The organism is Pseudomonas libanensis, assembly GCF_001439685.1.
GTDB lineage: Bacteria > Pseudomonadota > Gammaproteobacteria > Pseudomonadales > Pseudomonadaceae > Aquipseudomonas > Aquipseudomonas libanensis.
This window is the reverse complement of record NZ_JYLH01000002.1, coordinates 173,015-634,387: the sequence shown is the minus strand read 5'-3', so window position 1 is coordinate 634,387 and position 461,373 is coordinate 173,015. Positions and strand designations below refer to the sequence as shown.

Sequence of the window (461,373 nt, the reverse complement as noted above, 5' to 3'; positions counted from 1 at the left end):
TGTCGAAGCCTTGGGCGCCGCCATGCAGGGAGTTGGGACCGTCGTTGAGCGGCACCTGGTAGCGTTTGCCGTCGAGATCGAAGGCGCCGCCGGCCAGGCGGTTGCCGAAACGGCCGATGGTCGCGCCAAAAAATGCCGTGCCGGCCTGATAGCCCTGCACGTCATCGAAGCCCAGCACCACGTCGTCGACCTTGCCGTGTTTGTCCGGCACCTTCAGCGACTGCAATACGCCGCCGTAGGTGATCACCGTGGCTTGCATGCCATGGCTGTTGCGCAATATGTACTGTTCGACGGCGGTGCCGTCATTGGTTTTGCCGAAGGGTTTGTGTTCGCTGGTCAGGCCGGCGGCCTGGGTGCCGCCGCTGGCGACCAGCATGGACAGCGCCAGACCGGACAGCAGGTAACGAGGGTGCTTCATGGTCGAACTTCCTTTTGTTGTTTTGGATGGAATAGTTCTACTAATTTGAGATATTTTGTCGTAATGACCCCGGATTTATAGCCTTTAACGGCGTATTTGCAAAATAAAATAAGACTAATAGGCAGAGCGATCACTGATATGACTACCCAGCAAGCGATTTATCCCGACCTCAAGGACAAAACCGTGCTGATTTCCGGCGGTGCCTCGGGCATTGGCGAGTTCATGGTGCGCGCCTTCGCCGCGCAAGGCGCCAAGGTGGGGTTCGTGGACCGTGCGCAAAGCCAGGGCGAACGCTTGGCCGCGCTGTTGAATTCCCAAGGGTTTACCGTGGAGTTCGAGTGCTGCGACATCACCGACGAAATTGGCTACCGCGCTGCCATCGGGCGCTTCGAGCAGTCGCTGGGGCCGATCACGGTACTGGTGAATAATGCGGCGAATGACGTGCGCCACAGCCTGGAAGAAATCGACTCACAAATGTTCGACCAGTTGATCGCAGTCAACCTCAAGCACGCTTTCTTTGCCGCCAAGGCGGTGGTGCCGATGATGAAAGAGGCCGGTGGCGGTTCGATCATCAACCTGGGCTCGGTCGGCTGGATGATGGCCTCGGCCGGTTACCCGGTGTACGCCGCCAGCAAGGCCGCGGCCCACGGCATGACCCGCGGCCTGGCGCGGGAACTGGGGCCCAACCGCATCCGCGTCAACACCTTGGTGCCAGGTTGGGTGATGACCGAAAAACAACTGGCCATGTGGGTCGACGACGCCGCCAGGGAACTCATCGCACGCAGCCAGTGCCTGCCCGGCAGTGTGATGCCGGAACACATCGCCAACATGGCCCTGTTTTTGGCCTCGGATGCTTCGGCGATGTGTTCGGCGCAGAACTTCATCGTTGACGGCGGCTGGGTGTAAGCCGGGCATAATTGCTCAAAGCGACGCCGTCCAAATGTGGGAGGGGGCTTGCCCCCGATATCGGTGGGTCAGGTTAAAATAGGCTGACTGATACACAGCCATCGGGGGCAAGCCCCCTCCCACAGTTGATACGCGGTGTTCACTCGATGGGGTAACGCTTGAATGCCGGGTGCTGCTCCAGGCGTTCAGCATGGTGCTTGAGGTTGGGGAAGGCATCGGCCTTTACCACCGAGGCCACGGTGAACTGGCTGAACGACCAGGCGACCGCTGCGGTCAGGGAGGCCTGGGTCAGCGCTTCATTGCTCGCCAGTTGCTTGTCCAGCAACGCATAGGCCGCCAGCAATTGCCCGGTAACGCGCTCAAGCCAAGGCGCATGCCATTTTTCGGCGGGACGAAGGTTGTGTTCATAGACGATCTGCACGCTTTTTTCACAGGCCGCCAGCGCCAGGCCGAGTAGTTGCAGGTCATGGGCGCGAGCGGCCGGTTGTTGGGGCAGCAGCTTCTTGTCAGCTGGCGCCAAGGTTTCGAGGTAATCGAGGATCAGGCTCGAATCCATCAGCACTGTCCCGTCATCCAGCACCAGCGTAGGCGCCTTGACCACCGGGTTGACCTGGGAAAACTCCGCGAAGGTGCTGAACACCGATAGCGGCTCATGCACAAACTCCACCCCATACAAGTCCAGGGAAATCGCCACGCGGCGTACGTAGGGCGAGTCCAGCATTCCGACCAGTTTCATGCAGCCTCCATTGCTTTCGCGGTGTGATTGGCTGACGAGATTAAGGCTTCATGATCAGGGTGCGCAATGCTTGATGGGGCAGTCGCTACATTGAACTGCGGGCCGCCCCAGGCGGTTGCCCGGTGATGCGCTTGAAGGCACGGCTGAACGCCGCCTGGGAGGTGTAGCCGAGGCGTTGCGCGACGGTTTCGATGGGCATGCGCTCCAGCGTCAGCCACTGGCTGGCCAGGCGCATGCGCAGCTCCGTGGCGTAGCGTAACGGCGGTATGCCGAGGATGGCCTGGAAGCGATCGGCAAATACCGAGCGCGAGGTATGGCACTGCGCGGCCAGTTCCGCCACGCTCCAGTCGCGGCCCGGCTGCTGGTGCAGGGCGAGGAGGGCGCGGGCCAGGCGTGGGTCGCGTAGCGCCGCCACCAGGCCCGAGGCGTTGCCACAGGCGCATTCGACCCAGCCGCGTACGATCATCGCCGCCACCACATCGGCCAGGCGCGCCAGGATGCCGGCAAAGCCGATGCGGGCCGTGGAGACTTCCCGTTCCATCACCGCCAGGATCGGCATCAGGCCGGGGTAACGCTGGCCCCCTGCATCGATCAGCATCAGCGCCGGCATCAGGTTGCCGAGCCCCTGGATGCTGCCGAGTTCGAATTCCATGCAAGCACTGAACAGCAGAGTGCTGGGGACGGTCTCAGGTGACGCATCCACGGCGCAGACCGCGTTCCCCAGCGGTGCGCTGTCGAAATCGCCGATATCTTGCACATCGGTGCTCGCGTCGGATAACAGTGCATGCGCGCCGCCATGGGCGATGAACACCGCATTGCCCGCCGACAGCTCGAAAAGGTCGCCATCCTCGCCGCGCAAGGTCACGTGGCCGGCCGCGAGAAAGTGGAAATAGGCATGCCCGGGCTTGGCGCCAAAGCCCATGCCGAAGGTCGGCCCGGCCTGGATGCGCCGGTACTGCACACCGCGCAGGCGCATACCGCGCAACAGTTCATTGATCAGGTCGGAAGACAGGGTAAAAGCATCCGCGGCAGTCATGGTCGGGGTTTCGGTCAAAAACTCAAGGGTTTGCATCATAGATCATCCTGCCAGGCAAACCTAGACTGGCCGCCTTGCTAATGATCTGAGGATGACCTGTGATGAGCGAATATGCAGCCCAAGCCCCTGCCGGGGTGGTGACGGAGCCGGCCTGGCTGGCGGTATTTTCTTTGGCAATGGGGGTGTTCGGTTTGCTGACGGCGGAATACCTGCCGGCCAGTTTGTTGACCCCCATGGCCTTGGACCTGGGTGTCTCGGAAGCGCTGGCCGGCCAGGCGGTGACGGTGACGGCGGTGGTGGCGTTGTTTGCCGGCTTGCTGGTGCCCGGCCTGACCCGAAGCATCGACCGGCGCGTGGTGCTGCTGGGGTTCTCCACGCTGATGATCGCTTCCAACCTGCTGGTGGCGCTGTCTTCCAGCCTGACCGTGCTGTTGTTGATGCGCATCCTGTTGGGCATCGCCCTGGGCGGTTTCTGGAGCATGGCGGCGGCGGTGGCCATGCGCCTGGTGCCGGCGGCGTCCCTGCCACGGGCGCTGTCGATCATCTTCAGCGGGATTGCGGCGGGCACGGTAGTCGCCGTGCCGCTGGGCAGCTACCTGGGTGGCCTGTACGGCTGGCGCAGTGCGTTTATCGCGGCGGCTGCCGTGGGCGGTGTGACCCTGGCGTTCCAGGCGTTCACCCTGCCGCGCCTGGTGCCCAATGGCACCGCACGCCTGCGCACCGTGCTGGAGGTGCTGCTGCGTCCGGGCATCGCCATGGGCATGTTCGGCTGCGTACTGGTACATACCGCGCATTTCGCATTGTTCACCTATATTCGTCCGTTCCTGGAAAGCACCACCGGCGTCGATACCCAGGGGCTGGCCCTGATGCTGCTGGGCTTCGGCGTGGCGAATTTCGTCGGCACCTTGCTCGCCGGTTGGCTACTGGTGCGCCACCCGCGTGGGACGTTGGTGTTGATGCCGGTGCTGGTGGGCATTGCGGCACTGGCCCTGGTCTGGCTGCCGGTGTCACTGCCGGGCCAGGCGTTGCTCCTGGCGCTGTGGGGCATGGCGTTCGGCGGCGTACCGGTGGCGTGGTCCAATTGGGTCGCCCGTGCCGTGCCGGACCAGGCCGAAAGCGCCGGCGGCATGGTGGTCGCTTCGGTGCAGTCGGCGATTGCCGCAGGGGCTGCCGGTGGCGGGTTGATGTTCAGCGTCAGCGGCATTGGTGGGGTGTTTGTGGGCGCGGGCGTATTGATGTTGCTCGCGGCCTTGCTTATCGCCCTGCGCGTACAGGTGCCTCGACAAGACCGGGATGCCGGTGTGACGCACCACCCGTCTTTGGTTTAGTCTGGAACGCTTCGTTGATCGCAATTCCTGAGGAGCAGTGGCATGGCTGACTATCTACCCCCAAAGGTCTGGACCTGGGACACCGAAAGCGGCGGCACCTTCGCCAGTATCAACCGGCCCATCGCCGGTGCTACCCACGATAAAGAGCTGCCGATCGGCAAGCATCCGCTGCAGCTGTATTCCCTGGCCACGCCCAACGGGCAGAAGGTCACGATCCTGCTCGAAGAGTTGCTGGCCCTCGGGCACACCGGCGCCGAATACGACGCCTGGCTGATCAAGATCGGCGACGGCGACCAGTTCGGCAGTGGCTTTGTGGCGGTGAACCCGAACTCGAAGATTCCGGCCCTGATGGACCGCAGTGGTGCCACGCCGATTCGGGTGTTCGAGTCCGGCGCGATTCTGCAGTACCTGGCCGAGAAATTCGGCGCGTTCTTGCCCAGCGAGCCTGCGGCCCGGGCTGAATGCCTGTCATGGTTGTTCTGGCAGATGGGCAGCGCGCCCTACCTGGGGGGGGGCTTCGGGCATTTCTATGCCTATGCGCCGAGCAAGATGGAGTACCCGATCAACCGCTTTGCCATGGAGGCCAAGCGTCAGCTGGACGTGCTGGACAAGCGCCTGGCGGTGAGCGAGTACATCGCCGGCGATGAGTACACCATTGCCGATATCGCCATCTGGCCCTGGTACGGCGGGCTGGTCAAGGGCCGCTTGTATGGCGACTCGGCGGAGTTTCTCTCGGTGCATGAATACAAGCACGTGCTGCGCTGGGCCGACGCAATTGACGCCCGGCCGGCGGTGCAGCGCGGGCGGCGGGTGAACAGGGTGTCGGGCGATGATCAGTTGCCCGAGCGGCATGATGCGAGTGACCTGGACTGATTCAGATCCAGTGTGGGAGGGAGCAAGCCCCCTCCCACATTTAGTTCTCCTTCTCTTCGATTTATTTGTAGCGCTGTTCGAATATCGCCACCTGATCAGGCTTGATCAGTTCAAACGGCACCCACACCTCGGCTTCAATCGGTTCGCCCTTGATCATCTTGATCGCCGCTTGCACCGCCTGGGTCGCCTGGGCCTTGGGGTCCTGGAACACTGAAGCAGCAAGCAGCCCACGCTTGATCGCCGCCAAACCGTCGGGCAGGCCGTCGATGCCGACAATCGCAATCTCGCCCTTGGCCTTGCCCGCTTGCTGCAATGCCATGGCCGCACCGATTGCCATTTCATCGTTGTTGGCCACGATCGCATCGAACTGCGTGCCTGCCAGCAGCCAGTTGCTGGTCAGGTCCATGCCTTTGTTGCGTTGCCATTCGGCGCTTTGCTGCTCGACGATCTTGATACCGGGAAAGTCCTTGAGCACCTGTCTGGCGCCCTCGGTGCGGTCATGGGTGGCGTTCTGCGCGAGGTCACCCATGATGATCGCGACATTGCCCTGGCCACCGAGTTTTTCCGCGAGGTAGCGCATCTGCAGTTGCCCGGCCTCGATGTCGTTGGAGGCCACCGTGACTACGCCCTTGGGCAGCGTGCGTTCATCCGGGTGACGGTTGACGTACACCAGCGCAGTCTTGGCCGCCACGGCGGCGCGGGTGATGTTGGCAGTGGCGGCGGTATCGACCGGCAGCACGATCACCGCATCGACTTTCTGGTTGAGAAAGCCTTCGACCTGGTTGAGCTGGCGCACCACATCGCCTTGGGCGTCTTCGAACTGGATCTGCACGTCCTGCTGTTTCGCCGCGGCCTCCAGGCCGCTACGCACATAGGTCATGAAGTTATCGTCGACCCGGGCAATGCTCACGCCAATGCGGTACGCGGCGAAAGTCCATTGGCTGAACAGCAACAGCAGCGCGGCCACTAGCAATGAATAACGATGCATAAGGATGTTCCTTTTATTGTTATAGGGTGAATGCCTGGCGGAAGCGCTCCAGGGCCAATTCGCTGGTGCCGCTGGCCCAGCCCTCCAGGCCTACCACGCCGGTGTAGCCCATGGCGTGCAGCGCACGGGCAATGGCCGGGTAGTGGATTTCGCCGGTGCCGGGCTCCTTGCGCCCGGGCACGTCGGCCACCTGGATTTCACCAATGGCGCTGCCGGCGCGCTGGATCAATTCGATCAGGTTTCCTTCGCCGATCTGCGCGTGGTACAGGTCCAGGTTCATCTTCAGGTGTGGGCTGCCTACGGCTTCGATCAGCGCCAGGGTCTCGTCGGCGCGGGCGAAGGGCGTGCCGGGGTGATCGACGGCGGTGTTGAGGTTTTCCAGCAGGAACACACGGCCGGCGTCTTCCCCCAGATGTGCGATTTTTTCCAGGGTCTTGCAGGCGCTCAGCCACATGCGCCCCGAGGTCTGGCTGACCGGCTGCACCGGCAGGCCGCCGTCGCCCAGGCCGGTGCCGTGCAGGTTGAGGCTGGGGCAATTGAGGCGTTGGGCAATCTCCAGGGATTGGCGGGCACTGTCGAGCAGTTTGCGGCTGCCTTCGGGGTCGGTGAGGGTGCCGCTGATGTAGCCGGTCATCGAGGTGAAGTCCGCGCCGGTCGCGGCCAGGGCGTCGATGTCCTTGTCGGTCCAGCTCCAGATTTCGGCGCTGAACCCTAGGGCGTGGATACGTTTGACGCGTTCGATGAAGGGCAGGTCGAGAAACACCATCTCGGCGCTGACGGCCAATGTGAACGGCATCATCGGCGCGCCCCTTGCACGGCCACAGACTTGCCGGTTTCGTACGACTCGATGCAGGCGCGCGCAATCGCCAGGGCCGCGCGCGCGTCCTCACCGCTGGCCAGGGGCTTGGCGCCGCTGCGCAGGCAGTCAACAAAGTGGTTGAGTTCGGCAATATAGGCGTCGCGCAGCAGGTCAGTGTCCATTCGTTGGCTGTCGGCCTGGATGCCCTCGGCCAGGTAGCGCACCAGGTCGCAGTCATTGAGGCTGCCCATGCTCAGCATGCCTTGGCTGCCGAACACTTCACCGCGCACATCGTAGCCATACACCGCCTGGAAGTTGGCCTCGGCGGTGGCGATGGCGCCGTTGTCGAAGCGGATCGTGACCACGGCGGTGTCGAGCAAGCCTTGGCTTTTGTACGCTGGGGCGATCAGTGCGTCGGCCATCACATATACCTGCACCGCTTCGGCGCCGGGGTTGAGGTAGCGCAACGTGTCGAAATCGTGGATCAGGGTTTCCAGGAAGATCACCCATTGCGGCGAATTGGCAGGGTTGTTCAGCGCCGGGTCGCGGGTCAGCGAGCGCAGCAACTGCGGCGTACCGATGCGGCCGGCGGCGACATCGAGGTGGGCGGTAAGGAAGCTCTTGGCGAAACGCCGATTGAAACCGACCTGCAACGGCACGCGGGCGTCGGCGGCAGCGGCGATGGCGCGATCGGCTTCGTCCAGTGTGATCGCCATGGGTTTTTCGCAAAAGATACCCTTGCCGGCACGGGCGGCGCTGATCACCAGGTCGGCGTGGCTACGGGCAGGTGAGGCGATAAGCACTGCGTCGATATCGGGGTCGTCCAACAGCTGTTGTGGATCGGTGTAGACCCTGTCCACCCCCAGCTCTGCCGCCAGGCGTGCGGCCTGGCCTGGGGTGGGATCGGCGATGGCGGCAAGGCAAGCGCCGGGGATGTGGCGCGCCGCCGTAAGGCCGTGGAAGCTGCCCATGCGACCGGCACCGATCAAGCCCAGGCGGATATTCTGTGTACTCATGAAGTGACCCCTTTTTATTGTTGGCCGCAGGACAGTCCTGGCTGGCCTAGAGGGCAGGAGCAAGGGTTATGCCAATTCATAACTCATTGATTAGTAATGGTTTATAAAATAGCTTAAACAAAATGTGTTCATTTGGATGACATGCCTATACTGACATGTCAAAAACATGAACATGGATACCTCGATGACCCTGGCGTTCAGCGTGCAAGACCTCGACTACCTCACGGCCCTGGGGCCTGCTGCGCTGAATGACGGCCCCGTCGCTGCGTTGGAGCAGGGCTGGCGAACGTGTCTGTCCGGCCAGCTCGAACGCCCGGCCGAGGTGCGCCAGGTCATCTGGGATTCGTGGCGGCGCAGTATCGAGGCGGGGATCGATCCCGATGACAGTCACTACCGTTTCGTTGCCGCCCAAACGCTGGCGGCAACCCTGGCCAATCACCGCGTACTGATCGCCGCCGCCGCGCAAGTCATGCACGGGTTGCTGGCCTATAACCCGCGCGGTCATATCAACCTTACCGATGCCGAGGGCACCACCCTGTATTTCTGCGGGTTGGACATTACCCCCGTGGGCAGTCGCCTGCTGGAATCGGTACAGGGCACCAACTGCACCGGGCTGGCGCTGGCCGAAGATCGCCTGATGTACGTGTTGGCCGAGGAGAACTTTGCCGGCGCCCTGCGCCAGCGCCGCATGCATTGCGCCGCCGCGCCGATCAAGGATGCCCAGGGCCTGACATTGGCCATGCTCACGCTGACCGCCGAGCCCGGCTGGTTTCATTTCCATACCCTGGGCACCGTCCAGGCGGCAGCCGAAGCGGTGTCGCGGCAGATGGCGCTGCAGGTGTTGCTGGAAGAACAACAAGCGGTGCTCGAAGTGCTGAACGAAGGCTTGGTGGTGCTGGATGAGCGCGGCTGCATCAAGGCGCTCAACCGTTATGCGCGGCAGTTGTTCGGGGTGGGGCTGGAGCTGATCGGCAGTCCGTTCCGGCGCCTGGGGCGCAGTGAGTTGAGTGGCTCGCTGGGTGAGCCAGTGCGTGACCTCGATTGCACCTTTGAGCTGCACGACCGCAGCCAGCTCGCCTGCCTGGTCTCGGTATGCCCGCTGGAGCAGGGCGGGGTGATCGTGTCGGTGCGCGAAAACCGCCGCATCCGCGAAATCACCCGGCGCCTTATCGGCACCCAGGCGCGCTATACCTTCGACACCATCCAGGGCACCTCGCGGGCGATCCAGGACGCGCTGCACCTGGGGCGCATTGCCAGTCGCGGCGACGCCACCACCTTGATCCTCGGCGAAAGCGGCACCGGCAAGGAGCTGTTTGCCCAGGCCATTCATAACGCCAGTGAGCGTTGCAACGGCCCGTTTGTGGCGGTCAACTGCGGCGCCATCCCCCGGGACCTGGTGCAGAGCGAACTGTTTGGCCATGTCGAAGGCGCGTTCACCGGCTCGGCACGAGGTGGGTCTGCGGGCAAGTTTGAATTGGCCGATGGCGGCACCATCTTCCTGGATGAAATTGGCGACATGTCCTTCGATGCCCAGGTCAGCCTGTTGCGGGTGATGCAGGAGGGGGAAGTGACCCGCGTGGGCGCGAAAAATTCGCGCCCAGTGGACGTGCGCATCATCGCCGCCACCCATCGCAACTTGAGCCAGGCAGTGGCCGAGGGCGCGTTTCGTGAGGATCTTTACTATCGCCTCAATGTGTTGAACCTCACCGTGCCGCCGTTGCGTATGCGCCGCGAGGATATCCCGCTGTTGGCACGGCATTTCCTGCAGCGCTGTGCGCGTTCGTTGCGAAAGCCAGTGCAGGGTTTCTCGCCGGAGGCGTTGGCGCTGTTGTCAGCCCATGGCTGGCCGGGCAATGTGCGTGAACTGGAAAACGCCATCGAGCGGGCGACCAACCTGGCGATGGCTGAGCTGATCCAGCCGGCCGACTTGCCACTGGAAACCCAGCAACGAGCGACGCTGCGCCTTTACCAGCCCCAGCCCGCGCAGGATCTGAGCAGCCACGAACTGCACGCCATCGTTGCCGCGCTGAAAAACACGGGCGGCAATATCCGCCTGGCGGCCCGGCAACTCAACGTGTCGCGGGGCGGGCTGTACAACAAGATGGGTCGGTTTGGCTTGGATGCAGGGGATTTTCGCGGGCGGTGAATGTTACGGTCGGCAGCTACAAAGTTGCGTAGATACCCATGCCGCAATAGCGGTGTGTCAGCCTCTGAACTTTTGACGGGTTCATCGCCATCGGGGCAAGTCGAATCGTCGCACACGCCTTGTGTTCTCCCTATCTCAGGTGCCCATGTTTTCCGAGGTCACTATCTGCGGTGGTATATGCACCCGATGCCGCCCTGGATCGAAGCCTTCATCATTCAGCAACTGCATCAGCAGTTGCACCAGCGCCGCCGCCGTCTGCCGCGGCTGCGAGTCCATTACCACATCGATCAAGCCGCGGCTCAATGCCTGGCGTGACAGTTCGGTCGACTCCTGCAGAATGCAACACAACGCCGGGCGCTTGGGCAGTTGCGCCAGGGCGTTGATCACGCCATCACCACCGCCGCCCACCACGCACAGGCCGCGCAGGTCGGTGTGGCGGGCGAGCAGGTCGAGGGTGGCTTCCTCGGTGATGTCGCAGTTATCCAGGTTGATCAGCGGCTCCAACGGCTTGAGGCCCGGCGCGTGTTCGGCCAGGTAGCTATGCAAGCCTTTGACCCGTGCCTGGTGCCCGAGAAAACGATGGCCGCCGAGCAAAATGCCAACGCTGCCTTTGCGTGCGCCGCAGGTGCGTGCCAGCAGCCAGCCCATGGTGCGCCCGACCACGTGGTTGTCCTGGCCCACGTAGGGTTCGAGGCCCTGTTCATGGATATCCGAGAGCAGGGCAACCACCGGCACGCCGGCGTCACGGATCTGCGCCAGGCAGGCGTTGATCAGCGGATGGGCGAAGCTGACCACCGTCAGGGCGTCGCACTGCACCGCCAACTGCTCGATCTGCGCGACGATGGCATTCGCAGAACGGTCCTTGATGTAGTCGAACTGGCAGCTCAGGTTGGCGGTGGCGTGATGCTGCGCGGCATCGCTGATGGACTGGGCGAGGTTGGCATAGAAGGCCTGGGCGGTGCCCAGCAACAACACGCCGAATCGGTAGGTGGGCCGGCGTTCGCGAATGCGCTGGCCGATCAGTCGCGCAGCGAAGTAGCCCACGGCTTCGGCGGCCTGGAACACCTGTTCGGCCGTGCCCGGGTTGACCGGGGCGCGGGCGTTCAATACCCGGTCGACGGTGGCCACGCTGAGCCCCGCGTGGGCGGCGACGGTGGCGATGGTTGGGCGTTTATGGTTGTGCATTGGCAGGCCCCTTGAGCGTCTTGATAGAAAACTATCAAGCCCCGCTGGGCCTGGATGATAGCTTGATAGGGAATGGATTCAAGGCCTTGAGGGTGATTTGGCTGCGCTCTATGGTTGGTTGCGCAAAGCACCTGAAACCCCACGCTTGCGGAGAACAATAACAATGCCTGAACACACCGCTTACCGCGCCCGGCGCGACTACAGCCTCACTGGCCCCGAAGCGGCCCGCGCCGCCGAAAAGGGTCTGGTCTCGGCCAACTGGTACCAGTCGCCTATCTCGCGCAAACGCATGAAAGAACTGATGCAGCGCCGCGACGGCCCAGCCTTGCTCGACACGGCCATCTGGGCCTCGGCGCTGTTGGTCACAGGCTTTGGTGGTTATTGGTTCTGGGGCTCCTGGGCCTGCGTACCGTTCTTCCTGGCCTATGGCGTGCTCTACGGCACCGCGTCCAACCCGCGCTGGCACGAAACCGGCCACGGCACCGCGTTCAAGACCCGCTGGATGAACGATGGGCTGTACCAGGTGGCGAGCTTCATGTGCCTGTTCGAACCCCACGTCTGGCGCTGGAGCCATGCCCGTCATCACACCGACACCATTGTCGTCGGCCGCGACCCGGAGATCGTCGAGCCGCGCCCGCCGAGCCTGTGGATGATGGCTCTCAGCCTGTTCAACCTGCCCCTGGCCTGGAAGACCTTCAGCGGCGTGGCTCGCCATGCGCTTGGGCGGATGAGTGCGCAAGAACAAGACTTCATCCCTGAGTCCGAGTGGCCCAAGGTGTTCCGTGCCGCACGTATATGGATTGGGGTTTATGCGCTGATCATCGGCACTGCGGTGTACCTGCACAGCTGGCTACCGCTGATGCTGGTGGGCTTGCCCAGTCTCTATGGTGCCTGGCTCGGCTACCTGTTCGGCCTCAGCCAGCATGTGGGCCTGGCCGAAGATGTGCTCGACCACCGCAGCAACTGCCGCACCATCTACATGAACCGGGTGCTGCGCTTTATCTACATGAACATGAACTACCACCTCGAACATCACATGTACCCGATGGTGCCTTACCACGCACTTGAACAACTGCATGCAGAGATCCGCAGCGACTGCCCGCCGCCGTACGCCAACCTGTTCGAGGCCTACAGGGAAATCATCGCGACGATCCGCAAACAGCGCAGCGACCCGAGCTATTTCGTCCAGCGTCCGATTCGCCCGCAGGCGCAATCCGCCCCTGCCGCTCTGCACGCAGAAGCCTCTGCTGGCTGATCCTAATCCCCGAACAAGAGAACAATGCCATGAACGATCAATGGATCGACGTCTGCGCCGTGGGCGCAATAGACCCCGAAGACGTACTGCGCTTCGACCACGGCGCGCGCACCTATGCGGTGTTCCGCTCTGCCGAGGATGAATTCTTCGCCACCGCCGGCCTGTGCACCCACGAGAAAATCCACCTGGCGGACGGCCTGGTGATGGACCACGTGATTGAATGCCCCAAGCACAACGGACGCTTCGATTACCGTTCCGGCAAGGCCCTGGGCGCGCCGGTGTGTGTCAACCTCAAGACCTACCCGGTGCGGGTCGAAGCGGGGCGGGTACTGCTCGCCGTCACGGCCGAAAGATGAGCCAAGCCCTGATCATCGTTGGCGCCGGTCACGCCGGTGGCCGTGCGGCACTGACCTTGCGCGAAGAGGGCTACACCGGGCGCCTGATCCTGGTCGGTGATGAAGCGCACTTGCCCTATGAACGGCCGCCGCTGTCCAAAGGTGTGCTGCAAGGCTCGACGGACCTGGCGGGCTGCAGCCTGTGCGACAGCGCACGGCTGGCAGTGCTGGGCATCGAGCATATCGCCGGCAACCCGGTGAGCCGCCTGGACCCGCAGCAACACCGGCTGCAACTGGCCGACGGCCAATGGTTGACCTATACCGGGTTGTTGTTGGCCACCGGCGGCTGGGCGCGACGCCTGCCCGAGGCTCAGGCCCCTGTGTTTTACCTGCGTACCCACGATGAAGCCGTGGCCCTGCGTGATAGGTTACGTCCCGGCAGCCGCTTGGTCGTGGTCGGCGGTGGTTTTATTGGCCTGGAGGTGGCCGCGACCGCACGGGGGCTGGGGTGTGAGGTCACGCTGCTTGAAGCCGGGCCACGCTTGGCGAGCCGGGTGTTGCCGGCGCCGATCAGTGCGGCGCTGCTGGCGCTGCATCGTGAGCAAGGTGTGGACGTACGTTTGAACGCCGCCCTCGAATGCATCCACGCCGACGCTGTGCAACTGGTCGATGGGCAGCGGCTGCCCTGTGACCTGGTGGTGGCCGGCATTGGCATGCAACCCAATATCGAGCTGGCGGCGGCAGCAGGGCTGGAAGTCGGGCAGGGTATTCGTGTCGACGCGCAATTGCGCACCAGTGCATCGGATATCTATGCGGCGGGGGATGTCTGCGAGTTTCGCCTCGCTGGCATCTATCAGCGCCAGGAAACCTGGCGCAACGCCGAGGCCCAGGGGCGCCACGCCGCGTTGAACCTGCTGGGACGAGCACTGCCATTCGAGACGCTCCCCGGTTTCTGGTCCGACCAATACGACTGGGGTCTGCAGACTGTCGGGGTAATGACTGCACGCACGGTCAGCCGTGCGTTGCCTGGCGCTGGCCTGCTGCTGTTTTACCTCGACGACGATGCCCGGTTGCAAGGTGCCTGCGGCTGGGCGCCGGGCAACGGTGCGGCCAGGGACATCAAGTTGTGCGAACGCCTGATTGCCGCGGGCACTGTGCTCAACCCGGGCAGTCTGGCAGATGCCGATGTGCCCCTCAAACCACTGTTGCGAGGCTGATATGCGTCAACTTCTGGTATTCCAATCGATGTGGGCCATGCAAACCGAGCCTGGCAGCCTCGACACGCAGCTGGACCGCATCGCCGCCGCCGGTTTCGACGGCATCACCGACCATTACTGGGCGCCTGCCGCCGTCCCGCGCCTGCACGCTGCCGCCACGGCCAGGGGCTTGCAGATCGAAGGCCAGCTGTTCCCGCAATCGGTGGATGACCTGGCCGCTGCACTGGAGGTGATCAGCCGCTACGGTTGCCACCACCTCACCCTGCAAGCCGATGTGCGCCCGCGTACCCAGGCCGAGGCGGTCAGGCTGATCGAAGGTTGGCAACGCCTGGCCGAACAGGTGGACTTCCCGATCCTGCTGGAAACCCACCGTTATCGACTGACCAACGATCTGTTGTTCACCCTCGACCTGCTGGCGCAGATGCCCGACCTGAAACTGCTCGCGGACCTGTCCCACTACGTCGTCGGCCGCGAGTTGCCCGAGCCCGGCGCCTTGGAAGACGACGAGCAGATACGCACGATCCTGCGCCATAGCTGGGGCTTTCATGGCCGCATCGCCAGCAGCGAACAGGTGCAGGTGGGCCTGGATTTTCCCCAGCACCGGCCGTGGGTCGAGCGCTTTACCAACTGGTGGCGCTATGGGATCGACGACTGGCTGACCCGCGCCGAGACGCCCCAGAGCCTGGCCTTCACCTGCGAACTGGGCCCGCCACCCTATGCGATCACCGATGCAAAGGGGCGGGAACTCACTGATCGCTGGGCCGAGGCGCTCAAGATGAAAGCGCTGATTCGCCAGGTGTGGGCCAGTTGTCACGGCTGATCTGCTAACCTGCGTCGGTTCAAACCGACCTTAGCCTATGGATCCGCCTGATGAAAACCTGCCCTGTCCAGCCGCCTCTCGAACCGCAGTCCGTGTGCCTCCCGATCACCAGCAGCGCGATTTTCATGGTCGCCACCCTGGTCCCTGATGCGGTTGAAAACGTGCGTGGCTGGTGTGCCGACATCGCTGGCCTTGTGCGTTCGGTGGGCAAGCGCGTGCCATCGGGCAACCTGACCTGCGTCTGCGGCTTTGGTTCGGATGCGTGGGACCGGCTGTTCGGCGCCCCGCGCCCGGCAGCACTGCACCCGTTTCGTGAGTTCGGTGTAGAAGGGCGCAAGGCGGTGTCGACCCCTGGCGATATCCTGCTGCATATCCGTGCCGAGCAGATGGACCTGTGTTTCGAGCTGGCGACCCAGCTGATGGCTGCCCTGGGCGATAGCGTCAAGGTGGTGGATGAGGTCCAGGGTTTCCGCTATTTCGATATGCGCAGCATCATCGGTTTTGTCGACGGCACCGAAAACCCGGTAGGGCGCAAGGCCGAAAGATTCACCCTGGTCGGTGACGAAGATCCTCAATTCGAGGGCGGCAGCTACGTGCTGGTGCAGAAATACCTGCACAACATGAACGCCTGGAATAGCTTGACGGTAGAAGCCCAGGAGAAGGTGATCGGGCGCACCAAGCTGGCGGATATCGAACTGGACGAAGAAGCCAAGCCGAGCAACTCCCACAGCGCCTTGACCGTCATCACGGACGAGAACGGTGAGGAAGTGAAGATCCTGCGCGACAACATGCCCTTCGGCCGCCCGGGCGCCGGCGAGTTCGGCACCTACTTCATCGGCTACGCGCGCTCGCCGCAGCCGCTGGAGCAGATGCTGGAAAACATGTTCGTCGGCCGCCCGGTCGGCAACTATGACCGCTTGCTCGACTTCAGTACGGCAGTGACCGGTGGCTTGTTCTTCGTGCCCTCGGCCGACCTGCTCGAAGCGCTGGCCGACCGCGAACCGACGGCTTAACTCAACAACCCGGTGCTGACCGCCACAATCAGGAAGACTCCCAGCAGCGCACGGTAGATCACGAACGGCCAGGTGGAGAAGCGCTCCAGGAACTTCATCAGGCCCCAAATCGCGAAGAACGCCGAGATGCTCGCCACCACCAGGCCGAAGATCAAATGCGGCCAGGCGTGGGCGGGCATGTCGGCGTGCAGCAGCACCCACAGTTCTTTCAAACCGGCCAGGGCGATGGCCGGCAGACCCAGCAGGAAGGAAAAACGCGCCGCTTCTTCGCGTTTGAAATTCAGGAACAGCGCTGCGGTCAGCGTGGAGCCCGAACGCGATACCCCGGGAATCAGCGCGCCGATCTGCGCCACCCCCACGATCAGCGCATCGCGCAGGCGCATCTGGCCGACGTCGCGGGTGTGGCGGGCGCGCACTTCGGCCAGCGCCAGCAATATCGCCATCACCACACAGGCAATGCCGATCACCATCAGCCCGCGCAATGGCGAGTTGCAGGTATTCAGGGTCGAAGACAAGGCCAGCCCGGCAATGCCGATCGGGAGTGTCGCCAGCACAATCGCCACCGCCAGCTTGAACCACGGGTCGTTATAGTCGCCCCGGCGTACCGCGCTGATGCTGCCGGTGGTGACTTGGCGCACATCCCGCCAGAAGTAACTGACCACCGCCGCCAGCGCCGCCAATTGCATGGCTGCGCAAAATGCCGAGCCCGGGTCTTGCCAGCCGAGCAGGGCGGGCACCACGCGCATATGCGCTGTGGACGACACCGGTAGCAATTCGGTAATGCCCTGGATCACCCCCAGGATGAAGATCTGCAGGTAATCCAGGGAGGCAAAGCCGACATCCAGGCCGGCGGTACAGACGTTGGTCAAAGTAAAAGTCCTTGAGCAAAAGGTGGAAACCGGCGAAGTTTATTCTAAATGTTTCAGAAAATTGGTCCGGGCAAGCGCTATCTGCAATCGGTTCAGCCAACAGAAAGGATTCGACAATTCATTGGCGTGACCGGCACTTTTGTGAACAATGGCGCCCTGCGTTTTTTCACCGAGAGCCCCATGCCTGAAACCACCGTCGAATTGATCCAGACCGGCCCTGAAGACGCCGAGTTGATCCGCAATCTCTATCAGTACTACGCCTACGAGTCTTCGGACTGGGAACAGGAAGATGTCGAGGCCGATGGCCGTTTCTATATTCATGACGAGCACCTGGCCCGCTACTGGAACGACCCGCAGTGGAGCGCCAATCTGTTGCTGGTCGATGGTTATATCGCCGGTTTCCTGTTGATCGAAGGCAGCGAACTGCCGGGCATCGACGCCTTGGAACTGGCCGACCTGTTTATCCTCAAGCGCTACCGCCGCAAGGGCATCGGCCGCGCCATCGCCAGCCAGGTGCTGTGCAGCGCAGAGGCCAATTGGCTGGTGCGTTTCTATGATCAGGACGAAGTGTCCCAGGCGTTCTGGCGCACCGTGCTGGATACCCTGCCGCGCCCGGTGCAGATGATCGAGCTGGAGGATGAGCCGCAGTTGGTGAGCTACCTGATTACCCGGGTTTCGCTGCACTGACGAGCTGGTATTGCTGAGATTGAAGGCTGCGCACCGTAACCAAAATGTGGGAGGGAGCAAGCCTCCTCCCACAGTTCGAACGCCCACAACTCGGCTACGCCCCTAGCCCGGATTGAACAACACCTGCTGCATCGCCTGGGGCGGTTGCCCGAAGGCCCTGAGAAACGCCTGGCGCATGCGCTCGCGATCACCAAAGCCGGTTTCGCGGGCCACCACTTCCACGGGGTGACGGCTGGTTTCCATCATCGCCCGCGCCGCTTCCACCCGCAGGGCTTCGATGGCCTTGGCCGGGGTCTGCCCGGTTTCTTCACGAAACACCCGGCTGAACTGGCGCGGGCTGAGCCGGGCGACGTCGGCCAGGGCTTCTACCGATAAATCGTGGGTGAGGTTTTCACGGGCATAGGCCAGGGCCAGTTGCACGCGATCTGACTTGGGGTCCAGTTCCAGCAAGGCCGACAGTTGCGATTGCTCGCTGCCGCGGCGCTGGGCGATCACCAGCTTGCGTGCGATGCGCCGGGCGAGGTCGCTGCCCAGGTCGTTCTCCACCATGGCCAACGCCAGGTCAACCCCGGCGCTCATGCCGGCGCCGGTCCACACCTGGCCGTCCACCACGAACAGCTTGTCTTCTTCCAGGCGGATATCCGGGTAGCGCTTGCGAAACGCCGGCGCGTGGATCCAGTGGGTGGTAGTGCGCTTGCCTTCCAGCAAACCGGCCTCGGCCAGCACGAAAATGCCCATGCACAATGAGGCCACGCGCCGCGATTGAGCCGACGCCGCCTTGACCAGCTCCAGCAGGTTAGCCTCCGGCAGGCGAAACTCCAGGTAACCGCTGACGATCAGGGTGTCGTAGCCCTCTGGCCGGATCGCCGTGGTGTTCACCGAAAAGCCCTGGGAGGTCATCACCGCGCCGCCGCTTTCCGATACCAGGTGAAACTCGTAGGCCGGCTCACCGCGCAGCAGGTTGGCGCACTCGAACACCGAGCCCAGGCTGAGGCTCAAGGATTGGAAATTCGGGTAAACCATCAGCGCAACGCTGTGCATTGCATCTCTCCAAGGGGCGGGGTAGAGGCAATTGTCGGCGTGTGCCAGGTAAACGGCAACCGACTTTGGCCCATGTCCGGAATCCTTGCGGATATGACATTGTGAGCCGTTGCCTCGCTGCCTAACATGGCCCCAACGAACTAGACGACTGGTCTAATCGGATGAGGTCAAGCATGAACCACCCAAGCAAAAGTGCACGGCAGGCGATTCTGGAACGTGGGCAATCGATTGTCGGTGCCAAGGGATTTTCCGCAGTGGGCTTGAACGAAATCCTGCAGGCTGCCGAAGTGCCCAAGGGCTCGTTTTATCACTACTTCGATTCCAAGGATGCGTTCGGTGTGGTGTTGCTCGATACCTATTTCGACCATTACGTCCAAGGCATGCAGGCTCTGTTCGATCAGCCGGGGTTATCCCACTACGCCAAGCTGATGCGCTATTGGCAACGCTGGATCGACAACCACACCGGCTGCACCGACGCCGGCAAATGCCTGGCCGTCAAACTGGGCGCCGAGGTCTCGGACCTGTCAGAGCCGATGCGGTTGGCCCTGCTACGCGGTACTGCACGCACCATCGAATTGCTCGCCGTAGCCCTGCAACGCGGCGTGGAAGACGGCTCGCTCACCTTCGAGCAAGCCCCCGAAAGCCTCGCCCAACGCCTGTATGCGCTGTGGTTGGGAACCAGCGTCATGGCCAAGATTACCCGTACCACTGCGCCGTTCGCCGAGGCGCTGCTGCTGACCCGACAGTTGTTGGGCGGCCCTGAAAACCCTGTTACCCACTTTGATCGAGGCATTGGAAAATGAACGTATTAATGGTACTGACCTCTCACGACCAGCTTGGCGATACCGGGCGCAAGACCGGCTTCTGGCTCGAAGAATTTGCCGCACCCTATTATGCCTTCAAGGACGCCGGCGCCGAGGTGGTGCTGGCTTCCCCGGCCGGCGGCCAGCCGCCATTGGACCCGGTCAGCGACCTGCCGGACTTCCAGACCGAGCAAACCCGTCGCTTCGCCGCCGACCCTGCGGCGCAACAGGCCCTGGCCACCACCGTCAAGTTGGACACCGTCAACGCCAACGACTTCGATACGGTGTTCTACCCAGGTGGCCACGGCCCGTTGTGGGATTTGGCGGAGTCGCCGGTGTCCATCGCGCTGATCGAGTCGTTCGAACGGGCCGGCAAGCCCATCGGCTTTGTCTGCCATGCCCCGGGTGCCTTGCGTCACGTCAAGGCGGTCAACGCAGAGCCGTTGATCAAGGGCCGCCGTGTGACCGGGTTCTCCAACTCGGAAGAAGCGGCGGTGGAGTTGACCGATGTGGTGCCGTTCCTGATTGAAGATGAATTCAGGAAGTTGGGCGGCAAGTATGAGAAGGGCACCGACTGGCAGTCTTTCGTGATCGTCGATGGCTTGCTGGTGACCGGGCAGAACCCCGGTAGCTCCAGCGAAGTGGCCAAGGCCCTGCTGACCCTCATCGCTTAAGTCAACCAACCGCTATGTGCATTTGGCGACTCCCAGGAGTCGCCACTGTTTTCGTTCGCCCTGAATTTGGACTACCCATGCCTGACTGCATCTTGAACACCCCGATAAAACTGGGGCATCACCGCTTGAACAATCGCATCGTGCTGCCGCCCCTGACACGCCAGCGCAGCGCCCAACCGGGGGATATCGCCACCGACCTGATGGCCGAGTATTACCGCCAGCGCGCCAGTGCCGGCTTCATGGTCAGCGAGGGCACGCAGATCGAGCCCCGTGGCCAGGGTTACGCCTGGACGCCAGGTATCCATAGCCCGGCGCAGATCGATGGCTGGCGCAAGGTCACGACGGCGGTGCATGCCGAGGGTGGGGTGATCTTTGCCCAGTTGTGGCATGTAGGGCGAGTGTCCCATAACGCCTTGCAGCCCAATGGCACCGCGCCGGTAGCACCCTCGGCGCTGCCGGCGTTGCAAGCCAAGGCCTTTATCGAAACAGGCCCGGGTGTCGGGGAGCTGGTGCAACCCCCTGTGCCCCGGGCGCTCACGAGGCTGGAGATCGAAGAGTTGGTTGGGCACTACGCCCAGGCCGCACGCAATGCCCTGGATGCCGGGTTCGATGGCGTGGAAATCCACGCGGCCAACGGCTACCTGGTCAACCAGTTCATCTCGGCCCATTCCAACATTCGTGAAGACGAATACGGCGGCTCGCTGGACAATCGTCTGCGTTTGCTGCGCGAGATTGTTGAGGCCGTGTGCAAGGTGGTCGGGCCTGAGCGCCTGGGCGTGCGCTTTTCGCCGTTGTTCAGTGGCACCGACCAGGACCGGGTCTACATCGGCCTGGTAGAGGAAGACCCGCACCACACCTATATCGAAGCGATCAAGGTGCTGGAAGCGTCGGGCATCGCCTATGTGTCCATCGCCGAAGCCGACTGGGAAAACGCCCCCGACCTGCCCGAGACCTTTCGCCAGGCGGTGCGCAGTACCTTCAGCGGCAGGATCATCTACGCCGGCCGCTACACCGCCGAGCGCGGTGCTCGACTGGTCGAGGCCGGGCTGGCGGACCTGATCGCATTCGGGCGGCCCTTCATTGCCAACCCTGACTTGCCCCAGCGGATTTTCAATGGCTGGCCGTTGAATGCGTTGAAGGCAGAGGGTTTGTATGGCGGGACGCAGGCGGGGTATGTGGATTATCCGGTGTATGCCGAACCAGAGTGATACGCGCACTATGTGGGAGGGGGCTTGCCCCGAAGACGTCAGCCCAGCCAACATCGATGTTGGCTGACCCACCGCTATCGGGGCATAGGTATCTACACAACTTCGGCACGAGGCTAAATCTGTGGCGAGGGAGCTTGCTCCCGTGACGGCCTGACAGCCGACGCTGATCTAGCTGACGCACCGCGATCCAAATGTGGGAGCTGGCTTGCCTGCGATGACGGCCTGCCAGCCGATGCCAATCTACCTGACACCCCGCAATCAAACTGTGGGAGCGGGCTTGCTCGCGAAGGCGGCCTGGCAGGCGACACAGCTATACCGGGTACATATCCATTCCTGCGGTAACGGCCACTTAGGGTTCCGCTCTGACAGCGGGTCACTTTGGAAAAGAGCCCCAAAGTAACCAAAGGGCTCTTGCCCCACCACTCGGCACCTCGCCTAGGCTCGGTGTGCCCGTAATCCGCCAGTGATTTGGGGGGCCGCCTGAGATCAAGATCAAGAGCGGCTCGCTTCGCATCGTGGTTACCGTTGAGCGCTACAGAGTTGTGTAGATACCTATGGCTATCGGGGCAAGCCCCCTCCCACATTTGTACCGAGTACCGTCAATCTAAGCCGGTCGCCAAGGATTGAGAAAGGTCTCACTCAACCCGCAACACAATCTTGCCAATATGATCCCCACCTTCCATCCGTGTATGGGCCTGGGCGGCGTCGGTGTATTCGTAGACCTTGTCGATGATCGGCAGGCAGCGTCCAGCGCTCAATACCGGCCATACGTATTCGCGCAGTTGCTCGGCAATCGCGGCCTTTTCGTCGCGGGTGCGGGCACGCAGCAGCGAGCCGGTGATCACTGCGCGTTTGGCCATGATGGTCAGCAGGTCGACGTCATGGGCCTTGCCGCCGCCGAGGAAGCCGAGCATCACCAGGTGGCCGTCCATGCCCAGGGACTTGAGGTTGTCGTTCAGGTATGAGGCCCCCATGATGTCGAGGATCACATTCACGCCTTTGCCGTCGGTCTGTTGGGCGATGACCTCGGCAAACGCCTGTTCGCGGTAGTTGATCGGCGTGGCGCCCAACTTGGCAATCGCTGCGCATTTGTCAGCGCTGCCGGCGGTGGCAAACGCTTGGATACCGAACTCCTGGCAAAGCATCAGCGCGGTGGTGCCGATGCCGCTGGTGCCGCCGTGGATCAAGGCGCGCTGGCCTTTGTGCGCACCGCCCAGGCCAAACAGGTTGGCCCAGACCGTGAAAAAAGTTTCCGGCACGGCAGCGGCCTGGATCCAGTCCATGCCCGCAGGGATCGGCAGCGCCTGGCTGGCCGGCACCGCGCAAAACTGTGCATAGCCGCCGCCATTGGTCAGGGCGCAGACCTTGTCGCCCAGGTGGTATTCGGTCACACCCGTACCCAGTGCCACCACCTCACCGGCCACTTCCAGCCCTGGAATAGGATTCATGCCAGGTTTCATTGGGTATTTGCCGGCGCGTTGCAAAGCATCGGGGCGGTTGACCCCGGCGGCGTGCACGCGAATCAGAATCTCGCCTGGCCCGGCCACCGGCACGTCTGCGCGACGTGGCTGCAGGACGTCGGGGCCGCCAGGGGCGGTGATTTCGATCAGGGTCATTTCTTGGGGGAGCGTCATGGATGAGTTCCTGTAACGATGAACGTGTGAGTTGGGACCGCGGCGAACGGTCGGCGGTTCAGCCAGATGATGCCGGGTTCCCCTGGCAATGCAACCCGCCTGGGGCGATCGAAACCTCGATGGTTCGAGGTCAGCACATGCCTGCAAGCGCGCCAGCGCGGCATTGGAGACACTGCGGTCAGTCATTGTCGACGGACACAGGTGGTCTATGAACGAAGCAAGAAATCAGGATATCGGGCTGTTATTCCTGCGGGCCAGCGGGGCGCTGTTCCTGCTGTGGGTACATGGGCTGCCCAAATTGCTCAACTACGGCGAACAGTTGAAGCTGATCGAAGACCCGTTTCATCTTGGGGCCCAGGTCACCTTGCTGCTGGCGATTTTCGCCGAGGTGCTGTGCCCGCTGCTGATCATCGCGGGCGTGCTGGTGCGTCTGGCCTGCCTGCCGATCCTGGCGGTGCTGGTCATCGCCTTGCTGGTGGTGCACCCGGAGTGGACGCTGTTCGAGGGGCAGTTCGGCTGGCTGCTGTTGATCATCTTTACCAGCCTCCTCATTGCCGGGCCGGGCCGGCTGGTAGTGGCTCAGCGTTTTGCCTGAGCAAAAAAAGGCCGGGCGAGCCCGGCCAAACAAGGAGAGGAGGTTTCAAGCGGTTCAGCGGTTCAGGAACGCCAGCAGGTCTGCATTGAGTTGCTCGGTGTGGGTTGCGGCAAACCCGTGGGGTGCATCCTTGTAGACCTTCAATTGCGCGCCTTTGATCATCTCGGCCGCGACCTTGCCGGTGGTCTCGAACGGTACGATCTGGTCGCCGTCGCCGTGGATCACCAGGGTCGGCACGTCGATCTTGGCCATGTCGGGGCGGAAGTCGGTTTGCGAGAACGCGGTGACGCAGTCCACGGTGGATTTGAGCGAGGCTTGCAGGGCGATCTGCAGGGTTTGGGTGAGCACGCCCTCCGAGACTTCCTGGCCTTTGTTGAGGCCGAAGAACGGGGTGTTGAAATCGCTGATGAATTGCGCGCGATCTTTCAACAGGCCCGCCTTGATGCCATCGAATACGTCAGCGGGGACGCCCTGGGGGTAATCGGGTTTCTGGCCAAAGATCGGCGTCACCGCCCCCAACAGCACCAGGCCGGCGACACGAGCGCTGCCATGGCGGGCGATATAGCGCGCCACGTCACCGCCACCCATTGAAAAGCCCACCAGGGTCACGTCCTGCAGGTCCAGGTGTTCGATCAACTGGGCGATATCGTCGGCGAAGGTGTCGTAGTCATTACCGGTCCAGGGCTGGTCCGAGCGGCCAAAACCACGGCGATCGAACGCGAGGGTGCGAAAGCCGCGGCTGCTCAGGTATTCCATCTGGTATTCCCACATGTCGGCATCCAGCGGCCAGCCGTGGCTGAACAGCACGGGCTTGCCGCTGCCCCAGTCCTTGAAGTAGATCTGGGTACCGTCTTTGGCAACGAATGTGCTCATCTGAATCTCCTTGCTTGAGTGATAAGAGCAGTGAAAAATCCGCGTTACTATTGCCGTAAACCCAACCACAGGCTTGTACGGGTGTGCTTGCCTGGGCTTACCAGCTGAACTTGAGCTCCATGCCCAGGTAGTTGCTGTCGTGCCCGCCGGCATCGCGCAGGGTCTGGCCGACGGCATAGTGCACAGCTTCGACTGCGCCACTGAGGTTGGACGTAAAAGCGTAGTCGGTGCGCAGTTGACCGTAGGCGCCGGTCCAGCGTTCACCCTGGCCAGCGGTACCGGCGACGGCCAGGTTGGGCTGGGTGTAGACCGCGTCCGCGGTGGTCTGCCGCCAGAGCAGGCCGATGGCGGTTTGCACGCTGAGCTTGGCGATGGGCTTGACGGTGATCGACGGCTTGACGTGGATCAGGTTGCTGTAGCCCGTATAACCGGCCAGGGAAAAATAGTAGCCATTGGGGAACAGCGGGTTGAAGGTGCCGACGCGACCGTCACCGCTCTTGCGGTCACCGGAGGCGATATCCAGCTGCAGGCCGATGCGCGGTTTCCATGCCAATGTGTCGAAGGTGTAGCCAGTGCGGCTGCCGCCCGCCCAGGCGCGGATAGTCTTGCTGCCCACCGAGCCCCTTTGCAGCATGGCTTCGATATCCCAGTCGAACCCTTGGGCCGCGCCACCCAGGCGTGCGTCGAGCAGTTGGCGGGTCTCGTCGCCGTCGGCGTCCAGGTAGTGCGCGGCCCTGCGTTCGTAGACGCCATAATAGGCTGACAGCTCATTGCTGCCGCCCACCAGCCGCTCGACCCGCAGCATGTGAAAGCGCGCATCACGGTTGGATTTGTCATCGAAATGCCGGCCATCCTGATACTGCACCGGTTGGCTGGCAATCCCGATAAAACGCCATTGCGGCGTTTCCCAATCGGCCCACAACGCATCGAAGGACTGCCGCACATTCGGGCCGTCCCGTGATGAGATGAAGCGCTGCAAATCGAAGGCAAAATCCTGGCGGCCAGCCCGTGCCTTGAACGTGCCGGCGCTGAAGGTCTTTACGTACTCGGCAAAGGCCAGGCGCAGGTCGACACGGTTCTGGTCGGCACCGCCGATCGTGGTCTTGTCATAAGCCCGCACATCCTCCAGCTGGGTGAACAGCCGCCAGTGCTCGTCCAGGTGCAAGTCGGCATGCACCTGGAAACGCTGGATCAGGTAGCGGTCACGCTGCACATCGCGCACGCCGAACCCGCTGGCGTCGTTCATCTCGAAGCGTTCGCGCAGCGTCGCACCCAAAGACAGATAGGTGAACGGGTTGGCGGTGGGCAGCGGGATGTACTTGAGGTTGTCCAGCGGTTGCGTGCGCAGGGCCGGATCCTTGAGCACGGACCAGTCTTCCTGCCAACGGTTGGCCTTGATCGCTGGACGGGTCGGTTGCGCGTCGGCGTGGGCGCTGCCGGCAAGCAGCGGCCACAGCACGGCCAGGCCCCAGCCTGTGCGGCGAATCATTTTGCCGCGGTGAGCTGGTGGATTTCCGCGACGTAACCGCCGGGGAATTCCACCAACGCGCTGCGCCGGCCTTTGCTGTCAAAGCTCGGCACCAGCACTTTGGCCCCGGACCCGGTGGCCTTGGCCAGGGTGGCCGTCAGGTCGGCCACCTGGTAACCGGTGGTTTCATGGCCAAAGGGGTAGGGCAGTTGGCCGTTGGTGACCAGCACCGCCATACGCCCAAACGGCGACTCGATATTGACGCGCCGGTACGTACCGCTGGCCTGGCCGACGTCGACCCCAGGCGCCTGCTTGTCATCGGCAATGACTTTGCCATGGGAGAAGCCGATGAACGCCTTGATAAAGCGGTCGGCACGGTCTGCGCTGAGGTACACGCGATTTTCCGGCACCGTCTGGAAGGCAGCGTAATCCGGGGTCTTGGTGTGCCAGTAGAGCTGCATGTTCACGCCGCCCGGCCACTGCACCACGGCATCACGACCGATGGGGTCGGGAAAGTCGCTGACGATCACCGCGGCACCGTTTTCCCGTGCGGCCTTGAGCGCTACGTCCATGTCCTTGACCAGGTAGCCATTGCGTTCCTGGCCAAACGGATGGGGGATGGGCGTGGTGAAACCGAACAGCGACACCGTACCGGCCGGGGTCTGCAACAGTTGCGAGGTGGTGCTGCTCGGCACTGGCAGTACATTGACCACTACCTGGGGCGTACTCTTGCCGCCGAACGTGGCCAGGAAGCTCTGGGCAAAACGCTCCACATCCGCCGGTGCCACATACACATGGCTGGTGTCATATTGCGGCGCCACCGCAACCTTTGGCGTGGCAGCCCAGACACCGCCTGTCATGGCCCCGGCCAGCAACGTCACTGCCATGGATACCGCCCTCACTTGCCTACTCATGCCTAGTCTCCAGCGCTGTCAAGAAAGTCAAAAGCTTAGGGGCTCAGGCAGTGGCGCCGATTGTATGGGCGTGCTTGGTTGAACGGTTCAGCGTCTATGCGGGTCAACTGACTCTCTACGTCAGATCAAACAGGTGAACGAAATGGCCAAGACTTACAGCTACGCCGCCCAGAACGCCAAGGACACCCTCAAGCCCTACACCTTCGAGCGCCGTGCGCCGGGGGCTGACGATGTACAGATCGACATTCTCTATTGCGGTGTATGCCACTCCGACCTGCACACCGTGCGCAACGAGTGGCACAACACCCTTTACCCGTCGGTGCCCGGGCATGAAATTGTTGGCCGGGTGACGGCGGTGGGCGCCAATGTGAAAAAATTCAAGGTCGGCGACCTGGCTGGTGTCGGCTGCATGGTCGACAGCTGCCAGCAGTGCGCATCCTGCGCGGAGGGCGAGGAGCAGTACTGCGAGAACGGTTTTACCGGCACCTATAACGGCCCGGTGTTCGGCGGCGAAAACACCTTCGGCGGCTACTCGGACAACATCGTGGTCAAGGAGCAGTTCGTACTGCGCATCTCCCACGACGCCTCGAACCTGGCGGCCGTGGCGCCGTTGTTGTGCGCGGGCATCACCACTTACTCGCCGCTGCACCACTGGAAGGTCGGCCCCGGCCAGAAAGTCGGCGTGGTCGGCCTTGGCGGGCTTGGGCACATGGCGGTCAAGATTGCCCACGCCATGGGCGCCCACGTGACGCTGTTCACCACCTCACCGAACAAGCGCGAAGACGGCCTGCGCCTGGGCGCCGACCAGGTGGTAGTGTCCAAAAAACCGGATGAAATGGCCTCGGTCGCCAACAGCCTGGACTTCATCCTCAACACCGTCGCCGCACCCCATGACCTGGATGCCTTCCTCAACCTGCTCAAGCGCGACGGCACCATGACCCTGGTCGGCGCCCCCGACAGCCCGCACCCGTCGCCCACGGTATTCAACCTGATCTTCAAGCGCCGCAGCCTGGCCGGCTCGCTGATCGGCGGCATCCAGGAAACCCAGGAGATGCTGGACTTCTGCGCCAAGCACGGGATTGTCTCGGATGTGGAAATGATCGATATCCAGGGTATCAACGAAGCCTATGAGCGCATGCTCAAGGGTGATGTCAAGTATCGTTTTGTGATCGATATGGACAGTTTGAAGCGAGAAAGCCACGCAGCCTGAGACGCAGCAGATCTAATGTGGGAGGGGCGGTGCGACGATTCGACTTGACCTCGATGGCGGCCCCCCCAAATCCATGTTGACCGGGTAGACTAAACAGCTCGCAGTCGGCTGTCACGCCACCATAATGATCTTCGACACCAACTCCACCACGGTCTTGGCCTGCAGCTTCTTCATCAACCGCGCCCGATGCACCTCCACCGTGCGATGGGAAATCGCCAGGCGCAGGGCGATTTCCTTGGACTTGAAGCCATTGACGATGTGCATGGCGATCTCGCGCTCCCGCGGTGTGAGGTCGCCGGTGCCCTGGTGCAGGCGGTCCAGGCGTTCGAAGTGCCAGATCATCAGTTTGAACGGGTCTTTGGGGGTGAGGGTGTAGCCGTGGGACTTGGCCCAGAACACTTCGCCGTTATGGTGCTGCATGAAGCGTTCATCGGAATAAAAGCCGTTGTCGCTGTCGAGCAGCCAGTCATGGCTGCGCTTGCCGATGGCGTGGTAGTCGGCCTGGGACGGGTAGATCAACAGGGTCAACTGATTGACCAGCGCTTCACGCGTATAGCCGAACAGCTTCAGGAAGGCGTCGTTGCAGTCGAGTATCACCCGGTCGCTGGTGACGATCTGCGGCGCTGGGGACAGCTTGAACGCCAGGCGTTCGAGGTCTTGGAATTGTTGTGCTAGCGCGTTCATGGGCGTCCTGCCTCGTTGTTCAATACCCTGGCGCGCTACTTACCTATGTAAGTAGTTACACGAATTGGCGCGCGACCGGGGGTGGGTCATTGTAGGTAAAGTCCGGATCAAGAACAGAAGAAATTGATTATGCCTGCTGATTGCGTCTCCATTGTTGCCGCTGGTCACTCCCGTTTCGGTCGCCTGGAAGGCACCACGCTGGAAGACTTGATCGTCCAGGTCACCCGTGAGGCCCTGAGCGACGCCGCGATTGACGCGTCGCAAATCGACGCGCTGTTCCTCGGTCATTTCAATTCGGGGCTGGTGTCCGATGGGTTTGCTGCCTCGTTGCTGTTGCAGGCCGACCCCGGGCTGCGCTTCAAACCCGCCACCCGCTGTGAAAACGCCTGCGCGTCCGGCTCGGCGGCGATCCAGGCGGGGGTCAATGCGATTCTTTCCGGCAGCGCCGAACTGGTGCTGGTGGTGGGCGCCGAGAAGATGACCCACACCAGCACCGCGGCGGTCACCCAGGCCCTGGCCGGTGCCGGCTACCAGAATGACCCGGCCGAAGCCGGCCTGAGTTTCCCGCAATTGTTTGGCCGTGCTGCGCAGCAATACGCCGAGCGCTACCACTGCCCGCTGGGCTCGATGGCGGCCATCGCCACCAAGAATCACTCCAACGCCATGGCCAACCCGCTGGCACAGATGCATCGGGAAATGAATTTCGAGCACTGTAACAACGTGTCCCAGAGCAACCCGTTCGTGGCAGACTCCCTGCGCCTGACCGATTGCTCGCTGATCAGCGACGGCGCCGCCGCGATCATCCTCGCCTCGCCCAAGCGCGCGCGGGCATTTCGTCGCGATGTGCAGATCCGGGCGATGACCCAGGTCAACGACACCTTGCCCATCGCCCAGCGCGACATCCTGGCATTTGAGGGCCCGCAGCGGGCGATCCATTCAGCCCTGCGCGGGGCGAATGTGACCCTGGCCGACCTGAGCTTCGCCGAGGTCCATGACTGCTTCACCATCGCCGAATTGCTGATCTACGAAGCCATGGGCCTGGCGCCCAAGGGCGAGGGGCACCGCGTACTCGACAGCGGCGTGGTGCGCGCTGGCGGGCGCTTGCCGGTGAATCTTTCCGGTGGGCTCAAGGCCAAGGGGCATCCCGTCGGTGCCACGGGGGTTTCCATGCATGCCTTGGCGTTCCGGCAATTGACCGGCGAGCCGATTGGCCTGGCGGTGCCCAACCCGGAGTTCGGCCTGGTGTTCAACATGGGCGGCATGGCGGTGGCCAACTATGCCTCGGTCCTGCAGGCGCGCAGGAGCTGAGCCATGAACATTGCCAACTGGCTGCACGACACCCAGCGTCGGGCCCCGCAACGCCCGGCATTGTTCGACGCCAGCGTGCAAGTGGCCGACTACGCCACCTTCGCCGCCCACGTGCGCCAACGCGCCGCGCACCTGGTGGAGCAGCATGGACTGGTGCCGGGAGACGCGGTGGCGCTGCTGATGAAAAACAGCTGCGACTACCTGGAACTGCTCTACGCCATCTGGTGGATGGGCGGGGTGGCGGTGCCGATCAACGCCAAGCTGCACCCCAGCGAAGCGGCTTGGATTGCCGATAATGCCGAGGCGCGGTTGATCTTTACCGACGGCGGCCAGGTGTTTTCATCGTGGGATTTGCCCCCGCGCTGCAAAGAACTGGACGGCCACCTGCGGCCGCCGGATCTTGGCTGGCCGACCCTGGAGCACCCGGTGCCGCGCCAGGATCAGGACCTTGCCTGGCTGTTCTATACGTCCGGCACCACGGGGCGCTCTAAAGGAGTGATGCTGTCCCATGGCAACCTGGTCGCCATGTCGCTGTGCTACGCCACGGATGTCGATGCGGTCAGCGCCGACGATGCGGCGGTGTATGCCGCGCCGATGTCCCACGGTGCCGGGCTGTACAACTTTATTCATGTGCGCTGCGGCGCACGGCATGTGGTGCCGGCCTCCCACGCCTTCGACGCCGCCGAGCTGTTCGGGCTGGCAGAGCAGGTGGGCCATGTGTCGCTGTTTGCCGCACCAACCATGGTCAAACGCATGGTCGAGCAGGCCCGACGCCAGGATTATCACGGCGCCGGCATCAAGACCATCGTGTATGGCGGTGGGCCGATGTACCTGGCGGACCTGCGTGAAGCTGTCGACACCTTCGGCCCGCGCCTGGTGCAGATCTACGGCCAGGGCGAAAGCCCGATGACCATCAGCGTGTTGCCCCGTGCAGTGATCGCCGAACGCCAGCGTCCCGACTGGGACAGCCTCGCCGCTTCGGTGGGTCATGCGCAAGCCTGTGTGGAAATCCGCATCCTCGATACCGAGCACCAGCCACTGCCCACGGGTGAACGCGGCGAAATCGCCGTACGTGGCGCCACGGTCATGCAAGGCTACTGGCGTAACCCGCAGGCCACGCGCCAGGCCCTGGTGGACGGCTGGCTGCTGACCGGCGATATCGGCTACCTCGACGCGGCCGGCTACCTGACCCTGACGGATCGCTCCAAGGACGTGATCATCAGCGGCGGCAGCAATGTGTACCCCCGCGAAGTCGAGGAAGTGCTGGCCCAGCATCCCGACGTATTTGAAGTGTGCGTAGTGGGCGAACCGGACGCGCAGTGGGGCGAGTCGGTGGTGGCCTTCGTGGTCACCCGCAGCGGCCAGCCCCTCGACGAAAGCGAACTCACCGCCTGGTTCCTGGCGCGCATGGCCTCGTTCAAAAAACCGAAAAAATATGTGTGGCGCAGCGAGCTGCCGAAAAACAGCTACGGCAAGATTCTCAAGACCGACTTGCGGCAGTGGTTGAAAGCAGCGAGTATCGCCGCGCTTTGACATGGATCGACAATCAGACAAGGAGTCCCCTCGATGGGCAATCCCGCACAAGACACTGTCCGCAAACGCCGCCGTGCGTTTCTCGGTGCTACCTCCGGCCACTTGATCGAGTGGTACGACTACGGCGTCTACGGTTTTCTCGCCGTCTATATCGGCCAGGCGTTCTTCGTCTCCGATGACCCCACCACCAGCCTGTTGGCCAGCTTCGCCGCGTTTGCCCTGAGCTTCTTTATCCGCCCCTTGGGTGGGCTGTTCTTCGGCCCGCTGGCAGACAAGATCGGCCGGCGCAAAACCCTGATCATGGCGCTGGTGATGATGTCCGGCTCCACAGTGTTGCTGGGCCTGTTGCCGACCTACGCCAGCCTGGGCATCGCCGCACCGATCCTGCTGATCCTGGTGCGCTGCGTGCAAGGCTTCTCGGCGGGCGGCGAAATCGGCACGGTCACCAGCTTTATCTCCGAATACGCCGGCCCTGGCCGCCGCGGCTTTGCCACCTGCTGGCTGATGGTCACCGCCGTGCTCGGCCTGCTGCTCGGTGGTGCCGTGGCCAATGGCATGACCTGGGTGCTGGGCGCCGAAGTCATGCAGGATTGGGCCTGGCGCGTACCGTTCCTGATCGCCGCGCCCCTGGGCTTTATCTCGATGTACATCCGCCTCAAGCTCGAAGACAGCCCCGAGTTCCTCGCCCTGCAACGCGCCGGGCAAACCTCCCGTGCGCCGCTGCGCGAGGTCTGGCAGTGGAAACGGGCGATTGCCCTGGTGTTCTTTATCATCACCTTGCACAGCTCGATCTTTTACCTGGTGTTGACCTTCGCCTCGACCTACATGGCCAAGATCCTCAAGTTCGACAGCGGCACCACCTTGCTCTATGTGTTCGTTGCCAGTTTTTCGGCCGCCTTCGTGATGCCGTTTGGTGGGGCCTTTACCGATAAGTACGGGCGCAAGCCGTTCCTGATGGTGATCGGCACGTTGGCAACCCTGGCAATGTTCTGGCTGTTCAAGATGGCCCCCACCGCCACCCCGGCAACCTTCTTCGCGCCGTTGATGGCGGTGGCGATCCTGTTCGGCCTGTACGCCTCGTCCACCTATGCGCTGATGAGCGAACTGCTGCCCACCCGCATCCGCTCCACCGGAATTGCCGTGGCGTACAACGTGCCGGTTGCGGTGTTTGGCGGCAGCGCGCCGCTGATCTCCACCTGGCTGATCAAGGTGACCGGGGACATTACCTCGCCGTGGTATTTCTATGTAGCCACTGGCGTGGTGTCGTTGATTGCACTGGTGGTGTTGCGTAAGGAAGACTTTGTTGCCAGCGGCAGTCCGCAGGTGGCACCTGCGGGGGCAGCATTGGCTTGATGTGATGGTTTATTAGTTGCCCAATATCCTGTGGGAGGGGGCTTGCCCGCGAATACGCAGTGTCAGTCACTGAATCTGTTACTGAACCAGCTCTTCGGGCCTGTCCCGCGGTACCAGGATTTCAACGATTTCCTCGCGAGTCAGGGTTTCGATCAAGGCACTTTCCTTGATCGCCAATTGTGCCTGCAGCTCGCCGGCTTGCTCGTTGTACAAGGCTTCTGACACTTGCTCGACACCCAGTTTTTCATGCAGTGCGGCCAACTGTTGTTGAAAAGGCTCGGCTTGCGCATCGAATTGCGCGCGATATTTTCCGGTGATGTAGTCCTGCCAGAACTCTTGGGACAGCAGCGCCTGAAATTCTCCTGGGCTGTTATCCAACGCAATGACCTGTTCGTAAGCGGCGTCCAGCATGGCCGGCGTCACGTCAGCGAGATGGGTGTAGCTGACTTCCTTCGGCTGGCCCGGCAGTTGGAGCCGGTCCTTGAGCCCATGCCGATAGGCCAGTCTGATCTCGACCTCTTCGGTCAGGCGTCGCCCGTGGTGGATTTTTTCGGCCATCGAGGCTGCCGGGTCATTGACGATGGCTTCACTGCGCTGGATGTCGGCCGCTGCGATCTTGTCGACCTCCTGCAACCGGAACAAACCTTTGGACAGGTGCGCCAATTGCTCGCCTTGGGTTTTGTCCAACGCTTGCACGCGGGCCTTGTAGATCAGCGTGCGCACCTCCAGGTTGCTGAAGATATACGCGGCGCGGTCACAACACGCCGGCGCGCCGGCCAGTTCGAACAGCTCGCGGCGCAGGCGCTCCGATTCCTCGGTGTTTTCGCTGATACTGTCGAGCACGGCCCAGATACGCTGTTGCAAGTCGGCATGGGCGGTGCCGGTTGCTCGCAGATCATCGATGATGACGAAGAACGGGTCGGCGCCCTCTCTGTCGTGCAGGGCCAGCCACTGGGCTTTTCGTACTGCCAGTTGGTCTTCGGGCAACCCTTGGGCCCAACGCAGAAACCGTTCCTGCGCGATGGTGCCGGGCACGACTGCGGCGCGGGTGTTCAGTGCAGTGGCCACCAGCCGGTTAGGGTTTTGTGGCGAGGCCAAGCCGGCTTGTTCAAGTTGCTGGCTATATTCCCTGACCTGCCGCACGGTGTCGGCAGTCAATGGATTGCCCGCGACAGACGTGACGGCATTCACCCGTGCCGTCTGCGCCAACCGCTCGCTGGTTGGTGCAATGATAGCGGCGGGAATGGTTGCGATCTGGTTATCACTGAGTTCTATCTGGTCCAGGTGCGGTTGCTCAAGCAACCCCTCGGGCCAGGTGGAGATGCCTGCATTTCTCATGCTCAGGGAGCGCAGATCGGTGATCTGGCTGAAGTTCGGCGTGATCCGCAGTGAATTGCCGTGCAGCCATAATGCACGCAGGGTGACCCGCTGCGACAGGATCCGCGCAGTTTCCTCGGTGAGCTGGATCAGGTTTTGATTCAAAAACAACCGTGTCAGGCCGTGCATGTCGCCCAGGGCCGGAGGCAGTGCCCGCAACTGGTTGTTTGACAGGTCCAGCCAGCGCACATGCGTAAAGCGTGCAAGAAAGCCTTCTGGCGAGGTGCTCAGGCCCATGTTGTTCAGTTTCAGCGAACCCACGTGGCTGAAGTCTACATCCAGGTCCGGCAGGCTGGGCAGCGTCAGGCCGCTGAGGTCCAGTTCCAGGCCAATCGATTGTCCGTCGTTAGCCAGTTTTGGCGGCGTTTCCCGCCGCCAGCACGCGAGAATACGTTGCGTGGCGCTGAAACGATCGTCGCGCCCCCCGGCGTTGGCTTGCCGTTGTCCCGCCCGCACGTAGCGCTGATGTTCGCCGCCACCGGAGAACGACCAGGCGTCCAGCTGGCGCTGCAACGTGGTGAACTCCACATTGAGTCCACTCACTTTTGCGTGGGCTCCGTCCCCCAGGTTCCAGATGAATTCCCTGGCCTGTTGAGTGGTTTTGTTCGGGTACATGCGCAACACCTTTTCCAGGCTGGGGTTGCGGCTGTCAAACATGATCTGGCGGGTCTCTTCCACCAGGTCCGGCCGGGTCTGGAACAGGCGTTTCCAGTAGGCGTCGAACTTCTCCCAGTAATCGTCAGGGAAGCGGTTGACCTCAAGCCGGGTGACTTGATTGAAGCGGGCGGTCGTTTCCACATGCTCATCAGTCGGGGTGAGGAGGGCTTCGGGCACTTCGCGCAGCAGGTTGTAGCTTAGGTCGAGTTGATACATCTGCACACCAGCGCGCGGCGCCAACCCGGGCGGCCATTGATCCAGCTGGGTGTTTCTCAGGTTTACGCTGGTCAACAGGGGGTTGGCGCTGAGGTCTGGAGCCGTTCCCAGCAGGTTATTGGAGAGGTCGAGATGGGCAAGCTGGCCCAGGGGGCTCAGCGTCCTGGCGCTTTGTTGTGGCAAGCGAATGCTGTTGGCACTCAGGTCCAGCGAGACCAGTGTGGTCATTTCGCCGAGCGTACTGGGTAATTCGGTCAGTCGACAGCGGTTGATGCTCAATGCCCTCAGCCGGGGAAAGTGTTTGAGGAATGCGTCAACATTGGCTGGGGATTTGGCACCGTAGATCTTGAGCATGTCGACATGACTGAAGTCTGCGCTCAACACGGGCAGCTCCAATCGGTTCTCTAAGTTCAACCGCATCTCGCCTGCGGACACTCTGCGCCAGTGGCTCTCGATGTCATTGGCAATTTGGACGGCGGGGTCCCTGGCACCTGAAGGGATTCGCTCTTTATTTGCCGTCACCCAAGTGGCCAACTCCTCTTTCAGTTTGGCGAACTGAGCTTCCCGAAGCTTCAACCCGGCTCCGACATCCGCGCCCAGTGACAGCTTGAAGGCGCCGAGCTCTTCATCGTTCATAAGCGGGTGCAGTGTTTTGATCCGGGCGTCGATCGACGCCTGCGAAGGGCCGAAAAGCCGGGTTCTCAATCGCTGGAATCCACGGCCACCGCCCAGCAGGCGCAGGCTTGGGTCGATGCTTGGCTTGAGCACCGGATGCTCCAGCAACACCGTACGCAAGGGCGCGCGTGGCAGGGGCGATTGTTGAATCGCGGTCTTCAATTGCGCCACATCGGTAAATCCCAGGCCTTGACGCTCGGTGGCGGATAACAGGTCCCAGGTCGCGGCGTAGAAGTCCCTGGGCATGGAGGCCTCGAACAAGCCGTTGTCCATCAGCACCAAGGTTTTGCGGGTGGTCGAGTCTATGGAACCGATGGCATCGAGTACGCTGCCCTGCGCCGAGTACTGGCGCATCTCCACCCGTGTTCCGCGCCGCCATCCGGGCAAGGTTTCCAGGGTGCGCAGGGCCAGGCGCAGGCTGTCGATGTCTGCCAGGGTGTCCAAGTGCAGCCCCGCATAGGCCCGCGATACGCGTGTTTCCTGCTCGAACCAGCGTGCCTGTTGCTGATATTCGTCCGGGAGGATCCCGGTATTTTGAAAGGCTTGCAGCTCTTCGCCCGTCAGGTTTTTGAGCAATTCGGCGGCCATGGATGCCGGCAGTTTGGGGTAAGTTCCGAGCACCAGCCTGACATCACGGTCGTCGGAGCTATTCAATGCGTTGTAGTGTTCCTCGACCAGTGCGCCCTTATACGTGGTGACGATATCGGCAATGTAGCTGCGCAACTTGCCGGCCCGTATTGCCAATGTGTCTGCGGCCGTGCCGGGAATATCCGCAAGTGTCGGCTCGATACCCTGCAAGCTGTACAGCACCTGGTTGAGCAGTTCGCCGCCGGCGATCTGGTTGTCATCGACGACCACCACGCGCCTGGAGGCCGTCACCGACGCGTCGTCTTCCCACAGCGTCTTGCCATGGCTGTCAAGAATCCGCAGGGGAGTGTCGGCGGGCAGCAGTCCGCGTCGGCGCATGATCTGCAGTTGCAGCGCCGGGTCGGCCTGGGCGTAGACCGCCGGCTCGGGGCTGTTCATTTGCTCGATGAACGTGGTCAGTGCCTGGTGAGCCTTGAAGTGTTGGAGCGTGTCTTCCAGCAGCAAAGGGACGGGCTGACGGTCGACGAAGGTCTGGCGCAACACGTCTTCATCGATGCCGCTGGCGCTGCGTGCCTGTTCCAGGGTTGCAGGGTCAAGCCCGCGCTGCTCCAGGCCCAGGCGCCTGACCAGCGTCGCTTGGTCCCAGGCCAGTGGCGCCTCGACTTCATGGCTCCAGGCGCCGGCATGGTTATGCTCCAGCAAGGGTTCATACGCGCCGGGGCGGCTGGGGTGCTGAATGCGGAAACGGCCGGTGACGGGCTCCTGCCTGACGCTGTAGTGGTCGCCTTCATGGGGCAGGATTGTCTGCCCGTTGTGCTGAAAAAGCCCCAAGGCGTCCGGCGTGGCATCGAGTGCTAGTTCGACGGGAACCTTATAGGGCGTAAGATCAGGGTTCCACAGCATCTGCTTGCCTGTCGGCAGCGTAACCGGCTTTAGATTGTCGACCATGCTTACCAGCTTGACTTCGGGTAATACCTTGGCGCCGGTGCCGATAAAGGCGACATTGAGTGCCACACTGGCGAAATGTGCCCACATCGCCTTGATGTCGCCCTGTTCGTAGGCTTCAAACCCTTCGAACACTTCGCTGCCCATCTGCGCGGCACCCACGGCGAGCATGATCGGCCCCAGCCCCGGTACTACAAACGCGGCGAGGTTGAACACGCTGACTACCGCGTCCAGGTAGCTGCTCAGCCGATCCATGCGCGCCTTGCGGTCTTCATCCCCGGTGGGCACGGCAACGGCGCGGGCGTCGGCGAGAATCTTGCGCAGGTGGGCGTCACGCAGGGGTTTCCATAGGTCAGCGCTGATCGCCAGTTCATCCAAAGGCAATCTCGCCGGTCTTGGCTGCATCGGGTAATCACCTGCTGCGCCATCGCCGTTGGCAGGTTTGTACAGCCGATTGAAGTGTTGAAAAAACAGCCCTTGTTCGCGCTGCGGCACGAATCGACTGAAAAAGCGCCGGTATGACGCGCTGTGCAAGCGGGTCCTGAGGTCGGCCATGAAGTCGCTGCTGGAGGCATATTCGCGCAGCGGTTGCTGGGGGTCATTGGGGATATACACCACCAAACGTTCGATGGTGTCACTGTTGGTACGGGCGGGGCCGATCAGCAACGGGCCTACCAGCACACTGTCAAATATTTTCAATGCGGCAAAGGTCGCCGGTTTGCCGTCGAGCATGGCGCTGCCCGGGTCTGTAATGATCTGCTGGATCATACGATGGGCGGCGTCGCTGATCCCCCATTGGGGCTGATGGCGCGCCACCTCTGCACTCAACGCCAGCAATTGGCGCTGATGTTCTTGCAGTTGCGTTTCCAGTGCTGCGCGTTTGTCGGCATCCGTGGGCTGCACGATGCTCTTGATGTGTTGCTGATACAGGCTGCCCAGGTCGAGGGTGCGGCACAAATCGGCGAACTCATGGGCCGCGATGGCGACGGCGTGCTTATTGATTACCCTGAAGTCTGGAACGATTTCGCTGTTGGTCGCATTCCATGTGGTAATGATCTGGCAGTCGGGACAGGCCGACGCTTGCGCTTCGTCTGGCGTGAAATTGGCCAGTGCGGCCTCCAGCAGGGAAATCGTTCGGTACTCATAGCGCGGGCTGCTTTGCTGCTCGAAGACGAATGCACCGAATAGGTCGTCGCGGCTTTTAAAACCATACTTGCGTGCGAAATAAACGTTGTTGACGTCCAGGTCTACATTGAAGCGGCGCTTGATCGCGTCCTTAAGTGGCTGCTCGGCGAACGCCAAGACGTCCTTGATACTGCCAAGACTGCTCTCAACCTGATTCAAGGTCTCCCGATAACGGGTATGACTATCGGCCAGTGCGCTTTTGTCTTGTGCCGTGGCGGTCAGGTACCAACTGGGCAATTCCAGTTGGTGGTTGGCGAGTTCTTGTTGGCGCTGCGCAGTGGCCTGGGTAAACCAGCTGGGCACGCGGTCTTTCAGAAAGTCGTAATGCACGCCGCGCAGGTCGACGTTGAAGGTGCCTTCGGCGGCAGGGGTTGCGGGTGAGTCTGACATATCGGGTCATCCATGATGGGCTGTAAAAAGCCAGCCTATCGAATGGCTCCCTGCGCCAAGCCTTAGGTATTTGTCGCGTGTAAAAAACGCTAGCATGTTGCAGGTCTAATCTGAGCGCACCAAAGCCAAGTGAAATTTTCGATGCAAACCACAGGGTTGACCTTGATCTGCCATGCCGTTACACCGCTGCAGAAACAGGGGCGTTTTGCCGATGATGAGTCGGTGGCGCTGGACTGGCAGCATGCGGCATTGTCACTGGCCGGGCGGTTGAGGAAAAATACCCGGCTGTTGTGTGGGCCTGAGGCGCGCACGCGGCAGACCGCTGGCCTATTCGGTAGCCACGCAATAATTGAGGGCGCCTTGCGCGATGGCGACGTTGGCCGTTGGAAGGGCCAGGCCATCGCTCAGCTCGACAGCGAAGACTTGAATACTTGGCGCACCGACAGCGCCAGCGCGCCCCATGGTGGTGAGTCGGTGGATCAGATTTGCGCGCGAGTCGGACGATGGATGCAGGGCCTTGAAAGCCAACCCGGGCAGGTGGTGGCCATCACCCACCCGTTTATTATCCGCGCCGCCCTGTTGTACGTGATGCAATGTCCGGTCTCGATGTTCTATTTGATCGATGTCGAACCGCTGTCGGCCACCGAGCTGCGCTTCAATAACCTATGGCGCCTGCGTCTGCAAACTAATGAGAGTGACCCATGAAACGCATCCTGATCATCGGCATCGGCGCCGGCAACCCTGACTACATCACGATGCAGGCGGTGAAGGCGCTGAACCGTACCGACGTGTTTTTCCTGATGGACAAGGGCCAGAGCAAAGACAAGCTGATCGACCTGCGCCGTGAGATTTGCCAGACCTACATCACCGAGCCCGGTTATCGCTTCGTCGAGGCCGACTGCCCCGAGCGCGTGCGCGGCGACATCGACTACACCACCGCCGTGCGCGACCTCAACCGCGACAAGCAGCAGACCTTCGAATACATGATCAACGAGCAAATGGCTGACGGTGAAGTGGGGGCGTTCCTGGCCTGGGGTGATCCGGCGTTGTATGACAGCACCATCCGCATTTTGCAGGCGATCCTTGCCGATGGCCGCTGTGAGTTTGAGTTCGAAGTGATCCCGGGTATCACCAGCGTGCAGGCGCTGGCGGCCCAGCATAAAGTGCCGTTAAACCGTATCGGCAAGTCCATCGAGATCACTACCGGACGCCGACTGGCGGCGGGGCAGGCGAGTGATGCCGATACCCTGGTGGTGATGCTTGACGCCGAGGATTCCTACCGCAGCGTGGTGGATCAGGACCTGGATATTTACTGGGGCGCCTACCTGGGCACGCCGGACGAGATCCTGATCAGCGGTAAAGTCGCTGAAGTGGCGCAAGAGATCGAACGGGTACGCAAGGCTGCGCGCCTGGCCAATGGCTGGATCATGGACACTTATCTGTTGCGCAAACCCTGAGGACGCTTCCCCATGCTCAAACTGTTTGCCCTGGCGCTGACCCTGGTCGCAAGTGCCGCCCACGCCGACTCCACCTTGCACACCGACTTGCCGCTGGCGTACCTGGAACAGACCCAGGGCGATGCGCGCAACCAGCCGCTGGTGATTTTCCTGCACGGTTTTGGCAGTAACGAGGAAGATCTGTTTGGGATCAGGAACGCGTTGCCGTCGACCTGGACCTACCTGTCGGTACGCGCGCCGCTGCCGGTGGAGCCGCAGGGTTATCGTTGGTTTACCAAGACCGATGAGCCCGAGTACAACGGCGAGACCGACGAACTGTTCAGCAGCGCCCGGCTGATCAAGGACTTTGTGGTCAAGGCCACCGCCAAGTACCACACCCAAAATGATCGGGTGTTCCTGGTGGGGTTCAGCCAGGGCGCGATCATGTCTTATGAAGTGGCCTTGCGTGAACCTGACTTGGTACGTGGTATCGCTGCGCTCAGTGGCAGCGTGCTACCGGTGCTCAGGTCTGCGCTGAAACCTGATGAGTCCATGGGCAAACTGGCGATCTTTATCGGCCATGGCACCTTGGACCAGGCGCTGCCCTTTAGCTCGGCCACGCAGGCGAACAAGGTGCTGGCGGGGTTGGGGCTCAAGCCGGAGTTTCATGAATACCCCGGGATGAATCACACCATCAGCGCGGCGGAAATCCAGGACTTAAAAGCCTGGCTTGAGAAAAGTCTGAAGTGAAATGCGCTTGAAAATGTGGGAGCTGGCTTGCCTGCGATAGCGGTGGCGCAGTAAAAGAGTGAGTGACTGACACACCGCCATCGCAGCATAGGTATCTACACAACTTTGTAGGCTGTAGCAGCCGACGGTAACCACGATGCGAAGCGAGTCGCTCTTGATTTTGATCTGCTTTTGATCTTAGGCGCCCCGTTAAACCACGCTGGCCGGAATTCGACAGGGGTTTGGGGGGTAAACCGGCAGGGATGCCGGTTTACCCGCCCCGCGCCATGGATGGCGCGTGGCGGCGACCCCCCAAATCACTGGCGAATTACGGGCACACCGAGCCTGAGCGAGGTGCCGAGTGGTGGGGCAAGAGCCTTTTGGTTACTTTTGGGCTCTTTTCAAAAGTGACCCGCTGTAAAAGCGGAACCAATAGCAGCCATTACCGCAGGAACGGATATGTACGCGGTCTGACCCGAGATCCTGGTCGGCTTTAAGGCCGCCTTCGCAGGCAAGCCAGCTCCCACATTTGGATCGCGGTGCGTCAGCTCGATCAGCGTCGGCTGTCAGTCCGTCACGGGAGCAAGCCCCCTCGCCACAGGTCCAGCGTCGCCCCAAAGTTGTGTAGATACCTATGGCCATCGCGGGCAAGCCCGCTCCCACATGGGTATTGTGTTGGCTGGAAGAGGGGGGGTTACTTGCCACCCGTAATCTGCTTCACCAACTGCGCATGCCCCTTCACATCATCGGCCCGGGAAATCGCCTGGATCACCAGCAATTGGTTGCCGGAACCGCCCAGGAAAGTGGAGTTCAAGGTCTTGCCGCCGCCCTGGGTAGCAGTGCTGTCCACTTGGCGCAGGCCGAGGCCCTTGTAGGTGAGTTTCTTCTCGCCCTGTTTCTTGAAGTCGGGCAGGGCGGCGCTCTGGTCCTTGACGAAATCGGCCACGGCGCCATCGAGGAACTGTGGGTCGTTATCCTTGATGGCCGCGCCGTCTTTGCGCACGGTTTCGGCGACGATCACCACGCTTTTCGTGGTCGGGTTGGCGTACAAGGTGCCTTGGGTATCGGCGGTGCCATCATCGGCCTTGCCGGAGGGCAGGGCGTCGGCGCTGTAGGCCTTGGGCAGGTCGAAAGTGAACTTGCCACCCAGGGTGGAGATCGTCTGCGTGTCTGGCTTGGGGGCCGCGAATACGCTGCCGGCGCTCAGCACCAGGCTCAGCAGCAATGCGGTCTTGGTGAAAGTGGCCATGAAGCACTCCAGGGATGAACGAAATTGCGGTCTATTCTGTCAGAAAATTCGCAACTTCGTTCGTCTCCAGCCTCAGACCTTGCCAGACTCTTCCTCAAGCCTGTCCATCTCGAACAGTCGCGCCAGCTCTGCCCTGGCTTCCTGGGCGGTCTGCATGACTTTGGCCGCATCGTCGTACACCGCGTGTTGGGCGGCGAGCACTTGCTGGTCATGATTCTTGAAGCGGTTGATGCGTGCGTCAGCCTGAGCCTGGGTCAATCCCAGGCCCACCAGGGTGCGGCGGCTCATTTCCAGGCTGGAATAGAAGGTTTCGCGCACCGGTGAGGCGTCCAGGTCTACCAGCCGGTGTACGTGCTGGCGATTACGGGCACGGGCGATGATCTTCATGTGCGGGTAGAGGTTGCGTACCAGTTCGGCGGTCTTGATGTTGATCTCTGGGTCGTCCATGGCGATGACGAAAAACTCCGCCTGGTCGACCTTGGCCGCATGCAGGATTTCCGGGCGTTGGGGGTCGCCGTAGAACACCGGCATGCCGCCAAAACTGCGAGTCAGCTCGATGGTTTCCACCGAGGTGTCGAGGGCGATAAACGAAATGTTCTGGGCACGCAGAATCCGCGCCACGATCTGGCCCATCCGGCCCATGCCGGCGATGACCACGCGGGGGGCGTCGCTCTCGATAGCGCGGTATTCCTCCGGCACTTCCACCGGCTTGACCTTGGGCTTGAACAGCTTTGGGCACACCAGCAGCAACAGCGGGGTTACCGCCATGGACAGGGTGATGGTCAGCACCAGCACGTCGTAGAGGTGCGGTTCGAACAAACCCTGGTCGCGGCCGATCTTGAACACTACGAAGGCAAACTCACCGCCCGCCGCCAGCACCACACCGAGGCGCAAGGCGCTTTCGCGATTGAGGTCGCCTACCATTCGGCCCACGGCATACAACAGGGGCAGTTTCAAACCGATCAACAGCAAGGTCAGGCCGATCACCACCAGCGGCGTGCTGAACAGCAGGCTGAGGTTGGCGCCCATGCCCACGCTGATAAAAAACAGCCCCAGCAGCAGGCCCTTGAACGGTTCGATCTGGGATTCCAGTTCGTGGCGGTATTCCGAGTCCGCCAGCAGCAGGCCGGCGAGGAAGGCACCCAGGGCCATGGATACGCCGACCAACTCCATCAGCCATGCGGTGCCGATCACCACCAGCAGCGCAGTGGCGGTGGACACTTCGCGCAGGCCGGTCTTGGCGACGATGCGAAACACCGGGCGCAGCAGGTAGCGCCCGCCGATGATCACCACGGCGATACTGCCCAGCACTTGCAACACGTGTTGCAGGCCCTGGGCCTCGGTGGTCGGGTGATCGCTGCCGGCCAGCAGCGGCACCAGGGCAATCAGCGGGATGGCGGCAATGTCTTGGAACAGCAAGATCGCAAAGGCCAAACGCCCGTGGGGTTGGTTGAGTTCCTTGCGCTCCGCCAGGCTTTGCAGGCCAAAGGCGGTGGACGACAGCGCCAGGCCCAGGCCCAGCACGATGGCGCTGTTCAGTGACTGACCAAACAGCCACAACGCCACTGCGCCCATGACCATCCCGGTGAGCAGCACCTGCGCCAGGCCGACGCCGAACACCGCCTTGCGCATTACCCACAGGCGCTTGGGCGACAGCTCCAGGCCGATGATGAACAGCAGCAACACCACGCCCAGTTCCGAAAACTGCGCCACGCTTTGCGGGTTGCCGATCAGCCCCAGCACCGAGGGACCGATGATCACACCGGCGAACAGATAGCCCAGTACCGCGCCCAATTGCAGGCGCTTGGCCAGGGGCACGGTCAATACGGCGGCGAAGAGGAACACCACGGCCGCTTGTAACAGGTTGCCTTCATGGGGCATTGCGAACTCCATTGTTTACTTGGATCAACAGCTAACCGCTCCTACGGGGGACGGAAACAGGGCGGTATTAAAACTCTTTTTCACATTTTGAAACTTGTATTTTTGTCTCGACAGTCAATGGATGACGGTGGCAGTGGCACCTGGGCAGCGGGGCGCAGTCGGTGGCGCGGCGGTGCAGAACGCGTTGCTCAACGCCGACGTGGCAGGGGCGCGTGCAGCCTTCGACAGCTTGTCCGGCGAGATCCATGCCAGCACCGCCAGCGCGATGCTCGAGGACTCGCGTTACCGCCGGTTGCCACGGCTCACCCGCAAGGCTGAAGAATGCACACACAATTTCTTCCGGAACGCGGTTAGCTGACTAACCAGCGTTGTCCTAAAGTTATGCCCTTGAGTTTATATTCCTTAGATGGCATATTTGCATGGTCTGGGACATTGAATACACGGATGAATTCGGGGACTGGTGGCTTGGATGCAAAGGAGCAATCTTCGGTGGCTGCCAGTGTGGATTTGCTGGGGCTGTTAGGGCCGGGGCTGCGCTTTCCCCATAGCAGCGATATCAAGGGCGCTCGACACGGCAACCTGCGAGAGTTGCGGATACAACATGCAGGGCGACCTTATAGAGTGTTGTATGCCTTCGATCTTCGGCGCTGTGCGGTGCTGCTGATAGGTGGCGATAAAACCGCACAGCACCGTTGGTACCACGAGTACGTACCCTTGGCAGAGAAGCTGTACGACGTACATTTAGAAACATTGCGTAAAGAGGGCCGTGACCATGGCTAAGAAATTCGCGGAACTGAAAGCTCGCATGACGCCCGAGTCGCTAGCCGATGCCGAGCAGATACTTCAGCAACATTTGAAAGAAATGCCGCTGCATGAGTTGCGCAAGGCCCAGCAGTTGAGCCAGGCAAGCCTGGCGAAGGCGTTAAACATCAATCAGGCGGCGGTTTCGAAGATGGAACGGCGTGCTGACATGTACATCAGTACGTTGCGTGACTATATCCGTGCGATGGGCGGTGAGTTGGAAATCATCGCTACCTTCCCAGATGGCCAAGTCAAGATTGACAACTTTGCTTGCTGATACTGATACAACCACCGTATGCCCGGCCAAGCCGGGCTTTTTGCTATCTGCTTTATAGTGAGACAGTCAAAGTTCCAGATTCCTGACATGACTATCTATCGTCATGCACGATCACTCTTTCAGCGCATTTACCGCGGTGTTCCATCGTAATCTGGGAGACTCTCCAGCGCGCTGCCTGGGCAGGTCCAAGGCGGCACCCTTGTTCTGATGGGGCCGAACGCTGGTCAGGATTCACCTTCCTCCTCGGCTCGGTTTGTTACTATCGCCCTCCCTTGCCACCAGGAGTCACCGGCCCATGCAACACCAGTGGGATGAAATGCACCGCACCCGCAAGCCCACGTTTGTCCTGTGTGGCGAGCCCCAGGGGGATGTGCTCAATCTCTATGTTCACGGTTACTCGGCCTTCTTCAACCGCCAGCAATTGGGCAATTTCAAGGCACAACTGGCAGGTATCGAAGGCTCGACCAACCTGATGCTGTTCTGGCCGGCGGGGCATTTCCTGGAAAACCTGTTCGCACCGTTCAAGGATGTGATCACCTCGATGCTCGGCGGTGGCGGCCTGGGTGCGGCCACGGTGGGGGTGGGCAAGGCGATTGCGTATTTTCTTGACCATTACAAAAGTGTCGAGGCGCGGGTCGATGAAGTGGCCAAGACCTTGTTGCCTGAACTGGCCGGTTTCCTGCACGCCGAGTCGCTGCCGGTGCGACGCATCAACCTGATCGGCCATTCCCTGGGTGCACGTATCCTGGTCAAGAGTCTGCTGGCCAGCCCCGAGGTTGCCCGTGAATTGCCGTTGAATAACCTGTTGCTGATGGGCGGGGCGATCTGTACGTCGAGCCCTTGGGATGACGTGTCGGCACCGCTCAAGGGCCGGCTGATCAACTGTCATTCGAGCAAGGACTGGGCGTTGGCGATGAAGCCGGATACCGAACGGTGCATCGGCCGTTATGCCATTGACGTAACGCCTGCATTGAAGACCAAGGTCACCAATGTGCACCTGGCCAGCTTCGATCATGCCGCCTACTGGCCGCAGTTGAAGACGGTGGTGCAGTACACCGACCTGCTGCAGGAACGCCGTGGCCTGATCCGCGCCGACCTGCGCAGCAGTGAAGTGCGTTTTGCCGAGGAGGATGGGGACCTGTTCCCGGCACTGGTGCAGGCGCGGCCGGATGAGTTGAAGTTTCTTGCCGAGCTGATGGCGCAAAAGCGCAGTGCCTCGATTGACGCCAGCGTGCGCGAGCCGTTGAAGCTGGCCATCGAGTTGCAACGCATGGGCGGCGACAGCTTTATGAACCTGGCCCGTGGCCATGGCGTGGGCTATCGCCAGATTGCCGAAGATGTGGCGCAACGCTTGGGCATCAAGTTCGACGCAGCGCTTGAAAGCGTGGCGCTGGCGGATATCGAAGGGCAGGTCGCAGAAAAGCTCATCGAGCAGTACAAGGACAAGCTCAGCCGCGCCGATCGCCAGGCGTTCGATGCCGAGCTCAAGGCTGCTGCGCAAAAAGAGCAGGGCCTGTTCACCCGCTTCGATGTGGGCCGCTCGGCCACCACCGCCTTGAGCGGCACCGCGCTGGCAGGGCTGACCGGGTTTATCCTGCGCCGGGGTGCGGCCACGGCAATTCCGTTGGTGGGCCAGGCGCTGGCCGCGGCGATGCTGCTGGTCAGCGGCGTCCGGGCGTTTTCCGGCCCGGCATATTCGATCACCACCTTGGCGGTGTTGGTGATCGGCGTGATTCGCCAGCGCATGGAGCGCGAAGCACTGAACCAGGAGCTGGACCTGGTGGTGCAGGTGGTGGAGGCGTTCGACTTGCCGCGGGATACGGTGATGCGCACGGTCGCGTCCGACTGATAAGCTGCTGCCCAAGTCTTGTGTATTTGCCTGGAATACCGCGTGAAATTCAGCCTGCCGAAAATCGCTACCGCCCCGTTCTGCCCGCCGGAAGTGGCCGGCTCCGTCATCGTCGACCCCAAGGCATCGTTTTTCAAACGGATGCTGATGTTCGCCGGCCCCGGCCTGTTGATCTCCATCGGCTACATGGACCCTGGCAACTGGGCGACCGCCATCGAAGCCGGGTCTCGCTACGGCTACAGCCTGTTGTTTGTGGTGCTGCTGGCCAGCCTGGCGGGCATGGCGGTGCAATGCCTGTGCTCGCGCCTGGGTATCGCCACCGGCAAAGACCTGGCGCAACTGTGCCGTGAGCGTTACAGCAAGCGTTCATCACGCACCCAATGGCTGTTGGCGGAAATTTCCATTATCGCAACCGACCTTGCCGAAGTGCTCGGTTGCGCCCTGGCGTTTCACCTGCTGCTTGGTGTGTCGCTGACCACCGGCATCGTCATAACAGCCTTTGATACGCTGCTGATCCTGGCCCTGCAAAATCGCGGCTTTCGCCGCCTGGAAGCGATCATGCTGGCGCTGGTGGCGACCATCGGCGTGTGTTTCTTTATCGAGCTGGTACTGATCAAACCCTCTTGGCCCGATGTGCTCAGCGGTTTCACCCCGTCATTGTCGGCCATCAGCGACGCTGCGCCGTTGTACCTGGCCATTGGCATTCTCGGTGCGACGGTTATGCCCCATAACCTCTACCTGCACACCTCCATCGTGCAAACCCGCCTGGTCGGCAAGGACCTGGCCAGCAAACAGGATGCGGTCAAGCTGGCGCGTATCGACACCATCGGCTCCCTGGCCCTGGCCTTGCTGGTCAACGCGGCGATCCTGGTGCTGGCTGCGGCGGCGTTCTACAAGAGCGGCCATACCGATGTGGTGGAAATCCAGGACGCCTACCACCTGCTCGACCCGCTCGTAGGCGGCGCCTTTGCCAGCATCCTGTTCGGTATCGCCTTGCTGGCCTCGGGCCAGAGCTCGACCTTTACCGGGACGATTGCCGGGCAAGTGATCATGGAGGGCTACCTGAACCTGCGCATACCCTGCTGGCAACGACGCCTGATTACCCGCGGGCTGGCGCTGATCCCGGCGTTCCTCGGCGTGTGGCTGATGGGTGACGATGCCATCGGCAAGCTGCTGATCCTCAGCCAGGTGGTCCTGAGCCTGCAGTTGCCCTTTGCGCTCTACCCGCTGATTCGCATGACCGGTGATAAACAGTTGATGGGGCCGTTCGTCAACCGGCTGCCCACGCGGCTGTTGGCGTGGTTTCTGTTCGCGGTGATCAGTGGGGCGAATGCGTGGTTGATTGGGCAGTGGTTGTTTTGAGTGAGGCGGCGGGCAGGTGCTTTTTCTCGAATGCCTGCAGCAGGCTGTCAGAAAGCGGCTCGTCAAAGTCATCAGGAATGATCAGTTTCCCTTTCATCGCGCCTATTCGGCGTCCAGGCGCCTTTCGCGCAGTCACCAGCTGGGCAAATGCCAAGCCATGCTTGGTGATAGTGATGACCTGGCCAGCGTTGGCCTGCTGAACCAGTTTCAAAAAGTCGGCTTTTGCCCGGCTTAGTGAGACAGTCAATGTCGGACACGAAGTGTTCATGGTGGAACCTCGGAAGCGAACGTTGCCAAAGTCTGCCCCAACGCGCCGCGCCTAAAAATACTGGCCCGTAAAATCAGAACGCGCCTACTTTTCCTACGAGGAAATTTCCCTCACCAGTAGCGTGTCTGGAGCGTACCAGGGGTCACCGATCCCAATACGGCACCGCCCCAAAACACTCCACGAAATAATCAATCACCGTACGTACCTTCAACGACAACCTCCGGCTGCCCGGCCACAAAGCAGCAATCTGCTGAGGCTCCAGGGTCGTCGCGACTTCATAGTCGGTCAGCACGGCTTGCAAGGCGCCGGCGCGCAGGCTTTCGCCAATCAACCAGGAAGGAAACACCACCAGCCCCAGGCCCTGTTCGGCGGCGTGGGTCAGGGTGTCGGCGTGGTTGCCGGTGATCGGGCCCTTGACGCTGTAGGGTGTCCAGTCGCCCTGGCCGTGGCGGAAGAACCAGCGTTGCTGGCCGGTGATGCCTTTGTAGGCCAGGCATTGGTGGTGGGCCAGTTCGTCGGGGTGGCGCGGCGTGCCGTGTTGCGCCAGGTAGGCGGGGCTGGCGGCGATGCGAAAGCGCTGGGGCGCGAAGATGCGTGCCTGCATGCCGGAATCATTGAGCACGCCAATGCGGAACAACAGGTCGGTGCCATCTTGCAGCGGGTCGACGAAGGTGTCGGTTTGCTGGATATCCAGTTGCAGCTTTGGGTAGCGCCGGCACAAAGCGCCCAGCCAGGGAGACAGGTGGCGCTGGCCGAATACCATCGGCGCGTTGATCCGCACCAGCCCGCTGGGCTCGCTGTCCTGTTCCTGCAGGGCCTGATTCGCCATTTCCAACTGCTCCAGCACCAGGCGCGCGTGCCGACCGAGCAGGCGTCCGGCTTCGGTGGGGCTCACGGCGCGGGTATGGCGATACAGTAATTGCTGGCCGAGGGCCTGTTCCATCAGTTGGATCTGCCGCGAAATGGAGGAGGGCGCCAGGCCCTCGCGGCGGGCCACTTCGGAAAAGCTGCCATGGTCCAGCACGGCCACGAACAGGCGCAGCGCCTTGAAGCTCAGTTCATTCAAGCCCTGCATCATGCCTCCAGGCTGTGCGTATTGCGCAAAGGTGTTGTCCGTATACTCCCATTTATCGCACAGGGCGGCCACCGGATAATGCACGCCATGTTTCTTTTCTTGATACGCAGGTGATGTATGCAGGCACGCACTATCGAGGGCATGGCGCAGGCCAGGCCGAATAAAAACCTCCTACGGCTGCTGTTATTGCCGTTGGTGATCCTGGCGGGCATGGGGCTGTCCGTGGAGGCCGGGTTGCTTGGGCCGTTGGGCGCGCAGGTCGGGCATTTGTGGGCGACCTTGAGCATCTTCGGCGTCGGCACGGCGATCCTGCTTCTGCTGCTGCTGTTCAGCGGCCCGCAGCAGGGCCCGGCATTCACCCAACTGCCACGCTGGCAGTTGATCGGCGGGTTTTTGGGGCCGATGTATGTGGTGGTGCTGACACTCGCCACGCCCCACATCGGTATCGCCATGACCATGATTGCGATCCTGTCGGGCCAGGTGGGCAAGAGTGTGTTGATCGACCACTTCGGCTGGTTCGGCACGGCACGCAAGCGCGTCAATGGCGAGCGCTGGATCGCGCTGGCGTTGATTGTGGCGGCATTGGTCCTGATTGCACGAGGGTAAGACGATGAATCTGATTCTGTTATTGGTGGTGGTGATTGCTGCAGGGGCGGTGTTGAGCGTGCAGGCCGCGATCAATGGGTGCCTGGGCCAGACAGTCGGGGTGTTGCGCAGCAGCCTGCTGACCTTTGCCGTTGGCGCGCTCATCACGGCGTTGTTGATATTTTTCTTCGAGCCGGCACAGGCCGTCAGCCTGCTGGACGTGCCGAAATGGCAATTGACCGGTGCCTTGTTCGGTGTGGTGTACATGCTGGTGATGGTCGGCGCGGTGCCGGTGGTCGGCACGGCTGTCGCCACGGTGGCGGTGATTGTCGGGCAGTTGGGCATGGGCATGCTGATCGACAACTTCGGCTGGTTGGGCAACCCGGCCATCGAGTTATCGGGCAGCCGCATCGTGGCGATGCTCTGCCTGGCGCTGGCGCTGGTGTTCATGTATCGCAGCAATACCCGGGCGGCCGACTGATGGCGCTGAACCTTGGCGTCGTGTGCGCAGTCACTGCTTAAGGTGCGGTGTTCGCCGCATCGCGACGACCATGAAAAAGGAGTCTGACCATGCCAGATCAAACCTGTGCTTGCCCACACTGCAAATGCGTACTGGGCAGCGATGCGATCATGAGGGACGGTAAAGGCTATTGCTGCCAGGGCTGTGCCGAGCACCATGCCCACGGTGAGCCTTGCGCCGCCGCGACGGGCTGCGAGTGCGCCAAGTCGGCCCACACCTGAGGTGTTCGACCTGCAGGCCCGGGCAACCCGGTGCCTGCAGGGTGCGTTAAAACAGTTCGCTTGTCGGCGGTGAGTCAAACCGTATCAAATGTGGGAGGGGGCTTGCTCCCACATTCAGATCTTTACTTGGTCTCAGGTACGCCTTTTTCCCACGTCGACCAATCCTTCACAATCGCCTGGACCAACGGATTGCCCGTGCGATACAGGTTTTCCAGCGCCGGTACAAAGCCGCCCTGGTCCGCATACTTGAGCAGGTTGTCTACCTCGCTGTAACCCGGGTAAGGCCGGTCAAAGTCGGAGCCCGCGCGCACCACGGCCAGGCGCTGGATATCCACCAAGCCTTCGCGGCTGGCACGCAGCAGCGCTTCATAGGTGGAGTTGTCTTCCTGTTGGGTGGTGCAGTACTCGCCTTTATTGTCGGTGAGCAATTTGGTCCAGACTTCGGCGCGTTCGCTCAAGCGTGTGCCGGAAAACCAAGTGTTGCCCGCCAGGGTGTCGCAGCGCGTGACTTGTGGTGGCTGGTTGGCCGGAGCGGCAGGGTAGTGTTTGCGCCAGGCGGCCGATTCCTTGCTTTCCGTCAGCTCCACCTGGTGCGACAAGGCAAAGGCCTTGGCTTGCAGCTTGGGGTTGAGCTCGAACACTTCGGTCTTGTAGTCCAATGGTGGTTTTTCGTTGGGGCCCTTGGCGTTGATACCGATATAACCGGTTGGCCAATCCTTGGGCGCATCCCGGGAATCAAGCTCCCACTGGGTGCCAAACTCCACCAGGTAATGAGCCCAGGCTGCAGTGCCGATGGTGCCGTGCTTGGGGCTGATGCCGGCAATCCCGGCGATCAGGAAGTAGCTCTGGCGCAGGTCGAACTTGGGTGACAGGGCCAGGGCCAGGGTCGACGCGGCAGCATTGGTCTGGCCCATGCCGGTCACCAGCAGGCACACCTCCTGGGTGTTGCAGCGAATCACCGGATAGTCGGCAGACAAGCCCGGCACGCGCACTTCTTGCTTGAGTTCCAGGCGGTCGATCCAGGTTTGCGCCTCGGGGGCGAACATCGCGATCAACATCACCTTGGGCTTGATCGGCGCCGGGTTATCCGCCAGCACCACGTGGGGCAACAGTGCCAGGCCGACGGCCAGCGAGACACGGGTAAGTGCTTTCATCTATAGCTCCTTGATCAAAATTGGTAGCCCACGCCGGCGTAGTAACCCCAGCCGTCGGAGCGAGCGCGGAAGTTGCCTTCGCCGAAATTCAACTCGCTGCCGTCCTCCCAGTTACCGCCGTTATGAAAGTAACGCCCCACCAAGGTAAAACGCAGGTGAGTGAATGAGTACAGCAGCACGTTGGTGGCCACCAGGGAATTAGCGGTGCGCGCCGGGTTGTCCTTGTGCAGGTCGGAACCGAAATCGTAGTTGGTAAAACCGATATAAGTGAGCGAAGCACCATTGTCGAACTTGCCGATGGGCACGATGTACTTCATTTGCGCACGGTAGCCGTCCCAGGAGTATTCGTTGCTGGCGCCATAGTTTTCCCACTGATAGCGCCCATAAAAGTTGGCCGACAGGTTGACCCGCGAGTGGGTCTCGATATCGGTGCCCAGGCCGCTGTACAGGGTGTTGGCGCGGTTTTCCTTGTTGCTGCCATGGTCGTAGATCCAGTCAAAGGCCACATACCATTCCTTGAACGGGCCAATCGCCAGGCTGCGGCCCGCGAGGTAGTCGATGGAGATCCGCGGTTCATGCTCCATGAACACCGGCGAGCCATGGTCCCACACGCCTTTGTCATTGCTGTTACCGATGGTGAGGATCTTCGGTACGTCGATATAACCGTACAACTCAAAGGGCCCTTTGCGCCCGAAGTACTCGTATTCCAGGTAAACGTCGTCCTGGGGCTTGGGGCCGAAGCTGATGTCTTTGCTGCCGATCAGCGTCAGGTCCTGGTTGAACCACTCCGACAGATAAACGCCTTTTTTTGCCGGGGGATTGGCTTCTGGGCTGAGGGCTTCGCCCTGTGCTGAGTCATCGACGGGCTTTTCCTGCGCCAAAATGGGTGCACTGAGTACTCCCGTAACGGCGGCCAGTAGCAAGGAAACACCAAAGCAAGCGCGGGGCCTTGAGGTGGGGTGCATTGAAAATCCTTATTCGTACGCGGTTGGAGCCCGATTTGCCGGGTAGGGTGAACTTGGTGCGCAAGTTCGTTCCGCAAACGTTTGCACAGGCTGTACCAACTTGCCTCAATGGCTTGAACTGTTTAGAAAAAACGCGAATTAGCCGACGATTTGGTCAGAAAACCAACAGGCTCAGACCTTGGCGATGGGATTGAATAGATGCAGGGCAGTCTGCCGCCGGTATTCGCTCGGCGTCTGGTGCATTTCGATGCGAAAGTGGCGGTTGAAATTGGACAGGTTGGCGTAGCCCACTTCAAAGCAGATATCCGCCACTGACATCTGGCTTTGCAACAACAACCGACAGGCACGCTGCACGCGGAATTTGCGCATCAGGTCGATAAAGCCGTGGCCGGTATTGCGCTTGAAAAAGCGTGAGAAGCCCGGTTCGCTCATCTCCAGTTGCCGGGCAATGTCCGACAGGCGCACATCGCCCGTCAGTTCGCGCATCAGGTAATCGAAGGCTTGGTTGATGCGTTCGGCACTGCGCGCATCCAGGGTCGGTGCATAGCATGGGCTGGCCAGGGCCTTGGCCTGTGAGGGCGGGGCATGTTGGAGGATATCGAGCAGTTGCAGGAACAGAATCAGGCGTTGCAGGCCATGGGCGCTGCCGATGGCTTCCATCAGCCTGGCGGCGTTAACCGCCGCCTCACCGGTGAATTCAATGCCACGTCGGGCCTGTTCAAACAGCGGCTGTAAATCACCAAGTTCCGGCAGGGCCTTGCGCAGGGCGAGGAGGGCGGCGCCGTCGAATTGCAGCACCACATCGCGGCCACTCAGGTATTCGCCGGGGGCCAGGTCGCCGATCCAGTCGTGGGGCAGGTCAGGGCCGATCAGCGCGACGTGCCCGGCGCTGAAGGCACCGATATAGTCACCCGCCACCAGCTTGCCGCTGCCTTGGCGGATCAAGTGGATTTCAAATTCGGGGTGATGGTTCCAGCGCGCCAGCTCATAGGGATAGTCATGTTCGAACCAGCGAAAGCAATGCTGCGGTTCGGGCAGGATCACTTCGAGTTCGGCAGGGCGGTGCTCAAACAGTTGGGCGCGACTGACGGGCATGCTGATGCCTCTTGTAGGTATGCAATGGCCTTAAAAATACGCGCACTGGCAATCAGCGCGCTACTCCCGGTTTCACTTGGCACTGATACTTTTTTGCTCCTGGCCACGGGGTTAAAAAAGTATCAGGCGCGGATTCGCCAGGCGTTTGTGAGGGCCAGGCCAAGCTGCTGTAATCGGGGCTCGACAACAAAAACAACAGGTGGAAACCGCCATGCTCAAGCTACCGCAAGCATTGTTCCTGCTGACCGGCCTGGCCCTGGCCATACCCAGCCATGCCGCTGAAACCGTCACCATCGCCACGGTCAACAACAGCGACATGATCCGTATGCAACGTCTATCCAAGGTGTTCGAAACGCAGCACCCGGATATCCAGCTCAAGTGGGTGGTGCTGGAAGAAAATGTGCTGCGCCAGCGCCTCACCACCGATATCGCCACCCAGGGCGGGCAGTTCGACGTGCTCACCATCGGCACCTACGAAACCCCATTGTGGGGCGCCAAGCACTGGCTGGAGCCGCTGACCCAACTACCGGCCGACTATGACATCGAGGATATCTTCCCCTCGGTACGCCAGGGCCTGTCCGTCAACAATACCCTGTATGCCTTGCCGTTCTACGGCGAAAGCACCGTCACCTACTACCGCACCGACCTGTTCAAGCAAGCCGGCCTGAGCATGCCCTCACATCCGACCTGGACCGAACTGGGTGAATTCGCTGCCAAACTCACCGCCAAGGACAAAGACCAGTACGGCCTGTGCCTGCGTGGCAAGGCCGGTTGGGGCGAAAACATCGCATTGCTCAGCACCATGGCCAATGCGTTTGGCGCGCGCTGGTTCGACGAGCAGTGGAAGCCTGAGCTGACCAGCCCCGAATGGACCGCGGCCGCCAACTTCTACGTCAACACCCTCAAGCAATACGGTCCGCCGGGCGCTTCCAGCAACGGCTTTAACGAAACCCTGGCGCTGTTCAACAGCGGCAAGTGTGCGATCTGGGTGGACGCCAGCGTCGCCGGCTCCTTCACCACCGACACCAGCCAGAGCAAAGTCGCCGACCGCGTAGGTTTCGCCGCAGCCCCCACCGAAGTCACCGACAAGGGCTCGTCCTGGCTCTATGCCTGGTCCCTGGCGATCCCGGCCACCTCCAAGCACAAGGATGCCGCCAACGCGTTTATCAGTTGGGCGACATCCAAGGCCTACATCCAACTGGTCGCCGAGAAAGAAGGTGTCACCAACGTACCGCCGGGCACCCGCCAGTCCACCTACAGCGCGGCGTACCTGCAGGCCGCACCGTTTGCCCAGGTGACCCTGGAGATGATGAAGCACGCCGACCCCGCACATCCTTCGGCCAAACCCGTGCCGTACGTGGGCATCCAGTACGTGACCATCCCCGAGTTCCAGGCCATCGGCACCTCCGTTGGCAAGCTGTTCTCGGCGGCGCTCACCGGCGGTATGTCGGTTGAGCAGGCATTGCAGCAGGCGCAGGCCAGCACCGAACGCGAGATGAAACGCGCCGGCTACCCGAAATCACTTTGACAGGACATCCCGATGAAACGACTCGAAGGTAAAAGCGCGCTGATCACCGGATCGGCGCGGGGCATTGGCCGCACGTTTGCCCAGGCCTACATCGCCGAAGGCGCCACCGTTGCCATTGCCGACATCAACCTGCAACGGGCCCAGGCCACTGCCGCCGAACTGGGGCCCCAGGCCTACGCGGTGGCGATGGACGTCACCGATCAGGCTTGCATCGACATCGCAATCGCCACGGTGGTGGCCCATGCCGGCAAGCTGGATATCCTGATCAACAATGCGGCACTGTTCGACCTGGCGCCCATCGTCGACATCACCCGTGACAGCTTTGAGCGGCTGTTCTCGATCAACGTTGCCGGCACCCTGTTCACCTTGCAGGCCGCCGCCCGGCAGATGATCCGCCAGGGGCACGGCGGCAAGATCATCAACATGGCCAGCCAGGCGGGGCGGCGTGGCGAGCCGTTGGTGGCGGTCTATTGCGCGACCAAGGCAGCGGTGATCAGCCTGACGCAATCGGCGGGGCTGAACCTGATCAAGCAGGGCATCAACGTCAACGCCATCGCCCCGGGCGTGGTGGACGGCGAGCACTGGGACGGGGTAGACGCGCTGTTCGCCAGGCATGAAGGTTTGGCGCCTGGCGAGAAGAAAAAGCGGGTAGGGGATGAGGTGCCGTTTGGGCGGATGGGCACGGCCGAAGACCTGACCGGCATGGCGATTTTCCTGGCTTCGAAGGAGGCCGACTATGTGGTGGCCCAGACCTACAACGTCGATGGTGGCAACTGGATGAACTAAAGCCACCCCCGGGTTTCCACCTTCGCTGTTCCTGCAGGCGCGTCAGTCAGCAAAGCTTCGATCAAAGAAGTAAACCGCCCCAGGCTTCAAATTTTCCACCGTCGCCTGGGGGCGGCCGCCTTCGCCATTCTTCTTGCGCCCCGTCTCGCGCAGATACCCCGCCTCCATGAGTTTCAACAGGCGCTGGCGAATACTGGTCTTCAATACCGGCCGCGCCAGCACCAGGGAGAAGATCGTGGTCGCTTCCGGCGCGCTGAATTCAGGGCCCAGGAACATCAGCGGCAAGTTGCTGTACAGCGACTTCGACAACAGCCGCTCATGCACGGCCGCCACGATGCTGTTGTGATCGAATGGCAGCTTGATACTGCCATCGGCCACCGAACTCAGTGAAAACCAGCCCTGGTGCTCGCCCAGCGCCATTTCATCCGCCACGATTGCCAGGTAGTAAGTCGACGAAGACCAGCAGCGCGGGTCGCGAAACGCGTCGCCCACCGTGCCCACCTGTTCGCTCCAGGCCAGGTCCAGGCCGACCTTGTCACTGGCGCGCAAGCGTTCCACCGCATCCTTGAGGCTCAGGTCTTGCACGTCGCCATTCACAACCACACCCGGCAGTGCCCAATGCCCGGCGAACGGCTCGGCTTCGCGTTTATTCAGCAGCAGCTTCAATTCTGCAGCGGCGCGGCAGTAGCACAGCACGCAGAGATCGACGGTGTGCAGGTAGGCGCTAAGTGGCATGACAGGTCCTTATCAACAGTGGCCGGCATAGTCTAACGGATCGAACAGATATGTCATGAACTGACGTCCGCCTAGATAAACAAATGTTTCTTGCTATGAAAGTACATGACGTGTACTTTTGTTTCCAGGCCACCGGAGAATCGCCATGACCCTTGCCAAAACCGCTATCGCTTCATTCGACGTCGACGCCCAGAAAAGCTTCACGCCGCTGTGCCCCAATGAATTGCCGGTGGCCGGTGGCGACCGCATCGGTGCCGAGCTCAACTACATGGCCAGCCTCGCCGGCCATCGCATCGGCAGCAAGGACGCTCACACTCCCCACGCACCCTGGGTAGTAGCGCAGCACAGCGAGATGCTGCAACCCACCGGCCTGGCCCACGCCGATGTCACCTGGGTCAGCCACTGTGTGCCGGGCACCGAGGGCTTCACCTTGCTCGACGAGTTGCCCAGCCCCTATGACTACGACTACTTCATCTGGAAAGGCGTCGAACCCGACCTGCACCCCTACGGCGCCTGTTACCACGACCTGCACGACAAGCTGTCCACCGGGGTGATCGAGTACCTCAAGGCCCAGGGCGTCGCCCGCGTGATCGTCGGCGGCCTGGCCCTGGACTACTGCGTCAAGACCACCGCACTGCAACTGCTCAAGGCTGGCCTGCAAGTCGTCCTGCACCTGCCGGCCTGCCGCAGCATCAGTGAGGAGGGCGGTGTACAGGCCGTGAACGAGTTGCTCAAGGCCGGTGCTGTTATCAGCAGTACCCGCGAAGAACTGGCCGCGATGGCCGCGCGTTAAGGAGACCCACCATGGAAAGTGCCTACGACAAGCAATCCCCAGTGATCCAGGGCCTGCTCGATACTGACTACTACACCTTCACCATGATGCAGGCGGTATTGCACCAGCACCCCAATGTCGATGTGGAATACAACTTCATCGTGCGCTCCAGGGAAAAACTCGGGCACCTGATCCCGCAGATGCGCGATGAGCTGGAAAAACTCGCCGGCCTGCACATGCGCGAAGGTGAGCTGCGCTTTTTGTTCAACCCGCGTTTTCGCGAATACCTCACCCCGGACTACGAGCGCTTCCTTGGCCTGTTCCGCTTCAACCTGCGTTATATCCACGTCAGTGAGGTCGACGGTCAGCTCAACATCCGTGTAATCGGCCCGATGTTGCACTGCATCATGTTCGAACAACCGGTCCTGGCCCTGGTCAGCGAATTGCGCAACCGTGACAAATACCCCGACGTCACCCTGGAGGACGTCACCCGCAAGCTCTACCAGAAATTCGACTGGCTGGAAAAAAACCTCAGCCGCGATGAATTGGCCGACCTGCGCGTGTCTGACTTCTCTACCCGTCGGCGCCTGTCGTTCAAGGCCCAGCGCGAAGTGGTGGACATCATGCGTCGCGACTTCCCCGGCCAGTTTGTCGGCACCAGCAACGCGCACCTGGCCTACGAGTTCGACCTGCCGCTGATCGGTACCATGGCCCACCAATGGCTGATGGTGCACCAGCAGCTGGGGCGCCTGCGTGAAAGCCAGAATGCCGCGCTGGAAAACTGGGTGCGCGAGTACCGTGGCCGCCTGGGCATTGCCCTGACCGACTGCATCAGCACGGATTTTTTCCTCAAGGACTTCGACCTGTACTTCGCCAAGCTCTACGACGGCCTGCGCCAGGATTCCGGTGACCCCATCGCCTGGGCCGACAAGGTGCTGGCCAGATACAAGGAACTTGGCATCGACCCCATGACCAAAGACCTTATGTTCTCCGATGGATTGAACTTCGAAAAATGCCTGCCGATCCTGCGTCACATCCGTGGCAAGGCCAGGTTCGGCTTTGGCATGGGCACCAGCCTGGCGTGTGACGTGCAAGGTGTGGAGCCGCTGAGCATCGTGATGAAACTGGTGCGGGTCCACGGCGAGCCGGTGGTGAAGTTCTCCGATGACCCGGTCAAGAACGTTTGCGAAGACGCCTCGTTTTTGCAGTACGCGGCGCAGGTATTCAATGTCGGCAATGTGGAGGTGTGACATGCAGGACCGTATCGCACAGGAACTGAATATCAATCGGCAGCTGGTGAAGGGAGGTGAAGCCAAGGAAATCCAACGGCGCATCGACTTCATCAAGCGCACCTTGCGCAGTTCGGGCTGCAAAGCCCTGGTGCTGGGCATCAGTGGTGGCGTTGACTCACTGGTTGCCGGCCGCCTGTGCCAGCTGGCGGTCGAGCAACTGCGCTCGCAGGATTACGCCGCGCGGTTTATCGCCATGCGCCTGCCGTACAAGAGCCAGGCTGACGAGAACGATGCTACCGCGTCCCTGGACTTTATACGGCCGGACCAGATCGATACCCTAAACATCGCCGCCAGTGTCGATGGCCTGATGAGCAGCTTGCCTGCCGGCGAGGTCGATGCCGAGCGCGTGGACTTCATCAAAGGCAACGTCAAGGCGCGCGCGCGGATGATTGCGCAATATGCCGTCGCCAATCTGCAAAACGGTCTGGTGGTCGGTACCGACCAAGGTGCTGAAGCGCTGATGGGCTTCTTCACCAAATTCGGCGACGGTGCCTGCGACCTGGCACCGCTTTCCGGCCTGACCAAGACCCAGGTACGCCTGCTTGGCACCGCGCTGGGCGCCCCCGACAACCTGGTCAAAAAAGCCCCGACCGCCGATCTTGAGGAATTGGCGCCGGGCAAGCTGGACGAAGTTGCCTACGGCTGTACCTATGACGACATCGACGCGTACCTGATGGGTGAGCCCGTGAGTGAGCACGTAAGAACGATTGTAGAGAACGCCTACAGCAAGACCGCGCACAAGCGCGCGCTGCCCATCGTGCCTCTTTAGGCAAGGTTGCCTTCACAACTTTGTTACGTCGCTGGACCTGTGGGAGCGTCTGGTCAGTCAAGAGATGGCCCGGGCAATCGGTGACCTGGCCGAGGGAGCTTGCTCCCGCTGGCGGCCTGACAGCCTGTAGTTATCTAACTGATGACACCGCTATCCAAATGTGGGAGGGGGCAAGTCGAATCATCGCGCCGCCCCTCCCACAGGTCCAGCAGCCTACCGCTCAATCGACCGACTCCACCGCGCATTCCACTGCGGCCGTGACTGATTCACCTGATCCCAATCAATCGAAATCGCCGTCTGTAAATAACTCTGCATGGCCTCCACACGTTCACGGGTCTTGTCGGTGGTGGGCGTGGTCGGGTTCGATGGAATCTGATCGCCTTCTTCCAGCGCCGGGGCCTGGGCTTCGGCGGTCAGCAGGAACGCGGCGAGCTTCTGCGCCAGTTCCGGCTGGTCGTTGCGGGCGATCACGCATTCGGCGACGTTGAGCACCACTGCGCCTTCCTTGGGTTGTGCGTACTCCATGGGCACACCGAGCAGCTTTTGCGTGGCGACCTGGGTCGGGGTCAGGGGGAAGATTGCGGCTTCATCGGTTTGCACCATCTCGGAGATTTTTGCCGAGCTGGCGATATATTCCAGCACATTGGGGCCGACGGTGGTTGGCCAGGCCTTGAAGCCCGGCTCCACGTTGGTTTCATCGCCACCCTGGAGGCGGTTGAACATCAAGAATCCGTGCAGACCGAAAGTGGAGGAGGCCAGGGACTGGAACACCACTTTTTCCTTGAAACGCGGGTCGGCCAGGTCCATCCACGAGGTGGGCGCGGCCCAGCCTTTTTCCTTGAACAGCCTGGCGTTGTAGCCCAGGCCGGTGACGCCCAGGGTCACGGCCACCGCCTGCTCCTTGATCCTGGCCTTGGCCGGGATCTGCGCCAGGGTCGGGCTCGGCGCGAGCTTGTCGCACAGGCCCATGGCGATGGCGCGATACATGATGCCGTCGTCGAGGAACATCACATGCATCTGCGGGTTGGCCTGGTTGGCCTGGACCTTGGCGAGGATGTCCGACGAGGTGCCGGGCACGATCACCACCTTGACGTTATTGGCCTTTTCGAAGGCGGGCAGCACCTTGTCGGCGTACACCCGTTCCATGGTGCCGCCGTTCATGCCCAGGTACAGCGTCGGTGCGGCGTGGGCGGTGCCGGTGAGCAAGGCGAGGGACAAGCAGGGCAACGCAAGACGTAAGTGCATGGGGTTTTTCCTCTCAGGCTTGGAAACGACGGATGGAAAACGCTTCGATGGGGTGGCAACTGGCCCCTGTGCAGACGATTTCTGCCAGGGCTTCACCGACCGCGGGGCCCAGCTGGAACCCGGCGCCGGCGAAGCCAAAACCGTGGAGCAGCCCCGGTTGGGTGCTGCTGGGGCCGATCACCGGTTCGTGATCGGGCAAGTAACCTTCGGTGCCGCTCCAGGTGCGAATGGCCTGGGCGCCCTTGAGAAACGGATACAGCTCGCCGGCATTGCGCAAAATCTCCAGCACCGCCACCTGGCCCGGCCTGGCCATGCGTGGGCCGACGGCAAAGCCACGACCGCCGCCGAGGATGCAATTGCCCCTGGCGACCTGTCGCGCATAGATGCCGCCGCCCTCGACGCCGGTGCTGACTGTCATCACTACCGGCAACGGTTCGGTCACCAGCATCGCCGGGTGCGCCGAAGTGATCGGCACCGGCTCGCCGAATTGCGCGGCGACACTGCCAGCCCAGGCGCCGGCGCAGTTGAGCAGCCAGGGCGCTTGCAAGTGCAGGCCGTTGGCGCAATGCACCTGGAACTGACGGCTGTCATGTTCGATGCGGGTTACCTCGGCTTGCTCGTGCACCGAGGCACCGAGACGTTGCGCGGCGCGGGCGAAGGCCGGGGAGACCAAGCGCGGGTTGGCATGCCCGTCTTCGGGGCACAGCGAGGCGCCCACGGCCACGTCGCCCACCCAAGGGAAGTGTGCGTGCAATTGGCGCTGATCCAGCAACTGCAAGTCCAGGCCAAAACCAACGGTTTGCGTGGCGTACGCTTGCAGCGCGGCGAAGTCCGCAGGGCTGCGGGCCAGCTTCAAATGCCCGCAGCGCACATATTCGCCGTCTATACCGATCAGCCCCGGCAAGTCGGCCCACAGTTGATGGGCACGCTGGGACAACGGCAGCTGGTGCAAAGGCCGACCCTGACGGCGCACGCCGCCGTAATTGACGCCGCTGGAATGCGAGCCGCAAAAGTCCCGCTCCACCAGCGCCACCCGCTGACCTTTCTGCGCCAGCATCAAGGCCGCCGAAGCGCCGACGATGCCGCCGCCCAAGACGATGACGTCGATCACGGTTGTACCTCCACGCCAAACGGCAATGGCTTGATCGGCGCCTGGCCACGCAGGCGTCCCACCTGATCGATGCGACGCCCACTGCGCTCAGCAACAATTTCCGCCACCGCCAACCCGCACATGCGTCCCTGGCAGCGTCCCATACCGACGCGGCAATGGGCCTTGACCCGGTTGACTTCCCAGTGGCCTTCATCCACCACCGCCCGCACCGCGCCGACGCTGACCTCTTCGCAGCGGCACAGCATCAGCTCGTCCGGCGCTTGCGCGGCCCAGTGTTCAGGGAATGGGAACGCGGTTTCCAGGCCCTGGCGAAAGCCTCGAATACGCGCCAACTGTTTCTGCAGTGCCTCCCGGCGGCGCTGATCGACCGTGCTGCCGGCATCCTCCAGCAGCGCCAACGCCGCACATTCGCCCGCCATTTGCGCCGCCTCTGCGCCCATGATCCCGGCGCCGTCACCGGCCAGGTACACCGCTTCGACACTGCTGCGCCCGGCGCTGTCCCGTTGGGGCAACCAGGCACGGTTGAGGCTGCTCCAGGCAAATTCACAGCCGAGCAAATCCGCCAATTGCGTCTCGCTGCGCAAGGCATGGGCGAAGGCCACCGCGTCGCATTCCAGAGTCTGTTCGCCCCAGCGAATCCCGTGAACCCGTTGGTCGCCGTCGATCTGCCTGAGGGTTGCGCCCTGATGCACGGGGATCCCGTGGGCGCTCAGCCAGGCGCGGTAATACATGCCTTTGGCCAAGGTCAGCGGTTGCCTGAGCAGTGCCGGCAATGCGCGACACTGGGCGCTGAACGGCGCGCTGTCGAGCACCGCCACCACCTTGGCGCCAGCCTGGGCGTATTGGTAAGCGACCAGATAGAGCAATGGCCCTGAACCACAAAACGCCACGCGCTCGCCAATCGCGCAGCCTTGATATTTCAAGGCGATCTGTGCCGCGCCCAGGCTGTAGACACCGGGCAAGGTCCAGCCCGTTACCGGCAGGATGCGGTCGGTGGCGCCGGTGGCGACGATGAGCCTGGAGTACTCGATGCTCTCGGCGCGACCATTGTCGAGCAGGTCGAGACGGCCGTCCTCAGCGTTCCACACCAGGGTGTGCGGCCGATAGTCGATCAACCGTGCGAGTTCATCCATGGTGTGGTGCACAGCCAGCGCCTTGCCCGCTTCAAAACCGTAAAGCTGCTTGGCCGAGCGCTGGAAATTTTCCGGTTGGCGCCGATAGATCTGCCCACCTGCGCGCAGGTTCTCGTCGATCAGGCAGGGCCGGATGCCGTGGTCGAGCAGCGTGCGGGCGGCGCGGATGCCCGCCGGGCCTGCGCCGACAATCACCACCGGCTTCATGGCTGACGCCCCGGGTCACGGCTGATCGCCTGGCCGGCTTCGAGCAAGGTCGAGCACGCGCGCACTCGGCGCCCGTCCCCAAGCCGTACCCAGCAATCCTGGCAGGCGCCCATCAGGCAAAAACCGGCGCGGCGTTCGGCGCTGAAATCACTGCCGCGCACATGCTCGGCGCAGGTCAGCACGGCGGTCAGCAGCGTATCGCCAAGCAAGCCCGTGGCGGGCTGGCCATCCAGGGTGAACGCCAGGGCAGGGCGCTGGGTTTCGGTCAAGCGCTTGAACAAGGCCATCAGTGTTTCCCCACCAGCACGCGATCCAGGCCGTAGACCCGGTCGAGCACGATCATGGTGGCTGCGGTGAGTGCGATCACCAGTGCCGATACGGCGGCCATCATCGGGTCGATGGACTCGGTGGCGTACACGTACATGCGCACCGGCAGGGTTTGAGTAGCTGGCGAGCTGACGAAGATCGACAGGGTCACTTCATCGAAGCTGTTGATGAAGGCCAGCAACCAGCCGCCCGCCACGCCGGGCAGGATCATCGGCAGGGTGACCAGCCGAAACAGCGTGAAGCGCCCGGCGCCGAGGGACTCGGCAGCCTGCTCGGCACTGCGATCGATACCGATCGCAGCGGCCAGTACCAGGCGCAGCACATAGGGCGTAATGATCACGACGTGTGCCAGCATCAGCCAGGTGAAGCTGCCGTTGACGCCCATCAGCGCAAACAGGCGCAGCATCGCCACCCCCAGCACCAGATGCGGGATGATGATCGGCGACAGAAATAACGCACTGAAAAAATTGCGCCCGGGGAACGCATAACGACTGATCGCCAGGGCCGCCGGCACCGCAATCAGGGTCGCCAGGGACGCGGCGGTAAAGGCCAGGATCAAACTGTTATAGAACGCCTGGATAAAGTCGGCGCGCTCGAACACCGCGCGAAACCAACGCAGGGAGAAGCCCGAAGTGGGCAGGCTCAGGGTGTTCTCCGGGGTGAACGCCACCAGGCACACCACCATCAGCGGCGCCATCATGAACACTACCACCACCGTATGAAAACCGAGGGCCAAAGGACCGTTTCTAGACATGCGCTTAAACCCCCAGGGACTTTTTGTAGCGGCCTTCGACCATGCGGTTCCAGCTCAGCATGATCAGCAGATTGACCAACAGCAGCACCACGGCAATGGTCGCGCCCATGGGCCAATTGAGTTCCGACAGGTATTGGTCGTACACCACCGTGGCGACCATTTTCAGGCGGCGTCCACCCAGCAGGCCGGGGATTGCAAACGAGCTGGCGGCCAGGCCGAACACGATCAGGGTGCCGGACAACACCCCGGGCATTACCTGGGGCAGCACGATTTTGCGCATCACCGTGGCCTGGCTCGCACCAAGGGACAGCGCAGCCTGCTCAGCCGAGGGGTCGAGCTTTTGCAGCGAGGTCCACACCGGGATGATCATGAACGGCAGCATCACGTGCACCAACGCGATGATCACCGCGAAGGGCGTGTACAGCAGCTTCAGCGGACGCCCGCCGAGGGCCTGGATCACCTGGTTGACCAGGCCGTCGGCGCCGAGCAGCAAACTCCAGCCAAACGCGCGAACCACCACCGAAATCAGTAGCGGCGTGAGGATCAGGATCAGGAAGATCGAGCGCCACGGCGTACCCATGCGACTGAGGATGTAGGCTTGCGGCACGCCTATCACCACACATAGCAGGGTCACTAAGGCGCTGATCCAAAAGGTGCGCCAAAAAATCTCGTAGAAGTAGGCATCGCTGAACAATGCCAGGTAATGGGCCAGGGTCCACTCATCGGGCTTGACGCCCACCTGGTAGTCGAACACGTTGAACGACAGTACCAACGTCAGGCCCAGGGGCAGGAGCAGCAGCCCGGCAAACAGCGCCAACGCCGGCAGCGAGAGCAGGTAACCGCGACTCATGGGTGCACCTCATCCGCCGCCAGCACCCGCAGCAGATCCGCGTGCCATTGCAGGCCCACCGCCGCGCCACAGCCCAGCGGTGGGCGGCCGTCATTGCTGCGCACCACGGTGATTTCGCCGAGCGAGGTGTGAATGCGGTACAGCCATTGGCTGCCGAAAAAATAGCGGTCGAGCACCTTGCCTTGCACGCGGCCGGCGCCTGCATCCACCAATTGGATCTTTTCCGGGCGCAGGCTCAGGGTCAGTTCGCCATCGCCACTCTCGTGACGCACCTGGGGCGTGCCAAGGGCATCGTAGTCGCCGGCCAGCAGGTTGGCCTTGCCGACGAAGTCCGAAATAAAGCGCGTGCGCGGGTGTTCATAGAGCTTGTAGGGCACGTCGATCTGGGTCACGCGCCCGGCCTGCATCACCACCACACGGTCACTGATGGAAAGGGCTTCGGCCTGGTCATGGGTGACCATCAAGGTGGTGATACCGACAGCGCATTGGATGCGGCGGATTTCAAATTGCATTTCTTCACGCAGGTTGGCGTCGAGGTTGGACAGCGGCTCATCCAGCAGCAGCACCGGCGGCTCGATCACCAGCGCACGGGCCAGGGCCACGCGCTGGCGCTGGCCACCGGACAACTCCCGGGGGTAGCGCTCAGCGTGGGCAGCCAGGCGTACCAGCTCCAGTACTTGCTTGACCTTGCTGGCAATTTCCACGGCCGGCACCTTGCGCATCTTCAGGCCGAAGGCGACGTTGTCACGCACGCTCATGTGAGGGAACAGCGCGTAGCTCTGGAACACCACGCCCAAGCCACGGCTGGCAGGCTTGGCGTGGGTGATGTCGCGACCGTCGAGCAGGATCTGCCCGCCGCTCACATCGACGAAGCCGGCGATCATTTGCAGGGTAGTGGTCTTGCCGCAGCCGGAAGGGCCGAGCAGGGAAACGAACTCGCCTTTTTCCACCGCAAGGTCAGTGGCGACCACTGCGTCGACGGCGCCGTAGCGTTTGCTCAAGGCGTTGAGTTGGAGAAATGCCATGTCTGCGTTCCACCTTTTTTCAGTCGCGTCGAAACGCGCTTTTTTTGTTTTGGGCAGATGCGAATGAAGTGTTGCCGGTGCGTTGGCGCTCGATCTTGAGTCGGCTGCCGTTTGTTGTTCATTTCGCCCCTGTGGACGCAGATTAGGACGAAGACTAGGATGGGTGGAAGATGGAATTTCACTCCATGAGTAATATTTTAATATTTATTCACTTAACAGAATTTTATAGGGAGATAAGCGGTTTGGATTCCACTGAGCGGAATGATGGTAGCAAGGAAGTCGGCGCGGGCGGCGTATCTCGGTTGTTCGCATTGCTGCGTACCCTGGGCGAGGTGGCCGAAGGCGGCGAGCGTGTTACCCAGCTCGCCCAACAGGTCGGCTTGTCCCAACCTACCACCCACCGCCTGCTGCGTAGCCTGGTGGAGGAGGGCATGGTCGAGCAGGATGCGCGCAGCAAGCGTTATCGCCTGAGCCTGGAGTTCTTTGCCTTGGCGGCCAATGCCGGCAAGACCGGCAACCTGCGCGAGCTGGTGCGCCCGAGCCTGTTGCGCTTGAGCGCTTCGTTAGGTGATTCGTTGTTCCTGCTGGCGCGCAGCGGCTTCGATGCGATTTGCCTGGACCGCAGCGAAGGCCCGTACCCGATCCGCACCTTTACCGGCGATATCGGCGGGCGCGTGGCCTTGGGCGTGGGGCAGGGCAGCCTGGCGATCCTGGCGTTCCTGCCGGAGGAGGAGCGCGAGACAGTGATTCGCTACAACCTGCCACGGCTCAGGGACTTCCACCTGTACGACGAAGTGCTGCTGCGTTCGGAAGTGGAGAATGTCCGCAGCCTGGGTTATGCGGCGCGCAATACCGGGGTGCTGGAAGGCATGGCGGGGTTGGCAGTGCCGATCCTCAATCGCGAGGGGCATGCGGTGGCAGCATTGAGTGTGGCGACCATCAGTGATCGCCTGGGGCCGAGCCGCTTGCCGATGGTCGTGGAGTTGCTCAAACGCGAAGCCGCGGCAATCGGGCCGCGCGTCAACCCATTCGACCCCACGTTGCGTCGGCCCTCGCAGGCCTTTAACGGGTAGGCAATTGCGCCCGCAAAAAGATTCTTGCAAGTCGGCCAATTCAGTCTAATATAACCCGGGTAAAACAAATAATATCCGGGTAATAAGCCATGCCTACGCAAAACCTTTCCCTATGCACAGCTTTCGCGGGCCATCAACGCATCGCCGCCGGCACCTATGCCGATGTGGCTGAGGCCCTTGCCGCTCAGGCGTTGCCCGCCGGTAGCTTTCTGGTCTTCGATGACATTACCGGCACACAGATCGATTACCCGTGGCCAGCGGGTTACGCGCCGCAGCCTCCGGCCCCGGTCGAAAGCGACGACGAGCCACCTGCCATGCCCTCGGTAGGCCGTCCGAAATTGGGCGTGGTCGCTCGCGAAGTGACCTTGCTGCCACGTCATTGGGAGTGGCTCGGCCAGCAGCGCGGCGGTGCGTCGGCGGCCCTGCGCCGGTTGGTGGATGAAGCGCGCACGGCCCACGCCAGTGTTGATCAACTGCGCCAGGCCAAAGAGGCCAGCTATCGCTTCATGAACGCCATTGGCGGCAACCTGCCGGGCTTTGAAGACGCCTCGCGCGCGCTGTTTGCCCAGGACAGGGCCGGCTTCTTGCACCACATCGCGCACTGGCCGGCGGACGTGCAGACGTACCTGGGCTGGCTGTCGCGCAATGCCTTCCCAGCCTAATCACTCCGGGACTCGAACCAGCATGGAAGTTACCCAGCAACGGCCGTTGTGGCAGATCTATCTGATCTTTCTGGCACCCATGGTGCTGTCCAATTTTCTGCAAAGCTTTTCCGGCACCCTCAACGGCATCTATGTCGGGCAGATGCTCGGCACCCAGGCGCTGGCGGCGGTGTCGGGGATGTTCCCCATCGTGTTTTTCTTTATCGCCCTGGTGATCGGCCTGGGGGCGGGCGCTTCGGTATTGATCGGCCAGGCGTGGGGCGCCCAGGAGACGGGGCTGGTCAAAGTAATTACTGGCGCCACTCTCACGTTGGGCGCGCTGGTGGGCCTGAGCGCCGCGGTACTGGGCAGCCTGTTTGCGCGTCCGGCCTTGCAGGCATTGGGTACGCCGTTGGATGTGCTCGACGATGCGGTGGGTTACGCCCAGATGATGATGTTGATCATGCCGTTGCTGCTGGTCTTCATCCTCTATACCCAATTGCTGCGCGGGGTCAGCGACACGATTTCGCCGCTGCTGGCGTTGATGGTCTCGACCCTGGTGGGCTTGGTGCTGACCCCGGCGCTGATCCGCGGCTGGATCGGCCTGCCACCCATGGGCATCCAGAGTGCGGTGTACGCTGGGTTGGTGGGTAACGCCTTGGCGATGCTGTTCCTGGTCCTGCGCCTGCGGCATAAAAACCATGTGATGGCGCCGGATCGCCAGTTGCTCGCGGCCTTGCGCCTGGACCGGGTGATCCTCGGCAAGGTCCTGCGTATCGGTCTGCCGACGGGCTTGCAGATGGTGGTGTTGTCGTTGTCGGAATTGGTCATCCTGGCCCTGGTCAACGGCCACGGCTCCCAGGCCACGGCGGCTTATGGTGCGGTCACGCAGATCGTCAACTATGTGCAGTTCCCGGCGCTGTCGATCGCGATTACCGCGTCGATCCTCGGTGCCCAGGCGATTGGCGCCGGGCGCCTGGAGCGCATCGGGCCGATCCTGCGCACCGGGTTGGTGATCAACCTGTGCCTGACCGGTGCGCTGATCGTGCTCGGTTACGGTTTGTCGCACTGGCTGCTGGGGCTGTTCATCACCGACGACAGCGCACGGGTCAGGGCCGAACACCTGCTGCACATCATGCTCTGGAGCATCCTGGTGTTTGGATTCCAGGCGGTGATCGGCGGCATCATGCGCGCCAGTGGCGTGGTGCTGATGCCGGTGGCGATCTCGATTTTTTGCGTGCTCTGCGTGGAGCTGCCGATGGCTTACCTGTTCAACGCCCACTTCGGGCTGGAAGGGGTGTGGATGGCCTTCCCGGTCACCTACCTGGCGATGCTGGTGCTGCAGACTCTGTACTACCGGCTGGTGTGGCGGCATAAGCAGATCAAGCGCTTGGTTTGAGGCTCAGCCCGCGCAAAAGTAGCTCCAGGCTTTGCAAGGCTTCTTCCAGCCGCGTGCCCGGGTGGTCATCCCGGGCAATCCACAAGGCGGTATTGACCAGGCTGCCGTTGATCATCTGCGCCAGCGCTTGGCTGGGGGCCTGAGGCATTAACCCGGCCTGCATCAAAGCCTCCAGCAATTGGCGCAATGATTCGACGCAATCTTGTTGGGGGCCGGTATTGCCCAGCACCGCCGGCGCATCCTGCAACACGATGCGCTGGATTTCAGGGTCCTGGGCCATGCGCAGATAAGCTCGGCAGCGTTCGCAAAAACCGCTCCAGGGTTCTGCGGCCTGCTCCGAGATGCGTTGCAAGCGCTCGTCCATCTCCCTGTCGAGCTGGGCGACCACGGCCGCCAGCAAGCCTTTTTTGTCACCAAAATGATGGTACAACGCACCGCGTGTCAGCCCGGCTTGGGCGGTGAAGTCATCCATCGATGTATTGGCATAGCCTTGGGTGGCGAAGGCTCGGCGCGCGCTGGCTATAAGGCGGGCGCGGGTGGCTTCGATCATTTCGGCACGGGCTCGGCTCATGGAAGTCTCTTCGCTGGGTGATTGACATACGCTGCGTATGTAAAGCATGATCTGCCACATACGCACCGTATGTATTCTGCCCTGATCGCTTCAGATAGCAAGCCCGGGGCTTCAAGCAAGAGGTCAAGCAGGATGGCAAACCCCTACGCCGAATTATTCCAGGTCCCCGGTGCCCGGGCCTTTGTGCTCGCCGGCATGCTGGCGCGCATGCCGATATCAATGACCGGCATCGGCCTGATCACCATGCTGTCCCAGGTGCATGGCGGCTATGGCCTGGCCGGTTCGGTGGCGGCGGTGTTTGCCCTGGCTACGGCGTTCTGCGCGCCGCAAGTTTCACGTTGGGTGGACCGCTACGGCCAGGGCAAGGTATTGCCGATTGCCGCGTTGATCGGCGGCGGGGCGCTGTTGATGGTGCTGCTGTGTACGCGCTTGCAGGCACCGAACTGGACGCTGTTCCTGTTTGCCGCGCTGGCCGGTTGCATGCCGAACATGTCCGCCATGGTGCGGGCACGCTGGACCGAGCTGTACCGTGGCCAGCCCAGGCTGCAAACCGCGTTTGCCCTGGAGTCGGTGCTCGATGAGGTGTGCTTCATTATCGGGCCGCCTATCTCCGTGGGACTGAGCGTGGTGCTGTTTCCTGAAGCCGGGCCCTTGGTGGCGGCAGTATTGCTGGCCATAGGTGTGACCACCTTTGTATTGCAGCGGCAGACCGAGCCACCGGTCCACGCACACCACGATGCGCACGGTCGCTGGCTGATCGCTTCGCCCTCGGTGCTGATCCTGATGGTCCTGCTGCTGGCCATGGGTGTGATCGTCGGCGTGGTGGATGTGGTCAGCGTGGCGTTCGCCCAGCATCAGGGCCAGCCGGCGGCGGCGAGTATCGTGCTGTCGGTGTATGCCATCGGTTCATGCCTGGCCGGGCTGGCCTTTGGTGCCCTCAAGCTCAAGGCACCGTTGCCCCGGCAGTTCCTGTACTGCGGCGTGGCCACGGCGGTGACGACCTTGCCTTTGTTACTGGTGAGCAATATTCCGGGCCTGGCCGCGGCGATTTTTATCTCCGGCCTGTTCTTCGCGCCCACCTTGATCGTGTCCATGGCCATGGTCGAGCAGATCGTCGCGCCCAGCCGCCTCACCGAAGGCATGACCTGGCTGATCACCGGCTTGAGCATCGGTGTGGCCATCGGCGCCGCCAGCTCCGGTTGGATGATCGACCACTTCGGCGCCGCCAGCGGGTTCTGGGTGGCATTGGCGGCGGGGGCAGTGGTGTTGGGCTCGGCGGTGCTGGGTTACCGACGGTTGGGCTAGTCAGCCTATCGCCGGGCATGGCTCTGGGTAATGATGTTGTAGAAACTCGCTCAACGCTTGGCGCGTCAGATCATTCAACGTCACTTTCTTACGGGTTGCTGCCAGGGCTGCTGCCAAGTGCAGGTCATGCCCGATGCGCACGTTGAATGAACCCTTGCAGGGCTTCTCCGGCGTTTGCCCGAGGGCCTGGCAGGTCGCGAGGTAATCGTCCACCGCTTCACGGAAGGCGGCGTCCAGTTCTGCGACGGTTTTACCTTCGTAGCTCACCAATGCCTTGATGAACAGGACCTTGCCAAACAGGCAGTTGTCTTCAAGGCTGGCTTCGATGGAGCCGATATAGCCATTGTGTTTCAGCTGGTTGTTCACTGAATCAGTTCTCCTGATTTCAATTGTTCGATGATTTGGCGACGAATGTAGTGCTTCAGTTCGTTGCCGGGGTGAGGCCTGTGCAACGTGATCATTGCACTGGGGTCGCCGATGGCGAATTTGACCCGGCTTCCGGCCCCTTCAATCTGCGTGTATCCGAGCCGTCGTAACAGTGTGACGAGCTCGGGCCAGGTAAATGCCATGTGCTCATTGAGCAGTTTGGCGAGCAGCTTTTCATTTTTGGACACGGCGTTCCCTGCGTGTAACTAAATGTAGTTGCAAAAAGTGGTGTTCGTCAATGCTAGCTTGGCTTCGCGTGCCTTACCTGAGATTGGTGTAACCCTTGATGACAGCTCGCTCGACGCCATTCATCCCGCGCTAATTTTTCCCCTTCCGGTTCGTTTTATAGGGACGACGTGCCTTTGTGCTTCCCGCCTATTGCCCCGGATTCGAAGAAATGAATGCTGAAGACTCCTTGAAACTTGCTCGCCGGTTTATCGGGCTGCCTCTGGAAAAACGCCAGCTGTTCCTGCAAGCCTTGCAGAAAGAGGGCGTGGAGTTTTCCCGGTTTCCGATTCCGGCAGGGGTAGAGGCGCAGGACCGCCAGGCGCTGTCCTACGCACAGCAGCGCATGTGGTTTCTCTGGCAATTGGACCCGGCCAGCGGCGCCTATAATCTGCCCGGCGCGGTGCGCTTGATCGGCGCGCTGAACCTGCCAGCGATGGAACAAGCATTCGCCAGCCTGGTGGCGCGTCACGAAACCCTGCGCACCGTGTTCCAACGCCAGGCCGATGAGCATCTGGTGCAAGTGGCGATAGAGCCGTCGCTTGCGGTCGAGCAATTGGACGTCAGCGCCTTGCCCGCCGCCGAGCGCGAGCAGGCCGTCAACGACGCCGCTACCCGCCAATCCTTGTTGCCATTCGACTTGGAACACGGCCCGCTGCTGCGCGTGCAATTACTCAAACTCGCCGATCAGGAACACGTGCTGCTGCTGACGCTGCACCACATCGTCTCCGACGGTTGGTCAATGAACGTGCTGATCGATGAGTTCATCCGTTGCTATGACGCCCATGAGCGCAACGAAACGCCGCAGCTGTCCGAGCTGCCGATCCAGTACAGCGACTACGCCCTGTGGCAGCGACGCTGGCTGGAAGCGGGCGAGCAGGCCCGTCAACTCCAATACTGGCAGGCGCGCCTGGGCAATGAGCATCCGGTGCTGGAACTGCCGACCGATCATCCGCGCCCGGCGATGCCCAGCTATCAAGGCACGCGGTATAACTTCGCGATTGATCCGGCGCTGGCTGCGCAACTGCGCAGTTGCGCGCAAAAACACAACGTCACCTTGTTCATGTTGCTGCTCGGCGCCTTCAATGTGCTGCTGCATCGCTATACCGGCCAGGGCGATATCCGCGTCGGCGTGCCGATCGCCAACCGTAACCGCAGTGAAGTCGAAGGTTTGATTGGTTTCTTCGTCAACACCCAGGTACTGCGCACTGAATTGAACGGGCAAACCCCTGTCGACCAATTGCTCGCGACCATCAAGGAAGCGGCCCTCGGTGCCCAGGCGCATCAGGATCTGCCCTTCGAACGGCTGGTTGAAGCGCTGAATATCGAGCGCAGCTTAAGCCACACCCCGCTGTTCCAGGTGATGTACAACCACCAGCCTCAGGTGGCGGATATTTCCACGGTCAGCACCGCATCGGGCCTGGAACTGAGCCTGGTGCAGCGTCAAGGCCGTACCACGCAATTTGACCTGACACTGGATACCTATGAACAATCAGGCACCCTGCATGCCGCGCTGACCTACGCCGATGACCTGTTCGAGCCTGCCACCATCGAGCGCATGGCGCGCCACTGGTTGCGGCTGTTGCAGGGCATGGTGGCCGACTCCCGGCAGGCCATTGGCGATTTGCCGTTGCTGGACGAGGACGAATACCAGCGCATCGTGCATGACTGGAACCCCCGTCACGACAGCTTCCCCCAGACACAGTGCATCCACCAGCGCATTGCCGAGCAGGCGCGGCAAACCCCGCAGGCGCTGGCGGTGACCTTCGGCGTACGTGAGTTGACCTATGCGCAACTGGACCGGCAGGCCAATCAACTGGCGCATCTGCTGATCAAGCATGGCGTGGGGCCGGAAGTGCGCGTCGGCGTGGCGATGGCCCGTTCCGAGGCGTTGCTGGTGGCGTTGCTGGCGGTGCTCAAGGCCGGTGGTGCATATGTGCCGCTCGACCCGGACTACCCGGCCGAGCGTGTGGCCTACATGCTCGAAGACAGTCGTGCCTTGTTGCTGCTGACCGAGCAGGCCGTGGCGCAAACCCTGCCGACCGTCCCCGGTACGCAATTGATATTGCTCGATGAACTGGCAACGCTGCTGGCGCCCTGGCCTGAGATCGAGCCGGTTACGGCGGTGACTGCGGACAACCTGGCCTACGTGATCTACACCTCGGGCTCCACCGGCAAGCCAAAGGGTGTGGCGATTGCACATCGTAACGTGCTGGCGCTGATCGACTGGTCGCAGCGGGTCTACAGCCGTGAAGATGTGCAGGGCGTGCTGGCCTCGACGTCGGTGTGTTTCGATCTGTCGGTGTGGGAACTGTTTGTGACCCTGGCCGCCGGCGGCTCGCTGATCATTGCCCGTAATGCCCTGCAATTGCCGGATCTGCCGGCCCGGGATCGAGTGCGCTTGATCAATACCGTGCCATCGGCGATTGCTGCGCTTGAGCGTACGGGGCAGATTCCTCCCGGCGTGCGCATCATCAACCTGGCCGGCGAACCACTGAAACAGGCGTTGGTGGAGGCTCTCTATCAGCTGCCTGGAGTCGAGCATGTCTACGACCTTTACGGGCCCTCTGAAGACACTACTTATTCCACTTATACCCGGCGTAACGCCGGTGGTCGCCCGAATATTGGCCGACCGGTCAACCATACCGCGAGCTATCTGCTCGATGCCCGGCTACAGGCTGTGCCTCAAGGTGTCTGCGCCGAACTCTACCTGGCAGGGGCGGGGATTACCCGTGGTTACCTCGGGCGCGCCGCCCTGACCGCCGAGCGCTATGTGCCCAACCCGTTCTCCACGCAGGGCGAACGTCTGTACCGCACGGGCGATCTGGTGCGCTACCAGGACGGCGGCGTTCTGGAGTACCAAGGCCGTATCGATCATCAGGTCAAGGTGCGAGGTTTTCGTATCGAACTGGGCGAAATCGAGGCTCAGCTGTTGCGCCAGCCCGGGATACGCGAATTGGCGGTCCTGGTCCAGGACAGCCCGGGCGGTCAGCAACTGGTGGCGTACCTGGTGCCTGCCGAGGCGAGTTTGCAGGGGGATGCCAAGGCTCAGGAAGTCTTGCGCGAAACCCTCAAGACTGCCCTCAAGCAAGTGTTGCCGGCCTACATGGTGCCCAACCATTTGCTGTTCCTGGAACGCTTGCCGCTGACCCCCAATGGCAAGCTCGACCGCAAGGCCCTGCCAGCCATCGACAGCTCACCATCGACCCGGCAGCACGTCGGACCGCAAAGCGACACGGAGAAAGCCCTCGCGGCAATCTGGCAAACGGTACTCGGGGTCGAACGGGTGGGGCTGGACGATAACTTCTTCGAACTGGGCGGCGACTCCATCGTGTCCATGCAGGTGGTCAGCCGGGCACGCCAGGCCGACATCAGCCTCAGCCCCAAGGACGTGTTCCAGCACCAGACCCTGCGTAGCCTGGCGCAAGTCGCCAGCCTGCGCCTGCACACCACGATCGACCAGGGTGCAGCCCAGGGCCAGGCGGCCCTCAGCCCGGTGCAGCATTGGTTCTTCGCCCAGGACATCCCCCAGCGCCAGCACTGGAACCAGTCGTTGTTGCTGATACCGCGCGAGCCAATCGTGGCGGCGTTCCTGGACGCCGCGTTGCAGCAACTGCTCAACCACCATGACGGCTTGCGCCTGCGCTATCAGCCGGGCGCTGAGGGCTGGCAACAGCACTACAGCGCGCCTGTGGGTGAATCCGTGCTCTGGCAGCGCCAGGTAGACAGTCACGAAGCCCTGGCTGAGCTGTGTGATGAGGCCCAGCGCAGCCTCAACCTGCAAGACGGCCCGTTGTTGCGCGCGCTGTTGGTGCAGATGCCCGACCACAGCCAGCGCTTACTGTTGGTGATCCATCACCTGGTGGTGGACGGTGTTTCCTGGCGCATCTTGTTGGACGATTTGCAGCAGTTGTACGTCGGCTTGCGCGACGGCGCAGCGCCAGCACTGGCGGGCAAGACCACCTCCTATCAAGCCTGGACGGCCCGGCTGCAAGACGCCGTTCCACACTTTCTACCTCAGCTGGAAGGCTGGCAAGCGCAGCTTGGGCAGGCGTCGACCGCGGATTTGCCCTGCGATAACCCCCAGGGCGTCTTGCATCAATACCTGGAGGAAAAGGTCAGTTGCACCCTGGATGCCGAGACCACTCGCCAACTCTTGACCCTCGCGCCGGCCGCCTATCGCACCCAGGTCAACGACCTGCTGCTTACCGCACTGGCGCGTGTGGTGTGCCGCTGGAGCGGGCAGGCCAGCGCGTTGATTCAGTTGGAAGGCCATGGGCGTGAAGACCTGTTTGACGGCGTGGACCTGACCCGCACCGTCGGCTGGTTCACCAGCCTGTTTCCCGTCAACCTGACTCCGGCACACGCGCTGTCGGACGCGATCAAGGCGGTCAAGGAGCAACTGCGTGCGGTGCCGGACAAAGGCGTTGGCTACGGCGTGTTGCGCTACCTGGCCCCGCCATCCGTGGTCGCGGCCCTGGCGGCGCTGCCCCGGCCGCGCATCACGTTCAACTACCTTGGGCAGTTTGACCGCCAGTTCGATGAAGGCGCGCTGTTCGTGCCGTCCACCGAAGGCAACGGTCTGGCCCAGGACCCGCTTGCGCCGCTGGCCAACTGGCTGACGGTCGAGGGGCAGGTTTACGGCGGCGAACTGTCCCTGCAATGGAGCTTCAGCCGTGAGATGTTTTCGTGCGCGACGATCCGGCAACTGGCTGACGACTATGCTGGCGAACTCAAGGCGTTGATTGCCCATTGCTGTGGGCTTGAAGCCGGGCAGGCGACGCCGTCGGATTTCCCCTTGGCCGGCATCAGCCAGTCCCAACTGGATACGCTGGCGCAGGTAGGCGCCGAGGCCGAAGACCTGTACCCCTTGTCGCCGATGCAGCAAGGCATGCTGTTTCACAGCCTTTACGAGCAGGACGCCGGCGATTACATCAACCAGATGCGCGTCAATGTGCAGGGGCTGGACGTCGCACGTTTTCGTGCCGCCTGGCAGGCTACCGTCGACGCCCAGGACATCCTGCGCACCGGGTTCATCTGGCCTGGCGATTGGCCGCAGGCGCAGCAAATGGTGCATCGCCAGGTGCAGTTGCCGTTCAGCGTGCTCGACTGGCGCAACCATGAGGCGGTGCCGGCGACCCTTGATGCCCTGGCCCAGGCGCAATCGCAGCAACCTTTCGACCTGGCCCGGCCACCGCTGTTGCGCCTGGTCCTGGTGCAACTGACGGACACCGACTGGCACCTGATTTACACCCATCACCACATCCTGATGGATGGGTGGAGCAACTCACAGTTGCTCGGCGAAGTGTTGCAGCGCTACAGCGGCCAGAACCCGCCGGCCGCAGTGGGCCGCTATCGCGATTACATTGCCTGGCTGCAAGAGCAGGACAGTGCCGCCAGCGAAGCATTCTGGAAGGCCCAGCTATTGCCACTGGAGCAGCCGACCCGCCTGGCCCTGGCGCAGGTGCCGGTACTGTCGGGGCCGGCCTATGGCGAACACTATTGCGTGGTGGATGCCACGCAGACCCGGCGCCTGCATGAATTTGCGCGCCAGCAGAAAGTCACGCTCAATACCCTGGTACAAGCTGCCTGGCTGTTGTTGCTGCAACGCTACAGCGCACAAGCCACGGTGGCGTTTGGTGCCACGGTAGCGGGGCGCCCGGCGCATTTGCCCGGGGTCGAGCAACAGATTGGGCTGTTCATCAACACCCTGCCGGTGGTGGCGACCCCGCAGGCCGAGCAAAGCCTCGGCAGTTGGCTGCAAAGCGTACAGGCGTTGAACCTGAGCCTGCGCGAACACGAACACGCACCGCTTTACGAGATCCAGCGTTGGGCCGGTCGCGGTGGCGAGGCACTGTTCGACACTATTCTGGTGTTCGAAAACTACCCGGTCTCTGAAGTGCTGCAACGCGGCGCCCCCGACGGCCTGCACTTCGAGGCCCTGCACACCCATGAGCAAACCAGTTACCCGCTGACCCTGACGGTCAATCTGGGCGATACCCTGACCTTGCATTACAGCTATGCCCATGGGCACTTTTCAACGGCGGCGGTGCAGCGTCTCGGTACGCATTTGAGCAACCTGCTCAAGCATATGCTCGATGCGGCCGAGCTACCGTTGGCGGAACTCAGCCTGCTGGACGCCCAGGAGCACCAGTCGCTGGTGCATGCCTGGAGCACCGCCACTCTCGATTACCCCAGTGAGCAGCGGGTTCATCAACTGTTCGAGGCCCAGGTGGCGCAGCAACCCTCAGCACCGGCCTTGCTCTTCGAAGACCGCCAGTTGACCTACGCCGAACTCAACGCCCGGGCCAACCGCCTGGCCCGGCATCTGGTGCGCCTGGGCGTCGGCCCTGACGTGCTGGTGGGGATCGCCGTGGAGCGCGGCCTGGACATGATCATCGGCCTGCTGGCGGTGCTCAAGGCCGGCGGCGCCTACGTGCCCCTGGATCCGCAATACCCCCAGGACCGCCTGCTGTGCATGATCGAAGACAGCGGCACCCGGCTGATGCTGACCCAGAGTCACTTACGTGAACGCCTGGCGATTCCCGCCTATGTCGACCACCTGTGCCTGGACCAGGACCTGGCCTGGGTCGACCTCGACGCCAGCAACCTGAGCAACCGCGCCCATGCCCAGAACCTGGCTTACGTGATGTTCACCTCGGGCTCCACCGGCCGGCCCAAAGGCGTGGGCATCAACCAGTTGTCGCTGACTCGCCATGCCTATGTGTCGCTGGATTTTTTCAACCTCAAGGGCGATGACCGCATCCTGCAGTTTTCCACCTTCAACTTCGACGGCTTCGTCGAGCAGTTGTACCCGGCGCTGATCTGCGGCGCCTCGGTGGTACTGCGCGGCACCGAGATCTGGGACACCGAGACCTTCTACCGCGAACTGATCAGGCACCAGATCAGTGTGGTCGACCTCACCACCGCTTACTGGAACCTGCTGGCCAAGGATTTCGCCGCGGCCGGCCCGCGCGATTATGGGCGCCTCAAGCAGGTGCATGCCGGCGGTGAAGCCATGCCGCCCGAAGGCCTTGCCGCGTGGGCCGGGGCCGGCCTGGGGCATGTCAAGTTGCTCAATACCTATGGCCCCACCGAAGCCACCGTCACCGTCACCGCCCTCGACTGCACCGACTACGTGACCGGCGCCCGCCCCACACCCTTGACCATGCCCATCGGCAAAGTCCTGGCCGGGCGCAGCATCTACCTGCTGGATGACAGCGGTGCCCCGGCACCGATCGGCGTGGTGGGTGAACTGGTGATCGGCGGCGAGTTGTTGGCCCGTGGTTACTTCAACCGCCCGGACCTGACCGCCGAACGCTTCATGCCCGATCCGTTCAGCCAGAATGGCGGGCGCTTGTACCGCACCGGAGACCTGGCGCGTTACAACGCCTCGGGTGTGATCGAATATGTCGGGCGCATTGATCATCAAGTGAAGATCCGCGGTTTCCGTATCGAGCTGGGGGAAATCGAGGCCCGGTTGCTGGAGCAGGAGCTCGTGCGAGACGCCATCGTCCTCGCGCAGCCGGCGGCCGTTGGCTTGCAGCTGGTGGCTTACGTGGTGCCCCGCGCCACGGCGCTGGCGCAAGCGCAGGTGCGCCAGTCGATTAAGGCGGCCTTGGCGGCGGTGCTGCCGGACTACATGGTGCCGGGCTTGCTGATGTTCCTCGACGCGCTGCCCCTGAGCCCCAACGGCAAGCTGGACCGCAAAGCCCTGCCGAAACCGGATGCCAGCCAACAGCAAAACCACTACGTGGCGCCGCGCACGGCGTTGGAAATCCAGGTCGCGGGTGTTTGGCAAAACGTGCTGGAGCTGGAGCAGGTCGGGCTGGACGATCACTTTTTCGAGTTGGGTGGGCACTCGCTGCTGGCCACTCAAGTGGTTGCACGCTTGAAGGCGTTGCTGTCCTGCAGTCTGACCCTGCGCGATCTGTTCGGCGCACCGCGCCTGGCCGACTTCGTGGCCACAGTGGCTGCCCGGAGTGGGCGTGACGCATCGGCGGGGCACGTCCCGTTGCTGGCCCAGGGTGATAAATCCAGTGTGATCCTGTCCCTGGCGCAACGCCGTCTATGGGTGGTCGAGCAGCTTTCGGATGCAAGTGGCGCCTATGGCATGCCGCTGGCCGTGCGCTTGCGCGGCGGACTGTCATTGCCGCTGCTGATTGAAAGCCTGGCGCAAGTGGTTGCCCGTCACGAAACCCTGCGCACGGCCTACGTCAGCGACGAGGAGGGCGACCCGCTGGCAATCATCGCCGCGCACGCGGATGTCGACTTGCCGATGGTGGACCTGTCGTCCCTGGACCTGGCCGAACAAGAGCACCGGATCGCGGTTGCCGTTGAAGCCAATACCCGCCAGCCCATCAGCCTGTTGCAGGCGCCGTTGTTGCGTGGGCAAGTGCTCAAGCTGGGCCCCACTGAACACGTATTGCTGTATTCGATGCACCACATCATCTCAGATGGCTGGTCGATGGCCGTGCTGGTCAATGAGCTGGTGGGCATTTATGCGCGCGCCAAGGCTGGTGTGCTTGAGCCGCTGCCACCCTTGCCGATCCAGTACTCCGATTACGCCCTGTGGCAACAGCAGCTGCAAGAAACCGGCGTACTGGCCGCCCAGGCGCGCTACTGGGAGCAGGCGCTGGCCGGTCACAGCGGTGTGTTGCAACTGCCCACCGATAAAGCTCGACCCCAGGCACCCACCTACGAAGGCCGGGACCTGGCCTTCACACTGCCCACCGCCCTGCATGAGGGCTTGAAGGCACTCTCGGCCAAAGCCGGCGTCACCCTCTACAGCACCATGCTGGCAGCGTTCCAGGTCATGCTGCACCGGCTCAGCGGTTGCGACGACGTGCTGGTCGGTGCCGACGTTGCCGGGCGCCAGCAACCCGAGCTGGAAGGCCTGATCGGTTTCTTCGTGAACATCCTGCCGTTGCGTTCCAGCTTTGCGGCGCAACAACCGTTCAGCGCCTTCCTGGCCAACACCCAGGGCACTGCACTGGACGCCTTCGAACATCAGGACCTGCCGTTCGACATGATCGTCGAAGCCTCATCGCGTCCGCGCCAACGGGGTTTCAACCCACTGGTACAGGTGCTGTTCGTCATGAACAACCTGCCAGTGCAGGGCGGCCAGATCGACGGCATAGACGTGCAAGTGTTGCCGACCCGTGGCGGTTATTCCAAGTTCGATATGGCCCTGTTCATCGATGAAGACGCCGGCCACCTGCACGGGACCTGGCAGTACGCCAGCGACCTGTTTGAACAACAACGCATTGAGTCATTCGTCGCCGCCTGGACGGGAATTCTTGAGCAGATTGTGTGTGATCCGAACATTCAATTAGGGGACATCACCATGCCTACCAATACCCTGGAGCAACCCACCACGCCCGTACCGCCAGCCATCAAGGCCGACAAGCTGGGCAAGTTCCTGAAAAAGTCGCAAAGCCGCACCGACAAGCCTGCCGGCGCGCTGATGCGTGAAACGCTGCTGGTCCCGGAGCAGGACTTCCCCTTGCTGATGGAACCTACCGATCCGGGCCTGGACCTGGTGGCCTGGATCAAGGAAAACCGCGCGCTGGTGGAAGCCAAGCTGGCTCGCCATGCGGGGATTCTGTTTCGCGGCTTTGCCCTGCGCGACATTCATGACTTCGAAGCGTTTGCCGAAGCCGTGCAGCCGGGGCTGTACGGCCAATACGGCGACTTGCCGAAAAAAGAGGGCGGCAAGAACACCTACCGTTCAACGCCGTACCCTGAAAAGAAAATGATCCTGTTCCACAACGAAAGCTCCCATCAGGACCGCTGGCCGCGCAAGCAGCTGTTCTTCTGCGAGCAACCCTCGCCTGTGGGCGGCGCCACCCCGGTGGTGGATTGCCGGCAGATGTACTTCAAGCTGCCGGTGGCGATACGTGAACGCTTCGAAGACAAGGGCCTGCTGTACGTACGCACCTTTGCCGACAAGCTGGACGTTTCCTGGCAGCACTTCTTCAAGACCGATGTACGTGCCGACGTCGAGGCGCGTTGCCGGGCTGCGGGCATCGAATGGACCTGGCTGGACAACGATGAACTGCAAATCCGCACACCGTGCCCGGCGATCATCCGTCACCCGGTGACGGGGGAAAAAACCTTCTTCAACCAGGTTCAATTGCATCACATCTTCTGCCTGGACCCGGATGTGCGCGAGGACTTGCTCGCATTGTTCGGTGAGCAGCGCATGCCTCGTCACGTGTACTACGGCGATGGTTCGCCGATTGAAGACGAAGTCATGGCGCTGGTGGGCGAGTTGTACGAGGCCTGCGCGGTGCGATTCGACTGGCAAAAGGGCGACGTGATCCTGCTCGACAACATGTTGGCTGCCCACGCTCGCGACCCCTTCGAAGGGCCGCGCAAGATCGTCGTGGCGATGGGCGAAATGATTGAACGAAGCGCGCTGCAAGCCGCGCACAGCGAGACCGCAAAGGAAGAGGCCGGAGCATGAGTACTGCACAACAGGGAATGATGGACCCGGGACTGGCGTTACTGACCGAGCAGCAACAGTACCTGGACGCCCGGGAGCAAGGGGCGAGCTGGGGCGACCTGGCCCACTGCCTGAAACTGGACATTCGTGGCGAACTGGACCCGCTGCGCCTGCAACACGCCTTGGACAGCCTGGTGTCGCGCCATGAAGCCTTGGCGGCGCAATTTACCCCGGTCAGCGGCTACCACGGGCTGCGCCAGCGAGTAGCGGCGGCTGGGGCGGTGAGCTTTACCCAGTGGCCTGACGTGGCGTCGCCCCAACAGGTGAATGCCCGCCGGCAACAATGGTTGCAGCAACCGCTGCCGCTGATCGGCGCGTTGTTGCAGCGCCTGGAAGCGGACCACTGGCAACTGCTGGTGGGCGTCGCGCGTTACGCGGCAGATGCCGGGACCTTGGCCCTGATCCAGCAGGAGTTGCTGGCGGCCTATGGGCAGCAAGGGTTTGAAGAGCAGGAACCAGGGCAGTTTTCGCAGTACCTGGAGTGGCGCAGCGAGGTGATCTTCGACGAAGACGCCGATGTGGCCAAAGCGTACTGGCAGCAGCATGTGCAAGCCCCCGAACCGGTGCTCGGCGGCCCGGACTTGCCTTATCGGCGGCCCGGTGGCGGCATCGCCCCTGCGCAGCGTTTAAGCGTGCCACTGGACCAAGCCCTGTTGACTCGCCTGCAAGCGTCGGGACTGGCGCTGGACGTGGTGATGCAAACGGCCTGGTGGGTGCTGTTGGCCCGCATCAGCGGCCGCGAAACATTCCTGGCGGGCTGGCGGCATGACGCACGCCAGGATTATGAATTCTTTGAGCATAGCCTGGGCCTGTTCGAGAAAACCTTGCCCCTGGTGATTCGTATCGACCTGGCCAGCACCTTCGGTGACCTGGCTGCGAGCTTGGCGGCACAGTTGGACCAGCACCGAACCTGGCAGGAATACTGGGCGCCCGGGGCGTTCCCGCAGCAGGCCAGGCCAGCCATCGGTTTTGGCTGCCGACGAGTGTCGGCGCCGCGTGAAGTGGCCGGGCTGGTCTGGGCCGGCAGCGACCTGCCAGCCGGCCTACCGCTATTTGAGTTGGCACTGCAGCTGGACATCGGCGCAGCTGGCGAGCCGCAAGGTGTGTCGCTGGACTTCAACCCCGCGTGCTACTGCGCCCAAGCAGTCGAGAGCCTGTTGGCCCAGTACCGTCAGTTGCTCCATGGCATTGCCGACAATCCACAGGCAGTCATCGGGTGCTTGAACCTGTTGGATGCTGCCGAAAAAAACCGGCTGCTGGCACTCAACCCGCCAGCGCAAGTGCTAGAGGCGCCGTTGTTGCCCCAGCGCATTGCCGCCTGGGCACAGCAAACGCCGCACGCCATCGCCCTGGCGCATGCGGGCCAGACCCTCAGCTATGCCGAACTGGACGCCCGCGCCGCGCAGTTGAGTGGCGAGTTGCTGCGCCAGGGCGTGGGGCCTGGGTCGATCATCGGCCTGGCGTTGCCCCGTTCTGTCGAGCTGGTCGTCGCCATGCTCGCCACTTGGCGTGCCGGCGCAGCCTACCTGCCCCTGGACCCGCAATGGCCAGCGGCGCGCCAGGCGCAAATCGCCCGGCATGCCGCCGCGAGCCTGGTGCTGATGGCGCAAGCGCCGAACCAGGACGAGCCGATGGCCTCGTTCAAGGTCCTCAACCCTGGCGCGTCGACTGCTGACGCTCCATTGGCACCGGCAGTCCCCGTGCAAGCCCGGGACGTCGCCTATGTGTTGTTCACCTCCGGATCCACCGGGCAGCCCAAAGGCGTGGTGGTCGAACATGGCGCGTTGCTCAACTACACCGCAGGCAGCAGCCAGCAATTGGGCCTGTCTGGCTGCCGTCACTTTGCGTTCAGCTCCACAGTCGCGGCGGACCTGGGCAATACCGCCTTGTTCGGTGCGTTGTACAACGGTGCGACCCTGCATATCGCTGACGATGCGACCCTGCAAGACCCGCAGGTCTTCGCCAGGTTCTTGCGAGACCAGCGCATCGACTGCCTGAAAATCGTGCCCTCGCACCTGGCCGCCTTGCTGGAAGCCGAAAACGCCGTATTACCCGCGACCCTGGTGCTGGGCGGTGAAGCCATCGGTGCCAGCCTGGTCCAGCGGATTCAGCAACTGCGCCCCGATTGCCGCCTGTTCAACCACTACGGCCCCACCGAAGCGACGGTGGGGGTCATGGTGCATCCGGTGCTGCCCGGTGACGACCTGGCCCAGGGTGTGCCGCTGACACAGGTGCTGCCGGGCAACCAAGTATTTGTGCTCGGTGCTGACGCGCAATTGCTGGCGCCGGGCGAACTCGGCGAGTTGTATATCGGTGGCCACCAATTGTGCCGGGGCTACTTGAATGCCGAGGCTGACGCCGACGCGTTTATCCGCAGCCCGCTGGTGGCAGGCGAGCGTCTCTACCGCAGCGGCGACCTGGCCCGTTATCGGGTAGACGGCGGCGTGCAGCTGTATGGCCGGCGGGATCAGCAGGTCAAGGTGCGTGGTTTTCGCATTGAACTGGCGGAGATAGAGGCGCAACTGCTGCGCTTGCCCCAGGTCAGTGAAGCCGTGGTGGTTGTGGTCCAAGACGAACCGCAGGCGTTCGTGGTGCTGCGTGTGGCGGCGGATGAGGCGGTATTGACCCTGCTCAAAACCCAGCTCGTTGAACGCCTGCCGGCGGCCATGGTGCCGCGCCAGATACTGAGCCTGGAGCGCATGCCGCGCCTGCCCAACGGCAAGGTTGACCGCAAGGCGTTGCAGCACACCCAGCCGGTGGTGTCCCAGCATGTCTACGTGGCACCGCGTGACGCCCTTGAGCAACTGCTGTCCACCCGCATGGCCCAATTGGTCGGGCTGGAGCGGTTGAGCATCGACCAGGACTTTTTCAGCGCAGGCGGGCACTCTTTGCTGGTGATCAAGCTGGTCGCGGGTATTCGCAAGCTGCTGCAATGCGAGATTCACCCCGGTGTGGTGTTTGATCACCCCAGCGTGGCGGAACTGGCGCGGGCATTGCGCGAGCGTGAAAGTGTCGCGGGGCAACTGGAGAAGATCGCCCACGCACGTTTGCGCCTGGATGCAATGAGCCCTGAAGAGAAGGCGGCGCTGATGGAAAAGGCCCGGCAGGTGCAGCAGGGCTAGTTGCAATGTCCGGGGCTGGCAATCAGCCCCGGTTCTAATTCTGGGACGCTCAGGCGCTACTCAGCGCTGTTCCCCCAACCAGCTCAACACCTCTGCATAAATACCGGCAACGGCGCTGGTGATTCCGTTCATGCGCAGGAAGTCATGGGTCAGCCCCGACTGCACCTGCAGGGTGACGGCAGTGCCGCTCGCTTCCAGCAACTGCGCATAGGCCTGGCCTTCGTCATACAGCGGATCGTACTGGGCCAGGCTGATATAGGCCGGGGCCAGCGCGGTCAGCCCTTCGGCCAGTAGCGGCGAGACTCTCCAGTCGAGGCGCTGTTGGGCGTGCGGGCAATAGTGCTGGTAGAACCATTCCAGCGTGGCGGTTTCCAGCAGGTAATCCTCGGCATATTGCCGGTGGGAACTGCGTTGCCGCGAGGTGTCGGTGACCGGGTAAAACAGCAACTGGGCCCAGGGTTTGAACGTCAGTTGTTGCGGCGTCTTCACTGCGGTGATCGCCAAGACCGCCGCCAGCGTCGCCCCGACACTGTCCCCCGCGAGGGCTATTCGATGGATATCCACTTGCAGGTTGCCGGCCTGTTCGGCCAGCCAGTTGGCGGCGTCAAGGGTGTCATTGACGGCGGTGGGGAAGCCCGCTTCTGGCGCCAGACGGTAGGCGGGTGCGAACACCGCGTATTGGCCACTGGCTGCAAGCCTGCGGCAGATGGAGTCGTGGGAGTCCAGGCTGCCCACCACGTAACCGCCACCGTGGATATACACAATCGCCGGCAGTTGCGCCGTGCCTGGTGCGCGGTAGAGGCGGGCGGGCAACACATGGCTATCGCGTGCGGTGACCGTCAGCTCAGTGACCGCCACCGAACCCGGCGGGCTGGGGTCGAGAATGGCGGAGGTCTGTTCGAACTCCCGCCGAGCCTGTTCAACACTGAGTGTGTGCATGGGTTGGCTTTTGCCGGTCAGGCGACCCATTTGTGCCAGTTCCAGAAAACCTTCGAGATCAGGGTCCAGGGGCATTGCATGTTCCTTGCGAAATGGGATGAAGCGCCGCCCCTGACCGTCAGGGGCGGCAACGGTTTCAACTGGCTACGGGTTGCAGCGCCAGGTGCTGCAACAGCCCATGAAGCAGGGCCGGGTGATTGAGGATGTCGTAGTGGCCGGCCTGGATCTGCTCGTTGCTGCGGGCGCAGGGCAGGTTCGAGGCGGGCTGGCCGGGCGTCGCACTGGCCCACCAGCAATCGGCCTGGGCCCGGGTAGGCGGCAGACCTTGCAGGCGCTGGGACAATGCCTTGAGTTTCATCGCCACCTGGAAGGTGTGGGCCAGTTCCTCGGCACTGATTGCGGCGTACACCGATTGCGCGGCGGCGCCCGCCTGGACCTGCGCGATCAGGTGCTCAAGAACTGCGCTGTCGGTGCTCGCCCTGACATCAAAGGTCGGCAGGCTTTGCGCCGACAGGCCGAACAGCACCGCCAGGAAACCGCGCAAGTCTTCGCTCCAAACGTCGCCGACTACGTCTTCGCCCGTGGGAATGAAACTGTCGACCAGGCCCAGGAACGCCACCCGTTGACCCTGGCTTTCCAGCTCCTGGGCCACCAGCACCGCCAGCGTGCCACCCAGCGACCAGCCCATCAGGTGATACGGGCCACTGGCTTGTTGCTGGCGGATGTATTGGCTGTAATCAATGGCCATGGACTCAAGGGACTCATCCTCCCACTGGCGGTCCAGCAACATCCGGCATTGCAGGCCATAGACGCTGCGCTGCCCATCCAGTCGGCGGGCCAGGGGCTCATAGTCGAACACCGTGCCAAAACCGGCATGCAGGCAGAATAGCGGCGGGCTTTGAGGCGTTTCACCGTTGAGCAACAGCAGCGGGTTCAGGCTCGCATCCTCCTCGGCAAAGCCGGAAAGCTCGGCGATGGTAGGCTTGCCGATCATGTCGCGTAGCTTCAGTTCGATGCCGATATCCGGCTGGCTGCGCACCTTCGACAGCACCTTGAGAATGCGCAGCGAGTCGCCGCCCAATTCGAAGAAGTTGTCGGTGACGCCCACACTCTCCAGTTCCAGCACGTCCTGCCAGATCGCCGCCAGCTGTGTCTCCAACTGATTACGTGGTGCTACGAAGGTACGGCCCTTGAAGTCCGGGTCGGGCAGGGCCTGGCGGTCCAGTTTGCCGTTGGGGTTGAGCGGGAAGGCCGCAAGGGCGAGGATTTGTGCCGGCACCATGTAGTCAGGCAGTTCGCCCTGCAAGACTGTACGCAGGCGTTCACCCAGGCCGGTCGAGGCGTTGGCCACCACGTAACCGATCAGTTGCTTGCCGCCGCCGGTGTCGCGGGCGATGACCACGGCGTCCTGCACTTCGGGGCACTGGCGCAAGCGTGATTCGATTTCTCCCAGCTCGATCCGGAAACCGCGGATTTTCACCTGGTTGTCCAGGCGACCGAGGTAGTCGATCACGCCGTCGGGGCGTTGGCGCACCAGGTCGCCGGTGCGATACAGGCGAGTGCCGTCGGCCGCAAACGGGTCGACCACAAAACGCTCGGCGCTCAGGCCGGGGCGCTGGTGGTAGCCACGGGCAACGCCTTCGCCGCCAATGTACAACTCACCCGCCACGCCGTCAGGCACCGGGTTGAGGTGTTCATCGAGCACATACAGGGTACGTTCACCGATGCGTGTGCCGATCGGCGCGTACACCGCCGCGCAAGTTTGATCAGCACTCACTTTCCACAGCAGTGGGGTGACCACGGTTTCGGTAGGCCCGTATCCGTTGGTCAGGAACTGCGGCTTGAGCACGCGTTTGACCAGCTCGAAGTTGGCCTCGGCCACCGCATCGCCACCGAAGCAGTAGATGCGCACGGGTGGCGGGGCGCCGTTCTGGCTGTCGCCATACTCGGCCAACTGTTGCAGATACGCCGGCGGGAAGCAGGCGATGCTGATGTGGTGGGCGTGCAGGGCCTGCCAGGTTTCTTCCGGGGTCCACAGTTGATTGCCACGTACCACCAGGCGCCCGCCACTTTGCAGGGTAGACAGCCAGCGCTCCTGGGCACCATCGAAAGCGAACGACATGAACAGCAATTCACGGGTGCTGGCGTCCATCTCGTAACGCTCGGCAATCGCCTGACAGTGCATGCGGATCTGCCCATGCGCCACGGCCACGCCCTTGGGCTTACCGGTGGAGCCCGAGGTGTAGATCAGGTAGGCCAGGTTGTCGTCGTGTGCCGTGTGTATCGGGCAAGTCGCCGGCCAGTTCGCCAGTGGCAAGCGATCGAGTTCGATCAGGTTGGCACCACCGAGGCCAGCGAAACGCGAGCGCAGCGCGTGCTGGCTGAGCAGCACCCGCATGCCCGAGTCTTCGACGATCCACTGCACGCGGTCTTGCGGGTAGTCGATGTCCAGCGGCACGTAGGCGGCGCCGGTTTTCATGACGCCATAGAAGGCGACGATGACATCCACCGAGCGTTCGAGCGCGACGCCGACAAACATTTCCGCTCCGATACCCTGGGCAATGAGGTAATGCGCCAGGCGGTTGGCGCGGGCGTCCAGCTCGCCATAGCTCAATTCGATTCCGTCGCAGACCACCGCCACCGCGTCGGGACGCTCCTGCGCGTGCTGTCCGATCACCTGGGCCAAGTGGGCGCGCGGCGCCGTGCCGGGGTTCAGCAGGTTACGTTGGCGCAACAAGTGCTGCTCGGTGCCGGCCAGCATCGTGAGGCTGCCGAGGTTAGCCTGGCTGTTGTTCAGCAGCTCCAGCAGCAGGGTTTCAAAGCTGCGGCGGATTTGCGCGGTGGCGGCCTCGGTGAAACGGTTGCGCAGGTACAGGAACTCAATCTTCAGGGTGTCGCCAAGGTTGATTGCCAGGTCCATGGCAAAGTTGGTGACATCGCGGCTGCTGACCTCGCCGAAGCTCAGGTGCTCCTGCCCGGCTTGCTGCAGGCGTTCGTCCACCGGGTAGTTTTCAAACACTAGAATGCTGTCAAACAGCGGCTGGCCACCCTGGCCCGACCAACGTTGTACGTCCGCCAGGGACGCATGCTCGTGGTCGCGCACCTCCAGGTTGTAGGCCTGCAAGGCTTGCAGCCATTGGGCGACGGGCATGTGCGGCTGCGGCGTCTGGATGATGGGCAGGGTATTGATAAACAGCCCGAGCATGTCTTCCGAGCCCGGCAGACTGGCCGGGCGACCGGCGACGGTGGCGCCGAAGCACACGGTGTCCTGGCCCGTGTAGCGCTGCAACAGCAGCAGCCAGGTGGCCTGGATAAGCGTGTTTGGGGTGACGCGCAGGCGTTGGGCCTGTTCCCGCAGTCGAGCGGTTTGCACGGCGTCCCAATCCAGATACAGCGCCGCATGGCCGTCCAGCTCGGCGCTCGGTTTGGGCGAAAAGCTGTTGGCCAGGGACGAAGTGCCGTTCAAGTCCTGCAGCCGGGTTTTCCAGAATTGCTCCAGCAGCGCCTGGGGCTGCGCTTGCAGCCAGCGGATGTAGTCGCGGTAATGCCCGCGCTTGGCCGGTGCGGTCTGGCCGTTGTAGATCGCGAAGACTTCACCGAGCAAACGCGAATTGGACCAGCCGTCCATAAGAATGTGGTGGCTGGTCCAGATCAGGTAGTGGGTCTGCGGGTCGAGCTGTACCAGGGTCAGGCGCGTCAGGGGCGCACGCAGGAGTTCGAAGCCCCGGGCGCAATCCTGGCTGGCGAGGGCTTGCAGGTCTTGCGCGCTGACCTCACGCTGCTGCCAGTCGAGAGTTTCGACGGGCATGCTCGCAGCGCGATACACCACTTGCAGCGGTTCGGCCAGCTGGTTGTCGGCCCAGAATCCGGTACGCAGGATTTCATGGCGCTCGATCACGGCGTTCCAGGCCGCAGTGAATCGCGCGACGTCCAGGCCGCTGACCGAGACGGCCATCTGGTTCACATACAGTGCACTTTCCGGTGCTTCCAGGGTGTGAAACAGCATGCCCTGCTGCATCGCCGACAACGGGTAGAGGTCTTCCACCTGGGACAATGTCACCGGCAGCCGGTCCAGTTGTGCCTGGCTGATGCGCGCCAACGGGAAGTCGGAAGGCGTCACACCCATGTTCGCGCTGTCGCAGCAATGCTCGATCAGGGCCAGGAGCTCTTGCTTGAGGTCATCGGCCAGTTGGGCAATGGTCGCCTCGTCGAACATCTCGCGACTGAACTGCCAGCCCAGGGTCAATTCCTCGCCGTACACCTGGCCGTTGAGGCTCAGCCAGTTGCCCAGCGGTGCACCCAGCGCCTGCTCGCGGCCACTGCCCTCGGCAGCGGGCACCAGCCACGAGCCCTGGGCTGCATCGAAGCTGGCGTCGAACTGGCCAAGGTAATTGAACGTGATGCGTGGCGTCGGCAGGGCAGCGAGGCTGGCCCGTGCCTGCGGCGTGCCCAGGTAGCGCAGGGCGCCATAGCCCAGGCCTTTGTCGGGGATCGCGCGCAACTGTTCCTTGATCTGTTTGATCGAATCGCCAAGGTTCGCAGCCGGTACCAGCTTGACCGGGAACAGGCTGGTGAACCAACCCACCGTACGGGTCAGGTCGATGTCATCGAACAGGTCTTCGCGACCATGGCCTTCCAGCTCGATCAGGCAATGTCCGGTGCCGGTCCAGCGGCTGATGACGCGCGCCAGGGCGGTCAGCAGCAAATCGTTGATCTGCGTGCGGTAGGCCTTGGGCGCCTGCTGCAGCAGTTGGCGTGTCTGCCCGGCGTCGAGGTGGGTGTGCAGCGTTTGGCTATGGCGATTGTCCAGGCTGGCGTTCGGGCGCTCGCACGGCAGGTCGACCACAGCGTCGCGCAGTTGCGTTTGCCAGTAGCTGAGTTCGTCCTGATCGCGGTCGGCACGCTGTTGCAGGCGCTCGGCCCAGGCCTTGACCGAGCTGGTACGGGCCGGCAGCTGCAGCGGTTGCCCGCTGCTCAGCTGTTGATAGGCGTTTTGCAGATCCTCGAAAAGAATCCGCCAGGACACGCCATCCACTGCCAGGTGGTGAATCACCAGCAACAGGCGTTGAGTGCCGTCGGCCAGGTGGATCAACAGGGCGCGAATCAACGGGCCGTGTTGCAGGTCGAGGCTGCCCTGGACTTGATCGCACAGCTGCGACAACTGCTCGGCGGTGGCGTCTACCTGTTGCAGCTGCCAGTCGCCCATTGGCCGGTAATACGCGCTCCAGTCGGCGCGCTGCTGTTGAAAACTCAAGCGCAGGGCATCGTGGTGCTCGATTACGGCGTACAACGCCCGTTGCAGTGCCTCGGCCACCAGCGGTTGCGCAGGTTTGAGCAGCACCGACTGGTTCCAGTGATGACGCTCAGGGATCGCTGTTGCAAAAAACAGCTGATGAATCGGCAGCAGCGGCAGGGTGCCGGTGGCGGGGCCCTGGTCGATTACTTGGGCCGTCGCGCCGCTACGGGCGACGCTGGCCAGGCCCTGAACGGTCTGGTGCTGGAACAGCTCCTTGGGGGTAAAGGCGATGCCTTGCTGACGAGCGCGGCTGACCACCTGGATGGAGATGATCGAGTCACCGCCCAGCTCGAAGAAGTTGTCGTTCAGGCCGACGCGTTCCAGTTTGAGCACGTCTTGCCAGATGGCTGCGATCTGCTGCTCCAGCGGGCTTTGCGGCGCCACATAGGTCTTTTGCAACAGGCTCGCATCCGGTTTCGGCAGGGCCTTGCGGTCCAGCTTGCCGTTGGGGCTCAGGGGCAGTTGATCGAGGAAGATCAATTGCGCCGGCACCATGTAGTCAGGCAAGTGTTCGCCCAGGCGCTGTTTGATTTCGCTGCGCAGTTCATCGGCTTCGTGTGCTTGGGTCGGCACCGCGTAGGCGACCAATTGGCCGTCGGCGGCGATCACCACGGCTTCGCGCACGCAGTCCAGTTCCATCAGGCGGGTTTCGATTTCCCCCAGCTCGATACGCAGGCCGCGGATTTTCACCTGGTGGTCGATACGCCCACGGTATTCGATCACGCCGTCCATGCGATAGCTGGCCAGGTCACCGGTGCGGTACAGGCGTTGACCGTGCCCAAACGGGCTGGTCATGAAGCGCTCGGCGGTGAGGGCCGGGCGGCGGTGGTAACCGCGGGCCAGGCCGGCGCCGCCCAGGTACAGCTCGCCGATCACCCCGGGCGGCACCGGTTGCAGCTCGGTGTCGAGGATGTAGGTGCTGAGGTTGGCAATCGGTTGGCCGATGGGCACGCTGGCCTTGCCTTCTTCGCGGCAGGTCCAGTGGGTCACGTCGATAGCGGCTTCGGTGGGGCCGTAGAGGTTGAACAGCCCGGCGTTCGGCAGTTTGGCGAAGACCTGCTGCTGCGCGTCCACGGGCAGGGCTTCGCCGCTGCATACAATGCGTTTGAGGCTGGTGCAGCGGGCGACGTTTTCATCGAGCAAAAACACCTGCAACATCGACGGCACGAAGTGCAGGGTGCTGACCTGGTAGCGCTGGATCAGGCTCACCAGGGTGGCCGGGTCGCGGTGGTCGCCCGGGCCGGCGACCGCCAGGCGTGCGCCGGTCATCAGTGGCCAGAAGAATTCCCACACCGACACGTCGAAGCTGAACGGGGTCTTTTGCAGCACGGTGTCGTTGGCGTTCAAGCCATAGGCCTGCTGCATCCAGCACAGCCGGTTGGTCAGGGCCGAGTGCCGGTTGCCGGCGCCTTTCGGTTGGCCGGTGGAACCGGAGGTGTAGATGACATAGGCGAGGTTTTCGCCGTCAACGGTAATCTCAGGATTGACCTCGGCATAGGCGCTCATATCCAGTTGATCCAGCGCCAATACGGGCAGCGCCGCCGGAATCGGCAATTGCGAGAGCAAATGCTGCTGGGTTAACAGCAGGCCAATGCCGCTGTCCTTGATCATGTAGGCCAGACGGTCCTGGGGGTATTCCGGGTCCAGCGGCACATAGGCGCCACCGGCCTTGAGCACGGCGAGCAGGCCGATCACCATGTCCAGGCTGCGTTCGGCGGCGATGCCTACCAGCGCATCCGGGCCGACGCCGAGTTCGATCAGCTTATGCGCAAGCTGGTTGGCGCGGCGGTTGAGTTGGTCGTAGCTCAGCTGTTGCTCACCGAACACCAGGGCCGGTGCCTCGGGCGTGGCGGCCACCTGCGCCTCGATCAACTGCTGTACGCTGTGGTCGAGCGGGTACTGGATATCGGTGTTGTTCCACTCGCTGACGATCTGTTGTTGCTCGCCGCTATCCAGCATCGGCAAGTCTGCAACCCACTGTTGTGGATCTTCAAGGAGACTGCGCAACAGCTGTTGCCAATGCCGACCGAGGCGCTCGATGGTGGCGGCGTCGAACAGGTCGGTGGCGTAGGTCAGGGTCGCGCTCAGGCCTTCGGCCGACTCACTGGTGCTGAGGGTCAGGTCAAATTGCGAAGTGCTGCCTTCCCAGTCCAACCCCTCGACCTGCAGCGCCGAAGGCAGTGACTGGCCATCGGTGCTGCTGCGTTGGTCGGCACTCTGGTGGTTGAACATCACTTGGAACAACGGGTTATGGCTGAGGCTGCGCTCCGGTTGCAACGCCTCCACCAGTTGCTCGAACGGCAGGTCCTGATGCGCCTGAGCATCCAGTGCATGTTGCTTGACCTGTTGCAGCAGCTCTTCGACGCGCAATTGCGCGCTGAATTCGGCTTTCATGATCTGCGTGTTGACGAAAAAGCCGATCAGCCCCTCGGTCTCTACACGGTTGCGGTTGGCGATGGGTACGCCGACACGGATATCGTGCTGGCCGCTGTAGCGGTGCAACAGGACCTGGAACGAAGCCAGCAACAGCATGAACGGCGTGACACCGAGGCGTGGGGCTATGTGTTGTACCGCGTCGCCCAGGCCAGGCGCCAGGGTGAGTGACAGGTGGGCGCCACGGTAGCTTTGTTCCGCCGGGCGCGGGCGATCCGTCGGCAACTCCAGTACGCCGTTTTCACCGTCCAACTGGGCGGTCCAGTAGGCCAGTTGGCGCTCACGCTCGCCAGCTTGCATCCATTGGCGTTGCCATACGGCATAGTCGGCATACTGGATCGGCAACGGTGGCAGTGGGGCAGGTTGCCCAGCCTGGGCCGCGCCGTACAGGGAGATCAGCTCTTCAACCATCAACTGCACCGACCAGCCATCGGAAACGATGTGATGCTGGGTCAGTACCAGCACGTGGTCATCATCGGCCAGACGCAGCAGCCTTACCCGCAGCAGCGGGCCGCGTTGCAGGTCGAACAGCTGTCGGGTTTCGTGTTCTACAAAGGCTTTGAGCGTGGCGTCGTCCGGCGTGCCGTGCAACGTCTCGACCACGAGGGCCAGCGGGGCCTTTGCGGCGATGACTTGCCGGGGGTGTTCGTTGTCCACCACAAAGGTGGTGCGCAGTGTTTCATGACGGGCGATGAGCTGGTTGAAGGCTTGCTCCAGCGCCGCGACATCCAGCGCGCCCTTGAGCCGCAAGGCGGCCGGCAGGTGGTAGGCGGCGCTGTGAGGGTCCAATTGCCAGAGAAACCACTGGCGTTCCTGGGCGTAGGACAGGGGCAGCGCCTGATCGCGTGCGATGGGCGCCAGGGGCAGCTCATCCTGACGGGAGCGGCCGTGCAGGCCGGCGACGAAATCCCCAAGCACGCTGCGTTCGAACAGGCTGCGCAGGGCCACGTCAAGGTTCAGGGCCTGGCGCACCCTGGAGATGATCTGGGTCGCCAGCAACGAGTGGCCGCCGAGGGTGAAAAAGTCATCCGTGAGGCCCACCTGTTCAAGGCCGAGCACACTTTGCCAGATCCCGGCGACCTGGACTTCCAACGCCGTGCGCGGCGCCACGTAGTGGTTTTGCTGTTGGCTGGCATCCGGTTTCGGCAGGGCCTTGCGGTCCAGCTTGCCGTTGGGGCTCAGGGGCAGCGCGTCGAGGAACATCAGCAAGCCTGGCACCATGTAGTCCGGCAGCACCGCCGCCAAGGCCGCCTTGATCGACTGGCGCAACTCCGCTTGCGATAGCGCCGTGGCGTGAGGCACCACATAAGCCACCAGTTGCAAGCCAACGGCCGCCGGCTGCGCGAGGACGATGGCGTCTCGCACGAGCTCCTGCTCCAGCAACCGGGCCTCGATTTCCCCCAGCTCGATACGGAAACCGCGGATCTTCACTTGATGATCAATGCGCCCGACATATTCGATCACACCCGAGGCGTTGTAACGCGCCAGGTCGCCGGTGCGGTACAGGCGGCCGCCATTCTGGCTGAACGGATCGGGCATGAAGCGTTCGGCGGTCAGGTCCGGGCGGTTGAAGTAACCACGGGCCAACAACTCGCCGCCGATCACCAGTTCACCCACCACGCCGATCGGTGCCGGGGCACCGCTGTCATCCAGCAGGTAGATGCTGCGCCCGGCCAGGACCTTGCCGATGGGCATGGTCAAGGGTGTGGGGCGGGCGCCGGTCACGTAGTCGGTGCAGTCGAGGGCGGTGACGGTGACGGTGGCTTCGGTGGGGCCATAGGTATTGAGCAACTTGACATGCCCCAGGCCGGCCTCGGCCCACGCGGCAAGGCCTTCGGGCGGCATGGCTTCACCGCCGGCATGTACCTGCTTGAGGCGCCCATAATCGCGCGGGCTGGCCGCGGCGAAATCCTTGGCCAGCAGGTTCCAGTAGGCGGTGGTGAGGTCGACCACGCTGATCTGGTGCTTGATCAGTTCGCGGTAGAAGGTCTCGGTGTCCCAGATCTCGGTGCCGCGCAACACCACCGAGGCGCCGCAGATCAGCGCCGGGTACAACTGCTCGACGAAGCCGTCGAAGTTGAAGGTGGAAAACTGCAGGATGCGGTCATCGCCCTTGAGGTTGAAAAAACTCAGCGATACATAGGCATGGCGAGTCAGCGACAGCTGGTTGATGCCCACGCCTTTGGGCCGGCCGGTGGAGCCCGAGGTGAACATCACATACGCCAGGTTCTGGGCATGGGCGCGGTTGCTCAGGTTGCTGGCGTCCAGGTCGACCCAGGCCTGGTCCTGGTCCAGGCACAAATGATCGACATAGGCGGGAATCGCCAGACGTTCACGTAAGTGACTCTGGGTCAGCATCAGCCGGGTGCCGCTGTCTTCGATCATGCACAACAGGCGGTCCTGGGGGTATTGCGGGTCCAGGGGCACGTAGGCGCCGCCGGCCTTGAGCACCGCCAGCAGGCCGATGATCATGTCCAGGCCGCGCTCCACGGCGATCCCCACCAGCACGTCAGGGCCGACGCCCAGGCGCACCAGGTGCCGGGCCAGGCGGTTGGCCTGGGCGTTGAGTTCGGCGTAGGTCAACTGGCGGTCTTCGAAGAGCAAGGCCGGTGCTGAGGGTTGCTGCGCCACCTGGGCTTCGAACAGTTGATGAACCCGCTGCTCACTGGGGTAATCGAGAGTGGCGGTGCTCCAGTCATGCAGCATCAGGTGATGTTCTTCGCGGCCCAGCATGTCCAGTTCACCGAGGCGTTGCTGCGCGTCACGCACGATCGCCTGCAACAGGTTCTGCCAATGCGCGGCCAGGCGGCGGATGGTCGAGGCCTCAAACAGATCGATGGCGTAGGTAAGGGTTGCCTGCAGTGTGTCGGTGGACTCGAAGGTGTCGAGCGAGAGGTCGAACTGGGTGCTGGGCAACGTGCCTTCCAGCACTTCCAGGCTCAGGCCGGGTAGCGTGACGCGGGTTTGCGGCTGCACGCTGGCATGGTTGTACATCACTTGGAACAGTGGACTGTGGCTGAGGCTGCGTTGCGGCTGCAGCGCTTCGACCAATTGCTCAAAGGGCAGGTCCTGGTGAGCCTGGGCCTGCAAGGCATGCTGTTTGACCTGTTGCAGCAACTCGACAAACCGCACCTGGCCGTCGAGCGTTGCCCGCAGTACCTGGGTGTTGACGAAAAATCCGATCAATCCCTCGGTTTCCACGCGGTTGCGGTTGGCAATCGGCACGCCGACACGGATATCGGTTTGCCCGCTATAGCGATGCAACAGGGTCTGGAACGACGCCAGCAATAGCATGAACAACGTCACGCCTTGCTCACGTGCCATTTGCTTGAGCGCCTGGTTCAGCTCGCGGTCCAGTACCAGTTCCAGTTGCCCCCCTCGGTAGCTTTGCTCGGACGGCCGGACGTGGTCGGTAGGCAGTTCCAGCACCGTTTGCTCATCGCCCAGTTGACCGGTCCAGTAGGCCAGTTGGCGCTCGCGTTCCCCAGCGTCCATCCATTGGCGTTGCCACACGCCATAGTCAGCGTATTGGATGGGCAGTTCGGGCAGGCTGACGTCCTGTTGCCGGCTGAAACCCGCATACAGGGCGACCAACTCCTGGATCATCAGGTTAATCGACCAACCGTCGGAGACGATGTGGTGCTGAGTGATGATTAGCACGTGATCGTCAGGTGCCAGTCTCAGCACCTTGACCCGCAGCAGCGGGCCGTGCTGCAAGTCGAACAACTGTCGGCTCTCGTCTTCGATACACGCACGAATCGTCTGCGCGTCGGCGTCCGGCCACGCCTCGATGGTCATTGCCAGGTGAGCGTGGGAGGCAATCCGTTGCACGGTGCGTTCACCGTCCTGGGAAAACGAGGTGCGCAGGCTTTCATGGCGGGCAATCAGGCCGTCAAAGCTGCGTTGCAGGGCCTGGGTGTCCAGGTGGCCGCGCAGGCGCAGGGCTGCCGGGATGTGGTAGGCCGTGCTGCCAGGATCCAGTTGCCAGAGGAACCACTGGCGTTCCTGGGCATAGGACAGGGGCAGCGGCTGATCGCGCTCAACCCGCACCAATGGCGGCTCATGGCGCGCCGGTTCCCGCGCCAGGCTGGCGACGAACGTATGCAGGGTGCTGGACTCGAACAGGTTGCGCAGGGGCACATCGGTGTTCAGGGCATGGCGCACCCGGGAGACGACCTGGGTGGCCAGCAGGGAATGGCCACCCAGCTCAAAGAAGTCGTCGTTCAGGCCGACGCGTTCCAGTTTGAGCACGTCTTGCCAGATGGCTGCGATCTGCTGTTCCAGCGGGCTTTGCGGTGCCACATAGGCCTTTTGCAACAGGCTCGCATCGGGTTTGGGCAGGGCCTTGCGGTCCAGCTTGCCGTTGGGGCTCAGGGGCAGTTGATCGAGGAAGATCAATTGCGCCGGCACCATGTAGTCAGGCAAGTGTTCGCCCAGGCGCTGTTTGATTTCGCTGCGCAGTTCATCGGCTTCGCGGGTTTGGGTCGGCACCGCGTAGGCGACCAATTGGCCGTCGGCGGCGATCACCAGGGCTTCGCGCACGCAGTCCAGTTCCATCAGGCGGGTTTCGATTTCCCCCAGCTCGATACGCAGGCCGCGGATTTTCACCTGGTGGTCGATACGCCCACGGTATTCGATCACGCCGTCAATGCGATAGCTGGCCAGGTCGCCGGTGCGGTACAGGCGTTGACCGTGCCCAAACGGGCTGGTCATGAAGCGCTCGGCGGTCAGGGCCGGGCGGTGGTGGTAACCGCGGGCCAGGCCGGCGCCGCCCAGGTACAGCTCGCCGATGACCCCGGGCGGCACCGGTTGCAGCTCGGCGTCGAGGATGTAGGTGCTGAGGTTGGCAATCGGTTGGCCGATGGGCACGCTGGCCTTGCCTTCTTCGCGGCAGGTCCAGTGGGTCACGTCGATGGCGGCTTCGGTAGGGCCGTAGAGGTTGAACAGCCCGGCGTTCGGCAGTTTGGCGAAGACCTGCTGCTGCGCGTCCACGGGCAGGGCTTCGCCGCTGCATACAATGCGTTTGAGGCTGGTGCAGCGGGCGACGTTTTCATCGAGCAAAAACACCTGCAGCATCGACGGCACGAAGTGCAGGGTGCTGACCTGGTAGCGCTGGATCAGGCTCACCAGGGTGGCCGGGTCGCGGTGGTCGCCCGGGCCGGCGACCGCCAGGCGTGCGCCGGTCATCAGTGGCCAGAAGAATTCCCACACCGACACGTCGAAGCTGAACGGGGTCTTTTGCAGCACGGTGTCGTTGGCGTTCAAGCCATAGACCTGCTGCATCCAGCACAGCCGGTTGGTCAGGGCCGAGTGCCGGTTGCCGGCGCCTTTCGGTTGGCCGGTGGAGCCGGAGGTGTAGATGACATAGGCGAGGTTTTCGCCGTCAACGGCAATCTCAGGATTGACCTCGGCATAACCGCTGACGTCCAGGCGGTCCAATGCCAGCACTGGCAGCGCCGCCGGGATTGGCAATTGCGAGAGCAAATGTTGCTGGGTTAACAGCAGGCCAATGCCGCTGTCCTCGATCATGTAGGCCAGACGGTCCTGGGGGTATTCCGGGTCCAGCGGCACATAGGCGCCACCGGCCTTGAGCACGGCGAGCAGGCCGATCACCATGTCCAGGCTGCGTTCGGCCGCGATGCCTACCAGCGCATCCGGGCCGACGCCGAGTTCGATCAGCTTATGCGCAAGCTGGTTGGCGCGGCGGTTGAGTTGGTCGTAGCTCAGCTGTTGCTCACCGAACACCAGGGCCGGTGCCTCGGGCGTGGCGGCCACCTGCGCCTCGATCAACTGCTGTACGCTGTGGTCGAGCGGGTACTGGAAACCGGTGTTGTTCCACTCGCTGACAATCTGCTGATGTTCGGCGAAATCCAGCATGGCCAGTTCGGCCAAACGCTGTTGCGGCGCGTCAATCAGACTTTGCAGCAAGCGCAGCCAATGCCGGCCCAGGCACTCAATCGTGGCCGGGCTGAACAGTGCCGTGCTGTACTCGATGTCCGCCGTGATCTGTTGCGGCGCGTAGTCCACGTGCACCGACAGCTCGAATTTGGCTTCATGCTGCGCCACCGGCAGGAACGCCAAGGTCAATTCGCCCAGCGTCAGCGTGTCCGTTTGATCCTGGCTGACACGCCAGTTGAACAGGGTCTGGAACAGCGGGTTGGCCTGGGTGCTGCGTTGCAGTTGCAAGCGCTCGATGAGCAGTTCGATCGGGTAGTCGGCATGTTCCATGGCCGCCCGGGATTGCTGGCGCAGCGCCTGGAGAAAGGCTTCAGTGGTCAGGTCATCGGTGAGTTGCGCACGGTAGATCTGACTGCTGACAAAGTACCCCACCAGATCCTGGGTCTCGCTCTGGTTGCGCCCGGCATTCGGTACGCCGACCGTGAAGTCCCGCTGGCCGCTGTAGCGGCTGAGCAGCAGTTGCCAGGCGCCAAGCAGCACGATAAACGGCGTCAAGTCGTGTTGGTGGCAGAAACCCTGCAACTGTTGGCTCAGGGCTGTGGGCAGTGACAGGCGCAGATTGCCGGCGCGGTGCTGTTGTTCGGCGCTGCGAGGATAATCGGCCGGCAGGTCCAGGGTGGGAATCTCCTGACCCAGGTAGTCGGCCCAATACTCGGCGGCACGCAGTTGTGCGGGCGTGCCGGGGTATTCCTCGCGCTGCCAGCGGGCATAGTCGGCGTACTGAATGGAAGGTCGCGCCAACGGCGTGGTGTCGCCCTGGCAGGCACGCTGGTAAGCCAGGGTGAGGTCGTGCATCAGGATCGGGTTGGACCAGGCGTCCGAGACGATATGGTGCATGTTCAGCAGCAGGATGTGGTCATCGTGTTCGAGCGTGATCAACGTGGCGCGAATCAGCGGGGCCAGGCTCAAGTCAAACGGCGTGCCGGCCTCGGTTGCAATACGCTGGGCGACGGCAGCGGCCCGGGCGTCGGGCGCGAGACCCGACAGATCGTCTTCGTGCAGATGGATTCGGGCTTGCGGGTCAAATACTTGCCGGGGTTGGTCGTCCAGGGTCTGGAACGCGGTTTTCAGCACATCGTGTCGGTCGATAACCTGCTGGAGGGCCGCGTCCAGCGCTGCGGTGTTCAAGGGGCCGCGCAGGCGCAGTGCGTTGGGCAGGTTGTAGGCGCTGCTGCCGGGCGACAGCTGTTGCAGGAACCACAGGCGTTGCTGGGCGAAAGACAGGGGCGTGGGGCTGCGATGGGGTTGAGCCTTGATGGAATGCTCTGAGCCGGCGTCGTCGGCCATCAACAGGGCCAGCAAGTCGTCGTCGGGGAGTTGATTCAGTGGGTTCATGTTGGGTCTCGTCGCCATCGGCTGCGTAAATATGCGTTGTCAGAAAGACGAAGCGTGGCCGACGAGATTTAGGCATGACACGGGACTTCAATGGCCGGCGGCGAACGGCAGGGCGCTCGCCGCAGGGTCGGTTCAGGCGACGGCTTTTTCGCTGATGACGCGCCCGGCCTGCATGCGCACCAACTGGTCGGCGACGTCGAAGTAACGGTCATCGTGGGAGATCACGATGATGGTCTTGCCCAGGCGCTTGAGGTCCGGCAGCAGCTCGGTATAGAACACGCGGCGGAAGGTCGGGTCTTGGTCGGCGGCCCACTCGTCGAATACCAGCACCGGCCGTTCGTCGAGCCAGGCGTTGATCAAGGCCAGGCGCTTGCGCTGCCCGGTGGAGAGGTCGGTGGTGGTGAACGCGCCGTCACGAATGCTGACCTTGTGGGCGATCTCCATGCGCTCCAGGTACTGGTTGGCATCCTCCGGCAGGGCTTTATCGCTCTGCACCAGTTCGTCGAACAGGTAATAGTCGGCAAAAATGGTGGTGAACATCTGCCGGTAATCATCCAGGCCACGCGCGTCGACGGCCATGCCATTAAGACGGATCTCTCCACTCTGTGGGGTGTACAGCCCCAGCAGCAGTTTGATCAGGGTGGTCTTGCCGCAGCCGTTTTCACCGACGATGAACAGGATCTCCCCAGGCTCGATGCTCAGGTTGACCGGGCCCAGGGTGAAAGGCTCGCTGCCTGCCACGGGCGGGAAGGCGTATTGCACGTCGCGCAATTCCAGGTGCTTCATGGGTGGGGTGCCGCGCTCATCGGCGTCCAGCAGCAGGTGGGGCTCGGGCGATGAAAAACGCTCGGACAGGTCGGCGATGCGGCGGAAGGCGATCTGCGCACGGCTGATGATCGGCAGGTTGGCGATCAGGTTTTCCAATGGGCCTTTCATATAGAGCAGCACCAGCACAAAGCCGCTCATCATCGCCGGGTTACTGCTGGGCCAGAACGATTGCAGGGTCAGCGCCAGGCCGATGACCACAAAGAACAGCATCGAACCCAGGCTTTTGGCGATCACGAAAATGTTGATCGAGCGTACGTGCGTGTCGCAGATGTGGTCGGCGGTGGCCTGGATATTGCGGGTCAACATGGCGTGGCGGCGCTTGCGGTGAATCCTCAACTCCTTGGCACCTTCGGCGATGGCCGAGTAGTGCTTTTGCAGGCTGTCTTCCGCGTCGCGTGCCTCATAGAAACCTTTAATGCCCTTGCCTTGCGCGATGAACTGGATGGCCGAGCCGATGCCGATGGCCAGCAATGTCATGAGGAAAATCGGCAGCGACAGGCTCGCCAGATAGCCCAGGCAACCCAGGATTACCGTGATCGAAATGGCCAGCGGGGCGAAGGCGAAGGCGAAATCGCTGATGGTGTCGACGTCGTGGGTCAGCACCGGAATAAGGCGATGGCTGCGATAGCGTTCGATCTGCTCGATCGGTGCCGACAATACCTTCGCACCCAGATCCTTGCGTAGCCGGGCAATGACTTTTTGCCCGACAAAGTTGCTGCCGATGTCGGCGGCAATGCTGCTGAGCAGGGCGAGTACGCACAGGCCGGCAAAGGCCAGCACAACCGCAGTGGTGAGGCCGGACTCACTGTGCAGGCCCTGGTTAACCGTGGCCAGCAGCGCGGTGACGCTCAGGCCTCCAAGAATGCCGAAAAGAATCGACAGGATGACGGTGTAGCGATAGGGCTTGAGCAGGCTCAAGAGTTCGCGAAGGGCGCTACGCGGTTTTGCAGTCATGAAACTACCTCGGTCGCGACGTGGCTACGTGCTATGGGCGAGTGGGGGCTGCGTCGATCGAGCTGATCGCCGGCGGGCTTTTGTAGGAGACGTTTCGAGTCTGGCGCGATTTAGCTTTATTGCGCCGGGCCTGGAGGCGGTGCGCACTTATGGACGCTGATCAAGCAAGGGCTGGCGCTGTATCGAAGCAATATTCTGGCGACGTGCCTAAATTTTTCCTGCCGGACAACGTATTAGTCCTGATAGGGCCGGGTTTTATGTCCGGTGGAGGCGATAAAAAAACCGGTAAATGAGTCTGGTTTTCATTAGTGGAGCCGTCTTATTACCAGAGGCGCTCAAAGACGCCACTATTTCTGCCAATCACAGGCCTCATTGTTCAAGGATTGCTGTCGATGTCTTATCCCCTTTGGTTGTCTACGCCCAAGCGTTACACGTTGAAGAAATTGCCCCAGGCTGTGCGCCTGATGATGCTCGGAGCTGTGCTGGTCGTGCCGGCCGCCGCTACGTTGATGCCGAGCGCCGCGTTCGCCCAGGGCGAGACGGGCAAGGTTGCCTTCGCGATTCCGGCCGGGCAATTATCGCAAGCGCTGATGGCGTTCGGCTCGGCGGCCGGCGTCTCGATCTCCTACGACCCGGCGCTGGCCAGCCAGCAAACCACCCGCGGGCTGAGGGGGCAATTCAGCGTGGATGAAGGGCTGTCCCGGTTGTTGTCGGGCAGTGGCTTGCAGGCCAGTCGCGAAGCCAGCGGCAACTATGTGGTGATGCCGCCTGCCAGTGGTTCGTCGGTGATGACGCTGGGGGCGACCAATATCAGTGCCGAGGGGCTCGGGGCGACGACCGAAAACAGTGGTTCCTACACCACGGGCTCCACCAATACCGCAACCAAACTGCCGTTGTCCTTGCGTGAAACCCCGCAGTCGGTGAGTGTGGTCACCCGGCAACTGATGGATGATCAGCACCTGTCTACGCTCAACGAAGTGATGGCGTTTACGCCGGGTATCAGCATCAACCATCGCGACAGCGAACGGTTCGATTTCAACTCCCGTGGCTTTACCATCCAGAACTTCCAGTACGACGGCATTCCGTCGCAAGTGGCCAACGAGTCCCAGCAATACGTCGGCGCCATTTCGGACATGGCTATCTATGACCGCGTCGAAGTGATTCGTGGCGCTACCGGCCTGATGAGTGGCGCGGGGACGCCGTCCGCCACCATCAACCTGGTGCGCAAGCGTCCGACCAAGGACTTCCAGGGCTACGTGTCCGGGGAAGCGGGGGCTTGGGATCGCTACCGCTCCGAAGTCGATGTCTCCGGGCCGCTGACTGAAACGGGCAATGTACGTGGGCGTTTTGTCGCGGCCTACCAGAAACAGAATTCGTTTATCGACTGGTACGGCCAGGAAAAGCGCGTGATGTACGGCGCGTTGGATATCGACCTGAACGACAGCACGACGCTGCGCACCAGCCTCGACTATCAGAACAACGATGCCAATGGCAGCAGTTATGGGCATATCCCGCTGTTCTTCAGTAACGGCAAGCAAACCAATTTCTCCCGTTCATTCAACCCGGCCTCGCGCTCCAGTTACATGGACAACACCAGCTACAACTTCACCACCATGCTGGATCACAGGCTGGACAATGACTGGAGCCTGAAAACGGCTTACAGTCATCAGTATTCTTACCGTAAAGGCCAGGGCGCATCGGCCAGCGGTGGCTACCCTGATCCGGCGACAGGGGAGGGCACAGGCGTGTTCATTTATCGCCTGGACAGCTACCAGACCCAGGACACCCTCGATACCTATGCCTCCGGCCCGTTCAACCTGGGTGGGCGCGAGCATGAGCTGGTGGTCGGTGCCAGTGCCTCGCGTACGCACCTTAACTTCCCCAACTACGCCAGTCACAACGATGACGGCGATTATGGGTCGGCGAATATTTTCAGCTGGAATGGCAATGAGTACGGGCGTCGTCAGTATTTCAAGGATGGCGGCACCGTCACCACCTTGCAGCAGACCGGCCTGTATGGCGCCTTGCGTTTGAAACCGTTCGATCCGCTGACCATCATCTTGGGCACCCGGCTCAGTTGGTGGAACCAGGAAGACGAGGTCAGTGATTACCTCAAGGGCACCAAGGCCACCGACAAGACCAAAAAAACCGGGGTGGTCACACCCTATGTCGGCGTTGTCTATGAGCTGAACGACACCTATTCGGCGTACGCCAGTTACACCAGCATCTTCCTGCCGCAGACCTTCTACAAAACCGCTTCGGGCGGCTCACTGGCTCCGCTTGAGGGCGACAACTATGAGATCGGTCTCAAGGGTGAGTTCTTCAACGGCGCGCTGAATGCCAGCATCGCGGTGTTCGACATTGAGCAGAAGAACACACCTGAGCAGGCGGGCGTCGATTCTGCCGGCCGCGCGGTGTACAAGGCCATCAGTGGCACCAATACCCGTGGCGTCGAGACCGAGATCTCCGGTGAAGTGGCCAGCGGCTGGAATGTGTTTGGTGGCTATACCTACCGTGAGTCCCATGACAAGGATGGCGGTCGGGTCCAGACCAACCAGCCGATCAACCTGTTCAAGTTCGGCACGACTTATCGCTTGCCGGGTGCGTGGAGCAAGTTGACCGTCGGCGGTAACGTGACTTGGCAAAGCGAGATGTACGCGTCTTCGCAAATCAACTATACGGGCCCTTACTACAAGGCGACCCAGGATCCGTTTGCGGTGGTCGGCTTGTTGGCCAAATACAAGGTCGACGAGCACCTGACCGTCGGTGTGAACGTCAACAACCTGTTTGACCAGAAGTACTACGACGGCATGGGTACGTTCAACTCGGGCTCCTATGGCGAGCCACGCAATGCCATGGTCAACGCCAAGTGGACCTTCTGATTCGCTGAGGCGCTGGGTTCGAAGAGGCGGGGGGGAGTTGACTCCCTCCCGCTTTCGTTCTGTATTGGTGGGTAAGGCGGCCTGGATCAGAGATCGCGAACGACCCTGAATCCGAGCCAGTCCCCGCGAGTATCCGGGTAGATGGTGTTGCGGTTGCCCGAGCGCGAAAACACCGGTGCCTCACCCCAGTCGTTGCCGCGAATCTGGTATCCCTCACAGTTTGGCTCCACCCACGCACTGCCATCAGTCGGTGCGCCGATGTAGTTTGGATGTTCGCAATCAGCTACCCGCTCATACACATTGCCGTGCATGTCATACATGCCAAACGCATTCGGCGGGTAGCTGCCGACCGGCGATGAATAGCTGTAGCCGTCCGCCGGGCCGTAGGTGTTGGCGTGCTTGGCGATGCTGTAGCCCTTGCCCTCGTCGAACGGGAAGGGGAACGGGCCGGTAGTGCCGGCGCGAGCGGCGTATTCGCGTTGGGCTTCGCTGACCATGTGGTACTGCTGGCCGGTCTTCTTCGACAGCCAGCTCACGTACTGCTTGATGTCGTCCATGTCCATGCACACCGCCGGCTGGCGCGGGCCTTGAGGATAGCGCGGCTTGCTGGCGATGCATTCGCGTCCGGGGCGGTCGTCGCCATTGGCGATCTTCACGCCGGTCTGGCGCACGTAGCTGTCCCATTCAGCGGCGGTGATATGGAAGCGGCTCATGGCGAACGGCTTGGCGAAGGTTACAGGATGCATCGGGCCTTCGTCGGGCTCGCGGCCGACCTCGCCTTCCGGCGTGCCCATGGTGAAAGTGCCGGCAGGCAATACCACCATTTCCGGGCAGTCCTTGCAGTCTTTGAATACCTTGCCCGGTTGCGGCGCGGCGGCCTGGGCCAGGTTCGGCGCCAGCGCGCCGCACAGGGCGGTGAGCGCCAGGGCGGTCAGGGGGGTGAGTCGGGATGGGGTCATGCGGGCATCTCGTCCAAAGGGAAAAAGGGTCATGGCCGTTGGCTCAGCAAGGTCACGAAGCGCTGGATCTCATCCGAGCTGTTGAGCAGGCCGGGCGCGGTACGAATCACCGGGCCGACGTCACGATCAACTGCGTCCACCACCACGCGTTTTTTCATCAGGTAGGCCGCCACCTCGTCGCTGTCCTGGTCCTTGACTCGAAAGAAGGTGAAACCCGCCGACAGCTCAGGGCTGCGCGGCGTGACCAGTTCGACCTGCGGGTGGGCCAGCAACTGGTCCTTGAGTTCGGTGTTGAGGGCGTGGATACGCGCCTGCACTGGCGCCTTGCCCAACTGCAGGTGCAGCTTGAAGGCTTCGTCGGCGGCCCAGCGATGTTCGAAGGCGTGGTAACCACCTGGCGTCATGCTGGTGGCGAAGTCTTTGTCCTCGGAGAAAGTCGGCACCATCGGTGTGACGTATTTGTTTTCGGCCTCGCGGGCGCACACCAGGCCGGTGCCGCGCGGGCCGAACATCCATTTGTGGGTGCCGGCGATAAAGAAGTCGCAATGCATGTCCGGGAAATCGAGGTTCTCGACGCCGAAGCCGTGTACGCCGTCGACCACATAGAGGATGCGGTCGTTGTCGTCACGGTTGCGGTTATGTTCGTTCACCAGTTGGCCGATCTCGCCGATGGGCAGTTTCACGCCGCTGCCCGATTGCACCCAGGTCATACCCAGCACGCGGGTATTGGGGCGGATGTTGCGCTTGATATTGCCCATCACTTCGTCGACGGATACCTGGGCGGCGTTCTCGAACAGGTGGATACGACGCACCTGGGTGCCTTGCTTGAGCACACGAAAATCCAGGCTGTTCTGCGTGGCGTAATGCTCATGCACCGTGGTAAGGATTTCCTGGTCCGGCCGTACCTTGATCCCGCCATAAATCATCGCCAGGCCTTCGGACGTGCTGCCGGTGAGGGCGATCTGTGCAGGGGTTGCATTCAGGTAGCGGCCGGCCCATTCGCGCACCTGGCCTTCACGCTTCCAGGTTTCCTGCAGGTCCCAGTCCATGGCCAACCCGGGGTTGCGGTCGATTTGCATGCGGTAGCGTTCAATGGCCTCGCGCACCGGTTTGGGGTGCGAGGCCACCAGGAAGTTGGAAAGGTGCAGGTAATCCGGGTCCTGGTTGAACAGCTGTTTCAAACCCGTCCATGGGTCGTTCGTAACGGCTGCCACTGCCTGGGGTAGCAATGCGGTGCCCAGCGGCAGGCTCGCGGCAAAGACGCCGGCCTGCTTGAGAAATGTACGGCGGTCGGTCATGGACTTACTTCGTGGTGATTAGCGGTTGGCCAATGGTTTGGCGGCTTTTTGTACCTGGTCCCACACCCGCAGGAAGTTGCCTCCCCACAGCTTGGCGATATCGGCTTCGGAGTAGCCGCGCTGGATCAGCTCTGCGGTGACGTTGCGCACCTCGCCGACGTTCTCCCAGCCCTTGAGGCCGCCGCCATCGTTGAAGTCCGAGGCGATGCCCACGTGATCGATGCCGATCTTGCGCACGGTGTAGTCGATGGCGTCCCCCAGGTCCTTGAGGGTGGCCTTGGGTTCTTCCTCGAGGATGGCGTACAGCGCGCTGGCGTATTGGCCGAAGCGTTGCTCGGGCCAGGCGGCAATGATTGCGTCACCGGGCATCAAGGCCATGGCCAGGTTGGGCAGTGGTGGCAGGTCGAAGCGTGCGCGCAGGGCGTTGAGCTTGTTCTGGGTCGGTTGGCTCAAGGGGCGCAGGTACGCGGGGAAGCCCACCACCTGCACCACGCCGCCGCTGTTCTTGATCAGTTGCAGTTCCTTGTCGCTGAGGTTGCGTGGGATATCCACCGACGCCCGTGGCGCCGAGTGGGACGCCACCATCGGCGTGCGGCTCAATTGCGCGACTTGCTCCAGGGCCTTGGTCGACATCTGCGACACGTCGATGATCACTCCCAGGTCATTCAAGCGGTGCACCGCTTGTTGGCCGATGGGCGACAGGCCCTCGAGGGCGTCGGTCGAATCATTGAAAAACGGCAACGGGCGCGACGAGTCGGACCAGGCGTTATTACCGATGTAGCTGAAACCGAACATGCGCATGCCGCGTGCGGCCCACAGGTCGAGCTGGTTCAGATCATTGCCCAGGGGATAGGCGTTGAGCATGCTGATGAAAATTGCAAACTTGCCTTCGCCGTGCAGGCGCCGCATATCGTCCGGGGTGTAGGCGATGCCCACCTGGTTGGGAAAGTCGCGGACCATGCCGGAAATGATCTTGTAGCGCACCTCCTGCTCATGGCGGGCCTCTTCGACAAAACCGTCAGTGGGCTTGTGCGGGGCATTGGGGCCGCTCCAGATTTCCGGCCAGCCAAAGATCGTCAGCGCCGCGCCGGACAATCGACCCCGCGCTGCCTTGGCCAGGTCGAACTGGCCGCTGCCATCCCTGTCGGCCTCATTGCCCGCCGTGCCGAAATCCAGGGGCACGGTGATATGGCTGTCAAACGACAACAGGCGATCCTGCATTTCATTGGCTTGCTTGATCACCTCCAGCGAGTAGCCGGCGTTGCCCTTGAACCACTGGTCCCAGACCAGAAAGCCGGCCCCGGCGCCGATAGCCAGGGCCAACGGCAGGCCGATATACAGCGCCTTTTTCGAACGTGATTTTGTCATTGCCATCTCAGTCAGTTGAGGCCTTTGCTATCAAGAAAGAACGAGCGATGACGGGGGAAATTTAGGTGGAGGGGCGCGGCGGTAAATTTCAGCGGGCTGCAAACGTTCTAGCTCTGATTAAGCCGTTTCCTAAGGTAGACAATGACAATCTCTCGACGTGGGTTCATCGCAGGCCTGGCGCTGACCGGCGCGGCCGTGCCGGCGGCCTTCTACGCCCATCGCGAGCTGACGCGGGAAGAGTTGCCCATCACCCCCGGCGAAGCCACGGTCGACCTTGCCGATATTCAGGGCCAGCATCTGGCGGACACCCTGCGCGGCGTATGGAGCCTGCGTCTGGAAGGCCGCGATGCCGGGCTCAAGGGCTTGCCATTGCAAGGCTTGGAACTGCTGCTCGACATCGCCCCGCGTGGCCGCGGCCTGCGTGGTTACCTGGACACCGCCGAGAACCTGCGCGCCGACGGCGAGCCGCGCTACCGCGTATTGGGTGATCTGCTCACCGGCGATGGCGCCGTGCTTTATTGGCGGTTGATCGACCGCGATGCGCAGGCCGGCGTACCCGCCTATGAGTTCAAGATGACCCTCGATGAAGTCTGGGCCGACTTCGGCAATGCCGGCAGCGGCACCCTGAGCGGGCAGATTCTCGACCTGGCGCGCCCCCTGGCCTTGACCGAACGCGACAACCGTTTCATCGCCCACAAACAGCTGTTTCCCGAAGCCCGCCAGCGCATTGGCCTGAATCCGACCTTGCTGGCCTGGTTGGTGTCTCCCGAACACCGGCTGTTTCACCAACTTTGGCACGCCAGCCGTGATCGGTGGCACAAGCTCTCCGAAGAACAACGCGAGGCCCTGCGCGGCATCGGCTGGCAACCCGGGCCCCGGGGCCAGGAGCGCGACGCCCGAGGCAAACGCAAGGATCGCAACGGTTCGGGCATCGACTTTTTCTTCATGCACCGCCATATGCTCGGCACCGCGCGCTCCATGCAGGATTTGCCCTCATGGCCGCAATTCCCCGAACCGCAACCGGCACTGGAACGTGATCGCCTGGGTTTTGTGCGGTACTTCGACAACCACGACGGCTTTGCGCTGCCCCCTTGTTGGTCGGCGCCGGATGACGCCGACTACACCCAGTGGGTCAGCGATATCAAGGCGGCCGAGACCTACCACAGCAACTTCCAGGTCTGGGAATCCCAATACCGCGATCCGCGTTACCTGGCCAAGTTGACCCTGGGCCAACTGGGCTCGGAGATGGAACTGGGCCTGCATGACTGGCTGCACATGCGCTGGGCCTCGGTGCCACGCGACCCGTCCAACGGTGCGCCGGTGCCGTTCGCCCGTGACCCTGCGGACTTTGCGGCGCGCTGGTATGCGCCGGAAAACGACTTCCTCGGCGATCCGTTTTCATCCCATGTAAACCCGGTGTTCTGGCATTTCCATGGCTGGATCGACGACCGCATCGAAGACTGGTTCCGTGCCCACGAACGGTTCAACCCAGGCGAGGTAACGCGGATGAAGGTCAACGACGTGGCCTGGTTTGCACCGGGCCGCTGGGTGGAGGTGGGCGACCCATGGCTGGGCCCGGACACCCACGGCTGCAGCACCACACCGGGGCTGCAACAGGGGCGCTCGATGGAAATGGACCCGGAAATCATGAAGCTGGCCCTGCGCATCACCTTTGGCGCCGATGAGGAACTGCTCGAAGGGTTGTTCAAGCGCGTACCAAAACGGCCGTGGTATGCACGGCATTTGAAGCTCAAGCGCCAGACATAAGGTGTGGCCCAACAGATGTTTTCAAACCTGCTCTTCATCCCTCAGTTGCACACTCATCTCATCGCAACTGCGCGCCCAATTGCTTAGCCATTGCGGCATCGGCGGCGAGGTTTCGTTCAAACCCAGTTCGCGCACGAATTCCGCCGGGGGCAGGGTGCCCTTTGCGGAGCGAAACAAGCCACGTATCACCACCACGCCAATCACTCGGCCGTTACTGACGAAACGGTGCTCCATCAGGCTCCACTTGTGGTCCCAGCCGAGCATGCGGGTGTGCACTTCGAAGACCTCGAACAGCTTCAACTCTCGACGAAACTTGCCCCAGGTATCGCCCACGATCGGCACCGCCTTGTGACGCAGCGCCACACGGAAGGCGCCCGTGCGCAAGACAAAATCCATACGCGCCACATCCGCCAGGGTGAAGTACCGGCCATTGGTGACATGCCGGTTGAGGTCCAGGTCCAGCGGCCAGACGCGCATGCGTACCACCGTGGTGTCCAGGCCATGTACCGGCTTGCGCCAGGGACGGCGCAACAGCATGTGCAGTAATCGAAACCAGAGATTCATGAAACTACTCGACAGTGGATCAATGGCAGCACTGTAAAGGTGCGGGATCGGCTAGGGTAGGTCCGCAAATGACTTATTACATGGGAAAAGCGCAAATCGGGTTCTAATATGCACATTGTTTTGCTGCGGTTTCTTTTTACTCTCAAGGGGGCCTTGCCGACGGTACCAGTGCCTAACTGATGTTCTCGGTCCAAATGTGGGAGGGGGTTTGCTCCCGATGGCGACCTGACAGCCGACCAGTATCTAACTGATGGTCTCGGTCCAAATGTGGGAGGGGGCTTGCCCCCGATGGCGGCCTGACAGCCGACCAGGGTGTTGGATCAGACCGAGTACATATCCATTCCTGGGGTAACGGCCACTATTGGTTCCGCTTTTACAGCGGGTCACTTTGAAAAGCGCAAAGTAACCAAACGCTCTTGCCCCACCACTCGGCACCTCGCCCAGGCTCGGTGTGCCCGTAATCCGACAGGGATTTGGGGGGCCGCCGCCACGCGCCATCCATGGCGCGGGGCGGCTAAACCGGCATCCCTGCCGGTTTACCCCCCAAATCCCTGTCGAATTCCGGCCAGCGTGGTTTAACGGGGCGCCTGAGATCAAAAGCCAGATCAAGAGCGGCTCGCTGCGCATCGTGGTTAGCGTAGGGCGATGCAGGATTTTGCGATATCCATGCAAATCGCAGACGAAAAAAAACCGGCTGATCAGGCCGGTTTGGGGTGTCCCGCCAACAGAGCGGGGTTATACGTGGGTGCTCAGCAAACGTTCGGCACCACCTTCGGCCAGGCCACGTTCCTGCAGGCGGTCAGCACCGCCTTCAGCCAGGCCACGTTCCTGCAGGCGATCCGCACCGCCTTCAGCCAGGCCACGTTCCTGCAGGCGATCCGCACCGCCTTCAGCCAGGCCACGTTCCTGCAGGCGATCCGCGCCGCCTTCAGCCAAACCACGTTCCTGCAAACGATCCGCACCACCTTCGGCAACGCGGGTTTCTATCAGGCGGTCCGAGCCGCCTTCAGCGACTACCGGGTGGGCAAAAGCGTTTGCAGCGAGTACCGAGAAAGCGAGGCTGAGCAAGAGTTGGCGTTTCATGATGGTGTGCTCCGAGTGTCTTGGTTGGGTGCCGTTTGGCATGGGTTTGATGTTACGCGTTGGATTTTTTAAGAGAACTTCATTGCGCTGATGGTGACTATCGATGCCAGCGATGGTCCTTGCCGGACCATCACTGCGAGTCTCACGGCATCTGCGGCAGTTCATTGGGGCGCAGGTCGAACACCAGCACCTCGGCGTCTTCGCCATGGCTCAGGCGAAGCTGGCGCTCATCACGCACCCGCACACCGTCACCTTCCTGCAAGCGTTGCCCATTGAGTTCAACGCTGCCGCGCGCCACATGAACGTAGGCGTAGCGATCCGGCGCCAGCGCCAGGCGGGTGCTTTCGTCGCCGTTGAACAGCCCGGCATACACCCGTGCATCCTGGCGAACGTTCAGCGAGCCATTGGCGCCGTCCGGGGAGATGATCAACTGCAAGCGCCCGCGTTTCTGCGCTTGACTGAAGTGCTCCTGCTGATAGCGCGGCTTGGCGCCGGCCTCGTTGGGCACGATCCAGATTTGCAGGAAGTGCACCCCCAGGCGTTGGCTGTGGTTGAACTCACTGTGGGCCACGCCGCTGCCGGCGCTCATCAACTGCACATCGCCAGGGCGGATCACCGAGCCGGTGCCCAGGGTGTCCTTGTGTTCCAGGGCGCCTTCGAGCACATAGGAGAAAATCTCCATGTCGCGGTGCGGGTGCTGGCCGAAGCCCTTGCCGGCGGCGACGCGGTCATCGTTGATCACTAGCAGGTCGGAAAAACCCTGTTCGTTGGGGTTCCAGTAGTTGGCGAAAGAGAAGGTGTGGAACGACTTCAACCAACCGTGATTGGCGGCGCCGCGTTCGGAAGCTTTGCGAAGGGTCAGCATGGTCCAGTCCTCAAGTGAGCGCGGGCTGCGAGATGCAGGGCGCTTGGGTGAGGAGAAGATTAATGGTTATCGAATTATTCATTAACGAGCTGAAAATAGAATAACTGTCTCTCTCTGGTTGACATTTAAAGTCGTGCCATAATGGCCGCCGAATTTCTGTTCAATGGACTTTCCCCGCTTATGAAAACCGTGGCCATGGCGCTGTTCCCGGACTTCCTGCTGCTCGACATGGCCGGGCCGCTGGAAGTGTTTTCGATTGCCAACCGCTACCTGCCGACAGCCGACCACTATCAGATCCTGACCATTGGCACTGAGCCCGGTCCGCTGCGGGCCTCCAACGGGGTGATGGTACAGACCGATTTGCTCCTGGAGCAGGACCATGGCGCCTATGACCTGCTGCTGGTGCCGGGCGGCCCGGGCGCCTATAACGAATGCCATCCCGCGCTGCTGCCCTGGCTCAAAGCAGCGGCGCCACGGTCCCGGCGTTTCGGCTCGATCTGCACCGGCGCCTTCGTGCTCGGGCACGCAGGCTTGCTTGACGGGCACCGCGTGACCACCCACTGGCATTACACCGAGCGGTTGATCAAGGCGTTCCCCAACGCCATTGTCGAGACCGATCGCATCTACTTGCAGGACGGACGCCTGATCACTTCGGGCGGCGTCACCGCCGGTATCGACCTGGCCCTCTCGGTAGTTGCCCAGGACCACGGCAAGCAAGTGGCGGTGGATGTGGCCAAGGTGCTGCTGGTAGTGATGAAGCGCCAGGGCGGTCAGGCCCAGTTCAGCCCGATGACCGCCGCCGTGGCGCCCCAGGAAACCGCGATCACCCGCGTGCAGAACCATGTGCTGGCGCACCTGGAACAAGCCTTTACCATCGAGTCCATGGCCGAGCTGGCCGGTATGAGTGCACGGCATTTTGCGCGACTGTTCGCCAAGGACGTGCAGATGACGCCCATGGCGTTCCTGCAGGGCGCACGCATCGACCGTGCCCGGCACCTGTTGGAAACCACCGACCTGCCGCTCAAGACCGTGGCGTTCCACGCAGGCTTCGGCAGCGTGCGGCATATGCGCTTTCTGTTCAGTGAAAAGCTTGGCCTGAACCCTACCCAATACCGACAACAGTTCAGTTAACGACACAATGTCCGTCCAGGGCACTCGATTGTCCGTGTCGCTCCCCGTGCCAGCATTGCCCTGTCATCGCCAGCTGGCAAGATAACGCCGAGCCCATGGAAAAGGACGCGCAGGCACTCAAGCACGGGTGTTCCAGCGCTTTTAGCGGACATGCACAACTCTGCGGCGATCAGCTTCGGCCCCTACACTTTTCATCGGCAACAGCGCCTGGTCAGCAAGGCGGGCCTGCCGGTGGCGCTGGGCGGACGCGCCCTGGATATTCTCGCGGTGCTGCTCGAAGCGCCTGGGCAATTCATCAGCAAGGCGACCTTGATCCAGCGGGTCTGGCCCAACAGCGTCGTCGAGGACAATAACCTGCGCGTGCACATTGCCGCATTGCGCCGTGCGCTCGACGGGCCACGCCTGATCCTCAATCACCCCCAGCGCGGTTACTGTTTCGTCGCCCCCGTGCAAGGCTCGGCGCCGACGTTACTGCCACAGCACAACCTGGCGACGCGGCTCAGCCCGGTATGTGGCCGCGATGAGCTTGTGCGGGTGCTGGCGCGACGATTGCCCGGGCACCGGTTGTTGACGCTCACCGGGATGGCCGGCATTGGCAAAAGTACATTGGCCCTGGCTTTGGCCGAGCGGGTATTGCCCCGCTATCGCGACGGGGTGTGGTGGGTCGACCTGACCCGCATGCATGCACCCCACGAACTGCTCGGCAGTCTCGCCACGGTATTGCAACTGCAGGATTGCGAGCGCCTTGATGAGCTGTGCCGCCAATTGGCCTCGCGCCAGTTGCTGCTGGTACTCGATGGTGCCGACCTGCTGCTGGGCGCGTGTCGCAAGCTGGTGCGTGCATTGCGCGAACGGGCGCCCGGCATCAGCGTGCTGGTTGGCAGCCGCGAAGCCTTGCTGTCCCCCGGCGAGTGGGTGCTGCGCGTGCCGCGGCTGGCCGTGCCGTCCCCGTCGGCATTGAGCAGTGTCGAGCAGGCCATGGCCTGTCCCTCGGTGCAGCTGTTCATCGCTCGGGTTTGTGCCGGCCAGCAGGGGTTTGTATTACGGCATCAGGATCTGGCAGCGCTGCGCGATATTTGCCGGCGCCTGGACGGTATCCCGTTGGCTCTCGAATTGGCGGCGGCCCAGGTCGACGCATTGGGCATCAGCGGTGTGCAGAAACAATTGCGCACGGGGCTGCAGACGTTGACCCGCGGGCGCCGCACGGCGGTGGAACACCATCGATCACTGACTGCTGCCCTGGACTGGAGCTACGAACGTCTGAGCCTGCCGGAGTGCTGGCTGTTCCTGCAGTTGGGGTTGTTCAAGAGGGCGGTGACCTTGCCTGCCTTGAGCGAGCTGGTGAGCGGGACCGAGCTTGAGCACGCCGACCTGACCTATCTGCTGGCGCGCCTGGTCAATGTCTCGCTGCTGAGCGTCGAGCCTGGGCTAGGCCCGCAGCACCGCTACCGCCTGCTCAACTGCGTGCGCAGCTATGCCCTGGCGCAACTGCGTGACCCGCGTCAGGTCGAGCGTTTACAGCAGGGCTACGAGCCATGTATGGGCGCTTTTTCAGGCCGGCCGTTTGTCCTGCAACTCGTCGAGCAGGCTGCCTGCGCGGACTAAGTCGCGGGTGGTGAAGCCTTCGGTAAATCGCCCGTAGACTGAACCCAGCAGGTCCCGAGCGGCCTGCAAGCGCCCCTGCTGCTGCCACAGTTGCGCCAGGGAAGTCGCACAGCGCAGTTCCCAGGCCAAGGCACCTTGCTGGTGCGCCAGGCCCAGGGTTTCGAGCAACAGGGCTTCAGCGGCGCGGCTGTCGCCCCGTTGCACCCGCTGTTCGGCACAGACCCGCAGGATTTCAGGCGCGCACCAGCCCGCAGAGCCTGTGCGTGCGCGTTCAAAGGCTGCTTCATCGACTTCGTCGGCGCCGAATGTGATCAGGGTGTCCTCGATCAGTCCCAGTCCCTGCAAATCCTGGTCGACCAGGATACCGGCGTAATGCCCGGCCCAGGTCTGGAACAACTGCGCCGAATGCTTGTGCGACTGTTCCAGCAGTAGCCTTTGCAGGGCTTGCGCATCGTCTTCGGCGCCGTTGTAGCGGGCGATGACGACCCCGGCCAGGGCCAGGGTGTAGCAGATCGAGGTGCCATGATTGATTTGCAGGGCCAGCTCCAGCGCCTGGCTGGCGGTACGCCAGGCACTATCGGGAAACCCTTGCAACCACAGGATCCGCGCCAGCAGGGTCAAGGACGCCACGCTTTGATCGTATTGCACCCCGACACCATGGGCGAAGCGGTTCACATGGCCGCTGTGACTCATGCGCTGCAGCACTTGCTCGGCATTGTGTCGGGCGAGCGCCTGGTCCCCGGTGTAATGCTGGGCCAGTGCGCGCAGTCGTTGGGCGCTCAGTTCCAGCAAGGGTTCGGTGCGCGGGTCGAGGCGATCAAACTGCAGGCTTTGTTGCAGTGCTTGGGCATAGCGCCCGGCACACAGGTTTACAGCCATTTGCCCGGAGACCGCACGCAGTTGCCCTGCAACGTCCCGGTGTGCCAGGGCCAGGCGTTCGGCACTGACAAAGGCTGCAATGGTGCGCGGCGCAGCGCCCATCGCGTGGTAGGAGAGGCTGCCCAAGGCCAATTGCAATTGAAGGATCAATTGCGTGCAGGGCGTGTCGACCTGGCCTATCAGCGCCAGTGCCTTGTCCACATAGCCACCGTGCTCACGTAACAATGACAATTCCTGCCACAGGGGCATTGCGCTGACCGTCAGGCGGATGGCCAGCAAGTGCCCGACGTCCTCGGCAAAGCCCCAGTCGAGCGCGGCGCGCACGTCTTCGCGCAGTGGTGCATAGCGGTCGAGCCAAGGCTGTGTGGCAAGCAGTTCCCAGTCGGTCCGGGCCTGCTCCATCAGCGCCAGGCAGCGGGCCGCATGGCGCTCTCGGGTGGCTGGCAATTCGCCGGCGAGGCTGAGCTTTTCCAGGGCGTACGTACGGGTGATATCCAGCAGGCGATACACCATCTCGTCATCGCCGGCCTCCACATTCAACAAAGACTTGGCCACCAATTGCGTGATGGAGCCCAGCACTTCGGCGGGTGCGATCGTTTCCCCGGCGATCACCGCTGCGGCACTGGCCAGGCTGAAGCCTGCGCGAAAAACCGCGAGGCGGCGCAGGCAGGTTTTTTCGCACTCGCCGAGCAGGTCAAAGCTCCAGTCGAGGGTGGCCCGCAGGGTTTGCTGGCGCGGCAGGGCGCTGCGCCGCCCGCGGGTCAGCAGGCGGAAATTGTCTTCCATCTGTACCAGCAGCCCCTGCAAACCAAAACGCTCGATTTGCGCGGCCACCAGTTCAATTGCCAGGGGAATGCCGTCCAGGCGCTGGCAGATATCAATGGCCAAGGGCAGTTCAGCTTCGCTGAGGGCAAAGCTGTCCTGATGGGACATGGCCCGCTCGATCAGCAATTGCATGGCCGGGTAGCCCAGGGCCTGGGCGCGGTTGCCGGTGGCGGGCGGGCAGGCCAGCGGCTCGAGGCGTTGCACATATTCACCGTCGGCGCGCAGGGCTTCGCGGCTGGTGGTGAGGATGTGCAGGTGCGGCGCATGGCGCAACAAGGTTTCGCTGATCAGGGCGATGTCGTCGAGCAAGTGTTCGCAGTTGTCGATCACCAGCAACATCTGGCGTGCCTGCAGGCTACGGGCGAAGCTGACCAGCGGTGCATTCGCAGCGGGTGTCAGGTCGAGGAGGGCGGCGAGGTTGGGCAGGATCATCGAGGCTGCGCTGAGCGGCGCCAGGTCCAGCAGATGAATGCCGTCACGGTAGTGCCCGATCAACAACTCGGCGACGCGCAGGGCCACGGTGGTCTTGCCGATGCCACCGGCGCCGGTCAGGGTGATGAAGCGCTGCTGCGGCAGTTGCTGCACCAGGGCGTCGATCAGGGCTTGGCGGCCGATCATTCGGGTACGCCGCAACGGCAGGTTATGGCTCGGGCGCTGGGGCATGCCACCTGTGGGTAGCGTCATCGGTTCGATGCTCAGTGGCGCAACAAAACTGTAGCCGCGCTGAGCGACCGTGACGATATAGCGCTGCCCGGCCTGGCCATCGCCCAGTGCCTTGCGCAACGCGGCCATGTGCACCCGCAGGTTGCCGTCTTCCACCACGGTCTTGGGCCAGACCCGCGTGATCAGTTCCTGCTTGCTCACCACATTGCCGGCCTGCTCCAGCAGGACCAGCAGAATATCCACGGCCCGCCGCCCCAGGCGCAGCGGGCGGCCGGCCTCCAGCACCAGGCGCTGGCGCGGGTGGACACGGTAGGGGCCGAAGTGCACGGCCTGGTCGCTCAAGTCAGTCATGGCTGCCCAGGTTCCGGAGTCGAAGATGGGTCAGCATATTCCAGGTGCGTGAAGACCACTAGGCGGCGATTACCAAAGGCTTGTGGCGCGACTGGTGGTTTCGCCAGGTCATCGGGTTCACGCCTTCGCTGCGCGTGAACATGTGGCAGAAGTGCGCCTGGTCGCAAAAACCACATTCCAGGCTGATTTGCGTGAGGCTCAAGGACGAACCGGTGATCAACTCCTTGGCACGCTGGATGCGCTGCTGGCGGATCCATTCCTGGGGTGATAGCCCGGTGGTGCATTTGAATGCGCGGGAAAAGTGGCTGCGCGACAAGGCGCAGGCCTGGGCCAGGTCGGCGATGGCCAGGCTTTCGCCGAGGTTGGCGAGGATCAGTTGCTTGGCGATTCGTTCGCGCCGGGGGCACAGGCCGCCAGTGGCGGACAAACGTGGGGCGTATTGCTCGAGTCGGGCCATGACAGATATCCGTAGTCGATGGGAGCGTTCCCGGTGGATGGATGCAGTGTAGACGCCTGCATTCTTGGTGCAGGTGCACCGGCCTGACGAGTTAATCGTTGTTAATTTCGCCAGCTGCAGGCGTGGAAAAGACAGCACAGGCATGCAATCGCGGGGAGTGCGGATATGCTTCCCTGACTGTCTGGAAAACGTTTGGATACCGCCATGAACCGCAACGACCTGCGCCGCGTCGACATGAACCTGCTGGTGATTTTCGAAGCCTTGATGTTCGAAAAAAACCTGACCCGGGTCGCCGAAAAGCTCTTTATGGGCCAACCGGCGGTGAGCGCTGCATTGGGCCGTTTGCGCGACTTGTTCGACGACCCACTGCTGCTGCGCAACGGCCGCGGCATGGAGCCCACGCCCCGTGCGGTGGCGATACTCAAGGAGCTGCAACCGGCCATGGACACCATCTCGGGCGCCGTCAGCCGCGCCAAGGACTTCGACCCTTCCAGCAGCAGCGCGGTGTTTCGCATCGGCCTGTCCGATGACGCCGAGTTCGGGCTGTTTCCGGCGTTGCTCAGCCAACTGCGCGAAGAAGCACCGGGCATCATCGTGGTGGTGCGCCGGGCCAATTACCTGTTGATGTCGGCACTGCTGGCCAGCGGTGAGATCTCGGTGGGCGTCAGCTACACCACCGAACTGCCGGCCAATGCCAAGCGCAAGAAACTGCGGGACATCCCCTGCAAGGTACTGCGCGGCGATGACGGCGTGGCGCCGCTGACCCTGGATGACTACTGCGCCAGGCCCCATGCGATGGTGTCGTTTTCAGGGGACTTGAGCGGCAATATCGACCTGGACCTGGCACGCATCGGCCGTTCGCGCCGTGTGGTGCTGGCCGTACCGCAGTTCAGCGGGTTGCGCGCACTGCTGGCGGGCACGCAGATTATCGCCACCGTGCCGGATTATGCCGCGTGCGCACTGACCGAGGGCACCCGCTTGCGCGCCGAAGAGCCGCCGTTTGCGATTGACGCAGCGGAGCTGTCGATGGTGTGGAGCGGAGTGCATGACAATGATCCGGCGGAGCGCTGGTTGCGGGGGCGGATTGCGGAGCATATGTCGAGAGAGGGTGGATAGGTCTACCCATCAGCCAAAGAAACACTTGATGGGCATTGAAGTACAGCAAACTCCTAGGCGTCCAAGCGCTTTTTCTGGCAGCTTGCTGTGATATGAGCCTTCTACCATGGGTTAGCTTTTCCATAGAGGACTTGTAGCCAAACATGCATATCAATAAACCGCATTTTGTTCCACATATAGACCCTGAGCCTTCTTTGACCGCTCCAGCGCCAACGGCGGGGGGCGTGACCGAGGAACAACCGGGCGATCATGCCACCTCTTCGGAAACTCCCACCACGCGCGCAAAAAGGAGTACTGCGACACGGCCTGATTCGCCGGCGAGTATTACCGAAACCTCAAAGTTGGACCACGTAAGCGATCCGAAACATGAAATTAAGAAAGAGGCTACAGCACCGAATGGTCTGTATGGCGTGAGTTATTCACTGCCGACCTCAGGCAAAGGGTTGAGCAATATTACCTTTCCAATGAGTATTGCTGAGGGAGCCCAAAGAAAGAGTGCCAAGGATGGGGGGATTTATTACGCGATGCAGTTCGGCGTTATTAATGAAAACGGTAAATCCCTGGGTAACGGTTATATCGGGATGCAGCCGCGGCAAGATGGCAAGGCGCTGATTACGTTTTCGGGGTTTGGTTCGCATTTTTTTGCGCCCCAGGGCCGTGCCGAGGCGGATGGTGGGGCAGGTGGCAGCAATAGCACCCTGGTGGATTTCAAATTTGGCAATAAATATAACCTGACTGTTGAACGAGACCCTGAGAACCCCAAGATATTGAAGGGCTACATCCAGGATGTCACGGATCCTGATAACCCAGGGGTCAAGCAGCATGTCAAAGACATCGAGGTTGACCAGAATGCCGCGTTATCCGGTAACAACAGAGGGTTCGTCGAACACTACGGCGCGAGAATCAACCGGAGTTCACAGATTGCGCCGACCAGTGGCAGTTTTTCTGCGCCCTTTACTACGGATGCTGAAGGCAATGTCAAAGTAGGTTCAATCAAAGGCGACGGGTTATACGGCAGGTACCGGAACTCGACAACAGGGACTCATGAAACAACAAAAGTCGGCGGGGTAGGTAAGGAGCTGAAGTTTTCGTTTCAGGGAGTGGGTCACGAAAAAAAGAGCTGAGACCTCACAGTAGTTATCGCTTAGTAGCAGAAACGCCGGAAGGTCGCAAATGAGGCCTTCCGATACTTTTGCCTTTGCCGGTCGGACAGCACATACATCCAATTCTGCGCTTCCAATTCCCACCAGACTCCTCCCATCGCTCAATCCTGCGGGGGAGTCACCCAACCATGGACCCAACACCCAAGACCAGCCCGGACGAAGTCGTCACGCTGGTGGTCAAGCACCGGGTCAAGCCCGGGCGCGAAACCGAGTACGAAGCCTGGCTGCGCCGTATCGTGCGTATTGCCGGTGAGCGCCCCGGCCATCTGGGCGTCGATGTGGTACGCAGTCGGCAGAACGGTATGGCGCTGTTCACCTGTGTGCTGCGCTATCGCTCCACCGACGCCCTGGAACTGTGGCTCGACTCTCCCCAACGCCGGGCCCTGATCGACGAAGCCGCGCCGATGCTGGCGGACGGCGACCAGACCGAAATCGGCGCCGTCAATGAGTTCTGGTTCGCGCCCCAGGCCGAGGGCGCCGCCCAGCCGCCGCGCTGGAAGCAGGCAGTGGTCAGCCTGTGCGTGATTTTGCCGCAGACCCTGCTCCTGCCGTTTATCTGGGGGCCGATCCTGCGCCTGCACCCGTTGCTGTCCAACTACGTGGTCTCCACCTTCCTGGTCACCCTGACCATTGTGCTGTTGGTGGTGTACCTGCTGATGCCGGCGGCCACCCGCCTGTTCGCTCCCTGGCTTCAACCTTCTGTAAAGGAAACCCTATGAACGCCGATCTGATTCTGTTCAATGGCCAGTTCCACACCGTGGACCGGGAAAACCCACGCGCCACCGCCGTCGCCATCCGCGACGGGCGCTTCGTCGCGGTCGGCACTGACGGCGAGGCCATGGCTCTGCGCGGCAGCGGCACCCAGGTCATCGACCTCAAGGGCCGCACGGTGATCCCCGGGCTCAACGACTCGCACCTGCACCTGATCCGCGGCGGGCTGAACTACAACCTCGAACTGCGCTGGGAAGGCGTGCCGTCCCTGGCCGATGCCTTGCGCATGCTCAAGGACCAGGCCGACCGTACCCCTACGCCGCAATGGGTGCGCGTGGTCGGCGGCTGGAACGAATTCCAGTTCGCCGAAAAACGCATGCCCACCCTCGAAGAACTCAACCAGGCCGCGCCGGACACTCCGGTGTTTGTGCTGCACCTGTACGACCGCGCCTTGCTCAACCGCGCCGCGTTGCGGGTGGCCGGCTACACCAAGGACACGCCCAACCCGCCAGGCGGCGAGATCGTGCGCGACAGCCACGGCAACCCCACCGGCATGCTGGTGGCGCGACCTAACGCGATGATCCTGTATTCGACCTTGGCCAAGGGCCCGAAACTGCCCTTGGAATACCAGGTCAACTCCACCCGCCAGTTCATGCGCGAACTCAATCGCCTGGGCCTGACCAGCGCCATCGATGCCGGCGGCGGCTTCCAGAACTATCCCGATGACTATGCGGTGATCGAACAGTTGGCCAAGGATCAACAGTTGACGGTGCGCATCGCCTACAACCTGTTTACCCAGAAGCCCAAGGAAGAACTCAGCGACTTCAAGAACTGGACCGGCAGCGTCACCCTGCATCAGGGCGATGACTATCTGCGTCACAACGGCGCTGGCGAAATGCTGGTGTTTTCGGCGGCGGACTTCGAAGACTTCCTCGAACCGCGCCCGGACCTGCCGCTGACCATGGAACAGGAGCTGGAGCCGGTGGTACGCCACCTGGTGGAACAGCGCTGGCCGTTCCGCCTGCACGCCACCTACGACGAATCGATCTCGCGCATGCTCGACGTGTTCGAGAAGGTTAACCGCGACATTCCTTTCAATGGCCTGCCGTGGTTCTTCGACCACGCTGAAACCATCACCCCGAAAAACATTGAGCGCGTGCGCGCCCTCGGCGGTGGCATTGCGATCCAGGACCGCATGGCCTTCCAGGGTGAGTACTTTGTCGAGCGTTACGGTGCCAAGGCCGCCGAAGCCACGCCGCCGATCAAGCGCATGCTCGCCGAAGGCGTGCCGGTAGGGGCGGGCACCGATGCCACGCGGGTCTCCAGTTATAACCCGTGGACCTCGCTGTATTGGATGGTCAGCGGCCGTACCGTTGGCGGCCTGGAGCTGCACGCCGAAGGCCTGCCGCGCCTCACCGCATTGGAGTTGTTTACCCACGGCAGCGCCTGGTTCTCGTCCGAGCAGGGCAAGAAAGGCCAGATCAAGGTCGGCCAGCTGGCGGACGTGGCCGCGTTGTCGGCGGACTTCTTCAGTGTCGACGAGGAAGCCATCAAGTGGATCGAGTCGGTGCTGACCGTGGTCGGCGGCAAGGTGGTATACGGCGCGGGTGACTTCGAAGACTTCGCCCCACCCCGCGTGCCGGTGCTGCCGGACTGGTCGCCGGTGGTCAAGGTACCAGGGCACTGGCGTCCGTCCTCGCCCTTGCAGGCCCAGGTGCACCAGTGCAGCGGCCCGTGCGGCGTGCATGCCCACAGCCATGAAAAAGCCCGTCTTTCCAGCGTGCCAGTCAGCGACTTCCAGGGCTTCTGGGGTGCGTTTGGCTGTTCATGCTTTGCCTTTTAATCCAGAAACCCAAGGAGTTACCCCATGACTTACAAGCGCTTGAACAAAGATGACGCGGTTGTCCTGCTGGTCGATCACCAGACCGGCCTGATCTCCCTGGTGCAGGATTTCTCCCCCAACGAATTCAAGAACAACGTGCTGGCCTTGGCCGACGTGGCGAAGTTCTTCAACCTGCCGACCATCCTGACCACCAGTTTTGAAGGCGGCCCCAACGGCCCACTGGTGCCAGAGCTCAAGGCACTGTTCCCGGACGCCCCGTATATCGCCCGCCCTGGCCAGATCAACGCCTGGGACAACGAAGATTTCGTCAAGGCCGTCAAGGCGACCGGTCGCAAGCAGATCATCATTGCCGGCGTGGTCACGGATGTGTGCGTAGCCTTCCCGACCCTGTGCGCCCTCGACGAAGGCTTCGAGGTATTCGTGGTCACCGACGCCTCCGGCACCTTCAATGAAACCGTGCAACAAGCCGCCTGGGCGCGCATGACTGCCGCTGGTGCGCAGTTGGTGAACTGGTTCTCGGTGGCCTGCGAGCTGCAGGTTGACTGGCGCAACGACATGGAAGGCCTGGCCAACCTGTTGTCGCCGCGCATTCCCAACTACCGCAACCTGATGAACAGCTACTCGGCGTTCACCGCCAAGTAAGCAGATCTGCCCGATGTAGGTAATCTCCTGTGGGAGGGAGCAAGCTCCCTCCCACATTTGATTGTGTCCCACATTAGGTTTGTGGTGTGCCTCTGAACCCGCTATAAATCAGCCCATCGTCCACCGAGAAGCGACAATGAACCCCTTCGAAGACATGCGCCTGTTCTGCCAGGTCATGGAGTCCGGCAGTTTCACCGCTGCTGCCGAACAACTGGGCCTGTCCAAGCAATTCGTCAGCCGCCGCCTGATCCAGCTGGAAGAGCGCCTCGGCGTGCGCCTGCTCAATCGCTCTACCCGGCGCCTGGATGTCACGCCTTTGGGGCAGAGCTACTACGAATCCGCCCTGCGCCTGCTCGGTGAAATCGAGCAAGTGGAGCAGGGCATCGCCGGCCAGAACAGCGAGCCGCGTGGCACCATCCGCCTCAGCGCGCCGTTGTCATTCGCCATGGCTCACCTGGGCTGCCTGCTGCCGTTGTTTCTGCAACGTCATCCGCAGGTGTCGGTGGAAGTCGACCTGAGCGACCGCCCGGTGGACTTGATCGGCGAGGGCTACGACCTGGTGCTGCGCATCGGCACCCTGGAAGATTCCACCCTGATCGCCCGCCGGATCGCCAGCGTGCAGCGGGTGTACTGCGCGAGCCCCGATTACCTGGCGCTGCGGGGCACGCCGTTGAAACCCGAGGACCTGACCGCGCATGACTGCCTGCCCTACGGCCATGGTCGCCAGGTGCAGTGGCGCTTCAAAGGCAAGTTGCAGGGGTTGAATGTCAGTGGGCGTATGCGCGTGAATAACGGCGAGTTGTTGCGTGATACCGCCATTGCCGGGCTGGGGGTGACCTACCTGCCGACCTTTATCGTCGCGGATGCGTTGAAAGATGGGCGCCTGGTGACACTGCTGGACGACTTCGCCCCCGAAGCCCTGACCCTGTCGGCGGTGTATCCCCAGCACCGGCAAAGCTCACGGCCGGTGCAGGCGCTGGTGGAGTTCTTACGCGAGCGCCTGGCTAGCGGCTGTTGAACAGCTGGCGGATCAGGTTCGGGGTGCTGCCGGTCCAGCGCTTGAATGAACGCCGGAAGTTCGCCGCATCGTTGAAGTTCAGGTACGCCGCCACCTCATCATTGCTGTAGCCCTTGAGCTGATACAGGTGCAACGCCACCTGCTTGCGTACCCGGTCCACCTGCTGTTGAAAACCCGTGTTGTGCTTGTTCAACTTGCGCTTGAGGGTCGCCGGGCTCATGGCGAAGGCCTGGGCCGCCTGTTCCAGGCTGGGCGGCTGACGTACCTGGTCGCGCAGGTAGTCGTAGAGACAGTCGAGAAAACTGCCAGCAAAACCCAGCTGTTCGATCTGCTCGCGGGCCTGCCGACGCGCAACCTGACCGGCCGTGGCCGAGGCGCCAGGCCAGGGGCGGGTGAGGTACTCACGCGGGATGCTCATCATGTCCAGCGGGCGTTCGAAGCGCGTGTCTTCGCCCAGATGCACCCAGTACTGCTCGATATAACGCGGCTCGGCATGGCTGAAATTGCATGCCCATGGCAGGCGCTCGCCGCTGAGCCATTGGCTCATGGCAACCAGCGAGGTCATGCAGGCTTCCAGCAGGAAACGCCAATGCTCGCCGGCGCCGCAACTGTCCAGCCAGTACAGGTAGGCGCGATGCTCATCCAGCTCCAGTTGCAGGGTGGCCAACGGGCTGAGCAGCACCTGTTGCTGGATCAGGATTTCCAGGGCCTGGTGCAGGTTCTGCGCATGACCAAGGGCGTGGCTGGCGGCGCCGTAATAGCCCGGCAGCAGACGCTGGCCAAACAAGAAGCTGCTGTCGTCGGCGTCCAATAACTTGCGGCTGTTGCCGATCAGGCCGAAGAACTGTTGCGGGCTCAGGTGCGCGGTGCCAGCCAGGATGTCCTCGTGAAACAGGCCGGTGCCGCGCAGCAGGCGATGGCTGTCGATGTCGCGGGACAAGGCCAGGTCGATCAGCGTGGCGGGTTGGTAATGCCCTGGGATGAAGCGGCTGTCGGCTTCATACCAGCTGGTTTTCACGGTCATCTCAGGCACTTTTCGCAAGCGGTTGCTTGGCCCTGGCCAACGTCAGGTTCAGGCGCTTGAGCAAGTCCTGGGGCGGTTCTTCAAGGGCCATGACCACGGCGGTGGTCGCGGCCAGTTGCAGGCGTTCGCCTTGGTGCCGGGTCTTGTGGGCCAGGCCGAGCACTGCCTGCTGCAACTCCAGCGCCAGCTCCCTGGCCTGGCGTTCACCGGTATTGGGCAGCAGCACCACAAAGCGGTCCCCGGCCAGGCGGCACAGCAGGTCCTGGCGGCGCAGGTTGAGCAGCAGCAAATGGCTGAGGGCCTGCAGTACCGCGTCGCCCTCGGCATGCCCGTAGGCCTGGTTGATGGCGGCAAAGTTGTCCAGGTCCAGGGCCAGCAGCGACAGCGGTTGTTGCTGGTCGCGGCTGTCTTGCAGGCTGTCGGCCAACTGGCGCTTGAGGTAATCGGCGCCGGCCAGCGGCGTGAGTTTGTCGAACAGCCGATGCTCACGGAACAGCCGCTCGCGTTTTTCCATCTGCGCGCTGATCGCCAGTTGTTCGCGGTGCCAGTGGTAGATGCCGATGGTCAGCAGGACCATGCCCACCGGCATCGGCCCCGACTCCAGCCAATGGTCCCAGGTGATGCTGTCGGGCAGGCGGATAAACTCGTCGAGGCTGTCGATCCACCAGGAGAAAAAGATGCACGACAGGCCCAGCGCCAGGTAGTTGGTGACGCGCCCGGCGGGGCGGCTTTTGAGCACCAGTCCCAGCCATACCAGGGCGAGCAGGGCGGAACCGCCTTCGCCGACAATATCCAGCCACACCCACTCGCTGATGCTTTTCAATTCGCCACAGGCCAGGTGCAGGATCAGCCCGAGATTGGCGGCGATCAGCAGCAATGAGAGTTTCCAGCGGTGGGGCTTGAGCACGCCAGGCATGGCTGCGATTCCTTGGGCGAATGAGCGATGGGCGCCAGCACAGCAGATGGATGTGACCGTTGGATGACAGTGGGCGAGGGTCGAATCAGCTCATCTCAAACACACTGGAGATCAAAAAATGTGGGAGGGGGCTTGCCCCCGATAACGGTGTGTCAGCTATAAATTGGCTGACTGATCCACCTATATCGGGGGCAAGCCCCCTCCCACAGGTGACCTTCACAGGTCATATCAGCTCATTCCAAGCCAAAAATCCGTGCAAACCTGCGGTTTACGGACATGACCACTCAATGCTGTCACAGAACCGTCATCCCCCACCCCTAGCGTGCCCTCCCAGTTGCCGGGCCCTCTTGCCTGGCGCCAACGGATTCTTGGGGAGGATTGCATGTACAAGCGCACCGGGCTCGTCAGCTTCACGCTTACCGCCTTTGCCCTGGCGATGGCCAGCGAGCGGCTCACGGCGGCCGAGGCGGCCACCACCGAGCATGTCGAAGTGGTCGGCCAGGCCGCTGCCATGGACAGCGCCCTCAAGGAACAACGTTCTTCCGACAGCATCAAGAGCGTGGTACATGCCGACGGTGTAGCCCAATTACCGGATGAAAACGTCGCCGAAGCGGTGCAGCGCCTACCGGGCATCAGCGTGGAGCGCGACCAGGGCGAAGGGCGTTTTGTCAGCGTGCGCGGCCTGGGCCCGGACCTCAACAGCGTCACCATCAACGGCACCCTGGTGCCCGCGCCGGAGAGCGAACGCCGCGCCGTGGCCCTCGATGTGCTGCCCTCGGAGTTGGTGCAATCGCTGTCGGTGATCAAGACCCTGACCCCGGACATGGACGCCAACTCTCTCGGTGGCACCGTGGATGTGAAGAGCCTGTCGGCGTTCGATCACAAGGGCCTGTTCTATACCGGTAGCACCGAAGCCAGCTACGACAAGAACACCGGCCAGACCAGCCCGAAATTCTCCGGTGCCGCCAGTAACCGCTTCAGCCTCGGCGACGGCATCGACAACTTCGGCGTGGCCGCGGCGCTGAGCTGGCAGAAGCGCGACTTTGGCTCAGACAACGTCGAAACCGGTGGCGCCTGGGACTTCACCGACGGCGCCAGGCTCAACGAATTCGAACAGCGCGACTACGACATCAGCCGCGAACGCGCCGGTGGCGGCCTGAACTTCGACTACAAGCCCGACGACCTCAGCAGCTACTACCTGCGCACCCTCTACAGCCGCTACAAGGACACCGAAACCCGCAACGCCGCCAGCCTTGAATTTGCCGACCCGCAAGCGCCTGGCGAACTGGGCGATGCCGAGGGCAAGCGCAAGCTGAAAAATCGTGAGGAAACCCAGCAAATCCAGTCCTATGTGTTCGGCGGCGAACGCATGCTGGGCCTGTGGACCCTCAGCGGCCAGGCCGGCTACAGCCAATCCAGCGAAGACAGCCCGGCGCACATTGCGGGCGCCACCTTCGACGGCGGCGACTTTGCCAACAGCGGTTTCTACGACAAGGACAAACCCCGCCCGATCATCGGCAGCGGCTTCTACGACGCCAGCAACTTCAGCCTCGACAAGGTCGACTGGGAGAAACAGTACACAAAGGACACCGAGAAAAACCTGCGCCTGGACCTGGCCCGTGACTATGACCTGAGTGGCTATGCCTCCCAGTTCAAGTTCGGTGGCAAGGTCAGCCGCCGCAACAAGGACAACGACTTGGAGGCCTGGGTCTACAAGGACTTGGATCAGCAAGGCTTCAGCGATGAACAGCTCAACCTCACGCAGTTCCAGAAGGGCAGCGTCGACTACCGTCTCGGCCGATATGGCCCAGGCATCAGCGCGGGCAATATTCGCCAACTGATTGGTGGCCTCAATCGGGATGATTTCTACGACCCGACCGAATCCAGGGTCAACGACTTCACCATCCGCGAAGATATCAATGCCGGCTACCTGATGAACACCGTCGATATCGACGACTGGCGGTTCATCGCCGGGATGCGCTACGAGGGCACCGAATTCGAAGCCAAGGGCACCGGCGCCACCGACGGCCAGTTCAGCGCCACAGAGACCAAGCGGCGTTATCACCATTGGTTGCCGGGCCTGCACGCACGTTATCAGATCGATAAGAACACCCAGGTGCGCGCTGCCTGGACCAAATCCGTGGTGCGCCCAACATTCGGCCAGCTGGCGCCGGGTTTCGTGATCGATGATGACGAAGCCACCTTCGGCAACCCGGACCTCAAGCCCCTGGAATCGAGCAACCTGGACCTGGGCATCGAACACTTCATGGGCCGCGCCGGCACCGTGTCGGCGTTCGTGTTCTACAAGGACATCCAGAACTTCGTCTACAACACCGACGTGGCTGGCACGGGTGCCTGGACCAATTTTTCCGAGGCCCACACCTACGCCAATGGCGACAGCGCCAAGCTCTACGGCCTGGAGCTGGCCTACTCACAGAAGTTCGACTGGCTACCCGCGCCATGGAACGGCTTGCTGGTCGGCGCCAACAGCACCTTCAGCCGGTCCAGCGCGGATATCGAGGGTTTCGACAGCGCCAGCGGGCGCAACCGCAAGCGCAGTATCAGCCTGCCCAACCAGTCGGACACGGTTGGCAACCTGATGCTTGGCTGGGAGGACGACAAGCTCAGCCTGCGCCTGTCGGCTAACTACAAATCGGCCTACCTGTATGAACTGGCCTCGATCAACGACAAGGCCCATGACCTGCACGTCGACGCGCAGACCTTCGTCGACTTCAGTGCGCGCTACTCAGTGACCAAGAACCTGCAAGTCAGCTTCGAGGCCCAGAACCTCACTGATGAGTCGTACTTCGTCTACACCGGCCACCGCAATTACAACGGCCAGTACGAAGAGTACGGCCCGACCTACAAGGTTGGCCTGACCTTCACCCATTTCTAAACCACATTGGATCTTCATTGTTTTCGAAGGATTTGTATGTTCATGAGATTTTCCACGCTTCAGTTGTTGATCGCGCTGCTCACCAGCGCCAATGCCTTCGCCGCTGACCTGGCCATGTCCCCTTGGGCACCGAGCCTGAATGCCGAAGCCCTGGCGTTCTTGCCCAACGCCACCGAACGCCTGGCCGCCAGCCGCCGTGACGGCCTGTTGTTGCTCGACAGCCAGGGCGCCGAACTGGCGCGCTTCAAAGGCAGTTTCACCAGCCTCGACACCCGCGTCGCAGGCGCCCAGGTACTGGTCGCCAGCCTCGACAACGACCGCCAACAGGCGTTGCTGGTCAGTCTGGATACCGCCAGCAAAAACTGGGGCAAGCCCCTGTACTTGCCAACCCGTGACTACTCGGTAAATGGCCTGTGCCTTTATCGCGATTCGGCGGCCAACCTGTTCGTATTCCTGGTGGGCGAAGAGGGCAAGGGCGAGCAATGGCTGGTAGGCAACGGCTCGACCCTGCTCACCGAACCCCAGCGGGTACGCGGTTTGCCGCTGCCGCCGTCGGCGCAGTTCTGCCAGGTGGACGACGCCACCCAGCAGTTGGTGGTCAATGAAGAGAATGTCGGCTGGTGGGCCTACCCTGCGCACCCGGAAGCCGATGTGAAACGCACACCGGTGGCGCTGTTCGACAACCCCAAGCGCGAAGCCGGGGCCATGGCGCTGGTGCCGGGTGGCATGGTTGCGCTGGACCCGAAGACCGCCCAGTTGCACCTGTTCCAGCAAACCGGCGAGCGCTGGGCGGAGCAATCGAGCTTGAGCCTGGCGGGTCTGAAAGAACCGCAGGAATTGGCGATCAATGGCCGCCAGTTGCTGGTGCGCGATGACGACAGCGGCAAGCTCTACCAGGCCAGGCTCGACTGGCAGGCCAAGCCCGTTGTAGTCGCCCCAGTGTTGCCGGAGGTTGCGGCTTTGCGCCAGAGCGATCCGGTCGGCCGTCAGGGCGATGCGGCGGATGACCCGGCGATCTGGATTCACCCCCAGACGCCGGCCAGCAGCCGTGTGCTCGGCACCAACAAAAAACAGGGCCTGCTCGCCTACGACCTCGACGGCAAGCTGTTGCAGGAGCTGGCGGTGGGCCGTCTGAATAACGTCGACGTACGCTCCAACTTCAAGCTCGGTGCACAAACGGTCGACCTGGCCGTGGCGAGCAACCGTGACCGCAACAGCCTGAGCCTGTTCAGCATCGACCGTCAGAGCGGCGAGCTGCGTGAAGCCGGTGAAGTGCCCACGCCGCTCAAGGACATCTATGGCATCTGCCTGTTCCAGCCCGCCAGCGGCGAGATCTACGCGATTGCCAACGGCAAGGACGGCACCTTCCTGCAATACCGTCTCAGCGCGCCGCACGGGCGTGTGCAAGGCGAGCTGGTGCGCCAGTTCAAGGTCGACAGCCAACCCGAAGGCTGCGTGGCCGACGATCAGCGCCAGCGCCTGTTTATCGGTGAGGAAGACGTCGGTGTATGGGCGGTGGATGCACGCGCCGATCAGCCGGCGACGTTGACCAGCGTGATCAAGGTCGGCCCGCAGCTGCATGCGGATGTCGAGGGCCTGGCGCTGTACCAGAGCGATAAACGTGACTACCTGGTGATCTCCAGCCAGGGCAATGACAGCTACCTGGTGGTGGACGCCGAACCGCCGTTTGCCGTGCACGGTGCCCTGCGCGTTGGCTTGAATGCCGCCGCCGGCATCGATGGTGCCTCCGAAACCGACGGCCTCGAGGTCACGGCCGTCAACCTCGGCGGGCCATGGAGCCAGGGCATGCTGGTGGTGCAGGACGGGCGCAAGCGCATGCCCGAGCAAACCCAAAACTTCAAGTTCGTACCCTGGGCCGAGGTAGCCCGCGCCTTGAAGTTGCCTTGAGCCTGTCATCAGGCAGTCATCCATTTTCAATCGAATAGGAGCTTCACCATGCACGCGACGATGGAACATATGACGATCTGGGGGTTGATCAGCGACGCCAGCCTGTTGGTCAAGGCGGTCATGCTGACCTTGCTGTTGGCGTCCTTGCTCAGTTGGTACCTGATAATCCAGCGCGCCAGTGTGCTGCGCCGCCTGGAACGGCAGTTGAACGGTTTCGTGCAGCGTTTTCGTGCCGCACCGGATTTGCAGGCGCTGTCCCGTGAGATCCAGCAGGCGGGCGAGGGCGGCATCGCGCCGATCTTTATCGCCGGGGTCCAGGAATACCAGCACCTGCACAATCATGACCCGGCGGTGCTCGAAGGCGTGGAGCGCGCCTTGCAGGTAGCGATCACCGAGCAGGAGATCGAGCTGGAAAAGGGCCTGCAATTTCTCGCCACCGTGGGATCGGTCAGCCCTTACATCGGCCTGTTCGGCACGGTGTGGGGCATCATGAATTCCTTTATCGGCCTGTCCCAGGTGCAACAGGCCACGCTGTCCACCGTAGCGCCGGGCATCGCCGAAGCCTTGATTGCCACGGCCATCGGCCTGTTTGCGGCCATCCCCGCGGTGATCGCCTATAACCGCTTCGCGGCCCGCGGCCAGACACTGCTCACCCGCTACTACGCGTTTGGCAATGAACTGCAAGTGCGCCTGCACCGCTCCCTGCGCGGTACGTCGAGCAACCTGGCCGTGGCCGCCTGAAAGGAGCAATTTCCATGTTAGTCAGGCCGCAACGCAAGCACGGGCCCAAGGCCGAAATGAACGTGGTGCCGTATATCGATGTGATGCTGGTGCTGCTGGTGATCTTCATGGTCACCGCGCCGATGCTGACCCAGGGCGTGAAGATCGAACTGCCCAAGGTCGCCGCCGAGGCGCTGGCCACCGACACCCGCCAGCAGATCCTCACGCTGTCGGTAAAGGCCGACGGTGGCTACTACTGGAACCTCGGCGGCGAACTCGATACCCATCACCAGACCGACAGCGCCGTAAGCCTGGACGAAATGGGCGCCAAGGTCATGCAGGTGGTGGCGGCGCGCAGCGACACCCAGGTATATATCCGCGCTGACGACAACGCCGGTTATGGCCGGGTGGTCGCGGCCATGGCGGTATTGCAGAAGGGCGGTGTCAGCAACCTGGGACTGGTGACCGAGGCCCCGCAATGACGGCGATGATCATGCACAATCCCACGCCGGCGATGGCGCCCAGGGATGCTTCGGGAGTTTGGAGAAACGGCCTCGCCGCCGGCCTGGCGGTGGCGCTGCATGTGGGCGTGCTGGCCGCGCTGATAGTGGGCTGGTCGACGCCAATGCCTGTGGTGGATGCGCCGCGGGTGATGCACACGCAGTTGGTCATGCTGCCAGCTGCGCCCGCGCCTGAACCGCTGGTGGCCACCTCCGTACCCCCTGAGCCTGAGCCGGTGCCGGCAAAGCCCAGGGTCGATCCGCAGGTCCAGGTGCAAAAACTCGAGAAAGCCGCCTTGGCGCGTAAACGCGTCGAGGAAAAGAAAGCCGAGCAACAGCAGGAGCGGCTTGCCACCGAACAACGCAACCGCGAGCTGGAACAACAACGCCTCGATCAGCAACGCCTGGCCGCTGAAAAAGCCCGCGCTGCCAAACCTGCGCCAGCCTTCGACAGCCGCCAATATCAGCCCCTGAGCAAGGCAGCGCCGGACTATCCCGAGCGCGCCCTGGACAAGAATATTGAAGGCGATTGCACCTTGGAGTACAGCGTCAACATTCAGGGCCGCGTGGAGAATCCCAAGGTACTGGACGGCTGCCACCCACTGTTTATCCGGCCTTCATTGGCGGCGGCGAATACCTTTCGCTACCAGCCGAGGATCGTTGACGGCAAGGCCGTGGTCGTACCGGCAGTGCGCAACACCTTCCACTACCGCATCAAATGACCTCTCCCAGCCAACACAGGACCAATGTGGGAGGGAGCAAGTCGAATCGTCGCACCGCCCCTCCCACATTTTGAACTGCGTCAGGCGTTAGCTAAATTCGCTAGTTCGATACCTGAAATATACCGCTCCAGATTCGCCAAAAACGCATCGGCAATCTCATGCTTGCTGTTGGTCGAAATCGCCGACGTATGCGGTGACAACCGCACCCGTGGATGGCGGTACAACGGGTGCCCATCCGGCAAGGGCTCCGGCTCGGTCACGTCAAGCGATGCCAGGCCGACCTGGCCGTTATCCAGCGCCTCCAGCAATGCCTCCTGATCGAGCAACCCGCCACGCGCAATGTTGATCAGGTGCAGCCCGGGCTTGGCGCTGGCCAGCACGTCGCGGTTGATGATATGGCGCGTGGCTTCGGTCAGCGGTGCCGCCACCACCAGGTGGTCGGCGCGGGCGAACAGGTCGTGGATGTCCGTGGCCGCTTCAACACCGGCGCTGAAGGGGGCCTGGCTCTGACGCAGCGCCACCACCTTAATGCCCAGGGCCAGGGCCTTTTGCGCCAGGCTTTCACCAATCGCACCAAAGCCAAGAATGCCAAGGGTGGTGCCCTTGAGCGGGCGCAGGGCAGTGAAATGCCACTGCGCGTCCTTCACCCAGATATCCGGCAAGTGCTTGGACGCGGCAAAGATCGCGGCGAGGGCGAACTCGGCCAGGTTGTCGGCGGCGCTGCCTCGGGACGTGGTCACGGGTGGGCCGTTGAACAGCCACTGCGGGTAGAAGTCGATGCCCGACGACACCAGATGCACCCATTGCGCGCCATAGGGCCAGCCCGGTGGCGGGGTGTCGGGGGCGGTGTAGCCGCGTACGTTGATCGGGCGCAACAACAGGATATTGGCCTGGGGCGGCAGGTCGCTGGGCACGCCAACGGGTACGCCAATCACCTGGGCCTCGGGGTACAGCGGTGCCAGGCGCTCACGGATCACCTGATTGAAGTCTTCGTCCAACTGACTGGCAATAACCACCTGGCTCATGTGCGTTCCTTCTGGCGTTGGGTGAACACGGCTTTGCCGACGCCTTGCAACACCGCGTCGTTCTGCGGGGTGTGTACGCGGCTGCACAGCACGTCGCGATAATGCCGTTGCAGCGGGCTGTGGCGTGACAGGCCGGGGTTGCCGGAGGCCTCGATGGCCAGTTCTACGGCGCGAATGGCGTTATGGGTGATCAGGTACTTCAACTGCGCAGCGTTGGCGGCCGGGGTATGACCCCAGGCGGCGGCGTCGAGCAGGCTGCGGTTGGCGAACAGCAGGGTGTCGATATGGCCGACGGTCTCCTGGAAACGCGGCAAGCTGGACAGCGCCGCGCCGAGGTTGGATGGCTTGCGTTCCTCCAGCCAGTTCACCAGCCAGTCCCGCGCCGACTGGGCCACGGCGTCGTACACCGACGACAGCAGCACCGACATCCACAGCAAGCCGACACCGTCGAGCTCCGGCTGCGGTGCGCTCCAGGGGCTGGTGCTGACGGCGTGGTCCAGCGGCACCAGGACGTTGTCGAGCACCACCTCATGGCTGCAGGTGGCGCGCATGCCCAGGTGATCCCAGGTGTCGATGATGCTCACGCCGGGGCTGTCCTTGGGCACCAGCCAGGCGCCCACCAGCGGGTCGGCATCATCGCTGCGTGCCCACACGCTGAACCAGCTCAAGCCATGGCTGCCGGTGGAGTAGAGCTTACGCCCGCTGATACGCCAGCCGTCGGCGCCGCGCACCGCGGTGGTGGCCGGTAGACCGCCACGGGCCGGGGTGCCCAGGTCCGGTTCGACACGCAGGGCGTTGATCAGCGCGCCGTTGTGCACTGCATCCTCAGCAACTTTGATGCGCAGGTGTGCGGGCCAGGCCTGGCTGTCTTGCAGGCGACTGTGTTGCAGGTACTGCATCACCAGGATCAGCGCCGTGGACGGTTCGCCCTTGGCTATCGCGCTGATGGCCTTACGCGCCTGGGCCAGGCTGGCACCGCCGCCGCCGAGGCCCTTGGGCACGGTGAGGGCGAGCAGGCCGTGCTGGTGCAAGAGCTTGAAGTTGGCGTGGGGGAAGGCGCCGCTTTCGTCATAGACGTGGGCGGTGCTGGCCAGTTCGGCGCTGAGGCGTTCGAGCGTGGTGTCGAAATCGACGATGTCCACAGCCCGTAGAGAGGAGTGAGTCATCAGCAGGTACTCGGTCAAAGTGGGAGGAGTAGTGTCCAGGCCAGTGCCTTGAGCGGGGCTGGCACTACAACTGGGGCGCACGCGTGGCGTTGAAGCTTGGGTCGAAGCCCCGGGAGACGTCGATGTGCTTGGGCAGCAGGCCTTCTTTGACATAGGTGTCGGCGGTGGCTTGCAGGCCGTGGATCACGCTGTCGTCAATCGCGACCGGTGACAGGTGGGTGTCCTTGGCCACTTCGATGTGCACGGCCAACGGCAAGCCGGTGATCCTGGCCTGGGCGGCCGCATATTCATCGGGGTGGGTGTTGGCCCAGGCGTAGGCGCGGTCAACCCGTGCGACAAAGTCGTCCAGTTGCACGCGCTTGTCGGCAATCGCCTGGCCGGTGGCGGCGAAGTACAGGTGATTGCTCAACAGGTTCTTGCCGCTGACCAGCACGCGGGCGTGGCTCTGTGAGGTGACCACGGTGGTGTAGGGGTCCCATGTTGCCCAGGCATCCGCAGTGCCGTTGTCCAGCACCAGCCGCGACTCGGCGGGCAGCAGGAAGATGAAGTGCACATCCTGGGTGCTCAGGCCGACATCGTTCAGGGCCCTGATTGCCAGGTAGTGCCCGATGGAGCCGCGGCCGGTGACGATTTTCTTGCCCTTGAGATCCGCCGCAGTCTTGATCGGCGAGTCCTTGGGCACCAGCAGTGCGGTGGTGTTACGCCCTTCGGCATGGATGATGCTGATCACTTTGATCGAGGCGCCCGCGCCCAGGGCGAACACATAGGGAGCATCGCCCAGGGCGCCGACATCCACGGCACCGGCATTCAGGGCTTCGCCCAGGGGCGAGGCCGAGGGGAATTCAGACCACTTGATTTCATAGGGAACGTTTTGGCTTTCGCCGGAAGCTTCCAGCAGTGCCTTGATCGTGGACTTCTGGTTGGCCACGCGCAGCGGTTGCAGGTCGGCGGCCTGGGCGGTGGACAGGCCAAGGGCCAATGCGGCGCCCAGCAGCAGGCGTTTGAATGGGGTGGCGTACAGCATGGGGCAAACTCCAGGCATTGGATAAAAGGAAATACCTCCGCCTGGAGAAGGGGTCGGATGTGCGCATGAACAGTGCAGCGGTGGCTCAGATCACATAGAAACCATGGGTGCCGTCGCGGGCCAGCTGCGCGACCAGGCCGAACTCCCAGTCCAGGTAAGCCTGCATGGCTTCCCGCGGGTTATCGGTGCCTTCATAGGGGCGGCGGTAGCGGTCGATACGCGGCGAGGCCAGGTGGGTTTCGCCTTCTTCCAGGGGCAGTTGCGCGGCGATCCAGCCGGCAGTGCCGTCCTGTAGCAGGAACACCTGCTTGCCAGTCAGGGCCTCGACTTCGGCCACCGCCAGGCGCGCCAACTGGCTGCTGCCGCAGGTCAATACGTAGCGTTGCGCAGGCGGCACCTTGGCCAGGGCCTGGGGCAGTTGCCCGCGAAGGACCCACCAGGCCCCGGGAATATGGCGTTTGACATAATTGGCGCTGGCAGTGAAGTCCAGCACTAGGGTATCGCCATGGCCCAGCCAGTCGGCGAGAGTATGCGCGCTGATCAGTTCGGCCTGGGGTGGCGCGGGCACCGGAGCGACCCACGCGCCACGTTCGCTGAAATGCGCCGCTTGCAGGTCATCCAGTACATGCACCTGCCAACCCAACTGGGCCAGCCAGGAAGCAGACATATTGGCGCGCACGCCGTCGTCATCCACCAGCACCAGGCGCGCCCCGCGCACGCTGGCAACGTGATCGGTTTCCTGCACCAATTGCCCGCCGGGCGTGGAGCGCGCGCCTGGCAGGTGGCCGGCTTCGAATTCTTCCGGGGTGCGCACATCGAACAGGTAGGTGGTGCGCGTCGCCTCCTGCTGCCAGCGGTGCAGGTCGTTGAGGGAGGTGCGGCCAACGCGGGCCTTGTCGGCAACGCGTCGCGCAGCCTCGGCGGCGCGCTGGCGGTGTTCCTCTGACGTTGGCGCAAAGCGGCGGGCCTGGCCATGGGCGAGGGTCTGCCCGGCCAGGGTCCAGCCGATAGTGCCGTTGCGCAGGGCCGACACCGGATTGGGCACGCCGGCATTGATCAGCGACTGGGCGCCGATAATGCTGCGGGTGCGCCCGGCGCAGTTGACGATAATGCGCGTGGCTGGGTCGGGTGCCAGTTCGCGGGCGCGCAGTACCAGTTCGGCACCCGGCACGCTGATGCCGGTGGGGATGCTCATGGTCTGGTATTCGTCGAAACGGCGGGCGTCGAGCACCACCACATCGGCCTGGCTGTCGAGCAGGGCCTGGACGTCTTCGGCGGCCAGGGACGGCGTGTGGCGCTGGCTCTCGACCAGTTCGCCAAAGGCCTTGCTGGGTACGTTGACGTCGATAAACAGCTCGCCACCGGCCCGGCGCCAACCGTCCAGCCCGCCTTCAAGCAGGCTGACCTGGGTGTAGCCCAGCGCAACCAGGCGTTCGGCGGCGCGGCTGGCCAGCCCTTCACCATTGTCATACAGGGTGACCTGTGTATCGCGGCGTGGAATACGCGAGTACACCTCCAGTTCCAGCTTGGACAGCGGGATATTCGCGGCGAACAGCGGGTGGGCCTCGGCAAACGGCGCTTCCTCGCGCACGTCTATCAGCGCAACTTCTTCACGGTCCAACAGGGCCTGGCGAATCTGCGCATAGCGGCGGGTCGATACGTTGGTCATAGGGCAGGGCTCTTTTCTTTGGACAAGTCCCAGATATTGGGGAGATAGGCGTTGGAATAACCAGAGATGAACAGTTTTTCGCTGCCGTCAGGCTGATACACCGCACGGCGCACCGCACCGATATTGGCGCCGTATACATGGATGCTGATGGACACCTGGTCGGCGTGGGCATTGCTGACCTGATGAATATCGCCAATCCTGGGCGACACCGCTTCGACCTGGCCCGGCAATAGCTGGATCGGTTTGCCTTCAGTCACCAGGCTGCCATCGGGGGCCCGGGCAAAGCCCTGGGAAAACTCCGAGCCGCGCAACATACCGATCAGCCCCCAGACGCGGTGGTCATGAATCGGTGTGCGTTGCCCAGGGCCCCACACAAAGCTCACAAGGCTGAAACGCTGGCGCGAATCGGCATGCAGCAAGAATTGCTGGTAGCGCTCAGGGTCGGGCTGGGCGAATTCGTCGGGGAGCCAGTCATCATGGCTGACCAGTTGCGCCAGCAGCTTGCCGCCACGGTGCAGCAGGTCGCCTTCACGCGGGTTGGCGTCGATCAGTTCCGCCAGGGCGGCTATGAAGGCTCTGAGTCTCTCGGGGTGTCGGGCCTGGGTCATGACCATTCCATCGGCTGTGTTGATGGCGTTATATAAGCATAATGTTTGTAGTTAATATGCTATTTTTTAATGATTAGCTTATAGCCGAAGGTAATTTAGACTCGGTTTGAATAGCGTTAGACGTTATCGATCACAGCGTGGGCTATCCAGACTGGTTGGCGGCAACTATGCTTCACGCACATCTTAATGACTGATCTCTATGTGCGGCCCAAATGAAAATTGACGATATCGATGCCTTTGTCGAAGTGATTCGTTGCCAGTCCATCAGCCATGCCGCCGAGTCGTTGCAACTGACCCAGCCGGCCATTACCCGCCGTGTGCAGAACTTCGAGCAGGCCCTGGGCGTGGAGCTGTTCGACCGCAACACCAAGCCCCTCAAGCCGACGCTGATCGGCACCCGCGTCTATGAACAATGCCGGCTGATCCTGCGCGAGATGGACGCCCTGCGCGAACTGGTAGCCACCGATGCGCCGCCCACCGGCGTGTTGCGCCTGGGTGTACCGCAGACCATCGGCGACGTGGTGTTGCTGGACGCGCTCAAGCACCTGCGCACTGAATACACCGACCTGCGCGCCCAGGTCGCCACCGGCTGGGGCAGCCAATTGGTCGGCAAGATCGAACGCGGCGAGCTGGATGCGGCGGTGGCGTTGTTCCCGGCGGGCAAGATCTTCCCGGACAACATCGTCGGTGAGTCCATCGGCAAGATGGAGCTGGTGGTGGTCTGCGCCAAGGCGCAGTTGCCGAAAAAGCCGTGCAAGCTGGCGGATGTGTACCAGAATGGCTGGATTCTCAACCCGGATGGCTGCGGCTTCCGTGCCGGCTTGCAACGCACCTTGTCTGACCAGGGCTTGGCGCTGCGGGTGAACCTGGAAACCTTCGGCACCGAACTGCAATTGGGTTTGGTGGCCGACGGCCTCGGCCTGGGCCTGGTGCCGCGCCCGTTACTGGAGCGCAGTGCCCATCGCGAGCAGCTGGCGGTGATGCCGCTCAAGGACTTCAAGCCGGTGATGGACCTGTGGCTGATCTACCCGCATTTCCTTGGCAACCTGCAGGGGCCGGTGGATGCGTTTGGCCAGTGGGTGGCAGACTCCCTGCACAAGATCCGCAACGTGGCCTGATATGAAAAAAAATAATAATTAGCTTAGATTAAAATGTGCTTTTTATTATTTTTTTGCTTCCCCTAGGCTGGTCTTGAGTCCTTAAGGCCATCCAGGAAGTTTTGCCATGAGCAGCGTCACCTCGCTATCCAGTGTTTCCAATACCGTCCGCCAGCGCGTCACACCAGAGGAATGGGAGGTGCGCGTCAAACTGGCCGCCGCCTATCGCCTGGCGGCCCTGTACAAGTGGACCGACCATATCTATACGCACTTCTCAGCCCGTGTACCGGGGCCCGACGAGCATTTCCTGATTAACGCCTTCGGGTTGTTGTTCGATGAAATCAGCGCCTCCAACCTGGTCAAGGTCGACCTCGACGGCACCCTCGTCGACGACCCCACTGGCCTGGGGATCAACTACGCCGGCTACGTGATCCACAGCGCCATCCACGGCGCGCGCCATGACCTGCAAGCGGTGCTGCACACCCACACCCGCGACGGTATCGCGGTGTCGGCGCAGAAGGGCGGTTTGTTGCCGATCTCCCAGCACTCCATCGCGTTTTCCGGGCGCGTGGCCTACCACGGTTACGAGGGCGTGGCCCTGGACCTGGACGAGCGTGAGCGGCTGGTGGCAGACCTGGGTGACAAGAGCGTGATGATCCTGCGCAACCATGGCTTGTTGACGGCGGGGGTCAGCGTCGAGCACGCCTTCCAGCAACTGCAAAGCCTGGAGCGCGCGTGCAATATCCAGATCGCGGCGCAGGCGGCGGGGAATGCCGAATTGATCTTCCCACCGGCGGAGGTGGTGGCCAAGGTCGAGGAGCAGGCCAAGGTGTTCAGCAATGGACAAGGGCCTGGCGTGGCGCGGCATTGGAATGCGCTGGTGCGGCAGTTGGAGCGGACTGATACCGACTACAAGAACTGAGTTGGAACAGCTTATTGAACACAGTGAAAATCCAAATGTGGGAGAGGGCAAGCCCCCTCCCACATTGTGCCTAAGCCACTTGCTGCGCCTGTTCCCGCTCGGCAACCAACTGGCGGGTGAGGGGAATCAACTTCTTGCCATAGTCAATCGCATCATTGAGCGGGTCAAACCCACGAATCAGGAAGGTGGTAATTCCCAGGTCGTAGTAATCCAACAGCGCCTCTGCGACTTGCTCAGCAGTGCCCACCAACGATGTGGAATTGCCCTGCGCCCCGAGCAACCCGGCAATCGCGGTCCACAAACGCTTATCCAACCGCGACCCCTGCGCCGCCGCCGCCAGCAACCGCCGCGAGCCTTCATTCGGCGGCTCGCGGCGCACAAAGCCATTCTTCTCGGCCAGCGCCGTGGCCTGCTGCAGAATCTGCTCGGCACGTTGCCACGCCAGTTCCTCGGTGTCGGCGAGGATCGGCCGCAACGACAGGCTGAAGCGAATCGTACGTCCATGCTTGGCCGCTTCGGCGCGCACTTGGGTCACCACTTCGCGCACCTGCTCATAGGTTTCGCCCCACAGCGCATACACATCCGCATGCTTGCCGGCCACGGCAATCGCCGCCGCTGAAGAACCGCCAAAATACAGCGGGATATGCGGCTGTTGTGGCGACTTCACCGTGGAGTGTGCGCCTTGCACTTGATAGTAAGTGCCGGTGAAGTCGAAGGGCTGCTCGCTGGTCCACTCCTGGCGCACCACGCTCAGGTACTCGTCGGTGCGCGCATAGCGTTCGTCCTTGCCGATATGGCTGCCATCGGCACGCAGTTCGTTGTCATCGCCGCCGGTGATGATGTGCACGGCAGTACGCCCACCGTTGAACACATCCAGCGTGGCGAACTGGCGTGCAGCCAATGTGGGTTGGGCAAAACCCGGGCGGTGAGCGATTAAAAATTGCAGCCTGGTGGTGACGCTGGCCGCATGGGCGGCGATCAGCGTGCTGTCCGGGCTGTTGGAGTGGAAGGCTATCAGGGCGCGGTCGAAGCCCGCCGCTTCGTGGGCGCGGGCGACGCTTTCGACGTAATCCGGTTGCAGGGTCGGGCCGCTGCGCGGGTGGATTTCCGAGGCGTGGTGGCCGCCGATATAGCCGATGAATTCAATGCTCATGGTCAGGTCCTTGTCGAGGTCGGTAAACAAGCCTCCACCGGGCGGGGGGTCGGTCCGTAGATGTGAAAGTAGGGCCAGCGGCCGAGCCTGTAAAATGCCGTTTGGTTCTAACCTAATTATTAAAATATAAAATGTTGATATTTATTCAATATCAGAAAAATGCATTTAGTCTGCGGCTTCGCGCATCGCGATGCCGGGTTGGGCGCCCTGACTCGTCGCACCCGTGCGGTCCGCCAGGTAACGCGCTGGCGGCTGGCCCATCGCCTTGCGGAACATGGTGATGAACCCGCTGGCATTTTCGTAACCCAGGTCCAGGGCCACGCTCTGCACACTTTCGCCGTTGGCCAGGCGTTGCAGCGAGAGGATCACGTGCAATTGGCGGCGCCAGCGGCCGAAACTCAAACCGATCTGCTCCAGCAACAGGCGCGTCATGCTGCGCTCGCTCATGCCGATGCGCATGGCCCACTCGCCCAAGGTGGATTTGTCGCCGGGGTTGGCCAGCAAGCTATTGGCCAATCGCGTCAAGCGTGGGTCTTGGGGCATCGGCAAATGCAGGGCCTCGATGGGGGCTTCGGCCAGCTCATCCAGCAAGGTCGCCACCAGCCGGCCCTGGGCACCGTCTTCGTCGTAGAGCGGCGGGAAACTGACCGCCTTGCCGATCAACGCGTGCAGCAATGGCGACACCGCCAGGGTGCAACATTGGTGGGGCAGGGCGCTGGCAGCGCCGGGGTCGATCAGCAGGCAGTACACATCCGCTTCCCCGGCCCCCCGCGCTGCGTGGGTCACACCGCCGGGTATCCACAGTGCGCACTGTGGCGGCACGATCCAGATGCCGGCCTCGATCACACAATGCACCACGCCGCGCAAGGTATAGATCAGTTGCCCGTGCTGATGGTGGTGGGGGGTGTGTTCCCAGCGCTCGGAAGTACTGGATGCGCCCACGGCAACTATCGGGCGCGGGATGGCAGCGGCATCGCGTACCCGGCAGGGGTCGTAGTGGTCGAGGCGGTGATGGACCATGGTGCTGGCTACCTTGGCTGGTTTGCGAAACATTCTGGCTATTATGTGCAATGCCGTCCAGCATCTTGGCGCTTATGATGAGAACCAATCTCATCCAAGGAGCTTTGCCATGCGACTCGACAGTTCTACTTTCCCCGTGGTGAAAATCGTGTTCGACGCGCCCAATCAAGGCGGGCCCGAAGATGCCTTCCTGATCTTCGAACGCCTGCTGGCCCGCAAGCAGCCTTTCGTGTTGTTGCATGAAAAAGCCGTGGATGAAAACAATCACGCGCACTCCCATGAAGAACGCAAACAGGCCTCGATCTGGATGAAGAAGCACAAGGCGGCGCTACGCGCTTACGTCAGAGGCATGATCCAGGTCGAACCCAGCGCCGCCAAGCGCCTGGCCCTCAAGCCCTTTGCCGTGACATTCGGCAAGGCCTGGGGCTACCCGTTGCTGGTGGTGGAGTCCAAGGACCGCGCCTGGGCGCTGGCCCGGGATGTGCTGGATGAGCAGGTCTCGGATGTGGCGCATTTCTAAGCCTGGCCAACCCTCGACAGCGCCCACAATTGAACTACCTTGATTGACGAGCCTTCCCACTCGGTACTCAAGCATGCGCACGTTATGGACGCGGTATCTGGCGTTGCTGGACAACGACCTGAGCACACAGATCTTCGACAACGTAAAGAACCTGCTGGTGTGCGCACTGTTGTTCGCGGCGGGCACCAATACGCTGGTGGGGCAGCGTGAGTTGTTTATCGGGGTGTTCGCCTCCAACGTCGCCGGTTGGGGGCTGATTATCCTGTCGACGCTATTGATGTTGCTGAACGTCAGTGATGGCATTCGAAGGCTGGCCAAGTTGCGCTATCACTTGGCGCTGCAACTGTTGCTGATCCTGGTGTACGTGGTGGTTGCCGAGCGGGTGGTAGAGATTGTGTGGGGCTACCGCGCCCATTAACGTATCCTGCGCGCCTGGTTTTTTACTGATTCAAACAAAGATGACAGGACAAGATATGCAGGCGCTGCTCGAGTCGATCCTCGACGAAGTGCGCCCCCTGATCGGCCTCGGCAAAGTGGCCGACTACATCCCCGCGCTGGCCGACGTGCCGGCCCAGCAACTCGGCATCGCGGTATACGGTAATGACGGCGCAGCTTATTGCGCCGGTGACGCCGACACCCTGTTCTCGGTGCAGAGCATCTCCAAGGTGTTCAGCCTGGTGCAGGCCATCGATCACGGCGGCGAAAGCATCTGGGAACGCCTGGGCCACGAACCGTCGGGGCAGCCGTTCAACTCCATGGTGCAACTGGAATTTGAACGCGGCCGCCCGCGCAACCCGTTTATCAATGCCGGCGCCCTGGTGATCTGCGATATCAACCAATCGCGCTTCGCCGTGCCGATCCTATCGATGCGTGATTTTGTACGGCGCCTGTCGGGCAACCCGCAGATCCTGGTCAATAGCGTGGTTGCCGAGTCCGAAGCCCAGCATGGTGCACGTAACGCGGCCATGGCCTACCTGATGAAATCCTTCGGCAACTTTCACAACGATGTGGACGCGGTGCTGCACAGCTACTTCAACTACTGCGCCTTGCAGATGAGCTGCCTGGACCTGGCCCGGGCGTTCAGCTTCCTGGCCAACGAAGGCGTAAGTGCCCACAGTGGCGAGCAGATTTTGACAGCGCGCCAGACCAAGCAGGTCAACTCGATCATGGCCACCAGCGGGCTGTATGACGAGGCGGGCAATTTTGCCTACCGCGTCGGGTTGCCGGGCAAGAGCGGGGTAGGTGGCGGGATTGTTGCGGTGGTGCCGGGGCAGTTCACGGTGTGCGTGTGGTCACCGGAGTTGAACGCGGCGGGGAACTCGCTGGCGGGGATGAAGGCGTTGGAATTGTTGAGTGAGCGGATTGGGTGGTCGGTGTTCTGAACACATCACCAAAGCAGAATGTGGGAGGGGGCTTGCTCCCGATAGCGGTGTGTCAGCTAGCATATTCTTCACTGACCCACGGCTATCGGGGGCAAGCCCCCTCCCACATTTGGATCTCCAATGTTTTGGAGGTCTTCATACGGTCTTGTCTTTACGCGACTGGGTGGGTTTCATCCAGCACCTTGCCTACCAGTAGCTGCACGCCTTCGAGCATTCGGCAGATACCCAGCGCTACATTGCGGTGGGCGCCGTCGATTTCGAAAGCGAGGTGGGTGGCGATGTCGGTAATGGATGCCAGGTCTTGGGAAGCGTTGATCAGCAGGGTTTCAGTGCCCAGGCCATCGCGTACATTGAAAAGCCGATTGTGGGATAGATCTTCGTTTTCTTCGGGATGCTCAGAATTTTGTCGAGTAGTGTCATTGATCACGGGTAGACCCTCTGGTTAAAAAGCTTCCTTGACAATTCGGACGGTCAAACCCGGTCGCTGAATTGGCAGCGACGGCCAGAGGTTAGTCAGCGAAGTTCCGAGCGACAACCTGAAACAGCTGTGGGAAATATCCTAACGCCGCAAATCCTCTGTGGGAGCTGGCTTGCCTGCGATAGCGGTCTTTGAGTGCCAGATGTGCTGGCTGACACAGCGCCATCGCAGGCAAGCCAGCTCCCACATTTTGACAGTATGCCCCGAGGGTTAGCGGCGTGGCTTGTAGAGGCGCGGCACGATCATGCCCACCTCACGCTGATAACGCCGATACCGCTCACCAAACAGCGCCACCAAATCCCGTTCTTCGAAACGGACGCCAATGTAGAGATACACCGACATTCCCAGCGTAAACACCAGATGACCCACCGTCATATGCGGCGTTGCCCAGAACGCGATCAAAAACCCCAGGTACAGCGGATGACGCACGAGTTTGTAAAGCAGCGGGGTCCGGAATATCGGGGCCTGCTGCGGTGTGTTGCGCCATCGGTCAATCGCCTGCTTCAACCCGAACAGTTCGAAGTGGCTGATCAAGAAGGTTGCCAGCAAAACGATACCCCAGCCCAGCCAGAACAGGCCGGTCAGGACTGCCTTGGCCCACACCGTTTCAACCGCCCAGACGGTGTCGGGAATGGGTTGCCACAGCCAGAACATCACCCCGAGCACCAGGCTGCTGAGCAGTACATAGGTGGAGCGTTCAGCCGGTGCGGGAATGAATGTGGCCAACCAGCGCTTGAAGCCTTTGCGCGCCATTAGCGTGTGCTGCACGCCGAATAAAATGATCGATACGCCATCGATCAAGACGGCGGTGGGCCACGCAACCAATGGCCCGTCGTTGATGTTTTTAGGCACCACCACACTGCCAACGAAACCGATCAAATATAAACAGATAAACAAAAACGCCAGATAACAGCAGGTGCTGTACGCCAGCCCGATAACTCGGGCGGCGCAATGCTCTGGAGCATTTTTAACGCTCATGAAAACTTCCCCCTTTCCATAGGATTAATGGCCTGCAAGTCCAGCAGGCCCATCATGAAGTCCGATGCGTCAGCCTAGCGGATATCACCCGTGCGGTAACCTGTGAAAACTGACAGTGCTTGGAATGTGATCAACCGATATTGAGCCGATCCAGCAAGCTGTACCAAGCCACCCCAGCCCCAATATAAAACCGCTGCAACCCATGCAACGGCAACCGCTGCAACGGCGTCACCGGGTAGGCAAACTCTGCATGGCTGTCGCACAGCCGGCCGGCCAGTTGCTGGCCCAGGCTGGTACACAGCGCGATCCCTCGCCCATTGCAGCCCAGTGCCAAGGTCAGCCCCGGCGCCGGTTCGTGGACATGGGGCATGAAGTCCCGCGTGATCGCGATACGCCCGGCCCAGCGGTAGTCAAATTCCAGCGGTCCCAACTGCGGAAACAGCAGTGCCAGTGAGCGCTCCAGGTGGGCAAAGTCCTCTGGCCCGGTGGGGTCGTGGAACAAACCACGGCCACCCATCAGCAGACGCCCGTAGGCGTCTTTACGAAAATACAGCAGCAACCTCTGTGCGGTAGACACGGTTTCCTGGCCGGGCAAGATGCTCTCGGCCGCGTGACCCTTCAATGGCTTGGTGGCGACGATAAAACTGTTGGCCGCCAGCACACTCTGAGCCATGCCGGGCCACAGGTTACTGCTGTAGCCATTGGTCGCCAGCACCACTTGATCGGCCGTGACCTGCGCGCCACCCGCTGTTTGCAGCTGCCAAGCCGAACCCTGGCGCTGCAACCCTGTCACCGCGCTGTGGCCATGCACCCGCGCACCGGCCGCCAATGCCGCTGCGACCAAGCCACGGGCGTACGCCAAGGGTTGGATCGCGCCGGCACGCCCATCCAGCCAGCCGCCGGCAAACGCCGAGCTGCCCATGCGCGCCGCTACTGCACTGGCATCCAGATGTTGCACCGGCACGCCGCGCCGGGCCCATTGGTCCGCCCGCGCATGCAGCCTGGTCACGCCTCTTTCGTTGTAAGACACCTGCATCCAACCCTTGCGCACCGGGGCGCAATCGATGCCATGGCGCTCGATCAGCTTGAATACCAGCTCTGCCGAGCCCGACACCGTGGAGATCAGCGTCTCGGCGCGTTCCGGCCCGTACATCCGCACCAGTTGCTCCGGGTCATATTTGAGCGTGGGGTTGACCTGCCCGCCGTTACGCCCCGACGCGCCCCAGCCTGGCTCATGGGCTTCCAGTACACACACGCGCACGCCACGCTCAGCCAAATGCAGCGCCGTCGACAAGCCGGTATAGCCAGCGCCGACAATCGCCACATCGACCTTCACTGACTCGCTCAACGCGGGCGTGGGCACTACTGATGGTGCAGTCGCCGACCATAACGACTTCATGACAGGCTCCGCGTGTTGCCGGTGGGGTGCAGCACGCGCCGCAGGAAGTCCTGGGTGCGCGCATGCTGTGGGTTGCCCAGTACCTGCTCGGCGGGACCGCTTTCGACAATGTAGCCGCCATGCAGGAAGCACACGCGGTCGGCTACTTCACGGGCGAAGCCCATTTCGTGGGTGACCACGATCATGGTCATGCCTTCATCGGCGAGCGTGCGCATCACTGCCAGCACATCGCCGACCAGCTCCGGGTCAAGGGCCGAGGTGGGCTCGTCGAACAACATGGCTTCGGGTTTCATCGCCAGGGCGCGGGCGATGGCCACGCGCTGCTGTTGGCCGCCGGAGAGTTGTTCCGGGTAGGCGTCGGCCTTGGCGCTCAGGCCGACTTTTTCCAGCAGCACCAGGGCTTCCTCGCGCACTTGCCGCGGCGGCTCACCTTTGACGTACACCGGGCCTTCCATCACGTTTTCCAGCACGGTGCGGTGGGGGAACAGATTGAAGCGCTGGAACACCATGCCCATGCGGCTGCGCAGGGTGTGCACGGTCTTGCTGGCGCGCTGCACGGTTTCACCGAACACCTTGATATGGCCGCCGTCGTAGGCTTCCAGTGCATTGATGCAGCGCAGCAGGGTGGATTTGCCCGAGCCCGAGGGGCCGACCAGGCACACCACTTCGCCCTTGGCCACGTCGAAGTCGACGCCGTGCAGTACGCGGTGGTCGCCGTAATGTTTTTGCAGTTGGCGAATCTCGATCATGCTTTTTTCCTCCGGCCCAGGTACTGCTCCATGCGGCGCAGGCCATATACCAGCGGCAAGCTCATCAGCAGGTAGAGCAGGGCGACCAGGGTGTAGACGGTCATGTTCTGGAAGGTCGATGAGGCGATCAGTTGGCCCTGGCGGGTCATCTCTGCCACGGTGATGGTGGACACCAGGGACGAGTCCTTGAGCATCATCACCAGGGTGTTGCCGTAGGGCGGCAGTGCGATGCGAAATGCCTGGGGCAGGATTACCCGGCGCATCATCAGCATCGGGCGCATACCCAGGGCCTCGGCGGCTTCACGCTGGCCCTGTTCGACGGCAATGATGCCGGTGCGGAAGTTCTCGGCCTGGTACGCCGAGTAGGCGATGCCCATGCCGATCACCCCGGCGTAGAACGCGGTGAGGTGGATGCCCATGTCCGGCAGCACGAAGTAGATGTAGAACAGCTGCACGATGATTGGCAGGCCACGGATCACATTGATGATGGTACTGGCCGTCCACGACAGCGCACGGATCGGCGACAGCTTGAGCAACGCCAGCACCAGGCCGATGGCGCTGCTGAGCAGGAACGACAACACCGTGATCTGGATCGTCACCCAGGCGCCTTGCAGCAGGATCGGCAGGAAGTCCTGGGCGTTTTGCAGGAACTCAGCCAGGTTCATGGGCGCGCCTGGGTATCCAGCCCCCATTTCTTGAGAATGCTGTCCAGTGTGCCATCGGCCTTGATGCTGGCGATGGCGTTGTTCAGGCGTTCCAAGGTTGCGGCATCGCCCTTGCGCACCACCAGGCACACTTCGCCGACATTGGTGGGCTGGTAGTCAGGCGCCAGTTTCACGCCTTTGAACAGCTTCTGGCGGATCTGGTAAGCCACCACCGGCTGGTCGCCGACGGCGGCCTTGATGCGGCCCAGGGACAGGTCGCGGACCATCTCGCCGATGGAGTCGTAGGTGCGGATTTCCTTGAAAATGCCCAGCTTGTTCAATTGGTCGTAGAAGATCGTCCCGGCTTGCACGCCGACCACCTGGCCTTTGAGCGGGGTGAGGTCGGGATAAGCGCCATTGTCATCGGCGCCGACGATCAGGCCCTCACCGTAGGCATACACCGGTGCGCTGAAGTCGACCACCTTGGTGCGTTCTTCGGTCTTGAGCATGCCGGCGGAAATAAAGTCCAGCTTGCCGGAAGTCAGCGACGGGATCAGCGCGGCAAAGTTGGTCTGCTCGATCTGGCTGCTGAACCCACCGGCCTTGCCCACGGCTTCGGCCACGTCGACCATTACACCCTGAATGCTATTGCTCTTGATATCGAGGAAGGTAAACGGCGAACCACTGGCCGTTGCCCCGACTTTGTACGAGGACGCACTCTCTGCGTGCGCAACGCTGATACAAAGCGTGGCACATACACCGAAGGCAAGGCGGCGAAACAAGGGCGAAAGACTGTTCATCGGGTTACTCCATAAGGAAAACAGAAGTCAGTAGCGCAAGCGACTGCCGATAAAACCGCAAGCTCTATGCCATTTTGAATCGGATAAATCGTAAATGACCTACTAAAGTTTGAAAAATGAACTTATCGTATCGCTATGCGATATCTTGTGGTCATTTCGCAGCTTTTAAGGTAGAAATATCGCCACGCCTGATTGACCTGCCCGCGAGTTCGCCATGCCCGAAGACCGCAACAGTTTGCACAACCAATCCCTGGAAAAAGGCCTGTCGGTGCTCAAGGCATTCAGCGCCCAGCGCCGTAGCATGAGCCTTGCAGAGGTGGCCGAGGCCGCCGGCATGTCCAAAAGCTCGGCCCAGCGCATGGTGTTTACCCTCGAAAGCCTGGGTTACCTTCGGAAACACTCGCGCACACGGCATTACCAACTCACACCTCGGGTGCTGGAGCTGGGGTTCAGTTACCTGGATGCGCATTCGTTGATCGAGGTGGCCAACCCGTTTCTGTCGGAGCTGACGCGGTTGACCGGCGAGACGTCATGCCTCACCGAGCCTGCGGGCTACGACATGACCTATATCGCGCGTTTCGTCAGCTCAGGGTTTGTGCCGGTGCACATGCCGATCGGTTCGCGGGTGCCGATGTATTGCACGGCGTCGGGAAGGGCGTATTTGAGCGCGTTGCCGCAGGAGGAGGCGTTGGTGTTGATTGAAAACAGCCAGCGCATTGCGCACACCAGCCAGACGTTGACTGACGTCGGGCAGATTCTGGAATCGTTGCAACAGGTACGCGAACAGGGCTATGCAGTGAATGGCCAGGAGCTGTTCCTGGGCGATATGACCATCGGTGCGCCAGTGCTGGGCGCCAATGGCCGCCCGGTGGCGGCGGTGCATGTGGTGGCGCCGACCAGTCGGTGGAGCAGGGCGGATGCCGAGCGGCAGTTGGCGCCGGCGTTGTTGCAATGTTCGCGAGCGCTGAGTAACTCGGCGCGGAACTTGGAATAACAGACCCCCTAAAACCAAATGTGGGAGGGGGCTTGCCCCCGATTGCAGTGTGTTAGTCAATACAGCTGTGACTGATCTACCGCTATCGGGGGCAAGCCCCCTCCCACAGTTTTGTGTGGTCAGCTATCGCCTATCAGGCAATCGCATCCCAAGCGCGATCACCGTTCTCGTCCTTGATCCGGGTCGGCAAGCCCATCACATCCAGCGCTTTCAGGAACGGCTCAGCCGGCAGTTCCTCAACGTTGGCCATGTGCTTCACATCCCACTCGCCACGCGCAACCAGCAGCGCAGCAGCGACCGGTGGAACGCCTGCGGTGTAGGAGATGCCCTGGCTGTCGGTCTCGGCATACGCCTCTTCGTGATCAGCCACGTTGTAGATGAATATTTCACGCGGCTGGCCATCCTTGGTGCCTTTGACCAGGTCGCCGATGCAGGTCTTGCCGGTGTAGCCCGGGGCGAGCGAAGACGGGTCGGGCAGCACGGCCTTGACCACTTTCAACGGCACCACTTCCAGGCCTTCGGCGGTCTTGACTGGCTTCTCGGAGAGCAGGCCGAGGTTTTTCAGTACGGTGAACACGTTGATGTAGTGTTCGCCGAAGCTCATCCAGAAACGCACGTTGGGCACGTCGAGGTTTTTCGACAGCGAGTGCACTTCATCGTGGCCGGTGAGGTAGAGGTTCTGCGAACCAACTACCGGCAGGACGTCGGTGCGTTTGACTTCGAACATGGTGTTGCTGGTCCACTGGCTGTTCTGCCAGCTCCACACCTGCCCGGTGAATTCGCGGAAGTTGATTTCCGGATCGAAATTGGTAGCGAAGTATTTGCCATGGGAGCCGGCATTGACGTCGAGAATGTCGATCGAGTCAATGCGGTCGAAATGCTGTTGCTGCGCCAGCGCGGCGTACGCGTTGACGACACCTGGGTCGAAGCCCACGCCAAGGATGGCGGTGATGTTCTTCTGTTTGCATTCTTCCAGGTGATTCCATTCGTAGTTGCCGTACCACGGCGGGGTCTCGCAGACCTTGCCCGGCTCTTCGTGGATGGCGGTGTCGAGGTAGGCCACGCCGGTATCGATGCAGGCGCGCAGTACCGACATGTTAAGGAACGCGGAGCCGACGTTGATGACGATCTGCGACTCAGTCTCGCGGATCAGGGCCTTGGTCGCTTCCACGTCCAGGGCGTTCAGCGCAAAGGCTTGGATATCGGCGGGTACCTTGAGGCTACCCTTAACCTTGACGCTGTCGATGATGGCCTGGCATTTGGAGATGTTGCGCGACGCGATAGCAATACGACCGAGTTCGTCGTTGTGCTGCGCGCACTTGTGGGCCACCACCTTGGCGACACCTCCTGCACCAATGATAAGAACGTTCTTTTTCAATTGCTTTATTTCTCCTATATCCGCCAGCTTAGGAAAGGCTGGACAGGTAGTCGTCGTAACCAAATTCACGAACCACCTCGACTGTACCGTCGAGTTGTTTCACTACGATGGACGGCATTTTCAGGCCGTTGAACCAATTTTTCTTGACCATGGTGTAGCCTGCGGTGTCGATGAACGACAGCCGATCGCCGATGACCAGCGGACGATCGAATTGATACTCGCCGAAGATGTCCCCGGCCAGGCAGGATTTGCCGCACACCATGTAGGTGTGTTCACCCTCGCTTGGCGCCAGCTTGGCATTGAGGCGATAGATCAGCAGGTCCAGCAGGTGGGCTTCGATGGAGCTGTCGACCACGGCCAGGTGCTTGCCGTTGTAGAGAGTGTCGAGCACGGTGACTTCCAGGGAGGCGCTGTTGGTGATCGCAGCTTCCCCCGGTTCCAGGTACACCTGCACGCCGTACTTCTCGGAGAACGCCTTCAAGCGCGCGCAGAACGCGTCCAGCGCATAGCCTTCACCGGTAAAGTGGATGCCGCCGCCGAGGCTGACCCACTTGACCTTGTGCAGCAGGTCACCGAAACGTTCCTCGATGGTGCCAAGCATCTTGTCGAACAGGCTGAAGTCGCCGTTCTCACAGTTGTTGTGGAACATGAAGCCGGAGATCTGCTCGATCACGCCGTCGATCTTCACCGGGTCCCATTCGCCCAGGCGGCTGAACGGGCGCGCCGGGTCGGCCAGCAGGTAGTCGGAGCTGCTCACCTGCGGGTTCACGCGCAGGCCGCGGGTCTTGCCCTCGGAACGCTCGGCAAACCGCTGCAGCTGGCTGATGGAGTTGAAGATGATCTTGTCGCAGTTCTCCAGCATCTCTTCGATTTCATCGTCGGCCCAGGCCACGCTGTAGGCGTGCGCTTCACCTTCGAACTTCTGGCGGCCGAGCTTCAACTCATACAGCGACGACGAGGTGGTGCCGTCCATGTATTGCTGCATCAGGTCGAACACCGACCAGGTGGCAAAGCACTTGAGCGCCAGCAGAGCCTTGGCGCCGGACTGCTCGCGCACGTAGGCAATCTTCTGCATGTTGACCAGAAGCTTCTGTTTATCGATGAGGTAATACGGCGTTTTGATCATTTTTGAGAGCCTGCGGCGGTGCCTGCCAAAAAAGGACACGCATTGTGCCCGCACTTGGAACAGATCGAAAGGTTAGTGGGCGGTTTTTGCGCGCCGTGCTTGAGCATAGGGCTTGAGTATTACGGTTCGTTAGGATGACCGCGCTGCAAACATGAGCGAATCTTGTGATGATCTAGAATAAAATGAGTTTGTCTCACTATTGTCGCCTGCCGACAATGGCTGCCATAAATACCGACATTGGAGTTGTAAGTCATGGCAGTCGCTCATTCCCTGGGATTTCCGCGCATTGGACGCGATCGTGAACTGAAAAAAGCGCAGGAAGCGTTCTGGAAGGGCGAGCTCGACGAGGCCGGTCTGCGTGCCGTGGGCCGTGACTTGCGCAAGACCCATTGGGAGCTGCAAAAACAGGCCGGCATCGAACTGCTGCCCGCCGGTGATTTCGCCTGGTACGACCAGGTGCTCACCCACTCGCTGATGTTCGGCGTGATCCCCGAGCGCTTCCGCCCGGCCGATGGCCAGGCCACGTTGCACACCCTGTTCGCCATGGCCCGTGGGGTCAGTGACAGCTGCTGCGGCGGCGCCCACGCCCAGGAGATGACCAAGTGGTTCGACACCAACTATCACTACCTGGTGCCAGAGTTCAGCGCCGACCAGCAGTTCCACCTGGGGTGGGACCAACTGTTCGAAGAGGTCAAGCAAGCCCGTGACCTCGGCCACACCGTCAAGCCAGTCGTGATCGGCCCGCTGACCTACCTGTGGCTGGGCAAGGCCAAGGGTGCTGACTTCGACAAGCTCGATCTGCTCGAGCGCCTGCTGCCGCTGTACGGCCAGATCTTCCAGCGCCTGGCGGACCTGGGCGTGGAGTGGGTGCAGATCGACGAGCCGATCCTGGTGCTCGATTTGCCGCAGGAATGGAAGAACGCGTTTGAGCGTGCCTACAACCTGATCCAGCGTGATCCGCTGAAAAAGCTGGTGGCGACCTACTTCGGAGGCCTGGAGGAAAACCTCGGTCTGGCCGCCAACCTGCCAGTGGATGGCCTGCACATCGACCTGGTGCGAGCGCCGGACCAGTACCCGACCATCCTCGACCGCCTACCGGCTTATAAAGTGTTGTCCCTGGGCGTGGTCAATGGCCGCAACGTGTGGCGCTGCGACCTGGAAAAAGCCCTGGCCACCTTGCAGCATGCCCACGAGAAATTGGGTGATCGCCTGTGGGTTGCGCCGTCCTGCTCGTTGCTGCACAGCCCTGTGGACCTTGGCCGTGAAGACCAGTTGGATGCCGAGCTGAAAAGTTGGTTGGCCTTCGCTGTGCAGAAGTGTGCGGAAGTGGCGGTGCTGGCCCAGGCCGTCGATCAGCCCGAGGCGCCCAACGTAGTTGCTGCCTTGGCGCAGAGCTGCACCATTCAAGCGGCCCGCGCGGCTTCGCCACGGATCCACAAGCCTGCCGTTCAAGCCCGTATCGCCGCCATCACCGCCCAAGACAGCCAGCGCCACTCGCCATTTGCCCAACGCATCGCGAAACAACGGGCCGGCCTGGATCTGCCGCTGTTCCCGACCACCACCATCGGTTCGTTCCCGCAAACCGCGTCGATCCGCCTGGCACGCCAGTCTTACAAGGCCGGCAAGTTGAGCCAAGCCGAATACGTCGAGGCCATGCACAGTGAGATCAAGCACGCCGTCGAGGTCCAGGAACACCTCGGGCTGGACGTGCTGGTGCACGGTGAAGCCGAGCGTAACGACATGGTCGAGTACTTCGCCGAACAACTGGATGGCTACGCGTTCACCCGTTTCGGCTGGGTGCAGAGCTATGGTTCGCGCTGTGTGAAACCGGCGGTGATTGTGGGTGATCTGAGCCGCCCGAAAGCCATGACGGTTGAGTGGATCCGCTACGCCCAGGGCCTGACCGACAAAGTGATGAAGGGCATGCTGACTGGCCCGGTGACCATGCTGATGTGGTCGTTCCCAAGGGAAGACGTGAGCCGCGAAGTGCAGGCACGGCAACTGGCCCTGGCGATTCGTGACGAAGTGCTGGACCTGGAGGCGGCCGGGATCAAGATCGTGCAGATCGACGAAGCCGCATTCCGTGAAGGCTTGCCGTTGCGCCAGGCGCAGTGGCAGCACTACCTTGACTGGGCCACCGAGGTGTTCCGCCTGTGCGCCTGTGGTGTGCGTGACGAAACCCAGATCCACACCCACATGTGCTACAGCGAGTTCAATGATGTAATCGAGTCCATCGCGGCGATGGATGCCGACGTGATTACCATCGAAACCTCGCGTTCGGATATGGAGTTGCTCGACGCGTTCGAAGCCTTCGCTTACCCGAATGAAATCGGGCCGGGGGTGTATGACATCCACTCGCCACGGGTGCCGGATGCGTCGGAGATGGCCAACTTACTGCGCAAGGCCGCCAAGCGGATTCCGGCAGAGCGCCTGTGGGTCAATCCCGATTGTGGGTTGAAGACGCGGGGCTGGCCTGAGACCGAAGCGGCGCTTATTCACATGGTCACCGCCGCGCGCCAACTGCGTGCCGAATTGGCCTGACACGGATTAAAAATGTGGGAGGGGGCTTGCCCCCGATGGCGGAGTTTCAGTACCAAATCCATTGGCTGACCCACCGCTATCGGGGCATAGGTATCTACACAACTTTGGGGTGACGCTGGACCTGTGGCGAGGGAGCTTGCTCCCGTGACGGACTGACAGCCGACGCTGATCGAGCTGACGCACCGCGATCCAAATGTGGGAGCTGGCTTGCCTGCGAAGGCGGCCTTAAAGCCGACCAGGATCTCGGGTCAGACCGCGTACATATCCGTTCCTGCGGTAATGGCTGCTATTGGTTCCGCTTTTACAGCGGGTCACTTTTGAAAAGAGCCCAAAAGTAACCAAAAGGCTCTTGCCCCACCACTCGGCACCTCGCTCAGGCTCGGTGTGCCCGTAATTCGCCAGGGATTTGAGGGGTCGCCGCCACGCGCCATCCATGGCGCGGGGCGGCTAAACCGGCATCCCTGCCGGTTTACCCCCCAAACCCCTGTCGAATTCCGGCCAGCGTGGTTTAACGGGGCGCCTAAGATCAAAAGCAGATCAAGATCAAGAGCGACTCGCTTCGCATCGTAGTTACCGTCGGCTGCTACAGCCTACAAAGTTGTGTAGATACCTATGGCTATCGGGGGCAAGCCCCTCCCACATTTGGAGTAGCGATAGTCAGAGATATTTGAGCCAGACGATGTCGCGCCGACGCGCTTTGAGCGCGGCAAACCAGCGCACGGGCGGGTACAACGCCAGCGGCAGCAACAGCGCGGCCAGCCACACCGCGCCGATGCTGTCGAAGCCGAAATAATTGCCGTGGTTGAGCCCAAGCAACGCAGCACAGGCCACATACAGTATTTTCAGCACATACAGGTGCAACAGGTAGAAGAACATCGGCGCGGCACCAAACACGGCCAGTACACCGATCCAGCGTTTATGCCCGACACGTTCGAACGCCAGCAGTACCAACAAGCCAATGCCCAGCGTCAACGCCAGGAACAACAGCGAAGGCGGGTACTTGGTAATGTTGAAGAAGCTCATCAGTGTCTGCACGCCGCTGTCATACGCCTGCCAAGGCTTGTCGCCGTACCCGTTGACCGCCCGCAACAACACAAAACCCATCAGTGCGCCCAACCCTGCCACCAACAGATAACGCTGACGTGTGGCCGGCGGTGTGACATTGGCAAACCAGGGACCCAGACCGTAGCCCAGGGCAATCACGCCGATCCACGGCAACACCGGGTAGGTCACGCGCAGCCGCAGGTTTTCAGACACCTGGATCCAACTGCGTTCATGCAGGATCGACCACGCCACCTGCAACGTCGATCCCGGGGCGAAGTGCACTGCATCGAGCAGGTTATGCCCGGCAATGATCACCAGGGCCAGGCTGATCAGCAACGCACGCGGCAACCACACCAGGGCGGCGAGGGCGATCATGCTCACGCCGATTGCCCAGATCACCTGCATATAGATCACTGTGGGCGGCAACTGGAACGTCCAGGCGAAGTTGACCAAGGTGAACTCCAGCACCACCAAAAACAGCCCGCGCTTGAACAAAAACGCCGAAACGTCGCGCCGGCCCTGGTATTTCTGGCCATACAGCCAGGCCGACAAGCCGGTGAGCAGCACAAATACCGGCGCGCATAGATGGGCCAGGGTGCGGCTGACAAACAGCGCAGGCTCGGTGCTATCAATGCTCATCGGGTCGCTGACCTGGCGATACAGCAGGAAGGTTTCGCGCACATGGTCCAGTAGCATGAACAGGATCACCAGGCCGCGCAGGGCGTCGATGGACTGCAGGCGTTGGCGTAAGGTAGTAGCGTCAGTCATAAGCAGGGAATCGCAAGCGGGCAAATAATTGACGTTATCCTATAACATTTATTGAGGCGCATGATGATCAGCATGAAGACGCAATCGGCCGAGGCCGTGATCGAATTCTGGAAACAGGCGGGGCCCAAGCGTTGGTTCGCCAAGGACGATGGCTTCGACACAGTTTTTCGCGACACCTTCTACGCCACCCATATGCAGGCCGCACGACGCGAACTGGAAGATTGGCTGACCGGTGCCGACGGTGCGCTCGCGTTATTGATCCTGCTGGACCAATACCCGCGTAACGCCTTTCGCGGCACCGCGCATATGTTCGCCACCGATCCCCTGGCGCGTTTGTATGCGCACCAGATGGTGGACGCTGGCCTGGATCAACAGATCGAACCCCAGTTGCGTGCGTTCTGTTATCTGCCGTTTGAACACTCGGAAGTTGCGCAGGACCAGCAACGCTCGCTGACGCTCAACCAGCAGTTGGATGCCAATACCTACCACTGGGCCAAGGAGCATGCCGTTATCATTGAGCGGTTCGGGCGCTTTCCTCATCGTAATGCAGTGTTGGGCAGGGCTACGACAGCCGCAGAACAGGCGTTTCTGAATGAAGGAGGGTTTGCGGGGTAGGCGTATCAGGGGCACCCGGCTATCCGCGTGTCCCTTTTCATCGAGCTTATCCATACCAATGGCCCGGCATCGGTTTGAGTCTATGCGATAAGCCGTCCACCTCATTGAAGAGCATCATAGTTATTTGAGGAATTGGCCTACAAAGTTTTGGGCTGAATCCCATATCTTGCCTGCTTGTAAAGTTCTCCTGCATGTTCAAGTATTACTACTGACTTGTCATCCTCAACATGGATAGGTAGATGCATGAACAGTTATTCGAATATTCGAAAGATTTTCGCGGTGGGTGAGCCTTTTTGGGATCGCACACATAAAGCAGGAATGAGCGGAGTTGTCGCTGAGCATAAAGGTGATGGGTTAATGGAGGCCGCGGATAGGACATTCATTAATATGTGCTCCTACTCCTATCTTGGCCTGGATTCGAATCCGAAAATATTGGAAGGCAGTCTATCGGCGTTAAGGGGGGCCGGGGTGCTGAACTCTTCAACTTCCAGGGTTAGAATTAAACTGCCATTGCTGGAGGACGTGGAATCATCCCTCTCTGAGTTATTTTCCGTTAATGCGTTAACCACTTCATCGTGTGCCGCGGCCGCTTGCGCTGTACTGCCATTATTGGCCGCAGGCTTTTTTACCGAGGGTCAATCGCCCTTAATGGTATTTGATCGGTCGGCGCACTTCTGCTTGAACCTGATGAAACCCATTTGTGCAGATGAAACACAGGTGCTGACTTCTCCGCATAACGATCTGGACTTTCTGGAGGATTGCTGCAGGAAAAATCCACGCGTTGCTTATATTGCAGATGGTGTGTACAGCACGGGAGGGGTGGCCAAAATCAAGGACCTGATGGGTCTGCAAGACAAGTATGGCCTGTTTGTCTTGTATGATGAAGCCCATGGCTTGTCCATCAAGGGCAAAAAAGGGCGAGGCGTGGTCCTTGAAGCAATGGATGGGTTGAATGCTAATACAATGATCATTGCGTCACTGAATAAGGGGTTTGGTGGCTCTGGCGGCGCTATCTTCTTTGAGAGTTCGATTAACAGCTCAAGACTGTTATGCTTTGGGGGGCCTCTCTCGTGGTCTCAACGAATCAATACGGCGGGGTTGGGCGCGATATTAGCGTCAATTAAAATACATGCATGCAGTGAGATAGATATTCTGCAAGAAAGGCTGGCAAAAAATATAAACAGGTTTGATCAACTTGTACCAAGTGCCGCCATCGGCGACGGGCTTCCAATACGCTTGATCCCTATGGTCGACGAAGTTCACGCCATTTCCGCTGCGGCAGCTTTGATGCACGAAGGCTTTTACACGTCTCCTTTATTTTATCCGGTGGTTGCCAGGGATTCGCCCGGCTTGCGAATCATGTTGCGGGCCAATCTTCGGGACGCTGACCTTGTGCGGTTTTGTAGCGCGGTGAACTCAGTGCTCTAGGTTTCAGTGCAGGTCAAATGTATCTGGAGAATGTAAAGTGCAGCCAAGTACAAAAATGCTGATGTTAGCCTGCAGTACGACAATGATGGCGCAATCGGGCGTGACTCTCTATTTACCGGCCATGCCTGATATTGTTACAGCGCTGAGTATGAGTGAGACTGAAGGGTACAATTCCCTGCTGATGTATTTGGGGGGCGCTGTGGCCCCAATTATACTGGCTGCCCCAATTATTCGTATGTTTGGCCGTTCAGCCGTTCTACTCGGATTTTGCGGCCTGTTTTTTAGCGCAAGTCTTTTGTCCGCGTGGGCGTGTGACGATACAAGTTTCTACCTTTCCAGGCTGCTTCAAGGCTTTGGAGCCGGCGGCGCTGCTTTGATAGCACGGGCCTTGTTGTCTGAAAACTTTTCGGGGGCGCGCTTGGCGAGAAGTTTGTCACTATTGTCCTATTCCTTTGTTTTTGCACTGATAGTAGGGCAAGTCGTAGGTGGTTCCCTGGTTGCATTTTTTCGCTGGGAAGCGGTTGCCGTTGTCATGGCCTTTGGTTCGTTTGTCTCGGCAGCCTTAGTGTTACCTGCAAGGCAAGCATTGTCTGAACTTGATACCGACAGCCGGCGGCGGGTAAGAGGCTCAGGTTACGCCTGCCTAAGCCAGCCCTCGTTTTATATGCCCGTCTTAGTCGGTGGGTGTGGCTATGGAGTGTTTGTCGTATATCAGGGAGTGGGCGTTTATGTCTTTGATCGGCTTCTGGGGTGGGGGAGCGCCCAATACGGAATGTTGGGCGTATGGCTGGGACTGGCCTACCTCCTCGGGGCGCTGACGGCAAGGCATGCACTGAAATCGATGAGCGTTCATGCGCTCTCAGTGGTGGGCGTCAGTGTGCTGGCTGTCGCGATCGTGCTGTTTTTATTAACCACCTTGAAGTACATGGATCGACACATTGCGATCGCGGCGTATTTTGCAGTGTGGTATGCCCAGGCGCTGATGTATCCCTGCGTTGCGTCTATGGCGGTAAAAAAATACCCAGGTATAGAGTCAATGATGCTGTTTAGTTTTTTACAGCAGTTGGTCGCACTATTGTTTGGAGCGTTGGCGTCACTGGCCATTCCTTTTGGAATGCACATTGTGGCACTGCTTGCCCTTGGTCTGGGGAGCTTGGGTGCGGTGGTGATGATTCTATTGTCAATAAAAAGGATTTGATATGGATAGGCTGGCTAGAAGTTGGTTGTGTATCCCCGCCTTAAAGGATGGGCTTGAAGAGAAAATTTTCCAGTCTGCGGCGGATATCGTGCTGTTGGACTTGGAAGATTCCATACCCGAAAGCAAGAAGCAGGTCGCCCGCGAAAGGCTTTTATCATTCGAGAGTGACATCTGGCGCCAGTACGATCTCGCCATCAGAGTGAATGCGCTATCCAGGCCGGAAGGTGTCAGGGATTTGGTGTTTTTGATGGATAACAATATTGTTCCTAAGTACTTGGTCATTCCCAAGGTGGAGTCTCCCGGTGAATTACGCATCCTGGGTGAGTTGATATCGGTTACCGGCGCGCATACGAAGATCTTTGGAATTATTGAAACGTTAAAAGGCTTGCGCGGCATTGATGCAATTATTAATGACTCAGTCAACCTGTGCGGCGTGATTTTGGGCAGCGCAGATTTATCCGCTGAAATCAGCTTTCGTATCTCTAAAGCCGCATTGATGCAGATAAAGTGTGAGGTGGCGCTGGCGGCGCTGAGTGCAGGCTTGAAAGTAATTGATACGCCTTGCTTTAACTTGAGTTGTAAAACACAACTGGCGGATGAAATTGAGTCGGCCAAGGCGCTCGGGTATTCGGGGAAAATTGCAATTCATCCAGCGCAGATTGGATTGATCAATACATTGTTTTCGCCTACGCAAGAAGAATTGAGAAAGGCCAACGCTATTATTGCCAGTCTGAACGCGTCCGAGTTGCCTACTGCTATAGCCTCTGTCGACGGTGAGATGGTTGGACCGCCCTTCGAGCATTTGGCGAAAAAGCTGATTGCCACTCATCAGTTGGTGTTGAGCAAAGATAGTAAGGGGGTTATATGAGTATTGAGGGTAACTACTATAAAGCATTAAGCAAGTTGGTTGAAATTTCGCCTGGGCGTTATCGCGAGGATCATGGGCTCAGTTTTGGTGATTTTGAGATAGGCGATGTTTATGAACACAGGCCAGGACGAACAATTACTGAAACTGATAATGTATGGATGTCTTTGGTCTGTATGAATGATCACCCGCTGCACATTAATTCGGAGTATGCAGAGGATACGGAATTTGGTGCTGTCTTGGTGTCCAGTCTTGTCACATTTTCGATAGTGGGGGGGATGAGTTTAGCCAGTACCAGTAGCAAAGGTATTGCAAACCTTGGGTGGGATAAAGTGCGGCTTTTGGCGCCGGTATTTGTGGGGGAGACGATCTATGCCGAAAGCGAAGTCATTGCAAAACGCCGTTCTGAAAGCAGGCCCGGGCAAGGGATTGTTACGGTAAGGACCAAAGGGGTAAAGGCCTCAGGAGAGATATTTCTATCCTGTGAGCGTAGTTTTTTAATTGGGATCTAATCGCCATGCCAAGAGGTCGATATGCAAGTTATGACTGAGACGGCTATACATCATGTGCTCAGTATGAGTGAGGCCATTAGTGCATTGTACGCAGGTTATACCTGCCATGACGGGGCGGATCAGCATCCGCCTCGGACTTTGCTAAGAGTGGGTGAGCAAGACGCCACGTTTGGTGTAATGCCTTACTATTCCATGCGCGATAATTTATTTATCGTAAAGGTGGTTTCCCATCATGTGTTTAATAGGCGCAGAGGACGCAAGTCCATTAATGGGATTATTATCGTTCAAGATGGCGCAACGGGGGAGGTTAAAGCGCAATTTGACGCCGCCACTATTACCGCACTGCGCACGGGAGCCACTGCGGGGCTCGCGACTGATCTGCTGGCACGCAAGAACTCGAAAACACTTGCTGTGATTGGCACCGGAGACCAGGCCGCTGCCGCGCTTGATGCGATGTTATGCGTAAGGAATATCGGACGCGTAGCTGTGTATTCCCGTAGCAAGGACAATGTAGGGAACTTTATCGATCACGCGACCGAAAAGTATGGGCGCCGCGTGGTATTCCATGGCTGCGAGGATGCACGCGCCGCGCTTTGTGGTGCTGACATAGTGTGTACCGCCACAACCTGTGCTGAGCCGCTGTTTTCTGCAGATGATGTCGTGCAGGGCGCGCATGTGAACGCCATAGGCAAGCACACCCCAGTGTCTCGTGAGTTTCCACTTGAGCTTGTGCCCCGCTCGATACTGCTGGTTGAGGATAGAGAGGCGGCTATCAGAGAAGCGGGAGGTTATCACCGTCATGCGGTTTCGATTCCTGAAATGCTTCAGGCAGAACACCGTGAGTACCAAAGCCAGACCACCATTTTTTCTTCGGTGGGCACGGCTTTCCAGGATGCATGCATCTGTGTGGCTATTTTGAAAAAACTACAGCTCTTGAAGACATAGGTCATATAGGTAGCTAGTCCCTGAATATCAGCAGGTAGCCATAAGCCGCTATTCCCGCCAGGAATGCCCCCATAAAAACCCGGCATTGTCTTTCTTGGCCCGGATCTCGTAGCGTGATGATTCATCCTTGGAGATCGCCCCATGAGCCAACGCCCGCTGCGCCTCTACGTTGATTCGCTGTTTACCAGCCCTTACGCCATGTCGGTATACGTTGCCCTGCGGGAGAAAGGCCTGGCATTCGAAACCGTCACCCTTGACCTGGATGCCGGGCAGCACCAGACAGCAGATTTCACCCTGCGCTCCCTGACCCAACGGGTACCCACCCTGGAGGAGGGTGACTTCGCACTATCGGAGTCTTCGGCCATCACGGAATACCTGGAGCAGGCCTACCCCGGGCCCAGTGTTTACCCAACTGATCTGCAGCAGCGGGCAAGGGCGCGACAGGTCCAGGCCTGGCTGCGCAGCGATTTGCTGCCGATCCGCCAGGAGCGCTCGACGCTGGTGGTGTTCTGCGGGCAGAAGATGCCGCCTTTATCGCCGGTGGCTCAGGCTGCTGCGGGCAAGTTGATCACTGCTGCTCAGGCACTTCTGGCAGGCAACCCTAAGCATTTGTTTGGCGAATGGTCAATTGCCGATGTGGACCTGGCGGTGATGCTTAATCGCCTGGTCCTCAACGGCGACGCCGTACCGACCGAGCTGGTGGTGTACGCGCAGCGCCAGTGGCAACGGCCGTCAGTGCAGGAGTGGGTCAACCTGCAACGGCCTGTGCTCTAGCTGCCACTCTTGCTCGATACGTCGGTCGAGGTCCTCCCAGTGGGCCATGCCCAGCACCCGTGTGGTGTTCAAGCCCCGCAGGTAGCCGCGTAGTTGTTGGGCGCTGGCCGAGCGTTGTTCAGCATCGGCGCTTGGGTCCAGCAACACGTTTTCATAATCGACCAGGTAATCGGCGACCCGCTCGCGAAACTCCGGCAGTACGGCTTCGCGGATGCGGTCGAAGGTTTTCTGGTAGGGCTTCATGGCGGGTCCTTATAGATTTTATCGGCTGCCTGACACTATCGGTTCAAATGATAGTCACCATCAAGGATCACAAGTTCTGTTTTTTCGCCAATCGCGCAGAATCTGCACATCGAAACGCGGTTCAAGGAAATGCGCGATGAGGACGATTATCCAGTTTGCACTAATGGCCCTGATGCTGGGCACGGCGGCCATGACCACCCCGGCGATTGCCGATGAACTGCGTACAGGCCATTTGCTGCCACTTGCTGCTGGCGTAGACTCCCTGCAGCGCGCCCAGTCGGTGGGAGTGTTGTTCAGCGAAAACACTCGCGAGAACCTCAATTACCTTGAGCGCTACCACGCCATGGCGCTGAACGGCGCCAAGGACGCGCTGGATGGGCGGATACGCGAGGCGTTCGTCAACAGCTCCGATCCGGAACTGGCCATCGACTGGTTGATGAATTCGCTACAGGGCACTTTTCTCTCGGTGACGGTCTATAGCAGCCTGGATGCCCTGGTGCAGGCACATCCGGACGTGGTGGTGGTGCTCGATGCCCATAACCAATTGCTGACCCAGCGTAACGATCGGGTCGAGGCGCGCTTTGCCGCACGCTTCTATGATGCGAACCTGCGTTACATCGCCAAGGCTGAGGGCTCGGTGGGCAAGCAAGTACCGTCGGTGTGGGTGCACGACAAGGCGGCGCCTGAGATCGCCGCGCTGATCGAGCAACAACGCGATGTCCAGCAAGACGCCCTGAAGCAATTTGACGTATCGCTCAAGGCCCTGGTTCGCGCAGGTTGACCCGCGAATGGATGTAAACCCTATTGGTTATTTTCAGGAATCTGTATGCGCTCTTTTTTTGCCCCGGCCCTGGCCTTCGCTGTTTTGTCGCTGACCGGATGTATCACTGCTCCGAATGCTCCCTCACTGACCCTGCAAACCGCCAAGACCCCTGAAGGCTATGTGCAGTGCGTATTGCCCAAGCTGGAAAAACACGGCATCACCTCCACCGTGACGCAGAACTCGCGCCACGCCAAGGTGCTGTTGACCAGCAAGATTGCTGCCGATGATGTGCTGGAGGCCTACAAGTCCCAGGACGGCACCAAGGTGTTCCTGTATGAGCGCAAACCGCTGGCCTCGGCGCTCAAGCCGTCGCGGCTTGAGCAGGCGGCCCAGGACTGCAAGTAAGCCCCCTCCCACATTTGGACCATCATTCGGCTCAGGGCTTGGCTTCGTTGCTGAAACTATCGACCGTCTTGATCAACCCTTGCGCCGCCAATGCCACCAGCTCACCGCCTTTCTCCACCGTCGCCAGCGCCGGGTCCGAGCCCATGCGCCCATCGGGGAAACGTGCGCGGAAGTCCAGGGCCTCGCGGATCGGGCCGGTATTGGCAATTTGCGGCGAGTACTCGGCCGACTTGATCGACTGCGGGTACGCCCACTGTGTCACCGCAATCTCCGACGGCGTGGCGTGGCTGCCGTGACCGACCGGGAATTGGCGGTGGGCCAGGTCCGTTACGCCTTCCAGGTCCCACCAATTGACCAGCTTCAGCGCGAAGCCGGCCGGGCGTCGGGCGAAGCTGGCTTCGGCGTACAGCTCGGAGAACGCTGCTTCGATTGTGGCGATATTGCCGCCGTGGCCGTTCAAAAACAGGATCTTCTCGAAACCATGCCCGGCCAGCGAGCGCACCCAGTCGCCAATCGCGGCGATAAAGGTGGAAGGGCGCAGGGAGATGGTGCCGGGGAAGCCCAGGTGATGTTGGGCCATGCCGATATTGAAGGTCGGGCCGATGAGGATGTCGGCGTTTTTCTGTGCCTCATGGGCGATGATCTCCGGGCACATCCAGTCAGTGCCCAGCAGGCCGGTAGGGCCATGTTGTTCGTTGGAGCCGATGGGAATCACCACCGTGCGACTGCGTTCCAGAAACTGCCCGATTTCGATCCAGGTGGAGGTGTGTAGAAGCATGCGACGCTCTCTTTTATCTGTGGGGACAGGCTATCCGCCACGGATTGTACGACTACTCGCCACCTGTTGGGGTTTGCAATTGAGGTAGGTTGAGGACTTCAACCAGCGCTGGTCCGGGTACCAGGAGAACATGAACTGCCCACCCTTGAGCTTGTCCACTACCTGGCGCGCCACCTGTGGGCGCACCGCCGGGCAACCCTGGCTGCGGCCGATGCGGCCTTCGCGCTTGCTCCACAACGGGCTGACGTAGTCGGCGGCATGGATCACGATGGCACGGTCGCGCGCCAGGTCATTGAAGCCGGGTTCCAGGCCATCCATGCGCAGCGAGTAGCCGTGGGTGCCGAGGTAGCTTTCCTGGGTGCGGAACAAGCCCAGGCTGGACTGGTGGCTGCCCTCGAGGTTGGAAAACTGGGTGGCGAAGTTTTCCCCGGACTTGGCTCCATGGGCCACCAGGTCACGCAGCACCAGGGTCTGTTTGCGCAGATCGAAGATCCACAGGCGACGAGCGGTCGAGGGCTGGGAGTAGTCAATAACCGCTAGGCGATCGGAACGTTCCTCGCCGTTACTGACCGCGCACTGCACCGCGCTCAAGGCGCTTTTCAGCACGGCGGGATTGAGTTCTGGAGCCGAGCGCGCCAGGCTGCTATACAAGGAAGGAGGGGGGCCATTGGCGGCGAACGCAACATTGCTCAGTAAAGCCAGGCTCCCGGTGATCAAGCCCACGGTGGTTATTCCGAGGCGGCGCATAAAAGTCAGCATCTACAGTCGATCCCCAAGCTGTGGAGTGGAGCTCAGTCAATTGTTCAAAAAACACGCATGTTACTTGAGCATTTGCCTGCTCGTTGCACCATTGGTCGCCATGGCCGATGCACCGCCGCTGGAGCCGTTGCCGGTGACCATGCCGGCGCCGGTCGACCTGGCGCCCGTGCAACAGGCTTTGGCGCAGTTGCCCAGCGTCTGCCCCCAGTTGGCCCCGCGGATCGACGCCACCGCGTTGGTGCGCCTGCAAGCCTTTTACCAACAGCAAGGCAATGCGTCGCTGTGGTCGGCCGACGAGCCCCGCAAAGCCTTGCAAACCCAGCTGCTGATGCTCGCCGACGACGGCCTGGACCCCACCCACTATAGCTTGCCCACGGTGGATGCCACGGCTAACGTGCTGTGCAGCGATATCGCGACCAGCCAGCAGTACCTGCAGGCCCTGCAGGATTTGCATTATGGGCGCTTGCAGCAATCACGCTTCGAACCGCTCTGGCATGCCCAGCCGCCTGCCAACGACCCGAATGTCGCCGTGCTGGCATTTGCCGCCACCGGCCTGCAAGACATGGCTCAAGCCTTTGACCAGGCGCGGCCCAGCGCCGATTTGTACCGCAGCCTGCGCAATGTCTATGCCGGCGTGCGCCAGCAACCGTTACCCCATTGGGGGCCAGTCGCCGACGGCCCCTTGTTGCGCCCGGGGATGGATGACCCGCGTGTGCCGGAACTGACGCGGCGCCTGCACAGTGGTGGTTACCTGGCCAAGTTGCCCGCCGGCAATGGCAAGCAATACCAGGGCGAGTTGGTCAAGGCGGTGAAGGCGTTCCAGCTCAGCCACTCCTTGCAGGCCGACGGTGTGATCGGTGCGGGCACCGTGGCCGAGCTCAATATCAGCCCAGCGGTGCGCCGCGAACAACTGCGCATCAACCTGGAACGTTTCCGCTGGCTGGCCCAGGACCTGGAACCCGAAGGCGTCGTGGTCAATGTGGCGGCCGCGCAACTGAGCGTGTACCAGAGCGGCATCCCGGTGTGGCAAACCCGCCTGCAGGTCGGGCGCGCCGAACGCCAGACACCGTTGCTCAAGTCGCGCATCACACGGTTGACCCTCAACCCCACCTGGACCATTCCGCCGACCATCATGCGCGAGGACAAGCTCCCGGCCATCCGCCTCAACCCTGAATACCTGCGCCAGCAAAACCTGCAAGTGCTCGACGCTGAAGGCCACCCGCTGGCGCCCGAGCAGGTTGACTGGGCGCGCCCAGGCAACATCCTGCTGCGTCAGCAGGCCGGCCCGCGTAACCCGCTGGGCAAGATCGTGATGCGTTTCCCCAATCCGTATTCCGTGTACCTGCACGACACCCCCAGCCAGCCGCTGTTTACCAAGGGGCCGCGGGCGTTCAGTTCCGGCTGCGTGCGGGTCGAGCAGCCGCTGTTGCTGCGCGACCTGCTGGTAACCCCGGCTGAGCGCACCCGCACCGATGAATTGCTGGCCACTGGCGTGACCCATGAATTCAGGCTGGCCACGCCAGTACCGGTGTTGTTGGGGTATTGGACCGTGGAGGTGGATCGCCAGGGGAGCCTGGTCTACGCGCCGGATATCTATGCATTTGATCCGGTGTTGATCAAGGCCATGGGGAATGTGTTGTAGCGCTCAATGGCTGGGTACCCAGGTGGGAGCGGGCTCGCTCCCTCCCACATTTGGTTTTCTGTGCCCCGACGACCTAGTCAGGTATCAACTGCTGGCGGCACTCCAGTACAAGCCGGGCGCCGCCCAGTTCGCTGGTGCCGACGTCGAGCTTGAAACCGTGCAAGTTGATGATCGCCGCCACAATCGACAACCCCAAGCCAAAACCGCCGTGCTGATCGCTTTCATCCACCCGATAAAAGCGCTGGAACACCGAAGCGCGTTCGGCCGCCGGAATCCCGGGCCCTGAATCGAGCACTTCGATACGGGTGCTGCCCATATCGTTGACCGCCCGCAGGATCACCTTGCCATTGGGCGGAGTGAACTTGATCGAGTTGCTCAACAGGTTGGCCAAGGCTTCGAACAACAGCGCGCGGTCGCCGGTGATCCACGGCAGTGATTCGGGCGCCTGCAACACCAACTCCATTTCACCTTCTTCGGCCAGGGGCAGGTAGAAGTCGTGCAATTCGCGCAGCAGCGGCAGCGGGTCCAGTACCAGGAAGCCCGAGCGGCGCTGGTGGTCCTCCAGTTCGGAAATGCGCAGCAGCCCGCGAAAGCGCGCCATCAATGTGTCGGTTTCGGCTATCGCATCATCGAGTTTTACCGCGTGGGCGGAGTCTTCCTCGGCTTGCTGCTTGATGCGGTAAAGCTGTGCGCGCAGGCGTGTGAGCGGGGTACGCAGGTCGTGGGCGATGGCGTCGCACACGCCCTTGACCTCGTTCATCAGCTTCTCGATGCGATCTAGCATGGCGTTGACGATGGCGGCGAGCATGTCCAACTCGTCACGGCGGTTGGACAGCGGCAAGCGGTGCGTCAGGTCGCCGGCGACGATGGCTTCGGCGCTGGCCTGGATCCCGCGAATCCGCCGCAGCGGGCGACGGCGCAGCAGGTGCCAGCCGGCAGCGCCGGGAATGATGGTCAACGACAGCGCCCACAGCAAGGCGTGCCAGATGATCCGGGTCACGCCGAACAACGAGCCGTTGGCGCGCACCAGCACCAGCCAGCGCCCGTCGCCGGTGCGGGTGGCCACGGCGTCGCAACTGTCCTTGGGCAGTTTCGGGTCGTCGGATTCGACGCAGTTGGCCAGCGCGTGGATCTTGCCATCCAAAGGCAGGTCGGCCGGCACCGTACGGATCGGCCCGCTCAGGGGGCGAAATTGCTCATCGAACAGGCCATAGGCGTCCACGCCCTTCATGTCGAAGGTCATGCTGGTGGTCAAGGCTTCCACCAGTTCTTCGCCGTCGAAGCGCTGGAATAAATGCTGGCGCTGCAGCAGGGAGTGGCGCGACAAATCGCCCAGGTAACCTGATACCTCGTAGTACAGCACCCCCATGAGGATGCAGCTCCAGGCCACGAACAACGAACTGTACAGCGCCAGCAAGCGGCTGCTGGATGAGCGCCAGCCCTTAGAGGGGTTCAGCAATGACATAACCGGAACCTCGTACCGTGCGGATCAACGGCGTAAGGCCCGGAGGGTCGATTTTCTTGCGCAGGCGACCGATATGCACATCGATCAGGTTGGTGCCTGGGTCGAAGTGATAACCCCAGACTTCTTCGAAGATCATCATCCGCGAGAGAATCTGCCCGGTGTTGCGCATCAGGAATTCCAGCAGTTTGTATTCGGTAGGCAACAGGGTCAGCGGCTGCTCGGCACGACTGGCTTCGCGGCTGATCAGGTTCAGTTCCAGGTCGGCCACGCGCAGGGCGGTCTCGAATTCCTTGACCGTGCTTTTGCGCCGCAGCAGCACTTCGACGCGGGCGGCCATTTCGTCGGAGGCGAACGGCTTGGTCAGGTAGTCATCGCCCCCGGCACGCAGGCCGCGTACGCGCTCGTCGACATCGGAGAGCGCGCTGATCATCAGGATCGGCGTCGACACCCCGATGGTGCGCAAGGTGGTGACGATGGCCAGGCCATCCAGTTCGGGCAACATGCGGTCGAGGGTGATCAGGTCGTAATCACCACTGACGGCACGGACCAGGCCTTCGCGGCCGTTGTCCACCCAATCTACATCCAGTCCATGGCTACTCAGCTCGGCGACAATCTCGCGGGCCGTTACGGCGTCATCCTCGATGGTCAAAATGCGGGTCATAGGATTACCTGGTGAGCGTTCACACTAGAAGTGCGGGTATTTTGCCAAGAAGTTGCTGAATGTTTCCTAAATAAAACTTCATCTAGGTAGAAATGCCATCTATTCATGGCTGGCACGACCCAGTGTGGGAGCAAGCCCCCTCCCACAGGGAATGCATAACGCCCGCCTGCAGCAGACAGTTCTTGCAACTTGCATGGGTTGGATAAGTTCAAATTTCCTAAGCTTCTGAAATATAAGGACTTTAATTTTGTACGCGCCTGGCATGGTGCCTGCACTGTCCCTTTTGAGACTTGTAACACCATTTTTCATGCCTGGAGCAAAACAACAATGATTACATCCTCATCCACGCTGCAAGAGTCAAGCACGCTCTCCGGGGTTTCCTGGGGGGCGATCTTCGCCGGCGCCGCTGCGGCGGCTGCCTTGTCATTAATACTGGTGCTGCTGGGCTTCGGCTTGGGCTTTTCGGCGGTGTCGCCGTGGGCCGACAGTGGCATCAGTGCCAAGGGCCTGGGAATTTCCACGATTGTCTGGCTGGCCTTTACCCAGATCGTTGCGTCGGGCCTGGGCGGCTATATCGCCGGTCGGTTGCGGGTGAAGTGGGCCAATATGCATGGCGATGAGGTGTACTTCCGCGACACCGCCCATGGCTTCCTGGCCTGGGCAGTGGCGACACTGATCACCGCGATGTTGGTGGTCGGTTCCGTCAGCAGCGTCGTCAGCGGCGGCGTGCAAGTCGGTGCCAGTGTCGCGTCTGGCGCCGCCAGTGGCATGACCCAAGCGGCCGGCAGCGCAGCACAGGGTGCCGACAGCGGTGACTTCGGCTACTACGTCGACAGCCTGTTCCGCGATGACCGCCCAGCCGCAGTCAGCGATGACGCCGCCCACGCGGTGGTCGGCCGCATTTTTGCCCGCACCCTGAGCAACGACGGCCAACTGGCCGCCGAAGACCGTGCCTACCTGGCCCAGTTGATCAGCCAGCGCACCAACCTCAGCCAGGCCGATGCCGAAGCGCGTATCGACAAAGTCTACGGCGATGCCCGTAAAGCCATCGAAGACGCCAAGCTCAAGGCCAAGCAAGCCGCTGATACCGCTGCGAAAGTCGCTGCCTATACCTCGCTGTGGACCTTCGTGGCGCTGTTGATCGGTGCGTTCTTCGCCAGTTTCGCCGCTACCTTCGGCGGTCGCCGCCGGGATGCCGTGGTGTATGTCGAAACCGAAAACTACGTTCGTTAATTCAAGGCCCGTTCACTTAAGGAGAATATGATGCGCTCATTACTGCTGTGGTTCCTCGGCGTGCCGATTCCGCTGATCATCCTGATCGCGATCTTTATGCACTAAACCCGAGCCTGGCTCGGTGAAGAGTGGGAGGGACTTGGTTCCCTCCCACTTTGCGTTCTGCGCAGGATCAGCCAGCTTGTAACCAGTAATGCACTGGCAAGCGAGGTCATGATCACCAGGGGGTGGGAAGTGCCGTCCGACAGCAATCCGGTGACCCAACTGCTCAGCGCCGTGACAAACATCTGGATAAAAAAGAACAGCCCCGACGCCGTGCCGGCAATCGCCCCATACGGCTGCAACACAGACAGCTGGCAAGCAGGCATCGTCAGGCCCACCGAGACCATGATCACCACCATCGGCACCACGATGGCCAGCCACGCCTGTGGCAGCAGTGCCGTGGCTAGCGCGAGCAAGATGCTGCCCAGCACATTCAAGCCGATGGCGACGCTGATCAGGCGGTCGGCCCCGAACCGCTGCACCAGGCGCCGGAACAGGTTGGCGCCGAGCATATAGCCGCTGATTGTCGCGGCAAACACTAGGGCGTAGGCGCTCGGCGACAAATCAAAGCCCCGTTGCAGCAATGCCGAAGACTCGCTGATAAACGGAAAATACGTGCTGTACGCGCAGCCGATCGCCAAGGCATAACGCAGGAAGTAGCGGTCGCGCAGCAGTTGGCTGTAGGTGCGCAGCAAGTGGCTGGGCGGTGCGGCGGCCACTTGCGGCGGGCGGGTTTCAGGCAGGCGGCGTTGGACGATTACGCAGAGCACGCAGCCGATCACCCCGAGCAATACAAACAAGCCACGCCAACCCAAGAGCGGCAATAACAGGCTGCCGAGCACCGGCGCGGCCATGGGCGATACGGCCATCGCCATGGAGATCAACCCCAGCAGGCGCGCCTGCTCATCGCGGTCAAAATAATCGCGCACGATCACTCGGCCGATCACCGTGGTGCAGCACCCGCCGAGCGCCTGGAACAGCCGCGCAATGACCAGCACGCCGAGGCTATCGGCCAGGGCGCAGGTCACGGTCGCCAGCACATACAGCGTCAAACCGGCCAACAGCACCGGGCGTCGGCCGAAGCGGTCGGTGAGCGGGCCGCTGACCAGCAGGGAAATCGCCGAGCCGAGGGTGTACAAGGTCAGGACCAGTTGCAACTGGCTGTCCGGGGTGTGGAAGTAGTCGGCCATGGCGGGCAGGGCGGGCAAATGCAAATCCAGGGTGAGGCGCGGCAGGCCCACCAGGACCGTCAGCAACGTCAGCCAGAACCAGGGAGCGAGAAGGCGTTGAGTCATGGGCGGGTTTCTTCGCAATGAGTAGAGCCAGGACTCTAGCGACTTTGTGGTTTAATCCTCAGGACCACTTATGCCATGGATGACTGGACCACTATGAGCCGCGGAAAAGCTGCCTCCAACCTTGACCTGCCGCGCCCCGATACGCTGGATACAGGCAAGCAGCAGGGCGCCTACGAGGCGTTGCGCGAGGCGATCCTGGCTCGACAGTTGCCTGCAGGCAGTCGTTTGCCGTCGACCCGCAGCCTGGCCGAGCGCTGGCAGGTCTCACGTGGCACCCTTGAGGCCGCTTTTGACCGTTTGCACAGCGAAGGCTATGTGCAGCGTGTGGCCGGCTCCGGCACGCGGGTCTGTGCGGTGATTCCGGAGCAGTTCATCGCCGCCCCGGTGGCCAAGCAAAACTTGCGCCGACCGGTTGAGCCCGACTTACCTCACGCCGGCGTGCAGAGCCACGTGCCCTTTGTCGCCCGACGCCCGGATGCCAGCCTGTTCGACCTGAAAACCTGGGCGCGCTGTCTCTCCCGCGGGTTGCTGGCGGCAGGCCCCGGTGTGCTGGAGGCTGCACACCCCGGCGGGTTGCCGGCCTTGCGCGAACTGATCGCCGATTACCTGCGCCGCTATCGCGGCATGCAGTGCGAGGCAGATGAAGTGATCGTCACCACGGGCATTCGCCATGGCCTTGACCTGATTGCGCGCACGCTGCTCCAGCCAGGCGACACCGCCTGCGTCGAAGACCCCGGCTACACACCGGCGCGGCGTCTGTTCGGCCTCGCGGGGGCGCGGGTCCAGGCGATCGCGGTCACCACCGAAGGGCTCGATACCGACCAGCTCCCCGAGCACGCACGGCTGGCTTATGTCAGTCCCGCGCACCAGGCGCCGCTGGGCGTGACCCTGTCGGTGTCACGTCGCCTGGCACTGTTGGACTGGGCGAGCCGGGCGAATGCCTGGGTGGTGGAGGATGACTACGACAGCGAGTACAACTACAACAGCGCACCCCTGGCAGCGCTCAAGTCCCTGGATTCGAACGACCGCGTGCTCTATTGCGGCAGCTTCAACAAAAACCTGTTTCCCGGCTTGCGGGTCGGCTTCATGGTGGTGCCCAAGGTCCTGCGCCCGGCACTGCTGCGCACCTTGCAACTGACCGGGCATTCAGTGGGCGCAACCGATCAGTTGGGCTTGGTGGAACTTCTTGGCAGCGGTGCCTTCGTGCGGCACCTGCGGGCTTCGCGCCAGGCGTATCAGGCGCGGCGGGATGCCTTGCTCGCCTGCCTGCCGGAGGGCGTCACGGTCAGTGGCCAGCAGGCCGGGCTGCATTTCGTGCTGTGGTTGCCGGCCGGTGTGCAAGAGGCGGACTTCTGCGACCGCGCCGCCAACGCCGGGCTGAGCTTGCAACCGTTGGGCAAGTTTTGCGTCGATGTGACGTTGCCGCCCGCCGTGATTATCGGCTACACCGCGTTGACCCTCGCGCAGATCCGCTTCCACGGCCGGGCCCTGGCGCAATTACTGTAGGAGCGCGTCAGTCGTCGAACCCGACCTGCTCATGAATCTCATCCACCTTCAATTCCAACCGATACGCCACCGCAATAAACAGCGCCTGGCACAAGCACAAGGTGGCGCTCAGCGAGCGGAAAGCAAACGACGAACCTTCATTGACCAACAGCACCGCATTCGCGCGCTTGGCCAGCGGTGACAGGTTGCTGTCGGTGATGATCAGGGTCTTGGCCTGATGATGCTGGGCGATGCGCAGGCAGTGCTGGGTTTCCTTGCCGTAGGGCGTAAAGCTGATCGCAATCACCAGGTCGTTGGCGCGCACACTGCGCATCTGCTCGCGATAACTGCCGCCCAGGCCAGAGATCAGGTGGATGCGCTTGTTGGTGTGCTGCAGGTTGTAGACCAGGTAGTCGGCCACCGCAAAGGAGCGACGCACGCCGACCACGTAGATGTTGTCGGCATTGACCACCAGGTCCACGGCTTTTTCGAAGGCAGTATCGTCCAGCTCCAGGCCCAGGCGCTCGATGCCGGAGAGGGTCGCGTTGACGCATTCGCGCGCCAGGTCGCCGCCGCTGGCCTTCTGCGATTTGTTGGCGATCATGCTGCGGATGCGCTGCTGGTAGTTCTGCACCGGCGTGGTCTTGTGGGTATACGCCTCGCGAAACAGCGCCTGCATCTCGCTGAACCCGCTGAAGCCGAAACGCTGGGAGAACCGCACGATGGCCGAGGGGTGCACTTCGCATTCGCGGGCAATGTCGCTGATGCGGTCGACCATGATCCGGTCGCTCTGCTGGCTCATGTAGCTGGCGATGCGCTTGAGCTGGCGCGGCAGGCTCTCGTATTCGTCGGTGATCAGCTGCAACAGGCGTTCGGCATTGATCGGAGGGCTGGCGACAGTTTCTTCCAGGGTGGTCTCGGGATCGGTGCGGGACATGGGCAATCCTTCTGGCGTGTTCGTCTGATGCGCTGATGGGTGGCGCAAGTCTACAGGGTAGGCGCAAAAAAATACCTCGGCATCACGGCCCGCGTGGCCTGCTGAAACGATGCACGGGCGCTGGCGTGCCGCTATGCTGACGTATTGGAAAAAATATTCCACTAAAAATAATTATGGAATAAATATTGATTGCCGCCGCTGGACGTTCTAGTCTGCTCCCACCAAGAGCGTTTGCCGTCGCCACGGCGGCACAACGCAGGCTGATAAAAATAACAGGAGCCAGCATGGGCCAGACTCGTTTTGCCAGTGGGCGTCAATTGGATCTGATTTGCCTCGGGCGCCTGGGCGTCGACCTCTATGCGCAGCAAGTCGGTGCGCGGCTTGAGGACGTGACCAGCTTCGCCAAGTACCTTGGTGGTTCTTCCGCCAATATCGCCTTCGGCACCGCCAGGCTGGGTCTCAATTCAGCGATGCTGAGCCGCGTGGGCGACGACCATATGGGCCGTTTCCTGGTGGAATCCCTGGCCCGTGAAGGCTGCGATGTCAGCGGTATCAAGGTCGACCCGGAGCGTCTCACCGCCCTGGTGCTGCTGGGCCTCAAGGATCGTGAAACCTTCCCTCTGGTGTTCTACCGCGAAAACTGCGCGGACATGGCCCTGCGCGCCGAAGACATCAGCGAGGCCTTTATTGCCTCCAGCAAAGCGCTGTTGATCACCGGCACGCACTTCTCCACCGACGGCGTGTACAAGGCCAGTATCCAGGCCTTGGATTACGCCGCCAGGCACAACGTCAAGCGCGTGCTGGACATCGACTACCGCCCGGTGCTGTGGGGCCTGGCGGGCAAGGCCGATGGTGAAACCCGTTTCGTTGCCGACCAGAATGTCAGCCAGCATGTGCAGAAGATCCTGCCGCGTTTCGACCTGATCGTCGGCACTGAAGAAGAATTCCTTATCGCCGGTGGCAGTGAAGACCTGCTCACCGCGTTGCGCACCGTACGCGAACTGACGCCTGCGACCCTGGTAGTCAAGCTGGGTCCCCAGGGTTGTACGGTCATCCACGGCGCGATTCCTGCGCGGCTGGAGGACGGGGCGATCTACCCCGGTGTGCGCGTGGAAGTGCTCAATGTGCTGGGGGCCGGCGATGCCTTTATGTCAGGCTTTCTCAGCGGTTGGATCAATGACGCCAGCGATGAACGTTGCAGTCAGTTGGCCAATGCCTGCGGTGGCCTGGTGGTTTCGCGCCATGCCTGTGCGCCGGCCATGCCGACACCCGCCGAGCTCGAGTATCTGTTCAGCAGCCCGGTGCCCATTACCCGCCCGGACCAGGACGTGACCCTGCAACGCCTGCACCGCGTAACGGTGCCGCGCAAGGCCTGGAAGCAATTGTTCGTGTTTGCCTTCGACCACCGCTGGCAACTGGTGGACCTGGCGCAAAAGGGCGGCCAGGACCCGGCGCGCATCAGCACGATCAAGCAGTTGTTTATCCAGGCCATCGAACGCGTGGAGCGCAAGCTCAGCGAGCAGGGGATCGAGGCCGACGTGGGCCTGCTCGCCGACCAACGTTTCGGCCAGGATGCCCTCAACGCCGCCAGCGGTCGCGGCTGGTGGATCGCACGCCCGGTTGAAGTGCAGAACTCGCGGCCCCTGGCGTTCGAACACGGCCGCTCGGTGGGCAGCAACCTGATTGCCTGGCCCCAGGAACAGATCATCAAGTGCCTGGTGCAATTTCATCCCGATGACGAGCCGATGCTGCGCCTGGAGCAGGAAGCGCAACTCAAGGCGGTGTACGAGGCCTCCATCGTGAGCGGGCATGAACTGCTGCTGGAAGTCATCCCGCCCAAGGATCATCCATCGACTTACCCTGATGTGCTGTATCGCAGCCTCAAGCGCCTGTACAACCTGGGTATCTACCCGGCCTGGTGGAAGATCGAGGCGCAGTCGGCCGAGGATTGGAAGAAGCTCGACGAACTGATCCAGGAGCGCGACCCGTACTGCCGTGGCGTGGTGCTGCTGGGCCTGAACGCGTCCGCTGAATGCCTCGCCGATGGTTTCCAGCAAGCACGCTTGAGCACCACCTGCCGTGGGTTTGCCGTAGGCCGCACGATCTTCCAGGAGCCGAGCCGGGCGTGGATGGCGGGGGAGATCGATGATGAGACCTTGATTCAGCAGGTACAGGCTACCTTCGAACAACTCATCAATGCCTGGCGCAGTGCTCGGAATTAAATTAGATCAAATGTGGGAGGGGGCTTGCCCCCGCCCACATAAAGCAGATCTCAGTGATACCTGAAAATAATAAAGGTGCAGCCATGCCCGCAATCCGAATTGGCATCAACCCGATCTCCTGGAGCAACGACGACCTGCCGGCCCTCGGTGGTGAAACCCCGCTGAGCACGGCCCTGAGCGAAGGCAAGGATATCGGCTACGAAGGTTTTGAACTCAACGGCAAATTCCCCAAGGATGCCAAGGGTGTCGGCGATGTGTTGCGCCCCTATGACCTGGCCCTCGTCTCCGGCTGGTACTCCAGCCGCCTGGCCCGTCGCTCGGTGGCAGAGGAAATCGAGGCGATTGCCGGCCATGTCGAACTGCTCAGGCACAACGGCGCCTCGGTGCTGGTGTATGGCGAAGTGGCTGATTCGATCCAGGGCTCGCGCATTCGTTTGATCGAACGCCCGCGTTTCCATAGCGAGCAGGCTTGGCAGGACTATGCCGACAAACTCACCGAACTGGCGCGCTTCACCCTGTCCCAGGGGGTACGCCTGGCGTACCACCACCATATGGGCGCCTACGTCGAGTCCCCCGAAGACATCGACCAGCTGATGCAGCGCACGGGGCCGGAAGTCGGCCTGCTGTTCGATTCGGGCCACTGCTACATGGGCGGCGGCGAACCCATCGAGGTGTTGCGCAAGCATATCGACCGTGTCTGCCACGTGCATTTCAAGGATGTGCGCAAACCCGTGGTGCAATTGGCGCGCAACCAGATGTGGAGCTTTCCTGATTGCATCGTCAACGGCACGTTCACTGTGCCCGGCGATGGCGACATCGATTTTGCACCGTTGCTGGACGTACTGCTGGCTGCGAACTACGCGGGCTGGCTGGTGGTGGAAGCCGAGCAGGATCCGGCCGTGGCGCCCAGCTATATCTACGCAAAAAAGGGTTATGACACCTTGCGTGCGCTTCTCAACCAGAGGACTTGAGTGATGAGCTTGTTGGTCAAAAGCAGCAAACGCGGACAAACCATGGTCGCCCTGCAAGTCGGGCGCCTGGAATACGTAGGCTTTGCCGCCTACCGCCTGGGCCTGGGCGAAAGCCTTCCGGTCAGCGCGGGCGATCAGGAGTTGTGCCTGGTGTTGCTCAGCGGTCGGGTAAACATCGAAGGCAAAGGTTTCAGTTGGCAGAACCTCGGTGATCGCCAGTCGGTGTTCGAAGACAAGTCACCGTTCGCCGCCTACCTGCCGCCCGGCACCGACGCCCAGGTCAGCGCCTTGAGCGATGTGCAGATCGCTGTCTGCGCCGCCCCGGGTGCCCAGGGTTTCGCCCCGCGCCTGATCCGCCCCGAGCAGTGCAAGCGCAGTGTGCGTGGCAAAGGCGCCAACACCCGCTACGTGTGCGACATCCTGCCCGACAGCGAGCCGGCCCATTCGCTGCTGGTGGTGGAAGTGCGCACGCCGTCGGGGCATTCCTCAAGCTACCCGCCGCACAAGCATGACACCGACGACCTGCCGCACCAGAGCTTCCTGGAAGAGACCTATTACCACCAGATCAACCCGCCCCAGGGCTTTGTCTTCCAGCGCGTGTACACCGATGACCGCAGCATCGATCAGGCCATGGCCGTGGAAAACAGCGACCTGGTGGTGGTGCCCAAGGGTTACCACCCGGTCAGCGTGCCGTACGGCTACGAGTCGTATTACCTCAACGTGATGGCCGGCCCCAAGCGCGCCTGGCATTTCCATAACGACCCGCAGCACAGCTGGCTGCTGGACCTCTAAACGGTTTGGACGGAGAACAACAACAATGAAGTCGCCGCTACGTTTTGCCCTTAACCGCATGGTCGCGCCCAACCTGTCCTTGCCGGATTTCATCCAGTTGGCGGCGGCTCTCAACTGCGAGGCCATTGAGATCCGCAACGACCTCAAGAACCGTGAAATCGAATACGGCACACCCGCCAGCCGCGTGCGTGAGTTGTGCGCAGCGCAGGGCATCAAGGTGCTGTCGATCAACGCGCTGTACCCCTTTGATGTGTGGAACGACGAGCGCCGTGCCCAAGCGTTGGAGCTTGCCACCTACGCCCGTGAATGCGGTGCCCAGGGTCTGGTGATGTGCCCGTTCAATGAGCCCGGCGACACGCGCACCGACGCGCAGCGCGCCGCCGCTTTGCGCACCGCGTTGAGCGAACTGGCGCCCATCCTGCGCGAGTACGGGATTCTCGGTTTCGTCGAACCCCTGGGCTTTGAAGTATCCGCCCTGCGTCGCAAGCGCGTGGCGGTGGAGGCGATCAAGTCCATCGGTGGCCTGGATGTGTTCCGTGTGGTGCATGACACCTTCCACCATCACCTGGCCGGCGAGCATGAGTTCTTTCCCGAACTGACCGGCCTGGTACATATCTCCGGGGTGGAAGATCGCGAGGCGCCGCTCAACGCGATCGGCGACGGCCACCGCGTACTGGTGGGCGAGGGCGATATCCTCGGCAATGCGGCGCAGATCGACACCCTGTTGAGTACCGGCTACAGCGGCTATCTGTCGTTCGAGCCGTTTGCTGAAAGCGTGCACGGGTTGGTGGATATCCGGCAGGCGTTGGGCAGCAGCATGGCCTATTTGCAAAAGCCCCTGTCATAACGCGATCAAAATGTGGGAGCTGGCTTGCCTGCGATAGCGGAGTGTCAGGCAATACATGTGCAACTGATAGACCGCTATCGCAGGCAAGCCAGCTCCCACACGGGATCGGTGTTGAACACTTCAATTGCAGTCACACAAGGTGCAAGTGATGACCACAACAAGATTGACCATGGCCCAGGCCCTGGTGAAGTTCCTGGATAACCAATACATCGAAGTCGACGGCGTGCAGAGCAAGTTTGTTGCCGGCGTATTCACCATTTTCGGCCATGGCAATGTATTGGGCCTCGGCCAGGCCCTGGAGCAGGACAGCGGCGACTTGGTGGTGCATCAGGGCCGCAACGAGCAGGGCATGGCCCATGCCGCCATCGGCTTTGCCAAGCAGCACCTGCGGCGCAAGATCTATGCGTGCACGGCGTCGGTCGGGCCTGGCGCTGCGAATATGCTCACCGCCGCAGCCACCGCCACGGCCAACCGTATCCCGTTGCTGCTGTTGCCCGGCGATGTCTACGCCAGCCGCCAGCCGGATCCGGTGCTGCAGCAGATCGAGCAGTTCCACGACCTGAGCATCAGCACCAACGACGCGTTTCGCTCCGTGAGCAAATACTGGGACCGCATCAACCGCCCTGAGCAATTGATGACGGCGGCGATCCAGGCCATGCGCGTGCTCACAGATCCCGCGGAAACCGGCGCGGTGACCCTGGCCTTGCCCCAGGACGTGCAGGCCGAAGCCTGGGACTATCCCGACTACTTCCTGCAGAAACGTGTACATCGCATCGACCGGCGCCCGGCCACTGCGGCGATGATCGGCGATGCGCTGGCCGCGTTTCACGGCAAGCGCAAGCCGCTGATCATCTGTGGTGGCGGGGTGAAATACTCCGGCGCCAATGCCGCGCTGCAAGCCTTTGCCGAGCGCTTTTCGATTCCCTTCGCGGAAACCCAGGCGGGCAAGAGCGCAGTGGTTTCCAGCCACCCGCTGAACGTCGGCGGCATCGGCGAAACCGGCTGCCTGGCGGCCAACCTGCTGGCGCCCGAAGCCGACCTGATCATCGGTATCGGCACCCGTTATACCGACTTCACCACCTCATCCAAATCGCTGTTCAAGCACGCCGAGGTGAAGTTCCTCAACCTCAATATCAGCCCGTGCGACGCCTTGAAACTCGACGGCGTGCAAGTGCTGGCAGATGCCAAAGTTGCGCTTGAAGCACTGGCCGATGCCCTGGGCGATTACCGTTCCGGCTGGGGCGAGCAGGTCGCCGACGCCAAGGCGCAACTCGACGCCGAAGTGGACCGTGTGCATCAGGTGCAATACCAGGGCGATGAGTTTGTTCCCGAAGTCGACGACCACCTGGACCGTGCCGTGCTGCGGGAATTTATCGAGCTGACCGGTTCGTGCTTGACCCAAAGCGCTGTGCTTGGCGTGCTCAATGCACGCCTGGCCGATGACGCAATCATCGTGGCCGCCGCCGGCAGCCTGCCCGGCGATTTGCAGCGTGCCTGGCGCAGCAAGGGCGTCAACACCTACCACGTCGAATACGGCTATTCGTGCATGGGCTACGAGATCAACGCGGCCCTTGGCGTGAAGCTGGCCGAGCCGACCAAGGAGGTCTATGCGCTGGTCGGTGATGGCTCCTACATGATGCTGCACTCGGAACTGGCCACCTCGATCCAGGAGCGGCGCAAGATCAACGTGGTGCTGCTCGACAACATGGCTTTCGGCTGTATCAACAACCTGCAGATCGGCAATGGCATGGACAGCTTCGGCACCGAGTTCCGCTACCGCAACCCCGAGAGCGGCAAGCTCGACGGCGCCCTGGTGCCGGTGGACTTCGCCATGAGTGCGGCGGCCTATGGCTGCAAGACCTACAAGGTCAGCACGGTGGAGCAGCTCGAAGCGGCCCTGGCGGATGCGCACGCGCAGTCCGTCTCGACCCTGATCGATATCAAGGTGCTGCCCAAGACCATGATCCACGGCTACCTGTCGTGGTGGCGGGTGGGGGTGGCGCAGGTGTCCACCAGTGAACGCACGAATGCAGCGGCAAAAAAACTCAATGAACACCTGGCGAAGGCCCGGCAGTACTAACAACAAGAGGAGTGTTTGCATGTCTTTGAAGCTTGGAGTGATTGGTACGGGCGCCATCGGCCGTGACCATATCCGTCGTTGCAGCCAGACCCTGCTCAACAGCCAGGTAGTGGCCGTCACCGACATCAACCTTGAGCAGGCGGCCCGGGTGGTGGCGGATTTGAAGCTCGACGCCGAGGTGTACCCGGACGGCCATGCGTTGATCAACGCGCCAGAGGTCGAAGCGGTACTGGTGACGTCCTGGGGGCCGAGCCACGAAGAATTTGTGCTGGCCGCGATTGCCGCCGGCAAACCGGTGTTTTGTGAGAAACCCCTGGCGGTGACGGCCGAGGGCTGTCGCAAGATCGTCGAAGCCGAAGTCGCCCATGGCAAGCGCCTGGTGCAAGTGGGGTTCATGCGTCCATATGACGAAGGCTATCGTGCCTTGAAAGCGGTGATCGACAGCGGCCAGATCGGCGAGCCGCTGATGCTGCACTGCGCGCACCGTAACCCCTCGGTGGGCGAGAACTACAACACCGGCATGGCGATTACCGACACCCTGATTCATGAGCTGGATGTGTTGCGCTGGCTGCTCGACGACGACTACGTTTCCGTGCAGGTGGTGTTCCCGCGCAAGACCAGCAAGGCCCTGGCCCACCTGCGCGACCCGCAGATCGTGCTGCTGGAAACCGCCAAGGGCACGCGTATCGACGTGGAGGTGTTTGTGAACTGCCAATATGGCTACGACATCCAGTGCGAAGTGGTGGGGGAGACCGGCATCGCCAAGTTGCCGGAGCCGTCCCAGGTGCAACTGCGCAGTGGTGCGAAGCTGTCCAACGCGATCCTGATGGACTGGAAGGACCGCTTTATCGGCGCCTATGACGTGGAGTTGCAGGCCTTCATTGACAGCGTACGCGCTGGACAGGTGGGTGGGCCGTCGGCCTGGGATGGGTATGCGGCGGCGGTGGCGGCGGATGCGTGTATTGAAGCCCAGGGCAGCGGGCAGATTGTGCCGGTGAGCTTGCCGGTTCGCCCACACTTCTACGGCTAACTCACTGGAGAAATGCTGGTTAACAATGTGGGAGCTGGCTTGCCTGCGATAGCGGTCTATCAATGACAGATTCATTGCCTGACACACCGTTATCGCAGGCAAGCCAGCTCCCACAGTTGATTGGGTTCCCACATCAATTCAGGAGTTGAGCATGCGAATCGGACTAGTGGGCTACGGCCACGGCGGGCGCTTTTTTCATGCGCCATTGATCGCCACCCTGCCTGGCGCCACCTTTGTCGGCGTGGTGACGCGTTCACCCGAACGTCGCCAGCAATTGAGTACTGATCTTCCAGGTGTCAAAGCCTTCGACTCCATCGGCCAGATCGTCGAGGCCGGCGTCGACGCCCTGGTCATCTCCACCACCCTCAAAGGCCGCCCTGCATTAGTACTGGAAGCCATCGAACACGGTGTAACGGTGGTCAGCGACAAACCCTTTGCCGCCAACGCCGAACAGGCCCAAGCCTTGATCACCGCCGCCGAGCGCCAGGGCTCGCTGCTCAGCGTCTACCAGAACCGGCGCTGGGACTCGGATTACCTGACCTTGCGCAAACTGATCGACGCCGGCGCCCTGGGCACCATCACCCGCTTCGAGTCCCGTGTGGAGCGCTACAGCCCAGAGGCTGTGGGCAATGCCAGCGGTGGCGGGTGGCTGCGCGACCTGGGCAGCCATCTGGTGGACCAGGCGTTGCAACTGTTCGGCCCGGTGGAGCGGGTGTTCGCCCAATTGCACTACACCCCTGAACATCCCAGCGTGGATCACGGTTTTTTTGTTTGCCTGACCCACGCCAACGGCGTGGTTTCACACCTGTGGGGCAACGCGTTGCAGAACAGCCAGGCGCCGCGATTTCGCGTAAGTGGCAGCTTGGGCTGCTACACCGTCGACGGGCTGGATGGCCAGGAAGAAGCGCTGCTGGCCGGCAAGTCGCCGAAAACCGAAGGTGAACACTGGGGCGCTGAGGAGCATCGACGCTGGGGCTGGTTCGAGCAAGGGCCGGAACGTGAGCGGGTGCCGTCGGAGAAGGGCTGCTGGACCCAGTTCTATCGCCAATTGCAAGCGGCCGTGCAGGGCCAGGGGCCACTGCCGGTAAGCGCCTATGATGCGCTGGAAACCACCCGTATATTGGACGCCGCGCGCCTGAGTGCCGAGCGCCAGCAGGTGGTTTCGACAAAAATAGAATAAAATTCTAAAACAGGTTGATATGGAAATTATTTTCCAATAAAGTCTTTTCCAGGTTGCATAAAGTCCGTCCCGCACACGTTTGGGGCGACTCAACAAAAACAAGATCAAAAACAACCAGGTACCGTCAGATGAAAATCTTCAACGCTGTACTGCGAGTTTTACGCCCCGCCCAAACGCCTCGCGGCCTGCCCCGCGCCCGGCCGTTCTACTTCTCCTTCCTCAATGTGCTGTGCGTCGAAAACCAGGGCGCGCTGCTCTGCTGCATTCCAGGCGCGCCGGTGGTGCGAGTGCCGGCCGAGGCCTGATCAACGCAACGTCCAAAAAAACCAACAAGAAAGTGGAGACAGACCGTTCATGAAGACCCCGATCCGTTTTACCGCGCTGGCCCTGTCCATGCTGCTGGCCAGTGGTATTGCCGGCGCCGCCGATCTCAAGGTGGGCGTCACGATGTCCGCGTTCGATGACACCTTCCTTACCTACCTGCGCGAAGACATGGACAAGCAAGCCAAGTCCTATCCCAAGGGCGATGGCGTGCAACTGCAGTTCGAAGATGCCCGCGCCGATGTGGTCAAGCAACTGAGCCAGGTCGAGAACTTCATCAGCCAGAAAGTCGACGCCATTATCGTCAACCCGGTCGATACCGCATCGACCAAGAACATTATCAGTGCCGCGACCAAGGCGGGCATTCCGCTGGTATTCGTCAACCGCCGGCCCGACCAGAAAGACCTGCCCAAGGACGTAGTGGCGGTGACCTCAGATGACGTCGAGGCCGGTCGCCTGCAAATGCAGTACATCGCTGAAAAGCTCGGTGGCAAGGGCAAGATCGTGATCCTGCTGGGCGACCTGGCGAACAACTCCACCACCAACCGCACCAAGGGCGTGAAGGAAGTACTCGCCAAGTACCCGGACATCAAGATCGAACAGGAACAGACCGGTATCTGGCTGCGGGACAAGGGCATGACCCTGGTCAACGATTGGCTGACCCAGGGCCGCGAGTTCAATGCGGTGCTGGCCAACAACGATGAGATGGCCATTGGTGCATCCATGGCGCTCAAATCGGCCGGCAAGGAAAAGGGCAGCGTGCTGATCGCGGGTGTCGACGGTACGCCGGACGGCTTGAATGCAATCACCAAGGGCGACATGGCCGCCTCCGCGTTCCAGGACGCCAAGGGCCAGGCGGTGGGTTCGGTGGAGGCGGCGCGCAAGATGGCCAGGAACGAGCCGGTCGAGCAGAACGTGATCATTCCGTTCCAGCTGATTACTCCGGACAACGTCGCCCAGTTCAAGTAGCCCTGACATCACAACAATGAACCGGCAGGGCGGTCGTGCCCGCCCTGCTGATGGAGTACCGTCTTATGCTCGCTCATGCCGCTGTCTCGCAGCCTCCCGGTATCCAGCCGTTGCCGCTGGACGAACCCTACCTGTTGGAAATCGTCAACATCAGCAAAGGCTTTCCGGGCGTCGTGGCCCTGGCCGACGTGCAACTGCGTGTACGTCCCGGCACGGTGCTGGCGCTGATGGGCGAGAACGGCGCGGGCAAGTCGACGCTGATGAAGATCATCGCCGGCATCTACCAGCCTGACGCCGGGGAAATCCGCCTGCGCGGCAAGCCCATCGTGTTTGACACACCGCTGGCGGCACAGAAAGCCGGAATCGCGATGATCCACCAGGAACTCAACCTGATGCCGCACATGAGCATCGCCGAGAACATCTGGATCGGCCGCGAGCAGCTCAACAGCCTGCACATGGTCAACCACCGCGAAATGCATCGCTGCACCGCCGAGTTGCTGGCGCGCCTGCGCATCAACCTTGATCCGGAAGAACAGGTCGGCAACCTGAGCATCGCCGAGCGGCAGATGGTCGAGATTGCCAAGGCGGTGTCCTATGATTCCGACATCCTGATCATGGATGAGCCCACCTCGGCGATCACCGACAAGGAGGTGGCCCACCTGTTTTCGATCATTGCCGACCTCAAGTCCCAGGGCAAAGGCATCGTCTACATCACGCACAAAATGAACGAAGTGTTCGCCATCGCCGATGAAGTGGCGGTGTTCCGCGACGGCCAGTACATCGGCCTGCAACGTGCCGACAGCATGAACAGCGACAGCCTGATCTCGATGATGGTAGGGCGTGAGCTGAGCCAGCTGTTCCCGGTACGCGAGACGCCCATTGGTGACCTGCTGCTGTCGGTGCGCGACCTGAGCCTGGACGGCGTGTTCAATGACGTATCGTTCGAGCTGCACGCCGGGGAAATCCTCGGCATCGCCGGGCTGATGGGCTCCGGACGCACCAATGTGGCAGAAACTATTTTTGGCATCACCCCAAGCACCAGTGGGCAAATCACCCTGGACGGCCAGACGGTGCGTATTACCGACCCGCATATGGCAATCGAGAAAGGCTTTGCGCTGTTGACCGAGGACCGCAAGCTCAGTGGCCTGTTCCCGTGCCTGTCGGTACTGGAAAACATGGAGATGGCAGTGTTGCCGCACTATTCGGGCAACGGCTTCATCCAGCAGAAAGCCCTGCGTGCGTTGTGCGAAGACATGTGCAAGAAGCTGCGGGTGAAAACCCCGTCCCTGGAACAATGCATCGACACCTTGTCCGGCGGCAACCAGCAAAAGGCCTTGCTGGCGCGCTGGCTGATGACCAACCCACGCCTGCTGATCCTCGACGAGCCGACTCGCGGCATCGACGTAGGCGCCAAGGCCGAGATCTATCGCTTGATCGCTTTCCTCGCCAGCGAAGGCATGGCGGTGATCATGATTTCCTCCGAACTGCCCGAAGTGCTCGGCATGAGCGACCGGGTAATGGTCATGCACGAAGGCGAACTGATGGGCACCCTGGATCGCGCTGAGGCCACCCAGGAAAAAGTCATGCAGTTGGCTTCCGGTATGACCGCGGTCCACTGATCTACAGAATAAGAAGGTGATGGGTTATGAACGCAATAACAGACAACAAGCCGGCGACGGCACCGATCAAGAACCGTCGACGCATGCCTACCGAGCTGAGCATCTTCCTGGTGCTGATCGGCATCGGCCTGGTGTTTGAACTGTTCGGCTGGATCGTGCGCGACCAGAGCTTCTTGATGAACTCCCAGCGCCTGGTGCTGATGATCCTGCAAGTATCGATCATCGGCCTGCTGGCCATCGGTGTGACCCAGGTGATCATCACCACGGGGATCGACCTGTCTTCCGGCTCGGTACTGGCCTTGTCAGCAATGATCGCCGCGAGCCTGGCGCAGACCTCCGATTTTTCCCGGGCGGTGTTTCCGTCCCTGACCGATCTGCCGGTGTGGATCCCGGTGGCAATGGGCTTGGGTGTAGGGCTGCTGGCCGGGGCAATCAACGGCAGCATTATTGCGGTGACCGGTATCCCGCCGTTTATCGCGACCCTGGGCATGATGGTCTCGGCCCGTGGCCTGGCGCGTTATTACACCGAAGGCCAGCCGGTGAGCATGCTCTCGGATTCCTACACGGCTATCGGCCATGGCGCGATGCCGGTGATTATCTTCCTGGTGGTGGCGGTGATCTTCCATATCGCCCTGCGCTACACCAAGTACGGCAAATACACCTACGCCATCGGCGGCAATATGCAGGCGGCACGTACCTCGGGGATCAACGTCAAGCGCCACTTGATCATCGTCTACAGCATCGCCGGCCTGCTGGCGGGCCTGGCCGGCGTGGTGGCTTCGGCACGTGCGGCTACCGGCCAGGCGGGCATGGGCATGTCCTATGAGCTGGATGCGATCGCCGCAGCGGTGATCGGCGGCACCAGCCTGGCGGGCGGGGTAGGGCGCATCACCGGCACCGTGATCGGCGCGCTGATCCTCGGCGTGATGGCCAGTGGGTTTACCTTCGTCGGCGTGGATGCGTATATCCAGGACATTATCAAGGGCCTGATCATCGTGGTAGCGGTGGTGATCGACCAATACCGCAACAAGCGCAAGCTCAAGCGCTGAGTCAATCCAAGGGCCGAATCAGATCAAATGTGGGAGCAAGCCCCCTCCCACATTTAGTCCGGGATCAGCCACTTTCAACCGTTTGTCTTCTATATAGCTCCACAAACTTGAATTTCTTGCTATAAACGCACTCCGATGACCGTTCGCCAAGCCCGTCCTGGTGCCTTTGGGGGTTAATTGGGAAAAAATGCCTGTCTTTTCAGTTGCTGCGCCCTCAAGTCGGCCTTAGACTGCCGCCCCTCGTAAATTGAGTGCCGGGTGGCGCTTGAAATGGACGGCGCCCTTCCGAGACCTGCAGAGGCCTGCCGGAACGCTCCCTTATTCGCCTTAATGCACGTATTTTTTATAGAGAAATCAATGACAAAGGAAAAGTTGCTGGCCATGCCGGCGGATGACTACATGAATGCCGAACAGCACGCTTTTTTCGAGAAGTTGCTGCAAGACATGAAAGTGGAACACCACGAGCGCATTGAACAGAACCGCATCGCCATTGAAAGCCTGGACACCCCGGCCGACCCGGCTGACGCCGCTTCCGTCGAAGAAGAGCGCACCTGGCTGGTAAATGCCATCGATCGCGACCAGCGCATGCTGCCGCAGCTTGAGCGGGCCTTGGAGCGTATCAAGGAAGACTCCTTTGGCTGGTGCGATGACAGCGGCGAGCCTATCGGCCTCAAGCGTCTGCTGATCAGCCCTACCACCAAGTACTGCATCGAAGCGCAAGAGCGCCACGAACAGATCGACAAGCATCAGCGTCAAGCCTGACACAGGTGAGGGGGGCGCCTGCCAGTGAGCCGGCCGCCCCGCCTGCAACAGCATCGCGACAGCATCCGGGCGCGTCCGACGCGGTGGATTGTTGCTGTTAATGCAATGAAGCTATTCCGAAGATAGCTTTTTCCAACTGGAATAAAACCGTAGCATGGCCAACATTGTTAGCAAGCTAACTAATGCTGCGGAGAAGCTCCATGCAAAACAAAGTCGATGTGGCCGTAATGATCGGCAGTGGCGTACCTGAGACCCTGCGTGCCCTGGGCCAGAAAGCTTGCTGGGTGGTATTGCTCAATGGTGAGCAGCGCGGTACCGCCTTCGCCAGCCGCGATGAGGCCGAGGAGTGCAGGACTGCCTGGCAAGCGCTGTTGCGCATGGAACAGTCAGACAGCCTGCATTGAATTATTCCTTGGGCGATTCGTGCAACAGTGCGTTGAGGTCATCCACCGCAGGCGCCCATTCGGCATCTACATGCAATTGTTCCCTGAGGAAACTCGCCTGTTGTTCGCTCCAGAACGGTGCGTCGATGAGTTTGACATCATCCGGCAGGCGATGCTCGGCGGTAAAGCGCTCGATGGCTTCCTGGCTCGAGTCCAGGCCCAGTTGATCGAACAAGGTTTCGAGCGTGGGGGGGGTGGTGTCCATGTCGTACTCCATGCAGTTCAGGTGTGTATGCATGGGAGGCTTGGGGCGCGGCAGAGTTCTATCAGATTGTCAGGAGGTGAGCGCCCCTGAATCCACGGCTGCCTTGAGCGCCTTGGCAGCGTCCTTCGCGGCACTGGCAGCGGCGTCCACGGTTTTGAACCAGCGGTCCTTTTCTACCTGATGCGTAGTGACGGTGGTCAAGGGTGGTTTGGCACGCATTACGATAACTGCTTGAAACTCTCCGTCTACTTCCCTGGCATCGCCGTGGATAAAAAATTCGCCAATATCAAATTCCGTCACGTATAGCCTTCCCTTCAAGGTAACTGCACTGATGAAACCTGACCCGCAGGGGGCAAACTTCAATGGACGGGCCAGTATGGCAGTTGTTGAAGGGCGACGGCGCGGTAAAGTCATCCAGGTGACGAAACGAGTGTGTTACACAGGGCTTGCAACTTGGCTTCCAGGGTTTTGGCCAGTTCGCAGGCCTTGTTATGATCGCTGCGAAACCCCTTGATCCGGCCACTAGGCACTTCAAGGATGTGGAAAAAATTCTTCCCAGCCGGTACAACTTGATAAATGACCGAGTTCGAGTACCCATCAGCGTTATGCAGGCAGTAGTATTGGCGTTCCTCTGACCATGATGAACGCTTGTGGAAAGACGCAGCGTCGTGTGGACGTCGTTGCATGCTCAGCTCCTGTCGATCTCGTTGGCCTTTCAGTGGCGTTTCGGGTGGTTTAACCCGGGTTGCTGTTTTAGTATTGTCGTCGGCAGTTCGCGACTGGTTCCATGCCTTGGTTTTTTTTTGTTTCGGGCGTCGGAAAACTGCATTTTCGGTTGGGTTATTCTCCGAAGTTGCTCGACTTGTATTCTCGGGTCGCTAAACCTGTGATTTGCTGTGCTACCGGATGACCTTGATTGAGGTCCACCGCGGCTGTATGTACCAGCCTTGTAGGTTATCTTCAGTTTTTAACGAATGGGTGATCGTGCCGTAACGGCCGTTTTTTGTGTTGCCCGCTTCAGCGGCCAGCGCTTTTTTGATGTGGGGACGTTTCCTTGGCAGTCAGTAATCTGGATATGCACGCGTTATTCGTGCTGGGTGATTTGCGCGCAAAGTTGGTCAAGCAGTTTCAATCGCGGTTTGTCTACGTCACCGAACAAACGCCAGAAGGTATCTATATCGCCGAGATCGATACCGAAACGGCGCTGGTCGTGGATGACAAACCACGCCTGGAGCTCAAGGTGGGCGACCATTTCCGTGCGGCGGTGCTACCCAGCCGCGAAGGTGGCAAGTTCGAACTCAAGTTTCGCGATATCAAGTTGACCGTGTATGGGTTGGGCGATTACGCCTTTGTTTCGTCGGCCGAGGGCCAGGGCATTGTGTTCAAGGAAGGCCACAGCGTGATGCTGGTATTTGCCGCCCATGAACAATTGCAGGAAGGCCTGACCAAGACCCTCAAAGCCGTGACCGGCAAGGCCGCCAAATGGCGCAAGGGCGAACTGGTTACCTTCAAGGCCAGCGAATAACCGATAAATACTTCGTGTACCGATCTGTTCCGGAACCTCTACTACAGTTGCGTTGACTTAACTATTCAGAGGCTTCGCGCATTGGCGGCAAGCCGTTCGCCATGACTGTGAAGACGCGAGGTGCAACGCATGAAGGGATTGAAATCACTGTTGGCAGCGTCCTTGACGGCCTTGAGCCTGTCATTGCCGGTCTCGGCTGCCCAGGCACCGGTGCATTTTGCCGACCTGAACTGGGAAAGCGGCAGCCTGATCACTGAAATACTGCGCTTTATCGTCGAGAAGGGTTATGACCTGCCTACCGACACTTTGCCCGGTACCACCATCACCCTGGAAACCGCCCTGGCCAAGAACGATATTCAGGTGATTGGGGAAGAATGGGCTGGTCGCAGTCCGGTGTGGGTCAAGGCCGAAGCCGAAGGCAAAGTGGTAGGCCTTGGAGATACAGTCAAAGGCGCCACCGAAGGCTGGTGGGTGCCGGAGTACGTGGTCAAGGGTGACCCGTCGAAAAACCTCAAGCCGCTGGCTCCGGACCTGAAAAGCGTCAAGGACCTGGCGCGCTACAAGGATGTGTTCAAGGACCCGGAATCACCAGGCAAAGGTCGCTTTCTTAACAGCCCCATCGGCTGGACCTCCGAAGTGGTCAACAAGCAGAAGCTCAAGGCGTATGGCCTCGACGATAGCTACGTGAACTTCCGCAGCGGTTCGGGCGCGGCGTTGGATGCGGAGATTGCGTCTTCGATCCGCCGGGGCAAGCCAGTGCTGTTCTACTATTGGTCGCCGACCCCGTTGATGGGGCGCTATAAATTGATCCAGTTGGAAGAACCACCGTTTGATGCCGATGCGTGGAAGACCCTGACCGATGCGAACAACCCTGACCCCAAGCCCACGCGCTCGTTGGCATCCAAATTGAGCATTGGCGTATCGACGCCGTTCCAGCAGGAACATCCGCAGATTGCCCAGTTCTTCGAGAAGGTCGAGTTTCCCATCGAGCCGCTTAACAAAGCGCTGGCGAAGATGAGCGAGAACCACACGGCACCGCGGGACGTGGCCCAGGTGTTCCTCAAGGAGCATCCTGAGGTGTGGAAGGCGTGGTTGACCGATGATGTTGCACAAAAAGTTGAGTCGGCCCTCAAGTAATAGACAGTGTCTCTACTTGATGGAGATCAACATGTGGGAGGGGGCTTGCTCCCGATAGCGGAGGGTCAGTCACAGATGAATTGACTGACACTCCCTCATCGGGGCATAGGTATCTACACAACTTCGGCACGAGGCTAAATCTGTGGCGAGGGAGCTTGCTCCCGTGACGGCCTGACAGCCGACGCTGATCTAGCTGACGCACCGCGATCCAAATGTGGGAGCTGGCTTGCCTGCGATGACGGCCTGCCAGCCGATGCCAATCTACCTGACACCCCGCAATCAAACTGTGGGAGCGGGCTTGCTCGCGAAGGCGGCCTGACAGGCGACACAGCTATACCGGGTACATATCCATTCCTGCGGTAACGGCCACTTAGGGTTCCGCTCTGACAGCGGGTCACTTTGGAAAAGAGCCCCAAAGTAACCAAAGGGCTCTTGCCCCACCACTCGGCACCTCGCCTAGGCTCGGTGTGCCCGTAATCCGCCAGTGATTTGGGGGGCCGCCGCCACGCGCCATCCATGGCGCGGGGCGGCTAAACCGGCATCCCTGCCGGTTTACCCCCCAAATCCCTGTCGAATTCCGGCCAGCGTGGTTTAACGGGGCGCCTGAGATCAAGATCAAGAGCGGCTCGCTTCGCATCGTGGTTACCGTTGAGCGCTACAGAGTTGTGTAGATACCTATGCTCATCGGGGGCAAGCCCCCTCCCACAATTTTTTTGCATTCCAGATTTAGAAGCGGGTTTGTATTGCGACCTCAAACGTTCTCGGCGAACCCAGGTAATACGCCGGCGACACATGGGCAAACTCGGCATACACCTCATTGGTCAAGTTGCGCACGCGTCCGGTCACCGAGGTGTGGGCGTCCAGCCGGTAGCGCAGGAAGGTGCCAAACAGCGTGTAGGCCGGCACCGTCTGGGTATTGGCATTATCCGCATACACCTGGGCGACATACCGCGCATCCACACCCCCTTGCCAATCCTCGGAGAAATCATAGGTCAGCCACAGGTTGCCCACGCGCCTGGGCACGTTGGTCGGCGTATTGCCCTTGCGTGACACCACGGCGCCACTGGCCATTTTCTCATTGAACTCATCGTACTCGGCGTCTACCCAGGCGAAGTTGCCTTCAGCCAGCAACCTTGGCGTGATACGCAGTGAGCTGGCCAATTCGATGCCCTTGGACGACTGCGCGCCCACCGGGATGCTGTTGGTTGGATCCAGCGGATCAGTGACGGCAAAGTCCTTGCGTTCGATCTTGTAGGCCGCAACCGTTGCCGAACCGCGACCGTTCAGGTAATCAAACTTGCTGCCGATCTCCCATTGCTTGCCGGTGGACACGTCGAACACCTGGGTGGTGGTATTGGGCTGTTCCACGGCGGTGCTGTATTGCACGTAGACATTGGCCGACGGGATGAACTGATAAGTCAGGCCCACACGCCCCGTCAGCGGTTCCCAGTTGCGCTTGAAGTGCCGTGGGTTAGTGGCGGTGACCGTGCGGTGGTTGGTCACGTCCATGTCGATGGCGTCATATCGCAGGCCGGTCAGCAGCGAGAGCTTATCCGTCAGCCCCAGGCGGTTTTCCACGAACAATGCCTTGGTGGTCACCTGGTTGGTCTTGTCCTTGACGAAACCCGGGCGGGTGCCGGGGATGGCATAGAAGTGTCCCGGGTCATAGTTGTTCGGGTCCACGGTACTTTTTCCCGGCACGTTCAAGGGGCTGTTGGTGGTGCTGTTGACCTTGTACTCAAAACCGCCGGACCAGGTGGTGGAGAGGCCGAAAATCCTGTTGTCATGGCGCAGTTCGAACTGGTTGCCGTTCTGTTGGCCCTGATGCCGTACCTGATAGGCGGTCGAGCGGTTCACCGCGCTGTTATCGGCGTTGTACTGGTAGGTCTCCAGGTTGCGGTAGTCGCGCTGGCTGTCGAGGTGATAAAGGGTGTTTTTCAGTGTGGTGCTGTCGTTTATCCGGTAGTCGATGATCGACCGTGCCCAGATCGTGCGCTGTTCGTAACGACCGTCGGCGACGTTGTAGTTGTTGAAGCGGTTGTGCTTGTCGATCTTAAGTTCGCCGGCCTTGGGGTTGAGCACCGGTGTGCCCCAATAGGGGCTGTCTTCCTGCTCGTCCTGATATTCCAGGGCCAGGGTGTGGGACAGGTCGGGGGTCAAGTCGCTGAGCAGCGAAAACGCTACGCTCCAGGCATCTCGTTGATCGCGGTCGATATAACTGTGGTTGGTGTTGCGGCTCACGTCCAGGCGTGCGTAGTGCTGCACCTCGGCGCCAGGCTCGGTCAGCGCATGATTGAGGCCGAACGCCATGCCCATGGTGTCGTAGCTGCCATAGGTCAACTGGCCTTCGACAGCTTGTTCCTCACGACTCGCCAGCTTGGTCACGTAGTTCAGCGAGCCGCCCACGGAGCCTGCGCCGTTGATCAAGGAGGAAGGACCGCCCACCAGCTCGACGCGGTCATAGATCCACGCATCCACTGGCCGCGCCAGGCCCGTGGCAACATTGATACCGTTGAACATCTGGGTAATCTGGCTGCTGGTAAACCCTCGGTACGATACAAACCCACCGAACCCGGGCGGCGCGCTGGCATTGACGCCGGGCAGGGTATTGGCCGCATCGCGGAAGGTCTTGGCGCCATGGCGCTCGATATCGTTGCGGTTGGCGATGGCGACCGAGGCCGGGGTTTCCCGTACGCTCAGTCCCAGCCGCGAGGCCATACCGCTGGGTTGGTCCAGGGCCAGCCCGGGCTCAACGCTTTGCTCGCCTTCAATGGTGGTCGGTGCCAGCTCAAGGGCAGGGGCGCAGACAGGCAGGCAGCCGAACAGGCCTGCCAGCAGGGGTAGATGTTTCATGGTTGAATCCTGAAAACTTGGCTTGAAAACAAACGCACGGCCGCCCGTCTTCCTCACGGAAACGGTCGGCAATGCAGATCAGAAAGCGCAGGGATCAGGCGAGGGCAGGTGGCGCGCGCGGGTTAGCCGTGGGCCAGGTGAAGCGGGCAGGAATGTCAGCGGCGAGCACGACCGCCGCAGGCGGCGCGTGGGGTTGTGGCAAAACCGCCACGTTCAGGTGGCTGTTGAGCGCGGGGCCCATGCCGCCGGTCGAACACAACGGGCAACCGAACGCCTTCGACAGCGTTGGCAGGTTCTCATCCGTAGAGTTGTTTTGCAGGGGCGCCTGGGTACGCGGGTCCACGGTGCAGAACTGGCCGCTGATGCCGTTGAGCTGCATGCCCACCATTTGCCCGTGGCCAATGCTGCAGGCGAACACATTGAACAGGACGCAGCAGTAAAGCATCCAGGCAATGAGCGAGCGGTCGGCACGGGCGAGTTTCATGGGGCGGCACTTTACCATCAGCCGCCGACGAAATGCCTGCAAAAAATCTCAGGGCGACTATCCTGATTCCCACATTTTTCGGGAGCGTGCGCCATGAGTTTTGTCATTGCGCGATGGATTGTCGGGGTTTTTACCTTTATCAGCATGGTGCATCTTTACTGGGCCGCTGGCGGCAAATTCGGTAGCCTGGCGGCGATTCCGCAACTGCCCGGCGAATTTGCCAGTGGGCCGCGACCGGCGTTCAAGCCCTCGTCGCTGGGCACCTTTCTGGTCGCTATGGGGTTGGTGGCAATTGCCTTGCTCGTTTGCCTGCGCGCCGGGTTGTATTTCACGCCGGTGTCCCATGGGGCGTTGCAGTGGGGCATCAGTGCGATTGCGGTGCTGATGTTTGCCAGGGCGATTGGCGATTCGGAGCTGGTGGGGTTTTTCAAGAAAGTCGGCGGCTCCCGGTTTGCGCGCCTGGATACCTACGTCTACTCGCCGCTGTGCCTGGTGTTGGGCGCCGGGCTGTTGGTGGTGGCCTGGACCTGATCGTCTCAGCTCCAATGTGGGTGGTGCGACGATTCGACTTGCCCCCGATGAGCATGGGTATCTAGACGACTTCTGGTCCGCCGCCGGCCCCTGTGGGAGGGGGCTTGCCCCCGATGGCGGCCTCACAGCCGACCAGTATCTAACTGACGGTCTCGGTCCAAATGTGGGAGGGGGCTTGCTCCCGATATAGGCCTCACAGCCGACCAGGATGTTCGGTTGGATCGAGTACATATCCATTGTTTAGGTGACGGCCGCTATTGGTTCCGCCCTTACGGCGGGTCACTTTGAAAAGCGCAAAGTAACCAAACGCTCTTGCCCCACCACTCGGCACCTCGCCTAGGCTCGGTGTGCCCGTAATCCGACAGGGATTTGGGGGGCCGCCGCCACGCGCCATCCATGGCGCGGGGCGGCTAAACCGGCATCCCTGCCGGTTTACCCCCCAAATCCCTGTCGAATTCCGGCCAGCGTGGTTTGACGGGGCGCCTGAGATCAAAAGCAGAGCAAGATCAAGAGCGGCTCGCTTCGCATCGTGGTTACTGACGGTCGCACGTCAGAGTTGTGTAGATACCCATGCTCATCGAGGGCAAGTCGAATCGTCGCACCGCCCCCTTCCACAACAAAGCGCCTAAAGGCCGAGATCTCCCAAACTGCACACCCAGCCCTCGCTCCAAACACCCTCCAGACAAAAACACACCTCCCGGTTTTATAGCGCTTGACCTTCCCAATGTGGCAAGCCCGATAAAAACCTCCAGTGTCGATTTGTCTTGAAAATTCCAAGGAGGGTGAACGATGTACGCCAAACCAATAAGCCTGATCACCGGGGCAATGGCCGTGGTGTTGACGCTGGGCGGATGCACAGATAACGCGCCGCCGGCTGCGGCCGCCAAGCCGCCCGGTGTGCCGGTGGCCGAGGTGGTTGCGCGGGCGGTGACGCCGTTTGTCGAGTACACCGGTTCGTTGACCGCCATCGATCAGGTGGAACTGCGCCCGCGTGTCAGCGGCTATCTGCAAAATGTCAGCGTGCCCGAGGGCCAGTTCGTGGCCAAGGGCAGCCCGTTGTTTGTGATTGACCCGCGGGTGTTCCAGGCGGCGCTGAATGCGGCCAAGGCACGTCTGCGCGAGGCCGAGGCCAATGCGGTGCTGGCCCAGGCCGAGCACGGGCGAGCCGAGCAACTGTTCGCCAAGAAGGTGGTGGCGCGTGATCGTCTCGACACCGCCATTGCTTCGTTGAATGCCGGCAGGGCCCAGGTCGAGGCGGCGAGGGCGGCACTGGATGCGGCACAACTGGACCTGGGCTATACCCGTGTCACCGCGCCCATCAGCGGCCGCATCGACCGCGCCCTCGTTACCGAAGGCAACTACGTGACGCAAGGGGTGACGGCGTTGACGACTATCGTCTCCATCGATCCGTTGCATGTGTATTTCGATGTCGACGAGCGCACGTACCTGCACTCGCTTGCCGCGACGCGGGAACATGCCGGGTCCAAGGGCGAAAAAGCCGCCAAGGTCATGGTGGCCATGCTCAACGATACGACCTATGCACGGGCCGGGCGGGTGGACTTCCTGGCCAATGCGGCCGACCGCAAGACCGGCACCGTGCGCGTGCGGGCGGTGGTCGACAACCCGGATGGGCGCCTGACCCCCGGGCTGTTCGCCAAGGTCAAGCTGGACACCGGCGCGGCGCAACCGCGGGTGTTGATCGCCGACCAATCCATCGGCACCGACCAGGGCCGCCGCTATGTGCTGGTGGTCGGTGAGGGCGACAAGACCGAATACCGCCCGGTGGAATTGGGTCCGGTGGTCGACGGCCTGCGAGTCATCGAACAGGGCCTGCAACCGGGCGAACGCATTGTCGTCAAGGGCCTGGTGCGCCCCGGTATGCAGGTGACGCCACTGGCCGCCAGCATCGAGGGCAAGCCGCTTGAGGCGCCACTGACCGTGGGGGGCGTGCAATGAGCTTCCCACGCTTTTTCATTGATCGGCCGATTTTCGCCATTGTCCTGTCGGTGTTGATGATGATCGGCGGCATCGTGGCCTTCTTTCATCTGCCGTTGAGCGAATACCCCGCGGTCACGCCGCCCACGGTGCAGGTCACCGCGTCCTATCCCGGGGCCAACCCGCAGGTGATCGCCGAGACGGTGGCGGCGCCATTGGAGCAGGTGATCACCGGGGTCGAGGGCATGCTGTACATGACCTCGCAGTCGGCCACCGATGGCCGCATGATCCTGACCGCGACCTTCGCCCAAGGCACCAACGCCGACATGGCGCAGATCCAGGTGCAGAACCGTGTGTCGCGGGCCTTGCCGCGCTTGCCCGAGGAGGTGCAGCGCCTGGGCGTGGTCACGCAAAAGACCTCGCCGGACATCCTCATGGTGGTCCACCTGCTGTCCCCCGACAAACGTTATGACCCGCTGTACATCTCCAACTATGCCTATCTCCAGGTGCGTGATGAGCTGTCGCGCCTGCCGGGGATCAACGACGTGCTGGTATGGGGCGCGGGCGAATACAGCATGCGCTTGTGGCTCGACCCGGACCTGATCGCCGCCCGTGGCTTGACCGCCGGCGATGTGATTGCCGCGGTGCGCGAGCAGAACGTGCAAGTGGCGGCCGGCTCGGTCGGCCAGGCACCGGATTCCAGCGCGGCCTTCCAAGTCACGGTCAATACCCTTGGGCGCCTGACGGACGAAGAGCAATTTGGCGATATCATCATCCGCACCGGCGATAACGGCCAGGTCACGCGCCTGCGTGATGTGGCCCGTATCGAAATGGGCGCCGATGCCTACGCGCTGCGCAGCCTGTTGGACGGCGAGCCGGCGGTGGCCTTGCAGATCATCCAGAGCCCGGGGGCCAACGCCCTCGATGTGGCGCAGGCAGTGCGCGATACCATGCAGCGCCTGCAGGCCAACTTCCCTGAAGGGCTGGTGTCGCGGATTGCCTATGACCCGACGGTGTTTGTGCGCGCTTCGCTGGAGTCAGTCGCCATCACCCTGATGGAAGCGATCCTGCTGGTGGTCATCGTGGTGGTGGTGTTCCTGCGCAACTGGCGCGCGTCGCTGATCCCGTTGATGGCCGTGCCGGTATCGATCATCGGCACCTTCGCGGTCATGCACCTGATGGGCTTTTCCCTGAATACCTTATCGTTGTTCGGCCTGGTGCTGTCGATCGGCATTGTGGTCGACGATGCCATCGTGGTGGTCGAGAACGTCGAGCGGCATATCGAGAACGGCGAGGAGCCCACGCAAGCTGCGCGGCGTGCGATGGGCGAGGTCACCGGCCCCATCATTGCGATTACCTCGGTGCTGGCTGCAGTGTTCATCCCCACGGCGTTCCTCAGTGGATTGCAAGGTGAGTTCTACCGGCAGTTTGCGCTGACCATCGCGATTTCGACGATCCTCTCGGCGGTCAACTCGTTGACCCTCAGCCCGGCGTTGGCCGGCCTGTTGCTGCGCCCACGAGGTGCCGCCGTGGTGCATGACCCGCGCAGCCTGCGCGGTCGCGCGGTGCGCCTGCTGGAGGTGCTGGGCCGGCCGTTCCAGCGTGCGCCACAGGCGTATGGCAGCACGGTGCGCAAGGTTGTCGGCCGTCGCGGCGTGGCGCTGGTGGCCTATTGCGGATTACTCGCGCTGACCTGGTTCGGCTTCAACGCTGTGCCGGCGGGTTTTGTGCCGATGCAAGACAAATACTACCTGGTCGGCATTGCCCAATTGCCCAACTCGGCCTCGCTGGATCGTACCGATGCGGTGGTGCGGCAAATGTCGAAAATCGCCTTGGACGAACCGGGAGTGGAAAGCGTGGTGGCGTTCCCGGGACTGTCGGTCAACGGCTTCGTCAACGTACCCAATGCGGCGGTGATGTTCGTGATGCTCGATCCGTTCAAGGAGCGAACCTCGCCGGACATGGCCGCGGTCGCCATCGCCGGGCGCCTGCAAGCCAAGTTCGCGAGCATTCCCGACGGTTTCCTCGGCGTGTTCCCGCCGCCACCGGTGCCTGGCCTTGGCGTCACCGGTGGTTTCAAGCTGCAGGTCGAGGACCGTGGCGGAGTAGGGCTTGAGGCGTTGGTGCAGCAAACCCAGGTGCTGATGACCAAAGCCACCGAGTCGGGTCAGGTCGCCGGCTTGATGACCAGCCTGGACGTCAACGCGCCGCAGCTGAATGTCGATATCGACCGCACCCAGGTCAAGAGCCAGGGTGTGCGCCTGGCGGATGTGTTCGAGTCACTGCAGGTCTACCTCGGTTCGCTGTATGTCAACGACTTCAATCGTTTCGGCCGCACCTACAAGGTCACCGCCCAGGCCGATGCGGACCACCGCATGCAGGCCGAGGCCATTGGCCGCCTGCAAGTGCGCAATGCGGCCGGGGACATGCTGCCGTTGTCGGCGTTTGTCACCGTCACCCCGGGTTCGGGCCCTGACCGTGTGATTCACTACAACGGCTACCCCTCGGCGGATATCTCCGGTGGGGCGATGCCGGGCGTCAGCTCAGGCCAGGCCGTCGCACTGATGGAACGCCTGGCGCAGGAGGCTCTGCCCGAAGGCGTGACCTATGAATGGACGGACTTGACCTACCAGCAAAAGCTCGCCGGGTCGTCGGCGCTGTTCATTTTCCCGCTGTGTGTGTTGCTCGCTTATCTGATCCTCGCGGCGCAGTACAACAGCTGGCTGCTGCCGCTGGCGGTCTTGCTGATCGTGCCCATGTGCCTGCTCAGCGCGATCATCGGCGTGTGGCTGGTGGAGGGTGACAACAATGTGTTCGTGCAGATCGGGCTGGTGGTGCTGGTCGGGCTGGCGGCGAAGAACGCCATTCTGATTGTCGAGTTTGCCCGCAGTCTCGAAGCCGAGGGCGCCAGCCCGTTGGAGGCGGTTATCCACGCCTGCCAACTGCGCTTGCGGCCGATCCTGATGACGTCGCTTGCGTTCATCGCCGGTGTGGTGCCGCTGGTATTTGCCAGCGGCGCCGGGGCCGAGATGCGCCATGCCATGGGCGTCGCGGTGTTTGCCGGCATGCTCGGGGTGACGCTGTTCGGCCTGTTCCTCACGCCGGTGTTCTACGTGGCGATGCGCAACCTGGCGCTGCGCGTGGAGCGTCAGGGTTCGAGTTCGAAGTTGCAGTTGGAGGAGGGTGCATCATGAGACTGTCTTATCCGGCGTTGCTATTGCCGTTGCTGCTGATAGCCGGCTGCGCCTCGGTGGGGCCTGATTATTCCGCCCCTGTGTTGCCTGCCGCGCAGCGCCCGGCGAGCTTCGATGCGCCCGTCGCCGGTCTCGGTACCGGCGAGGTCGAGGCACAGTGGTGGCAGGTGTTCGACGAGCCGGCACTCAGCCAGTTGATCCAGCAGGCGTTGGCGGCCAACCACGATATTGGCATCGCCGCCACGCGCCTGGACGAAGCCAAGGCGATGCTGCGCGAAAGCCGCCAAGGGTTCTTGCCCAGCGGCGGTGCCGCCCTCGGTTATGAGCATCGACGGCGCAGTGAAGTCGAGACTCCCTCCGGCGAGCAGCGCTCCATTGAAACCACCCGTGCGGCCCTGGATGCGGCCTGGGAAATCGACCTGTTTGGCCGCGTGCGACGTTCGGTTGAGGTGGCGCAGGCCCAGGCCGGGTCACGCCAGGCGCTGCTGCGCAGTGTGCAGGCGAGCGTCGCGGCCACCGTTGCCGCCACCTGGTTCGAACTGCAAGGAATCGAAGCCGAACAAGCGGTGGTCGCTGACATCAGCCAGAGCCAGCGCGACAGCCTGGGCCTGGTGGAGCATCTGGTCAGTGTCGGCGCTGCCACCGAGTTCGACCGGCTGCGTGCCGAGGCTTTGCTGCGCAATGTCGAAGCCGTGGCGCCCGACCTTGAGCGGCGTCGCGCAACCTCCACCAACGCGTTGGCGGTGCTGCTGGGGCAGGCGCCGCAGGGGTTCAAGCCGCAGCTGGCAAGGCCCGGTCGTGAGACTTTGAGCCTGCGCACCCTGCAAGTGGGCGACCCGGCCGGCTTGTTGGCCCGGCGCGCCGATATTGCCGCGGCCGAACGCACCCTGGCGGCTGAGACTGCACAAATAGGTGTAGAAACCGCTGGTTTGTATCCGGATATCCAGGTGCAGGGCTCCATCGGGCTACTGGCCGGAAGCCTCGGCTCCCTGGGCGATGCAGGCATGCAGTCGAACTTTATCGCCCCGGTGATTCGCTGGTCGCTGCTGGACACCGGGCGCGTGCGCGCACGGATCGCCGCCAGCGAAGCGCGTACCCAGGCGGCGTTGATCGCCTACGACCAGACCGTATTGCGTGCCCTGCAGGAAACCGACGATGCCTTCCAGGCCAACAGTGCCGCAGGCAGCACCTTGGGCCTGCGGCTGCTGGAGGCCGCGGCCAACCGCGAGGCGGCCAGGTTTGCGCGCACGCGATTTGCCGAAGGCGAGGGCATGTATCTGGATGTGCTTGAGGCCGAACGTGCCGACTTCACCAGCCGCCGTGCGTTAACGGCGGCGCGCACCCAGCAGCGCTTGGCGGTGGTGGGGATCTACAAGGCGCTGGGCGGTGGCTGGCAGGTTTGTGAACAGGCGGGGCAGGCTTGCAGTGGGGCTGCGGCGCTGCGTTAGCCACAGCCGAGCAAAAACACAGCACGGCAGTGCAAATGTGGGAGGGGGCTTGCTCCCGATATAGGCGGGTCAGTCAGCACATCTGACACTGACCCACTGCAATCGGGGGCAAGCCCCCTCCCACATTTTGATCTCCACACATAAAGAAAATGACCATCAAAAAGAAATTTCCTACAGGTATTGACCTTGCCACTAGGGGAACCTTTAGGCTTTTTTCCGAGTACGCCAAATCACAAAAACAAGAATCAAGGGGTTATCAATGGATACTGCTGCCCTGCAACAACGCTCGGATTCCGATCGGTTCACCACGGCCTCGACGCTGATGGTCAATGCCCTGGAACCCGGCGCCCACTACGCCCAGGTCACCCGCGCGCTGGAAGCCCTGCTCGCGCTGACCCGGCAAGGCTTGTCGGGGGATGCCGATGCCTACGCCCACTACCAGGCAGCCCTGCTGCAACTGCACATTCCGGGCGATCCACGCACTGAGCCGACCCGCCGTTGGATGGCCAGTGAGGTCTACCGCGTCGAAGATGAGTTCGCCGCCGACCTGCCGGGCTTCACCGCGTTGCCGGTGGATGAGTTCCGCCAGTTGGTCGACGCTGAAATCGCCGCTCGCAGCCGGGTCAACCACCCCATGTCGGTGCACCTGTTCCAAGGTACGCCGCCTGTGCAAGACGTGCGTTTCTTCCTGGAACACCACTGGACCCGCTCCTACAACTTCTACAGCCTGCTGGCCGAGCTGGCCTTTCGCTTCGAGGCCATCGAGGATGCCTCGGTGTTCTACCGCAACCTTTACGGTGAAGCGGGGGCCGAGACTCCGCAGCGTTCGCACCCGGCGATGCTGGCCCATCTGATGGAGTATTTCGATATTCCGCTGGCCATCGACTTTCCCGCGTTGCATCCCCTGGAAAAAGCCTACCTGAATAATCGCATTCGCTGCGTGCGCCACACCGATGTCGCCTGGGGCCTTGCGCTGCTCTATGCGGTGGAGTCTGTCAGTTGCGTCAACCATCGGCGCATCTACGAGCTGTTGCAGCGCCTCGACGTACCAGAGCAGCCCAGCGAATTCCACCGCCTGCACGGCACCCAGGATGAGATCGACACCGAGGAAATGTGGGCGCTGATTGCCAAGTTCGCCAGCGACGAGGGCTTTCAGCGTACGTTCATGCGCGCGCTCAAGCGTCACTTCGAAATCAACAAGGCCTATTTCGACAGCTTGTGGCAGCAGATGCAGGCGCAGCGCCTGCCTGCCTGAACCGCCCGGCGATCCTAAAACAACAATAATGGAGCACATGATGAGCCCACGTAATTTCTCGCAGCCGCAATTGCAGAATATCCACACCGCCGAAGCCCGTCTGTTGGCCGAAGCGCTGAAGCCGGATGCGACGTTCAATCGCATCGAAATTGCCGCCAATATGCTGCGTGCCCTGTGTGAGTCGGGCCAGCGCGGCGATGCCGCGAACGCGGCGCAGTGCCAGCAATTGCTGTACATCCTGTCGCTGAGCGATGACGTCGCCACCGCCTCGACCCGACGCTGGCTGGCCAATGCCATCTATAGCGTGCAAGAGCGTTTCATGCCGTCTGCGGACCTGGCCTCGCCGTTGTCCGAGGCCGCGTTCCAGCAACGCCTGGAAGAGCAGATTGCCGCGCAGTCACGGGAAAACCACCCGATGTCGCAGTATGTGTTCGAGGGCAAGGCGTCCCGCGAGCAACTGCAGGTGTTCCTGCGCCACCAATGGTTCCGCACCTATCGCCTGTACCGGGATGCCGCCGACCTGTTGGTCAACCTGACCGATGTTGACGAGGCGGCCGCCCTTGGTCGTTATCTCTACGGTGAGCTTGGCGAAGAGGACGAACAGCGCTCCCATCCGCGGCTGTTGGCCAAGCTCCTGGCCGCCATAGGCCTGGCTGCGGATTTCGAAGCCATCTCGACGATGCCCGAGGAAATCGCCTACCTGAACAACCGTGCCCGCTGTTTCCGCAACCCCGATGTCGGCTGGGGCTTGGCGGTGTTCTACATCACCGAGCTGGTGGTGCCCGGCAACCACGGCAAGTTGTACAACGCCTTGCGCAATGCAGGCTTGAGCCAGGACGACGCGGAGTACTACGAAGTGCATATCAGCCTGGTGCCGCCACGGGCCAAGCGTGAATGGGCACTGATTGCACGGCGTATCCCGGACCTGGGCTTCCAGAATGCATTCCTCACGTCCCTGGCCGAGCACTTCCGGCTGGAGCGGGCCTATTACGACGCGGTCTGGGAAGCAATGCAGCGCGTGAAGTAGCCCACCTTAGGACAACGCGAGTAACCCGACATGCCGAGTCATATCACTGAATCCCGTATCCACGGGGGCGCTTACTCGTCCCCGGAATTTGCCGCAATCTTCTCTGATGCCAGTCAGGTGCAGAAGTGGCTCGATGTAGAAACAGCGCTGGCGGCCACCCAGGCGCAGATGGGCATCATCCCTCACGAAGCTGCGCGGGAAATCGCCCGGGTGGCCAGTGTGGAACTGCTGGACCTCGACGCCCTGGGGCGCCAGAGCATGGAGACCGGGCATATCCTGGTGCCGACCCTTCGCGCCCTCGAGGCCTTGTGCGCCGATGGCTGGGGTGAGTACGTGCATTACGGTGTGACCACCCAGGACATTCTCGACACCGGGCTGATCCTGCAGGTCCGCGAAGCCTGGGGCCTGGTGTTGCAGCGCTTGCGCGCAATCCGTGGGCATTTGCTCACACTCGCCCTGCGGCACAAGCACACGCCGATGGTCGCCCGCACCCATGGGCAACAAGCATTGCCCACCACGTTTGGCTACAAGGTCGCGGTGTGGGTCGATGAGATCGATCGCCACCTCGAGCGCTTTGACGAGGCGTATGCCCGGGTAATGGTGGGCAACCTGACCGGTGCCGTGGGCACCCTGGCGGCGCTTGGCCCGCAGGGCCTGGAAGTGCAACGCCAGACCCTGGAACGCCTCGGCCTGGCGGCACCGTTGAGCAGTTGGCACAGCGCCCGCGACCGTATCCTGGAGGCGGCGTGGCTGCTGGTTCAGGCGTCGGGGACCCTGGGCCGCGTCGCCAATGAGATCTACCACCTGCAACGCACCGAAATCGATGAAGTGCGTGAAGGCCGCCGGGCAGGGCAGGTGGGGAGCAGCACCATGCCCCACAAGCAGAACCCGTCGACGGTGGACCTGATCAGTGCGCTGTCGCGGCTGGTGCGCGCGCAGATGCTTGCGCTGACTGATGCGGCGTTCCAGTTGCATGAGCGCGACGGCACCGCGTGGCGCATTGAATGGGCGGCCTTGCCGGAGCTGTTTATCTACGCCGGTGCCTTGCTCGCCCGTATGGAGGGTGTGCTGCTGGCCGGGCTGGACGTGCGCGAAACGCGCATGCGCAGCAACCTCGACATGCTCGGCGGGCTGATCCTGTCGGAGCGCATCATGCTCGCGCTGGCGCCACGGTTCGGCAAGCAGACGGCTCATCAGATGGTCCACGAAATAGCCCAGCAGGCCCAGGCCGAGGATCGTCCTTTTCGCGAAGCCCTGCTCAGCGACTCGCGCCTGCACGGCTGTTTCAGTCGCCAAGTGCTGGACGACCTGCTTGACCCGGCGGCCTACACCGGGCTGGCAGCCGAGATGGTCGAGCTGGTGGCGAATAAAGCAATGCCCCGGTCTTCAAACGATGGTCTTGAACTGCAGCTATCAACCCAAGGCAATCCCAGTCGGTCTCAGCACGTGATGGAGGGTATGTGATGGATTCGCAAACGTTGGAAATGGCAGCCCGTGCGTCTTGCACCGCACGTTCGGAACACCCGGGCCTGGGTCATGACGGCGAACAATGCCGGCATGAACACAGCCACATCCTCGACTCGAAAACCCACGGTTCAGGCTATGCCGGCCCGCAGAGCCGCAAGATCTTCTGCAGCCATTGCCGCCTGCAACGCTGGCTGGATGTTGAAGCCGCACTGGCCATGGCCCAGGCCGATGTCAATATCATTCCGCGTGAGGCGGCCCTGGACATCGAAAAAGCCGCGTTGCTGTCGGGCATCAATGTGCGCCAGTTGGCCGAGGGCGTGGCGGCCACCGGGCATTCGCTGATGCCATTGCTCAGCGCCCTGCAAAAGAACTGCAGCCCGAGTGCCCGCGAATACGTGCACTACGGCGCCACCACCCAGGACATCCAGGACACCGCCCAGTCCCTGGAAATGCGCGACGTCCTCGACGCCATGGACCAGGCCCTGGAAACCTTGCTGGGCAAATTGTCGACGCTGGCCGATGCGCACCGTGATTCGCTGATGGTCGCCAGGACCCACTCGATCCCGGCGTTGCCGACCACTTTCGGACTCAAGGTCGCCGGCTGGATTGACGAGCTGCTGCGCCATCGCCAGCGCCTGGCCGAGGCACGCCAGCGCGTGCTGGTGGTGCAACTGTTCGGCGGGGTCGGCACCATGGCGGCGTTCGGACCGGAGGCGATACCGATGCTGGAGCGTTTTGCCGAGCGCTTGTCCTTGCAAGTGCCCCTGACCGGCTGGCACGTGTCCCGTGACCGTGTCGCGGAGTTCGTCAGCACCCTGGCCATGGTCACGGCCTCGTTGGCTCGGGTGGCCGATGAGATCCGTACGCTCAATCGTTGGGAAATCGCTGAAGTGGAAGTGGGCTGGAGCGACCAGCAGATCGGCAGCAGCACCATGCCGCACAAGCGTAACCCGGAAGGCTGCGAGCAGGTGGTGGTGCTGGCGCGCTTGGCCAAGGCCCAGGTCATGCTCGCGCTGGACGCGATGATCCTCGAACACGAGCGCGATTACCGCGGCACCCGCCTGGAGTGGTGTGCGGTCGCGGACGTTTCCCACTATGCGCTGATGGCGCTGTCGATCCTCACCGACACCATCGACGGGCTCACCGTGAACGTGCAGAAGATGGAATGCACCGCCCACGCCTACGGCGATGCCATTTGCACCGAAGCGGTGGTGTTCGAAATGGCGCGCAAGCTGGGCAAGAGCAGTGCCTACGAAATCATCTTTGAAGTGTCCCAGGCGAGCCAGCGCAATCACGTGTCGATCCGCACTGCGATCGAGGCCGATGCGCGGGTGGTTGCCGCCATGGACACCGGCGCACTGGCTCGGCTGTTCGAGCCCAGGACCCACCTGGGGATGTCCGACCGTATCGTCGACAACGTGCTGTCCAAACTGACGGCCCGCTAAGCAGTGATCACCCAACAGACTTATCAAGGAGCGACAGATGTCAAACGTTACGGCAGTTGATAAAGCCAAGGTTCAACAGTTTTCGGCGCGCATCATGGAGGACTACGGCAACACCCTGCGCGGCGCCATGCTCTATATCGGCGACCAGCTCGGCTTGTTCAAGGCTCTGGCCGACGGCGAGGCGGTGACCCTGGAGGAGCTGGCACAAAAGACCGGCTACAACGCCCGTTACCTGCGCGAATGGCTGGGCAGCATGGTCACCGGCAGCTATGTGACCTACGACGCGCCCACCCGCCGTTACCAGATGCCCGCCGAATTTGTGCCGGTGCTCGCCGATGAAGACTCGCCGTATTTCGCCGGCGGCATCATCCAGTTGAGCGTGCCGTTCGTGAGCATGGCACCCAAGGTCATCGAGGCGTTCCGTAATGGCGGCGGCTGCGCCGAGGAGGCGTTCCCGCTGGAGACCTGGAAAGGCATGGAGCGCATGACCATGCCCTGGTACAAGCACTACCTGGTGCAGCACTGGATCCCTTCCCTGGACGGCGTCGAAGAGAAACTCAAGACCGGCGGCAGTGTCCTCGACTTCGGCTGCGGCGCCGGCCTGGCGGCGATCACCATGGCCAAGGCCTACCCCGAGGCGCGGATTGTCGGCTGCGACTTCCACTTGCCCTCCATCGAGTTGGCGCGGGCCAACGCCGAGGCGGCCGGTGTGGGCGACCGGGTGCAATTCGAGGTGAACGATTCCGATGCGCTGCGCGGCCAGCAATTCGACTTCGTGACCACCTTCGTGGTGATCCACGACGCCACCGACCCCCAGCAAATGCTCAAGGACCTGCGCGCAGCCACGGCCGCAGACGGCACCTACCTGATGGTCGAACTCAACCTTTCCGAAGAGCTGCACGAGAACATGAACCTGTTCGGCCGGGTCATGTACCCGCAGAGCACCCTCTATTGCATGACCTGCTCGCTGTCCCATGGCGGCGCAGGGCTGGGAGCGTTCATGGGTGAGAAGCGTGCCCGCCAGATGGCGCAAGCGGCCGGGTTCAGCCACTTCCGCAAAGTGCCTTCGGAGTGGCCGCCGATGCCGGCGTTGTTTGAGCTCAAGCCCTGACATGGGCCGCGCCTGCGACGGCTGCCTGAAGTTCGCACAGTAAGGCAATTTAGTGGCCCCTTTGTAACTAAATCCTCGCCAAAATCGCTTTTATTTTCAGGTGGTTAGGCGAGGATGCAAATGCGCACTGTGGGAATGATGCTGATTGCCTGCTCCCTGGCCGGCGGCGCGGCTACCGTGCAGGCCCGGGAATTGCGCGAGGGCGACAAGTACATGTGCAGCTGGGGCGCGGGCACTGCCGCCAGGGCCCAGGAACTCAAGTTGTCGGGGGTGTCGCTGTACGCCGCTCGGCAGAAGATCCAAAGCATCAAGTTCAATAAATCGTGGATGCGCATGATGGCCATGGGCATTACCGAACAGACCTATGACAGTCGTTCAAGGCTTAAGCCGGAGGCGATTCGCAAGAGCTTTTATCAGGATTGTTTGCGGTATAAGGTGGCGCGTAAATAAGCGAGTGCCACGCACTGGTGCTTACAAATCCACGACAACTCCATGTAGGTATTTGCATACAATCCCGTACTTCTTTATGGAGGCCCGTATGCAAGTGCTTATTCGAGCGGCGACAGCCGATGACGTTGACACGCTGTGTGCTATCCGCACCTCGGTGGCGCAAAACCATCTGAGCCTTAAGCAGATGGCCGACCTTGGCATTACTCCACAGGTATTGGTCGATACCCTGAGTGCGGCTCCCTGCGCCTGGATCGCGGAGGTCGATGGCCAGGCAGCCGGGTTTTCCATGGTTGACCTGGCCGAAGGCGAAGTGTTTGCGATGTTCGTGCTGCCCACCCATGAAAACCTTGGGCTCGGGCGCCGGCTGATGGCGTTGGCCGAGGCGGCATTGTTTGAACACCATGACAGGCTGTACCTGGTCACCGACGGGCGCGATGACATCCGCGCCAATGGCTTCTACCAGCGCCTGGGCTGGTCCGTCGTGGGCCGTGTCGAGGGCGACGACGTTCGTTATGAAAAGGGCAGGGCGCGGTAGGCCATGGATGCGCCGCAGCCGTCAGCGTCCAACAGCCTGCTTTATCTCGCGGTTGGCGTGCTGTGCGTCGCGGTGCTATTGGGGTTCTATTTCGTTCAAATCAACGCCAAGGCAGATCGCCAGCGTGAAGAGGCCGCCGAACGCCTCGCGCTGTGCCGTCACCTGGAACGGGTCGCGGGTGGGACCTCATCCCGTAACGACGAGCTTCGCCAAACGTGCACGCAACTGAGCGAGCAGTTGTTCAAGCGGGCGATGTCACATTGATTAATAACCCTTTTTTATAAGCGGGATTGTTCTAGGAGTATCTCCGATACTTGCACCAAAAAGTGGCGCTCATATTCTTCGTTACCTTAAAAAACATGTGGTTATTGAATGACTTACGCAATATATAATCCGACGAAAGGATTAAAATAATGTTGTTGCAGGTTTTTACAGTCGCTACTATAGCCGGGCGTTCACCTCCCACGGTTTATGCATTTTTAAATCCCAAGTTTCCATCAGCTACTTGGGATTTTTTTTGCCTGCGATTTGAGCTGGGGATTGAATTTCAGAACATTTCATCTGGCGTCAGAGACGACGCAGGAAGGATTTGACGATGTGGCGGGTGGCATCGGTGGTATCCAGTTCGTCCAGGGCCCCATAGGCGTACCACTGGCAGTCCACGATCTCATTGCATGGCCGTGCCTGGTCGATATTCACCACCGAGGCCTCGAACACATGGTGCAGGGTGTCGCGGGTCTTGAGTTCCTGTAAATACAGCAAGCCGTCCACGTTTAATCCGGTTTCTTCTTCCAACTCGCGTTCCGCCGCGCCGACCGGACGCTCGTCGGGCTCGACCTTGCCGCCTGGCAACGCCCATTTGGACCGGGCTTTGCGCACGAAGAGAATATGCTCCTCATGTGCGCAAATGACCGTTGCACGTATTTTCAATGCCTGTACCTCCCGCAGTGCGATCAATGTCATAAAAGTGTAATGCAATTGTCATGCTAGGTGGTTATGGCGTGCCGGGGCCTGTATGTGGATACTGCCGGTTTGACGAATACGAGCGAGGACATTAAATGAAGACCATACGCTGGGGCATGATCGGCTGTGGCAATGTCACTGAGTTGAAGAGTGGACCGGCTTTCTATAAAGCGCCAGGTTCGGCACTGGTGGCGGTGATGGGGCGGCGTCTCGATGCAGTGCGCGATTATGCGGCGCGGCACGGTATAGCGCGTTTCTACACCGACGCCCAGGCACTGATCGATGACCCCGAAGTGGATGCGGTATACATCGCCACGCCGCCCGACAGCCACCTTGAATACAGCTTGATGGTGGCGGCGGCCGGCAAGCATTGTTGCGTCGAAAAACCCATGTCGCTGAATGCCGAACAGAGTGCGTTAATGCAGCGCACCTTCGAACGCGCCGGGCTGCATCTGTTTGTTTCCTATTACCGGCGCTCGTTGCCGCGCTTCCAGCAAGTGCGTACCTGGTTGCAGGAAGGTCGTATCGGTGCATTGCGCCACCTGACCTGGACCCTGTGCAAGCCGGCCGCTGCGGCTGACAGCAACGCCGCCAATTGGCGCACTGATCCGGCGATTGCCGGTGGCGGCTATTTCGCCGACCTGGCCAGCCACGGCTTCGATCTTTTCCAGTACCTGGCTGGCGATATCGTCGAGGTCTCGGGCTATACCGCACGACAGGCCGGACGCTATGCGGCAGAAGATGCGGTAACCGCGTGCTGGACCTTTTCCAGCGGCGCATTGGGCATGGGCTGCTGGAACTTCGTGGCGGACCGTCGTGAGGATCGTGTCGAGTTGATCGGCAGCGAGGGGCGCATCCAGTTCTCAGTGTTCGAGGACCAGCCACTACACCTTGAAGGCGAGACCACCGAAGTATTGGAAGTGCCATGCCATGCCCATATCCAGTGGCACCACGTACTGAACATGAACGCCCATATCCGCGGGGAGGCCGAGCATCCGTCGCTGGCGATCGAGGCGTTGAAGACCGATATCATCCTGGACAAGGTGCTACAGCGTTACTCCCAGCATCCCTAGCCGTTGCAATAGCGTGAGGCTTCATTTTTTTCAAAGGAATACCGGGATGAAATACTGGATGGTGTTGTGGCTGCTGATCGCTACAGGTGCAACGGCGGCGTCGCGCAACCAAGGGCAAGCGGGGGAGTTTGATTTTTATGTGCTGTCACTGTCGTGGTCGCCGACGTTTTGCCTGACGCACCCAGGCAATGAGCAGTGTTCGGGCAAGGGCTATGGGTTTGTGCTGCACGGCTTGTGGCCGCAATACGCACGGGGTGGTTGGCCGGCCTCGTGTGCGCCGCAGTCGCGCCTGAGCGACGAGGAGATGGACAAGGGCGCAACGCTGTTTCCGACCCGCGCGTTGCTCAAGCATGAGTGGGCCAAGCACGGCACCTGCAGCGGGCTCGAGCCGCTGGAGTATCTGCAAAGGACAGACACGGCGCTTGGCGTGGTGGTCATCCCGCAACAGCTGCAGCCGTTCAATACACCGCCATCGCTGCCGGCACAGGAGATCGAGGCGCTGTTTCGCGAGAGCAACCCACGCATGGGCAACCACGGGCTGGCGGTGATCTGCAAGGGCAAGGTGCTCTCGGAGGTGCGCGTGTGCCTGACCAAGGACCTGGCGTTTGCCGGTTGCCCGCGCAGTGTGAAAAGCCAGTGCCGAGACGGTGATATTCGTATTCCTGCCCAGCGCTGAATGTCAATTCCAGCAGTGGGTATGGAGCAGGGCAAAGGGGCATTTTGTTCAATACCTTGATCGTTGCGCGCGTTACCGTGATCTCAACCTCGTTTGGCATCACAAGAAGGAACTGCAATGAGCTTGATCATTTCCATGGCCGCTTTCGCCCTCGCCACCTCCATCACCCCAGGGCCGGTCAATGTCGTCGCCCTGAGCAGCGGCGCGCGCTTCGGTTTTGCCGCCAGCCAGAAGCATGTGTTCGGCGCCGCCGTCGGCTTCACCTTGTTGCTGGTGCTGATCGGCCTGGGCCTGCATGAAGTGCTGGTGCGCTGGCCGGTCCTGACCCAGCTGATTCAGTGGGGCGGGGTCGCCTTCCTGCTGTACATGGCCTGGAAGCTGGCGGTGGACGATGGTCGCCTGGACGCCGACGGTACGGCAACCGCGCCGTCGATGCTGTACGGGGCAATCATGCAGTGGCTCAACCCGAAGGCCTGGCTGGCCTGTGTGGCAGGCATGGGGTTGTTTGCGGCTGATGGCGACGCTGGGCAGGTGTGGTTGTTTGCGGCGCTGTACCTGGTGATCTGCTACCTGTCGGTGGCGTGCTGGGCGTATGCCGGGACATTTTTGCGCCGCTACTTGAGCAACCCCCGGGGCGTGCGCCTGTTCAACCGCTCAATGGCCGGGTTGCTGGTGGCCAGTGTGGGTTATTTGCTGATGGCTTGAGGTTTTCGCGGTACTGCCCCGGCGTGGCGGCGAAGTGCTGTTTGAAGGTGCGCTGGAAATGCGCCTGGTCGGCAAAGCCTGCGGCCAGGGCGACGTCGGCAATCAGTGCGCCATTGCGCAACTGGCTGCGGGCAAACTGGATGCGCCGGTTGACCATGAACGCGTGGGGCGTCAACCCGTAATACTGCTTGAATGCGCGGATCAGATAGGACGGCGACAGCTCGGCCGCCTGGCAAATGTCTTCGAGTCTCAACGCCAGGGTACAGTGGGCGCGGATGTACTCGGCGGCACGTTCCAGCTTGTGGTTGACCTCACGCACTGGCGTCAGCGACGGATTCAGGCGCTGTTGCACCTCGGTGAAATAGCTCACCAGCGCACTCTGTTTTTGCAGCAGTTCGGCCTGTTCATCCAGGAGTATCCGGTACAGATCCAACAAGCCGAGGTACAGCCGCGTGTCACGAGTGTGGGGCGTATCGAAAGGCCGGTAACCCTGCTCGGTGCTGAAACCCAGCTGGTATTGCAGGTCGGTCAGCCACGGCGTGTCGAGGTACAGCATGTGATAGGACCAGGGCTGGTCATGGATAGGGTTGCACGCATGCACATCGCCTGGGTTCATCAGCACCACCGTGCCGGCGTTGATCTCGAAGGTCTGGGCGCCGTAGTGGTAATAACTGCGCCCGGTGGTGATCGCGCCAATGGAAAAATGCTCGTGGGCATGTCGGGTGTAGGTAACCTTGCGCCCGTCGGCGATGGTCCGCGCCTCGATGAACGGCAAGCGTTCGTCACGCCAGAAGCGCGGCGCATGCTCGGGGCGGGCAGTAGTGTTCATCGACATGGCGGTGGCTCCATCCCTTGAGAGATCGAGGGGTAATCATTACACACACGACCTGATCGTTGAAGCGTGCGCGTCCCCCTGTGGGAGCGGGCTTGCCCGCGAAGGTCGTTAACGATGACGCGGGAAATCAGAAAGAACGCGGCGCCCTCCAGTTCTTCGCGGGCAAGCCCGCTTCCACAGAAAAGCAAAAGCGCGCCGCTGCAAGAGCGGAACCCTAAGTGGCCGTTACCGCAGGAATGGATATGTACTCGGTCTGATCCAACTTCCCGCTCGCTGTCAGGCCGCCATCGGGGGCAAGCCCCTCTCACATTTCGCCCCACGTTCCGTCACGCAGGTACTAGAAAGGCTGCCTTGAGCAACTGGCGGGTATACGCGTGCTGCGGGTCAGCAAAAATACCTCGCGCGTCGCCTTGCTCCACCACCTGGCCTTGCTTGACCACCATCAACTGGTGACTCAGCGCCTTCACCACCGCCAGGTCATGGCTGATAAACAGGTAGGTCAGGTTGTACTTGGCCTGCAGGCTGCGCAGCAATTCCACCACCTGGCGTTGTACCGTGCGGTCCAGGGCCGAGGTGGGTTCGTCCAGCAGGATCAGGCGCGGCTTGAGCACCAGAGCGCGGGCGATGGCGATGCGCTGGCGCTGGCCACCGGAGAATTCATGGGGGTAACGATGGCGGGATTCGGGGTCCAGGCCCACCTCCTTGAGCGCCGCGATGATCGCTGCTTCCTGCTCGGCAGGCGTGCCCATCTTGTGGATGCGCAGGCCCTCGCCGACGATCTCGCTGACGCACATGCGTGGGCTCAGGCTGCCGAACGGATCCTGGAACACCACCTGCATTTCCCGGCGCAATGGGCGCACCTGTTGCTGGCTGAGCTTGTCCAGTTGCTGGCCTTCGAAGCGAATCCCGCCTTGGCTGGCGATCAAGCGCAAGATGGCCAGCCCCAGGGTGGACTTGCCCGAGCCGCTTTCACCCACAATGCCAAGGGTCTGCCCCTGGGGCAGGCTGAAGTTGATCCCGTCCACGGCCTTGACGTAGTCGACGGTGTTGCGCAAGAAACCTTTCTTGATCGGAAACCAGACTTTCAGGTCGTCGACTTCCAACAACGCTGGCCCTACCGCGTTGTTGGCCGGCCCACCGCTAGGCTCCGCCGCCAGCAACTCCTGGGTGTAGGGATGCTGGGGTGACTGGAACAGCGTCTCGCAATCGGCCTGCTCGACGATGCAGCCCTGCTGCATCACGCACACGCGGTGGGCGATGCGTCGCACCAGGTTGAGGTCGTGGCTGATCAGCAGCAGCGCCATGCCCAGCCGGGCCTGCAACTCCTTTAGTAGTTCGAGGATCTTCAACTGCACAGTGACGTCGAGGGCCGTGGTCGGCTCATCGGCAATCAGCAGTTCCGGCTCGTTGGCCAGGGCCATGGCGATCATCACCCGCTGGCGCTGGCCGCCGGACAATTCGTGGGGCAGGGCCTTGAGGCGCTTGTGCGGCTCGGGGATGCCCACCAGCTCCAGCAACTCCAGAGTGCGCTGGGTGGCGACCTTGCCGGTGAGGCCCTTGTGCAGGCCGAGTACTTCGTTGATCTGCTTCTCGATGCAATGCAGCGGGTTCAACGAGGTCATCGGCTCCTGGAAGATCATTGCAATACGGTTGCCGCGAATATGCCGCAGGGTTTTTTCTTTCAGGGTCAGCAGGTCCTGCCCGGCATATTCGATGGTGCCGGACGGGTGCCTTGCCAACGGGTAGGGCAGCAGGCGCAGGATCGAATGGGCCGTCACCGATTTGCCGGAACCGCTTTCACCCACCAACGCCAGGGTTTCGCCACGCTTGATGTCGAAGCTGACGTGATTGACCACGCGATGGTGATGCTCGCCCGTGACGAACTCGACACTCAGGTCGCGGATTTCGATCAGATTGTCCTGAGTCATCTCATTTCCTCGGGTCGAACGCATCGCGAGCGGACTCGCCGATAAATACCAGCAAACTCAACATGATCGCCAGCACCGCGAAGGCACTCATGCCCAGCCACGGCGCTTGCAGGTTGGATTTGCCCTGGGCCACCAGCTCACCCAGCGACGGCGAACCTGCCGGCAGCCCGAAGCCGAGGAAATCCAGGGCGGTCAGGGTGCCGATGGCGCCGGTGAGGATGAAGGGCAGGAAGGTCATGGTCGAGACCATCGCATTGGGCAGGATATGGCGGAACATGATCGCGCCGTTCTGCATGCCCAACGCCCGTGCCGCACGCACGTATTCGAGGTTGCGCCCACGCAGGAACTCGGCACGCACCACGTCTACCAGGCTCATCCACGAAAACAGCAGCATGATCCCCAGCAGCCACCAGAAGTTCGGCTGCACAAAGCTGGCCAGGATGATCAGCAGGTAGAGCACCGGCAAGCCGGACCAGATCTCCAGGAAACGTTGCCCGGCCAGGTCGACCCAACCGCCATAAAAGCCCTGCAAGGCGCCGGCAATGACGCCGATGATCGAGCTCAGTATGGTCAGGGTCAGGGCAAACAGCACCGACACGCGAAAGCCATAGATCACTCGCGCCAGCACATCACGGCCCTGATCATCGGTGCCCAGCAGGTTGATGCTCGAAGGGGGCGCGGGGGCGGGTACTTTCAGGTCGTAATTGATGCTCTGGTAGCTGAACGGAATCGGTGCCCACAAGGTCCAGGCGTCCTTGGCCTTGAGCAGCTCCTGGATGTACGGGCTCTTGTAGTTGGCTTCCAGGGGGAACTCGCCGCCGAAGGTGGTCTCCGGGTAGCGCTTGAGCGCCGGGAAGTACCAGCCGCCGTCGAAGTGCACCGCCAGGGGCTTGTCGTTGGCGATCAACTCGGCGCCCAGGCTCAGCACGAACAGCACCAGAAACAGCCACAGCGACCACCAGCCACGCTTGTTGGTCTTGAACCGCTCGAACCGGCGGCGATTGAGGGGGGACAGGTTCATCTCAATGCTCCCGGCTGGCGAAGTCGATACGCGGATCGACCAGGGTGTAGGTGAGGTCGCCGATCAGTTTCACGACCAGCCCCAGCAAGGTGAAGATAAACAGCGTGCCGAACACTACCGGGTAATCGCGGTTGATCGCCGCCTCAAAGCTCATCAGGCCCAGGCCGTCGAGGGAGAAGATCACTTCCACCAGCAACGAGCCGGTAAAGAAGATGCCGATGAAGGCCGAAGGGAAACCGGCGATCACCAGCAGCATGGCGTTGCGGAACACATGGCCATAGAGCACGCGGTGGTTGGTCAGGCCCTTGGCCTTGGCAGTGACCACGTACTGTTTGTTGATCTCGTCGAGGAAGCTGTTCTTGGTCAGCAGGGTCATGGTCGCGAAGTTACCGATCACCAGCGCGGTGACGGGCAGGGCCAGGTGCCAGAAGTAATCGAGGATCTTGCCGCTCCAACTCAACTCATCGAAGTTGTTGGAGGTCAGGCCGCGCAACGGGAACCAGTCCAGGTAGCTGCCTCCGGCAAACACCACGATCAGCAGGATCGCAAACAGGAACGCCGGGATCGCATAGCCGACGATGATCGCCGAGCTGGTCCACACATCGAAGTGGCTGCCGTGGCGTGTAGCCTTGGCGATCCCCAGGGGGATCGATACCAGGTACATGATCAGGGTGCTCCATAGCCCGAGGGAGATGGACACCGGCATCTTTTCCTTGATCAGGTCGATGACCTTGGCGTCACGGAAGAAGCTATCGCCGAAATCCAGCTGGGCGTAGTTCTTGACCATGATCCACAAACGTTCCGGCGCCGACTTGTCAAAGCCGTACATCTTTTCGATTTCCTGGATCAGCGCCGGGTCCAGGCCCTGGGCGCCACGGTAGCTGGAACCGGCCACCGCGACTTCGGCACCGCCACCGGCGATGCGGCTGGTAGCGCCGTCAAAACCTTCGAGCTTGGCGATCATCTGCTCCACCGGGCCCCCGGGGGCGGCCTGGATGATGACGAAGTTGATCAGCAAGATCCCGAACAGCGTGGGGATGATCAGCAACAGGCGGCGAACAATATAAGCCAGCATTCAATCGCCTCCGCTCGCCGTATCGGCGTTTTGCGTGGTGTCCAGGGAGACCGCCGGTTTGACGTCGGGCTTGGCCCACCAGGTGGCCGTGCCCACGTCGTAGCGTGGTGAGACCTTCGGATGGCCCAAATGGTCCCAGTACGCCACGCGGAAGGTCTTGATGTGCCAGTTGGGAATTACGTAGTAACCAAACTGGAGTACGCGATCCAGGGCCCTGGCGTGGGCTATCAGGCTCTGGCGCGAGCCGGCGTCGATCAACTCTTCCACCAGTTGGTCGACGGCGGGGTCCTTGAGGCCCATGTAGTTGCGGCTGCCGGGCTTGTCGGCGCTGGAGGATTTCCAGAATTCGCGCTGTTCGTTACCCGGTGAAGTGGATTGCGGAAAACTGCCCACCAGCATGTCGAAGTCCCGCGAGCGCAGGCGGTTGATGAACTGCGAGACATCCACCCGACGAATCACCAGGTCGATGCCCAGGTCCGCCAGGTTGCGCTTGAACGGCAGCAGGATGCGTTCGAACTCGGTCTGGGCCAGCAGGAACTCGATGGTCACCGGCTTGCCGGTGGTGTCGACCATCTTGTCGTCGACGATCTTCCAACCGGCCTCTTGCAACAGTTGGTAGGCCTCGCGCTGCTGGGTGCGGATCATGCCGCTGCCGTCGGTTTTGGACGGCTCGAAAGCCTGGGTGAAGACTTCGGCAGGGATCTTGTCGCGCAACGGTTCAAGGATCGCCAGCTCATCCGGGCCGGGTAAACCGGTGGCGGCCATTTCCGAATTTTCAAAGTAGCTGCGCGTGCGGGTGTAGGCGCCATTGAACAGCTGCTTGTTGCTCCATTCGAAATCCAGCAACAGGCTGATGGCCTTGCGCACCCTTACATCCTGGAACATCGGCTTGCGTGTGTTGAACACGAAGCCCTGCATGCCGGTTGGGTTGCCGTTGGGAATTTCTTCCTTGATCAAGCGGCCCTGGGTCACTGCCGGAATATTGTAGGCATTGGCCCAGTTCTTCGCGCTGAACTCCAGCCAGTAGTCGAACTGCCCGGCCTTCAAGGCCTCCAGGGACACGGTACTGTCGCGGTAGTAGTCGGTGATGCGGGTATCGAAATTGTAGAAGCCCTTGGTCACCGGCAGGTCCTTGGCCCAGTAGTCCTTGACCCGCTCGTAGCGGATCATGCGTCCGGGCTTGACCTCGGCCACCTGGTACGGCCCGCTGCCCAGGGGGATTTCCAGGTTGCCCTTGGAAAAATCGCGGGTCGCCCACCAGTGCTTGGGCAGTACCGGCAACTGCCCGAGGATCAGCGGCAATTCACGGTTGTTGGTGCGCTTGAACTTGAACAGCACACGCAGCGGGTCCTCGGCCACCACTTCATCGACGTCGGCGTAGTAGTTGCGGTACAGCGGGTTGCCGTCCTTGATCAGGGTCTGGAAGGTGAACACCACGTCTTCGGCGCGGATCGGGTGGCCGTCGTGGAAGCGTGCTTCGGGACGCAGGTAGAAACGCACCCAACTGTTGTCCGGGGCCTTTTCGATCTTGCCGGCCACCAGGCCGTATTCGGTAATGGGCTCATCCAGGCTTTGCATGGCCAGGGTGTCGTAGATCAACTGCAGGTTGTCCGCCGGCACGCCCTTGCTGATGTAAAGGTTGAGACTGTCGAAACCGCCCATGGCCGATTCACGGAAGGTGCCGCCCTTGGGGGCGTCGGGGTTTACGTAGTCAAAATGCTTGAAGTCGGCGGGGTACTTGGGTGGCTCGTTGTAGAGGGTCAGCGCATGTTGCGGGGCGGCTTGGGCCGCAGTGCACAGCAACAGGCTGGCTAGCACGGTAGTACGCAAAGACATCATTGGGCTTTCTCCGAAGCTTTCAGCCACCACGCGCTCAGGCCCAGGCTATAGGGCGGCGTGGTGACGAAGGCGAACCGGTTGCGGTACGCCAGGCGATGATAGTTGAGGTACCAGTTGGGAATGCTGTAGTGCTGCCACAGCAGCACACGGTCCAGGGCACGGCCGGCGGCCAGTTGTTCTTCGCGGGTCTGCGCCGCCAGCAGTTGGTCCAGCAAGTGATCGACCACCGGGTTGGCGATACCCGCGTAATTCTTGCTGCCCTTGATCGCGGCCTGGCTGGAGTGGAAGTACTGCCACTGCTCAAGACCGGGGCTTAAGGTCTGGTTGAGGGTCATCAGAATCATGTCGAAATCGAATTGATCGAGGCGCTGTTTGTACTGTGCACGGTCGACCGTGCGCAAGCGGGCGTCGATGCCGATGCGGGTCAAATTTTCGACATAAGGTTGCAGGATGCGCTCAAGGTTCGGGTTGACCAACAGAATCTCCAGGCGCAGCGGTTGCCCGTCCTTGTTGAGCAGGCGTTGCCCTTGTCCCGACAGCTTCCAGCCGGCGTCGCCGAGCAAGGCCAGGGCGCGGCGCAGGGTGTCGCGGGGGATGCCGCGACCGTCGGTTTGCGACAGGTTGAAGGGTTGGGTGAAGAGGGCGGCTGGCAATTGGTCGCGGTAAGGGGAAAGCATCAACCACTCATGCCCGGTCGGCAGGCCGCTGGCCGAAAACTCGCTGTTGGGGTAATAGCTCACCGAACGCTTATAGGCGTTGCTGAACAGGGTGCGGTTGGTCCATTCGAAATCGAACATCAAACCCAAGGCTTCGCGCACCTTGGCCTGGCTGAACGCGGGACGCCGGGTGTTCATGAACAACCCCTGGCTCTGGGTGGGGATCTGGTGGGCAATCTGCGCCTTGATCACGTCACCGCGATTGACCGCCGGGAAGTTGTAGCCCGTGGCCCAGTTCTTGGCCTGGTGTTCGATATAGATGTCGAATTCGCCGGCCTTGAAGGCTTCAAAGGCCACGTCGCTGTCGCGATAGAACTCCACGTCGACTTTGTCGTAGTTATAGAAGCCGCGGTTGACCGGCAGGTCCTTGCCCCAGTAGTCCTTGACCCGCTCGAACACCAGTTGCCGGCCAGGGGCGACCTTGGTGATGCGATAAGGCCCGCTGCCCAGCGGCGGCTCGAAGGTAGTGGCCTTGAAATCGCGGTTCTTCCAGTAGTGCATGGGCAGCACCGGCAGCTCGCCCAGGCGCAGGATCAGCAAGGGGTTGCCGGCACGCTTGAATACAAAGCGGATGCGGTGGCGGTTGAGGATATCGACCCGCGCCACTTCCTGCAGGCTGGTGCGGTATTGCGGGTGGCCTTCGGTCAGCAGGGTGCGATAGGAAAATGCCACATCATCGGCAGTGATCGGCTTGTCATCGTGAAAGCGCGCCTCGGGGCGCAAGTTGAAGACCACCCAGCTGCGGTCTTCGCTGTATTCCACTGACTGGGCAATCAGGCCGTAGCTGGAGGTGGGCTCGTCGCCGGATGGCGCGTATTGGCCGGTGCCGACCATCAAGGGTTCGTTCAGCTCATTGACACCGTATTGCAGGAAATTGCCGGTGGCAACCGGGCTTGTGCCCTTGAAGGTGTAGGGATTGAGTGTATCGAAGGTGCCAAACGCCATCACCCGCAATGTGCCGCCTTTGGGCGCTGCAGGGTTTACCCAATCGTAATGGGTGAATTTGGCCGGGTACTTGAGTGTGCCGAACTGCGCATAACCGTGGCTCTCGGTGATCGTCGCGTTCGCTGCAAAGCTCAAGGCCAGACTTATTAGTAGAAGGAGGGGACGCTTCAAGTCAGAGATCCGATCCAGGCGGCTTGGGCTTTATGATCGGTACAGTAACAGCTTGTTCCGGTTGGAAAAAGCTGTTGAGAGCAGTGAGGGCCCAATGTGGGAGGGGGCTTGCCCCCGATAGCGGCATGTCAGTCAGTACATAGGCTGACTGGTCCATTGCTATCGGGGGCAAGCCCCCTCCCACATTTGCTCCCCAGTGTTTCTGAGGTCTTAGCGCGGCCCGGAAACCACCAGCATCTGCCCGGGCTTCAGTGCCTGGCCGGTGCGCGGGTTCCAACGCTTGAGATGTTGCATCTCGACGTTGAAGCGCTTGGCGACCATGTACAGCGAGTCGCCTTTCTTGACCTTGTACTGCACCGGTTTTTTCGCCGCGGCTTTACGAGTGTCCTGCATCACCAGGGTCTGGCCGACCTTGAGGGCCTGGCCGTTGAGTTTGTTCCAGCGTTGCAGGTCATGCACATCGACTTTGTTGGCCTTGGCGATCAAGGTGAGGTTGTCGCCACTGCGCACCTTGTAGCTGCGGGTGCGCCCGGCCACCGACTTGGTCTCGACCTCGTCGAACACCGGCTTTTTCGGGCGCATGCTCAGCAACTCTTCGGGCTTCATCGTCGAAAGGGTGCTGGTGAGCAACTGGGCCTTGGAGGTCGGTACCAGCAAATGCTGGGGGCCGTCCAGGGTGGTACGTTGTTTCAAGGCCGGGTTGAGCTGGAACAGTTCGTCTTCGTCGATCTCGGCCAGCGCGGCAACCCGTGAGAGGTCCATGCTCTGCTTGACTTCAACCACTTCGAAGTACGGCGTGTTGGCAATCGGGTTCAGGTTGACGCCATAAGCCTCGGGCGCCAGAACCACCTGGGACAGGGCCAGGAACTTGGGCACGTAGTCCTTGGTTTCCTGGGGCAGGGGCAGGTTCCAGTAATCGGTGGGCAGGCCGAGCTTTTCGTTGCGCTCGATGGCCCGGCTGACCGTGCCTTCACCGGCGTTATAGGCCGCCAGGGCCAGCAGCCAGTCGCCGTTGAACATGTCATGCAGACGCGTCAGGTAGTCCAGGGCGGCGGTGGTGGAGGCGGTAATGTCGCGACGGCCGTCGTAGGCACGGGTCTGGCGCAGGTTGAAGTAGCGCCCGGTGGAGGGGATGAACTGCCACAAGCCGACTGCATCGCTGCGCGAATAGGCCATTGGGTTGTAGGCACTCTCAATCACTGGCAGCAGCGCCAGCTCCAGGGGCATGTTGCGTTCTTCAAGGCGTTCGACGATGTAATGAATGTAGAGGCTGCCGCGTTCGCCGGCGTTTTCGAGGAAGGACGGGTTGCTGGCGAACCACAGGCGCTGTTGCTCGATGCGCGGGTTGACGCCGACGCCGTCCTGCAATTGAAAGCCCCTACGCATGCGTTCCCAGACATCCTGGGGCACTTCGGGGCTGGGCTTCTCTGATAGCCAAATAGGTTTTTGCTTGATCTTGGCAGCAAGATTGGGTTTGGGTTGCACGGTGGATTGTGCAGCGTAATGGGTCGATTGGCAGCCCGCCAGAGTCGCGGAAACAGCCACCGCCACGGCTTGAGCCAGGCGGGTCAATGCGTCTGAAGAAATGGATTTACGAATAGATGACGACATTGGCTGGAAGTAAGTTCCGGGCAAAAATGTCGGGCGATTCTAGAAAGCGCTTCGGTTCCGGTCAACCATTCAGAAATTACGTATCAGAATACGTCCTCTTAGAACTTATCTTTCCAGGCCCTCAAGCTAGCAAACACCTCGGCCCCAGAGCGGTTGTCGCGGCCATTCCGTTCGTCCGCTTTTTGTTTAACGGATGTTTCAGCGGTGCGCAGGAAAGGATTAGTGCGTTTTTCCAGGGCCAGATTGGAAGGCAGCGTCATCTCGCCGCGAGCCCGCAGTTGGGCAACGTTTTCCAACCGTTCGGCGATGTCGGCGTTGTGCGGTTCCACGGCCTGGGCAAACTTGAGATTACTTTGTGTGTATTCATGGGTGCAGTACACCAGCGTATCGTCCGGCAGGGCGGCCAGGCGCTCCAGGGAGGCATGCATCTGCTCCGGTGTGCCCTCGAACAGGCGCCCGCAACCGGCGGCGAACAAGGTATCGCCACACAACAGCACCCCTTCGTGATAAAAGGCGATATGGCCCAGGGTATGCCCCGGCACGGCGTAGACGTCGAAGTCCCAGCCCAGCACGTTGATACGGTCATTGTCCTGCAGCGCCACGTCCCGCGCCGGGATCTTTTCGTTGGCCGGGCCGTAGACCTTGGCGCCGGTCACCTGTTTCAGCTGCTCGACACCGCCCACATGATCATGGTGGTGGTGGGTGACCAGGATGTCGCTGAGGGTCCACTCGGCGTTCTGCTGGAGCCAGGCCAGCACTGGCGCGGCATCGCCCGGGTCGACCACGACGCAGCGCCGGGTGGCGGGATCTTGCAACAACCAGATGTAGTTGTCGGTGAAGGCGGGTAGGGCGCTGATCTGTATCATTCTTCGATTCGCCAAGCTGAACACATTGGTGCATCTTAGAACGTCTAGGCGAGTTGGAGAATGCAATGACCGATAAAGCGTTCGCCCAGGCCGATCCTGAGTGGCTGGCCCTTATCAGTGCGGCCCGCGAATGGTTGTCCGGGCCGATTGGGCAATTTCTGCTGGATGAAGAACGGCGCATGCTCGATGACGAACTGGGCCGGTTCTTTGGTGGCTACCTGGTGCATTACGGGCCGTCGGCCGAAACCCCGCCGTCGGCGCCCCAGGTGCAACGCAATGTGCGCTTGGGCGCGCCGCTGCCGGGGGTGGAAATCGTCTGTGAGGAACAGGCCTGGCCCTTGAGCGAGCACGCCGCCGATGTGGTGGTGTTGCAGCATGGGCTGGATTTTTGCCTGTCGCCCCATGGCTTGCTGCGCGAAGCGGCGAGCAGCGTGCGCCCTGGTGGCCATTTGCTGATTGTCGGCATCAATCCTTGGAGCAGTTGGGGCCTGCGCCGTGTGTTCGCCCATGACGGCCTGCGCCAGGCGCGCTGCATCTCGCCGTCGCGGGTCGGTGACTGGCTGAACCTGCTGGGCTTCGCGCTGGAGAAACGCCGCTTCGGGTGCTATCGTCCGCCGCTGGCGACGGCCAAGTGGCAAGGCCGCCTGGCCGGTTGGGAACGCCGGGCGGGGGCCTGGCAACTCTCCGGTGGCGGCTTCTATTTATTGGTGGCGCGCAAGATCGTGGTCGGGCTGCGGCCGGTGCGCCAGGTACTGCGCCAACCCATGGGCAAGCTGGTACCGATGCCGATGGCCAAGGTCAACCGCAAGCAAAGCGAACCCTAACCTCTTTATTGATTTCAGGCCGGGCTGCCCGGCCTCGGGATACTGTCGGTCCTTTACCGCCAGCCCGTCTTGATGGATGCAACCGATGACCGATAGCGTAGAACTCTTCACCGACGGCGCCTGCAAGGGCAACCCCGGCCCGGGCGGCTGGGGTGCCCTGCTGGTGTGCAAGGGCGTGGAGAAGGAACTGTGGGGCGGCGAAGCCAACACCACCAATAACCGCATGGAACTGATGGGCGCCATTCGCGGCCTCGAAGAGCTCAAGCGTCGTTGCAACGTCCTGCTGGTGACCGACTCGCAATATGTGATGAAGGGCATCAACGAGTGGATGGTCAACTGGAAAAAACGCGGCTGGAAGACCGCGGCCAAGGAGCCGGTCAAGAACGCCGACCTGTGGCAATTGCTCGACGAGCAATGCAACCGTCACGACATCACTTGGAAATGGGTGCGTGGGCACATCGGCCACCCTGGCAACGAGCGCGCCGACCAGTTGGCCAACCGTGGGGTGGACGAAGTACGCGGCTACAAGCAGAGCTGATGCCAGCCCACGTGTTAACATCGCGCCCTTTGACTCACACCACACCGTTGAGAGCTGAACCCTGATGGCCATCCGATCTGTTGTACTCGATACCGAAACCACCGGCATGCCGGTGACCGATGGTCACCGGATCATCGAAATCGGCTGTGTCGAACTGATGGGCCGCCGCCTGACCGGCCGCCACTTCCACGTCTACCTGCAACCGGACCGCGACAGTGACGAAGGCGCGATTGGCGTTCACGGTATCACCGACGAATTCCTCAAGGGCAAGCCGCGTTTTGCCGAGGTGGCCGATGAGTTCTTCGAGTTTATCAACGGCGCCCAGTTGATCATCCATAACGCGGCGTTCGACATCGGATTTATCAACAACGAATTTGCCCTGATGGGGCAGATGGATCGTGCGGACATCTCCCAGCACTGCACCATCCTCGATACCCTGATGATGGCCCGCGAGCGTCACCCGGGCCAACGCAACAGTCTCGATGCCTTGTGCAAGCGTTATGGCGTCGATAACTCTGGCCGTGAACTGCACGGCGCCTTGCTCGACTCCGAAATCCTGGCCGACGTCTACCTGACCATGACCGGCGGGCAGACCAGCCTGTCCCTGGCCGGTAATGCCTCAGATGGCACCGGATCGGCGGAAGGCTCCGGCAACCGCCCTTCGGAAATCCGCCGTCTGCCGGCTGATCGCAGGCCTACGCCGATTATCCGGGCCAGCGAGCAGGATTTGGCCGAGCATGCGGCGCGGTTGGAAGCGATTGCCAAGTCGGCGGGGGCGCCGGCGTTGTGGACTCAGTTGACCCAACAATAACCCAGCTCAATGCAGTAAAAATGTGGGAGGGGGCTTACCCCGATAGTGGTGCATCAGCCATGCATTTATCAGCCGGCACACCGCCATCGGGGGCAAGCCCCCTCCCACAGTTGATCTTCATCGCCTGCAAAATCTTCATTCGCCACATTTGCTCCCAGCTTCTACCCTTGAGTGCAAAGCCTCCGGAGTAAGAGCGCTCATGTACAAAGACCTGAAGTTCCCTGTTCTGATCGTGCACCGTGACATCAAGGCCGACACCGTTGCCGGCGACCGGGTTCGAGGCATTGCCAGGGAGTTGGAACAAGAGGGCTTCAGTATCATTGAAGCGGTGGACTATGCCGAAGGAAAGCTGGTGGCTTCCACCCATCACGGCTTGGCCTGCATGCTGATCGCCGCTGAAGGCGCCGGGGAAAATACCCATCTGCTGCAAAACATGGTCGAGCTGATCCGCCTGGCGCGGGTGAGGGCGTCCAACCTGCCGATCTTTGCCCTGGGCGAGCAAGTCACCCTGGAAAACGCCCCCGCCGATGCCATGAGCGAGCTCAACCAACTGCGCGGGATTCTCTATCTGTTTGAAGACACCGTGCCGTTTCTGGCACGCCAGGTCGCCCGCTCTGCGCGCACCTATCTGGATGCCCTGTTGCCGCCATTCTTCAAGGCCCTGGTGCAACACACCGCCGACTCCAATTACTCCTGGCACACCCCCGGCCATGGCGGTGGCGTGGCTTATCGCAAAAGCCCGGTGGGGCAGGCGTTTCATCAGTTTTTCGGAGAAAATACCCTACGTTCGGACCTGTCTGTTTCGGTTCCCGAACTGGGTTCGCTGCTCGATCACACCGGGCCCTTGGCCGAAGCCGAAGCCCGCGCCGCCCGCAACTTTGGCGCCGACCATACGTTCTTTGTGATCAACGGCACGTCCACCGCCAACAAGATCGTCTGGCATTCCATGGTCGGCCGCGACGACCTGGTGCTGGTGGATCGCAATTGCCACAAATCGGTGTTGCACTCGATCATCATGACCGGCGCGATCCCACTGTACCTGTGCCCTGAGCGCAACGAGCTGGGAATCATCGGCCCGATTCCCCTGAGCGAATTCAGCCCTGAGTCGATCCGCGCCAAGATCGACGCCAGCCCCCTGACCCGTGGCCGGCCTGCGAAAGTGAAGCTGGCGGTGGTGACCAACTCCACCTACGACGGCCTGTGCTACAACGCCGAATTGATCAAGCAGCAACTGGGCAACAGTGTCGAGGTGCTGCACTTTGACGAGGCCTGGTATGCCTACGCCGCGTTCCACGAGTTCTTCGCCGGGCGCTATGGCATGGGCACCTCGCGCACCCCGGACAGCCCCTTGGTCTTCACCACCCACAGCACGCACAAGTTGCTGGCCGCCTTCAGCCAGGCGTCGATGATCCATGTGCAGGACGGCGGCGCGCGGCAACTGGACCGCGATCGGTTCAACGAAGCCTTCATGATGCATATCTCGACCTCGCCCCAATACAGCATCATCGCCTCGCTGGACGTGGCCTCGGCGATGATGGAAGGCCCGGCCGGGCGCTCGCTGCTACAGGAAATGTTTGACGAGGCCCTGAGTTTTCGTCGTGCCCTGGCCAATCTGCGCCAGCATATTGCTGCCGAAGACTGGTGGTTTTCCATCTGGCAGCCGCCCTCGGTCGCCGGTATCGACCGGGTCGTCACTGCGGATTGGTTGTTGCACCCTCAGGATGAGTGGCATGGTTTTGGTGACGTTGCCGAAGACTACGTATTACTCGACCCGATCAAGGTGACGCTGGTGATGCCCGGCCTCAACGCCGGGGGCGCCCTGAGCGATTGCGGGATTCCCGCTGCGGTAGTCAGCAAGTTTCTCTGGGAGCGCGGCCTGGTGGTGGAAAAAACCGGGTTGTATTCGTTCCTTGTGTTGTTTTCCATGGGCATCACCAAGGGCAAATGGAGCACCTTGCTCACCGAATTGCTGGAATTCAAGCGCAGCTATGATGCCAATGCCAGCCTGACCAGTTGTCTGCCGTCGGTGTATGCCCAAGGTCCTGCGCGTTATCAGGGCATGGGGCTGCGCGACCTTTGCGACCAGTTGCACAGCTGTTACCGTAGCAACGCTACTGCCAAGCATCTCAAACGCATGTATACGGTGTTGCCGGAAATCGCGATGAAACCCGCCGATGCCTACGACCAGTTGGTCAGGGGCGAGGTGGAGGCAGTCCCTATCGATGCCTTGCCTGGGCGTGTCGCGGCCGTGATGCTGGTGCCTTATCCGCCCGGTATTCCGTTGATCATGCCCGGTGAACGCTTTACCGAGTCAACCCGTTCAATCATCGACTACCTGGCGTTTGCCCGTACGTTCGATAGCAGTTTCCCCGGTTTTGTCGCGGATGTTCATGGGCTGCAACACGAAGATGACGGCAGTGGCCGTTGTTACACCGTCGATTGCATCAAGGGCTAAGGATGTTTATGCAAGCTGTAATGAACCCGAAGTACCCAGGGCTCAGTGTGCGGGTCGCCGATGAAGGTTTCGACCCCTATGTATGGGGCAATGACTTCAGCTTCGAGGTCAGCGCCTATGGTGTGCCGCAGATGGGCCAGCGTGTCGATCAGTGGCCTGTGGAGCGCGTCCTGCCGTACCGCAAATGCTACGGCATTGACCCGGAAGAGTTCGCCAGCTTTCGCGATGCCACCGACAGCGCGGTCTTCATGGCCTACCTGGATGACCGCGCGGTGGGGCATGTGGTGGTCAGCACCAACTGGAACGGTTTTGCCCACGTCGATGAATTGGCGGTGGTGTTGCCTGCGCGACGCCACGGTGTAGCCAAGGCGTTGCTGGATGTGGCGCAGTTCTGGGCTCGCAAGAAAAACCTGCCGGGCATGATGCTGGAAACCCAGAACAACAATCTTGGGGCCTGTCGCCTGTATGAGCGATGCGGGTACGTGATGGGCGGAATTGACCAACTGCGTTATCGCGGGATTGATCCGCAAACCCGTGAAGTGGCGATCTTCTGGTATCGGTTGTTCAAGACGGAAGTGGAGTCGATCTGACGCTTAGGCTGTGGGTTTTGTGTCGCCGCCCAGGAGACTTTCGGCCTTCTGGGTGACAATCTCCAGCAATGCATTCAATGCCGGTAAGGTCCCACAGTCTTTCAATGTCAATGCATACAAACTGACCATTATCGGCGGCGACACCGGGCACGCATCCAGCCCGGCCTCCCGCGCGCCGAAGGCGGTGAAGGGGTCGACGATCGCCAAGCCTTCCCCGGCTTCCACCATGCTGCGCATCATCTGGTAAGTCTGCACACGCGTCTGCACCACCGGCAACGGGCGCAGGGCTTGCAGCTTGGCGTCCAGCAGGCGGCTGAGCGGGTCATGGCCCTCAAGCCCGATCAGTGACTGCCCGGCCAGGTCCTGCAATGCAATGTATTTTTGCTTGGGTTTGAGCCAGCCATGGGGCGCGAGCAATTGCAATTTGCCCTGGGCCAGCACGATGCTTTGGATTTGCGCATGTTCCGGGTCATGCAGGCTCAGGCCCACATCGGCTTCGTGCAGCAGCAGGCTCCTGATGATCTCCCGGGTCGATTGGCTCGACAGGTTGCACGGGGTGTCCTGGAAGCGTCGGCGCAGCATGGCAATGCTTTGCGGCAACAGTTGGTTGGCCAGCGGCGGGGTGCACAGGGCGCGCAGTGTCGGGGCGTGATGGTGTTTCAAACGGCTGGCCAGGCGTTGTAGCGGTTCGAGCGCTTCGTACAGTGGGCCAATATGCGCCTGCAACTCCAGGGTCTCGCGCGTCGCTTGCAGGCGGCCGCGTACACTGGCGAACAACATGAACCCCAATTGCAACTCGGCATCCTTGAGGGTGGCGTCTACCTCGCCCACGGGGAGTTGCAACCACTCGGCGGCCGTGCCGAGGTGCCCGGTCTGCAAGATGGCCTGAATCACTTCGATATGACGTAAACGCATGGCCGGAGTCTATGTGCAGCGCGATGGGGATTCAATGGTGCAAGGCTGTGTGCGCAAAAAAGACTGCGCGCGTCGCCCCTGCCTATGGCGTTGCGCCACGGCCCTACTAGAATGCTGTGTCTGATCAGCAACGACCACTGCCGGTAACCCGGTACTTACAACAAAAACAGGTCTGGTCTCAAATGCCTCTACCCTCGACGCTCTTCGGGGTAACGGCCAAGCAACTCCTGGTCCTGGTGACCCTGGGATGCATGGCGGCTTACTTCTTGAATAATTACGCTGAACAAACGCCGGAAAATCTCGAACTTGAAGCGTTTATCCGCTCTCAGGAACAGGTCGGCGAGCAGGTGGGCGCGGTGCTCGGTATCACGCTGATCAGGCACGTTGAGGCCTATCCGGCTTACGACCGATCGGGCTACACGCGCTCGATGTACGCGGTGGAGGGGGAGCGAGGGCAGGTGGTGGTAACGCTAAAACGGAGCGAGCAGGGCATTGAAGTGACGCAAGTCCGTAGCCCGTGAGCATCCCCAGCCCAGTCGCCAGGACTGGGCAGGTGTTTAAGGCTAAATCTTATGAGGCGAGGGTGGTCTTCGATTCGCGTACGAGGACGGTGCCCGATTGAATCAATCTGAACTCATCGCCCTCGAGCTTTTCCACCCGGTCGCCAATGGCCAGCTTGTAGGTGAAGGCAGGCGCCGAGCCCGCCAAGTCGCCTTGCGCCGGTTCGGATTCCTGGAACTCATGCACCGAATATACGCGGCCTTCCGCGTCTCTGGCATGAAACTGTCCGACTAGTACTGCTGCCATCTGTTTAGAACCTCTGGAGATAAACACTCGATTTGCGGTTCTGTAGACCGTCAGGGAGTGGGGTAGTTTACCTATAAGAAAAAAATACTATTCGTTTAAAATTTCAGACGTTTCCCACGCATGGAAATTGCGCGCCAACTTTTGCGGCATTCTCAAAAACACGCTGGTACGCGCGCAGTGAAATCTCTATAACTACAAGCTCCTTTAGTCAGACATCGGGGAAACCCCAATGAGCAAGGTCTACACGATTGCCGTCCTGGTTGGCAGCTTGAGAAAAGACTCGATCAACCGCAAGGTCGCCTTGGCCCTGGCCGGACTGGCCCCTGCCAACCTGAAGCTGAGCATTGTGGAAATTGGCGATTTGCCGCTCTACAACGAGGACATAGAGGGTGCAGCCGCGCCGCAAGCCTACAGCACTTTCCGTCAACAGGTGAGTTCATCCGACGCGGTGCTGTTCGTCACTCCGGAATACAACCGTTCCGTACCTGCGCCGTTGAAGAATGCCATCGATGTGGGGTCTCGCCCGTATGGGCAAAGTGTCTGGGGCGGCAAGCCGGGAGCGATCATCAGCGTGTCGCCAGGCGCCATGGGCGGCTTTGGCGCCAACCATCACCTGCGCCAGTCCCTGGTGTTTCTCGACGTGTGGTGCATGCAAATGCCGGAAGCCTACCTGGGCGGAGCGGGCAGTGTGTTCGATGAGGCGGGGAAATTGTCGGAAAAGACCAAACCATTCTTGCAGGCCTTTATTGACGCCTACGGCAAGTGGGTGGAAAAACAGACGGCTTGATCTGGCAATGAACTCAAGTGTGGGAGGGGCTTGCCCCCGATTGCGGTGTATCAGTCAGTCAATGTTTAGCTGACGCACTGCCATCGGAGGCAAGCCCCCTCCCATACTGGATCGCGGGGCATCCAACTTGTTTAACGCAACCAGTTAGTCCGCGCCAATTCGATCACCTCATCCCCACGCCCGCTCATTACCGCCTTGAGCATATACAGGCTGAATCCCTTGGCCTGCTCCAGCTTGATACTCGGCGGCATCACCAGCTCTTGGGTGGCGGTCACCACGTCCACCAGCACCGGGCCGTCATGGGCCAGGGCGCGGCGCAAGGCCGGCTCAAGGTCTTCGGACTGCTCGACGCGAACACCTAGAATCCCCATGGCATTGGACATGGCGGCGAAGTCCGGGTTTTTCAGCTCGGTGCCGGTGTCCAGGTAGCCAGCGGCTTTCATCTCCATGGCAACAAAACCCAGGGACGAGTTGTTGAACACGATGAGTTTCACCGGCAGATTCAGTTGCGCCAGTGAAATGAAATCCCCCATCAGCATGGTGAACCCGCCGTCGCCGGACATCGAGATCACCTGGCGCCCGGGAAATGCCGCCTGGGCGCCGATCGCCTGGGGCATGGCGTTGGCCATCGAGCCATGGTTGAACGAGCCGATCAGCCGGCGCTTGCCGTTCATCTTCAAGTAGCGCGCAGCCCATACCGTAGGTGAGCCGACGTCGGCGGTGAAAATCGCATCATCGTCGGCCAGCTCGCTGAGCAAGCGCGCCACGTATTGAGGATGGATCGGGCGGTTGGCTTTGGACGGTTGCGCCAGGTCATCCAGGCCTTGGCGGGCTTTTTCATAGTGCTTCAGCGAGGTTTCGAGGAAGCTTCGATCAGTCTTGCGGGTCAGGCGTGGCAGCAGGGCGGCGATGGTTTCACTGACATCGGCGGCGATGCCCAGGTCCAACGTCGCGCGGCGACCCAGGGCCTGCGGGTCGCGGTCGACCTGGATGATCTTGGCGTCGGTCGGGTAGAACTGGCGATAGGGGAAGTCAGTGCCGAGCATGATCAAGGTGTCGCAGTCGAACATCGCATGGTAACCGGAGCTGAAACCGATCAGGCCGGTCATCCCGACGTCGAACGGGTTATCCCATTCCACATGCTCCTTGCCGCGCAGCGCGTGCACCACCGGGGCGCCGAGGGCATCGGCCAAGGCCACCACCTGATCGTGGGTGCCGGCACAGCCGCTGCCGCACAGCAGGGTGACTTTCTCGCTGCCCTGCAGGATCTCGCTGAGGCGTTGCAGGTCCTGCTCCGCCGGCAAGGTGCGCGGTGCATGCAGGGCCGGCCAGGGCTTGAGCGTGTTTTCGACTTCCAGCAGCGACACATCCCCCGGAATCACCACCACCGCCACGCCGCGATTGAGGATCGCCGAGCGCATGGCACGATGCAGCACCTGGGGCATCTGTTCGGGGTTGCTGACCAGCTCGATAAAGTGGCTGCACTCCTTGAACAGTTCCTGGGGATGGGTTTCCTGGAAATAATTCAGGCCGATTTCCGACGACGGAATTTGCGCCGCAATCGCCAGCACCGGCACATGGTTGCGATGGCAGTCGAACAGGCCATTGATCAAATGCAGGTTGCCCGGCCCGCAACTGCCGGCACACACGGTCAGCTCTCCAGTGGCGGCGGCTTCGGCGCCGGCGGCGAAGGCGGCGACTTCCTCGTGGCGCACGTGCATCCACTCGATGCTGTCCATACTGCGCAGTGCGTCGGTCAAACCATTGAGGCTATCGCCGGTCAGACCCCAGATGCGCTTGATGCCCGCCTGTTCAAGGGTGGTCGCCAGCTGCTGGGCCAGGTTGATTTTCGCCATGAAGAACTCCGATCGTCAGTGAGTTGAAAAGCTGCTGATCAGTAGAGGACAGTTCGATCACGGCGAATGCTCACCCCATAGTGTGAAGATTGCTTCATGGCCCCGCGGTATTCACCCAAATTTGCAGCGCCAAGCAGGACCAAATGTGGGAGGGGGCTTGCCCCCGATGGCGGCCTGACAGCCGACCAGGATGTTGGATCAGACCGAGTACATATCCGTTGCTGCGGTAACGGCCACTTAGGGTTACGCCCTTACGGCGTGTCACTTTTGTAAAGGCACAAAAGTAACCAAAAGGCCTTCGCCCCAACACTCGGCACCTCGCTTAGGCTCGGTGTGCCCGAACGCAGGCTTGAATCCGTGGGCCGCCGCCACGCGCCATCCATGGCGCGGGGCGGCTAACCCGGCGTCCTGCCGGGTTACCCACGGATTCAAGCCTGCGTTCGGCCAGCGTGTTTGACGGGGCGCCTGAGATCAAGATCAAAAGCCAGAGCAACAGCAACAGCAACAGCAACAGCAACAGCGCAAGAGCAAGCAATTGTGTAGATACCTATGCTCCGATAGCGGTGGATCAGCCAACGAATCTGTTGGCTGGTACTCCGTCATCGGGGGCAAGCCCCCTCTCACATTTTGGTACTCAGCGTCGGCGGAACAGCGGCAGCGGCTCGTCCGTCGCAGCCTGATAGGTCACCGAGAAGTCCTTGAGGCTTTCCAGCGCTTCATACGGGTCTTTGTCGGCGCGCAAGGCGAAGGCATCGAACCCGCAACGGCGCAGGTAGAACAGTTGGTCACGCAACACGTCGCCAATCGCGCGCAATTCACCCTTGTAGCCATAACGGTCACGCAGCAGGCGGGCGTTGGAGTAGTTGCGCCCATCGGTGAAGGCCGGGAAGTTCAGGGCGATGACCTGGAAATGTTGCACATCATCACCGATTTCCTCGGCTTCTTCATCGGCGTCCAGCCACACGCCCAGGCCGCCGTCGCGGGCCTTGAGCGCGTGGCCGTGTTCGCGCCACAGGGCCAACGGCACGATCAGGTCGTCACAGTTGGAGATGCCGTCGAAGCTCGCGTCCTTGGGCAGCAGGTGCCAGGTTTCGTCGACGACTTCGTTGTTCTTAATGATTCGCTGCATAGACGCGCTCCTTGAACAGGTCGATGCCGATGCGCTGGTAGGTGTCGATGAAACGCTCATCTTCGGTACGCTGTTCGATATATACGTCGATCAGCTTGCCGATCACCTCCGGCATGGCTTCCTGGGCGAAGGATGGGCCGAGGATCTTGCCCAGGCTCGCATCGCGGCTGGCGCTGCCACCCAGGGACACTTGGTAGAATTCTTCGCCTTTCTTGTCCACGCCCAGGATGCCGATGTGGCCGACGTGGTGGTGACCACAGGCGTTCATGCAACCGGAGATGTTCAGGTCCAGCTCGCCGATGTCGAACAGGTAGTCCAGGTCGTCGAAACGGCGCTGGATCGATTCGGCAATCGGTATCGACTTGGCGTTGGCCAGGGAGCAGAAGTCGCCGCCCGGGCAGCAGATGATATCGGTCAACAGGCCAATGTTCGGCGTGGCAAAACCGCCTTCGCGCAGCTCGCCCCATAGAGTGAATAGTTGGCTCTGCTCGACGTCCGCGAGAATGATGTTCTGCTCATGGGAGGTGCGCAGCTGGCCGAAGCTGTAGCGCTCGGCAAGGTCGGCGACCGCGTCCAGTTGCTTGTCGGTGATGTCGCCTGGCGCTACGCCGGTGGGCTTGAGCGACAGGGTCACTGCCACGTAGCCGGGCTTCTTGTGCGCCAGGGTATTGCGCGTGCGCCAGCGGGCGAAGCCTGGGTGCTGCTGGTCGAGGGCGGCCAGCTCGGCGTCCTGGTTGGCCAGGGCCTTGTACTCAGGGTCGACGAAGTGCTTGGCCACGCGGTGTACTTCGGCTTCGGTCAGGGTGGTCTGGCCGCCGCGCAGGTGTTCCATCTCGGCGTCGACTTTCTGGGCGAACACCTCAGGGGTCAGCGCCTTGACCAGGATCTTGATCCGGGCCTTGTATTTGTTGTCGCGACGACCATAGCGGTTGTAGACCCGCAAAATCGCATCGAGGTAGCTCAACAGGTCCTGCCACGGCAGGAACTCGTTGATGAACGCGCCGACCACCGGGGTACGTCCGAGGCCGCCACCCACCAGCACGCGGAAACCCAGCTCGCCGGCTGCGTTGTGCACCGGCTCCAGGCCGATATCGTGCACTTCGATGGCCGCACGGTCCGAGGTCGAGCCGTTGATGGCGATCTTGAACTTGCGCGGCAGGTAGGCGAATTCGGGGTGGAAGGTGGTCCACTGACGCACGATTTCACACCACGGCCGTGGGTCGATCAACTCGTCGGCAGCGACGCCGGCAAACTGGTCGGTGGTCACGTTGCGCAGGCAGTTACCGCTGGTCTGAATGGCGTGCATCTGCACGGTAGCCAATTCGGCCAGGATGTCCGGCACATCTTCCAGGGCCGGCCAGTTGAACTGCACGTTCTGGCGGGTGCTGATGTGGGCATAGCCTTTGTCGAAGTCGCGGGCGATCTTGGCCATCATTCGCGTCTGGCGCGACGTCAGTTGGCCATAGGGCACGGCCACCCGCAGCATCGGCGCAAAGCGCTGAACGTAAAGGCCATTTTGCAGGCGCAGAGGGCGGAACTCTTCTTCGCTCAGTTCACCTGCTAAGTAGCGTCGGGTCTGATCACGGAACTGCTTGACGCGGTCCTCGATGATGCGCTGATCGTATTCGTCGTATACGTACATATAGGTCCTGTTCTCGGCAAATCTGCGCGCACGGCCGCGCACTCCCAACGGAGCCGGCGCACGATACCAGTTTGCGTATATGCGCAAAAGTGATGTTTGGGTATATGTAAATAACCAAACTGACTAATGAGAACGGTTATCGCCATACCCACATTTGTCATAGGGACAACTCTGGTCTTTACTGTGATCGAGTCTTAGTGCAGTCACCTATAAAACCGACAAGAGGCGATGCGATGAGCAATTCCACCAAAGCCCGTAAACCTGACAGTACCGTGGATGCCTGGGCGATTTTATTCCTGATCATCCTGGTGGTTGGGACCGCTGTGTTCTGGGTCAGCCACCAATAACAGGCAATGCTGATTGAGCCTCGATTGACTGTCGATTTGCCACTATCATGGCGGTCATCGTTCAGGGCTCGAAAACCATGTTGAAGGTTGTGATTACGTGCATGTTGTTGCTGGGTTCGACGTATGGGGCCATGGCCCATGCCGCGTCGGTGGTATTTCTCAACCCTGGCATGTCGACGGAAACCTTCTGGGTCAGTTATGCGCAATTCATGCAGGCCGCCGCCAAGGACCTCGGCCTGGATTTGCGTGTGCGCTATTCCGAGCGCGACAACCCTACGACCCTGGCTCAGGCACGGGAGGCGCTGCAGGGCAGCCAGCGCCCTGATTACCTGGTGCTGGTGAATGAGCAATATGTCGCCCCGCAAATCCTGCGCATGGCCGAAGGCAGCGGGGTCAAGCTGCTGATTGTGCATAACGCGCTGACCCCCGACCAGGTGCAACTGCTGGATGTGCGCAAGCAAACCCGGGTGATCGGCAGCCTGGTGGCCGACGACGAACATGCCGGCTACCTGATGCTGACCGACTTACTGCGCCAGCACGGGCCGGTTTCCCCAGGGGCATACCTTGACCTGCTGGCGTTTTCCGGCACCAAGACCACCCCGGCTGCCTTGCTGCGTGAACAAGGCTTGCGCCGCGCCCTGGCCGAGCATCCCGAGGTGCGCCTGCGCCAGTTGGTCTACGGGGAATGGAGCCGTCAACGCGCTTTGGAGCAAGCCACGCAGATGTTCAAACGCTACCCGCAAACAGCGTTGGTGTGGTCAGCCAACGATGAAATGGCCCTGGGTGCCATGCAGGCTCTACAAAACGAAGGGCGTGTGCCGGGCAAGGACATGTTGTTCAGCGCGGTCAACAGCTCGCCCGAAATCCTGCAGGCGCGTATGAATGGGCGATTGACCACCTTGGTCGCGGGCCATTTCACCTTGGGCGGCTGGGCAATGGTGCTGATCCATGACGATGCCAAGGGGGTCGATATCGGTACTTATGGCGGCCGCGACCGCCAGCAAGCATTATTCCAGCTCATCGATACCCCCTTGGCGCAACGGCTGTCAGGGCCGCTCGCGGCGGTGGATTTTCGTGCGTTGTCGGCCGTGGGCAAGCCCGAGGCCTACCTTTACCCCTTCAGTCTGCAACTGCTGCTGCGCTAAACCCCGGCCAAGTGCAGCACCAGTTTGACGATGCCGAACAACGTCAAGGCAAACACCGCCGTAAACACGATGCCCAAAATTACAAAGTGGCTGGGCTTGCCGTGGGTAAAGTCGCGGGCGCGGTTTTTGCCGCTCTGCACGCCGAAGGCCGCCGCCATCACGCTGTGCAGCATCTGCCAGAAGGTCGGCGGTTTGTTATTGCTGGGATCGTCCATACAGCCCTCGTCAGCAAGGTGGTCGTACAGAGCATAGACAATCTGGCGATCACAACACTTCCAGCCCCAGGAACAGCTCCTGGTCCAGCGGCGCCCTGATCTCGGCCTTCTCCAGGTTGACCACGGCGCGGTTGTCGGCGCGAGCCTGTTCGATCAATTCCCGGCGGGTGAACCGGCGCTCGGCGATGGTTTTCAGATGACCAAAGGCAGGCTGGGAAGCCGGTGTATCGGCGGCCGGGTAGTGGAAGTGGGCGTACCACAACACGTTGTCTTCGCCCTGTTTGCCGGCCTTTATTTTGTTTTTGTCGCGGATTGCATATTCGGTGAGAAAGTCGCCGCCCTTCAATTTGATGCGGCTGCGGACCAGATTGATATCGATAAAACCATGGCGCCACATATACGCGACATTGGTGGCTCTGGGGCGTTGCAGTTGATACCCCTCACTGCACATTTCGCGGGCTTGCTGCATGGCGGCCTGCGCCTGATCCAGATAGGAATCATGAAGGGCATTGGCCTGCACGTCGGCGCCGTGGTCGCGTTTGAGTTCCGCTGCCAGGGCTTCGAACTTTGCGGCATGCTGGCTGAGCATCACATCCCATTCATGGGGATCGAGGCCTTCGCGGCGGCCGGGTTCCTGAAGCTTGCGCTGCTGGAAGCGAATGCTGGCATCGATACCTGCCCGCTCGTCACTGACGATTTGCGCATGCGCTTTGATTGTCCTTAATGTGCGGGCTGCCGGCACGGCGGGCTGCTGGGCCGGCGGCGCTTGCTCGACGACGTTCCAGAAATCTTCACTGGCATGTTCAAGATAAGTGGCGACGGTCTGCCCGGTGAACGGGTCCTTGATGTCGATGAAATTGCCTTCGACACCTGGCTCGCTCGGGCGTACGTCGCCCACCAGGGTGTCGCGGTTGCGGGTCCTGATGACCCTGCGGGTAGCGGGTTTCTGCCGGGATGCGGGGGCGGGCGCAGGGGAAAACCCTTCTTCAGCGAGGATCAACTGGGACAGTTGTGCTTCCAGGCTTGAGCGTGCCTCACTCAGGTTTTCCATGAAGGGAACGCGGTATTGCTCGCGTATGAAGCCTGAGCCCATTTCGGTCAACGAGTTGACGGCGTTCTCCAGGCGCTCATACCGCGTCAGCACATTCTTGAGTACGTCGATCTGTTCCGCCGTTGAGTAACCGCGGGTTGTGCGCATTTCCGTATGCGCACGCACGCTGAGGGTGGTTTGCGAGTCGGTGAGATCAATGACAAATGGATACTCTGCCGGCAGACGCGAGTCATGCGTGCGATCAACTACCAGATCCATCAGCAGTAGCAGCAGGTGCTGTTTGATGACAACTGACGCCATGGGTTTGACTTCGCCGGGCGTTTGTTCCAACAGATACTCGCGCAGTTTCGGCTCGGCGTGCTCCAGCAGCTTTTCCATCTGCACTGTCGGCTCAATCAGGTGTTGCAGCGTTTCGATCTGTTGGCGTCTGGCGCTGATGAATTGCTCATAGGCGTTCGTATTGTGTTCGGGCAGCTCTCGATTCATTCGATTGCCCAGCTCATCGTCATTTTCACCGAACGGGGTTTCAAGTGTGTCTGAAAACTTCTGACTCAAGGATTCATGCATCGATAGCCAGTTGACGTAAATTATTGTGGTCGCGTCATTCCGGGCTTTTGTGTGCTCGGAAGTGCTCCTGTCGGCTTGGATCAGCTCCTCGGCCTTGGCTCGGATATTTTGCATCGCCGTAATCACCTGCCGTGCGTTTTGTTGGAAGGTGTCGACAGCAATGTTCCACTGCACTCTGTAGCTGGCCGTCGAGCGCTGCCGTTGCGCGTGGCGCTCAATGATTCTAGGGCGCAGTGCCGCAAGCAAACCGGGGTTGTCGAGCATGAGCCAGTCGGCCCGCAGGTTTTTTTTGTGCTCGTCCAAGGCTTTACGCGCATTTTCCATCGTCACCTCAAGCGCACCGGTGCGCTCCGCGAATGGCTTCGCTTGCAGGTTGAGAGCGTTCAATTGCGCCTTCAGTTGACTTACGCGCTCGGCGTGCTGTTGCCGCCACTCATTAAGCCTGCCCCGACGCATGCCGCCCTCCAGCCTGGCATGGCGATCCAGCCGCCAATGCCCCTGGCTGTCGCCGATCAACTTGAAGCCTGGATGCTCCGGATGCTGTGGATGTACCAGATAAACCTCACCGAACCCCGGCACCACACTGACCTGGAACAGCAGCCCGCCCACGCTGGCGTGCCAGGTCCCGTCAATGCGGAAGAGCCCTTTGAAGGTGCCAGTTTGTTCCGCGGTGGGTAGCGGCTCGGGCCAAGGCACATGCACATCGAGTAACGCCCTGAGCAGCTTGGCGCCGGCTTGCGGGCTGGCCAGGGAGTGGCTGAAGTCCAGGGCTGTGTGGCCTGCCGCCGGGGGCTCGCCGGGCAACGCCACCGCCCCCTGGCGGACCACGGGTGCGTCTTGGTGATGTGGTACACCCGCTCTGCGGCGCCAGGACGCCAGAGTGTTGTGCTCGTCAGTCGGCTTCGGCCGACGGGGTGAGGATGCGGCGTGCAATAGAACCATCGCGGTATTAAGCAGCAGGTCGATCAACGCCAGCTCACGGGTGGTTGGATCATCACTGTCCAGGCCGGCCAAATCTTGCTCAACACTGCTGACCAACACCAGCAACCAGCCCGCCAACATGGCCGGCCCTCGCGCCAGTGGCAGCAGCAACGTATTGAACAGCAGCCAGGCACCTTCCATCAGAATCGCCCAGCGACTTTCGTGGTTGGACACCGATTCGCGGTCCGCCAGGTCGACCATCGCCCGCGCGGTGCTGCCAAACAAGTGGTTGAGCAGTTGGCCGTTGATTTGCGACTGAAGCCATTCCCCGGCACCTTCATCGACGGCCAGCGTGGCTGGCGCCGGTTTCTCGGCAATGCTGAACTCATCCCCAGGCAGAAAGCGAATCAGGTGCGGTTCCTGGATGCCGCCGTGGTCGTAGATGGGCCGGGCCTTGTCGCTCAACCAGGTCAACACGCTGTCTTGCACCGCGCCGGGCTGGGCGATGGCTGCCAGCAGCGCCTGGCGTGTCGGGTATTCGAGCAGGGCTGGCGCATATAACGGTCGGTACAGCAGGTGCGGGCCCACGCTCGTGTCACGCGCCTCGATAATGAAGACGTTGTTGACCTCGTCGGGCGTGGCTCCGGTTTTACGGCACAGGGCCAGGGGGCGCAGGACAATTTCCTGGTCGTCGACGATTCTGTCCGCGGGCATTTCCCCCATCAGTGCCTTTACATAGAGATAGCCCTTGAGGGTCACGCCGTGTTGCCGGCGGATCTTGTACTCCAGCGCCTGCATCGGCAGGTGCACCTTGAGTTCTCGGGTGAACAATTGCTCCCTGGGCCGCGCATCGACGCTGTCGGACAACAGCAAATCCTTGATGTTTTGCGGGTAGCGGGCGCCAATGTCGACGCGCTGGATCAGCCCTGTGCTGCCCAACAGGTAGTTCTCGTTCATCCAATCTGGCAACGGCGCGCCACTTTTCAACGACAGCTTGAGCGTGCCTTTGGGTTTGCCGGCCAGATTGCGGATGGCCAGATCCGTCAGCGACATGCGCACATGTTCAATGATGCCGGAACCTCCCGGGTACCCGGCGGCTACAGCAAAGTCCAGCAGCACATCATCGGGGTCCAAGGCCCCATGGTCGGCCTGCATTTGCGTGCGCAGCAGGGTGCGGCTGAAGCGCTGGATGTCTTCAATGCCTTCATTGAACGAGCGGCCCTGGCTTTGTCGCAGCACTTGCGCCATATCCTGCAAGTGGCGGTGGTAGGCAAAGCGGTCAGTCGGGTCAGCTTGCATGAGCCATTCAGGCAGTTGCTCGCTGATGGTACGCAAACTCGCCGGGACGGTCGCTGGTTCGGGGACGAAATACACCGCGGGATCGGTGAGTTGTTCCAGGCGTAGCCCCAGGCTTCGTTCGTCTTGACCTTGAAATCTGAAGGCGGTGAGGTCTTCGAGTTGCTGGTTGAGGATCAGCCCGGCCTGCTGTTCGAACACGTTGTTCTCCGGCTCGTTACGCCGCCAGGTAAGGCTGTCGAACTGGAATTGCTCCTGCATTCTGGCGCCCCAGGCCTGGCTGAGCGCATCGATTGACTCAAAAGCCTCGATCACGCCGGCCACGCTGTACAGCAACACCTGTTTATCGCGCACCAGCAACATGTCCGGGGTCAGCAAGCGAACCTCATTGCCGGCTTTGAATAGCGTGCTTTCAATGAAATAAACATGCGTCGGCGGCGAGGGATGGGGCAGACGCTCGGCCAATGTCGGCCAAGTCGCGACGGCCGTCAGCATATCCCGTTGGGTCTCGCTCAAGCTTGTCCGACCGGCCGCCGCAGCGGTCATCTGGCCGTTGAGCAGCGCGCCCAGCCATTGCCAGCGACTGCTGCCGTGGTTGTCCTGCTGGCTCCAGTAATCAGCCAGGTCGTGCTGCCAATGCAGATAGAGCGAGGATGGCAATTGATCGATAATCTGCGCGATCACCTGCATGTCGATCAGCGGTAGGGTATCGGGCTTGAGGATGGTGGGTATTTGTTGCGACAGGTAGAAGGGCAGTTCGCGCTTTGAATGCAGGTCAAGCAACTGTGGGTTCAGGACGTGTGCGATAGCGACTTCCATCAAACCCTTGTAGGTGTAATGGCCGGAGGGATGCGGGCTGGCCAGCTTGACCGTGAGCAGGTCCAGGTTGAGCGATGGGTAACGCTCAAGGATGCGCCCGCGCAGTGCATTGAACACCACTGAAAACAGGCGCGGGCGGGTGGCGAAACGTTCTTGTACGGCCTGGGCGGGCCGTTGGCTCAGAGCCGTGGTTGGCAGGGGAGCGGGGGCGGACATAATTATTTCCTTTTCGCGTGTGCAGCCGGTTATTGGCTTCCGGCTCAGCTGACCGGTAATCGGTCTGCGATAGGAAATCCAATAGCGCGGCTACCGGTGCGTTATGGGGATACTGCCCGCCACGATCGACGCCGTGGTCCGCTGTCATTCCATTTCAAAGGAGTGACACCATGCTGGACTCATCCCCTCTCCCCAGAGGCGAGCTGAAGCTCGAGGCTACCCAGAGTATTCACGGCGACTTTCTTGAAAAGGCGGTGCCGCAATGGTTGGTCGATGCAACGCCTGCTCGCCGCTCGGCACTTAAAGCCGTCCCCCCGGCTTTGCCGCAGTGGTACAAAGACGCCACGCCTGCACAACGCAACACCCTCAACGCAAGTGTCAAGGCTAGCGCTGTCGCCCAGGTCCAACTGGACAAAACCATGGCGACGTTCAAGAACATCGATGCATTTGCCAAGCCTTTGCTGCTCGAGGCGTTGAAAGATCAGTACCAGGTGGAAGTCGATGTGGAAAAGACCTGCCTATGTCTGCGTCGGCCACTGGAGATCAGTATCGCGCAAGTGGAGCTGGGCTCGTTCGAACTCCTGAAACTGTCGATGTTGCAGGCGGCCCTGCATAATTTCGAAGCGTGGGAATGCAAGCCGGGTGCTTACCACAAGAGCTCAGGGTTTGTGCTGGAGACGGCCACACCTGGCACCTATGAGCCTGTCATCCTGGGCTTGTCGGTCAGCCAGTTCACGACCTTGTGCCGCAGCCTTGATATCGGCGCGCAGTATCAGACCTACCTGAAGGCGTTCTTTGCACCGGTCGACAGCAGTCCCGCCCCTGCGCTACGTCAGCACTTTATTGCCAGCCAGAAGGCAACCATGAAGGCTGCCGCCGACCACGCGGTGCTGACCGGGGATATCGAACCTGCGGATCACGCCATGATTGTGTCGATGGTCAATGGCACGCTCTATCTCACAATCGGTAATAAGCGGGTCTGGCCCTACGACATGAGCCTGATGGGCAAAAGGCTGGTCGGCTGCATCTATTTTGTCATCGGCGACAGGTACGCCGAAGAGTTGATTCTCTATATCCCCCATGACCCGGCTCACCCACTCAAGCGCTACAGCAGCAGACAGCAAATGTGTGACACGTTAAAACGCCTGTTCACCGCACGTGAGGGCATGACGGCTGTCGATCCGACGCCGACGGCCTATCAGAAGTTTTTCAGCCAGTTCATGCCCTATGATCAACAACCCTACTATTTCAGCCAGTTCACGCAGAAGTCTGCGGATTCTCCGAGTGGCCCGTTGACTTCACCTTGGCGCACGTTCGTGGAGTTCGCACTCGGATTGTCGCCAATCACAAGTATCAAAGAGCTGCCGCCTGAAAAGCCGGCGAAGATGGAGCCGGTAAGTGACCCTTACATTGCGCCTGGTAACTTGATGCCCTACCGCGGTACAGGCACCTTTTCCGGGCTGCTCGACATTTGGCCCTTTCAGTACGAAAAGCATCGTGACAAGGTTCTGGCCGACGCCCGTGCCCATGCAGTGCCTACTGCCGACGTCGATGCCAAGGCGCGGGAGACCAAGCTGGCGCACTTGATGGAAATCGGCATGCTGGCACTCAATCTGGTCTCTATGTTTGTGCCCGGGTTGGGCGAAATCATGATGACAGTCATGGTCGAGCAACTGTTATCTGAAACGCTTGAAGGTTCGATCGAGTGGGCCGAAGGCAATAAACGCGCGGCCAAGGCGCACCTGGTCGACGTGGCGGAAAATCTGGCGCAGATCGCGGTGATGGCCGGCGTTGGCGTGGCTGTCGGCAAGTTCCGCGCCGTCAAGCCTGAGCCGGTGATTGAGAGCCTGAGCCCCGTGACCCTGCCCAATGGTGAGACCCGCCTTTGGAAGCCGGACCTGAGCGCCTATGAAAGCAGCATTTCGCTGGATGCCGGCCCAGCCCCTGATGCCTTGGGGCAACACCTGATTGACGGCAAAAGCTATATCCGACAAGACGGCAAGGTCTACGAGCATTATTTCGATGAATCGATCGCTAAGTGGCGTATCAAGCATCCTACCGATGCCGGCGCTTATCAGCCGATACTTGAGAGCAATGGGCTGGGCGCCTGGCGCCATACCCTGGAGCGCCCGCTGGAGTGGGATCGCCTGACCCTGTTGAGGCGCATGGGCCATGTCACCGAAGAGTTTTCCGACACTGAGCTGATCAAGGTGGCGGATGTCAGCGGCGTCAGCGACAACGCCTTGCGCAAAATGCACATGGACCACGCGGCGCCGCTCCCGGAACTGGCCGATGCCATGCGTATGTTCAAGGCCGACTCTGCGGCGGGGGAGGTGCTCGAACAGCTGCAAGGCCACCAGCCGATTGATGAGCGCTACCTGTTTGCGCTGCCGCTGGTGGCTGAGATGCCGCGCTGGCCGCGCGGGAAGGTATTGGAAGTATTCAAGGGGCAGTCATTGACGGGTGAGTCAGTGAAGTATGGCTCCGAGCGCGTGCGTCCCGGCGCGCCCTCCAAGCCCACGGTCAAGGTAAGCCGGCGTGATGTCTTGAGTGGTGAGTTGGCTGCGCGCATTCTGGCCTCGCTGGATGAGTCTGAAGTGACGCGTTTGCTGGGGTCGGAACCCGCGCGGGTGCGTGAGTCCAGGCCACAGGAATTCAACAAGCAGATCGCCGAGTACGCGATGACGCGAAAACCGGCGATTTTTGACAGTATTTACACGGGCACCGAGCCTGTGGATGCGCGCATCCGCCAGTTGCAACGCACCTGTCCGGGCCTGAGTGAAGCGGCGGCGCAAGACGTGCTGGCCCATGCTCGTGCCCAGGAGCTCAAGCAGATGGAGCAAACCCGCCGCGTGCCACTGAGCATGCTGGAAGAGGCGCGTTGGTATGCACGCCAAGGCCGTCAGGTACGGGCGTACGCCGGTTTGCGTAGCGACGCCATCGCCTCGGCGGACAGTCGTCGGCTGGCGTTGCACACTCTCGAGCAACTGCCGGGATGGCCGGATACCTTGCGCCTGGAAGTACGCGAGGGCAGCCCGAGCGGTGCGCTGCTTGACAGCATTGGTGGCGACAGCGCGCCGGATAAAAAGTACCTGGTCAAAAGTGGCCCACGCTACCAGGCGTTCAATGAGCGGGGGGAGGCACTCAACAGCGTGCCCAGGGACGGGGACAATTACTACGCATCGCTTATGCATGCCTTGCCCGATCAAGCCCGCCAACGCCTGGGCGTGCCGAATGTCAGCCAGAGCGCTGACTTGCGCGGCAAAATCATCCGCCACGCGGACCGCTATCGCGAACAGGCTGCACGCATACTCGAGCCGCAAGCCAAAGGGTTCAAGCCGCCGGCGCGGGTCAACGGCAAGCTGGTGGGGTATTACGCCAGTGGTCGTGGGCAAGGCTTGGATCTGAGCCTGAACGGACGTGTGCGAGATCTCTACCCAGACTTGACCGATGAGCAAGCCAGTCACTTTGTACGGCAGTTGCGCCAGGGCGGCAGAAACGACAAGCAGATATTCAACTTGCTGCAAAATCGAGAGCGTGAATATCGGGATTTGGAACGGGCACTCGATCAGTGGGTGGGGCCGCGTACGGCGCCCAACCCATTCACCGCCAGCCCCTCCCACAGCCTCAGGGCATACGCGGTGCAAACACTCAAGGACAGTTGGCGCAGTTCGCCGCTGGCGGGAGAGGTGACCGACGCAGCCAAGCTACGCATCGTTGTCGATGCGCCCTTGCCGGCGCTGGCGGCTGACTTTTCCCATATCAGGGAGTTGTCGGTAGAAGGGATCGGTATCAATGACGCCAATGCAGACGGTTTTCTCGCGCAGTTCCCTAATGTCGAAAAGCTGTACCTGGGCGACAGTGTTCACATGAGGGCGATAACCCTCGACGCACCGTTGCTCACCAGCGTGCCCCAGGCAGTAAAAACGATGACGGCGCTTAAAAGTTTGAAGTTCGAAGCGAGTAATGTGGTGTCGTGGGCACAATTTTCTTCAGGGCTCAGTGAACTGACGGCGCTTGAAGAGCTTCACCTCATCTCTAACAGCTATAACCCCACCGCGTTTCAGGAGGCGGATTTATCCGCGTTGACACGGCTGAAATCTCTAACGATTGATGCCCCCCAAGCCTTGTTACAGTGGCCCGCTTACGTTCAAAAGCTCACGCAGCTGGAGCGCCTCGATCTGGCCAACACCGGCATCAGCGCGCTGCCTGACGCGCTCTATACCGGGCACGAAAAAATCTGGGCCGGCTTGTCGCTGAACTGGGCAAGGTTTTCCCGGGAGCACTTCAAACCGGCTTATGACTACGTCAGCGCCTACTCGGGGCCGATGGGGCATTTGGCTGACCTGAACCAAATGGTCACGCAGTACAGTCAAGGCGAGTTGGGCTCTCTGTTTGGCGGTAACGCCGAGAGAGGGGCATTGCACCAAAAAATCATGGCAACCTGGCACACCCCCGAAACAAGGTTTGCGGCTGTCGAGGCACTCAGCGAAGAGTACCGCAGGCTGTTCGGGCAATTTGCCTCTGTAATGCCGGGCGGCGTCAGGTTCAGGTTGCGTCTGCCCGAATGGCAACTCGGCCAAAACGCTCTGGTCATCAATGCCCTTGAAAACAGCTGGCGCGGGGCGGTTGCCCAACGCTATGGCCTGCCCGCGCAAGTATCGGTGTTTGACTTACCGGGGCTTGTAGACAGCATGGGCGCGCGCAATGCAAAAACCGTTACGCTTCCACAACTGCCAGCTGGGTCGTTTTCCCATGTAACGACCTTGCGGTTGGGTTGGGTCGGTGAAACCATCGAGCAGACTCGCGGATTCATTCGAGCGTTCAGCGCCACCCAAAGCCTCGAAATCAGTGGCCATGGGTTGACCGAAGTACCGGTTGGCTCTGCTGATCTACCAGCCTTGACCCGGCTCGACCTTTCCCACAACCGCATTGTGATGACGCCTGCCGTTCAAACGCAGCTCAATGGCTTGACTGGCGTTGAATACCTGAATCTGCGGGCTAACCCGCTCGAACAGCTTGATATCAGCGCCTTGACTCAGCTCAAGGCCCTGGATCTCCAGGGGAGCACCTTAAAGGCCTGGCCAACGGGGGCTGAGGGTTTGACGCAGTTGTCCTGGCTCGATTTACGTCACAACGCAATACCGACACTGCCGCAGCAAGCCCTGGCCGAGGATGAGCTGCTGCTCAAGCTCAACCTGACGGGAAACCGCTTCAGTCCCGCGGGCGAGAAAAACCTGAAAGCCGCACACGAGCGTATCGAGCGTGCCAGGGGGCTGCCTGAGGGAGCATTGGCCAGGTTTGCCGCTGAGACAGTTCCGGCTCAATTTCCACCGGAGGAGACTGGCGCCTCCATCGCGCGTTACCTGTTGCCGATGCCGGCGCCGGCGATCGCGTTGGAAGGCGCCGCAGGGTTTGCCCCACGCTTGCAACAGTTGAATTCGGCCATGCCCCATGAGCAGGCTCTGGCGAGAATCGAGCAGTTACGTGGCGACGGTATGGACGATCTCCAGATAGACGCGCAACTGAGCCAGTGGCACCAAGCCAGTGAATCGCTGACGCGGCAGTTGAACGGATGGTTGTATATCCGTGAATTCAATACAGCCAGTCCGACTATCGGGGTATCGGCGGAGTCTCGTTGGTCGGCGGCGCACAATATCCGTGAGTGCTGGCAGGACGGGGTGGCGGGTGGCACGAATCCGCAACTGAGCCTGCAGGGTGCGCAGACGGGCGATCTGCCCGAGCTGGCGGTGCAGTTGCCCCATGTTCGTACCCTGGACCTGACTGGCGTGCGGCTCACGGCCCAAGGCTCCAATGCCTTTTTCAACGCCTTCACGCAACTGACCAGGCTGATACTCGGCGGCAATGAACTGACGGCGCTGCCTGAAGCTGTTGAGCACATGGGTCAGTTGGAGCGGCTGGAACTGACGGCCAACAGCTTCTCTGATGCCGGCCCTTTATACCGCCAGTTGGGTGGCGAACACCTGCGTTGGCTGGATCTGAGCCATAACAGCCTGGAAGAATTCAACACCGAGGCGTTCAGCCGGCTTGAGACGCTGAACCTTGCCTACAACAACATGGAAGTTTGGCCTTTCGGCGTGTTGGAGTCTGCGCATTTGCGCTCGCTGGACCTCAGTGGCAACGGCCTCAGGAACCTTCCGGACCGGTTGTTGGGCGGCAGCCATGACGGGTTGGTTGCGGGCACAGACCTGTCCGATAACCATCAGTTGCCCCTCAACGCCCTGCATCAGCTCAGGGACTACAGCGAAGCCCATGCAGATGGGGGCGTGATGGGCGTGTCACGAGCGGAAATCGACCGCAGGATTGCCGCGCTTGAAAGTGATTCGGACGCAGATAGCGGTTCTGGAGGTGATTCCGACTCCGATGGTGATTCCGACGACGATCTGGGCGGCGGCTACCAGCCCCTGGAGATCATTCTTGATGCGCAAGGTGAGACGGGAGAAGAAGCACTGGCGTCCTGGCTGATGAACACGCCGCAGGCCCTGGCTGCGTCCAGGCGGCAAATGTGGTTGCAACTGACCCAGGAGCCCGGCCATGGGCCGTTCTTTCATCTGCTTTCGCAACTGCGCGATACCCATGAGTACCGCTTCACCCGCGCCGACCTCACGCGACGGGTATGGAATGTGATCGAGGCCGCCACCGAGAGTGCGCAACAGCGTGAACCGTTGTTCGTGGCCTCGCAAACCCATGACACCTGTATCGACGGACGCACCCTCACGTTCAGCGCAATGGAAGTGCTGGTGTTCGAGGAACAGGTGTTGCGAGACATCCCGACGCATGACCTGAGGCTCAAGGGGCAGCGTCTGCTGAACCTGTCCCGGCAATTGTTCCGGTTGGATCGGGTCGATACATTGGCCGAAGCCAACGCCCGAAATATGGACCGGGCTGAGGTGCGTCTGCAGTATCGAATTGGTATGACCCGAGGTTGGCCCGATGGGTTGGAGCTGCCGGGGCAACCCTCGCATATGGCGTTTGCGACGCCCATCAGCGGGCAGACATTGATCGAGGCGCGCGCCGGGGTGCTCGCGGCAGAGGCGTCCGACGCGTTTTATGAAAGCCTGATCGCGCGTGACTATTGGCTCAGCTACCTGCGTCAGCGCTACCCCGAAGCGTTCGATGCGCTTGAGCAAAATGCTGTCAGTCGCCAGGACGCGCTGGAGGAAGAACACAGTGCCCGGCAGCCGGGCACCGAGAGTCAGGAGCGCTATGAGGAGGCGCTGATCATGCTGGAAATCGAGCTGGGTAGCGCGCGAGCGCAGAAGCTGCTTGAACTGTCGCGCCAGGAGGTGCAGCAACTGTCGGCAGAGCTGACGCCAACATCGCCGCAACCCGGCCCGTCGCGGCGCATGTAGAGCCTTACGGGCCAGAGGCCTAGTTGTCGTAACCCAGGTTGGGCGCCAGCCAACGCTCGGTCACGGCCAGGTCCTGGCCTTTGCGCGCGGTGTAGCTGGCGACCTGGTCCTTGTCGACCTTGCCCACGGCAAAGTACTGCGCCTGCGGGTGGGCGAAGTACCAGCCGCTGACCGCCGCCGCCGGGAACATCGCGTAGTGCTCGGTCAAGAACACACCGCTGCGCCCGGCCTGCATCTCGCGGGCCTCGGGGTCGAGCAGTTGGAACAGCTGGGCTTTCTCGGTGTGATCCGGGCACGCCGGGTAACCGGGGGCAGGGCGGATGCCGCTGTATTGCTCCTTGATCAAGGCCTCGTTATCCAATTGCTCGTCCTTGGCATAACCCCAATAGTTTTTACGCACCTGCTGGTGCAGCCACTCCGCGCAAGCTTCGGCCAGGCGGTCGGCCAGGGCCTTGACCATGATCGAGTTGTAGTCGTCGCCCGCATCCTGGTAAGCCTTGGCCACTTCTTCGGCGCCGATGCCAGCGGTGGTGATGAAGCCACCGATGTAGTCGGTCACGCCGCTGTCCTTGGGCGCGACGAAGTCGGCCAGGGAGAAGTTCGGCTTGCCATCGGTCTTGATGATCTGCTGGCGCAGGTGATGCAGCCGGGCAATCGGCTGGCCATCTTCGCCGTAGACTTCCAGGTCATCGTCCTGCACCTGGTTGGTCGGCCAGAAGCCGAACACGGCACGGGCGCTGATGAGTTTTTCGTCGATCAGCTTCCTGAGCATTTCCTGGGCATCGGCATACAGCGCGGTAGCCGCTTCACCCACCACTTCGTCGGTGAGGATGCGCGGAAACTTGCCGGCCAGGTCCCAGGAGATGAAGAACGGTGTCCAGTCGATGTACTCAGCCAGGACATTGAGGTCGATATTGTCCAGCACCTTGGCGCCGGTAAAGGTCGGCACTACCGGGATGTAGCTGCTCCAGTCGAACTGCGGCTTCTTGGCAATGGCCGCCGGGTAGCTCAGGCGCTCGGTGCGCGCGCTGCGGTTGGAGGTGCGTTCACGCACATCAATGTATTCCAGGCGGGTTTTCTCGACGAAACCGGCCTTCAGTTCCTTGGACAGCAACTGCGTGGCCACGCCCACGGCGCGGGAGGCGTCGGTGACGTAGATCACCGCGTCATTGCTGTACTTGGGCTCGATTTTCACCGCCGTGTGCGCCTTGGAGGTGGTTGCGCCGCCGATCATCAGCGGCAGGTGGAAGTCCTGGCGCTGCATCTCGCGGGCCACGTGGACCATTTCGTCCAGGGACGGCGTGATCAGGCCGGACAAACCAATGATGTCGCACTTCTGCTCCTTGGCCACCTGCAGGATCTTCTCTGCCGGCACCATCACGCCCAGGTCGACAATGTCATAGCCGTTGCAACCGAGCACCACGCCGACAATGTTCTTGCCGATGTCATGCACGTCGCCCTTGACCGTGGCCATCAGGATCTTGCCCTTGGCTTCCGGTTTGTCGCCTTTTTCCAGTTCGATGAACGGGATCAAATGGGCCACGGCCTGCTTCATCACCCGGGCGGATTTGACCACCTGGGGCAGGAACATTTTGCCGGCGCCGAACAGGTCGCCGACGATGTTCATACCGGACATCAGCGGGCCCTCGATCACTTCGATCGGGCGCGCGAACGACAGCCGGGATTCCTCGGTGTCCTCAACGATATGCGTGGTGATGCCTTTGACCAGCGCATGCTCCAGGCGCTTGTTCACCGGCCAGCCGCGCCATTCCTCGGTCTCGGCTTCCTTGACGCTGCCGTCGCCTTTGTATTTGTCGGCGATGGCGAGCAGGGCGTCGGTGCCTTCCGGCGTGCGGTTGAGCACCACGTCTTCCACCGCGTCACGCAGCTCGGCCGGGATCTGGTCGTAGATCTCCAGTTGGCCGGCGTTGACGATGCCCATGGTCAGGCCGCTGCGGATCGCATACAGCAGGAACACCGAGTGGATCGCCTCGCGCACCGGGTTGTTGCCACGGAACGAGAACGACACGTTGGACACGCCACCGGAGGTCAGCGCATACGGTAGCTCATCACGGATATAGGCACAGGCGTTGATGAAATCGACGGCGTAGTTGTTGTGCTCTTCGATACCCGTGGCGACGGCGAAGATGTTCGGGTCGAAGATGATGTCTTCCGGCGGGAAGCCGACTTCATTGACCAGGATATCGTAGGAACGCTTGCAGATTTCTTTCTTGCGCGCTTCGGTGTCGGCCTGGCCGGCCTCGTCAAAAGCCATCACCACCACGGCGGCGCCGTAGCGCTTGCACAGCTTGGCATGGTGAATGAACTGCTCCACGCCTTCCTTCATGCTGATGGAGTTGACGATGCCCTTGCCCTGGATGCACTTGAGGCCGGCCTCGATCACTTCCCACTTAGAGGAGTCGATCATGATCGGCACCCGGGAGATGTCGGGCTCGCCAGCAATCAGATTGAGGAAGGTCACCATGGCCTTCTTCGAATCGAGCATGCCCTCGTCCATGTTGATGTCGATCACCTGGGCGCCGGCTTCCACCTGCTGCAGGGCGACTTCCAAGGCTTCGGTGTAGTTGTCTTCACGGATCAGCCGGGCGAACTTGGCTGAACCTGTGATGTTGGTGCGCTCGCCGACGTTGACGAACAACGAACTGCGGTCGATGGTGAACGGCTCCAGGCCCGACAGACGGCAGGCCTTGGGAATATCCGGGATCGGGCGCGGCGCATAACCGGCCACGGCCTTGGCGATGGCTTCGATATGGCCCGGGGTGGTGCCGCAGCAACCGCCGACGATATTGAGGAAGCCACTCTGGGCGAATTCTTCGATGACCTTGGCGGTTTGCGCCGGCAGTTCGTCGTACTCGCCGAATTCGTTGGGCAGCCCGGCGTTGGGGTGCGCGGATACATGAGTATTGGCTTTGTTCGACAGCTCTTCCAGGTAGGGGCGCAACTCGCTGGCGCCGAGGGCGCAGTTCAAGCCCACGGAGATCGGCTTGGCGTGGGCCACGGAGTTCCAGAACGCTTCGGTGGTCTGGCCCGACAGGGTACGGCCGGAAGCATCGGTGATGGTGCCGGAAATCATGATCGGCAACTCGATGCCCAGTGCTTCGAACACGCCTTGCACGGCGAAGATCGCGGCCTTGGCGTTGAGGGTGTCGAAGATGGTCTCGATCAGGATCAGGTCGGCGCCACCCTCGATCAGGCCCTTAGTGGCCTCGGTGTAGTTTTCCACCAGTTCATCGAAGGTCACGTTGCGGTAGCCGGGGTTGTTCACGTCCGGCGACAGCGAGCAGGTGCGGCTGGTCGGGCCAAGCACGCCGGCGACGAAGCGCGGCTTGGCCGGGTTTTCGTGGGTCTTGGCGTCGGCCACTTTACGCGCCAGGCGTGCGCCTTCCACGTTCAGTTCATAGGCAAGTTCTTCCATGCCGTAGTCGGCCATGGAGATGCGCGTGGCGTTGAAGGTGTTGGTCTCGAGGATGTCAGCGCCGGCGTCCAGGTAAGCCTTCTCGATCCCACCGATGACGTCGGGGCGAGTGAGCACCAGCAGGTCGTTGTTGCCCTTGACGTCGCTTGGCCAGTCGGCGAAGCGTTTGCCACGGTAGTCCTGCTCCTCGAGCTTATAGCTCTGGATCATCGTGCCCATGCCGCCATCGAGGATCAGGATACGTTCCTTGAGAGCTTGGTGAAGGGCTTGCAGGCGAGCGCTACGATCGGGCATGGGACTACTCTGGTCAGGCATTACGGAGGGCATGGATCATAGCAAACCTGTGCCGATTTGGAGCATGTGTTGGTTTTGCATGAATATCGCTCATGTTGAGGGCGACCGTGGCCCGGTAGAATCGCCGGCACTCTAGCGCGCATTGAATCGGGACCGGATACATGTCACTTCGCTTTTTCACCAGCGCCTTCCTGGCACTGGTCGCCTGTACCGCCCAGGCACAGGGTCCCGCTGCGGCGATCTCCTATACCCGCGACATCCAGCCGATTTTCACCGAGAAGTGCGTGGCCTGCCATGCCTGCTACGACTCCGCCTGCCAGCTTAACCTGGGCAGTGCCGAGGGAGCGGCCCGTGGTGCGAGCAAGGTGCCGGTATACGATGGCGAGCGGAGCCGGGCGGCACCGACCACCCGCTTGTTCTACGACGCTTTCGGCCAGCATGCCTGGCAGCAGAAGGGCTTCTATTCGGTACTCGATGCCCAGGGCAGCCAGGCCGCGCTGATGGCGCGCATGCTTGAGCTGGGGCACAACGCGCCGTTGCAGCCCAATGCCAAGCTGCCGGAAGGCATCGCCCTGGGCCTGAACCGCGAAAACATGTGTGCGACACCTGGCGAGTTCAACGCCTACGCCGGCGCCCATCCCGAGGAAGGCATGCCGCTGGCCGTCACTGGCTTGTCCGACCAGCAATACCAGACCCTGCAACGCTGGCTGGCCCGGGGTGCACCGATTGACGAACAAGGCCTGGCACCCAGCGCCAAAGAGGCCCTGCAGGTGCAGCAATGGGAAAGCCTGTTCAACCAGCCCGGTGCCCGGCAAAGCCTGGTGGCGCGCTGGTTGTACGAGCATCTGTTCCTGGCCCATATCCACTTTGAGAACGGCGAGCCGGGACATTTCTTCCAGTGGGTCCGTTCACGTACGCCAAGCGGCCAGCCCATCGACCTGATCGCCACCCGCCGCCCCAATGATGACCCAGGCACCAGAGTCTATTACCGCCTATGGCCGGTGCAGGGCGTGATCGTGCATAAAACCCACATCACTTACCCGTTCAGCCCGGCGAAAATGGCGCGGATCAAGGCGCTGTTCTATTCCGGTGACTGGCAAGCGAGCGCTTTGCCGGGCTACGGCCCAGGGCGCCGCGCCAACCCGTTTGAAACCTTCGAAGCCATCCCGGCCAAGGCTCGCTACCAGTTCATGCTGGATAACGCCGAATACTTCGTGCGCACTTTTATCCGCGGGCCGGTGTGTCGTGGGCAGATCGCCACGGATGTGATCCGCGATAACTTCTGGGCCCTGTTCCAGGACCCGGACCACGACCTCTACATCACCGATGCGCGCTATCGTGGGCAGACCACGCCGTTGCTGGCGATGCCGGGACAGAACGATGACGTGGGCAGCGTGCTGAGCCTGTGGCTGGCCTACCGCGACAAACGCAACCAATACGAAGCCTTGCGCCGTGACAGCTATGCAGACGTGCCGCCACCGAGCTGGTCGAGCCTGTGGGCGGGCAATGACAATGCCTTGCTGACGATTTTTCGTCATTTTGACAGCGCCTCGGTCACCAAGGGCCTGATCGGCGAGGTGCCGCAGACGATGTGGCTGTTCGATTACCCGCTGCTGGAGCGCACCTATTACCAGTTGGCGGTGAACTTCGACGTGTTTGGCAACGTGTCGCACCAGGCCCAGACGCGCCTGTACTTCGACTTGATCCGTAACGGCGCCGAGCAGAATTTCCTGCGCCTGATGCCGGCTGACACCCGCGAGAATTTCCTCGATGACTGGTACCAGAACAGCGGCAAGCTCAAGCTGTGGCTGGACTATGAAGCCATTGATGACGATAAGCCCACGGGCTTGCATCTGGACGAGAAGGATCCCAAGCGTGATTTCGCCAACCAGCTGTTGGCGCGTTACGACGATTTGAACGCCAGCCCGGATCCGATCAACCGCTGCGCGGGGGCCTATTGCTCGCGCACCGCTATCGACCCAGACCTGCAGGATGCCGAACAAGCGCTTAGCCGCCTGACGTCGCGGCCCGCGGCGGGACTCAAGGTGATCGACCAGTTACCCGAAGCCACGATGCTGCGCATCGAGACCACCGGCGGCCAGCGTGTGGTGTACAGCATGCTGCGCAACCGTGCCCACAGTAACGTGGCGTTCCTGCTGGGTGAGGCCTATCGCTACCAGCCGGGGTTGGACACGCTGACCATCTATCCCGGGGTCATGAGCAGTTATCCGAACTTCATGTTCAATATTCCGGCCCGGGAAGTGCCTGAATTTGTCGCACGCATGCAGCAGGCCCAGGACGCCAAAGGGTTTGAGCAGATTGTCGACCGCTGGGGCGTGCGCCGCAGCCATCCGTTGTTCTGGCAGTATTTCCACGACTTGTCGCGATACATTCATGAAACCACGCCGGTGGAAGAGGGCGTATTGGACATGAACCGCTATGAGAACCTATAACGGTAGTCAGTGATCCAGTCATCGCCTTGAGCAGGTGCTGAAGCGGTCGGACAGTTGCCTTGCGGGATTGGAAAAGGTATTCCGATGATGTTGGTTTCAGTGCAGGCGCTACGGGCGCTGGCGGCGTGGGTGGTGTTCGGGCACCACTTCACGCAAGTGTTTTTTGAATTTGAGGTGCATAACCCACTGGCTTATCTGTTTGCCGACAAGGGCGGCATCGGGGTGGACATATTCTTCGTCATCAGCGGCCTGGTGATCTTTCTCGCCACTGCAGATAAGGCGCTGACGCCGTGGCAATTCATGCTTATGCGCCTGGCGCGGATCGCTCCAGCGTATTGGTTCTATACGTTGTTCATGGCCGTGCTGGTTCCGACAGTGCCGTCGATGTTTCCCGATGCTGAGCTGGCGCTGGGCCATGTGCTCCTGTCGATGCTGTTCATTCCCGCCGAGAACCCTGGCGGTTTTGGGGTGTATCCGCTGCTGGATGTCGGCTGGACCCTGAACTTCGAGATGCTCTTCTACGTTCTGTTTGCCGTGGCCTTGCTGGTTAGCCGTTCATATCGGTTGTGGGTGGTGGCAGGTTTGTTGTACTTGGTGTGCTATGTCCTCAGTCCCGCCCTGGACCTGGCCAGTGGTTTTTACCATAACGACATCGTGCTTGAGTTTCTGATGGGTATCGTGATCGGCATGCTGTACCGCCGTGGCCTGTGCCGGTCCAGGGCATGGCTGCCGTTATCCGGGATCGCGGTGGCCCTGGCGGCGATTTATTACGGGGCAGATGTACCCCGTGCGCTTGAATGGGGGGTGCCCAGCGCGATATTGGTTATCAGCTGTGTAACGCTGGAGCCTTACTTCCAAGGTTCGCGCATGCTGAAAATGCTCGGCGATTGCTCTTATTCGGTATACCTGATCCACGTGCTGGTGCTGGCCGCCGGGCGATGGATTGCTGACCGAAACGCAATAGATCCCTACACAATCCTGCCGGTATGCATCGTAGTGACGGCGCTGGGCGCGTACGTCAGCTACCAATGGCTGGAGAAGGCAACCTATCGCCCGCTCAAGCGTTGGCTGGGTGTCGAGGATCAGGCAATTATTTCCCGACAAAAATACTAGGACTTTGTACCTCTGTAATGATTTGGCGTAAACTGCCGGCAAGCCTGTGAGGAGTTTCCATGACTGCCATAACCATTACCGACGCCGCCCACGATTACCTGGCTGACCTGCTGTCCAAGCAGAACACCCCGGGTATTGGTATCCGCGTCTTTATCACCCAGCCCGGCACCCAGTACGCCGAGACCTGCATTGCCTACTGCAAGCCCGGCGAAGAGAAGCCTGAAGACACCGCCTTGGGGCTGAAAAGCTTCACTGCGTACATCGACGCCTTCAGCGAAGCCTTCCTGGACGACGCCGTGGTCGACTACGCCACCGACCGTATGGGCGGCCAGTTGACCATCAAGGCCCCCAACGCCAAGGTGCCGAACGTCAACGCCGACAGCCCGGTCAATGAGCGCATCAACTACTACCTGCAAACCGAGATCAACCCGGGGCTGGCCAGTCACGGCGGCCAGGTGAGCCTGATCGACGTGGTGGATGACGGTATCGCCGTGTTGAAGTTCGGCGGTGGTTGCCAGGGCTGTGGCCAGGCGGACGTGACCTTGCGCGAAGGTATCGAGCGCACGCTGCTGGAGCGTATTCCTGAGCTCAAAGGTGTACGTGACGTAACCGACCACACGCAGAAAGAAAACGCCTACTACTGAGTAAGGTGTTCACTGCGAACATAAAAACGGCGCCCCGTGAGCGCCGTTTTTTATGCTTAAAATTCAGTAGGTTGAGAAATATATCTAACAAATCGGATCAACTATGGGAGCTGGCTTGCCTGCGATGACGGCCTGTCAGTCACTGAATCTTCAACTGAACCACCGCTATCGCAGGCAAGCCAGCTCCCACACTGGTCATGCATTGCCCACAGAATCAGCGCCCGGCGCAGATCCCCTGTGGGAGCGGGCTTGCCCGCGATAGCGGTGTGTCAGCCACTGAATCTTTAACTGAACCACCGCTTTCGCAGGCAAGCCAGCTCCCACAGTTGGATCGTGGCGCGTCAATTAGATATGCGCTGGCTGTTCGGGCCACCACGGGAGCAAGCTCCCTCGCCACAGGTTCAGCGTCGCAGCAAAGATGGGTAAATGACCAGCTGTGATGGCTCCCACAGGGTTGACTGTGTTTCTTCAGGGGCGATAGAGGTGCGCATGCCCTGCGCGGTACAGCGACGACTCGCTGAAGCTGTCACTGGACAACACCCGGCCCACCACAATCAACGCTGTCCGCCGAAACCCCTTCGCCGCGACTTTCTCGGCAATATCACTCAGCGTACCGACCACCCAATCCTGATCCGGCCAGGTGGCACGGTGTACCACGGCAATCGGGCAGTCCGCGCCATAGTGCGGCACCAGTTCAGCAACGATCTTCTGCAGATGATTGACCCCCAGATGAATCGCCATCGTGGTGCCATGTCGCGCCAGGCTGTCGAAGTCTTCACCGGGGGGCATGCTGGTTTTATCGGCATAACGGGTCAGGATTACGCTTTGGGCGATGTCCGGCAGGGTCAGTTCGGTCTCCAGCAAGGCCGCGCACGCCGCCACCGCCGTGACCCCTGGAATGATCTGGAAAGGGATGCCCAGCTCACGCAAATGGCGTATTTGTTCACCAATCGCCCCATACAGGCTGGGATCGCCGGAGTGCACCCGCGCCACATCCTGGCCATTGGCATGGGCCGTCTTGATCAGCTCGATGATCTGTTCCAGGTGCAGCTCGGCGCTGTTGACCACCTGGAGTGCCTGATGACCTTCCAGTACGGCGGCGGGCACCAGCGAGCCGGCATAGATGATCACCGGGCAACTGCGGATCAGCCGCTGGCCCTTGACGGTGATCAATTCCGGGTCGCCGGGGCCGGCGCCGATAAAGTAGACGGTCATGGAGAAGTCCTGTTCAAAAACGGGCGAGCATGAACACGGCTCATACTCAAGAGCAGCAATTATCGGGAATTTTAGCTCGCGCAGGCCAATGCAAGGGTGGCCTGTACGTTTTTCTGGCGTGTGATCAGCAGGCGCGCAGGGCCATTGGACAGGTGTTCGGTCAGGGCCAGGGCGGCGCTTTCGGCCACGCCGTAACAGCCGGTGTGGGCAAAAGCCAGCGCTGAGCGATGGCTCAGCCGATGTTCATAGCCCGCCAGTTGGTCGGCGCTGAAGCACTGCAAGGGCAGGTTCAACCGCTGGGCCAGCGCCAGCAGCCCAGGTTCATCGCGTTTGCGGTCAATGCTTGCCAACGCGGTCACGCGTGAGCGCTGAAGGCCGGCCTCGGCCAGGGCGCTGTCAAGCAACGTCAGCAGGCTGTGAACTTCACAGCCGCGCTGGCAGCCCAAGCCGACGACCAGGATCATGCCGAGTATTGGTCGTCGCGGTTGCGGCGGAACAACCAGGCGCTGATCAGGCCCAAGGCCAGCCAGAAGGCGACGTTGGTCAATTGCGAGGCGATCTTGAACTGCGCTTCGAGCGCCTCCGGGGCCAGCATCGAATGTACCTCAGGTTGCGGCGCGCCGATGACGTGGGGTACGACAAGGACCGCCAGTCCAAGCCCTTTCAACAGCCAGTTGCCACCGAACACGATCAGCGCCAGGCCAGCGGCGGTGGAGGCTGCGGTGCCGATCCACCAGGTCTGGCGCAGCGTCAGGTCCGCCGCCGCAGTGCCCGGCAGTTCCGGTGGCAGGCCCAGGGTGGGTGCCAGTACAAAGGTCACGTAGCCGGCCAGGCCCCAGAGCAGGCCTTGGGCGGTGCGGGTTGGCGCGCGCAGCGTGTAGAGGCCGGCGAGCATCAGTGCAAAGCCTACGGCCACCACCAGGTTGCCTCCAGTAGTGGACAACACACGCTGCCAGCCATCTTCCGGCTCCCAGGCTTGGGCATCGTGGCTGTGGGCAGCAGCGTCAGCGGCGTGCTCGTGCACCACTTCGGCGGCTGGCGGGGCTTTTTCATAGCTTTCCGCCTGGAGAATCAGCGGTGCCACCCAGAAACTTTGCAGCAGGGTCAGCAGCAGGGCGGCCAGCAGGCCGGTGAAGCCTGCAGTTTGAGCAATACGCTTGATCATGTCGGCAGGTCTCAATGGCACGGGAACGCGGCGCTGTGGCGGGTATCGTGAGCAGCGTTATGCACCGCCTCGATATGCGAGAACCCGGCGAAATACACCAGGCACGCGCCGAGGATCGACGCGCCGATGGCGGCGGCCAGGCGTTGGCTGAGGGTGGCGGTGCTAGTGGCGGAGTGCGAAGTGCTGCTGATGATCGACATGGCGCGTCCCTTTCAGGTGTCAGGGTGAAACGAGCGCATGAGAACCCCCACGCGCCAGGCACGCGGGGTTCTGAACAGCGCCCGCCCACCGCGGGTTTGTTATCTGGATTTTTCGGGCCGGTCTCCGGGCTTGCGAGGGGCGGCTCTTGAAAGAGTCCTCCTGAAAGCATCGCCTTCCCATGCAAAAGCACAGTGGCCGTGACGCTTCGCTCGCTTACCGTTGCGGGGGCAGCACCGGACTGGTCATAGGTCTATGACGCACCGGTTTCCCGTTTCACCCCGTGAAGGGCACCCGAAACAAGACGTGTAGGAGAGCATGGGCCGGGGACGGTAGTCAAATGCTGCAAGCCCCTGTAGCCTTGCACCTTCGAGGTTCTTCGGCCCAGGCCGAAGCTAAGAAGGGAACGCGGTTCAAGCCGCGGCTGCCCCCGCAACTGTGAAGGGTTCAGTTGACTGCCACGCCACTGCCGTTAGGGCGGGAAGGCGCAGCCAGCGTCGGTCGCAAGACCTGCACACCCCAAGCCAGGAGACCTGCCTCGTAACTGATTTTCCACTTCAACCGGGCGGGGTGATCCGGTGACGAAATCCGCTGCTGCGCGCCGCCGCAGGGCCTGTCGTCCCGTATGCCCGCCCCAAAGGGCATCCGATGAAAACACTGGCCAAACTCCCCGTCACCATCGTTACCGGCTTCCTCGGCTCGGGCAAGACCACCTTGTTGCGGCATATGCTCGACAACGCCCAGGGCCGTCGCATTGCGGTGATCGTCAACGAGTTCGGTGAGCTGGGTATTGATGGTGAAATCCTCAAGCAGTGCTCCATCGGTTGTACCGAAGAAGAAGCCAATGGCCGCGTCTACGAGCTGGCCAACGGTTGCCTGTGCTGCACCGTGCAGGAAGAGTTCTTCCCGGTGATGCGCGAACTGGTTGCCCGTCGCGGTGACCTGGACCATATCCTCATCGAAACCTCGGGCCTGGCCCTGCCCAAGCCGCTGGTGCAAGCCTTCCAATGGCCGGAAATCCGCAGCGCCTGCACTGTCGACGCAGTGATCACCGTGGTCGACAGCCCGGCCGTGGCCGCCGGCACCTTCGCCGCGTTTCCGGATCAAGTCGACGCCCAGCGCAAACTCGACCCGAACCTGGACCACGAGTCGCCATTGCATGAACTGTTCGCCGATCAACTGGCCAGCGCCGACCTGGTGATCCTCAACAAAGCCGACCTGATCAGCGCCGAAGACCTGGCCCGCGTGCGCCTGGAAGTCGCCGAGGAGCTGCCGCCAGCGGTGAAGGTCATCGAAGCCAGCAGCGGTCGCCTGCCGTTGGACGTGCTGATTGGCCTGGGCGCAGGCTCCGAGGAGCATATCGACGCTCGCCACAGCCATCATGATCATCACCATGACGGTGAGGACGACCATGATCACGATGCCTTCGACTCCATTTCCATCGACCTGCCTCAAGCCGACGAAGCGCTGTTGCTCGACGCGCTGGCCCAATTGGTCGTGCAGCACGGCATTCTGCGCGTCAAAGGCTTCGCCGCTATCCCGAACAAACCGATGCGCCTGTTGATCCAGGGCGTGGGCACGCGCTTCGACAAGCACTTCGACCGTGCCTGGGGCGCCGATGAAGCTCGTACCACGCGCCTGGTACTGATCGGCCAGGAACTGGATGCCGCCGGCCTTGAAGCGCAATTGCGCGCTGCCCTCAGCGTTTAACCATGCATCTGCTCAGGACCCAACCCGGTGGTTTCGTCGCGGACGACAATATTGCCGACCTTGGCCAAACCCCTGCCGAGCTGGTGATCCTGTGCAGCGGCGACTCCAGCCTGGCGCTGCTCGCCGAAGCAGCCCAACAGTTGCCCGAGGATTACCCGAGCCTGCGCCTGGCCAATCCGATGCAGGTGCAAAACCATGCCTCCGTCGACCTGTACGTCGATGAGGTGTTGCGCCACGCCAAGGTGATTCTGATTTCCTTGCATGGCGGCATTGGTTACTGGCGCTACGGCATAGAGCGCCTGGTGGAACTGGCCGAGCGCGGCGTCACGCTGATTTTGGTGCCGGGGGATGACCGCCCCGACCCGGAGCTCAGCGGCCTGAGCACCGTTGATGCCGAACAGTGCGAGCGCCTGTGGCATTTCCTGCGTCAGGGTGGCCTGGGTAACGCGCTGGATTTTTATCATTGCCTGGCCAGCGCCCATCTGGGCCGCGACTATATATGGGCCGAGCCGCAAACCTTGCCGCGCACGGCGATCTATCACCCTGGTAAAGCCAATGCCCGCCTCAATGACTGGCAGGTGGATTGGCGCGCTGACCTCCCCGTGGCCGCCGTGCTGTTCTATCGCTCCCACTTGCAGGCGGCCAATACCGGTTTTATCGATGTGTTCTGCCAGCGCTTGCAGGCGGCGGGCCTCAACCCGTTGCCCATCGCGGTGGCCAGCTTGAAAGAGCCCGGCTGCCTCACGGTGGTCGAGGACCTGCTGGACGACGTGCACGCCGCGGTGATCCTCAACACCACCGGCTTTGCCCAGTCCAGCCCCGAAGCCCCGCACCTGCGCCCGTTTCGTCGCAATATCCCGGTGATCCAGGCGATCTGCGCCCAGGACAACCAGCCCGGCTGGCAGGCCAGCGAACAGGGGCTTGGCCCCCGCGACCTGGCGATGCATATTGCCTTGCCGGAGCTGGATGGGCGCATCATCAGCCGGCCGATCAGCTTCAAGGACCTGGCCTGGCGCAGCGAGCGCAGCCAGTCGGACGTGGTGTGCTATCGCGCAGCCCCTGAACGCATGGACTTTGTCGCTGAATTGGCGCGGCGCTGGGTCGATTTGGCCCGGGTGCCCAATGTCGATAAGCGCATTGCCCTGATCCTCGCCAACTACCCGACCCGAGATGGGCGTATTGGTAATGGCGTGGGCCTGGACACCCCGGCGGCGGCGCTGAATATCCTGCGTGCCTTGCAATCTGAAGGCTACCCGGTGGCAGAGGTGCTTCCCGATAGCGGCACCGCATTGATCCATGCGCTGCTCGGTGGTGTCACCAACGACCTCGACAGCCTCGACCTGCGCCCGTGCCACCAAAGCCTGGGCCTGGAGGATTACCAGGCGATGTTCGAGCGCTTGCCGGCGTCCAATCGCCAGGCTGTACTGGAACGTTGGGGCACCGCGCAAGACGATCCCATGTTTCGCGACGGCCGCATGATGATCGCCGGCCTGCGCCTGGGCCTGACCTTTGTCGGCATCCAGCCGGCCCGGGGTTACCAGGTGGACGCCAGTGCCGTGTACCACGACCCGGACCTGGTGCCGCCCCATGGCTACCTGGCGTTCTATTTCTGGTTGCGCCACACCTACGGCGCTCATGGCGTGATCCATGTGGGCAAGCACGGCAACCTGGAATGGCTGCCGGGCAAAGGCGTGGGCCTGTCGGAAAACTGCTGGCCGGATGCATTGCTCGGGCCGCTGCCGAATATCTATCCGTTTATTGTCAACGACCCAGGTGAGGGCGCCCAGGCCAAGCGACGCACCCAGGCGGTGATCATCGACCACCTGATGCCACCGCTGACCCGCGCCGAAACCTACGGCCCGCTGCGTGACCTTGAGTTGTTGGCTGACGAATATTACGAGGCGCAATTGCTCGACCCGCGCCGTGCGCTGGAGCTGCAAAAAGACATCCTCAAGCTGGTGCGCGAAACCCGTATCGACCAGGAGCTTGAACTGGGCAGTGAGGCGGACGCGGCGGTGTGGCTGCCGCGCCTGGACACCTACCTGTGCGACTTGAAGGAGTCGCAGATCCGCGATGGCCTGCATATCTTTGGCGAGTCGCCCGAGGGCCGTTTGCGTATCGACACCTTGCTGGCGCTGTTGCGCATTCCCCGTGGCGATGGCCGGGGCCCGCAGTCGAGCCTGCTGCGAGTGTTGGCCAAGGCATTCGACCTGGGGTTTGATCCGCTCGATTGCGCATTGGCCGAGCCCTGGACGGGGCGGCGCCCGTTGGTGTTGCAGAAGATTGACGATCAGTTGTGGCGTACGGCCGGGGATTCCCGTGAACGTCTGGAGTTGTACGCGGCGCGCTTGATCGAGCAGGCATTGGAAGGCCCCATCGAACAGTTGGAAGAGCCCGGCTGGCAGGAGGTGAAGTCGGTGATCGAAAGCCTGCGCATTGTCGTCGCGCCACGCCTGGATGCCTGCGGCCCCGCAGAGATGCGCGGCTTGCTCGATGCCTTGAGTGGGCGTTTTGTCCCGGCGGGGCCCAGCGGTGCGCCGAGTCGCGGTCGGCTGGATGTGCTGCCTACGGGGCGTAACTTCTTTACCGTGGACATACGCAACCTGCCAACCACCACGGCCTGGCGCCTCGGGTTCCAGTCGGCCAACTTGATTCTTGAGCGGCACCTGCAAGACCACGGCGACCACCTGCGCCAGCTCGGCCTGTCGGTATGGGGCACCGCCACCATGCGCACAGGCGGTGACGATATCGCCCAGGCCATGGCACTGATGGGCGTGCGCCCGGTGTGGGCTACTGGCAGCCAGCGGGTGGACGATTTCGAGATCCTGCCGATCAGCTTATTGGATCGCCCGCGCGTGGACGTGACCCTGCGCGTGTCCGGGTTCTTCCGCGATGCGTTTGCCAACCTGATCCGCCTGTTCGACGCGGCAGTGCAGGCGGTGGCGGCCCTGGATGAACCCGACGACATGAATCCGCTGGCCGCCAAAGTGCGCAGTGAACGCCAAGCATTGCTTGAGTCTGGCCTGGATGAAGGTGCTGCGGCCAAGCAGGCCGGCTGGCGCATTTTCGGCGCCAAACCGGGTGCCTATGGCGCGGGCGTGCAGGGCGCGATTGACGGGCGCTTGTGGCAGAGCCGCGAGGACTTGGCCGAGGTCTACCTGAACTGGGGCGGTTATGCCTACGGTGGCTCCGATGAAGGCACCGCGGCCCGAGAGCAATTTGCCCAGCGTTTGAGCCAGGTGCAGGCGGTGTTACAGAACCAGGACAATCGCGAGCACGACCTGCTCGATTCCAATGACTACTACCAGTTCCAGGGCGGCATGCTGGCCGCCGTGGAAACCCTGAGCGGCGAAAAGGCCGCCAGCTACCACGGCGACCACAGCCAGCCGGACGTGCCGAAAATCCGCACTTTGAAGGAAGAGCTGAACCGGGTGATCCGTTCCCGTGCGGCCAACCCCAAGTGGATCGAAGGCGTGAAGCGCCATGGCTATAAAGGCGCGTTTGAAATGGCCGCGACCGTGGACAACCTGTTCGCCTTCGACGCCACCACCGCGCTGATCGACGATCATCAATACGCGCTGCTGGCAGATGCCTACCTGCTCGACCCTGACACCCGCGCTTTTGTGCAACAGCACAACCCCGATGCCCTGCGGGATATGACCGAGCGCATGCTCGAAGCCCAGCAGCGGGGCATGTGGCAGGAGCCGGGGGCGTATCGCGAGGCGTTGGAAAACCTGTTGCTGGATATAGAAGAAGACAGCTGATGACTGATACTGCGCATTTCCCGCTGGCCGCCGTGGTCGGCGCTGATGACTTGAAGCTCGCGCTGTGCCTGGCCGCCATCGACCCGAAGATCGGCGGCGTGCTGATCGAAGGGCCACGGGGCATGGCCAAGTCGACCCTGGCCCGTGGGCTGGCAGACCTGTTGGCCAGTGGGCAGTTTGTGACCTTGCCCCTGGGCGCGACCGAAGAGCGCCTGGTCGGCACCTTGGATCTGGACGCCGCGCTGGGCGAAGGCCGTGCGCAATTTTCCCCGGGCGTGCTGGCCAAGGCCGATGGCGGCGTATTGTACGTGGATGAAGTCAACCTGCTGGCCGACCACTTGGTGGACCTGCTGCTGGACGTGGCCGCCAGCGGCACCAACCTGATCGAACGCGACGGGATTTCCCATCGCCATGCGGCGCGCTTTGTACTGATCGGCACCATGAACCCGGAGGAGGGCGAGCTGCGCCCGCAGTTGCTCGACCGCTTCGGCTTCAACGTGGCATTGAGCGGGCAGACCTTGCCCGCCGAGCGCGGGCAGATCATTCGTCGTCGCCTGGATTTCGACACTGACCCGGCTGCGTTCTGCGCGCAGTGGGCGCCAGCGCAAGCTGCCTTGCGCGAACGCTGCACCGTGGCGCGGGCACGGCTAGACAGTATCGCCCTGGATGACCAGGCGTTGTCCCGCATCACCGAGCGCTGCTTTGCCGCTGGGGTCGACGGCCTGCGTGCCGACCTGGTCTGGTTGCGTGGCGCCCGCGCCCATGCGGCCTGGCGTGGCGCCGCCGCTATCGAGCAGGACGATATCGAGGCGGTGGCGGAGTTCGCCTTGCGCCATCGCCGCCAGCACCCAACCCCGCCAGGCGCGCCGCCCCAGCCGAATGACGGGCCGTCGTCTTCCCCCTCTGACACCTCGCCCGGCCAAGGCCAATGGGGCGATACGCCCGCACCCGCCTTGCCCACGGGCATGCGCCGCGATGTACCCACCTGGCCAAAAAAGCCCTAGGCATTCGCCCCCGACCTGACGCGGGGGCGGGTGCCCGGCCCCAGTCGGGGCGACTGGACAACGGCAGGCAGGGCAAGACGCGCAGCGCACAGCGCGGGGCGATCAATTGGCCGGGCACGTTGCTGGGTGGGCGGCCGCAATGCCGTGAGGACCTGCTGTTCCACTTGCGTAGCCGGTCGGCTCCTGAACTGTGGCTGGTGATTGTCGATGCCTCGGCATCCACGCGGCGCCATCGAGCGTTGACCGATGCCAAGGGGCTGCTGGCCCAGCTGTTTGACGATGCTTATCGCCAACGGGCGCGCATGGCGTTATTGACGGCCAGCGGGCAATCGCCGAAATGGCAGGTGCAAGGCCTGAAGGCGGCGAAAGGCTTGGTCGATTGGTTGGAACAATTGGGGGCGGGCGGGGGGACGCCGTTGCTGGCTGCGCTGACCGAGTCGGGGCATTGGTTGGCGGCACGGCGCAAGCGCTATCCCGCCGAGCAACAGAAGTTGCTGGTGGTGACTGATGGGCGGCTCAAGGCGATTGGCGCGCTGCCGCGATTGGAGTGCCCAGGCATGTTGATTGACATCGAGCGTGGGCCGATCAGGTTGGGGCGGGCTCAGGAGTTGGCGCTGGGGTTGCAGTTGGAGTATCAGCACATCGATAAGCTATAGCGTCTGGGCTATCGCTTTCGCAGGCAAGCCAGCTCCCACATGGGATAGGCGGCGCGGTCAAAATGTGGGAGCTGGCTTGCCTGCGAAGAGGCCCTCAAACACATCCCAGGTATTCAGCCTGTCCCCGGCACCTTCGGCCAAAGATCCGCCACTAGAAACAACCGCTCCGCTTCTTCCCACTCCTCACCGCTGGGCACCATCCGCACCAGTAACTGCGCTGGGGCCATCGGGTCCAGATCTGCCAGCCAACGCTGCATCTGCTCTTCACTCCACACCTCGTGCGCCGGGTAATGCGCCGGCGCCAGCCAGGCATGGCGGGGCAGGGGTTGCCAGCGGCCCGCTGGGCGGGTGCTGACAAAGTCTGTCCAGTCGCGTTGATGCAACCAGCGCCCACGCAAATGCTGGGGGTGAGCGCCAAGGGGGGATTGCGCCGCGCCGGGCCAGGGGTAGAGCAGATAACCGCCCAGCCACAAATGCGCATCGAACCGTTGGATATCCAGCGCCGCCAAGGCTTCGCGGCTCTCTGCCCGCGCCGAGATCGGCAGTTGGTGCTGGGCCAGATGAGCGAGCTTGCGGTCGAGCCGGTCATGGCAGCCCGGGCCGAGCCACTGCGCGGTATCCTGGCCATCGCCGTCCTGGGGACCCAGGTAGAGCTTGATCGCCAGTTCCAGGTGGTGCACGCCATAGCGGTCGCGCAGCAGCATGTCCAGCTCGCCCAGGGTATGCCCGGCGCGGCGGATCGGCAGGTTGGCGGCCATCAACTCCACGCCCGGTGCCTGCTGCACCGCGAACTGCCACAAGCGTTCGTAGTAGAGGCCCAGGCGCCGCGTGCGTGACAGGCTCAGCCACTGCTGTAAGGCACTGCTGTCGCTGTCCAGTTGACGCAGCCAGGCTTCGAGCAAGTGGGGCGCCTGCACCCAGTCACTGCCGGCCAACGGATGGCGCTGCGGCCATGGCGTCTGCGCCAGCATCGGCGGGGCGAGTATCACCCACGCCAGGTCGCGCACCTCGGGGTGGCGCAATTGACGGGGCAGGGCGTGCAAGTCAGGGAACACTGTCATGGTCCGAGCATAGCCTTTTCAGACGTGCGCAAGGTGCCTGAGAACCATTGTCATCAAGGCTCTGCGGCGACAAAGGATTTTGCCTGAGACGGCCTTTCGCCCATAATCGTTCTTTTTGGCCGCACCCCACACCCCGCAGGAGCCCCATGGAGCAATTTCGCAATATCGGCATTATCGGTCGCCTGGGCAGTACCCAGGTGTTGGACACCGTCCGCCGACTGAAGAAGTTTCTGCTCGAGCGCCACCTGCATGTGATCCTCGAAGACACCATCGCTGAAATCCTCCCGGGCCACGGCCTGCAAACCTCGTCGCGCAAGATGCTCGGCGAAGTCTGCGACATGGTCATTGTGGTCGGCGGCGATGGCAGTTTGCTCGGCGCCGCGCGTGCGCTGGCGCGGCATAACGTGCCGGTGCTGGGGATCAACCGCGGCAGCCTGGGGTTTCTGACCGATATCCGCCCCGATGAGCTGGAAGTCGAAGTGGCCAAGGTGCTCGACGGCCATTACCTGGTGGAGAACCGCTTCCTGCTGCAAGCCGAAGTGCGCCGCCATGGCGAGGCCATTGGCCAGGGCGATGCCCTCAACGATGTGGTGCTGCACCCGGGCAAGTCCACGCGGATGATCGAATTCGAGTTGTACATCGACGGCCAGTTCGTGTGCAGCCAGAAGGCCGACGGCCTGATCGTCGCCACGCCTACCGGTTCGACCGCCTACGCGCTGTCGGCTGGCGGCCCGATCATGCATCCCAAGCTCGATGCCATTGTGATCGTGCCGATGTACCCCCATATGTTGTCCAGCAGACCGATTGTGGTCGATGGCAACAGTGAGTTGAAAATCGTGGTGTCCAAAGACATGCAGATTTACCCGCAAGTCTCCTGCGACGGGCAGAACCATTTCACCTGCGCCCCCGGTGACACCATCACCGTGAGCAAGAAGGCACAGAAGTTGCGGTTGATCCACCCGCTGGATCACAACTACTACGAAGTGTGCCGTACCAAGTTGGGCTGGGGCAGCCGCTTGGGGGGTGGAGGCGACTGATGCTCGATCCCGCGCGTAGCTACGACCTGATTGGTGACGTGCACGGTTGCGCTCATACCCTTGAGCACTTGCTCGACCAATTGGGTTACCACAAGCAGGGCGGCACCTGGCGCCATCCGTCCCGCATGGCGGTGTTCCTCGGCGATATCATCGACCGTGGCCCGCGTATCCGCGAGGCGCTGCATATCGTCCACGATATGACCGAGGCCGGCCAGGCGCTGTGCATCATGGGCAACCATGAGTTCAACGCGCTGGGCTGGACCACCCCGGCGCCACCTGGCAGCGGCAAGCAGTTCGTGCGCGAGCACAACCCACGGCATGCGCGCTTGATCCAAGAGACCCTGACCCAGTTCGAACACCACCCGGCCGACTGGCACGACTTCCTCGGCTGGTTCTACGACATGCCGCTGTTTGTCGATGCCGGGCGTTTCCGCGTGGTGCACGCATGCTGGGACGACGGCTTTATCCAGCCGCTGCGCGCGACCTTCCCGGATGGCTGTATCGACCAGCACTTCCTGCAGGCCGCCGCCGTGCCGGGCAGTTTTGCCTGCAACGCCTTCGACCGGCTGCTGCGCGGCACCGATATGCGCCTGCCCGACGGCTTGACCTTGACCGGTGGCGATGGCCTGACGCGCTCGTTCTTTCGCACCAAGTTCTGGGAAGACGACCCCAAGACCTACGGCGACATCGTGTTCCAGCCCGACGCTTTGCCGGAGCCGGTGGCGCGTACGCCGTTGTCTTCCAAGCAAAAGAACTCGTTGCTGCGCTACGGGGTCGATGAGCCGCTGTTGTTCGTCGGTCACTACTGGCGCAGCGGCAAACCGGCGCCGATCCGCCCGAACCTGGCCTGCCTGGACTACAGCGCGGTGCTGTACGGCAAGCTGGTAGCGTATCGACTGGACCAGGAAACCCAGCTGGATCCGCGTAAATTCGTATGGGTCGACGTTGAGCGACCAGAGGCCATTCCATGAGTACCGTAGCTGTATTGCGCTTGCCCCTGAGCGTCGACCTGGGTGGTTTCGTCAAGTTGCTGCAACGCATGCAAGTGCCCCATCGCGTCAGTGAAGAGGCGGGCGAGCAAGTGTTGTGGGTGCCCGAAACCATCAGTGATGACGTGCGCGTGTTGTATCAGCGCTTCCCCGCCGGCGACCCGGACCAGCAGTTGGATATTCCCGAGCAGGCACCGGTTGCTCGGCCAGGCTTTGTCCAGCAAGTACGCCATAGCCCGGTCACTGCGCTGGTGCTGCTGGCCAGCCTTATCGTTGGCGCCGTGACCCTGCTCGGCGAAAACCTGCAAGCCATGGCCTGGCTGACCTTCCTGCCGTTCCGGGTGCTGGGCGAGTACATCCAGTTCACGCCGCTTGCCGACACGCTGGCTTCGGGGCAGTGGTGGCGCCTGGTCACGCCGATGCTGATTCACTTCGGCATCCTGCACCTGGCCATGAACGGCATGTGGTACTGGGAGCTGGGCCGGCGCATTGAAGCGCGCCAGGGCAGTATCAACCTGCTGGGCCTGACCCTGTTGTTCAGCCTGGTCTCCAACTACGCTCAATATGCCTATGGCGGGCCCGGCCTGTTTGGCGGTTTGTCCGGCGTGCTGTATGGCCTGCTCGGGCACTGCTGGATCTTTCAATTATTGTCACCCAACCCCGCCTATCGCCTGCCCCGTGGGGTGCTGGTGATGATGCTGGTGTGGCTGCTGCTCTGCCTGTCGGGGCTGGTCTCGATGATCGGCTTCGGCGAAATCGCCAACGCGGCCCATGTGGGCGGCTTGGTCATCGGTTGCCTGACGGGTTTGCTCGGTGGTTTGTACAACCGTCGCAAAGCGTCTATTTGATAAGGAAGAGCCTTATGTCCTCTTTTGCTGCAATGATCGAAAACATCACTCCGGACATCTACGAGAGCCTCAAGCTCGCCGTGGAAATCGGCAAATGGTCTGACGGCCGCAAGCTCACCGCCGAGCAGCGCGAGCTGTCCTTGCAGGCGGTGATCGCCTGGGAAATCCAGAACCTGCCCGAAGAGCAGCGCACCGGCTACATGGGCCCGCAGGAATGCGCCTCCAAGTCGGCGCCGGTGCCGAATATCCTGTTCAAGTCGGATGCGATCCATTGATTGAGATTGGTCGCGGTGCAGTCAGCAAAATGTCGGCGCAACTCGGTGAGCCGACCGTTCAATACGCCTTTCGCCTGGGCGATGTCGAGGTGCCGGTCAACCCCTTGATCGGCACCCACGTGCGCCTGGAGTATCTCGGCGCCATTCATTGCAGTCATTGCGGGCGCAAGACCAAGACCAGCTTCAGCCAGGGCTATTGCTACCCGTGCATGACCAAGCTGGCCCAGTGCGACCTGTGCATCATGAGCCCCGAGCGCTGCCATTACGACGCCGGCACCTGCCGTGATCCCGGCTGGGGCGAAACGTTCTGCATGACGGACCACGTGGTGTACCTGGCCAATTCGTCGGGGATCAAGGTCGGCATCACCCGCGCCACCCAATTGCCCACTCGCTGGCTCGACCAGGGCGCCAGCCAGGCGCTGCCGATCATGCGTGTCGCCACGCGCCAGCAGTCCGGCTTCGTCGAAGACCTGTTCCGCAGCCAGGTCGCCGACAAGACCAACTGGCGCGCCCTGCTCAAGGGCGACGCGGCAGCGGTGGACCTCAAGCAAGTGCGCGACAAGCTGTTTGCTTCCTGCGCCGAAGGCTTGCTGGGTTTGCAGGAACGCTTTGGCCTGCAAGCCATCCAAACCATTGCCGACATCGAGCCGATTGAAATCCGCTACCCGGTCGAGCAGTATCCGACCAAGATCGTCAGCTTCAACCTGGACAAGAACCCGATTGCCGAAGGCACGCTGCTGGGGATCAAGGGCCAATACCTGATCTTCGATACCGGCGTTATCAATATTCGTAAATACACGGCCTACCAGCTCGCCGTGCATCAGTAGAAGGATCCCAAGCATGCGCACCGAACAACCGAAGATGATCTACCTTAAGGACTATCAGGCGCCGGACTACCTGATCGACGAGACGCACCTGACCTTCGAGTTGTTCGAGGACCACAGCCTGGTCCACGCGCAATTGGTGATGCGCCGCAACCCCGAGCGCGGCGCCGGCCTGCCGCCGTTGGTGCTGGACGGCCAGCAGCTTGAGCTATTGAGTGTCAACCTGGCTGACCAGGAGCTGACGGACGCTGACTACCAGCTGACCGACAGCCACCTGACCGTGCAGCCCAAGAGTGCAACGTTCACCCTCGACACCACCGTCAAGATCCACCCGGAAACCAACACTGCCCTCGAAGGGCTGTACAAATCCGGCAGCATGTTCTGCACCCAGTGCGAAGCCGAAGGCTTCCGCAAGATCACTTACTACCTCGACCGCCCGGACGTGATGAGCGTCTTCACCACCACAGTGATCGCTGAGCAGCACAGCTACCCGGTGTTGCTGTCCAACGGCAACCCGATTGCCAGCGGCCCTGGCGAAGACGGCCGGCATTGGGCGACCTGGGAAGACCCGTTCAAAAAGCCAGCCTATCTGTTCGCGCTGGTGGCCGGTGACCTGTGGTGCGTGGAAGACAGCTTCACCACCATGACCAACCGTGAAGTGGCGCTGCGCATCTACGTCGAACCGGAAAACATCGACAAATGCCAGCACGCCATGACCAGCCTGAAAAAATCCATGCGCTGGGACGAAGAAACCTACGGCCGCGAGTACGACCTCGACATCTTCATGATCGTGGCGGTCAACGACTTCAACATGGGCGCCATGGAGAACAAGGGCCTCAATATCTTCAACTCCAGCGCCGTGCTGGCTCGCGCCGAAACCGCCACCGACGCCGCTCACCAGCGGGTCGAGGCCATCGTCGCCCACGAGTACTTCCATAACTGGTCGGGCAACCGCGTGACCTGCCGCGACTGGTTCCAGCTGTCGCTCAAGGAAGGCTTCACCGTGTTCCGTGACTCGGGCTTCTCCGCCGACATGAACTCGGCCACGGTCAAGCGCATCCAGGACGTGGCCTACCTGCGTACCCACCAGTTCGCCGAAGACGCCGGCCCCATGGCCCACGCGGTGCGCCCGGACAGCTTTATCGAGATTTCCAACTTCTACACCCTGACCGTGTACGAAAAGGGCTCGGAAGTAGTCGGCATGCTCCATACCTTGCTCGGCGCCGACGGTTTCCGCAAAGGCAGCGACCTGTACTTCGAACGCCACGACGGCCAGGCCGTGACCTGCGATGACTTCATCAAGGCCATGGAAGACGCCAATGGTGCCGACCTCAGCCAGTTCAAACGCTGGTACAGCCAGGCCGGTACGCCACGTCTGGCGGTCAGCGAGTCGTATGACGCTGCGGCCAGGGCCTATAGCCTGACTTTCCGCCAGAGCTGCCCGGCTACTCCGGACAAGGTCGAGAAGCTGCCGTTCGTGATTCCGGTGGCACTTGGTTTGCTGGACGGGCAGGGCGCAGGTATTGCCTTGCGCCTGGCCGGTGAGGCGACGGCTGGCGGCACGTCCCGGGTGATCTCCGTGACTGAAGCCGAGCAGACCTTCACCTTCGTCGACATCGCCGAAAAACCTCTGCCTTCGCTGCTGCGTGGCTTCTCGGCGCCGGTGAAGCTGAGCTTCCCTTACGACCGCGACCAACTGATGTTCCTGATGCAGCACGACAGCGACGGTTTCAACCGTTGGGATGCCGGCCAGCAACTGTCGGTGCAGGTGCTGCAGGAACTGATCGGGCAGCATCAGGCGGGTCAGCCGCTGAAGCTGGATCAGCGCCTGATCGACGCGCTGCGCACGGTTTTGAGCGATGAAAGCCTGGACCAGGCCATGGTCGCGGAAATGCTCTCGCTGCCGAGCGAAGCCTACCTGGCGGAAATCAGCGACGTGGCGGATGTGGATGCCATTCACGCCGCCCGTGAGTATGCCCGCAAGCAATTGGCCGACAACCTGTTCGAAGGATTGTGGCTGCGTTACCAGGCCAATCGCGACCTGTCCAGGCAGACGCCGTACGTGGCGGAGGCCGAGCACTTTGCCCGTCGCGCCCTGCAAAACATCACGTTGTCGTACCTGATGCTCAGCGGCAAGCCGCAAGTACTCGCGGCCACTCTGGATCAGTTCGATACTGCCGACAACATGACAGAGCGCCTGACCGCCCTGGCGGTACTGGTGAACTCGCCGTTCGAGGCGGAAAAAGCCCAGGCCCTGGCGGTGTTTGCCGAGAATTTCAAGGACAACCCGTTGGTGATGGACCAGTGGTTCAGCGTCCAGGCCGGCAGCACCTTGCCGGGCGGGTTGGCGCGGGTCAAGGCGCTGATGGAGCATCCGGCGTTCACCATCAAGAACCCGAACAAGGTGCGTGCGCTGATCGGTGCATTTGCCGGGCAGAACCTGATCAACTTCCATGCGGCGGACGGCTCGGGTTATCGCTTCCTGGCGGACCTGGTGATCCAGCTCAACACCCTGAACCCTCAGATCGCTTCGCGCCAACTGGCGCCGCTGACGCGCTGGCGCAAATACGACAGCGCGCGGCAGGCGCTGATGAAAGCGGAACTGGAGCGCATTCTGGCGTCCGGCGAGCTGTCCAGTGATGTGTTTGAGGTGGTCAGTAAAAGCCTGGCGTAAGTAGGGGGGGGGCCGCCGGCGGCTATTGCGCGGGTGGTCTTCAATCCAAATGTAGGGGGGCTTGGTTCCGCTGGGGCCTGACAGCCGAACGCTAACTAACGGATGCCCCGCGATCCAAATGTGGGAGGGGGCTTGCCCCCGATGGCGGCCTGACAGCCGACCAAGATGTTGGATCAGACCGAGTACATATCCATTCCTGCGGTAACGGCCACTTAGGGTTCCGCTTTTACAGCGGGTCACTTTTAAAAAGCGCAAAAGTAACCACCAAAACGCACTTGCCCCACCACTCGGCTATTAACGTTGCTCCCGGCCCTTTGGGGCAAACAACGAAGATTTCACGGCTGGATATCTGCGCGTAAGTCATACTGGCGGGCATGACTTTCGACTCGCCGCTCGCCGCTTACCAACACGCCATCGCCCAGCAAGGTTTCGTTTCCGACGACGCCCAGCGCTTGGCGGTGCAAGCCCTGCAAACCTGCCATGCGGCACTGCACCAAGGCCGCTCGCCGGTGACCGGGGTTTACCTGTGGGGGCCGGTAGGCCGCGGCAAGACCTGGCTGATGGACCAGTTCTACCAAAGCCTGCGTATTCGCGCACGACGCCAGCATTTTCATCACTTCATGGGGTGGGTTCACCAACGTTTGTTCCAGCTCACGGGAACCCAGGATCCGTTGCAGGCGTTGGCCCGGGAGTTGAGTCGGGAGGTGCGGGTGCTGTGCTTCGATGAGCTGTTTGTGAATGACATTGGTGACGCGATCATCCTTGGTCGCCTGTTCCAGGTGATGTTTGAGGAGGGCATGGTGATGGTGTGCACCTCCAACCAGCCGCCCGATCAGCTATACGCCGATGGGTTCAATCGCGAGCGTTTCCTGCCGGGCATCGTTGCACTCCAGCGGCACATGCAGGTGGTGGCAGTGGACGGCGGCGAGGACCATCGCTTGCATCCCGGAGCGGGCCTGCAGCGTTACTGGGTGAACCAGCCGGCTGCAATGGCTGCGGTGTTCAAGCAATTAAGCCTGGGGCAGCGTGTGGTCAGCGGGGCAGTGAGCGTAGGTCACCGTTCTATCGTGGCGGTACAGGCCAGTGACAGGGTGCTCTGGTGCCGCTATGCCGAGCTGTGCGAACAGCCCCTGGCCGCCATGGACTTTATGCTGCTGTGTGATCGCTACCAGGCCATCCTGCTGGGCGACGTGCCCAACCTCAGCGCACAAAAGCGTGCCGGGCGGATTGCCCGTGGCACCGAGGACGGTGTCGAACGTGTGGAGGCGGGGGATCGCGAATTGCCGCAGCTGTCGGTACACGATGACAGCGTGCGACGCTTTATCGCGTTGGTGGACGAATGCTACGACCGCAAGGTGCCGCTCTTTATCGACGCCGCAGTGCCATTGGAGAGCCTTTACACCGAAGGCTACCTGGAGTTTCCTTTCCGTCGCACCCTGAGCCGTTTGCAGGCGATGCAGTTGCAACGCTTCGCCGTCTAGGAAAATTCGCCGTTTCAGGGATGTTTGCAGGTTTTGATGCGTTCAACCTTCGCGATTTCTGTCGGGCATTTGTAGTTAATCTCCTTCATCTGTTGTCGACTCCGCGCTTACAATCGCAGCTCTCAAAGGGAAACGAATCCCTGGTTGTCGTTATCGAGGAAGGAAATGGACACCCCAGACATCCTGGTGCTGCAAGCCAGCTACACCAACGCCGTGCATGCCGATGCCATTGGCCTGTTGCTCAATCATTATGCTGAAGATTCGATGGGCGGCGGCCACACCTTGCCGGCCGATCTCTTGCAGCAGCTGCCTGCCGAGTTGGCCAAGCGCCCACACGCGTTCAGCGTCCTGGCGTTTGTCGGTGGCGAACCGGCGGGGTTGGTCAACTGTTTTGAAGGTTTCTCAACCTTTGCCTGCCGCCCGCTGGTCAATGTCCACGACGTGGTGGTGATGGATAGGTTTCGTGGCTTGGGGTTGAGTCAGAAAATGCTGCAGAAGGTCGAGGAAATCGCTCGGCAGCGCGGCTGCTGCAAGATCACCCTGGAAGTGCTTGAAGGTAATGAGCTGGCACAGTCGGCCTACCGAAAGTTTGGTTTCGATGATTCAGTATTTGATCCGAAGCATGGGCGTATGTTGTTCTGGAGCAAGTCGCTTTAATAAAGGCCAAGCGAAAAAAGGGCGCCGTTAATTGGCGCCCAATACACCTTTGCCAACGGAGCGGAGTGGCGCAGGGTGTTGCGGATTAAATAAACATTAAATCAACTGTTCGGTTGTTCTTCGTTGACGGTGTCGACCTTCAAGGTTTTGCCGTCGGCGGAGGCCATTCGCTGTTCAGCTGCGCCATGGGTTTGTTGCTGAATGAAGCTGAAGTTCTGGTAGAACTCCTTCGAACGCTCTGAACCGCCTTCTGCGAAAGCGGCGGCGGAAGTCAGTGTCATCAGGCTGGCAAGCATCAAGGTCGAGAGTTTCATCGCGGTATTCCCATTAAGAGTGATAAGTGTCTGGCCGTTCCTTGATCAGAAGCATGGAGCGACTATGGCCGTATCTTATTAAGTGGGAGTTAACGCAAAGTGCCTGCGAAGTTAACAGTTTTGTTAACTTCGCAGGCACTGGGCAGGGCAGGGTACAAATAAGCAAGGGGATGAAGAACTTCAGGCTCGAACGAGAATGATTGTATTGTTCTGTCGCCGAGCCCAGGATTACTTCAACACCACTTCACTGCTATCGGCCTTCTTCGGCTTGATCAGGCTGAAGTCGATCAACGCCTTCTGCTTGGTTTCGTAAGGGTTGCCGATCAGCAAGGGGCGTGGCTTGAAGCTGTCGCTGACCAGGCTCTTGCTATGGTCCAGCTCGTCAAAACTCAAGCCGGCCATGTCGGCCCAGGTGTGAATCAGCTGCGAGCTGCTGTAAGGCCGCTGCAGGTCGCCGGCGAAGCTCCAGTCGTGGCTTTCGCGCCACTTCGGTGAGGCGTAGGCCATGAACGGGATGGTGTACATCGGCGCAGTCGGCTTGCCTTCGTTGCGGCCCAGGGTGTCGTGGCCGGCAGAATCGAACACATCTTCGCCATGGTCCGAGAGGTACAACAGGAAACCATTGGGGTCGGTCTTGGCGTAGTCCTTGATCAGGCTGGAGACCACGAAGTCGTTGTACAGCACGGCGTTGTCATAGCTGTTGTACGTCGGCAACTGCGCATCGCTGACACCCGCGGGCACGCCCTGGCGGTCGGTGAACTTGTCGAAGGTCGGCGGGTAGCGGTACTGATAGCTCATGTGAGTGCCCAGCAGGTGCACCACGATGAACTTGCGCTCAGCGGTATCGGCCAGGGCCTTGGAGAACGGCGCCAGCACATCGCCGTCATACTGACGGGCGTTCTGGTTGCGGTTGTTATTCAAGTACACCTGTTCGTCGGCCTGTTCGGAAAAGGTCGTGAGCATGGTGTTGCGTTTGGTCATGGTCTGCTGGTTGGTGATCCAGAAGGTCTTGTAGCCGGCCTGCTTCATTACGCTGACGATCGACGGCGTCTTGAGGTACAGGTCCGGGTTTTCTTCGTCGGCAAAGGTCAGCACCTGTTGCAGCGCTTCAATAGTGTAGGGGCGCGGGGTGATGACATTGTCGAACACGGCCAGTTGGTCGCGCAGCTTGTCCAGCTCTGGCGTGGTATTGCGCGGGTAACCGTAGAGGCTCATGCGTTGGCGGTTGGTGGACTCGCCGATCACCAGTACCAGGGTGGACGGCTGGCCGGCCATGCTGTCCTTGAGGTTCTTCAATGGCGGGATCTGGCTGGCACTGTTCAGCATGCCTTGCATATTGTCCAGCTGTTCGGTGTAGCGACGGTAGGCGACGATCATCTGCCAAGGCACGGCCGGTTCGATACGGGTCTCGAAACGGTCGATGGCCAATTCCATGGTTTCGCTGGTAGCGATCTGCTTGACCAGCGGGTAGCCCACAACAGCCAGGACGATGGCCACCGCTGCCACGATCGACTGGCCGCGCGGCAGGTAAACAGGGCGCAGGCGTGTCCAGAGGAAAATGGCGAAGGCGGTGTGGGCAATAAATGCCAGTACGATCCACCAGGCAAAATATTGGGTCGCGTATTCGCCGGCTTCAGAGATGTTCGATTCGAACATGATGAAGATGACGCTCTGGGAAAATTCCTGCTGGTAAATGAAGAAATAACCCAGGCTCGCCATGGAGCAGGCCCACAGCACCACGCCGATCAGTGCGGCAAGCAGGCGCGTACGACGCGGGAACAGCAACATTGGCGCCAGCCACAGCGCACTCATGAAGAAGGCTTGGCGGAAACCACTGAAGCCGGAGGTGCCGGTCAGTTGGATTAACAGTTGGGTAATACCCGAGAAATACCAGAAAAACAGAAATAACCAGCCAAGGCCGGCCCAATCAAAGCCTTTCGCAGTCGTCGTGCTGCGTTTGAACATCGCCATCCAGCGCCCCATCAGAGAATGATTGTCGCGCAACAGGCGCGCGACATCGGGCCGCCCAGGAAGTGAGCGGCATCGCGGAACGGGAGTATCGGGAGTGGAATGTGAAAACTTTGTGAGTTTTCTGTAGGTATTACCTTACAGCGCGCGCAGGCACCTGCTCAGCAGAGTAAGGGCTTGGCATCAGAAGCTTGCTCCAGCTGGGCTTGAAGGTGCAGGCGCAGGCGCAGGACTTCCTGCTGCAACTGATCACGCTCGTCTTTCAACTGACGCAATTCATCGCGACGGATGCTGACATAGAGGGTCTGTGGCGGGCGGGTCATCTGTGCTGTGCTCATTGCTTACCTCGCAAATAGCCGGTAGATCGCGGTGCCGGAACAGGTTTCCAGCAACAGTCGGGAGCAAGTTTGAATTCTTTTGCGAGACAAGGGAACTTTTTTATTTTTCGCGGTCGTGTGACTTTTTCGGGGGTGATGGTGAAACGATGGCAATTTTTTTGTCATGAAACTACACGGATCCGCTCTGGACTAACCCTCATTAGCCTCATTGCGCTATAAACTATGGCACACATTTTTTAGCAGTTAGGAGCATCAGCACATGCAACTGGGGATTATCGGACTAGGCCGCATGGGCGGTAACATTGCGCGGCGCCTGATGCTCAATGGGCATACCACCGTTGTATACGACCGTAACGAAGCCTTTGTCAAAGGCCTGAGCGAGGAGGGCGCTACTGGCGTCGCCGACTTGAAAGCCCTGGTGGCCGGCCTGCAAAAGCCCCGTGCTGTGTGGGTAATGTTGCCGGCGGGCGCGCCCACTGAAGACACCATCAATGCGCTGAGTGAGTTGCTCGAAGACGGTGATGTGATCATCGACGGCGGCAACACCAACTACAAGGACGACGTGCGTCGCGCCAAGGCCCTGGCGGAAAAGGGCCTGCACTACGTCGACGTCGGCACTTCGGGTGGCGTCTGGGGTCTGGAACGTGGCTACTGCATGATGATCGGCGGCGACGTCGAGACGGTGCAGCGCCTTGACCCGATCTTCAAGAGCCTGGCGCCGGGTATGGGCAACATCCCGCGCACCAAGGACCGTTCGCCGTCTGCCGACCCGCGTGCCGAGCACGGTTATATCCATGCAGGCCCAGCGGGCTCCGGTCACTTCGTCAAGATGATCCATAATGGCATCGAGTACGGAATGATGCAGGCGTTTGCCGAAGGTTTTGACATCCTCAAGACCAAGAACTCGGAAAACCTGCCGGAAGACCAGCGTTTCGACCTCAACGTTGCCGATATCGCCGAAGTCTGGCGCCGTGGCAGCGTGGTGTCGTCCTGGCTGCTGGACCTGACCGCCGACGCCCTGGCCACCGATCCGAAGCTCGATGGCTACTCAGGTTCCGTGGCCGACAGCGGTGAAGGTCGCTGGACCATCGAAGCGGCCATGGAACAGGCGGTGCCGGTACCGGTGCTGTCGACGTCGTTGTTTGCGCGTTTCCGTTCCCGCCAGCAGAGCACCTACGGTGACAAAATGCTGTCTGCCATGCGCTTCGGCTTTGGCGGCCATGTGGAGACTTCAAAAAAATGACCGCCAACGGCAAGAAACCCAAGGCCGAACCTGCACCCCCCACCACCCTGTTTCTGTTTGGCGCCCATGGCGACCTGGTCAAGCGCCTGCTCATGCCGGCGCTGTATAACCTGAGCCGCGACGGGCTGCTGGGCGATGGCTTGCGCATTGTCGGCGTTGATCACAACGCCATCAGCGATGCCGACTTCGCCAAGAAGCTTGAGGACTTCATTCGCACCGAGGCCGCCAGCAAAGTCCGCGGCAATGCCGAAAATGCCCTGGACCCGGCGATGTGGGCAAAATTGGCCAAGGGTATCAGCTACGTCGAGGGCGACTTCCTCGACGACAGCACCTATGGGGATATTGCGCAGAAGATCGCTGACAGCGGCACCGCCAACGCGGTGTTCTACCTGGCCACGGCACCGCGCTTCTTCAGTGAAGTGGTGCAGCGCCTGGGCAGCGCCGGCTTGCTGAACGAAACGGAGGAGGGCTTTCGCCGCGTGGTCATCGAAAAGCCGTTCGGCTCCGACCTGGCTACCGCCGAGGCGCTGAATGCGTGCCTGCTCAAGGTGATGAGCGAGAAGCAGATCTACCGCATCGACCATTACCTGGGCAAGGAAACGGTGCAGAACATCCTCATCAGCCGTTTCTCCAACGTGCTGTTCGAAGCGTTCTGGAACAACCACTACATCGACCACGTGCAAATCACCGCCGCCGAAACGGTCGGCGTGGAAACCCGGGGCAATTTCTTCGAGAAAACCGGCACCCTGCGCGACATGGTGCCCAATCACCTGTTCCAGTTGCTGGCGATGGTCGCCATGGAACCGCCGGCCGCCTTTGGCGCCGATGCGGTGCGTGGCGAGAAGGCCAAGGTGGTCGGTGCCATCCGCCCCTGGTCTTTGGAGGATGCCCGGGCCAACTCGGTTCGCGGCCAGTACACCGCCGGCGAAATCGCCGGCAAGGCGCTGCCAGGCTATCGCGAGGAAGCCAACGTTGCACCCGACAGCAGCACCGAGACCTTTGTCGCCCTCAAGGTGATGATCGACAACTGGCGCTGGGTTGGCGTGCCGTTCTACCTGCGCACCGGTAAACGCATGAGCATTCGCGATACTGAGATCGTGATCTGCTTCAAGCACGCGCCCTATGCGCAGTTCCGCGACACCGAAGTCGATGAGCTCAAGCCCACCTACCTGAAGATCCAGATCCAGCCGAACGAAGGCATGTGGTTCGACCTGCTGGCCAAGAAGCCTGGGCCGACCCTGGAGATGGCCAATATCGAGCTGGGTTTTGACTACAAGGACTTCTTCGAGATGCAACCGTCGACAGGCTACGAAACCCTCATCTACGACTGCATGACCGGCGACCAGACCTTGTTCCAGCGTGCCGACAATATCGAGAACGGTTGGCGTGCGGTGCAGCCGTTCCTCGATGCATGGAAGGAAGATGACGGCATCCAGGCGTACAAGGCCGGTGAAGACGGCCCTGCGGCGGCCGATGCGTTGCTGGCCCGTGATGGTCGCGCCTGGCATAGCCTCGGATGAGTGATGCGGCGATCCACCCCATCCGATTTGTTCTCAGCGATGTGGACGGGACCTTATTGCATCCCGACCACAGCCTCAGTCAGCGTACTGCCGACGCGATTCGTGCGATGCGTGAAACCGGGGTGCTTTTCAGCCTGGCCAGCGGGCGTCCGCCCAAGGCCATGTTGCACCTGATCGAGACCTTCGGTATCGACGTGCCGGTGGCGGGATTCAACGGCGGTACCTTGATCAACCCGGATGGCAGCATCCTGGTGGCCCACCACCTGCCGGCGGAAGCGGCGTTAGTGACATTGGCGCTGTTTTCGGCCGAGCCGGACGTGGAAGTCTGGGTGTTCGCCGACGGCGACTGGCTGCGCCGTGATCCGCCCGGGCCCATGGTGCAGCGCGAAGCCGACGGTCTGGGGTATGGGCCGGTGGTAGTGGAAAGTTTCGAGCCCTACCTGGATCGGGTCGACAAGATCGTCGCCGCGAGCAATAACACACAGTTGCTGGTGGAGCTGGAGGCGCAATTGCAGCCGAAGGTGCAAGGGTTGGCCCAGGTGTCACGTTCGCAACCGGTGTACCTGGACGTGACGGCGATGCTGGCCAACAAGGGCGAAGCCTTGAAAACCCTGGCCGCGCACCTTGGGGTGCCGCTTGAACAGACCGCCGCCATCGGCGACGGCGGCAACGATCCGGCGATGTTTCATGTAGCCGGTTTGTCCATTGCCATGGGCCAGGCCGAAGAAACCGTCAAACGCCAGGCCAATGTGGTGACCGGCAGCAATATCGACGACGGCGCTGCCGAGGCGTTCGAACGGTTTATTCTCGCGGCACGTTAAATCTGAAGTCTCGCTGCACAACTTCCAGCCTGTGTTTCCCAAGGGCTGGAAGTTGTTGTAGTGAATTACTTCGGCATTGCCCAGTGCTGCAACTGGTAGCCATCTTTATCGAGCTCGGCGCGGGCCTGCAACAACAGGTTTTCCAATTGCGCTGGATCGGTATAAGTCTTCGATGACAGCTGTTTGCTGCCGATACGGGTATTGGTACGGTCGATGACGCTCAGGCTGAGGGCGCCATTGCCATCGTGCCAGGCCACGCACTGGAAGGGTTGGAAGGCACGGTCTGCAATCAAAAGAGCTTCGTTGATGCGCAGCGGAGCGTTCATTTGGGTCTTCTCTCTGTATGCCCATTCAAGTGAGTACCGGCGGTTGGGCTGACCGTGCGGTGGGTTACTTGTACTGATGCACGATGATGGGGTGCGGGTCACATGCTAGAGCAAGAAATTTTAACTTTCCCTGATTAACATCATCTAAATGCCTGTTTTGAAAGCCGAATGAAAGTTTCGACCGCCAGCAACTTGTGAGAGCTACATGGCTTTTTGCCCGCACTTATAGCGAAATGGTACAAGCCAGGCGTCAATATCTTGCTAGGGTTACAGCCACGCGCCACAAACCCTTGTTTCTTAATAACTTTAATAAAACTGGCGCCAAGGAGTCGTCATGCTTGTGACACCCGTCCAACGTCGCTTGCTGGTGGTCGACCCCTGTGGCGACTGCCACGACTTATTGCCCGGCTTGCGCACCGCCGGCTGGGAAGTGGACAGTTGTGCCTTGCAGGCGGTAGGTGAGCGCTCCTGCGACGTGGGCCTGCTGCGCTTGCAGCCCAGCCATCTGGAGCGCCCTGAAGCGGTCAAGGAATTAATTGGCCGCAGCGGCACCGAGTGGATTGCTGTCCTCAGCCAGGATGTACTACGCCTGCAGAACGTCGGTGATTTTGTCTGTGAATGGTTCTTCGACTTTCATACCTTGCCGTTCGATGTGTCCCGAGTCCAGGTGACCATCGGCCGTGCGTTCGGCATGGCGCGCCTGCGTGGCAAGGGTTACGCGCCTGTGGATGAGCCCCACGAGCTGTTGGGCGACAGTCGCCCCATTCGTGAACTGCGCAAATTGTTGGCCAAGTTGGCCCCCACTGAATCCCCTGTGTTGATCCGCGGCGACAGCGGCACCGGTAAAGAACTGGTGGCCAAGACCTTGCATCGGCAATCCCAACGGCACGCTAAACCGTTCGTGGCAATCAATTGCGGCGCTATCCCTGAACACCTGATCCAATCCGAGCTGTTCGGCCATGAAAAAGGCGCGTTCACCGGCGCTCATCAGCGCAAGGTGGGGCGTATTGAGGCCGCCAACGGTGGCACGCTGTTCCTGGATGAAATCGGTGACCTACCGCTGGAGCTGCAAGCCAACCTTTTGCGTTTCCTGCAGGAAAAACACATCGAGCGCGTCGGCGGCAGTCAGCCGATCCCGGTGGATGTGCGGGTGCTTGCCGCGACCCATGTCGACCTCGAAGCTGCGGTGGAGAAGGGCACCTTTCGCGAAGACCTGTATTACCGCCTGAATGTCCTGCAAGTGGTCACTGCGCCTTTGCGCGAGCGCCATGGCGACGTGGCGATGCTGGCCAACCACTTTTCGCGTTTCTATAGCCGGGAAACCGGTCGGCGCCCGCGCAGTTTCAGCGAGGACGCGCTGGTAGCGATGGGGCAACACCCTTGGCCGGGCAATGTGCGGGAACTGGCCAACCGCGTGCGCCGCGGCCTGGTGTTGGCCGAAGGGCGCCAGATCGAAGCCGTTGATCTGGGCTTGCAAGGCCAACAGGCCCTTTCGGCACCGATGGCGACACTGGAAGACTACAAGCATCGCGCCGAACGCCAGGCGCTGTGCGATGTGCTCAACCGGCACAGCGACAACCTGAGTGTCGCCGCCCGTGTGCTGGGGATTTCCCGGCCGACGTTCTACCGGTTGCTGCACAAACACCAGATCCGCTAGGGCGGATAAACCCAAAGGCTGCGCAATGAGTTTGTGGGAGGGCGCTTGTTCCCGTTACGGCCTGAAAGCTGACGCCTGTCTACCTGACACTCCACGCTCCCACAGGGGATTTGTGCCAGGCGTTGATTCTGTGGGCAATACATGGGCCAATGTGGGAGCTGGCTTGCCTGCGAAGGCGGTAGTGCAGTCACAGATGCAGCAACTGACACACCGCCTGCGGGCAAACCAATCAGAAGTAATACGGGAATTTCAGGCTGAACGTGAAGTCCGGCGCATCATCGGTCATGCCAATCGCCAGGTTCGGCACGATGGTCAAATTATCCGACGCGGCAATGGTCATGCCCACGTTGAAGTAACCGGCATTGGCATCGCTGGAGACCACCGATTGCCAGTCGCCGCCGTCCGGCTTGAGCTTGCTCTTGCGCTGCACCAGGTCGGAGACCGAGAACGACATGCTCATTTTTTCGTTGAGCGCGAAGGCTACGCCGACGCCGAACTGGAAGCTGTCGCCCAGGCGGACTTTACCGCCGACCTTCTGGTTGACGTCGCTGCTGATATCGTCAAACGAATCTTCAAAGTTGTGGGTATACGACAGCGAGCCAAACAACACTGCCGGGTCGAAGGTCTTGACCAGAGAAATGCCTGGGGTGACCGACCAGACCCCGTTGCCTGTTGGCAGGCTTTCCGGCAGATAGAGGTTGTCGTTATTGGGTTGCCTGACCAGCTTGATGCCGAAAGGCTCTTTACCCGTGGGCGCCTTGACCCGTACAGATACCACCGCATCCGGCAAGGTCGGGGTTTCGTCGAGGAACTTGTAGGCCACGCCAAAGTTGACATCGCCAATGGTCGGGTCGCGGGTCACCGAGCCTTCCGAGGTGGCGGTGGCGTCGTTGCCGGCGCCGGCCGACTGGTAGGTCGAGTCGCGGTACACCACCGGTACGTTCAGGTCGAACTGCCAACGGTTGTCAACGTTGTAGCGCCCGGTGAGGTCCAGGGTCCAGCTGTCGGACTTGATCCGGTCCAGGTTGATGTTGCCGAGGAAGATCGAGTCCAGTGCGAGGAAGCCATTGAGGGTCAATTGGCGCGCGTCATAACGGGCATAGGTGATGCCGGTTTCAACGCTGAACTTGCCATTGCCGAAGAAGCCACTGGCCTCGTTGTAGAGGTTGCTCACACTTTGCGCGGGGGCCGAATCGTCCTTGAGGGATTGGCCGTAGGAACTGCCTGCACCACCCGAGGCGGCTGCGGCTCCAGTCCCCGTGGTCGCGACAGCGTTACCGCCATTCTTGAAGTCGGCAGGTGACTTGGCCAGACGCCTGGGGGCCGGCGTCGCCGGTTGATCCTCTACCTGGCGCACCCGTTGTTCCAGCACAGCCAAGGCTTTTTGCTGCACGTCATAACGTTGCTTGAGTTCCAGGAGTTCCCTCTTCAGGGTTTCGATATCGGCGTCTGGCGCGGCATACAACAGCGATGCGGGCAAGAGCGTACTTAAACAAACCACCGCACGTAGCGATAACGATCGATGCATGAAATAAGCCGTCCTTTACTAATGCGTAAGTGTCGAAGGGTCAGCGTAGTTCAATAACCGAGCATGCGTAGGCCTTTGAGCTGATCCAAATTGCAATTCAACGCGGCGTTATTCAGGCCGTTATTGTTCATCACCACGTTGATCTGAGTGATATTTCTGACAAGGTTGGTATTGCCGGTCAGCACCGTACCCTGCAGCACGTTGCCGCCACCGATCTGCTGCAGGCTGCTGCCTTGGTTGTGGTTGGCCTGGATCGCCATCTGCACGCCGCCATTGTTGGCCGATACGCTGACGCGGCCCGCTGCGCTGTCACCGCTCACGGTACCGCCGGCCACCAGTACCTGCCCGGATTGGAGGTTATTGGCGGGGGTAACGCCGTTCTCGACATTGATGCCGACGTTGTTGTAGGCGGTGTTGCCATCGCCGGCCGTGCGCACACTTTGGGTCACGCCCTGGCCGCTGCCCAGGCCCGCCCCCCCGACCACGTTACCGGTGCCGGTAGTTGGAGGCGTGCCGGTGCCGGCCGAACCGGTGGTTTGCACATAGAACTGCGGGGTGATAGTGGTCTTGTCGATCTGCATGTTGGCCGTGCCGGTGATGCTGTCACCGACGGCATTGGTCCAAGTGCTGCTCATGACGATGCCGAAGCTGATGATGCGCCCCGGCATTACATACCGGCCACGCAGCTCGGCCATTTCCGCGTCCTTGAGTTCGATGGGCTTGAACCCCGATGACGCATAAGCGGGCATTGAGGCTGCCACGCACAACAGCGTCAGCCAACGGCAAGTGTTCATCTGCGGCTCCTGGGGCGTCCTGCCCCTTATTGCGCTTCTAGAAGAAGTCGCTCTGGATAAAACCGAAATCCATCAGCTCTGCATCGCCCACCGGCCTGAACTCATTCATCTGGCTCTTGGCGGTCAGCGGCAGGGGCGGGTCGAGCAAGACATTGGCCTTGTCGTAACCTTCACCCAGTACGGCGAAGACAATGCCATTCCAGCCTTTGACGAAATCGTCACGGGAATAGCGCTTGTGGCCCAGCACCGGGTCGCCGATATACACCCAGTCCTTGTCGGCCCGCTGCATCACCACGAAGTGCTTGTAGCCACGGATTTCCAGCAGCACCACCACGGGGATCTTCACGGTCAGCAAGGTATCCGGCGCAATCTTGTAGCCCCGGGCACGCATGCCGATGCTTTCGAGGTAGCGCTTCATGTCCAGCATGGAAAAGCCCTGGGTTCGCACCAGGTCCTGGTCGGCAGTGACCAGCATGCCTTTGATGATGTGGGCTTCGTCGACATCCAGCCAATACGCCTGGCGCAAGATGGTGGCGAGCGCCGCCGCACCGCAGCTGAAATCGGTTTTCTGTTCCACCAGGTTGGCGAAGCGGCGCTCACGGATGCTCTCGACCTTCTTGTAGATCACCGCGCCGCCGGGCATGGCGGAGATCGCCATGGTGCCTGCCCAGGTGGTGCCGGTGAGCAACATCAGGAGGGTGAGAGTCGCGAGGCGCATGATCGGATCACCTGCTGGACACTGGAATAAGAAAGGGCCTTGTTGCCAAGGCCCCGTTGGATCAGAAGCGCACGCCGCTGCTGCAGACGCTGCAACCTTGGCCGATCGCCAGGCTGTTGCTGCCTTGGTTGCCCGAACCGGATTGCAGGTTGACGCCTACGTTGCCGGAGTTGCGGTTAACCGAGTTGTCGAGGCTTGCGTTGTTGGACACGTACTGAGGCTTGCCATAACCATGGCTGCTGGCGGCCGTGTTCAGGTAGCTGTTGTTGAGCGAGTTCTGCTCGGTGTTGGAAGCCGCTGCGATGTTCTTGCCGTCAGCGGTGGTGATGGCCAGGTTGTTTTTACCCTGGTTGCCCTGGCCGGCCTGGCCGTTGTAACCCACGTTGCCGGAGTTGCCGGTGATGGAGTCGTCCACAGAGGCGTTGTTTTGTGTGCCTTTGTTGACGAAGTTGTTATGCGAGCTGCCTTGGTCGACATCGATCACGGCAAACACGGTGGCGAAGTCGCCTTTGGCACTGGAAATGGCGCCGGCGTTGTCAGCCTGGTTGCCGGAACCTGATTGCACGTTGACCCCGACGTTACCGCTGTTGCTGTTGACCGAGTTATCGGCCGAGGCGTTGTTTTCGGTGTTGGTGTCGTCGAATTTGTTGTGTTCGCTTTTTTGTACATCAGTGACGACAGCGGCAACAGTGCCGGTGGGTTGAGGAGCTGGATGCCAGCCACCCGCTTGAGCAGCAGCAGCCATGAGTGCGGCGAGAGCGAAAACCAGTGGTTTGAGCGCCATTTGAGGTTTCATGGTGTTTCTCCTTGCTTCTGATTAGTTGGTTAAGTGTTGGTACGGCCTAACGAACGTCTATCAAGCGGTCACTTGATAGTGATGCCCAGGGTGTTAGCCACTCGGTTCCCCACCCCGGCACTCTGGTTCACCTGAATCACACCCCGGCTGCCGGTGAAGGCCTGGTCGCTGGTAACGACCTGGCGGCTGCCAGTGGTGGGGGTGAGCCCTGAGTCAGTTGCCAGCGTCGTCGTGTTCTGTTGCAACAGGACGCTGTCATCGATGCTTTGCGGGCCAGGGTTGAGGCTGATCCGCACCGCATTGATCGATTGGTTATTGGCCCCGGCCGACTGGTTGATGCCCAGCACACCGTTGCCATTGGTAAAAGAAGTGCCCTGGATCGCCGCCTTGGCGTTCAGGGCTGGGTCGACCCTGCCATTGAGGTTCTGGATGTCGACGGTGGTGGCCTGGCCATCGAGCGCAATGGCGCGGCTGTTGATCGTTTGTTGCCGGGTGCCGGCTGCCTGGTTGATCGACAGCACACCTTCGTACTGCTGGCCGCTGTTGTTGATCACCGCGGAGTTGTCGGCCATGGCCGAGGCGCTGCCCAGCAGGGCGAAAATCAACAGGGCGCGATTCATCACTTGCCCCCCAGCATGTTGCCGAGGTTGTTCAAGGGGGCCATGCCGCGCTGGATCGAGTCGCTGATCTGCCCGCCCATGCTGCTGCCCGCACCATGGCCGGCGGCTGCGCCAGTACCCAGTGTCGACATGCCGTGCTGTGTGGTGCCAAGGCCAGACAAACTGGCATTGGGCTGGGTGGAACGGGCGAGGCTTGCGCCGCTGCTGATGCCGCCAATATCCGCGTCGCTGAGTTCGCCGGACAGGGCGTTGATGATCTCTTTGCTGGGGTTGGCGTTGGCGGTAGTGGGGTAGGGGTCGGGGCCGAATGCCGGGCGGCCGACCATATGACCCTGCACATTACGACCCGTGACGATAACGCCGTCACCGGCAAAGCTCGCAATACTGATACCGGCGCTGAGTACACAGCAGACCAGCAGTGCGGTCATCGAACCTTGAGCAAGTGTGTTCACGGCGGCAGTCCTTATGCTTCACGCTGACCCTAAACAGCGTTGTCAGGGAGAGAGCAGAAGCCGTGCCGCTTTTGATTTTTTGTTGATTTACAGAGGGTTATGTTTAAAGCCAGGCAAAGTGATGGCAACGCTGTTTCAACGTTGAAACACTCCCCGGGCGCTTGAGACAGGCCCATCCTCACCTCGCACTGTCTCAGCGATGTAACACCGCCCATGACAAATGGATGAATCCGCACAAAGCGGGCGATTCAGGGGCGGGAGGTGTTTCAAAACTGAGACTGCGGGCATGAGTGAACCCACCCCCGCATGGGGGCTCAGCCCTTGGGGGTTTTACCTGGGATGGAATTGAGTACGGGGTTGCCGTCCTGGTTCTGGGTCAGGTAGACCGGCAGCACCTTGGGCAGGGAGGGAACGAGGTTGCTGACTTCGTTGATATTGTAGATACCACCGATGCGGATCTTGCCGGTACCGGCGTCTGCCAGCATGACCGGCGTTTTCAGATAACGGTTGATCAGCGGCAGCGCATCTGCAAGGGGCAGGTTGTCGAGCACCAGCTTGCCCTGGCGCCACGCCAGCGCGCTGTCATCGGGGCTGATGGCGGCGACTTGCGGGGTATCGTCACCTTGGCGAAAGCTGGCCTGCATGCCTGGGCTCAGCGGTACACTGGCGTGCTCCGCGTCGCTGGAAACCTGCACCGAACCTTCCAGCAATATCACCCGCACCTGTTCGTCGTATTCCCAGACGTTGAACTGGGTACCGGTTACCCGCACCTGGCCTTCGCCGGCCCGCACGATAAACGGGTGTTCACGGTCGTGGGTCACCTTGAAGAACGCTTCGCCCTTTTTCAAGGTGACCCGGCGCTGGTCCTTGTAGTGGCTGTAGACCAGCTCGGTGCCCAGGTTCAACTCCACTTGGCTGCCATCGCCGAGGGTGATTTTTTCCAGGCCATTGGTTGCTTCGAAATGTTCATAAGAACTGGGCAACCAACCGGCTTCCCAGCCGGTAAAGGCCGCAAGCGGCAATGCGGCAAGGCACACCGCTGCGGCCACTGCGTAGTTGCGTAACCGGCTGCGTGGCTTGACGGGGGCTACCGTCGGGGCAGGTGGAGGGCGGGGCAGGTGATCGGCCACCTCCCAGATTTCCAGCATGGCCGCATATTCGAAGGCGTGCAGCGGATGGGTATCGTGCCATTGCGTAAAAGCCTGACGTTCGCTCGCCGTGCAATCGGCGGCGTGCAGGCGCATGCACCAATGCGCGGCGGCGTCGGTGATTGCATCGTATTCGGCGTCTGAAAGGGGCTTTTCGCTCATTGACTCATCCTGGTTTGCCGCATTCTAACCCTCCGAGGCAGGCGGCGAGAACCGCCATCATGGCGATTGCACATCAATTGGAACTTATTCTTATTTGGTAATACCTAAAATATCAGGACAAGTGTCCGGCATTCCCACAATGGAGTACGAATATGTTGAAGAAAACCTTAGTCGCCCTGTGTGCAACCACCGCGCTGCTCAGCGCTGGCGCCGCCCTGGCCGATAAGCCGGGCGCCGGCTGGATCCCTATTGAGAAGGCCATTGAAGTGGCGAAGACCAAGGCTGGGTACATCGAGGTCTATTCGGCTGAAGCCGACAACGACGGTTACTGGGAAGTCAAAGGCCGCAAGTCCGACGGCACTGTCTATGAAGCCCGTATCGACGGCGCCTCCGGCAATGTCCTGCGCGACCAGAAAGACTGATCTACCCGCTGGGGGCCTACTCAGGCTCCCACATCCAGCATGCGCCCCTACTCATGAAAATTTGACGCGCCTCAACCAGGGTTTTGGCCCCGGTGGTACTCAGAGCCGTGGGGCAAGTTGACAGCGAGCGCTGTGCGTGGTGTCTAATCGACGGTCTGGATGTCCATTCGTTGCCCCTTCCAATCATAAAAACGGAGCTTCAAATGTCTGCACAGTCTCCGACAGTCGCCACGGCTTCGACCTCGATCCCGTTCACCGAACTGGTGACCTTGCTGCAACAGGTATTTGTCCGGCATGGCACGTCGCCCGAGGTGGCTTTGGTGCTCGCGCACAATTGTGCCAGCGCTGAACGTGACGGCGCCCATAGCCATGGGGTGTTCCGTATTCCCGGGTATGTCTCGACGCTCGGCAGTGGCTGGGTCAGCGGCAAGGCGGTGCCGGTGGTCGAGGATGTCGCCTCCGGGTTTGTACGCGTGGATGCCAATAACGGCTTCGCCCAACCGGCCCTGGCGGCAGCGCGCAGCCTGTTGGTGGAGAAGGCCCGCAGTGCCGGGATCGCCTTACTGGCGATTCGCAACTCCCACCACTTCGCCGCGCTGTGGCCGGATGTGGAGCCCTTCGCCGAGGAAGGCCTGGTAGCCCTGAGCGTGGTCAACAGCATGACCTGCGTGGTGCCCCACGGCGCGGATCGGCCGCTGTTCGGCACCAACCCCATTGCATTTGCCGCACCCCGCGCCGATGGCCCGCCGATTGTGTTTGACCTGGCCACCAGCGCCATTGCCCATGGCGATGTGCAGATTGCCGCACGCAAAGGTGAGCGCCTGCCCCTGGGCACCGGGGTCGACAGCCTGGGCCAGCCGACCCAGGACCCCAAGGCCATCCTTGAGGGCGGCGCGTTGTTGCCGTTTGGCGGGCACAAGGGCTCAGCGCTGTCGATGATGGTCGAACTGTTGGCGGCGGCCCTGACTGGCGGCAATTTTTCCTTTGAGTTTGATTGGTCCAACCACCCCGGCGCCCGCACACCCTGGACCGGCCAGTTGCTGATCGTGATCGATCCGGCAAAAACGGCAGGGCAGGGCTTCGCCGAGCGCAGCCAGGAACTGGTGCGGCAGATGCATGCGGCGGGGCTGCGGCGGCTACCGGGGGATCGGCGGCATCGCGCGCGGGCGAAATCGTTGCAGGAGGGGATCGTGTTGGAGGTAGAGGTGCTGCAGCAGTTGCGCGAGCTGGCGGGTTGAAACAATGGCGTGGCAGCGGTAGGCCGCTGCCACGCCATGGATCAGTTGCGGCGACCCAGCAACAGGCCGACCACCAGGCCGAAACCGGCGGAGATCGCCACGGTCTGCCATGGGTGACCACCGATATAGGTCTCGGTGGCATCGACCACAGGTTTGCTGCGTTCACGCACGCTGGACAGCGAGTCCAGGGCTTGCTTGAGCTTGATGGCGACCTGCTCGCGCAGAGTTTCACCTTCTTCGCCCACCAGGGATGCGCTGCTTTTGAGCAATTTGTCCGACTCCTCGATCAGCGCGGTCAATTCGCTGAAGGCTTGGTCCTTGATTTGTTCTTCGGCAGCTTGGGTGGCGGTTTTGCGGGCCATTGGGGTGACTCCTTGCAGGTGAATGTGACAGTGAACAATGGAGTGTCGGGCAGCGGCAAAAGTTGCAGTTATTTTCCCCGGCGTTCATCTGGGGCAAAATCCGGATCGGGAACGTTAGACCTACAGTGTAAGATGTCACTTATTTGTGCAGCAGGTAATTCAATATGAGCTTCAATCTCGCCAACAAGACGCTCGCCGAACGCGCCGAGCTGGAAGATGAAAAGTCCCGCCTCTACGACCTGTGGCAAACCAACCTGGGCAAGGCCAAGGGCGAAGCCGCGCGGTTGTTCGGCGAGCGTGCCAAGCGCAAGGGCAAGTGGGCCGAATGGGTGCGCGCCGAACTGGACGGCATGTCGCCGCCGGAGTTTTCCAACATGGTGCGCAGTGAGGTCAACAAGCTGATGGCGGCGGCGAAGTAAAGCACGCCCTAACCGCCTCGCGCACCTTGAGCAACAGCGGATCAAGTTGGGTCTGGGTGCGCCAGCCCAGCTCCACCGGGTAGCGCGGCAGCACCAACGGGCAAGGCAGCACCTGCAGGCCGGTCATCTGCGCGATGGCCTGGGCCGCATGCCCGGGAATCGTCGCCACCGCCGCGCTGCCTTTGAGCAAGTACGGCAGCGCGGCGAAGTGGCTGGTGGACGCACACACCTGGCGCCTCAAGCCCTGCGCCGCCAAGCCTTCGTCGGTAATGCCGATAAACCCGCCCGACGACACCAGCACATGCTCCCGTGCGACGAACTCCTCAAGGTCGATACGTTGCTGGCCGGGCGCCAGGCTGGATGGGTCCATCAAGCAGCGATAATTACCTTCCCCCAGTACCTGTCGACTCAGCCTGCGCTCGGCAAAACCGCCAGCGGTGATGGCCAGGTCCAGGTTGCGGTCAAGCAGGGCGCCAGCGACGATTTGGCTGTGGGTCTGGCGAAAGACCACCCGCAGTTTCGGCAGGCGCTGGGCGATGGCGTCCATCAGTCGGCGACCATAAGCAACCTCGAAGTCATCGGACAGCCCCAAGACCACCGAGCGCCCCTCGTAGTGCAGGTTATCCGGGTTGATCATCGCCAGGCTCTGCCGGCAGCGATCCAACGCCTCGCTGATCACCGGTTTCAACTGATTGGCGCGCAATGTCGGCGCCAGGCCGCGGCCAGTGCGGATAAACAATGGGTCGCCATACACCTCGCGCAAACGCCGCAAGCCGGCACTGATCGCCGATTGCGTCACCCCCAGGCGCAACGCTGCGCGGCTGGCGCTGGACTCGTCATGCAGGGCTTCGAAGGTTTTGAGCAGGTTAAGGTCGACCTGTGCGATATTCATTTGGCTCATATCATTTAGCACTGAAGTGGGCTTTATTCATGATCGAGCCTGGCCGGAGAATGGGCAACCCCCACTATCGGAGTGATCCTGATGCCTGTTTCTACCGTCGCTGCCTTGCAAATTGGTTCCTTGCCCAGTGGCAAGGCTGAAACCCTCGCGCAGATCCTGACTTTTGAAGATGAGATTTTGCGCAGTGGCGCGCAATTGGTGGTCATGCCCGAGGCGTTGCTGGGCGGCTATCCAAAGGGCGAAAGCTTCGGTACGCAGTTGGGCTATCGACTGCCCCAAGGGCGTGAAGCGTTTGCGCGGTATTTTGCCAATGCCATCGATGTGCCGGGCGCGGAGACCGAGGCACTGGCCGGGTTGTCGGCGCGCACCGGTGCCAGCCTGGTACTCGGTGTGATCGAGCGCAGTGGCAGCACGCTGTATTGCACAGTGTTGTATTTCGAACCGGTGGGCGGCCTGGTTGCCAAGCATCGCAAGTTGATGCCGACCGGTACCGAACGGCTGATCTGGGGCAAAGGCGATGGCTCGACGCTGCCGGTGATCGACGCGGCAGTTGGACGTATCGGCGGCGCGGTGTGCTGGGAAAACATGATGCCGCTGCTGCGTACCGCGATGTACGCCAAAGGGGTAGAGGTGTGGTGTGCACCCACGGTGGACGAGCGCGAGATGTGGCAGGTGAGCATGCGCCATATCGCCCATGAAGGGCGCTGTTTTGTCGTGAGTGCCTGTCAGGTGCAGGCATCGCCAGAGGCGTTGGGTGTTGAGGTTGCCAACTGGCCCGCAGATCGTCCGTTGATTGCCGGTGGCAGCGTGATTGTCGGGCCCATGGGCGACATTCTGGCTGGGCCGTTGCTCGGGCAGGCGGGGTTATTGACGGCGCAGATCGATACGGATGATTTGGTGCGGGCGCGCTACGACTATGACGTGGTGGGGCACTACGCCCGGCCGGATATTTTTGAACTGACCGTGGACGAGCGCGCCAAGCCCGGCGTTCGTTTCGTCACTGACTGAACGCTGTAAAAAATGAGGGAGGGGGCAAGTCCTATATCGCCCTCCTACAAAAAGCCTCAACTGTTCGGCATTTGGGCAAGCCCCCGCCCAGAGTATCTTCAGCATTTGGAGGATCTGGTTTTCAGCCATTCTTCGCGGATGATTCTCCAGGTCTCCCGTGGGCGCGCCACCGCGACAGCAGTGTCGGTTGCATGAGCCTTACCAAGTGGCGGTGTTGGGCAAGTCCAGCGTGCCGCGCTCTACGAAACGCATGGTGCCGAACAATCCACCCGCCAGTTTGCCACGCAGCACGTAGGGCAGGTTGTTCAGGCTTTGGGTCTGGCTCAGGCCCAGGGTCTGGCGCAACACCGAAAACGCCGAAACGCTGACCGGCACCATCAGCACCGTCTCGGAGAAGCGTGGGATGCGGCCGGCCTGGTCACTCACGCCTGAGGCCAACGGTCGGCCATTGACCTCCAGGTCCAGGGCCACACCGTTGTAGTCGATCACGGTTTCATTGGGGTTCTGCACCCGCAGCTTCACCGCGAAGCGCACTTCCAGGTCCTGGCTTTGCAGCGGCTCGATGCCCACGACGTTGATGTTGACCGGGTCACGGTTGGGGAACAGTGCGCAGGCGCTCAAGGTCAGCAGCAACAGCGATAGAACCATGAGCTTACGCATATGAAAGGCGCTCCTATTATGTCGTGACGTCGGGGTCTTGCATGACCTTGAGGGTAGAAGACTCCGGATCGAATTCATCTTCTTCCAGCTCTATGAACTCTTCGGGCAGGAAAATGTTCAGCAGGATTGCACAGAACGCGCCCACGGTGATCGGCGACTCGAAGATGTTGTGCAGCGCCTTGGGCAGGTCGCGCAGTACTTCCGGTACGGCGGCAACGCCCAGGCCCATGCCCAGGGAGATTGCCACGATCAGCACATTGCGCCGATGCAGGCCGGCTTCGGCGAGGATCTTGATCCCGGCCACGGCCACGGTGCCGAACATGATCAGGGTTGCGCCGCCCAGCACTGGCTTGGGCATCAGTTGCAGCACCGCGCCAATCATCGGGAACAGCCCCAGCAGCACCAGCAGGCCGGCAATAAAATAGGCGACGTAGCGGCTGGCCACGCCGGTCAATTGGATTACCCCGTTGTTCTGGGCGAAGGTCACCATCGGCAAGCTGTTGAAAGTAGCAGCCATCGCCGAGTTGAGGCCGTCGGCCAACAGGCCGGACTTGATGCGCTTGATATACAGCGGGCCCTTGACCGGTTGCTGGGAAATCATCGAGTTGGCAGTCAGGTCACCGGCGGCTTCCAGGGGTGAAATCAGGAAGATCACCGCCACCGGGATAAACGCCACCCAGTCGAACGAGAAACCGTACTTGAACGGCACCGGCACGCTGATCAGTGGCACCTGGGGCAGGGCGGCCATGTCGACCCGGCCGAGCCACCACGCGACGAAGAAACCCAGGCTCAGGCCGATCACGATCGAACCCAGGCGCAGGAACGGGTTGCTGAACCGGTTGAGAACCACGATGGTCAGCAGCACCAGCGCTGCCAGGCCCATATTGCCCGCGGCGCCCAGGTCGCTGGCGCCATAGCCACCGGCCATGTCGGTGACCGCCACCTTGATCAGCGACAGGCCCATCAGGGTAATGATGGTGCCGGTGACCACCGGGGTGATCAGCTTGCGCAGCTTGCCGATGAACTGGCTCAGCACCACCTCGATAAACGCGGCGAAAAAGCAGATGCCAAAGATCGTCGACAGAATTTCATCGGTGCCGCCGCCCCGGGCCTTGACCATGAAACCGGCGCTGAGAATCACGCTGATAAACGAAAAGCTGGTGCCTTGCAGGCACAACAGGCCCGAGCCCACCGGCCCGAACGTGCGTGCCTGCACGAAGGTGCCGAGCCCCGAGACGAACAGCGCCATGCTCACCAGGTACGGCACCTCGCTTTCCAGGCCGAGTACGCCGCCGACGATCAGCGTTGGGGTGATGATGCCGACGAAACTGGCCAAGACGTGCTGCAGGGCGGCAAATATCGCGGCGGTGAAGTGCGGGCGGTCTTCCAGGCCATAGATCAGGTCGGATTTATAGCGCGGGCGGGGGGCTTGAGCGTCAGACAAAATGATGGCTCGGGTCGGAAAATGGAGGCGAAGAATGCCAGAAACGGCCAGCCGTCAGAAGTGTAAAAAAATATTAATAAAGACCCTGCGCAAAACCCCTGTCGCGGCCGATAGTGAATATAGGCCCACATTAAAACGACAACAGTGGTGACCAAGGTCTCTGGCCAGCGCGTTGACGCTGACGGATCGTTTCGCGGCAGGGATGCTCGCAAACACTACTTCTGAGAGCAACCCTATGTCCCTTCGTCATCTGAATATCGCCCCTCGTGCGTTTCTCGGTTTCGCCTTCATTGCATTGTTGGTGGTCATCCTGGGGGTGTTTGCGGTCAACCGCATGACGCAGATCCGGCAGTCTTCCGTGGACATGAGCGCAACCCAGCTGCCCAGCGTGACGTCCCTGGGCAACATCACTGAAAACGTACTGCGTATGCGCATCCTGTCGTTCCGGGTGTTGGTCAACCGCGAACCGGCTGCCCTGCAGGAAGCCGAAACCCGCATCGGCGTGCTGACCGACAAGGTCAAGGCTGCCCAGGCCCATTACGTCCAGTTACCGATGGGGGCGCAAGAGGCAGAGTTGTACAAGACCTTCAGCGTAACGCTGGATAACTACCTGAAGGCCCAGGCCGACATGCTGGTGTTGTCCAAGCAAGGCAAGGTCGATGAAATGCGCGTGCTGATCAACAGCCGCATCAAGGACGGCACCGACCAGATGGGCGAGCAGTTGAACAAGCTGATCGCCCTCAACGCCGCGGATGCGAAAACCGCTGACGCGGCGGCTGGGGACAGTTACGAGGGTGCAATCACGGGGGTGGTGGCAGTGTCGGTGGTGGCCGCATTGCTCACGGTGCTGTTGGCCTGGCTGCTGACCCGCAGCATCGTCACGCCATTGCGCAAAGCCGTGGAAGTTGCCGAGACCATTGCTGCCGGCAACCTCAGCAAAACCTTTGCGGACGATGGCAAGGATGAACCTGCGCGCTTGCTCAGCGCCTTGTCGAGCATGCAGGCCAACCTGCGCCAGACCATCCAGCATATCGCCGGCTCGGCCACGCAGCTGGCTTCGGCGGCAGAAGAGCTGAGTGCGGTGACCGAGGAAGCCTCCCGCGGCCTGCAACAACAGAATAATGAAATCGATCAGGCCGCCACAGCTGTCAACGAAATGACGGCGGCGGTAGAAGAAGTAGCGCGTAATGCTGTCTCCACCTCTGAGGCGTCCGGGCAGTCCAACCAGGCGGCGCGCGAAGGCCGCGACCGCGTGATGGACACTGTCGGCGCGATCCAGACCATGACCCAGGATGTGCAAACCACTGCGGTGATGATCGAAGGCCTGGCGACTCAAGGTCGGGATATCGGCAAGGTCCTCGACGTGATCCGCGCCATTGCTGAGCAGACCAATTTGCTGGCGCTCAACGCCGCGATTGAAGCGGCCCGTGCAGGCGAAGCCGGGCGTGGCTTTGCGGTGGTTGCCGATGAAGTGCGGGCCCTGGCCCATCGCACCGCGCAGTCGACCCAGGAAATCGAGAAGATGGTTGCCGGCATCCAGAACGGCACCGGTGAAGCCGTGCAGTCCATGCAGCAAAGCAACCAACGTACCCAGGCCACCCTGGAAATGGCCCGCGCCGCTGGCGTGGCGCTGGAGCAGATCACCCAGTCCATCAGCCTGATCAACGAACGCAACCTGGTAATCGCCAGCGCGTCAGAAGAACAGGCCCAGGTCTCCCGCGAAGTGGACCGCAACCTCGTCAACATCCGCGACCTGGCCACCCAGTCAGCGGCGGGCGCCAACCAGACCAGCGCAGCCAGCCATGAACTGTCGAGGTTGGCGGTGGATTTGAATGGGATGGTGGCGCGGTTCGTTATCTGACCTACGTTGGAATGCCGTCGAAATGTGGGAGGGGGCTTGCCCCCGATAGCCATAGGTATCTACACAACTGCTTGCTCTTGCGCTGTTGCTGTTGCTGTTGCTGTGGTTTTTGATCTTGATCTCAGGCGCCCCGTCAAACACGCTGGCCGAACGCAGGCTTGAATCCGTGGGTAACCCGGCAGGACGCCGGGTTAGCCGCCCCGCGCCATGGATGGCGCGTGGCGGCGGCCCACGGATTCAAGCCTGCGTTCGGGCACACCGAGCCTAAGCGAGGTGCCGAGTGTTGGGGCGAAGGCCTTTTGGTTACTTTTGTGCCTTTACAAAAGTGACACGCCGTAAGGGCGTAACCCTAAGTGGCCGTTACCGCAGCAACGGATATGTACTCGGTCTAATCCAAGATCCAGGTCGGCTGTCAGGCCGCCATCGGGGGCAAGTCGAATCGTCGCACCGCCCCTCCCACATGGGTTCACTGTTTCCAGACGGCCGGGTTCACCAGGTTTTGCGGCCGCTCACCCGACAAGGCCTGCAGCAGATTATCCACCGCACACTTGGCCATCGCCTCCCGCGTCTCATGGGTGGCGGAGCCGATATGCGGCGTCGCCACCACGTTGTTCAAGCGCAGCAACGGCGAGTCGTGGCTGAGCGGTTCCTTCTCGAACACATCCAACCCCGCCGCGCGGATGGTGCGTTGCGCCAACGCTTCAACCAGCGCAGCCTCATCCACCACCTTGCCCCGGGAGATATTGATAAATATCGTCTCCGGCCCCATCAGCGCGAATTCTTCAGTGCCAATCAGCTTCTCGGTTTCAGCGGTCAGCGGCAGGGTCAGGCAGACAAAATCCGCCTCTTTGAGCAAGTCCTGGAGGCTTCGGTACTGCGCGCCAAAGCGCGCCTCCACCGCAGGCTTGGGCGAATGGCTGTGGTAGATCACTGGCATGCCGAAGCCAAAATGCCCGCGCTGGGCCAAGGCTTCGCCGATGCGGCCCATGCCGATGATACCCAACGTCTTGCCATGCACATCGCTACCGAAATGCGCCGGGCCGATGTTCTTGTTCCACTGTCCGGCACGCACCATGTCGGCCAGCTCGACCACACGCCGGGCGGTCGCCAGGATCAGCGCAAAGCCGGTGTCGGCGGTGGTTTCGGTGAGCACATCCGGGGTGTTGCTGAGCAGGATGCCGCGTTGGGTCAGGTAGTCGATGTCGTAGTTGTCGACGCCCACCGAGACGCTGGCCACTGCTTCCAGCTTGGGTGCCAGGGCGAGCAACTGGGCATCCAGGCGCAGGCTTGCACCCAACAGGCCATGGGCGCTGGGCAACGCATCGCGCAGTTTGGCCAGGCCGGTCTCATCCAGTGCATCGATCAGCGTGACCTCGGCCTGCTCATGCAGGCGGGCCATCAGCGGCGCGGACAGTTTCTTGTACAACACAACGGACTTTTTCATGAGGTTTTTACCTTCAACTCCAGGGTTGGCGCCGGCGAGCGGTCACTGGCGCCGGGCTTGAGGAAAATCGTCAGCACCACCGACAGCAGCAGCGCGCCGCTCATCAGCAGGTACGAAGCGCCGGGCGAGCCGGTGCTGCTGTTGAGGTAGCCCACCAGGTACGAGCCGCCGAACGAGCCCAGCGCGCCCATGCTGTTGATCAGCGCCATGGCGCCCCCGGCAACGTTGGCCGGCAGGATTTCCGGGACGATGGCGAAGAACGGGCCATAGGGTGCATACATGCACGCCCCGGCGATCACCAGCAGGGTGTAGGACCACCAGAAATGTTCCGCGCCCAACACGTAGGACGCGTAAAAGGCGATGGACGCAATCAGCAACGGCGGCCACACAAAGCGCTTACGCTTTTGCAGCTTGTCCGAGCCCCAGGACACCACCAACATGCCGATCACCGCCGCCAGATAGGGCAGCGCCGAGAGCCAGCCGGCCTCGACCATGTCCATCTGCAAGCCGGCCTTGAGGATCGACGGCAGCCACAGCACGAAGCCATACACGCCGATGCTCCAGCAGAAGAATTGCAGGGCGAGGATGATCACTTTGGGCGAACGGAAGGCTTCGGCGTAGTTCTTCACTGCCTTGATCCCCACCTGTTCGGCGGCGAGGGCGGTTTCCAGGTCTTTTTTATGCTGTTCACTGAGCCACTTGGCGTCGGCGGGTTTTTCATCTGCCAGCTTCCACCAGATAAACGCCCACAACACTGCCGGCAGGCCCTCGATGATAAACATCCAGCGCCAGCTGAAATGCTGCACCAGGTAGCCCGAGACCACCGACATCCACAGCATGGTCACCGGGTTGCCGAGGATCAGGAAGGTATTGGCCCGCGAGCGTTCGGCACGGGTGAACCAGTGGCACAGGTACACCAGCATCGCCGGCATCACTGCCGCTTCGACCACCCCGAGCATGAAGCGGATGGCGATCAGCATATAGGCGTTGGAGACCACGCCGGTGAGGGTCGCAAGGCCGCCCCAGAGGATCAGGCTGACGAAAATCAGTTTCTTGACGCTGCGCTTTTGCGCGTAGATCGCCCCCGGCACCTGGAAGAAAAAGTAGCCAAGGAAAAACAGCGCGCCGAGCAGCGAGGACATGCCCGGTGTGATCATCAGGTCTTCGGCCATCCCGGAGGCGGCGGCAAAACCATAATTGGCGCGGTCCAGGTAGGCCAGGCTGTAAGTGATAAAAACGATGGGCATGATGTACCACCAGCGGCGGGTGGCGAGTTTCACGATTTCCATGGGGTTGCTCCTGAGCTTGTTGTAGTTGTGGCAACAGGTAATGGGTCAAGCAACGGATCGTGTGGGCAGTTCGCTGCGGCTGGGCAAGCCTTCCATATCGCCACGGCTCTGCACGGCGCGGCTGCCGATCCAGTTGCCGCGCTGCACCGCCTCGGGGAAGCTTGAGTTTTCCAGCAGCGCGCTGATCATGCCCACGGCAAAACCATCGCCGGCGCCGACGGTGTCCACGACGGTTTCCACCTTGACTGCCGCGACAAAACCCTGGTCCATGTGGGTGCGGTAATAGGCGCCGTCGGGGCCGAGCTTGATCGCCACGGCTTCAGCGCCCTGGTCGAGGTAGAACGCGGCGATGTCGGCCGGGTCATCGAAACCGGTGAGCAGGCGACCCTCACTCAGACCGGGCAATACCCAGTCGGCCAGGCCGGCGAGGGCGTTGATGTCGCGGATCATCTGCGCCTGGCTGGCCCACAGGGAGGGACGCAGGTTCGGGTCGAACGATACGCTGCGTCCGGCCTTGCGCATCTGCGTCATCAGCTCGAAGGACAGTTCACGGGTGGCTTCCGACAATGCCGGTGGAATCCCGGTGGCGTGCAGATGACGGGCTTGAAGCAGTGTGGGGCTGATATCGGCGATCGACAAATGACTGGCCGCCGAGCCTCTGCGGAAGTACTCCACCTGGGGATCTGCGCCGGCTTCTTCACGGGACTTGAGTTGAAAACCAGTGGGGTGCAGCGGATCGACCGCTACATGACGGCAATCGAGCCCCTCCTTGCTCAGCGTCTGGACCACAAAACGCCCGAGAGAGTCGTTACCCACCCGGCTCAGCCAGGCGACGTTGAATCCCAGGCGCGACAAACCAATGGCGACATTGCTGTCGGCGCCGGCAATGCGCTTGTGGAACTGCCCGACCTGGGTCAGATCGCCGGTCTGCTCGGCGACAAACATCGCCATGGTTTCACCAAACGACAGGATATCGATCTCAGACATGGGCATTCTCCACACGGGGTTGGCCAAGGTGGGCGAGGGTGGCGACCTGCTGCGCGGTGACCTCGATCAAGTCATCGCCCTGCAACGGAAACTCCACCGCCCGGGTAATACCTTGAGTCATGTGCTTGAGCAGTTGTTCCCACAGATGCAGGTCGGTGGCGCCGGGTGGCAAGGCCACCAGCTTGCCGTCCGGGCGACGGGCCACGGCCTTGCAGTGCAGGTAATCCACATGCCGGCCCAGCAGGCGTGCGGCGGTGAGCGCGGATTGGTCCTGCCACTGCCAGTTGCCGATGTCGAAGGTCATCTTCACCGGCAGGCCCAGGCGTTCGACTTCGGTGAAAAACCGCTGCATCGGTTCGATGCGCCCACCGTGCAGAGTCTGGTCATTTTCCACCAGCAGCTTGACCGGGTGGCGATTGAGCAGGGCGTGCAGGCTTTCCAGATCGTTGGTGTCGGTGAAGTAGCCGAGGGAGACTTTCAGCCAGCCCGAACCGAACGCCTGGGCACGGTCCAGGGTTGCGGCGAGTTCGGCATTCGGCTGGGCCCGGCCGGCGACCCAGAGTTCCAGGGGCGACGAAAACACGCTGTCCAGGCCCTGCTCGGCGGCGGCCTGGGCCAAGGTGGCGGGGTGTTCGCTGGTCAGCAGTTCCTCACGCCATTCGATGCGCTGGGCGCCGGCTGCGCTGAGCAAGGCGACAAAACTCAATTGGCCCTGCTGGCGCACAAGCTCGGCGCCGTAGCTGGAAAGGCTGATGGAGACGGGGTACTTATGCATTGTTGTTTACCTCTGAAACCGGTTTCATTTTTATACGCAGAACAAAAATGTGGGAGCGGGCTTGCTCGCGAAGGCGGTGTGTCAGTCAGCGCAAGAGTGGCTGATCTATCGCGTTCGCGAGCAAGCCCGCTCCCACAGGGGATTGAGTCGAGCCGCGAACAATCAGCTCGGGTAAAAAGTCCAGGGTACGCGTGGGGGCGGTATCGCCGCGCAGGCGCTTGAGCAAACAATCGAAAGCACTGGCGCCAATCGCTTGCGTCGGCTGGGCGAGGGCGGTGATGCCGCTACCCACCAGCGGGTACCAGTCCAGGTCATCCAGGGCGATCAAACCCACCTCGCCGAACAGATCGCAGCCCAGCGCCTTGAGTGCACGGGTGCAGGCCAGTGCTGCCACGCCGTTGGCGCAGAACAGTGCCTTGGGGCCGGGTTTGGCGAGAAAGGCTTGCAGACGGTTCTCCAGTTCGCCATCCAGTTCAACCACGGCACCTGTCAACGCTGGGCGCTGGGCAATCTCGGTGGTGAAACTCTGCAGGCGCTCCAGACGTGAACTGGTGCCATCGGTGGCCTCGCTCACCAGCAGTACGTCGCGGTATCCCTGCTGCTCCAGGTGTTCCACCGCCATACACACCGCCGCTGGGTTATCCAGGCCCACCAGGTCGCTGTGCAGCGGTTCGACCTTGCGGTCCACTAACACCAAGGGCATTTCCCGTTGCAGTTCCAGCAGTTGGTCGAGGTGGTGGCCGAGGGTGTTCACGATCAGCCCTTCGATGTTGTACGAGCGCAGCGCTGCCAGGTGCTGGCGCTCCTGCTCGTCATCGCGGTCGGTGTTACACACCACCAGGCTGTAGCCGTGCTGGCGGCAGGCGGTTTCGACGCCGTGCATCACTGCAATGGAATAGGGGTTGCGGATATCGGCCACCAGCATGCCGATCAGGCGCGTGCGCCCCCGCTTGAGGCCACGGGCCATCTGGTTGGGACGATAACCGAGTTCGTCGATGGCGTGTTCGATGCGCAGGGCGATGGCATCGGAGAGCAGGGCGCGGTCATCGCCGATGAAGCGCGACACGCTGGCCTTGGACACGCCCGCGCGCTCGGCGACGTCGAGCATGGTCACGCGGCTGCGCTGGGCGGCGGAGAATGAAGTCACGGTAGCGGGCCTTTCTTATTGGTGTGGTCGGTGACGGCATACAGCTGAAACCGGTTTCAGAAGACACCAGGACAGTCGTCCTAGTCAAGCGCCGATTGCGAGCATACACAGCGTGCGCCCGTTAATTAACCGATGAATGGCTGGGTGTACCTGTTAGTTCTGACAGTAGGCGAGGCGGGCTATTGAGTGCTTAATTCTGACCAGGCATCACCAGAAGGAACTCCGCATGACCCGTTCAGAAAAGGCCTCTGCACGCAATTCCCATGTACTGGCTGGCTCCGGCGGTGAGGCCAGGGTATTGCCCGTTTTTGATGAGGTCGTTGGGGTTGACCCGACGGACCCGGAGGGGTTGATTCCGCTGCCGGTATCGTTGATGCCTCTGGAGTGTCGCGTTCCGCAATGGGCGCCTGGCCCAGGAATTGGCAGGACCCATACCCTTACGCTGTGGTGGCGTGTGCGCGGTGTAGACGTCCGGGCAGATCAGCAGACATTTACCGGCCCGCTCAACCCTGCGCTTTTTCCTTACCCCTTGTACGTCCCCGTCGATTACATGCGGGAAACCGACGCCGTGGTGGAGGCGTTCTATACGGTGGACGATGGGGGAGGGGATCCGGTTCCATCGTTTGCCTGGACGTTGACGGTGGACAACAATCCCCCAAGGTTTCAGGACCCGGATGACAAGGCACGCTTCGTTGACCCGGCGATTGAGGTTTCCGGTATTACCGAGGCCGTGTTGGCCGCCAACCCGTTCATCGAAGTTGAAGTGCCCGCCTATATCGGTCGTGCCGGTCTGGACCGAGTCGGCTATTACCTGAGCAATAATACCCCGCCATTTCCTCCTGTTCAGACGGGTAGCCAGGCGTTTGCACTGGTTACCGACCCCCTGATTCTGAGGATACCCGCAGAGCATTTTCGCGGCCTGAATAATGGCATGGCCTACCTGCAATACCGTCTGTACGATCGCGCTGGCAACTTTTCCGGCTTTAGCGCGCCGATGGATTTTCAGGTCCTGCTCACCGCCACCCCGAGTAACCTGCCACGGCCCGATATTCGTGCTCCTGCCTACATCGATTTCCTGATCAAACGTGACGACGCCCGAGCGGTCGTCACGGCGCGGGTTCCGAGTGAGTACGATAATTTTGCGCCGGGCGACAGCGTTGTGATGATTTGGGACGGACGTCCTGTGCTGCCTGGACAAACCATCACGGGGTTCCCGGCTGAGGTCCCCATACCTTGGAGTATCTTGCGCGGCCCGGGACCTCTGGCGCTCACCGAGGTGGAGGTGCATTACGAAATCCATCGTGTCGGCCGCCCTCCTGTGCCTTCACCGTCGAGTTTTTTCTGGGTTGATTTAACCGTCGCCGGGCAAGACCACGCCAATGCGCCTGCATTGCTTAACCCAACGCTTGGGCTGGTGGACGTGTTTGGCAAGGGCTCAGGGTTGCACAACGAACTCGATTTTCGCGATGCGACTGCCGGGGCTGAAGTGTGGGTGCGCCTTTACCAGAACCCGGTGGCTGGCCAGTTGCTGGAGTTGTATTGGAACAGCGTCGGGCCGGTCGCCCACTATACCGTTCAGCCTGGGGATACGTTTGATCTGCCGGTGCAATTCACGGACGTGCCCGGCAGTGTGATTGTCGATGGGGGGAACTATATAGACTTGCCGGTCTACTACACCACCAGTAATGGCGTGAATGAACAGCAGTCAGATAATACATACCTTAATGTTCATGCCGCGCCATTAGTTCGTTTTGATGCACCGTTGATTGAGCACAGTTTGCACGGTTCAGCCAGGTACCTCACCTGTGAATCAAAGCCTGCCATTTGTCACGGTGTTTATTGGTTTATACGCGATGACTTCCGATTTGATCCCGGCGATGAGATCGAGTTTTTTTGGCAAGGTTATTTAGAGAATAACTGGGAGGGGCCCATCGATGACACGGACTTTTCCATCACCGTGAATTATGTGCCGGGCGGCCAGTCGGTCAGGGTTTGGCCGTGGGAAACAAAAATTGAACCGATGCGTAATTACGCGTCGGCAACCGCTGAATACTTCGTCCGGCGCGGCGGCGCGTTGATCGCACACTCCCATATTGGGCGAGTCCGGATTGACCGGATAAGTTCGGGTTCGGGGCGCATCTGTCAGCCTGGAGACGTCGGATTTTGTGATGATGTACAAGAGGGCTGTGCGGGGGAAGGAACTGATAACAGTCATGTGATTCCGTAAGTATTGGGGTTATAGGTTATACCTCGATGTTGTAAATGAAGTCGGCTTTTATTACGCCTGGTCGTCGCCCATGCAAAGACGGTGGGTGGTTTTAATAGGGTTTTGAATATTAAACAAAGAAACTATGCGCGGAGAAAAGTTACATGAAAAAGACAGAGGCCAGACCCATTAAAAAAACAACGGGTGTCGCTGCGGTGCCTATTGTGTTACCCCCTCCTTCTGTAGAAGGTCTTGTTGATCCGACGATGTACCCAGGCCTGGTATCAAGAGAAACAGCGGATAAAAACTTTCTGGAAGTGGAGATTCCTGTGTGGTCTCCAGCGTCGACCATCGCCGGAAGGCCCGATACGCTGGACATTCATCTGGATGATATTGGTGATTTCCAAAGTGGGCGTATCAGCAGTGAGCCCATATTTTTTACCACTCCCATACCTACCACGCATACGGTAAACATCGCGAGGCGATTTCTCACTGAAGGCACGCACACTCTAAGTTACAGGGTCATCTCATTCGGCGGCAATGATTCTGGCTCCAGTGAGGCTCCATTGGTCATCGACCGCACCGCACCCTATGACAGCATCCCGGACGGACCTCGCCGTTTGACACTGCCGCCTGGATGGACGGGCAGCATCACACAGGCGCTCCTGGATGCAAACCCTGGGGGCGTGCCATTTGGCATCCCTGCCTACGACGCAGAGGGCGCCCACCCTGGAGACAGATGGCGTCTGTATTACGGTGATTCATTGACGGTGATCGCCGAGGGGGCGGTGTTCCCCGATAGAGCCGTACTTTTCACCCAGGCCATGGCTGATGCAGCCGATGGCCCACGACCTCTGGTGTACCGTTTAGTGGATGTGGCCGGCAATATCAGCGAGAAGTCGTTCGAGCTTCCGATCAATGTGGCGCTAAGGCCGGCTCCTACGCTGACCCCGGCGGGTGTCAGAGACGCCATTTCGCTGACGGGCGTGGGTGATCGCTTGTTTGACCGCGCCGATGCCGCAGCTTCCAGCGGGATGTTCGTGATTATTCCAAATTATGACGCCGATCGCTCGCTTGACCAATTTCTTGTGCGGCTCACCACCCTCCATGGCACGCGGGATGTGGGGCCTTACCCCTTGGGTGGTTCGCCGCTGCCGTTCAATTTCCCCGTGGACTTCCCAACTTGCCTTGCCTTGTATGGCACGAGCAGCGGGCCTATCAACCTGCGAGTGGAATATGCGGTTAACAGAGGTGGCACGCTGCATTGGGTACTTACTGCGACCAATATCGATATGGAATTGGAGGTGGGTGGCCCAGTCAACCCTTGGGATCCTGAACCCACCAACCCGAATTTGCCACTGCCGGTACTGACAGGGCGTGGTTCAGGGTCGACAAACGAGCTGGATGAGAACGATGCACTGATGGACGCCGACGTGGTGGTCACGCTCTGGAGCGCTGCACCGCTACCCTCGGCCCAGGCGTTCGATATCGTGCTGTATTACCAGAATGAGGTGGTTGATCGAAAGTCGGTGGATCACACCGTGGCCATGCCTGGTGACGCTGTCGATATGGTTGTTCCATGGCCTTATATCCAGAAACACTCCAATAGCCTCATCCCTCTGCGTTATGAAATCGCGCTCAGCAGCACCCACAACCGTACGTCGTCGCCTATCCAGGATGTCAACGTCAATGCCAATGTGATTGCGTTCCCTGCACCCAGGGTCACAGGTGCATTACCGGAAATACCGGGACCGGGCGGAGCACCTGCAGAAATCGGATGCGCTGCGCTGCAAGGGGCTAACCGTGAAGTGCATGTTTTCGTGCCGCCTCACGATTTGCTGGAGGCTGGGATGATTATTACGCTCAATTGGACGGGTTGCAGTGACAATGATGGTGCTGTCCCCATTGGACCTGCGACTAAGGGCTTTCCTTTCGGCCCGCTGAGTTTCGAGCAAGCCAGAGTGGGCTTCACGGTTCCCGTCGGGCCCTATGCGACCTATGTGAAGCCTATCAATGAGGCAGCGTCGGATATGGGGTCGGTCAATATCACCTACACCGTCCCGCTCACGGGTCTCCCTTCGCCCATTACATCCGCCGAAGCTATTTTGTGGGTAAGGGGGATTCGACCTGGTCCTGTTTACTGCGATGGTTCACCTTGGCCCAGTTGAAAAGAGCGGGGCGCTGTAATGAAAAGAGGAGCCTTGCTCCTCTTTTTTTTATGAGCGTGCAAAATAAGTCGGAAGTTCACTGATCAACCACAGATAAATCCTACATACCTGTTCACCCATCTCTTAATAATCTGCGCCCCGTCATGACCTGGGCCTGTCTCGCTTGGTGCCGGTCAATTCGTTCCCTTTCGGGAAGGTTCTTTACGGGTATACATGCAATGTCGATTAACTCACGGTTCAAAAAACATCCTCTTGCCCTGGCACTCCAGGTGCCCGCGGTTGGCTTCCTGATGCTGGGTGCCACATTTTCCCATGCCACCACTACCCTCCATCCTGGCATGGAGCGCACGATCGAGTCGGGGGCCCGGATCGACGACTGGGTCATTGGCCAGGGCGCGCATTTGACCGCCAATGCTGCCCAGTTGCGGCAGTCGCGCGTCACCGCGGGTACGCTGACGCTCAATGCCGGCACCAAGGCGCAAGATATTTACGCCAGCCAAGGTGCGCAAATCTACCTGAACAACGCCATGGTAGAAGCCAGAGGCTCAGCCGGCGTCGCCATTAACCTGGTGGGTAGCCAGTCGCTCATCAGGGGCAGCACTGTCATCAATAACAACGGTGTCGGCCTCTCTGCGGCGCGCAACTTTCTCACCGAGGATGGCTCCACCGCCGCTGTATTCGACAGTGTCATCCAGGGCTCTACTACCGGTGCACGGGCCACGGCGTTCAGCGAGCTGAACTTTTATGGTTCGGATGTGATTGCCACTGACGAGGACGGCGTTGGTGTGTTGTTGTACGGTGGTTCTGCCAATGCAGTCGGCAGTACCATCACCGGTGGCGAGAACGGTGTGCGCCTGAGTTATGAAAGTGCTGACTTGAACAGCAGCAGCCTGGTATTGGACGGCTCCCATGTTGAGGGGCGCAACGGCGCGGCATTGCTGGTGGAGGGGGATGCATACGGCACGACCAACGCTGACATTGAGGTGGTCAACGGCTCCACCCTCAAGGGCGGCAACGGCAACATCCTCGAAGTTACCGGCGGCTCCTTCGCCAACATGAATATCGACGGCAGTACCTTGTTCGGTGACGTCGTGGTCGAGGAGGGCAGCGCCGCCAAGTTGCAGCTCAACAACGGCTCGTGGTTGACCGGCCAGCTGAAAAACGTGGCCGAGTTAAGCGTAAACAACGCCTCCCACTGGGCACTGGTGGGCGACAGCGAAGTCGGCGACCTGAAAATGGCGGGCGGCAGCGTGCATTTTGGTGGGCCTAATGAGTTCTACCAGTTGGATGTCGACAGCCTGTCGGGCGATGGCACGTTCGTGATGCACACGGATTTTGGCAGCGGCCAGACCGACTTGCTGGCCGTTAATGGCATCGCCGAAGGTAACCACAGCCTGTTGCTGGAAGCTACGGGGTCGGAGCTGGTGACGGCCGAGCCTATCCGTGTGGTGCGCACCGAGGGCGGTGATGCACAGTTCGCCCTGGTCGGTGAAACGGTTGATGTCGGTGCCTACAGCTACGGGCTCAAGCAGGAAGACACCGACTGGTACCTGGACCCCAACCGTCGTGGTACCAGTAACAGCACCAAGGCCGTGATGGCGTTGTTCAACACCTCGCCCACGGTGTTGTACGGCGAGATGACCTTGTTGCGTACCCGCATGGGTGAGCTGCGCTTCAGCCAAGGCAACAACGAAGGTTTCTGGATGCGCGGCTACGGTAACAAGTACGAGGTCAGCGGCAACCAGGATGGTGGTGGCTACACACAGAACCAGCGCGGCTTTACCTTGGGTATCGACACGCCGCTGTACGGCGGCGACGGGCAGTGGGTGGCCGGTGTGATGGCCGGTCACAGCACCTCCGATATCGACCTCAATCGTTCTGGTGGCGGTACAGTCGACAGCTACTACGTGGGCGGTTATGCCACGTGGCTCGATGACGAGAGCGGCCTGTATTTCGACGGTGTGGTCAAGCTCAACCGCTTGCACAACGAAGTCAACGTGAGCATGAGCGACGGCAAGAAAGCGAAGGGCAACTACACCCAGAACGCCGTGGGGGCTTCGGTGGAAGTCGGTCGGCATATCAAACTGGATGACGGCTACTTCGTAGAACCCTACGGGCAGCTCAACGCTGCGATCACCCAGGCCCAGAGTTATGACCTGGACAATGGCCTGCACGCCAAAGGTGACCGTTCGGCCTCGGTCGTGGGCAAGGCTGGCGTCACGGTAGGCAAGAGTATCCAGCTGGACAGCGGTGGTGTGTTGCAACCGTACATGCGCACTGCGTTGGCCCATGAGTTCAACCACAACAATAAGGTCACGGTAAACGGCGAGCGCTTCAACAACGATGTATTCGGTTCGCGCATTGAAATGGCCGGTGGTGTGGCGATGTCGGTGACTCAGAACGTCAAGCTGCATGCGGACCTCGAGCATACACGTGGTAAAACCGTCGACCAGCCATGGGGTGTCAACTTCGGCGTGCGTTACGACTTTTAATTCATTCATCCACCCGAACAGGGGAAGCTTAGGCTTCCCCTTTTTTTCGCCTTCAGATCAGCACACTTAGCCAGGCTGAGCCCAGCAGCAGCAAGGCCATGATTCGGTTGAACACTTTCTGGGCCCTGGGGGAGCGCAAGAGGCGGCTAGACCCGGCACCCAATAAGGCCCAGGCGCCGAGGCAGGGCAAGGCGATCAGGAAAAACATCAGGGACAGGTACACCACCTGGCGCTGCCCACCCTGGCCAGCAAACACGCTGACCACCGCCAGCGCCATCATCCAGGTCTTGGGGTTGATCAATTGCAGGGCCGCGGCGCCAAACAGGCCCAAGCGCTTTTGCTTAGCATCTGCCTGAATGGCTTGGGGCGGTGCGCTGAAAATCTGCCAGGCCAGGTAACTCAGCCAGGCCACACCCACCCACTGCATCGCAGTTTGCACCTTGGGCATCTGCACCAGCGACTGCCCGACCCCGCAGCCCACCAGCAGCACAATCCCCGCTGCTCCCGCGCAGGCACCCAGAATAATTGGCAGTGCGGCCTTGAAACCATGACGGGCGCTGTTGCTCAGCACCAGGATATTGGTCGGACCGGGGGTGATGGAGGCGACGAAGGCGAACAGCATGAACGGCACGAACGTGGACAGCATGGCGGGGGACTCCGATGAACCAATCGATGGAGTCGATCTTCACAAGCTCTGCGGTCAACTGTCTGGAAGATTTGAGCAGCGCTTGCGGTAGGCGGCGGGTGTCAGGCCGTAGGCACGCACGAACCAGCGGCCCAGATGGCTTTGATCGGCGAAGCCCAGGGCCATCGCCACCGCTGCCGGCTGTTCGCCCTTGGCCAACAAGCGCCGGGCGCGGGCCAGCCGCAGTTGCACCAGGTAAGCGTGGGGCGCCAGGCCGAAGGCGCTCTTGAAGGCGCGGCTCAGGCGAAAGCGATCGACGCCGCACGCCAGGGCCAATTCGTCCATGCCCACGTCCTGATGCAGGTGGGCGTGCAGGTAGTCCCGTGCCTTGTGAGCCACCCGCGGCAAACGGGGATCGTCGTGGTAGCGCATGCGCCAGTAGAGCTGGCCGGTCAGGCGTTCCAGCAGTTGGTCCAGGGCACTTTGCCGTACGATCCGCAATTCGCCGTGGTGCAAGCTGTTAAACGCCTGGCTGGTGGCCAGGGCCAGGCGTGGGTCGTTGGCCAGGGTGCGGGCGAAGCTCAACTGATGGCGGGCGGGCGCTTCCTCGAATACGCTGCAGATCTCCCGTTCCAGCCAATGCGGGTCGAGGTAGAGCATGCGGTAAGTGAAGCCATCAACAGTAGGCGCATGGCCATCGTGGACCTCACCAGGCTCCAGCAGAAACACCTGGCCCGGCACGCTGTCGTGCCGCGTGCGCCGGCAGTTGAATTGCTGTACGCCTTGTTCGGTGACGCCCACCAGGTAGCTGTCGTGCCAATGGGGGTCGTAGGCATGGCCCTCGAAATGCGCACGCAGGGTCTCAATGCCGGTGTCGGCGTCCTGGTTCAGGTCGATCCAATTGTGCGCGCTCATACCACACCGAAGCTGAATGGAGTGTGCAATTGGCGCCGACAACGGGGGAGGGCGTCTAGAAGATTTGTGCAGTCTAGCCAAACAAGCCGGCGGCGATGTTGATCGAAAAGCCCAGAATTGCCGTGTTGAAGAGAAAACCGATCAACGACTGCCCCAGCACCACCTTGCGCAGGCCACGGGTAGCGACGCCTACATCCGAGGTCTGCACGGCCACGCCAATGGTGAAGGAGAAATACAGGAAGTCCCAGTAGTTGGGAGTGAGCAAGCCTTCGGCAAAGCGCAGCGCCGGTTCCTTGCCCTCCCAGGTGTAATAGAGCCGGGCGTAGTGCACGCTGAAAATTACCCCGATCAGCAGCCATGAGCCGATCACCGTCAACCCGGTAAAACCGTAGTGCAACAAGCGCTCGGAGCTGGCCAAGTCTTTGCTGCCCACCAGTTCGAAGGTGATGGTCGCCAGGCTGGCGATGGCGGCGATGCATACCATGAACAACACCAGCCCGGCGTTTTCGTCTTCGATTTCAGCGATGCGCTTGACGTCCTCGGCCTTGGCACGAATGGTCAGCCACAGCATCAGTACCAGGTAAGTCCAGACCCCGGCATTCCAGCCGATGAGGATTTTGCTGGCGAGGGTGTCGGCCGGTACCAGGAGGCCGACGGCAAGACCCAGTACCGCGGAGGATGAGAGGCGAGGGTGGGTGCGGGCGAGGAAGGGCATGGTGGCTCACAGATAACTGTTTGTGAGCACCATAGCTTATTTGGGTGTACCTGATTATGAATGCAATCAATTACCCTGTGGGAGCATTGATCAGTTTGGTTTATGGCGCCTGCGCACCAACCTCATCACCACCACAAAAAACACCGGCACAAACACCACCGCCAACGTCGCCGTAATCATCCCGCCAATCACCCCTGTACCAATCGCCTGCTGGCTCGCCGAGCTGGCCCCGGTGGCAATCGCCAGCGGCACCACGCCGAGGATAAACGCCAGCGAGGTCATGATGATCGGCCGCAGCCGCAGCCGTGCTGCCTTCAAGGTGGCCTCGATCAAGTCCTCGCCCTGGTCATACAGGTCCTTGGCGAACTCGATGATCAGGATCGCGTTCTTCGCCGACAGGCCGATGATGGTGATCAGGCCGACCTTGAAGAACACATCGTTGGGCATGCCGCGCAAAGACACGGCCAGGACCGCACCCAGCACACCCAGGGGCACCACCAGCAACACCGAGGTGGGGATCGACCAGCTTTCATACAGCGCGGCCAGGCACAGGAACACGATCAGCAACGACAGCACCAGCAGCAACGGTGCCTGGGAGCCGGACAGGCGTTCCTGCAAGGACAAGCCGGTCCATTCCTGGCCCAGGCCCGCAGGCAACTGGCTGACCAGGCGCTGGATTTCCTCCATGGCCTCGCCGGTGCTGTGCCCCGGCGCCGCTTCACCGCTGATGGCGATGGCCGGGTAGCCGTTGTAACGGGTCAACTGTGTCGGGCCTTGGGTCCACTTGGCTTCGACAAAGGCCGACAGCGGCACCATCTTGCCGGCGCTGTTGCGCACGTTGATCTTCATCAGGTCGGCCACCTGGCTGCGCTGGTCGCCTTCGGCTTGCACCACCACGCGCTGCATGCGGCCCTGGTTGGGGAAGTCATTGATATACGCCGAACCAATTGCCGAGGAGAGCACATTGCCGACGTCGGCAAACGAAACGCCCAGGGCGTTGGCCTGCTTGCGGTCGACTTCCAGCTGCACTTGCGGCGCTTCGGCCAGGGCACTTTCGCGCACATTGGCCAGGATCGGGCTTTTCGCCGCCGCGTCCAGCAATTCGGTGCGCGCAGCCATCAACCCTGCATGGCCAACGCCGCCGCGGTCCTGCAGGCGGAACTCGAACCCGCTGGAGGTGCCGAGGCCGTCCACCGGCGGTGGCAGGACCGCATAGGCAATCGCATCCTTGAGTTCGCTGAAGGCCATGTTGGCGCGGTCGGAAATCGATGCCGCCGAGTCATCGCTGCCGCGCTGCGACCAGTCCTTGAGCGTGGTGAACGCCAGTGCCGCGTTCTGCCCGGCGCCGGAGAAACTGAAGCCCATGATCATGGTGGTATCGCCCACCCCCGGCTCCTCGGCGTTATGCGCCTCGATCTGCTCGGCCACCCGCACCGTACGGTTCTTGCTGGCCCCCGGCGGCAACTGGATATCGGTGATGGTGTAGCCCTGGTCTTCCACTGGCAGGAACGAGGAGGGCAGGCGGCTGAACAGCAGCCCCATGCCCACCAGCAATACCAGGTAGATCAGCAGGTAGCGGCCGCTGCGCTTGAGGGCGTACGCCACCCAGCCTTCATAGCGGTTGGTGAGTTGGTCAAAGCGCTTGTTGAACCAGCCGAAGAAACCGCCCTTGGCATGGTGCTCGCCCTTGGCAATCGGCTTGAGCAAGGTGGCGCACAGGGCCGGGGTCAAGGTCAGGGCCAGGAACGCCGAGAACAGGATCGAGGTGGCCATCGACAGCGAGAACTGCTGGTAGATGACCCCCACGGAGCCTGGCATGAACGCCATCGGCAGGAACACCGCGACCAGAACCAGGGTGATACCGATGATGGCGCCGGTGATCTGGCCCATGGCTTTCTTGGTCGCGTCCTTGGGCGACAGGCCCTCGGTGGCCATGATGCGCTCGACGTTTTCCACCACCACGATGGCATCGTCCACCAGGATGCCGATGGCCAGCACCATGCCGAACATGGTCAGTACGTTGATCGAGAAGCCCAGCAACAGCATGGTGGCAAAGGTGCCCATCAGCGCGATCGGCACCACCAGGGTAGGGATCAGTGTGTAGCGCACGTTCTGCAGGAACAGGAACATCACCGCAAACACCAGCGCCATGGCCTCAAGCAAGGTGTAGACCACCTTGGTGATCGAGACTTTGACGAACGGCGAGGTGTCGTAGGGGATCTTGTATTCCACATTGGCCGGGAAATAGCGCGACAGCTCGTCCATCTTTGCCCGCACCAGGGTTGCGGTGCTCAGCGCGTTGGCGCCCGGCGACAGTTGCACGCTGACGGCGGTGGAGGGCTTGCCGTTCAGGCGAGTAGAGAACTGGTATTCCTGGCTGCCGACTTCTACTCGCGCCACATCGCCGATGCGCACGGTCGAGCCGTCGGGGTTGGCCTTGAGCACGATGTCGGCGAACTCCGCAGGGGTCGACAATTGGCCCTTGACCAGGATCGCCGCGGTGATTTCCTGGGTATTGGTGCCCGGCAAGTCACCGATGCTGCCCGCCGAGACCTGGGCGTTCTGCGCGCTGATCGCGGCGCTGACGTCAGCCGGCGTGAGATTGAAACCGATCAGCTTCTGCGGGTCGATCCAGATGCGCATGGCGCGTTCGGCGCCATACAGTTGGGCCTTGCCGACGCCGTCCAGGCGCTTGAGTTCGTTCATCACGTTGCGCGCCAGGTAATCGCTGAGCGCCACGTCATCAAGCTTGCCGTCGTTGGAGGTCAAGGTCACCAGCAGCAGGAAGCCGGCGGAGACTTTTTCCACCTGCAAGCCTTGCTGGGTCACGGCTTGCGGCAGTCGCGGCTCGACCACCTTGAGGCGGTTCTGCACATCCACCTGGGCCATTTCCGGGTCGGTGCCCGGCTGGAAGGTCGCGGTGATCGTCGCCGAACCCAGGCTGCTCTGGGATTCGAAATACAGCAGGTGATCGGCACCGTTGAGCTCCTGCTCGATCAGGCTGACTACGCTTTCATCCAGAGTCTGGGCCGAAGCACCTGGGTACACCGCGTAGATTTCCACCTTCGGTGGCGCGACGTTGGGGTACTGGGCTACCGGCAACTGCGGGATCGCCAGGAAGCCAGCCAGCAGGATAAACAGGGCCACCACCCAGGCAAAAATCGGGCGGTCAATAAAGAACTGCGGCATGACGGGTTATTCCTTTACGAGCGGGCTGTCGTCCACTTCAACTTTTTCACCGGGGCGCGCGTGTTGCAGGCCCTCGACGATGATGCGGTCGCCGGGCTTGAGGCCGCTGGTGACGATCCAGCGATCCTCGATCACCGCACCCAATTCCACCGGTTGCTGGCTGACGGTCTGCTCGGCGTCCAGCAGCAGCACCATCGGGATACCGGCGCTGTCACGGGTGATGGCGCGTTGCGGCACACTGATGCCTTGCTTGTCCACGGCCTGCTCCAGGCGCACCCGTACGAAACTGCCAGGCAACAGGTCGAGGTCCGGGTTGGGGAACTCGCTGCGCAGCGTAATCTGCCCGGTGCCCGGGTCGACGCTGATCTCGGCGAACAGCAATTTGCCCGGCAACGGGTACAGGCTGCCGTCGTCTTCGATCAGGGTGGCCTTGGCCTGGTCCTGGCCGACCTGCTTCAAGCTGCCGGCACGAAAAGCGCGGCGCAGGTCATTCAACTCGCGGGTGGACTGGGTGAGGTCAGCGTGGATCGGGTCCAGTTGCTGGATGATCGCCAGCGGCGTGGCTTCGTTCTGGCCGACCAGCGCGCCCTCGGTGACCAGGGCGCGGCCGATGCGCCCGGAAATCGGCGCAGTCACGGTGGCATAGCCCAGGTTCAACTTGGCACGCTCGACGGCGGCCTTGTTGGCGGCGATTTCGGCGTTGGCCTGGCGCAGGGCGGCGCGGGCGTTGTCGTATTCCTGGCCGCTGATGGCATTGCCTTCGACCAACTGGCTGTAGCGCTGCTCCTGCAAGCGTGCCTGGAAGGCATTGGCCTCGGCCTTGCTCAGGTTGGCCTGGGCGCTGTCCAGGTCAGCCTTGAACGGCGCCGGATCAATACGGAACAGCACGTCGCCCTGTTTGACATCGCGCCCTTCGTTGAACACCCGCTGCATGACCACCCCGGCGACCCGGGCGCGCACTTCGGCAATCCGTGGCGCGGCAATCCGCCCGCTCAGTTCGTTGGTAATGGACAGGGGCTTGGCCTGCAGGGTTTCGATGCGCACTTTGGCCAGGGGCATTTGTGGCGCCTCGTCTGCTGACTGGCCACACGCGCCCAGCGCCAGTGTGAGGGCCAACAGGCAAAACGGCGCAAATAGATTCTTCGACATGCTCTTATCCCAATATTGACTGGCGCATCCTAAGGACACCTGCGCCGTGGTGCTGTGAAGCTGTGTAGCTCGTGTGTGAAGAAGTGTAAGGTGCGGCGCGCGTGGCGTCGGGGGCGTATATCCTTGCACAACCTTGCTTACAATGAAGATCAAATGTGGGAGGGGGCTTGCCCCCGATGACGGAGTACCAGTCAATAGATTCGTTGGCTGATTCACCGCTATCGGGGGCAAGCCCCCTCCCACATGGGGTTTGTGTACGACTTACCACTGTATTTTCTGGAAACACCTCCATGCCTAACATCCTCCTGGTCGAAGACGACGCCGCACTCTCCGAGCTGATTGCCAGCTACCTGGAACGCAACGGCTACCACGTCTGCGTGCTCAGCCGTGGCGACCATGTGCGCGAACGTGCGCGCCTGAACCCGCCGGACCTGGTGATCCTCGACCTGATGTTGCCGGGGCTCGACGGCCTGCAGGTCTGCCGCCTGTTGCGCGCCGACTCGGCGGGCCTGCCGATCCTGATGCTGACCGCCCGCGATGACAGCCATGACCAGGTACTGGGCCTGGAGATGGGCGCCGACGACTATGTCACCAAGCCCTGCGAGCCGCGTGTGCTGCTGGCCCGGGTGCGCACGCTGCTGCGCCGCAGCAGCCTGTCCGAACCCCAGGTGGCCAACGACCGGATCATCATGGGCAACCTGTGCATCGACCTGTCGGAGCGCACCGTGACCTGGCGCGAGCAGGCAGTGGAGCTGTCCAGCGGTGAATACAACCTGCTGGTGGTGCTGGCCCGGCATGCCGGCGAAGTGCTCAGCCGCGACCAGATCCTGCAGCGCCTGCGCGGTATCGAGTTCAACGGCACCGATCGCTCGGTGGACGTGGCGATCTCCAAGCTGCGCCGCAAGTTCGACGACCACGCCGGCGAGGCGCGCAAGATCAAGACTGTGTGGGGTAAGGGCTATCTGTTCAGCCGTTCCGAGTGGGAATGCTGAACCATGTTCCGTGTGCTGCTACGCCTCTACCTGATCACCATCGTGACTTATAGCGCGGCGATTTTCCTGATTCCCAAGCTGGTGATCCAGCTGTTCGAACACCGCTACATGGACTACAACGTCGAGCAGTCCCGGGGCCTGCAAAAACTGATGGTCAAGCAATACCAGCGCGCGCCGGTGGAGCGCTGGTCCCAGGTCACCGACCAGTTGAGCCAGGATTTCGCGCCGCTGAAGGTCGAGCTGCTGTTGCGCCAGGACGCTCGCTACACCCCCCAGGAAGAACAGCTGCTGGAGCAAGGCAAGCCGGTGATCCGCCTGGGCGAGTGGGGCTGGATGGAAGAAATCAGCTCGCCGATCAACCAGCAGTTCGCGGTCAAGCTCACCGTGCCGCCGGATCCGCTGGACATGAACCTGCTGTATTGGTCAATGAACGTGCTGATCGGTGCCGCGCTGCTCGCATGCCTGCTGGTCTGGCTGCGCCCGCACTGGCGTGACCTGGAACGCCTGAAAAGCACCGCCGCACTGTTGGGCAAGGGCCACCTGGGGGAGCGCACGCGACTGCCGCCCAGTTCCAGCATCGGCAGCCTGGCGGCTGTGTTCGATACCATGGCGGACGATATCGAGCACCTGCTCAACCAGCAGCGTGACTTGCTCAACGCGGTCTCCCATGAACTGCGCACGCCGCTCACACGCCTGGACTTCGGCCTGGCCCTGGCGCTCTCCGAAGACTTGCCCGAGGCCAGCCGCGAGCGCTTGCAAAGCCTGGTGGCGCATATTCGTGAGCTGGATGAGCTGGTGCTGGAATTGCTCTCTTACAGCCGCCTGCAAAACCCGGCGCAATTGCCCGAGCGGGTAGAGGTGGCGCTCGACGAGTTTATCGACAGCGTGCTGGGCAGCGTCGACGACGAGCTGGAAAACCCCGAGATCGTCATCGATGTGGTGCTCGACTGCACGGTTGAGCGTTTCAGCCTCGACCCGCGCCTTACTGCCCGGGCGTTGCAGAATTTGCTGCGCAACGCTACGCGTTACTGCGACAAGCGCATCCAGGTGGGCGTCAAGGTGTGCCCCAACGGCTGTGAAATCTGGGTGGATGACGATGGCATCGGCATTCCGGCGGATCAGCGCGAGCGCATCTTCGAGCCGTTCTACCGCCTGGATCGCAGTCGTGACCGCGCCACCGGCGGCTTTGGCCTTGGCCTGGCGATCAGCCGGCGTGCCCTGGAAGCCCAAGGCGGCACCTTGACGGCCCTGGCGTCGCCCCTGGGTGGTGCGCGGTTTCGGGTGTGGTTGCCCACTCAAGCCGATTAGAAAATCTGCGGGGATGGGCGCACACTGTGCGCCCCGCTTTACCCGAGGAGAGATTGGCAATGACTGGTGTTCACACGTCCGCTCAACAGGGTTTCTCGACCCAGGCCGTCACTTACGCCCAAGGCCGACCGGACTATCCGCGCCAACTGACCGCCTGGCTGGCCGAGGCTCTGCAGATCAATTCGCAATCGACAGTGATCGACCTCGGCGCCGGCACTGGCAAGTTCACCCGCTTGCTCAGCAGCCTGGCACCGACCCTGATTGCGGTCGAGCCAGTGGCAGAGATGGGCGCGCAGTTGGCCAAGCTATTGCCGGATGTCCGCCTGCTCGACGGCACCGCCGAGTCCATCCCCCTGGCGTCCGCCAGCGCCGATGCCCTGGTGTGTGCCCAGGCATTCCACTGGTTCTCCACCCGCGCTGCACTGGCGGAAATCCACCGTGTGCTCAAGCCTGGCGGGCGACTGGGGTTGGTGTGGAATGTGCGCGATGAGTCGGTGGACTGGGTGGCGGCGATCACTGAGATCATCACCCCGTATGAGGGCGACACCCCCCGCTTTCACACCGGACGTTGGCGCGAAGCCTTCACCGGTGAGTACTTTGGCGCTCCGCAACTGACCTGTTTTGCCTACCAGCATGTGGGCAGTCCTCAGGAAGTGATCATGGATCGATTCCTGTCGGTGAGCTTTATCGCGGCGCTTGCACCTGCCGAAAAAGCCAAGGTCACCGCGCAATTGCGCACCTTGATCGACACCCATCCCGCCTTGCAAGGCCGCGATACCGTAGCCTTCCCGTACCAGACCCAGGCTTACTTGTGTGATCGGCTGAGCTAAAAGGCATAAAGTCAGATCATATTGGTATAAGTGGTTATAAGAAAAATCGCTATCCTGCGGCCAGAAATTTATAAGGCCGCGGGTAGCTGTAATGGATGTAGGTAATTTTGGTTTCGTGGTGGCCGGCCTGATCGTGGGGTTTATCGTGGGCATGACCGGTGTCGGCGGGGGCTCGCTGATGACGCCGATCCTGTTGTGGTTCGGTATCAACCCCGCCACTGCGGTTGGCACCGACTTGTTATATGCCGCCATCACCAAGTCCGGTGGCGTGCTGGTGCACGGCAAGAACAAGAACATCGACTGGAGCATCACAGGCTGGCTGACCCTGGGCAGCGTGCCGGCAGTGTTGTTGACTTTATGGTTCCTCGCCAGCCTGCACACCGACCCCAGCGCAATGAACGCCGTGATCAAGCAGGCACTCGGCGTGGTGTTGCTGCTCACGGCCCTGGCGATCCTGTTCAAGAAAAGCCTGTTGGCCTTTGCCCAGCGCCATGCCGGCGACGACTACCATGTGCGCCCGCGCAACCTGAACGCACTGACCGTGGTCACCGGTGCGATCCTTGGCACCATGGTGGCCCTGACCTCCATCGGCGCCGGCGCCCTGGGCACAGTGGCGCTGTTTATCCTGTACCCGTTCCTCGCCACGCGGCGGCTGGTCGGCACCGAAATCGCCCACGCCGTGCCCTTGACCCTGGTGGCGGGCCTGGGCCACGCGAGCATGGGCAATATGGATTGGCACCTGCTGGGCTTTTTGCTGATGGGGTCGTTGCCGGGGATCTACTTTGGCAGTCATATGACCGGCCGAATTCCTGACGGTGTGCTGCGCCCGTGCCTGGCGGTGATGTTGATGGCGGTGGGTTACAAGCTGGCGTTCTAGCTGAAGCCCTAATGCCAGCCAGTAAGCGTACCTCGCCCTCAAGGCCGTGGGTGTGGACCTGGTACTCGCAGGCTTCCTGCACTTTCAGGAAGAGGTGGAGTACTTCGGCAAACGTGTATTGCCGCTGGTGCGCGAGCTGGAAGCCACGGCCGATGCAGGCGCGAGCGGTTTTTCCAGGCACAGGGCAGCGGTGTGGTCTTCGTAGTAGTCATCGACCCAGGCAAAGCGCTGATAGCCGTTACGCTCATACAGGGCGAGTGCGCCGGGGTTATCGGTGCGTACTTGCAGCCGCAGGTACGCGCAATTGTTGGCCAGGGCGCAGGCTTCGATGTGCTCCAGCAACAGGTGGCCCAGGCCCATGCCTCGAGCGTGCTCGGCAATAGCGATGGAATACAAGCGCGCCAGACGGGTGCCGCGACGAAACAGCACCAGGCCATAGCCGAGCAATTGCCCGTGCTGTTGCACAAGCCACAACTGGCCATTGGCCCGGCTGATCATCCAGCGCAGACTGCGCGGTGACAGCCGATCACTGCGAAAACACTGCTGTTCCAGCGCCACTAATGCAGGCACATCGTCGAGGGTTGCAACGCGAAAGAAAAACGCCATGAGACCACCGTAAAAGTTGCGTAACGAAACGGGACTTCCCTAAAAGATCGTGCTTAATAGAAAAGGTCGAGTTCTCTAAAGCGGATCAACTATTATGTCGGCGGTACACAGTCATTGGCGTCAAGTATCCGAGCAAACCGTCGCGGCGACAATAACCGCCAACGGTTATTTTTCCGCGCCACCCCAAAGTTCAAGCCAAGTCGTAATTATTGTCGAACGCAAGGAAGATTGGGCCTCTTACTTCCCCAGCGAAGACATCGTCACTGCCCAACAATACTTGGAGCAGACCCGGCAAAATGAGACGGGCAAGCGTGTGCAGGTGATCAACCTGTGCCGCAGCTACAAGTACCTGGGGCACGGCTACTACTGTTCCTTGTTGGCCGAGGCGCGTGGACACAAGGTTATTCCATCGGTGCGCACCATCAGCGAACTGACCAGGAAGGCCCTGTATGGCCTGGCCCTGGATAACCTGGATAAAACCCTCGAAAAAGCCTTGAGTCATCATCTCTACAGCAATACCGAAGGCTTTACCCTGACCCTGTATTTTGGTCGAACGACTATAGAACCTTTGCAGGAATTGGCGCGCCAGTTATTTGAAACCTTTCCCTGTCCGATCTTGCTAGTTGAGTTTCGTCAACATAATGGCTGGCATATCGAAGGAGTGAAGTCCGGTGTATTGCACAAGTTACGCGACGATCAGGAAGATCAATTCGCCCACGCCCTCGACAACTTCAGCCGCAAAGTCTGGCGTCAGCCACGCTCGCGTCGATTGGCCCGTTATGACCTGGCAATTCTTCACGATCCCCAGGAGCAACTGCCTCCGTCCAACCCCCGCGCCCTGGAAAACTTCATACGGGTCGGCAAGGGCCTGGGCATCGATGTGGAGTTGATCGAACGCAAGGATTACTCACGCCTGGCCGAATACGACGCCTTGCTGATCCGTGAGACCACCAGCGTCGACAATCATACCTACCGCTTCGCCAAGAAGGCTGAAAGCGAAGGCTTGGTGGTCATGGATGACCCCGCATCAATTCTGCGCTGCACCAACAAGGTCTACCTCACGGATCTGTTGAACAGTCACCAACTGGGCATGCCAGCCACCGAGATTCTCTACAAGGAACGACCGCAGGACTTTGAACGCGTCGGCGAGCGCCTGGGCTTCCCGCTGGTATTGAAGATCCCCGATGGCTGTTTCTCCCGCGGGGTGATCAAGGTCGAAAGCCAGGCGGCGTTGCTCAAGGCCACCGCCGAGCTGTTCGAGCATTCGGTGCTGTTGCTGGCCCAGGAGTTCTTCTACACCGAATACGACTGGCGCATCGGCGTGCTCAACCGTAAACCGATCTTTGCCTGCCAGTACTTTATGTCCAAGGGCCATTGGCAGATCTACAACCACAAGGCCATCGGCCAGGCCGTCAACGGTGAGTGCCGCACCCTGGCGGTCCACGAAGCGCCCAAGGCTGTGGTGGAACTGGCCGTGAAGACCGCCAACCTGATCGGCGACGGCCTCTATGGCGTTGACCTCAAGCAGTCCGGCGACAAAGTGGTGGTAATCGAGGTCAACGACAATCCCAATTTGGATGCGGGCATCGAAGACGCCTACCTGCAGGACGACCTGTATGGCCTGGTACTGGAGGAGTTCGTGCGCCGCCTGGAGCTTAAACGCCAGGGCCAGGTGTGGTGAAAAAGGCAAGCTTGATCGTTCCCACGCTCTGCGTGGGAATGCATCCCGTGACGCTGCGCGTCTCTCTGGCGCAGAGCTTGAGCCCTGTGCGATCAAACCGGCGTTTGCAGGGTCAGCACCTCAAACCCATCTGACGTTACCGCCACCGTATGCTCCCACTGCGCCGATAGGCTGTTGTCCTTGGTCACCACCGTCCAGCCGTCCTTCAGGCTGCGCACCTTGGCACTGCCCTGGTTAAGCATCGGTTCAATGGTAAACACCATGCCTTCGCGAAGTTCCAGGCCGGTACCGGGGCGGCCAAAGTGCAGGATTTGCGGTTCTTCATGCATCTGCCGGCCGATGCCATGGCCGCAGTATTCACGCACCACGCTATAGCCGTTGGCCTGGGCGTGGCTCTGGATCGCATGACCGATATCACCCAGGCGAGCGCCAGGCTTGACCTGGCGGATACCGGCCCACATTGCCTCGAAGGTCATGCCTACCAGGCGCCTGGCCTTGGGCGCCACGTTACCGATCATGTACATCTTGCTGGAGTCGGCAATGAAGCCGCCTTTTTCCAGGGTGATGTCGATGTTGATAATGTCGCCGTCCTTGAGGAACTGCTTGGCGCTGGGCATGCCGTGGCACACCACTTCGTTGATTGAGGTATTGATGGAAAAGGGGTAGTCGTACTGGCCCAGGCTCGCCGGGCGGGCCTTGAGATCGTTGCGGATGAAGGCTTCGACGGCGCTGTCCAGCTCCAAAGTGGAGCGGCCGGCGGCCACGAAGCCATCGAGCATGTCGAACACCTGGGCCAGCAGGCGCCCGGACTCACGCATCACGGCCAGTTGCGCGGCGGTCTTGATCATCAGCTGCGCCCCCGGATCAGGTCGGGCTTGTCCAGCAGCAGCTTGTTGATCAGTTCGTTGTAGGGCAGGTGCGGGTTGAGTTCGGCGAGCAGGCCGATCTTGATCCAGAACTCGGCCTGGGCGTTGATGGAGCGGTCCATGGCGGCGCTGGCCAGGCGAAGCTGTTCGTGCAGTTGGTCGGTGATCTTAACGATGCCCATGAGGTTCACTGTAGAGAGGAAATATACGAAGCGTATACGTTTCGTATGCTACGCGTAAACCCTATGCTTCAAATCAGGCGGTTGATAGTTGCGACATGTTGCCGAAAAGAGCTTCGGCACAAGTCGCTGTTTAACCCGAGGTGCTGGGTTAAACGTTTAATCGAAGTGGTTCGACGATTATTTAAACATTGCAGTCCGTTCCATATAACGCGTCAGCATGCTTATGAGGAAAAGTTACAACCACGCCGGAATTTGCCGAGTAGGCTTGGTGAGTACAGGCGTCTGCCAGGGTTGGTAAGACGGGGCAGGCGAGCGTCTGCCAAGCCCATGACAAACTGATTGGCAGTCTCAAAAAAGGAGAGGTTGGCCATGCTTTCGGAACTGGAACTTCGCAGCATTATTGAAGGAAGTTTTCTGCCTAAACGGTGCGAATGCACCAAAGCCGAGGATGCTTCGTTGACGATCAAGGTGTATGACGACCGTGACCGTGACCGGGTGGACTTGGAGGTCAAAGGTATAAACGCTGACAAACTCGACAGCAGTCGAGCCATTTGCAACCTGATCACCGGTTTGCGTGAAGACCTCAAGCACACCCAGACCCACACCCCCGCCCTGCGTCGAGCAGGAGGGCGCGGTTATTTTTAGTTAAGCCTTGAATTCAAATCGACCCAGGGCCTGGCTTTCGCCAGGCCCATTGCTATGCGCGTCAGTCCAACTGATGACGGTACGGCAGGTCGGGTCCGGTCTTGGTACAGGTCAACGCAGCGGCGCGAATCGCAAAGCCGAGCATGCTGTCAATTTGCTTGCGCGTAAGCTGCCGCAAGCCCTCCAGCGAATCCAACTGCTGCTCGGTCAGCCAGGCAATCAGCGCTGCCTGGAAGGTGTCGCCGGCACCCACCGTATCGGCCATCAGCACCTTGACTGCCGGCTGAGACCAGTTGCCATGCTGGCGACTGAACACCGAAGCGCCGTCGCCGCCACGGGTGAGAAACACCAATTGGCAACGATGCTGCAGCCAGCCTTGCACGACACTTTCCGGTGACTGGCCGGGGTAGAGCAGGTGTAGGTCTTCGTCGCTGACCTTGATCAGGTCAGCGTACTGCACCAGTTCCGCCACGCGCTCGCGCCACAACTGGATATCCGGCTGCGGGTTAAGGCGCACATTCGGGTCGAGGCTGATCAGGCGCTTGCCGCTCTCGCGCTTGACCAGGTTCAGCAAGGTGTCGCCAACCGGCTGCACCACCAGGCAAAACGACCCGATATGCAGCCCACGCACCTCTTCACCCAAGGTCGGCAAATGCGCCGTTTGCAGTTGGCGGTCGGCGCAGCCTTCGCCACGGAAGCTGTACTGCGGTGAACCATTGGCACCCACGGCGACCATCGCCAGGGTGGTCGGCGCGTCGAACTCCACCAGGAAGCGTTCGCTGACGCCTTCGTCCTTGAGCACCTGCAGCAAACGGCGCCCGAGGTAATCGGTGGACACGCCGGCCAGGAACCCCGACTCGATGCCCAGGCGGCGCAGGCCTACTGCTACGTTGAACGGCGAGCCACCGGCAATGGCCTTGTAATTGAGCTTGGCCGGCTGCCCACTGGCATCTTCCTCGCTGAAAAAATCAAACAGCGCTTCACCACAAACCAGGTACATAGTCGTTCGCTCTTAAAGGGATGCTACGTGCTGTTGATAACGCTCATACGCCTGTTGATAGGCACTGACATTGGCTGAAATCGGCAGGGCGCGGCTGGCCGGGTCGATGCTCACGCATTTGTCGCACAGGCTGGTCAGGGACTCACCGGATTGGCACCAGGCCGCCTGGATCGCCGCGCCCAGGGCGGCGGCCTCGCTTTGTTCGGTACAGACCACTTCGGTGTGCATGATATCGGCGACCATCTGCCGCCACACCGGGCTTTTCGAGCCGCCGCCGATCAGGCGGATGCGCAGGCTTTGCAGGCCGGTGTGGCGCAGCAGGTCCAGACCGTAACGCAGGCCGAACGTGGTGCCTTCGACCACGGCGCGGCACAGGTTGGCGCGGGTCAGGTTGGTCATGGTCAGGCCATGCAGGCTGCCGGTGGCATGGGGCAGGGCGGGCACGCGTTCGCCATTGAGGAACGGCAGCATGCTCACGCCATCGGCACCGATAGGCGCTTGTTCGACCAGGGCGTTAAAGGCATTCAGGTCCAATTCGAACAGCTCGCGAATCACGCCGGTGGCGTTGGTCAGGTTCATGGTGCAGATCAGCGGCAGCCAGCCGCCACTCGATGAACAAAAGGTCGCCACCGAGGCCTGCTGGCTGACATTGGGCTGGTCGGCAAAGGCATAGACGGTGCCCGAGGAGCCCAGGCTCATGGTGATCACGCCGGGGGCGATATTGCCGGTGCCGATGGCGCCCATCATATTGTCGCCACCGCCGCTGGACACCACGGCCTTGGGGTTGATGCCCAGGCGTTCAGCGATGGCCGGCAGGATCGTGCCCACCGCTTGGTCGGCTTCGATCAACTGTGGCAAGGCGGCTTCAAGGCGACCGCTGGGGTCGATGTGCTGGAGCAGCGCCACATCCCAGGTCCGGCTGCGCACATCGAAATAGCCGGTGCCGGAAGCATCGCCGTACTCGGCGCAGGCGCGGCCGGTAAGCCAGTAGTTGAGGTAGTCGTGGGGCAGCAGGATATGGGCGATGCGTGCGAACACGTCCGGGTGCTGCTCGCGGGTCCAGAGCAGTTTTGACACCGTGTAGCCCGGTGCAATCGCCACGCCCAAGCGCTCCAGGGAGCCACTTTCACCGCCCAGGCGGTGCAGCAGGCGGTCATTCTCGGGGGTGGTTTCGGTGTCGCACCACAACTTGGCCGGGCGCAGCACTGCACCTTGTTCGTCCAGCAGCACCAGGCCATGTTGCTGGCCGGACACGCCGATGCCGAGGATGTCCTGGCCATCCACGCCGGCTTGTTGCAGGGCGCGGTGGGTGGCTTCGGTAAAGGCGTCCAGCCATTCCTGGGTGTGCTGCTCACGGCGGCCATTGGCGCCGCTGATCAGCGTGTGCGCGGCGGCGCCCAGGCCCAGTACCTTGCCGCTGGAGGCGTCGAGGACGATGGCCTTGGTGCCTTGGGTGCCGCAGTCGATGCCGAGAAACAGGTTTTGCTGGGTCATGATGGAGTGCTCAGCATTATTGTTGGAGTTGTTTTAATGCGGTCAAAATGTGGGAGGGGGCTTGCCCCCGATAGCAGTGGGTCAGAGAAGGATATTTGACTGATACACCCTCATCGGGGGCAAGCCCCCTCCCACAGTTTTAATCCGGTTTCTTCAGGAGGTGCTTCAGGGTTTCGGTGACGCCTTTGTCGCGCAAGCTTGCATAACACCGCTCAAACGCTGCCACAAACGCCGCCGACTTGGGAATAGCCGTGCCAAAAATCTCATCAACGCCCAACAAGCGCTGGCTGATCAGTGCGTCAACCGTCACCAGCCCCTGGCAAAACTCGGCCCTTGGGTCGGGGATCGTGTAGCTCACGCCATTCTCATCCACACCCTTCAAATACAAGGCCCAGGCCGCGACCACCAGTGCCGCACGCTCCGTCTCGCGGCCACCGGCAATCAAACGGTTGATGGTCGGCACGGTGAACTTGGGAAACTTCGACGAGCCATCGGAACACACGCGCTCCAACTGGTCGGCAATCGCCTGGTTGGAAAAGCGCTCCACCAGGGTCTGCTTGTAGGCGGTCAGGTCGATGCCTGGCACCGGCGCCAGGTTCGGGGTGACGTCCAGGTCCATATACGCACGCATATACGCCACGAACAGTGGGTCATTCATAGTCTCGTGGACAAACCGATAACCCTTGAGAAACCCCAGGTAGGTGAGCGCCAGGTGGCTGCCGTTGAGCAAGCCGATCTTCATCTCTTCGTAAGGCGTGACGTCATCGGTGAACTGCACACCGACCTTTTCCCAGGCCGGGCGGCCGCTGACAAACTTGTCTTCCAGCACCCACTGCACAAACGGCTCGCACACCACCGGCCAGGCATCGTCGATGCCGTGTTCGTCATGCAATTGCAGGCGGTGAGCGGTGCTGGTCATCGGCGTGATGCGGTCGACCATGGCATTCGGGAAGCTGACATTGGCCTTGATCCAGTCATGCAGCTCGGCATTATGCAGGGCGGCGAAGGCCAGCAGTGCCTTGCGGGTAACGGCGCCGTTGTGGGGCAGGTTATCGCAGGACATCACCGTGAACGCCTGCGTGCCGGCGGCGCGGCGCCGGGTCAGAGCGGCGCAGATGAAACCGAACACGGTTTTCGGCGCCGTGGGGTGCGCCAGGTCATGCTGGATCTGCGGCAGGTGGGCCATGAACTCGCCGTTGCTGTCGTCGATGCAGTAGCCGCCCTCGGTGATGGTCAGCGAAACGATGCGGATCGCCGGGTCGGCCAGTTTGTCGATCAAAGCCTGGGCGCCGTCTTCGGCCAGCAGCATGTCGCTGATGGCGCCGATCACCCGTACTTCGGTGTCGTCGGTATCGCCCAGTTCGTACAGGGTGAACAGGTAATCCTGGCCGGCCAGGTCGTCGCGGGCCCTGCGGTCTTCGGCACGCAGGCCGACGCCGCAAATGCTCCAGTCCAGGCCCTCGCCGGTATTCATCAGTGCATCGGTGTAATACGCCTGGTGCGCACGGTGGAAGCCGCCGACGCCGATGTGGGCAATGCCTTGGCGGGTGTCGGCAATCGCGTAGGCCGGGGTTTTCACTTCCGGCGCCAGCTGCGTGAGGTTGGCTTTATTCAGTTTCATCGGGAAATACTCGGGATCAGGCGGCAGCGCGCAGTGGGCGGGCCACGGCTACACCGTTTGTGTCGAACAGATGGCAGTGCGCCGGGTCCAGGTGCAGGTGCAGGGTTTCGCCATATTGGCTGGCCATGTCGCCGCGAATGCGCATGGTCAGCGGCTCGCCATTGGCAGTGATGACGTGGCAGAAGGTGTCGCTGCCCAGGCGCTCGCCGACGTCGGCGGTGACGGTCAGGGTGGTTTGCCCCGGCGCGGCGATTTCCAGGTGCTCCGGGCGGATCCCCAGGGTCACGTCACTGCCGACGCTCAAGCTGGCGCCGCTCAACGGCAGGCTGATCAGGGTGCCGGCGTCCAGTTGAACCTCGCAGCCCTGGCTCTCGATGCGGGTGACCTTGCCCTTGAGGAAACCCATCTTCGGCGTGCCGAGAAACCCGGCCACAAACAGGTTGGCCGGCTGGTGATACAGCTCCAGCGGCGAGCCGACCTGTTCGATACGGCCACTGTTGAGCACCACCACCTTGTCGGCCAGGGTCATGGCTTCGACCTGGTCGTGGGTCACGTAGATCATGGTGGCTTGCAGCTCTTTATGCAGGCGTGCCAGTTCCAGGCGCATCTGCACGCGCAACGCGGCATCGAGGTTGGACAGCGGCTCGTCGAACAGGAAGATCTTCGGGTTGCGCACAATCGCCCGGCCAATCGCCACGCGCTGGCGCTGGCCGCCGGACAGTTGCTTGGGCTTGCGCTCCAGCAGCGGACCCAGCTCGAGGATGCGCGCCGCTTCGCTGACTTTGCTGTCCACCGACTTCTTGTCGACGCCGGCCAGATCCAGGGCGAACGACATGTTCTTGCGCACGCTCATGTGCGGGTACAGCGCATAGGTCTGGAACACCATGGCCAGGTCGCGCTTGGCCGGGGTCACTTCGGTGATGTCGCGGCCATCGAGTTCGATGGTGCCGTCGCTGACTTCTTCCAGACCGGCGATCAGCCGCAGCAGGGTGGATTTGCCGCAGCCCGACGGGCCAACGAACACCACGAACTCCTTGTCGTTCACCTCAAGGTCAATGCCCTTGATGATGGAAAAGCCTTCGAAGCCTTTTTGCAGATTCTTGATTTTCAGGTTGGCCATGATGGGCCTCCTTTTCGAATTATTATTTGACGGCGCCGAAAGACAAACCGCGCACCAGCTGTTTCTGGCTGATCCAGCCAAAGATCAGGATCGGCGCGCAGGCCAGGGTCGAGACGGCGGACAACTTGGCCCAGAACAAGCCTTCAGGGCTGGAATAGGAGGCGATCAGCGCGGTCAGCGGCGCGGCGCTCGACGAGGTCAGGTTCAGCGACCAGAACGCCTCGTTCCAGCACAGGATCAACGACAGCAACACTGTGGAGGCCAGGCCACCCTTGGCAATCGGCAGCAGCACGCGAACCATTTCCTGCCACAGGGTGGCGCCGTCCAGGCGTGCGGCTTCGAGGATGTCCTTGGGGATGTCCTTGAAGTAGGTGTACACCATCCACACCACAATCGGCAGGTTGATCAGGGTGTAGATGATGATCAGCGCAATGCGCGTATCCAGCAGGCCAAAACTCTTGGCCAGCAGGTAGATCGGCATCAGCACGCCCACCGGTGGCAGCATCTTGGTCGACAGCATCCACAGCAGCGTGCCCTTGGTGCGCTGGGTTTCATAGAACGCCATGGAGTAGGCGGCCGGTACCGAGATCAGCAGGCACAGGGCAGTGGCGCTGAAGGAAATTACCACCGAGTTCCAGGCGTAGGCGAAGTAGTTGCTGCGTTCGTTGATGTGCAGGTAGTTCTCCAGCGTCGGCGTGAAGATGAACTGCGGCGGGGTGGCGAACGCATCGATTTCAGTCTTGAAACTGGTCAGCACCATCCAGAAGATCGGGAAGAAAATCAGGATCGCGATGGCCCAGGCCAACGTACCGAGCAGCAGGCTTTGCAGGCGGCGGGATTGTTGAAGTGTCATGGCGCGGCCCTCAAGGCTTGTCAGTCAGGTTTTTGCCGATCATCCGCACCAGGATGATCGCCGCGATATTGGCGATGACCACGGCAATCAAGCCGCCGGCCGAGGCCATACCCACGTCGAACTGCACCAGCGCCTGGTTGTAGATCAGGTAGGCGAGGTTGGTCGAGGCGTAGCCCGGGCCACCGTTGGTAGTGGTGAAGATCTCCGCGAACACCGAGAGCAGGAAGATGGTTTCGATCATCACCACCACCGCAATCGGGCGCGCCAAGTGGGGCAGGGTCAGGTGCCAGAAGATCGCAATGGCGCCGGCACCGTCCAGGCGTGCGGCTTCCTTCTGTTCCTGGTCGAGCGACTGCATCGCGGTCATCAGCAGCAGGATCGCGAAGGGCAGCCATTGCCACGACACAATGATGATGATCGACAGCAGCGGGTAATGCGCCAGCCAGTCCACCGGCTCGGCACCGAAGAACTTCCACAGCGCGGCGAGGATCCCCGACACCGGATGGAAAATCAGGTTCTTCCAGATCAGCGCCCCAACGGTGGGCATGATGAAGAACGGCGAAATCAACAACACCCGGACGATGCCGCGCCCGAGAAATTCACTGGCCTCCAGCAAGGCGCTGATCAACACGCCGAACACCACGCTGATCAGCAACACACTGCTCACCAGCAACAGCGTATTGGTGGCGCCGGGCAGGAAGCCCGAGTCGGTGATGAAGTAGGTGAAGTTCTCCAACCCCACAAACTGGTTTTCACCGGGGTAGAGCAGGTTGTAGCGGATCAGCGAAAAGTACAGCGTCATGCCCAGGGGCACGATCATCCACAGCAGCAGCAAGGCCACCGAGGGGCTGACAAGGAACCAGCCGGGGTTGGCCAGGCGGTTTTTTGGAGGTGTATTCATGGTGATCAGAACCAGTCAGATGCCTACAGAACCTGCGTCGGAGCGCGGTCACTGTGGGAGCTGGCTTGCCTGCGATGGTATCGCCTCGGTGCTACTGATAGACCGAGTTGTTTGCATCGCAGGCAAGCCAGCTCCCACAAAAGCCCTGCTCCTACATTTGCGCGGGTGAAGCTGGGTTACTTGGGGTAACCAGCCCGCTTCATTTCCCGCTCGGTAGTGTTCTGCGCGGCGGTCAATGCAGCATCGACGGTCTGCTGACCGGTCAACGCGCCCGAGAAAAACTTGCCCACCTGAGTACCAATCGCCTGGAACTCAGGAATGGTCACCAGCTGGATGCCGATATACGGCACCGGCTTCTCGGTAGGCTTGGTCGGGTCCGCGACCTTCAGCGATTCCAGGGTCACCTTGGCAAACGGCGCCGCCTTCATGTACTCATCGCTGTAGGTGGATTTGCGCGTACCTGGCGGCACATTGGCAATGCCGTCGGTCTTGGCCACAAGCTGGCTGTATTCCTTGGACGTGGCCCAGGTGGTGAATACCTTGGCGGCATCCTTGGCTTTGGAACTGGTCGGGATCGCCAGGGACCAGGAGTACAGCCACGACGTGCCCTTGTCGGTCTTCTCGTGGGGCGCGAAGGTGAAGCCGACATGCTCGGAGACCTTGCTCTGGCTCTTGTCGGTAACAAACGAGCCCGCCACGCTGGCATCCACCCAGATCGCGCACTTGCCGCTGTTGAACAGCGCCAGGTTTTCGTTGAAACCGTTGCTGGAGGCACCCGGCGGGCCGGATTTCTTCATGTTGTCGACGTAGAAGTTCAGCGCGTCCTTCCACTCGGGGCCGTTGAATTCTGGCTGCCACTTCTCATCGAACCAGCGCGCGCCGTAGCCGTTGGCCAGGGTGGTGATCAGCGCCATGTTCTCACCCCAACCGGCTTTGCCGCGCAGGCACAGGCCGTATTGCTCTTTGGACTTGTCGGTGAGCTTGGCGGCGAATTCGCCGATCTGGCTCCAGGTCGGGTGCTCGGGCATGCTCAACCCGGCGTCCTTGAAGAGGTCGGTGCGGTAATAGGTGATCGAGCTTTCGGCATAGAACGGCAGGGCGTACAGCGAACCCTTGACCGACAAACCGTCACGCACCGAAGGGAACACATCGTCGAGATCGTAGGAGGCCGGCAGGTCTTTCATCGGCTCCAGCCAACCCTTGGCACCCCAGAGTGCGGCTTCGTACATGCCGATGGTCAACACATCGAACTGCCCGCCCTGGGTGGCAATGTCGGTGGTCAGGCGCTGGCGCAGTACGTTTTCTTCGAGCACCACCCAGTTCAACTTGATCTCCGGATGCTCGGCCTCGAAGGTTTTCGACAGCTTTTGCATGCGGATCATGTCGCTGTTATTGACGGTGGCAATGGTCAGGGTTTGCGCGCCAAAGCTGACGGCGCTGAGGGTCATGCATGCTGTCATGCAGGTCGAGGCAAGCAGTACTTTTGCTGTGAACTTCATCGCGCACTCCATTTCCGCGCCCGGGGGCTACGGAAGGACAGTTATTGTTGTTGTGTCTTCCTACTGGTAGCCAGGAAGAGTGTGCGTCGATTACAGCCTTGAAATGGAGTTGTGACAAATCCTTGGGCGCACGCTCACTGATACTTTTTTGCACTCGATGATCGTCCCCGTGGCGCGTGGGGACGATCGATGCCGTATTTAACGCTCGATATCAGCCAGTACCCGCTCAGCCAACAACCGAGACACCTCGATCAACTGGGCAATACCCAGCGCGCCTTCTCGTCGCGAGCCGTCGAGATCAAAGGCGAAATCAGAGGTGAGGGCGTGGGCGGAGGCGAGTGATTCGCTGAGGTTGACCAGTAGGTCTTGAGTGCAGATGCCGTCTTTCACGGTGAATAGCACGCTGGGTGTTGGATCGATTGGGGGATTTTGGGTGGGTTTGATCATGGTCAAGCTCCGCAGATGTATTAAAGGAGCCGGAGAAATACAGGCCGCGACGCCCGACCGCTGAGTGTGCAGCGGTGTACGGAGACTAGAGGTTGAGTGTCTTAGGGACAACCTCAAATCCTTGTCAGACGTTTCTGCGTTTCCCGCTACCTAGCCGAACGGTCAGTTGTTTGGCTTTGTACCAGTCAGCACCATCTTCCTTGCGCCATTTCGGCGCCATCTCTCTGCATAACTCAACGCCAAGACCGCGTTTGAGTACCCCTGCGCGCTAAAAAGGACGCAACATGAAGAACATTGATTTTCGAACCCAGCAGCCAATCGGACCGATCAACGCCCGCAACGACGACTGCGTGGAGGGCCAGATGTGAGGCGCTACAACATCACCACTGGTTCAACCACCACGGCGGGTGGCAGAGTAATCAGCGGTTGTGAGCGCACCAGCTTCAACGGCGAATTGATCTCAAGGGAGGGTGACCGGGTCGCTTGTCCAGCCTGCGGCACTGAAGGCTTCATCGTGCTCACCGGCCCTCATCTGCACGAAGAGTGGGACGGCAAGCAGGCGGCGCTTGAGGGGGATCTGTGTATCTGCAAATGCGATCCGCCGCCGGAGTTGATTGCCAATCAGAGCTTCAAATCTCAGCAGTTCGGCCCCCAGCCTCAACGATTCACCGCCGCTGGAATGGGGCCGAACGCATCCGCCTCGCCCCCTTCCAGGTTTTCCGCGCCCGTTGCGCCGAATCGTGCCGCTGATGCATGCGTTTTCGCCAAATCATGCGTTTCGGTGCCGGCCGGTTCTACGGCTGCGGGCGCCGCCCCGGAAAACGCCAAAAACTTTGGCACCACGGCCCTCATGGCTTCAACCGGTACCACGGGCGCCGTCGGCAGGGTTGTAGGAACACTCGGCAGCGACCTCGGTGCCTGGGCTGTACGAGGGTTGGCCGGCGCCAGCTCCACCCTCAACCTCATGCTGCTGGCTTTCTGGCCTCGGGATATCGGTGATTCAACGCTGTACACCCCGGAGCAGTTGGAAGGGATGCGCTCGGCTAGTACGCGAGTGCGGTTCCAGTTTCGCCAGGATGAGTCAGGGGAAATGCGTGTTTACGGCATACATACCCAGCCTGGAAGTGGCGCTGACCGTGTACCCGTTGTGCAAGCCAGATGGAATGCGGACAAAAGCGCGATGGGGGCGGTGCTGGATGGCATCAGCATCACTTGGACGCCGAATCATGGACCGGTGGTCAGTGTGCCGAGCCCGTATCCCGGCACAGCGGAACGTCTGGATAACGTGTTTGTTCATCCGATTGCAGTGGGGCAAGATTCAGCAATCAGCCACTATCCAGGGCGCGATGCAGAGAAAATCACCTGGCAGGATACGATCATTTCGTTTCCGGCTGATTCGGGTGTGCCGCCGCTGTATCTGGTGTTTGCCAAGCCGGTAGTCAGGCCATTGGAGGTTGATACTTATGGTGCGTTCAGTGGACGACTGCGCAGCGGGTTGCACGTGGACCACATACCCTCGCAGGCAGCGATAAGACGTCATCTCGAACGCTATGCGATAAGTTTTACGGAGAAGCAGCTCAAGGAAGCGTTAAATAATGCTGCGAGCATTGCGATTCCATCCTACATCCACCAAAAGTTTAGTGAGACTTACGGTTGGCGAAACACGGATAAAAAACAGACGTTAGATGCTGATGATCTGCGTCAGGCGGCAGACAGCAATTTCGATGCTATCAAGCCATACCTTCTAGATCACGGCTTCGCTGAGTCTGATCTCGAGATGGCACGCACCCAAATGCATAAAGTCAACGAAAGCCAGGGGTGGTACTAGGATGGAAGCAGTAAAAATTGATCGGTTGGTAAAAGGCTTGGGGCGCACCTACGATGATTTTGTTGCTGAGGGTTTACTTCGTGCCGGGTCGATAAAATCACTATTTGAAAACAGTCAAAACTCCCATTTCATTCATAAACCAGAGCCAGGCGTTGAGCTTTGGTTTTGGGCTGAAACCATGAGATTGGAGCGAATCGTTTTTTGCCTGATTTCACTGGCACAGGGCGAGTCCAAGTATGCAGGTGAGCTGCCTGCACCCCTCGTACGGCCAATGAACCAAGAGAGCATCCGAAAAACACTTGGAACGCCACACGAGTCCAAAGGGCCAGTGAAATTACCGTTACCGATTGGAGCTACAGGTGGATGGGACTCTTATCGCCTCAGTTTGGAAATTCACCCAAATGCGAGGGTTGCCATGCAGTATTTACCCGATAAATCCGTATGTGGTTTAGTGTTCACTTTGGTTGATATGGGCCGCGATTGAACCCGTATAAAACCCTACTGCCAAACACGCTTGGAGCCAAGACCGAGACACCAAGCGTGCAAAACAAATGGCAATTAAACTTGTGGCGAGGAATAACTCATGAGCGAATCCTTTACTCGTTTCGCCTTTGGAGATGGCCGCGTATCAGGAGATGATCGTTCCCACGCGGGAACGATCATCAGAACTTCAGGACGCTTGCGCAAAAAACGCACAAAATGAATGAATCGCAGGGGTGGTACTGATGGAGGCCGCCATGATTAGTCGCTTGGTAGGGGGGCTCGGCTTCTCGTATAACGAGCTGGTGGGCCAGGGGCTCATTCAAAATTTGCCACTCAAGCGGCTCTTTGATGCCTCTGATAACGAAGAGCTCATTCAGAATCCAGTACCCGGCGTGAAGTTGTGGTTTTGGGAAGAAACAAAACGCTTGGATCAGGTAATGATCATTCTGATTCAGACAGTAGGTCAGCCTGTGTACAGCGGGCAATTACCCCAGCCGTTCAAATTAGATATGGATCAGCAGTACGTGCGTGAGGTTTTAGGTGTACCAACTGAGACCAAACCCCCCGTAAAACTACCCGGTGGTATGGGGGGGAGAGGCGGGGCGGATATTTATTATTTGGACCAGAGAGCACAGTCCAACGTAATGGTGACTCTTAGCTATCTGGAGAATCTTAGGGTGAACAACATCAGTTTCTCCTTGATCAATTCTGGCCACGATTGACCTACCCCCACAGCCCTGATGTCCGTCAGCTAATGGAGTCCCATTACTGACGGACATCATGAAGGGGTCATGCCTTTAAACTGCTGAGAGCGCTGATTGAAGTTTGAAAATAAATACGTCCCTCATTTTCATCCTTTTTTCACCCGGCTTTTTCTTTCAACCAGTCAAACAGGCGAAAAACACGCCCAAGCCTACGGCGCCACGGTCTGACCGGCCCTATCACATTGATCGTATCGATCACCATGATCTGGTTGGATTTGAAATTAAGCCGCACTGAAACCTCGCCGGTCACTGTGGACCTGAGGTAGAACCTGTACAGGCTGGGCTTCCAAGGTGCGATGTTATGCAGTTCATCCGAGCCTCCCGGATGGGTGGCAACGAGTGTTTCGCCGGTTCGGTCGCCCCGTAGCCGAATGGTCAGTTCAACCTCTTCAAGCCCGGTCAATGGCCGGCCCCAGTCTCTGGCTACCCCTCTGGATAACCAGCGATACTGACCATCGTATTCGTCCTCGTATATCTCGCCCTCGCCGGTCCAGTTCCACGTGTCCCCGGGTTTATCGAAACGTATGGATTCGTTGATGGCAAAGGGCGTTGCCGACTTTTTCATGGAAGGTGAAGTCCGCTTGGATGCCTGAGCCCCATCATGATTAACCTCGAGGCTGCGCGACACTGTCAGAGTTGACAGTCCTGACCAACGGAAAGTCCTGCTTAAGCCAGGTTTTGCTCAGTTAAGCGCTGCACCGCCAAGCGCCGGTAGTGTGAGGGCGTCATGCCTTTAAGCTGCTGAAAGCGCCGATTGAAGTTGGAAATATTGTTGAACCCCGACTCAAAACACACATCCGTCACGGCCTTATCGCCGTCGGCCAGCAATTCACAGGACTTGCTGATACGCAGCCGATTGACGAATTCGATAAAAGTCCGCCCGGTGGCCTGTTTGAACACCCGGGAAAAATACGTCGGCTTCATATCCAGGTATTGCGCAACTTCCTCCAGGGGCAACTCCCTCGCGTAGTGGGCAAAGATGTAGTCCACCGCCCGGTTGGTGCGGTCGATACTGTGTTCATCGGCTTGCTGTGGCGTGGTCACGCCGGAGAGCAGTTGGTAGTCGTCGCAGGCGCTCAGCACTTCCAGCAGGATGAAGAAATGTCCCAGGCGCGCCATGCCTTGGGCTTCCTCAATGCGCTGCATCAGGGCCATGGCCTGGGCGATGGTTTGTTTGCTGCGGAATTCGATGCCGTATTGCGCGCGTTCCAGCAACGGCGCCAGGCTCTTGAGTTCGGCAAACGTATGGCTGCCTTGCTCGAACAGCTCATCGGTGAAGTTCACCAACATGTCGCGCTTGGGCACTACTTCGCCTTCCTCTACCTGGCTGATCCAGTTGTGGGGCAGGTTGGGGCCGGTGAGGAACAGGCTTTCGGGGTAGAAGTTGCCGATGTAATCGCCGATAAATACCTTGCCCGAGCTGGCGACGATCAGGTGCAGCTCGTATTCCTTGTGAAAATGCCAGCGCACCAGCGGGCAGGGGAAACCGTGCTGGCGATAGATGATGGACAGGCCGTTGTGATCGTCCATCAGCTCGTAGGAAGGGTCGGTGATGCGCGTTGCTCGGGTCATGCTGCCGTCGCTTTATTGTGGTTGCGACCCGAATAATGCCCCGTTGTGCACGGCCCTGCCAGCGTCAAGCGTCTGAGCGTGCGCCACTGCATCCTGTACGAGTAGGATTACAGAAGATTTTTATCTGAAACAGGCACGGGTGAGGGCTTAGTCATGATTCGTGATGCACGTTCCAGCGATGCAAATAGCATTGCCAGCGTTCATGTCAGTAGCTGGCAACAGGCTTATCTTGATCTGATGCCTGCGGATTTTTTGGCCTCGCTGACTGCGACCTTGCCTAAGAGGGAGGCTGCTTGGGCTCATGCGATTGAAAGCAAAGCGTCTGACGTTTTCGTTTCAGAGGTGGATGGAAAGGTTACTGGTTGGATTTCAGTGGGGCCTTGCCGGGATGAAGACAAGGCTTGCGCAGAAGCGGGAGAGGTCATGGCTATCTACGTGTTGGCAGAATATTGGGGCAAGGGTATAGGCGCCCAGTTATGGGCGTCAGGTTTAAAGCGTTTGGTTGATCAGGGTTATAAGGTGATTACCTTATGGGTTTTAGCTGAAAACCAAAGAGCGGTGCGCTTCTATCGAGGGCTCGGAGGGCGGGAAGAGCTTGGCAGCCGTCGCACGCTCGTGCGTGGCGGGGTGTCCCTGGAGGAGGTGAGGTATGTCTGGGAGCGTTAGGGCTCAGCGCTGACCGATTCGACTTGCCGCGCAGTGGCGACAAGCCTGAATCACGCGTTATATGCTCTTTGCGTTGCTCGATTGCCTAGATGTTGCGGTTTTTTGCCTCGATCCACTGGGACATGTACTGGGTACTTTTATGCGCATGATGGCGCAGCATGCTGCCGGTAAAGTTGTCCCGGCGATGAGCTGCGAGGTTGCGGCGGCATTGCTCCAGGCACTCGACCAAGGCTGGCCCGTGGAAGGCTTGGTCATAGCGTCGAGCCAGGAGCTGACGCCCACGTTCCTGGGCCTGGGTCCATCGCTCGCGGTCCTGGTAGAGGGCCACGGCAGCGGCAGCCAGGGCCGGGGCGTTGTGCTCGATCGCGCCGGGCCAGGGTTGATCATCGCCCATGGCTTCGGCACCGGTGGGGGTGGTGACATTGGGTGTGCCGCACAACATCGCGTCGACCAGCTTGCCTTTGATCCCCGCACCAAAGCGCAGGGGCGCCAGGCAGATACGCGCCGCCGTCATCACTTGCAGCGCATCTTCGGCCCAGTTCATCACATGGAACCCCTGGGCCGGGTTGTGCAGGGCGGTGGCCTTGGGCGGCGTGTAGGCGCCATAGATATGCAACTGGGCGCCCGGCAGCTGTTGGCGGATCAGCGGCCATAGGCTGTTCTTCATCCATAGCACCGCATCCCAGTTGGGTGCATGGCGGAAGTTGCCGATGCTGAGAAAGTGCGCACGGTCTTCAAAGGGCGCAAAAGCACGGGTGGGCGGCTGCAGCATCAGCGGGCACCAGTGCAGCAGGGCGGCGGGCACCTTGAATTGCTCGGTGAGCAGGCGGATTTCCACGTCGGAGATCATCAGGCTGATGTCGCAGCGGTAAATGGCTGCGATCTCGCGCTTGGCCAGGTCGGTGTCGGCCATGCGTTGGAATTCTTCCTTCAGCGCCGGGGCGAAGAGGGCGCTGAAGTCGTCGCCGTCGGGATGGGCTTTCACATGCTCCTTGAGGCGCTGATGACGTGCGTCGCGCAGGCTTTGCAGGTCGGAGGTCTCCAGTACGCGCAGGGCATCGGGGCAGCATTGTTCCACGCGCCAGCCGAATTGCTCCTCCATCATGAAACGGTCGAACAGCACGATATCCGGGGCCAGTTCGCGGATAAAGTCGTCGAAGCTGCTGTTATTCAGTTCGATGGCGCATTCGGTAATCCCGAGTGCTGGCAAGTCGGCCTTGTGCTCGCCAATGGTGGCCGGGCTGCTGAAGGTAATGTCCCAATCTTGTGTAAGAAAAGTTTCGAGGATCTGCATCATATGCCCGCCGGCGGCCGAGGAACGGGGCTCCGGCCAGACATAACCAATGACCAGGACTTTGGTGGCAGGCGCTTTCATCGACAGCGGTTTCCTTGTGAGGGCGGGCAAAAAGCGCGCAATTAAACCACAACCGGCAGGCATGACAATTTATGTCTGGCGGTAGGTAGCCACGTCACTTTGTGGTTAACTTCGGCCTCTCGAATTCGTTTAACCAAAACCCAGCATAAGGATTTCGTTCATGGCTCAAGTCACCCTTAAAGGCAACCCGGTCCAGGTTGAAGGCGAACTGCCAAAAGTCGGCGCCAAAGCCGCAGACTTCACCCTGACCGCCGGCGACCTGTCCAACGCCACCCTCGCTACGTTTGCCGGCAAGCGCAAAGTGCTGAACATCTTCCCAAGCGTTGATACCCCAACCTGCGCCACTTCCGTGCGCAAGTTCAACGCCCAGGCCAACGATGTGGCTAACACCGTGGTGCTGTGCATCTCCTCCGACCTGCCATTCGCCCAGGCACGCTTCTGTGGTTCCGAAGGCCTGGAAAACGTGAAGAACCTGTCGGACTTCCGCAACGCCGACTTCGCCGTTGACTATGGTGTTTCCATCGCCGACGGCCCACTGCAGGGCCTGACCGCCCGCGCTGTCGTGGTGCTGGACGAAAACGACAACGTGCTGCACAGCGAGTTGGTCAAGGAAATCGCTGAAGAGCCCAACTACGATGCAGCCCTGGCTGTGTTGAAGTAACTGTTTCTGCGCGTAACTGTCGTTTGGCAGTAACACGTATGATGCATGATTGCGGCCTGGCCTAGTCCAGGCCGTTTTTATTTGCAGCTCAAATGCTTAGCGAAACAGCCGTCGGACTAAGCCACAGAACTTAAAAGTTGTAAGCCCAAGGTAAATAGCCGGTAAAGGTGCTTTTCTTAACGCATCCCAGTGCTTATCTTTCAGCCTCCCCAAGTAGAAGCTCTCGCGCCCAATGGTTGATCACTCCATGCAATCCTCCCCCCGCAACTCCCGTCGCTGGCTGTTTGGCCTGCTCGTGCTGCTGGTTATCGCCGGCCTGTGCTGGAAATTCTGGCCCAGCGGCGCGGCCCATAAAGACGCGCCGGCCGGGCACACCGGTAAAACCGGCATGGCACGCCCGGGCTTCGGCGGTTCCACCGGCCCGGTGCCGGTGCGTGTGGCGCCGGCAGTGCTGGGGGAGTTCCCGGTGTACTACAAGGCCCTGGGCACGGTCACGGCGCTCAACACTATTAATGTGCGCAGCCGTGTGGGTGGCGAGTTGGTGAGGATTGCCTTTGAAGAAGGGCAAATGGTCAAGGCTGGCGACCTGTTGGCGGAAATCGACCCGCGCAGCTACCAGAACGCCTTGCTCCAGGCCCAGGGCACGCTGTTGCAGAACCAGGCCCAGCTGAAAAACGCTCAGGTGGACGTCGAGCGTTATCGCGGGCTGTACGCCCAGGACAGTATTGCCAAGCAGACCCTGGACACCGCCGAAGCGCTGGTCCTGCAATACCAGGGCACGGTCAAGACCAACCAGGGCGCGGTGGACGACGCCAAGCTCAACCTCGAATTCACCAAGATCCGCGCGCCGATCGGCGGCCGCGTTGGCTTGCGCCAGCTCGACGTCGGCAACCTGGTCGCCGCCAATGACACCACGGCCCTGGCGGTGATCACCCAGACCCAGCCGATCAGCGTGGCCTTCACCCTGCCGGAAAACACCCTGGAAACCGTGCTCGCCCGTTACCACGCCGGCAACAAGCTGCCGGTGGAAGCCTGGGACCGTGGCGACACGAAAAAGCAGGCCGTCGGCGTGCTGCAAAGCCTGGACAACCAGATCGATGTCACCACCGGCACACTGAAGTTCAAGGCGCGCTTCGATAACAAGGACCAGGCGCTGTTCCCCAACCAGTTCGTCAATGTGCACTTACTCGCCGACACCCTGCATAACGTGGTGCTGGCACCGTCTGCGGCGATCCAGTTCGGCAACACCGGCACCTTTGTCTACAAGCTCGACGGCGACAATAAGGTCAAGGTCCAGCCTTTGGTGCTCGGTGACACCGACGGCGACAACACCGTGATCAAGGAGGGCCTGGTCGCCGGCGACCGCGTGGTACTGGAAGGCACCGACCGCCTCAAGGACGGCAGCGAAATCGAAGTGGTCAATGACAGCAGCGAAGTGCCGACCACGCCGACCGAACACCTGCAAGGCAAGCCTGCGGCAAAAGGGGAGACCGGCGCTGACGCCGGCAAGGCGCAAAAGGTCGGTTCATGAACCTGTCACGCCTGTTCATCCTTCGCCCGGTCGCCACCACGCTGAGCATGCTGGCCATGGTGCTGGCCGGTGTCATTTCGTACCGCTTGCTGCCGGTGTCGGCCTTGCCCCAGGTGGACTACCCGACGATCCGGGTGATGACCTTGTACCCCGGCGCCAGCCCTGATGTGATGACCAGCGCGGTGACCGCACCCCTTGAGCGCCAGTTCGGGCAGATGCCCGGGCTGACCCAGATGGCGTCCACCAGCTCCGGCGGCGCCTCGGTGTTGACCCTGCGTTTCAACCTCGACATCAATATGGATGTTGCCGAGCAACAGGTGCAGGCCGCAATCAACGCCGCCACCAACCTGCTGCCCAAGGATTTGCCGGCGCCGCCGGTGTACAACAAGGTCAACCCGGCGGATACCCCGGTGCTGACCCTGGCAATCACCTCCAAGACCATGCTGCTGCCCAAGCTCAATGATTTGGTCGACACGCGCATGGCGCAGAAAATCGCGCAGATCAGCGGCGTCGGCATGGTCAGCATCGCCGGTGGCCAGCGCCAGGCCGTGCGCATCAAGGTCAACCCCGAGGCCCTGGCGGCCAATGGCTTGAACCTCTCGGACGTACGCGCCCTGATCGCCGCCTCCAACGTCAACCAGCCCAAGGGTAACTTCGACGGCCCCACCCGCGTGTCGATGCTCGACGCCAACGACCAACTGGTCTCGCCCGAGCAATATGCCGAACTGATCCTGGCCTACAACAATGGCGCACCCCTGCGGCTCAAGGATGTCGCGCAGATCGTCGACGGCGCCGAAAACGAACGCCTCGCCGCCTGGGCCAATGAGAACCAGGCGGTGTTGCTCAATATCCAGCGCCAGCCGGGCGCCAACGTGATCGAGGTGGTGGACCGCATCAAGGCCCTGCTGCCGAGCATCACCGACAACCTGCCGGCCGGGCTCGATGTGACCGTGCTCACTGACCGTACCCAGACCATCCGCGCCTCGGTCAAGGATGTGCAGCATGAACTGCTGATCGCCATTGCCCTGGTGGTGATGGTGACCTTCCTGTTCCTGCGTCGGGTCAGCGCCACGATCATTCCGTCCATCGCCGTGCCGCTGTCCCTGGTGGGCACCTTTGGCGTGATGTACCTGGCCGGATTCTCCATCAATAACCTGACACTGATGGCCCTGACCATCGCCACCGGGTTTGTGGTGGACGACGCCATCGTCATGCTGGAGAACATCTCGCGCTATATCGAGGAAGGCGAGACGCCGATGGCCGCCGCGCTCAAGGGCGCCAAGCAGATCGGTTTCACCCTGGTGTCCCTGACGCTGTCGTTGATCGCGGTATTGATTCCTTTGCTGTTCATGGCCGACGTGGTCGGGCGGCTGTTCCGTGAGTTCGCTATCACCCTGGCAGTGGCGATCCTGATTTCCCTGGTGGTGTCCCTGACCCTGACGCCAATGATGTGCGCGCGCCTGCTCAAGCGAGAACCCAAGGAAGAAGAGCAGGGGCGCTTCTACAAAGCCAGCGGTGCCTGGATCGATTGGCTGATCGAAGCCTACGGCCGCAAATTGCAGTGGGTGCTCAAGCACCAGCCGCTGACCTTGCTGGTGGCCATCGCTACCCTGGGCCTCACGGTAGTGCTGTACCTCGTGGTGCCCAAGGGCTTCTTCCCGGTGCAGGACACCGGGGTGATCCAGGGGATTTCCGAGGCGCCGCAGTCGATTTCGTTTGCGGCGATGAGCCAGCGCCAGCAGGAGCTGGCGAAGATCATCCTCGCCGATCCGGCGGTGGAAAGCCTGTCTTCCTATATTGGCGTGGATGGCGATAACGCCACCCTCAACAGCGGCCGCTTGCTGATCAACCTCAAGGCCCACGGCCAGCGCGATTTGAACGCAGCACAAGTGATTACGCGACTGCAACCTGAAATCGACAAGCTGGTGGGCATCCGCCTGTTCATGCAGCCGGTGCAGGACTTGACCATTGAAGACCGTGTCAGCCGTACCCAGTACCAGTTCAGCATGTCGTCCCCGGATGCCGAGTTGCTGGCGCTGTGGAGTGGCAAGCTGGTGCATGCCCTCAGCCAGTTGCCGGAACTCACCGACGTTGCCAGCGACCTGCAGGACAAGGGCTTGCAGGTGTACCTGGTGATCGACCGCGACGCGGCCTCGCGCCTGGGCGTTAACGTCGCGACCATCACCGACGCGCTGTATGACGCCTTCGGCCAGCGGCAGATTTCCACCATCTACACCCAGGCCAGCCAGTACCGCGTGGTGCTGCAGGCTCAGTCCGGCGAGACCCTCGGCCCGGCGGCCCTTAACCAGATCCATGTGAAGACCACCGATGGCGGCCAGGTACGGCTGTCGAGCCTGGCCCACGTGGAGCAGCGCCAGGCGCAGTTGGCGATCGCCCATATCGGCCAGTTCCCGGCGGTGATGATGTCGTTCAACCTGGCCCCCGGCGTCGCACTGGGCAAAGGTGTGGAGCTGATCAACCAGACCCAGAAGGACATTGGCATGCCGGTGGGCGTGCAAACCCAGTTCCAGGGTGCGGCCCAGGCGTTCGAGGCGTCGCTGTCGAGCACCTTGCTGCTGATCCTGGCCGCGGTGGTCACCATGTACATCGTGCTCGGTGTGCTCTATGAGAGCTATATCCACCCGATCACTATCCTATCGACCTTGCCGTCGGCGGCGGTGGGGGCCTTGCTCGCGTTGCTGCTCAGTGGCAACGACCTGGGCATGATCGCGATCATCGGCATCATCCTGCTGATCGGTATCGTGAAAAAGAACGCGATCATGATGATCGACTTCGCCCTCGACGCCGAGCGCAACCAGGGCCTGGACCCGCAGACCGCGATCTACCAGGCGGCGCTGTTGCGCTTCCGGCCGATCCTGATGACCACCCTGGCTGCGTTGTTCGGCGCGGTGCCGCTGATGCTCGCCACCGGTTCCGGTGCAGAGCTGCGCCAACCGCTGGGCCTGGTGATGGTGGGGGGCTTGCTGGTGAGCCAGGTGTTGACCCTGTTCACCACGCCGGTGATCTACCTGTACTTCGATCGTCTTGGCCGGCGCTGGCGCAAAGAACCGCAACGCCTGGAGCCGGTTGAGCCATGAACCTGTCCGGACCTTTCATTCGCCGGCCGGTAGCCACCATGCTGCTGAGCCTGGCGATCATGTTGCTCGGGGGCGTCAGCTTCAACCTGCTGCCGGTGTCGCCGCTGCCGCAGATCGACTTTCCGGTGATCGTGGTGTCGGCCAGCTTGCCCGGCGCCAGCCCCGAGGTGATGGCGTCCAGCGTAGCGACGCCGCTGGAGCGTTCCTTCGGTTCGATTGCCGGCATCACCACCATGAGCAGTTCGTCGAGCCAGGGTTCCACGCGGGTGATCCTCGCGTTCGATTCCGACCGTGATATCAACGGCGCGGCGCGGGAAGTGCAGGCGGCCATCAACGCTTCGCGCAACCTGCTGCCCAGCGGCATGCGCAGCATGCCGACCTATAAGAAGATCAACCCGTCCCAGGCACCGATCATGGTGTTGTCGCTGACCTCCGATGTGTTGCAGAAGGGCCAGTTGTACGACCTGGCCTCGACCATCCTGTCCCAGAGCCTGTCCCAGGTGCCGGGCGTAGGCGAGGTGCAGATCGGCGGCAGTTCGCTGCCGGCGGTGCGCATCGAGCTGGAGCCCAAGGCCCTCGACCAATACGGCGTCGCCCTGGACGATGTGCGCAACACCATCGCCAACGCCAACCAGCGCCGACCCAAGGGTTCCCTGGAAGACGGTGAGCGTAACTGGCAGATCCAGGCCAACGACCAGTTGGAAAAAGCCAAGGACTACGAGCCGCTGTTGATTCGTTACCAGGATGGCGCAGCCCTGCGCCTGCGGGACATCGCGAAGATCACCGATGGCGTGGAAGACCGCTACAACAGCGGTTTCTTCAACAATGACTCGGCGGTGCTGCTGGTGATCAACCGCCAGTCCGGCGCCAACATCATCGAGACGGTCAGGCAGATCAAGGCCCAGTTGCCAGCGTTGCAGGCGGTGCTGCCGTCCAGCGTCAAGCTCAGCCTGGCCATGGACCGCTCGCCGGTGATCGCCGCCACCCTGCATGAAGCCGAGATGACCTTGCTGATTGCCGTAGGCCTGGTGATCCTGGTGGTGTATCTGTTCCTGGGTAACTTCCGCGCTTCACTGATCCCGACCCTGGCGGTGCCGGTGTCGTTGGTGGGCACCTTTGCGGTGATGTACCTGTACGGTTTTTCGCTGAACAACTTTTCGCTGATGGCGCTGATCCTGGCCACCGGGCTGGTGGTGGACGACGCCATTGTGGTGCTGGAGAACATTTCCCGGCATATCGATGAAGGTGTGCCGCCTATGAAGGCTGCGTACCTGGGGGCCCAGGAAGTCGGCTTTACCTTGCTGTCGATGAACGTGTCGCTGGTGGCGGTGTTCCTGTCCATCCTGTTCATGGGCGGGATTGTCACCAACCTGTTCCGCGAATTTTCCATCACCTTGTCGGCGGCGATCATTGTCTCGCTGATCGTCTCGTTGACCCTGACGCCGATGCTCTGCGCCCGCTGGCTCAAGCCCCACGACAAAAACCAGCAGACCGGTTTGCAGCGCTGGAGCCAGAAGATCAACGACCGCATGGTCGCCGGCTACGCCACCAGCCTGGATTGGATCTTGCGCCATCGGCGCCTGACCCTGCTCAGCCTGTTGCTGACGATTGGTTTGAACGTCGCGTTGTACGTGGTGGTGCCAAAGACCTTTATGCCGCAGCAGGACACCGGCCAACTGATCGGCTTCGTGCGTGGCGACGATGGCCTGTCGTTCAGCGTGATGCAGCCGAAGATGGAGATCTTCCGCCAAGCGGTGCTCAAGGACCCGGCAGTGCTCAGCGTGGCGGGCTTTATCGGCGGCAACAACGGTACCAACAATGCGGTGATGCTGGTGCGCCTCAAGCCGATCAGCGAGCGCAGGATCTCCGCCCAGGCGGTAATCGAGCGCTTGCGCAAGGACGTGCCGCTGGTGCCGGGCGGGCGTCTGTTCCTGATGGCCGACCAGGACCTGCAGTTTGGTGGCAGCCGCGACCAGACCAGCGCGCAGTACTCCTACATCCTGCAAAGTGGTGATTTGGCCGCGTTGCGCCTGTGGTACCCGAAAGTGGTTGCGGCCATGCGCGAGTTGCCGGAGCTGACCGCCATCGACGCCCGCGAGGGTCGGGGCGCGGCCCAAGTCACGCTGATTGTCGACCGTGACCAGGCCAAGCGCCTGGGCATCGATATGGACATGGTCACGGCGGTGCTCAACAACGCCTACAGCCAGCGGCAGATTTCCACCATCTACGACAGCCTCAACCAGTACCAGGTGGTGATGGAGGTCAACCCCAAATATGCCCAGGACCCGATTACCCTCAATCAGGTGCAGGTGATCACTGCCGATGGTGCGCGGGTGCCGTTGTCGACCATTGCCCATTATGAAAACAGTCTCGCAGATGATCGCGTCAGCCATGAAGGCCAATTCGCTTCGGAGAATATCGCCTTCGACATGGCTCCCGGCGTCACGGTAGAGCAGGGCACGGCCGCTATCGAGCGGGCGATTGCCAAGGTCGGCTTGCCCGAAGATGTGATCGCCAAGATGGCCGGCACCGCCGATGCCTTTGCGGCCACGCAGAAGGGCCAGCCGTTCATGATCCTGGGCGCATTGGTGGCGGTGTACCTGGTGCTGGGCATCTTGTATGAAAGCTATATCCATCCGCTGACGATCCTTTCGACGCTGCCTTCGGCCGGGGTGGGCGCCATGCTGGCCATCTACCTGACAGGGGGCGAGTTCAGCCTGATCTCCTTGCTGGGCCTGTTCCTGCTGATCGGGGTGGTGAAGAAGAACGCTATCCTGATGATCGACCTGGCGCTGCAACTGGAACGCAACGACGGTATGGGGCCGCTGGAATCGATCCGCAGCGCCTGCCTGCTGCGTCTGCGACCGATCCTGATGACCACGCTCGCCGCGATCCTCGGCGCCTTGCCTTTGCTGCTCGGCACTGGCGATGGTGCGGAAATGCGTCGCCCCCTGGGCCTGACCATCATTGGCGGCCTGGTTTTCAGCCAGATCCTGACCCTCTACACCACCCCGGTGGTCTACCTCTATCTCGACCGCGCGCGCCATCGTTTCAACGCCTGGCGCGGCGTGCGTACCGATGCTGCCCTGGACACTGCGCTATGACCGATTCAACCCCAAATAAAATCTTCGTCAATGGCATGAAGTCATTGGCCGTGATGGTGTGCGCAGTCATGCTCGGCGCCTGTGCCATTGGGCCCGACTACCAGCGCCCGGAGGTCATCGAACCGGCGCAATTCAAGGAAGCCCAGGGCTGGCGCCAGGCTAATCCGAGTGACTCCCTGGCCCGCGGAGCCTGGTGGGAGCTGTACGGCGACCGCCAACTGAATGACTTGGTCGTGCGCCTCAACGCCTCCAACCAGACCGTCGCCCAGGCCGAAGCACGTTTTCGCCAGGCCAAGGCGCTGGTGCGCAGTTCACGCGGGGCGTTCTACCCCAGCGTCGACCTGAGCGTCGGTAAAACCCGCGCCAGCCAGGGCACCGGTAGCAGCAGCGCGAGCCTCAGCAGCTCCAGCAGCGGTATTCGCGACACCCTCAATGCGCAGTTGGGCGTGAGTTGGGAGGCCGATATCTGGGGCAAGTTGCGACGTGGCTTGGAGGCTAACGAAGCCAGCGCCGAGGCCAGCTCGGCGGACCTGGCCGCGATGCGCCTGAGCCAACAATCGGAACTGGTGCAAAGCTACCTGCAACTGCGGGTCATGGACGAACAGACACGCCTGCTGCAAGCCACGCTGGACACCTACCAACGCTCATTGAAAATGACCGAAAACCAATACCGCGCTGGCGTAGCTGGCAAGGACGCCATTGCCCAGGCGCAAACCCAGCTCAAGACCACCCAGGCCAGCCTGATCGACCTGATCTGGCAGCGCGCCCAACTGGAAAACGCCATCGCCGTATTGATCGGGGAAGCCCCGGCCAACTTCAACCTGGCCGTGAGCAAGGAAATTCCGGCACTGCCACAGATACCGGTGAGCCTGCCATCCCAGTTGCTCGAACGCCGCCCCGACATCGCTTCTGCGGAGCGCTCGGTGATCGCCGCCAACGCCAATATCGGCGTAGCCAAGGCGGCGTACTACCCGGACCTCAGCCTGAGCCTGCAGGGCGGCTATTCCAGCAGCACCTATGAGGATTGGATCAGCCTGCCGAACCGCTTCTGGTCGGTGGGGCCGAAACTGGCGATGACCCTCTTTGATGGCGGCCAGCGCTCGGCGGAAGTCGACCGCACCGTGGCCAGCTACGACGAGACCGTGGCCAAGTACCGCCAGACGGTGCTGGACGGTTTCCGCGAGGTGGAAAACTACATGGTGCAACTCAAGGTGCTGGCGGACGAGGCGGTGGTCAGCAATGAAGCGCTGGAGTCAGCGCGTGAATCGTTGCGCCTGACCGAGAACCAGTACAAGGCGGGGTTGATTGCCTACCTGGATGTGGTCACGGTGCAAGCGACGGCCCTGAGTAACGAGCGTACGGTGCTGAACTTGCTGCAGTCGCGGTTGGTGGCGAGCGTGCAGCTGATTGCGGCGCTGGGGGGCGGCTGGGACGGCCAGACTTCCCTGGCCGAGAAGGAGTGACCCGGCCCAAATGTGGGAGGGGGCTTGATCCCCGATGGCGGCTTGGCAGCCGACCAGTATTTGACTGATGGTCTCGGTCCAAATGTGGGAGGGGGCTTGCCTCCGATGGCGGCCTGACAGCCGACCAGTATTTGACGGGTGGTCTCGGTCCAAATGTGGGAGGGGGCTTGCCCCCGATGGCGGCCTGACAGCCGACCAGGATGTTGGATCAGACCGTGTACATATCCATTGCTGCGGTAACGACCACTATTGGTTCCGCTTTTACAGCGGGTCACTTTTGAAAAGCGCAAAAGTAACCAAAACGCTCTTGCCCCACCACTCGGCACCTCGCCCAGGCTCGGTGTGCCCGTAATCCGACAGGGATTTGGGGGGCCGCCGCCACGCGCCATCCATGGCGCGGGGCGGCTAAACCGGCATCCCTGCCGGTTTACCCCCCAAATCCCTGTCGAATTCCGGCCAGCGTGGTTTAACGGGGCGCCTGAGATCAAAAGCAGATCAAGATCAAGGTCAAGAGCGGCTCGCTTCGCATCGTGGTTACTGACGGTCGCTACGTCAGAGTTGTGTAGATACCCATGGCCATCGGGGGCAGTCGAATCCTCGCATCGCCCCTCCCACATTTTAATCATCCTTGGTGGCCAGAAAATGCCTCATGAGGCCATCCGATTGACGCCAAAAAATCACTAATGGCCTTCTGATAATTAATCACCTGCCCCAGATTCATTCTCGCTACAATCGCCCGCTTTGCCACCCTGCACGGGCTTTTACACCCCGGTAGCCCGCGAGAAGTCCCATGCTGATCGGTAGCTATTCAACCTCCCTTGTCGTGATTTCCCTGTGCGTCGCTGTGCTGGCGTCCTACACCGCGTTGGACCTGGCCGGGCGTATCGCTACCGCCAAGGGGCGCGCCGTTTATCTATGGATCAGCGGCGGTGCATTGGCGATGGGCGTCGGTGTCTGGTCCATGCACTTTATCGGCATGTTGGCCCTGCGCCTGCCGTTTACCCTTGGGTTTGACCTGGGCATCACTGCGCTGTCGCTGTTGATTGCGGTGTTATCCAGTGGCTTCGCCTTGTGGCTGGTCAGTCAGCCACGCCTGCCGGCCTGGCAGTTGGCGTTCGGTGCGTTGGTCATGGGGGCTGGTATCGCCAGTATGCATTACACCGGCATGGCTGCGATGCGCATGACCCCGGGTATCGACTATGACCTGACCCTGTTCGGCGCTTCGTTATTGATCGCGGTAGTGGCTTGCGGTGCGGCACTGTGGATCGCCTTCAACCTGCGCCGCAACACGCCTTATGTGCGCCTGGCGCGAGGTGGTGCGGCAGTGGTGATGGGTGTGGCTATCGTCGGCATGCACTTCACCGGGATGGCCGCGGCGCGTTTTGCCGACGACAGCTTTTGCGGTGCCGCACTGACGGGCGTGAGCGGCAGGGGCCTGGATAACCTGGTCTTGGTGACCTCTTTGGCGGTGCTGGTCATTGCGCTATTGACCTCGCTGCTCGACGCACGCCTTGAAGCGCGCACCGCCGTGCTCGCCGATTCCCTGACCCTGGCCAACCAGGAGCTGACCCACCTGGCCCTGCATGACATGCTCACTGGCCTGCCCAATCGCACGCTGCTGGCGGATCGCATCCAGCAAGGTATCCAGGCGGTGAATGAGCGGGGCGGCTGTTTTGCCTTGATGTTTATCGACCTGGATGGCTTCAAGCCGGTCAATGACGCCTTTGGTCATCACATGGGCGACCAGTTGCTGCGCGAGGTCGGCCTGCGTCTGCGCGAGGACTTGCGCAGCCAGGACACCCTGGCCCGTATTGGCGGTGACGAGTTTGTGCTGCTGGTGCAATTGACCCAGCCGGACGATGCCATGGGCTTGGCCGAGCGCCAGGTCGGCCTGATCAACCGCACCTTCAAGGTCGCCGAGCATGAGTTGAACATCTCTGCCAGCATCGGCATCGCCCTGTTCCCGGGCAACGGCAGCAGCCCTCAGGAATTGTTGATGAACGCCGATGCGGCGATGTACCACGCTAAGGGCATGGGCAAGAACGGCTACAGCTTCTTCGATGTATCGATGAACACTAATGCGCGCAAGCAATTGCAACTGTTGCAGGACCTGCGCAATGCCCTCGAACATGGGCAGTTTCGCTTGTATTACCAGCCCAAGTTCGACGCGGTGAGCGGTATTGCGGTGGGCGCCGAGGCGTTGCTGCGCTGGGAGCACCCGCAGCAAGGCCTGCTGTTGCCGGCCACTTTTATCGCACTGGCGGAGAAGACCGGGCTGATCATTCCCATTGGCGAGTGGGTACTCAACGAAGCCTGCCGCCAGATGAGCCTGTGGTACGCCCAGGGTTATGGGAGCTGGCGCATTGCCGTGAACCTCTCGGCGTTGCAGTTCTGTCACGCCGGGTTGGTCAACAGCGTAGCGGCCGCCCTGGAGCGTCACCAATTGCCCGCCAACAGCCTGACCCTGGAAATTACCGAGACCACCGCCATGAGCGATGCCGACGCGAGCATGACGGTGTTGCAGCAGCTCTCGGACATGGGCGTCGACCTGTCCATCGATGACTTTGGCACCGGCTACTCCAGCCTGATGTACCTCAAGCGCCTGCCGGCCAACGAGTTGAAGATTGATCGCGGCTTCGTGCGCGACCTGGAACACGACAGCGACGACGCGGCGATCGTCTCGGCCATCGTGGCCCTCGGCCAGGCCCTGGGCTTGCGAATTGTGGCCGAAGGCGTGGAAACCGATGTGCAGCAGGATTTTCTCACTCGCCTGGGATGTGATTCGTTGCAGGGCTACTTGTTGGGGCACCCATTGCCAGCCGATAGCTTCATGGCAGATATCCGGAGCGCCGAACAAACGGTAGCGCCTGACAAAAGCTATGAGTGACGGGTATTCTTGGATCCAACCCTAAACATCAGGTTGAATCTGGAGACCGCAGCCATGGATAAAGTTGTCATCATCACCGGAGGTAGCCGTGGTATTGGTGCCGAGACGGCGCTGCTGGCCGCTCGCGAGGGGTATCGCATCTGCATTAATTACCACTCTGACGAGAAGGCCGCCCAGGGCATGCTTGAACAAGTGCGCGGTTTGGGCGCCCAGGCCATTGCGGTGCGCGCCGATGTCAGCAGCGAAGATGAGGTGATCGCGTTGTTCAATCGCGTGGACGCCGAACTGGGCCGTGTCACGGCACTGGTCAATAATGCCGGCACGGTTGGGCATAAGTCGCGGGTCGATGAAATGTCCGAATTTCGTCTCCTGAAAATCATGAAGACCAATGTGCTGGGCCCGATCCTGTGCGCCAAGCATGCGGTGCTGCGCATGTCGCCCCGGCATGGCGGCCAGGGTGGCAGCATTGTCAACGTATCGTCGGTGGCGGCGCGCCTGGGATCGCCGGGTGAGTATGTCGACTATGCTGCGTCCAAGGGTGCCCTGGACACCTTCACGCTTGGCCTGTCGAAAGAGGTCGCGGGTGAAGGCATTCGTGTCAACGCGGTACGTCCCGGCTACATCTTTACCGATTTCCACGCCCTCAGCGGTGACCCGGACCGGGTCAGCAAGCTGGAGTCCGGCATTCCCATGGCCCGTGGTGGGCGCCCGGACGAGGTGGCGGAGGCGATTATCTGGCTGCTGTCGGACAAGGCTTCATACGCCACCGGAACCTTCCTGGATCTGGGTGGAGGACGTTAAATCTCGAGGCTAGCGCCCCAGGTTTTGCAGCACGTCGTAGCCGTCTTGCGCGAATGCTGCTAGTAGGCGCGCCTCGGAATTTTTACGGGTGGAATAGCCCACCGTTAAAACGAACGCACAATCCGCCCTAGCGTTTCCATGGCCTTTTCCGACGCCTCGGTCCACGGGCTGCCGTAGTTCAAGCGAATGCAATTGCTGAACCGTCGGGTCGCCGAAAAAATTGGCCCCGGGGCAATGCTGATGCCTTGGGCCAAAGCCATTTTGAACAATTTCAGTGAGTCGGTCTGTTCCGGCAATTCCAGCCACAGGAAATACCCGCCGGCCGGCTGGCTGACCCGTGTCTGGGCCGGGAAGTAACGGGCGATGGCTGCCAGCATGGCGCTTTGCTGTTCTTCCAGGGCATAGCGCAGTTTGCGCAGGTGCCGGTCATAACCGCCGTGCTGCAGGTAGTCGGCAATTGCCGCCTGGGCCGGCATCGATGGGCACAACGAGGTCATCAGTTTCAGGCGCTCAACCTTCTGCGCGAAACGCCCGGCCGCGACCCAGCCGACGCGGTAACCCGGTGCCAGGCTCTTGGCAAAGGAACCGCAGTGCATCACCAACCCTTCTGTATCGAAAGCCTTGGCCGGCTTGGGCGCTTGCTGCCCGTAATACAGCTCTGCATAGACGTCATCTTCGATCAACGGCACCTGATGGCTGCGCAGCAGTTCCACCAGCGCCTGTTTTTTTGCCTCCGGCAAGGTCGCGCCCATGGGGTTCTGGAAGCTGGTCATGGTCCAGCAGGCCTTGATCGGATAGCGCTCAAGGCATTGGGCAAGGGCGTCGAGGTCAATGCCGTCGCGTGGGTGCACCGGGATTTCCACGGCCTTGAGCTTCAGGCGCTCCAGCACTTGCAGGCAGGCATAGAACGCCGGGGCCTCGATGGCAACCAGGTCGCCGGGTTCGGTCACGGCCTGCAGGCACAGGTTCAGTGCTTCAAGGGCGCCATTGGTGATCAACAGCTCCTCCATGGGCAGCATCAGGCCGCCGACCATGTAACGCAGGGCAATCTGTCGGCGCAGTTGCGGATTGCCCGGCGACATGTCGGTGACGACCAGGCGCGGGTCCATTTCGCGGCTGGCACTGGCAAGGGACCGAGCCAGACGGGGCAGTGGGAATAACATCGGGCTGGGGAACGCCGAGCCAAAGGGCACGGTGTTGGGGTCCTTGATGGAGTCCAGGACCGAGAACACCAGTTCGCTCACGTCTACATCGGTGGATTCGTGCACCTGCTCACTCACCTCCGGTTCGGAAAACGGGCTGGGCGCATGGGTGTTGACGAAGTAGCCGGAACGCGGCCGTGCGCGAATCAGGCCGCGGCGCTCCAGCAGATAGTAAGCCTGGAACACTGTGGACGGGCTGACGCCATAGGTCTGGCTGGCATAGCGCACCGAGGGTACGCGCTGGCCAGGGCCGAGAACGCCGGAGCGGATCAGTTCTGCGATGTCGTCGGCGAATTTTTCGTAGCGTTTCATGGGGGCCTTAAACAGGTTTTTCTGTGTGTACGCTGGGGATCTCTATCTATCCAGATAGACTTCAGCGATTCAACGGTGCAACAAAACGACTGTCTGCAGCGCTGTAGATCCAGGGTTCATCCACATCCGTGACTTTGAAGCGGATAGCCTGCGAACTGCTCACCGGTTTGTCCGCCAGCAATGCCACCGACACCGGTACATCGACGATTTCCCCGGGCGCCAGGCTGACCTGGGTCTTGCCCTGCAACTGGAAGCCGTCGGCGTCCACCAGTTCCAGACGGTAGTCCTGGCGTTGCTGGGTCTTGTTGATGACCTTGAGGCTGTAGATGTTTTCGATCAAGCCCTGGCTGTTTTCGCGGAACATACCACGGTCCTTGGTCACGTCCAGCGATACCATCGGCCGTTCGACCAAGGCCACCACCAAGGCTGCGATCATCACCAACAGCACGGCACTGTAGCCGATCAGGCGGGGTCGCAGCAGGTGAGTCTTGCCGCCTTGCAGTTGGTGTTCGCTGGTATAGCTCACCAAGCCACGGGCATAGCCCATTTTGTCCATGATCGAGTCACACGCGTCGATGCATGCCGCGCAGCCGATGCATTCCATTTGCAGGCCGTCACGAATATCGATGCCGGTGGGGCATACCTGCACGCACAATTGGCAGTCGATGCAATCGCCGAGGCCGACCTCTGCCGGCTGCGCTTCGCGTTTACGCGGGCCACGGCGTTCGCCGCGGGCGGCGTCGTAGGAAATGGTCAGGGTGTCTTTATCAAACATCACGCTCTGGAACCGCGCATAAGGGCACATGTGCATGCACACCGCTTCGCGCAGCCAGCCGGCATTGATGTAAGTGGCGCCGGTAAAAAACAGCACCCAGAACAGGCTCACGCCGCCCATCTGCCAGGTCAGCAATTCGGTAGTGAGCGGACGGATGGGCGTGAAGTAGCCAACAAACGTCAGCCCCGTCAGCACGCTGATACCCAGCCACAACGTATGTTTGGCCGAGCGCCGCGCCAGTTTATTCAGGCTCCACGGTGCGGCTTGCAGCTTGATGCGTTGGTTGCGCTCGCCCTCGGTGACCTTTTCACACCACATGAACAGCCAGGTGAACGAGCTTTGCGGGCAGGTGTAGCCGCACCATACGCGGCCGGCAAACACCGTGATCGCAAACAGGCCGAAGGCGCAGATGATCAGCAGCGCCGACAGCAGGATGAAATCCTGAGGCCAGAAAGTAGCACCGAAGATGTGAAACTTACTCTCGGCCAGGTCCCACAGCACGGCTTGGCGGCCACTCCAGTTCAGCCATACGGTGCCGAAAAAGGCCAGGAACAGCAGGCCGGCACCGCCGACGCGTAAGGTGCGGAACACGCCGGTGAAGCTGCGGGTATGGATCAGGTTGTCGCTGGATTTGGCCTTCACCTTCTTTAGGTGGTTGGGCTCAAAGGTTTCCACGGTTGGGATTCGTTCGCTCATGGTCGTTCGCTCATCAGCCTCCATCAGGCCGGGGAACTATGGGCGACAGGCTGTATACATAACAGGCTCAGGTATAGTGATAAAAAGCGGATCAGATGGGTCTGGTTTAACCGTCTTTGGCAATCTGCTGTACCCCAGGCTCACTGGGGTACAGAGGGGATTTGATCTGTATTGATACAGATCAATTAAATCACCGAACCCGGTTTTTCGGCCTTTACGTGATTACGACCATCCTTGGCGCCCTCTACTGTGAGGGCGTCGGCCTCGGCTTCGGTGATGTAGATCTGCTGGCCGGCCAATTCAACATAAGACATGGATTTTTCATTGTCGGTAAGGATGTTTACCCGAGTAGCCGGCAGGCTTTGTTCCTTGCCGGTCTTGTCGAGCGTGAAGTAGCACAAATGATTTTCGATGCGTACAGACATGGCGATCTCCTGTTCATGGGCTATGTCCGGTTAGGCGACGGCAACGCTGGCGGGTTCCAGGCAACTGACTGGCGGTCTGTGATGTCTACCTTTCATTCACAATAAGAAGGGACACATCCATGGACGCCTGGTGGCATCAAGTGTGGCAAACCCTGCAGGCTGAATTTGCCGACATCGGCGACGCTCGGCAGTTGACGCAAATCACCGTGCGCCTGCTCATCGCCGCGCTTTTGGGCGGCATCCTGGGGTTTGAACGGGAACAAAAGGGCAAGGCGGCCGGGGTGCGCACCCATATGCTGGTGGCCTTGGGCGCCGCATTGTTTGTGCTGGTACCGCAAGTGTCCGGCAGCCAGGCAGACGCCATGAGCCGTGTCGTGCAGGGGGTGATTGCAGGGATCGGCTTCCTCGGTGCAGGCACCATCCTCAAGGGCAAGGAGGACGAAGAGGGTCAGCATGTGAAGGGCCTGACCACGGCGGCCGGGTTGTGGATGACCGCCGCCATTGGCGTGGCGGCGGGGATGGGGCGTGAATCGACTGCGGTACTCAGTACGCTGCTGGCGCTGGTGGTATTCAGTGTGATGCCACGGGTCGTCAAGCTGCTGGAGAAGGATGAGTGACGCGGGTCAGGTGGTGAGGTTGCTGTACCTCACCTCACCGAAGACCTTCACTACAAAAGGCGGCTCTCCCGGCTTGCCGGAAATCATCACCACGCTCGCATTATTGGCCGGGCAGTAGTGGATCTGCATTTCACCACTGGCTCCTGAAAAATTTTCTACCAATTTCAACGGTTTGTTGCCGAGTTGGTGTCGAATTGCCGATACATCGAGTTTGTCTTTGTTGTGGTCAAAATCCATCACCTCCTTAGGTGTATCAAAGTTTGATTCGTGGATAGTGTGGAAGGTGAAGGTCTGGCTATTGTCAGTCCTGGGGTTGTTGCGGGTGCTCCGGTGGCTTTGGTTGTTGTTGTTGTTGTTGTTGTTGTTGTTGTCAGGTTTGAGGCTGTCTGCCGCTGGCGGTGAATTGTCCGGTTGCGGGGCCGGCTCGCCGAGGTCCACTTCCTTGCCGATATCGAAGAGGGCCGAGGCGAGGGGCGTACTTTGCCGCACCCGCTGTTTGGTATAAGAGTCCTCAACGCGTAGCTCATGCTCGACTTGCTTATATTGGCTGAAGCCTTCCTCGGGATCAGAAATGGAGATGCGGCTGCGGATCTCTTGAGAGCTCAAACCCGATGCCTCGGTCTGCGAGGAGCGGTCATGAATCTTCTGCAGGCTTGACTGACCTAAACGCTCCTTCACTTCGGTAATCGCCTTACGCGCCTCATCTGCATCCGGGCCTTGCAGCAAGGACAGGACATTTTCCTTGCTCAACAGGCTCCGGATTGCGGCCAACTGCCCTGCGGACTCCTGGGAGTTCGGATCGCGCAGCATCTTGGTCATGTTCTCCGGGCTGGTGAGCGCACGAAGTTGGGCGAGTCGGGGGGCGTCGGTACCGGGCGCCTGCGGTTCTACGTTCGTAGTGGGTGGAGGGCTGGGTGGCGTTGAGATTTGCCCAGCCTTGGGAGCATCGGCATTGGGCACCTGCGGTTTTACGTTGGTCGAGGGGGCAGGGTTGGGCGGGGTAGAAGCTTGCGGCCCTGTGGGGAGGTCCGAGGGGTGCCTGTCAGGCTCTTTCCTGCGCATGATTCCGCTGGGCCCGGCCCTTAGTAAATCGTCAAGTTTCTGTCGATGATCGTTGGCGGACGGTTGTTGTACGCCGTGAATATTCGACGTCGGTGGCAACATTGAGATGCTCATAAAAATTACTCGCTTAACGGACGGGATAGTCTGCGGCCAGCAACGGGGCGGGTCAGCGCACGAGTACTGAATCTATCTTGAACGTCGAAGCGGGCATCTCGGTGCTGTCTGTGATTAGGGTGGGAAAAATCAGCAGCGCTTGCCCACGATGTTTTGTTCGCAAGCAAGCGGGCCTGTGAATCAGGCGATAACGGGCGGCATCGTTGCGGGGGGCTCCTGCACGGGCGGTGGCTCGTTTTCAGGCGGCTCTTGTTCAGGAACAGGTCGGGGTTCTGTGGGCGGCAGCGGGGGCTCGTCGATATTCGGATCTTCGGGTTCAGGGGGTATCGGGATATTCATCGGTATGGCCTCGTTTGTGCTTTGCTCTATCGGTGGACCATGGCCTGCGGGAATTGATTCCCGCCCAGTGGCGGTATATCCACCTGAACTTTTGAATGGCACCCAGGCTCGGACCTTATACGGCCCTGCTCAGGGAGAGCGTCGCCGTTTCTGAATTCGGATCAAGCAAAGGGCGTCCACGGGGGCGTAAGGGGAAGATGCTCGATGACTGCTGAAACACTGGCTCCAGAAGATTCCGTACTGCCGCTGTCCCAGGCGCTTTTGTTACCCAGGATCGCTATCGAAAGCACCATGCCAGTGATCGACAATGGCGAGTTCGCCGTCAAGGCGGTGGTTGGCCAGCGGATCAATGTCACCAGCAAAGTGTTCGCCGATGGCCACGACAAACTGGCGGTACTCATCCGCTGGCGAGCGCGGGAGGATGAAAGCTGGCACAGCGTGGTCATGAACGATGTCGGCAACAATGGCTGGGAGGGGGCATTCAGCGTCGCCCAGCAGGGCCCGCACGAATACTGCATCGAAGCCTGGATCGATACCTTCGCCAGCTTTTGCTACGAACTGCGCAAGAAACATGAGGCCGGGGTGCCGGTCAGCCTCGAACTGCAGGAAGGCCGCAGCCTGGTGCTGCAGGCCGCCGAACGCAGTGACAACGAACTGCGCGACCGCTTGATGCTGTTGCACCACGAACTGTCGGGCCTGCTGGAAACCGAGCAGGTGGCGCTGTTTCTGCATGAAAACAGTGCACACTTGATGACCCAGGCCGATCACCGCGCCTACCTGAGCATCAGCCCGGTGTACCCGATTGATGTGGAGCGCGAAGCGGCGCAGTTTGCCAGTTGGTACGAGCTGTTTCCCCGCTCGATCACCGAAGATCCGGCGCGCCACGGCACCTTCAACGATGTGCACTCGCGCTTGTCGATGATCCATGACATGGGCTTTGACGTGCTGTACTTCCCGCCGATCCATCCCATCGGCCGCAGCCATCGCAAGGGCAAGAACAATTCCCTGACGGCCGGCCCCGATGATCCCGGCAGCCCCTATGCCATCGGCAGTGAGGAGGGCGGTCACGAGGCGATCCACCCGCAACTGGGTAGTCGCGACGATTTTCGCCGGTTGGTCAAGGCTGCCGCCGACCACGGCCTGGAAATCGCCCTGGACTTCGCCATCCAGTGTTCCCAGGACCATCCGTGGCTCAAGCAGCACCCGGGCTGGTTCAACTGGCGCCCGGACGGCACGATCAAGTACGCGGAAAACCCGCCAAAGAAATACCAGGACATCGTTAACGTCGACTTCTATGCGGCGGATGCGATCCCCGGCTTGTGGACCGGGCTGCGCGACATTGTGGTGGGCTGGGTGGAAGAGGGCGTCAAGACCTTTCGGGTCGACAACCCCCACACCAAGCCGCTGCCGTTCTGGCAGTGGCTGATCAGCGACGTCAGGGCCAAATATCCTGAGGTGATCTTCCTGGCGGAGGCTTTCACCACCCCGGCCATGATGGCGCGCCTGGGCAAGGTCGGTTACTCCCAGAGCTACACCTACTTCACCTGGCGCAACACCAAGGCCGAGTTGAGCGAATACCTGACGCAGCTGAACCAATCGCCGTGGCGCGAATGCTACCGGCCGAATTTCTTCGTCAATACACCGGACATCAACCCAGGCTTTTTGCACCAGTCCGGGCGCCCCGGCTTCTTGATCCGTGCCGCCCTGGCGACCATGGGCTCGGGCCTGTGGGGTATGTATTCGGGCTTTGAGCTGTGTGAAGCCGCGCCAGTGCCGGGCAAAGAGGAATACCTGGATTCGGAGAAGTACGAAATCCGCCCCCGGGACTTCACCGCGCCCGGCAATATCATTGCCGAGATCGCCCAGCTCAACCGTATCCGTCGGCAGAACCCGGCGTTGCAGACCCATCTGGGGCTCAAGCTCTACAACGCCTGGAACGACAACATCCTGTATTTCGGCAAGCGCAGCGAAGATGGCAGCAACTTTATCCTGGTGGCGGTCAACCTCGACCCCTTCAATGCCCAGGAAGCTCATTTCGAGTTGCCGCTGTGGGAGATGGGCCTGCCGGACGACGCCCAGACCCAGGGTGAAGACTTGATGAACGGCCATCGCTGGACCTGGTACGGCAAGACCCAATGGACACGGCTTGAACCGCAGATGCCATTTGGGATCTGGCGTATCACCGCTGGCTGAATCTGATCGTTCCCACGCTCTGCGTGGGAATGCAGCCCCGGACGCTCCGCGTCCCAACGCGTGACGCAGAGCGTCACATGAGGCATTCCCACGCAGAGCATGGGAACGATCTTCGAAGTATTTCAGGAGTTTCCAATGGCGAAGAAACCCAAGGCAGCCACCTTTATCAAAGACCCGCTCTGGTACAAGGACGCGGTGATCTATCAGGTCCACGTCAAATCCTATTTCGACTCCAACAACGACGGTATCGGTGACTTTCCCGGGCTTATTGCCAAGCTCGACTACATTGCCGACCTCGGTGTGAACACCATCTGGCTGTTGCCGTTTTACCCTTCGCCACGCCGTGATGACGGCTACGATATTGCCGAGTACCGGGGCGTGCACAGCGACTACGGGACCATGGCCGACGCCAAGCGCTTCATTGCCGAAGCCCACAAGCGCGGGCTGCGGGTGATCACCGAGCTGGTGATCAATCACACCTCCGACCAGCACCCCTGGTTCCAGCGTGCGCGCAAGGCCAAGCCGGGCTCGGCGGCACGGGATTTCTACGTGTGGTCGGACGATGACCAGAAGTACGACGGCACGCGCATTATTTTCCTCGACACCGAAAAGTCCAACTGGACCTGGGACCCGGTGGCGGGCCAGTACTTCTGGCATCGCTTCTATTCGCACCAGCCCGACCTCAACTTCGATAACCCGCAAGTGATGAAAGCGGTGCTGTCGGTGATGCGCTATTGGCTCGACCTGGGCATCGACGGCCTGCGCCTGGATGCCATCCCCTACCTGATCGAACGCGACGGCACCAATAACGAAAATCTTGCGGAGACCCACGATGTCCTCAAGCAGATCCGTGCCGAAATCGACGCCCATTACCCTGACCGCATGCTGCTGGCCGAGGCCAACCAATGGCCGGAAGACACCCAGCTGTACTTTGGCGACCGCAAGGGCGATGACGGCGATGAATGCCACATGGCCTTCCACTTTCCGCTGATGCCGCGCATGTACATGGCGTTGGCCCAGGAAGATCGCTTCCCCATCACTGATATTTTGCGTCAGACCCCGGAGATTCCCGCCAACTGTCAATGGGCGATCTTCTTGCGCAACCACGATGAGCTGACCCTTGAAATGGTCACCGACAAGGAGCGCGACTACCTGTGGAACTACTACGCCGCCGACCGCCGCGCGCGTATCAACCTGGGCATCCGCCGGCGCCTGGCGCCGCTGATGGAGCGCGATCGCCGCCGTGTGGAGCTGCTCAATAGCCTGTTGCTGTCGATGCCGGGCACGCCGACCTTGTATTACGGCGATGAAATTGGCATGGGTGACAACATCTACCTGGGCGACCGCGACGGCGTGCGTACACCGATGCAATGGTCCATCGACCGCAACGGCGGTTTTTCCCGCGCCGACCCGGCCAGCCTGGTGTTGCCGCCGATCATGGATGCGCAATACGGTTATCAGTCGGTCAACGTCGAAACCCAGGCCCAGGACCCGCACTCGCTGCTCAACTGGACCCGACGCATGCTCGCCGTGCGCAAGCAGTCCAAGGCGTTTGGCCGAGGCAGCCTGAAAATGCTTTCGCCAACCAATCGCCGCATCCTCGCCTATACCCGTGAGTACACCGGCGAAGATGGCCACAGCGAGATCATCCTGTGCGTGGCCAACGTGTCGCGCAGCGCCCAGGCGGCGGAGTTGGACCTGTCTGCCTTTGCCGGCATGGTGCCGGTGGAAATGCTTGGCGGTAATGCGTTCCCACCCATCGGCCAGCTGAATTTCCTGCTGACCCTGGCGCCCTATGGCTTCTATTGGTTTGTACTGGCGGCGGAGAACCAGATGCCAAGCTGGCATGTGGAACCGGCGCAAAGCATGCCTGACTTCACCACCCTGGTACTGAAAAAACGCATGGAAGAATTGCTGGAAGAACCTTGCCGCGCCAGTCTTGAGCAAACCTCATTGCCGGCCTGGCTGCCCAAGCGTCGCTGGTTTGCCGGCAAGGACATGGCCATCGACCGTGTGCACATCGCTTATGGCGTACGCTTTGGTGACCCGCAGCACCCGGTGCTGCTCAGTGAAATCGAGGTAACCAGTGGTGGCCAGGTCAGCCGTTATCAATTGCCGTTGGGCTTTCTGGGCGAAGACCAGTTCACCAGTGCCTTGCCCCAGCAATTGGCCCTGGCTCGCGTGCGGCGTACCCGCCAGGTGGGGTTGGTGACTGATGCGTTCAGCCTTGAGCAGTTTATCCGTGAGGTGATCCAGGCCATGCAGGCCGGTACCGTGCTCAGCTCCGTTGAGGGCGATCTGCGTTTCGAGTCGACCCAACACCTGGCCGGGCTGCAACTGGGCAATGAATCGCCGGTGCGCTACTTGTCCGCCGAGCAGTCCAACAGCTCGGTGGTCGTGGGCGAGAGCCTGGTGCTCAAGTTGATCCGCAAAGTCAGCGCCGGGGTGCACCCGGAACTGGAAATGAGCGCCTACCTGACCACTGCGGGCTACCCGAATATCTCGCCATTGCTGGGTTCGATGAGCCGCCGTGATGGGCAAGGGCAGGACAACCTGCTGATGATTGCCCAGGGCTACCTGAGTAACCAGGGCGATGCCTGGAGCTGGACCCAGAACAACCTGGAACGGGCGATCCGTGATGAGCTGGCTGAGGCAATCTCTGAACAGGAACAACACTACAATGCCCTCGGCGAGTTGGCAGATTTTGCCGAGGTGCTCGGCCGGCGCCTGGGAGAAATGCACCTGGTGCTGGGCGCGCCGACCACCGACAAGGCCTTCAAGCCCGAAGTCACTACCGCCAAGGATACCCAGGCCTGGGCCAAGGATGTCGGCGCCCAGATCGACCGCGCCCTGCAACTGCTCAAACTTCATCAAAGCCAGTTGAACCCCGCTGATCAGGCGTTGGTCAGTGAATTACTGGCGCAGAAAAAAGCCATCGCCGGGCATGTCCAGGCGCTGGCAAAGGCCACGCTGGGCGGGTTGCGCATCCGGGTGCATGGAGACTTGCACCTGGGGCAGGTGCTGGTGGTCAAGGGCGATGCCTACCTGATCGACTTTGAAGGCGAGCCGGCGCGACCACTGCATGAACGGCGTGGCAAACACAGCCCCTATAAAGATGTGAGTGGTGTGTTGCGCTCCTTCGATTACGCAGCGGCCATGGCCCTGAATGTGCAAGGAGTGGATCACTCGCCGGAAGCGGACATCGCGCGTAAACGCGTGACTGATCGCTACCTGAATGAAGCCCGCCGGGCATTTACCCAGGCTTACCAGGCGGCGACGGCTACACTGGCGCATGATTGGCAGGATGCCAAGGGCCAGGACGCAGCGCTGACGTTGTTCAGCCTGGAGAAGGCTGCGTACGAAGTGGCCTACGAAGCGGAGAACCGCCCGACCTGGTTGCCGGTGCCCCTGCAAGGGCTGCACGGTTTGCTCAGCGGGCTAACACCTAAATCGAAACCTGTACGCGGTGGGGAGACCTCATGAGTTTTACACATAAAGAACCGCTGCAGCCCAAGCTGACGGCATTGCCGGCGTCCAAGGACGTCGAAGCGCTGGTGCGCGCCGAGCACCCTGATCCATTCTCGATCTTGGGGCCACATGACGACGAGCAGGGCGGGCAGTTTATCCGCGTCTTTGTGCCGGAGGCGTTGAGCGTCCAAGTGCTCAGCCGCGATGGCAGCGAGACCCTTGGCAGCCTGGAGGCGAACCAGGTGCCGGGTTTGTTTGTCGGGCAGTTCAGCACGCGTCAGCCTTACCTGTTGAAAATCCAATGGGCGGGCGGCGAGCAGATCACCGAAGACCCCTACAGCTTCAGCCAATTGTTGCTGGGGGAAATGGACCTCTACCTGTTTGCCGAAGGCAATCATCGCGACCTGGGCAATTGTCTCGGCGCCCAGGTGATCAGCGTCGACGGCGTCGCGGGCGTGCGCTTTGCGGTATGGGCACCGAATGCACGGCGGGTCTCGGTGGTGGGCGACTTCAATATCTGGGACGGTCGCCGTCATCCGATGCGCCTGCGCCATCCGTCTGGCGTCTGGGAGATTTTTATCCCTCGCCTGCAACCGGGTGCCGCCTACAAATATGAAATCCTCGGTGCCCATGGGATTCTGCCGCTCAAGGCCGACCCGATGGCCCTGGCCACCCAATTGCCGCCCGATACCGCCTCTAAAGTCGCCGCGCCCTTGCAGGTGGACTGGCAGGACCATGACTGGATGCAGGCCCGTGGCGACAAGCAGAAATCCACTGCGCCGTTGTCGATCTATGAGCTGCATGTGGGCTCCTGGCAGTGCGAACTGGACGAGACCGGCGAAGTCGCCCGCCAGTACGGCTGGCGTGAACTGGCCGAGCGCCTGATTCCCTATGTGCAGCAATTGGGCTTCACTCATATCGAGCTGATGCCGATCATGGAGCATCCCTTTGGCGGCTCCTGGGGCTATCAAGCCCTGTCGCAGTTCGCGCCCAGTGCGCGCTTTGGCTCGCCGGAAGACTTCGCCTGGTTCGTCAATGCCTGCCATCAGGCAGATATCGGCGTGATCCTTGACTGGGTGCCGGCGCATTTTCCCACCGACACACACGGCCTGGCGCAATTCGACGGCACGGCGCTGTACGAGTATGCCAACCCGCTGGAAGGCTTCCACCAGGATTGGGACACGTTGATCTACAACCTGGGCCGCACCGAGGTCCACGGCTTCATGTTGGCGTCGGCGTTGCACTGGCTCAAGCATTTCCATGTCGATGGCCTGCGGGTGGATGCGGTCGCGTCGATGCTGTACCGCGACTACTCGCGCAAGGCTGGAGAGTGGGTGCCCAATCGCCATGGCGGCCGGGAAAACCTGGAAGCCATCGACTTCCTGCGGCACTTGAACGACGTGGTCGCCCTGGAAGCCCCGGGGGCCTTGGTGATTGCCGAGGAGTCCACCGCCTGGCCCGGGGTCAGCCAGCCGACCCAGCAGGGTGGCCTGGGGTTCAACTACAAGTGGAACATGGGGTGGATGCACGACTCGCTGCATTACATCCAGCAAGACCCGGTGTACCGCGCCCATCATCACAACGAACTGAGTTTTGGCCTGGTCTACGCCTGGTCCGAGCGTTTTATCCTGCCGATCTCCCATGACGAAGTGGTGCACGGCAAACACTCGCTGATCGACAAGATGCCTGGCGACCGCTGGCAGAAGTTCGCCAACCTGCGCGCCTACCTGAGTTTCATGTGGATGCACCCGGGCAAGAAGCTCTTGTTCATGGGCTGTGAGTTTGGCCAATGGCGCGAGTGGAACCATGATCAGCAACTGGATTGGTATTTGTTGCAATACCCCGAGCACCGCGGCGTGCAGAAACTGGTGGGTGACTTGAACCGCCTGTATCGCGAGGAGCCGGCGCTGCACGAACAGGATGATGCACCCCAGGGCTTCCAATGGCTGATCGGCGATGACGCGATCAACAGCGTCTACGCCTGGCTGCGCTGGAGCAAGGACGGTAAGCCGGTGCTGGTGGTCGCCAACTTCACCCCGGTACCGCGTGAAGGCTATGCGGTGGGTGTGCCCTTCGGTGGGCGCTGGAGCGAGGTGATCAACAGTGATGCGGATACCTACGCCGGGTCAAACTTTGGCAACGGTGGCGAGGTGCTTGCCCAGGAAGAGCCACGTCATGGGCAGCCGGCGTCGTTGTCGTTGAACCTGCCGCCTTTGGGCGTACTGATTCTGCGCCCGCAAGGACTTTAAGGGCTCTTACCTTGCTGGACGCAGTTGTCCAGGCTACTGGCAGGGTGCCACAATGGCGCCTTTGTCGTAGCAGTCCAAACAGGCGGTTTGCATGAACAGCTTCAGTCGTGCGCAGGATCAGGACGACGTGATCGAGGAGCAGGTGCGAACTGACCGTTTGCATCAGCTGTTTCGCCAATCGTTTTCCGCGGTGTTCGGCAGTTACTTGGGTGCGGCCATGCTCTGCTGGCTGTGCTGGGATCGCTTTGAGCACCAGGTCATGCTGGTGTGGCTGGTGTTGCTGGCGGGTGCGTCGCTGCTGCGATTGAAGATGTTCATGGGCTGGTTTGGATGCCCTGACAGCGAGCGCACGCCCGCTCGCTGGGAGCGGCATTACTGGGTCACATTGATGTTATCGGCCGGCATCTGGGGGGGCGGTGCATTGGCGGTCATGCCCAGCGATGACCGCGTATCCCAGGTGCTGGTCATGCTGTTCACCGTAGGCATGTCGGTCAGCGCGGTGTCCTGTTACTCGGCGTATCGCTACATGACGCTGGGGGCCATGGCCTTGGTGCTGCTGCCGTGTACGCTGTGGTTGTTATTCCAGCCTTCATCGATGCAGGTGGGCGTGGCGCTTGCGGCGCTGGTGTTCTCGTCCTTTGTGGTGAGTGCCACGCGCAAGCTGTCCGATGCCCTGGAAAAAGCGTTTCGCCTGACCCGGCAAATGGAATGGGCCCACACCATTTCAACCCACGCCGCACAGACCGACGAACTCACCGGCCTGATGAATCGTCGTGCTTTCTTCGAACAGGCCCAGTTGCTGTACGCACAGTGTCGGCAGAACCAGCAACCGCTGTGTGCGCTGATGCTGGACATGGACCATTTCAAATATATCAACGATACCTACGGCCACCAGGCCGGTGATCAGGTGTTGCGCCAGGTCGGCGGCGTGATAAGCGCTTCGTTTCGTCAAGCCGACGTGTCCGGGCGCCTGGGCGGTGAAGAGTTTGCCGTGCTGCTGCCCAATACCTCCCTGGAGACTGCGCGCACTATCGGTGAGCAACTGATCGAAGCGATTGCCGGCTTGAGCGCTGAACCGGTGCAGGGCCTGACCGCGAGCCTCGGGGTGGCGTCGACCGAGGGCAACGAGCAAGACCTGCCCGGCCTGATGAACGATGCCGACCAGGCGCTCTACCGCGCCAAAGCCCTGGGTCGCAATCAGGTCGCGATGGCGCAGTAGGCTCAATCCTTGAACATGGCCCTGGCCAAGGCGCGGGCGACCTGTTCGGCAGAGTAGGGCTTGGCAAGAAATTCGAAACCTTCGTAGCCGCTGTCGGCCAGTTCTTCGCTGTAGCCCGAGGTGAGCACCACCGGCAGGTCGGCACGGCGCTCGCGCAGTAACCTGGCCATCGCCACGCCGGTCATCCCGGGCATCACCACATCCGAAAAAATCGCATCGAACGCCGTAGCGTCGGGGCCTGCGAGGGCCAGTGCCTGGCGAGCGTCGGTGGCCCAAGTGGTTTGGTAGCCCAGGTCCTGGAGGATCTGGCTGGCGAAGCGTCCCACTTCCAGGTTGTCTTCCACGATCAGCACATGGCGCTGGATGTTGTTCGGCAGTGGCACGAGCTGCTCGGGCGTGGGCGATGGCGGTGCGTCCTGGCTGTCCACTTGTGGCAGGTACAGGGTAAACACCGTGCCTTCGCCGAGGGCGGTGGATACGTCGATATTGCCACCTGATTGCTTGGCAAAGCCAAACACCTGGGACAGGCCCAGGCCTGTCCCTTTGCCCACCGCCTTGGTGGTAAAGAACGGCTCGAAAATGCGTTCGAAGGTGTCACTGGGAATACCGGGGCCGGTATCCGCCAGGGAAATCTTCACGTAGGGCAGGTGCGACTCGGCATCCCCGCGGATGCGCGGCAGGGGCTGGTGCCCGGTGACTTTCAACGTCAGTGTGCCCTGGCCTTCCATGGCATCGCGAGCGTTGAGGGCGATGTTGATCAATGCGGTCTCGAATTGGCTCGGGTCGATGCGTGCGTAGCACGGCTGATCAGGCAATTGCACCTTCACATGGATGCGTGCGCCGGTGACGCTTTCAAGCATTTCACCGATGTTCTGCACCCGCTGGCCGACATCGAACACCTGTGGGTTCAACGGCTGGCGACGGGCAAAGGCGAGCAGTTGACTGGTCAGCTTGCTGGCCCGCTCCACCGTATCGGAAACGGCGTTCATGTAGCGCTGGCGACGTTCTTGCGCCAACCCCGGTTGGCGCAGGAAGTCTACGGACGAGCGAATGATGGTCAGCAGGTTGTTGAAATCATGGGCCACGCCGCCGGTAAGCTGGCCGATGGCTTCAAGCTTTTGTGATTGGCGCAGTGCAGCCTCGGCCTGGGCCAGGGCGAGGGTACGTTCTTCCACCCGCTGCTCCAAGGTGGCGTTGAGTTCGGTGTACGCCGCCAGCCCCTCGCGTACGGCGGCATCGGCGCGCACGCGCTCGATGTGCGCCCAGGAGCGCTCCGTGACTTCGCCCAACAACGCCAGGTCGTAGGAAGACCAGTAGCGGGGTTGCTTGTCATGTATGGCCATCAACGCGGTGAGGCGCCCATCCTTGATCAGCGGCATGCAGAGGGTGGCGGTGACGCCCAGGGCCTGGAAGGTCGCCGACTCCTCGGCCGGCAGTTCGACCAGGTTATTGCAAATCACCAGCGGCGCGCCGGCCCGCAGGCAGGCCACGGCGCGTTCGCCGAACTGCGCCAGGCTGTAATGGCCGATGATGCTTGGTGAGCCATTCGCCGCCCAGTCGCCGCGGATGGTAAAGCCGTCTTCATCGGCATCCACGTCGGCGTAAGCGCAAATGGACACCTGCAGGTGTTGCGCCAATAACCGGGTGGTGGCGGTCATGATTGTTTCGGCGTCGGTGGCGTTGGCTACAGTGCTGCCGATGGCATCCAGCACTTCCAGGCGCCGGGCGAGAAACACAGTGGCGGTGGTCTCGGTCACCGTGTCGAGCATGCCGACCACCTTGCCCCGGGAGTCACGGATGGGGCTGTAGCAGAAGGTGAAGTAGGCTTGTTCCGGCACATCATTGCGCTGGATCAGCAGCGGGAAGTTCTCGATGAAGGTGGCATGCCCAGCGAATGCAGCGCTGGCGATGGGGCTGATATCGCTCCACACCTCATGCCATACCTCGTTGAACGGGCGGCCCAATGCCTCAGGCTTGTTACCCAGGATCGGTGCGAACGCATCGTTATAGAGCGTAATCAACTCAGGCCCCCAAACGATGGCCTGGGGAAACCGGGAGGCGAAGCACAGCGCGGCGGTGGTCTTCAATACGTCGGGCCACTGCTCAAGCGGCCCCAGGGGCGTACTGGCCCAATCATGCTGGCGGACCCGCTCGGCCATGTCACTGCCGTCTTGCAACCAATTTATCATTGGGTCAACACCTTATTTGCCACGGTTCAACTATTGCCTGAAACGTCAGGTCGCAAGCAACAGACCTGCATGATCGCAACCAGTTCAGCGCGACTATGCAGGTGATGGCAGTTTGAATCTATCTGCATATGGATAGATAAATTCAGCGCTTTTCAGGCGCTCGCCCAAGGCTTATTGGGCGGCGAATACTCCGGTCCAGTAGATGCCCGCGTCGCTCTTGGGGTCCATCGCGTAGGCGGCACCCAACTCGCGAAATTGCGGGTTCATCAGGTTGGCGCAATGGCCGGGGCTGGCGAGCCAACCGTCGACAACCTTGCGTGGGGTATCGAGGCCGGCGGCGATGTTCTCGCCGATGTTCTTCGCGATATACCCGGCCAGTTCGGCGCGGTCGCCAGGGGTACGGCCGTCGTGGTCCAGGTGGTCGAAGAAATTGCCGTTGGCCATGTTACGTGTGTGGCTGTTGGCAGCGCTGGCCAGTGCATCGTTCCACGACAGCGGGGTGGTGGCGGTGAATGCCTGGGTGCCACAAGTGCGCGGTTCTGCGCGAGCGGCATTGACCAGGTTGAGCAGTTGCCTGCCCTCGGTCTGCCAGTCGCCCAGGCCACTGGTCACCAGCGGGCGGGCCAATACGATGCGCCAGTCCTGGCCGCTGTTGCTCACGCCGATGTCGACAAATTGCGGGTCCAGCACCACCCGGCAGAAGCTTTCGCGTACCGCTTTCATGGCGGCGTCGGCGTCCTTGGGCCCTGACAGGCTGATGGCCTGCACGTTGACCATCGGGTATGCGGCCCGCGCCAGGGACTGCTGCAAGTCGCCGACGTTGGAGGCCGGCAGCACCAGGCGTGTGTCGCTGGTCAGTGGCGGCAACTCCTGGGAGCCTTGGTCACCGCAGCGTTGCAGCTGGCTGCGGTATTGATTGATCTGTTGTATCAACTGACTTTCTTCATTCGCCATCGCGCTGGCGCAGAACACCGTACTGGCGGCCAGCGTCGTAAGACCCATCATCAATGACAGAACGCGCATGGACGTTACCCTTGAGCTTGAAAGTGCCCATGATGCGCGATCCAGGTGCATCCATGCACCCGTTGGTCCGAACTTTTTTTCTTCAGTTCTTGAATGTCGAGTGTTTTGCGCCCTGATCGCACAGGGCAAACACCACCACCAACAGCGCAGAAACCGCGAGGATGATCACCACCCCATCGGTGGAGTGGGTGGCCGAGGCCGCCACCATCGACAGCGCGCCCAGCGGTGCCAGGCCACCGGCAATGGCCGTGCCGATTTCACGTCCGGTGCCGAAGCCCGAAGAGCGCGTCTGGGTCGGGAACTGCCGGCTCAGGAACGAGCCCTGGGGAGCAAACATCATCGGCGCGAGGATACCGGTGCCTACGCCGATGGCGAGGTAGATCATCAGGCTCTCGCCACTGTTGAGCAGCGCCAGGAACGGGTAGGCGAACAGCAACGAGCACAGGCCGCCGAGCATCAGCACGGTCTTGCTGCTCCACTTGTCGCACAGCCAGCCGAAGCAGGGCACCGCGACGATGGCAACCAGGCTGGCGATGGTCACCGACAGGGAGGTGACATGTACGTCCACGCCTTTGAATTGGGTCAGGTACGCCAGGGAGAAGGTCTTGAAAATGTAGCTCAGGGCGTTGTAGCCAATGGCAACGAAGAACACTACCGCCAGGCCCTTGAGATCGTTCTTGAACAGCGCCTTGAGCGGGGACGGCTTGGCCTTGGCAGCCTCTTTACTCAGTTCCTGAAACTGCGGGGTTTCCGGAATGCTGTTACGCACCCACAGGCCTACGCCCACCAGCACGATGCTGCAGATAAACGGAATACGCCAGCCGCCGGCCAGCAGGAACTCGTTGCCGTTGATGGTCAGCAGGTAAATGGTCAGCGAGGACAGCAACAGGCCCAGGTTCAGGCCCAGTGCCGGCCAGGCACCCTGGCTGCCGCGCTTGCCCTGGGCTGCGTGTTCGTAGGATGTCACTGCGGCGCCTGACAACTCGGCACCGGCGCCCAGGCCCTGGATGATGCGGATGAAAACCAGCAGGATCGGGGCCCAGATGCCGATGGAGGCGTAGCTGGGGATCAGGCCGATCAACGTGGTGCACACGCCCATCAGGCAGAATGTCAGCACCAGCACCTGCTTGCGCCCGAACTTGTCGCCCAGGTAGCCAAACAGGATGCCGCCGAACGGGCGGGCGATAAAACCGATGGCGAAGGTGGAAAAGGCCATCAGTGTGGCCGCCTTGGGGTCACTGTTATCGAAGAAGATCTTCGAGAACACAATGGCTGCCATGGTTGCGTACAAGTAAAAGTCGTACCACTCCAGCATTGAGCCAAAAATGGTAGCGGCCGCGACTTTGCGCAGGCGCTTGCGGGTTTGCACAGGCGTTTCGGTGCCGGGGATGGAGGCGGTTGCCGTCATGCTGGACTTCCTTCTGGGTCTTTGTAGTTATTGTTGGGTGAACGGGCAGAGCGGGTATTACTCGGGGTGGAACAGGCGGTCGGCGATCATCGCGCCGATGGGCATGGCTGACGTGGCGGCCGGCGAGGGCGCGTTGCACACGTGGAGCATTCGCGAGGTCTGGGCGAACAGGAAATCGTGGACCAGGCTGCCATCGCGCATGACTGCCTGGGCGCGGATACCGGCCTCGTAGGGCAGCAGGTCGTCGAGGGTCAGGGACGGGCAGTATTTGCGGCACTGCTCCAGGTAGCCGGACTTGAACAGCGAGTTCTTCATCTCGGTGGTGCCGGAGCCGAGGTTTTGCCAAAGGGTTTTCCAGAAACCCGGAAAACTGGCGTACTGCGCAACATCGCGCCAGTTCACCGAGAACTTGCGGTAGTTCTCGCGCCCCAGCCCGAGCACGGCATTCGGGCCGACAGTGACACTGCCGTCGATCATGCGGGTCAGATGCACGCCCAGGAACGGCAGCTCCGGGTCGGGAATCGGGTAGATCAGGTGGTTGACGATGTTGTTCTTCGATGCCGGCAGGCGGAAGTACTCGCCACGAAACGGGATGATCTGATGGTCGATGCTGACCCCGGCCAGGCGCGCCAGGCGGTCCGACTGCAAGCCGGCGCACACCACCAGGTGGCGGGCCTGCCAGGTTTCGCCATGGGTACTGACAGTGACTTTATCGGTGTCTTCGTGAATGGCGGTCACGGTGCGCTCCAGGCAGATCTGCCCGCCGCCGCGACGGATCACCTGGGCCATGGTCTCGCACACCTGGCGGTAATCGACGATTCCGGTGGCGTCGAGAAACAGCCCGCCAAGGCCGACAATGTTCGGTTCACGCTGGCGCAATTGCTCGGCATCCAGGCGCTCGACCTGCATGCCGTTGAGTTGGGCGCGGGCGTGCAGCGCTTCCATCCGTTGCATTTCCAGCGGGTTGGACGCCACCAGCAGCTTGCCGCACACCTCGAACTTGATCCCGTGATCACGGCAGAACTGCTTGGTGGCTTCGGCGCCGCGCTTGCACAGGTCGGCCTTGAGGCTGCCGGGGGCGTAGTAGATGCCTGCATGGATCACGCCGCTGTTGTGACCGGTCTGGTGCTTGGCCAGCACCGGTTCTTTTTCCAGGATCACCAGTGACGCGCCAGGCTGGCGCTTGAGCAATTCCATGGCGGTGGCCAGGCCGACGATGCCGCCGCCGATGATGCAAAAATCGTGAATCATTGCAGGGGTTCCCAAATCGCACATTTCAGTCTGCTTATCAGGTTGTCAGACTAATGTTTTTGTTAAAAAAATGGCGTGTCCCAGGACACGCTATAAACACAGTGGATCAATTCGTGGTCGGCAATTCCAGTTGCAGGCGGCGTGCTGCTGCACGCAAATGCGCCTCGGCGCTGGCGGCGGCGCGTTGAGCGTCGCCGTCGGCAATGGCTTGGTAGAGCTGCTGGTGTTCCTGAGTCGCATCGGCCGAGCCGGTGGCGAAGCGCGACGCGGAGTTTTCCCACGCGGTCTTGCGGGCACTGGCCAACTGGCTCCTGAGGAAGTCATGGAAGGCCACGAAGTAGTCATTCTTGCTGGCGTCGGCGATGGCGCGGTGGAACTCCACATCGGCAAGGGCCGCGGCCTCGAAATCGTCGCGGTGGTCCTGCATGGCCTGCAAGGCGCTTTTCATGCGTTGCAGGTCGGCAGCGTCACGTCGCCGGGCCGCAATCGAGGCGGCCTGGGTTTCGATCCACAGGCGCACTTCGAACATCTGCGCCAGGTCAGGCCGGCGCCCGTTCGGCTGCGGGAAACGGAACACCGTGCCGGCGGGCGTCTGCGAAATAAATGAGCCCAAGCCGCGGCGGGCGGTGAGGACGCCGTCGGCCTTGAGCTGGGCAATGGCTTCGCGCACCACGGAGCGACTGACGTTGAGCTGTTCAGCCAGTTGCTGTTCGGTAGGCAGGCGCGACTCCGGGGCCAACTGGCCGGATTCGATTTCTGCGCGAATTGCGCTGACAACCCGTACGACGAGCGAATCGGGGCGCTGGAGCTCAAGCATGATGAAACCTTGGTGATCAGGTTGTCAGACAATAGTCGTTACGATTTTAACTTGTCAATATTTGTCTGCTCCGAGCCCGCTCGCTTGCGCGCGCGAGTCCAGGCAATCACACCGGCGAGCAGGATCAAACCCGCTGCAGTGGCAAAGGTAGCGTGCAGGCCGGCGATCACGGTCTGCGGCGTGGCCTGGGTGACATCCGGGCTGCTGCGGGCGAAGACCGCGCCCAGGACCGATGCGCCGAAAATCAGGCCCAGGTTGCGCGACAGATTCAACAGGCCGGCAACGGTGCCCCGGCGTGTCGCCGGTACATCGCTCATGACCGCGGTATTGTTGGCCGCCTGGAACAGGCTGTAGCCCGTCGTCAACACCATCAGTGCCGCGATGTACGCCACGAGCCCCGAGACCTGCGACAACCAAAGGGCAGCGCACAGCATCGTGCCTATGCCCACCAGGGTCAGGCGCCGGGTGCCCAGGCGGTCGGTGAGGTAGCCCGCCGGTATGCCGGTAATGGCCGCGACCGCCGGGCCAACCGCCATCGCCAGGCCCATCAAGGCGGGATCCAGGCCCAAGCCACGGGACAGATAGAACGGGCCCACCACAAACGTGGCCATGATCACCGCCGACACCAGGGCGCTCATTGCCAGGCCGGCGCGCAACCCCGCATCGCGCAAGGGCGACCGGAATGTATCCGGGAGTGACGCGCCACGGCGGCAAGCATCCATCGGCAGATAGCGATAGGCGAGGGCGGCGGCCAACCCGGCCAATGGCATACCGATCAGGAACAACGCCCGCCAACCCCACAGACTGAGTAACAGCCCCCCGAGGCTGGGCCCCATGGCGGTGCCAAGCGCTGACATCGTGCCGAGCAGCCCCATGACCCGGCCAGTGTTTTGCTTGCTGACCGTGTCACCAACCATGCCCAGGGTCATTGCCATCATGATTGCCGCGCCCAGGCCCTGTAGCGCCCGTGCGCCGACCAGCCAGGGCAAGGAGGGCGAGGCGGCACAGCCTGCGCATGCCAGGGCAAACACCAACAACCCGGCCAGCAACAGGCGTCGACGACCCAGGTAGTCGCCCAGGCGACCGGCGCTGACGATCACTGCGGTAATGGCCATCAGATAGGCAAGCACCACCCATTGCACCGCATGAAACGATGCCGCGAACGCGTGCGCCAGGCTTGGCAGGCCGACATTGGCGATGCTGGTGCCCAGCGCGGCCAACAACATGGATAACGACAAGGCGACAAGGCCGCCGCGTGAGGACGTCTGCATGAGCGTTTCCTTGAATGAATGCGACTGTCACAAATCTACGGCGTCACCTAAGATGGCGGAAGACGCATGGGTTGCAGGTTATAGCTGCACAGAACGCCTCATAGGAGCTGGGACCTGTGGGAGCGTCGAGAGGGCGAGCGCCTTCGGCAATACTCATACTCATCGGAGCCTGCATGACCGACTTCAATTTGCTGATCACCCTGGATGTTTTGCTGGCCGAAGGCAGCGTCGCCCGTGCCGCCAAGCGCCTGCGCCTGAGCCCTTCGGCCATGAGCCGGGCCCTGGCGCGTTTGCGTGCGGCCACTGGCGATCCGTTGCTGGTACGCGCCGGTCGCGGCTTGGTGCCGACGCCACGGGCGTTGCAATTGCGCGAGCAGGTCAGCCAATTGGTGCAGGATGCCTACGCCGTGCTGCGTCCGGCTCACAGCCTGGATTTAAGTGAGGTGATGCGCACCTTCACCCTGCGCACCAGTGAGGAATTTGTCGAAAGCTTCGGCCCGGCGCTGTTGGCGCGCATCGCACGTGAGGCCCCAGGTGTGCGTTTGCGTTTCGTCAATAAAAGCGACAAAGACAGCACGCTGTTGCGCGAAGGCGGTGTCGACCTGGAAACCGGTGTGGTCGACGCCGATGCCAGCCCCGAGGTGCTGACCCAGGCGCTGTTTCGTGACCGCCTGGTGGGCGTGGTGCGCGATGGCCATGCCTTGAGCCGCGGCAAGGTCAGCGCCGCACGTTTTGCCCAGGGGCAACATGTCTATGTATCGAGACGCGGGCAGGAGCGGGGTCAGATCGACGCTGCACTGCAGGCCCTGGGGCTTGTTCGGCAGGTCAGCACCGTGGTCGCAGGCTTCAACACCGCCATTGCCCTGGCGCGCGAGACTGACCTGATCGCCAGCGTGCCTGAGCGCTACATCACCGTACCGTTACGGGGGCTGCACTGCTTTGAACTGCCGGTCAGGTTACCGACGTTCACCGTGGCGATGCTTTGGCACCCACGCCAGGATGCCGACCTGGCCCATCGCTGGCTGCGCGGTTGCCTGCGCGAGGTGTGCGGGCCATAAGGGGGCCGTAACGGGTACAATCGCCGCTGCCTTGACGCGAAACACCAGGAATTTGCATGTTCAGCCTTACCCGCTACACCACGCCGTGCCCCGAATCGGTCAACAGCCAGATCCTGCAGATGGTGGTGGACAACCTCACCGACATCAGCAGCGTGGCGTTGGCGCCAAGCAACCTGCTGTACAACATCTACCAGTACGCCATCGGCTTTGAGGTGCATCTGTACCTGGAGGCGTTGAATGGCACAAAGGGCATTGCCGTCGAGTTGATCGTGGCGATGCAGGCAGAGGCCGTTATTGGCTTTTGCCTGTATCTGCCGGTGAAGGACGATCCAGAGGCGTGTGGCATAGCCTTCATGGCGGTGCAGGCGGGCTTTCGTCGCCAGGGTGTGGCGCGAGGCATGCTGGGCGAGGTGCTGGCGCGCTACCCCCATGCTGAACTGGCCTGTGCGGTGGAAAAGGTCCCGGCCTTCGAGGCCATGGGGTTCCGAGTGCGCGGGGCGCGGGGCACGCAAGTGTTGATGAACACCCGCGACTACGGCACTGACGGGCTGATGGGCGTGCTGGATGTGGCGCCGATCTATAGCTCGCTGGAAGTGCGCCAGATCCATACCTACCTGCTGCAAAAGCACGGCAAGCGCGCCATGGTCGACGCGGAGAAGCAGCGCGACCGGCATCTGGATCAGTTGACGCGCAAGGTCCAGCTGTTTGTCCAGGGCCGTTCTACTACCGCCTGACGCGATTGACCAGCCCCAGGATGGTCGCCAGCAATTCCTGTTGCGCCTCCTCGCGGCTGATCTCGCCATTGGCCGCCGCATGGGACAACGCTTCTGCTGCGCCGAGCATGGCCCGCAGGCCTGCCTGGGAAATACTGCCACCTGAGGCGAAGGGTGCGAGCGCGTCGCGGCATTTCTCCAGGAAGATCGCCTCATATTCACGCTTGAGCGCCTCCAGCTCCGGCGAACCGCTCAGCGCCGCAATCACCCCCGGGATTTCCCGGCCTTGCAACAACACGCAATCGACATAGGACGAGGCGATCACCCATGCCCGATCCTCCAGTGTTGCGTTGCTGGTCTGGATGGCATCGGTAAACACCCGGTCCTGACGCTCGTCGAAATCCGCATACAACGCGGTCAGTAACCCTGCACGCGTAGTGAAGTGGTCGTAGACCACCGGCTTGGTAACGCCCGCCAGTTCTGCCAGGCGGCCCAGGGTCAGGGCGTCGGTGCCCTCTGCGCGGACCAGTTGCCAGGCCACATCGAGTAATTGGCGCAGGCGACCTTCACGGGATAAACGCCGACGCGGGGCAGGGGATTCAGTGCTTGACATGCTTATATACCAAAAGTAACTTAGTCGACGTAACTTACTAAAAGTAGATTAAGCCAAAAGGGAGTCAAAGTCATGCACGCACTGATTGTTGTTGCCCATCACGACCCGCAATCCCTCACCCACAGCGTGGCCGCCCAGGTCGGTGCCGGTTTGACCACCGCCGGCCACACCTTTGAAATCGCCGACCTTGCCGCAGAAGGCTTCGACCCTCGCTACACTGCCGCTGATCACCAGGTGCACCGTAATCACGCAACGCCGCCAGCCGACGTGTTGGCCGAACAGGCCCGCATCGAGCGCGCCGACGCCCTGGTGCTGGCGTTTCCGATCTACTGGTGGTCAATGCCGGCCTTGCTCAAGGGCTGGGTGGACCGCGTGTTTGTCAACGGTTGGGCGATCGACTACAGCCCCGATACGCCAGTGGTGAAAAAACTGCGACATTTGCAGGTGCACCTGCTGGCCCTCGGTGCAGCGGACAACAGTGCTTTTGATCGACATGGTTATGCCAAGGCCATGCGTACCCAGATCGACTACGGCATTTTTGATTACTGCGGGGCGCAAGTGCTGACCTCCGAGCTGTTGCTGGACTCGGAAAGCGGTGGTGCCCAGGCGCATTTGCAGGCGGCCAGGGCCATGGGGCGGGGAGTGTTTCAGCGCGAGACGGTCGCGGGATGATTCAAGCGTCGCGAAACAGGTCGTGGGCATCCAGCAAGCGGTAGGCAATCTCCGGCCGTTTCTCCAGGCCGCGGCGGATCGACGCCGGGATCGCTTGCCGGGTCTTGCGGCACATGCCCGGCAGTTCGTCGATGACGATCTGGATCCCGCGCATGCTCTTGACCTCGGTGTGCCCCGGCGCGATATGCACGCGGATGCCCAGTTGCTCGTACATCCGCTGTTGCATATGTTCCAGGTCCTGCAGGCTCTTGAGGTTTTCAAGGCGCTCGAGCAGGATTTTTTCCTGCTGTCGCGTCAGCTGGAGGATGCGCAGGTCAGCGCCGGACGCCTCCAGCAGTTGTTCACGGTCACAGACACAGGCGCCGGGTGGGCAAGGTTGGCGAATGCTCATTGACGCTCCCGGCGAGGTTTCACGGTCGGCGTGTCAGTAGGTCAATTGAACGCCCAGGCTGCCCAAGGCTTTCCAATACCCTGGGTAAGTCTTGGCCACGCAGTCCGGGTCCTGGATGCGAATACCCGAGACTTTCAGCCCGGCCAGGGCAAAGCACATGGCGATGCGATGGTCGGCGTGGGTATCGATCAGCGCCGTGCACGTGGTGCCGGCCAGGGCAGGGTCGCTCGCGACCAGCAGATCATCACCCTCGATGGTCGCCAGGCCTGGGCGGATCTCATTGAGGCCATCGTGCAGCGCCTGTACGCGGTCACATTCCTTGACGCGCAGGTTCGCCAGTTCAGTGAAGCGCACCGGGGTGTTGTTGAACGCGGCGAGGACTGCCAGGGTCGGGATGGCGTCCTGCATTTGTGAGCCCACTACCGTGGCCTGCATATTCGGGAACTGGGCGATCACGGCCTGGGCCTCGGCGTCCGGCTGGGTGAAATCCTGTGCCGCGACACCGATATCGATACGGCCACCGGTCAACACTTCGGCGGCCCAGAGGTAGGTGGCGGCGGAAGCGTCGGGTTCGATCAGGTAATCGTGCGCGCTGTAGCCGGTCGGGGCCACGCGCCAAGTGGTGTCGTCTACGGCTTCGACCTGGGCGCCGAATGCGCGCATGCAGTCCAGGGTCAGGTCCACGTAGCCACGGGCGCCAATGTCCTTGCCGGTCAGCGCCACTTCAATCGGCGCCTCACCACAGGCCGCGAGCATCAGCAGGGCCGATACGTACTGGCTGGACAGGCCGCCATCGATTTCAAAGCGTTTGGCTTGCACCTTGCCCATGCCGTGCACGGTCACCGGTGGGCAGCCGGTGGGGCTGTCGACCTGAATACCGTTCTGGCCTAGGGTAGCCAGCAACGGGCCGATCGGGCGTTTTTGCATGTACTCGTCGCCGTCCAGTACCACGGTGCCTTGCACGGTGGCCACGGCCGCAGTGAGAAAGCGCATGGCGGTGCCGGCGTTGCCGAGGAACAACGGCTGAGCCGGCAATTGCAGCGAACCTTGGCTGGTGACGACGAAAGTGGTGTCGTCCGGTTCATCGATGCTTACCCCCATCTGGCGCAGAGCGACCGACATGTGGCGGGTGTCATCGCTTTTCAGCGCACCGCTCAAGCGGCTGGTGCCCTTGGCCAGTGCCGCCAGCAACAGGGCGCGGTTGGTAATGGACTTGGAGCCGGGGGGCGCGACCTTGCCATTGAGGGGGAAGTCGGGCGGTGTAACGGTCACGGTTTTCTGCGAACTCAAGGGACAAGGCTCCTGGTCAAGGCGAGGTGGCATGGAGTGGCCGACGTGCGGACCCGAATAATCAGGCAAACACGCCATGTTTGTCGAGTGAGCAGGTGATCTGCATGACTTTTTAGTGTGGTCCCCTCCCAGGCCTGCGGCTAGCGCTTGTAGCCGAAATAAGCCCGCCTCAGCGCTGGCTCAGCCAGTAGTCATGTAGCGCCCGCACAGCCGGTTCGATTGCACTGACTTGCTGCTGATGGGCGTTTACATCCAGGTTCGCCGGCAATTCGAAATTGTCCTGCTCGGCGCACCAGGAGATTTTCTCCAATTGCCCGGCTTGTTCGGCGGGCAATTCAGGCCAGTTGCCGATCGCCACGCCTCGCACGTAGCCAAAGCACCATTCCTCGGCAAGGGTCACCGCCTGGCCCTGATGCTCGGTTTCATCGAAGCGCGCCTTGAACGCCTGGGAATCGCTGGCCAACTGCACGGCCAGGGTATTCATATGGCGCACGCACAGTTCCAGAAAACCTTGGGCCTCGTCCATGCTTTCCCATTCCGGGTTCTGCCCACCCCAGATGGCTGGGAACCATTGAGCCACGTCAACCAAGGCTGGGCCGGACACCAGGGCGGTGAAGTAGCCATCGAGTTCGGCCAGGTTCAGCACCGAATGGTCATCGCCGTACTTGAGCAGGGTTTCGTCGATCAGGTCTAATTCGGCGGATGTGAGGGGCTGGGCGTGCATGGCAAATCCTTTGGGCGTCGAACGCCGCGGGTCAGGCGGCTTAAAGCGCGCAGGATGGCGTGTACGCGGCATTTTATCCAGCGTCTTTTGCGCGGTAGGTCCCGCTTTTGGCCGATGCGCCGTGGCGCACCCTTGATATAGTCTGGGCTTTCTCAATCGCCAGTCAGGGATCACTGCCATGTCCGAATACCAAGCCTTTGTTGTCGAACTCAACGGCAACGTTGCCCATGTGCAGATCAATCGCCCGGAAAAGATCAACGCCATGAACGCGGCGTTCTGGAGCGAAATCATCGAGATATTCCAGTGGATCGAAGACACCGATGCCGTGCGCGTCGTGGTGCTCAGCGGCAATGGCAAGCACTTTTCCTCGGGTATCGACCTGATGCTGCTGGCCTCGGTGGCCAATGAGTTCGGCAAGGACGTGGGACGCAACGCACGCCTGCTGCGGCGCAAGATCCTCGAACTGCAAGCTTCGTTCAATGCGGTCGACAACTGCCGCAAGCCGGTGCTGGCGACGATTCAGGGCTATTGTATCGGCGGCGCCATCGACCTGATCAGCGCCTGCGACATGCGTTACGCCGCCGAGGACGCGCAATTCTCGATCAAGGAAATCGACATGGGCATGGCCGCCGACGTCGGCACCCTGCAACGCCTGCCACGCATCATCGGCGACGGCATGCTGCGTGAGCTGGCCTATACCGGTCGTCAGTTCGGCGCCGAACAAGCGCGCAGCATCGGCTTGGTCAACCGGGTGTTTGCCGATCAGGAAAGCCTGTTGGCCGGGGTCATGCAGATCGCCGAGGAAATTGCCGCCAAATCGCCGATTGCCGTGGCCGGCACCAAGGCGATGATCAGCTACATGCGCGACCACACCATCACTGACGGCCTGGAATACGTTGCCACCTGGAACTCGGCTATGTTGCAATCCAACGACCTGCGCGTGGCCATCGCGGCCCATATGAGCAAGCAGAAACCCGAATTCGTGGATTGACTGACATGACCCCAGGCTGGATTACCACAACGCTGCTGGACAACGACACCCCGGGCGGCTGGGCTGTTGCCCGCAGCCGCGAGGGCTTTTTGCACGACACCAATGGCCCGCTGTTCCCGCGTGAATGGCTCAAGCGCCAGGACCTGTCGGTGTTTGCCGAACACGGCATCGGCCACCTCGATGGCGAGCCGGTGTACCTGCTGGAGCTCAACGCGGCGGCAGAGGTTCCCGGGTGCAGTTGGCAAGGCCTGCGCGGCTTCATGCTGCAAGGCGATCACACCCTGTACAAGGTGCTGGGCTATGCCGCGCAGATCGGCACCTGGGCGCGAGAGCATCGGTTCTGCGGGAGTTGCGGCCAGGCCATGGTCCAGGTGCCGCGGGAACGGGCAATGTACTGCCAGGCCTGTGACCTGCGCAGCTACCCACGGATTTCGCCGAGCATGATTGTGCTGGTGACCCGGGGCGATGAGATCCTGCTGGCACGCTCGCCACGCTTTGTGACCGGGGTCTACAGCACCTTGGCCGGTTTTGCCGAACCGGGTGAGTCGGCCGAAGACTGCCTGATCCGCGAAGTGCGCGAAGAGGTGCAGGTGGAGGTCAAGAACATCGAGTACATGGGCAGCCAGTGCTGGCCGTTCCCCCATTCAATGATGCTGGGCTTTCATGCCGAGTACGCCGGTGGCGATATCGTGCCCCAGGCCGACGAGATCGAAGACGCGCAGTGGTTCAATATCCATGAGCTGCCACCGTTGCCGGCGTCACGTTCGATTGCGCGCTACCTGATCGACCTCTACGTGGCCCGCCGCCTAGGCCACGCTGAACCAGTGCTGCCAGGCTAGGCGCACCGTCAGGCCGAGGACCACGGTGATAAACACCGGGCGAATGAATTTGGCGCCGCCGCTGATCGCGCTGCGGGCGCCAAAGAATGCGCCACCCATTACCGACACACCCATCGCCAGGCCGACAATCCAATCCACCGAGCCATTGATGATAAACACCGTCAGCGCCGCCGCGTTGCTGACGAAGTTCATGCTGCGCGCCACGCCACTGGCCTTTACCAGGTCGATGGGGTGCAGGAGCATGGTGCTGACGGTCCAGAACGCCCCGGTGCCGGGGCCGGCCACGCCGTCGTAGAACCCCAGGCCAAAGCCCTGGGTGGCTTGCCATTTCTTCTTGATTGGCGCATCCACGTCCAGTGGCGCCTTTGGCGTGCCGCCGAACAACAGGTACACGCCGCAGGCGAAGACGATCACCGGCAGCATCTTGTTCAAGGCCTCGGCGGGCAGGTAGTGGGCAACCACTGCGCCGGTCAGCGCGCCGACCAAGGTGCCGACGATGGCGTGCACCCATTGGCGCGGGTGGAACAGCTTGCGACGGTAGAAGGTGAAACTGGCGGTGGCCGAGCCGAAGGTGGAGCTGAGTTTGTTGGTGCCCAGGACCAGGTGAGGCGGCATACCGGCGGTGAGCAGCGCAGGGGTGGTGAGCAAGCCGCCACCGCCGGCAATGGCGTCGATGAAACCGGCGATAAAGGCAACGACGGCCAGGATGGCCAGGGTGGTGAGGTCAACACTGAGTTCAAAGGGCATGGGCAGGGCTTATTGTTGGAGGTGCGCTATGCGAAAGGCTGCCATCTTACCTGCCGAATGCACGCATAACCAAATGTGGGAGGGGGCTTGCCCCCGATGGCGGTGTGTCAGTAACCAATAAGCTGACTGATCCACCGCCATCGGGGCAAGCCCCCTCCCACATTTTTAACCGTGTTCGCTGGGTTATTTGTGTGTACCCAGCCACTCCAGCGCTGTACGCCAGATGCAAATCCCCAGGAAGTACGCGGACATCAGCGACCACAAGCCAAACGTCCACGGGTTGGTGTTGGGGTAATCCACCACCATCAGGAAGCTGCACAACAGCCAGATCGTGGTCACCGCGATATTGATCGGCATGAAGCGCTTGACCCGGAACGGGTGCAGGAACTTCATCGGCGTCACGGTCAGCAATGCCAGGCCGATCACGGTCAGCAAGGTGACCCAGGCGTCAGGCTGGATGATGTATACGCACAGGGCGACCACGTTCCACGCGGCGGGGAAGCCGACGAAGTAGTTGTCCTTGCTTTTCATGTTCACGTTGCAGAAGCAGAACAGCGACGACACCAGAATCACCGACACCGTAAACAGGTGGGTGAACTCCGGCAGGTCGATATAACGGTAGATAAACAGCGCTGGGATAAATACGTAGGTAAGGTAATCGATCACCAGGTCCAGGACCGAGCCGTCAAAGCTGGGCAGCACCGTGCTGACATTGACCCGCCGCGCGAGGGAGCCATCGACGCCATCCACCACCAGCGCCAGACCCAGCCACAGCAGGCATGCCTTGGGGGAGTTTTCCAGCAGCGCCAGGGTGGCCAGGAAGGCCAATACCACACCCGTGGCGGTAAAGCCGTGGGCGCCCCAGGCTTTGATTCTGGCTACATGCAGGGTCGATATCACGGGCGGTTCTCCAAAAGGTCAAACGGGGCAGCCGACAACGTAACGCCGTCGAGTCTGGCCAGGGAATGCAGGTATCGACCGGGAAGGGGGGGATAAGGTTCACCACCCCGGCGTATCCGTTAGGGTAGCAAGGGTAGGACATTTCGGCATCAACCCTGACGGAATACCAGTGCCTTCAAGCCACTTTGCGGGTCAATGTCGGGAAATTCCGGTGGGTTTTCCAGGCGCTGCACAAAGTGCAGGCCCGGTGCTTCGCGAGTTACGCCGTCGATCAGGAAGTCTTCGCCGAACGCCGGATCGTTCATGCACGCCAGCACTGTACCTTGTGCCGTGAGCAGATCCGGCAAGCGTCGTAGCACACGCTGGTAGTCCTTGGTCAGCAGGAAGCTGCCTTTCTGGAATGACGGTGGGTCGATGATCACCAAGTCATAGGGGCCACTGTGGGTGACCTTTGCCCACGACTTGAACAGGTCGTGGCCCAGGAAGGTGACTTTGCCCAAGTCATGCCCATTCAGGCGATGGTTGTCGCGACCCCGACTGAGCGCGCCACGGGCCATGTCCAGGTTCACCACATGGTCAGCGCCGCCTTCGATGGCAGCCACCGAGAAGCCACAGGTATACGCGAACAAGTTGAGCACGCGTTGGCCCTTGGCCTGTTCACGCACCCAGTTGCGCCCGTAGCGCATGTCGAGGAACAGCCCGCTGTTCTGTTTTCTACCCAGGTCGATCAAATAGCGCAGGCCGCCTTCGGTGATGGTCAGCTCGTCGATGGCATCGCCCACCAGCCACTCGGTGGTGCTTTGCGGCAGGTAGCGGTGTTGCAGGGCCACGGTACGCACGCCGAAACGGCTCCACTCGATCTGCAACAGTGTGTGCTTCAGGGCATCCAGGTGCTCGGTTTCTTTGAACAAAGCAACCAGCACCACCCCTTGCAGCCAGTCCACCGTCAGTTGTTCCAGGCCCGGCCAGCAACGGCCACGGCCATGGAACAGGCGCCGGGTTTGCGCGGGCGCGTCAGCCAGGGCAGTGAGCAAGTGGGTGTGCAGGGTAGCGAGTGCGTCTGGGTTCATCGTTAAACGTCAGTCATCGGGCGGGCGGCATTTTAAGCACAATTGTGTGGGAGCTGGTTAGCGCGTGGCAATCAGCGCCGGTCCGAATGACTCTTTTAGGAATACCGGGGCGATATAGCGTTCGTAATGTGCCTCGGACAGCAGAAAAAACTCTCGATCTATCGCATCGCGCAAATCCGCCAGGTGGCGTTCACGAAACTCCGGTAACAGTGCCAACCCATAGGCATCCAGCCTGGAAATCACCCGCGCACCCCGCGTAATCAACTGGTACGCCCAGCAATACGGCGACTGGTGCGGCATAAAACGAATCTTGCGCGCTTCCAGTTGCTGTCGCAGGCAGTGCGGGTCGAACACTTCCAGCTTGCTGGCCATCACCTGCACCAGCAGTTGTTCCAGACGCAGCCACACCGCCTGTTTTTCCTCGACGTTATAGCCATTCCACTGGATCACCTCGTGGTGATAGCGCTTGCAGCCCCGACAGACCAGGTCACCGTAGACGGTGGAGCACAGGCCCACGCAAGGGGTCTTGATGGTTTGGTTGGGCATAAGGCTTACTTGCAAAGTCTATGGATCACCAATAGCCAATGTGGGAGCGGGCAAGCCCGCTCCCACATTTTTTGGTTCGTGTTGATTCAGTCCCAGCTCAGCGCGCCGCCGGTCTGATACTCGATCACACGGGTCTCGAAGAAGTTTTTCTCTTTCTTCAAGTCCATGATCTCGCTCATCCACGGGAATGGATTGGTTGTGCCTGGATACTCTTCCTTCAACCCAATCTGCGACAGACGACGGTTAGCGATGAATTTCAAATAGTCCTCCATCATCGCCGCGTTCATACCCAGCACACCGCGAGGCATGGTGTCGCGAGCGTATTCAATCTCCAACTGCGTACCCTGCAGAATCATCTGGGTCGCTTCTTCCTTCATCTCGGCATCCCACAAATGCGGGTTTTCGATTTTGATCTGGTTGATCACATCGATACCGAAGTTCAGGTGCATCGACTCGTCGCGCAGGATGTACTGGAACTGCTCGGCCACGCCGGTCATTTTGTTGCGACGGCCCATGGACAGGATCTGGGTGAAACCGCAGTAGAAGAAGATGCCTTCCAGTACGCAGTAGTAGGCGACCAGGTTGCGCAGCAGTTCTTTGTCGGTGTCGACGGTGCCGGTTTCGAACTTCGGATCGGAGATCGAGCGGGTGTACTTGAGGCCCCAGGCTGCCTTTTTGGCGACCGATGGAATCTCGTGGTACATGTTGAAGATCTCGCCTTCATCCATGGCCAGCGATTCGATGCAGTACTGGTAGGCGTGGGTGTGGATCGCCTCTTCGAAGGCCTGGCGCAGGATGTACTGGCGGCACTCGGGGTTGGTGATCAGGCGGTACACGGCCAGCACCAGGTTGTTGGCGACCAACGAGTCGGCGGTGGAGAAGAAGCCGAGGTTGCGCATGACGATGCGACGTTCGTCGTCGGTCAGGCCTTCGGGGTTTTTCCACAGGGCGATGTCGGCGGTCATGTTGACCTCTTGCGGCATCCAGTGGTTGGCGCAGCCGTCGAGGTATTTCTGCCAGGCCCAGTCGTACTTGAAGGGCACGAGTTGGTTGAGGTCGGCGCGGCAGTTGATCATGCGTTTTTCGTCGACGGCGACGCGGGCGGAGGCGCCTTCGAGTTCGGCGAGGCCTTCGGCGACGTCGAGTTTGTCCAGGGCGGCCTTGGCGCGCACGATGGCGGCCGAATCACTGGCGGTGACGGCGCGGGCTTCGATGGCGGCGGCGGCGCCGGCTCCGTCGAGGCGGTCCATGTTGGCTTCGCTCGCATGGCCGGCGTTGGCGCCCTTGATCACCGCTGCGCCGGTGTCTTCGTTGTCGACTTCATCCCAACTCAGCATTGAAATACTCCTTCCTGATCTGTTCCGACGGTGTGTAAAACCGTGCAAAAAAATGTGCGGTTTGCAGGCTACTAGGCATTGAAATACTGCGCGTAGTGTGGTCGGTAAATACCGATACTGCACACTATGTAGTGGTCTGTTCTGATTGTGGACACACTATATGGGGTGTAACAAGGTTGGTCAACGAACAAGATGTGCGGTCATGGGTCGCTGCTCACTACCGGATCGGCGATCGACAGCATACGGGGCTGGCATGCCATATATATCAATAAGGAATAGATAAATAGTTATTTATTCCTTTTATTATTCCTGCGCGCAGCGCATTTTGAGGGCCTGCGCATTCGTGCGGATTGACCCCAACAGCCAAAAGGAAAACCGACATGACCATCAAAGCGATCAACGTGCGCAACCAGTTCAAGGGCGTGATCAAGGAGATCCTGCTGGGGGAAGTGGTGTCGGAAATCGACGTGCAGACCGCGTCCGGCATTGTGACGTCCGTCATTACCACACGCTCGGTGCGTGATTTGGAATTAAAGGTAGGCAGTGAGGTCATCGCCTTTGTGAAGTCGACCGAAGTGTCCATTGCCAAGTTGTAGGCGTTGCCGCATGGGTGGACAGGTCAGGCGGGGCTGTAGCGATGCTCGTCAGTCAACCCGATCAAAGATTTCCCTGGCCTGATCCTCTGGAAACATGCCCTTGCCGGTGCCTTCGATCAGCTCAAACGTGCCATCGGCATTGACGGTGATGCCCAGGGAACTGGCAAGTGTCACGCGCACGCCCGCCCGCGCTTGGAGCAGATCGCGCAGCGGTTGCCCACCCTGGAACGATTGCCCGATGGTGGTGGCCATGCCTTGCAGGGAGCCTGAATTGATGCCTCCCACCAGGATCACGTGCCCACCGTTGCTCAAGGACGCTTGCAATTGGTTCAGCAGCGCCTGGGTATTACCCCGCAGACCCAGTTCCAGGTTGCTGCCGGTCAGGTGCATCAGTGTGCGGGACTGGTAGCGGGCACCGTCCCAGTCGGTGAGCACGGCAATGGCCGAGCAGTCGGTGAGGCTGCGGGTGGAAAGCGCCTCGTTACCCGCGTTCAAGGTCGTTGATTCACCCATAGGTACCTGCACGGTATTCATGATCAGGCCGCCTGCATGGGGCGCCTTGAGATCAGTCGTGCGCCGCAACCAGCCCAAGGTAATGGTTGCCGCATCAGCCCTGGCCACATCGGTGGCTGAGCGTACCTGCTTGCCAGGCCCCAATCCGGTGGCTTTGAGGGCTTGATTGACGGTGTCCTTGGCGTGCTCGGCGTAGAACTGGTTTTGACGTTTCGCTGGCCATTGCACAAAGCCAGGGGGCGTTTGCAAGGGGGCGACACGGCGGGGGCGCAACGCCACATCCGGCTTCAGGATGGCGTTGGCCTGCTGCAATTGGTAAGCCACTTCCCGTTGCTGTTCGGGGCTCATGCCCTTGCATTGCTGTTTAAGCTCATTAATGTCAGCTTCGCGAAAACCTGCGCGCTTGAGCTGCTTGTAAACCTTCTTGAGGGGGGGCAGGGCAATGAAGTCCGCATCCACGAGCTGCACAGGGTGGTGAGCGCTCATGAACTGGCGGTAACCCTGGGCGAGGCCCATTTGCATAGGCCCGCACTTTTTGAAGGTGATATCGCCGGTTTGTGCGCTGCCCAGCGGTGCGTAATAAAACTCAGCGGTGTCAGCTTCCACCACCAGGTATCGCTGGCTGCCACTGGTGACCACCACACCCCTGACTTGGCGTTGGTCATCGCTGGCCTTGCTGATGCTGTTGAGCTTGACTACCCGCGTGTCTTCAGCGAGGGCGCCCGCGCCGTGGCCTGCGTAAAAACCGAAGCCCGGGTCGGCGATGACCTGGCCCTGCACCCGTGACCTGTAGGTGATGCGCTCACCATTGGCGACCGGCACTAACTTGGCGCCGGTCTCGCCTTCAACCCATTCGTGCAGGCGTTTTTCATAGACCACCGTGCGTGCACGCTTGAACAGCCCGGCCCTGGACGGAAACAACCGCACGTGTTCCAGGGCTTGCAGGGCACGTTCGGCGTCGGGCAGGTCTGCAATGACTTTGGCGAAGCAGTCATCATTGGCGCCGCGGCGCACCCGCCCACCCAGCCCAGGCACTGGGCAAAACGCTTCGAAGCCTTCCAGCGGGGCGGTGTGTGCAGCTGACTCCAGGTCGGTAAGCTCGCCCGGCTTGCTGTAAAGGTAGCGATAGACCCGGTTGCGGTCCACCAGGTCGTAGCCGTTGGTCCGTGGCAGGGTATAGGCAGTGGCGCGTAGCGGATGCTCGATGACCAGCGCCTGTTGGCCGTCGGCGAACAGCTCCGGGCGCACCGCTATCGTGCTGGGCTGTTCAAGGGTCGGCTCCCTGGTTGTGCCGCCGGCTGCCGAGAACAAGGTGTTGAGCGCGCCATCCAATGCCGTCGTGAGGCCTTGTCTACGCTCCGCCTGGGTGTCGCCGCTGAGGGCTTTTTCAGTGCCCAATACGGTCTCGGTAAAGCCGGTCACAACGGCGGCGCCCACGGCAATCGGTTCGCCAATCACGGCGAATTTGGCGGCCAGCCCCGCTGCCACGGTCAGGTCGTTGAGCCAGGTGTCGCGGGTGACCTCGCTGTTTGACTTGATCATGATGTCTGCATCGCTGGCCATGCGCTGTTGCGTGGCGTCTTTGATCACGCTGAATACATCGCCCTGGATGCGTACGTTGGCGCTGTCGATGACGGTGCCTTCAAGACTGTCCCAGTAGCCGCTGCCCAGGTAACGCAGGGCAGTGTCGACGCCCTTGTTCGATTGATGATCGCCGGTAATGAAGGCTTTGATATCGCTCCAGACCCCGATGTCGTTGTCTTGCCGGTCCCTGAGGAAGAAGTGTGCTTGCAGCGCCTTGCGCTTAACGGCGTCGCGGCCCTGTGCGGCTACCCATTGGTCCATGGCGGTCAGGGAGTCGAAGCGCAGGAACGCCGGTTGGTGCCCGGGGATATAGAGGATCTGCACACCGTCACGGCGGTCACGCAATTGCCGGGCAGGGCCATCATCGATGGCGGTAAAGCGCAGGATGTCGTTGGCGGGCAACCCGTTGATATCGAACAAGTGGGTCAATACCACGCCTTTGACCGGCGCCTGCGCACGCAGCTGGTCGACGTTCAGGGCTTGGTTTTCATCCAGCGGCAGGTTGGCGACCGCGCCCATGACCAGACGGTAGTCTGCCCGGGTGAAACGCTGCTCGGCCGGCATCTGCTCGCGTTCGGCGGGCGAGGCGCGCTCGTAGCCCTTGAGCTGCTGGCGGGCCTGGTAAACGAACTCGCCTTTGAGGCAGGTGCGGTAATCATCGCCATGTTCACGCCAGAAATGCTCGAGTTTTCCCGTCATGTGCGCCTGGAAGTCGCTTTTCCAGCTCTCATGCATCAGTTGGGAGGGCGCCAGGGCAAACTGGTTATGGGCGCCATAGCCGCCTTTTGTGCTTTGCCCACGGCCCGTCTTATACAAGCCGGCTTGCTGGTCAAGCACGCCCGGTAGCGAGTCGTGTTCGTTAAAGTTGCCGAGCAGTGCGTCCGGCAGCGCCTGGGAAATCGTCGGTTCCTCCCCCAAGTGCTCCCAGCCGGTGGCAGTGTTGGCACTTTGTGCTTGCTGAAAGCGATTCAGGAAGACTTTGTCGGCATCTACGTTGAGGCCGGTCAACTTGAGCAGCAGTTCTTCAGCCCATTTTTTTGCCTCGTCGCGCACGCTGGGCAGCGCATTGTGCGTGGCCTGCAACAGTTGCTTGTAGTCGGCTTTCTGGCGGACCATCGAGGGGCGGCGGCTATTCGTCACCTGGGGAGGCGCGGGCTCGAACGTCGAGTAGGACGGCATCGCGGCGGGTTTTTCGCCGGTGATGGGTTGGAAATCCCAGACCGGCGTTGGCAGGGTGTGGGGCGGCAGGATCATTGGCGGTCGGCTCCGGGGGCTTCAACAGCACAATGGGCGGCTGCTCCACCTGTGTGTTGAAAAGCCCCGGTGGGGTTCCGGCCGGCGTCAGCGCTTTTGTAAGCTGATTTCCAGGCGCCGCACACCTTCCTCGAGCATCGCCCGTGGGCAACCGAAATTCAGGCGCACGAACTGCTGGCTATCATCGCCAAACTCGATTCCCGCACTCAAGCCGACCCTGGCCTGTTCCAGGAAAAACTGCTGCGGGTCGTCCAGGGCCAGGGCACTGCAATCGAGCCACGCCAGGAAGGTGCCCTGAGGTGCGTGCATCACCACGCCGGGCAGGCGGGTCTTTACCGCATCGAGCAGGTAGTCGCGGTTGGCCTGCAGGTACTGCACCAGTGCAGCGAGCCAGTCGCCGCATTGGCTATAGGCGGCGCGGGTGGCTTCCAGGCCCAGCGGGCTGACGCTGTCGACCATGCCGCAGCGCGCTTGATTGAAGCGTTCGCGCACTTCGGCGTTCTGCACCACGGCAAAGCAGGTCTTCAAGCCGGCGACGTTATACGCCTTGCTCGCCGACATCAGGGTGATGGTGCGTTGGGCGATCTCGGGGCTGAGGCTGGCGGTGGGAATGTGGCGGCGGCCGTCGAAGCACAGCTCGGCGTGGATTTCGTCACTGATGATCAGTGCGCCGTGTTCCAGACAGGCGTTGGCCACCGCCAGCAGTTCTTCGCGGGGGAAGACCTTGCCGATGGGGTTGTGCGGGTTGCTCAGCAGCAGTGCGCCGGCACCGCTCAATGCCTCACGCATGGCGGGCATTGGCGTGAGGTATTCGCCGTTGATCAGCCCAAATGGTACTTCGATGCGCGGCAGGTCCCAGTGGCCGGGTGCCAGACGAATCGGCCGATAGTTGGGGGTTTGCAACACCACCGCCTGGCCGGGTTGGACAAAGGCATGCAGGGCCATGTTGAAACCAGGTTCGACGCCGGGCAGGAACAGCAGCTCTTCAGGTTGCACGCGCCAGGCGTACTTGGCCCACAGGTCGGCGACGATGGCGTCGCGCACGTCGTCGCCGGCCATGCTGTAGCCGAGGATCTGCTGGTCGAGTCGTGCATGCAGGGCTTGCAATACGGCGGGCGGCGCGGCGATGTCCATGTCGGCGATCCACATCGGCAGAACGTCTTGCGGGTAACGACTCCACTTGGTACTGCTGGTGCCGAGGCGCGAGTGGAGGGTGTCGAAATCAAAGCTCATGGAAGGCTCATGTCAGGGCGGAGGCGAAAGAATGGCGCTGATTCTAGCGCCATTCATCTTGCCTGGCCCTGAGGCTGCTGGAAATTTTGCAGGCGTGTTCGGCTCAAGCGCTCAACGGTTCACCAGTTTCGCTGGCAGCGCAATCACCAGCAAACTGCTGAGCATCAGGCAGCCGGCAAAAAACCACAGCGCGCCCGCACTGCTGCCGGTCACGTCGATCGCCACGCCCATCAGCGAGTTGCTCACCAGACCTGCGATATTGGCAACCGAACAGGCCAGGGCAAACCCGGTGGCCGCGGCGGTGCCTTTGAGAAAGGTCGCCGGCAGGCTGAAAAACACCGGCACGGCACCGATGATGGCGGCCGAGGCAATCGCGAACAACGCCACGGTGGCAGCTACGTTATGGGTGAAGAAAGTGCTGGTGGCCATCGCCGCCGCGCCGATGAAAAACGGCACGATGATGTGCCAGCGGCGCTCGCGGTGCTTGTCGGAACTGGCGCCGATCAGCAGCATGCCGAGCAGTGCGGCCACGCTGGGCAGCGCGGTGAGCATGCCGATATGGAAGGTGTCGGTGACCCCGGCATTGCGGATGAAGGTGGGCATCCAGAAGCCCATGGCATAGGCGCTGAGCAGGATGGAGAAGTCGATACCGCCGAGCATCCACACCTTGAGGTTGAAGAAACCGTCACGGAAGCTGTGCTTGCTGCCGGCGCCATCGGCGTCGTCTTTGCGCAGCTCGTTTTCCAGCAGGGCCTTTTCCTCATCCGACAGCCATTTGGCTTGCTGGTAGCTGTTGGGCAGCGCCCAGAATGTCAGCACCCCAAGCAACACGCTGGGTACCGCTTCGATCAGGAACAGCCATTGCCAGCCGCGCAGCCCGGCCATCTGGTCGAAGTGGCCCATGATCCAGCCGGACAGCGGGCCGCCGATCACGCTGGACAGCGGCAGGCCGATCATGAACAGCGCGATGATGCGCCCACGCCGATGAGTGGGGAACCAGGTGGTCAGGTAATACAGCACCCCCGGCAGGAAACCGGCTTCGGCGGCACCGAGCAAAAAACGCAGGATGTAGAACTGGGTGGTGGAGGTGACCAGCATGGTGCAGGCCGAGAGCAAGCCCCAGGTGATCATGATGCGCGCGATCCAGATCTTCGCGCCGACCCGCTCCAGCACCAGGTTGCTGGGCACTTCAAAGATGATATAGCCGACGAAAAACAAGCCGGCGCCAAGGCCGAAGGCGGTTTCGCTGAAGTGCAGCTGGTCGAGCATCTGCAGCTTGGCGAAGCCGATGTTGATGCGGTCCAGGTAGGCGGCCAGATAACAGAAGCACAGGAACGGGATCAGCTTCCAGGTGATCTTGTGGTAGAGCGTGGTGACGGGGTCGGCGACCGTAGTCGCGGGCACAGCATTCGCAATGGGCATGGGGTGTCTCCTGGCGGTGACTTATGGTTTTTATACAGCCGCTTTTGTTCCAGCACTTCGGCGTGCTGTTAAAGCGACGTCCAAAGGCAGTGTCAGAAGACTGAAAGCTGCACCGAGGTTTCAACCTCGGCGGCTCACAGTTTTGTGCAGGACCGCGCTCTATGGCGTGGTTCCGGATGAAGCCTTATTGTTCCTTGAATTGGCGCATCGCCTCCTGCTTGCTCACCACATCACCGTACTTGCTGTCGATATCGAACAGGTTGGCTTCGTGGGGAGCCGGATGGCGGTCGCCGACGCATTCGCGCACGACAATAGTGCGAAACCCGTGTTGCACTGCGTCCACCGCCGTTGCGCGGATGCAGCCGCTGGTGGAGCAACCGGCCAGTACCACGGTATCGATACCCTGGGCGTGCAGCATCGGGGCCAGGCTGCTGCCGAAAAATGCGCTGGCGTACTGTTTGCTGATCACCACTTCATCAGGCTGGGGCAATACCTCGGTGCAGAACGCCGCCAGTGGGTTGCCTTCGATCATGTCTTTCATTACCGGGGCCTTTTTCACCCAGATGCCGCCGTCGGCGAAATGGCCGGGATGGTAGCGGATATTGGTGTGCACCACCGCAATCGCGTATCGGCGTGCACAGGCCAGCAGTTCGACGCTTTCAGCCACGGCACTGACCACGCCGGGCGCGAACAGTGGCGCGCCTTCGCGGGTGTAGCCCTGCATGAAGTCGATCATCAGCAGCGCGGCTTTGTTGCCGAAGCCGATGCGGTTGCCCCACACGCCCTGGTAGTTGGCGTCGGCGGATTGTTCGCTCATTTCAATTCCCTCAGTAGGCACCGGACAGCAGGGCACCGGCTCCGGGAACGATGGGTTCCAGGTCCAGGGCCTTGAGCATGGCGTAGGTGGTGGCGATGGCGGCGGTGAGTACCGGTTTGCCGGTTTGCGCCTCGACCTTGGCCACCGCTGGCAGCGACTGCATCTGCACGCAGGCCGACAGCACGATCACGTCGACGCCTTCCAGGTTCATGCCGGCAACGATGGCCGGCAGGTTGGCAGGGTCGTGGCGGGCCACTTCGAGATTGTCGGGGATCTCCAGGGCGCGCCAGTCGACGACCTCAAAGCCTTCTGCGCGGATGTAGTTCACCACCAGCTCGGTCAGCGGTTTCATATAGGGCGCAACAATTGCGATACGCTTGGCGCCCATCACCTTCAAGCCTTCAATCAAGGCGCCTGCGCTGGTGATCACCGGGGCATTGGCGTCGTTATCGGCGGTAGCCTGGCGCAGGCGTTGTTCGGAGTTGCGGTGGTAGCCCAGGCCCATGGCCATGATCGCCACCAGGCAGGCATACCCCAGCACGTCGACCTTGGCGTCGGACAACTCGATAGCGCAACGGTCGGACTCGCCATCCATCGCCGCCAGTTCTTCCTTGCGCACTTGCTTCATGCGCATGCGGCTGGAGTGGAAGGTAAAGCGCTCGGGGCGGATCGCCTGGCGCGCGTTGAGCATGGCCGGGATCTCGGTTTCCATGGTGGTATTGGAACTGGGCACGATCTGGCCGATGCGGTAGGGCTTGAGCATGGGGGTGTCCTTATGGTTGGGTGAGGAAGTCGCCAAGGGCATCGAAAAAGCCCTCAAGATCGTCCCACGGGATCATGTGCCCGGCGTTCGTCACGCGCGCGACCCGGATACTCGGTTGCAGGGCCTGGATTTCGGCGATGTCTTCATCGAGGATCACCCCGCCGCGCCCGGCCACCATCAACAGGGCAGGGGCCTTGAGGTGAGGCAGGTGCTGGTGGAAGTCCACCGTGTGGAAGTCATTGAAGGCACGCACGATGGCCGGTTCGTAGCAGGTGGGCAGCCACTCGGCGCGCAATTGCAGCTGCTCATCGGTCCAGGTGGCGCAGAAGGCGCGCATCGCCTGGGCATCCATGCCAATCAGTGACTGGCGGATCGAGTCGATATACCAGGGCAGCTTGCTCGGGTATTCCCGCCGGCCAGGACCGGACACCGGCGGGTCGATCAACACCACTCGATTGACACCCTGTGGGTGCTTGACCGCACTGTGCACGGCAAAGCGCGCCCCCATGGAGTGGCCGACCAGGTGATAGCTGTCCAGGCCCAGTGCGTCGGCAAATGCGCCAATGTCCTCGGCGCAGGTGTCGGCGCTGTAATCCAGTTCCGGCCCGGTGGACGACAGCCCGCGCCCGCGCACATCCAGCACATAGGTATCGAACTGCTCACCCAGGCGCTCGGCGACGAAGCCCCAGGTAATCGCCGGGCTGGTGATGCCCGGGATCAGGATCAGTGCCGGGCCTGTACCGCCGTAGCGCAGGTAGTGCTGGCGAATGCCATTGGCCTGCACGTTGCCACCATGGAGAAAGGTACTCATGCGGCCACCCCCGATTTCAGCTCCTGGGCATACAGGTCGTAGCCGTAGACCCAGGCCGGGTCTTCCTGGGTGCGTAGCCAGGTGTTGGCATTGGACACTGCTTGTACCCGGGACGCGCGTTCCTTGCGGTTGGCTTCATACAGTTCGAAGGCGCTGCGGTAGTCGCTGATCCCGGTTTCCTGCAGGCAGCGGGTGAGCATGGCGGCATCTTCGATGGCCATGCCGGCGCCTTGGGCCATGTGCGGCTTCATCGGGTGGCAGGCGTCGCCAAGCAATACCAGGCGACCGCGACTCCACAGCGGCAGCGGGTTGCGGTTGCGCAGCGGCCACTTGGTCACGCTGTCGGTGGATTCGATCAGGGCCTGCACGGTGGGGTGGTAGCCCTTGAAGGCTTCGAACATCTCATCACGGCTGCTGTCGACGAAGGCGCCCTGGAAATCCCATTCGGCATGGGGTACGCCGGTCACGTAGTAGTACTCGTCGCGCTTGCCGGTGGTGTAGTAGACCATCATGTGGCGATCCTCGGTCCACCACTTGATGCAGTCTTCGAACCTGAGGTCGTACTTGGCCAGTTGCTCGCCTCGGATCAGCGCACGATGCGCCACCCAGCCGCTGTACAAGGGTTTCTCCACCCCCAGCAGTTCTTCGCGGATCTTCGAATTGATGCCGTCGGCGCCAATCACGATGTCGGCATAGGTCACCGTGCCGTCGGCGAAGGTCAGGCGTACCTGGGTATCGGTTTCTTCGAGGGTTTCCAGGCGCTTGTTGAAGTGCAGGGTACCGGGCTGCAGCGTGGACATCTGCAACGCATGCAGGTCGCCACGGTGCACGGTGATGTAGGAGGCGCCATAACCGGTGAGCGGGATACGCGAGAGGTAATCACCACTTTCGCCGCAGCGGCTGAACCAGTGCTCAGGGTGCGAGCCCATCAGGTCCAGCTGTTTTTCGATGCCCATGCGGCGGAAAATTTTCATGATGTTGGGGCCCATGTGGATTCCCGCGCCCAAGCGGGAGAACTCCGGCGCCTGTTCGTAGACATCCACGTTGAAACCGGCTTGCTGCAGCAAGGTAGCCGCAGCGGCACCGCCCAGGCCGGCGCCGACTATGGCGATTTTTTGTGTGCTTCCCATGGGCGTGATCCTCTCTTTTTTGAATTCAGGCGGTGTCTGGTCCGCAAGGTTTTTAAAGTGTATACACTCATTTTTTAAAATGGGAAGCCTGTGCTAGGAAATTTATTTTTCGGTCTTTTTAAGCCTGTGTAACTAGCAGTAGCCAGTAAGCATTGATTATGTGTGAATTGGTAACGTTTTTGTCTGGCGCTTGCAGTCCGTCTGCAAATCAGGTTTCATCATCTTTAATTGGTGTATACGCTATAAAAACGCACTAAGTTGAAGCGCGCTGCCCGAACAGGGTGCAGCCCTCAGGAGACAGGAAAATGCCGGTAAGCGACTGTGAACTGACCCAGATGTTTGAACACGTGTTGAAGCTGTCCAAGGTCGACCCGACCCAGAGCGTCGCGGTGCTCAAGAGCCATTACTCCGACCCGCGTACGGTGCGTGCCGCCATGGATGCTGCGCAGCGCCTGGGGGCCAAGGTGTATGCGGTGGAATTGCCGTCGTTCAACCATCCACGGGCGATGGGCAACGACATGACCGCCTACTGCGGCGACACCGCGCTCACTGGCAATATTGCCGCCCAGCGTGCCCTGGAGGCGGCGGACTTGATCGTCGACACCATGATGCTGCTGCACTCGCCTGAGCAGGAGCAGATCCTCAAGACCGGCACGCGCATCCTGCTTGCCGTCGAGCCGCCGGAAGTGCTGGCGCGCATGCTGCCCAGCGAAGAGGACAAGGTGCGTGTACTGGCTGCCGAACAGCTGCTGAAGAAGGCGCGCTCGATCCACGTCAAGTCCCGCGCCGGCAGCGACTTCCGCGCTGCTTTGGGCCAATACCCGTCGGTGACCGAGTACGGCTTCGCCGATGAGCCGGGGCGCTGGGACCACTGGCCCAGCGGCTTCCTGTTCTCCTGGCCCAATGAAGAAACCGCCGAGGGCGTGCTGGTGCTGGACATCGGCGACATCCTGTTGCCGTTCAAGACCTACACCCGTGAAAAGATCACCCTGGAAATCGAAAAGGGCTTTATTACGCGGATTCACGGTGGGTTCGAGGCGCAGTACCTGAGCGACTACATGAAGTACTTCGACGACCCCGAGGTGTACGGCATCTCCCACATCGGCTGGGGCCTGCAACCACGTGCGCAATGGACGGCCATGGGCTTGCACGACAAGAACGACGGCATGTGCATGGATGCGCGGGCGTTCTATGGCAACTTCCTGTTCTCCACCGGGCCGAACACCGAGGTGGGCGGCACGCGCAAGACGCCGTGCCATATGGATATCCCGCTGCGCAATTGTGATGTGTATCTGGACGATGAAGCGGTGGTGCTGGGTGGCGATGTGGTTGCGCCCGCGCGATCGCTGGCACGCTGAGAGATACCCAGGTGTGGGAGGGGCTTGGTGGGTTTCTTCAAGGGCATCTTGAGTCCGCCCGCCAACCCCGCCATCATGCCTTTCCAATGCCCACCACCCACCGAGCCCGCCGTGCCTGATCCCTACGTTTTTTCTGAGCAAGTCGGCCACCTGCTGCGCAAGGCCTACCAACGCCACTTGGCGATATTCCAGCAGAATGTCGGCGACTCCCAGCTCACCGCCGTGCAGTTCGTGACCTTGTGTGCATTGCGCGATCAGGGTGCAAGTTCCCTCACTGAACTGGTCAAGGCCACCGCCGTGGACCAGGCGACCATCCGTGGTATCGTCGAACGTCTCAAGGCCAAGGCGCTGATTACCCTGGAACCGGACCCTGCAGACAAACGCAAGGTAATAGTCGACTTGTCTGCCTCCGGCGCCGAACTGGTCGCGCAAACCGCACCGCGTGCGGCGCAGATCAGCGAACTGACCATGAGCAATCTCAACCCCGCCGAGCGTGTAGCGGTCCTGTTTCTGCTGCGCAAGATGATTGACGATCCCCAGGAATAACCTGCGCTGGCATCGTTTTTGCTCTGTGTTGATGTAGTAGCCACTTCACTAGTCGAGTGTGTCGCGAGGCCCCGGGTCCGCGACGTTTTTTTTGACTGTTTGATGTAGTAGGCACTTCACTAACCGGCACAGGCGAAGCGAATGACCAGCCAACCCATCACGGTAACGCTTGAGGTCAACGACCAGACAAGCGAAGTCAGCGCCATGGCGGATACGCCGCTGTTACTGGTACTGCGCAACGACCTGCAACTCAATGGCCCCAAGTACGGCTGTGGCCTGGGGGAGTGCGGTGCCTGCACCGTGATCATTGATGGCGTGGCCGCTCGTTCCTGCGTGTTCCCGCTGTCGGGTGCAGCAGGGCGCAGGATCGTCACCCTTGAAGGCCTGGGTACGCGCCAGGCGCCGCACCCGGTGCAGCAGGCGTTCATCGACGAGCAGGCTGCGCAATGCGGCTACTGCCTCAACGGCATGATCATGACCGCCAAGGCCCTGCTCGACCGCAACCCCAAGCCCAGTGAAACCCAGGTACGCAACGAGCTGTCGGGCAACCTTTGCCGCTGCGGCACCCATATCGAGATCCTGCGCGCGGTATTGCGTGCGGCACGCCTTATGACCGTGGATGGATGATCATGACCGAAACGACCCTTTCCCGTGAGCAGTGGCTGGCCAAGACCGGTGTATTGCTGATTGTCGATGATGTATTGCCGCCTTCGGGGCCGGTGGCCAAGGGCGGCACGCCCACGGTTAAACCCAAGGAGCTGGGGCTGTTTATCGCCGTGAGCGATGATGGCCTGGTGTATGCGTTCAATGGTCATGTGGACCTGGGGACCGGCGTGCGCACGGCGTTGGCGCAGATCGTCGCCGAAGAGCTGGACCTGGGCATGGACCAGGTGAGGATGGTGCTGGGCGACACTGCGCGTGCGCCGAACCAGGGCGCGACCATTGCCAGTGCGACCTTGCAGATTTGCGCCGTGCCCCTGCGCAGCGCAGCGGCAGAGGCACGACGCTTTTTGCTGGCGCGGGCGGCAGGCCGCTGGGGCGTCAGTACCGCCAGCCTCAAGGTCGAGGCCGGCGTTATCTACGCCGTCGATGGGCGCACCACCAGCTATTCCGAGCTGGTCAGCGGCCAGCATGACTCAGTGCGCATCAGCGGCAACGCGCCGCTCAAGGCGCTCGCGGACTACCGTCTGGTCGGCCAGGACACGGCCCGCGTGGACATCCCCGGCAAAGCCACCGGCGAGCTGACCTACGTGCACGACATGCGCGTGCCGGGCATGCTCCATGGCCGGGTGGTGCGCCCGCCTTATGCGGGGCTCGACTGTGGGGAGTTTGTTGGCAATAGCCTGTTGAGTGTGGATGAAGCCTCCATCGCCCATATCCCCGGCATCGTCGCGGTGGTGGTGATCCGGGATTTTGTCGGCGTAGTGGCGTTGCGTGAAGAACAGGCGATCAAGGCTGCCGCCGAGCTGCAGGTGCAATGGAAACCGTGGGCTCACGCGGCGCCGGATATGCGCGACGTGGCGCAGGCCATTCGCGCTAACCCGCGCGTGCGCCGCACCGTGCTCGATCAGGGCGAGGTCGATGCCGCCCTGGCCAATGCCAGCCAGCGCATGCCGCGCACTTACCTGTGGCCCTACCAGATGCACGCCTCCATCGGCCCATCCTGTGCAGTCGCGGATTATCAGGACAGCGGCAGCCGCGTATGGTCCGGCAGCCAGAACCCGCACCTGCTGCGTGCCGACCTGGCCTGGCTGCTGGAATGCGATGAAGCCCTGATCGATGTGATCCGCATGGAAGCCGCCGGCTGTTATGGGCGCAACTGTGCCGACGATGTGTGTGCCGACGCCTTGTTGTTGTCCCGGGCGGTGGGCAAGCCAGTGCGCGTGCAACTGACCCGTGAACAGGAACATCTATGGGAGCCCAAGGGTACCGCGCAATTGATGGAGGTGGACGGCGGCTTGAACGCCGATGGCAGCATCGCCGCCTATGACTTCGAAACCAGCTACCCGTCCAACGGCGCGCCGACCCTGGCACTGCTGCTGACCGGCCGCGTCGAACCGGTGGCGGCGATGTTCGAAATGGGCGACCGCACCTCGATCCCGCCTTATGACATCGACAATATGCGCGTGACCATCAACGACATGGCGCCTATCGTGCGGGCCTCGTGGATGCGTGGCGTGTCGGCCTTGCCCAACACCTTTGCCCACGAATCCTATATCGATGAACTGGCCTTCGCCGCCGGCGTCGATCCGGTGGAATACCGCCTGCGTTACCTCAAGGACCCGCGCGCCATCGACTTGGTGAAATCTACCGCCGAACGCGCCGCCTGGTCCCCACGCACCGCGCCGATGCAAACCGCCAGCGATGACCACCTGTTACGTGGCCGCGGCTTTGCCTATGCGCGCTACATCCACAGTAAATTTCCCGGCTTCGGCGCGGCCTGGGCCGCATGGGTAGCGGACGTGGCCATCGACAAGCAGACCGGCGATGTATCGGTGACGCGGGTGGTGATCGGCCATGACGCCGGGATGATGATCAACCCGGCGGGGGTTAAGCATCAGATCCATGGCAATGTGATCCAGTCCACCAGCCGTGTATTGAAGGAGCGCGTGACCTTCGAGGAATCCACGGTGGCAAGCAAGGAGTGGGGCGGTTACCCGATCCTGACCTTCCCCGAGGTGCCGAAGATCGATGTGCTGATGATGCCGCGCCAGGACCAGCCGCCCATGGGCGCCGGTGAATCGGCGTCGGTACCCAGCGCGGCGGCGATTGCCAATGCGATCTATGACGCCACCGGTATTCGTTTTCGCGAGTTGCCGATCACCCCGGAGCGGGTACTGGCGGCATTGAATGCCGGCACCTTGGCTGAGCCGGCCAAGTCGCCACAAAAACGCCGCAAATGGTGGTTCGGCGCGCTGTTCGCCACCCTCGGTGCGCTGCTGGCCACGGCCTGGCCGTTCCACAGCGAAATCGCGCCTATCGCACCACCCAGCCCCGGCACCTGGTCCAAAGCCACCCTGGAGCGCGGGCGCCTGCTTGCGGCGGTTGGCGACTGCGCGGTGTGCCATACGGCGCCGGGCGGGGCGCCCAATGCCGGCGGGCTGGCAATGCAGACGCCGTTCGGCACCCTGTACAGCAGCAACATCACCCCGGATGTGAACACCGGCATTGGCGCCTGGTCGTACCCGGCATTCGAACGGGCAATGCGTGACGGCATCGGGCGCGACGGGCGCAACCTGTATCCGGCGTTTCCCTATACGGCGTTTCGCAATATCAACGAGGCAGACATGCAGGCGCTGTATGCCTACCTGATGTCCCAGGCGCCGGTCAGTCAGGCACCGACGCCGAACGCGATGAAGTTTCCATTCAGTTTCAGGCCCTTGATGGCGGGGTGGAACGCACTGAACCTGAGGCGCGGCGAGATCACCCCGCAGCCTGGGCGCAGTGAACAATGGAATCGCGGCAATTATCTGGTCAATGGCCTGGGGCACTGCGCCGCGTGTCATTCGCCGCGCAACCTGATGGGGGCGCAAAAGGGCGGCAAGGCATTCCTCGCCGGCGGTGTGGTAGATGGCTGGGAGGCCCCGGCGCTGACGGGGTTGTCCAAGGCCCCGAGGCCCTGGACCGAAGACCAGCTGTTTACCTATTTGAGCACCGGCTATTCCGACGCCCATGGCGTGGCGGCGGGCCCGATGGGGCCAGTGGTCAGCGAGTTGTCGAAGCTGCCGAAGGCGGATATCCGTGCGATGGCGGTGTACCTGGCTTCGCTCAATCACGAAGCGGCAGCGCAGGCACAGGTGGCAGCAGCGCCCGTACCGAATCCGGACGGTCGACGCGTCTTCGAAGGTTCGTGCAAAGCCTGCCATGCCGATGGGCTGGGGCCGAAACTGTTTGGGATCAGCCCGTCATTGGCGTCCAACACCAATGTGTTCAGCGACCAGCCGGATAATTTGATCAAGGTGATTTTGCAAGGCATCCCCCAGCCGGCGACCCGTGACCTGGGGTATATGCCGGGGTTCAGGGACAGCTTGTCGAATACCCAGGTGGCGGATCTGGTGGCCTACTTGCGCGGGCGATTTGCGCCGAACGCGCCACAGTGGCAAGGGCTGGAGCAGAAGGTCGCCCACTTGCGCGCCAATCCCGGCAGCCATTGACAGTGGACGAGGTGACGCGACGATTCGACTTGTCCGCGATAGAGATGGGGCTGACCCACCGCCATCGGGGGCAAGCCCCCTCCCACATTTGGTTCGCGGTGTATCAGTTAGATAGTTATAAGCTGCCAGGCAGCAAGCTCCCTTGCCAGAGGAGCAGCGGCGTACCAAAGTTGTGTAGATACCCATGCCCCGATGGCGGTACTTCAGTTAATAAAACCCTCGGCTGACACACTGTCAGGCATGACGCCGCGCAGCACCAGATCGGTGATGAATGCCAGCCAATCCTGCTGCTGGCCCTTGTTCGACAGGTCTTCACCCAGGAACGAACTGAGGGTATGGCGGTTGGAGTTGTAGAAGTAGCACAGCGAAGCAATCATCAAGTACACATGCTTGAGGTCGATGTCCTGGCGAAATAAACCCTGGGCCTGGCCGGCCTCGATGATCGGGCGTAGCACGCCGACCGCTTCACCGGATAACCGGCGCATTTCGCTGGACTGCCGGGCATGCTTGCCCTGGTGCAGGTTCTCGATACTCAGGATCGCCACGAACTCAGGATGCTTGACGTAGTAGTTCCAGATAAACGCCACCAGCTCGCGCAGGGCCTGGGCCGGTGCCGCAAGGTCCAGCTTGAGCTTGCCCTCGGCCCGGTTGAACTGCTCGTAGATATGTTCCAGCACGCAGGTGAACAGCTGTTCCTTGCTGCCGAAGTAGTAATAAAGCATGCGGTCGTTGGAGTCTGCGGCCTTGGAAATGCTGTCGACGCGCCCTCCCGAATAGCCGTCGCGAGTGAACACCTTGACCGCCGCCTGCAGGATGCGCGCCCGCGTCTGGTCGGCCTGTTGGGCGCGGATTCCAGTCTTCTTGATCGCCATCTCATAGGGCCTTACTAGACACTCAGGGCGCGAAATATAGCATGGGCTTTTTTGCGCCCGTTCTACCACCGACAAGTTCTGTAATAAAAACGCCATTGCGCTGGGGAATAAATCCGCGAGGGGCTATTTTGGTGCATCTCAATAACCAGAGTAGCCATGGATGAAATACCAACCTTTGAGCCGCACCTTGATTGCCTCGGTGCTGGTGTTGACGGTCAGCGGCGTGCACGCCGCGTCGCAAGCTCCGGTCGCCGGTGAAAATGGCATGGTGGTGACGGCCCAGCATCTGGCCACGCATGTTGGCGTGGATGTACTCAAGGCCGGGGGCAACGCGGTGGACGCGGCAGTGGCCGTAGGCTACGCGCTGGCGGTGGTGTACCCGGCGGCGGGCAACCTCGGCGGCGGCGGTTTCATGACCGTACAACTGGCCGACGGGCGCAAGACCTTCCTCGATTTCCGCGAAAAAGCCCCGCTGGCAGCGACTGCCGACATGTACCTGGACAAGGCCGGTAACGTGGTCGAGGGCCTGAGTGCCAAAGGTCATCTGGCGGTTGGCGTCCCGGGCACCGTTTCCGGCATGGAGTTGGCCCTGAGCAAATACGGCACGCTCAAGCGTGAGCAGGTGATTGCCCCTGCGATCAAGCTGGCGGAAAACGGCTTTGAACTGGAGCAGGGCGATATCGACCTGTTGCACACCGCCACCGGCGAGTTCGAAAAAGACCAGGATTTGCGCGGGATCTTCCTGCACAACGGCCAACCGCTGCAGGTGGGCCAGAAACTGGTGCAGAAAGACCTGGCCAAGACCCTCAGGGAAATCTCCGCCAAGGGCACCGACGGGTTCTATAAAGGTTGGGTGGCCAAGGCCCTGGTGGACGCCAGCCAGGCCGGCAAAGGCATCATCACCCAGGCCGACCTCGACAAGTACAAGACCCGCGAGCTGGCGCCCATCGAGTGCGATTACCGTGGCTATCATGTGGTGTCGGCACCGCCACCCAGCTCGGGCGGCGTGGTGATCTGCCAGATCATGAATATTCTCGAAGGTTACCCGATGGCCGATCTAGGCTATCACTCGGCCCAGGGCCTGCATTACCAGATCGAAGCGATGCGCCACGCCTATGTGGACCGCAACAGCTACCTGGGCGACCCGGATTTTGTGAAGAACCCGATCGAGCATCTGCTCGACAAGAACTACGCGGCGAAACTGCGTGACGCCATCGAGCCGCACAAGGCCGGGGATTCCCAGGCGATCAAGCCGGGGGTGTCGCCCCATGAAGGCAATAACACCACCCACTATTCCATCGTCGACCAGTGGGGTAACGCGGTCTCGGTGACCTACACCCTCAACGACTGGTTCGGCGCCGGCGTCATGGCGAGCAAGACCGGGGTGATCCTCAACGATGAAATGGACGACTTCACCGTCAAGGTCGGTGTGCCGAACATGTACGGGCTGGTCCAGGGTGAGGCCAACGCCATCGCGCCGGGCAAGGCGCCGCTGTCGTCGATGAGCCCGACCATCGTCACCAAGGATGGCAAGGCGGTGATGGTGGTTGGTACGCCGGGGGGGAGCCGCATCATTACCGCCACCTTGCTGACTATCCTGAATGTCATCGACTACAAGATGAACATCCAGGAAGCGGTGGATGCGCCGCGTTTCCACCAGCAATGGATGCCCGAGGCCACCAACCTTGAGACCTTCGCCGTCAGCCCGGACACTCAGAAGATCCTCGAAAGCTGGGGCCACACGTTTGCCGGCCCCCAGGATGCCAATCACCTGGCGGCGATCCTGGTGGGTGCGCCATCCCTGGAGGGCAAGCCGGTGGGCAACAACCGCTTCTATGGGGCGAACGACCCACGGCGTAATACGGGCTTGTCCTTGGGGTATTAAAGGAACAATCGGGTCCCTTCCAGGCTCTACCCCAAGAGCCCTGGAAGAGGATCCAAGCCGATGAAAGCGCTGAAAATCGCCACCTTCAATATCAACGGTATCCGCGCGCGCCTGCCTAACCTGCTGCACTGGCTGCAGCGCGAACAGCCGGATATCGTCTGCCTGCAGGAACTCAAGGCGCCGCAAAGCCTTTTCCCCTATGCCGAGTTCGAAACCGCCGGCTACGGTGCGATCTGCCTGGGCCAGGCGTCGTGGAATGGCGTGGCGATCCTGGCGCGGGATGCGCAGCCCTTGGAAAGCCGGCGTGGTTTGCCCGGCGATGACAGCGACACCCAGAGCCGCTATCTCGAAGCCGCGGTGCATGGGGTGCTGGTCGGCTGCCTGTACTTGCCCAATGGCAACCCGCAACCGGGGCCGAAATTCGACTACAAACTGGCCTGGTTCGAACGCCTGATCGACTATGCCAAGGCCCTGCAAGCCAGTGAGCATCCAGTGTTGCTGGCGGGGGATTTCAATGTGGTGCCCACCGACCTGGACATCTACAACCCGCGGTCCTGGCTCAAGGATGCCTTGTTGCAGCCCGAGAGCCGTGCCTGCTACCAGCGATTGCTGGAGCAGGGCTGGACCGATGCCTTGCGCCACCTGTATCCCCAAGAGCGCGTCTACACCTTCTGGGACTACTTCCGCCAGCACTGGCAGAAAAACTCTGGCCTGCGGATCGACCACCTGTTGCTCAACCCCGCGCTCAAGCCGTACTTGAAAGATGCCGGCGTCGATGCCTGGGTCCGCAACGAGGCCCACGCCAGCGACCATGCGCCGACCTGGATTGAACTCGGTACACGCAAAAAACGTTAAGCGGTTGATGCAAGCAGTTGCCTTACCGCTGCAAACGCCGCGACTCGGCGCGCTTCCCAGTCCCCGCCAATTAACACCATCGGCTGCTGATGCTGTTGCATCCAATCCAGGCCGGCCTGGAAAAACGCCCGGCGATCGGCCAGATCCGGCTGGCAGCGCTGACCGTCGGCACTCCATTGCACATCCTCGGGGGACAGCAGCAGGTGCAGGTCGTAATGCCGGGCCAGCAGTTCGCTGTCGAGCCAGCCGGGGTAGTCACCGAACAGGGCCTGGCTCCACAGCTTGTTGGTCAACAGGTGGGTGTCGAGAATCAACAAGGCAGGGTGTTGGGCGCGGGCGGCGTCTTCCCATGCCAACTGGCCACGGGCAATCGCCGGGATATCCGCCAGGCAGGTGTCACGCTGATGGTGATCGATGAAATGGCGCACGTACTCGCCGACCATCAGCCCGCCGAAGTGCGCGTGCAACTCGGCGGCCAGCCAGCTTTTACCACTGGATTCCGGGCCTGCCAGCACCACCACCTTCATGGCTGCAACGCCGGGTCGGCGCGCCATTCACGCCAGCCTTGCACAGCGATGGCGGTGAACAGCGCGTAGAGCGCGGCGGTGAGGTACAGACCTTTGTAGAGGAACAGGCCGACGAAGATCACATCCACCACAATCCACAACGGCCAGCACTGCACACGCTTTTGTGCCATCCACATTTGCGCCACCAGGCTGAAGCCGGTAAGGGCCGCGTCGAGCCAAGGCTGCGCGGCATCGGTCCAGTGGGCCATGGCGGCGCCGAGCAACAGGCTGCCAACGGCGCCCACGGCCAGGCTGGTCATGATCGCAGGCACCCCCAGGCGGGTGACCTGACGGCCCTGCCTGACCTCTCCGGCGCGGGTCCACTGCCACCAGCCATAAACTTGCAACGCGGCGTAGACCACCTGCAGCAGCATGTCGGAGTAGAGTTTTACCTCGAAGAATACCCAGGTGTAGAGCAGCACCATTACCAGGCCGATGGGCCAGCACCAGCGGTTCTGCTTGACCGTCAGCCAGACAGCGATCACCCCCAGGGCGGCGGCGAACAGTTCAAGCCCGGACATGGTGGATCCTTGGGAAGTGAGAGAGGGCGGTGATTGTACCTAGAGGTCAGCGATCTTCAAACTTGCGTGCACCGCCCCTCCCACAGTTGCCGGCGCTAGATTCGGAATTGGCGCAACAACCCATCAAGCTGCTCACTCAGCCCACGCAACTGCCCACTCGCCACGCTGGATTGTTCCGCCGCCAGCGCCGTGCTGTGGGACAACCCTGCGGCCTGGGTGACGTTCTGGTTGATATCTTCGACCACATGGGCCTGTTGCAGGGTGGCGCTGGCAATCGAGGCGTTCAAACCATTGAGGTTGTGCAGCGCCTGGCCGATGGCGGTGAGGCTGGCTCCCGCCTGGCCGGCCTGTTCGATGGTCAGTTGCGAGGCGCTGTGGCTGTCGCTGATGACTTTGACCGCCGCTTCCGAGTGACCTTGCAAGCGCTCGATCATTGCCTGGATTTCGGCGGTGGATTTCTGCGTGCGCTGGGCCAGCAGGCGCACTTCATCGGCGACCACTGCAAACCCACGGCCCTGTTCGCCAGCGCGGGCGGCTTCAATGGCGGCGTTCAGGGCGAGCAGGTTGGTCTGGTCGGCGATGGAGCGGATCACTTCGAGGACGCCGCCAATCTGGGTGCTTTCGCTGGAGAGCGTGCGAATCACCTCTACGGCCTGGCTGATGGTGCTGGAGAGCTGGTCGATCTGTTGCAAACTGCCGTCGATGTTGACCTGGCCCTGTTGCGCCTGGGCTTGGGCATCGCGCATTTCGCTGGCGGCGTGTTCGGCATTCTTCGCCACGTCCTGCACGCCGTAGGTGACTTCATTGATAGCGGTAGCCACCAGCTCCATCTGCTGCGATTGCTGCTGGCTGCGGTCGTGGGCCTGGCTGGCGTTGTGGCCCAGCTCCGTGGATGACTGGCCCAGGGCGGTCGCGCAAACCTGCAATTGGCCGACCACTAGGCGCAACTTGGCGGTGAAGCTGTTGAAATGCCGGGCCAGTTGGGTGAGCTCGTCGCTGCCGTGGGTGTCGAGGCTGCGGGTCAGGTCGCTTTCGCCGCTGGCGATATTGCCCATGGCGTTCACCGCCGCCTGCAACGGCTGCACGATACTGCGGGCAATCAGCGATACCAGCAGACCCATGACCAGCGCGATGCCTAGCACAATGAACGAGGCTTTCCACACCTGAGCGTTGAATTCAGCCTGCACATCATCCACATAGACGCCGGACCCGATAATCCAGCCCCAGGGTTCGAACAGCTGGATATACGAGGTTTTTTCCACCGGTGCTTCGGCCCCAGGTTTCGGCCAGCGGTAGTTGACGATACCGGCGCCCTTGGCCTTGGCCAGGCTCACGAACTCGTTGAATACGGCGAAGCCGTCCGGGTCGCGAATCGCCGAGAGGTTCTGGCCATCGAGCTTGGGGTTGGCCGCGTGCATGATCATCACGGGGGTGAGGTCGTTGATCCAGAAGTAATCATCGTGGTCATAGCGCAGCCCGCGCACTGCACTGAGGGCTTGCTGCTGCGCGGCATCGCGGGTCAGTACGCCGGTCTTTTCCAGGTTCTGGTAATAGCTGAGCACGCCGCTGGCGGTCTGCACCACATGCTGGGTCTGGTGGCGCTTGGCCTGGTAAAGGTCGTCACGGATCTGGTTGAGCATCAGCAGCCCCAAGGCCAGCAGCATCAACACGGCGACTATCAAGATCAGCCATAGGCGGCGGCTGATCGACATGCTGCGCAAACTGTTCATCGTCCTGTCACTCCATGCTCTTTATAATTGTGGTGCTGCTTCGAGATTTCCGGCGTGTCTGATAGGCTTTCGGCCCGGAATCGGAAAACCTGAGTACTGCCTGATTTTTCACGGAATTTTTGCAGACCGGCGTTGAGAATCAACCGCGGGCGCTTGAGTGCGCTCGTCGTCAGTGAACTTTAAAAAAACTTAAGAGGCATGCCACGCGCGTGACCTTTGGAGACAGCATGGATTTTTGGACCGCCATACAGGCATTGATTCTCGGCATCGTCGAGGGGCTGACGGAGTTCCTGCCGATCTCCAGCACCGGCCACCAGATCATCGTCGCCGACCTGATCAATTTCGGCGGCGAACGTTTCGAAGCCTTCAATATCATCATCCAGCTCGGCGCGATCCTCGCGGTGGTCTGGGAGTTTCGCCGCAAGATCCTCGATGTGGTCATCGGCCTGCCGACCCAGCCCAAGGCCCGGCGCTTCACCGTCAACCTGATCATTGCCGTGTTGCCGGCGGTGGTACTGGGGGTGATTTTTGCCGACCTGATCAAGCACTACCTGTTCAACCCGATCACCGTCGCCGCCGCCCTGGTGGTGGGTGGCGTGATCATGCTGTGGGCCGAGCGCCGCCAGCATGCGGTGCGCGCTGAAACCGTGGACGACATTACCTGGAAAGACGCCCTCAAGGTTGGCCTGGCCCAGTGCCTGGCGATGATCCCGGGTACTTCGCGCTCCGGTGCGACGATTATCGGCGGCCTGCTGTTCGGCCTGTCGCGCAAGACCGCCACCGAGTTTTCGTTCTTCCTGGCCATGCCGACCATGGTCGGTGCGGCGGTGTACTCGGGGTACAAGTACCGTGACCTGTTCCAGCCGGCCGACCTGCCGGTGTTCGCCATTGGCTTTGTCACCTCGTTCATCTTCGCGATGATCGCGGTCAAGGCGTTGCTCAAATTCATCGCCAGCCACAGCTACGCGGCGTTTGCCTGGTACCGGATAGCCTTCGGCCTGGTGATCCTGGCGACTTGGCAGTTCGGTTTGGTCGACTGGACTGCAGTCAAGCCATGAGCATCCAGCATCCACGCCTGAAGGCGCTGATCTTTGTGCTGCTGTGCGCCGCGCCGCTGTTGGGCTCGGCGTTGCTGTGGTATCGCGGCGAGACGGTGATCCCGTTGGCGGCGTATGGGCTGGTCAGCGTGGTGGCGTTTTTCCTCTACTGGAGCGACAAGCGCAAGGCCCAGACCGAAGGCTGGCGCACCCCGGAAAACATCCTGCATGCCGTCGAGCTGGCGGGTGGCTGGCCGGGGGCGTTGATCGCCCAGCAGGTGTTCCGGCACAAGACGCGCAAGGTGTCCTACCAAGTGCTGTTCTGGGTGATCGTGCTGTTGCATCAGGTGTTCTGGCTGGATCAGCTGTTCCTGGGCGGCACGTTGCTGTCAATCCTATAGCAGCAGACCAATCTGAGTGCGCTTGGGCAGCTTGCTCACTACCAGTTGGTGTGAGCGCTGCAACAGGCCGCGCAGCTCGTCGGCGCCCAGCGGGTAGGGCGTGTTCATGATGATCCACTGTGCCCGGGCCAGATACGGCGCCGGGTGGATGCCCGGGCGGTCGACGTGGCCCAGGAACAGGTCCTTGTCGACTTTGAATGCCAGCGATTCACCACGCAGGTTCTGCAGGGCGAACATCTTGTTGCCGGCAATCGAGAACACGCGCACGCCGCCCCATTTGTAGTCTTCCCGCGCACCAGGCAGGCCCAGGCAGAACGCGGCGACTTGTGCTTCGCTCAGGCTCATAGCAAACGGTCTCCACAGCCTTTGAAGCCTTCTTCCAGGTAGTCGATCCAGGCGCGGATGGCTGGCAGCACACCACGTCGATGCGGGTACACGGCTTGCAACCAGCCGCCCGGCAATGACCATTGCGGCAGTAATTGCACCAGGCGGCCGCTGGCCAGTTCTTCCTCGCAATACATCATCGGCAGCACCGTGAACCCTAGGCCCATGATGGCGCTGGCCTTGCGCACGATGAAGTCTTCTATGCCCAGCCGGGCCTCCATCACCAGGTCGTGGGGGTTGCCCTGGGGGTCGATAATCCGCTGGTGCACCATGCGATCCGCCTCAAGGGCACCGAGTACGGGCAATTGCCTGAGGTCGTCGAGGGTATGTACCTGCCGCTCACGCATCAGGGCGGGGCTGGCGACCAGTACGGTCTGGGCCTGGCGCAGGCGCTTGGTCACCAGCAGCGGGTCTTCATCGCCCAGTTCGCGCACGCGCAGGGCCACGTCAATGCCTTCGGCCACCAGGTCGACGCGGCGGTTGACCAGGGTCATATCCAACTGCACCAACGGATGCGCGGCAAGAAACCCGGCCACCAGTTCCGGCAGGATGTGTTGGGCCAGGCCCACCGGGCAACTGACCCGCAGGCGCCCACGGGGTTCGCTGGACATGCTCGCCACCGCCTCATCGGCCATCTCCGCTTCCAGCAACATGGCCTGGCAATGGCGCAAGTAGCGCTCGCCGACGGCGGTCAGCGTCAGTTGCCGGGTGGTGCGTTGCAACAGGCGTGCGCCCAGGCGTTCTTCCAGCTCGGCGATGCGCCGTGACAGCCTGGACTTGGGAATCCCGAGTAGCCGCCCGGCCGCAGCGAAACCGCCGGCTTCGACGACTTTGGCAAAATAGTAGAGGTCATTGAGGTCTTGCATGCTGGGGCCTATTGTCCTGTCAGTGGGACAAACTATCGCATTTTAGCTGGCTTATCGACTATTGGTTTCATGCGTAGCATCACCACCATCTGATCGCCACTGTCGATCCCACCTCGGAGATCCACCATGAAACTACTGCATATCGATTCCAGCATCCTCGGCGACAACTCCGCTTCCCGCCAGCTCAGCGCCGGTGTGGTCAAGGCGTGGCAAGCGGCTGAGCCGGGGGTGGAAGTGACTTACCGTGACCTGGCCAGCGAAGGCATCAATCACTTTTCCGGTGCCACCCTGGGCGCATTGGGCACGGCTGCTGAACTGCGCGATGCGGAGCAAAAACACGAGGCTGAACTGAGTGCAACGTCGCTGGCTGAATTCCTGGCTGCCGATGCCGTGGTCGTGGGTGCGCCGATGTACAACTTCACTATTCCTACCCAGTTGAAAGCCTGGATCGATCGCATCGCGGTCGCCGGCCAGACCTTCCGCTACACCGAAGCCGGCCCGGAAGGCCTGTGCGGCAACAAGAAAGTCATTATTGTCTCCACCGCCGGTGGCTTGCATGCCGACCAAGCCTCGGGCGCTGCACACGAAGGCTACTTGAAGCTGCTGTTCGGTTTCCTCGGTATCACCGACATTGAGATTGTTCGCGCTGAAGGCCTGGCCTACGGTGATGAAGTGCGCAGCAAAGCCATGAGCGACGCCAACGTGCGCATCAACGAGCAGCTGTTCGCAGCTGCGTAAGGCTTATGTAAATTTGCCGTGTCCTCGGTTTCATTCTGAAACCGAGCGCCTAAACTCTGTATTCTGATCGCCTGAGCGCGAGCGGAGTACGGAGTTTTTTCGTTGTGGCCCAGGTTATGCACACATCCATTCGATACCCTGGACTTTTTATTCGACAGGCCGGTTCTTGTGCAGCAAAGGTGGACATCCCCATGATGCGTCTTTGTGCTGTTTTGGTTCTTTCCCTTTTTGGCAGCCTGGTTTCAGTGCACGCCGCGCCGGCACCGCACCCCCATTGGAGTGTGGGGTTTCATCGCATGAGTCTGCTCGACCCGCTGGATTCGCAGCCGATGAAGGCCATCGCGTTTTACCCTTCCACCGATACCGAACGCACCACGCCGCTGGGCGCCTATCAGGTCGCGGCCAGCGAAGACTCCAAGGTCGCCATCGGCCGTTTCCCGATGCTGATGCTGTCCCATGGCAATACCGGGACGCCTTTGGCTTTGCACGACCTGGCCACGTCCTTGGCACGCAAGGGGTTTGTGGTGGTGGCTGTGCTGCACCCTGGCGACAATTACAAGGATCACAGCCGCCTGGGCACCGTGAGCAACCTGTATGGCCGGCCGATCCAGATTTCCCAGGCCATTACCGCCGCGCTGGCCGACCCGATGCTGTCGCCTTTCGTCGATATCGACCAGATCGGCGTCATCGGCTATTCAGCCGGTGGCGAAACGGCGCTGATCCTGGCGGGCGCCAAGCCTGATTTCGAGCGCCTGCGCCGCTACTGCCAGCAACGCCCCCAGGACCGGGATGCCTGCACCACCAACGGCGAGCTGGTGGTCGACCGCGATGACTTGCGGCCCCAGGCCGACCCACGCATCCATGCCCTGATGCTGATGGCGCCGCTGAGCCTGATGTTCGGTCGCCATACCCTGGCGGACGTGCATGTGCCAGTGCTGCTCTACAGTGGCGATGGCGACCAGTTGGTGGCGGTGGACAAAAACGCCGCCGCCCTGGCGCGCAAACTACCAGAGCCACCGGACTTCAAGCTGTTGGCCGGGGCAGGGCACTTTGTGTTCATGGCGCCGTGTGACAGTAATCAACTGGCGACGATGCCGGCGATCTGCACCGATGCCGATGGCGTCGACCGCGAAGGTATTCACCGCGACATGGTCTCCGAAGCCGGGCGCTTTTTCAGCCATACCCTTGGCGAGGTGACCCGCGCCGGCTTGCAGACCGCTGATCAGTAGGCGCGGCGCCTGAGCAGTACGGTGAGGGCGAGGGCACTGACCGACAGCAAGGCCGCGCAGAAAAAGATCCAGCCGTAACCGAGGTTCAGCGCCACGGCGCCCATCAACGGCCCGGCAATCGCCAGGGCCAGGTCGAAAAACACCGCATAGGCACTCAGCCCCGCACCGCGGCTGCTGTCCGGCACTTGCTTGATAGCTTCCACGCCGAGCGCCGGGTAAACCAGCGACAAACCAAAGCCGGTCAACCCGGCGCCGATCAAGGCCACGCCGGTAGACGGCGCCAGCCACAACAGCGTCAGGCCCAGGGTTTCGATGAGCATGCAGCCGATGGCGGCGGTGAACCCGCCAAAGCGGCTGATGGCGGAGATAAACACCAGGCGCGACAGGATAAAACACACGCCAAATACCGTCAGGCAGTACGCCGCACCGGTCCAGCCCCGATTGAGGTAATACAGGGTGATGAAGGTTGTCAGCGTGCCGTAGCCAATCGAGGCCAGGCACAGGCTGGTGCCGAACGGTGCGATTCGCCCGAACACCGCCCAGAACGGCAGCCGCTCACCGCGCACCACCGGCACTGAAGGCTTATTGCGGATCAGCATCAGGCCCAACGCGGCCAACACTGACAGCGCAATACCGAGGCTGATGTAGCCATATTCCGCGACCATCACCACGCCTAATGGCGCACCAATGGCAATGGCGCCGTAGGAGGCGATGCCATTCCAGGAAATCGAACGCGCGGTATGTTCGACGCCTACCGCGCCCATGCACCAACTGATGGTGCCCACGCCGATCAGGCCCTGGGCCACGCCCAACAACAAACGGCCGACGATCAGAACCCCCAGGCTCAAGCTCGGCAGGCTTTGCAGCAGGGTGGCGATAAAGGTCAGCACACCGCTGATCAGGATGCCGGCCAAACCCAGCACAATCGCCCGCTTGGTGCCGACGTTATCCGACATCCGCCCGGCCATCGGGCGGCTGAGCAGCGTGGCCAGGTATTGCGAGCCAATGGCGATACCGGCCACTACCGCGCTGAAACCCAGTTGTTCATGCACATAGCCTGGAATCACCGCAATCGGCAGGCCGATGCAGATAAAGGCAATGAAGGTATAGAAGACGATGGAGACGATCTGCAGGGTGATCGACAGGGAGGAGGGGGCGGCAGGCATGGCACTCGTTCGCTGGCGGGCGGTGCGGCCATGATGGCATAACCCGCTATCAAATGTGGGAGGGGGCTTGCTCCCGATAGCAATGTTTCAGTCCATACATCTTTTGACTGACACTCCGCTATCGGGGGTAAGCCCCCTCCCACATTTGGACCTGCTTTTTTCTTGCAGCCAAGCGCTGTTCTTAGAACACCACGCCCTGGCTACGCAGGTAGTCGTCATAGGTGCCGCTGAAGTCGATCACGCCGCTCGGGCTCAACTCGATGATGCGGGTGGCCAGGGACGATACGAACTCACGGTCGTGGCTGACGAAGATCAGCGTGCCCGGGTAGTTCTCCAGCGCCAGGTTCAGCGCCTCGATGGATTCCATGTCCAAGTGGTTGGTCGGTTCGTCCATGATCAGCACGTTTGGCTTTTGCAGGATCAGCTTGCCGAACAGCATGCGGCCTTGCTCGCCACCGGAGATCACCTTGACCGACTTGAGGATCTCGTCGTTGGAGAACAACATGCGCCCCAGGGTGCCGCGGATCACTTGCTCGCCCTGGGTCCACTGGCCCATCCAGTCGAACAGGCTCATGTCGTTTTCGAAGTCACTCGCGTGATCCTGGGCGTAGTAACCCAGTTCTGCGGCGTCGGTCCACTTGATGCTGCCGGCATCCGGGGTCAGTTCGTTGACCAGGGTGCGCAGCAAGGTGGTCTTGCCGATGCCGTTCGGGCCGATGATTGCCACGCGCTCGCCTGCTTCAACCTGGAAGCTGAAGTCCTTGAACAGCGGCTTGCCGTCGAAGCCTTTGGCCATCTTTTCGACCATGACCGCCTGGCGGTGCAGCTTTTTATTCTGCTCGAAACGAATGAACGGGCTCACACGGCTCGAAGGCTTGACCTCGGCCAGTTGGATCTTGTCGATCGCCTTGGCACGGGATGTGGCCTGCTTGGCTTTCGAGGCGTTGGCCGAGAAGCGGCTGACGAAGGATTGCAGTTCGGAGATCTGCGCTTTCTTCTTGGCGTTGTCCGACAGCAGTTGCTCGCGGGACTGGGTCGCCACGGTCATGTACTCGTCGTAGTTGCCCGGGAACAGGCGCAGCTCGCCGTAGTCCAGGTCAGCCATGTGGGTGCACACGCTGTTCAGGAAGTGACGGTCGTGAGAGATGATGATCATCAGGCTGGAGCGCTGGGTCAGGATGTTCTCCAGCCAGCGGATGGTGTTGATGTCCAGGTGGTTGGTCGGTTCGTCGAGCAACAGCACTTCCGGGTCGGAGAACAGCGCCTGGGCCAGCAATACGCGCAGTTTCCAGCCAGGAGACACTTCGCTCATCGGGCCGAAGTGCTGTTCCAGGGGAATGCCCAGGCCCAGCAACAGCTCGCCGGCGCGGGATTCGGCGGTGTAGCCGTCCATTTCGGCGAACTCGGTTTCCAGCTCGGCCACGGCCATGCCGTCGTCTTCGCTCATTTCCGGCAGCGAGTAGATACGGTCGCGCTCGGCCTTGACCTTCCACAGCTCCTCGTGGCCCATGATTACGGTGTCGAGCACGGTGAATTCTTCATAGGCGAACTGGTCCTGGCGCAGTTTGCCCAGGCGCACATTCGGCTCCAGCATGACCTGGCCGCCGGACGGGTCAAGGTCGCCGCCGAGGATTTTCATGAAGGTCGACTTGCCGCAACCGTTGGCACCAATCAAGCCATAACGGTTGCCGGCGCCGAACTTGACCGAGACGTTCTCGAAGAGCGGCTTGGCGCCGAACTGCATGGTGATGTTAGCTGTGGAGATCAATTACTTTACCTATCAATGGGTTGCGAGCGTGACGGCAGGTGCCTTCAGGCATGCGTCAACAGCGACATCAAGGCGCGAAACCCGGTCGCTGAGCGAAAAATTTGGGATGTGTGTTGGAATTTGGCGCGCATTGTCGCATATGTCAGGCAACAGGTGTATGGCGAACGAAGGATGGTTTTACCGTTGCCTGCGCAGTAGCCGGCCCTGACAGCTGCAACGCCACGCCGAGCGGCATCAGGAAGGCGGCGTTGTGGCCGGCCTGGTTCACCACAAGACTCGGTGTCGGCGCCCATGGCAATTACCACGAATGGATTGATGTTAAATGGCTACTAGTCCATGTGTGCTACATCGTTTTTCCGGTCGAGTTGCTATGTTTTGAACGCAGTACGTCCTAAAAGGCCAAGGAGTTGAGCCGCAGATGTCTTTTATATTCGCAATCAATAATCGTCTTCTTCTATTGGCCCTGTTGTTGCCGGTGTCTACTTTGGTGTTCGCCAATGAGTCGGAGGCGGTCGGTGACTGGTGGGTTGTTCACAGTGACGATGCCGGGCCTAAAAATATAATGTATATAGCGGACGGCACCACGGTGGTGGCGTCGAAAAAAACAAACGGCGCCCAACTAGTTGAGGTGACTAAAGTCTATGCTGAGAAAAGTAAACCTCTCAGCGACGATGTAACTATTGAGGTTCAGTGCGCAAAACATCGAGTCCGCTTTCTTAATGGAACATCTGTCGAACGTCAGGGCAACAAGCGCCACGAATTGAAAGTGTCTGGTCAATGGCAAAACATGATGGACCTGGTGGATAGCGGGAAAGATATGTGGCTCCTGAAGAGCTTTGCCTTTGTTTGTCAGCCTGCCAATCGAAAAGTCAACGGGATGATCGCCTTGGGCAATGCACGTCGTGCGCAGGCGCTGAAGAGTATTACTGAAATCCAGGCGCCGCCGAAGAGCGTAATGGAAGAACTGGATGAGATGTTAGGCAATGGAGAGTAGACAGAAATGGCACTAGGGATGAAGAAATATTCGAAGCTACCCATGTTGATGCTGGTGGTGTGTATTGGGTGGGTCGCCAGTGGTTGCTCTTCGATTGCTCAAAGCCGATGGGAAGGACGGGACGCGCAAGAAGCCATTAATTTATTTGGCAGGCCTGATCGCATGAAGAAGCAAACAGGTTCAAGCGGTGAGGTGCTGGTTGTCATGACTTGGTATAAGTCGTCCAATTGGACGACCACTGAGGCGGCAGGAACTTCAATGACTCATACCGGTAACGGAATGGTCTATACCGAACATTATGAGCGCGTTGGGCACAGCTCTGACTGCAAACTTGAAGCAACAGTTAACAAAGCAAAAAAAATAGTGCTTTTCAGGATTGAGGATGGACGCATCTTGCATGGTAAATGCACCAACGTCCCTTATGTACCAGGTTACATTCCTCCAGGTTTCTAGTGTGTTGATAAAGCGCTGAGTATTTCTATCTCAAGAGACGGTAAAAATTCGGGGCTCGTAACCTCCCTGTCCACTATAGCGTTTGGCATGCCGTTGCAGAGCGGGCCTGGGTTGCGCCAGTGGATGGTTTTACCAACGTTTCCGGCATGGCCAGCCATAACAGCAACAACGCAATACCTGCCACGCCGGCCAGCGTCAGGAAAGCCGCGTTGTAGCCAGCCTGCTGCACCACGAAACCGGCCAGGCTGTCGCTCAGCGCCGCGCCCAGGCTGACGTTGAAGCGCCCGGTGCCTTGGGTCAGGTCCTTGACGATGACAGGGAACAGGGCGCCGAAAATACCGGCGCCGATGCCATCGAGCATTTGCACTGCTACCAGCCAATAGGGGTCGCTGGACAGGGTATAGAGCACGCCGCGCAGCGGCAGGATCAGGAAGCCAGCCAGCAACAGTGGCTTGCGCCCCGATGCCGAGGGTTTCATCCGGCAGGTATTTGGCTTATTTTCCCAAGCCCGCTGTACTGACTTTCTGGAGAAGCAATGGACATGCCCTCAGCGCAAGAGGCGATTGCCAGCAACAAGAAGGCCTGGGATGAGTCGGCCCGGCTGCACAAAGACACCGCGACCTGGTCGGCCCTGCTGGGCCGGGTCGCCAAGCCTGATTTTTCCTGCCTTGATCCCACCATTACCGCGGTGCTGCAAGAGGTCGGTGTGGCGGGCAAGGATGTGGTGCAACTGGGCTGTAACAACGGGCGCGAAAGCCTGTCGTTGTATAGCCTGGGCGCGCGTTCGGTGGTGGGGATCGACCAATCCCGGGCGTTTCTTGGGCAGGCGCGGGAACTGGCTGCAGTCTCGCCCCATAGCCCTGAGTTCATAGAGAGTGACATCCACGCTTTGCCGGAGCGCTTGCACGCGCAATTCGATATGGCCCTGGTGACCATTGGTGTACTGGGCTGGATGCCGGATGTGGCGTTGTTCATGCAGCATGTCGCCCGTGTGCTGAGGCCTGGCGGCACGCTGGTGATGTACGAAACCCATCCCTTCCTTGAGGTGTTCGACCCGCGGGCGGCCAACCCGTTGCTGCCTGCCAGCTCTTACTTCCAGCGCGAGCCTTTTGTGCTGCAGGAATCCATTGTCTATGAAGGGCAGGGCGAACTGGCCGGGCCGACATCCTATTGGTATGTGCACACCCTGGGCAACGTGGTCAGCGGGGCAATCGCTGCGCACATGCAGATTAATCATTTGCAGGAATACCCGCACTCCAATCGGGAAGAACTCTACGATCAATACGAGCATCAGGCAGCGCAATTGCCCCTGTGCTTTACCCTTGTGGCGACCAAGCGGGTCGAATGACAGCGTTTGGCTCACGCAAAAAAAAGCCCGCGAGGAGAGGCGGGCCAAGGGATTCACTGGAGTAGGTAGGCCCGACTCTATCCGCCGGAAAGTGAAGGTCTCGTGAAAATACCGTGATCGAATCGGATAAACGCGTCGATCACCGCCGCCGCACGAAGGTGCGCATGGTTTGCCCAGGGCCGGTGCTGAATACCGTTGGCCTGGGCATGCCTTCGTCCGCTGCAATAAATACAAAATCGTCGCCGTCGAGCCGATAACTGGCGGGTAACCGCTTGCCTGCATCATCGCCGATGGCGTCAATCCAAGTGATGCTCTTGGGCGCGGTGCCGGCGTCCAGCACAAACCGGCCAGCCAGCAATATATCGCCGGTTACCGTAACGACTTCGAAGTGATCTCCATTGATTGTCGTGATAGCACCCGGCGCACTGTGAGCGTCGTCGGGGTTGAGTACGCCACCGTCTTCGAGGGCCGTTTGTTCCCAGGCACCTTGAAGAGCGTGAAAGTCAGCGGTTGACAGAGGTGACATGCAAATTCCTTATTGCTGAACCAAGAAGTATTCAATTGTACCGAGAGTGAGGCCACAAAGCGGGGGACGCTGATTTTTTTCTTTATAAGACAGGTGTTTGACAGCATTTTCATGTTGTATTGACTACGATGGTATCGAGGCTGGTCCGACATGGCTGTTTCATTTGGACTACTCATCGACATAAAACCGAAATAATCCCCCAAGCTGTGGGATATTTCAGCAGACTAAGTGGTCAGATCGCCATTGGTCTGCCGTAGCCAGGGCGTTGTCCCTGATTTTTGAAGTCATTCGGACTTCTGAGAATGATGGCCTTTTAGTATTATCTTAAGGTGTTCTTATTTTGAATCGAACTTCCCCACTCCCGCCTTCCGCAGCGTCCGATGAAATTGATCTGTTTGAACTGTTTCACGCCATTTGGCGGCAAAAAAAGCTCGTCATCGGTTGTACGCTTTTGGCAGGTGTATTAGGTGCGGGGTATGCCTTCCTGGCGCCCAAGACGTATGAAGTCAGCAGTGTGCTGCGACCTGCGGCAATCAACGAACTGGATGCCTTGAACCGTTCGGAAGTTTATAAGTTGCCTCCCGCTGATGCGTTGCTGAAGGTGGGCGCCCAGCTGGACTCCTACGAGGCCCGTCTAGGCTTCTTCAAGGACCATGAAGAGTTGTTCAAGGCGTTCAAGAAACCTGGGCAGAGCCTTGAGCAGAGCTTTGAGGAGTTCAACCGCAATTCCGTCAATCTGATCCTTCCCGACCCGAAGAAATCCGATTCGCTGAGCAACTATATCCGCCTGGAGCTGCAATACCCGGCCGACGTCGATGGCGTTGCGATCCTCAACGGTTTTGTGGACTACGCCATTGCCGCGGAACGCCAGCAAGTCGGTGCCGATCTCAAGGTCATCGTCAATAACCGCTTGACCGAGCTCAAGGGCAAGATCGACGCCGCTCGCTCCAACTACGATACCGACAAGGAGTCCAAGATTGCCAAGCTGCTTGAGGCTGACCGTCTCAAGCGCGCCCAGCTACAGGACGAACTCAGCGCGCTGCGCCTGCAGATGAAGATGGAGCGCACCAATCGCCTGGCCGAGCTGGCGGAAGCCATCAGCATTGCCAAGTCCATGGGTATCCGCACACCGACCACGCCGTCCTCCATGGCCGACGCCACGCGCAGTTCGGGCCAGGTCATGCGCACCGAGGTGAACAATCAGAAGATCCCGCTGTATTTCATGGGCACTGAAGCATTGGAGGCCGAACGCGCCGCATTGCAACAGCGTACCAGCGATGATTTCACCAACCCGCGCATTGCCGAGATCGGCAAGGAGTTGCAACTGCTGGAAAGCAACCGCGAGGTCGAGGTGCTGCGCAAGCGGGGTAATGAAGACATCTTCCTGCAGGACGTAGAGCCGCTTCGCGCTGAAGTCGCCAGGTTGCGCGGCTTGAACATCGACATGAGCAATCTGAAGCTCGTGACGATCGACCGCCGTGCCCAGGAACCTTTGTCGCCGGTCAAACCGAAAAAACCGCTGGTGATCGCATTGAGTCTGGTCGGTGGCCTGCTGCTTGGCCTGATGATCGCACTGATCCGCTACTTCATCCGTAGCCGTAGCCAGGCGTTACCTTATACAGCATTGGGTGATAGCAGTTTTGCCCGTCGCGAGGGTAAAGACGAGTCGTTGTAAGTGTGACGAAGGCCAGAAACAGGCGGGCGCAAAGGCCCGCCTGCTCATACCCTCAGCACAATCAGTGGACAGGTTTTCACAATTCTTAGTTAACCTTTGGTTACAAAGTGTGGCTAAATAACGGCCAGTGGTTCCACGCCGAAGGGTTGCCCGACCGGTCGTGCCGCCTGTATGTGAATTATGATTTCAGGTGCTGCTTATCATCCTCGGCCGTTGTGGGCCCGCAGGTGCAGCCTGTTCTCTCCCTGACTTGTGACGAATCCCTTGAAACTCATCATTGTTGCTCTCTACGTTGCCTCCATTGCGTATGTACACCTGCGCGGTCGGGTGCGGCACAAGCTGGGGCGCCAGCTTAGCGATCACTCGACGTTCCTGGCGCCGGTCAACTGCTTTCTGTACCTGTTCTCCAAGCAGCCAAGCCGCCCCTATCTCTCACCCAGCGACTTTCCGGAGCTGGGCCCATTGCAGGAACATTGGGAGCAGATCCGCCAGGAAGGCCAGAACCTGATGAGGGCAGGGGAGATCAAGCGTTCGGACCAGTACAACGACGTGGGTTTCAACTCGTTCTTCAAGTCGGGCTGGAAACGCTTCTATCTCAAGTGGTACGGCGACAGCCACCCCTCGGCGATGAAGCTATGCCCACGCACCACCGAGTTGGTGCAAAGCATCGGCTCGATCAAGGCGGCCATGTTCGCCGAGCTGCCGCCAGGCTCCAAGCTGGTGCGCCACCGTGACCCGTACGCAGGCTCCTATCGCTACCACTTGGGGCTGGATACGCCCAACGACCCGGGCTGCTACATCAATGTGGATGGCGAGAGTTATTACTGGCGCGACGGCGAGCCGGTGATGTTCGATGAGACCTACATCCACTATGCGGAAAACACCACCGCGCAAAACCGCATCATCCTGTTCTGCGATATCGAACGCCCGATGAAGTACCGATGGGCGGCGGCGTTCAACCGCTGGTTCAGTCGCAACGTGATGGCGGCGGCGGGCTCGCCCAATGACGAGGGTGACAAGACCGGTGGCCTGAACCGTGCCTTTACCCGCCTGTACAAGATCCGCCTGCGCGGCAAAGAGCTCAAGAAGCGTAACCGCACACGTTACTATCTGGAAAAATGGGCGATCTTTGCCGGCTTGGCGCTGATCTTCATTCTTATCTGAACCTGGCGCCGGGTGCGAATCACTGCGGTGGCTTCGCGCCCAGCCTGTCCCACATCTTTTTGCTGATCTTCTGCCGATTGGCGTAGCCGGCCCACGGATCCTCCTTCAGACCCTGCAGCCGCTCGTGCAGGTTCGCCACCGTCCACTGCTGGGCGCCACGCAAGTCTTTCAATTCATCCCGACTGACCGGCACCGATACCGGCAAGCCCGGCCGCGCCCGTACGGAATAAGCTGCCACCGTACTGGCGCCCCGGGCGTTGCGCAGATAATCGATAAAGATCTTGCCCACGCGGTTTTTTGGGCCGCTGGTGGCGGTGAAACGCTCCGGCAGCTGCTGGGTCATGAACTGGGCCATTGCCTTGGCGAATGCTTTCACGGTGTCCCAGCCATCGCGCCGGGCCAGCGGCACAATCAGGTGCAGGCCTTTGCCGCCGCTGGTCTTGACGAAGGCTTGCAAACCCAGCTCATCGAGTACCGACAAGGTCAACTGTGCCGCCTCCAGCATGGCTTTCCACGGCAAGGCCGGATCCGGGTCGAGGTCCAGCACGAACAGGTCGGGGGTTTCAATCTTGTCCGTCGTGGCGCCCCAGGTATGCAACTCGACGGTGCCCATTTGCACAGCGCCGACCAACGCGTCCTGGCTGTCGATTTCCATCAGGCGCGCGTGGCCAGGGTCCAGCGCCTGGTCAAGTTGCTTGATGTGGGGAATGGCCATGCGCTCGGAGTGCTTCTGAAAGAACTGTTCGCCCTCAATGCCCTCCGGTGCCCTGAGCAGCGACACGGGCCGGCTGCGCAGGAATGGCAGGATCCATTGACTGATACCGGCATAGAACTGTGCCAGTTGCTGTTTCTGCGTGCCGCTTTGTGTGTCGATGACGCGCTCGGGGTGGGTGATATTTACCCCACTCTCGGTGGTTTTTGCCTTGGGCTTCTTGGGCGTCTCCAGGGATTTTGCCGCGCGCGGCTGTTCATGGATGATCTGTGCGGCAGGCTTGTCCGTGCGTAAGCCGAGAAACGCCGCCTGTCGCACCACACCCTCACGGGTCCATTCGGTAAATTGCACTTCGCCCACCAGCGTCGGTTCAACCCAATGCACGCCACGGGCCTGGGCGCTGGTCAACGGCTTTTCCAGCGGCGAGGTTTTGCGCTCAAGGGCGGTGAGTTTGGCGTAGATGCTCTTCAGTGCCGCCTGGTCAAAGCCGGTGCCCACACGCCCGGCGTAAACCAGCCCGTTGTCGTCGTTGACCGCCAGCAACAGTGCGCCAAACCCACTGCGCGAACCTTGCGGGCGGGTGTAGCCGACAATTACGAATTCCTGGCGCAAGCGGCATTTGAGCTTGATCCAGTCGGCGCTGCGGCTTGATACGTAGAGGCTGCCGGCGCGCTTGCCGATCACACCTTCAAGGGCCAGGTCACAGGCACTTTCGAAGATGTCGCGCTGGTTGGCGGCGAAGGCTTCGGAGAAGCGCAGCAGCTTGCTACGACTGCCGGAAAGCGCGGCCTTGAGGGCGCCCCGGCGTTCTTCTACCGCCACGTTGCGCAGGTCTTGCCCATCGAGGAAGGGCGCATCGAACAGGTAATAGACGATATCCAGGCTGCGGCCAATATCGAAGGCATTCTGCAGCGCCTGGAAATCCGGCAAACCGTCGGCGTTGAGACTGACGACTTCACCGTCCAGCCAACTGTCCTGGAGCTTGAGCGCCTCCAACGCTTTCACCTGGCGCGGCAAACGCTCGGTCCAATCGTTGCCGTTGCGGGTAAACAGGCGCACTTCACCGTCGCGGATACGCGCCAGCATGCGGTAGCCGTCGAATTTGATCTCGTACAGCCAGTCGCCAGCAGGGGCCCGGTCGACCAGGGTTGCCAGCTGCGGGGAGAATTGGTCCGGAAGGGCAGCGCTTGCTTTCTTGGGTTTTGCAGCTTTCCTGGCTTTGCTGGCAGCCTTGACTTTGCCTACCGAGGCGTCGCTGAGCACACTGTCGGGCTGGGCCTGGACGATATCGTAATCGGCCGTCGGACGGGCCTGCTGGTCTTTTTCCTTGATCAGCAGCCATTGCTCCTTGTCGCCGCTGCCTTTGAGCCGGGTGCGCACCAGGGCCCAGTCCCCCGAGAGTTTCTCACCAACCAGAGTGAACTTGAGTTTGCCGGCTGCGTAGGCCTTGTGCGGATCGTCATGGGGCTGCCACAGGCCACGGTCCCATACGATCACATCCCCGGCGCCGTATTGGCCGGCGGGAATGCTGCCCTCGAAACTGCCGTAGCTCAGGGGATGGTCCTCGACATGCACCGCCAGGCGCTTCTGGGTCGGATCCAGGCTCGGGCCCTTGGGTACGGCCCAGCTCAACAGCACACCGTCGAGCTCCAGGCGAAAGTCATAGTGCAGATTGCGCGCATCATGCTTCTGGATCACAAAACTCAGGGCCGAGGTTTTGCGCTTTGTGGCGGGTGAACTTCCGGCCGGTTCGGCGGTGATCTCAAAATCGCGTTTGCGGTTGTACTCGCTCAGGGGCTTTGCCATGTCATTCTCCAGCCAATGGCGGACTCAAGAGGCTTTTTTACTGGACTTTTTTGCGGCGGGCTTCTTCGCTGCCGGTTTGCCCGCCAGACTGCGCTTGAGCAATTCCGTCAGGTCGATTACGTCGGCGGATTTGCGCTCTTCGCTGCCCTCGGCCGTTTCTACATCTTCGATCTTGCCAGCCTTGGCCTTCTTCGCCACCAGGGCCATGATCTTCTCCTGGAAGCTGTCGCGGTACTCATCGGGCTGCCAGTCGGCGCTCATGTCTTCCACCAGGCGCTTGGCCATGTCCAGTTCGCCCTTGGCCAAGGTCGGCTTGGTCACATCGCTGCCCAGTTCCAGCTCATCCAGGCTGCGCACTTCGGCAGGCCAGCGCAACATCACCAGCACCAGAGCCGACTCCAGCGGCATTAATGCGGCCAGGTGCTGCTTGGTGTGCAGCACGACATTGGCCAGGGCGACCTTGCCGGTTTTCTTCAGGGTTTCACGCAGCAGCGCATAGACCTTGCCGCCGCGTTTGTCCGGGGCCAGGAAATACGGCGTGTCGATGTTTTGCAGCGGGATCTGGTCGCTGGCGACGAAGGCGATGATCTCGATAGTCTGGGTCGACTTGGGGTGGGCCGAGCGAATTTCATCTTCGCTGAGCACCACGTAGCGACCTTTTTCATAGGCGACGCCCTTGACGATATTCTCCTTGGTGATTTCCTTGCCGGTGGTCTTGTTGATGCGCTTATAGCCCACCGGGTCCATGCTGCGCTTGTCCAGCCAGTCGAAATCGACACCCTGGGATGACGTGGCCGAGACCAGCGATACCGGGATGTGAACCAAACCGAAACTGATGGCGCCTTTCCAGATTGCCCGCGGCATAGATGCAACTCCTTAACGAAGAGACTGTGTTCTGGTGACTCACGGGCCAGGGCAAAAGTTTCGACGGGTAGATGCCCGGACAGATCGTGTTACACCTGATGAGAAACTATTTAGTGTCACGACGCGAACCCTCGGGGTAGCGTGTTATCGAACGCAGGTAGTACTCGACTTAAAGAGGTTTGGTCATGAACCGTTGTGTACGTCATCTTGCAGCACTCGCGCTGGGTCTGGCCCTGGCGCCATTGGCCCAGGCGCAAAACCTGCCGGGCCGTTACGACACCAACAACAGCCCGATTCATCGGGCCAACCCCAACAGCATGCAGGGCACCCAGCCCAATGCGCCGGCTGTTCGTGGAATCCAGGCTACCCCGACCAGTCCGCGACCGACTGTGGAAAACGGTGGCATCGGCAACCGTTATCCCAGACAAGAAGCCGCCCCCAGCCGCCCGGCCACCGAACCCAAAGCGCCCACCTATGATGCCAACGGCAATCGCCGCTAAGGACTCGTCTTATGTTTCTACGCAAAACCCTGCTGGCCGCACTGTGCGCTGCGACGCTGTTGCCGTTGAGCGCCGTCTACGCCGCTGACAGCCAGCAATTTCCCAGTGAGCAAGGCAGCGTCACTGCCACCCCGGTCGCCAAGGGCCTGGACCATCCGTGGGCGCTGGCGTTTCTGCCCGACCAGCAAGGTTTCCTGGTGACCGAGCGCCCTGGGCACCTGCGGTTTGTCAGCCCGGACGGCAAGCTTTCCGCGCCATTGACGGGCGTGCCACAGGTATGGGCCAAAGGGCAGGGCGGTTTGCTCGATGTGGTGCTGTCGCCGGACTTCAAGCAGGACCGTATGGTCTATCTGTCCTACGCCGAAGGGGGCGGCGAAGGCGGTAAAGCCGGAACCGCCGTGGGGCGCGGGCGTCTGGCTGACGACTTGAGCGGCCTGAAGGACTTCAAGGTCATCCTGCGCCAGGAGCCCAAGCTGTCCACCGGCAATCACTTTGGGTCGCGGCTGGCGTTTGACCGTGACGGCTACCTGTTCGTGACCCTGGGGGAGAACAACGACCGCCCGACGGCCCAGGATTTGGACAAATTGCAGGGTAAGGTCGTGCGCCTCTATCCGGATGGCCGCGTACCCGATGACAATCCCTTCGTCGGCCAGCCCGGTGTACGTCCCGAAATCTGGTCCTACGGCCAGCGCAACCCCCAAGGCCTGGCGCTGAACCCGTGGAGCGGCACGATCTGGGAAAACGAACACGGGCCCCGTGGCGGTGATGAAGTCAATATCATCGAGCGCGGCAAGAATTATGGCTGGCCGCTGGCGACCCATGGCATCAACTATTCCCTGCTGCCTATTCCCGAAGCCAAGGGCAAGACGGTGGAGGGCACTGTGGCGCCGCACCATGTGTGGGAGAAGTCCCCGGGCATCAGCGGCATGGCGTTCTACGATGCCGACCGTTTCAAAGCGTGGCAGCACAACCTGTTTATCGGCGCGCTGGTCAGCCAGGAACTGATTCGGTTGCAGTTCGATGGCGACAAAGTTGTTCATGAGGAACGCTTGCTGGGCGAGTTGAAAGCGCGGATTCGCGATGTGCGGCAGGGGCCGGATGGCTTTCTGTATGTGTTGACCGATGAAGATGATGGCGTGCTGTATCGGGTCGGGCTCAATCAGGACTGATTAGGCTCGTGTGGGAGAGGGCAAGCCCCCTCCCACATTTGGATCTCACCTGGTTGCAGAACGGGAGTGTTACAGGCCCAAGTCCGACAACCCTGGATGATCATCCGGACGACGGCCCAGAGGCCAGTGGAACTTGCGTTCGCTTTCCTGGATCGGCCTGTCGTTGATGCAGGCAAAGCGGTTGGCCATCAGGCCGTTCTCATCGAACTCCCAGTTTTCATTGCCGTAGGAACGGAACCAGTTGCCCGAGTCATCGTGCCACTCGTAGGCATAGCGCACGGCGATACGGTTACCGGTGAACGCCCACAGTTCCTTGATCAGTCGATAATCCAGCTCCTTGGCCCATTTACGTGCCAGGAACTGCTTGGCTTCTTCGCGGCTGTGGGCAAATTCAGCGCGGTTACGCCACTGCGTGTCCAGGGTATAGGCCAGGGACACGCGCTGCGGGTCGCGGGAGTTCCAGCCGTCTTCGGCCAGGCGGACTTTTTCAATGGCCGACTCGCGAGTAAACGGCGGCAGGGGTGGACGGACTTCTGCATGTGCTGACATGGGGCGGCTCCTGAATACAATTAAGTTAGGTCGAAAGTTGCCTGGCCAGTGGGTTCAAAGTTGCAATAACGTTCGCGCCATGCATTGCGCATTATCGGCAGCTGTTGAATCGCCCATGACCAGGGCAACGGTAATGGCGCCATCGATCAGGATCAGCAGTTGCGCGGCCTGCCGTTCCGGGTCGGGGATACCATGTGCTTGGCATAGCTCAAGTGCGTACTCGAACAGTTTTTGTTTATGCGCCTTGGCTAACAGGCGAACCGGGTCTTGCGCGTTGCCGGTTTCACCACTGGTATTGATAAAGGCGCAGCCACGGAAGTCCGCCGAGCCGAACCAGCCCTTGAGGGCACTGAACAGCCCCAGCAGACGCTCCCCACTGTCCTCGTTGCGTTCGACTTCGCTGCGCAACCACTGCATCCAGCGTTCGTCGCGGCGTTGCAGGGCGGCAATCACCAACTCATCCTTGTTGGCGAAATAGCGATAGATGCTTTTTCTCGACACACCGGCGGTTTTCACCAGCAAGTCCATACCGGTGGCGGCGATGCCGTGCCTATAGATTAACTTCTCGGTCACATCGAGGATAATGTCACGGGTTTCACTGCTGGCTATATCATTCATGCCGATTAAAGTAGAACGATCGTTCTTCATGGTCAAGCGGCTTTTTTCATTTGTCGATGGCGAGACCTGGGCCGCCCCATGGTGTAAGCTCGGGGCCTCTTCGGATTCGACCCATTGCGAGCCCTATGCCGACGTTCTTCAAACGTTCCCTGTTGCCCAAGCTGCGCGGTTTTCCATTGTCCCCCGAGGCCATTGAGGTGCTGCCCAGCGCTGATGCGTATCGTCGCTGCCTGCTGGAGAAAATCGCCCAGGCCACGCGGCGTATCTACATCGTTGCGCTGTACTTGCAACAGGACGAAGCGGGGCAGGAAATCTACGACGCCCTGCACGCCGCCAAGGCTGCAAGACCCGAATTGGACATCGTAGTGATGGTTGATTGGCTGCGGGCCCAGCGCGGATTGATCGGTGCCGGCAAGCAACCGGGCAACAGCGCCTGGTACCAGGCGATGACGCAAAGCCACGCCAGTGAAGTGCCGGTGTATGGCGTGCCGGTGCAAACCCGCGAGCTGTTTGGCGTGTTGCACCTCAAGGGCTTTATCATCGATGACAGCGTGGTATATAGCGGCGCCAGCCTGAACAATGTGTACCTGCACAAGTTCGACAAATACCGCTTCGACCGTTACCACCTGGTCCACAGCCAGGCCCTGGCCGATTCGATGCAGCACTTGGTGGAACATGGCCTGGTCGCGTCCAAGGCCGTACACCGCCTGGACCTGCCGAACCCGCCCACCACCCGCAGCCTGCGCAACGACATCGGCGACCTGCGCAGCCGCCTTAAGCATGCGGCCTATGACACCACGGCAGGGCAATTACCCAACGGCCATCTGTCAGTCAGCCCGTTGCTCGGTGTCGGCAAGAATAACCCCCTGAGCCGGGTGATCCTCGAGTTGATCGCCAGCGCCCAGCAGCAACTGACCATTTGCACGCCATACTTCAACCTGCCTTTGCCGGTGACCCGCGAGATCAACCGCGCCCTGGCGCGTGGGGTGAAGATCGACATCGTGGTCGGCGACAAGACCGCCAACGACTTCTACATTGCGCCCAGCGAGCCGTTCAAGGTGATTGCGGCATTGCCGTACCTGTACGAGATCAGCCTGCGGCGGTTTGCCAAGCGTCACCAGCCGATGATCGACAGCGGCCAGTTGAGCCTGCACCTGTGGCACGATGGCGATAACACTTACCACCTCAAGGGCCTGTGGGTTGACCAGCGCTACACGTTGCTTACCGGCAACAACCTCAACCCTCGGGCGTTCCGCCTCGACCTGGAAAACGGCTTGCTGATCGACGATCCCAAAGGCCAATGGCTGGCGCCGCGGCGTACCGAGTTGACGCAGATTTTCCAGCACACCACACGCATTCAGGGTTACCAGCAGTTGCAGACGCTGGTGGATTATCCGCCAGCGGTGGGCAAGTTCCTGCGTCGGGTCAGCCGGGTGCGCATCGAGCGTTTGCTGTACCGCATCCTGTAGCCGAATAAGCCACGGGTAAAAAAACACCCAGGCCCCTCAACGGGACCTGGGTGTTTTTTGCTCCAAGCGCTTAGTTCAAGCCCAACTTTCCGCGCAGCATCGACAGGTCTTCAGCCAGGGTGTTGACCGGGCCCACCAGCGCCTTGCGGTCGTTGTCCTTGACCTTGTCGTAAGTCTCGAAGCCGCCATCCTGGGTCCTGTACTTGGCCAGGATCTTGTTGACGGTGGCGAAGTTCTTGTCGACCTTGGCCAGGAAGACCTGGTCTTGCTGGCCGATCTGGCCACGGAACAGATCGACGATTTTCTTTGCACCATCGATGTTGCCTTGGAAGTCATACAGGTCGGTATGGCTGTAGCGGTCTTCTTCGCCGGAGATCTTGGTGGCGGCGACTTCTTCCAGCAGCGCGGCGGCGCCGCCGACGACTTTTTCCGGTGGGAAGGTCAGGCCGTCGACGCGGGTCTTGAGGTCGTTCACATCGGTGTTGAGCTTGGCGGTCAGTGCCTCCAGGCCCTTGGTCGAGTTCTGCGCGAACAACGCATATTCAATGCGGTGGAAGCCGGTGAAGTCTTCGGCCGTCACACCTTTTTCATGATCATCGACGCGGGAGTCGATGGACGCGTCGAGGTCGCTGAACAACTCGGCGATCGGCTCGATGGCCTCGTAGTGCACGCGGGTCGGCGCATAGAGCTGCTTGGCAGTGGCCAGGTCGCCTTTGTTGATGGCGTCGGTGAACGCCTGGGTCTGGGTGACCAGCTCGCCGATTTCCTCGGTAACGTAGATCTTGTAGTCCGACACCGGGCCTACCAGGTCCAGCGGCGCGGTGGCGGCGAAGGCTGCCAGCGGCGCAAGGCTCATTAACAACGGCAATGCGATAAACGACTTCTTCATGGGAGACATTCCGCTCTGGTTTATTTTAGGTATTGGCAGTGGTTGAGGACGTTGCGGCGAGCAGCGTGCGCCCAAGGAAATCCTCGGGTCCGGTGACCCCCGGCAAGGTGAAGAAATAGCCGCCGCCCACCGGCTTGAGGTATTCCTCCAGGGGCTCGCCGTTGAGCCGGGTTTGCACGCTGATAAAGCCTTTCTCCAGGTCGGCCTGGTAGCAGATGAACAACAGCCCCATGTCCAGCTGACCGTTTTTGTTGACGCCGTTGGAGTAGTTGAAGGGCCGGCGCAGGATCAGGTTGGCCTGGGTCTGCGGGGTGCGCGGGTTGGCCAGGCGGATATGGGCGTCGAGCTTGGTCAACTTGCCTTGCGGGTCTTTGCTGTAGTCCGGAACCTGGGTTTCATGCTGGCCATCCATGGGTGCGCCCGTGGGTTTGACGCGGCCTATGATGCTTTCCTGTTCTTGCAGCGGGGTACGATCCCAGCGCTCGACAAAGTTACGGATGATGCGCACGGCCTGGTAACTGCCATGGGCGGCCCAGGCCGGTTCGTCGCTGCCAGGTTGGACCCAGACGATCTGGTCCATGGTCTTGGCGTCGTTGGAATCCGGGTTGGCCGAACCATCGCGAAAACCCAGGAAATTGCGCGCACTCTGCGCAGGCTCGCCGGGCTTGGCCGGTGCCTGGGGCGGCACGCTGCCTTCCTGTTTCCAGCGCACCAGCAGCAGGTCGGGCAGGTTCTTAACGATGTCGCGCAGGGCGTGAATATTGGTGTCCGGCGTGTTGGAGCTGAACTGCAGGCTCAGGTCGCCGTGGCATTGCGCCGGTTCCAACGCATCGTTGGGAAAGCCGACCATGCGGCTCAGGCGCTTGGGCTTGACCGCCTTGAGGCCGAAGCGCTCATCGAACAACGATTCGCCAACCGACAGAGTAATGGTCAGGTTATCCGGCGACACCACCGGACCGAGGATGCCGGAGTCGGTAGGCGGCAATTTCGGATCGACCTGAGGCACGGTGCCGCCGCTCATCAGGAACGCGATGCGCTCGTTCAAGGTACGGAACAGCCGCTCCAGGTCTTCACGGTCGCTGGCCAGTACATCGAACGCCACGACCATGCCGCAGGCCGGGCGCGGTGTGACGATGCCGCTTTGGTGCTGGCCGAAAAACGCCTGGCGGTCATGGGTCTTGTCACTGCGCGGTGCGCTGGTCACTTGCTCTGCCGCTGCGGCCATGGCCGGGCAACTCAAGCTGCTGCCGGCAATTGCCGCGCCAGTGGCGGCCATGCCCAGCAGGACGCGGCGGCGTTGGAGATCAAACTGTGGTGTATCACTCATAGTGCGGTCGTCTTCACTGCAGGCCGGAAAGGCCGAGGGCGGGGTCGATTCCATCGAGTGCGGCGGCCAGTGCCTTGGCCTTGTCGGCGATCTGCTTGCGCTGATCGTCGGTGACGCTGTCGTAACGGGCGTAGTGGTTGTCGACCTTCAATCCATTGAGCTCGGCATCGAAGGCGTTGAGCGCGCTGTCGATGTTGGGCAGCAGGTCGGCGGCGGACTTGGTCAACAGCGGACGCATCAGGTCGACCACTTTGCGGGCGACCTGCAGGTTGGCGGCAAATCCATTCAGGTCAATATGGCTGTAGCGCTCCTCTTCACCGCTCACCGCGCGTACATCCGCCAGACTATTGAGGTTGCGCACCACAATGCTGACCAACTGCTCCGGTGGCAGGGACTGGGCCAGCAGCTGTTGCTTGAGGGTGGTGACGTCGGTGACCAAGCGTTGGGCGACAGGCGCCAGGCCATCGAGGCTGCGTTGCTGGAACAGGCTGTATTCGAGGCGGTGGAAACCGTTGAACGCAGGATCCTGCTCGCGTTTTTCAAAGTAATCGGCGCGGGCGTTGATGGCGTTATCCAGCTCGGCCAGGCGTTGGGCTGCCGGCGCCAGGCGTTGATAGGCTTCACGGGCCGGCACATACAGCGCCTGGGCCTGGGCCAGGTCACCGGCGTCGATGGCCTGTTGCAGGGCGGCTGCGGCCTTGATCAGGGCGCCGCCCTGGCCGCTCAGGTACACACGGAACTCCGACAGCGGGCCGATAAAGGCCACCATCGACGGCTTGGCCTTGGCCTGGGCGTCGGACTCAGCGGTGGGCGTGACATGCAGTGTGCCCCGGGGATTGCTCAGCAGGCCACAGGTGATCGCGTAGTCGCCGGGCTGCAGATTGGCGTTGATCACCTGGCTCAGGCCCGGTGCGATATTTTCCCGCTCTTCGACCACCAGCACGCCATCGAGGATTTCCCACTCTACCGCACGGTCGGAGCGGTTGACGATACGAAAGCTCGCACGCCCGGCCGGTACGGTGAGGGCGTTGGGCTCACAGGCGTGGGCGTGGATCGTCACCGCGATTTCATTGTGGTTGACCTGGCGTTTGGTAGCGGCCAGTTGCGAGGCGTAGTAGAACAGGCCACCGGCGGCGATCATCACCACCACCGAGCCGGCCACGCCCCAGCGCAAGGCACGGGACGGCGGGGCCGATTGAGGGGTTGGGTTGGACAAGGGACGGTCCTTACTGGCTGGAAACGGAAGAGGTCTTGGCGACGGGCTTGGCGGGGGGCGAGGGCAGGAAGAACATTGCCAACGCCACCACCAGGTAAATCACATAGGCACCCAGGGTGCTGACCGTCGGCGCCTCCTGGTAGCCGAACATGCCGGCCAGTACCGAGCCCACCGGGCTGTCCATCGGCAGCGCAGCGCTGAAATCGAACAGCACGGTCTGCCAGTGGTTCCACACGCCGGCCTCATGCAGGGCCTGCACCGAGTTGGCGAGAATGCCGGCGGCCACCACGAGGATGAACAGGCCGGTCCAGCGGAAAAAAGCGCCGAGGTTCAGGCGCATGCTGCCGGAATAGATCAGGAAGCCGACAACGATGGCCAGGATCAGGCCGAGCAGGGCACCGATCGGTGCGCCCGGGCCTTCGCTCTGCTGGAACACGGCCAACAGGAAAAATACCGTCTCCAGACCTTCGCGGGCCACGGCGAAAAACACCATGGCAATCAGCGCGATCACCTGGTGCCTGGAGCCTGCCAGCGCATAGTCGAGGGATTCGTGCAGGGTATGCTTGATCGAACGCGCCACCTTGCGCATCCAGAACACCATGGAGCTGAGGATGCCCACGGCAACCAGGCCGACGATGCCTTCGAACAATTCCTGCTGCTTTTGCGGAAACTCCGCACTGACCAGTTCCAGGCCGCCGCCCACCAGCAACGCCAGGGCCGCGGCGAGGAATACGCCGATCCACACCGCAGGCATCCACTGACCACGGCCGGTCTGCTGCAGGTAACTGGCGATGATGCCAACGATCAAGGCGGCTTCAATGCCTTCGCGCAACATGATTAAAAACGGAACGAGCATCGGGCACCGGGGCGTAACTAGTTAGGAAGCTAAGTTGTAACATAATGATACTCATTGCTAAACAAGAAATATTGACCTTTGCTGAACCTGGGCTGAACGGTGGTGGCGAAGCGCAACCGCCTTTATGATGCAGGCCATCTAGACCCAGCCGGATTGTTCAACTTCCCATGTCGGAAAAAGACACCATCTCCATCCACCTCGTGCGCGAAGCCCTGTTGCAGAGCTGTGCGCCTGGAGCGGCCACCGTTGAGGCGTTGAGAAAGGTCGGGATTGACCCGGCGCTGCTTGACCAGCCCGGCGCGCGGGTTGCGGCCACGGCCTATGCGCGCCTGTGGCGTTTGCTCGCGTGGCGCAGGGATGATGAGTTCTTTGGCATGGACCCGCGTAAGCTCAAGTCCGGCAGCCTGGCGTTCCTGTGCCGCGCCGCTATGGCCCAGCCCAGTCTGGCTGCGGGCCTGGAAACCGGTCTGGATTTTCTTTCGTTGATGCTTGAGCGCATGCCCGCCCAACTGGTTCGCCAACAGAGCCTGGCGGAGATCGTCCTGCTCGAACCCGAGCCTGAGCCTAAGCGTGCGTTCACCTATTTCACCTACTGGATGATCGTGCACGGGGTTGCCTGTTGGCTGGCGGGGCGTCGAATCCCGATCCTCGCCATTGAGTTGCGTTGTGCACAGCCGGACTTCTGTGACGATTACCAGGTGATGTTTTCCGACAACCTGCGTTTTGACCGGCCACGCACCCGCATGATCTTTTCTGCGGACTGCCTGGACCTGCCGATCAAACGCAGCACTGAAGAACTCAAACGCTTCCTGGCCCAAGCGCCGGCTAACATCCTGGTCAAATACCGTGATCCCGAAAGCCTCGCTACGCGCATCAAGCACGACTTGCGGCAGATGCCCCCTGACACCTGGCCTGAGACTGAAGGCCTCGCCGCCGCCTTGTGTATTTCCGCCTCGACATTGCGCCGACGCCTGGCGCAAGCAGGGCAAACTTACCAGGGCCTCAAGGACAGCGTGCGCAAGGAGTTGGCGATTGTCTGGCTGGCAGAGCCGCAGATCAGCTTTGCCGAAATTGCCATGCGATTGGGGTTCGCAGATACGAGCTCGTTCTACAAAGCTTTTCGCAAGTGGTCAGGATCGAATCCGGGGCATTATCGGAGTTTGATTTTGAATGATGATAAGTAGCGAAGCGGATGTACATGATCGTTCCCACGCGCAGCGAGGGAACGGTCAATCTCCTGACAAAAAAAAGCCCCGCGACCGAATGGACCGCAGGGCTAAAAATTGGCTGGATGCGACCAACCAAAGGAGCTCTTTACCTCACTTGCTGCTGGCGACCACCGTGTCCGGCTGCCAGCCACCACCCAACGCCTTGTAGATCGCCACAATGCCGCGATACAGATCCACTTCGGCCTGGGCCTGGGAATCTTCGGCGGCCAGGCGTTCGCGTTGGGCGTCGAGCAGCACCAGGAAATCCACCGTGCCTTCGCGGTAGCGGATCGCCGCGAGGTCGGCGGCGGCGCGGCTGGATTCGCTTTGACGAATTAGCGAGACCAGACGTTGCTGGCGCTTGCCGTAATCGCTGAAGGCGTTTTCAGACTCTTCCAGCGCCAGCAGCACCTGCTGCTCATAGGTCGCCAACGCGCCATCGGCTTCGGCATTCGCACCACGCAAACGCGCGCGCACGCTGCCCAGGTCAAACGCGGCCCAGGTAATGCTCGGGCCCAGGGACCAGGCATTCGCCGCGGCCGAACCGATCTGCGAACCCCGCCCGGCGGTGAAGCCGAGGAAGCCGCTGAGGCTGACCCGTGGGAACAGGTCGGCCTTGGCCACGCCGATCCGCGCAGTGGCGGCGGCCAGCTTGCGTTCGGCGCTGAGGATGTCCGGGCGACGTTGCAGCAGTTGCCCTGGGTCGCCAATCGGCAGCGCCTTGGCAATCGCCGGCAGGTCTTTGGGGCTCAGGTCCACGCTCAGCTTGTCGGGGCGCTGGCCGAGGAGGGTGGCGATGCGATTGCGCTCGCGCACTTGTTCGGCCTGCAGTTGCGGCACACTGGCTTCCACCGCCGCCAGGCGCGCATCGGCACGTTCCACGTCGAGCTGATCACCGACGCCGGCATCACGCAGGCTGACGGTGATGGTGCGCGATTCCTGCTGGTTCTTCAGGTTGGCCAGGGCGATGCGTTCACGCAGTTGCGCACCGCGCAGCTGGCCGTAGGCATCGACCAATTCGGCAATCATGGTGACTTGCAGTTGGTACAGGTCAGCTTCGGCCACCTGCTGATCGGCGTCGCTGGCTTCCAGGTTACGGCGGATGCGACCAAACAAGTCCAGTTCCCAGGCCATGTCCAGGCCCAGGTCGTAGCGCTCGCTGTTGACGCGTTTGGTGGTCTGCCCGGGAATCTGGCCCTTGCCCACATCACTGCTGGCGCGGGAGGTGACCACCGGCATGATGTCGTTGGCCGCATCATCGCGGATCGCCCGTGCCGCTCGCAGACGGGCGAAGGCCACGCGCAGGTCGCGGTTGCCGCTCAGTGACTGGGTTACCAGTTGGTCGAGGGTTGGGTCGTCGAACTGCTGCCACCAGATGCCTTCGTACTTGGCGTGGTCGTAGCTTTTGCTGTCGGCGGCGGCCGTGATATTGGCCGCCTCCAACTGCTGGGTCTTGTAGTCCGGGCCTACGGCACAGGCGGCGAGCGCCAATACCAGCAAGCTCGGCAGGAATACTTTCACACTCATTGCTGTGTCTCCAGCTTCAAGGCCTTGGCCGCTTTGCGCGCTTCCTGGCGCTCCACATAGCGCCGGATCAGTACGTAGAACACTGGTGTCAGCAACAGACCGAAGAAGGTCACACCGATCATCCCGGAGAACACCGCCACACCCATGGCATGGCGCATCTCGGCACCGGCACCACTGGATATGACCAGCGGCACCACACCCATGATGAACGCGAACGAGGTCATCAGGATCGGCCGCAGACGCAGGCGGCAGGCTTCCAGCACCGCAGCCAGGGGGTCGAGGCCCTCCTGCTGTTTATCCTTGGCGAACTCGACGATCAGGATCGCGTTCTTACACGCCAGGCCCACCAGTACGATCAGGCCGATCTGGGTGAAGATGTTGTTGTCGCCACCCGAGATGATCACCCCGGTAATGGCCGACAGCAGCGTCATCGGTACGATCAGAATCACCGCCAGCGGCAGGCTCCAGCTTTCGTATTGGGCGGCCAGTACCAGGAACGCCAGCAGTACGCAGAGCGGGAACACGAACAGCGCAGTATTGCCCGAGAGGATCTGCTGGTAAGTCAGGTCGGTCCACTCGTAGGTCATGCCGTTGGGCAATTCATCCTTGAGCAGCTTTTCGATCGCGGCCTGGGCCTGGCCGGAGCTGTAGCCCGGTGCGGCGTTGCCGTTGATTTCAGCGGTGATAAAGCCGTTGTAGTGCATCACGCGGTCCGGGCCCGAGGTGTCGCTGACCTTGATAAAGGTCGCCAGCGGGATCATCTCGCCTTTGTTGTTGCGCACTTTCAGCTGGCCGATCTGGTCGGAGTCCTGGCGGAACTGTTGCTCTGCCTGCACGTTGACCTGATAGGTACGCCCGAAGCGGTTGAAGTCGTTGGCATACAACGAACCCAGGTAGACCTGCAGGGTGTCGAAGATGTCGCTGATCGCTACGCCGTGGGTCTTGGCCTTTTCGCGGTCGATGGCGGCATCGACTTGCGGCACGTTGACCGTGTAGCTGGTAAACAGGCCGAACAGTTCAGGCACGCTGTGGCTCTTGGCGATGACGTTCTGCACTTCTTTGTACAGCTCGTCATAGCCGAGGTTGCCACGGTCTTCGATCTGCAGGCGGAACCCGCCAATAGTGCCCAGGCCTTGCACAGGCGGCGGCGGGAAAATCGCCATGTAGGCTTCTTCGATATTGGCGTATTGGCCGTTCAGCGCACCGGCAATCGCACCGGCCGACATGCTCGCGTCTTTACGCTCATCGAAGGGCTTCAAGGTCACGAACACGATGCCGCTGTTCGGGCTGTTGGTGAACCCGTTGATCGACAGGCCAGGGAAGGCAATCGCGGCTTCCACGCCGGGTTGTTTCAGGGCGATCTCCGACATGCGCTTCATCACGTTTTCGGTGCGGTCCAGGCTGGCAGCGTCGGGCAGTTGAGCGAAGGCCACCAGGTATTGCTTGTCCTGGGCCGGTACGAACCCCGTCGGGGTGTGGGCAAACCCGAAGAATGTCAGCACCATCAGGCCGGCGTATACGAACAGGGCAATGCCGCTGCCGCGAATCACTCGGCGTACAGTGCCCACGTAGCCATGGCTGGCCTTTTCGAAAAAGCGGTTGAAGGGCCGGAACAGCCAGCCACCGAAGAGCTTGTCGAGGAACCTGGAGAAACGATCCTTCGGCGCGTCGTGAGCGCGCAGCAACACGGCAGCCAGGGCAGGGGACAGTGTCAGCGAGTTGAATGCCGAGATCACGGTCGAGATCGCAATGGTCAAGGCGAACTGCTTGTAGAACTGCCCGGTCAAGCCACTGATAAAGGCGGCGGGGATAAACACCGCACACAGCACCAGCGCGGTGGCGATGATCGGGCCGGTAACCTCGCTCATGGCTTTTTCGGTCGCCGGGAACGGTTCCAGGCCCAGCTCGATATTACGTTCGACGTTCTCCACCACCACGATGGCGTCGTCCACCACGATACCGATGGCCAGTACCAGGCCGAACAATGACAGCGCATTGAGCGAGAACCCGAACAGGTGCATCACCGCAAATGTACCGATCAACGAAACCGGCACCGCCACCAAGGGAATGATCGAGGCGCGCCAGGTCTGCAGGAACAGGATCACCACCAGCACCACGAGGATCAGTGCTTCGAACAGGGTGTGCACCACCGCTTCGATAGAGCCGCGTACAAAGATGGTCGGGTCATAGGCGATGCGGTAATCCATCCCCGCCGGGAAGCTCTTTTTCAGCTCGGCCATCTTGCTGCGCACATCGTTGGAGATGTCGATGGCATTGGAGCCGGGACGCTGGAAAATCGGAATCGCGACGGCGGGTTGGTTGTCGATCAGCGAGCGCAGCGCGTATTGGCTGGAGCCCAGCTCGACCCGGGCGATGTCCTTCAGGCGTGTGATTTCACCGTTGGCGCCGGCGCGGATCACAATGTTCTCGAACTCTTCCTCGGTGACCAGGCGGCCCTGGGTATTGACCGACAGCTGGAAGCTGGTGTCACTCGGCGCAGGTTGCGCGCCCAGGGCACCGGCTGCCACTTGACGGTTCTGCTCGCGGATCGCCGTGACCACATCGGTCGCGGTCAGGTTGCGCGAAGCGGTCTTGTTCGGGTCCAGCCACACGCGCAGGGAGTAGTCGCCCATGCCGAACAACTGCACGTCACCAACGCCGCCCAGGCGGGCCAGCTCATCCTTGATATTGAGGATCGCGTAGTTGGACAGGTAGAGCATGTCGTAGCGCTGATCCGGGGAGGTCAAGTGCACCACCATGGTCAGGTCGGGGGAGGCCTTGTCCACGGTGATACCGATGCGCGTCACTTCCTCAGGCAGCTTGGGCTGGGTGCGCGTCACACGGTTCTGCACCTGCACCTGCGCGTTGTCCAGGTCGGTGCCCAGGGCGAAGGTGATGGTCAGGGTCAGCTTGCCGTCGGCGGTGGATTGCGAGGACATGTACAGCATGTTCTCGACGCCAGTGATGGCTTGCTCCAGCGGCGCGGCCACGGTTTCACCGATGACCTTGGGGTTGGCGCCCGGGAAGTTTGCGCGTACCACCACCGTTGGCGGCACCACTTCCGGGTATTCGCTGATCGGCAGTTGGAACAGCGAGATCGCACCTGCGATCAGGATCAACAGCGACAGCACCGCCGCGAAGATCGGTCGCGAAATGAAGAAATTGGAAAAATTCATCTTGAGTCGTATCCCTTAATCGCGTGAAGTCGCGACACTGGCGAGCTTGGGCGCGGGTTTGTCCGGCGCCACTTGCTCCAGGTTGCTGGCTTCAAGCGCTTGTCGTTGTTGGGCCAAGGCGGCGAGGGTTTCCTTGCTGGCCATCGGGATGGTTTCCGGCGCGACCGGCGAACCCGGGCGCACGCGCTGCAGGCCCTTGACGATAACGGTGTCGTCCTTGTTCAGGCCGCTGCGCACAATGCGCAGGCCTTCGATCTTCGGCCCCAGCTCTACCGCCCGGTAAGCCGGCTTGTCGCCTTCCATCACCAGCACGAACTTCTTGCCCAGGTCCGTGCCGACGGCTTCGTCGTTGATCAGCACGGCGGAGTAGGTGCCGCTGCCGACCAGCTTCAAGCGCGCATACAGGCCGGGGGTGTACTCACCCTTGCTGTTGTCGAACACCGCACGGCCGCGGATGGTGCCCGTAGCCGGGTTGACCTGGTTGTCGACGAAGTTCATCTGGCCCAGGTGCGGGTTGCCGGTTTCATTCGACAGGCCCAGGTACACCGGGGTGGTTGCGCCACGACGGCCCTGGCGGGCCAGTTCGGTGTACTTGAGGAACACACGCTCATCGGCGTCGAAGTAGGCGTAGACCTTGTCGGTGGAGACCACGCTGGTCAGGGTGGTGGTATCGGCGGTGACCAGGTTGCCGGCGGTGATTTCCGCGCGGCTGACGCGACCGCTGATGGGCGAAGTGACGCGGGTAAAGCTCAGGTTCAGCCTGGCCAGGTCCAGCTGCGCCTGGATCCCGGCCATGGCGGCGCGGGCTTCCTGGGCGGCGGTGGTGCGCGAGTCGGCCAGTTCGGCGGAAATCGCATTGCTCTGGCGCAGGCGTTCGCCGCGCTGCGCTTCGTTTTCACTGCGGGTGGCGGCCGCCTTGGTTTGCGCGAGTTGGGCTTCGAGACGACGCACTTCCGCCTGGAAGGGGCGAGGGTCGATCTGGAACAACAGGTCGCCTTTCTTGACCAAAGCGCCTTCGGTAAAAGCGACTTGGTCAATCTGGCCCGAGACCCGAGGGCGAATCTGCACGGTTTCCGGCGCCTCGAGGCGCCCGGTGAATTCGTCCCACTCGTTGACCGGCTGCTCCAGTACCTTGGCTACGCTGACCTTGGCCGGGGGCATGGCGGCCGCTTGATCCGGGGTCTTGCCGCACGCGCTCATCACCACCACGGCAAGGATCGCCAAGGGGAAGCGCAAATGTTTGAGTGACTGTTCCATGAGGTGCATCCGCCAATGTATTTGAGATGGGCGGATCATGCGCGGCGAGGCGGTATGTCACGAATCGAATGAAGCAAAGGTAACTATCATTCGGAATGATATAAGCGCGTACTTAGCCCTCTAGCATGGGGGTTTCGTTAGGGTGCTATCAATAGGCGTGATGACAAAAGACTATTGCCAAGCGTGCAAGGAACCTTTGCGGCCTTTGGTCTTCCGCTTTTCTGCGCGCCAACGTTGAGAATGGAGCGGGTGCGGTTGTGGAGCAAGCTCAAGAGCCGGACTTGACTGAGTCTGCTGCATCGAACGCCTCGCCCAGAAAATCAATCAAGGACCGCACCGACGGCATCAGCCCACGCCTGGACGCAAAGACGACGGTAATCACACCTTCGGTGGGCTGCCACTCAGGCAGCAACGCAATCAGGCGTCCATCGGCGATCTCATCGGCCACGACGGCGATCGGCAGATTGGCAATGCCGACACCGCGCAGTGCAGCGTTTTTCAGGGTCGACATGTCATCGCTGACCAACCGCGGTGTGTGCTGCACCTGCGCCGTCGCGCCTTGGGGGCCGTCCAACTCCCACAGGTACTGCGCCGTCGGGTTGCCCCAATTGATAGTGGGCAGCCCGGCGATGTCAGCAGGTTGCAAGGGCAGGGCATGCGCCTGCAGGAACGTTGCGCTGGCCACCAGTACCTGGGGGCTTTTGCCCAGTACCTTCATGACCAGCTCACTGCTTTCCAACGGTGGAAAGCACAGGCTCAGTGCCAGGTCATAGCCCTCGCTGATCACATCGACCTTGCGGTTGAAGCTTTTTACATTGAGTTCGACGCTCGGGCACTGCGCCATGAATTGGGCGAGCATCGGCGCTACCCAGTGGTTGAGCAGTGCAGTGGTGCAACTCAAGCGAATGACCCCGCGCGGCTCTGACTTGTTGAGTGCAATCACGTCCTCGGCCGACTCCGCCTCGGCAATCATCGCAACACAATGCCGGTAATAAGCCTGGCCGATATCGGTGACCTGGAACTGGCGTGTGGAACGTTGTATCAGACGCGCCCCCAGCCTTGCTTCGAGTTGGCCGACCCTGCGGCTCAAGGTCGACTTCGGCAGGTCGAGGGCACGACCGGCTGCGGCAAAGCCGCCATGTTCGACAACCTTGGCATAAAGGAAGAGTTCGTTCAGGTCGAACATCGGCAGCGTTCCAATTTTGAGATGGTGAAGCTTAATTCAGCCACTACCGAACGGCCAGTGTGGTGACTAAGGTGGCCCCTCCACGTAAGAGGACATACCAATGAGCGCATCAGGTAACACAGCAAACTTTAATGGGCAAAAGCCAACCATTGACGCTGCCGATACAGCCATGCTGCTGATCGACCACCAGAGCGGTCTGTTCCAGATCGTCAAGGACATCGAAGTGCCTCAACTGCGTGCCAATGCCATCGCGTTGGCCAAGGCGGCGACCTTGCTGAACATTCCGGTCATCACCACCGCTTCTGTGCCCCAAGGCCCCAACGGCCCGCTGATTCCGGAAATCCACGAAGCCGCGCCGCACGCCCAATACGTCGCCCGCCGTGGTGAAATCAATGCCTGGGATAATCCTGAGTTCCACGCCGCCGTCAAAGCCACCGGCAAGAAAACCCTGGTGATCGCCGGCACCCTGACCAGCGTTTGCCTGGCTTTTCCGTCCATTGCAGCGGTGCATGAAGGCTACAAGGTATTCGCCGTAGTGGACGCTTCGGGCAACCACTCACGCTTAGCCACAGACCTGACCGTGGCGCGCCTGGCACAAGCCGGGGTGGTGCCGATTGACATCATGGGCACGCTGTCAGAGCTGCAAGGTTCATGGAACCGCCCGGATGCCCAGGCGTGGGCGAATGTCTATACCCAGGCCATGCCGCACTACCAGCTTTTGATCGAGAGCTACATCAAGGCCCAGGAAGTGGCAAACAACCACGAAGCACTAGACTCACAACGCAAGTAAAACACGCTGGGTTCTTTACGGTGCGCACATTTCGATGGGCACCCCTTTTATCAGGAGCATCATGATGTCTACACCTTACGTTCGCTTGGACAAAGACAACGCCGCCGTGCTGTTGGTCGACCACCAGGCTGGCTTGCTGTCGCTGGTTCGCGACATCGACCCGGACAAATTCAAGAACAACGTGCTGGCCCTGGCTGACTTGGCCAAGTACTTCAAATTGCCGACCATCCTCACCACCAGTTTCGAAACCGGTCCCAACGGCCCGCTGGTGCCTGAGCTCAAGGCATTGTTCCCGGATGCGCCCTACATCGCCCGGCCCGGCCAGATCAACGCCTGGGACAACGAAGACTTCGTCAAGGCCATCAAGGCCACCGGCAAGAAGCAACTGATCATCGCTGGCGTCGTGACTGAAGTGTGCGTGGCGTTTCCGGCCCTGTCAGCCCTGGCGGAAGGCTTCGAGGTATTTGTGGTCACCGACGCCTCCGGTACCTTCAATGAACTGACCCAGCAATCGGCCTGGGCCCGCATGTCGGCCAATGGCGCGCAACTGATGACCTGGTTCGGCCTGGCCTGTGAGCTGCACCGCGACTGGCGCAATGATATTGAAGGCCTGGGAACGTTGTTCTCCAACCACATCCCGGACTACCGCAACCTGTTCACCAGCTACAACGCGCTGACCACAGGCAAATAAGCCTGGCAGGGGCTGTGCTGGTGCCCAAGCCGCGCAGCCCCGCCGGTTCCAGGGCCTCCTTCTCAGGAATGCTCTATTACCATCACCGCCGTGGTATCCGCCTCGAGTGCTTCGAACACATGCGGCACATTTGCCAGGTAGCTGATGTAGTCGCCAGCGTTCAGCAGCACAGGCCCGCTTGCCGGGCCTATATGGGCGCTGCCACTGCACAGCACCACGTGCTCTATGGTGCCCGAAGGGTGAGGCTGAGACAGCTGCACTTCGCCGGGCTGCACCTTCAGCCGGTAGATGTCGCGCTGTACCCCCGCAGGGCAATCAGCAAGCAGTGTCGCTGCGTAATTGGCCGTCTCGGCATAGGCGGTCATGCCCTCGTTGGCGCGGATCACCCGCAGCGTCTGCTGGGGTTGCTCGAAGAACCGGGTGACTTGCAAACCCATTGCCATCGCCAGCGCCCATAAGGTCTCGATGCTGGGGTTACCGATACCCGATTCCAGTTGAGACAACGTCGACTTGGCCACCCCGGCGCGCTTCGCCAATTCGGTCAATGAAAGCCCGGCAGCCAGGCGTTCGCGTTTGATTGAGAGTGCCAGCAGGTCGATTCGGCTGGGGTTTTTTACCGTGACGGCGTTCGTTATGTCGGTCATTCGTTCTATAAAACACCCTAAAATGAGTTGACGCTATTAGATGCCTTGTTCAGTATACCGTCCAATAGTTCATTATAAAGTTGGCCTTTTCAGCCGGGCTGTTTATGGCGCCTTAGGTTACGGCAATGTCGAGAGCAAGGAAGCAGTGAGTGATGAAGTCGCAAACCCGCGGGACCCTCGAAATGATCTCGGCCATGGTGATCTCCGGCACAGTGGGCTGGTTCGTCATCATGTCGGGGCAAAGTCCTGAGGCCGTGGTGTTCTGGCGTTGCCTGTTCGGCGCCATGGCGATGCTGGTGGCGTGCCTCGTGCTCGGCGTGCTGCGCCGCTCCGTGATCAGCCTGCGGCAGTTCATACTGGTGTGCCTGGGCGGGCTGGCGCTGATCCTCAACTGGGTGCTGCTGTTCAGTGCCTACAAACACTCCTCCATCGCCATTGCCACGGTGGTCTACCACGTCCAGCCGTTCATGCTGGTGGGCCTGGGTGCAGTGTTTTTTGCCGAACGCCTCAGCGCCGCCAAGGTCGGCTGGCTGCTGTTGGCCTTCGCCGGCCTGACGCTGATCGTATCCGCCAAAGGCAGTGGGCAGGCCACGGGTGCCGACTACGTGCTGGGCGTCTGCCTGGCCCTGGCTTCAGCCTTCTTCTACGCGGTGGCGGCTGCGATCACCAAACGCCTCAAGGACCTGCCCGCGCACCTGATCGTGCTGATCCAGATGGTGGTCGGTGCGCTGGTCCTGTCCCCGTTCGTGGACGTGGGCAGGGTCGAGACGGTGGAGAACGCCTGGACGTACCTGATCATTATCGGCGTGGTTCATACCGGGCTCATGTCCACCTTGCTGTACAGCGCCATTCAGAAAATCCCCACGGCGCTGGTAGGGGCTCTGTCATTCATCTATCCGATCGTGGCCATCCTGGTCGACTGGGTTGCCTTCGCGCATCCGCTCAGCGTCCTGCAAGTGCTCGGTGGGAGCGCCATCCTGCTGGCGGCTGCGGGCATGAACTTCGGTTGGTCGCTGGGCCGCGCCCCGCGTCAGGAAGTGACGTAGGGGCGCACTGAGACCTTCACGGCATCAGCTCAGTGTTGGACAGCCCGTATTCCCCCAACGAATACAGCAAGGTTCCATACCCCAACTGATCGTAGCCACCGCTGTTCGGCCCGTAATCCCCGCCACCACCTTCCACCTGGACCTTCTGCGCGAAGGCTTTCACGTTGGGCGCCTTGAGGCCTTTAAGCACGACGTAGTGGTTGTAGAGCAGTTCCCAGATCGGACGGATGTCGCCGCGATGTTCTGGCGAGATAACGGTTTGCTTGAAACCGTTGTTGATAAAGGGGGTGAATGGCACGTCGTGGCCCAGGTTGTACTTGGCCACGTACTCGGCGCCTTGTAGCACGCGGTTGTTCTGGTAACCGAACAGGTCGTCACCCTGGCTCCAGGCCATTTGGCAGAAACTCCCGAGCAAGGCGATGTCGAGCAGTGTATGCGTCTGGTCACGCCCGCTCTCCTGGACTTGACCGAGACCATTGCCGTAGAGCTTCCAGACCACGTGTTCAATGGCACCGTTGCCAGCGCCATGTTTGAAGTAGTTGACCGCTTCATCATAGATATCGCGGCGGTCGGTCAGTACGCCAATCGCCAGCATCGAGTTCATGTTGGCCAGATCCCAGTTCGCCCAATAGTGGTCGACCAGCGCGTTATTGTGACGTACCAGGAAATCATGGTTCATCGGGTAGAAGACCGTGAGCATCATGCGCTGGAACTGGTGAAAGTCCGCAGTCGTCCACTTTGAATAACCGCGCAGCAACTCTGCGGCATTGGCGAGTTGATAACCATACAAACCGGCTGCCAGGAAACGGTCCGATGTGCCTTCAATCGCCGTCAGGGTGGTGGACCATTGGTTCAACATCGCTACGGCTTTGTCGGCATACGCCGGATCACCCGAAAGTTGCCAGCGCAGGGCCAAGGCGTACGCGGCGGCAGCGTCGTTGAATAACCTCGCGTAGTTTTCCGGATGTCGACCATCCGCCCCCCGATACACCACCGCGACCGGGCTCGGGTTCCAGGCCAGGGATGCGTGCCGGTTGGCGATCAGCTTCTGCCAGCCGGCCAGCCACGGCTGGTTATGGTTGGCCAGTTTTTCGCGGATGCGTATGAAATCCTCCTCGGTCTGCAACAGGCCCGGGTGGACGAACGCGCAGGCTTGAGCACCGATACCCAGCGATAGCGCGCCGAGCAGCAGGAGACGGCCCCAAGGACGGAACAATTGAGCAAAACCCTGCATGCCTGGCGCCTCGTTATCAGAAGGTGTAGTTGATGGCGAACATGCCCAGGCCGGCGCTCTCACGCCGGACCAGCGGGCTGTTACGGGCCTGGTCGGCGTACTGGGTCAGCGTCAGGCTGACCAGCGTCGACCAGTGCGCGTCCAGACTGTGCTGCCAGTTCAAGGCGGCGGAGTAGGCGTAGATCCCGGCATCGGCGCTGTATTTTCCATAGAGCGAACGCTGGCTTTGTGCCTGGGTAACGCCGAAGAAGGTCTGGTTGTAGCGGCCATCGCCGGCATGGGCGTCGATGTCCAGGGCCAGGGTGTCGGTGTCGGTATGCACCAGGATGCCTTCCAGGCCAAAGCGGTAGCGGTTGCCACGGTGCTCGCCGGCCATGCGCAGTTCGGCTTCGCCGCTGACCGACAGCCAGTCAAGCAGTTGCTGGCTGAGGGTGAAGTCGGCGACGGTGGCGCCGTTGACATCGCCCATGCCGTTCAGCTCGCGGTCACCCGGGCGGCTGGTGCTGTCCTTCTCCTTGCGACCCAGGTCGTAGTTGATCGCCGCGCTGGCGCCAAAGCCGCTGTCGGATTGAAATTGCAGGCCCAGACCACGGGTGGTATCGGCGAACAGCACGCCGTGCTGGATGCTGAACATCGGCAGCACAAGCGCGCGGTAGCGGTCGGCGCCCATGTAGCGCGGCATGACCCCCATGCCAAGGCCCAGGGTGGCGGTGGTCTTGTCGGCTGCCGGGCTGGCGTCGGCCGCCTGTGCCGGGGTCGCGAGCGTGCAGGCCATCAAGGCGGCGGCGCCCCACAGCACGGTACGGGTAGGGGGAGTGGTCAAGTTCATGGTGAAACCCTTTCAGCGGAGGAAAATAGCGATGCGCCGGACAGCGTGGCGACCCGCGGCAAAACCGCGTCAAGGCGTTCAGGCAGCTGGATAGGCTTGGACAGCGATGCAGTGGTCGGCATAGGATCGGTTCGCGAAAGTCGGGCGTAGGGCAATACTGCCCGCGGACTTTCAATAAACCGTTCGTGAATTATCAAGGTTTCATCAAGAGGCTTCTTTGTGTCAGGAAAACGTATCCTCATCGTCGAAGACGACGCCGACAGCGCCAACATTCTCGAAGCCTATCTGCGTCGGGACGGTTTTGAGGTGGCCCTGGCCGAAGACGGCCAACGCGGTCTGGACCTGCACAAAAGTTGGCGGCCCGACCTGATATTGCTCGACGTGATGCTGCCGCGCTTGAGTGGCACCGAGGTGTTGTCTGCGGTGCGGCGCAACAGTGACACGCCGGTGATCATGGTCACGGCCATGGGCGACGAGCCGGAAAAACTCGGCGCCTTGCGCTATGGCGCGGACGACTATGTGGTCAAGCCCTACAGCCCACGCGAGGTGGTGGCGCGGGTGCACGCAGTGCTGCGGCGTACCACGGGCAGCCAACCGGTGGAACAGTTACTGCGTCATGAAAACCTGCGAGTGGACCTCGTGGCCTTTACCGCGGCCATTGAACACCGCGATGCGCCGTCGCAGTTGCTGGACCTGACGCCGACGGAGTTCAAACTCTTGTTCACCTTGCTGAAGACCCCCTCAAAGGCCTTCACCCGTGATGAGCTGCTGGAAATCTGCCTGCCGGAAAGCGAAGCCCTGGCCCGCGTCGTCGACGCCCATGTGCACAACCTGCGGCGCAAGCTCGAAACCCATGGCATCGCCGGGGTACTGGTGACGGTGCGCTCCATCGGCTATCGGTTCAGGTGAGCAACATGCTTGAGAACTCACGGGTCAACGACAAACCCCTGTGGCGCTGGGTCGGCATGCGCATGAGCCTGTTGGCGATCGGCGCGGTGGTGGTGATCGCCATCTGCATGTGGATCAACTTCAGGCTGTCGGACCGGTACTTTTTGCAGCACCTGCCGCCAGCGGCGCGCGAGGAGTTGCTGCAGCTGCGCGCCGAGCCGCAGCTCAACGAAAAACGTCTGCGACAACTGGTTGCCGAATATTATCCGGTGGAATTCTTCCTGCCGGACATGGCCAACCGCGACTGGCTGATTCTGGCTGGCCTGGTGCTGGCGGCTATTCCGATCATCATCGCCTGTGGCTTGTGGTTTTCGCGCCCCTTGTCCAGCCAGTTCTCGGCGATTGCCCAGGGCGCGCAACGGGTTGCCGGCGGTGATTTCCTGACGCGCCTGCCGGTTCACCGCGACGCACCCGATGAGCTGCAGCGCCTGATCAGCGACTTCAACAGCATGACCACGCAACTGGAGCGCTACGAGCGCGATGTACACGAGTCCAGCGCGGTCATTGCCCACGAACTGCGCACGCCATTGAACGCTGCCATGGGCCGGGTGCAGGGCATGCTCGATGAGGTGTTCCCCAGCGATGCCGCGCAGTTGGGCATGGTCAAGCGCCAGCTCGATCAACTGCGAAAACTGGTGGATGACCTGCACCTGTTGTCGATGGCCCGGGCCGGCCGGTTGGTGCTGGAGCGCAGCGATTTTTCCCTGGCGGCCCTGGTCGCCGAACGACTGGCCTGGTTTCAGCCGCAACTGGATGAGGCCGGTGTGCGCACGAAGGTCAGTATTGCCGATGGATTTCGTCTGCATGCCGATCGCGATCGCCTGGGCCAGGTGATCAATATCCTGGTGGATAACCTGCTGCGTTACGCGGCTGGCGGGGGCGAATTGAGCGTCATGGCGCATCGAGTCGAAGACCGAGTGGTGTTAGAGATCGGTGACCGCGGCCCAGGTATCGAGGTTCAGCACCTGGACAGCGTATTTGACCGGTTCTGGCGGGCGGAACGCTCCAGGGCGCGTTATTCGGGCGGCAGCGGGCTGGGCTTGTCCATCGCCCGCGCAATCTGCCTGGCCCATGGCGGAATCATTACCGCCAGCAACCGTGCCGAAGGGGGCACGCTGATCCGAGCGGAGTTTGCGCTGTAGTTTTCGGGCGATATGTCTATGGCTGGATTACAGGCTATCAGGATTACCAAAGAACATTTTGACAGGGCTCTGGGACAATGTTTTTAGGTCGATAACACTTTTGTTTGCCCCCACTTTTGCCCCCATTCATACCGAGTGTGCGAGTGATCGCAAATGGCGATCTCCGACGGACTTCGCTATTTCTGGCCAGTTAAGCCGTTGGGCCAGGTCGCTGATCAGTCGTTAGGCAAGTGCAACTGCACTTCCATGGCGTCATGAAGGAGTCTGACGACCTCGATCACGTCGTCGTTTGTCACACGATAGAACATGATATGGCGTGGGCTTTTGACCGTTCCATGGGTTTGTTTGGCCTGCTGGCGTGAATAGATGAGGTGATAGCTGCGAAGGCCCGGTGCAAGTTCATCGCGGTCGTGGCTGCCAATGCGATAAGGCGTGTCGGCAAGCGCTTGCAGCGCCGCGAGGATCAGCGCCTGGTAGCGCTGGCGTGCTTGATCGCCGAACTGCGTCTGGGAGAGCCTAAGGATGTCGACAATGTCGGCACGAGCCGGGTTGGAGATCCGATACTGCGGCATGCTCAGTGTTTCTCTCTCGCAGGGAGGGTTGCCTCCAGGCTCAAGCTCTCGAGGTAGTGCTCCAGATCACCCTCGTTCACCTGAGTAAAGCGCCCGTGCTCAAGATCCATGATGCCGATCGAGGTCGCCTGACGCAGTGCCTCAATTTTGGCGGTGTCTTCGGCGACGCGCTGCTCCAATAAACGTAAACCTTCTCGCATCACTTCGCTGGCATTCTGATAACGGCCGGACTGCACCAAGTCATGGATAACCTGGTCCTGGTGAGGGGTGAGCACAACGTTTCGCGTCGCCATAACTAGCTCCAGTTCTATGCAAACAGATACTTTTGATGTTGGCATATTATGCCAATTTCGCTCAGGAGAATAGCTTGGGGCCGACATCCGGCGATCAGGTGACGGCTGACTCGGCGCCAATCAGCAAGGTTCAAAGTCATCCTCCCATAATGAAAGCAACCGGCAGATTGATTTGAAGATTGATATGCCTGACTGTGCGTGGGAGGAGGCGCGCGATGTGTGCTTCTCGATCCGCCCTGAAATCGATCGGCATGTTCGATGCCCATCAATATTTGCGTTTAGAGGCATCAAGAGAGGTTCCAATGCCCTACGAGTTAGAAAATCGCCTAGTGATCGGCGTCGCTTCCAGCGCTGTGTTTGATTTGCTGGCATCGGACGCAGTGTTTCAGAGTCAGGGGGAGGAGGAATACCGCAAGTTTCAGCAAAACAATCTGCACGTCCCGCTTCCTAAGGGGATAGCGTTCCCCTTCATCAAGCGTTTACTGTCAGTGAATGACCTGAGCGTCGATCCTACGGATCCGCTCGTCGAGGTGATACTTCTTTCGCGCAATGATCCCGACACTGGGCTGCGCGTACTGAAGACTATCGAGCACTACGGGCTTGGGATGACAAGGGCGATTTTCATGCAGGGAAAATCTCCTTATGAATACATACCAGCACTGAATATCGCTTTATTTTTGTCGGGTGACAAAAAAGACGTGGAAGCGGCTATCAGGGCCGGGTACCCGGCTGGCCAGGTTCTCGATTCAAAATTTGAAGACGACGAGACTGATAAAACCCTACGCATCGCATTCGACTTTGACGGCGTGCTCGCTGGCGATGAGTCCGAAACAATCATGCAGGCCTCTGGATTGTCTGAATTCCATGCGCACGAAGTGAAGAATGTCATGCAGCCCCATAACCCTGGGCCGCTGAAGGAATTCATGGTGCGGATATCCAAAATCCAGTCGGTCGAGGAGAAGCACAAAAAGCTCAATCCTGAATACGAAAACCGCATACGCGTCTCGATCGTCACAGCCCGCAATGCTCCGTCTCATGAGCGTGCGATGAATACACTCAAGAGTTGGGGTGTGATGGCCAATGACGCATTCTTCCTAGGCGGCATCGAGAAAGGAAAAATTTTAGGTGTATTGAAACCACACATCTTTTTCGATGACCAATCAGGGCACCTTAAATCGACTAGCGCAGTTGCTCCATCCGTGCACATTCCTTTCGGCATCACCAACCATGTCGCTACTGTGGATGCGCTAGAGCCTGAAGCGGATCAGGTCCAGCAGGTGGTGTAACACGGTGGCTTGAGCGCGTAGTACCACAGGAATTCGTATCGGTTCTGTGCTTGAACTGGCCTAATGATCCCGGACACCTCTTAAGGGCGATATGATTCGCCCAATCAGGAGGTTCCATGCAAGAGCGATAGACCTACACCCGCGAGTTCAAGCAACGTGCTGCAAGCATGGTTCTTGATGATAGCTGCTCAGTTCCCGACGTCTGTGCATCTATGGACGTTGG

The 461,373-nt window shown here is 61.1% G+C and carries 379 protein-coding genes, 5 pseudogenes and 2 riboswitches (2 of these 386 only partly in view); of the genes and pseudogenes, 196 read left to right on the top strand and 188 right to left on the bottom strand.

The annotated features are described in order from the left end of the window. Window positions 1-418, bottom strand: partial view of an aldose epimerase family protein gene (locus TU73_RS05325; protein WP_057011310.1) — the 5' portion only. 731 nt of this gene lie to the left of the window's left edge; 418 of the gene's 1,149 nt are visible here — the first part of the coding sequence; it begins with the start codon at window positions 416-418; the stop codon falls past the left edge of the window. Between the two features lie 138 nt (window positions 419-556). On the opposite strand from TU73_RS05325, the gene TU73_RS05320 reads away from it, so the two are divergent. Beyond that, a complete protein-coding gene (locus TU73_RS05320) occupies window positions 557-1,324 on the top strand; it encodes an SDR family NAD(P)-dependent oxidoreductase (protein WP_057011309.1) in 768 nt (255 codons plus the stop codon). 139 nt (window positions 1,325-1,463) lie between these two features. Here TU73_RS05320 and TU73_RS05315 read toward each other — a convergent pair whose 3' ends face one another. Continuing rightward, window positions 1,464-2,060: a glutathione S-transferase family protein gene (locus TU73_RS05315; protein WP_057011308.1), complete on the bottom strand. Its 597-nt coding sequence runs from the start codon at window positions 2,058-2,060 to the stop codon at window positions 1,464-1,466. 85 nt (window positions 2,061-2,145) lie between these two features. After that, window positions 2,146-3,132, bottom strand: coding sequence for an AraC family transcriptional regulator (locus TU73_RS05310; RefSeq protein WP_057011335.1), 987 nt, complete (start codon window positions 3,130-3,132; stop codon window positions 2,146-2,148). Between the two features lie 65 nt (window positions 3,133-3,197). On the opposite strand from TU73_RS05310, the gene TU73_RS05305 reads away from it, so the two are divergent. Together TU73_RS05305 and yghU are read left to right on the top strand one after the other, a co-directional pair. Next, window positions 3,198-4,424, top strand: a complete 1,227-nt coding sequence (locus TU73_RS05305; RefSeq protein WP_057011307.1) for an MFS transporter — start codon at window positions 3,198-3,200, stop codon at window positions 4,422-4,424. A gap of 42 nt (window positions 4,425-4,466) precedes the next feature. Beyond that, complete coding sequence (yghU, locus tag TU73_RS05300; protein WP_057011306.1) at window positions 4,467-5,297, top strand: glutathione-dependent disulfide-bond oxidoreductase; 831 nt, start codon at window positions 4,467-4,469, stop codon at window positions 5,295-5,297. A 61-nt stretch (window positions 5,298-5,358) separates the two neighbouring features. Here the strand turns inward: yghU and TU73_RS05295 are convergent, their stop codons facing one another. From TU73_RS05295 to TU73_RS05285, 3 genes are read right to left on the bottom strand one after another with little or no spacing between them, the layout of a single operon-like run. Next, the gene (locus TU73_RS05295) at window positions 5,359-6,285 is read right to left on the bottom strand and encodes a sugar ABC transporter substrate-binding protein (protein WP_057011305.1); all 927 of its coding nucleotides are present in this window, start codon (window positions 6,283-6,285) and stop codon (window positions 5,359-5,361) included. 19 nt (window positions 6,286-6,304) lie between these two features. After that, window positions 6,305-7,084, bottom strand: coding sequence for a TIM barrel protein (locus tag TU73_RS05290; protein WP_057011304.1), 780 nt, complete (start codon window positions 7,082-7,084; stop codon window positions 6,305-6,307). Next, window positions 7,081-8,100 (bottom strand): Gfo/Idh/MocA family oxidoreductase, encoded by a 1,020-nt coding sequence (locus TU73_RS05285; protein WP_057011303.1) that lies wholly within the window; start codon window positions 8,098-8,100, stop codon window positions 7,081-7,083. Before TU73_RS05285 ends, TU73_RS05290 begins: the two co-directional genes overlap by 4 nt. Window positions 8,101-8,284: 184 nt before the next feature. On the opposite strand from TU73_RS05285, the gene TU73_RS05280 reads away from it, so the two are divergent. Beyond that, the gene (locus TU73_RS05280; RefSeq protein WP_057011302.1) at window positions 8,285-10,246 is read left to right on the top strand and encodes a sigma-54 interaction domain-containing protein; all 1,962 of its coding nucleotides are present in this window, start codon (window positions 8,285-8,287) and stop codon (window positions 10,244-10,246) included. Window positions 10,247-10,381: 135 nt separating this feature from the next. Here the strand turns inward: TU73_RS05280 and TU73_RS05275 are convergent, their stop codons facing one another. Further along, window positions 10,382-11,431, bottom strand: a complete 1,050-nt coding sequence (locus TU73_RS05275; protein ID WP_057011301.1) for a LacI family DNA-binding transcriptional regulator — start codon at window positions 11,429-11,431, stop codon at window positions 10,382-10,384. Window positions 11,432-11,594: 163 nt separating this feature from the next. Between TU73_RS05275 and TU73_RS05270 the strand changes: the two genes are divergently transcribed. Genes TU73_RS05270 through TU73_RS05250 form a run of 5 tightly spaced genes read left to right on the top strand, consistent with a single transcriptional unit; the run spans window position 11,595 to window position 16,071 of the window. Further along, window positions 11,595-12,686, top strand: a complete 1,092-nt coding sequence (locus TU73_RS05270) for a fatty acid desaturase family protein (RefSeq protein ID WP_057011300.1) — start codon at window positions 11,595-11,597, stop codon at window positions 12,684-12,686. Window positions 12,687-12,715: 29 nt separating this feature from the next. After that, window positions 12,716-13,042 carry a MocE family 2Fe-2S type ferredoxin gene (locus tag TU73_RS05265; protein WP_057011299.1) on the top strand — a complete coding sequence of 109 codons (327 nt, stop codon included), beginning with the start codon at window positions 12,716-12,718 and terminating at the stop codon, window positions 13,040-13,042. Then, window positions 13,039-14,238, top strand: a complete 1,200-nt coding sequence (locus TU73_RS05260; protein ID WP_057011298.1) for an NAD(P)/FAD-dependent oxidoreductase — start codon at window positions 13,039-13,041, stop codon at window positions 14,236-14,238. The genes TU73_RS05265 and TU73_RS05260 overlap by 4 nt, the downstream gene beginning before the upstream one ends. Window position 14,239: 1 nt before the next feature. Beyond that, complete coding sequence (locus TU73_RS05255) at window positions 14,240-15,058, top strand: sugar phosphate isomerase/epimerase family protein (RefSeq protein WP_057011297.1); 819 nt, start codon at window positions 14,240-14,242, stop codon at window positions 15,056-15,058. Between the two features lie 50 nt (window positions 15,059-15,108). Then, window positions 15,109-16,071 (top strand): Dyp-type peroxidase, encoded by a 963-nt coding sequence (locus TU73_RS05250; RefSeq protein ID WP_057011296.1) that lies wholly within the window; start codon window positions 15,109-15,111, stop codon window positions 16,069-16,071. Here the strand turns inward: TU73_RS05250 and TU73_RS05245 are convergent. Then, complete coding sequence (locus tag TU73_RS05245; RefSeq protein ID WP_057011295.1) at window positions 16,068-16,940, bottom strand: undecaprenyl-diphosphate phosphatase; 873 nt, start codon at window positions 16,938-16,940, stop codon at window positions 16,068-16,070. The genes TU73_RS05250 and TU73_RS05245 overlap by 4 nt on opposite strands. A 48-nt stretch (window positions 16,941-16,988) precedes the next feature. Between TU73_RS05245 and TU73_RS05240 the strand changes: the two genes are divergently transcribed. Further along, a complete protein-coding gene (locus TU73_RS05240) occupies window positions 16,989-17,627 on the top strand; it encodes a GNAT family N-acetyltransferase (protein WP_057011294.1) in 639 nt (212 codons plus the stop codon). Between the two features lie 102 nt (window positions 17,628-17,729). Here the strand turns inward: TU73_RS05240 and TU73_RS05235 are convergent, their stop codons facing one another. Next, the gene (locus tag TU73_RS05235) at window positions 17,730-18,668 is read right to left on the bottom strand and encodes a GlxA family transcriptional regulator (RefSeq protein ID WP_057011293.1); all 939 of its coding nucleotides are present in this window, start codon (window positions 18,666-18,668) and stop codon (window positions 17,730-17,732) included. Window positions 18,669-18,841: 173 nt separating this feature from the next. On the opposite strand from TU73_RS05235, the gene TU73_RS05230 reads away from it, so the two are divergent. The 3 genes from TU73_RS05230 (at window position 18,842) to TU73_RS05220 (ending at window position 21,353) form a co-directional block, all read left to right on the top strand. After that, window positions 18,842-19,471, top strand: a complete 630-nt coding sequence (locus tag TU73_RS05230) for a TetR/AcrR family transcriptional regulator (protein ID WP_057011292.1) — start codon at window positions 18,842-18,844, stop codon at window positions 19,469-19,471. Then, entirely contained in the window at window positions 19,468-20,145 is a 678-nt protein-coding gene (locus tag TU73_RS05225; RefSeq protein ID WP_057011291.1) for a type 1 glutamine amidotransferase domain-containing protein, read from the top strand. The genes TU73_RS05230 and TU73_RS05225 overlap by 4 nt, the downstream gene beginning before the upstream one ends. Window positions 20,146-20,222: 77 nt before the next feature. Next, window positions 20,223-21,353 (top strand): alkene reductase, encoded by a 1,131-nt coding sequence (locus TU73_RS05220; protein WP_057011290.1) that lies wholly within the window; start codon window positions 20,223-20,225, stop codon window positions 21,351-21,353. A 635-nt stretch (window positions 21,354-21,988) separates the two neighbouring features. On the opposite strand, the gene TU73_RS05215 is transcribed toward TU73_RS05220, so the two are convergent. Continuing rightward, a complete protein-coding gene (locus tag TU73_RS05215; protein WP_057011289.1) occupies window positions 21,989-22,987 on the bottom strand; it encodes an NAD(P)H-quinone oxidoreductase in 999 nt (332 codons plus the stop codon). Window positions 22,988-23,195: 208 nt separating this feature from the next. Here TU73_RS05215 and TU73_RS05210 point away from each other — a divergent pair, with 208 nt between their 5' ends. Further along, a complete protein-coding gene (locus TU73_RS05210; RefSeq protein WP_057011288.1) occupies window positions 23,196-23,582 on the top strand; it encodes a DoxX family protein in 387 nt (128 codons plus the stop codon). 54 nt (window positions 23,583-23,636) lie between these two features. Here TU73_RS05210 and TU73_RS05205 read toward each other — a convergent pair whose 3' ends face one another. From TU73_RS05205 to TU73_RS05195, 3 genes are all read right to left on the bottom strand, one after another. Next, on the bottom strand, window positions 23,637-24,455 hold the full coding sequence (locus TU73_RS05205) for an alpha/beta fold hydrolase (protein WP_057011287.1): 819 nt from the start codon (window positions 24,453-24,455) through the stop codon (window positions 23,637-23,639). 97 nt (window positions 24,456-24,552) lie between these two features. Next, window positions 24,553-25,944: an alginate export family protein gene (locus TU73_RS05200; RefSeq protein ID WP_057011286.1), complete on the bottom strand. Its 1,392-nt coding sequence runs from the start codon at window positions 25,942-25,944 to the stop codon at window positions 24,553-24,555. Continuing rightward, window positions 25,941-26,837 (bottom strand): VOC family protein, encoded by an 897-nt coding sequence (locus tag TU73_RS05195; protein WP_057011285.1) that lies wholly within the window; start codon window positions 26,835-26,837, stop codon window positions 25,941-25,943. The genes TU73_RS05200 and TU73_RS05195 overlap by 4 nt, the downstream gene beginning before the upstream one ends. A 142-nt stretch (window positions 26,838-26,979) precedes the next feature. Here TU73_RS05195 and TU73_RS05190 point away from each other — a divergent pair, with 142 nt between their 5' ends. Beyond that, entirely contained in the window at window positions 26,980-28,047 is a 1,068-nt protein-coding gene (locus tag TU73_RS05190) for an NAD(P)-dependent alcohol dehydrogenase (RefSeq protein ID WP_057011284.1), read from the top strand. Window positions 28,048-28,158: 111 nt separating this feature from the next. Here the strand turns inward: TU73_RS05190 and TU73_RS05185 are convergent, their stop codons facing one another. Continuing rightward, window positions 28,159-28,731 (bottom strand): LuxR C-terminal-related transcriptional regulator, encoded by a 573-nt coding sequence (locus TU73_RS05185; protein WP_057011283.1) that lies wholly within the window; start codon window positions 28,729-28,731, stop codon window positions 28,159-28,161. 129 nt (window positions 28,732-28,860) lie between these two features. On the opposite strand from TU73_RS05185, the gene TU73_RS05180 reads away from it, so the two are divergent. Genes TU73_RS05180 through TU73_RS05170 form a run of 3 tightly spaced genes read left to right on the top strand, consistent with a single transcriptional unit; the run spans window position 28,861 to window position 32,925 of the window. Beyond that, the gene (locus TU73_RS05180; protein WP_057011282.1) at window positions 28,861-30,039 is read left to right on the top strand and encodes an acetyl-CoA acetyltransferase; all 1,179 of its coding nucleotides are present in this window, start codon (window positions 28,861-28,863) and stop codon (window positions 30,037-30,039) included. Between the two features lie 3 nt (window positions 30,040-30,042). Beyond that, a complete protein-coding gene (locus TU73_RS05175; protein WP_057011281.1) occupies window positions 30,043-31,572 on the top strand; it encodes a class I adenylate-forming enzyme family protein in 1,530 nt (509 codons plus the stop codon). 33 nt (window positions 31,573-31,605) lie between these two features. After that, window positions 31,606-32,925, top strand: coding sequence for an MFS transporter (locus TU73_RS05170; protein ID WP_057011280.1), 1,320 nt, complete (start codon window positions 31,606-31,608; stop codon window positions 32,923-32,925). Window positions 32,926-33,003: 78 nt separating this feature from the next. Here TU73_RS05170 and TU73_RS05165 read toward each other — a convergent pair whose 3' ends face one another. After that, window positions 33,004-38,958, bottom strand: coding sequence for an NEL-type E3 ubiquitin ligase domain-containing protein (locus tag TU73_RS05165; RefSeq protein ID WP_057011279.1), 5,955 nt, complete (start codon window positions 38,956-38,958; stop codon window positions 33,004-33,006). A 141-nt stretch (window positions 38,959-39,099) separates the two neighbouring features. Here TU73_RS05165 and TU73_RS05160 point away from each other — a divergent pair, with 141 nt between their 5' ends. From TU73_RS05160 to TU73_RS05150, 3 genes are read left to right on the top strand one after another with little or no spacing between them, the layout of a single operon-like run. Beyond that, entirely contained in the window at window positions 39,100-39,663 is a 564-nt protein-coding gene (locus tag TU73_RS05160; RefSeq protein WP_057011278.1) for a histidine phosphatase family protein, read from the top strand. Beyond that, the gene (cobF, locus tag TU73_RS05155) at window positions 39,660-40,415 is read left to right on the top strand and encodes a precorrin-6A synthase (deacetylating) (protein ID WP_057011277.1); all 756 of its coding nucleotides are present in this window, start codon (window positions 39,660-39,662) and stop codon (window positions 40,413-40,415) included. The genes TU73_RS05160 and cobF overlap by 4 nt, the downstream gene beginning before the upstream one ends. 12 nt (window positions 40,416-40,427) lie before the next feature. Further along, window positions 40,428-41,144 carry an alpha/beta hydrolase gene (locus TU73_RS05150; protein ID WP_057011276.1) on the top strand — a complete coding sequence of 239 codons (717 nt, stop codon included), beginning with the start codon at window positions 40,428-40,430 and terminating at the stop codon, window positions 41,142-41,144. 673 nt (window positions 41,145-41,817) lie between these two features. Here the strand turns inward: TU73_RS05150 and TU73_RS05145 are convergent. Together TU73_RS05145 and TU73_RS05140 are read right to left on the bottom strand one after the other, a co-directional pair. Continuing rightward, window positions 41,818-42,372 (bottom strand): DcrB/PsbP domain-containing protein, encoded by a 555-nt coding sequence (locus TU73_RS05145; RefSeq protein WP_057011275.1) that lies wholly within the window; start codon window positions 42,370-42,372, stop codon window positions 41,818-41,820. A 72-nt stretch (window positions 42,373-42,444) separates the two neighbouring features. Next, window positions 42,445-44,253, bottom strand: a complete 1,809-nt coding sequence (locus TU73_RS05140) for a monovalent cation:proton antiporter-2 (CPA2) family protein (protein WP_046072201.1) — start codon at window positions 44,251-44,253, stop codon at window positions 42,445-42,447. Between the two features lie 127 nt (window positions 44,254-44,380). Here TU73_RS05140 and TU73_RS05135 point away from each other — a divergent pair, with 127 nt between their 5' ends. From TU73_RS05135 to TU73_RS05115, 5 genes and pseudogenes are all read left to right on the top strand, one after another. Next, entirely contained in the window at window positions 44,381-44,611 is a 231-nt protein-coding gene (locus tag TU73_RS05135; protein ID WP_156421200.1) for a hypothetical protein, read from the top strand. A gap of 61 nt (window positions 44,612-44,672) precedes the next feature. Further along, a pseudogene (locus TU73_RS05130) lies at window positions 44,673-45,033 on the top strand (type II toxin-antitoxin system RelE/ParE family toxin). Further along, window positions 45,026-45,331: an XRE family transcriptional regulator gene (locus tag TU73_RS05125; protein WP_057011273.1), complete on the top strand. Its 306-nt coding sequence runs from the start codon at window positions 45,026-45,028 to the stop codon at window positions 45,329-45,331. The pseudogene TU73_RS05130 and the gene TU73_RS05125 overlap by 8 nt, the downstream one beginning before the upstream one ends. A gap of 295 nt (window positions 45,332-45,626) precedes the next feature. Beyond that, on the top strand, window positions 45,627-47,180 hold the full coding sequence (locus tag TU73_RS05120) for a DUF726 domain-containing protein (RefSeq protein WP_057011272.1): 1,554 nt from the start codon (window positions 45,627-45,629) through the stop codon (window positions 47,178-47,180). A gap of 42 nt (window positions 47,181-47,222) precedes the next feature. Then, window positions 47,223-48,542 carry an Nramp family divalent metal transporter gene (locus tag TU73_RS05115; protein ID WP_057011271.1) on the top strand — a complete coding sequence of 440 codons (1,320 nt, stop codon included), beginning with the start codon at window positions 47,223-47,225 and terminating at the stop codon, window positions 48,540-48,542. On the opposite strand, the gene TU73_RS28050 is transcribed toward TU73_RS05115, so the two are convergent. Further along, on the bottom strand, window positions 48,499-48,810 hold the full coding sequence (locus TU73_RS28050) for a type II toxin-antitoxin system Phd/YefM family antitoxin (RefSeq protein ID WP_082642545.1): 312 nt from the start codon (window positions 48,808-48,810) through the stop codon (window positions 48,499-48,501). The two genes, TU73_RS05115 and TU73_RS28050, sit on opposite strands and share 44 nt — an antisense overlap. Before the next feature lie 142 nt (window positions 48,811-48,952). Next, entirely contained in the window at window positions 48,953-49,885 is a 933-nt protein-coding gene (locus TU73_RS05105) for a LysR family transcriptional regulator (RefSeq protein ID WP_057011334.1), read from the bottom strand. Between the two features lie 117 nt (window positions 49,886-50,002). Between TU73_RS05105 and TU73_RS05100 the strand changes: the two genes are divergently transcribed. From TU73_RS05100 to TU73_RS28045, 3 genes are all read left to right on the top strand, one after another. Then, the gene (locus TU73_RS05100; protein ID WP_046072207.1) at window positions 50,003-50,491 is read left to right on the top strand and encodes a DMT family transporter; all 489 of its coding nucleotides are present in this window, start codon (window positions 50,003-50,005) and stop codon (window positions 50,489-50,491) included. 4 nt (window positions 50,492-50,495) lie between these two features. Then, window positions 50,496-50,951 (top strand): DMT family transporter, encoded by a 456-nt coding sequence (locus TU73_RS05095; protein WP_057011269.1) that lies wholly within the window; start codon window positions 50,496-50,498, stop codon window positions 50,949-50,951. A gap of 89 nt (window positions 50,952-51,040) precedes the next feature. Beyond that, entirely contained in the window at window positions 51,041-51,211 is a 171-nt protein-coding gene (locus tag TU73_RS28045; RefSeq protein WP_082642544.1) for a metallothionein, read from the top strand. A gap of 122 nt (window positions 51,212-51,333) precedes the next feature. Here TU73_RS28045 and TU73_RS05090 read toward each other — a convergent pair whose 3' ends face one another. The 3 genes from TU73_RS05090 to TU73_RS05080 form a co-directional block, all read right to left on the bottom strand. Next, entirely contained in the window at window positions 51,334-52,365 is a 1,032-nt protein-coding gene (locus TU73_RS05090) for a purine-nucleoside phosphorylase (protein ID WP_057011268.1), read from the bottom strand. Between the two features lie 14 nt (window positions 52,366-52,379). Then, the gene (locus TU73_RS05085; protein ID WP_057011267.1) at window positions 52,380-53,330 is read right to left on the bottom strand and encodes a nucleoside-specific channel-forming protein Tsx; all 951 of its coding nucleotides are present in this window, start codon (window positions 53,328-53,330) and stop codon (window positions 52,380-52,382) included. 171 nt (window positions 53,331-53,501) lie between these two features. Further along, window positions 53,502-54,425 carry an AraC family transcriptional regulator gene (locus tag TU73_RS05080; RefSeq protein ID WP_057011266.1) on the bottom strand — a complete coding sequence of 308 codons (924 nt, stop codon included), beginning with the start codon at window positions 54,423-54,425 and terminating at the stop codon, window positions 53,502-53,504. A gap of 211 nt (window positions 54,426-54,636) precedes the next feature. Here TU73_RS05080 and TU73_RS05075 point away from each other — a divergent pair, with 211 nt between their 5' ends. Both TU73_RS05075 and TU73_RS05070 read left to right on the top strand, forming a co-directional pair. Continuing rightward, a complete protein-coding gene (locus TU73_RS05075; protein WP_057011265.1) occupies window positions 54,637-55,953 on the top strand; it encodes an ABC transporter substrate-binding protein in 1,317 nt (438 codons plus the stop codon). A gap of 12 nt (window positions 55,954-55,965) precedes the next feature. Next, window positions 55,966-56,739 (top strand): L-iditol 2-dehydrogenase, encoded by a 774-nt coding sequence (locus TU73_RS05070; protein ID WP_057011264.1) that lies wholly within the window; start codon window positions 55,966-55,968, stop codon window positions 56,737-56,739. 42 nt (window positions 56,740-56,781) lie between these two features. Here TU73_RS05070 and TU73_RS05065 read toward each other — a convergent pair whose 3' ends face one another. Then, window positions 56,782-57,474, bottom strand: coding sequence for an NUDIX hydrolase (locus TU73_RS05065; protein ID WP_057011263.1), 693 nt, complete (start codon window positions 57,472-57,474; stop codon window positions 56,782-56,784). 145 nt (window positions 57,475-57,619) lie between these two features. On the opposite strand from TU73_RS05065, the gene TU73_RS05060 reads away from it, so the two are divergent. Genes TU73_RS05060 through nadE form a run of 3 tightly spaced genes read left to right on the top strand, consistent with a single transcriptional unit; the run spans window position 57,620 to window position 60,307 of the window. Further along, the gene (locus tag TU73_RS05060) at window positions 57,620-58,267 is read left to right on the top strand and encodes a nicotinamidase (protein ID WP_057011262.1); all 648 of its coding nucleotides are present in this window, start codon (window positions 57,620-57,622) and stop codon (window positions 58,265-58,267) included. A gap of 11 nt (window positions 58,268-58,278) precedes the next feature. Further along, window positions 58,279-59,496: a nicotinate phosphoribosyltransferase gene (gene pncB, locus TU73_RS05055; protein ID WP_057011261.1), complete on the top strand. Its 1,218-nt coding sequence runs from the start codon at window positions 58,279-58,281 to the stop codon at window positions 59,494-59,496. Window position 59,497: 1 nt separating this feature from the next. Continuing rightward, window positions 59,498-60,307 (top strand): ammonia-dependent NAD(+) synthetase, encoded by an 810-nt coding sequence (gene nadE, locus TU73_RS05050; RefSeq protein WP_057011260.1) that lies wholly within the window; start codon window positions 59,498-59,500, stop codon window positions 60,305-60,307. Between the two features lie 213 nt (window positions 60,308-60,520). On the opposite strand, the gene TU73_RS05045 is transcribed toward nadE, so the two are convergent. The 7 genes from TU73_RS05045 to TU73_RS05015 are packed head-to-tail and all read right to left on the bottom strand — an operon-like array spanning window position 60,521 to window position 66,959. Next, on the bottom strand, window positions 60,521-61,552 hold the full coding sequence (locus TU73_RS05045; RefSeq protein ID WP_057011259.1) for an ABC transporter substrate-binding protein: 1,032 nt from the start codon (window positions 61,550-61,552) through the stop codon (window positions 60,521-60,523). A gap of 13 nt (window positions 61,553-61,565) precedes the next feature. Continuing rightward, window positions 61,566-62,663, bottom strand: a complete 1,098-nt coding sequence (locus TU73_RS05040; RefSeq protein ID WP_057011258.1) for an NAD(P)/FAD-dependent oxidoreductase — start codon at window positions 62,661-62,663, stop codon at window positions 61,566-61,568. Further along, a complete protein-coding gene (locus TU73_RS05035) occupies window positions 62,660-64,003 on the bottom strand; it encodes an FAD/NAD(P)-dependent oxidoreductase (protein ID WP_057011257.1) in 1,344 nt (447 codons plus the stop codon). Before TU73_RS05035 ends, TU73_RS05040 begins: the two co-directional genes overlap by 4 nt. Continuing rightward, on the bottom strand, window positions 64,000-64,290 hold the full coding sequence (locus TU73_RS05030) for a (2Fe-2S)-binding protein (protein WP_043049533.1): 291 nt from the start codon (window positions 64,288-64,290) through the stop codon (window positions 64,000-64,002). Before TU73_RS05030 ends, TU73_RS05035 begins: the two co-directional genes overlap by 4 nt. Next, window positions 64,290-65,084 carry an ABC transporter permease gene (locus TU73_RS05025; RefSeq protein ID WP_057011256.1) on the bottom strand — a complete coding sequence of 265 codons (795 nt, stop codon included), beginning with the start codon at window positions 65,082-65,084 and terminating at the stop codon, window positions 64,290-64,292. Before TU73_RS05025 ends, TU73_RS05030 begins: the two co-directional genes overlap by 1 nt. Before the next feature lie 4 nt (window positions 65,085-65,088). Then, the gene (locus tag TU73_RS05020; RefSeq protein WP_057011255.1) at window positions 65,089-65,934 is read right to left on the bottom strand and encodes an ABC transporter permease; all 846 of its coding nucleotides are present in this window, start codon (window positions 65,932-65,934) and stop codon (window positions 65,089-65,091) included. Continuing rightward, window positions 65,931-66,959, bottom strand: coding sequence for an ABC transporter ATP-binding protein (locus TU73_RS05015; RefSeq protein WP_057011254.1), 1,029 nt, complete (start codon window positions 66,957-66,959; stop codon window positions 65,931-65,933). The genes TU73_RS05020 and TU73_RS05015 overlap by 4 nt, the downstream gene beginning before the upstream one ends. Before the next feature lie 242 nt (window positions 66,960-67,201). Here TU73_RS05015 and TU73_RS05010 point away from each other — a divergent pair, with 242 nt between their 5' ends. The 3 genes from TU73_RS05010 (at window position 67,202) to TU73_RS05000 (ending at window position 70,072) form a co-directional block, all read left to right on the top strand. After that, window positions 67,202-68,032: an IclR family transcriptional regulator gene (locus TU73_RS05010; RefSeq protein WP_057011253.1), complete on the top strand. Its 831-nt coding sequence runs from the start codon at window positions 67,202-67,204 to the stop codon at window positions 68,030-68,032. Window positions 68,033-68,121: 89 nt separating this feature from the next. Then, window positions 68,122-68,694, top strand: a complete 573-nt coding sequence (locus TU73_RS05005) for a DUF2239 family protein (RefSeq protein WP_057011252.1) — start codon at window positions 68,122-68,124, stop codon at window positions 68,692-68,694. Window positions 68,695-68,716: 22 nt separating this feature from the next. Further along, window positions 68,717-70,072: an MATE family efflux transporter gene (locus tag TU73_RS05000; protein ID WP_057011251.1), complete on the top strand. Its 1,356-nt coding sequence runs from the start codon at window positions 68,717-68,719 to the stop codon at window positions 70,070-70,072. Here TU73_RS05000 and TU73_RS04995 read toward each other — a convergent pair. Further along, window positions 70,056-70,643, bottom strand: coding sequence for a TetR/AcrR family transcriptional regulator (locus TU73_RS04995; RefSeq protein ID WP_057011250.1), 588 nt, complete (start codon window positions 70,641-70,643; stop codon window positions 70,056-70,058). The two genes, TU73_RS05000 and TU73_RS04995, sit on opposite strands and share 17 nt — an antisense overlap. 132 nt (window positions 70,644-70,775) lie before the next feature. Between TU73_RS04995 and TU73_RS04990 the strand changes: the two genes are divergently transcribed. Further along, a complete protein-coding gene (locus tag TU73_RS04990) occupies window positions 70,776-71,948 on the top strand; it encodes an MFS transporter (protein WP_057011249.1) in 1,173 nt (390 codons plus the stop codon). On the opposite strand, the gene TU73_RS04985 is transcribed toward TU73_RS04990, so the two are convergent. Together TU73_RS04985 and TU73_RS04980 are read right to left on the bottom strand one after the other, a co-directional pair. Further along, window positions 71,949-72,314: a type II toxin-antitoxin system HicB family antitoxin gene (locus TU73_RS04985; RefSeq protein ID WP_057011248.1), complete on the bottom strand. Its 366-nt coding sequence runs from the start codon at window positions 72,312-72,314 to the stop codon at window positions 71,949-71,951. Continuing rightward, window positions 72,311-72,562 (bottom strand): type II toxin-antitoxin system HicA family toxin, encoded by a 252-nt coding sequence (locus tag TU73_RS04980; RefSeq protein WP_057011247.1) that lies wholly within the window; start codon window positions 72,560-72,562, stop codon window positions 72,311-72,313. The genes TU73_RS04985 and TU73_RS04980 overlap by 4 nt, the downstream gene beginning before the upstream one ends. Before the next feature lie 209 nt (window positions 72,563-72,771). On the opposite strand from TU73_RS04980, the gene TU73_RS04975 reads away from it, so the two are divergent. Together TU73_RS04975 and TU73_RS04970 are read left to right on the top strand one after the other, a co-directional pair. Continuing rightward, entirely contained in the window at window positions 72,772-83,067 is a 10,296-nt protein-coding gene (locus tag TU73_RS04975) for a non-ribosomal peptide synthetase (RefSeq protein ID WP_057011246.1), read from the top strand. Next, complete coding sequence (locus TU73_RS04970) at window positions 83,064-86,228, top strand: non-ribosomal peptide synthetase (protein ID WP_057011245.1); 3,165 nt, start codon at window positions 83,064-83,066, stop codon at window positions 86,226-86,228. The genes TU73_RS04975 and TU73_RS04970 overlap by 4 nt, the downstream gene beginning before the upstream one ends. 60 nt (window positions 86,229-86,288) lie before the next feature. Here TU73_RS04970 and TU73_RS04965 read toward each other — a convergent pair whose 3' ends face one another. From TU73_RS04965 to TU73_RS04950, 3 genes are all read right to left on the bottom strand, one after another. Continuing rightward, window positions 86,289-87,242: an alpha/beta hydrolase gene (locus tag TU73_RS04965; protein WP_057011244.1), complete on the bottom strand. Its 954-nt coding sequence runs from the start codon at window positions 87,240-87,242 to the stop codon at window positions 86,289-86,291. A gap of 61 nt (window positions 87,243-87,303) precedes the next feature. Next, window positions 87,304-102,189, bottom strand: coding sequence for a non-ribosomal peptide synthetase (locus TU73_RS28040; protein ID WP_082642543.1), 14,886 nt, complete (start codon window positions 102,187-102,189; stop codon window positions 87,304-87,306). Window positions 102,190-102,321: 132 nt separating this feature from the next. After that, the gene (locus TU73_RS04950) at window positions 102,322-103,971 is read right to left on the bottom strand and encodes a cyclic peptide export ABC transporter (RefSeq protein ID WP_057011243.1); all 1,650 of its coding nucleotides are present in this window, start codon (window positions 103,969-103,971) and stop codon (window positions 102,322-102,324) included. A gap of 149 nt (window positions 103,972-104,120) precedes the next feature. Between TU73_RS04950 and TU73_RS28915 the strand changes: the two genes are divergently transcribed. Both TU73_RS28915 and TU73_RS04945 read left to right on the top strand, forming a co-directional pair. Then, window positions 104,121-104,264 (top strand): hypothetical protein, encoded by a 144-nt coding sequence (locus tag TU73_RS28915; protein ID WP_156421199.1) that lies wholly within the window; start codon window positions 104,121-104,123, stop codon window positions 104,262-104,264. Between the two features lie 99 nt (window positions 104,265-104,363). Beyond that, window positions 104,364-106,853 (top strand): TonB-dependent siderophore receptor, encoded by a 2,490-nt coding sequence (locus TU73_RS04945; RefSeq protein ID WP_057011242.1) that lies wholly within the window; start codon window positions 104,364-104,366, stop codon window positions 106,851-106,853. Window positions 106,854-106,939: 86 nt separating this feature from the next. Here TU73_RS04945 and pvdO read toward each other — a convergent pair whose 3' ends face one another. From pvdO to pvdM, 3 genes are read right to left on the bottom strand one after another with little or no spacing between them, the layout of a single operon-like run. Next, window positions 106,940-107,812 (bottom strand): dihydropyoverdine dehydrogenase, encoded by an 873-nt coding sequence (gene pvdO / locus TU73_RS04940; RefSeq protein ID WP_057011241.1) that lies wholly within the window; start codon window positions 107,810-107,812, stop codon window positions 106,940-106,942. 29 nt (window positions 107,813-107,841) lie between these two features. Then, window positions 107,842-109,110: a pyoverdine-tailoring periplasmic protein PvdN gene (pvdN, locus tag TU73_RS04935; RefSeq protein ID WP_057011240.1), complete on the bottom strand. Its 1,269-nt coding sequence runs from the start codon at window positions 109,108-109,110 to the stop codon at window positions 107,842-107,844. Between the two features lie 18 nt (window positions 109,111-109,128). After that, window positions 109,129-110,478 carry a pyoverdine-tailoring dipeptidase-like protein PvdM gene (gene pvdM, locus TU73_RS04930; RefSeq protein WP_057011239.1) on the bottom strand — a complete coding sequence of 450 codons (1,350 nt, stop codon included), beginning with the start codon at window positions 110,476-110,478 and terminating at the stop codon, window positions 109,129-109,131. Between the two features lie 141 nt (window positions 110,479-110,619). Between pvdM and pvdP the strand changes: the two genes are divergently transcribed. Beyond that, window positions 110,620-112,245, top strand: a complete 1,626-nt coding sequence (gene pvdP / locus TU73_RS04925; RefSeq protein ID WP_057011238.1) for a pyoverdine maturation tyrosinase PvdP — start codon at window positions 110,620-110,622, stop codon at window positions 112,243-112,245. Between the two features lie 21 nt (window positions 112,246-112,266). On the opposite strand, the gene TU73_RS04920 is transcribed toward pvdP, so the two are convergent. The 3 genes from TU73_RS04920 to TU73_RS04910 form a co-directional block, all read right to left on the bottom strand. Continuing rightward, window positions 112,267-112,809, bottom strand: a complete 543-nt coding sequence (locus TU73_RS04920) for a thioesterase family protein (RefSeq protein ID WP_057011237.1) — start codon at window positions 112,807-112,809, stop codon at window positions 112,267-112,269. 735 nt (window positions 112,810-113,544) lie between these two features. Further along, on the bottom strand, window positions 113,545-113,892 hold the full coding sequence (locus tag TU73_RS04915; protein WP_057011236.1) for a hypothetical protein: 348 nt from the start codon (window positions 113,890-113,892) through the stop codon (window positions 113,545-113,547). A gap of 142 nt (window positions 113,893-114,034) precedes the next feature. Next, window positions 114,035-114,757 (bottom strand): pirin family protein, encoded by a 723-nt coding sequence (locus TU73_RS04910; protein WP_057011235.1) that lies wholly within the window; start codon window positions 114,755-114,757, stop codon window positions 114,035-114,037. Between the two features lie 180 nt (window positions 114,758-114,937). Here TU73_RS04910 and TU73_RS04905 point away from each other — a divergent pair, with 180 nt between their 5' ends. Further along, window positions 114,938-115,888: a GlxA family transcriptional regulator gene (locus TU73_RS04905; protein WP_057011234.1), complete on the top strand. Its 951-nt coding sequence runs from the start codon at window positions 114,938-114,940 to the stop codon at window positions 115,886-115,888. Between the two features lie 150 nt (window positions 115,889-116,038). Next, complete coding sequence (locus TU73_RS04900; RefSeq protein WP_057011233.1) at window positions 116,039-117,493, top strand: ATP-binding protein; 1,455 nt, start codon at window positions 116,039-116,041, stop codon at window positions 117,491-117,493. Here TU73_RS04900 and TU73_RS04895 read toward each other — a convergent pair. Both TU73_RS04895 and TU73_RS04890 read right to left on the bottom strand, forming a co-directional pair. After that, window positions 117,440-120,211, bottom strand: a complete 2,772-nt coding sequence (locus TU73_RS04895) for an ATP-binding protein (protein ID WP_057011232.1) — start codon at window positions 120,209-120,211, stop codon at window positions 117,440-117,442. The two genes, TU73_RS04900 and TU73_RS04895, sit on opposite strands and share 54 nt — an antisense overlap. 58 nt (window positions 120,212-120,269) lie before the next feature. Beyond that, window positions 120,270-120,668: a helix-turn-helix domain-containing protein gene (locus TU73_RS04890; RefSeq protein WP_043051491.1), complete on the bottom strand. Its 399-nt coding sequence runs from the start codon at window positions 120,666-120,668 to the stop codon at window positions 120,270-120,272. Window positions 120,669-120,872: 204 nt separating this feature from the next. Here TU73_RS04890 and TU73_RS04885 point away from each other — a divergent pair, with 204 nt between their 5' ends. The 6 genes from TU73_RS04885 (at window position 120,873) to TU73_RS04860 (ending at window position 127,161) form a co-directional block, all read left to right on the top strand. Further along, window positions 120,873-121,784 carry a LysR family transcriptional regulator gene (locus tag TU73_RS04885; RefSeq protein WP_057011231.1) on the top strand — a complete coding sequence of 304 codons (912 nt, stop codon included), beginning with the start codon at window positions 120,873-120,875 and terminating at the stop codon, window positions 121,782-121,784. Window positions 121,785-121,927: 143 nt separating this feature from the next. Beyond that, on the top strand, window positions 121,928-122,908 hold the full coding sequence (locus TU73_RS29280) for a hypothetical protein (RefSeq protein ID WP_244887700.1): 981 nt from the start codon (window positions 121,928-121,930) through the stop codon (window positions 122,906-122,908). A gap of 167 nt (window positions 122,909-123,075) precedes the next feature. Further along, on the top strand, window positions 123,076-123,666 hold the full coding sequence (locus TU73_RS04875; RefSeq protein ID WP_057011230.1) for an antibiotic biosynthesis monooxygenase: 591 nt from the start codon (window positions 123,076-123,078) through the stop codon (window positions 123,664-123,666). Further along, complete coding sequence (locus tag TU73_RS04870) at window positions 123,663-125,501, top strand: amidohydrolase (RefSeq protein ID WP_057011229.1); 1,839 nt, start codon at window positions 123,663-123,665, stop codon at window positions 125,499-125,501. Before TU73_RS04875 ends, TU73_RS04870 begins: the two co-directional genes overlap by 4 nt. Window positions 125,502-125,525: 24 nt before the next feature. Beyond that, on the top strand, window positions 125,526-126,143 hold the full coding sequence (gene ycaC / locus TU73_RS04865; protein WP_043051487.1) for an isochorismate family cysteine hydrolase YcaC: 618 nt from the start codon (window positions 125,526-125,528) through the stop codon (window positions 126,141-126,143). A 136-nt stretch (window positions 126,144-126,279) separates the two neighbouring features. Further along, a complete protein-coding gene (locus tag TU73_RS04860; protein WP_057011228.1) occupies window positions 126,280-127,161 on the top strand; it encodes a LysR family transcriptional regulator in 882 nt (293 codons plus the stop codon). Here TU73_RS04860 and TU73_RS04855 read toward each other — a convergent pair. Further along, a complete protein-coding gene (locus TU73_RS04855; protein ID WP_057011227.1) occupies window positions 127,148-128,185 on the bottom strand; it encodes an AraC family transcriptional regulator in 1,038 nt (345 codons plus the stop codon). The two genes, TU73_RS04860 and TU73_RS04855, sit on opposite strands and share 14 nt — an antisense overlap. A 1-nt stretch (window position 128,186) precedes the next feature. After that, the gene (locus TU73_RS04850) at window positions 128,187-129,101 is read right to left on the bottom strand and encodes a GGDEF domain-containing protein (protein WP_057011226.1); all 915 of its coding nucleotides are present in this window, start codon (window positions 129,099-129,101) and stop codon (window positions 128,187-128,189) included. 382 nt (window positions 129,102-129,483) lie between these two features. On the opposite strand from TU73_RS04850, the gene TU73_RS04845 reads away from it, so the two are divergent. The 5 genes from TU73_RS04845 to TU73_RS04825 are packed head-to-tail and all read left to right on the top strand — an operon-like array spanning window position 129,484 to window position 135,847. Further along, the gene (locus TU73_RS04845) at window positions 129,484-131,997 is read left to right on the top strand and encodes a TonB-dependent receptor (protein WP_057011225.1); all 2,514 of its coding nucleotides are present in this window, start codon (window positions 129,484-129,486) and stop codon (window positions 131,995-131,997) included. Window positions 131,998-132,039: 42 nt separating this feature from the next. Further along, a complete protein-coding gene (locus TU73_RS04840) occupies window positions 132,040-133,905 on the top strand; it encodes a phytase (protein WP_057011332.1) in 1,866 nt (621 codons plus the stop codon). A gap of 48 nt (window positions 133,906-133,953) precedes the next feature. Beyond that, a complete protein-coding gene (gene tolQ, locus TU73_RS04835) occupies window positions 133,954-134,646 on the top strand; it encodes a protein TolQ (RefSeq protein WP_057011224.1) in 693 nt (230 codons plus the stop codon). A gap of 14 nt (window positions 134,647-134,660) precedes the next feature. Continuing rightward, complete coding sequence (tolR, locus tag TU73_RS04830; protein WP_057011223.1) at window positions 134,661-135,107, top strand: protein TolR; 447 nt, start codon at window positions 134,661-134,663, stop codon at window positions 135,105-135,107. Further along, the gene (locus TU73_RS04825) at window positions 135,104-135,847 is read left to right on the top strand and encodes an energy transducer TonB (RefSeq protein ID WP_057011222.1); all 744 of its coding nucleotides are present in this window, start codon (window positions 135,104-135,106) and stop codon (window positions 135,845-135,847) included. Before tolR ends, TU73_RS04825 begins: the two co-directional genes overlap by 4 nt. 80 nt (window positions 135,848-135,927) lie before the next feature. Here the strand turns inward: TU73_RS04825 and TU73_RS04820 are convergent, their stop codons facing one another. From TU73_RS04820 to TU73_RS04800, 5 genes are all read right to left on the bottom strand, one after another. Then, window positions 135,928-136,872: a D-isomer specific 2-hydroxyacid dehydrogenase family protein gene (locus TU73_RS04820; RefSeq protein ID WP_057011221.1), complete on the bottom strand. Its 945-nt coding sequence runs from the start codon at window positions 136,870-136,872 to the stop codon at window positions 135,928-135,930. After that, window positions 136,869-138,038, bottom strand: coding sequence for an acyl-CoA dehydrogenase family protein (locus tag TU73_RS04815; protein WP_057011331.1), 1,170 nt, complete (start codon window positions 138,036-138,038; stop codon window positions 136,869-136,871). The genes TU73_RS04820 and TU73_RS04815 overlap by 4 nt, the downstream gene beginning before the upstream one ends. A gap of 64 nt (window positions 138,039-138,102) precedes the next feature. Then, window positions 138,103-139,062, bottom strand: a complete 960-nt coding sequence (locus tag TU73_RS04810; protein WP_057011220.1) for an ABC transporter substrate-binding protein — start codon at window positions 139,060-139,062, stop codon at window positions 138,103-138,105. 85 nt (window positions 139,063-139,147) lie between these two features. Next, the gene (locus TU73_RS04805; protein WP_057011219.1) at window positions 139,148-140,731 is read right to left on the bottom strand and encodes a rhodanese-related sulfurtransferase; all 1,584 of its coding nucleotides are present in this window, start codon (window positions 140,729-140,731) and stop codon (window positions 139,148-139,150) included. Then, a complete protein-coding gene (locus tag TU73_RS04800; protein ID WP_057011218.1) occupies window positions 140,728-141,339 on the bottom strand; it encodes a cysteine dioxygenase family protein in 612 nt (203 codons plus the stop codon). The genes TU73_RS04805 and TU73_RS04800 overlap by 4 nt, the downstream gene beginning before the upstream one ends. 212 nt (window positions 141,340-141,551) lie before the next feature. Between TU73_RS04800 and TU73_RS04795 the strand changes: the two genes are divergently transcribed. Further along, window positions 141,552-142,457: a LysR family transcriptional regulator gene (locus TU73_RS04795; protein WP_046072255.1), complete on the top strand. Its 906-nt coding sequence runs from the start codon at window positions 141,552-141,554 to the stop codon at window positions 142,455-142,457. A 106-nt stretch (window positions 142,458-142,563) separates the two neighbouring features. Next, window positions 142,564-143,358, top strand: coding sequence for a class II aldolase/adducin family protein (locus tag TU73_RS04790; RefSeq protein ID WP_057011217.1), 795 nt, complete (start codon window positions 142,564-142,566; stop codon window positions 143,356-143,358). Window positions 143,359-143,428: 70 nt separating this feature from the next. Here the strand turns inward: TU73_RS04790 and TU73_RS04785 are convergent, their stop codons facing one another. Beyond that, entirely contained in the window at window positions 143,429-144,511 is a 1,083-nt protein-coding gene (locus TU73_RS04785) for an LLM class flavin-dependent oxidoreductase (RefSeq protein WP_057011330.1), read from the bottom strand. A 165-nt stretch (window positions 144,512-144,676) separates the two neighbouring features. Then, entirely contained in the window at window positions 144,677-145,531 is an 855-nt protein-coding gene (locus TU73_RS04780) for an AraC family transcriptional regulator (protein WP_057011329.1), read from the bottom strand. A gap of 109 nt (window positions 145,532-145,640) precedes the next feature. Here TU73_RS04780 and TU73_RS04775 point away from each other — a divergent pair, with 109 nt between their 5' ends. The 3 genes from TU73_RS04775 to glsB all read left to right on the top strand — a co-directional run bounded on the left by TU73_RS04775 (window position 145,641) and on the right by glsB (window position 147,433). After that, complete coding sequence (locus TU73_RS04775; RefSeq protein WP_057011216.1) at window positions 145,641-146,051, top strand: hypothetical protein; 411 nt, start codon at window positions 145,641-145,643, stop codon at window positions 146,049-146,051. Between the two features lie 73 nt (window positions 146,052-146,124). Continuing rightward, the gene (locus tag TU73_RS04770) at window positions 146,125-146,469 is read left to right on the top strand and encodes a hypothetical protein (protein WP_057011215.1); all 345 of its coding nucleotides are present in this window, start codon (window positions 146,125-146,127) and stop codon (window positions 146,467-146,469) included. A gap of 55 nt (window positions 146,470-146,524) precedes the next feature. Further along, entirely contained in the window at window positions 146,525-147,433 is a 909-nt protein-coding gene (glsB, locus tag TU73_RS04765; RefSeq protein WP_057011214.1) for a glutaminase B, read from the top strand. A gap of 151 nt (window positions 147,434-147,584) precedes the next feature. Here the strand turns inward: glsB and TU73_RS04760 are convergent, their stop codons facing one another. The 6 genes from TU73_RS04760 to TU73_RS04735 all read right to left on the bottom strand — a co-directional run bounded on the left by TU73_RS04760 (window position 147,585) and on the right by TU73_RS04735 (window position 152,481). After that, window positions 147,585-147,860, bottom strand: coding sequence for a DUF6124 family protein (locus TU73_RS04760; RefSeq protein ID WP_231984803.1), 276 nt, complete (start codon window positions 147,858-147,860; stop codon window positions 147,585-147,587). A gap of 261 nt (window positions 147,861-148,121) precedes the next feature. After that, entirely contained in the window at window positions 148,122-148,889 is a 768-nt protein-coding gene (gene mddA, locus TU73_RS04755) for a methanethiol S-methyltransferase (RefSeq protein ID WP_057011213.1), read from the bottom strand. Between the two features lie 130 nt (window positions 148,890-149,019). Then, window positions 149,020-150,288 (bottom strand): NAD(P)/FAD-dependent oxidoreductase, encoded by a 1,269-nt coding sequence (locus TU73_RS04750; RefSeq protein WP_057011212.1) that lies wholly within the window; start codon window positions 150,286-150,288, stop codon window positions 149,020-149,022. After that, entirely contained in the window at window positions 150,285-151,037 is a 753-nt protein-coding gene (locus tag TU73_RS04745; protein ID WP_057011211.1) for an amino acid ABC transporter ATP-binding protein, read from the bottom strand. Before TU73_RS04745 ends, TU73_RS04750 begins: the two co-directional genes overlap by 4 nt. Next, on the bottom strand, window positions 151,034-151,702 hold the full coding sequence (locus TU73_RS04740) for an amino acid ABC transporter permease (protein WP_046072262.1): 669 nt from the start codon (window positions 151,700-151,702) through the stop codon (window positions 151,034-151,036). Before TU73_RS04740 ends, TU73_RS04745 begins: the two co-directional genes overlap by 4 nt. Then, entirely contained in the window at window positions 151,699-152,481 is a 783-nt protein-coding gene (locus TU73_RS04735; protein ID WP_057011210.1) for an ABC transporter substrate-binding protein, read from the bottom strand. Before TU73_RS04735 ends, TU73_RS04740 begins: the two co-directional genes overlap by 4 nt. A 214-nt stretch (window positions 152,482-152,695) precedes the next feature. Between TU73_RS04735 and TU73_RS04730 the strand changes: the two genes are divergently transcribed. Then, entirely contained in the window at window positions 152,696-153,475 is a 780-nt protein-coding gene (locus TU73_RS04730) for an IclR family transcriptional regulator (protein ID WP_057011209.1), read from the top strand. Window positions 153,476-153,608: 133 nt separating this feature from the next. On the opposite strand, the gene TU73_RS04725 is transcribed toward TU73_RS04730, so the two are convergent. Continuing rightward, entirely contained in the window at window positions 153,609-154,853 is a 1,245-nt protein-coding gene (locus tag TU73_RS04725) for a saccharopine dehydrogenase family protein (RefSeq protein WP_057011208.1), read from the bottom strand. A gap of 28 nt (window positions 154,854-154,881) precedes the next feature. Next, a complete protein-coding gene (locus TU73_RS04720) occupies window positions 154,882-155,979 on the bottom strand; it encodes a carboxynorspermidine decarboxylase (RefSeq protein WP_057011207.1) in 1,098 nt (365 codons plus the stop codon). 252 nt (window positions 155,980-156,231) lie between these two features. Between TU73_RS04720 and metE the strand changes: the two genes are divergently transcribed. Further along, the gene (gene metE / locus TU73_RS04715) at window positions 156,232-158,520 is read left to right on the top strand and encodes a 5-methyltetrahydropteroyltriglutamate--homocysteine S-methyltransferase (RefSeq protein ID WP_057011206.1); all 2,289 of its coding nucleotides are present in this window, start codon (window positions 156,232-156,234) and stop codon (window positions 158,518-158,520) included. Window positions 158,521-159,177: 657 nt separating this feature from the next. Here metE and TU73_RS04710 read toward each other — a convergent pair. Continuing rightward, window positions 159,178-160,332 carry an acetyltransferase domain-containing protein gene (locus tag TU73_RS04710; RefSeq protein WP_057011205.1) on the bottom strand — a complete coding sequence of 385 codons (1,155 nt, stop codon included), beginning with the start codon at window positions 160,330-160,332 and terminating at the stop codon, window positions 159,178-159,180. A 72-nt stretch (window positions 160,333-160,404) separates the two neighbouring features. On the opposite strand from TU73_RS04710, the gene TU73_RS04705 reads away from it, so the two are divergent. From TU73_RS04705 to yfcF, 7 genes are all read left to right on the top strand, one after another. Next, the gene (locus TU73_RS04705; RefSeq protein ID WP_057011327.1) at window positions 160,405-160,947 is read left to right on the top strand and encodes a DUF924 family protein; all 543 of its coding nucleotides are present in this window, start codon (window positions 160,405-160,407) and stop codon (window positions 160,945-160,947) included. A gap of 243 nt (window positions 160,948-161,190) precedes the next feature. Beyond that, a complete protein-coding gene (locus tag TU73_RS04700; protein ID WP_057011204.1) occupies window positions 161,191-162,375 on the top strand; it encodes an aminotransferase class I/II-fold pyridoxal phosphate-dependent enzyme in 1,185 nt (394 codons plus the stop codon). A gap of 37 nt (window positions 162,376-162,412) precedes the next feature. Further along, window positions 162,413-163,573 (top strand): MFS transporter, encoded by a 1,161-nt coding sequence (locus tag TU73_RS04695; RefSeq protein ID WP_156421198.1) that lies wholly within the window; start codon window positions 162,413-162,415, stop codon window positions 163,571-163,573. Between the two features lies 1 nt (window position 163,574). Next, a complete protein-coding gene (locus TU73_RS04690) occupies window positions 163,575-164,441 on the top strand; it encodes an HpcH/HpaI aldolase/citrate lyase family protein (protein ID WP_057011202.1) in 867 nt (288 codons plus the stop codon). Next, window positions 164,438-164,950 carry a MaoC family dehydratase gene (locus tag TU73_RS04685; RefSeq protein ID WP_057011201.1) on the top strand — a complete coding sequence of 171 codons (513 nt, stop codon included), beginning with the start codon at window positions 164,438-164,440 and terminating at the stop codon, window positions 164,948-164,950. Before TU73_RS04690 ends, TU73_RS04685 begins: the two co-directional genes overlap by 4 nt. A gap of 21 nt (window positions 164,951-164,971) precedes the next feature. Further along, entirely contained in the window at window positions 164,972-165,895 is a 924-nt protein-coding gene (locus TU73_RS04680; protein ID WP_057011200.1) for an ornithine cyclodeaminase family protein, read from the top strand. A gap of 141 nt (window positions 165,896-166,036) precedes the next feature. Then, complete coding sequence (yfcF, locus tag TU73_RS04675; RefSeq protein ID WP_057011199.1) at window positions 166,037-166,669, top strand: glutathione transferase; 633 nt, start codon at window positions 166,037-166,039, stop codon at window positions 166,667-166,669. Here the strand turns inward: yfcF and TU73_RS04670 are convergent. Beyond that, entirely contained in the window at window positions 166,628-166,912 is a 285-nt protein-coding gene (locus TU73_RS04670; RefSeq protein WP_057011198.1) for a hypothetical protein, read from the bottom strand. The two genes, yfcF and TU73_RS04670, sit on opposite strands and share 42 nt — an antisense overlap. Window positions 166,913-167,048: 136 nt before the next feature. On the opposite strand from TU73_RS04670, the gene TU73_RS04665 reads away from it, so the two are divergent. Continuing rightward, a complete protein-coding gene (locus tag TU73_RS04665; RefSeq protein WP_057011197.1) occupies window positions 167,049-167,693 on the top strand; it encodes a hypothetical protein in 645 nt (214 codons plus the stop codon). A 45-nt stretch (window positions 167,694-167,738) separates the two neighbouring features. Further along, window positions 167,739-168,080 carry a hypothetical protein gene (locus TU73_RS04660; protein WP_057011196.1) on the top strand — a complete coding sequence of 114 codons (342 nt, stop codon included), beginning with the start codon at window positions 167,739-167,741 and terminating at the stop codon, window positions 168,078-168,080. A gap of 31 nt (window positions 168,081-168,111) precedes the next feature. On the opposite strand, the gene TU73_RS04655 is transcribed toward TU73_RS04660, so the two are convergent. Together TU73_RS04655 and TU73_RS04650 are read right to left on the bottom strand one after the other, a co-directional pair. Further along, window positions 168,112-168,858, bottom strand: coding sequence for a creatininase family protein (locus TU73_RS04655; RefSeq protein ID WP_043050566.1), 747 nt, complete (start codon window positions 168,856-168,858; stop codon window positions 168,112-168,114). A 30-nt stretch (window positions 168,859-168,888) separates the two neighbouring features. Next, window positions 168,889-169,617, bottom strand: a complete 729-nt coding sequence (locus tag TU73_RS04650) for a murein L,D-transpeptidase catalytic domain family protein (RefSeq protein ID WP_057011195.1) — start codon at window positions 169,615-169,617, stop codon at window positions 168,889-168,891. Between the two features lie 40 nt (window positions 169,618-169,657). Between TU73_RS04650 and TU73_RS04645 the strand changes: the two genes are divergently transcribed. Continuing rightward, window positions 169,658-171,259 (top strand): L,D-transpeptidase family protein, encoded by a 1,602-nt coding sequence (locus tag TU73_RS04645; RefSeq protein ID WP_057011194.1) that lies wholly within the window; start codon window positions 169,658-169,660, stop codon window positions 171,257-171,259. Between the two features lie 73 nt (window positions 171,260-171,332). Here the strand turns inward: TU73_RS04645 and TU73_RS04640 are convergent, their stop codons facing one another. Together TU73_RS04640 and TU73_RS04635 are read right to left on the bottom strand one after the other, a co-directional pair. Continuing rightward, on the bottom strand, window positions 171,333-172,724 hold the full coding sequence (locus TU73_RS04640; protein ID WP_057011193.1) for a sensor histidine kinase: 1,392 nt from the start codon (window positions 172,722-172,724) through the stop codon (window positions 171,333-171,335). Further along, on the bottom strand, window positions 172,702-173,385 hold the full coding sequence (locus tag TU73_RS04635) for a response regulator transcription factor (RefSeq protein WP_005787712.1): 684 nt from the start codon (window positions 173,383-173,385) through the stop codon (window positions 172,702-172,704). The genes TU73_RS04640 and TU73_RS04635 overlap by 23 nt, the downstream gene beginning before the upstream one ends. A 327-nt stretch (window positions 173,386-173,712) precedes the next feature. On the opposite strand from TU73_RS04635, the gene TU73_RS04630 reads away from it, so the two are divergent. Further along, window positions 173,713-174,618, top strand: coding sequence for a hypothetical protein (locus tag TU73_RS04630; protein WP_057011192.1), 906 nt, complete (start codon window positions 173,713-173,715; stop codon window positions 174,616-174,618). Window positions 174,619-174,719: 101 nt separating this feature from the next. Here TU73_RS04630 and TU73_RS04625 read toward each other — a convergent pair whose 3' ends face one another. Then, entirely contained in the window at window positions 174,720-175,955 is a 1,236-nt protein-coding gene (locus tag TU73_RS04625) for a multidrug effflux MFS transporter (RefSeq protein WP_057011191.1), read from the bottom strand. Window positions 175,956-176,048: 93 nt separating this feature from the next. On the opposite strand from TU73_RS04625, the gene pdxR reads away from it, so the two are divergent. Then, on the top strand, window positions 176,049-177,461 hold the full coding sequence (pdxR, locus tag TU73_RS04620) for a MocR-like pyridoxine biosynthesis transcription factor PdxR (protein ID WP_057011326.1): 1,413 nt from the start codon (window positions 176,049-176,051) through the stop codon (window positions 177,459-177,461). A gap of 7 nt (window positions 177,462-177,468) precedes the next feature. Here the strand turns inward: pdxR and TU73_RS04615 are convergent, their stop codons facing one another. Next, complete coding sequence (locus TU73_RS04615; RefSeq protein WP_043050572.1) at window positions 177,469-178,377, bottom strand: MurR/RpiR family transcriptional regulator; 909 nt, start codon at window positions 178,375-178,377, stop codon at window positions 177,469-177,471. A gap of 284 nt (window positions 178,378-178,661) precedes the next feature. On the opposite strand from TU73_RS04615, the gene TU73_RS04610 reads away from it, so the two are divergent. The 13 genes from TU73_RS04610 to TU73_RS04555 all read left to right on the top strand — a co-directional run bounded on the left by TU73_RS04610 (window position 178,662) and on the right by TU73_RS04555 (window position 192,623). Next, window positions 178,662-180,599, top strand: coding sequence for a bifunctional 5-dehydro-2-deoxygluconokinase/5-dehydro-2-deoxyphosphogluconate aldolase (locus TU73_RS04610; RefSeq protein ID WP_057011190.1), 1,938 nt, complete (start codon window positions 178,662-178,664; stop codon window positions 180,597-180,599). Window positions 180,600-180,682: 83 nt separating this feature from the next. Next, window positions 180,683-181,570, top strand: coding sequence for a myo-inosose-2 dehydratase (gene iolE, locus TU73_RS04605; RefSeq protein WP_057011189.1), 888 nt, complete (start codon window positions 180,683-180,685; stop codon window positions 181,568-181,570). Between the two features lie 3 nt (window positions 181,571-181,573). After that, on the top strand, window positions 181,574-182,362 hold the full coding sequence (iolB, locus tag TU73_RS04600) for a 5-deoxy-glucuronate isomerase (protein ID WP_057011188.1): 789 nt from the start codon (window positions 181,574-181,576) through the stop codon (window positions 182,360-182,362). A 25-nt stretch (window positions 182,363-182,387) separates the two neighbouring features. Next, the gene (locus TU73_RS04595; RefSeq protein ID WP_057011187.1) at window positions 182,388-183,209 is read left to right on the top strand and encodes a TIM barrel protein; all 822 of its coding nucleotides are present in this window, start codon (window positions 182,388-182,390) and stop codon (window positions 183,207-183,209) included. A 148-nt stretch (window positions 183,210-183,357) separates the two neighbouring features. Beyond that, window positions 183,358-185,289, top strand: a complete 1,932-nt coding sequence (gene iolD / locus TU73_RS04590; RefSeq protein WP_057011186.1) for a 3D-(3,5/4)-trihydroxycyclohexane-1,2-dione acylhydrolase (decyclizing) — start codon at window positions 183,358-183,360, stop codon at window positions 185,287-185,289. Between the two features lie 19 nt (window positions 185,290-185,308). Then, entirely contained in the window at window positions 185,309-186,319 is a 1,011-nt protein-coding gene (iolG, locus tag TU73_RS04585; RefSeq protein ID WP_057011185.1) for a bifunctional inositol 2-dehydrogenase/D-chiro-inositol 1-dehydrogenase, read from the top strand. A gap of 151 nt (window positions 186,320-186,470) precedes the next feature. After that, a complete protein-coding gene (locus tag TU73_RS04580; RefSeq protein WP_057011184.1) occupies window positions 186,471-187,499 on the top strand; it encodes a Gfo/Idh/MocA family protein in 1,029 nt (342 codons plus the stop codon). Between the two features lie 128 nt (window positions 187,500-187,627). Next, window positions 187,628-187,804 carry a hypothetical protein gene (locus TU73_RS29105; RefSeq protein ID WP_164484431.1) on the top strand — a complete coding sequence of 59 codons (177 nt, stop codon included), beginning with the start codon at window positions 187,628-187,630 and terminating at the stop codon, window positions 187,802-187,804. Window positions 187,805-187,853: 49 nt separating this feature from the next. Continuing rightward, the gene (locus TU73_RS04575; protein ID WP_057011183.1) at window positions 187,854-188,789 is read left to right on the top strand and encodes a sugar ABC transporter substrate-binding protein; all 936 of its coding nucleotides are present in this window, start codon (window positions 187,854-187,856) and stop codon (window positions 188,787-188,789) included. A 65-nt stretch (window positions 188,790-188,854) separates the two neighbouring features. Next, complete coding sequence (locus TU73_RS04570) at window positions 188,855-190,408, top strand: sugar ABC transporter ATP-binding protein (protein ID WP_057011182.1); 1,554 nt, start codon at window positions 188,855-188,857, stop codon at window positions 190,406-190,408. A gap of 26 nt (window positions 190,409-190,434) precedes the next feature. Next, window positions 190,435-191,457: an ABC transporter permease gene (locus TU73_RS04565; protein ID WP_057011181.1), complete on the top strand. Its 1,023-nt coding sequence runs from the start codon at window positions 190,435-190,437 to the stop codon at window positions 191,455-191,457. 357 nt (window positions 191,458-191,814) lie between these two features. Further along, window positions 191,815-192,219: a TraR/DksA family transcriptional regulator gene (locus tag TU73_RS04560; RefSeq protein WP_003191666.1), complete on the top strand. Its 405-nt coding sequence runs from the start codon at window positions 191,815-191,817 to the stop codon at window positions 192,217-192,219. A gap of 200 nt (window positions 192,220-192,419) precedes the next feature. Further along, complete coding sequence (locus tag TU73_RS04555; protein ID WP_057011180.1) at window positions 192,420-192,623, top strand: hypothetical protein; 204 nt, start codon at window positions 192,420-192,422, stop codon at window positions 192,621-192,623. A 1-nt stretch (window position 192,624) separates the two neighbouring features. Here the strand turns inward: TU73_RS04555 and TU73_RS04550 are convergent, their stop codons facing one another. The 3 genes from TU73_RS04550 to TU73_RS28025 all read right to left on the bottom strand — a co-directional run bounded on the left by TU73_RS04550 (window position 192,625) and on the right by TU73_RS28025 (window position 193,553). Next, entirely contained in the window at window positions 192,625-192,867 is a 243-nt protein-coding gene (locus TU73_RS04550) for a DUF2789 domain-containing protein (protein ID WP_057011179.1), read from the bottom strand. A 69-nt stretch (window positions 192,868-192,936) separates the two neighbouring features. Then, window positions 192,937-193,167, bottom strand: a complete 231-nt coding sequence (locus TU73_RS04545; protein ID WP_034120023.1) for a hypothetical protein — start codon at window positions 193,165-193,167, stop codon at window positions 192,937-192,939. A 110-nt stretch (window positions 193,168-193,277) separates the two neighbouring features. Continuing rightward, window positions 193,278-193,553, bottom strand: a complete 276-nt coding sequence (locus TU73_RS28025; RefSeq protein WP_231984800.1) for a hypothetical protein — start codon at window positions 193,551-193,553, stop codon at window positions 193,278-193,280. 389 nt (window positions 193,554-193,942) lie between these two features. Between TU73_RS28025 and TU73_RS04535 the strand changes: the two genes are divergently transcribed. Together TU73_RS04535 and TU73_RS04530 are read left to right on the top strand one after the other, a co-directional pair. Further along, window positions 193,943-194,392, top strand: a complete 450-nt coding sequence (locus TU73_RS04535; RefSeq protein ID WP_043050583.1) for a hypothetical protein — start codon at window positions 193,943-193,945, stop codon at window positions 194,390-194,392. A gap of 129 nt (window positions 194,393-194,521) precedes the next feature. Beyond that, a complete protein-coding gene (locus tag TU73_RS04530; RefSeq protein WP_057011177.1) occupies window positions 194,522-195,529 on the top strand; it encodes an ABC transporter substrate-binding protein in 1,008 nt (335 codons plus the stop codon). 726 nt (window positions 195,530-196,255) lie between these two features. Here the strand turns inward: TU73_RS04530 and TU73_RS04525 are convergent. Together TU73_RS04525 and TU73_RS04520 are read right to left on the bottom strand one after the other, a co-directional pair. Continuing rightward, window positions 196,256-198,382, bottom strand: a complete 2,127-nt coding sequence (locus TU73_RS04525) for a TonB-dependent receptor (protein WP_057011176.1) — start codon at window positions 198,380-198,382, stop codon at window positions 196,256-196,258. 94 nt (window positions 198,383-198,476) lie between these two features. Then, window positions 198,477-198,866 carry a DUF2946 domain-containing protein gene (locus TU73_RS04520; RefSeq protein WP_046072293.1) on the bottom strand — a complete coding sequence of 130 codons (390 nt, stop codon included), beginning with the start codon at window positions 198,864-198,866 and terminating at the stop codon, window positions 198,477-198,479. A 93-nt stretch (window positions 198,867-198,959) separates the two neighbouring features. Between TU73_RS04520 and TU73_RS04515 the strand changes: the two genes are divergently transcribed. From TU73_RS04515 to TU73_RS04460, 12 genes are all read left to right on the top strand, one after another. Then, complete coding sequence (locus TU73_RS04515) at window positions 198,960-199,397, top strand: DUF3995 domain-containing protein (protein WP_057011175.1); 438 nt, start codon at window positions 198,960-198,962, stop codon at window positions 199,395-199,397. Window positions 199,398-200,186: 789 nt separating this feature from the next. Beyond that, window positions 200,187-201,353: an efflux RND transporter periplasmic adaptor subunit gene (locus TU73_RS04510; RefSeq protein ID WP_057011174.1), complete on the top strand. Its 1,167-nt coding sequence runs from the start codon at window positions 200,187-200,189 to the stop codon at window positions 201,351-201,353. Next, a complete protein-coding gene (locus TU73_RS04505; RefSeq protein WP_057011173.1) occupies window positions 201,350-204,526 on the top strand; it encodes an efflux RND transporter permease subunit in 3,177 nt (1,058 codons plus the stop codon). The genes TU73_RS04510 and TU73_RS04505 overlap by 4 nt, the downstream gene beginning before the upstream one ends. Then, on the top strand, window positions 204,523-205,974 hold the full coding sequence (locus tag TU73_RS04500) for an efflux transporter outer membrane subunit (RefSeq protein WP_057011172.1): 1,452 nt from the start codon (window positions 204,523-204,525) through the stop codon (window positions 205,972-205,974). Before TU73_RS04505 ends, TU73_RS04500 begins: the two co-directional genes overlap by 4 nt. A 259-nt stretch (window positions 205,975-206,233) precedes the next feature. After that, complete coding sequence (locus tag TU73_RS04495; protein ID WP_057011171.1) at window positions 206,234-207,229, top strand: HOASN domain-containing protein; 996 nt, start codon at window positions 206,234-206,236, stop codon at window positions 207,227-207,229. A gap of 40 nt (window positions 207,230-207,269) precedes the next feature. Next, window positions 207,270-208,256 carry an HOASN domain-containing protein gene (locus TU73_RS04490; protein WP_057011170.1) on the top strand — a complete coding sequence of 329 codons (987 nt, stop codon included), beginning with the start codon at window positions 207,270-207,272 and terminating at the stop codon, window positions 208,254-208,256. A 30-nt stretch (window positions 208,257-208,286) separates the two neighbouring features. Further along, window positions 208,287-209,720 carry an adenylosuccinate lyase gene (gene purB, locus TU73_RS04485; protein WP_057011169.1) on the top strand — a complete coding sequence of 478 codons (1,434 nt, stop codon included), beginning with the start codon at window positions 208,287-208,289 and terminating at the stop codon, window positions 209,718-209,720. Further along, entirely contained in the window at window positions 209,720-211,168 is a 1,449-nt protein-coding gene (locus TU73_RS04480) for a class-II fumarase/aspartase family protein (RefSeq protein WP_057011168.1), read from the top strand. Before purB ends, TU73_RS04480 begins: the two co-directional genes overlap by 1 nt. A 37-nt stretch (window positions 211,169-211,205) precedes the next feature. Continuing rightward, window positions 211,206-212,279 (top strand): class I SAM-dependent methyltransferase, encoded by a 1,074-nt coding sequence (locus tag TU73_RS04475; RefSeq protein WP_043051406.1) that lies wholly within the window; start codon window positions 211,206-211,208, stop codon window positions 212,277-212,279. Window positions 212,280-212,399: 120 nt separating this feature from the next. After that, on the top strand, window positions 212,400-212,729 hold the full coding sequence (locus TU73_RS04470) for a hypothetical protein (protein ID WP_057011325.1): 330 nt from the start codon (window positions 212,400-212,402) through the stop codon (window positions 212,727-212,729). 88 nt (window positions 212,730-212,817) lie between these two features. Then, on the top strand, window positions 212,818-213,264 hold the full coding sequence (locus tag TU73_RS04465; RefSeq protein ID WP_057011167.1) for a GNAT family N-acetyltransferase: 447 nt from the start codon (window positions 212,818-212,820) through the stop codon (window positions 213,262-213,264). A gap of 3 nt (window positions 213,265-213,267) precedes the next feature. Next, on the top strand, window positions 213,268-213,528 hold the full coding sequence (locus TU73_RS04460) for a hypothetical protein (protein WP_057011166.1): 261 nt from the start codon (window positions 213,268-213,270) through the stop codon (window positions 213,526-213,528). Between the two features lie 303 nt (window positions 213,529-213,831). On the opposite strand, the gene TU73_RS04455 is transcribed toward TU73_RS04460, so the two are convergent. After that, window positions 213,832-214,194, bottom strand: coding sequence for an NUDIX hydrolase (locus TU73_RS04455; RefSeq protein WP_046072735.1), 363 nt, complete (start codon window positions 214,192-214,194; stop codon window positions 213,832-213,834). Between the two features lie 128 nt (window positions 214,195-214,322). Here TU73_RS04455 and TU73_RS04450 point away from each other — a divergent pair, with 128 nt between their 5' ends. The 3 genes from TU73_RS04450 to TU73_RS04440 all read left to right on the top strand — a co-directional run bounded on the left by TU73_RS04450 (window position 214,323) and on the right by TU73_RS04440 (window position 216,681). Then, a complete protein-coding gene (locus TU73_RS04450) occupies window positions 214,323-215,300 on the top strand; it encodes a Gfo/Idh/MocA family protein (protein ID WP_057011165.1) in 978 nt (325 codons plus the stop codon). 46 nt (window positions 215,301-215,346) lie between these two features. Next, the gene (locus TU73_RS04445) at window positions 215,347-215,976 is read left to right on the top strand and encodes a ribonuclease T2 family protein (protein WP_057011164.1); all 630 of its coding nucleotides are present in this window, start codon (window positions 215,347-215,349) and stop codon (window positions 215,974-215,976) included. A gap of 117 nt (window positions 215,977-216,093) precedes the next feature. Further along, window positions 216,094-216,681, top strand: coding sequence for a LysE family translocator (locus TU73_RS04440; protein WP_057011163.1), 588 nt, complete (start codon window positions 216,094-216,096; stop codon window positions 216,679-216,681). Here the strand turns inward: TU73_RS04440 and TU73_RS04435 are convergent. The 8 genes from TU73_RS04435 to gloB all read right to left on the bottom strand — a co-directional run bounded on the left by TU73_RS04435 (window position 216,623) and on the right by gloB (window position 227,688). Further along, entirely contained in the window at window positions 216,623-217,516 is an 894-nt protein-coding gene (locus TU73_RS04435) for a helix-turn-helix transcriptional regulator (protein ID WP_057011162.1), read from the bottom strand. The genes TU73_RS04440 and TU73_RS04435 overlap by 59 nt on opposite strands. A gap of 326 nt (window positions 217,517-217,842) precedes the next feature. Beyond that, entirely contained in the window at window positions 217,843-219,444 is a 1,602-nt protein-coding gene (locus TU73_RS04430) for an ABC transporter ATP-binding protein (RefSeq protein ID WP_057011161.1), read from the bottom strand. A gap of 1 nt (window position 219,445) precedes the next feature. After that, window positions 219,446-220,465 (bottom strand): ABC transporter permease, encoded by a 1,020-nt coding sequence (locus TU73_RS04425; RefSeq protein WP_057011160.1) that lies wholly within the window; start codon window positions 220,463-220,465, stop codon window positions 219,446-219,448. 1 nt (window position 220,466) lies between these two features. Beyond that, window positions 220,467-221,540: a microcin C ABC transporter permease YejB gene (locus tag TU73_RS04420; RefSeq protein WP_046072314.1), complete on the bottom strand. Its 1,074-nt coding sequence runs from the start codon at window positions 221,538-221,540 to the stop codon at window positions 220,467-220,469. Continuing rightward, on the bottom strand, window positions 221,541-223,379 hold the full coding sequence (locus tag TU73_RS04415) for an extracellular solute-binding protein (protein ID WP_057011159.1): 1,839 nt from the start codon (window positions 223,377-223,379) through the stop codon (window positions 221,541-221,543). Beyond that, window positions 223,376-225,211, bottom strand: coding sequence for an extracellular solute-binding protein (locus tag TU73_RS04410; protein WP_057011158.1), 1,836 nt, complete (start codon window positions 225,209-225,211; stop codon window positions 223,376-223,378). The genes TU73_RS04415 and TU73_RS04410 overlap by 4 nt, the downstream gene beginning before the upstream one ends. Window positions 225,212-225,421: 210 nt before the next feature. Further along, window positions 225,422-226,822 carry a transglycosylase SLT domain-containing protein gene (locus tag TU73_RS04405; RefSeq protein WP_057011157.1) on the bottom strand — a complete coding sequence of 467 codons (1,401 nt, stop codon included), beginning with the start codon at window positions 226,820-226,822 and terminating at the stop codon, window positions 225,422-225,424. A gap of 98 nt (window positions 226,823-226,920) precedes the next feature. After that, window positions 226,921-227,688 (bottom strand): hydroxyacylglutathione hydrolase, encoded by a 768-nt coding sequence (gene gloB / locus TU73_RS04400; RefSeq protein ID WP_057011156.1) that lies wholly within the window; start codon window positions 227,686-227,688, stop codon window positions 226,921-226,923. A 65-nt stretch (window positions 227,689-227,753) separates the two neighbouring features. Here gloB and TU73_RS04395 point away from each other — a divergent pair, with 65 nt between their 5' ends. The 5 genes from TU73_RS04395 to TU73_RS04375 all read left to right on the top strand — a co-directional run bounded on the left by TU73_RS04395 (window position 227,754) and on the right by TU73_RS04375 (window position 232,906). Next, window positions 227,754-228,512 (top strand): class I SAM-dependent methyltransferase, encoded by a 759-nt coding sequence (locus TU73_RS04395; RefSeq protein WP_057011155.1) that lies wholly within the window; start codon window positions 227,754-227,756, stop codon window positions 228,510-228,512. An 85-nt stretch (window positions 228,513-228,597) separates the two neighbouring features. Further along, window positions 228,598-229,050 (top strand): ribonuclease HI, encoded by a 453-nt coding sequence (rnhA, locus tag TU73_RS04390; RefSeq protein ID WP_003173571.1) that lies wholly within the window; start codon window positions 228,598-228,600, stop codon window positions 229,048-229,050. A gap of 70 nt (window positions 229,051-229,120) precedes the next feature. Next, entirely contained in the window at window positions 229,121-229,861 is a 741-nt protein-coding gene (gene dnaQ / locus TU73_RS04385; protein ID WP_167347557.1) for a DNA polymerase III subunit epsilon, read from the top strand. 199 nt (window positions 229,862-230,060) lie between these two features. After that, window positions 230,061-232,316 (top strand): Orn/Lys/Arg family decarboxylase, encoded by a 2,256-nt coding sequence (locus tag TU73_RS04380; RefSeq protein WP_057011153.1) that lies wholly within the window; start codon window positions 230,061-230,063, stop codon window positions 232,314-232,316. Between the two features lie 8 nt (window positions 232,317-232,324). Continuing rightward, the gene (locus TU73_RS04375) at window positions 232,325-232,906 is read left to right on the top strand and encodes a GNAT family N-acetyltransferase (protein WP_082642542.1); all 582 of its coding nucleotides are present in this window, start codon (window positions 232,325-232,327) and stop codon (window positions 232,904-232,906) included. A gap of 3 nt (window positions 232,907-232,909) precedes the next feature. On the opposite strand, the gene TU73_RS04370 is transcribed toward TU73_RS04375, so the two are convergent. Further along, on the bottom strand, window positions 232,910-233,821 hold the full coding sequence (locus TU73_RS04370; protein ID WP_057011151.1) for a LysR substrate-binding domain-containing protein: 912 nt from the start codon (window positions 233,819-233,821) through the stop codon (window positions 232,910-232,912). 182 nt (window positions 233,822-234,003) lie between these two features. Here TU73_RS04370 and TU73_RS04365 point away from each other — a divergent pair, with 182 nt between their 5' ends. After that, window positions 234,004-234,342 carry a hypothetical protein gene (locus tag TU73_RS04365; protein ID WP_057011150.1) on the top strand — a complete coding sequence of 113 codons (339 nt, stop codon included), beginning with the start codon at window positions 234,004-234,006 and terminating at the stop codon, window positions 234,340-234,342. A 49-nt stretch (window positions 234,343-234,391) separates the two neighbouring features. On the opposite strand, the gene TU73_RS04360 is transcribed toward TU73_RS04365, so the two are convergent. Continuing rightward, a complete protein-coding gene (locus tag TU73_RS04360; protein ID WP_057011149.1) occupies window positions 234,392-234,628 on the bottom strand; it encodes a hypothetical protein in 237 nt (78 codons plus the stop codon). 229 nt (window positions 234,629-234,857) lie between these two features. Between TU73_RS04360 and TU73_RS04355 the strand changes: the two genes are divergently transcribed. Beyond that, window positions 234,858-235,415, top strand: a complete 558-nt coding sequence (locus TU73_RS04355; protein ID WP_057011148.1) for an NADPH-dependent FMN reductase — start codon at window positions 234,858-234,860, stop codon at window positions 235,413-235,415. Between the two features lie 131 nt (window positions 235,416-235,546). On the opposite strand, the gene poxB is transcribed toward TU73_RS04355, so the two are convergent. The 3 genes from poxB to TU73_RS04340 form a co-directional block, all read right to left on the bottom strand. Next, on the bottom strand, window positions 235,547-237,271 hold the full coding sequence (gene poxB / locus TU73_RS04350; RefSeq protein ID WP_057011147.1) for a ubiquinone-dependent pyruvate dehydrogenase: 1,725 nt from the start codon (window positions 237,269-237,271) through the stop codon (window positions 235,547-235,549). 634 nt (window positions 237,272-237,905) lie between these two features. Then, the gene (locus TU73_RS04345; protein ID WP_017528563.1) at window positions 237,906-238,400 is read right to left on the bottom strand and encodes a DUF934 domain-containing protein; all 495 of its coding nucleotides are present in this window, start codon (window positions 238,398-238,400) and stop codon (window positions 237,906-237,908) included. Beyond that, on the bottom strand, window positions 238,384-240,042 hold the full coding sequence (locus tag TU73_RS04340; RefSeq protein ID WP_057011146.1) for a nitrite/sulfite reductase: 1,659 nt from the start codon (window positions 240,040-240,042) through the stop codon (window positions 238,384-238,386). The genes TU73_RS04345 and TU73_RS04340 overlap by 17 nt, the downstream gene beginning before the upstream one ends. A gap of 424 nt (window positions 240,043-240,466) precedes the next feature. Between TU73_RS04340 and TU73_RS04335 the strand changes: the two genes are divergently transcribed. Continuing rightward, window positions 240,467-241,534, top strand: a complete 1,068-nt coding sequence (locus TU73_RS04335) for an ABC transporter substrate-binding protein (RefSeq protein WP_057011324.1) — start codon at window positions 240,467-240,469, stop codon at window positions 241,532-241,534. Here the strand turns inward: TU73_RS04335 and TU73_RS04330 are convergent. Together TU73_RS04330 and TU73_RS04325 are read right to left on the bottom strand one after the other, a co-directional pair. Then, a complete protein-coding gene (locus TU73_RS04330) occupies window positions 241,531-241,749 on the bottom strand; it encodes a DUF2970 domain-containing protein (protein WP_057011145.1) in 219 nt (72 codons plus the stop codon). The genes TU73_RS04335 and TU73_RS04330 overlap by 4 nt on opposite strands. Before the next feature lie 49 nt (window positions 241,750-241,798). Further along, window positions 241,799-246,619 (bottom strand): dermonecrotic toxin domain-containing protein, encoded by a 4,821-nt coding sequence (locus TU73_RS04325; protein ID WP_057011144.1) that lies wholly within the window; start codon window positions 246,617-246,619, stop codon window positions 241,799-241,801. A 170-nt stretch (window positions 246,620-246,789) separates the two neighbouring features. Between TU73_RS04325 and TU73_RS04320 the strand changes: the two genes are divergently transcribed. Further along, a complete protein-coding gene (locus TU73_RS04320; protein WP_057011143.1) occupies window positions 246,790-253,992 on the top strand; it encodes an NEL-type E3 ubiquitin ligase domain-containing protein in 7,203 nt (2,400 codons plus the stop codon). Window positions 253,993-254,011: 19 nt separating this feature from the next. On the opposite strand, the gene metH is transcribed toward TU73_RS04320, so the two are convergent. After that, on the bottom strand, window positions 254,012-257,722 hold the full coding sequence (metH, locus tag TU73_RS04315; RefSeq protein ID WP_057011142.1) for a methionine synthase: 3,711 nt from the start codon (window positions 257,720-257,722) through the stop codon (window positions 254,012-254,014). A 161-nt stretch (window positions 257,723-257,883) separates the two neighbouring features. Here metH and TU73_RS04310 point away from each other — a divergent pair, with 161 nt between their 5' ends. From TU73_RS04310 to nfuA, 3 genes are all read left to right on the top strand, one after another. Then, entirely contained in the window at window positions 257,884-260,175 is a 2,292-nt protein-coding gene (locus TU73_RS04310; protein WP_057011141.1) for a fatty acid cis/trans isomerase, read from the top strand. Window positions 260,176-260,262: 87 nt separating this feature from the next. After that, window positions 260,263-261,288, top strand: a complete 1,026-nt coding sequence (locus TU73_RS04305; RefSeq protein WP_057011323.1) for an acyltransferase family protein — start codon at window positions 260,263-260,265, stop codon at window positions 261,286-261,288. 59 nt (window positions 261,289-261,347) lie between these two features. Continuing rightward, window positions 261,348-261,932, top strand: coding sequence for a Fe-S biogenesis protein NfuA (gene nfuA / locus TU73_RS04300; RefSeq protein ID WP_003190728.1), 585 nt, complete (start codon window positions 261,348-261,350; stop codon window positions 261,930-261,932). A 468-nt stretch (window positions 261,933-262,400) separates the two neighbouring features. Here nfuA and cobM read toward each other — a convergent pair whose 3' ends face one another. The 4 genes from cobM to TU73_RS04280 all read right to left on the bottom strand — a co-directional run bounded on the left by cobM (window position 262,401) and on the right by TU73_RS04280 (window position 264,512). Further along, a complete protein-coding gene (gene cobM / locus TU73_RS04295) occupies window positions 262,401-263,147 on the bottom strand; it encodes a precorrin-4 C(11)-methyltransferase (protein ID WP_057011140.1) in 747 nt (248 codons plus the stop codon). Window positions 263,148-263,218: 71 nt separating this feature from the next. Further along, window positions 263,219-263,611 (bottom strand): cobalamin biosynthesis protein, encoded by a 393-nt coding sequence (locus TU73_RS04290; protein WP_057011139.1) that lies wholly within the window; start codon window positions 263,609-263,611, stop codon window positions 263,219-263,221. Next, window positions 263,608-264,312, bottom strand: a complete 705-nt coding sequence (locus TU73_RS04285; RefSeq protein ID WP_057011138.1) for a CbtA family protein — start codon at window positions 264,310-264,312, stop codon at window positions 263,608-263,610. The genes TU73_RS04290 and TU73_RS04285 overlap by 4 nt, the downstream gene beginning before the upstream one ends. A gap of 11 nt (window positions 264,313-264,323) precedes the next feature. Continuing rightward, window positions 264,324-264,512, bottom strand: a complete 189-nt coding sequence (locus TU73_RS04280) for a CbtB domain-containing protein (RefSeq protein ID WP_057011137.1) — start codon at window positions 264,510-264,512, stop codon at window positions 264,324-264,326. Between the two features lie 98 nt (window positions 264,513-264,610). Beyond that, a riboswitch (cobalamin riboswitch) is annotated at window positions 264,611-264,823 on the bottom strand. A gap of 42 nt (window positions 264,824-264,865) precedes the next feature. Then, window positions 264,866-265,065, top strand: a riboswitch (cobalamin riboswitch). A 93-nt stretch (window positions 265,066-265,158) separates the two neighbouring features. Between TU73_RS04280 and cobW the strand changes: the two genes are divergently transcribed. From cobW to TU73_RS04260, 4 genes are read left to right on the top strand one after another with little or no spacing between them, the layout of a single operon-like run. Next, complete coding sequence (cobW, locus tag TU73_RS04275) at window positions 265,159-266,220, top strand: cobalamin biosynthesis protein CobW (protein WP_057011136.1); 1,062 nt, start codon at window positions 265,159-265,161, stop codon at window positions 266,218-266,220. Window positions 266,221-266,222: 2 nt separating this feature from the next. After that, window positions 266,223-269,984 carry a cobaltochelatase subunit CobN gene (gene cobN, locus TU73_RS04270; protein ID WP_057011135.1) on the top strand — a complete coding sequence of 1,254 codons (3,762 nt, stop codon included), beginning with the start codon at window positions 266,223-266,225 and terminating at the stop codon, window positions 269,982-269,984. After that, on the top strand, window positions 269,984-270,988 hold the full coding sequence (locus TU73_RS04265; RefSeq protein WP_057011134.1) for a magnesium chelatase ATPase subunit I: 1,005 nt from the start codon (window positions 269,984-269,986) through the stop codon (window positions 270,986-270,988). Before cobN ends, TU73_RS04265 begins: the two co-directional genes overlap by 1 nt. A 53-nt stretch (window positions 270,989-271,041) precedes the next feature. Continuing rightward, a complete protein-coding gene (locus TU73_RS04260) occupies window positions 271,042-271,644 on the top strand; it encodes a vWA domain-containing protein (RefSeq protein ID WP_057011322.1) in 603 nt (200 codons plus the stop codon). Between the two features lie 113 nt (window positions 271,645-271,757). On the opposite strand, the gene TU73_RS04255 is transcribed toward TU73_RS04260, so the two are convergent. Next, window positions 271,758-272,705: a DUF1853 family protein gene (locus TU73_RS04255; RefSeq protein ID WP_057011133.1), complete on the bottom strand. Its 948-nt coding sequence runs from the start codon at window positions 272,703-272,705 to the stop codon at window positions 271,758-271,760. 146 nt (window positions 272,706-272,851) lie between these two features. Between TU73_RS04255 and TU73_RS04250 the strand changes: the two genes are divergently transcribed. The 8 genes from TU73_RS04250 to TU73_RS04215 all read left to right on the top strand — a co-directional run bounded on the left by TU73_RS04250 (window position 272,852) and on the right by TU73_RS04215 (window position 281,490). After that, window positions 272,852-273,742 (top strand): NAD(+) kinase, encoded by an 891-nt coding sequence (locus TU73_RS04250; protein WP_003217892.1) that lies wholly within the window; start codon window positions 272,852-272,854, stop codon window positions 273,740-273,742. After that, on the top strand, window positions 273,739-274,713 hold the full coding sequence (locus TU73_RS04245; RefSeq protein ID WP_162276334.1) for a metallophosphoesterase: 975 nt from the start codon (window positions 273,739-273,741) through the stop codon (window positions 274,711-274,713). Before TU73_RS04250 ends, TU73_RS04245 begins: the two co-directional genes overlap by 4 nt. Beyond that, window positions 274,710-275,579: a rhomboid family intramembrane serine protease gene (locus tag TU73_RS04240; RefSeq protein WP_057011131.1), complete on the top strand. Its 870-nt coding sequence runs from the start codon at window positions 274,710-274,712 to the stop codon at window positions 275,577-275,579. Before TU73_RS04245 ends, TU73_RS04240 begins: the two co-directional genes overlap by 4 nt. Window positions 275,580-275,593: 14 nt before the next feature. Continuing rightward, complete coding sequence (locus TU73_RS04235; protein WP_043051201.1) at window positions 275,594-275,854, top strand: YeaC family protein; 261 nt, start codon at window positions 275,594-275,596, stop codon at window positions 275,852-275,854. Then, window positions 275,851-276,681, top strand: a complete 831-nt coding sequence (locus TU73_RS04230) for a DUF2797 domain-containing protein (RefSeq protein ID WP_057011130.1) — start codon at window positions 275,851-275,853, stop codon at window positions 276,679-276,681. The genes TU73_RS04235 and TU73_RS04230 overlap by 4 nt, the downstream gene beginning before the upstream one ends. A gap of 13 nt (window positions 276,682-276,694) precedes the next feature. Next, window positions 276,695-279,352: an aminopeptidase N gene (gene pepN / locus TU73_RS04225; protein ID WP_057011129.1), complete on the top strand. Its 2,658-nt coding sequence runs from the start codon at window positions 276,695-276,697 to the stop codon at window positions 279,350-279,352. 374 nt (window positions 279,353-279,726) lie between these two features. After that, entirely contained in the window at window positions 279,727-280,833 is a 1,107-nt protein-coding gene (zapE, locus tag TU73_RS04220) for a cell division protein ZapE (RefSeq protein WP_057011128.1), read from the top strand. 165 nt (window positions 280,834-280,998) lie between these two features. Beyond that, window positions 280,999-281,490 carry a GNAT family N-acetyltransferase gene (locus TU73_RS04215; protein WP_057011127.1) on the top strand — a complete coding sequence of 164 codons (492 nt, stop codon included), beginning with the start codon at window positions 280,999-281,001 and terminating at the stop codon, window positions 281,488-281,490. Window positions 281,491-281,591: 101 nt separating this feature from the next. On the opposite strand, the gene TU73_RS04210 is transcribed toward TU73_RS04215, so the two are convergent. The 3 genes from TU73_RS04210 to TU73_RS28910 form a co-directional block, all read right to left on the bottom strand. Beyond that, on the bottom strand, window positions 281,592-281,804 hold the full coding sequence (locus TU73_RS04210; RefSeq protein ID WP_057011126.1) for a hypothetical protein: 213 nt from the start codon (window positions 281,802-281,804) through the stop codon (window positions 281,592-281,594). Between the two features lie 228 nt (window positions 281,805-282,032). After that, a complete protein-coding gene (locus TU73_RS04205; protein WP_057011125.1) occupies window positions 282,033-283,775 on the bottom strand; it encodes a phosphoethanolamine transferase CptA in 1,743 nt (580 codons plus the stop codon). A gap of 158 nt (window positions 283,776-283,933) precedes the next feature. After that, window positions 283,934-284,110, bottom strand: a complete 177-nt coding sequence (locus TU73_RS28910; protein ID WP_156421197.1) for a DUF6026 family protein — start codon at window positions 284,108-284,110, stop codon at window positions 283,934-283,936. A 259-nt stretch (window positions 284,111-284,369) separates the two neighbouring features. On the opposite strand from TU73_RS28910, the gene gnd reads away from it, so the two are divergent. Genes gnd through TU73_RS04190 form a run of 3 tightly spaced genes read left to right on the top strand, consistent with a single transcriptional unit; the run spans window position 284,370 to window position 287,694 of the window. Beyond that, on the top strand, window positions 284,370-285,353 hold the full coding sequence (gene gnd / locus TU73_RS04200; RefSeq protein WP_057011124.1) for a phosphogluconate dehydrogenase (NAD(+)-dependent, decarboxylating): 984 nt from the start codon (window positions 284,370-284,372) through the stop codon (window positions 285,351-285,353). After that, the gene (gene zwf, locus TU73_RS04195) at window positions 285,350-286,873 is read left to right on the top strand and encodes a glucose-6-phosphate dehydrogenase (RefSeq protein ID WP_057011123.1); all 1,524 of its coding nucleotides are present in this window, start codon (window positions 285,350-285,352) and stop codon (window positions 286,871-286,873) included. The genes gnd and zwf overlap by 4 nt, the downstream gene beginning before the upstream one ends. After that, a complete protein-coding gene (locus tag TU73_RS04190; RefSeq protein WP_057011122.1) occupies window positions 286,870-287,694 on the top strand; it encodes a Cof-type HAD-IIB family hydrolase in 825 nt (274 codons plus the stop codon). The genes zwf and TU73_RS04190 overlap by 4 nt, the downstream gene beginning before the upstream one ends. A 65-nt stretch (window positions 287,695-287,759) precedes the next feature. Here TU73_RS04190 and TU73_RS04185 read toward each other — a convergent pair whose 3' ends face one another. After that, window positions 287,760-288,020, bottom strand: a complete 261-nt coding sequence (locus TU73_RS04185) for a hypothetical protein (protein WP_043051608.1) — start codon at window positions 288,018-288,020, stop codon at window positions 287,760-287,762. Window positions 288,021-288,354: 334 nt separating this feature from the next. Between TU73_RS04185 and TU73_RS04180 the strand changes: the two genes are divergently transcribed. Then, a complete protein-coding gene (locus TU73_RS04180; protein ID WP_057011121.1) occupies window positions 288,355-289,677 on the top strand; it encodes a sigma-54 dependent transcriptional regulator in 1,323 nt (440 codons plus the stop codon). A 229-nt stretch (window positions 289,678-289,906) separates the two neighbouring features. Here TU73_RS04180 and TU73_RS04175 read toward each other — a convergent pair whose 3' ends face one another. The 7 genes from TU73_RS04175 to TU73_RS04145 all read right to left on the bottom strand — a co-directional run bounded on the left by TU73_RS04175 (window position 289,907) and on the right by TU73_RS04145 (window position 295,895). Further along, the gene (locus TU73_RS04175; RefSeq protein WP_057011120.1) at window positions 289,907-291,205 is read right to left on the bottom strand and encodes a coiled-coil domain-containing protein; all 1,299 of its coding nucleotides are present in this window, start codon (window positions 291,203-291,205) and stop codon (window positions 289,907-289,909) included. 50 nt (window positions 291,206-291,255) lie between these two features. After that, complete coding sequence (locus TU73_RS04170) at window positions 291,256-291,999, bottom strand: hypothetical protein (RefSeq protein WP_057011119.1); 744 nt, start codon at window positions 291,997-291,999, stop codon at window positions 291,256-291,258. Between the two features lie 37 nt (window positions 292,000-292,036). Further along, window positions 292,037-292,717, bottom strand: coding sequence for a C39 family peptidase (locus tag TU73_RS04165; protein ID WP_057011118.1), 681 nt, complete (start codon window positions 292,715-292,717; stop codon window positions 292,037-292,039). A gap of 61 nt (window positions 292,718-292,778) precedes the next feature. Beyond that, window positions 292,779-293,513 (bottom strand): hypothetical protein, encoded by a 735-nt coding sequence (locus TU73_RS04160; protein ID WP_057011117.1) that lies wholly within the window; start codon window positions 293,511-293,513, stop codon window positions 292,779-292,781. A gap of 68 nt (window positions 293,514-293,581) precedes the next feature. Beyond that, complete coding sequence (locus TU73_RS04155; RefSeq protein ID WP_057011116.1) at window positions 293,582-294,133, bottom strand: hypothetical protein; 552 nt, start codon at window positions 294,131-294,133, stop codon at window positions 293,582-293,584. Beyond that, window positions 294,133-294,561, bottom strand: a complete 429-nt coding sequence (locus TU73_RS04150; protein ID WP_414860421.1) for a hypothetical protein — start codon at window positions 294,559-294,561, stop codon at window positions 294,133-294,135. The genes TU73_RS04155 and TU73_RS04150 overlap by 1 nt, the downstream gene beginning before the upstream one ends. 338 nt (window positions 294,562-294,899) lie before the next feature. After that, window positions 294,900-295,895, bottom strand: a complete 996-nt coding sequence (locus tag TU73_RS04145) for a FecR family protein (RefSeq protein WP_057011114.1) — start codon at window positions 295,893-295,895, stop codon at window positions 294,900-294,902. 152 nt (window positions 295,896-296,047) lie between these two features. Here TU73_RS04145 and TU73_RS04140 point away from each other — a divergent pair, with 152 nt between their 5' ends. Both TU73_RS04140 and TU73_RS04135 read left to right on the top strand, forming a co-directional pair. Then, on the top strand, window positions 296,048-296,317 hold the full coding sequence (locus tag TU73_RS04140; protein WP_057011113.1) for a PepSY domain-containing protein: 270 nt from the start codon (window positions 296,048-296,050) through the stop codon (window positions 296,315-296,317). A gap of 203 nt (window positions 296,318-296,520) precedes the next feature. Then, window positions 296,521-297,555, top strand: a complete 1,035-nt coding sequence (locus tag TU73_RS04135) for an Ldh family oxidoreductase (protein ID WP_057011112.1) — start codon at window positions 296,521-296,523, stop codon at window positions 297,553-297,555. 41 nt (window positions 297,556-297,596) lie between these two features. Here the strand turns inward: TU73_RS04135 and TU73_RS04130 are convergent, their stop codons facing one another. Continuing rightward, a complete protein-coding gene (locus TU73_RS04130) occupies window positions 297,597-297,917 on the bottom strand; it encodes an ElaB/YgaM/YqjD family protein (RefSeq protein WP_057011111.1) in 321 nt (106 codons plus the stop codon). A 164-nt stretch (window positions 297,918-298,081) separates the two neighbouring features. On the opposite strand from TU73_RS04130, the gene TU73_RS04125 reads away from it, so the two are divergent. Beyond that, window positions 298,082-298,336 carry a hypothetical protein gene (locus TU73_RS04125; protein ID WP_003190904.1) on the top strand — a complete coding sequence of 85 codons (255 nt, stop codon included), beginning with the start codon at window positions 298,082-298,084 and terminating at the stop codon, window positions 298,334-298,336. Here TU73_RS04125 and TU73_RS04120 read toward each other — a convergent pair. Continuing rightward, the gene (locus TU73_RS04120) at window positions 298,308-299,228 is read right to left on the bottom strand and encodes a LysR family transcriptional regulator (RefSeq protein WP_057011110.1); all 921 of its coding nucleotides are present in this window, start codon (window positions 299,226-299,228) and stop codon (window positions 298,308-298,310) included. The genes TU73_RS04125 and TU73_RS04120 overlap by 29 nt on opposite strands. Before the next feature lie 90 nt (window positions 299,229-299,318). On the opposite strand from TU73_RS04120, the gene TU73_RS04115 reads away from it, so the two are divergent. Then, complete coding sequence (locus tag TU73_RS04115) at window positions 299,319-300,245, top strand: carbon-nitrogen hydrolase family protein (RefSeq protein ID WP_057011109.1); 927 nt, start codon at window positions 299,319-299,321, stop codon at window positions 300,243-300,245. A 198-nt stretch (window positions 300,246-300,443) separates the two neighbouring features. Here TU73_RS04115 and TU73_RS04110 read toward each other — a convergent pair whose 3' ends face one another. Together TU73_RS04110 and TU73_RS04105 are read right to left on the bottom strand one after the other, a co-directional pair. After that, window positions 300,444-300,905 (bottom strand): LEA/WHy family protein, encoded by a 462-nt coding sequence (locus tag TU73_RS04110; protein ID WP_057011108.1) that lies wholly within the window; start codon window positions 300,903-300,905, stop codon window positions 300,444-300,446. 16 nt (window positions 300,906-300,921) lie between these two features. Continuing rightward, window positions 300,922-302,349 carry a nucleobase:cation symporter-2 family protein gene (locus tag TU73_RS04105; RefSeq protein WP_057011107.1) on the bottom strand — a complete coding sequence of 476 codons (1,428 nt, stop codon included), beginning with the start codon at window positions 302,347-302,349 and terminating at the stop codon, window positions 300,922-300,924. A gap of 202 nt (window positions 302,350-302,551) precedes the next feature. Between TU73_RS04105 and TU73_RS04100 the strand changes: the two genes are divergently transcribed. Further along, entirely contained in the window at window positions 302,552-304,210 is a 1,659-nt protein-coding gene (locus tag TU73_RS04100) for a methyl-accepting chemotaxis protein (protein ID WP_414860411.1), read from the top strand. 466 nt (window positions 304,211-304,676) lie between these two features. Here the strand turns inward: TU73_RS04100 and TU73_RS04095 are convergent, their stop codons facing one another. From TU73_RS04095 to TU73_RS04075, 5 genes are all read right to left on the bottom strand, one after another. Further along, window positions 304,677-305,654, bottom strand: a complete 978-nt coding sequence (locus TU73_RS04095) for an NAD(P)-dependent oxidoreductase (protein WP_057011105.1) — start codon at window positions 305,652-305,654, stop codon at window positions 304,677-304,679. Beyond that, entirely contained in the window at window positions 305,651-306,943 is a 1,293-nt protein-coding gene (locus TU73_RS04090) for an MFS transporter (protein ID WP_057011104.1), read from the bottom strand. Before TU73_RS04090 ends, TU73_RS04095 begins: the two co-directional genes overlap by 4 nt. 45 nt (window positions 306,944-306,988) lie before the next feature. Next, window positions 306,989-307,930, bottom strand: coding sequence for a sugar kinase (locus TU73_RS04085; RefSeq protein WP_057011103.1), 942 nt, complete (start codon window positions 307,928-307,930; stop codon window positions 306,989-306,991). Continuing rightward, entirely contained in the window at window positions 307,923-308,705 is a 783-nt protein-coding gene (locus TU73_RS04080) for a sugar phosphate isomerase/epimerase family protein (protein ID WP_057011102.1), read from the bottom strand. The genes TU73_RS04085 and TU73_RS04080 overlap by 8 nt, the downstream gene beginning before the upstream one ends. Before the next feature lie 85 nt (window positions 308,706-308,790). Continuing rightward, window positions 308,791-309,852 carry a LacI family DNA-binding transcriptional regulator gene (locus TU73_RS04075; RefSeq protein ID WP_057011101.1) on the bottom strand — a complete coding sequence of 354 codons (1,062 nt, stop codon included), beginning with the start codon at window positions 309,850-309,852 and terminating at the stop codon, window positions 308,791-308,793. A 226-nt stretch (window positions 309,853-310,078) separates the two neighbouring features. On the opposite strand from TU73_RS04075, the gene TU73_RS04070 reads away from it, so the two are divergent. From TU73_RS04070 to TU73_RS04060, 3 genes are all read left to right on the top strand, one after another. After that, entirely contained in the window at window positions 310,079-312,079 is a 2,001-nt protein-coding gene (locus TU73_RS04070; protein ID WP_057011100.1) for a hypothetical protein, read from the top strand. Between the two features lie 143 nt (window positions 312,080-312,222). After that, window positions 312,223-314,226 carry a hypothetical protein gene (locus tag TU73_RS04065; protein ID WP_156421196.1) on the top strand — a complete coding sequence of 668 codons (2,004 nt, stop codon included), beginning with the start codon at window positions 312,223-312,225 and terminating at the stop codon, window positions 314,224-314,226. Between the two features lie 218 nt (window positions 314,227-314,444). Then, window positions 314,445-316,718, top strand: a complete 2,274-nt coding sequence (locus tag TU73_RS04060; RefSeq protein WP_057011098.1) for an autotransporter outer membrane beta-barrel domain-containing protein — start codon at window positions 314,445-314,447, stop codon at window positions 316,716-316,718. A 52-nt stretch (window positions 316,719-316,770) separates the two neighbouring features. Here TU73_RS04060 and TU73_RS04055 read toward each other — a convergent pair whose 3' ends face one another. The 5 genes from TU73_RS04055 to TU73_RS04035 all read right to left on the bottom strand — a co-directional run bounded on the left by TU73_RS04055 (window position 316,771) and on the right by TU73_RS04035 (window position 323,311). Further along, on the bottom strand, window positions 316,771-317,364 hold the full coding sequence (locus TU73_RS04055; protein WP_057011097.1) for a LysE family translocator: 594 nt from the start codon (window positions 317,362-317,364) through the stop codon (window positions 316,771-316,773). Window positions 317,365-317,418: 54 nt separating this feature from the next. Then, on the bottom strand, window positions 317,419-318,258 hold the full coding sequence (locus TU73_RS04050; RefSeq protein WP_057011096.1) for an AraC family transcriptional regulator: 840 nt from the start codon (window positions 318,256-318,258) through the stop codon (window positions 317,419-317,421). A 73-nt stretch (window positions 318,259-318,331) separates the two neighbouring features. Then, on the bottom strand, window positions 318,332-318,973 hold the full coding sequence (locus TU73_RS04045) for a DUF1345 domain-containing protein (RefSeq protein WP_057011095.1): 642 nt from the start codon (window positions 318,971-318,973) through the stop codon (window positions 318,332-318,334). A gap of 90 nt (window positions 318,974-319,063) precedes the next feature. Next, on the bottom strand, window positions 319,064-322,162 hold the full coding sequence (locus tag TU73_RS04040; RefSeq protein WP_057011094.1) for an efflux RND transporter permease subunit: 3,099 nt from the start codon (window positions 322,160-322,162) through the stop codon (window positions 319,064-319,066). A gap of 6 nt (window positions 322,163-322,168) precedes the next feature. Continuing rightward, on the bottom strand, window positions 322,169-323,311 hold the full coding sequence (locus TU73_RS04035; protein ID WP_057011093.1) for an efflux RND transporter periplasmic adaptor subunit: 1,143 nt from the start codon (window positions 323,309-323,311) through the stop codon (window positions 322,169-322,171). Window positions 323,312-323,601: 290 nt separating this feature from the next. On the opposite strand from TU73_RS04035, the gene TU73_RS04030 reads away from it, so the two are divergent. From TU73_RS04030 to TU73_RS29275, 5 genes and pseudogenes are all read left to right on the top strand, one after another. After that, window positions 323,602-324,303 carry a response regulator gene (locus tag TU73_RS04030; RefSeq protein ID WP_043051055.1) on the top strand — a complete coding sequence of 234 codons (702 nt, stop codon included), beginning with the start codon at window positions 323,602-323,604 and terminating at the stop codon, window positions 324,301-324,303. 3 nt (window positions 324,304-324,306) lie between these two features. Then, the gene (locus tag TU73_RS04025; RefSeq protein ID WP_057011092.1) at window positions 324,307-325,611 is read left to right on the top strand and encodes an ATP-binding protein; all 1,305 of its coding nucleotides are present in this window, start codon (window positions 324,307-324,309) and stop codon (window positions 325,609-325,611) included. Between the two features lie 59 nt (window positions 325,612-325,670). Beyond that, window positions 325,671-326,441: a class I SAM-dependent methyltransferase gene (locus TU73_RS04020; protein WP_057011091.1), complete on the top strand. Its 771-nt coding sequence runs from the start codon at window positions 325,671-325,673 to the stop codon at window positions 326,439-326,441. 91 nt (window positions 326,442-326,532) lie between these two features. After that, a complete protein-coding gene (locus TU73_RS04015; RefSeq protein WP_057011090.1) occupies window positions 326,533-327,318 on the top strand; it encodes a sulfite exporter TauE/SafE family protein in 786 nt (261 codons plus the stop codon). A gap of 31 nt (window positions 327,319-327,349) precedes the next feature. After that, window positions 327,350-327,523: pseudogene (locus TU73_RS29275) on the top strand (hypothetical protein); the annotation flags it as partial. On the opposite strand, the pseudogene TU73_RS04010 reads toward TU73_RS29275, so the two are convergent. Continuing rightward, a pseudogene (locus tag TU73_RS04010) lies at window positions 327,483-327,924 on the bottom strand (GNAT family N-acetyltransferase); the annotation flags it as partial. The pseudogenes TU73_RS29275 and TU73_RS04010 overlap by 41 nt on opposite strands. A 94-nt stretch (window positions 327,925-328,018) precedes the next feature. Here TU73_RS04010 and TU73_RS04005 point away from each other — a divergent pair. After that, window positions 328,019-329,605 carry a RimK family protein gene (locus TU73_RS04005; protein WP_057011088.1) on the top strand — a complete coding sequence of 529 codons (1,587 nt, stop codon included), beginning with the start codon at window positions 328,019-328,021 and terminating at the stop codon, window positions 329,603-329,605. Window positions 329,606-329,697: 92 nt separating this feature from the next. On the opposite strand, the gene map is transcribed toward TU73_RS04005, so the two are convergent. Continuing rightward, window positions 329,698-330,453: a type I methionyl aminopeptidase gene (gene map / locus TU73_RS04000; protein WP_057011087.1), complete on the bottom strand. Its 756-nt coding sequence runs from the start codon at window positions 330,451-330,453 to the stop codon at window positions 329,698-329,700. Beyond that, complete coding sequence (locus TU73_RS03995; RefSeq protein WP_003190946.1) at window positions 330,453-330,653, bottom strand: ParD-like family protein; 201 nt, start codon at window positions 330,651-330,653, stop codon at window positions 330,453-330,455. Before TU73_RS03995 ends, map begins: the two co-directional genes overlap by 1 nt. Window positions 330,654-331,022: 369 nt before the next feature. On the opposite strand from TU73_RS03995, the gene TU73_RS03990 reads away from it, so the two are divergent. Next, a complete protein-coding gene (locus tag TU73_RS03990) occupies window positions 331,023-331,298 on the top strand; it encodes a DUF1652 domain-containing protein (protein ID WP_043051062.1) in 276 nt (91 codons plus the stop codon). Between the two features lie 61 nt (window positions 331,299-331,359). Here TU73_RS03990 and TU73_RS03985 read toward each other — a convergent pair whose 3' ends face one another. From TU73_RS03985 to TU73_RS03950, 8 genes are all read right to left on the bottom strand, one after another. Then, the gene (locus tag TU73_RS03985; RefSeq protein ID WP_057011086.1) at window positions 331,360-332,298 is read right to left on the bottom strand and encodes a carbohydrate kinase family protein; all 939 of its coding nucleotides are present in this window, start codon (window positions 332,296-332,298) and stop codon (window positions 331,360-331,362) included. A gap of 12 nt (window positions 332,299-332,310) precedes the next feature. Continuing rightward, a complete protein-coding gene (gene xylB / locus TU73_RS03980; protein ID WP_057011085.1) occupies window positions 332,311-333,792 on the bottom strand; it encodes a xylulokinase in 1,482 nt (493 codons plus the stop codon). Window positions 333,793-333,931: 139 nt separating this feature from the next. Beyond that, window positions 333,932-335,413, bottom strand: a complete 1,482-nt coding sequence (locus TU73_RS03975) for a mannitol dehydrogenase family protein (RefSeq protein WP_057011084.1) — start codon at window positions 335,411-335,413, stop codon at window positions 333,932-333,934. Between the two features lie 16 nt (window positions 335,414-335,429). Beyond that, window positions 335,430-336,533 (bottom strand): ABC transporter ATP-binding protein, encoded by a 1,104-nt coding sequence (locus TU73_RS03970; protein WP_057011083.1) that lies wholly within the window; start codon window positions 336,531-336,533, stop codon window positions 335,430-335,432. Between the two features lie 22 nt (window positions 336,534-336,555). Further along, window positions 336,556-337,386, bottom strand: a complete 831-nt coding sequence (locus TU73_RS03965; RefSeq protein ID WP_005788583.1) for a carbohydrate ABC transporter permease — start codon at window positions 337,384-337,386, stop codon at window positions 336,556-336,558. 10 nt (window positions 337,387-337,396) lie between these two features. Continuing rightward, window positions 337,397-338,287, bottom strand: a complete 891-nt coding sequence (locus tag TU73_RS03960) for a carbohydrate ABC transporter permease (RefSeq protein WP_057011082.1) — start codon at window positions 338,285-338,287, stop codon at window positions 337,397-337,399. A gap of 176 nt (window positions 338,288-338,463) precedes the next feature. Beyond that, window positions 338,464-339,786: an ABC transporter substrate-binding protein gene (locus TU73_RS03955; RefSeq protein WP_057011081.1), complete on the bottom strand. Its 1,323-nt coding sequence runs from the start codon at window positions 339,784-339,786 to the stop codon at window positions 338,464-338,466. Between the two features lie 198 nt (window positions 339,787-339,984). Beyond that, entirely contained in the window at window positions 339,985-340,233 is a 249-nt protein-coding gene (locus TU73_RS03950; RefSeq protein WP_057011080.1) for a DUF6124 family protein, read from the bottom strand. Between the two features lie 364 nt (window positions 340,234-340,597). Between TU73_RS03950 and TU73_RS03945 the strand changes: the two genes are divergently transcribed. From TU73_RS03945 to TU73_RS03940, 3 genes are all read left to right on the top strand, one after another. After that, on the top strand, window positions 340,598-342,061 hold the full coding sequence (locus TU73_RS03945) for an S-type pyocin domain-containing protein (protein WP_057011079.1): 1,464 nt from the start codon (window positions 340,598-340,600) through the stop codon (window positions 342,059-342,061). A gap of 1 nt (window position 342,062) precedes the next feature. Next, a complete protein-coding gene (locus TU73_RS28010) occupies window positions 342,063-342,545 on the top strand; it encodes a DUF6392 family protein (protein ID WP_082642541.1) in 483 nt (160 codons plus the stop codon). 253 nt (window positions 342,546-342,798) lie between these two features. Continuing rightward, on the top strand, window positions 342,799-343,266 hold the full coding sequence (locus TU73_RS03940) for a DUF6392 family protein (protein ID WP_231984799.1): 468 nt from the start codon (window positions 342,799-342,801) through the stop codon (window positions 343,264-343,266). A gap of 139 nt (window positions 343,267-343,405) precedes the next feature. Here TU73_RS03940 and TU73_RS03935 read toward each other — a convergent pair whose 3' ends face one another. Next, the gene (locus TU73_RS03935) at window positions 343,406-343,873 is read right to left on the bottom strand and encodes a hypothetical protein (RefSeq protein WP_057011078.1); all 468 of its coding nucleotides are present in this window, start codon (window positions 343,871-343,873) and stop codon (window positions 343,406-343,408) included. A 101-nt stretch (window positions 343,874-343,974) separates the two neighbouring features. After that, the gene (locus TU73_RS03930) at window positions 343,975-344,880 is read right to left on the bottom strand and encodes an AraC family transcriptional regulator (RefSeq protein ID WP_057011077.1); all 906 of its coding nucleotides are present in this window, start codon (window positions 344,878-344,880) and stop codon (window positions 343,975-343,977) included. 153 nt (window positions 344,881-345,033) lie between these two features. Between TU73_RS03930 and TU73_RS03925 the strand changes: the two genes are divergently transcribed. Next, the gene (locus tag TU73_RS03925; protein WP_057011076.1) at window positions 345,034-345,546 is read left to right on the top strand and encodes a GNAT family N-acetyltransferase; all 513 of its coding nucleotides are present in this window, start codon (window positions 345,034-345,036) and stop codon (window positions 345,544-345,546) included. Window positions 345,547-345,631: 85 nt separating this feature from the next. Here TU73_RS03925 and TU73_RS03920 read toward each other — a convergent pair whose 3' ends face one another. Continuing rightward, window positions 345,632-346,921: a glycosyltransferase gene (locus TU73_RS03920; protein WP_057011075.1), complete on the bottom strand. Its 1,290-nt coding sequence runs from the start codon at window positions 346,919-346,921 to the stop codon at window positions 345,632-345,634. 160 nt (window positions 346,922-347,081) lie between these two features. Between TU73_RS03920 and tpx the strand changes: the two genes are divergently transcribed. The 7 genes from tpx (at window position 347,082) to TU73_RS03885 (ending at window position 360,466) form a co-directional block, all read left to right on the top strand. Beyond that, on the top strand, window positions 347,082-347,582 hold the full coding sequence (gene tpx, locus TU73_RS03915; protein WP_003190967.1) for a thiol peroxidase: 501 nt from the start codon (window positions 347,082-347,084) through the stop codon (window positions 347,580-347,582). A gap of 232 nt (window positions 347,583-347,814) precedes the next feature. Continuing rightward, complete coding sequence (locus tag TU73_RS03910) at window positions 347,815-349,113, top strand: MdtA/MuxA family multidrug efflux RND transporter periplasmic adaptor subunit (protein ID WP_057011074.1); 1,299 nt, start codon at window positions 347,815-347,817, stop codon at window positions 349,111-349,113. Further along, complete coding sequence (locus tag TU73_RS03905; RefSeq protein WP_057011073.1) at window positions 349,110-352,211, top strand: MdtB/MuxB family multidrug efflux RND transporter permease subunit; 3,102 nt, start codon at window positions 349,110-349,112, stop codon at window positions 352,209-352,211. The genes TU73_RS03910 and TU73_RS03905 overlap by 4 nt, the downstream gene beginning before the upstream one ends. Beyond that, a complete protein-coding gene (locus TU73_RS03900) occupies window positions 352,208-355,315 on the top strand; it encodes an efflux RND transporter permease subunit (protein WP_057011072.1) in 3,108 nt (1,035 codons plus the stop codon). Before TU73_RS03905 ends, TU73_RS03900 begins: the two co-directional genes overlap by 4 nt. Before the next feature lie 35 nt (window positions 355,316-355,350). Continuing rightward, window positions 355,351-356,778: an efflux transporter outer membrane subunit gene (locus TU73_RS03895; RefSeq protein ID WP_231984823.1), complete on the top strand. Its 1,428-nt coding sequence runs from the start codon at window positions 355,351-355,353 to the stop codon at window positions 356,776-356,778. Window positions 356,779-357,568: 790 nt separating this feature from the next. Continuing rightward, entirely contained in the window at window positions 357,569-359,665 is a 2,097-nt protein-coding gene (locus tag TU73_RS03890; RefSeq protein ID WP_057011070.1) for a putative bifunctional diguanylate cyclase/phosphodiesterase, read from the top strand. Between the two features lie 54 nt (window positions 359,666-359,719). After that, window positions 359,720-360,466 carry an SDR family oxidoreductase gene (locus TU73_RS03885; RefSeq protein WP_057011069.1) on the top strand — a complete coding sequence of 249 codons (747 nt, stop codon included), beginning with the start codon at window positions 359,720-359,722 and terminating at the stop codon, window positions 360,464-360,466. Between the two features lie 104 nt (window positions 360,467-360,570). On the opposite strand, the gene mapR is transcribed toward TU73_RS03885, so the two are convergent. From mapR to TU73_RS03870, 3 genes are all read right to left on the bottom strand, one after another. Further along, window positions 360,571-361,980 (bottom strand): GntR family transcriptional regulator MpaR, encoded by a 1,410-nt coding sequence (gene mapR / locus TU73_RS03880; RefSeq protein ID WP_057011068.1) that lies wholly within the window; start codon window positions 361,978-361,980, stop codon window positions 360,571-360,573. 61 nt (window positions 361,981-362,041) lie between these two features. Continuing rightward, a complete protein-coding gene (gene ccoG / locus TU73_RS03875) occupies window positions 362,042-363,451 on the bottom strand; it encodes a cytochrome c oxidase accessory protein CcoG (RefSeq protein ID WP_057011067.1) in 1,410 nt (469 codons plus the stop codon). Window positions 363,452-363,636: 185 nt separating this feature from the next. Beyond that, window positions 363,637-363,876: a DUF3203 family protein gene (locus TU73_RS03870; RefSeq protein ID WP_057011066.1), complete on the bottom strand. Its 240-nt coding sequence runs from the start codon at window positions 363,874-363,876 to the stop codon at window positions 363,637-363,639. A 119-nt stretch (window positions 363,877-363,995) separates the two neighbouring features. Here TU73_RS03870 and TU73_RS03865 point away from each other — a divergent pair, with 119 nt between their 5' ends. Next, window positions 363,996-364,493: an MgtC/SapB family protein gene (locus TU73_RS03865; protein WP_057011065.1), complete on the top strand. Its 498-nt coding sequence runs from the start codon at window positions 363,996-363,998 to the stop codon at window positions 364,491-364,493. Window positions 364,494-364,499: 6 nt separating this feature from the next. Here TU73_RS03865 and TU73_RS03860 read toward each other — a convergent pair whose 3' ends face one another. Beyond that, entirely contained in the window at window positions 364,500-365,312 is an 813-nt protein-coding gene (locus TU73_RS03860; protein WP_057011064.1) for a M10 family metallopeptidase C-terminal domain-containing protein, read from the bottom strand. Window positions 365,313-366,212: 900 nt separating this feature from the next. Here TU73_RS03860 and TU73_RS03855 point away from each other — a divergent pair. From TU73_RS03855 to TU73_RS03840, 4 genes are all read left to right on the top strand, one after another. Then, window positions 366,213-368,201 (top strand): alpha-1,4-glucan--maltose-1-phosphate maltosyltransferase, encoded by a 1,989-nt coding sequence (locus TU73_RS03855; protein ID WP_057011063.1) that lies wholly within the window; start codon window positions 366,213-366,215, stop codon window positions 368,199-368,201. Between the two features lie 135 nt (window positions 368,202-368,336). Further along, a complete protein-coding gene (gene treS, locus TU73_RS03850) occupies window positions 368,337-371,684 on the top strand; it encodes a maltose alpha-D-glucosyltransferase (RefSeq protein WP_057011062.1) in 3,348 nt (1,115 codons plus the stop codon). After that, window positions 371,681-373,918 (top strand): 1,4-alpha-glucan branching protein GlgB, encoded by a 2,238-nt coding sequence (glgB, locus tag TU73_RS03845; protein ID WP_057011061.1) that lies wholly within the window; start codon window positions 371,681-371,683, stop codon window positions 373,916-373,918. Before treS ends, glgB begins: the two co-directional genes overlap by 4 nt. A 91-nt stretch (window positions 373,919-374,009) precedes the next feature. Then, on the top strand, window positions 374,010-375,137 hold the full coding sequence (locus TU73_RS03840; RefSeq protein ID WP_057011060.1) for a GGDEF domain-containing protein: 1,128 nt from the start codon (window positions 374,010-374,012) through the stop codon (window positions 375,135-375,137). 2 nt (window positions 375,138-375,139) lie between these two features. Here TU73_RS03840 and TU73_RS03835 read toward each other — a convergent pair whose 3' ends face one another. The 6 genes from TU73_RS03835 to TU73_RS03810 form a co-directional block, all read right to left on the bottom strand. Then, window positions 375,140-377,326: a GAF domain-containing hybrid sensor histidine kinase/response regulator gene (locus tag TU73_RS03835; RefSeq protein WP_057011059.1), complete on the bottom strand. Its 2,187-nt coding sequence runs from the start codon at window positions 377,324-377,326 to the stop codon at window positions 375,140-375,142. A gap of 171 nt (window positions 377,327-377,497) precedes the next feature. Further along, on the bottom strand, window positions 377,498-378,349 hold the full coding sequence (locus TU73_RS03830; RefSeq protein WP_057011058.1) for a CAP domain-containing protein: 852 nt from the start codon (window positions 378,347-378,349) through the stop codon (window positions 377,498-377,500). 82 nt (window positions 378,350-378,431) lie between these two features. Beyond that, on the bottom strand, window positions 378,432-379,757 hold the full coding sequence (locus TU73_RS03825; protein ID WP_057011057.1) for an MFS transporter: 1,326 nt from the start codon (window positions 379,755-379,757) through the stop codon (window positions 378,432-378,434). Window positions 379,758-379,814: 57 nt separating this feature from the next. Beyond that, a complete protein-coding gene (lhgO, locus tag TU73_RS03820; RefSeq protein WP_057011056.1) occupies window positions 379,815-381,008 on the bottom strand; it encodes an L-2-hydroxyglutarate oxidase in 1,194 nt (397 codons plus the stop codon). 106 nt (window positions 381,009-381,114) lie between these two features. Then, a complete protein-coding gene (locus TU73_RS03815; protein ID WP_057011055.1) occupies window positions 381,115-381,825 on the bottom strand; it encodes a FadR/GntR family transcriptional regulator in 711 nt (236 codons plus the stop codon). A 38-nt stretch (window positions 381,826-381,863) separates the two neighbouring features. Beyond that, complete coding sequence (locus TU73_RS03810) at window positions 381,864-383,096, bottom strand: MFS transporter (RefSeq protein ID WP_057011054.1); 1,233 nt, start codon at window positions 383,094-383,096, stop codon at window positions 381,864-381,866. 173 nt (window positions 383,097-383,269) lie between these two features. Here TU73_RS03810 and TU73_RS03805 point away from each other — a divergent pair, with 173 nt between their 5' ends. Both TU73_RS03805 and TU73_RS03800 read left to right on the top strand, forming a co-directional pair. Then, complete coding sequence (locus TU73_RS03805; RefSeq protein ID WP_057011053.1) at window positions 383,270-384,154, top strand: LysR family transcriptional regulator; 885 nt, start codon at window positions 383,270-383,272, stop codon at window positions 384,152-384,154. Window positions 384,155-384,210: 56 nt separating this feature from the next. Continuing rightward, window positions 384,211-384,888, top strand: a complete 678-nt coding sequence (locus TU73_RS03800) for a GNAT family N-acetyltransferase (RefSeq protein ID WP_057011052.1) — start codon at window positions 384,211-384,213, stop codon at window positions 384,886-384,888. Here the strand turns inward: TU73_RS03800 and TU73_RS03795 are convergent. Beyond that, window positions 384,878-385,480, bottom strand: coding sequence for a TetR/AcrR family transcriptional regulator (locus TU73_RS03795; RefSeq protein ID WP_057011051.1), 603 nt, complete (start codon window positions 385,478-385,480; stop codon window positions 384,878-384,880). The genes TU73_RS03800 and TU73_RS03795 overlap by 11 nt on opposite strands. Before the next feature lie 72 nt (window positions 385,481-385,552). Between TU73_RS03795 and TU73_RS03790 the strand changes: the two genes are divergently transcribed. Continuing rightward, on the top strand, window positions 385,553-386,152 hold the full coding sequence (locus TU73_RS03790; protein ID WP_057011050.1) for an NAD(P)H-dependent oxidoreductase: 600 nt from the start codon (window positions 385,553-385,555) through the stop codon (window positions 386,150-386,152). Between the two features lies 1 nt (window position 386,153). On the opposite strand, the gene TU73_RS03785 is transcribed toward TU73_RS03790, so the two are convergent. From TU73_RS03785 to TU73_RS03775, 3 genes are all read right to left on the bottom strand, one after another. Then, window positions 386,154-386,543, bottom strand: coding sequence for a hypothetical protein (locus TU73_RS03785; RefSeq protein WP_057011049.1), 390 nt, complete (start codon window positions 386,541-386,543; stop codon window positions 386,154-386,156). 33 nt (window positions 386,544-386,576) lie between these two features. Beyond that, complete coding sequence (gene aroA / locus TU73_RS03780) at window positions 386,577-387,833, bottom strand: 3-phosphoshikimate 1-carboxyvinyltransferase (protein WP_057011048.1); 1,257 nt, start codon at window positions 387,831-387,833, stop codon at window positions 386,577-386,579. A gap of 169 nt (window positions 387,834-388,002) precedes the next feature. Continuing rightward, a complete protein-coding gene (locus tag TU73_RS03775; protein ID WP_057011047.1) occupies window positions 388,003-388,557 on the bottom strand; it encodes a UPF0149 family protein in 555 nt (184 codons plus the stop codon). 178 nt (window positions 388,558-388,735) lie between these two features. Between TU73_RS03775 and TU73_RS03770 the strand changes: the two genes are divergently transcribed. Both TU73_RS03770 and nudC read left to right on the top strand, forming a co-directional pair. Then, window positions 388,736-389,548 carry a crotonase/enoyl-CoA hydratase family protein gene (locus TU73_RS03770; protein WP_057011046.1) on the top strand — a complete coding sequence of 271 codons (813 nt, stop codon included), beginning with the start codon at window positions 388,736-388,738 and terminating at the stop codon, window positions 389,546-389,548. A 5-nt stretch (window positions 389,549-389,553) separates the two neighbouring features. Continuing rightward, entirely contained in the window at window positions 389,554-390,387 is an 834-nt protein-coding gene (nudC, locus tag TU73_RS03765; protein ID WP_057011045.1) for an NAD(+) diphosphatase, read from the top strand. Here the strand turns inward: nudC and TU73_RS03760 are convergent. From TU73_RS03760 to TU73_RS03740, 5 genes are all read right to left on the bottom strand, one after another. After that, complete coding sequence (locus TU73_RS03760; RefSeq protein ID WP_056845863.1) at window positions 390,355-391,134, bottom strand: TSUP family transporter; 780 nt, start codon at window positions 391,132-391,134, stop codon at window positions 390,355-390,357. The genes nudC and TU73_RS03760 overlap by 33 nt on opposite strands. 183 nt (window positions 391,135-391,317) lie before the next feature. Continuing rightward, a complete protein-coding gene (gene pcsA / locus TU73_RS03755) occupies window positions 391,318-392,034 on the bottom strand; it encodes a phosphatidylcholine synthase (RefSeq protein WP_057011044.1) in 717 nt (238 codons plus the stop codon). Between the two features lie 149 nt (window positions 392,035-392,183). After that, a complete protein-coding gene (locus tag TU73_RS03750) occupies window positions 392,184-393,104 on the bottom strand; it encodes a class I SAM-dependent methyltransferase (RefSeq protein ID WP_057011043.1) in 921 nt (306 codons plus the stop codon). 57 nt (window positions 393,105-393,161) lie between these two features. After that, window positions 393,162-393,650 (bottom strand): DUF1289 domain-containing protein, encoded by a 489-nt coding sequence (locus TU73_RS03745; RefSeq protein WP_057011042.1) that lies wholly within the window; start codon window positions 393,648-393,650, stop codon window positions 393,162-393,164. Window positions 393,651-393,736: 86 nt separating this feature from the next. Continuing rightward, on the bottom strand, window positions 393,737-394,987 hold the full coding sequence (locus tag TU73_RS03740) for a ribonucleotide-diphosphate reductase subunit beta (RefSeq protein ID WP_046067981.1): 1,251 nt from the start codon (window positions 394,985-394,987) through the stop codon (window positions 393,737-393,739). A 380-nt stretch (window positions 394,988-395,367) separates the two neighbouring features. Between TU73_RS03740 and TU73_RS03735 the strand changes: the two genes are divergently transcribed. After that, complete coding sequence (locus tag TU73_RS03735) at window positions 395,368-395,583, top strand: TOBE domain-containing protein (protein ID WP_003173733.1); 216 nt, start codon at window positions 395,368-395,370, stop codon at window positions 395,581-395,583. Between the two features lie 48 nt (window positions 395,584-395,631). On the opposite strand, the gene TU73_RS03730 is transcribed toward TU73_RS03735, so the two are convergent. The 7 genes from TU73_RS03730 to TU73_RS03700 form a co-directional block, all read right to left on the bottom strand. Beyond that, the gene (locus tag TU73_RS03730; RefSeq protein WP_057011041.1) at window positions 395,632-398,934 is read right to left on the bottom strand and encodes a dermonecrotic toxin domain-containing protein; all 3,303 of its coding nucleotides are present in this window, start codon (window positions 398,932-398,934) and stop codon (window positions 395,632-395,634) included. 87 nt (window positions 398,935-399,021) lie between these two features. Beyond that, the gene (locus TU73_RS03725; protein ID WP_057011040.1) at window positions 399,022-400,167 is read right to left on the bottom strand and encodes a MalY/PatB family protein; all 1,146 of its coding nucleotides are present in this window, start codon (window positions 400,165-400,167) and stop codon (window positions 399,022-399,024) included. A 111-nt stretch (window positions 400,168-400,278) separates the two neighbouring features. Continuing rightward, window positions 400,279-401,589, bottom strand: a complete 1,311-nt coding sequence (locus tag TU73_RS03720) for an MFS transporter (RefSeq protein WP_043049873.1) — start codon at window positions 401,587-401,589, stop codon at window positions 400,279-400,281. A gap of 184 nt (window positions 401,590-401,773) precedes the next feature. Beyond that, window positions 401,774-402,406: an N-carbamoylsarcosine amidohydrolase gene (locus TU73_RS03715; protein ID WP_057011039.1), complete on the bottom strand. Its 633-nt coding sequence runs from the start codon at window positions 402,404-402,406 to the stop codon at window positions 401,774-401,776. 10 nt (window positions 402,407-402,416) lie between these two features. After that, window positions 402,417-403,169, bottom strand: a complete 753-nt coding sequence (locus tag TU73_RS03710) for a maleate cis-trans isomerase family protein (RefSeq protein WP_057011038.1) — start codon at window positions 403,167-403,169, stop codon at window positions 402,417-402,419. Between the two features lie 10 nt (window positions 403,170-403,179). Next, a complete protein-coding gene (locus TU73_RS03705) occupies window positions 403,180-403,980 on the bottom strand; it encodes an alpha/beta fold hydrolase (RefSeq protein WP_057011037.1) in 801 nt (266 codons plus the stop codon). Continuing rightward, entirely contained in the window at window positions 403,977-405,110 is a 1,134-nt protein-coding gene (locus TU73_RS03700; protein WP_057011036.1) for an FAD-dependent monooxygenase, read from the bottom strand. The genes TU73_RS03705 and TU73_RS03700 overlap by 4 nt, the downstream gene beginning before the upstream one ends. 305 nt (window positions 405,111-405,415) lie before the next feature. On the opposite strand from TU73_RS03700, the gene TU73_RS03695 reads away from it, so the two are divergent. The 4 genes from TU73_RS03695 (at window position 405,416) to TU73_RS03680 (ending at window position 411,168) form a co-directional block, all read left to right on the top strand. Further along, window positions 405,416-406,468 (top strand): 2,5-dihydroxypyridine 5,6-dioxygenase, encoded by a 1,053-nt coding sequence (locus TU73_RS03695; RefSeq protein WP_043049868.1) that lies wholly within the window; start codon window positions 405,416-405,418, stop codon window positions 406,466-406,468. Between the two features lie 111 nt (window positions 406,469-406,579). After that, window positions 406,580-407,014 (top strand): MarR family winged helix-turn-helix transcriptional regulator, encoded by a 435-nt coding sequence (locus TU73_RS03690; protein ID WP_082642548.1) that lies wholly within the window; start codon window positions 406,580-406,582, stop codon window positions 407,012-407,014. Between the two features lie 141 nt (window positions 407,015-407,155). Then, a complete protein-coding gene (locus tag TU73_RS03685) occupies window positions 407,156-407,641 on the top strand; it encodes a (2Fe-2S)-binding protein (protein WP_057011035.1) in 486 nt (161 codons plus the stop codon). Between the two features lie 2 nt (window positions 407,642-407,643). Continuing rightward, window positions 407,644-411,168, top strand: coding sequence for a molybdopterin cofactor-binding domain-containing protein (locus TU73_RS03680; protein ID WP_057011034.1), 3,525 nt, complete (start codon window positions 407,644-407,646; stop codon window positions 411,166-411,168). Window positions 411,169-411,371: 203 nt separating this feature from the next. On the opposite strand, the gene TU73_RS03675 is transcribed toward TU73_RS03680, so the two are convergent. Further along, window positions 411,372-412,040 (bottom strand): TetR/AcrR family transcriptional regulator, encoded by a 669-nt coding sequence (locus tag TU73_RS03675; RefSeq protein WP_057011033.1) that lies wholly within the window; start codon window positions 412,038-412,040, stop codon window positions 411,372-411,374. 160 nt (window positions 412,041-412,200) lie between these two features. Between TU73_RS03675 and ggt the strand changes: the two genes are divergently transcribed. Then, entirely contained in the window at window positions 412,201-413,925 is a 1,725-nt protein-coding gene (ggt, locus tag TU73_RS03670) for a gamma-glutamyltransferase (protein ID WP_057011032.1), read from the top strand. Window positions 413,926-413,985: 60 nt separating this feature from the next. After that, window positions 413,986-414,780, top strand: coding sequence for an exodeoxyribonuclease III (gene xth / locus TU73_RS03665; RefSeq protein WP_057011031.1), 795 nt, complete (start codon window positions 413,986-413,988; stop codon window positions 414,778-414,780). On the opposite strand, the gene TU73_RS03660 is transcribed toward xth, so the two are convergent. The 3 genes from TU73_RS03660 to TU73_RS03650 form a co-directional block, all read right to left on the bottom strand. After that, window positions 414,777-415,307 (bottom strand): AAA family ATPase, encoded by a 531-nt coding sequence (locus TU73_RS03660; RefSeq protein WP_057011030.1) that lies wholly within the window; start codon window positions 415,305-415,307, stop codon window positions 414,777-414,779. The genes xth and TU73_RS03660 overlap by 4 nt on opposite strands. Beyond that, on the bottom strand, window positions 415,304-415,867 hold the full coding sequence (gene pnuC, locus TU73_RS03655; RefSeq protein WP_057011029.1) for a nicotinamide riboside transporter PnuC: 564 nt from the start codon (window positions 415,865-415,867) through the stop codon (window positions 415,304-415,306). The genes TU73_RS03660 and pnuC overlap by 4 nt, the downstream gene beginning before the upstream one ends. A gap of 95 nt (window positions 415,868-415,962) precedes the next feature. Then, entirely contained in the window at window positions 415,963-417,597 is a 1,635-nt protein-coding gene (locus tag TU73_RS03650) for a methyl-accepting chemotaxis protein (RefSeq protein ID WP_057011028.1), read from the bottom strand. Window positions 417,598-417,824: 227 nt separating this feature from the next. On the opposite strand from TU73_RS03650, the gene TU73_RS03645 reads away from it, so the two are divergent. Further along, on the top strand, window positions 417,825-418,655 hold the full coding sequence (locus TU73_RS03645; protein WP_057011027.1) for an undecaprenyl-diphosphate phosphatase: 831 nt from the start codon (window positions 417,825-417,827) through the stop codon (window positions 418,653-418,655). Beyond that, window positions 418,652-419,035 carry a DUF1294 domain-containing protein gene (locus tag TU73_RS03640; RefSeq protein WP_057011026.1) on the top strand — a complete coding sequence of 128 codons (384 nt, stop codon included), beginning with the start codon at window positions 418,652-418,654 and terminating at the stop codon, window positions 419,033-419,035. Before TU73_RS03645 ends, TU73_RS03640 begins: the two co-directional genes overlap by 4 nt. On the opposite strand, the gene TU73_RS03635 is transcribed toward TU73_RS03640, so the two are convergent. Continuing rightward, window positions 419,030-419,380 (bottom strand): MmcQ/YjbR family DNA-binding protein, encoded by a 351-nt coding sequence (locus TU73_RS03635; RefSeq protein WP_057011025.1) that lies wholly within the window; start codon window positions 419,378-419,380, stop codon window positions 419,030-419,032. The two genes, TU73_RS03640 and TU73_RS03635, sit on opposite strands and share 6 nt — an antisense overlap. Next, on the bottom strand, window positions 419,377-420,285 hold the full coding sequence (locus TU73_RS03630) for a LysR substrate-binding domain-containing protein (protein ID WP_057011024.1): 909 nt from the start codon (window positions 420,283-420,285) through the stop codon (window positions 419,377-419,379). Before TU73_RS03630 ends, TU73_RS03635 begins: the two co-directional genes overlap by 4 nt. A 126-nt stretch (window positions 420,286-420,411) precedes the next feature. Between TU73_RS03630 and TU73_RS03625 the strand changes: the two genes are divergently transcribed. Beyond that, window positions 420,412-421,023, top strand: a complete 612-nt coding sequence (locus TU73_RS03625; protein WP_057011023.1) for an FMN-dependent NADH-azoreductase — start codon at window positions 420,412-420,414, stop codon at window positions 421,021-421,023. A gap of 191 nt (window positions 421,024-421,214) precedes the next feature. Further along, the gene (locus tag TU73_RS03620; protein WP_057011022.1) at window positions 421,215-422,252 is read left to right on the top strand and encodes an alpha/beta hydrolase family protein; all 1,038 of its coding nucleotides are present in this window, start codon (window positions 421,215-421,217) and stop codon (window positions 422,250-422,252) included. On the opposite strand, the gene TU73_RS03615 is transcribed toward TU73_RS03620, so the two are convergent. Both TU73_RS03615 and TU73_RS03610 read right to left on the bottom strand, forming a co-directional pair. Next, window positions 422,246-423,418 carry an MFS transporter gene (locus TU73_RS03615; protein WP_057011021.1) on the bottom strand — a complete coding sequence of 391 codons (1,173 nt, stop codon included), beginning with the start codon at window positions 423,416-423,418 and terminating at the stop codon, window positions 422,246-422,248. The genes TU73_RS03620 and TU73_RS03615 overlap by 7 nt on opposite strands. Before the next feature lie 181 nt (window positions 423,419-423,599). Continuing rightward, entirely contained in the window at window positions 423,600-425,186 is a 1,587-nt protein-coding gene (locus TU73_RS03610; protein WP_082642539.1) for an ABC-F family ATPase, read from the bottom strand. Window positions 425,187-425,604: 418 nt separating this feature from the next. Between TU73_RS03610 and TU73_RS03605 the strand changes: the two genes are divergently transcribed. Together TU73_RS03605 and TU73_RS28005 are read left to right on the top strand one after the other, a co-directional pair. Further along, the gene (locus TU73_RS03605) at window positions 425,605-426,180 is read left to right on the top strand and encodes a hypothetical protein (RefSeq protein ID WP_057011019.1); all 576 of its coding nucleotides are present in this window, start codon (window positions 425,605-425,607) and stop codon (window positions 426,178-426,180) included. A gap of 6 nt (window positions 426,181-426,186) precedes the next feature. Next, window positions 426,187-426,633: a hypothetical protein gene (locus tag TU73_RS28005; protein WP_244887699.1), complete on the top strand. Its 447-nt coding sequence runs from the start codon at window positions 426,187-426,189 to the stop codon at window positions 426,631-426,633. 73 nt (window positions 426,634-426,706) lie between these two features. Here TU73_RS28005 and TU73_RS03600 read toward each other — a convergent pair. Further along, window positions 426,707-427,099: pseudogene (locus TU73_RS03600) on the bottom strand (MFS transporter); the annotation flags it as partial. A 69-nt stretch (window positions 427,100-427,168) separates the two neighbouring features. Between TU73_RS03600 and TU73_RS03595 the strand changes: the two are divergent. Next, entirely contained in the window at window positions 427,169-427,981 is an 813-nt protein-coding gene (locus TU73_RS03595) for a class I SAM-dependent methyltransferase (protein ID WP_057011017.1), read from the top strand. A gap of 139 nt (window positions 427,982-428,120) precedes the next feature. Here TU73_RS03595 and TU73_RS03590 read toward each other — a convergent pair whose 3' ends face one another. Then, on the bottom strand, window positions 428,121-428,507 hold the full coding sequence (locus tag TU73_RS03590; RefSeq protein ID WP_057011016.1) for a TIGR03067 domain-containing protein: 387 nt from the start codon (window positions 428,505-428,507) through the stop codon (window positions 428,121-428,123). A gap of 340 nt (window positions 428,508-428,847) precedes the next feature. Between TU73_RS03590 and TU73_RS03585 the strand changes: the two genes are divergently transcribed. Both TU73_RS03585 and lpxO read left to right on the top strand, forming a co-directional pair. Next, window positions 428,848-430,182, top strand: a complete 1,335-nt coding sequence (locus tag TU73_RS03585; protein ID WP_057011015.1) for a Wzz/FepE/Etk N-terminal domain-containing protein — start codon at window positions 428,848-428,850, stop codon at window positions 430,180-430,182. A gap of 264 nt (window positions 430,183-430,446) precedes the next feature. Continuing rightward, window positions 430,447-431,346, top strand: a complete 900-nt coding sequence (lpxO, locus tag TU73_RS03580; protein WP_057011014.1) for a lipid A hydroxylase LpxO — start codon at window positions 430,447-430,449, stop codon at window positions 431,344-431,346. Between the two features lie 19 nt (window positions 431,347-431,365). Here lpxO and ligD read toward each other — a convergent pair whose 3' ends face one another. Together ligD and ku are read right to left on the bottom strand one after the other, a co-directional pair. Next, the gene (gene ligD, locus TU73_RS03575) at window positions 431,366-433,864 is read right to left on the bottom strand and encodes a DNA ligase D (protein ID WP_057011013.1); all 2,499 of its coding nucleotides are present in this window, start codon (window positions 433,862-433,864) and stop codon (window positions 431,366-431,368) included. A gap of 24 nt (window positions 433,865-433,888) precedes the next feature. Next, a complete protein-coding gene (gene ku / locus TU73_RS03570) occupies window positions 433,889-434,728 on the bottom strand; it encodes a non-homologous end joining protein Ku (protein ID WP_057011012.1) in 840 nt (279 codons plus the stop codon). 185 nt (window positions 434,729-434,913) lie between these two features. On the opposite strand from ku, the gene TU73_RS03565 reads away from it, so the two are divergent. After that, the gene (locus tag TU73_RS03565; protein WP_057011011.1) at window positions 434,914-435,228 is read left to right on the top strand and encodes a hypothetical protein; all 315 of its coding nucleotides are present in this window, start codon (window positions 434,914-434,916) and stop codon (window positions 435,226-435,228) included. An 11-nt stretch (window positions 435,229-435,239) separates the two neighbouring features. Next, window positions 435,240-436,397: a PQQ-dependent sugar dehydrogenase gene (locus TU73_RS03560; RefSeq protein WP_057011010.1), complete on the top strand. Its 1,158-nt coding sequence runs from the start codon at window positions 435,240-435,242 to the stop codon at window positions 436,395-436,397. A 69-nt stretch (window positions 436,398-436,466) separates the two neighbouring features. Here the strand turns inward: TU73_RS03560 and TU73_RS03555 are convergent, their stop codons facing one another. Continuing rightward, window positions 436,467-436,946, bottom strand: a complete 480-nt coding sequence (locus TU73_RS03555; RefSeq protein WP_057011009.1) for a nuclear transport factor 2 family protein — start codon at window positions 436,944-436,946, stop codon at window positions 436,467-436,469. Window positions 436,947-437,000: 54 nt separating this feature from the next. Continuing rightward, window positions 437,001-437,564: a TetR/AcrR family transcriptional regulator gene (locus TU73_RS03550; protein ID WP_057011008.1), complete on the bottom strand. Its 564-nt coding sequence runs from the start codon at window positions 437,562-437,564 to the stop codon at window positions 437,001-437,003. Window positions 437,565-437,689: 125 nt separating this feature from the next. On the opposite strand from TU73_RS03550, the gene pssA reads away from it, so the two are divergent. Further along, a complete protein-coding gene (gene pssA / locus TU73_RS03545) occupies window positions 437,690-439,033 on the top strand; it encodes a CDP-diacylglycerol--serine O-phosphatidyltransferase (RefSeq protein WP_057011007.1) in 1,344 nt (447 codons plus the stop codon). A gap of 70 nt (window positions 439,034-439,103) precedes the next feature. Here the strand turns inward: pssA and efeO (TU73_RS03540) are convergent, their stop codons facing one another. The 4 genes from efeO (TU73_RS03540) to efeU are packed head-to-tail and all read right to left on the bottom strand — an operon-like array spanning window position 439,104 to window position 443,321. Next, window positions 439,104-439,922: an iron uptake system protein EfeO gene (gene efeO / locus TU73_RS03540; RefSeq protein ID WP_057011006.1), complete on the bottom strand. Its 819-nt coding sequence runs from the start codon at window positions 439,920-439,922 to the stop codon at window positions 439,104-439,106. Window positions 439,923-439,947: 25 nt separating this feature from the next. Further along, a complete protein-coding gene (gene efeB, locus TU73_RS03535) occupies window positions 439,948-441,249 on the bottom strand; it encodes an iron uptake transporter deferrochelatase/peroxidase subunit (RefSeq protein WP_057011319.1) in 1,302 nt (433 codons plus the stop codon). A gap of 13 nt (window positions 441,250-441,262) precedes the next feature. After that, the gene (gene efeO, locus TU73_RS03530) at window positions 441,263-442,465 is read right to left on the bottom strand and encodes an iron uptake system protein EfeO (RefSeq protein WP_057011005.1); all 1,203 of its coding nucleotides are present in this window, start codon (window positions 442,463-442,465) and stop codon (window positions 441,263-441,265) included. Between the two features lie 10 nt (window positions 442,466-442,475). Continuing rightward, window positions 442,476-443,321, bottom strand: coding sequence for an iron uptake transporter permease EfeU (gene efeU / locus TU73_RS03525; protein ID WP_057011004.1), 846 nt, complete (start codon window positions 443,319-443,321; stop codon window positions 442,476-442,478). Between the two features lie 167 nt (window positions 443,322-443,488). Between efeU and TU73_RS03520 the strand changes: the two genes are divergently transcribed. Then, entirely contained in the window at window positions 443,489-444,505 is a 1,017-nt protein-coding gene (locus tag TU73_RS03520; protein ID WP_057011003.1) for an AraC family transcriptional regulator, read from the top strand. A gap of 135 nt (window positions 444,506-444,640) precedes the next feature. Here the strand turns inward: TU73_RS03520 and TU73_RS03515 are convergent, their stop codons facing one another. From TU73_RS03515 to TU73_RS03500, 4 genes are all read right to left on the bottom strand, one after another. Next, window positions 444,641-446,056 carry an efflux transporter outer membrane subunit gene (locus TU73_RS03515; protein WP_057011002.1) on the bottom strand — a complete coding sequence of 472 codons (1,416 nt, stop codon included), beginning with the start codon at window positions 446,054-446,056 and terminating at the stop codon, window positions 444,641-444,643. Next, window positions 446,053-449,232: an efflux RND transporter permease subunit gene (locus tag TU73_RS03510; RefSeq protein ID WP_057011001.1), complete on the bottom strand. Its 3,180-nt coding sequence runs from the start codon at window positions 449,230-449,232 to the stop codon at window positions 446,053-446,055. The genes TU73_RS03515 and TU73_RS03510 overlap by 4 nt, the downstream gene beginning before the upstream one ends. Before the next feature lie 15 nt (window positions 449,233-449,247). After that, entirely contained in the window at window positions 449,248-450,489 is a 1,242-nt protein-coding gene (gene mexE / locus TU73_RS03505) for a multidrug efflux RND transporter periplasmic adaptor subunit MexE (protein WP_057011318.1), read from the bottom strand. A 268-nt stretch (window positions 450,490-450,757) separates the two neighbouring features. Further along, a complete protein-coding gene (locus TU73_RS03500; RefSeq protein WP_057011000.1) occupies window positions 450,758-451,675 on the bottom strand; it encodes a LysR substrate-binding domain-containing protein in 918 nt (305 codons plus the stop codon). Window positions 451,676-451,775: 100 nt separating this feature from the next. Between TU73_RS03500 and TU73_RS03495 the strand changes: the two genes are divergently transcribed. After that, window positions 451,776-452,465: an isochorismatase family protein gene (locus TU73_RS03495; RefSeq protein WP_057010999.1), complete on the top strand. Its 690-nt coding sequence runs from the start codon at window positions 451,776-451,778 to the stop codon at window positions 452,463-452,465. A gap of 64 nt (window positions 452,466-452,529) precedes the next feature. Next, the gene (ycaC, locus tag TU73_RS03490) at window positions 452,530-453,156 is read left to right on the top strand and encodes an isochorismate family cysteine hydrolase YcaC (protein WP_046068033.1); all 627 of its coding nucleotides are present in this window, start codon (window positions 452,530-452,532) and stop codon (window positions 453,154-453,156) included. A 62-nt stretch (window positions 453,157-453,218) separates the two neighbouring features. Here the strand turns inward: ycaC (TU73_RS03490) and TU73_RS03485 are convergent, their stop codons facing one another. Next, window positions 453,219-453,800: a helix-turn-helix domain-containing protein gene (locus TU73_RS03485; protein WP_057010998.1), complete on the bottom strand. Its 582-nt coding sequence runs from the start codon at window positions 453,798-453,800 to the stop codon at window positions 453,219-453,221. A gap of 152 nt (window positions 453,801-453,952) precedes the next feature. Between TU73_RS03485 and TU73_RS03480 the strand changes: the two genes are divergently transcribed. Further along, entirely contained in the window at window positions 453,953-454,846 is an 894-nt protein-coding gene (locus TU73_RS03480; protein ID WP_057010997.1) for a DMT family transporter, read from the top strand. Between the two features lie 16 nt (window positions 454,847-454,862). On the opposite strand, the gene TU73_RS03475 is transcribed toward TU73_RS03480, so the two are convergent. Continuing rightward, window positions 454,863-456,080: an alginate lyase family protein gene (locus TU73_RS03475; protein WP_057010996.1), complete on the bottom strand. Its 1,218-nt coding sequence runs from the start codon at window positions 456,078-456,080 to the stop codon at window positions 454,863-454,865. A 16-nt stretch (window positions 456,081-456,096) separates the two neighbouring features. After that, window positions 456,097-456,909 (bottom strand): MipA/OmpV family protein, encoded by an 813-nt coding sequence (locus tag TU73_RS03470; protein ID WP_057010995.1) that lies wholly within the window; start codon window positions 456,907-456,909, stop codon window positions 456,097-456,099. Window positions 456,910-457,128: 219 nt separating this feature from the next. Between TU73_RS03470 and TU73_RS03465 the strand changes: the two genes are divergently transcribed. Both TU73_RS03465 and TU73_RS03460 read left to right on the top strand, forming a co-directional pair. Further along, entirely contained in the window at window positions 457,129-457,818 is a 690-nt protein-coding gene (locus tag TU73_RS03465; RefSeq protein ID WP_057010994.1) for a response regulator, read from the top strand. 5 nt (window positions 457,819-457,823) lie between these two features. Continuing rightward, window positions 457,824-458,999, top strand: coding sequence for a sensor histidine kinase (locus tag TU73_RS03460; RefSeq protein ID WP_057010993.1), 1,176 nt, complete (start codon window positions 457,824-457,826; stop codon window positions 458,997-458,999). A 215-nt stretch (window positions 459,000-459,214) separates the two neighbouring features. Here the strand turns inward: TU73_RS03460 and TU73_RS03455 are convergent, their stop codons facing one another. Both TU73_RS03455 and TU73_RS03450 read right to left on the bottom strand, forming a co-directional pair. Further along, a complete protein-coding gene (locus TU73_RS03455) occupies window positions 459,215-459,571 on the bottom strand; it encodes a type II toxin-antitoxin system RelE/ParE family toxin (RefSeq protein WP_057010992.1) in 357 nt (118 codons plus the stop codon). A gap of 2 nt (window positions 459,572-459,573) precedes the next feature. Next, on the bottom strand, window positions 459,574-459,864 hold the full coding sequence (locus TU73_RS03450) for a type II toxin-antitoxin system ParD family antitoxin (RefSeq protein ID WP_057010991.1): 291 nt from the start codon (window positions 459,862-459,864) through the stop codon (window positions 459,574-459,576). Between the two features lie 302 nt (window positions 459,865-460,166). Between TU73_RS03450 and TU73_RS03445 the strand changes: the two genes are divergently transcribed. Both TU73_RS03445 and TU73_RS28000 read left to right on the top strand, forming a co-directional pair. After that, window positions 460,167-461,150, top strand: coding sequence for a 5'-nucleotidase (locus TU73_RS03445; RefSeq protein WP_057010990.1), 984 nt, complete (start codon window positions 460,167-460,169; stop codon window positions 461,148-461,150). Between the two features lie 146 nt (window positions 461,151-461,296). Continuing rightward, window positions 461,297-461,373, top strand: a pseudogene (locus TU73_RS28000) (transposase) (its annotated part continues 85 nt past the right edge of the window); the annotation flags it as partial.

Coding starts and splice junctions, on each gene's coding strand:
- tolR (WP_057011223.1), top strand. CDS start 134,661: ATGTTAGTCAGGCCGCAACGCAAGCACGGGCCCAAGGCCGAAATGAAC.
- TU73_RS05035 (WP_057011257.1), bottom strand. CDS start 64,003: ATGAAGCCGGTGGTGATTGTCGGCGCAGGCCCGGCGGGCATCCGCGCC.
- TU73_RS03985 (WP_057011086.1), bottom strand. CDS start 332,298: ATGTACCTGGTTTGTGGTGAAGCGCTGTTTGATTTTTTCAGCGAGGAA.
- TU73_RS04895 (WP_057011232.1), bottom strand. CDS start 120,211: ATGACTGACTTGAGCGACCAGGCCGTGCACTTCGGCCCCTACCGTGTC.
- ycaC (WP_043051487.1), top strand. CDS start 125,526: ATGACTTACAAGCGCTTGAACAAAGATGACGCGGTTGTCCTGCTGGTC.
- TU73_RS04840 (WP_057011332.1), top strand. CDS start 132,040: ATGAGATTTTCCACGCTTCAGTTGTTGATCGCGCTGCTCACCAGCGCC.
- TU73_RS03710 (WP_057011038.1), bottom strand. CDS start 403,169: ATGCTCAAGCCCTACCGCATCGGCCAGATCGTGCCCAGTTCCAATACC.
- TU73_RS05075 (WP_057011265.1), top strand. CDS start 54,637: ATGCTCAAGCTACCGCAAGCATTGTTCCTGCTGACCGGCCTGGCCCTG.
- TU73_RS03870 (WP_057011066.1), bottom strand. CDS start 363,876: ATGTCTGTACGCATCGAAAATCATTTGTGCTACTTCACGCTCGACAAG.
- TU73_RS04265 (WP_057011134.1), top strand. CDS start 269,984: ATGACTGATACTGCGCATTTCCCGCTGGCCGCCGTGGTCGGCGCTGAT.
- TU73_RS03720 (WP_043049873.1), bottom strand. CDS start 401,589: ATGCCCATTGCGAATGCTGTGCCCGCGACTACGGTCGCCGACCCCGTC.
- TU73_RS05320 (WP_057011309.1), top strand. CDS start 557: ATGACTACCCAGCAAGCGATTTATCCCGACCTCAAGGACAAAACCGTG.
- TU73_RS03695 (WP_043049868.1), top strand. CDS start 405,416: ATGCCGGTAAGCGACTGTGAACTGACCCAGATGTTTGAACACGTGTTG.
- cobF (WP_057011277.1), top strand. CDS start 39,660: ATGAAACGCATCCTGATCATCGGCATCGGCGCCGGCAACCCTGACTAC.
- TU73_RS05305 (WP_057011307.1), top strand. CDS start 3,198: ATGAGCGAATATGCAGCCCAAGCCCCTGCCGGGGTGGTGACGGAGCCG.
- TU73_RS04440 (WP_057011163.1), top strand. CDS start 216,094: ATGAGCTTGATCATTTCCATGGCCGCTTTCGCCCTCGCCACCTCCATC.
- TU73_RS04630 (WP_057011192.1), top strand. CDS start 173,713: ATGATTACATCCTCATCCACGCTGCAAGAGTCAAGCACGCTCTCCGGG.
- TU73_RS05005 (WP_057011252.1), top strand. CDS start 68,122: ATGCCTACGCAAAACCTTTCCCTATGCACAGCTTTCGCGGGCCATCAA.
- TU73_RS04050 (WP_057011096.1), bottom strand. CDS start 318,258: ATGAGCGCGCACAATTGGATCGACCTGAACCAGGACGCCGACACCGGC.
- TU73_RS03635 (WP_057011025.1), bottom strand. CDS start 419,380: ATGAGCCTGAGCGAAGCACAAGTCGCCGCGTTCTGCCTGGGCCTGCCT.
- TU73_RS04905 (WP_057011234.1), top strand. CDS start 114,938: ATGAAAACCGTGGCCATGGCGCTGTTCCCGGACTTCCTGCTGCTCGAC.
- TU73_RS03510 (WP_057011001.1), bottom strand. CDS start 449,232: ATGAATTTTTCCAATTTCTTCATTTCGCGACCGATCTTCGCGGCGGTG.
- TU73_RS04720 (WP_057011207.1), bottom strand. CDS start 155,979: ATGATCAAAACGCCGTATTACCTCATCGATAAACAGAAGCTTCTGGTC.
- TU73_RS03595 (WP_057011017.1), top strand. CDS start 427,169: ATGGACATGCCCTCAGCGCAAGAGGCGATTGCCAGCAACAAGAAGGCC.
- TU73_RS03605 (WP_057011019.1), top strand. CDS start 425,605: ATGTCTTTTATATTCGCAATCAATAATCGTCTTCTTCTATTGGCCCTG.
- TU73_RS04690 (WP_057011202.1), top strand. CDS start 163,575: ATGGATAGGCTGGCTAGAAGTTGGTTGTGTATCCCCGCCTTAAAGGAT.
- TU73_RS03620 (WP_057011022.1), top strand. CDS start 421,215: ATGATGCGTCTTTGTGCTGTTTTGGTTCTTTCCCTTTTTGGCAGCCTG.
- TU73_RS05215 (WP_057011289.1), bottom strand. CDS start 22,987: ATGACGCTCCCCCAAGAAATGACCCTGATCGAAATCACCGCCCCTGGC.
- TU73_RS03445 (WP_057010990.1), top strand. CDS start 460,167: ATGCCCTACGAGTTAGAAAATCGCCTAGTGATCGGCGTCGCTTCCAGC.
- TU73_RS03865 (WP_057011065.1), top strand. CDS start 363,996: ATGGACGCCTGGTGGCATCAAGTGTGGCAAACCCTGCAGGCTGAATTT.
- metH (WP_057011142.1), bottom strand. CDS start 257,722: ATGCCCGATCGTAGCGCTCGCCTGCAAGCCCTTCACCAAGCTCTCAAG.
- TU73_RS04470 (WP_057011325.1), top strand. CDS start 212,400: ATGCGCACTGTGGGAATGATGCTGATTGCCTGCTCCCTGGCCGGCGGC.
- pepN (WP_057011129.1), top strand. CDS start 276,695: ATGCGCACCGAACAACCGAAGATGATCTACCTTAAGGACTATCAGGCG.
- pdxR (WP_057011326.1), top strand. CDS start 176,049: ATGAGCCGCGGAAAAGCTGCCTCCAACCTTGACCTGCCGCGCCCCGAT.
- zapE (WP_057011128.1), top strand. CDS start 279,727: ATGACTTTCGACTCGCCGCTCGCCGCTTACCAACACGCCATCGCCCAG.
- TU73_RS04065 (WP_156421196.1), top strand. CDS start 312,223: ATGAAAAAGACAGAGGCCAGACCCATTAAAAAAACAACGGGTGTCGCT.
- TU73_RS03745 (WP_057011042.1), bottom strand. CDS start 393,650: ATGCCCAACCAAACCATCAAGACCCCTTGCGTGGGCCTGTGCTCCACC.
- TU73_RS04450 (WP_057011165.1), top strand. CDS start 214,323: ATGAAGACCATACGCTGGGGCATGATCGGCTGTGGCAATGTCACTGAG.
- TU73_RS05030 (WP_043049533.1), bottom strand. CDS start 64,290: ATGGCCTTGTTCAAGCGCTTGACCGAAACCCAGCGCCCTGCCCTGGCG.
- TU73_RS03775 (WP_057011047.1), bottom strand. CDS start 388,557: ATGCACGCCCAGCCCCTCACATCCGCCGAATTAGACCTGATCGACGAA.
- TU73_RS03890 (WP_057011070.1), top strand. CDS start 357,569: ATGCTGATCGGTAGCTATTCAACCTCCCTTGTCGTGATTTCCCTGTGC.
- TU73_RS04140 (WP_057011113.1), top strand. CDS start 296,048: ATGTTGAAGAAAACCTTAGTCGCCCTGTGTGCAACCACCGCGCTGCTC.
- TU73_RS04820 (WP_057011221.1), bottom strand. CDS start 136,872: ATGAGCCAGGTGGTTATTGCCAGTCAGTTGGACGAAGACTTCAATCAG.
- TU73_RS04240 (WP_057011131.1), top strand. CDS start 274,710: ATGAGTACCGTAGCTGTATTGCGCTTGCCCCTGAGCGTCGACCTGGGT.
- TU73_RS04775 (WP_057011216.1), top strand. CDS start 145,641: ATGCGACTCGACAGTTCTACTTTCCCCGTGGTGAAAATCGTGTTCGAC.
- TU73_RS04120 (WP_057011110.1), bottom strand. CDS start 299,228: ATGAATATCGCACAGGTCGACCTTAACCTGCTCAAAACCTTCGAAGCC.
- TU73_RS05045 (WP_057011259.1), bottom strand. CDS start 61,552: ATGCACTTACGTCTTGCGTTGCCCTGCTTGTCCCTCGCCTTGCTCACC.
- cobN (WP_057011135.1), top strand. CDS start 266,223: ATGCATCTGCTCAGGACCCAACCCGGTGGTTTCGTCGCGGACGACAAT.
- TU73_RS05250 (WP_057011296.1), top strand. CDS start 15,109: ATGAAAACCTGCCCTGTCCAGCCGCCTCTCGAACCGCAGTCCGTGTGC.
- TU73_RS04170 (WP_057011119.1), bottom strand. CDS start 291,999: ATGAACACTTGCCGTTGGCTGACGCTGTTGTGCGTGGCAGCCTCAATG.
- TU73_RS04555 (WP_057011180.1), top strand. CDS start 192,420: ATGCAAAACAAAGTCGATGTGGCCGTAATGATCGGCAGTGGCGTACCT.
- TU73_RS04910 (WP_057011235.1), bottom strand. CDS start 114,757: ATGCTGACCCTTCGCAAAGCTTCCGAACGCGGCGCCGCCAATCACGGT.
- TU73_RS03640 (WP_057011026.1), top strand. CDS start 418,652: ATGAGCATCCAGCATCCACGCCTGAAGGCGCTGATCTTTGTGCTGCTG.
- TU73_RS05225 (WP_057011291.1), top strand. CDS start 19,468: ATGAACGTATTAATGGTACTGACCTCTCACGACCAGCTTGGCGATACC.
- lhgO (WP_057011056.1), bottom strand. CDS start 381,008: ATGATTCACGATTTTTGCATCATCGGCGGCGGCATCGTCGGCCTGGCC.
- TU73_RS28010 (WP_082642541.1), top strand. CDS start 342,063: ATGGAAGCAGTAAAAATTGATCGGTTGGTAAAAGGCTTGGGGCGCACC.
- yghU (WP_057011306.1), top strand. CDS start 4,467: ATGGCTGACTATCTACCCCCAAAGGTCTGGACCTGGGACACCGAAAGC.
- TU73_RS04070 (WP_057011100.1), top strand. CDS start 310,079: ATGACCCGTTCAGAAAAGGCCTCTGCACGCAATTCCCATGTACTGGCT.
- TU73_RS04800 (WP_057011218.1), bottom strand. CDS start 141,339: ATGACCCAGGCCCGACACCCCGAGAGACTCAGAGCCTTCATAGCCGCC.
- TU73_RS04560 (WP_003191666.1), top strand. CDS start 191,815: ATGACAAAGGAAAAGTTGCTGGCCATGCCGGCGGATGACTACATGAAT.
- mexE (WP_057011318.1), bottom strand. CDS start 450,489: ATGGAACAGTCACTCAAACATTTGCGCTTCCCCTTGGCGATCCTTGCC.
- TU73_RS03740 (WP_046067981.1), bottom strand. CDS start 394,987: ATGCTGAGTTGGGATGAAGTCGACAACGAAGACACCGGCGCAGCGGTG.
- TU73_RS03835 (WP_057011059.1), bottom strand. CDS start 377,326: ATGATAAATTGGTTGCAAGACGGCAGTGACATGGCCGAGCGGGTCCGC.
- TU73_RS05205 (WP_057011287.1), bottom strand. CDS start 24,455: ATGAGCACATTCGTTGCCAAAGACGGTACCCAGATCTACTTCAAGGAC.
- TU73_RS04610 (WP_057011190.1), top strand. CDS start 178,662: ATGGGCCAGACTCGTTTTGCCAGTGGGCGTCAATTGGATCTGATTTGC.
- TU73_RS05140 (WP_046072201.1), bottom strand. CDS start 44,253: ATGCCCCATGAAGGCAACCTGTTACAAGCGGCCGTGGTGTTCCTCTTC.
- TU73_RS03730 (WP_057011041.1), bottom strand. CDS start 398,934: ATGATCCTGCCGCCCCACACCCTGCCAACGCCGGTCTGGGATTTCCAA.
- TU73_RS05095 (WP_057011269.1), top strand. CDS start 50,496: ATGAATCTGATTCTGTTATTGGTGGTGGTGATTGCTGCAGGGGCGGTG.
- TU73_RS03990 (WP_043051062.1), top strand. CDS start 331,023: ATGCTTTCGGAACTGGAACTTCGCAGCATTATTGAAGGAAGTTTTCTG.
- TU73_RS03625 (WP_057011023.1), top strand. CDS start 420,412: ATGAAACTACTGCATATCGATTCCAGCATCCTCGGCGACAACTCCGCT.
- map (WP_057011087.1), bottom strand. CDS start 330,453: ATGATCAAGACCGCCGCGCAACTGGCCGTGATGCGTGAGTCCGGGCGC.
- TU73_RS04770 (WP_057011215.1), top strand. CDS start 146,125: ATGCGCACGTTATGGACGCGGTATCTGGCGTTGCTGGACAACGACCTG.
- TU73_RS29280 (WP_244887700.1), top strand. CDS start 121,928: ATGCATATCAATAAACCGCATTTTGTTCCACATATAGACCCTGAGCCT.
- TU73_RS04650 (WP_057011195.1), bottom strand. CDS start 169,617: ATGCTGACTTTTATGCGCCGCCTCGGAATAACCACCGTGGGCTTGATC.
- TU73_RS04885 (WP_057011231.1), top strand. CDS start 120,873: ATGAACCGCAACGACCTGCGCCGCGTCGACATGAACCTGCTGGTGATT.
- TU73_RS04370 (WP_057011151.1), bottom strand. CDS start 233,821: ATGCGTTTACGTCATATCGAAGTGATTCAGGCCATCTTGCAGACCGGG.
- TU73_RS03700 (WP_057011036.1), bottom strand. CDS start 405,110: ATGGGAAGCACACAAAAAATCGCCATAGTCGGCGCCGGCCTGGGCGGT.
- tolQ (WP_057011224.1), top strand. CDS start 133,954: ATGCACGCGACGATGGAACATATGACGATCTGGGGGTTGATCAGCGAC.
- ccoG (WP_057011067.1), bottom strand. CDS start 363,451: ATGAGCGAACGAATCCCAACCGTGGAAACCTTTGAGCCCAACCACCTA.
- TU73_RS04035 (WP_057011093.1), bottom strand. CDS start 323,311: ATGTCGAAGAATCTATTTGCGCCGTTTTGCCTGTTGGCCCTCACACTG.
- TU73_RS04425 (WP_057011160.1), bottom strand. CDS start 220,465: ATGAACCTGTCCCCCCTCAATCGCCGCCGGTTCGAGCGGTTCAAGACC.
- TU73_RS04740 (WP_046072262.1), bottom strand. CDS start 151,702: ATGAACCTGGCTGAGTTCCTGCAAAACGCCCAGGACTTCCTGCCGATC.
- tpx (WP_003190967.1), top strand. CDS start 347,082: ATGGCTCAAGTCACCCTTAAAGGCAACCCGGTCCAGGTTGAAGGCGAA.
- TU73_RS04015 (WP_057011090.1), top strand. CDS start 326,533: ATGGATGTAGGTAATTTTGGTTTCGTGGTGGCCGGCCTGATCGTGGGG.
- metE (WP_057011206.1), top strand. CDS start 156,232: ATGGCAGTCGCTCATTCCCTGGGATTTCCGCGCATTGGACGCGATCGT.
- TU73_RS04500 (WP_057011172.1), top strand. CDS start 204,523: ATGAGACTGTCTTATCCGGCGTTGCTATTGCCGTTGCTGCTGATAGCC.
- TU73_RS04040 (WP_057011094.1), bottom strand. CDS start 322,162: ATGCCGCAGTTCTTTATTGACCGCCCGATTTTTGCCTGGGTGGTGGCC.
- glgB (WP_057011061.1), top strand. CDS start 371,681: ATGAGTTTTACACATAAAGAACCGCTGCAGCCCAAGCTGACGGCATTG.
- treS (WP_057011062.1), top strand. CDS start 368,337: ATGGCGAAGAAACCCAAGGCAGCCACCTTTATCAAAGACCCGCTCTGG.
- TU73_RS03590 (WP_057011016.1), bottom strand. CDS start 428,507: ATGTCACCTCTGTCAACCGCTGACTTTCACGCTCTTCAAGGTGCCTGG.
- TU73_RS04685 (WP_057011201.1), top strand. CDS start 164,438: ATGAGTATTGAGGGTAACTACTATAAAGCATTAAGCAAGTTGGTTGAA.
- ku (WP_057011012.1), bottom strand. CDS start 434,728: ATGCCGCGGGCAATCTGGAAAGGCGCCATCAGTTTCGGTTTGGTTCAC.
- mapR (WP_057011068.1), bottom strand. CDS start 361,980: ATGAAACGCTACGAAAAATTCGCCGACGACATCGCAGAACTGATCCGC.
- iolE (WP_057011189.1), top strand. CDS start 180,683: ATGCCCGCAATCCGAATTGGCATCAACCCGATCTCCTGGAGCAACGAC.
- TU73_RS04850 (WP_057011226.1), bottom strand. CDS start 129,101: ATGCCTGGCGTGCTCAAGCCCCACCGCTGGAAACTCTCATTGCTGCTG.
- TU73_RS04250 (WP_003217892.1), top strand. CDS start 272,852: ATGGAGCAATTTCGCAATATCGGCATTATCGGTCGCCTGGGCAGTACC.
- TU73_RS05025 (WP_057011256.1), bottom strand. CDS start 65,084: ATGTCTAGAAACGGTCCTTTGGCCCTCGGTTTTCATACGGTGGTGGTA.
- TU73_RS04330 (WP_057011145.1), bottom strand. CDS start 241,749: ATGGACGATCCCAGCAATAACAAACCGCCGACCTTCTGGCAGATGCTG.
- TU73_RS03460 (WP_057010993.1), top strand. CDS start 457,824: ATGCTTGAGAACTCACGGGTCAACGACAAACCCCTGTGGCGCTGGGTC.
- TU73_RS03475 (WP_057010996.1), bottom strand. CDS start 456,080: ATGCAGGGTTTTGCTCAATTGTTCCGTCCTTGGGGCCGTCTCCTGCTG.
- TU73_RS03810 (WP_057011054.1), bottom strand. CDS start 383,096: ATGCAGACGTCCTCACGCGGCGGCCTTGTCGCCTTGTCGTTATCCATG.
- TU73_RS04945 (WP_057011242.1), top strand. CDS start 104,364: ATGTCTTATCCCCTTTGGTTGTCTACGCCCAAGCGTTACACGTTGAAG.
- TU73_RS04460 (WP_057011166.1), top strand. CDS start 213,268: ATGGATGCGCCGCAGCCGTCAGCGTCCAACAGCCTGCTTTATCTCGCG.
- TU73_RS04190 (WP_057011122.1), top strand. CDS start 286,870: ATGAGTGATGCGGCGATCCACCCCATCCGATTTGTTCTCAGCGATGTG.
- TU73_RS03495 (WP_057010999.1), top strand. CDS start 451,776: ATGAGCGCATCAGGTAACACAGCAAACTTTAATGGGCAAAAGCCAACC.
- TU73_RS05235 (WP_057011293.1), bottom strand. CDS start 18,668: ATGCACAGCGTTGCGCTGATGGTTTACCCGAATTTCCAATCCTTGAGC.
- TU73_RS04975 (WP_057011246.1), top strand. CDS start 72,772: ATGAATGCTGAAGACTCCTTGAAACTTGCTCGCCGGTTTATCGGGCTG.
- TU73_RS04915 (WP_057011236.1), bottom strand. CDS start 113,892: ATGAAACGCCAACTCTTGCTCAGCCTCGCTTTCTCGGTACTCGCTGCA.
- TU73_RS04210 (WP_057011126.1), bottom strand. CDS start 281,804: ATGAAACTCTCGACCTTGATGCTTGCCAGCCTGATGACACTGACTTCC.
- TU73_RS28915 (WP_156421199.1), top strand. CDS start 104,121: ATGGACGCTGATCAAGCAAGGGCTGGCGCTGTATCGAAGCAATATTCT.
- TU73_RS05060 (WP_057011262.1), top strand. CDS start 57,620: ATGACCCTTGCCAAAACCGCTATCGCTTCATTCGACGTCGACGCCCAG.
- TU73_RS04970 (WP_057011245.1), top strand. CDS start 83,064: ATGAGTACTGCACAACAGGGAATGATGGACCCGGGACTGGCGTTACTG.
- TU73_RS04815 (WP_057011331.1), bottom strand. CDS start 138,038: ATGACTCACTCCTCTCTACGGGCTGTGGACATCGTCGATTTCGACACC.
- TU73_RS04020 (WP_057011091.1), top strand. CDS start 325,671: ATGACTGGTGTTCACACGTCCGCTCAACAGGGTTTCTCGACCCAGGCC.
- TU73_RS05090 (WP_057011268.1), bottom strand. CDS start 52,365: ATGAAAGCACTTACCCGTGTCTCGCTGGCCGTCGGCCTGGCACTGTTG.
- TU73_RS05315 (WP_057011308.1), bottom strand. CDS start 2,060: ATGAAACTGGTCGGAATGCTGGACTCGCCCTACGTACGCCGCGTGGCG.
- TU73_RS05270 (WP_057011300.1), top strand. CDS start 11,595: ATGCCTGAACACACCGCTTACCGCGCCCGGCGCGACTACAGCCTCACT.
- TU73_RS04305 (WP_057011323.1), top strand. CDS start 260,263: ATGTTGGTTTCAGTGCAGGCGCTACGGGCGCTGGCGGCGTGGGTGGTG.
- TU73_RS04550 (WP_057011179.1), bottom strand. CDS start 192,867: ATGGACACCACCCCCCCCACGCTCGAAACCTTGTTCGATCAACTGGGC.
- TU73_RS03960 (WP_057011082.1), bottom strand. CDS start 338,287: ATGAATACACCTCCAAAAAACCGCCTGGCCAACCCCGGCTGGTTCCTT.
- TU73_RS05100 (WP_046072207.1), top strand. CDS start 50,003: ATGCAGGCACGCACTATCGAGGGCATGGCGCAGGCCAGGCCGAATAAA.
- pvdP (WP_057011238.1), top strand. CDS start 110,620: ATGACAATCTCTCGACGTGGGTTCATCGCAGGCCTGGCGCTGACCGGC.
- TU73_RS04790 (WP_057011217.1), top strand. CDS start 142,564: ATGAGCAGCGTCACCTCGCTATCCAGTGTTTCCAATACCGTCCGCCAG.
- TU73_RS03705 (WP_057011037.1), bottom strand. CDS start 403,980: ATGAGTACCTTTCTCCATGGTGGCAACGTGCAGGCCAATGGCATTCGC.
- iolB (WP_057011188.1), top strand. CDS start 181,574: ATGAGCTTGTTGGTCAAAAGCAGCAAACGCGGACAAACCATGGTCGCC.
- TU73_RS04950 (WP_057011243.1), bottom strand. CDS start 103,971: ATGACTGCAAAACCGCGTAGCGCCCTTCGCGAACTCTTGAGCCTGCTC.
- TU73_RS05150 (WP_057011276.1), top strand. CDS start 40,428: ATGCTCAAACTGTTTGCCCTGGCGCTGACCCTGGTCGCAAGTGCCGCC.
- TU73_RS04480 (WP_057011168.1), top strand. CDS start 209,720: ATGGATTCGCAAACGTTGGAAATGGCAGCCCGTGCGTCTTGCACCGCA.
- TU73_RS03565 (WP_057011011.1), top strand. CDS start 434,914: ATGAACCGTTGTGTACGTCATCTTGCAGCACTCGCGCTGGGTCTGGCC.
- TU73_RS03455 (WP_057010992.1), bottom strand. CDS start 459,571: ATGCCGCAGTATCGGATCTCCAACCCGGCTCGTGCCGACATTGTCGAC.
- nadE (WP_057011260.1), top strand. CDS start 59,498: ATGCAGGACCGTATCGCACAGGAACTGAATATCAATCGGCAGCTGGTG.
- TU73_RS04995 (WP_057011250.1), bottom strand. CDS start 70,643: ATGAGCCGAGCCCGTGCCGAAATGATCGAAGCCACCCGCGCCCGCCTT.
- TU73_RS04135 (WP_057011112.1), top strand. CDS start 296,521: ATGTCTGCACAGTCTCCGACAGTCGCCACGGCTTCGACCTCGATCCCG.
- iolD (WP_057011186.1), top strand. CDS start 183,358: ATGACCACAACAAGATTGACCATGGCCCAGGCCCTGGTGAAGTTCCTG.
- TU73_RS03905 (WP_057011073.1), top strand. CDS start 349,110: ATGAACCTGTCACGCCTGTTCATCCTTCGCCCGGTCGCCACCACGCTG.
- TU73_RS04435 (WP_057011162.1), bottom strand. CDS start 217,516: ATGTCGATGAACACTACTGCCCGCCCCGAGCATGCGCCGCGCTTCTGG.
- TU73_RS05145 (WP_057011275.1), bottom strand. CDS start 42,372: ATGGCCACTTTCACCAAGACCGCATTGCTGCTGAGCCTGGTGCTGAGC.
- TU73_RS03965 (WP_005788583.1), bottom strand. CDS start 337,386: ATGACACTTCAACAATCCCGCCGCCTGCAAAGCCTGCTGCTCGGTACG.
- TU73_RS04535 (WP_043050583.1), top strand. CDS start 193,943: ATGCACGCGTTATTCGTGCTGGGTGATTTGCGCGCAAAGTTGGTCAAG.
- TU73_RS05080 (WP_057011266.1), bottom strand. CDS start 54,425: ATGCCCGTCAGTCGCGCCCAACTGTTTGAGCACCGCCCTGCCGAACTC.
- TU73_RS04505 (WP_057011173.1), top strand. CDS start 201,350: ATGAGCTTCCCACGCTTTTTCATTGATCGGCCGATTTTCGCCATTGTC.
- TU73_RS04060 (WP_057011098.1), top strand. CDS start 314,445: ATGTCGATTAACTCACGGTTCAAAAAACATCCTCTTGCCCTGGCACTC.
- TU73_RS05070 (WP_057011264.1), top strand. CDS start 55,966: ATGAAACGACTCGAAGGTAAAAGCGCGCTGATCACCGGATCGGCGCGG.
- TU73_RS03800 (WP_057011052.1), top strand. CDS start 384,211: ATGTTCAGCCTTACCCGCTACACCACGCCGTGCCCCGAATCGGTCAAC.
- TU73_RS04045 (WP_057011095.1), bottom strand. CDS start 318,973: ATGCCCTTCCTCGCCCGCACCCACCCTCGCCTCTCATCCTCCGCGGTA.
- TU73_RS03795 (WP_057011051.1), bottom strand. CDS start 385,480: ATGTCAAGCACTGAATCCCCTGCCCCGCGTCGGCGTTTATCCCGTGAA.
- TU73_RS03785 (WP_057011049.1), bottom strand. CDS start 386,543: ATGAGCATTCGCCAACCTTGCCCACCCGGCGCCTGTGTCTGTGACCGT.
- TU73_RS03855 (WP_057011063.1), top strand. CDS start 366,213: ATGACTGCTGAAACACTGGCTCCAGAAGATTCCGTACTGCCGCTGTCC.
- TU73_RS05280 (WP_057011302.1), top strand. CDS start 8,285: ATGACCCTGGCGTTCAGCGTGCAAGACCTCGACTACCTCACGGCCCTG.
- TU73_RS05260 (WP_057011298.1), top strand. CDS start 13,039: ATGAGCCAAGCCCTGATCATCGTTGGCGCCGGTCACGCCGGTGGCCGT.
- TU73_RS29105 (WP_164484431.1), top strand. CDS start 187,628: ATGAAAATCTTCAACGCTGTACTGCGAGTTTTACGCCCCGCCCAAACG.
- TU73_RS04705 (WP_057011327.1), top strand. CDS start 160,405: ATGAAGACGCAATCGGCCGAGGCCGTGATCGAATTCTGGAAACAGGCG.
- TU73_RS04340 (WP_057011146.1), bottom strand. CDS start 240,042: ATGTACGTATACGACGAATACGATCAGCGCATCATCGAGGACCGCGTC.
- TU73_RS04115 (WP_057011109.1), top strand. CDS start 299,319: ATGCCTGTTTCTACCGTCGCTGCCTTGCAAATTGGTTCCTTGCCCAGT.
- TU73_RS28910 (WP_156421197.1), bottom strand. CDS start 284,110: ATGAGCACAGCACAGATGACCCGCCCGCCACAGACCCTCTATGTCAGC.
- ligD (WP_057011013.1), bottom strand. CDS start 433,864: ATGGCAAAGCCCCTGAGCGAGTACAACCGCAAACGCGATTTTGAGATC.
- TU73_RS03760 (WP_056845863.1), bottom strand. CDS start 391,134: ATGCCCTTTGAACTCAGTGTTGACCTCACCACCCTGGCCATCCTGGCC.
- TU73_RS03920 (WP_057011075.1), bottom strand. CDS start 346,921: ATGAAAGCGCCTGCCACCAAAGTCCTGGTCATTGGTTATGTCTGGCCG.
- TU73_RS04870 (WP_057011229.1), top strand. CDS start 123,663: ATGAACGCCGATCTGATTCTGTTCAATGGCCAGTTCCACACCGTGGAC.
- TU73_RS04145 (WP_057011114.1), bottom strand. CDS start 295,895: ATGAGCGAAAAGCCCCTTTCAGACGCCGAATACGATGCAATCACCGAC.
- pnuC (WP_057011029.1), bottom strand. CDS start 415,867: ATGTCCGGGCTTGAACTGTTCGCCGCCGCCCTGGGGGTGATCGCTGTC.
- ggt (WP_057011032.1), top strand. CDS start 412,201: ATGAAATACCAACCTTTGAGCCGCACCTTGATTGCCTCGGTGCTGGTG.
- TU73_RS04855 (WP_057011227.1), bottom strand. CDS start 128,185: ATGACCGTGAAAACCAGCTGGTATGAAGCCGACAGCCGCTTCATCCCA.
- TU73_RS04575 (WP_057011183.1), top strand. CDS start 187,854: ATGAAGACCCCGATCCGTTTTACCGCGCTGGCCCTGTCCATGCTGCTG.
- TU73_RS03895 (WP_231984823.1), top strand. CDS start 355,351: ATGAAGTCATTGGCCGTGATGGTGTGCGCAGTCATGCTCGGCGCCTGT.
- efeO (WP_057011006.1), bottom strand. CDS start 439,922: ATGAAGAAGTCGTTTATCGCATTGCCGTTGTTAATGAGCCTTGCGCCG.
- TU73_RS03680 (WP_057011034.1), top strand. CDS start 407,644: ATGACCGAAACGACCCTTTCCCGTGAGCAGTGGCTGGCCAAGACCGGT.
- TU73_RS04430 (WP_057011161.1), bottom strand. CDS start 219,444: ATGACTCAGGACAATCTGATCGAAATCCGCGACCTGAGTGTCGAGTTC.
- TU73_RS28050 (WP_082642545.1), bottom strand. CDS start 48,810: ATGAACACTTCGTGTCCGACATTGACTGTCTCACTAAGCCGGGCAAAA.
- TU73_RS04320 (WP_057011143.1), top strand. CDS start 246,790: ATGCTGGACTCATCCCCTCTCCCCAGAGGCGAGCTGAAGCTCGAGGCT.
- TU73_RS05000 (WP_057011251.1), top strand. CDS start 68,717: ATGGAAGTTACCCAGCAACGGCCGTTGTGGCAGATCTATCTGATCTTT.
- TU73_RS04280 (WP_057011137.1), bottom strand. CDS start 264,512: ATGTCGATCATCAGCAGCACTTCGCACTCCGCCACTAGCACCGCCACC.
- TU73_RS04475 (WP_043051406.1), top strand. CDS start 211,206: ATGTCAAACGTTACGGCAGTTGATAAAGCCAAGGTTCAACAGTTTTCG.
- TU73_RS04490 (WP_057011170.1), top strand. CDS start 207,270: ATGAGCCCACGTAATTTCTCGCAGCCGCAATTGCAGAATATCCACACC.
- TU73_RS04155 (WP_057011116.1), bottom strand. CDS start 294,133: ATGAATCGCGCCCTGTTGATTTTCGCCCTGCTGGGCAGCGCCTCGGCC.
- TU73_RS05160 (WP_057011278.1), top strand. CDS start 39,100: ATGCAAACCACAGGGTTGACCTTGATCTGCCATGCCGTTACACCGCTG.
- TU73_RS03685 (WP_057011035.1), top strand. CDS start 407,156: ATGACCAGCCAACCCATCACGGTAACGCTTGAGGTCAACGACCAGACA.
- TU73_RS04640 (WP_057011193.1), bottom strand. CDS start 172,724: ATGTCATTGCTGAACCCCTCTAAGGGCTGGCGCTCATCCAGCAGCCGC.
- TU73_RS03500 (WP_057011000.1), bottom strand. CDS start 451,675: ATGTTCGACCTGAACGAACTCTTCCTTTATGCCAAGGTTGTCGAACAT.
- TU73_RS04665 (WP_057011197.1), top strand. CDS start 167,049: ATGAGGACGATTATCCAGTTTGCACTAATGGCCCTGATGCTGGGCACG.
- TU73_RS05255 (WP_057011297.1), top strand. CDS start 14,240: ATGCGTCAACTTCTGGTATTCCAATCGATGTGGGCCATGCAAACCGAG.
- TU73_RS04375 (WP_082642542.1), top strand. CDS start 232,325: ATGCAAGCTGTAATGAACCCGAAGTACCCAGGGCTCAGTGTGCGGGTC.
- TU73_RS05125 (WP_057011273.1), top strand. CDS start 45,026: ATGGCTAAGAAATTCGCGGAACTGAAAGCTCGCATGACGCCCGAGTCG.
- efeU (WP_057011004.1), bottom strand. CDS start 443,321: ATGCTCGTTCCGTTTTTAATCATGTTGCGCGAAGGCATTGAAGCCGCC.
- TU73_RS05015 (WP_057011254.1), bottom strand. CDS start 66,959: ATGGCATTTCTCCAACTCAACGCCTTGAGCAAACGCTACGGCGCCGTC.
- efeB (WP_057011319.1), bottom strand. CDS start 441,249: ATGAGTGATACACCACAGTTTGATCTCCAACGCCGCCGCGTCCTGCTG.
- TU73_RS03825 (WP_057011057.1), bottom strand. CDS start 379,757: ATGACGGCAACCGCCTCCATCCCCGGCACCGAAACGCCTGTGCAAACC.
- nudC (WP_057011045.1), top strand. CDS start 389,554: ATGACCCCAGGCTGGATTACCACAACGCTGCTGGACAACGACACCCCG.
- TU73_RS04185 (WP_043051608.1), bottom strand. CDS start 288,020: ATGAACGCTCCGCTGCGCATCAACGAAGCTCTTTTGATTGCAGACCGT.
- TU73_RS04745 (WP_057011211.1), bottom strand. CDS start 151,037: ATGATCGAGATTCGCCAACTGCAAAAACATTACGGCGACCACCGCGTA.
- TU73_RS04710 (WP_057011205.1), bottom strand. CDS start 160,332: ATGACTGACGCTACTACCTTACGCCAACGCCTGCAGTCCATCGACGCC.
- TU73_RS03815 (WP_057011055.1), bottom strand. CDS start 381,825: ATGCTTGAGCTCCAGCGCCCCGATTCGCTCGTCGTACGGGTTGTCAGC.
- TU73_RS03770 (WP_057011046.1), top strand. CDS start 388,736: ATGTCCGAATACCAAGCCTTTGTTGTCGAACTCAACGGCAACGTTGCC.
- TU73_RS05200 (WP_057011286.1), bottom strand. CDS start 25,944: ATGATTCGCCGCACAGGCTGGGGCCTGGCCGTGCTGTGGCCGCTGCTT.
- TU73_RS04810 (WP_057011220.1), bottom strand. CDS start 139,062: ATGCTGTACGCCACCCCATTCAAACGCCTGCTGCTGGGCGCCGCATTG.
- TU73_RS04680 (WP_057011200.1), top strand. CDS start 164,972: ATGCAAGTTATGACTGAGACGGCTATACATCATGTGCTCAGTATGAGT.
- TU73_RS05290 (WP_057011304.1), bottom strand. CDS start 7,084: ATGATGCCGTTCACATTGGCCGTCAGCGCCGAGATGGTGTTTCTCGAC.
- TU73_RS05195 (WP_057011285.1), bottom strand. CDS start 26,837: ATGAGTAGGCAAGTGAGGGCGGTATCCATGGCAGTGACGTTGCTGGCC.
- TU73_RS04165 (WP_057011118.1), bottom strand. CDS start 292,717: ATGCGCCTCGCGACTCTCACCCTCCTGATGTTGCTCACCGGCACCACC.
- TU73_RS03860 (WP_057011064.1), bottom strand. CDS start 365,312: ATGACCAAGATGCTGCGCGATCCGAACTCCCAGGAGTCCGCAGGGCAG.
- TU73_RS04875 (WP_057011230.1), top strand. CDS start 123,076: ATGGACCCAACACCCAAGACCAGCCCGGACGAAGTCGTCACGCTGGTG.
- TU73_RS03910 (WP_057011074.1), top strand. CDS start 347,815: ATGGTTGATCACTCCATGCAATCCTCCCCCCGCAACTCCCGTCGCTGG.
- TU73_RS04520 (WP_046072293.1), bottom strand. CDS start 198,866: ATGAAACTCGCCCGTGCCGACCGCTCGCTCATTGCCTGGATGCTTTAC.
- TU73_RS05085 (WP_057011267.1), bottom strand. CDS start 53,330: ATGCACCCCACCTCAAGGCCCCGCGCTTGCTTTGGTGTTTCCTTGCTA.
- TU73_RS04100 (WP_414860411.1), top strand. CDS start 302,552: ATGCTCGCAAACACTACTTCTGAGAGCAACCCTATGTCCCTTCGTCAT.
- TU73_RS05285 (WP_057011303.1), bottom strand. CDS start 8,100: ATGAGTACACAGAATATCCGCCTGGGCTTGATCGGTGCCGGTCGCATG.
- TU73_RS04530 (WP_057011177.1), top strand. CDS start 194,522: ATGAAGGGATTGAAATCACTGTTGGCAGCGTCCTTGACGGCCTTGAGC.
- TU73_RS03650 (WP_057011028.1), bottom strand. CDS start 417,597: ATGAACAGTTTGCGCAGCATGTCGATCAGCCGCCGCCTATGGCTGATC.
- TU73_RS04345 (WP_017528563.1), bottom strand. CDS start 238,400: ATGCAGCGAATCATTAAGAACAACGAAGTCGTCGACGAAACCTGGCAC.
- TU73_RS04900 (WP_057011233.1), top strand. CDS start 116,039: ATGCACAACTCTGCGGCGATCAGCTTCGGCCCCTACACTTTTCATCGG.
- rnhA (WP_003173571.1), top strand. CDS start 228,598: ATGACCGATAGCGTAGAACTCTTCACCGACGGCGCCTGCAAGGGCAAC.
- TU73_RS04405 (WP_057011157.1), bottom strand. CDS start 226,822: ATGTCGTCATCTATTCGTAAATCCATTTCTTCAGACGCATTGACCCGC.
- TU73_RS04205 (WP_057011125.1), bottom strand. CDS start 283,775: ATGGCGATGTTCAAACGCAGCACGACGACTGCGAAAGGCTTTGATTGG.
- TU73_RS05295 (WP_057011305.1), bottom strand. CDS start 6,285: ATGCATCGTTATTCATTGCTAGTGGCCGCGCTGCTGTTGCTGTTCAGC.
- TU73_RS04415 (WP_057011159.1), bottom strand. CDS start 223,379: ATGATGTCTTTGCGTACTACCGTGCTAGCCAGCCTGTTGCTGTGCACT.
- TU73_RS04085 (WP_057011103.1), bottom strand. CDS start 307,930: ATGTCTGAGATCGATATCCTGTCGTTTGGTGAAACCATGGCGATGTTT.
- TU73_RS04660 (WP_057011196.1), top strand. CDS start 167,739: ATGCGCTCTTTTTTTGCCCCGGCCCTGGCCTTCGCTGTTTTGTCGCTG.
- TU73_RS04860 (WP_057011228.1), top strand. CDS start 126,280: ATGAACCCCTTCGAAGACATGCGCCTGTTCTGCCAGGTCATGGAGTCC.
- TU73_RS04180 (WP_057011121.1), top strand. CDS start 288,355: ATGCTTGTGACACCCGTCCAACGTCGCTTGCTGGTGGTCGACCCCTGT.
- TU73_RS05230 (WP_057011292.1), top strand. CDS start 18,842: ATGAACCACCCAAGCAAAAGTGCACGGCAGGCGATTCTGGAACGTGGG.
- TU73_RS04420 (WP_046072314.1), bottom strand. CDS start 221,540: ATGCTGGCTTATATTGTTCGCCGCCTGTTGCTGATCATCCCCACGCTG.
- TU73_RS28025 (WP_231984800.1), bottom strand. CDS start 193,553: ATGCAACGACGTCCACACGACGCTGCGTCTTTCCACAAGCGTTCATCA.
- TU73_RS05275 (WP_057011301.1), bottom strand. CDS start 11,431: ATGCACAACCATAAACGCCCAACCATCGCCACCGTCGCCGCCCACGCG.
- TU73_RS03555 (WP_057011009.1), bottom strand. CDS start 436,946: ATGTCAGCACATGCAGAAGTCCGTCCACCCCTGCCGCCGTTTACTCGC.
- zwf (WP_057011123.1), top strand. CDS start 285,350: ATGACCGCCAACGGCAAGAAACCCAAGGCCGAACCTGCACCCCCCACC.
- TU73_RS04580 (WP_057011184.1), top strand. CDS start 186,471: ATGCGAATCGGACTAGTGGGCTACGGCCACGGCGGGCGCTTTTTTCAT.
- TU73_RS04005 (WP_057011088.1), top strand. CDS start 328,019: ATGTCGGCGGTACACAGTCATTGGCGTCAAGTATCCGAGCAAACCGTC.
- TU73_RS05170 (WP_057011280.1), top strand. CDS start 31,606: ATGGGCAATCCCGCACAAGACACTGTCCGCAAACGCCGCCGTGCGTTT.
- TU73_RS04090 (WP_057011104.1), bottom strand. CDS start 306,943: ATGGAAATCGTGAAACTCGCCACCCGCCGCTGGTGGTACATCATGCCC.
- xth (WP_057011031.1), top strand. CDS start 413,986: ATGAAAGCGCTGAAAATCGCCACCTTCAATATCAACGGTATCCGCGCG.
- TU73_RS03725 (WP_057011040.1), bottom strand. CDS start 400,167: ATGAGCTTTGATTTCGACACCCTCCACTCGCGCCTCGGCACCAGCAGT.
- nfuA (WP_003190728.1), top strand. CDS start 261,348: ATGACTGCCATAACCATTACCGACGCCGCCCACGATTACCTGGCTGAC.
- TU73_RS04655 (WP_043050566.1), bottom strand. CDS start 168,858: ATGCTTCTACACACCTCCACCTGGATCGAAATCGGGCAGTTTCTGGAA.
- TU73_RS03955 (WP_057011081.1), bottom strand. CDS start 339,786: ATGAAGTTCACAGCAAAAGTACTGCTTGCCTCGACCTGCATGACAGCA.
- TU73_RS05020 (WP_057011255.1), bottom strand. CDS start 65,934: ATGAGTCGCGGTTACCTGCTCTCGCTGCCGGCGTTGGCGCTGTTTGCC.
- TU73_RS04290 (WP_057011139.1), bottom strand. CDS start 263,611: ATGATCCTGGTCGTCGGCTTGGGCTGCCAGCGCGGCTGTGAAGTTCAC.
- TU73_RS04380 (WP_057011153.1), top strand. CDS start 230,061: ATGTACAAAGACCTGAAGTTCCCTGTTCTGATCGTGCACCGTGACATC.
- TU73_RS04670 (WP_057011198.1), bottom strand. CDS start 166,912: ATGAAGCCCTACCAGAAAACCTTCGACCGCATCCGCGAAGCCGTACTG.
- TU73_RS04780 (WP_057011329.1), bottom strand. CDS start 145,531: ATGGTCCATCACCGCCTCGACCACTACGACCCCTGCCGGGTACGCGAT.
- TU73_RS04795 (WP_046072255.1), top strand. CDS start 141,552: ATGAAAATTGACGATATCGATGCCTTTGTCGAAGTGATTCGTTGCCAG.
- TU73_RS03675 (WP_057011033.1), bottom strand. CDS start 412,040: ATGGCGATCAAGAAGACTGGAATCCGCGCCCAACAGGCCGACCAGACG.
- TU73_RS05265 (WP_057011299.1), top strand. CDS start 12,716: ATGAACGATCAATGGATCGACGTCTGCGCCGTGGGCGCAATAGACCCC.
- TU73_RS04285 (WP_057011138.1), bottom strand. CDS start 264,312: ATGATCAAGCGTATTGCTCAAACTGCAGGCTTCACCGGCCTGCTGGCC.
- TU73_RS04890 (WP_043051491.1), bottom strand. CDS start 120,668: ATGGCCCGACTCGAGCAATACGCCCCACGTTTGTCCGCCACTGGCGGC.
- TU73_RS05120 (WP_057011272.1), top strand. CDS start 45,627: ATGCAACACCAGTGGGATGAAATGCACCGCACCCGCAAGCCCACGTTT.
- TU73_RS04825 (WP_057011222.1), top strand. CDS start 135,104: ATGACGGCGATGATCATGCACAATCCCACGCCGGCGATGGCGCCCAGG.
- TU73_RS03735 (WP_003173733.1), top strand. CDS start 395,368: ATGACCATCAAAGCGATCAACGTGCGCAACCAGTTCAAGGGCGTGATC.
- TU73_RS04515 (WP_057011175.1), top strand. CDS start 198,960: ATGAGTTTTGTCATTGCGCGATGGATTGTCGGGGTTTTTACCTTTATC.
- TU73_RS03840 (WP_057011060.1), top strand. CDS start 374,010: ATGAACAGCTTCAGTCGTGCGCAGGATCAGGACGACGTGATCGAGGAG.
- TU73_RS03615 (WP_057011021.1), bottom strand. CDS start 423,418: ATGCCTGCCGCCCCCTCCTCCCTGTCGATCACCCTGCAGATCGTCTCC.
- TU73_RS04160 (WP_057011117.1), bottom strand. CDS start 293,513: ATGAAACCTCAAATGGCGCTCAAACCACTGGTTTTCGCTCTCGCCGCA.
- TU73_RS05165 (WP_057011279.1), bottom strand. CDS start 38,958: ATGTCAGACTCACCCGCAACCCCTGCCGCCGAAGGCACCTTCAACGTC.
- pvdM (WP_057011239.1), bottom strand. CDS start 110,478: ATGACAAAATCACGTTCGAAAAAGGCGCTGTATATCGGCCTGCCGTTG.
- TU73_RS03750 (WP_057011043.1), bottom strand. CDS start 393,104: ATGAACCCAGACGCACTCGCTACCCTGCACACCCACTTGCTCACTGCC.
- gloB (WP_057011156.1), bottom strand. CDS start 227,688: ATGATACAGATCAGCGCCCTACCCGCCTTCACCGACAACTACATCTGG.
- TU73_RS03630 (WP_057011024.1), bottom strand. CDS start 420,285: ATGCAAGACCTCAATGACCTCTACTATTTTGCCAAAGTCGTCGAAGCC.
- TU73_RS05180 (WP_057011282.1), top strand. CDS start 28,861: ATGCCTGCTGATTGCGTCTCCATTGTTGCCGCTGGTCACTCCCGTTTC.
- mddA (WP_057011213.1), bottom strand. CDS start 148,889: ATGAGCGTTAAAAATGCTCCAGAGCATTGCGCCGCCCGAGTTATCGGG.
- TU73_RS04310 (WP_057011141.1), top strand. CDS start 257,884: ATGTCACTTCGCTTTTTCACCAGCGCCTTCCTGGCACTGGTCGCCTGT.
- TU73_RS03450 (WP_057010991.1), bottom strand. CDS start 459,864: ATGGCGACGCGAAACGTTGTGCTCACCCCTCACCAGGACCAGGTTATC.
- pvdO (WP_057011241.1), bottom strand. CDS start 107,812: ATGACCCCATCCCGACTCACCCCCCTGACCGCCCTGGCGCTCACCGCC.
- poxB (WP_057011147.1), bottom strand. CDS start 237,271: ATGGCGAAAATCAACCTGGCCCAGCAGCTGGCGACCACCCTTGAACAG.
- TU73_RS05065 (WP_057011263.1), bottom strand. CDS start 57,474: ATGCCACTTAGCGCCTACCTGCACACCGTCGATCTCTGCGTGCTGTGC.
- TU73_RS03560 (WP_057011010.1), top strand. CDS start 435,240: ATGTTTCTACGCAAAACCCTGCTGGCCGCACTGTGCGCTGCGACGCTG.
- TU73_RS04125 (WP_003190904.1), top strand. CDS start 298,082: ATGAGCTTCAATCTCGCCAACAAGACGCTCGCCGAACGCGCCGAGCTG.
- TU73_RS03660 (WP_057011030.1), bottom strand. CDS start 415,307: ATGAAGGTGGTGGTGCTGGCAGGCCCGGAATCCAGTGGTAAAAGCTGG.
- TU73_RS04175 (WP_057011120.1), bottom strand. CDS start 291,205: ATGCATCGATCGTTATCGCTACGTGCGGTGGTTTGTTTAAGTACGCTC.
- TU73_RS03550 (WP_057011008.1), bottom strand. CDS start 437,564: ATGAATGATATAGCCAGCAGTGAAACCCGTGACATTATCCTCGATGTG.
- TU73_RS05185 (WP_057011283.1), bottom strand. CDS start 28,731: ATGAACGCGCTAGCACAACAATTCCAAGACCTCGAACGCCTGGCGTTC.
- cobW (WP_057011136.1), top strand. CDS start 265,159: ATGAAAACACTGGCCAAACTCCCCGTCACCATCGTTACCGGCTTCCTC.
- TU73_RS04510 (WP_057011174.1), top strand. CDS start 200,187: ATGTACGCCAAACCAATAAGCCTGATCACCGGGGCAATGGCCGTGGTG.
- TU73_RS03940 (WP_231984799.1), top strand. CDS start 342,799: ATGATTAGTCGCTTGGTAGGGGGGCTCGGCTTCTCGTATAACGAGCTG.
- TU73_RS03805 (WP_057011053.1), top strand. CDS start 383,270: ATGACCGACTTCAATTTGCTGATCACCCTGGATGTTTTGCTGGCCGAA.
- TU73_RS03515 (WP_057011002.1), bottom strand. CDS start 446,056: ATGAGTGTGAAAGTATTCCTGCCGAGCTTGCTGGTATTGGCGCTCGCC.
- TU73_RS04110 (WP_057011108.1), bottom strand. CDS start 300,905: ATGCGTAAGCTCATGGTTCTATCGCTGTTGCTGCTGACCTTGAGCGCC.
- TU73_RS04805 (WP_057011219.1), bottom strand. CDS start 140,731: ATGACCAACGTATCGACCCGCCGCTATGCGCAGATTCGCCAGGCCCTG.
- TU73_RS05220 (WP_057011290.1), top strand. CDS start 20,223: ATGCCTGACTGCATCTTGAACACCCCGATAAAACTGGGGCATCACCGC.
- ycaC (WP_046068033.1), top strand. CDS start 452,530: ATGTCTACACCTTACGTTCGCTTGGACAAAGACAACGCCGCCGTGCTG.
- TU73_RS03480 (WP_057010997.1), top strand. CDS start 453,953: ATGAAGTCGCAAACCCGCGGGACCCTCGAAATGATCTCGGCCATGGTG.
- TU73_RS03645 (WP_057011027.1), top strand. CDS start 417,825: ATGGATTTTTGGACCGCCATACAGGCATTGATTCTCGGCATCGTCGAG.
- TU73_RS04965 (WP_057011244.1), bottom strand. CDS start 87,242: ATGCCCCTGGACCCTGATCTCGAAGGTTTTCTGGAACTGGCACAAATG.
- TU73_RS05190 (WP_057011284.1), top strand. CDS start 26,980: ATGGCCAAGACTTACAGCTACGCCGCCCAGAACGCCAAGGACACCCTC.
- TU73_RS04570 (WP_057011182.1), top strand. CDS start 188,855: ATGCTCGCTCATGCCGCTGTCTCGCAGCCTCCCGGTATCCAGCCGTTG.
- TU73_RS04990 (WP_057011249.1), top strand. CDS start 70,776: ATGGCAAACCCCTACGCCGAATTATTCCAGGTCCCCGGTGCCCGGGCC.
- TU73_RS04235 (WP_043051201.1), top strand. CDS start 275,594: ATGTCCTCTTTTGCTGCAATGATCGAAAACATCACTCCGGACATCTAC.
- TU73_RS03830 (WP_057011058.1), bottom strand. CDS start 378,349: ATGCGCGTTCTGTCATTGATGATGGGTCTTACGACGCTGGCCGCCAGT.
- TU73_RS04750 (WP_057011212.1), bottom strand. CDS start 150,288: ATGAAGTCGTTATGGTCGGCGACTGCACCATCAGTAGTGCCCACGCCC.
- TU73_RS03715 (WP_057011039.1), bottom strand. CDS start 402,406: ATGAGCGAACAATCCGCCGACGCCAACTACCAGGGCGTGTGGGGCAAC.
- TU73_RS04325 (WP_057011144.1), bottom strand. CDS start 246,619: ATGTCCGCCCCCGCTCCCCTGCCAACCACGGCTCTGAGCCAACGGCCC.
- TU73_RS03930 (WP_057011077.1), bottom strand. CDS start 344,880: ATGACCCGAGCAACGCGCATCACCGACCCTTCCTACGAGCTGATGGAC.
- TU73_RS04565 (WP_057011181.1), top strand. CDS start 190,435: ATGAACGCAATAACAGACAACAAGCCGGCGACGGCACCGATCAAGAAC.
- TU73_RS04025 (WP_057011092.1), top strand. CDS start 324,307: ATGTTCCGTGTGCTGCTACGCCTCTACCTGATCACCATCGTGACTTAT.
- TU73_RS04365 (WP_057011150.1), top strand. CDS start 234,004: ATGCCTCTACCCTCGACGCTCTTCGGGGTAACGGCCAAGCAACTCCTG.
- TU73_RS04335 (WP_057011324.1), top strand. CDS start 240,467: ATGTTGAAGGTTGTGATTACGTGCATGTTGTTGCTGGGTTCGACGTAT.
- TU73_RS04845 (WP_057011225.1), top strand. CDS start 129,484: ATGTACAAGCGCACCGGGCTCGTCAGCTTCACGCTTACCGCCTTTGCC.
- TU73_RS04130 (WP_057011111.1), bottom strand. CDS start 297,917: ATGGCCCGCAAAACCGCCACCCAAGCTGCCGAAGAACAAATCAAGGAC.
- TU73_RS03900 (WP_057011072.1), top strand. CDS start 352,208: ATGAACCTGTCCGGACCTTTCATTCGCCGGCCGGTAGCCACCATGCTG.
- TU73_RS04355 (WP_057011148.1), top strand. CDS start 234,858: ATGAGCAAGGTCTACACGATTGCCGTCCTGGTTGGCAGCTTGAGAAAA.
- TU73_RS28005 (WP_244887699.1), top strand. CDS start 426,187: ATGGCACTAGGGATGAAGAAATATTCGAAGCTACCCATGTTGATGCTG.
- TU73_RS03885 (WP_057011069.1), top strand. CDS start 359,720: ATGGATAAAGTTGTCATCATCACCGGAGGTAGCCGTGGTATTGGTGCC.
- TU73_RS04615 (WP_043050572.1), bottom strand. CDS start 178,377: ATGTCCCGCACCGATCCCGAGACCACCCTGGAAGAAACTGTCGCCAGC.
- glsB (WP_057011214.1), top strand. CDS start 146,525: ATGCAGGCGCTGCTCGAGTCGATCCTCGACGAAGTGCGCCCCCTGATC.
- TU73_RS03995 (WP_003190946.1), bottom strand. CDS start 330,653: ATGGGCATCGTTAAGATCACCGACCAACTGCACGAACAGCTTCGCCTG.
- TU73_RS03470 (WP_057010995.1), bottom strand. CDS start 456,909: ATGAACTTGACCACTCCCCCTACCCGTACCGTGCTGTGGGGCGCCGCC.
- TU73_RS05210 (WP_057011288.1), top strand. CDS start 23,196: ATGAACGAAGCAAGAAATCAGGATATCGGGCTGTTATTCCTGCGGGCC.
- TU73_RS28040 (WP_082642543.1), bottom strand. CDS start 102,189: ATGAACCCACTGAATCAACTCCCCGACGACGACTTGCTGGCCCTGTTG.
- TU73_RS05240 (WP_057011294.1), top strand. CDS start 16,989: ATGTTTCAGAAAATTGGTCCGGGCAAGCGCTATCTGCAATCGGTTCAG.
- pvdN (WP_057011240.1), bottom strand. CDS start 109,110: ATGACCGACCGCCGTACATTTCTCAAGCAGGCCGGCGTCTTTGCCGCG.
- TU73_RS04055 (WP_057011097.1), bottom strand. CDS start 317,364: ATGCTGTCCACGTTCGTGCCGTTCATGCTGTTCGCCTTCGTCGCCTCC.
- TU73_RS04465 (WP_057011167.1), top strand. CDS start 212,818: ATGCAAGTGCTTATTCGAGCGGCGACAGCCGATGACGTTGACACGCTG.
- TU73_RS04525 (WP_057011176.1), bottom strand. CDS start 198,382: ATGAAACATCTACCCCTGCTGGCAGGCCTGTTCGGCTGCCTGCCTGTC.
- purB (WP_057011169.1), top strand. CDS start 208,287: ATGCCGAGTCATATCACTGAATCCCGTATCCACGGGGGCGCTTACTCG.
- TU73_RS28045 (WP_082642544.1), top strand. CDS start 51,041: ATGCCAGATCAAACCTGTGCTTGCCCACACTGCAAATGCGTACTGGGC.
- TU73_RS03970 (WP_057011083.1), bottom strand. CDS start 336,533: ATGGCCAACCTGAAAATCAAGAATCTGCAAAAAGGCTTCGAAGGCTTT.
- TU73_RS04495 (WP_057011171.1), top strand. CDS start 206,234: ATGGATACTGCTGCCCTGCAACAACGCTCGGATTCCGATCGGTTCACC.
- TU73_RS04215 (WP_057011127.1), top strand. CDS start 280,999: ATGGACACCCCAGACATCCTGGTGCTGCAAGCCAGCTACACCAACGCC.
- iolG (WP_057011185.1), top strand. CDS start 185,309: ATGTCTTTGAAGCTTGGAGTGATTGGTACGGGCGCCATCGGCCGTGAC.
- TU73_RS04735 (WP_057011210.1), bottom strand. CDS start 152,481: ATGAACAGTCTTTCGCCCTTGTTTCGCCGCCTTGCCTTCGGTGTATGT.
- pncB (WP_057011261.1), top strand. CDS start 58,279: ATGGAAAGTGCCTACGACAAGCAATCCCCAGTGATCCAGGGCCTGCTC.
- TU73_RS04150 (WP_414860421.1), bottom strand. CDS start 294,561: ATGACCGCACTGCTGGTCTGCTGTGTACTCAGCGCCGGTATCAGTATT.
- TU73_RS04920 (WP_057011237.1), bottom strand. CDS start 112,809: ATGAATCTCTGGTTTCGATTACTGCACATGCTGTTGCGCCGTCCCTGG.
- TU73_RS03520 (WP_057011003.1), top strand. CDS start 443,489: ATGTCGGAAAAAGACACCATCTCCATCCACCTCGTGCGCGAAGCCCTG.
- TU73_RS03485 (WP_057010998.1), bottom strand. CDS start 453,800: ATGACCGACATAACGAACGCCGTCACGGTAAAAAACCCCAGCCGAATC.
- TU73_RS04595 (WP_057011187.1), top strand. CDS start 182,388: ATGAAGTCGCCGCTACGTTTTGCCCTTAACCGCATGGTCGCGCCCAAC.
- TU73_RS04700 (WP_057011204.1), top strand. CDS start 161,191: ATGAACAGTTATTCGAATATTCGAAAGATTTTCGCGGTGGGTGAGCCT.
- TU73_RS04625 (WP_057011191.1), bottom strand. CDS start 175,955: ATGACTCAACGCCTTCTCGCTCCCTGGTTCTGGCTGACGTTGCTGACG.
- TU73_RS03790 (WP_057011050.1), top strand. CDS start 385,553: ATGCACGCACTGATTGTTGTTGCCCATCACGACCCGCAATCCCTCACC.
- TU73_RS04395 (WP_057011155.1), top strand. CDS start 227,754: ATGACCGATAAAGCGTTCGCCCAGGCCGATCCTGAGTGGCTGGCCCTT.
- cobM (WP_057011140.1), bottom strand. CDS start 263,147: ATGACCGTCTACTTTATCGGCGCCGGCCCCGGCGACCCGGAATTGATC.
- TU73_RS03925 (WP_057011076.1), top strand. CDS start 345,034: ATGATTCGTGATGCACGTTCCAGCGATGCAAATAGCATTGCCAGCGTT.
- TU73_RS04445 (WP_057011164.1), top strand. CDS start 215,347: ATGAAATACTGGATGGTGTTGTGGCTGCTGATCGCTACAGGTGCAACG.
- TU73_RS04785 (WP_057011330.1), bottom strand. CDS start 144,511: ATGAGCATTGAATTCATCGGCTATATCGGCGGCCACCACGCCTCGGAA.
- TU73_RS04095 (WP_057011105.1), bottom strand. CDS start 305,654: ATGAAAAAGTCCGTTGTGTTGTACAAGAAACTGTCCGCGCCGCTGATG.
- xylB (WP_057011085.1), bottom strand. CDS start 333,792: ATGACCCAGCAAAACCTGTTTCTCGGCATCGACTGCGGCACCCAAGGC.
- TU73_RS03935 (WP_057011078.1), bottom strand. CDS start 343,873: ATGAAAAAGTCGGCAACGCCCTTTGCCATCAACGAATCCATACGTTTC.
- gnd (WP_057011124.1), top strand. CDS start 284,370: ATGCAACTGGGGATTATCGGACTAGGCCGCATGGGCGGTAACATTGCG.
- TU73_RS04635 (WP_005787712.1), bottom strand. CDS start 173,385: ATGACCCGCATTTTGACCATCGAGGATGACGCCGTAACGGCCCGCGAG.
- TU73_RS04080 (WP_057011102.1), bottom strand. CDS start 308,705: ATGCATAAGTACCCCGTCTCCATCAGCCTTTCCAGCTACGGCGCCGAG.
- TU73_RS03950 (WP_057011080.1), bottom strand. CDS start 340,233: ATGATCAAACCCACCCAAAATCCCCCAATCGATCCAACACCCAGCGTG.
- TU73_RS05175 (WP_057011281.1), top strand. CDS start 30,043: ATGAACATTGCCAACTGGCTGCACGACACCCAGCGTCGGGCCCCGCAA.
- TU73_RS05310 (WP_057011335.1), bottom strand. CDS start 3,132: ATGCAAACCCTTGAGTTTTTGACCGAAACCCCGACCATGACTGCCGCG.
- TU73_RS04730 (WP_057011209.1), top strand. CDS start 152,696: ATGCCCGAAGACCGCAACAGTTTGCACAACCAATCCCTGGAAAAAGGC.
- TU73_RS04360 (WP_057011149.1), bottom strand. CDS start 234,628: ATGGCAGCAGTACTAGTCGGACAGTTTCATGCCAGAGACGCGGAAGGC.
- pssA (WP_057011007.1), top strand. CDS start 437,690: ATGCCGACGTTCTTCAAACGTTCCCTGTTGCCCAAGCTGCGCGGTTTT.
- TU73_RS04255 (WP_057011133.1), bottom strand. CDS start 272,705: ATGACAGTGTTCCCTGACTTGCACGCCCTGCCCCGTCAATTGCGCCAC.
- TU73_RS03975 (WP_057011084.1), bottom strand. CDS start 335,413: ATGAAACTGAATAAAGCCAACCTCACGCAGCTGGCGCCGGAAGTGAAA.
- TU73_RS04030 (WP_043051055.1), top strand. CDS start 323,602: ATGCCTAACATCCTCCTGGTCGAAGACGACGCCGCACTCTCCGAGCTG.
- yfcF (WP_057011199.1), top strand. CDS start 166,037: ATGAGCCAACGCCCGCTGCGCCTCTACGTTGATTCGCTGTTTACCAGC.
- TU73_RS05105 (WP_057011334.1), bottom strand. CDS start 49,885: ATGCAGGGCTTGAATGAACTGAGCTTCAAGGCGCTGCGCCTGTTCGTG.